Origin of the sequence: Serratia sp. NPDC087055, from assembly GCF_044900985.1 — a bacterium.
Taxonomy (GTDB): Bacteria; Pseudomonadota; Gammaproteobacteria; order Enterobacterales; family Enterobacteriaceae; genus Serratia.
The window spans coordinates 1090434-1551806 of the sequence record NZ_JBJDOG010000001.1 but is presented as its reverse complement, the minus strand read 5'-3'; the positions used below and the strand labels follow the sequence as shown (position 1 = coordinate 1551806).

At 53.7% G+C, this 461373-nt stretch carries 410 protein-coding genes, 3 tRNA genes, 1 other RNA gene, 3 pseudogenes and 1 other annotated feature (2 of these 418 running past the window's edge); of the genes and pseudogenes, 194 read left to right on the top strand and 223 right to left on the bottom strand.

Features of this window, described 5'->3' with window-relative positions:
* Both hutI and hutC read right to left on the bottom strand, forming a co-directional pair.
* Nucleotides 1-530: the beginning of an imidazolonepropionase gene (hutI, locus tag ACI2J2_RS07290; protein ID WP_265557121.1), read on the bottom strand. 694 nt of this gene lie to the left of the window's left edge; the window shows 530 of its 1224 coding nt (coding positions 1-530); the start codon lies at nt 528-530; its stop codon lies beyond the left edge, outside the window.
* A 159-nt stretch (nt 531-689) separates the two neighbouring features.
* Complete coding sequence (gene hutC, locus ACI2J2_RS07285; RefSeq protein ID WP_245209773.1) at nt 690-1406, bottom strand: histidine utilization repressor; 717 nt, start codon at nt 1404-1406, stop codon at nt 690-692.
* A gap of 213 nt (nt 1407-1619) precedes the next feature.
* On the opposite strand from hutC, the gene ACI2J2_RS07280 reads away from it, so the two are divergent.
* The 3 genes from ACI2J2_RS07280 to ACI2J2_RS07270 all read left to right on the top strand — a co-directional run bounded on the left by ACI2J2_RS07280 (nt 1620) and on the right by ACI2J2_RS07270 (nt 4622).
* Entirely contained in the window at nt 1620-2990 is a 1371-nt protein-coding gene (locus ACI2J2_RS07280) for a formimidoylglutamate deiminase (RefSeq protein WP_265557120.1), read from the top strand.
* Nucleotides 2990-3553, top strand: coding sequence for a HutD family protein (locus ACI2J2_RS07275; RefSeq protein WP_404759750.1), 564 nt, complete (start codon nt 2990-2992; stop codon nt 3551-3553). Before ACI2J2_RS07280 ends, ACI2J2_RS07275 begins: the two co-directional genes overlap by 1 nt.
* 67 nt (nt 3554-3620) lie before the next feature.
* Nucleotides 3621-4622, top strand: coding sequence for a LacI family DNA-binding transcriptional regulator (locus ACI2J2_RS07270; protein WP_404759749.1), 1002 nt, complete (start codon nt 3621-3623; stop codon nt 4620-4622).
* 134 nt (nt 4623-4756) lie between these two features.
* Here the strand turns inward: ACI2J2_RS07270 and ACI2J2_RS07265 are convergent, their stop codons facing one another.
* The 4 genes from ACI2J2_RS07265 to ACI2J2_RS07250 form a co-directional block, all read right to left on the bottom strand.
* Nucleotides 4757-6199 carry a glycoside hydrolase family 32 protein gene (locus ACI2J2_RS07265; RefSeq protein ID WP_404759748.1) on the bottom strand — a complete coding sequence of 481 codons (1443 nt, stop codon included), beginning with the start codon at nt 6197-6199 and terminating at the stop codon, nt 4757-4759.
* Nucleotides 6196-7455, bottom strand: coding sequence for an MFS transporter (locus tag ACI2J2_RS07260; protein ID WP_404759747.1), 1260 nt, complete (start codon nt 7453-7455; stop codon nt 6196-6198). The genes ACI2J2_RS07265 and ACI2J2_RS07260 overlap by 4 nt, the downstream gene beginning before the upstream one ends.
* Before the next feature lie 174 nt (nt 7456-7629).
* A complete protein-coding gene (locus ACI2J2_RS07255) occupies nt 7630-8940 on the bottom strand; it encodes an MFS transporter (protein WP_404759746.1) in 1311 nt (436 codons plus the stop codon).
* Between the two features lie 93 nt (nt 8941-9033).
* Nucleotides 9034-9732, bottom strand: a complete 699-nt coding sequence (locus tag ACI2J2_RS07250) for a DAPG hydrolase family protein (RefSeq protein WP_209632957.1) — start codon at nt 9730-9732, stop codon at nt 9034-9036.
* A 93-nt stretch (nt 9733-9825) separates the two neighbouring features.
* Between ACI2J2_RS07250 and ACI2J2_RS07245 the strand changes: the two genes are divergently transcribed.
* On the top strand, nt 9826-10482 hold the full coding sequence (locus tag ACI2J2_RS07245) for a TetR/AcrR family transcriptional regulator (RefSeq protein ID WP_404759745.1): 657 nt from the start codon (nt 9826-9828) through the stop codon (nt 10480-10482).
* Nucleotides 10483-10503: 21 nt separating this feature from the next.
* Here ACI2J2_RS07245 and hutH read toward each other — a convergent pair whose 3' ends face one another.
* The 5 genes from hutH to ACI2J2_RS07220 all read right to left on the bottom strand — a co-directional run bounded on the left by hutH (nt 10504) and on the right by ACI2J2_RS07220 (nt 17399).
* On the bottom strand, nt 10504-12150 hold the full coding sequence (gene hutH / locus ACI2J2_RS07240; RefSeq protein WP_404759744.1) for a histidine ammonia-lyase: 1647 nt from the start codon (nt 12148-12150) through the stop codon (nt 10504-10506).
* 52 nt (nt 12151-12202) lie between these two features.
* Complete coding sequence (locus ACI2J2_RS07235) at nt 12203-13546, bottom strand: MFS transporter (protein ID WP_404759743.1); 1344 nt, start codon at nt 13544-13546, stop codon at nt 12203-12205.
* A complete protein-coding gene (locus tag ACI2J2_RS07230; protein WP_404759742.1) occupies nt 13543-15201 on the bottom strand; it encodes a urocanate hydratase in 1659 nt (552 codons plus the stop codon). The genes ACI2J2_RS07235 and ACI2J2_RS07230 overlap by 4 nt, the downstream gene beginning before the upstream one ends.
* On the bottom strand, nt 15198-16289 hold the full coding sequence (locus ACI2J2_RS07225) for a DUF917 domain-containing protein (RefSeq protein WP_209632962.1): 1092 nt from the start codon (nt 16287-16289) through the stop codon (nt 15198-15200). Before ACI2J2_RS07225 ends, ACI2J2_RS07230 begins: the two co-directional genes overlap by 4 nt.
* Before the next feature lie 213 nt (nt 16290-16502).
* Nucleotides 16503-17399 (bottom strand): LysR family transcriptional regulator, encoded by an 897-nt coding sequence (locus ACI2J2_RS07220; RefSeq protein WP_209632963.1) that lies wholly within the window; start codon nt 17397-17399, stop codon nt 16503-16505.
* A 173-nt stretch (nt 17400-17572) separates the two neighbouring features.
* Between ACI2J2_RS07220 and ACI2J2_RS07215 the strand changes: the two genes are divergently transcribed.
* Complete coding sequence (locus tag ACI2J2_RS07215; RefSeq protein ID WP_404759741.1) at nt 17573-18955, top strand: dihydroorotase family protein; 1383 nt, start codon at nt 17573-17575, stop codon at nt 18953-18955.
* Nucleotides 18952-20202 (top strand): Zn-dependent hydrolase, encoded by a 1251-nt coding sequence (locus ACI2J2_RS07210; RefSeq protein ID WP_404759740.1) that lies wholly within the window; start codon nt 18952-18954, stop codon nt 20200-20202. The genes ACI2J2_RS07215 and ACI2J2_RS07210 overlap by 4 nt, the downstream gene beginning before the upstream one ends.
* A 79-nt stretch (nt 20203-20281) precedes the next feature.
* Here ACI2J2_RS07210 and pckA read toward each other — a convergent pair whose 3' ends face one another.
* Nucleotides 20282-21901, bottom strand: a complete 1620-nt coding sequence (gene pckA, locus ACI2J2_RS07205; protein WP_209632966.1) for a phosphoenolpyruvate carboxykinase (ATP) — start codon at nt 21899-21901, stop codon at nt 20282-20284.
* Between the two features lie 482 nt (nt 21902-22383).
* Here pckA and ACI2J2_RS07200 point away from each other — a divergent pair, with 482 nt between their 5' ends.
* A complete protein-coding gene (locus ACI2J2_RS07200) occupies nt 22384-23727 on the top strand; it encodes a 2-hydroxycarboxylate transporter family protein (protein WP_209632967.1) in 1344 nt (447 codons plus the stop codon).
* Nucleotides 23728-24033: 306 nt separating this feature from the next.
* On the top strand, nt 24034-25461 hold the full coding sequence (locus tag ACI2J2_RS07195) for a serralysin family metalloprotease (protein WP_404759739.1): 1428 nt from the start codon (nt 24034-24036) through the stop codon (nt 25459-25461).
* A 150-nt stretch (nt 25462-25611) separates the two neighbouring features.
* Here the strand turns inward: ACI2J2_RS07195 and ACI2J2_RS07190 are convergent, their stop codons facing one another.
* Nucleotides 25612-25821: a hypothetical protein gene (locus ACI2J2_RS07190; RefSeq protein WP_209632969.1), complete on the bottom strand. Its 210-nt coding sequence runs from the start codon at nt 25819-25821 to the stop codon at nt 25612-25614.
* Between the two features lie 165 nt (nt 25822-25986).
* Between ACI2J2_RS07190 and ACI2J2_RS07185 the strand changes: the two genes are divergently transcribed.
* On the top strand, nt 25987-26157 hold the full coding sequence (locus ACI2J2_RS07185; protein ID WP_209634231.1) for a hypothetical protein: 171 nt from the start codon (nt 25987-25989) through the stop codon (nt 26155-26157).
* A gap of 33 nt (nt 26158-26190) precedes the next feature.
* Here the strand turns inward: ACI2J2_RS07185 and ACI2J2_RS07180 are convergent, their stop codons facing one another.
* Nucleotides 26191-26328 (bottom strand): hypothetical protein, encoded by a 138-nt coding sequence (locus ACI2J2_RS07180; RefSeq protein WP_209632970.1) that lies wholly within the window; start codon nt 26326-26328, stop codon nt 26191-26193.
* An 18-nt stretch (nt 26329-26346) separates the two neighbouring features.
* Complete coding sequence (yniD, locus tag ACI2J2_RS07175; RefSeq protein ID WP_012144841.1) at nt 26347-26454, bottom strand: small membrane protein YniD; 108 nt, start codon at nt 26452-26454, stop codon at nt 26347-26349.
* Nucleotides 26455-26783: 329 nt separating this feature from the next.
* Here yniD and ACI2J2_RS07170 point away from each other — a divergent pair, with 329 nt between their 5' ends.
* Entirely contained in the window at nt 26784-27176 is a 393-nt protein-coding gene (locus tag ACI2J2_RS07170; protein ID WP_037422476.1) for an ASCH domain-containing protein, read from the top strand.
* 1 nt (nt 27177) lies between these two features.
* Complete coding sequence (locus tag ACI2J2_RS07165; protein WP_404759738.1) at nt 27178-27780, top strand: hypothetical protein; 603 nt, start codon at nt 27178-27180, stop codon at nt 27778-27780.
* A 53-nt stretch (nt 27781-27833) separates the two neighbouring features.
* On the opposite strand, the gene ACI2J2_RS07160 is transcribed toward ACI2J2_RS07165, so the two are convergent.
* From ACI2J2_RS07160 to yebS, 10 genes are all read right to left on the bottom strand, one after another.
* Complete coding sequence (locus ACI2J2_RS07160; RefSeq protein WP_037422480.1) at nt 27834-28073, bottom strand: YebV family protein; 240 nt, start codon at nt 28071-28073, stop codon at nt 27834-27836.
* A gap of 137 nt (nt 28074-28210) precedes the next feature.
* A complete protein-coding gene (locus tag ACI2J2_RS07155) occupies nt 28211-29143 on the bottom strand; it encodes a spore coat protein U domain-containing protein (protein ID WP_404759737.1) in 933 nt (310 codons plus the stop codon).
* 20 nt (nt 29144-29163) lie between these two features.
* Nucleotides 29164-31575: a fimbria/pilus outer membrane usher protein gene (locus ACI2J2_RS07150; protein ID WP_404760279.1), complete on the bottom strand. Its 2412-nt coding sequence runs from the start codon at nt 31573-31575 to the stop codon at nt 29164-29166.
* An 82-nt stretch (nt 31576-31657) separates the two neighbouring features.
* The gene (locus ACI2J2_RS07145) at nt 31658-32422 is read right to left on the bottom strand and encodes a molecular chaperone (RefSeq protein WP_209632973.1); all 765 of its coding nucleotides are present in this window, start codon (nt 32420-32422) and stop codon (nt 31658-31660) included.
* 20 nt (nt 32423-32442) lie between these two features.
* A complete protein-coding gene (locus tag ACI2J2_RS07140) occupies nt 32443-32979 on the bottom strand; it encodes a spore coat U domain-containing protein (RefSeq protein WP_209632974.1) in 537 nt (178 codons plus the stop codon).
* Nucleotides 32979-33482 carry a spore coat U domain-containing protein gene (locus ACI2J2_RS07135; RefSeq protein WP_265556175.1) on the bottom strand — a complete coding sequence of 168 codons (504 nt, stop codon included), beginning with the start codon at nt 33480-33482 and terminating at the stop codon, nt 32979-32981. The genes ACI2J2_RS07140 and ACI2J2_RS07135 overlap by 1 nt, the downstream gene beginning before the upstream one ends.
* 2 nt (nt 33483-33484) lie before the next feature.
* Nucleotides 33485-34021, bottom strand: coding sequence for a spore coat U domain-containing protein (locus tag ACI2J2_RS07130; protein ID WP_209632976.1), 537 nt, complete (start codon nt 34019-34021; stop codon nt 33485-33487).
* A gap of 287 nt (nt 34022-34308) precedes the next feature.
* Nucleotides 34309-35748, bottom strand: a complete 1440-nt coding sequence (gene rsmF, locus ACI2J2_RS07125) for a 16S rRNA (cytosine(1407)-C(5))-methyltransferase RsmF (protein WP_404759736.1) — start codon at nt 35746-35748, stop codon at nt 34309-34311.
* Between the two features lie 102 nt (nt 35749-35850).
* Nucleotides 35851-38481 (bottom strand): MlaD family protein, encoded by a 2631-nt coding sequence (locus ACI2J2_RS07120; RefSeq protein ID WP_404759735.1) that lies wholly within the window; start codon nt 38479-38481, stop codon nt 35851-35853.
* Nucleotides 38450-39697 (bottom strand): membrane integrity lipid transport subunit YebS, encoded by a 1248-nt coding sequence (gene yebS, locus ACI2J2_RS07115; RefSeq protein WP_209634183.1) that lies wholly within the window; start codon nt 39695-39697, stop codon nt 38450-38452. Before yebS ends, ACI2J2_RS07120 begins: the two co-directional genes overlap by 32 nt.
* A gap of 519 nt (nt 39698-40216) precedes the next feature.
* On the opposite strand from yebS, the gene ACI2J2_RS07110 reads away from it, so the two are divergent.
* The 5 genes from ACI2J2_RS07110 to htpX all read left to right on the top strand — a co-directional run bounded on the left by ACI2J2_RS07110 (nt 40217) and on the right by htpX (nt 45136).
* Nucleotides 40217-40714 (top strand): GAF domain-containing protein, encoded by a 498-nt coding sequence (locus ACI2J2_RS07110; RefSeq protein WP_404759734.1) that lies wholly within the window; start codon nt 40217-40219, stop codon nt 40712-40714.
* Nucleotides 40715-40809: 95 nt separating this feature from the next.
* Complete coding sequence (gene proQ / locus ACI2J2_RS07105; protein ID WP_209632981.1) at nt 40810-41520, top strand: RNA chaperone ProQ; 711 nt, start codon at nt 40810-40812, stop codon at nt 41518-41520.
* A 19-nt stretch (nt 41521-41539) separates the two neighbouring features.
* Complete coding sequence (gene prc, locus ACI2J2_RS07100; RefSeq protein ID WP_209632982.1) at nt 41540-43576, top strand: carboxy terminal-processing peptidase; 2037 nt, start codon at nt 41540-41542, stop codon at nt 43574-43576.
* Between the two features lie 97 nt (nt 43577-43673).
* Complete coding sequence (locus ACI2J2_RS07095) at nt 43674-44060, top strand: DUF4260 domain-containing protein (RefSeq protein WP_314592249.1); 387 nt, start codon at nt 43674-43676, stop codon at nt 44058-44060.
* Nucleotides 44061-44257: 197 nt separating this feature from the next.
* Nucleotides 44258-45136: a protease HtpX gene (gene htpX / locus ACI2J2_RS07090; RefSeq protein ID WP_209632984.1), complete on the top strand. Its 879-nt coding sequence runs from the start codon at nt 44258-44260 to the stop codon at nt 45134-45136.
* Between the two features lie 48 nt (nt 45137-45184).
* Here htpX and ACI2J2_RS07085 read toward each other — a convergent pair whose 3' ends face one another.
* Nucleotides 45185-46579 carry an MFS transporter gene (locus ACI2J2_RS07085; RefSeq protein ID WP_209634185.1) on the bottom strand — a complete coding sequence of 465 codons (1395 nt, stop codon included), beginning with the start codon at nt 46577-46579 and terminating at the stop codon, nt 45185-45187.
* A gap of 225 nt (nt 46580-46804) precedes the next feature.
* Here ACI2J2_RS07085 and kdgR point away from each other — a divergent pair, with 225 nt between their 5' ends.
* The gene (gene kdgR / locus ACI2J2_RS07080; RefSeq protein WP_404759733.1) at nt 46805-47596 is read left to right on the top strand and encodes a DNA-binding transcriptional regulator KdgR; all 792 of its coding nucleotides are present in this window, start codon (nt 46805-46807) and stop codon (nt 47594-47596) included.
* Between the two features lie 87 nt (nt 47597-47683).
* On the opposite strand, the gene phnR is transcribed toward kdgR, so the two are convergent.
* Nucleotides 47684-48403: a phosphonate utilization transcriptional regulator PhnR gene (gene phnR / locus ACI2J2_RS07075; RefSeq protein ID WP_265556170.1), complete on the bottom strand. Its 720-nt coding sequence runs from the start codon at nt 48401-48403 to the stop codon at nt 47684-47686.
* A gap of 143 nt (nt 48404-48546) precedes the next feature.
* On the opposite strand from phnR, the gene phnW reads away from it, so the two are divergent.
* Both phnW and phnX read left to right on the top strand, forming a co-directional pair.
* Nucleotides 48547-49650 (top strand): 2-aminoethylphosphonate--pyruvate transaminase, encoded by a 1104-nt coding sequence (phnW, locus tag ACI2J2_RS07070; RefSeq protein ID WP_209632987.1) that lies wholly within the window; start codon nt 48547-48549, stop codon nt 49648-49650.
* Between the two features lie 7 nt (nt 49651-49657).
* Nucleotides 49658-50467 (top strand): phosphonoacetaldehyde hydrolase, encoded by an 810-nt coding sequence (gene phnX / locus ACI2J2_RS07065; RefSeq protein ID WP_265556168.1) that lies wholly within the window; start codon nt 49658-49660, stop codon nt 50465-50467.
* A 65-nt stretch (nt 50468-50532) separates the two neighbouring features.
* Here phnX and ACI2J2_RS07060 read toward each other — a convergent pair whose 3' ends face one another.
* The 4 genes from ACI2J2_RS07060 to ACI2J2_RS07045 all read right to left on the bottom strand — a co-directional run bounded on the left by ACI2J2_RS07060 (nt 50533) and on the right by ACI2J2_RS07045 (nt 55073).
* Nucleotides 50533-51924, bottom strand: a complete 1392-nt coding sequence (locus ACI2J2_RS07060; protein WP_404759732.1) for an L-cystine transporter — start codon at nt 51922-51924, stop codon at nt 50533-50535.
* Nucleotides 51925-52106: 182 nt separating this feature from the next.
* Nucleotides 52107-52655, bottom strand: coding sequence for a metal-dependent hydrolase (locus tag ACI2J2_RS07055; protein ID WP_209632990.1), 549 nt, complete (start codon nt 52653-52655; stop codon nt 52107-52109).
* 401 nt (nt 52656-53056) lie between these two features.
* Nucleotides 53057-53722, bottom strand: coding sequence for a hexitol phosphatase HxpB (gene hxpB, locus ACI2J2_RS07050; RefSeq protein WP_265556167.1), 666 nt, complete (start codon nt 53720-53722; stop codon nt 53057-53059).
* A gap of 64 nt (nt 53723-53786) precedes the next feature.
* Nucleotides 53787-55073, bottom strand: coding sequence for a protease (locus ACI2J2_RS07045; RefSeq protein ID WP_404759731.1), 1287 nt, complete (start codon nt 55071-55073; stop codon nt 53787-53789).
* Between the two features lie 194 nt (nt 55074-55267).
* On the opposite strand from ACI2J2_RS07045, the gene ACI2J2_RS07040 reads away from it, so the two are divergent.
* Entirely contained in the window at nt 55268-55828 is a 561-nt protein-coding gene (locus ACI2J2_RS07040) for a YniB family protein (protein ID WP_209632993.1), read from the top strand.
* A 40-nt stretch (nt 55829-55868) separates the two neighbouring features.
* Here the strand turns inward: ACI2J2_RS07040 and ACI2J2_RS07035 are convergent, their stop codons facing one another.
* Nucleotides 55869-56738, bottom strand: a complete 870-nt coding sequence (locus tag ACI2J2_RS07035) for a fructosamine kinase family protein (RefSeq protein ID WP_404759730.1) — start codon at nt 56736-56738, stop codon at nt 55869-55871.
* 263 nt (nt 56739-57001) lie between these two features.
* On the opposite strand from ACI2J2_RS07035, the gene ACI2J2_RS07030 reads away from it, so the two are divergent.
* Entirely contained in the window at nt 57002-57451 is a 450-nt protein-coding gene (locus tag ACI2J2_RS07030) for a GNAT family N-acetyltransferase (RefSeq protein ID WP_209632996.1), read from the top strand.
* Between the two features lie 37 nt (nt 57452-57488).
* On the opposite strand, the gene ACI2J2_RS07025 is transcribed toward ACI2J2_RS07030, so the two are convergent.
* The 5 genes from ACI2J2_RS07025 to ghoS form a co-directional block, all read right to left on the bottom strand.
* The gene (locus tag ACI2J2_RS07025; protein WP_209632997.1) at nt 57489-58349 is read right to left on the bottom strand and encodes a metal ABC transporter permease; all 861 of its coding nucleotides are present in this window, start codon (nt 58347-58349) and stop codon (nt 57489-57491) included.
* Nucleotides 58349-59209, bottom strand: a complete 861-nt coding sequence (yfeC, locus tag ACI2J2_RS07020; protein WP_209632998.1) for an iron/manganese ABC transporter permease subunit YfeC — start codon at nt 59207-59209, stop codon at nt 58349-58351. The genes ACI2J2_RS07025 and yfeC overlap by 1 nt, the downstream gene beginning before the upstream one ends.
* The gene (locus ACI2J2_RS07015) at nt 59209-60099 is read right to left on the bottom strand and encodes a manganese/iron ABC transporter ATP-binding protein (protein WP_209632999.1); all 891 of its coding nucleotides are present in this window, start codon (nt 60097-60099) and stop codon (nt 59209-59211) included. Before ACI2J2_RS07015 ends, yfeC begins: the two co-directional genes overlap by 1 nt.
* Nucleotides 60096-61040, bottom strand: a complete 945-nt coding sequence (locus ACI2J2_RS07010) for a metal ABC transporter substrate-binding protein (RefSeq protein ID WP_404759729.1) — start codon at nt 61038-61040, stop codon at nt 60096-60098. The genes ACI2J2_RS07015 and ACI2J2_RS07010 overlap by 4 nt, the downstream gene beginning before the upstream one ends.
* Nucleotides 61041-61172: 132 nt before the next feature.
* Nucleotides 61173-61472 (bottom strand): type V toxin-antitoxin system endoribonuclease antitoxin GhoS, encoded by a 300-nt coding sequence (gene ghoS / locus ACI2J2_RS07005; protein ID WP_209633000.1) that lies wholly within the window; start codon nt 61470-61472, stop codon nt 61173-61175.
* A 109-nt stretch (nt 61473-61581) separates the two neighbouring features.
* Between ghoS and ACI2J2_RS07000 the strand changes: the two genes are divergently transcribed.
* From ACI2J2_RS07000 to ACI2J2_RS06975, 6 genes are all read left to right on the top strand, one after another.
* On the top strand, nt 61582-62247 hold the full coding sequence (locus ACI2J2_RS07000) for a transglycosylase SLT domain-containing protein (RefSeq protein ID WP_209633001.1): 666 nt from the start codon (nt 61582-61584) through the stop codon (nt 62245-62247).
* Between the two features lie 308 nt (nt 62248-62555).
* On the top strand, nt 62556-63281 hold the full coding sequence (locus ACI2J2_RS06995; protein WP_209633002.1) for a gluconate 2-dehydrogenase subunit 3 family protein: 726 nt from the start codon (nt 62556-62558) through the stop codon (nt 63279-63281).
* Between the two features lie 2 nt (nt 63282-63283).
* On the top strand, nt 63284-65065 hold the full coding sequence (locus ACI2J2_RS06990; protein ID WP_209633003.1) for a GMC family oxidoreductase: 1782 nt from the start codon (nt 63284-63286) through the stop codon (nt 65063-65065).
* A 12-nt stretch (nt 65066-65077) separates the two neighbouring features.
* Entirely contained in the window at nt 65078-66415 is a 1338-nt protein-coding gene (locus ACI2J2_RS06985; protein WP_209633004.1) for a cytochrome c, read from the top strand.
* Between the two features lie 258 nt (nt 66416-66673).
* Nucleotides 66674-67957: an HAAAP family serine/threonine permease gene (locus ACI2J2_RS06980; RefSeq protein WP_209633005.1), complete on the top strand. Its 1284-nt coding sequence runs from the start codon at nt 66674-66676 to the stop codon at nt 67955-67957.
* A 149-nt stretch (nt 67958-68106) separates the two neighbouring features.
* The gene (locus tag ACI2J2_RS06975; RefSeq protein ID WP_209633006.1) at nt 68107-69240 is read left to right on the top strand and encodes an ABC transporter substrate-binding protein; all 1134 of its coding nucleotides are present in this window, start codon (nt 68107-68109) and stop codon (nt 69238-69240) included.
* Between the two features lie 36 nt (nt 69241-69276).
* On the opposite strand, the gene ACI2J2_RS06970 is transcribed toward ACI2J2_RS06975, so the two are convergent.
* Entirely contained in the window at nt 69277-69966 is a 690-nt protein-coding gene (locus ACI2J2_RS06970; RefSeq protein WP_209633007.1) for a MarC family NAAT transporter, read from the bottom strand.
* A 127-nt stretch (nt 69967-70093) separates the two neighbouring features.
* On the bottom strand, nt 70094-70303 hold the full coding sequence (locus ACI2J2_RS06965; protein ID WP_265556159.1) for a hypothetical protein: 210 nt from the start codon (nt 70301-70303) through the stop codon (nt 70094-70096).
* A gap of 482 nt (nt 70304-70785) precedes the next feature.
* On the opposite strand from ACI2J2_RS06965, the gene thrS reads away from it, so the two are divergent.
* From thrS to ihfA, 8 genes are all read left to right on the top strand, one after another.
* A complete protein-coding gene (gene thrS / locus ACI2J2_RS06960; RefSeq protein WP_209633009.1) occupies nt 70786-72714 on the top strand; it encodes a threonine--tRNA ligase in 1929 nt (642 codons plus the stop codon).
* A gap of 3 nt (nt 72715-72717) precedes the next feature.
* Nucleotides 72718-73269: a translation initiation factor IF-3 gene (infC, locus tag ACI2J2_RS06955; protein ID WP_013812633.1), complete on the top strand. Its 552-nt coding sequence runs from the start codon at nt 72718-72720 to the stop codon at nt 73267-73269.
* 98 nt (nt 73270-73367) lie between these two features.
* On the top strand, nt 73368-73565 hold the full coding sequence (gene rpmI, locus ACI2J2_RS06950) for a 50S ribosomal protein L35 (RefSeq protein ID WP_004943591.1): 198 nt from the start codon (nt 73368-73370) through the stop codon (nt 73563-73565).
* A gap of 43 nt (nt 73566-73608) precedes the next feature.
* Nucleotides 73609-73965 (top strand): 50S ribosomal protein L20, encoded by a 357-nt coding sequence (rplT, locus tag ACI2J2_RS06945; RefSeq protein WP_020826620.1) that lies wholly within the window; start codon nt 73609-73611, stop codon nt 73963-73965.
* A gap of 115 nt (nt 73966-74080) precedes the next feature.
* Nucleotides 74081-74203: a sequence feature (Phe leader region), on the top strand.
* Complete coding sequence (pheM, locus tag ACI2J2_RS06940) at nt 74085-74129, top strand: pheST operon leader peptide PheM (RefSeq protein ID WP_130383008.1); 45 nt, start codon at nt 74085-74087, stop codon at nt 74127-74129. It overlaps the preceding feature by 45 nt.
* A gap of 118 nt (nt 74204-74321) precedes the next feature.
* Nucleotides 74322-75305 carry a phenylalanine--tRNA ligase subunit alpha gene (pheS, locus tag ACI2J2_RS06935; RefSeq protein ID WP_037418571.1) on the top strand — a complete coding sequence of 328 codons (984 nt, stop codon included), beginning with the start codon at nt 74322-74324 and terminating at the stop codon, nt 75303-75305.
* A gap of 14 nt (nt 75306-75319) precedes the next feature.
* Nucleotides 75320-77707 carry a phenylalanine--tRNA ligase subunit beta gene (gene pheT, locus ACI2J2_RS06930; protein ID WP_404759728.1) on the top strand — a complete coding sequence of 796 codons (2388 nt, stop codon included), beginning with the start codon at nt 75320-75322 and terminating at the stop codon, nt 77705-77707.
* Nucleotides 77708-77711: 4 nt separating this feature from the next.
* Nucleotides 77712-78008 carry an integration host factor subunit alpha gene (ihfA, locus tag ACI2J2_RS06925; RefSeq protein WP_004943604.1) on the top strand — a complete coding sequence of 99 codons (297 nt, stop codon included), beginning with the start codon at nt 77712-77714 and terminating at the stop codon, nt 78006-78008.
* Nucleotides 78009-78221: 213 nt separating this feature from the next.
* Here the strand turns inward: ihfA and ACI2J2_RS06920 are convergent, their stop codons facing one another.
* Entirely contained in the window at nt 78222-78353 is a 132-nt protein-coding gene (locus tag ACI2J2_RS06920; protein WP_265556156.1) for a hypothetical protein, read from the bottom strand.
* 234 nt (nt 78354-78587) lie between these two features.
* Between ACI2J2_RS06920 and ACI2J2_RS06915 the strand changes: the two genes are divergently transcribed.
* The 15 genes from ACI2J2_RS06915 to ACI2J2_RS06845 all read left to right on the top strand — a co-directional run bounded on the left by ACI2J2_RS06915 (nt 78588) and on the right by ACI2J2_RS06845 (nt 94057).
* Nucleotides 78588-79010: a DUF2502 domain-containing protein gene (locus ACI2J2_RS06915; protein ID WP_404759727.1), complete on the top strand. Its 423-nt coding sequence runs from the start codon at nt 78588-78590 to the stop codon at nt 79008-79010.
* A 176-nt stretch (nt 79011-79186) separates the two neighbouring features.
* Entirely contained in the window at nt 79187-80194 is a 1008-nt protein-coding gene (gene btuC / locus ACI2J2_RS06910; RefSeq protein WP_404759726.1) for a vitamin B12 ABC transporter permease BtuC, read from the top strand.
* Between the two features lie 41 nt (nt 80195-80235).
* The gene (locus ACI2J2_RS06905) at nt 80236-80790 is read left to right on the top strand and encodes a glutathione peroxidase (protein ID WP_209633013.1); all 555 of its coding nucleotides are present in this window, start codon (nt 80236-80238) and stop codon (nt 80788-80790) included.
* A gap of 20 nt (nt 80791-80810) precedes the next feature.
* Nucleotides 80811-81566, top strand: coding sequence for a vitamin B12 ABC transporter ATP-binding protein BtuD (gene btuD, locus ACI2J2_RS06900; protein WP_404759725.1), 756 nt, complete (start codon nt 80811-80813; stop codon nt 81564-81566).
* 400 nt (nt 81567-81966) lie between these two features.
* On the top strand, nt 81967-83121 hold the full coding sequence (arnB, locus tag ACI2J2_RS06895) for a UDP-4-amino-4-deoxy-L-arabinose aminotransferase (RefSeq protein WP_037418591.1): 1155 nt from the start codon (nt 81967-81969) through the stop codon (nt 83119-83121).
* Complete coding sequence (gene arnC / locus ACI2J2_RS06890; RefSeq protein ID WP_209633015.1) at nt 83108-84088, top strand: undecaprenyl-phosphate 4-deoxy-4-formamido-L-arabinose transferase; 981 nt, start codon at nt 83108-83110, stop codon at nt 84086-84088. Before arnB ends, arnC begins: the two co-directional genes overlap by 14 nt.
* A complete protein-coding gene (gene arnA / locus ACI2J2_RS06885; RefSeq protein ID WP_209633016.1) occupies nt 84088-86070 on the top strand; it encodes a bifunctional UDP-4-amino-4-deoxy-L-arabinose formyltransferase/UDP-glucuronic acid oxidase ArnA in 1983 nt (660 codons plus the stop codon). The genes arnC and arnA overlap by 1 nt, the downstream gene beginning before the upstream one ends.
* Nucleotides 86067-86972, top strand: coding sequence for a 4-deoxy-4-formamido-L-arabinose-phosphoundecaprenol deformylase (gene arnD / locus ACI2J2_RS06880; RefSeq protein WP_209633017.1), 906 nt, complete (start codon nt 86067-86069; stop codon nt 86970-86972). Before arnA ends, arnD begins: the two co-directional genes overlap by 4 nt.
* On the top strand, nt 86969-88636 hold the full coding sequence (gene arnT, locus ACI2J2_RS06875) for a lipid IV(A) 4-amino-4-deoxy-L-arabinosyltransferase (protein WP_209633018.1): 1668 nt from the start codon (nt 86969-86971) through the stop codon (nt 88634-88636). The genes arnD and arnT overlap by 4 nt, the downstream gene beginning before the upstream one ends.
* Nucleotides 88633-88980, top strand: coding sequence for a 4-amino-4-deoxy-L-arabinose-phosphoundecaprenol flippase subunit ArnE (arnE, locus tag ACI2J2_RS06870; protein WP_404759724.1), 348 nt, complete (start codon nt 88633-88635; stop codon nt 88978-88980). Before arnT ends, arnE begins: the two co-directional genes overlap by 4 nt.
* Nucleotides 88977-89369 carry a 4-amino-4-deoxy-L-arabinose-phosphoundecaprenol flippase subunit ArnF gene (gene arnF, locus ACI2J2_RS06865; RefSeq protein WP_209633020.1) on the top strand — a complete coding sequence of 131 codons (393 nt, stop codon included), beginning with the start codon at nt 88977-88979 and terminating at the stop codon, nt 89367-89369. The genes arnE and arnF overlap by 4 nt, the downstream gene beginning before the upstream one ends.
* 173 nt (nt 89370-89542) lie before the next feature.
* Nucleotides 89543-90007, top strand: a complete 465-nt coding sequence (locus tag ACI2J2_RS06860; RefSeq protein ID WP_037418610.1) for an NlpC/P60 family protein — start codon at nt 89543-89545, stop codon at nt 90005-90007.
* A gap of 57 nt (nt 90008-90064) precedes the next feature.
* Nucleotides 90065-91078: a lipoate--protein ligase A gene (locus tag ACI2J2_RS06855; protein WP_209633021.1), complete on the top strand. Its 1014-nt coding sequence runs from the start codon at nt 90065-90067 to the stop codon at nt 91076-91078.
* A 552-nt stretch (nt 91079-91630) separates the two neighbouring features.
* The gene (locus ACI2J2_RS06850; protein ID WP_209633022.1) at nt 91631-92368 is read left to right on the top strand and encodes an EAL domain-containing protein; all 738 of its coding nucleotides are present in this window, start codon (nt 91631-91633) and stop codon (nt 92366-92368) included.
* Nucleotides 92369-92614: 246 nt separating this feature from the next.
* Nucleotides 92615-94057, top strand: coding sequence for a protein adenylyltransferase SelO (locus tag ACI2J2_RS06845; RefSeq protein WP_404759723.1), 1443 nt, complete (start codon nt 92615-92617; stop codon nt 94055-94057).
* Between the two features lie 152 nt (nt 94058-94209).
* Here the strand turns inward: ACI2J2_RS06845 and ACI2J2_RS06840 are convergent, their stop codons facing one another.
* The 9 genes from ACI2J2_RS06840 to ACI2J2_RS06800 all read right to left on the bottom strand — a co-directional run bounded on the left by ACI2J2_RS06840 (nt 94210) and on the right by ACI2J2_RS06800 (nt 103209).
* Nucleotides 94210-94995 carry a heme ABC transporter ATP-binding protein gene (locus ACI2J2_RS06840; protein WP_209633024.1) on the bottom strand — a complete coding sequence of 262 codons (786 nt, stop codon included), beginning with the start codon at nt 94993-94995 and terminating at the stop codon, nt 94210-94212.
* Complete coding sequence (locus tag ACI2J2_RS06835; RefSeq protein ID WP_314592289.1) at nt 94988-95992, bottom strand: iron ABC transporter permease; 1005 nt, start codon at nt 95990-95992, stop codon at nt 94988-94990. The genes ACI2J2_RS06840 and ACI2J2_RS06835 overlap by 8 nt, the downstream gene beginning before the upstream one ends.
* Nucleotides 95992-96822 carry a hemin ABC transporter substrate-binding protein gene (locus ACI2J2_RS06830; RefSeq protein ID WP_404759722.1) on the bottom strand — a complete coding sequence of 277 codons (831 nt, stop codon included), beginning with the start codon at nt 96820-96822 and terminating at the stop codon, nt 95992-95994. Before ACI2J2_RS06830 ends, ACI2J2_RS06835 begins: the two co-directional genes overlap by 1 nt.
* On the bottom strand, nt 96819-97853 hold the full coding sequence (locus ACI2J2_RS06825; protein WP_209633027.1) for a hemin-degrading factor: 1035 nt from the start codon (nt 97851-97853) through the stop codon (nt 96819-96821). The genes ACI2J2_RS06830 and ACI2J2_RS06825 overlap by 4 nt, the downstream gene beginning before the upstream one ends.
* A 63-nt stretch (nt 97854-97916) precedes the next feature.
* Nucleotides 97917-99968, bottom strand: a complete 2052-nt coding sequence (locus ACI2J2_RS06820; RefSeq protein WP_404759721.1) for a TonB-dependent hemoglobin/transferrin/lactoferrin family receptor — start codon at nt 99966-99968, stop codon at nt 97917-97919.
* Between the two features lie 93 nt (nt 99969-100061).
* The gene (gene hemP, locus ACI2J2_RS06815; RefSeq protein WP_209633029.1) at nt 100062-100247 is read right to left on the bottom strand and encodes a hemin uptake protein HemP; all 186 of its coding nucleotides are present in this window, start codon (nt 100245-100247) and stop codon (nt 100062-100064) included.
* A gap of 167 nt (nt 100248-100414) precedes the next feature.
* Complete coding sequence (locus tag ACI2J2_RS06810; protein WP_209633030.1) at nt 100415-100900, bottom strand: glutathione peroxidase; 486 nt, start codon at nt 100898-100900, stop codon at nt 100415-100417.
* Between the two features lie 112 nt (nt 100901-101012).
* A complete protein-coding gene (locus tag ACI2J2_RS06805; RefSeq protein ID WP_037418629.1) occupies nt 101013-102059 on the bottom strand; it encodes a 3-deoxy-7-phosphoheptulonate synthase in 1047 nt (348 codons plus the stop codon).
* Nucleotides 102060-102387: 328 nt separating this feature from the next.
* Nucleotides 102388-103209, bottom strand: a complete 822-nt coding sequence (locus tag ACI2J2_RS06800) for a pyruvate, water dikinase regulatory protein (protein WP_404759720.1) — start codon at nt 103207-103209, stop codon at nt 102388-102390.
* Nucleotides 103210-103738: 529 nt separating this feature from the next.
* Between ACI2J2_RS06800 and ppsA the strand changes: the two genes are divergently transcribed.
* On the top strand, nt 103739-106117 hold the full coding sequence (ppsA, locus tag ACI2J2_RS06795; protein WP_404759719.1) for a phosphoenolpyruvate synthase: 2379 nt from the start codon (nt 103739-103741) through the stop codon (nt 106115-106117).
* Nucleotides 106118-106229: 112 nt separating this feature from the next.
* Here ppsA and rprA read toward each other — a convergent pair.
* Together rprA and ydiK are read right to left on the bottom strand one after the other, a co-directional pair.
* An RNA gene (gene rprA, locus ACI2J2_RS06790) (antisense sRNA RprA) lies at nt 106230-106340 on the bottom strand.
* A gap of 260 nt (nt 106341-106600) precedes the next feature.
* A complete protein-coding gene (gene ydiK, locus ACI2J2_RS06785) occupies nt 106601-107701 on the bottom strand; it encodes an AI-2E family transporter YdiK (protein ID WP_209633033.1) in 1101 nt (366 codons plus the stop codon).
* Between the two features lie 252 nt (nt 107702-107953).
* Here ydiK and ACI2J2_RS06780 point away from each other — a divergent pair, with 252 nt between their 5' ends.
* Together ACI2J2_RS06780 and menI are read left to right on the top strand one after the other, a co-directional pair.
* Entirely contained in the window at nt 107954-111010 is a 3057-nt protein-coding gene (locus ACI2J2_RS06780) for an FAD-binding and (Fe-S)-binding domain-containing protein (RefSeq protein ID WP_404759718.1), read from the top strand.
* Nucleotides 111007-111423 (top strand): 1,4-dihydroxy-2-naphthoyl-CoA hydrolase, encoded by a 417-nt coding sequence (menI, locus tag ACI2J2_RS06775; RefSeq protein WP_209633035.1) that lies wholly within the window; start codon nt 111007-111009, stop codon nt 111421-111423. Before ACI2J2_RS06780 ends, menI begins: the two co-directional genes overlap by 4 nt.
* A 51-nt stretch (nt 111424-111474) precedes the next feature.
* Here the strand turns inward: menI and ACI2J2_RS06770 are convergent, their stop codons facing one another.
* The gene (locus ACI2J2_RS06770) at nt 111475-111879 is read right to left on the bottom strand and encodes a hypothetical protein (RefSeq protein WP_404759717.1); all 405 of its coding nucleotides are present in this window, start codon (nt 111877-111879) and stop codon (nt 111475-111477) included.
* 555 nt (nt 111880-112434) lie between these two features.
* Here ACI2J2_RS06770 and sufA point away from each other — a divergent pair.
* The 7 genes from sufA (at nt 112435) to ACI2J2_RS06735 (ending at nt 119399) form a co-directional block, all read left to right on the top strand.
* Nucleotides 112435-112806: a Fe-S cluster assembly scaffold SufA gene (gene sufA / locus ACI2J2_RS06765; RefSeq protein ID WP_404759716.1), complete on the top strand. Its 372-nt coding sequence runs from the start codon at nt 112435-112437 to the stop codon at nt 112804-112806.
* A 14-nt stretch (nt 112807-112820) separates the two neighbouring features.
* The gene (sufB, locus tag ACI2J2_RS06760; RefSeq protein WP_037418869.1) at nt 112821-114317 is read left to right on the top strand and encodes a Fe-S cluster assembly protein SufB; all 1497 of its coding nucleotides are present in this window, start codon (nt 112821-112823) and stop codon (nt 114315-114317) included.
* Nucleotides 114318-114359: 42 nt separating this feature from the next.
* A complete protein-coding gene (gene sufC, locus ACI2J2_RS06755) occupies nt 114360-115106 on the top strand; it encodes a Fe-S cluster assembly ATPase SufC (protein WP_209633036.1) in 747 nt (248 codons plus the stop codon).
* A complete protein-coding gene (sufD, locus tag ACI2J2_RS06750) occupies nt 115081-116367 on the top strand; it encodes a Fe-S cluster assembly protein SufD (protein WP_404759715.1) in 1287 nt (428 codons plus the stop codon). Before sufC ends, sufD begins: the two co-directional genes overlap by 26 nt.
* A complete protein-coding gene (sufS, locus tag ACI2J2_RS06745; RefSeq protein WP_209633038.1) occupies nt 116364-117584 on the top strand; it encodes a cysteine desulfurase SufS in 1221 nt (406 codons plus the stop codon). Before sufD ends, sufS begins: the two co-directional genes overlap by 4 nt.
* 95 nt (nt 117585-117679) lie before the next feature.
* Nucleotides 117680-118093 carry a cysteine desulfuration protein SufE gene (sufE, locus tag ACI2J2_RS06740; RefSeq protein ID WP_404759714.1) on the top strand — a complete coding sequence of 138 codons (414 nt, stop codon included), beginning with the start codon at nt 117680-117682 and terminating at the stop codon, nt 118091-118093.
* Between the two features lie 292 nt (nt 118094-118385).
* Nucleotides 118386-119399: a L,D-transpeptidase family protein gene (locus ACI2J2_RS06735; protein WP_404759713.1), complete on the top strand. Its 1014-nt coding sequence runs from the start codon at nt 118386-118388 to the stop codon at nt 119397-119399.
* Nucleotides 119400-119543: 144 nt separating this feature from the next.
* Here ACI2J2_RS06735 and ACI2J2_RS06730 read toward each other — a convergent pair whose 3' ends face one another.
* The 7 genes from ACI2J2_RS06730 to ACI2J2_RS06700 form a co-directional block, all read right to left on the bottom strand.
* Nucleotides 119544-119780 carry a major outer membrane lipoprotein gene (locus ACI2J2_RS06730; protein WP_004943717.1) on the bottom strand — a complete coding sequence of 79 codons (237 nt, stop codon included), beginning with the start codon at nt 119778-119780 and terminating at the stop codon, nt 119544-119546.
* 308 nt (nt 119781-120088) lie between these two features.
* Complete coding sequence (pykF, locus tag ACI2J2_RS06725; protein WP_037418669.1) at nt 120089-121501, bottom strand: pyruvate kinase PykF; 1413 nt, start codon at nt 121499-121501, stop codon at nt 120089-120091.
* Nucleotides 121502-121906: 405 nt separating this feature from the next.
* Nucleotides 121907-122212 (bottom strand): cupin, encoded by a 306-nt coding sequence (locus tag ACI2J2_RS06720; RefSeq protein ID WP_404759712.1) that lies wholly within the window; start codon nt 122210-122212, stop codon nt 121907-121909.
* Nucleotides 122213-122354: 142 nt separating this feature from the next.
* Nucleotides 122355-122431, bottom strand: a tRNA-Val gene (locus ACI2J2_RS06715).
* Nucleotides 122432-122451: 20 nt separating this feature from the next.
* Nucleotides 122452-122528: transfer RNA gene (locus ACI2J2_RS06710), tRNA-Val, on the bottom strand.
* 19 nt (nt 122529-122547) lie between these two features.
* A tRNA-Val gene (locus ACI2J2_RS06705) sits at nt 122548-122624 on the bottom strand.
* Between the two features lie 192 nt (nt 122625-122816).
* The gene (locus ACI2J2_RS06700; protein WP_209633042.1) at nt 122817-124193 is read right to left on the bottom strand and encodes an MATE family efflux transporter; all 1377 of its coding nucleotides are present in this window, start codon (nt 124191-124193) and stop codon (nt 122817-122819) included.
* A gap of 242 nt (nt 124194-124435) precedes the next feature.
* Here ACI2J2_RS06700 and ACI2J2_RS06695 point away from each other — a divergent pair, with 242 nt between their 5' ends.
* Nucleotides 124436-125086 carry a riboflavin synthase subunit alpha gene (locus tag ACI2J2_RS06695; RefSeq protein WP_404759711.1) on the top strand — a complete coding sequence of 217 codons (651 nt, stop codon included), beginning with the start codon at nt 124436-124438 and terminating at the stop codon, nt 125084-125086.
* Between the two features lie 29 nt (nt 125087-125115).
* Nucleotides 125116-125412 (top strand): I78 family peptidase inhibitor, encoded by a 297-nt coding sequence (locus tag ACI2J2_RS06690; protein ID WP_265556142.1) that lies wholly within the window; start codon nt 125116-125118, stop codon nt 125410-125412.
* 70 nt (nt 125413-125482) lie between these two features.
* Here ACI2J2_RS06690 and cfa read toward each other — a convergent pair whose 3' ends face one another.
* Both cfa and punC read right to left on the bottom strand, forming a co-directional pair.
* The gene (gene cfa, locus ACI2J2_RS06685; protein ID WP_265556141.1) at nt 125483-126634 is read right to left on the bottom strand and encodes a cyclopropane fatty acyl phospholipid synthase; all 1152 of its coding nucleotides are present in this window, start codon (nt 126632-126634) and stop codon (nt 125483-125485) included.
* 341 nt (nt 126635-126975) lie between these two features.
* On the bottom strand, nt 126976-128184 hold the full coding sequence (punC, locus tag ACI2J2_RS06680; RefSeq protein WP_209633046.1) for a purine nucleoside transporter PunC: 1209 nt from the start codon (nt 128182-128184) through the stop codon (nt 126976-126978).
* 123 nt (nt 128185-128307) lie between these two features.
* Between punC and punR the strand changes: the two genes are divergently transcribed.
* A complete protein-coding gene (gene punR, locus ACI2J2_RS06675; RefSeq protein ID WP_209633047.1) occupies nt 128308-129252 on the top strand; it encodes a DNA-binding transcriptional activator PunR in 945 nt (314 codons plus the stop codon).
* On the opposite strand, the gene purR is transcribed toward punR, so the two are convergent.
* Nucleotides 129249-130274, bottom strand: coding sequence for an HTH-type transcriptional repressor PurR (gene purR, locus ACI2J2_RS06670; protein ID WP_209633048.1), 1026 nt, complete (start codon nt 130272-130274; stop codon nt 129249-129251). The two genes, punR and purR, sit on opposite strands and share 4 nt — an antisense overlap.
* A 324-nt stretch (nt 130275-130598) precedes the next feature.
* On the opposite strand from purR, the gene ACI2J2_RS06665 reads away from it, so the two are divergent.
* On the top strand, nt 130599-130688 hold the full coding sequence (locus tag ACI2J2_RS06665) for a YnhF family membrane protein (RefSeq protein ID WP_004943739.1): 90 nt from the start codon (nt 130599-130601) through the stop codon (nt 130686-130688).
* Nucleotides 130689-130741: 53 nt separating this feature from the next.
* Here ACI2J2_RS06665 and sodB read toward each other — a convergent pair whose 3' ends face one another.
* Together sodB and ACI2J2_RS06655 are read right to left on the bottom strand one after the other, a co-directional pair.
* The gene (gene sodB / locus ACI2J2_RS06660; RefSeq protein ID WP_209633049.1) at nt 130742-131320 is read right to left on the bottom strand and encodes a superoxide dismutase [Fe]; all 579 of its coding nucleotides are present in this window, start codon (nt 131318-131320) and stop codon (nt 130742-130744) included.
* Between the two features lie 195 nt (nt 131321-131515).
* Nucleotides 131516-132337, bottom strand: a complete 822-nt coding sequence (locus tag ACI2J2_RS06655; protein ID WP_209633050.1) for a C40 family peptidase — start codon at nt 132335-132337, stop codon at nt 131516-131518.
* 414 nt (nt 132338-132751) lie between these two features.
* On the opposite strand from ACI2J2_RS06655, the gene ACI2J2_RS06650 reads away from it, so the two are divergent.
* A complete protein-coding gene (locus tag ACI2J2_RS06650) occupies nt 132752-133099 on the top strand; it encodes a Grx4 family monothiol glutaredoxin (protein WP_061807546.1) in 348 nt (115 codons plus the stop codon).
* A 153-nt stretch (nt 133100-133252) separates the two neighbouring features.
* Here ACI2J2_RS06650 and rnt read toward each other — a convergent pair whose 3' ends face one another.
* Both rnt and gloA read right to left on the bottom strand, forming a co-directional pair.
* On the bottom strand, nt 133253-133942 hold the full coding sequence (rnt, locus tag ACI2J2_RS06645; protein WP_209633051.1) for a ribonuclease T: 690 nt from the start codon (nt 133940-133942) through the stop codon (nt 133253-133255).
* An 82-nt stretch (nt 133943-134024) separates the two neighbouring features.
* Nucleotides 134025-134432 carry a lactoylglutathione lyase gene (gene gloA / locus ACI2J2_RS06640; protein WP_209633052.1) on the bottom strand — a complete coding sequence of 136 codons (408 nt, stop codon included), beginning with the start codon at nt 134430-134432 and terminating at the stop codon, nt 134025-134027.
* A gap of 339 nt (nt 134433-134771) precedes the next feature.
* Between gloA and idi the strand changes: the two genes are divergently transcribed.
* Nucleotides 134772-135311 (top strand): isopentenyl-diphosphate Delta-isomerase, encoded by a 540-nt coding sequence (idi, locus tag ACI2J2_RS06635; protein WP_209633053.1) that lies wholly within the window; start codon nt 134772-134774, stop codon nt 135309-135311.
* Between the two features lie 98 nt (nt 135312-135409).
* Here the strand turns inward: idi and eamB are convergent, their stop codons facing one another.
* Nucleotides 135410-135997, bottom strand: coding sequence for a cysteine/O-acetylserine transporter (gene eamB / locus ACI2J2_RS06630; protein ID WP_209633054.1), 588 nt, complete (start codon nt 135995-135997; stop codon nt 135410-135412).
* 107 nt (nt 135998-136104) lie between these two features.
* Here eamB and ACI2J2_RS06625 point away from each other — a divergent pair, with 107 nt between their 5' ends.
* A complete protein-coding gene (locus tag ACI2J2_RS06625; protein ID WP_404759710.1) occupies nt 136105-137010 on the top strand; it encodes a LysR family transcriptional regulator in 906 nt (301 codons plus the stop codon).
* Nucleotides 137011-137119: 109 nt separating this feature from the next.
* Here ACI2J2_RS06625 and ACI2J2_RS06620 read toward each other — a convergent pair whose 3' ends face one another.
* From ACI2J2_RS06620 to ACI2J2_RS06605, 4 genes are all read right to left on the bottom strand, one after another.
* On the bottom strand, nt 137120-138226 hold the full coding sequence (locus tag ACI2J2_RS06620) for an alkene reductase (protein WP_265556137.1): 1107 nt from the start codon (nt 138224-138226) through the stop codon (nt 137120-137122).
* 89 nt (nt 138227-138315) lie between these two features.
* A complete protein-coding gene (locus ACI2J2_RS06615) occupies nt 138316-138936 on the bottom strand; it encodes a TetR/AcrR family transcriptional regulator (protein ID WP_209633057.1) in 621 nt (206 codons plus the stop codon).
* A 100-nt stretch (nt 138937-139036) separates the two neighbouring features.
* Nucleotides 139037-140674, bottom strand: coding sequence for a phosphoethanolamine transferase EptA (gene eptA, locus ACI2J2_RS06610; protein WP_209633058.1), 1638 nt, complete (start codon nt 140672-140674; stop codon nt 139037-139039).
* A 146-nt stretch (nt 140675-140820) separates the two neighbouring features.
* Nucleotides 140821-141462: an NAD(P)-dependent oxidoreductase gene (locus tag ACI2J2_RS06605; RefSeq protein ID WP_209633059.1), complete on the bottom strand. Its 642-nt coding sequence runs from the start codon at nt 141460-141462 to the stop codon at nt 140821-140823.
* A 141-nt stretch (nt 141463-141603) separates the two neighbouring features.
* Between ACI2J2_RS06605 and ACI2J2_RS06600 the strand changes: the two genes are divergently transcribed.
* The 3 genes from ACI2J2_RS06600 to ACI2J2_RS06590 all read left to right on the top strand — a co-directional run bounded on the left by ACI2J2_RS06600 (nt 141604) and on the right by ACI2J2_RS06590 (nt 143790).
* Complete coding sequence (locus ACI2J2_RS06600) at nt 141604-142533, top strand: LysR substrate-binding domain-containing protein (protein WP_209633060.1); 930 nt, start codon at nt 141604-141606, stop codon at nt 142531-142533.
* A gap of 21 nt (nt 142534-142554) precedes the next feature.
* A complete protein-coding gene (locus ACI2J2_RS06595) occupies nt 142555-142794 on the top strand; it encodes a DUF1289 domain-containing protein (RefSeq protein ID WP_209633061.1) in 240 nt (79 codons plus the stop codon).
* A 99-nt stretch (nt 142795-142893) separates the two neighbouring features.
* Nucleotides 142894-143790, top strand: a complete 897-nt coding sequence (locus tag ACI2J2_RS06590) for an aldo/keto reductase family oxidoreductase (protein ID WP_404759709.1) — start codon at nt 142894-142896, stop codon at nt 143788-143790.
* Nucleotides 143791-143830: 40 nt separating this feature from the next.
* Here the strand turns inward: ACI2J2_RS06590 and ACI2J2_RS06585 are convergent, their stop codons facing one another.
* Entirely contained in the window at nt 143831-145678 is a 1848-nt protein-coding gene (locus tag ACI2J2_RS06585; protein ID WP_209633063.1) for a polyurethanase, read from the bottom strand.
* A 241-nt stretch (nt 145679-145919) separates the two neighbouring features.
* Between ACI2J2_RS06585 and sodC the strand changes: the two genes are divergently transcribed.
* Entirely contained in the window at nt 145920-146444 is a 525-nt protein-coding gene (gene sodC, locus ACI2J2_RS06580; protein ID WP_209633064.1) for a superoxide dismutase family protein, read from the top strand.
* A gap of 6 nt (nt 146445-146450) precedes the next feature.
* On the opposite strand, the gene ACI2J2_RS06575 is transcribed toward sodC, so the two are convergent.
* The 3 genes from ACI2J2_RS06575 to ACI2J2_RS06565 are packed head-to-tail and all read right to left on the bottom strand — an operon-like array spanning nt 146451 to nt 149591.
* Nucleotides 146451-148484 carry an FUSC family protein gene (locus ACI2J2_RS06575; protein WP_404759708.1) on the bottom strand — a complete coding sequence of 678 codons (2034 nt, stop codon included), beginning with the start codon at nt 148482-148484 and terminating at the stop codon, nt 146451-146453.
* A gap of 9 nt (nt 148485-148493) precedes the next feature.
* Nucleotides 148494-149351: an HlyD family secretion protein gene (locus ACI2J2_RS06570; protein ID WP_209633066.1), complete on the bottom strand. Its 858-nt coding sequence runs from the start codon at nt 149349-149351 to the stop codon at nt 148494-148496.
* 3 nt (nt 149352-149354) lie between these two features.
* The gene (locus ACI2J2_RS06565; RefSeq protein WP_073963435.1) at nt 149355-149591 is read right to left on the bottom strand and encodes a DUF1656 domain-containing protein; all 237 of its coding nucleotides are present in this window, start codon (nt 149589-149591) and stop codon (nt 149355-149357) included.
* Between the two features lie 180 nt (nt 149592-149771).
* On the opposite strand from ACI2J2_RS06565, the gene slyA reads away from it, so the two are divergent.
* Complete coding sequence (gene slyA, locus ACI2J2_RS06560; RefSeq protein WP_037418732.1) at nt 149772-150206, top strand: transcriptional regulator SlyA; 435 nt, start codon at nt 149772-149774, stop codon at nt 150204-150206.
* Nucleotides 150207-150295: 89 nt separating this feature from the next.
* Here the strand turns inward: slyA and ACI2J2_RS06555 are convergent, their stop codons facing one another.
* Complete coding sequence (locus ACI2J2_RS06555; protein ID WP_026142354.1) at nt 150296-150760, bottom strand: glycine zipper 2TM domain-containing protein; 465 nt, start codon at nt 150758-150760, stop codon at nt 150296-150298.
* A 369-nt stretch (nt 150761-151129) separates the two neighbouring features.
* On the opposite strand from ACI2J2_RS06555, the gene anmK reads away from it, so the two are divergent.
* The 5 genes from anmK (at nt 151130) to pdxY (ending at nt 155735) form a co-directional block, all read left to right on the top strand.
* On the top strand, nt 151130-152251 hold the full coding sequence (gene anmK / locus ACI2J2_RS06550) for an anhydro-N-acetylmuramic acid kinase (RefSeq protein WP_404759707.1): 1122 nt from the start codon (nt 151130-151132) through the stop codon (nt 152249-152251).
* Nucleotides 152252-152296: 45 nt separating this feature from the next.
* Nucleotides 152297-152599 carry an MliC family protein gene (locus ACI2J2_RS06545; RefSeq protein ID WP_209633068.1) on the top strand — a complete coding sequence of 101 codons (303 nt, stop codon included), beginning with the start codon at nt 152297-152299 and terminating at the stop codon, nt 152597-152599.
* A gap of 87 nt (nt 152600-152686) precedes the next feature.
* A complete protein-coding gene (pdxH, locus tag ACI2J2_RS06540; RefSeq protein ID WP_209633069.1) occupies nt 152687-153340 on the top strand; it encodes a pyridoxamine 5'-phosphate oxidase in 654 nt (217 codons plus the stop codon).
* Nucleotides 153341-153534: 194 nt separating this feature from the next.
* Complete coding sequence (gene tyrS, locus ACI2J2_RS06535; RefSeq protein ID WP_209633070.1) at nt 153535-154809, top strand: tyrosine--tRNA ligase; 1275 nt, start codon at nt 153535-153537, stop codon at nt 154807-154809.
* Nucleotides 154810-154874: 65 nt separating this feature from the next.
* A complete protein-coding gene (gene pdxY, locus ACI2J2_RS06530; RefSeq protein ID WP_404759706.1) occupies nt 154875-155735 on the top strand; it encodes a pyridoxal kinase PdxY in 861 nt (286 codons plus the stop codon).
* A gap of 45 nt (nt 155736-155780) precedes the next feature.
* On the opposite strand, the gene gstA is transcribed toward pdxY, so the two are convergent.
* The 4 genes from gstA to ACI2J2_RS06510 form a co-directional block, all read right to left on the bottom strand.
* Nucleotides 155781-156386, bottom strand: coding sequence for a glutathione transferase GstA (gene gstA, locus ACI2J2_RS06525; protein ID WP_209633072.1), 606 nt, complete (start codon nt 156384-156386; stop codon nt 155781-155783).
* Between the two features lie 92 nt (nt 156387-156478).
* Nucleotides 156479-157363, bottom strand: a complete 885-nt coding sequence (dapA, locus tag ACI2J2_RS06520) for a 4-hydroxy-tetrahydrodipicolinate synthase (protein ID WP_209633073.1) — start codon at nt 157361-157363, stop codon at nt 156479-156481.
* 372 nt (nt 157364-157735) lie between these two features.
* Nucleotides 157736-158002 carry a DUF3811 domain-containing protein gene (gene yjbD / locus ACI2J2_RS06515; protein WP_209633074.1) on the bottom strand — a complete coding sequence of 89 codons (267 nt, stop codon included), beginning with the start codon at nt 158000-158002 and terminating at the stop codon, nt 157736-157738.
* A gap of 105 nt (nt 158003-158107) precedes the next feature.
* Nucleotides 158108-158770, bottom strand: coding sequence for an HD domain-containing protein (locus ACI2J2_RS06510; RefSeq protein ID WP_209633075.1), 663 nt, complete (start codon nt 158768-158770; stop codon nt 158108-158110).
* A 234-nt stretch (nt 158771-159004) separates the two neighbouring features.
* On the opposite strand from ACI2J2_RS06510, the gene ACI2J2_RS06505 reads away from it, so the two are divergent.
* Nucleotides 159005-159400, top strand: coding sequence for a nuclear transport factor 2 family protein (locus ACI2J2_RS06505; protein ID WP_404759705.1), 396 nt, complete (start codon nt 159005-159007; stop codon nt 159398-159400).
* Here the strand turns inward: ACI2J2_RS06505 and ACI2J2_RS06500 are convergent.
* Both ACI2J2_RS06500 and ACI2J2_RS06495 read right to left on the bottom strand, forming a co-directional pair.
* Nucleotides 159397-159666, bottom strand: a complete 270-nt coding sequence (locus ACI2J2_RS06500) for a hypothetical protein (protein ID WP_209633077.1) — start codon at nt 159664-159666, stop codon at nt 159397-159399. The genes ACI2J2_RS06505 and ACI2J2_RS06500 overlap by 4 nt on opposite strands.
* A gap of 216 nt (nt 159667-159882) precedes the next feature.
* Nucleotides 159883-160260, bottom strand: coding sequence for a RidA family protein (locus ACI2J2_RS06495; protein ID WP_404759704.1), 378 nt, complete (start codon nt 160258-160260; stop codon nt 159883-159885).
* Between the two features lie 143 nt (nt 160261-160403).
* Between ACI2J2_RS06495 and ACI2J2_RS06490 the strand changes: the two genes are divergently transcribed.
* Entirely contained in the window at nt 160404-161258 is an 855-nt protein-coding gene (locus ACI2J2_RS06490) for an aminoglycoside phosphotransferase family protein (protein WP_209633079.1), read from the top strand.
* On the opposite strand, the gene ACI2J2_RS06485 is transcribed toward ACI2J2_RS06490, so the two are convergent.
* From ACI2J2_RS06485 to ACI2J2_RS06470, 4 genes are all read right to left on the bottom strand, one after another.
* Entirely contained in the window at nt 161223-161726 is a 504-nt protein-coding gene (locus tag ACI2J2_RS06485; protein WP_209633080.1) for a cupin domain-containing protein, read from the bottom strand. The two genes, ACI2J2_RS06490 and ACI2J2_RS06485, sit on opposite strands and share 36 nt — an antisense overlap.
* Nucleotides 161727-161749: 23 nt before the next feature.
* Complete coding sequence (locus ACI2J2_RS06480; protein ID WP_404759703.1) at nt 161750-162415, bottom strand: O-methyltransferase; 666 nt, start codon at nt 162413-162415, stop codon at nt 161750-161752.
* Nucleotides 162402-162890, bottom strand: coding sequence for an MEKHLA domain-containing protein (locus ACI2J2_RS06475; RefSeq protein WP_404759702.1), 489 nt, complete (start codon nt 162888-162890; stop codon nt 162402-162404). The genes ACI2J2_RS06480 and ACI2J2_RS06475 overlap by 14 nt, the downstream gene beginning before the upstream one ends.
* Before the next feature lie 120 nt (nt 162891-163010).
* On the bottom strand, nt 163011-164204 hold the full coding sequence (locus ACI2J2_RS06470; protein ID WP_404759701.1) for a benzoate/H(+) symporter BenE family transporter: 1194 nt from the start codon (nt 164202-164204) through the stop codon (nt 163011-163013).
* Nucleotides 164205-164317: 113 nt separating this feature from the next.
* Here ACI2J2_RS06470 and ACI2J2_RS06465 point away from each other — a divergent pair, with 113 nt between their 5' ends.
* Nucleotides 164318-164881, top strand: a complete 564-nt coding sequence (locus ACI2J2_RS06465; RefSeq protein ID WP_404759700.1) for a helix-turn-helix domain-containing protein — start codon at nt 164318-164320, stop codon at nt 164879-164881.
* A 159-nt stretch (nt 164882-165040) separates the two neighbouring features.
* The gene (locus ACI2J2_RS06460) at nt 165041-167131 is read left to right on the top strand and encodes a prolyl oligopeptidase family protein (protein ID WP_404759699.1); all 2091 of its coding nucleotides are present in this window, start codon (nt 165041-165043) and stop codon (nt 167129-167131) included.
* Between the two features lie 81 nt (nt 167132-167212).
* Here ACI2J2_RS06460 and dtpA read toward each other — a convergent pair whose 3' ends face one another.
* The 5 genes from dtpA to rsxD all read right to left on the bottom strand — a co-directional run bounded on the left by dtpA (nt 167213) and on the right by rsxD (nt 172401).
* Nucleotides 167213-168733, bottom strand: a complete 1521-nt coding sequence (gene dtpA, locus ACI2J2_RS06455) for a dipeptide/tripeptide permease DtpA (protein ID WP_209633086.1) — start codon at nt 168731-168733, stop codon at nt 167213-167215.
* Nucleotides 168734-169340: 607 nt separating this feature from the next.
* Complete coding sequence (gene nth / locus ACI2J2_RS06450; RefSeq protein WP_209633087.1) at nt 169341-169982, bottom strand: endonuclease III; 642 nt, start codon at nt 169980-169982, stop codon at nt 169341-169343.
* The gene (locus ACI2J2_RS06445) at nt 169982-170680 is read right to left on the bottom strand and encodes an electron transport complex subunit E (RefSeq protein ID WP_209633088.1); all 699 of its coding nucleotides are present in this window, start codon (nt 170678-170680) and stop codon (nt 169982-169984) included. The genes nth and ACI2J2_RS06445 overlap by 1 nt, the downstream gene beginning before the upstream one ends.
* Nucleotides 170677-171306: an electron transport complex subunit RsxG gene (gene rsxG, locus ACI2J2_RS06440; protein ID WP_209633090.1), complete on the bottom strand. Its 630-nt coding sequence runs from the start codon at nt 171304-171306 to the stop codon at nt 170677-170679. The genes ACI2J2_RS06445 and rsxG overlap by 4 nt, the downstream gene beginning before the upstream one ends.
* 9 nt (nt 171307-171315) lie before the next feature.
* Nucleotides 171316-172401 carry an electron transport complex subunit RsxD gene (gene rsxD, locus ACI2J2_RS06435; RefSeq protein WP_265556123.1) on the bottom strand — a complete coding sequence of 362 codons (1086 nt, stop codon included), beginning with the start codon at nt 172399-172401 and terminating at the stop codon, nt 171316-171318.
* 381 nt (nt 172402-172782) lie between these two features.
* On the opposite strand from rsxD, the gene ACI2J2_RS06430 reads away from it, so the two are divergent.
* Nucleotides 172783-173676, top strand: a complete 894-nt coding sequence (locus ACI2J2_RS06430) for a helix-turn-helix domain-containing protein (RefSeq protein ID WP_404759698.1) — start codon at nt 172783-172785, stop codon at nt 173674-173676.
* Between the two features lie 120 nt (nt 173677-173796).
* Here ACI2J2_RS06430 and rsxC read toward each other — a convergent pair whose 3' ends face one another.
* From rsxC to ACI2J2_RS06400, 6 genes are all read right to left on the bottom strand, one after another.
* Nucleotides 173797-176136 (bottom strand): electron transport complex subunit RsxC, encoded by a 2340-nt coding sequence (gene rsxC, locus ACI2J2_RS06425; RefSeq protein ID WP_404759697.1) that lies wholly within the window; start codon nt 176134-176136, stop codon nt 173797-173799.
* On the bottom strand, nt 176129-176701 hold the full coding sequence (rsxB, locus tag ACI2J2_RS06420; protein WP_209633099.1) for an electron transport complex subunit RsxB: 573 nt from the start codon (nt 176699-176701) through the stop codon (nt 176129-176131). The genes rsxC and rsxB overlap by 8 nt, the downstream gene beginning before the upstream one ends.
* Nucleotides 176701-177282 carry an electron transport complex subunit RsxA gene (rsxA, locus tag ACI2J2_RS06415; protein WP_004938443.1) on the bottom strand — a complete coding sequence of 194 codons (582 nt, stop codon included), beginning with the start codon at nt 177280-177282 and terminating at the stop codon, nt 176701-176703. Before rsxA ends, rsxB begins: the two co-directional genes overlap by 1 nt.
* Nucleotides 177283-177427: 145 nt before the next feature.
* On the bottom strand, nt 177428-177868 hold the full coding sequence (locus ACI2J2_RS06410; protein ID WP_037414760.1) for a DUF2569 domain-containing protein: 441 nt from the start codon (nt 177866-177868) through the stop codon (nt 177428-177430).
* Nucleotides 177869-178136: 268 nt separating this feature from the next.
* The gene (gene araA / locus ACI2J2_RS06405) at nt 178137-179642 is read right to left on the bottom strand and encodes an L-arabinose isomerase (RefSeq protein WP_209633101.1); all 1506 of its coding nucleotides are present in this window, start codon (nt 179640-179642) and stop codon (nt 178137-178139) included.
* 145 nt (nt 179643-179787) lie between these two features.
* Entirely contained in the window at nt 179788-181461 is a 1674-nt protein-coding gene (locus ACI2J2_RS06400; RefSeq protein WP_209633103.1) for a ribulokinase, read from the bottom strand.
* A 360-nt stretch (nt 181462-181821) separates the two neighbouring features.
* Between ACI2J2_RS06400 and ACI2J2_RS06395 the strand changes: the two genes are divergently transcribed.
* From ACI2J2_RS06395 to ACI2J2_RS06370, 6 genes are all read left to right on the top strand, one after another.
* A complete protein-coding gene (locus tag ACI2J2_RS06395) occupies nt 181822-182805 on the top strand; it encodes an arabinose ABC transporter substrate-binding protein (RefSeq protein WP_404759696.1) in 984 nt (327 codons plus the stop codon).
* 60 nt (nt 182806-182865) lie between these two features.
* Nucleotides 182866-184401 carry an L-arabinose ABC transporter ATP-binding protein AraG gene (gene araG / locus ACI2J2_RS06390; protein ID WP_404759695.1) on the top strand — a complete coding sequence of 512 codons (1536 nt, stop codon included), beginning with the start codon at nt 182866-182868 and terminating at the stop codon, nt 184399-184401.
* A gap of 17 nt (nt 184402-184418) precedes the next feature.
* A complete protein-coding gene (gene araH / locus ACI2J2_RS06385) occupies nt 184419-185402 on the top strand; it encodes an L-arabinose ABC transporter permease AraH (protein WP_209633109.1) in 984 nt (327 codons plus the stop codon).
* A 101-nt stretch (nt 185403-185503) separates the two neighbouring features.
* Nucleotides 185504-186421 carry an arabinose operon transcriptional regulator AraC gene (araC, locus tag ACI2J2_RS06380; RefSeq protein WP_209633111.1) on the top strand — a complete coding sequence of 306 codons (918 nt, stop codon included), beginning with the start codon at nt 185504-185506 and terminating at the stop codon, nt 186419-186421.
* Between the two features lie 205 nt (nt 186422-186626).
* Nucleotides 186627-187667 carry an oxidoreductase gene (locus tag ACI2J2_RS06375; protein WP_404759694.1) on the top strand — a complete coding sequence of 347 codons (1041 nt, stop codon included), beginning with the start codon at nt 186627-186629 and terminating at the stop codon, nt 187665-187667.
* Between the two features lie 66 nt (nt 187668-187733).
* Nucleotides 187734-188732 carry a bile acid:sodium symporter family protein gene (locus ACI2J2_RS06370; RefSeq protein ID WP_209633114.1) on the top strand — a complete coding sequence of 333 codons (999 nt, stop codon included), beginning with the start codon at nt 187734-187736 and terminating at the stop codon, nt 188730-188732.
* Between the two features lie 177 nt (nt 188733-188909).
* Here the strand turns inward: ACI2J2_RS06370 and add are convergent, their stop codons facing one another.
* The 9 genes from add to ACI2J2_RS06325 form a co-directional block, all read right to left on the bottom strand.
* On the bottom strand, nt 188910-189911 hold the full coding sequence (gene add / locus ACI2J2_RS06365) for an adenosine deaminase (RefSeq protein WP_404759693.1): 1002 nt from the start codon (nt 189909-189911) through the stop codon (nt 188910-188912).
* A gap of 176 nt (nt 189912-190087) precedes the next feature.
* Entirely contained in the window at nt 190088-190684 is a 597-nt protein-coding gene (locus ACI2J2_RS06360; RefSeq protein WP_404759692.1) for an AAA family ATPase, read from the bottom strand.
* Nucleotides 190681-191118, bottom strand: a complete 438-nt coding sequence (locus ACI2J2_RS06355; RefSeq protein WP_209633119.1) for a PTS sugar transporter subunit IIA — start codon at nt 191116-191118, stop codon at nt 190681-190683. Before ACI2J2_RS06355 ends, ACI2J2_RS06360 begins: the two co-directional genes overlap by 4 nt.
* 9 nt (nt 191119-191127) lie before the next feature.
* Nucleotides 191128-191394 (bottom strand): hypothetical protein, encoded by a 267-nt coding sequence (locus ACI2J2_RS06350; RefSeq protein WP_404759691.1) that lies wholly within the window; start codon nt 191392-191394, stop codon nt 191128-191130.
* A gap of 95 nt (nt 191395-191489) precedes the next feature.
* Nucleotides 191490-192332, bottom strand: coding sequence for a class II fructose-bisphosphate aldolase (locus ACI2J2_RS06345; RefSeq protein ID WP_209633123.1), 843 nt, complete (start codon nt 192330-192332; stop codon nt 191490-191492).
* Nucleotides 192319-193686, bottom strand: a complete 1368-nt coding sequence (locus ACI2J2_RS06340) for a PTS sugar transporter subunit IIC (RefSeq protein WP_209633125.1) — start codon at nt 193684-193686, stop codon at nt 192319-192321. Before ACI2J2_RS06340 ends, ACI2J2_RS06345 begins: the two co-directional genes overlap by 14 nt.
* On the bottom strand, nt 193679-193993 hold the full coding sequence (locus ACI2J2_RS06335; protein WP_012144987.1) for a PTS sugar transporter subunit IIB: 315 nt from the start codon (nt 193991-193993) through the stop codon (nt 193679-193681). Before ACI2J2_RS06335 ends, ACI2J2_RS06340 begins: the two co-directional genes overlap by 8 nt.
* Before the next feature lie 10 nt (nt 193994-194003).
* Nucleotides 194004-194984, bottom strand: coding sequence for a 6-phosphofructokinase (locus ACI2J2_RS06330; protein ID WP_265556117.1), 981 nt, complete (start codon nt 194982-194984; stop codon nt 194004-194006).
* A gap of 385 nt (nt 194985-195369) precedes the next feature.
* Nucleotides 195370-196125: a DeoR/GlpR family DNA-binding transcription regulator gene (locus ACI2J2_RS06325; RefSeq protein ID WP_209633130.1), complete on the bottom strand. Its 756-nt coding sequence runs from the start codon at nt 196123-196125 to the stop codon at nt 195370-195372.
* Between the two features lie 99 nt (nt 196126-196224).
* On the opposite strand from ACI2J2_RS06325, the gene ACI2J2_RS06320 reads away from it, so the two are divergent.
* Together ACI2J2_RS06320 and ACI2J2_RS06315 are read left to right on the top strand one after the other, a co-directional pair.
* Nucleotides 196225-196821, top strand: coding sequence for an NUDIX domain-containing protein (locus tag ACI2J2_RS06320; RefSeq protein ID WP_209633132.1), 597 nt, complete (start codon nt 196225-196227; stop codon nt 196819-196821).
* Nucleotides 196818-197186: an NUDIX hydrolase gene (locus ACI2J2_RS06315; protein ID WP_209633134.1), complete on the top strand. Its 369-nt coding sequence runs from the start codon at nt 196818-196820 to the stop codon at nt 197184-197186. The genes ACI2J2_RS06320 and ACI2J2_RS06315 overlap by 4 nt, the downstream gene beginning before the upstream one ends.
* Nucleotides 197187-197631: 445 nt before the next feature.
* On the opposite strand, the gene ACI2J2_RS06310 is transcribed toward ACI2J2_RS06315, so the two are convergent.
* Complete coding sequence (locus ACI2J2_RS06310) at nt 197632-198813, bottom strand: MalY/PatB family protein (RefSeq protein ID WP_404759690.1); 1182 nt, start codon at nt 198811-198813, stop codon at nt 197632-197634.
* Nucleotides 198806-200425, bottom strand: coding sequence for a maltose/glucose-specific PTS transporter subunit IIBC (gene malX / locus ACI2J2_RS06305; protein ID WP_209633137.1), 1620 nt, complete (start codon nt 200423-200425; stop codon nt 198806-198808). The genes ACI2J2_RS06310 and malX overlap by 8 nt, the downstream gene beginning before the upstream one ends.
* Before the next feature lie 251 nt (nt 200426-200676).
* Between malX and ACI2J2_RS06300 the strand changes: the two genes are divergently transcribed.
* Entirely contained in the window at nt 200677-201735 is a 1059-nt protein-coding gene (locus tag ACI2J2_RS06300) for a Mal regulon transcriptional regulator MalI (protein ID WP_265556115.1), read from the top strand.
* A 2-nt stretch (nt 201736-201737) separates the two neighbouring features.
* On the opposite strand, the gene ACI2J2_RS06295 is transcribed toward ACI2J2_RS06300, so the two are convergent.
* Entirely contained in the window at nt 201738-202613 is an 876-nt protein-coding gene (locus ACI2J2_RS06295) for a LysR substrate-binding domain-containing protein (RefSeq protein ID WP_404760278.1), read from the bottom strand.
* Nucleotides 202614-202817: 204 nt separating this feature from the next.
* Here ACI2J2_RS06295 and ampC point away from each other — a divergent pair, with 204 nt between their 5' ends.
* On the top strand, nt 202818-203954 hold the full coding sequence (gene ampC, locus ACI2J2_RS06290; RefSeq protein ID WP_265556113.1) for a class C beta-lactamase: 1137 nt from the start codon (nt 202818-202820) through the stop codon (nt 203952-203954).
* A gap of 242 nt (nt 203955-204196) precedes the next feature.
* Here the strand turns inward: ampC and ACI2J2_RS06285 are convergent, their stop codons facing one another.
* A complete protein-coding gene (locus ACI2J2_RS06285) occupies nt 204197-205120 on the bottom strand; it encodes a LysR family transcriptional regulator (protein ID WP_265556112.1) in 924 nt (307 codons plus the stop codon).
* 102 nt (nt 205121-205222) lie between these two features.
* On the opposite strand from ACI2J2_RS06285, the gene ACI2J2_RS06280 reads away from it, so the two are divergent.
* Entirely contained in the window at nt 205223-206374 is a 1152-nt protein-coding gene (locus tag ACI2J2_RS06280; RefSeq protein WP_404759689.1) for a serine hydrolase domain-containing protein, read from the top strand.
* A 47-nt stretch (nt 206375-206421) separates the two neighbouring features.
* On the opposite strand, the gene ACI2J2_RS06275 is transcribed toward ACI2J2_RS06280, so the two are convergent.
* Nucleotides 206422-207945, bottom strand: coding sequence for a YdgA family protein (locus ACI2J2_RS06275; RefSeq protein WP_404759688.1), 1524 nt, complete (start codon nt 207943-207945; stop codon nt 206422-206424).
* 141 nt (nt 207946-208086) lie between these two features.
* Nucleotides 208087-209265 carry a mannose-6-phosphate isomerase gene (gene manA / locus ACI2J2_RS06270; RefSeq protein WP_209633150.1) on the bottom strand — a complete coding sequence of 393 codons (1179 nt, stop codon included), beginning with the start codon at nt 209263-209265 and terminating at the stop codon, nt 208087-208089.
* A gap of 558 nt (nt 209266-209823) precedes the next feature.
* Here manA and ACI2J2_RS06265 point away from each other — a divergent pair.
* The 4 genes from ACI2J2_RS06265 (at nt 209824) to ACI2J2_RS06250 (ending at nt 213045) form a co-directional block, all read left to right on the top strand.
* The gene (locus ACI2J2_RS06265) at nt 209824-210177 is read left to right on the top strand and encodes a hypothetical protein (RefSeq protein WP_404759687.1); all 354 of its coding nucleotides are present in this window, start codon (nt 209824-209826) and stop codon (nt 210175-210177) included.
* A gap of 260 nt (nt 210178-210437) precedes the next feature.
* A complete protein-coding gene (fumC, locus tag ACI2J2_RS06260) occupies nt 210438-211835 on the top strand; it encodes a class II fumarate hydratase (protein WP_209633154.1) in 1398 nt (465 codons plus the stop codon).
* A 61-nt stretch (nt 211836-211896) separates the two neighbouring features.
* Complete coding sequence (locus ACI2J2_RS06255; protein WP_209633156.1) at nt 211897-212586, top strand: YafY family protein; 690 nt, start codon at nt 211897-211899, stop codon at nt 212584-212586.
* 90 nt (nt 212587-212676) lie between these two features.
* Entirely contained in the window at nt 212677-213045 is a 369-nt protein-coding gene (locus ACI2J2_RS06250; RefSeq protein WP_404759686.1) for a VOC family protein, read from the top strand.
* Here ACI2J2_RS06250 and tus read toward each other — a convergent pair.
* Together tus and ACI2J2_RS06240 are read right to left on the bottom strand one after the other, a co-directional pair.
* A complete protein-coding gene (gene tus, locus ACI2J2_RS06245; protein WP_209634189.1) occupies nt 213035-213973 on the bottom strand; it encodes a DNA replication terminus site-binding protein in 939 nt (312 codons plus the stop codon). The genes ACI2J2_RS06250 and tus overlap by 11 nt on opposite strands.
* 162 nt (nt 213974-214135) lie before the next feature.
* A complete protein-coding gene (locus ACI2J2_RS06240; protein ID WP_265556183.1) occupies nt 214136-215401 on the bottom strand; it encodes an MFS transporter in 1266 nt (421 codons plus the stop codon).
* Between the two features lie 146 nt (nt 215402-215547).
* Between ACI2J2_RS06240 and ACI2J2_RS06235 the strand changes: the two genes are divergently transcribed.
* The 3 genes from ACI2J2_RS06235 to bioD all read left to right on the top strand — a co-directional run bounded on the left by ACI2J2_RS06235 (nt 215548) and on the right by bioD (nt 218667).
* A complete protein-coding gene (locus ACI2J2_RS06235; RefSeq protein ID WP_209633161.1) occupies nt 215548-216438 on the top strand; it encodes a LysR family transcriptional regulator in 891 nt (296 codons plus the stop codon).
* Between the two features lie 159 nt (nt 216439-216597).
* Nucleotides 216598-217815 (top strand): ROK family transcriptional regulator, encoded by a 1218-nt coding sequence (locus ACI2J2_RS06230; RefSeq protein WP_209633163.1) that lies wholly within the window; start codon nt 216598-216600, stop codon nt 217813-217815.
* A gap of 180 nt (nt 217816-217995) precedes the next feature.
* A complete protein-coding gene (gene bioD / locus ACI2J2_RS06225; RefSeq protein ID WP_404759685.1) occupies nt 217996-218667 on the top strand; it encodes a dethiobiotin synthase in 672 nt (223 codons plus the stop codon).
* Here the strand turns inward: bioD and clcB are convergent.
* Nucleotides 218664-219944 carry a voltage-gated ClC-type chloride channel ClcB gene (gene clcB, locus ACI2J2_RS06220; protein WP_404759684.1) on the bottom strand — a complete coding sequence of 427 codons (1281 nt, stop codon included), beginning with the start codon at nt 219942-219944 and terminating at the stop codon, nt 218664-218666. The genes bioD and clcB overlap by 4 nt on opposite strands.
* Nucleotides 219945-220220: 276 nt before the next feature.
* Between clcB and ACI2J2_RS06215 the strand changes: the two genes are divergently transcribed.
* Nucleotides 220221-221708: an MDR family MFS transporter gene (locus ACI2J2_RS06215; RefSeq protein WP_404759683.1), complete on the top strand. Its 1488-nt coding sequence runs from the start codon at nt 220221-220223 to the stop codon at nt 221706-221708.
* A 52-nt stretch (nt 221709-221760) separates the two neighbouring features.
* On the opposite strand, the gene ACI2J2_RS06210 is transcribed toward ACI2J2_RS06215, so the two are convergent.
* Entirely contained in the window at nt 221761-222060 is a 300-nt protein-coding gene (locus ACI2J2_RS06210) for a DUF1161 domain-containing protein (protein WP_209633172.1), read from the bottom strand.
* Nucleotides 222061-222149: 89 nt separating this feature from the next.
* Entirely contained in the window at nt 222150-222518 is a 369-nt protein-coding gene (locus ACI2J2_RS06205) for a DUF1283 family protein (protein WP_209633173.1), read from the bottom strand.
* Between the two features lie 146 nt (nt 222519-222664).
* On the opposite strand from ACI2J2_RS06205, the gene ACI2J2_RS06200 reads away from it, so the two are divergent.
* A complete protein-coding gene (locus tag ACI2J2_RS06200; protein WP_265556107.1) occupies nt 222665-222991 on the top strand; it encodes a YnfA family protein in 327 nt (108 codons plus the stop codon).
* A gap of 35 nt (nt 222992-223026) precedes the next feature.
* On the opposite strand, the gene ydfG is transcribed toward ACI2J2_RS06200, so the two are convergent.
* From ydfG to ACI2J2_RS06145, 11 genes are all read right to left on the bottom strand, one after another.
* A complete protein-coding gene (gene ydfG / locus ACI2J2_RS06195) occupies nt 223027-223776 on the bottom strand; it encodes a bifunctional NADP-dependent 3-hydroxy acid dehydrogenase/3-hydroxypropionate dehydrogenase YdfG (RefSeq protein WP_265556106.1) in 750 nt (249 codons plus the stop codon).
* A 183-nt stretch (nt 223777-223959) separates the two neighbouring features.
* A complete protein-coding gene (locus tag ACI2J2_RS06190) occupies nt 223960-224481 on the bottom strand; it encodes a GNAT family N-acetyltransferase (protein ID WP_265556105.1) in 522 nt (173 codons plus the stop codon).
* A gap of 98 nt (nt 224482-224579) precedes the next feature.
* Nucleotides 224580-226022 carry an MFS transporter gene (locus ACI2J2_RS06185; RefSeq protein WP_209633182.1) on the bottom strand — a complete coding sequence of 481 codons (1443 nt, stop codon included), beginning with the start codon at nt 226020-226022 and terminating at the stop codon, nt 224580-224582.
* Between the two features lie 167 nt (nt 226023-226189).
* Nucleotides 226190-228511, bottom strand: a complete 2322-nt coding sequence (gene fecA, locus ACI2J2_RS06180; protein WP_404759682.1) for a TonB-dependent Fe(3+) dicitrate receptor FecA — start codon at nt 228509-228511, stop codon at nt 226190-226192.
* A gap of 111 nt (nt 228512-228622) precedes the next feature.
* A complete protein-coding gene (gene fecR, locus ACI2J2_RS06175; protein WP_404759681.1) occupies nt 228623-229579 on the bottom strand; it encodes a ferric citrate uptake sigma factor regulator FecR in 957 nt (318 codons plus the stop codon).
* On the bottom strand, nt 229576-230100 hold the full coding sequence (gene fecI, locus ACI2J2_RS06170) for a ferric citrate uptake sigma factor FecI (RefSeq protein WP_265556101.1): 525 nt from the start codon (nt 230098-230100) through the stop codon (nt 229576-229578). The genes fecR and fecI overlap by 4 nt, the downstream gene beginning before the upstream one ends.
* A gap of 99 nt (nt 230101-230199) precedes the next feature.
* A complete protein-coding gene (locus tag ACI2J2_RS06165) occupies nt 230200-231279 on the bottom strand; it encodes an ABC transporter ATP-binding protein (RefSeq protein WP_404759680.1) in 1080 nt (359 codons plus the stop codon).
* Nucleotides 231279-232232: a carbohydrate kinase family protein gene (locus ACI2J2_RS06160; RefSeq protein ID WP_209633192.1), complete on the bottom strand. Its 954-nt coding sequence runs from the start codon at nt 232230-232232 to the stop codon at nt 231279-231281. Before ACI2J2_RS06160 ends, ACI2J2_RS06165 begins: the two co-directional genes overlap by 1 nt.
* A gap of 19 nt (nt 232233-232251) precedes the next feature.
* A complete protein-coding gene (locus ACI2J2_RS06155; RefSeq protein WP_404759679.1) occupies nt 232252-233091 on the bottom strand; it encodes a carbohydrate ABC transporter permease in 840 nt (279 codons plus the stop codon).
* Nucleotides 233081-233989 carry a carbohydrate ABC transporter permease gene (locus tag ACI2J2_RS06150; RefSeq protein WP_404759678.1) on the bottom strand — a complete coding sequence of 303 codons (909 nt, stop codon included), beginning with the start codon at nt 233987-233989 and terminating at the stop codon, nt 233081-233083. The genes ACI2J2_RS06155 and ACI2J2_RS06150 overlap by 11 nt, the downstream gene beginning before the upstream one ends.
* Nucleotides 233990-233998: 9 nt before the next feature.
* Nucleotides 233999-235249, bottom strand: a complete 1251-nt coding sequence (locus ACI2J2_RS06145) for an extracellular solute-binding protein (RefSeq protein WP_404759677.1) — start codon at nt 235247-235249, stop codon at nt 233999-234001.
* 100 nt (nt 235250-235349) lie between these two features.
* On the opposite strand from ACI2J2_RS06145, the gene ACI2J2_RS06140 reads away from it, so the two are divergent.
* The 8 genes from ACI2J2_RS06140 (at nt 235350) to dcp (ending at nt 248584) form a co-directional block, all read left to right on the top strand.
* Nucleotides 235350-236522 carry an ROK family protein gene (locus ACI2J2_RS06140; RefSeq protein ID WP_404759676.1) on the top strand — a complete coding sequence of 391 codons (1173 nt, stop codon included), beginning with the start codon at nt 235350-235352 and terminating at the stop codon, nt 236520-236522.
* A 314-nt stretch (nt 236523-236836) separates the two neighbouring features.
* The gene (gene guaD / locus ACI2J2_RS06135) at nt 236837-238168 is read left to right on the top strand and encodes a guanine deaminase (RefSeq protein WP_404759675.1); all 1332 of its coding nucleotides are present in this window, start codon (nt 236837-236839) and stop codon (nt 238166-238168) included.
* On the top strand, nt 238165-239595 hold the full coding sequence (gene xdhA / locus ACI2J2_RS06130) for a xanthine dehydrogenase small subunit (RefSeq protein WP_404759674.1): 1431 nt from the start codon (nt 238165-238167) through the stop codon (nt 239593-239595). Before guaD ends, xdhA begins: the two co-directional genes overlap by 4 nt.
* The gene (xdhB, locus tag ACI2J2_RS06125) at nt 239588-241981 is read left to right on the top strand and encodes a xanthine dehydrogenase molybdopterin binding subunit (protein ID WP_404759673.1); all 2394 of its coding nucleotides are present in this window, start codon (nt 239588-239590) and stop codon (nt 241979-241981) included. The genes xdhA and xdhB overlap by 8 nt, the downstream gene beginning before the upstream one ends.
* Entirely contained in the window at nt 241974-242747 is a 774-nt protein-coding gene (gene xdhC, locus ACI2J2_RS06120; RefSeq protein ID WP_404759672.1) for a xanthine dehydrogenase accessory protein XdhC, read from the top strand. The genes xdhB and xdhC overlap by 8 nt, the downstream gene beginning before the upstream one ends.
* A 330-nt stretch (nt 242748-243077) precedes the next feature.
* Entirely contained in the window at nt 243078-244430 is a 1353-nt protein-coding gene (gene hpaX, locus ACI2J2_RS06115; RefSeq protein ID WP_404759671.1) for a 4-hydroxyphenylacetate permease, read from the top strand.
* Between the two features lie 45 nt (nt 244431-244475).
* Nucleotides 244476-246101, top strand: coding sequence for a thiamine pyrophosphate-dependent enzyme (locus ACI2J2_RS06110; RefSeq protein ID WP_404759670.1), 1626 nt, complete (start codon nt 244476-244478; stop codon nt 246099-246101).
* A 284-nt stretch (nt 246102-246385) separates the two neighbouring features.
* Nucleotides 246386-248584, top strand: coding sequence for a peptidyl-dipeptidase Dcp (gene dcp, locus ACI2J2_RS06105; RefSeq protein WP_404759669.1), 2199 nt, complete (start codon nt 246386-246388; stop codon nt 248582-248584).
* 379 nt (nt 248585-248963) lie between these two features.
* On the opposite strand, the gene ACI2J2_RS06100 is transcribed toward dcp, so the two are convergent.
* The 5 genes from ACI2J2_RS06100 to ACI2J2_RS06080 form a co-directional block, all read right to left on the bottom strand.
* Nucleotides 248964-250271: an MFS transporter gene (locus ACI2J2_RS06100; RefSeq protein ID WP_404759668.1), complete on the bottom strand. Its 1308-nt coding sequence runs from the start codon at nt 250269-250271 to the stop codon at nt 248964-248966.
* A 243-nt stretch (nt 250272-250514) separates the two neighbouring features.
* Nucleotides 250515-251183 (bottom strand): N-carbamoylsarcosine amidohydrolase, encoded by a 669-nt coding sequence (locus ACI2J2_RS06095; RefSeq protein WP_209633219.1) that lies wholly within the window; start codon nt 251181-251183, stop codon nt 250515-250517.
* A 9-nt stretch (nt 251184-251192) separates the two neighbouring features.
* Nucleotides 251193-251945 (bottom strand): Asp/Glu racemase, encoded by a 753-nt coding sequence (locus ACI2J2_RS06090; protein ID WP_404759667.1) that lies wholly within the window; start codon nt 251943-251945, stop codon nt 251193-251195.
* Between the two features lie 16 nt (nt 251946-251961).
* Nucleotides 251962-252756, bottom strand: a complete 795-nt coding sequence (locus ACI2J2_RS06085; protein WP_209633221.1) for an alpha/beta fold hydrolase — start codon at nt 252754-252756, stop codon at nt 251962-251964.
* Nucleotides 252753-253904, bottom strand: coding sequence for an FAD-dependent monooxygenase (locus tag ACI2J2_RS06080; protein ID WP_404759666.1), 1152 nt, complete (start codon nt 253902-253904; stop codon nt 252753-252755). The genes ACI2J2_RS06085 and ACI2J2_RS06080 overlap by 4 nt, the downstream gene beginning before the upstream one ends.
* Nucleotides 253905-254234: 330 nt before the next feature.
* Between ACI2J2_RS06080 and ACI2J2_RS06075 the strand changes: the two genes are divergently transcribed.
* From ACI2J2_RS06075 to ACI2J2_RS06060, 4 genes are all read left to right on the top strand, one after another.
* Complete coding sequence (locus ACI2J2_RS06075) at nt 254235-255293, top strand: 2,5-dihydroxypyridine 5,6-dioxygenase (RefSeq protein WP_404759665.1); 1059 nt, start codon at nt 254235-254237, stop codon at nt 255291-255293.
* 66 nt (nt 255294-255359) lie between these two features.
* Nucleotides 255360-255833 (top strand): MarR family winged helix-turn-helix transcriptional regulator, encoded by a 474-nt coding sequence (locus ACI2J2_RS06070; RefSeq protein WP_209633227.1) that lies wholly within the window; start codon nt 255360-255362, stop codon nt 255831-255833.
* Nucleotides 255834-255980: 147 nt separating this feature from the next.
* Nucleotides 255981-256523, top strand: a complete 543-nt coding sequence (locus ACI2J2_RS06065; protein WP_404759664.1) for a (2Fe-2S)-binding protein — start codon at nt 255981-255983, stop codon at nt 256521-256523.
* A complete protein-coding gene (locus tag ACI2J2_RS06060) occupies nt 256516-260091 on the top strand; it encodes a molybdopterin cofactor-binding domain-containing protein (RefSeq protein WP_404759663.1) in 3576 nt (1191 codons plus the stop codon). Before ACI2J2_RS06065 ends, ACI2J2_RS06060 begins: the two co-directional genes overlap by 8 nt.
* Nucleotides 260092-260265: 174 nt before the next feature.
* Here the strand turns inward: ACI2J2_RS06060 and hpxO are convergent, their stop codons facing one another.
* Both hpxO and ACI2J2_RS06050 read right to left on the bottom strand, forming a co-directional pair.
* Nucleotides 260266-261423, bottom strand: coding sequence for an FAD-dependent urate hydroxylase HpxO (gene hpxO / locus ACI2J2_RS06055; protein WP_404759662.1), 1158 nt, complete (start codon nt 261421-261423; stop codon nt 260266-260268).
* A gap of 151 nt (nt 261424-261574) precedes the next feature.
* Nucleotides 261575-262069 carry a DUF1003 domain-containing protein gene (locus ACI2J2_RS06050; RefSeq protein WP_037414954.1) on the bottom strand — a complete coding sequence of 165 codons (495 nt, stop codon included), beginning with the start codon at nt 262067-262069 and terminating at the stop codon, nt 261575-261577.
* A gap of 238 nt (nt 262070-262307) precedes the next feature.
* Between ACI2J2_RS06050 and ACI2J2_RS06045 the strand changes: the two genes are divergently transcribed.
* Genes ACI2J2_RS06045 through ACI2J2_RS06035 form a run of 3 tightly spaced genes read left to right on the top strand, consistent with a single transcriptional unit; the run spans nt 262308 to nt 266304 of the window.
* The gene (locus tag ACI2J2_RS06045; protein ID WP_209633234.1) at nt 262308-264515 is read left to right on the top strand and encodes a molybdopterin cofactor-binding domain-containing protein; all 2208 of its coding nucleotides are present in this window, start codon (nt 262308-262310) and stop codon (nt 264513-264515) included.
* Between the two features lie 14 nt (nt 264516-264529).
* A complete protein-coding gene (locus ACI2J2_RS06040) occupies nt 264530-264988 on the top strand; it encodes a (2Fe-2S)-binding protein (RefSeq protein ID WP_404759661.1) in 459 nt (152 codons plus the stop codon).
* A gap of 11 nt (nt 264989-264999) precedes the next feature.
* Nucleotides 265000-266304, top strand: a complete 1305-nt coding sequence (locus tag ACI2J2_RS06035) for a c-type cytochrome (RefSeq protein ID WP_404759660.1) — start codon at nt 265000-265002, stop codon at nt 266302-266304.
* A gap of 33 nt (nt 266305-266337) precedes the next feature.
* Here the strand turns inward: ACI2J2_RS06035 and ACI2J2_RS06030 are convergent, their stop codons facing one another.
* Nucleotides 266338-267507: a cupin domain-containing protein gene (locus tag ACI2J2_RS06030; RefSeq protein WP_404759659.1), complete on the bottom strand. Its 1170-nt coding sequence runs from the start codon at nt 267505-267507 to the stop codon at nt 266338-266340.
* Between the two features lie 582 nt (nt 267508-268089).
* On the opposite strand from ACI2J2_RS06030, the gene ACI2J2_RS06025 reads away from it, so the two are divergent.
* From ACI2J2_RS06025 to licT, 3 genes are read left to right on the top strand one after another with little or no spacing between them, the layout of a single operon-like run.
* Nucleotides 268090-269943, top strand: a complete 1854-nt coding sequence (locus ACI2J2_RS06025; protein ID WP_404760277.1) for a beta-glucoside-specific PTS transporter subunit IIABC — start codon at nt 268090-268092, stop codon at nt 269941-269943.
* Entirely contained in the window at nt 269940-271355 is a 1416-nt protein-coding gene (locus ACI2J2_RS06020; protein ID WP_404759658.1) for a glycoside hydrolase family 1 protein, read from the top strand. Before ACI2J2_RS06025 ends, ACI2J2_RS06020 begins: the two co-directional genes overlap by 4 nt.
* Before the next feature lie 24 nt (nt 271356-271379).
* Entirely contained in the window at nt 271380-272219 is an 840-nt protein-coding gene (licT, locus tag ACI2J2_RS06015) for a BglG family transcription antiterminator LicT (protein WP_209634196.1), read from the top strand.
* Here licT and ACI2J2_RS06010 read toward each other — a convergent pair.
* Nucleotides 272216-273136 carry a LysR family transcriptional regulator gene (locus ACI2J2_RS06010; RefSeq protein WP_404759657.1) on the bottom strand — a complete coding sequence of 307 codons (921 nt, stop codon included), beginning with the start codon at nt 273134-273136 and terminating at the stop codon, nt 272216-272218. The genes licT and ACI2J2_RS06010 overlap by 4 nt on opposite strands.
* Before the next feature lie 98 nt (nt 273137-273234).
* Here ACI2J2_RS06010 and ACI2J2_RS06005 point away from each other — a divergent pair, with 98 nt between their 5' ends.
* Together ACI2J2_RS06005 and ACI2J2_RS06000 are read left to right on the top strand one after the other, a co-directional pair.
* Nucleotides 273235-273807 (top strand): chromate transporter, encoded by a 573-nt coding sequence (locus ACI2J2_RS06005; RefSeq protein ID WP_265556901.1) that lies wholly within the window; start codon nt 273235-273237, stop codon nt 273805-273807.
* On the top strand, nt 273804-274325 hold the full coding sequence (locus ACI2J2_RS06000) for a chromate transporter (protein ID WP_209633250.1): 522 nt from the start codon (nt 273804-273806) through the stop codon (nt 274323-274325). Before ACI2J2_RS06005 ends, ACI2J2_RS06000 begins: the two co-directional genes overlap by 4 nt.
* 56 nt (nt 274326-274381) lie before the next feature.
* On the opposite strand, the gene ACI2J2_RS05995 is transcribed toward ACI2J2_RS06000, so the two are convergent.
* The 5 genes from ACI2J2_RS05995 to ACI2J2_RS05975 form a co-directional block, all read right to left on the bottom strand.
* On the bottom strand, nt 274382-274741 hold the full coding sequence (locus tag ACI2J2_RS05995) for an AprI/Inh family metalloprotease inhibitor (protein ID WP_209633253.1): 360 nt from the start codon (nt 274739-274741) through the stop codon (nt 274382-274384).
* Between the two features lie 205 nt (nt 274742-274946).
* Entirely contained in the window at nt 274947-275606 is a 660-nt protein-coding gene (locus ACI2J2_RS05990) for a dihydrofolate reductase family protein (RefSeq protein ID WP_404759656.1), read from the bottom strand.
* Nucleotides 275607-275681: 75 nt separating this feature from the next.
* On the bottom strand, nt 275682-276686 hold the full coding sequence (locus tag ACI2J2_RS05985) for an alpha/beta fold hydrolase (protein ID WP_209633256.1): 1005 nt from the start codon (nt 276684-276686) through the stop codon (nt 275682-275684).
* 125 nt (nt 276687-276811) lie between these two features.
* Entirely contained in the window at nt 276812-277981 is a 1170-nt protein-coding gene (locus tag ACI2J2_RS05980) for a pyridoxal phosphate-dependent aminotransferase (protein WP_404759655.1), read from the bottom strand.
* Between the two features lie 144 nt (nt 277982-278125).
* Complete coding sequence (locus ACI2J2_RS05975) at nt 278126-279022, bottom strand: LysR family transcriptional regulator (RefSeq protein ID WP_404759654.1); 897 nt, start codon at nt 279020-279022, stop codon at nt 278126-278128.
* A gap of 104 nt (nt 279023-279126) precedes the next feature.
* Here ACI2J2_RS05975 and ACI2J2_RS05970 point away from each other — a divergent pair, with 104 nt between their 5' ends.
* Complete coding sequence (locus ACI2J2_RS05970) at nt 279127-280362, top strand: alpha/beta fold hydrolase (RefSeq protein ID WP_404759653.1); 1236 nt, start codon at nt 279127-279129, stop codon at nt 280360-280362.
* An 88-nt stretch (nt 280363-280450) separates the two neighbouring features.
* Here the strand turns inward: ACI2J2_RS05970 and ACI2J2_RS05965 are convergent, their stop codons facing one another.
* Nucleotides 280451-281356 (bottom strand): DMT family transporter, encoded by a 906-nt coding sequence (locus ACI2J2_RS05965; RefSeq protein ID WP_209633262.1) that lies wholly within the window; start codon nt 281354-281356, stop codon nt 280451-280453.
* A gap of 179 nt (nt 281357-281535) precedes the next feature.
* Between ACI2J2_RS05965 and ACI2J2_RS05960 the strand changes: the two genes are divergently transcribed.
* Together ACI2J2_RS05960 and ACI2J2_RS05955 are read left to right on the top strand one after the other, a co-directional pair.
* A complete protein-coding gene (locus tag ACI2J2_RS05960) occupies nt 281536-282405 on the top strand; it encodes a helix-turn-helix domain-containing protein (RefSeq protein ID WP_404759652.1) in 870 nt (289 codons plus the stop codon).
* Between the two features lie 20 nt (nt 282406-282425).
* Nucleotides 282426-282863: a glyoxalase gene (locus ACI2J2_RS05955; RefSeq protein ID WP_209633267.1), complete on the top strand. Its 438-nt coding sequence runs from the start codon at nt 282426-282428 to the stop codon at nt 282861-282863.
* A 68-nt stretch (nt 282864-282931) separates the two neighbouring features.
* Here ACI2J2_RS05955 and ACI2J2_RS05950 read toward each other — a convergent pair whose 3' ends face one another.
* Entirely contained in the window at nt 282932-284128 is a 1197-nt protein-coding gene (locus tag ACI2J2_RS05950) for a multidrug efflux MFS transporter (RefSeq protein ID WP_265556893.1), read from the bottom strand.
* An 87-nt stretch (nt 284129-284215) separates the two neighbouring features.
* On the opposite strand from ACI2J2_RS05950, the gene ACI2J2_RS05945 reads away from it, so the two are divergent.
* From ACI2J2_RS05945 to ACI2J2_RS05910, 8 genes are all read left to right on the top strand, one after another.
* Nucleotides 284216-284437 carry a hypothetical protein gene (locus ACI2J2_RS05945; protein ID WP_404759651.1) on the top strand — a complete coding sequence of 74 codons (222 nt, stop codon included), beginning with the start codon at nt 284216-284218 and terminating at the stop codon, nt 284435-284437.
* Nucleotides 284438-284683: 246 nt separating this feature from the next.
* On the top strand, nt 284684-285556 hold the full coding sequence (locus ACI2J2_RS05940) for a MurR/RpiR family transcriptional regulator (protein ID WP_209633272.1): 873 nt from the start codon (nt 284684-284686) through the stop codon (nt 285554-285556).
* Between the two features lie 18 nt (nt 285557-285574).
* Entirely contained in the window at nt 285575-286138 is a 564-nt protein-coding gene (ddpX, locus tag ACI2J2_RS05935) for a D-alanyl-D-alanine dipeptidase (protein ID WP_209633274.1), read from the top strand.
* 35 nt (nt 286139-286173) lie between these two features.
* A complete protein-coding gene (locus ACI2J2_RS05930; protein ID WP_209633276.1) occupies nt 286174-287724 on the top strand; it encodes an ABC transporter substrate-binding protein in 1551 nt (516 codons plus the stop codon).
* Nucleotides 287725-287898: 174 nt separating this feature from the next.
* Nucleotides 287899-288915, top strand: a complete 1017-nt coding sequence (locus tag ACI2J2_RS05925) for an ABC transporter permease (protein ID WP_209633278.1) — start codon at nt 287899-287901, stop codon at nt 288913-288915.
* A gap of 5 nt (nt 288916-288920) precedes the next feature.
* Entirely contained in the window at nt 288921-289808 is an 888-nt protein-coding gene (ddpC, locus tag ACI2J2_RS05920; protein WP_265556919.1) for a D,D-dipeptide ABC transporter permease, read from the top strand.
* On the top strand, nt 289808-290812 hold the full coding sequence (locus ACI2J2_RS05915) for an ABC transporter ATP-binding protein (RefSeq protein WP_265556891.1): 1005 nt from the start codon (nt 289808-289810) through the stop codon (nt 290810-290812). Before ddpC ends, ACI2J2_RS05915 begins: the two co-directional genes overlap by 1 nt.
* Entirely contained in the window at nt 290802-291749 is a 948-nt protein-coding gene (locus tag ACI2J2_RS05910) for an ABC transporter ATP-binding protein (protein ID WP_265556890.1), read from the top strand. The genes ACI2J2_RS05915 and ACI2J2_RS05910 overlap by 11 nt, the downstream gene beginning before the upstream one ends.
* Before the next feature lie 86 nt (nt 291750-291835).
* Here the strand turns inward: ACI2J2_RS05910 and ACI2J2_RS05905 are convergent, their stop codons facing one another.
* Nucleotides 291836-292522: an ATP-dependent Clp protease proteolytic subunit gene (locus ACI2J2_RS05905; protein ID WP_209633284.1), complete on the bottom strand. Its 687-nt coding sequence runs from the start codon at nt 292520-292522 to the stop codon at nt 291836-291838.
* 187 nt (nt 292523-292709) lie between these two features.
* The gene (locus ACI2J2_RS05900; RefSeq protein WP_209633285.1) at nt 292710-292991 is read right to left on the bottom strand and encodes a YjcB family protein; all 282 of its coding nucleotides are present in this window, start codon (nt 292989-292991) and stop codon (nt 292710-292712) included.
* A gap of 294 nt (nt 292992-293285) precedes the next feature.
* Here ACI2J2_RS05900 and mrdA point away from each other — a divergent pair, with 294 nt between their 5' ends.
* Nucleotides 293286-295211 carry a penicillin-binding protein 2 gene (gene mrdA, locus ACI2J2_RS05895; RefSeq protein WP_404759650.1) on the top strand — a complete coding sequence of 642 codons (1926 nt, stop codon included), beginning with the start codon at nt 293286-293288 and terminating at the stop codon, nt 295209-295211.
* A gap of 102 nt (nt 295212-295313) precedes the next feature.
* On the top strand, nt 295314-297032 hold the full coding sequence (locus ACI2J2_RS05890; protein WP_209633289.1) for a penicillin-binding transpeptidase domain-containing protein: 1719 nt from the start codon (nt 295314-295316) through the stop codon (nt 297030-297032).
* A 314-nt stretch (nt 297033-297346) separates the two neighbouring features.
* On the opposite strand, the gene osmB is transcribed toward ACI2J2_RS05890, so the two are convergent.
* On the bottom strand, nt 297347-297559 hold the full coding sequence (gene osmB / locus ACI2J2_RS05885; RefSeq protein ID WP_037415059.1) for an osmotically-inducible lipoprotein OsmB: 213 nt from the start codon (nt 297557-297559) through the stop codon (nt 297347-297349).
* Between the two features lie 460 nt (nt 297560-298019).
* Here osmB and ACI2J2_RS05880 point away from each other — a divergent pair, with 460 nt between their 5' ends.
* Nucleotides 298020-298154 (top strand): AcrZ family multidrug efflux pump-associated protein, encoded by a 135-nt coding sequence (locus ACI2J2_RS05880; protein ID WP_209633291.1) that lies wholly within the window; start codon nt 298020-298022, stop codon nt 298152-298154.
* A gap of 93 nt (nt 298155-298247) precedes the next feature.
* Here ACI2J2_RS05880 and ACI2J2_RS05875 read toward each other — a convergent pair whose 3' ends face one another.
* The gene (locus tag ACI2J2_RS05875; RefSeq protein WP_404759649.1) at nt 298248-299138 is read right to left on the bottom strand and encodes an alpha/beta hydrolase; all 891 of its coding nucleotides are present in this window, start codon (nt 299136-299138) and stop codon (nt 298248-298250) included.
* Nucleotides 299139-299320: 182 nt separating this feature from the next.
* Between ACI2J2_RS05875 and ACI2J2_RS05870 the strand changes: the two genes are divergently transcribed.
* Nucleotides 299321-300757: an MFS transporter gene (locus ACI2J2_RS05870; RefSeq protein WP_404759648.1), complete on the top strand. Its 1437-nt coding sequence runs from the start codon at nt 299321-299323 to the stop codon at nt 300755-300757.
* Here ACI2J2_RS05870 and ACI2J2_RS05865 read toward each other — a convergent pair.
* Together ACI2J2_RS05865 and ACI2J2_RS05860 are read right to left on the bottom strand one after the other, a co-directional pair.
* A complete protein-coding gene (locus ACI2J2_RS05865) occupies nt 300736-301137 on the bottom strand; it encodes a VOC family protein (RefSeq protein ID WP_404759647.1) in 402 nt (133 codons plus the stop codon). The genes ACI2J2_RS05870 and ACI2J2_RS05865 overlap by 22 nt on opposite strands.
* Nucleotides 301138-301245: 108 nt before the next feature.
* A complete protein-coding gene (locus ACI2J2_RS05860; RefSeq protein ID WP_404759646.1) occupies nt 301246-302262 on the bottom strand; it encodes an SDR family oxidoreductase in 1017 nt (338 codons plus the stop codon).
* Between the two features lie 125 nt (nt 302263-302387).
* On the opposite strand from ACI2J2_RS05860, the gene ACI2J2_RS05855 reads away from it, so the two are divergent.
* Entirely contained in the window at nt 302388-302999 is a 612-nt protein-coding gene (locus ACI2J2_RS05855; RefSeq protein WP_209633302.1) for a TetR/AcrR family transcriptional regulator, read from the top strand.
* A gap of 7 nt (nt 303000-303006) precedes the next feature.
* On the opposite strand, the gene ACI2J2_RS05850 is transcribed toward ACI2J2_RS05855, so the two are convergent.
* The 13 genes from ACI2J2_RS05850 to ACI2J2_RS05790 all read right to left on the bottom strand — a co-directional run bounded on the left by ACI2J2_RS05850 (nt 303007) and on the right by ACI2J2_RS05790 (nt 320242).
* Complete coding sequence (locus ACI2J2_RS05850) at nt 303007-304428, bottom strand: hypothetical protein (protein WP_404759645.1); 1422 nt, start codon at nt 304426-304428, stop codon at nt 303007-303009.
* The gene (locus ACI2J2_RS05845) at nt 304409-306319 is read right to left on the bottom strand and encodes a hypothetical protein (RefSeq protein ID WP_404759644.1); all 1911 of its coding nucleotides are present in this window, start codon (nt 306317-306319) and stop codon (nt 304409-304411) included. The genes ACI2J2_RS05850 and ACI2J2_RS05845 overlap by 20 nt, the downstream gene beginning before the upstream one ends.
* A gap of 10 nt (nt 306320-306329) precedes the next feature.
* Nucleotides 306330-307985, bottom strand: coding sequence for a hypothetical protein (locus ACI2J2_RS05840; RefSeq protein ID WP_404759643.1), 1656 nt, complete (start codon nt 307983-307985; stop codon nt 306330-306332).
* Between the two features lie 13 nt (nt 307986-307998).
* Nucleotides 307999-309831, bottom strand: a complete 1833-nt coding sequence (locus tag ACI2J2_RS05835; RefSeq protein WP_404759642.1) for a hypothetical protein — start codon at nt 309829-309831, stop codon at nt 307999-308001.
* Between the two features lie 68 nt (nt 309832-309899).
* Nucleotides 309900-312050: a hypothetical protein gene (locus ACI2J2_RS05830; RefSeq protein ID WP_265556879.1), complete on the bottom strand. Its 2151-nt coding sequence runs from the start codon at nt 312048-312050 to the stop codon at nt 309900-309902.
* A 24-nt stretch (nt 312051-312074) separates the two neighbouring features.
* The gene (locus ACI2J2_RS05825; protein ID WP_404759641.1) at nt 312075-313505 is read right to left on the bottom strand and encodes a hypothetical protein; all 1431 of its coding nucleotides are present in this window, start codon (nt 313503-313505) and stop codon (nt 312075-312077) included.
* On the bottom strand, nt 313502-315253 hold the full coding sequence (locus ACI2J2_RS05820) for a hypothetical protein (protein ID WP_404759640.1): 1752 nt from the start codon (nt 315251-315253) through the stop codon (nt 313502-313504). The genes ACI2J2_RS05825 and ACI2J2_RS05820 overlap by 4 nt, the downstream gene beginning before the upstream one ends.
* 4 nt (nt 315254-315257) lie before the next feature.
* The gene (locus ACI2J2_RS05815; RefSeq protein WP_404759639.1) at nt 315258-316847 is read right to left on the bottom strand and encodes a Hint domain-containing protein; all 1590 of its coding nucleotides are present in this window, start codon (nt 316845-316847) and stop codon (nt 315258-315260) included.
* A gap of 76 nt (nt 316848-316923) precedes the next feature.
* Nucleotides 316924-317448: a hypothetical protein gene (locus ACI2J2_RS05810; RefSeq protein WP_404759638.1), complete on the bottom strand. Its 525-nt coding sequence runs from the start codon at nt 317446-317448 to the stop codon at nt 316924-316926.
* Between the two features lie 518 nt (nt 317449-317966).
* Nucleotides 317967-318161, bottom strand: a complete 195-nt coding sequence (locus tag ACI2J2_RS05805; RefSeq protein WP_037415083.1) for a ribbon-helix-helix protein, CopG family — start codon at nt 318159-318161, stop codon at nt 317967-317969.
* Nucleotides 318162-318209: 48 nt separating this feature from the next.
* Nucleotides 318210-318998: a spermidine synthase gene (locus tag ACI2J2_RS05800; RefSeq protein WP_209633321.1), complete on the bottom strand. Its 789-nt coding sequence runs from the start codon at nt 318996-318998 to the stop codon at nt 318210-318212.
* A gap of 36 nt (nt 318999-319034) precedes the next feature.
* Entirely contained in the window at nt 319035-319490 is a 456-nt protein-coding gene (gene fabZ, locus ACI2J2_RS05795) for a 3-hydroxyacyl-ACP dehydratase FabZ (protein ID WP_265556874.1), read from the bottom strand.
* A gap of 257 nt (nt 319491-319747) precedes the next feature.
* The gene (locus ACI2J2_RS05790; protein WP_209634202.1) at nt 319748-320242 is read right to left on the bottom strand and encodes a TIGR00645 family protein; all 495 of its coding nucleotides are present in this window, start codon (nt 320240-320242) and stop codon (nt 319748-319750) included.
* Nucleotides 320243-320529: 287 nt separating this feature from the next.
* Between ACI2J2_RS05790 and ACI2J2_RS05785 the strand changes: the two genes are divergently transcribed.
* From ACI2J2_RS05785 to ACI2J2_RS05775, 3 genes are all read left to right on the top strand, one after another.
* On the top strand, nt 320530-321990 hold the full coding sequence (locus ACI2J2_RS05785; RefSeq protein ID WP_209633326.1) for a serralysin family metalloprotease: 1461 nt from the start codon (nt 320530-320532) through the stop codon (nt 321988-321990).
* Nucleotides 321991-322309: 319 nt separating this feature from the next.
* Entirely contained in the window at nt 322310-324667 is a 2358-nt protein-coding gene (locus tag ACI2J2_RS05780; protein WP_209633328.1) for a TonB-dependent receptor domain-containing protein, read from the top strand.
* 94 nt (nt 324668-324761) lie between these two features.
* Nucleotides 324762-325580 (top strand): hemin ABC transporter substrate-binding protein, encoded by an 819-nt coding sequence (locus ACI2J2_RS05775; RefSeq protein WP_404759637.1) that lies wholly within the window; start codon nt 324762-324764, stop codon nt 325578-325580.
* Here ACI2J2_RS05775 and ACI2J2_RS05770 read toward each other — a convergent pair.
* Nucleotides 325577-325870: a SelT/SelW/SelH family protein gene (locus ACI2J2_RS05770; protein WP_209633332.1), complete on the bottom strand. Its 294-nt coding sequence runs from the start codon at nt 325868-325870 to the stop codon at nt 325577-325579. The genes ACI2J2_RS05775 and ACI2J2_RS05770 overlap by 4 nt on opposite strands.
* Before the next feature lie 223 nt (nt 325871-326093).
* Between ACI2J2_RS05770 and ACI2J2_RS05765 the strand changes: the two genes are divergently transcribed.
* From ACI2J2_RS05765 to ACI2J2_RS05755, 3 genes are all read left to right on the top strand, one after another.
* The gene (locus tag ACI2J2_RS05765) at nt 326094-326987 is read left to right on the top strand and encodes a helix-turn-helix domain-containing protein (protein ID WP_404759636.1); all 894 of its coding nucleotides are present in this window, start codon (nt 326094-326096) and stop codon (nt 326985-326987) included.
* 101 nt (nt 326988-327088) lie between these two features.
* Complete coding sequence (locus ACI2J2_RS05760; protein ID WP_209633337.1) at nt 327089-328786, top strand: ABC transporter ATP-binding protein; 1698 nt, start codon at nt 327089-327091, stop codon at nt 328784-328786.
* A complete protein-coding gene (locus tag ACI2J2_RS05755; RefSeq protein ID WP_404759635.1) occupies nt 328776-330491 on the top strand; it encodes an ABC transporter ATP-binding protein in 1716 nt (571 codons plus the stop codon). The genes ACI2J2_RS05760 and ACI2J2_RS05755 overlap by 11 nt, the downstream gene beginning before the upstream one ends.
* A gap of 48 nt (nt 330492-330539) precedes the next feature.
* Here the strand turns inward: ACI2J2_RS05755 and ACI2J2_RS05750 are convergent, their stop codons facing one another.
* Nucleotides 330540-331748, bottom strand: coding sequence for an MFS transporter (locus ACI2J2_RS05750; RefSeq protein ID WP_404759634.1), 1209 nt, complete (start codon nt 331746-331748; stop codon nt 330540-330542).
* A 96-nt stretch (nt 331749-331844) separates the two neighbouring features.
* On the opposite strand from ACI2J2_RS05750, the gene ACI2J2_RS05745 reads away from it, so the two are divergent.
* The 5 genes from ACI2J2_RS05745 (at nt 331845) to ACI2J2_RS05725 (ending at nt 335963) form a co-directional block, all read left to right on the top strand.
* Nucleotides 331845-332783, top strand: a complete 939-nt coding sequence (locus ACI2J2_RS05745) for a LysR family transcriptional regulator (RefSeq protein ID WP_404759633.1) — start codon at nt 331845-331847, stop codon at nt 332781-332783.
* 147 nt (nt 332784-332930) lie between these two features.
* Nucleotides 332931-333692: a dimethylarginine dimethylaminohydrolase family protein gene (locus ACI2J2_RS05740; RefSeq protein WP_404759632.1), complete on the top strand. Its 762-nt coding sequence runs from the start codon at nt 332931-332933 to the stop codon at nt 333690-333692.
* Nucleotides 333693-333719: 27 nt separating this feature from the next.
* Nucleotides 333720-334493 carry an ABC transporter substrate-binding protein gene (locus ACI2J2_RS05735; RefSeq protein WP_404759631.1) on the top strand — a complete coding sequence of 258 codons (774 nt, stop codon included), beginning with the start codon at nt 333720-333722 and terminating at the stop codon, nt 334491-334493.
* Between the two features lie 55 nt (nt 334494-334548).
* Complete coding sequence (locus tag ACI2J2_RS05730) at nt 334549-335241, top strand: ABC transporter permease (protein ID WP_209633349.1); 693 nt, start codon at nt 334549-334551, stop codon at nt 335239-335241.
* Nucleotides 335241-335963 carry an ABC transporter permease gene (locus tag ACI2J2_RS05725; protein WP_209633351.1) on the top strand — a complete coding sequence of 241 codons (723 nt, stop codon included), beginning with the start codon at nt 335241-335243 and terminating at the stop codon, nt 335961-335963. Before ACI2J2_RS05730 ends, ACI2J2_RS05725 begins: the two co-directional genes overlap by 1 nt.
* 6 nt (nt 335964-335969) lie before the next feature.
* Here the strand turns inward: ACI2J2_RS05725 and ACI2J2_RS05720 are convergent, their stop codons facing one another.
* Nucleotides 335970-336425: an Lrp/AsnC family transcriptional regulator gene (locus tag ACI2J2_RS05720; protein ID WP_209633353.1), complete on the bottom strand. Its 456-nt coding sequence runs from the start codon at nt 336423-336425 to the stop codon at nt 335970-335972.
* A 14-nt stretch (nt 336426-336439) separates the two neighbouring features.
* On the opposite strand from ACI2J2_RS05720, the gene ACI2J2_RS05715 reads away from it, so the two are divergent.
* Nucleotides 336440-337546, top strand: coding sequence for a succinylglutamate desuccinylase/aspartoacylase family protein (locus ACI2J2_RS05715; RefSeq protein ID WP_404759630.1), 1107 nt, complete (start codon nt 336440-336442; stop codon nt 337544-337546).
* Between the two features lie 21 nt (nt 337547-337567).
* On the opposite strand, the gene ACI2J2_RS05710 is transcribed toward ACI2J2_RS05715, so the two are convergent.
* From ACI2J2_RS05710 to ACI2J2_RS05690, 5 genes are read right to left on the bottom strand one after another with little or no spacing between them, the layout of a single operon-like run.
* Complete coding sequence (locus ACI2J2_RS05710; protein WP_404759629.1) at nt 337568-338488, bottom strand: metallophosphoesterase; 921 nt, start codon at nt 338486-338488, stop codon at nt 337568-337570.
* A 17-nt stretch (nt 338489-338505) separates the two neighbouring features.
* Nucleotides 338506-339348, bottom strand: coding sequence for a carbohydrate ABC transporter permease (locus tag ACI2J2_RS05705; RefSeq protein ID WP_209633363.1), 843 nt, complete (start codon nt 339346-339348; stop codon nt 338506-338508).
* Complete coding sequence (locus tag ACI2J2_RS05700; protein WP_404759628.1) at nt 339345-340256, bottom strand: carbohydrate ABC transporter permease; 912 nt, start codon at nt 340254-340256, stop codon at nt 339345-339347. Before ACI2J2_RS05700 ends, ACI2J2_RS05705 begins: the two co-directional genes overlap by 4 nt.
* An 11-nt stretch (nt 340257-340267) precedes the next feature.
* Nucleotides 340268-341554 (bottom strand): ABC transporter substrate-binding protein, encoded by a 1287-nt coding sequence (locus ACI2J2_RS05695; RefSeq protein ID WP_404759627.1) that lies wholly within the window; start codon nt 341552-341554, stop codon nt 340268-340270.
* Nucleotides 341555-341586: 32 nt separating this feature from the next.
* Complete coding sequence (locus ACI2J2_RS05690; protein WP_209633369.1) at nt 341587-342693, bottom strand: ABC transporter ATP-binding protein; 1107 nt, start codon at nt 342691-342693, stop codon at nt 341587-341589.
* A gap of 319 nt (nt 342694-343012) precedes the next feature.
* Here ACI2J2_RS05690 and ACI2J2_RS05685 point away from each other — a divergent pair, with 319 nt between their 5' ends.
* Both ACI2J2_RS05685 and adhP read left to right on the top strand, forming a co-directional pair.
* A complete protein-coding gene (locus ACI2J2_RS05685) occupies nt 343013-343219 on the top strand; it encodes a hypothetical protein (protein WP_209633371.1) in 207 nt (68 codons plus the stop codon).
* Nucleotides 343220-343373: 154 nt separating this feature from the next.
* On the top strand, nt 343374-344387 hold the full coding sequence (gene adhP / locus ACI2J2_RS05680) for an alcohol dehydrogenase AdhP (RefSeq protein WP_404759626.1): 1014 nt from the start codon (nt 343374-343376) through the stop codon (nt 344385-344387).
* Nucleotides 344388-344486: 99 nt separating this feature from the next.
* Here the strand turns inward: adhP and ACI2J2_RS05675 are convergent, their stop codons facing one another.
* The 3 genes from ACI2J2_RS05675 to ACI2J2_RS05665 all read right to left on the bottom strand — a co-directional run bounded on the left by ACI2J2_RS05675 (nt 344487) and on the right by ACI2J2_RS05665 (nt 347822).
* On the bottom strand, nt 344487-345380 hold the full coding sequence (locus tag ACI2J2_RS05675) for an alpha/beta fold hydrolase (RefSeq protein ID WP_404759625.1): 894 nt from the start codon (nt 345378-345380) through the stop codon (nt 344487-344489).
* Between the two features lie 84 nt (nt 345381-345464).
* On the bottom strand, nt 345465-346064 hold the full coding sequence (locus ACI2J2_RS05670; protein WP_265556858.1) for a DUF2239 family protein: 600 nt from the start codon (nt 346062-346064) through the stop codon (nt 345465-345467).
* Nucleotides 346065-346301: 237 nt separating this feature from the next.
* Nucleotides 346302-347822, bottom strand: a complete 1521-nt coding sequence (locus tag ACI2J2_RS05665) for an aldehyde dehydrogenase family protein (protein ID WP_265556857.1) — start codon at nt 347820-347822, stop codon at nt 346302-346304.
* Nucleotides 347823-348103: 281 nt separating this feature from the next.
* On the opposite strand from ACI2J2_RS05665, the gene ACI2J2_RS05660 reads away from it, so the two are divergent.
* A complete protein-coding gene (locus ACI2J2_RS05660) occupies nt 348104-349903 on the top strand; it encodes a sigma-54-dependent Fis family transcriptional regulator (protein WP_209633382.1) in 1800 nt (599 codons plus the stop codon).
* A 39-nt stretch (nt 349904-349942) separates the two neighbouring features.
* On the opposite strand, the gene ACI2J2_RS05655 is transcribed toward ACI2J2_RS05660, so the two are convergent.
* The 7 genes and pseudogenes from ACI2J2_RS05655 to ACI2J2_RS05625 form a co-directional block, all read right to left on the bottom strand.
* The gene (locus tag ACI2J2_RS05655; RefSeq protein WP_404760276.1) at nt 349943-350869 is read right to left on the bottom strand and encodes an ABC transporter substrate-binding protein; all 927 of its coding nucleotides are present in this window, start codon (nt 350867-350869) and stop codon (nt 349943-349945) included.
* A 186-nt stretch (nt 350870-351055) separates the two neighbouring features.
* Nucleotides 351056-351688, bottom strand: coding sequence for an AidA/PixA family protein (locus ACI2J2_RS05650; RefSeq protein ID WP_209633386.1), 633 nt, complete (start codon nt 351686-351688; stop codon nt 351056-351058).
* Between the two features lie 914 nt (nt 351689-352602).
* Nucleotides 352603-354690: a putative bifunctional diguanylate cyclase/phosphodiesterase gene (locus ACI2J2_RS05645; RefSeq protein ID WP_404759624.1), complete on the bottom strand. Its 2088-nt coding sequence runs from the start codon at nt 354688-354690 to the stop codon at nt 352603-352605.
* 290 nt (nt 354691-354980) lie between these two features.
* A complete protein-coding gene (locus ACI2J2_RS05640) occupies nt 354981-357416 on the bottom strand; it encodes a glucose/quinate/shikimate family membrane-bound PQQ-dependent dehydrogenase (protein WP_404759623.1) in 2436 nt (811 codons plus the stop codon).
* A gap of 549 nt (nt 357417-357965) precedes the next feature.
* Nucleotides 357966-358160 (bottom strand): annotated as a pseudogene (locus ACI2J2_RS05635) (Tn3 family transposase); the annotation flags it as partial.
* A gap of 138 nt (nt 358161-358298) precedes the next feature.
* Nucleotides 358299-359156, bottom strand: a complete 858-nt coding sequence (bla, locus tag ACI2J2_RS05630; protein WP_404759622.1) for a class A beta-lactamase — start codon at nt 359154-359156, stop codon at nt 358299-358301.
* Nucleotides 359157-359666: 510 nt separating this feature from the next.
* Nucleotides 359667-360587: a LysR family transcriptional regulator gene (locus tag ACI2J2_RS05625; protein ID WP_404759621.1), complete on the bottom strand. Its 921-nt coding sequence runs from the start codon at nt 360585-360587 to the stop codon at nt 359667-359669.
* 137 nt (nt 360588-360724) lie between these two features.
* Between ACI2J2_RS05625 and ACI2J2_RS05620 the strand changes: the two are divergent.
* Nucleotides 360725-361431 (top strand): annotated as a pseudogene (locus ACI2J2_RS05620) (SDR family NAD(P)-dependent oxidoreductase).
* Between the two features lie 108 nt (nt 361432-361539).
* Here the strand turns inward: ACI2J2_RS05620 and ACI2J2_RS05615 are convergent.
* Nucleotides 361540-363012 carry a pyridoxal phosphate-dependent decarboxylase family protein gene (locus ACI2J2_RS05615; protein WP_404759620.1) on the bottom strand — a complete coding sequence of 491 codons (1473 nt, stop codon included), beginning with the start codon at nt 363010-363012 and terminating at the stop codon, nt 361540-361542.
* Between the two features lie 5 nt (nt 363013-363017).
* A complete protein-coding gene (locus ACI2J2_RS05610; RefSeq protein WP_404760275.1) occupies nt 363018-364409 on the bottom strand; it encodes a diaminobutyrate--2-oxoglutarate transaminase in 1392 nt (463 codons plus the stop codon).
* A gap of 660 nt (nt 364410-365069) precedes the next feature.
* On the opposite strand from ACI2J2_RS05610, the gene ACI2J2_RS05605 reads away from it, so the two are divergent.
* Complete coding sequence (locus ACI2J2_RS05605) at nt 365070-366947, top strand: diguanylate cyclase domain-containing protein (RefSeq protein WP_209633405.1); 1878 nt, start codon at nt 365070-365072, stop codon at nt 366945-366947.
* Nucleotides 366948-367060: 113 nt separating this feature from the next.
* On the opposite strand, the gene ACI2J2_RS05600 is transcribed toward ACI2J2_RS05605, so the two are convergent.
* The 13 genes from ACI2J2_RS05600 to hycA all read right to left on the bottom strand — a co-directional run bounded on the left by ACI2J2_RS05600 (nt 367061) and on the right by hycA (nt 381297).
* On the bottom strand, nt 367061-368092 hold the full coding sequence (locus ACI2J2_RS05600; protein WP_265557102.1) for a HoxN/HupN/NixA family nickel/cobalt transporter: 1032 nt from the start codon (nt 368090-368092) through the stop codon (nt 367061-367063).
* A 1-nt stretch (nt 368093) separates the two neighbouring features.
* Complete coding sequence (gene hypF, locus ACI2J2_RS05595) at nt 368094-370391, bottom strand: carbamoyltransferase HypF (RefSeq protein ID WP_404759619.1); 2298 nt, start codon at nt 370389-370391, stop codon at nt 368094-368096.
* Between the two features lie 97 nt (nt 370392-370488).
* Nucleotides 370489-372645, bottom strand: coding sequence for a formate dehydrogenase subunit alpha (gene fdhF / locus ACI2J2_RS05590; protein WP_404759618.1), 2157 nt, complete (start codon nt 372643-372645; stop codon nt 370489-370491).
* A gap of 11 nt (nt 372646-372656) precedes the next feature.
* Nucleotides 372657-373199 carry an electron transport protein HydN gene (gene hydN / locus ACI2J2_RS05585; protein WP_209633413.1) on the bottom strand — a complete coding sequence of 181 codons (543 nt, stop codon included), beginning with the start codon at nt 373197-373199 and terminating at the stop codon, nt 372657-372659.
* 161 nt (nt 373200-373360) lie between these two features.
* Nucleotides 373361-373831 (bottom strand): hydrogenase maturation peptidase HycI, encoded by a 471-nt coding sequence (gene hycI / locus ACI2J2_RS05580; RefSeq protein ID WP_209634204.1) that lies wholly within the window; start codon nt 373829-373831, stop codon nt 373361-373363.
* Nucleotides 373824-374240: a formate hydrogenlyase maturation HycH family protein gene (locus ACI2J2_RS05575; RefSeq protein ID WP_404759617.1), complete on the bottom strand. Its 417-nt coding sequence runs from the start codon at nt 374238-374240 to the stop codon at nt 373824-373826. The genes hycI and ACI2J2_RS05575 overlap by 8 nt, the downstream gene beginning before the upstream one ends.
* Complete coding sequence (locus ACI2J2_RS05570) at nt 374237-375034, bottom strand: NADH-quinone oxidoreductase subunit B family protein (protein ID WP_209633417.1); 798 nt, start codon at nt 375032-375034, stop codon at nt 374237-374239. The genes ACI2J2_RS05575 and ACI2J2_RS05570 overlap by 4 nt, the downstream gene beginning before the upstream one ends.
* A complete protein-coding gene (locus ACI2J2_RS05565) occupies nt 375031-375576 on the bottom strand; it encodes a formate hydrogenlyase complex iron-sulfur subunit (RefSeq protein ID WP_404759616.1) in 546 nt (181 codons plus the stop codon). The genes ACI2J2_RS05570 and ACI2J2_RS05565 overlap by 4 nt, the downstream gene beginning before the upstream one ends.
* A 12-nt stretch (nt 375577-375588) precedes the next feature.
* Nucleotides 375589-377292 carry an NADH-quinone oxidoreductase subunit C gene (locus ACI2J2_RS05560; RefSeq protein WP_404759615.1) on the bottom strand — a complete coding sequence of 568 codons (1704 nt, stop codon included), beginning with the start codon at nt 377290-377292 and terminating at the stop codon, nt 375589-375591.
* A 22-nt stretch (nt 377293-377314) separates the two neighbouring features.
* Nucleotides 377315-378250 (bottom strand): respiratory chain complex I subunit 1 family protein, encoded by a 936-nt coding sequence (locus tag ACI2J2_RS05555; RefSeq protein WP_404759614.1) that lies wholly within the window; start codon nt 378248-378250, stop codon nt 377315-377317.
* Between the two features lie 9 nt (nt 378251-378259).
* Complete coding sequence (locus ACI2J2_RS05550) at nt 378260-380128, bottom strand: proton-conducting transporter membrane subunit (RefSeq protein WP_404759613.1); 1869 nt, start codon at nt 380126-380128, stop codon at nt 378260-378262.
* Entirely contained in the window at nt 380128-380742 is a 615-nt protein-coding gene (locus tag ACI2J2_RS05545) for a 4Fe-4S dicluster domain-containing protein (protein WP_265557095.1), read from the bottom strand. Before ACI2J2_RS05545 ends, ACI2J2_RS05550 begins: the two co-directional genes overlap by 1 nt.
* 87 nt (nt 380743-380829) lie before the next feature.
* Nucleotides 380830-381297 carry a formate hydrogenlyase regulator HycA gene (hycA, locus tag ACI2J2_RS05540; RefSeq protein WP_209633428.1) on the bottom strand — a complete coding sequence of 156 codons (468 nt, stop codon included), beginning with the start codon at nt 381295-381297 and terminating at the stop codon, nt 380830-380832.
* 263 nt (nt 381298-381560) lie between these two features.
* On the opposite strand from hycA, the gene hypA reads away from it, so the two are divergent.
* From hypA to flhA, 6 genes are all read left to right on the top strand, one after another.
* On the top strand, nt 381561-381905 hold the full coding sequence (hypA, locus tag ACI2J2_RS05535) for a hydrogenase maturation nickel metallochaperone HypA (RefSeq protein WP_265557094.1): 345 nt from the start codon (nt 381561-381563) through the stop codon (nt 381903-381905).
* 41 nt (nt 381906-381946) lie between these two features.
* Complete coding sequence (hypB, locus tag ACI2J2_RS05530; RefSeq protein ID WP_265557093.1) at nt 381947-382741, top strand: hydrogenase nickel incorporation protein HypB; 795 nt, start codon at nt 381947-381949, stop codon at nt 382739-382741.
* On the top strand, nt 382732-383025 hold the full coding sequence (locus ACI2J2_RS05525; RefSeq protein WP_265557092.1) for a HypC/HybG/HupF family hydrogenase formation chaperone: 294 nt from the start codon (nt 382732-382734) through the stop codon (nt 383023-383025). The genes hypB and ACI2J2_RS05525 overlap by 10 nt, the downstream gene beginning before the upstream one ends.
* The gene (gene hypD / locus ACI2J2_RS05520; RefSeq protein WP_404759612.1) at nt 383012-384139 is read left to right on the top strand and encodes a hydrogenase formation protein HypD; all 1128 of its coding nucleotides are present in this window, start codon (nt 383012-383014) and stop codon (nt 384137-384139) included. Before ACI2J2_RS05525 ends, hypD begins: the two co-directional genes overlap by 14 nt.
* The gene (gene hypE, locus ACI2J2_RS05515; protein ID WP_265557090.1) at nt 384136-385149 is read left to right on the top strand and encodes a hydrogenase expression/formation protein HypE; all 1014 of its coding nucleotides are present in this window, start codon (nt 384136-384138) and stop codon (nt 385147-385149) included. Before hypD ends, hypE begins: the two co-directional genes overlap by 4 nt.
* A gap of 90 nt (nt 385150-385239) precedes the next feature.
* Complete coding sequence (gene flhA / locus ACI2J2_RS05510; protein ID WP_404759611.1) at nt 385240-387306, top strand: formate hydrogenlyase transcriptional activator FlhA; 2067 nt, start codon at nt 385240-385242, stop codon at nt 387304-387306.
* A gap of 304 nt (nt 387307-387610) precedes the next feature.
* Here flhA and ACI2J2_RS05505 read toward each other — a convergent pair whose 3' ends face one another.
* Nucleotides 387611-388582, bottom strand: coding sequence for a hypothetical protein (locus ACI2J2_RS05505; protein ID WP_265557088.1), 972 nt, complete (start codon nt 388580-388582; stop codon nt 387611-387613).
* A 237-nt stretch (nt 388583-388819) separates the two neighbouring features.
* Between ACI2J2_RS05505 and ACI2J2_RS05500 the strand changes: the two genes are divergently transcribed.
* The 8 genes from ACI2J2_RS05500 to ACI2J2_RS05465 all read left to right on the top strand — a co-directional run bounded on the left by ACI2J2_RS05500 (nt 388820) and on the right by ACI2J2_RS05465 (nt 397406).
* A complete protein-coding gene (locus tag ACI2J2_RS05500) occupies nt 388820-390316 on the top strand; it encodes a PAS domain S-box protein (RefSeq protein ID WP_404759610.1) in 1497 nt (498 codons plus the stop codon).
* 130 nt (nt 390317-390446) lie between these two features.
* Nucleotides 390447-390698: a CsbD family protein gene (locus ACI2J2_RS05495; protein WP_209633446.1), complete on the top strand. Its 252-nt coding sequence runs from the start codon at nt 390447-390449 to the stop codon at nt 390696-390698.
* 261 nt (nt 390699-390959) lie between these two features.
* Nucleotides 390960-391277, top strand: coding sequence for a hypothetical protein (locus tag ACI2J2_RS05490; protein ID WP_209633448.1), 318 nt, complete (start codon nt 390960-390962; stop codon nt 391275-391277).
* A gap of 340 nt (nt 391278-391617) precedes the next feature.
* Complete coding sequence (locus tag ACI2J2_RS05485; protein ID WP_404759609.1) at nt 391618-392220, top strand: TetR/AcrR family transcriptional regulator; 603 nt, start codon at nt 391618-391620, stop codon at nt 392218-392220.
* A gap of 80 nt (nt 392221-392300) precedes the next feature.
* Nucleotides 392301-393401 (top strand): efflux RND transporter periplasmic adaptor subunit, encoded by a 1101-nt coding sequence (locus tag ACI2J2_RS05480; protein ID WP_404759608.1) that lies wholly within the window; start codon nt 392301-392303, stop codon nt 393399-393401.
* Nucleotides 393394-396456 carry an efflux RND transporter permease subunit gene (locus tag ACI2J2_RS05475; RefSeq protein ID WP_404759607.1) on the top strand — a complete coding sequence of 1021 codons (3063 nt, stop codon included), beginning with the start codon at nt 393394-393396 and terminating at the stop codon, nt 396454-396456. Before ACI2J2_RS05480 ends, ACI2J2_RS05475 begins: the two co-directional genes overlap by 8 nt.
* Nucleotides 396457-396520: 64 nt before the next feature.
* Nucleotides 396521-396850 carry a cupin domain-containing protein gene (locus ACI2J2_RS05470; protein ID WP_404759606.1) on the top strand — a complete coding sequence of 110 codons (330 nt, stop codon included), beginning with the start codon at nt 396521-396523 and terminating at the stop codon, nt 396848-396850.
* Between the two features lie 160 nt (nt 396851-397010).
* Entirely contained in the window at nt 397011-397406 is a 396-nt protein-coding gene (locus tag ACI2J2_RS05465; protein ID WP_404760274.1) for a DUF4440 domain-containing protein, read from the top strand.
* A gap of 681 nt (nt 397407-398087) precedes the next feature.
* On the opposite strand, the gene ACI2J2_RS05460 is transcribed toward ACI2J2_RS05465, so the two are convergent.
* Together ACI2J2_RS05460 and dsdX are read right to left on the bottom strand one after the other, a co-directional pair.
* A complete protein-coding gene (locus ACI2J2_RS05460) occupies nt 398088-398696 on the bottom strand; it encodes a class I SAM-dependent DNA methyltransferase (protein WP_404759605.1) in 609 nt (202 codons plus the stop codon).
* A gap of 478 nt (nt 398697-399174) precedes the next feature.
* On the bottom strand, nt 399175-400512 hold the full coding sequence (gene dsdX, locus ACI2J2_RS05455) for a D-serine transporter DsdX (protein ID WP_404759604.1): 1338 nt from the start codon (nt 400510-400512) through the stop codon (nt 399175-399177).
* A gap of 207 nt (nt 400513-400719) precedes the next feature.
* On the opposite strand from dsdX, the gene dsdC reads away from it, so the two are divergent.
* From dsdC to tehA, 9 genes are all read left to right on the top strand, one after another.
* Nucleotides 400720-401661 (top strand): DNA-binding transcriptional regulator DsdC, encoded by a 942-nt coding sequence (gene dsdC, locus ACI2J2_RS05450; protein WP_404759603.1) that lies wholly within the window; start codon nt 400720-400722, stop codon nt 401659-401661.
* Between the two features lie 321 nt (nt 401662-401982).
* Nucleotides 401983-402450 carry a DUF2946 domain-containing protein gene (locus ACI2J2_RS05445; protein ID WP_265553255.1) on the top strand — a complete coding sequence of 156 codons (468 nt, stop codon included), beginning with the start codon at nt 401983-401985 and terminating at the stop codon, nt 402448-402450.
* Nucleotides 402451-402694: 244 nt separating this feature from the next.
* A complete protein-coding gene (locus ACI2J2_RS05440) occupies nt 402695-404758 on the top strand; it encodes a TonB-dependent copper receptor (protein ID WP_404759602.1) in 2064 nt (687 codons plus the stop codon).
* Nucleotides 404759-405626: 868 nt separating this feature from the next.
* Nucleotides 405627-406403: a molecular chaperone gene (locus ACI2J2_RS05435; RefSeq protein WP_404759601.1), complete on the top strand. Its 777-nt coding sequence runs from the start codon at nt 405627-405629 to the stop codon at nt 406401-406403.
* Nucleotides 406393-408801, top strand: a complete 2409-nt coding sequence (locus ACI2J2_RS05430) for a fimbria/pilus outer membrane usher protein (RefSeq protein ID WP_404759600.1) — start codon at nt 406393-406395, stop codon at nt 408799-408801. The genes ACI2J2_RS05435 and ACI2J2_RS05430 overlap by 11 nt, the downstream gene beginning before the upstream one ends.
* On the top strand, nt 408798-409904 hold the full coding sequence (locus ACI2J2_RS05425) for a spore coat protein U domain-containing protein (protein ID WP_404759599.1): 1107 nt from the start codon (nt 408798-408800) through the stop codon (nt 409902-409904). Before ACI2J2_RS05430 ends, ACI2J2_RS05425 begins: the two co-directional genes overlap by 4 nt.
* 50 nt (nt 409905-409954) lie before the next feature.
* Nucleotides 409955-410467, top strand: coding sequence for a spore coat U domain-containing protein (locus ACI2J2_RS05420; RefSeq protein WP_265553263.1), 513 nt, complete (start codon nt 409955-409957; stop codon nt 410465-410467).
* Between the two features lie 65 nt (nt 410468-410532).
* Nucleotides 410533-411279, top strand: coding sequence for a helix-turn-helix transcriptional regulator (locus ACI2J2_RS05415; RefSeq protein WP_404759598.1), 747 nt, complete (start codon nt 410533-410535; stop codon nt 411277-411279).
* A gap of 297 nt (nt 411280-411576) precedes the next feature.
* Nucleotides 411577-412560 (top strand): dicarboxylate transporter/tellurite-resistance protein TehA, encoded by a 984-nt coding sequence (gene tehA, locus ACI2J2_RS05410; protein WP_404759597.1) that lies wholly within the window; start codon nt 411577-411579, stop codon nt 412558-412560.
* A gap of 22 nt (nt 412561-412582) precedes the next feature.
* Here the strand turns inward: tehA and ACI2J2_RS05405 are convergent, their stop codons facing one another.
* Nucleotides 412583-413479 carry a LysR family transcriptional regulator gene (locus tag ACI2J2_RS05405; RefSeq protein WP_404759596.1) on the bottom strand — a complete coding sequence of 299 codons (897 nt, stop codon included), beginning with the start codon at nt 413477-413479 and terminating at the stop codon, nt 412583-412585.
* Nucleotides 413480-413565: 86 nt separating this feature from the next.
* On the opposite strand from ACI2J2_RS05405, the gene ACI2J2_RS05400 reads away from it, so the two are divergent.
* Nucleotides 413566-414342 carry an NAD(P)H-dependent oxidoreductase gene (locus ACI2J2_RS05400; protein ID WP_209633479.1) on the top strand — a complete coding sequence of 259 codons (777 nt, stop codon included), beginning with the start codon at nt 413566-413568 and terminating at the stop codon, nt 414340-414342.
* 37 nt (nt 414343-414379) lie between these two features.
* On the opposite strand, the gene ACI2J2_RS05395 is transcribed toward ACI2J2_RS05400, so the two are convergent.
* Complete coding sequence (locus ACI2J2_RS05395) at nt 414380-414934, bottom strand: NAD(P)H-dependent oxidoreductase (protein ID WP_404759595.1); 555 nt, start codon at nt 414932-414934, stop codon at nt 414380-414382.
* Nucleotides 414935-415040: 106 nt separating this feature from the next.
* Between ACI2J2_RS05395 and ACI2J2_RS05390 the strand changes: the two genes are divergently transcribed.
* Entirely contained in the window at nt 415041-415403 is a 363-nt protein-coding gene (locus tag ACI2J2_RS05390) for a helix-turn-helix domain-containing protein (RefSeq protein ID WP_209633483.1), read from the top strand.
* Here the strand turns inward: ACI2J2_RS05390 and ACI2J2_RS05385 are convergent.
* The 3 genes from ACI2J2_RS05385 to ACI2J2_RS05375 form a co-directional block, all read right to left on the bottom strand.
* Complete coding sequence (locus tag ACI2J2_RS05385; RefSeq protein ID WP_404759594.1) at nt 415387-416340, bottom strand: GNAT family N-acetyltransferase; 954 nt, start codon at nt 416338-416340, stop codon at nt 415387-415389. The two genes, ACI2J2_RS05390 and ACI2J2_RS05385, sit on opposite strands and share 17 nt — an antisense overlap.
* Before the next feature lie 156 nt (nt 416341-416496).
* Nucleotides 416497-417129, bottom strand: a complete 633-nt coding sequence (locus tag ACI2J2_RS05380; protein WP_404759593.1) for a transcriptional regulator — start codon at nt 417127-417129, stop codon at nt 416497-416499.
* Nucleotides 417130-417260: 131 nt separating this feature from the next.
* Complete coding sequence (locus ACI2J2_RS05375; RefSeq protein ID WP_404759592.1) at nt 417261-418718, bottom strand: amino acid permease; 1458 nt, start codon at nt 418716-418718, stop codon at nt 417261-417263.
* 619 nt (nt 418719-419337) lie between these two features.
* On the opposite strand from ACI2J2_RS05375, the gene ACI2J2_RS05370 reads away from it, so the two are divergent.
* On the top strand, nt 419338-420612 hold the full coding sequence (locus ACI2J2_RS05370) for a Glu/Leu/Phe/Val dehydrogenase (RefSeq protein WP_209633491.1): 1275 nt from the start codon (nt 419338-419340) through the stop codon (nt 420610-420612).
* 55 nt (nt 420613-420667) lie between these two features.
* On the opposite strand, the gene ACI2J2_RS05365 is transcribed toward ACI2J2_RS05370, so the two are convergent.
* Nucleotides 420668-422206, bottom strand: coding sequence for a long-chain fatty acid--CoA ligase (locus tag ACI2J2_RS05365; RefSeq protein WP_404759591.1), 1539 nt, complete (start codon nt 422204-422206; stop codon nt 420668-420670).
* A gap of 215 nt (nt 422207-422421) precedes the next feature.
* Here ACI2J2_RS05365 and ACI2J2_RS05360 point away from each other — a divergent pair, with 215 nt between their 5' ends.
* Nucleotides 422422-422991 carry a DJ-1/PfpI family protein gene (locus tag ACI2J2_RS05360; protein WP_265553282.1) on the top strand — a complete coding sequence of 190 codons (570 nt, stop codon included), beginning with the start codon at nt 422422-422424 and terminating at the stop codon, nt 422989-422991.
* Between the two features lie 110 nt (nt 422992-423101).
* Here the strand turns inward: ACI2J2_RS05360 and ACI2J2_RS05355 are convergent, their stop codons facing one another.
* The 5 genes and pseudogenes from ACI2J2_RS05355 to ACI2J2_RS05335 all read right to left on the bottom strand — a co-directional run bounded on the left by ACI2J2_RS05355 (nt 423102) and on the right by ACI2J2_RS05335 (nt 431093).
* The gene (locus ACI2J2_RS05355) at nt 423102-423479 is read right to left on the bottom strand and encodes a DUF1493 family protein (RefSeq protein ID WP_209633498.1); all 378 of its coding nucleotides are present in this window, start codon (nt 423477-423479) and stop codon (nt 423102-423104) included.
* Nucleotides 423480-423663: 184 nt separating this feature from the next.
* Complete coding sequence (locus ACI2J2_RS05350; protein ID WP_404759590.1) at nt 423664-425118, bottom strand: efflux transporter outer membrane subunit; 1455 nt, start codon at nt 425116-425118, stop codon at nt 423664-423666.
* A gap of 1 nt (nt 425119) precedes the next feature.
* Entirely contained in the window at nt 425120-428275 is a 3156-nt protein-coding gene (locus ACI2J2_RS05345) for an efflux RND transporter permease subunit (protein WP_404759589.1), read from the bottom strand.
* 2 nt (nt 428276-428277) lie between these two features.
* Nucleotides 428278-429432: an efflux RND transporter periplasmic adaptor subunit gene (locus tag ACI2J2_RS05340; protein ID WP_209633502.1), complete on the bottom strand. Its 1155-nt coding sequence runs from the start codon at nt 429430-429432 to the stop codon at nt 428278-428280.
* A gap of 146 nt (nt 429433-429578) precedes the next feature.
* Nucleotides 429579-431093: pseudogene (locus ACI2J2_RS05335) on the bottom strand (MDR family MFS transporter).
* 43 nt (nt 431094-431136) lie between these two features.
* Between ACI2J2_RS05335 and ACI2J2_RS05330 the strand changes: the two are divergent.
* Together ACI2J2_RS05330 and ACI2J2_RS05325 are read left to right on the top strand one after the other, a co-directional pair.
* The gene (locus ACI2J2_RS05330; RefSeq protein ID WP_404759588.1) at nt 431137-431835 is read left to right on the top strand and encodes a TetR/AcrR family transcriptional regulator; all 699 of its coding nucleotides are present in this window, start codon (nt 431137-431139) and stop codon (nt 431833-431835) included.
* A 98-nt stretch (nt 431836-431933) separates the two neighbouring features.
* A complete protein-coding gene (locus ACI2J2_RS05325) occupies nt 431934-432137 on the top strand; it encodes a hypothetical protein (RefSeq protein ID WP_404759587.1) in 204 nt (67 codons plus the stop codon).
* Nucleotides 432138-432232: 95 nt separating this feature from the next.
* Here the strand turns inward: ACI2J2_RS05325 and ACI2J2_RS05320 are convergent, their stop codons facing one another.
* A complete protein-coding gene (locus ACI2J2_RS05320) occupies nt 432233-433360 on the bottom strand; it encodes an agmatine/peptidylarginine deiminase (RefSeq protein ID WP_404759586.1) in 1128 nt (375 codons plus the stop codon).
* A gap of 148 nt (nt 433361-433508) precedes the next feature.
* Between ACI2J2_RS05320 and ACI2J2_RS05315 the strand changes: the two genes are divergently transcribed.
* Both ACI2J2_RS05315 and ggt read left to right on the top strand, forming a co-directional pair.
* Nucleotides 433509-434372 (top strand): LysR family transcriptional regulator, encoded by an 864-nt coding sequence (locus ACI2J2_RS05315; RefSeq protein WP_209633512.1) that lies wholly within the window; start codon nt 433509-433511, stop codon nt 434370-434372.
* A 152-nt stretch (nt 434373-434524) separates the two neighbouring features.
* Complete coding sequence (gene ggt / locus ACI2J2_RS05310) at nt 434525-436198, top strand: gamma-glutamyltransferase (protein WP_404759585.1); 1674 nt, start codon at nt 434525-434527, stop codon at nt 436196-436198.
* Nucleotides 436199-436265: 67 nt separating this feature from the next.
* Here ggt and ACI2J2_RS05305 read toward each other — a convergent pair whose 3' ends face one another.
* Entirely contained in the window at nt 436266-438203 is a 1938-nt protein-coding gene (locus ACI2J2_RS05305; protein ID WP_404759584.1) for a DUF3857 domain-containing protein, read from the bottom strand.
* Nucleotides 438204-438332: 129 nt separating this feature from the next.
* A complete protein-coding gene (locus ACI2J2_RS05300) occupies nt 438333-438902 on the bottom strand; it encodes a helix-turn-helix domain-containing protein (protein WP_209633518.1) in 570 nt (189 codons plus the stop codon).
* A gap of 128 nt (nt 438903-439030) precedes the next feature.
* Between ACI2J2_RS05300 and ACI2J2_RS05295 the strand changes: the two genes are divergently transcribed.
* The 6 genes from ACI2J2_RS05295 (at nt 439031) to ACI2J2_RS05270 (ending at nt 445918) form a co-directional block, all read left to right on the top strand.
* On the top strand, nt 439031-439936 hold the full coding sequence (locus ACI2J2_RS05295) for a DMT family transporter (RefSeq protein ID WP_265553299.1): 906 nt from the start codon (nt 439031-439033) through the stop codon (nt 439934-439936).
* Between the two features lie 200 nt (nt 439937-440136).
* Nucleotides 440137-441087, top strand: a complete 951-nt coding sequence (locus ACI2J2_RS05290) for a 2-hydroxyacid dehydrogenase (protein ID WP_209633523.1) — start codon at nt 440137-440139, stop codon at nt 441085-441087.
* Nucleotides 441088-441177: 90 nt separating this feature from the next.
* The gene (locus tag ACI2J2_RS05285) at nt 441178-442485 is read left to right on the top strand and encodes an MFS transporter (RefSeq protein WP_209633525.1); all 1308 of its coding nucleotides are present in this window, start codon (nt 441178-441180) and stop codon (nt 442483-442485) included.
* A gap of 87 nt (nt 442486-442572) precedes the next feature.
* Complete coding sequence (locus ACI2J2_RS05280) at nt 442573-443307, top strand: MurR/RpiR family transcriptional regulator (RefSeq protein WP_209633527.1); 735 nt, start codon at nt 442573-442575, stop codon at nt 443305-443307.
* 128 nt (nt 443308-443435) lie between these two features.
* Nucleotides 443436-444872, top strand: a complete 1437-nt coding sequence (locus ACI2J2_RS05275; RefSeq protein ID WP_265553306.1) for a 6-phospho-beta-glucosidase — start codon at nt 443436-443438, stop codon at nt 444870-444872.
* A gap of 158 nt (nt 444873-445030) precedes the next feature.
* On the top strand, nt 445031-445918 hold the full coding sequence (locus tag ACI2J2_RS05270; RefSeq protein ID WP_404759583.1) for a PhzF family phenazine biosynthesis protein: 888 nt from the start codon (nt 445031-445033) through the stop codon (nt 445916-445918).
* 101 nt (nt 445919-446019) lie between these two features.
* Here the strand turns inward: ACI2J2_RS05270 and ACI2J2_RS05265 are convergent, their stop codons facing one another.
* Nucleotides 446020-447381 carry an MFS transporter gene (locus ACI2J2_RS05265; RefSeq protein ID WP_404760273.1) on the bottom strand — a complete coding sequence of 454 codons (1362 nt, stop codon included), beginning with the start codon at nt 447379-447381 and terminating at the stop codon, nt 446020-446022.
* A gap of 414 nt (nt 447382-447795) precedes the next feature.
* Between ACI2J2_RS05265 and ACI2J2_RS05260 the strand changes: the two genes are divergently transcribed.
* Nucleotides 447796-448446: a TetR family transcriptional regulator gene (locus tag ACI2J2_RS05260; RefSeq protein WP_209634210.1), complete on the top strand. Its 651-nt coding sequence runs from the start codon at nt 447796-447798 to the stop codon at nt 448444-448446.
* Nucleotides 448447-448518: 72 nt separating this feature from the next.
* Here ACI2J2_RS05260 and ACI2J2_RS05255 read toward each other — a convergent pair whose 3' ends face one another.
* From ACI2J2_RS05255 to ACI2J2_RS05240, 4 genes are all read right to left on the bottom strand, one after another.
* A complete protein-coding gene (locus ACI2J2_RS05255) occupies nt 448519-449856 on the bottom strand; it encodes a D-serine ammonia-lyase (RefSeq protein WP_404759582.1) in 1338 nt (445 codons plus the stop codon).
* A gap of 207 nt (nt 449857-450063) precedes the next feature.
* On the bottom strand, nt 450064-450534 hold the full coding sequence (locus ACI2J2_RS05250; RefSeq protein ID WP_209633537.1) for a VOC family protein: 471 nt from the start codon (nt 450532-450534) through the stop codon (nt 450064-450066).
* 13 nt (nt 450535-450547) lie between these two features.
* Nucleotides 450548-450901 carry a DUF1428 domain-containing protein gene (locus ACI2J2_RS05245; RefSeq protein ID WP_404759581.1) on the bottom strand — a complete coding sequence of 118 codons (354 nt, stop codon included), beginning with the start codon at nt 450899-450901 and terminating at the stop codon, nt 450548-450550.
* A gap of 112 nt (nt 450902-451013) precedes the next feature.
* Nucleotides 451014-452456 (bottom strand): diguanylate cyclase, encoded by a 1443-nt coding sequence (locus tag ACI2J2_RS05240; protein ID WP_209633541.1) that lies wholly within the window; start codon nt 452454-452456, stop codon nt 451014-451016.
* A gap of 414 nt (nt 452457-452870) precedes the next feature.
* Here ACI2J2_RS05240 and ACI2J2_RS05235 point away from each other — a divergent pair, with 414 nt between their 5' ends.
* A complete protein-coding gene (locus tag ACI2J2_RS05235; RefSeq protein ID WP_404759580.1) occupies nt 452871-455003 on the top strand; it encodes a TonB-dependent siderophore receptor in 2133 nt (710 codons plus the stop codon).
* A 105-nt stretch (nt 455004-455108) separates the two neighbouring features.
* Here the strand turns inward: ACI2J2_RS05235 and ACI2J2_RS05230 are convergent, their stop codons facing one another.
* From ACI2J2_RS05230 to ACI2J2_RS05210, 5 genes are all read right to left on the bottom strand, one after another.
* Nucleotides 455109-455987, bottom strand: coding sequence for an ATP-grasp fold amidoligase family protein (locus tag ACI2J2_RS05230; protein ID WP_209633545.1), 879 nt, complete (start codon nt 455985-455987; stop codon nt 455109-455111).
* Between the two features lie 69 nt (nt 455988-456056).
* A complete protein-coding gene (locus ACI2J2_RS05225) occupies nt 456057-457334 on the bottom strand; it encodes a lysine N(6)-hydroxylase/L-ornithine N(5)-oxygenase family protein (RefSeq protein WP_265553317.1) in 1278 nt (425 codons plus the stop codon).
* A 1052-nt stretch (nt 457335-458386) separates the two neighbouring features.
* Complete coding sequence (locus ACI2J2_RS05220; protein ID WP_404759579.1) at nt 458387-460081, bottom strand: alpha-glucosidase; 1695 nt, start codon at nt 460079-460081, stop codon at nt 458387-458389.
* 20 nt (nt 460082-460101) lie between these two features.
* Nucleotides 460102-461217 (bottom strand): ABC transporter ATP-binding protein, encoded by a 1116-nt coding sequence (locus tag ACI2J2_RS05215; RefSeq protein ID WP_209633552.1) that lies wholly within the window; start codon nt 461215-461217, stop codon nt 460102-460104.
* A 63-nt stretch (nt 461218-461280) separates the two neighbouring features.
* Nucleotides 461281-461373: the final stretch of an alpha-glucosidase gene (locus tag ACI2J2_RS05210; protein WP_209633554.1), read on the bottom strand. It continues 1269 nt past the right edge of the window; the window shows 93 of its 1362 coding nt (coding positions 1270-1362); its start codon lies beyond the right edge, outside the window; it ends in the stop codon at nt 461281-461283.

Below are 461373 nucleotides of genomic sequence, written 5' to 3'. Positions count from 1 at the left end.
GCTGCCAGGCAGGTGGTTTTCACCTCTACCGGCACGTGTTCGCCCAGTCTGCGTGCGACACGCAACATTTTTAGTTCGCTTTCTGGTGTCAGACCGTAGCCGGATTTGATCTCCACGCAGGTTACACCTTCCGCCAGCAGCGGGCGCAGACGAAACAGCGCCTGTTCAAACAACCGCTCTTCATCGGCGTCGCGAGTGGCTTTGACCGTGGAAATGATACCGCCGCCTTGGGCGGCAATGTCGGCATAGCTTACACCGTTCAGACGCTGTTCGAACTCACCGCTGCGATTGCCACCGAACACCAGATGCGTATGGCAGTCGACAAAGCCTGGGGTAATGATGCCGCCGTCGAATTTCACCGTTTCATCCGCGATTAGCGCAGCCGGCATTGCCGCATGTTCACCCAGCCAGACAATTTTTCCATCACGCACGGCAATCGCGCCGTTGCTGAGCGTGTGGTATTTGCCGTCGCGCATGGTGACGATATCGGCTCCGTGCCACAGGCTGTCGCAGTGAATCTCAGTGGTCATTGCTTTTCTCCGCTGGAGCCTTGGCTCCCACATGGTTGTATATACAATTAAAAACAACCTAGCGCATTCATCGGATTGTCACAAGAGGCAGGCTAAAAATTTGTTATCGGGATGTGATCGTTGTGGAAGGGCGGGTGCAAAAGCAGCACCCGCAGGGAATTACACGTCAGTGGTGAATCGGCCGAACAGTTGATAGCGGCTGCCCGGATACAGCAGGCGCGCTGAGGTCACCACGGTTTTACCCGACCAGGTGCGGCGGTGGATCAGCAGGCCGGGTTCATGGTCCTCCAATTGCAGCAATTCACGCTCACGGGAGGTTGGCACCACCGCTTCCACGATATGCTCGCCGGCGGTCAGCGGTGCGGCCTGTGTCAGGTAGATATAGGGCGTGACGCGATCGAAATCCTGCTTCATGTAATCAGGTGCGATCAGGGGGTTCACGCAGCGGTCCTCTACCTGAACGGGAATGTCGTTTTCGTAATGCACGATTTGTGAATAGAAAAGCTGTTGGCCGGGCTGGATACCCAACGCGACCGCCTCTTCTTCGCTGGCAGGGCGTGCTTTGAGCTGCAGAATTTTGCTGCTGTGCCGATGCCCACGTGCGGCAATTTCGTCGGCAATGTTATGCACTTCCAGCAGGGCGGTGTGTGCCTTGGCTTCGGCGACAAAGGTGCCAACACCCTGCATGCGGATGAGAAAGCCTTCAGTCGTCAGCTCACGCAGTGCGCGGTTGATGGTCATACGGCTGACGCCAAGCTCGGCGACCAGCTCGCTTTCAGAAGGAACGCGTTGGTGCGGTAGCCAATGACCTGCGCGGATCTGGTTTACGATTGCCTGCTTGACCCGTTGATAAATTGGGGCGGGGGTATCGCTCATTGCAGCAGCCAGTTGTAACAGGGTCTGTTGATCAACCACGACGTTAACCTCGTCAAATAAAAAAATAATAACACCAGTTTACTGTTGATGTCGGCGTATGTATATGTATATACAACTAAGGGCCGGTTCGCCACAGCAACACGTTGGCCCTGCATTTTCGGATGCGCGATTATCGCGCGTTATCAGCCGTTACACTAACAGTGGAAGACTGCCATGCCAGCTTATTTTGCCTCACGCGCTCTGCTCCCCGAAGGGTGGGCGCATAACGTCCGCCTGGATGTTGATGCGCTAGGTTACCTGACTCAGGTGACTGCCGATTCAGATCCTCAAGGCTGCACCCGATTGCACGGCGACGTGGTACCGGGCATGCCGAATCTTCATTCCCATGCTTTTCAGCGTGCGATGGCCGGGCTGGCAGAAATAGCGGGTAACCCACAAGACAGCTTCTGGACCTGGCGTGACCTGATGTACCGCCTGGTGCAGCGCTTGACGCCGGAACAGGTGGAAGTGATCGCCCGTCAACTGTATATCGAAATGCTGAAAGGGGGATATACCCAGGTTGCGGAGTTCCACTATCTGCATCACGGCGCGGACGGCAACCCTTACGCCGATCGCGGTGAAATGACGGGGCGTCTCAGCCAGGCGGCAGCACAGGCGGGGATTGGTATGACACTTTTGCCGGTGTTGTACAGCTATGCGGGGTTTGGCGGTCAGCCCGCGCAACCAGGGCAAAAGCGTTTTATTCAGAATGCGGAAAGCTATCTGGAGCAGCAGCAGGTGATTGCCCGTCAGTTGGCGGATCAACCTTTGCAAAATCAGGGACTGTGCTTCCACTCGCTGCGAGCGGTAGAACTGAGCCAGATGCAGCAGATCCTTGCCGCATCAGACAGCACCTTGCCGGTGCATATTCATATTGCAGAACAGCAAAAAGAGGTCAATGACTGTCTGGCCTGGAGTGGCCGCCGTCCGGTAGCTTGGTTGTATGATCACTTGCCGGTCGATAGCCGCTGGTGTCTGGTGCACGCAACGCATCTCGACCGTGACGAGCTGGAGCAGTTGGCGCGCAGCAAAGCGGTAGCGGGCCTGTGCCTGACCACGGAAGCGAATCTGGGCGACGGTATTTTCCCCGGCGACGCCTACCTGCAGCATCAGGGGCGTTGGGGCATCGGCTCCGACAGTCATGTCTCGCTCAATGTGGTTGAGGAACTGCGCTGGTTCGAATACGGCCAGCGGTTGCGCGATCAGCGTCGTAACCGGTTGACTACGCCAGAGCAACCGGCAGTGGCCGATGTTCTGTACCCGCAGGCCTTGCAGGGGGGGGCGCAGGCTTGTGGCGCGCCTATTGGGCGTTTACAAAGTGGTTACCGTGCCGATTGGCTGGTTCTGGACGGTGATGACCCTTATCTGGCTGCTGCACCTGACGCCGCCATTCTGAATCGCTGGCTGTTCGCCGGCGGCAAAGAGCAAATTCGCGACGTGTTTGTCGGTGGCCGGCAGGTGATTGAACAGGGGCGTCATGCCCTGCAACAGCAGAGCAGCGCAGAGTTTCTGCAGGTGCTGAAAACGTTCCAGCAGGAGGCATAATGGGCCCGACGCGTTTTGATTTTGCCTCTCTGCCGGTAACGCCGTGGCGCAATGGTGGGGGAGAAACCCGCGAGATTGCCTGTTGGCCCGCTGGCAGTCAGGATTTTGATTGGCGCGCCAGTATTGCCACTATCGCGCAGGACGGCCCTTTCTCGGCTTTCACCGGTATCGAACGGTCGATCACGTTGTTGGAAGGCGATGGTGTGCATCTGCTGAGCGACGGGCAGATTGATCATCACCTTTCGCAGGTTGGTGAGCCGTTCGCCTTTTCCGGTGATGTGGCACTGAATGCGACATTGCTCGGCGGTAGCAGCCAAGACTTCAATATCATGACCCGACGCGGCCGCTGGGCAGCTAACGTGCAGCGCGTAACTGCGGCGACGGTGTTACCCCGCCATCATGCCGGTGTGTTGTACGTGCTGCAGGGCCGTTGGTCGCTGGCCGATGGCGTCATGCTGGCTGCGCGTCAAGGCGTGTGGTGGGCGGCGGATGAACACCACGGCACCTTGTCGTCGCTGGCGGAAGACAGCGTCATTCTGTGGGCCGATATCATGCCCGGCTAGACCGGGCTAGAGTCCAGCGCTAAGCTATGGGATTATTTGGTTTTCTATCCCACACAGAGAAGGGTGCATGGCCTCGCTGAAAGACGTTGCAAAACTTGCCGGGGTATCGTTAATGACGGTATCCCGTGCCATCAACGAGCCCGATAAGCTGCGGCCGGAAACCTACCAACGCGTCAAATTGGCGATTGACCAACTCGACTATGTGCCCGATCTCGCGGCACGGCGCATTCGCGGCGACAGCAGCCGGGTGCAAACGCTTGGCGTTTTGGCGCTGGATACTGCAACCACACCGTTTTCTGTGGAAATGATCCTGTCGATTGAAAAAACGGCGCGCGAGCACGGTTGGAACAGCTTCGTCGTTAACCTGTTCGCCGACGACAACGCTGAGCACACCATTGACCTGCTATTGGCACATAGACCGGATGGGGTGATCTTCACCACCATGGGACTGCGCCAGGTGACCCTCCCGGCCAAGCTGCTGGATAAAAAACTGGTGCTGGCGAATTGCGTCAGTCCGGAACATCGGGTCGCCAGTTACATTCCTGATGATGAACAAGGCCAGTACGACGCAATGTGTACGCTGATCGCCAAAGGCTATCGTGCCCCCTTGTGTATTCACTTACCTGAAACCACCGTGGCAGCGGGCCTGCGTCGCCGCGGCCTGGAGCGTGCCTGGTGTGACGCGGGGGGGGATGTGAGCCAGTTGCGTCAGTATCATCTCGATTTGACGGATGGCGACGAGCATTACCGCGACAGCGTAGAACTGCTGGAAAGGCACTTTTCACCCGGGCAGCGCGACTGTGATGTGGTGGTGTGCGGGAACGATCGGGTAGCATTTATGGTGTATCAGGTGCTCTTGGCGCAGGGCTGGAAAATACCTCAGCAGGTAGGCGTTTTGGGCTATGACAACATGGTGGGGATTGGTCAACTGTTCCTGCCACCGCTGACGACGGTACAGTTGCCACATTACGAACTGGGCCGTCAGGCGGCGCTGCATCTGATCAATCAGCTCGATCACCAGGAAACGCGGAAAGTCGCTTGCCCACTGTTGCTGCGCGAATCACTTTAATCCATCAGGGTGCAATAAACGCGCGCTGGTAATCAATGGCTGGGAACCGGCCCGAACATGTTCGACCCGATTTATCCCTTGCAGATGCAATGGGGCGCAGCATGTAAACTGTGCCCCTCACACCAAACAGGCGTTTATTCCCAGATGCTGTCCAATTCCCAGGCCTGTAATGCAGCAAACTGCGCCTGTCCGCTTTCGGCAAACAGGCTAACGCCTTGATGACCGTCGGCCGGGTAGATACGGCTGGTTAGACAGGCAACGCCCTGATTGACGAAGACCTCCAACGATGATCTGTCGATAAAGATCTGTAACGACAGCCCTTCCCCCGCCGGTAGTGGCACGCTGCGACAACCACATAGACCGGGATCCTCACTGAACCGCTCCAATACCAGGCGATGCGCCTGATTATCGACGTACAGCCGTGCAGCATTACCGATAGCGATACCGTAACGCTCGGCATTACTGTCAGCCAGATTTAGCGTCAGGGCTAATTCCTGCACTTCTCCCGCTAACATTTGACGTTGGTTGCACAGCGATACCGCAGCCAGAGATTGTTGCTGCCCACGCAATGCCGCCAACTCGCGTGCCGGATTCATCAGTACATTTCCATCGGCCGCCAGCGTCAACTCGCGGGGCAGGGTAAGGGCGCCGGCCCAGCCGTGCGCTTTGCTCGGCATCGGGGATTCCCACATGTCCATCCAGGCGAACAGCATGCGTCGGCCATCGGCGGTGGTAAAGGTTTGTGGCGCATAGAAGTCGTGCCCGTTGTCCAGTTCGCAAAACGCTTGGGTAACGTTGAAATCATTGCCGGGTTGCCAGTGACCAAGCAAATAGCCGCTCTGGAATCGATTGCGATTGCGGTATCCCTGCGCCGCCAACCCTTGTGGGGAGAATAGCAACACCTGTTTTTCCCCTAGCGAGAAGAAGTCGGGACACTCCCACATATAACCCTGATGCAACGTCTGTGCAGCGCTCAATACGCGATCAAACTGCCAGTCGTGCAGATCGTTCGAACGGTAAAGACGCGCTTGTCCCAACCCGTTCTCCTTGGCACCAACCACCATCCACCATTGGTCGTCGGCGCGCCAGACTTTTGGATCGCGAAAGTGCTGGATACCCTCTGGCGGCGTTAGCACCGGCCCGTGTTTAACGAAATGGATCCCATCTTCGCTGGTGGCCAGGCATTGCACCTCGCGTACCTGATCATCATCGCCTTCTTTGCCCAGCCAGACGTGGCCGGTATAGATCAGTGTCAGTATGCCGTCATTATCCACCGCACAGCCTGAGAAGCAGCCGTCTTTGTCATCATCATCGCCAGGTGCCAGGGCGACAGGTTGGTGCTGCCAGTGCGTGAGATCTCGGCTGGTCGCGTGGCCCCAGTGCATTGGTCCCCAGTTCTCATCATACGGGTGGTGTTGATAGAACACGTGATAGACACCGTTAATACAGATCAGGCCATTGGGATCGTTGATCCAGCCTGCGGCCGGAGCCAGATGAAAGCGTGGGTAGTACTGCTCCTGACGTTGTGCGCGCAGGGCTTCGACCGCATGATCGGCTTGAGCTAAGGCATTTTTCATTGGGTTGGCTCACTTGATTTTATCGTGGATTGAAATGGATGCGTGCTGATCACGGTCTCGCCGCGCAGCAAAAAGCAGGAAATCAGTGTGGTACCGGCCACCGCGCAGCCCATCAGCAAATAGGTGTCAGCAAAACCGATGCGGTCATAACCGTAACCCGCCAAGGGGGCCAGAATGCCGGCAACGATCTGGCTGATAAATTGAAATCCGACCAGATACAAGGTGGAGGACAGGCGACTGTCGAAGCGCGTAGTGATGTACTTGAACATCGCTACCAGCAGGATCGGCAATTCTACGGCGTGCAGTAACTTCATGGCGGAAATCATCAGTGCACCGCTGGCCATGCCGGAACCGAACATGCGCAGTGCCATTACGCTACTGGCCAGCAACAGACTCTGTTTGATGCCGATGCGGTTAACCAGCAGCGGTGCCAGGAACATGCCGCCGGCCTCCAGAAACACCTGCAGTGAGTTGAGGAAACCGTACATGCGGTTGCCTTCTTCGTGGGTGGCGAACTGCGAGGCGAAATAAACCGGGAACTGCTGATCAAACACGCCGTAGATGCTGGTGCCGAGTACGAATACCACGAGTGCCCAGAACCCCGGTAAGCGCAGCAATGCCAGGGCGTCCTGCAGTTTCAGGTTTTCCGGCTTGCCGTACTCGAGACCGGCCATGGCATTGGGTTTCAGCTCACGCACTTGCCACAGTAACAGCAGAAACAGTGCCGCCGAGGCCGAGGCGATCCAGAAGTTGATGTTGGGGTTGATATTGTAGTTAAAACCGGCAAAGAAGGTGGCGCTGGCCCAGCCCAGAGAGCCCCACATCCGCGCCCGGCCAAATTCGAAACCGACGATGCGGCTGACACGTTCGGTATAGGATTCCAATGCGCCAATCCCGGCGTTGAACGCCAGGCTGACAAATACGCCGCCGACCAATGCGCCGGCCACCAAATTGGTTTGCAGTAGCGGGGCATATACGTAGATAAAGAAGGGGCCGGTGAGTAACAGCAATATCCCGACAAACAGCAGCAGATGTTTACGCAGCCCGAGTTTGTCCTGAATAAAACCGTACAGCGGCTGTGCGCACAGCGCCATGATCGACATTGCGGAGAAGATGAGGCCGGTTTCTGTCCCTTTAAGGCCAATTTTCTGGTTCAGCCAGATCGAAATCAGTGAAAAGCTGGATGACCAGGTAAAGAAGAAGAAAAACAACAGGCCGCTGAGAAGTGCATAATATTTTTTTGTTTCGCGGTTCATGTGAAATGCCCTGATGGATGAAATTGGCTCTATTGTTAACGTTAACTTTGTGCCAGATAAAGTCATCAAAACGAGAGGTTGCGATGTTAATCACAAAAGTTAACGTTAACATTTTGCTGGTGTGATCGAAATCACTCAGCGAGAAAATAGGGCGCGCAGAGCGCCCAAAAGGAATTAACGCTCGTTGAGCGAACGCAGATGGTCGTCACGCCGCAGGGTCATCAGCGCGAACAGGCTGACAACCGACGTGGCGACCACATAGTAAGCGGGAATGTCGAGGTTGCCGGTCTGTTTAATAAGACCGGTGATGATTAACCCCGCGGAGCCGGAAAACACGGCATTGGACAGCGAGTAGGCCAGCCCCAGGCCGGTATAGCGCACCTGGGTTGGGAACATTTCTGCCAGCATAGCGGGGCCTGGTCCGGCGAGCAGGCCGACGACAGCACCGGCGATCATCACCGCGATACCCTTGGCCAGCAGCGAGCTCTGCGGATCTTGCAACAGGTGCAACAGCGGGAAGGTAAACAGGATCACCGCCACCACCGCGGTCAACATGACCGTTTTGCGTCCCAGTTTATCGCTAAGGATACCGGCGGGCAGAATAGTCAGTGCGAAGCCGATGTTGGCCAGCACGGTGGCGACCAGCGCCTGTTGAAAGGTTGCGTGCAGCGAGGTTTGCAGGTAGGACGGCATGACCACCAGGAAGGTGTAACCGGCAGCAGACCAGCCCATCATGCGGCCAATGCCGATCACAATGGTTTTCACGACGCCGCTTACCTTCACGGCGGGTGCCTGCGTGGCTGTGTGGCGCGTCTGTTGTGCCTTGGTAAAGGTGGGTGTTTCTTGCAGTTTTAGCCGCAACCATAGTGCTACCGCCCCCATGGGTAACGCGAGCAGGAAGGGAATTCGCCAGCCCCAGTCATGCAATTGCTCTGTCGTTAATAATGCGGCTAACAGTGCCACCAGGCCTGCGCCGGCCAATAGCCCGAACGCCACGGTCAATGATTGCCAAGCCCCGAACAGGCCACGTTTACCCTTTGGCGCAAACTCGGTCATGAGCGACACCGCGCCACCAAACTCACCGCCGGCAAACAGCCCCTGAAACATACGTAATAACGTCAGCAACAGTGGGGCGGCGACGCCAATGGAAGCGTAAGTTGGCATTATGCCAATCAATGCAGTGGCTACCGTCATCAGCAGCAATACCGCAATTAACGTCGGCCGGCGACCAATGCGGTCGCCGATACGACCGAAAATCACGGCGCCGATTGGGCGACAGAAAAAGGCCAGCGCAAAGGCGGCATAGGTGAGGATCAGGCTGGTGATTTCACTTTCACCCTGGAGGGTAAAAAAATTGGCGGCGATCACGGTGGCGAGAAAACCGTAAACGCCGAATTCATACCATTCGATAAAGTTGCCGACCGAACCGGCCAGCAAGGCCTGACGCGACTGGCGTGCGTCGATAACCGCCGTTTGTGTGTCCATCCCCATTCCCGTGTCTTTGAATTATTGTCATTCAGTTCTAAATTCTTATGACAAAACAATCAATTATTTTAAACAGGAAGTGTGAGACGGGATTCACCATGGCAAAGGGGCGACCTCACGACCGTTTTCAGCGTAGTACAAGGAGGGCAGAAATTGTGCCAGATAGCTGAATTCATTGTAACAATGGCGCATCAGGTTAAAACCGACATCATCCGGTAATTCGTCATGTGCGTTGGTGCAGGATTTCCCCAGTAAGAAGCGGCTGCGCAACACGCAACCATAAGGGGTGTCCCGAACCAGGTGCAGCATTTCTCCGTCGAGAGGGTCGCCGTTATCGTCCAACGCTACCTGTTCGCCAAAACCGATGCGGGCGCAAATCGCAGCAGATAACGCCTGGCTTTCGCGTGCCTGCTGCAAAGCGTGTGCAGCAAAGAAGTCTTCGGCGGCATGGAACTTCAGCCGAGCCGGTGTCGGTGGCATTTCCGCTAGCCACTCCACCGCGTCGATGCTGGCCCCGACATAGCTTTCCCCTTTTTTCCAGTGGGCGTCCCAGCCACGGTGTTCGACGTGATCATGCGGATGCCACCAGCGGATGTGTTGCGTGGTTTCAAAAAAGGTAAACCACCACTCCAGCATACGGCCTTTGCAGCCGTGCAGGTCGGTACGAATAGCCACGGTCAACAAACCGTCCATGCTACGTGTCAGCCCCATCTCCAGCCGCAATGGTTCCGGTTTAAGCAACGCGTTGATATCATTAACGCCCCAAGGGAGCACCAGCGATTGATGTGTCATAACGGTCATCCTTTTTATTTTGGAAACTAATGTTGTTTCCAAAATAAGACTATGCCGGTATGCTGTCTCTGTCAACGCTGTAGAGGATTAATCATGGCAAATGAAACAGACGCTCAATCGCGTTCACGCGGAAGGCCAGCGGTCCCGGAAAGCGAGCTGCGGGCCGCCGTGGTGGAGGCGACCCTGCAACTCCTGCTGACGCAGGGCTATGCCGCGACGACAGTGGACGCGGTGGCAAAACAGGCAGGCATGGCCAAAAAGACCCTGTACCGCTTTGCTGAAAACCGAGAGGCACTGGTGATGCAGGCGGTAGCAAGTTGGCCGGGCGCTTTTCAGCCGGTGTTCGAACAAGATCCACAACAGGTGGCAGAACTGCCGATGTTGTTGGAACAAGGCTTACGGGCGATAGCACGGCAGGTATTGAGCGCACAGGCCCTGGGGATGTTTCGTCTGTTACAAGGCGAGTTTCCAGGCAGGGAAGCGCTGTTGGTCATCTACCAGCGCAACGGTATTGAACGCGGTCGGGCTATTGTGGCTGATTGGCTGCAACGCCAACAGCGGCGCGGCTGGCTACGTGAGCTGGAATACACCCAGATCAGCGATCTGCTGCTGGCGATGGTGATAGCGGAACCGTTGCGCCAAATGGCACTGGGGCTGTTGCCACCGGGCAGTGAAATCGATGATCGCATCGCGGCTGCGGTGGCGGTGTTGTTGCCTGGATTGCTCAGCGCGCCGTTGCCGGCGCCCTGAGCGTGGGGGAGGTCTGCTGGCTTACTTGCCGTATTGACGTAATACTTGCTCGGCGGCTGCAAAATCTGGGGCTAGCGGGCGATCTGTCTCGATAAAGGGGACCTGTTTGCGTACAGCAGCGTAGAGTGCTGCAGTAGGTGCAGAGAGCACAAAACCATTGTGGCGTTGCTGGCGTAAATCCACGGCCTGTGCGTCATGAACCAGCAGAATGCCCAGCAATTGATAACTGTTATCCACTTGCAGCTGAACGCGCTCAACCACCGACGGGGCATTGGTGGCGATGTCTTCGATATCGCCGGCGACTGGGAAGTAATCAAGCGACACTGGCATTGCCAGCTCTTTGTTGCGCATTGCCAGCATCATGACCGGTTTTTCCATCGCACCAAAGGCATGTACCGTATGATCCGTGCCGAGAAAACGCGTCAGGCCAGTAAATGCAGGGTTGTTCAGTTTGACCACCTGTTGTGCGCTGGCCAGCGAGTTGTGCGCCAAGGCTAACCCCAATTGTTCAAAGGCCAACACCCACGGAAGGGGCTCAAAGTTGGCGCTGGGGAGCACGGCACCCTGCAGGTCGCCTTCACTGACGTACCCGACGGCCTCTTGCGGTCGCTGTGACGGTGCTGTCACGTTCAGTGCGACACCCGGATTGTCATCAGAACTGTTCAACTGCACCAGTAACTGATCGTAAGCTTGCTGATAGCTGCGTTGAAGTTCTCCCAAAAGATAGACGCCGGAGCGGAAGCTAAGTGGGTCTTGCAAGGGGCGGCTGTCGTCGTGTTGCCACAGGCTGGAGCCGGCCAGCAGCTCACGCAGGTTTTTCCCCGTGACTGCCACTTCGGGATAAGGGCGCAATGCCAGGGTATTGGCAAGGAAAGGGGATACGTTGCCATTTAGCGCTTGCAGACTGAGCGCGTAGGTCAAGGTATTAACCTGTATCAGGTGAGACAATGAATCCAGGGCTAATGCGCCGCTGGCGGCAGCGTAAGCATTAGAGCTGAGGATCGATAACGCGTCTTTGGCATAAGGAGCAATGGGCGGCGTTTGGCTGCTGTGCAATGCCGTTTTGGCCGCCACCTTTTTACCCTGGTAATAGACGTCGCCTTCGCCGAGCATCGCCAGTCCGACGTGGCTAATTACCGTAATGTCGCCTTCACCCACGGAACCCTCTGCGGGGATGACCGGTGTGATACCTTTATTCAGGAAGGCGACATAGGCGTCGACAATCGCTGGCTGAACGCCACCGCCACCGCTCAACAAAGCGTTGAGGCGGGTTACCATGGTCGCCCGCGCGACTCGAATGCTCATGGGGTTACCGATGCCGCCAGAGTGGGCATGCAACAGGCCGACGTTAAATTTCTTCGATGCCTCTACGACTTCTTGCGTTAGCTTGCCGTGTACATCGACCATCGGGCGGTCTTTGTTCAGGCCTACGCCGACCGTCAACCCATAGATTTTCAACCCGTTCTGCGCAGCTTGTATTAATACCTTATGTGACATTGTCACGCGCTCCATTGCTGCCGGAGCCACTGCCACTGCTTCGCCATCGGCGACGTTGGCGACAATCAGCGGGGTAAGAGAGTGGCCGTCGAGGGTTACGGTGGCTGCCCCGATCTGGCTGTAACCGAGCGTGAGCAGGATCAACAGCGATAACGTCAATTTTCCTGGCATGATAAATAGACCCTTATTATTGATTTTTATGATGTTGTAATCGCGATCTGGTTTAGAACTGCCGCTGTGGGCGACGGGCGATCAAATACAGGGTGATCAACGCCAATAAACTGGCGATCATCACGTACCAGGCCGGGGCAAAACGGGTACCGGTATTTTGGGTTAACCAAGTGAGGATTGCCGGGGCAAAACCACCGAACACGGTGACAGCCAGGTTGTAAGAGACGGACATGCCGCTGGCACGGACTTCGGTAGGAAAGAGATCTGATAAGGCTGCGGGTGCCACGCCGACGAACAATGACACCAGCACGCAAAACAGTGTCTGCACCAGTATCAGCATCGCCGTGGTGTGGTAGGCATCCAGCAGCAACAACAATGGGTAGCTGGCGACCAGCAGTAGCGCAGCCCCGGCCTGCAAGATCTTCAGTGTCCCGATCCGGTCTGACCAGGCACCGGCAGCGACACAACACACCACCATAAAGCAGTTGCCGATCAGCGCTGCCAGAAACGCCTGGTGGCTTTCGAAGTGCAGTACGCGCTGGACGTAAATCGGCATATAAATAATCAGCGCATAGACACTCACGGCCCATAGGATTGACAGCCCGGTCCCCAGCAGGACGGCATGGCGATGGGTACGGAATAACAAGCGCAACGGCATCTCTGGTGCACGTTTCTCTTGCAGCCGTCGCGCCTGTTCCTCGGCGAACAGGGGCGTTTCTTCGAGCGTTTTACGCATCCACAGGCCGATCGGGGCGATTGATAGGCCGATAATGAAGGGAATGCGCCAGCCCCAGTCACCCACTTGCTCGTGGCTAAGTATCAGCGTGACGGCTGTCGCCACCAGTGCGCCAAGGATATTGGATATCCCCATGCTGGCCTGCAGCCATGAAGCGTACTGGCCTTTTTGATCCTTGGGGGCATGTTCGATCAAGAATGCTGCGGCACCGCCAACTTCACCGCCCGCGGAAAACCCTTGCAGCACTCGGCCACACAGGATCAGCAGTGGTGCCCCTATACCAATGGCGCTATAGGGGGGAGCAAAGGCAATGATTGCGGTACCGACGGCCATGGTCATTATCGTCAGCGTCAGAGCGGCCTTACGGCCGACCCGGTCGCCGTAAGCGCCGATCACCAATGCACCGAGGGGGCGAATGACGAACCCGAGGCCGAAGGCCAGAAAGGCTTCAAACAATTGGGTGCCGGGATCGTTCGGGTGAAAGAAGTTCTGCGCGATATACACCGCAAAAAAAGCGTATACCGAGAAGTCATACCACTCCAGCGCATTACCGACAGAAGCGGCGGCAATCGCTTTGCGCCCACTGTTTTTTTTACGCGGCGTGACACTGGCGTCAGTGGCCAACAGAGGCGATATTGAGGGAGCCGTGCTTTTATTCATCGTTGTTCTCCACAAGGCAGTGAGATATACGGCAGGGATTTTTCAGCAATCTCGTCCAGTGACTCTTGATAGCCGGCGTCGGCGTAGCGCATCACGCCCGTGCTGGTGTCGTTAGTCATCGACAGTTGCAGGCGCTGTGCCGCCGCAATGCTGCCGTCAGCAACGGTGGTGATGCCAGAGCTGGTCATATAACCGCTGTAGCCGCCGCCACCGGAGTGAATGGCCACCAGATCCGCCATAGAGGCACAGTTGACCAAGGCATTGAGCAGCGGCCAGTCGGCGATCGCATCGGAGCCATCCTTCATCTTTTCAGTCATGATATTAGGATGTGCCATCGCACCGGCATCGAGATGATCGCGTGTGAAGGCGATGGGACCGGACAGGCGCCCGTCTGCCACCATACGGTTCACCTCTAGCGCCAGCTCGGTACGTTCACCGTGACCAAGCCAAGCGATGCGCGCCGGTAATCCCTCGAACGGAACATGCTTACGTGCCAGGGTGATCCAATTACTGACGATGCGATTGTCGGCAAAACGCTGCAGCAGATAGTCATCAATCACGCGAATGTCGTCGCTGTTATTGGACAGGGCTATCCAGCGGAACGGGCCGATAGCGCGGCAAAACAGCGGGCGAAGGAAGGCCTCGGTGAAAATAGGGATCTCGAATGCACGCTCAACGCCGCCCTGATGGGCGTGAGTGCGTATGAGATTGCCGTTGTCGAACACCACCGCACCGCGATCCATAAAACCGATCATGGCCTGTACGTGCTGAACGATTGAACGGCGGCTGGCATCCATCAGGGCATTGATGTCTGTTTCGCGCTGTGTCGCCACCTGAGCGAGGCTATAGCCCGCAGGGACATAGCCGTAAACCAGGTCATGCGCTGCTGTTTGGTCGGTGACGATATCAGGGATGACACCACGGGCCAAAATAGCCGGGTAGATCTCGGCGGCGTTGCCTAGCAGGGCAACAGAAAGGGCCTCTTTGCGCTGTTGGGCGGCAGCGATCATCGCCAGTGCCTGGTTGAGATCTGCCGCTTGATGCTGAAGAAAACCATTTTTCAGCCGCTTGTCGATGCTGGCTTGATTGACTTCGATGGTCAGAATCGCGGCATTGGCCAGAGTGCCTGCCAGTGGTTGGGCACCGCCCATGCCACCCAATCCGGCGGTAAGAATAAAACGCCCGCGTAGATCGTTGTCAAAATGCCGTTCGGCAATGCGCGAGAAGATTTCATAGGTGCCCTGGATCACGCCCTGCGAACCGATATATTGCCAGTCACCGGCGGTCAGTCCTCCCCAGCAGATCAGATTCTCTTTTTCCCAGCGGTAGAAGTTTTCCGCTTTCGCCCATTGGCCGACCATATTGCAATTGGCCATGATCACTAACGGTGCATTGGCGTGGGTTTGCAACACGCCGATGGGTTTGCCGGACTGCACCAGCAAGGTCTGATCTTCACGCATGGTTTTCAGTGCGTGAACAATGGCATCGTGTGATGGCCAATCACGTGCGGCCCGGCCCAGAGCGGCATACACCACCAGTTCATCCGGGTTTTCGCCTACCGCCAACACATTCTCCATCAGGCGCAGCAGGGCCTCTTGTCGCCAGCCGAGGCAGCGTAATTGGGTGCCGGAGGTGACCCCAAAGGTTCTTTTCATGCGGCATCTCCTGTCGGCAGGTAACTGCGTAGATCAATACCCAGCGTTTTCTCCACCGGGGGATAGACCGCAGGATCGGTAACCGAAGACGAGAGCGGGAACTGCGAGTGATGCATATGGAAAATCACGACGTCCATCCCGGCTTTCAGTTGCCCTGCGCTGATCGGGTTACCGGCCATATCCAGTGTGGTGATGACGTCCGGATAACTGGCAATTCGCTCACCGTGGGCATCTTCTACTGCCATATGCTCATTCATGACGTGGATGCGGCGCAGCCCATTCCCCTGACCAATCGTCACAATACCGACGTCAAACGCCTCTTCGGTATAGCGCAAACTGTTGTCGGCAACGACGCCGCTGCCGATGATTTGACCGCCGGTGTGGCGGCAAATCGCGTCGACAACGTCACGGCCCTGTGCCGCCAGAATGCTTTCACCTAATGAGATCGCCTGACTGATTCCCCCCAGTGCCGCGTGTTGGCGTACATAGGCGGCCGGTATCGGGTTGCGGCAACTGGCGATGAACCCGCCGGACATGTCGGCCGCTTTGCGCAGCACTGGCGATACCTTGGCGGTGGCGCCTTTCACGACCAACTCGATATAGGCATTATGGTTACGGTTACCACCGACGGCGGCCTGGATCATGGGTTGCGGGCTGGAGGCCAGGCCAATAGAACCCATATCACCGGTGGGATGGGCGCGCAGGTCGCCAACGGCATCAACGACCTTGCAGCCGAGGATTGCCGCAGGCAACCAGCCGTTGAGGGTACTGGACATACCATTTTGGCCAACCATCAATCCCGCGATAGGGGCGCCCAGTTCCTGTTGTACCAGTTGGACCGCCTTGACGTAGTCGACACCCAGCATCTGCCAATCGGTCAGACCGCCGGGGGCGCCAATTGCCGCAGCGGTGGCGATCCAGGCGTCATCGGCCAACTCATCAAGAGTCACTAACTCTGGCCGCCCAATGGTCACGGCCAACCGCCCCAGTTCAAGGCCGTGGGCCACCCAGCCGCCACCGCCGCAGGCAAATACCGAACCGCCTTTTACTGCGGCTTCTACATCATCAAGTGTTAAAACACGCCCCATGGTCTGTGCTCCTGAAAGTATCGGTGAGATTGCGCTTGAATGAATAATCTGTGAATAGTTGCGCTACCGGAATTCGATACTAGGGGGCGGTTAACTAAAATGTCGCATTACTTTTTATCACCTGCGTATAACAAAATGTTAACCCATGGCCTAGAAAAAATAATGCGCCGCCGTCATGAGGGACAGCGGCAAGGGAAAGGGCGAAAAAATGGCCTAGCGCGACCAGTGGATCTGTACTGACTCCAGGGTATGGATAAACGCTTGTGCCAAGCGCGACAACGGTTCGTACATGCCATGCACGATACTGATAGGGGTATTTGCAGTGGGTTCTATCGGCCGGAAAACCACCTTGGTCCACACAGGTCCGTTGGCGGTAATTTCGTCGATCAATGCGATACCTACCCCGGCTTGCACCAATGCACAGGCGACATGGATCTGCTGCACCTCAACGGTGGGTCTCAGAATAATGTCGGCATCGTTCAACAGTTTGCGTACCAGCTGGCCGATAGGGATGTCGGCACCGTAGCCAATGAAGGGTTGGTCGATTAACTCTTCGATGCCAATCACATTTTTAGCCGTCAGTGGATGAGAAGCGGGCAGCGCCACCACTAATCGGTTCTCGTACAATTGACGCGAATGCACGTTGGGATGGCCCTCATGCAGAAAGGCGACGCCCAATTCGACCTGTTGTGTCAGCACCGCTTGCAAGAGCACATCCGGGATCATGGTGTGCAGAATTACCCGCGCTTCAGGCAGTTGTGCGTGAAACTTGGCGATAGCACTGGGGATAAGGCCTTGGCCTAAACTTGGGCTACAGGCAATGCGCAGGTGTCCCATGCGGTTTTGGATCAAATCCTCCGCCACTTCGTTGACCCGCTGTACTCCTTGATACACAGAGTTGACTTCGACAAACAGGTGGCGAGCTTCTGGCGTGGGGTACAGCCGCCCCTTGATACGCTCAAATAACGTCAGGCCTAACCGTTGCTCGGTATAGGCGATGAGTCGTGAAACTGCCGGTTGAGAAACGTGCAGCAGTTTTGCGGCACCGCTGATCGAACCGGTCAGCATAATGGCGCGAAACACTTCGATTTGTTTGAGGTTTAAACGCACACGTCCTCCACGGGTAGTTAACATTTTGTTATGCATGAGTGATAAACAAGCATAAGACAGAATAGATAGCCTCACCCTACACTGCCCTTGGTATCGGCACAACTGGTCGATTGATAACCTGAGATAACTGCATTTTTATGCAGTTATCGGAAGGGGGTAATAAGGAGAGAGGCATGATGAATCTGAGTCAACGACCCGAGCTGGTGGTAAAGGGCAATCTGGTGGATGCCGAACGGGTGACACCTGACGGCTGGCTGGCGATCGCTGGCGGTAAAATCATTGGGAGCGGCAGTGGACAAGCCCCCGAGGCATGCAAAGTCATTGAGGCCAGCGGCAAGTGGATCCTGCCCGGCGTGATTGACGGTCAGGTGCATTCTGGTAGCCAGGCGAATCAGGAAGGGCTGGGGTGGGCATCGCGCGCGGCGGCGGCGGGGGGGATCACGGTGATGGTTGATATGCCCTATGACGACCCCGAACCTGTGGCTTGCCGCGCACTGCTGGACGCCAAGATTGCCGAGGTCGAGCGTGACTGCCATGTTGACGTGGCCTTGTTTGGTACCCTTAATGCAACCTACGGTTTTGACGCCGCCGCGGGTCTGATTGAAGGTGGCGTGTGTGCCTTTAAATTCTCTACCTTTGAGGCCACACCGGGACGCTTCCCTCGAGTGGATGAGGATGACCTGATGCACGCCTTTGAGCTGATTGCGCCCACGGGGCTGGCCTGTGCGGTACACAACCAAATGCAGGAGCTGACGCGTAAGAATATTCAACGGATGATCGACAAGGGGGATACCGGCTGGGATGCTTTTATGCGTGCCCATACGCCCTTGATCGAAAATCTGGCGACGGCGCTGATTTATGAAATGGGGGCAGAAAGCGGTGCTCGCGCCCATGCGGTGCATGTTTCTACCTCACGCGGTTTCGAGCTGTACCGGATGTATCGACAGGCCGGGTATCCCGTCAGTATTGAAACGTGCGTTCAGTACCTGATGCTCAATCACGAACAGCATACGCGCCAATTTGGTGCCAAAACCAAACATTACCCACCGATCCGCCCAAAAGCGGAAACGGAACGACTGTGGAGCCATATTGCACAGGGCGATTGTACTTTCGTTTCGTCCGACCACGTCAGTTGGGGGCTGGAGCGGAAAGGGGATGCCAACGTGTTCAAAAATGCGTCCGGTGGTCCCGGATTGGAAACCTTGCTGCCCGCACTGTGGACGGGATGTGAGCAACACGGCATCGCACCGACGACCGTGGCACAACTGTTGTGCCGCAACCCTGCGCGTCATTTCCTTCTCGACGATCGCAAAGGGGCGTTTAACCCCGGCATGGACGCTGACTTTGTCATTCTGCGGCCGGAACATCATCGATTCGACCCGGCTAACAGTCTGTCAGCCGTCAAATGGAGCGCTTTTGAGGGCATGGAGTTTAGCGTGCGGGTAGAAGCAACCTATTGCCGTGGTGAGGCGGTTTTCGTCGATGGGCATATTGTTAACACTCCGGGGACAGGCCAGTTCCTGCGTCCACACATTGCCAGAGGAGAAAACCAATGACAGCGTTAATCGATAGCGGACGCTTATGGGCAAGGGTCAATCATCTGGCACAGATGACGCTGCCGGACGTCCCCTGGACACGGCGTGCCTTTACACCGCTGTTCAGTGAGGCGCGTATCTGGCTTGCTGAGCAAATGCAGCTGGCCGGACTGACAGTGACGTTGGATGAGGCGGGCAATCTGATCGGACGTCGTGCAGGGCTACGCAATGATTTGGCACCACTCGTCACGGGGTCACATTGCGATACCGTGGTGGGCGGCGGGCGCTATGACGGCATTATCGGCGTATTGGCGGGGATAGAAATAGCCCATAGCCTGCACCAACAGACAATTGCTTTGCAGCATCCGTTTGAGGTGATCGATTTTCTGTCCGAAGAGCCGAGTGATTATGGCATTTCTTGCGTTGGCAGCCGGGCGCTCAGCGGTGAGTTGGACAGTGGCATGCTGGCGGCGAAGAACGCACAGGGTGAAACACTGGCGGAGGCAATGGCTCGTATCGGTGCTCAGCCTGAAAAGCTGGCCCAGCCGCTGCGCCTGCCTGGGGGTACAGCAGCTTACCTTGAATTGCATATAGAACAGGGCCCAGTGTTGGAGCACCAACGGCTGCCGATAGGGGTTGTAACGCATATTGTCGGCATTCGCCGTGTATTGGTGACTGTGGTTGGGCAACCGGATCACTCGGGCACCACGCCTATGGATATTCGTCGCGATGCACTGGTCGGTGCGGCACATGTGATAGAGCAGGCCCATGCCGCGGCATCACGACAAAGCGGCAACCCGCATTATGTGGTAGCGACCGTGGGCCGTATCGCTATGACGCCGAATGTACCCAACGCCGTACCGGGGCGGGTGGAGTTAATGCTTGAAGTCCGAAGCGACAGTCAGCAAGTATTGGACTGCTTTCCTGAGCTCCTGCTGGAGCAGTGCCTTTCGCGGTTACAGGCGTTGGGTTTGCAGGCGGAATTGCAGCACGTTAGCCGTGCGCGCCCTACCGCCTGCGCGGAATCGGTGATGCAGGCGATTGATAATGCTGCGCAATCACTTGGGTTGGCCAGTCGTCGTTTGCCTAGCGGCGCTGGACATGACGCCGTTTACATGGCACCGACCGGGCCGGTGGGAATGGTGTTTATTCCTTGCCTGAACGGGCGCAGTCATTGCCCTGAGGAATCGATTACCGAGCAACAGTTGGCGGACGGCGCCAGGGTGTTGGCACAGGCATTGATTAATTTGGATAAGCAACTGGCGTAAAAAAGGGGCCAATCGGCCCCTGAATCGTGAATACCTCTTTGCTTATGGGACTGAGCGCAACGTGCTGCGCCCCGTTGCCTTACAGTTTAGGTCCCGCATTCACCAATTTTTCCCCTGCAGGGGTCAGGGTATATTTAGCGAAGTTGTCGATAAAACGCTGTGCCAGATCCTGCGCTTTTTCCTGCCAGAGCGATTCGTCAGCGTAGGTTTTGCGCGGATCGAGGATCGAAGGATCAACGCCCGGCAACGCTGTCGGCACTGCCAGGCCAAAGATCGGCAGGGTAAAGGTGTCGGCGTGTTCAATCTCACCGTTCAAGATAGCGTCGATGATGCCGCGTGTGTCCTTAATGGAAATACGCTTGCCGCTGCCGTTCCAACCGGTATTAACCAAATAGGCCTGGGCGCCGGCGGCTTCCATACGTTTAACCAGCACTTCGGCATATTGCGTCGGGTGCAGCGTCAGGAAGGCTGCGCCGAAACAGGCAGAGAAGGTTGGGGTTGGGGTGGTGATCCCACGTTCAGTCCCCGCCAGTTTGGCCGTGAAACCGGACAGGAAGTGATATTGGGTTTGTTCCGGCGTCAGGCGTGATACCGGTGGCAGCACCCCGAAAGCGTCCGCAGTCAGGAAGATGATTTTCTTCGCATGGCCCGCTTTAGACACCGGTTTGACGATGTTTTCGATGTGGTCGATCGGGTAAGAAACACGGGTGTTTTCGGTTTTGCTGGCGTCATCAAAATCAATGCTGCCATCGGCCAATACCTGCACGTTTTCTAGCAGCGCGTTGCGGCGGATCGCCTGGTAGATTTCAGGCTCTGCCTGCTGAGACAGCTTAATGGTCTTGGCGTAGCAGCCGCCTTCAAAGTTAAACACGCCGTCATCATCCCAGCCGTGTTCGTCATCGCCGATTAACTGACGTTTGGGATCGGTGGAAAGGGTGGTTTTGCCGGTGCCGGACAGGCCAAAGAACACTGCCACATCACCTTGTTCGCCAACGTTCGCAGAACAGTGCATTGAAGCGATGCCCTGCAGCGGCAGCAGGTAGTTCATGATCGAGAACAACCCTTTTTTCATTTCGCCGCCGTACCAGGTTCCGCCGATCAGCTGCATACGTTCAGTCAGGTTAAAGGCAACGAAATTCTCTGAATGCAGCCCCTGTTGTTGCCAGTCCGGGTTGGTGCATTTGGCCCCGTTCATCACCACGAAGTCCGGTTCGAAACGTTGCAGTTCTTCGTCGGTCGGGCGGATAAACATGTTTTTGACGAAGTGTGCCTGCCAGGCCACTTCGGTGATGAAACGGACCTTCAGGCGGGTATCGGCATTGGCACCGCAGAACGCATCCACAACAAACAGGCGCTTGCCGGACAGTTGGTTGCCCACCAATGTTTTCAGATGTTGCCAGACCTCGGGCGACAGCGGCTGGTTGTCATTTTTGCCGGTGCCGTTGTCGGACCACCAGACGGTATCGCGCGTGGTGTCGTCACGCACAATGTATTTGTCTTTCGGTGAGCGGCCAGTGAACTCGCCGGTATCGACGTTAACCGCACCCAATGTGGTTAGCGTTCCGCGCTCCAGTGCCGGCAGGTCGGCACGGGTTTCCTCAGTGAAGAGTTGCTCGTAGCTTGGGTTATGGACGATTTCGGTAGCCTGATGGATGCCGTAACGGGCCAGCGTTTGTGGGGTAATAGCGATTGAAGACATATCCTACTTCCTTATTAGTTCTATGCCCGCTGACTTTCGGGCCGCAGCAAAACTACCCGCATTCAGTAAGCCGCAGGGCATATATTATGTGCCTGTTTTCTGCACGGTGCCGCGTACAGAGACAGGCTCGGGTACAGCTGACCGGATTCAGCTAATTGCCGCTCCGGTTCTCATTAATAAACGCGCGGATTTTTACTTCCACCTATAGCATAGCAGTGAATTTACGACTGATTATTTTAATTACAAAACGCTGACGATAATTAATTAAAACCAACATCGGCGAAGGTTCACAATATTGGATTAATAAGGCGTAATTTAGTTTTGTATTTTTATTTTTTATCATATTGTCAGTGCTGTCCACTATTTTATTTATTATAAGAAATCTAATTTATCCAGATAATGGCTTGTTTTAACGCTTTAAATTACTCCACGTATCGTTAGACGATCCGCTCCATACTGAACACTTGTCAGCAGGGTGAATAATGAAACAGATAAATGCAGAAATTGCGTGTGAGAAAGAAACACCGCAGCCTGATCCGTCAAGATTAATTAATCAAATCCGGCAGATGGATATCGGTGCAGTACCGGTTGCACTGTTTATCACTATTTGTGCCATTGTTGCCGTTTCGGCCTACGCCAACTTCTTGCCAAAGAATATGATCGGTGGTCTGGCGGTGATCATGACACTGGGTTTTGCGCTGGCACAGTTAGGGAAAAGTATTCCCGTGCTGCGCGATATTGGTGGCCCGGCGATTCTGTGCCTGATGGTGCCTTCAGTATTGGTTTACTTTAATTTCTTCCAGCCGAACGTAATGGCTACCGTTCATCTGCTGATGAAAGACGCCAATCTGCTGTACTTTGTGATCGCCAGTTTGGTGGTCGGCAGTATTCTTGGCATGAACCGGGTGATCCTGATTCAGGGCATGATCCGCATGTTCGTGCCTTTGGTCGTCGGCACGGTGACGGCCGTGGTGACGGGGCTGTTGGTGGGTAAGTTGTTTGGCTTCACTTTCTATCACACCTTCTTCTTTATCATTGTGCCGATCATCGGTGGCGGCATTGGTGAAGGCATTTTGCCCCTGTCACTGGCGTATTCTGCCATTCTGGGATCAACACCAGACGTGTATGTGGCGCAACTGGCACCCGCAGCGGTATTGGGCAATATCTTCGCCATCGTAGCGGCAGGTGTGTTGGCCCGTCTGGGTATGAAGCGCAAGGCATTGAGCGGCGATGGCATGCTAATCCGCTCGGCGCAAGAAAACGCCGTGTTTGCCATTAAAGAAACCAGCGGTAACGTTGATTTCCAATTGATGGGGGGCGGGCTGTTGGTGATTTGCGCCTTCTTTATCGTCGGTGGTCTGTTCGAACACATTGTGCATATCCCTGGCCCGGTGCTGATGATCTTGTTTGCGGTACTGTGCAAATACTGCCGAGTGATACCCACCTCAATGGAAACGGGAGCACACAGCTTTTATAAATTTGTTTCCACCGCGCTGGTGTGGCCGCTGATGATTGGCTTGGGTATGTTGTATGTGCCGTTAGAAAGCGTGGTAGCCGTCTTTTCAGTAGGTTATGTGGTGGTCTGCGGTTCAGTGGTGTTGTCTATGGGGTTGGTGAGTTTCCTTATTGCGCCTTATTTAAAAATGTACCCGGTTGAGGCGGCGATTGTTACCTGTTGCCACAGTGGATTAGGGGGGACCGGCGACGTAGCGATCCTCTCCGCATCCAACCGCATGGGATTGATGCCTTTCGCGCAAATTGCCACGCGTATTGGCGGCGCTTCTACCGTCATTGGTGCGACGCTGCTATTGGGTTGGTTAATCTGAGTCCAAATGACATTATGGATACCGGGGTGGATTGCCCCGGTTTTTTTATTTGTGTCGCGGGCTAATAATAAGCACCAAAGCGTAATGGGAAAGGGCGTCATTATTTTAATGAGGTGAGGCGGTATTTTAATTAAAAGTGTCTATGCTTTTTGTTAAGGGATTATCGTTCTCATTAAGAGTGCTCATGGAGGGTGCCAGCCGCATTACCGAAATCCCCGTATTGACTCAGCACCGGACCCCGGCCATTAAGGCTATCCGTCAGTGACGCCCTCAGCTCACTGAAATGACGAATATGGAGATTTTGGCATGTCATCAAATAAGCAACAGGCTAGCGCTTCTGCTGAAGCTATAACGGTATTGGCCCTTCAGGGCGCGTATAAACCTGAAAGCGATTCACAGCTTAATGTGATCCATCCCTCAAAAAGTTTTGATAATGCCGGGCTGGAATTGATTCGTGGCGATCGCAGTTGGCACGACAAAGGGGTAACAGAAACGGCGGTTAACCTGAGCTATAGCTTCTGGGAACAGGCACCGGGCAATATGTCGAGCATGGCGATCAGCGGGTTCAGCAGCTTTAATGCACAGCAGCGTGAACAGGCGAAACTTTCACTGCAATCTTGGTCAGACGTTGCCAATATCACCTTTACAGAAACCAGCAATACCCAAAGCGCGAATATCAAATTTGGTCTTTTTGATGTCAGCTCTCGTGGTTCATATGCTTTCGCTTATAACCCGGACTCTTCTCCATCGGTGGCGGGACAAACCTGGTATAACGCCAAAAGCAACGTGTTCGTCAATAATCTGATTCATGAAAATGAATATGGACGCCAGACATTTACCCATGAGATTGGTCATGCTCTGGGGCTGCAACATCCAGGCGATTACAACGCTGCGCCTGGCGTCAGCATCACTTACAGCAAAGATGCCACCTACTTTGAAGACAGCCGCGCCCACAGCGTCATGAGTTATTTCAGTGAAAGCAGCACCGGGCAGGACTTTAAGGGGGCATACTCCTCTGCTCCATTGTTAAATGACATCACGGCGATTCAGCATTTTTATGGCGCCAATATGACGACCCGTAGCGGTGATACGGTTTATGGCTTTAATTCCAATACCGATCGTGATTTCCTCACGGCCACCCATGCCCAGGACAAAATCGTGTTTACCGCGTGGGATGCCGGCGGCAATGACACTTTTGATTTCTCCGGTTTTAGCCAGAATCAGCGCATTAATCTTAACGAGAAATCGTTCTCCGATGTGGGAGGGTTGAAGGGGAACGTTTCAATCGCTGCCGGTGTTACGATCGAGAATGCGATTGGCGGTGCGGGAAATGACGTCTTGATTGGTAATGCCGCGAATAACCTACTGCAAGGCGGAGCGGGCAACGACGTACTGTTTGGTGGCGAGGGCGCTGACCACCTGTACGGTGGCGCAGGTAAAGACACCTTTGTTTATTTTGGTGCGTCGGAATCGCGTGCGTCTGCACCGGACTGGATCCACGATTTTGTTCGTGGTGAAGACAAGATTGATCTGTCGCTGTTTAATACCGGCAGCAATAGCCTTGAATTTGTCAGCCAATTTAGCGGCAAGGCCGGGGAGGCTATGTTGACCTATGACCAACAGGCTCATGTCAGTGATGTGGCAATCAATATGGGCGGCGGGTTTGACGGCAGTGATTTTCTGGTGAAAGTGGTGGGGCAGCCCTTGGAAATCAGTGATTTCGTGCTGGCGTGAGGCCTGATGGCAACAATAATTCGGTGTTTTGAGGAAAAACCCGACAATTCCTATTAAATCCGTCATGTTAGCCTGACATAGTAATGCCCAGAAGGCCGGGCTTGCATACCTCGGGCTTCTGCCGAATCGCCAACCATTCCGGTTGGCGATTCATTTTCCATCTTTCAGCATGTTGATCGCCGCGCCGATCAGGATACGGCGTTCGATATCGTTGCAGTCGTCCAGTTGTTGTGTCAGGTGTTTCGCCAGCGTTTCTACCGTTAAAACCTCACCGCGATGGCGCAACTGCATCACGCTGTCGCCGATCAAACGTGCTACTTCATCCCACACGGGTTTTATCTCCTGCTCCGAGAACATCATCGTTTACCTCGGCTGGGTGATTTTTGGTCAATGTAGCAGGTGAGCCTGGGGTTCGCCACCACCCCGATCGCACAATTCCAAAACCGGAAGTATAAAAAACAAACCATCAGTATTTCTTCTGGTTTTTTTATCCAATACTGACAGTGTTGAATATCTGGAGGATGAATGATGAAACTGATCGATCAATTGGCTGGCTACCATCGCCGGAGTCAGCGGGCAGAAGTGCAGCATTGGTTGAGTCGTCTGTGGTTACCCCAAGGGGAGGCTCGAATAGCCTATCTGCGCGAGCTGCTGGAGCCGGAAGCCCAACAACCCGCAAAACGGGATCACCCCTAGTGCAGTGTTCGCCAGTGTCCGGCCGGACTGGCGTTATTCGAGAATATCTTCGATCTCTTCGAGCATCTGGTGACCTAATTCGGTGGTAATCATCAATACACCGCAGATCAAAATAACCAGCGCCAGCAGCAGTAAGGCGATTTGGATGCCTTTGCCATTATTTTTTGCCATCGGGCTTGCTCCTTGCCGTTAGCCAAAGACGATTGCCGCCCAGCGCAATAACAGTAGGGCGAGACAGATCAGCAACAAAATCAAAAACATCTTCCAGTGTTTGGTGCGCATGCGTTTGGTTGCCAATGTGACCTCCTGTTGGTGTAATCAACTGAAATACCAGCCGCCGATAACAAAGATAACGATCACCACCACCGCCAGGACTTTGAGTAAGTCACTAAAGGTGTCATCTGAGTCTTTATCTGCATCTTTCATTTTACCGCCTGACCGTCGCCATGGAGTGGATCTCGCCCACAGTATGCCTGTTGTCCTGGCACAGGCACAGGCATTTACCGTAAACGGCTTGTAAAAAATGTGGGAATGAGTGACAGCGGGGTGAATTAGGCAGGTGCAGGCAGCGGGGAATACGTTGTACTATTCTGTCTGCACAATGATTCATTCAATAAGGTATGGCAATGGCGAGCGAAATTCCGAAAAAATATGAAAACACCGAACGTTGGGCGTTTGGCAATACTGAGCAGCAGGCCGATGACATCGTAAAGCTGATCCTCAACGGGACCAAGACGGCAACCTGCGCCAATCTTGACGGTGAAGGTATCCCGCTGGCCGGCGATGTGTTTGTGGTGGTTGATGGCAAGGGTAACCCGATTTGCGCGGTAGAACTGACATCAGTAGAAATGAAAACCTACGATCAGGTTGATGAAGCGCATGCTTATGCTGAAGGCGAAGGTGACCGTTCACTGGCCTACTGGCGTAAAGAGCTGCAGAGTTTCTTTGAAGAGTATGAACTGTTCTCACCTGATATGACGCTGGTGCTGATGAATTTCAAAGTGGCAGAGACGTTCTGATTTGACACGTCCAGTTCCCTACGTCTGCCAGTGGGCGACACCCGAACTTGCGGCCGACTTGATTGCGGGCCGAGTGACGTTGGCTGACGACACCAACTGGGCGCTCAGTGGTGCGCATGACCGTGCGGAATACGTCGAATGGGCTAACCACGTCTGCGGTATGGCCTGTCTGAAAATGGTGTTGAGCCACCGTGATGGTGATGCGCCATCGCTAATGGAGCTGGCACGCCGCAGTTTGCCGTATGGCGCTTACGTACGTGAGGGGGAGCGTATTAAGGGGCTGATCTACGCGCCCTTTGTCGACTATGTGCGTGAGCAGTTTGCGCTGGCGGCAGAGGTTCGGGTTGGGCTTGAACCTGGGGAGTTGCTGCCGTTATTAGCGCGACACCGTTATTTTATGGCCTCGGTGCACCCTGGCATTCGCCAGCCTGAGCAGGTACCTCCTCAACGAGGGGGGCATCTGGTTTTGGTGACGGCGGTCGAGGCTGACTGCGTGACCTTCCACAATCCTTCCGGTGACAGCCTGGAGACCCGCAAACAGGTTCGGTTACCGATGAACCACTTTGGCCGTTTTTTTGCCGGCCGCGGTATCGCTATCGCATAAAAAAACGCGCCGTGTTCTTAGCGGACACTGCGCGTTCTTCCGTTTACTGCCGTTCATTCTAATCGCATCACCCAGGCATCGGTCTGTCGATCGTAATGTTGTTTATACAGCAGCGATTGCTTGCCATTCAACATTGCCGGGATGCTGGTGTGTTCATCCCAACCGTCTAGCTGCATACACAGGTCGGGATCCGACTTGCAAGGGATTGCCAGCGTACTGGCTTGCTCTGACGAAGAAGACAAATGTGCATCGTCGACCTCAAAACTGCCTATTTTCACCACGGTTTTGCCCATTGGAACTCCTTGCCTGATCTGCTGGTATGAGGTGTGACCAGTTAGGGTCATCAGTATCAGCATAGACAAATGAGCAAAAAATGCCACATAAAAAATACAAGCTGGCAACATTCGTGTTCGGTGGCTACCGCATGGCGTTAATATGTCACCACAAAACTGACGTTGTCCTGATAGGTACCGACCGGCGCTTCGGTTTGTGCCGGGTTAATGGCTGCCTTGAAAGGGATGCTCTGCGCCAGGCCGGTCCCGGCGCCGCTTTGCGCGTTGGTGCTGCTCCATACGGTAGAGGTATTGGGCAGATAAATTTGGTACTGCAGAAAATTAGTGGTGCCATTAATCATCTGCCGCCAGCCGGTAACCGGGTGGTTGCCATTGGTGAAGTAGGTGGTGTAGCCCTGGCTCTTGGTGCAGGTAAGGGTGATGCTTTGGTTAATGGGATTAAATTGGCCCACCAGGGCCATACTGCCAAAATTGACGCTGTTGGCGGTATTGATCAGGCAACTCTTGGTGATGATTGCCGTCACGGTGACGGTACTGGGTTGATCGGTACCATCCCACCAGACGCACAGTCCTAGCACCCCCAGGCCGCAGATATGGTAGTTCCATATCAGGTTAATGGTATCGGTATAGGTGCCGGCACTGACGTTCGCTCCTGCAGTGGTCTTGATATAAACCGGGAAGTTAACGTTAGAGGAGATCAGGATCAGCGACAGTAGATTCAGTGAACTGTAATCGATGGTTTGTCCGATGCTGTAGGGATATTGGTAATTCGCATCGGGGTAAATCAGGTAGGAAATTTTATCGCCGGAACCGTTGTTATTAAGTAGTGCCATGGTGTTTGTGGTTGAGGCGATTTTCACCGTTACGGTATTTTGTGACAACAGCGACAGGCCAAGGCCGGTGCAGTTAAGTCCTGCGGTACCCTGAGCATTGATCTGACCGTTGTACACGGCAAAGGAGCTGCTGGTGGGGAGCGTTACCGTACCGCTGGTGGTGCTACAGGCTGCCAGCCCTCTTTGACAGGTCATCAGCAACAACGCCGCCAGGATTATTATGAGTGGCCGAGACATATCTTTTTCTCCGTAATGGGTTATCGGCAGACGACGGGGCCGACGCGTTGCATACCTTGCGGTTTATCCAGGGTGAATTCTGCCTGGCATGGCGCACCGCCGTCAGCCGGAATGACGCTTAAGCGGTTGTGTTGTTCTACCGGGTCGATATAACTCATGCCGTCCCAGCCGACATAGCTTTGCTGATTGCTGCCGATAACGGCAACCTGGCTGCCATTGGCCAGATGTTTCCCTTGCGCATCGACCAGCTCAACGTCGGCAGCTGAAACACGTTTGACCGGGAAATTAACCAGGAAACCACTGTGGTCTCGTACGGCGACGGTTTTCTCTACCGTTGGGAGGGTAACGTCCGCAGGCAGATTTAAGGGGTCGATTTGGAATTTTGCATGGTAATACGAAGTGACGGTAGGCACTAATAGATAGCCATTGTTATTGGTTATACCAATCCGTTGGTTTTCGTAGCTCACCGGGATACCGGCGTAGCCATCCGTTGAAATCAGTGCAAAGGCGTCATTAATGGTATTGGTGGCATAGAAACTGCTGTTCATGGCGACCAGAGAACCGCTGACTTCGCCCCAACGCGTGTAGTTATTGCTGTTGCCATACAGGCCCGCGCGGGTTTCAAGCAGTGACGTACGCCAGGTGAGGTCGGCCTGTCGATAATCATTGCCACTGCCCTGGCTGTCGGCATAAGCCAGGTTCCATCCCAATCCGCCATCCGTAGGTGCAGACCGACTGTAACCCACGCGTTCACTCCAGCGATTATTGGTGTCACGTGTGGTGCTCACGCTGGCGGTGCCCCAACTGTCGAATGGGATACTGAGCTGGAGTTGCGAGCTGTAGCCGCTGCTGCCTATCTCACGGTTTACCGAGGCATACAGACTCATATTACGCCACAGAGTCAGGCTGTAAGATAAGTTGACCAAGCGCGTGCGCGTGCCGATGGCATCGCGCACGTCAAAATAGCCGACACCAATGCTACCAAAGCGTTCGAGCCCAATGCTGCCGGTGAGCTGATCGGTACGGCGGCTCAGACGGTAGCTGCTCTTATAAGCAGAAAGATCGCCGTAGCCTTCACTGCGCAGAACCCGCTGGGCGTTAAGGCTGAACAGTGAGTTGCTGTAGGTGTACCCCAGACTGGTTTGATCCCCACGCGTACTGGTGTACTGATAAACGTCGGTAGGTTCGGCCGGTGTGAACGGTTGACCTGTGATGGGATCATAGTAAATCTGCACGGGCAGCGGCGTGCCGTTGAATGCGTCACTGCCCGCCTGGCTATGACTGTAAGAGGCGTTTACTACCCCCCATTGCCCAATTCGAATGTCTGCGCCGGTGCCAGCGACGGCCAGTTGTGCGGCACCTTCGGCACGGCCTTCCAGGGTTAACCAATCGGTGACGCCGTAACGTCCACTGCCGCTGGCAACCCATTGCCCGTAGTCACCCGAGCTGATGCCGTAGTTTTGCCGCAGGGCACCGGTCGATAGGCTGAAATCACTCATACCGGCCTGGAGCAAATTACTGGCGACGTAAAAGGGCACAGTCGTACTCACCTGGCGACCGAGTGCATCGGTAGTCACTACCGTTGCCTGACCGGCACCATTAATGTAGGGAACGGTATTGAGCGTGAAAGGCCCGGGGTTCACATTCGTCGATGTATTTTTATAGCTGTTGATATACAGATCGACGCTGGTGGGCACCGCTGCTTGCCCAGAAAACTGCGGTAATGGGTAGGTTATTACGTCCGGACGTGTGGCGAAGTCACGCGCCAGTTGCAGCCCCCCAATTCTGACTGCTGTTGTCCAGGGTAACGAGCCGGTGGTGACATCGCCTGCGGTGTAACTCAGCATGCTGTCTTCGTCACTGTAGCGCCATGAGCTGTCGTAACGGACGTAGCGACTGTTTTGTTCGCTTGTGCTGTCGTTGTTGAAACTGCCACGATAAATACCGGTATTGGCGATCACACCAAATCCGTCGAATAAGCGCTGTTCGCTCCAGAGCGAGAAATACCCGGGGTTACCACTGCCGCTCTGGCTGGCATAGGCATCATAATTAAAGAGAAAACCAAGGCTGCTTTGTGCTTTCAGACGCTGTTCCGGATCGGTGGCGCTAATGTTTTGATTCGGCAGCCAGTCATTGGGCACGTTAATCATCAGCTGTTGGGTTTCGCCACTGTAGGTGACATCCACTTTATTGAGCTGATCGACGGCAATTTCTTTCGCCTGTTTATCTGCCACGGGCAGGCCGGCGTCGATAAGCTGTTGCGGGGTGAGGTAGTAGTGACCGCCGCGGTAGCTAATGGGGACCACATTGCCGGTTGGCCTGCCATTGACCACCGGCTCCAGGTAGAGGGTAGTATCGGGCATGGTGATCGCACCGGGCGGCGGTGGCAGATCGTCCGCCCGCAAGTCTGCTAGCCACAGGTCTACCACCATACAGAGTACGGCAAGGGCTAACGGTTTTAGTCTCAATCCGTTGCCAATAGGGAGGCGTATCCGATTCACCAGCACCGAAGGCTCAATAAGCCGGAATCGTTATTGGCTGTTTATTATCGTTGACCGTCGCCTGTAGCTTACCGCCGGCAAAACTGGCTGACGGCGGTAAGGCAAAGCGTACCTGCGAACCCGGCAGGACGTAGCCCAGTAATCCGGCCGCGAGAGGCTTGCCCTGCATGCTGACTTGTGAAAGCCGGGCATGCACTACACCGGTATTACGCACGTCAAGCCAGCGTTGGCTGTTTTGCTGTGATAACCGGTAACTGAGCTGCGGTTGGCTGGCCGTTGCGTAGTCACGCGGATGCTCGTAATCCTGCTTGGTCCAGATCCCTTTGCCGCTGACAAACAGCGGGACGGAATAACGCATTTGGAATTTTAATCCCATTTGCGCCCCTTTTTCTGGGGCAGCACCGTCCTGATCCTTAATCGGCACTTCATCGACCAGAATACGGTATGCCTGCTCTTTACCGTCAGGGGTCGGCGTTTGTCTAATTAAACGGATCAGCTGACGTTTGCCGGGGGCGATAGTGGCAACCGGCGGGCTGGCGACCACGTTACTCTGGTTGTGGTAGTCATCTTTACCGTTAACCTGTTGCCACCCGAGAACGCGAACTTGCATATAAACGGTTTTGCTGTCGCGGTTCTCCAACCACAGTGCGGTGGCCGGCTGATTGGCTTCAATGGCTGGATCAATCGGCCAGATAAGGATGGACGCGGCGGCAAAAGCGTGTGGCTGGCTTGCGAGCAAGAGGGCTGTCATCAAAGACAGTCTGAGGGCGGTTCGCATAGTGTGATCCTTGTTAAAGCTTAATAAGTCACTGTTAATAAGACCGTATCACTATAGGTGCCACTGGTGGGCAGGATACTGGTCGACATTAAACGGGCATAAATTTTGATTTCTTGCGTGCTGCCGGTGCTGGACACGGTTTGTGCGTTGCCACCGTTGGTGCCATCTCCCCAAAGGGTTGAGTAGTTACTGTCCTGGTACAGTTGGTACACCAGCGTTTCCAACGTGGTTGCGTTTTGTAATTTCCTGCCGCCGGAAATGGATCCGGTCACATTACTGCCTACATTAAGCGCCAATGTGACGCTCACATTTGGATTGCAGCGAATCAGTACCGAGCCAGCGCCAGCGCTGGATACGATGCTGATATTGCTGCTGAGTGAGGAGACCTGTCCGAAGCTGAGGGTGCCGAATGTCGTAACATCAGTGACACCGCTCCCCAATACGCAGCCTTTGATAATGGAAGCATTCACCGTAAAGGCCTGGCTAACGGTATCGGCAGAAGCCCCGCAGGCGCTTATCAGGCCAGCTAACAGCAAACAGGTCTTCGCGCTTTTCATTACCAATTTATCGTTACCTGCACCGTATCGGAATAGTTACCGGTAGCGGGGGTTGTTTGTGCGGGAACCAAGCCATACACCGGTAGCCAGGTCGTTTGTCCGGTGGCTGTCATCGACACGCCGGTCACGTTGTCCCAGACCAGGGTATGAGCGGCGTTGGTATAGAGGTTATAACTGACTTTTGCGCCAGCAGTGCTCTGCATATACCGCGCCGCCGTATTCCCACTCTGCCCGCCGCTCAGCAACACGGTGTAGCTGGTTCCATTGTTGCAATTTACCTGTAAGGCCCCGGAATTTTGCTGTCCGGTAACCGGCACAGCGGTATTGAGAAAATACACTGTACCAAAGTTAAGCGTACCAAAAGTGGTGCTGCCGCCGCTGGTGGTACCCGCCACACAGGATTTAACCAGTGTGGCGTTGACCGAGACAGTGGCAGTCTTGACATCAGCACGGCCGCTTACAGCCACCAGCAATAACAGACAGGCGCTGGCCAGACGCAGCATGCTTACCAGGTTACCGTCATGGTCACCGTATCGGCATAGGCTCCAGCAGCCGGGGTGGTACCTGAAGATGGCACCAGACCATAGACGGTTAATGGGACGACCGCACCGGTACCGGTACCGGCAAGAACGCCAGTGGTGTTGTTCCACGTGAGCGTATGAGCGGCATCTTGATAAAGGTTATAGCTGATGTAAGCAGGAACACTGCTGGCCATCCGACGTTGACCACTGGAGGCGTTTAACCCGTTATCCAACGCAACGGTATACGCGGTACCGTCGGTGCAGTTCAGCCCGATCGAACTGCCCGCGCCAGCGGTGCCGGTTGAGCTGGCGGTGATGATGTTGGCCAATGAGGAGTAGGTGCCGAAACTGATAGAACCAAAGTTGTTGACGGTTCCGGTTGAGGTACCACCGGTAACGACACAGCCGTTACCTATGGTTAACGATACGCCGAGCGTACCTTGAATTGTGCCTGCGTTAGCTGCGCCATTTGCGCACAGCAGGGTGGCTACCGAGGTCAATGCCATCAGAATCTTTTTCATATTAGTTTCCTTGCTGTGTAAGGGAGAACCCCACAAAATCGCCACCCGAAAACGGGTTGAACGCATTAATTTATTTACAGCTTAATTAATAGAATAAGAACTCGAAATTGTCTTGGGGAAAGGCCGAAAATTTTCTTTGTTTTTGAAAGATGTCGCTATCTTCCAGCATCTCAAGGGGATAATGATTAGTTATGGAAATGATTAGAATAATAATACTTACGTATAGGAATATTATTAGGAGGATTAACCAGCCGGGGATTGACCGGCCAGTTAGGGCAAACATGGGATTATTGTTGGTGGAAATCCAGCACGCCGTCACGGACCAGTTCGCGCGGCAGGTTGTTTTTGATCCGGCTGCCAATGCGCTTGGCGATGCCTATCGGTTGTTGTTGATAGGTGACAATGCATTCATCGATCTGCGGCGGCAGTTCCGGGTACAGATCGCGGCCGTGGAACCACTCTTGTGCCAGCGCGGCATTCAGTTCAAAACGCTGTTTGCTATCGTCCATCGCCAAGGCGATAACAGCTTCGTGTTGCCAGCGGTAACCCTTGGTGAAACGCTCGGCCAGTTTCAGCCCGATGCGTGAGAATCGCACTTTATTGACCAGTGCCTCCAGTTCGGCGGGGAACAGCCAAATCTCCTTATCGCGCGCCCACAGACGACTGCTTTCATCCCAGGACAGGCCGGAGGCAGCGGCGGCCTGGGCAATGTCAGCCGAGTCCTTGCCGGACAGCGGGGTAAACGGAAACTTACCCAGTTTATAGTTTGGTTTTGCCAGTGGGGCAACGGAGTGGTGCTTACGCAAACGTGCCACGAAGAAGCCTTCGCTGTCGTAGATTTGCGGGAATACGTGCAGGAAACCTTCGGCAGTTAACGCCTGTTTAGCGCCGGGGAACAGTTCACCCAGCGGTTCAATGCTGACTGCATCGCCGTAGGCTGCCAACAACCCGTTGACGATTTGCTGATTCTCTTGCGCGTTGAGTGTGCAGGTGGAATAGACCATCACCCCGCCGGGGGCCAGGGCATGGAAGGCACTGTCGATCAATTCGCGCTGAGTGTCCGCTATGGCGGCAACGCTTTCCAGCGACCAGTTGCTCATGGCGTCTGGATCTTTGCGCACCACACCTTCACCGGAGCAAGGCGCATCCAGCAAAATGGCGTCAAAGCTTTCCGGTAACGCAGCACCGAAGACCCGACCGTCAAAGTGAGTTAACGCCACGTTTTTTACGCCACAGCGGCTGATATTGGCGTGCAGCACTTTTACCCGACTGGCGGAGTATTCGTTAGCCACGATACCGCCCTGGTTATTCATCAAGGCAGCAATTTGGGTGGTTTTTGATCCCGGTGCAGCAGCGACGTCCAGGACCCGTCGTGGCGTTTCCGTGTCAGCGAACAGTGCGCTGACAGGTAGCATCGAGCTGGCTTCCTGAATGTAAAACAGGCCACTCAGATGTTCCGCCGCGCTGCCCAAACGCAATTCTTCATCTTTTCGTTCTATCCAAAAGCCTTCAGCACACCAAGGGATAGGCTCTAATTGCCAGTCATAGTCCTGCACCAATACCAGAAAGTCAGCAACGCTGATCTTCAGGGTATTGACCCGTAGGCTACGGCGTAATGGGCGTTGGCAGGCGGCAATGAAATCGTCCATCGACAGGTCGGCGGGCATGATGGCGCGCGTCGCGTCGAGAAACGCGGGCGGCAAAAAAACGGAGGCAGGTTTGGCCACGGGTGAGCTCTCTGGCAGCAGTCAAAATAAGGGCGGGAGTTTATCACAAACCTGAGAACAGTAGGGGCCCAGCATTGCTGAGCCCCTGACGATGTTACGAAATTACTCTTTAGGGATTGCGGTGCCCCAAGCTTTCCAATCCTTCGGTTCTTCAGCATTCAGCATAAAGTGCTTGTTCGGCGTCGACTTCGGTGCCAGAGGAATGCTTGGCGGTGTGGCAAATGCAATGCCGCCGCGAATGAACTGTTGGAATGTCCCACTCTTGATGACGCCACCGGTCAGACCGAACTGCAGGTTATAGCCGGAGGCCAGCCAGAATACGCTGTTGTTACGCACCAGATACTGGTATTTCTTGCTGATGCGCAATGCGACGTGAACGCGATCGGACATGGTGCCCAGATAGAAACCGGTAACAGTGCCGACCTCCACGCCGCGGAACAATACCGGCGTGCCGATTTGCAGCGACCCGGTTTCTGCTGCGTCGAGGATAACGCTCAGGCCGTCCAGGTAGCGTGAGTCGGTAATACTGGCTTCCTGCAGTTCAAAGCTGCGCAATTCGCGCCCACGACCCGGTTCAACGTTAATGTAGGGCTGTAGCAAGGTGTCGAGATTGCTCACCCCGGCTGCGGAAATCTCCGGTGATACGATGGAGAAACGGCTGCCCAGGCGTGCGAAGGTTTGCACGTATTCCGGGTACAACACCGCTTTGGCGAGCACTTCATTGCGTTCAGGTGCCAATTTCAATGAGTCCACCTGGCCGATATCAATACCGAGATAACGCAGCGGCATACCGGGTGACAGCTTACTGGCGTCATAGGTTTTCAGGATAATCTGGCTGCCCACTGCACGGGCGGCAGTTTCTGTGGCGTACAGCACGCGTTTGGCGCCTTTGTCCAGCGTCACGCCTTGCAGGTTGTCGAAACTGATGGCCCCTTTCAGTGCACGGTTGAGTGGCGATGCCTGAACCGTCAGGCCGCTACCGTTCAATTGCACTTTTGCGCCGCCTTCTGCCCAGAAAATACTTTCGTTAGTCAGTAGTTTACGGTATTCCGGGCTGATATAAACATCGACCTCAAATTCGTTGGCTTTGGGCCGCACGTTAACGATTTCGCCTACCTGGAATTTACGGTACAACACGACCGATCCTGCCTGTACGTCTGGCAGACTGACCGCCGTCAGTGTCAGGGTAGGGGTCGGGCTATTGCCGATGATGCCGGCCTCTGCCTTTTCGCTATTGCCATATAACGGATACTGGCTGACAGCGTCGCCTTTGCTGCCGGGAATGATACGCACACCGCCGTCCAGCCATTCCTGGGCACTGGCACCAAGAACCTCCATACCATCCAGCCCCAGCTTGACGTCAACGCGGCTATTGACCACGAACTTACTGTCTTTATGCAACAGGCTGCGATATTGCGCTTCAATGGCGGCGGTAAACACCACGCCGTTGGCGGTCAGGGCGCGGCTCATGATCTGGCCAACCTTGACGCCATGCACAACCAGCGGTTGGCCAACGTCGATGCCGTAACTTTGCGGTGCGTTGAGCGTCACAGTCAGGACGCCAGGCTGTTGCAGCAACGTTTCGCTGCTATCGAGAACGTTGAAATGTTGTTGTGGTTCGCCTTCACCTGGCACCAGCTCCAGCGTGTTGCCCGTCAGCAGTTGGCTGAGTTTGGCGTCGTTGAGGCTCAACCGTGGGCTGCGCATGACGATCCGCGTGCCGCTACGCATCAAATCCACGACCGCGGGATCGATAGTCAGTTCACCGGTGACCTTGCTGTCCTGTTGCAAGGTTAACTTGGTCAGGGTGCCCACCTGTAACCCTTGGTAAATCAGAGGGGTACGGTTTTCGGCCAAATTGTTACCGCTCGGCAGATCCAGCGTGATGTTGACGCCGCGCTGGCTGTGCGCCAAATCGGGATACAGGGTATAGCTTTGATCGGCTTTGGCCTGCGGGGCATCGAGCGGTGAATCAAAAGCAATGGCGCCATTGACCAGGGCTGTCAGGCTTTCCATCTGCACTGACGCGCCTGCCAGGCTAAAATCGCCTTTGAAGCCCGAGACGTTCCAAAAACGGCTGTTGCCTTTGACCAGATTGGCAAAGCGGCGATCGATCAGCACGTCGATAGTGACACCTTTATTGCCCTCGGAGATGGTGTAGTCATATACCTTGCCGACGGGGATTTTACGGTAGTACACCAGCGAACCGGTATTCAACGAACCGAGATCGTCTGCGTGCAGGTGTATCATCAGTTCGCCGGTGTTCAGCCGGTACTTGGGCTGGGTATCGAGTGCGGTAAAGTGGGTTTGCGGCTGCCCGCTGCCTGGCATCATGCCGATGTAGTTGCCGCCGACCAATGCATCCAAGCCAGATACCCCCGCCAGCGAGGCTTTCGGTGTCACCAGCCAAAACTGAGTGCCGTCGCGCAGTGAGTCTTCGAGGTCACTTTTGATACTGGCTTCGACCACGATACTGCGCAGATCCTTGCTCAGGCTGATGCTTTGTACGGTACCGACTTCCACCCCTTGGTAACGCACAGGGGTACGCCCGGCGATAATGCCTGCGGCAGACTGGAAGTCTATGGTTACCGTGGTGCCACGTTCCTGGACGTTGTTATAAACCAACCACCCCGCGATCAGCAGGGCAATAAACGGCAGTAACCAGAATGGCGAAATACGGCGCTTGTTTTTGACCCGCGCCTCAGTCGGTGTATTCGGCGTTTCCTGTTGCATGTGCATCCCAAATCAATCGGCTATCCAGCCACTCTACGGCAAGAATAGTTAAAATAACCGCAGACCCAAAGTAAAAGGCAGCCGGTCCCATAGTAAAAGATAACAATTGGTCGCGATTCACCAGCGACATCATTAACGCAATAACAAACAGATCGAGCATCGACCAGCGTCCGATCCAGGTCACCAGACGCAGTAGGCGGATACGTGTTTTCAAGCTGTGCGAGGTCTTGAAATGAATGCTGAACAGCAAGGTAATCAGCACAATGACCTTAGTAAAGGGCACCAGGACGCTGGCAATGAAAACGATAGCGGCAATAGGCGCATTGCCCGAGGTTGCCAGCGAGACGACACCAGAGAAGATGGTATCTTCCAGGCGCGCACCGTTGGCGTAAATAATGGATATAGGCATCAGGTTGGCCGGGATCAGCAGAATCATTGCTGCAATCAGAGCGGCCCAGGTTTTTTGCAGACTATATGGCTGGCGATGGCACATCGGAATATGGCAGCGTGTGCAGCGGCCGCGTTCGTCAGGATAGCCGGTAAAATGGCAAGACAAACAGACATGCAGCGCCGCCGGCGGACCTTCCGGCTGTTCCTGCGGGTAATAACGCTCCCACAATTGCTCCAAATTGACATGGATCAGCGTCAGGATACTGAGCAGAGTGAGCGACAGGTACGCAATCAGCGCGCTGCCGGCCTGAATGTCGGCGTACTCTTTGACCTTGATTGTCGCAACGGCCATGCCGATCAGGTAAATATCGAGCATGACCCATTCTTTCAATCGGTCCAGCATCAGCAGCACCGGCCGTAGATTCATGCCCAGCGCGTGGCCAAACCGCAGGTAAAGCAGTGACAGGGCCAGGGTCAACGGGGCGCCAATGGTACAAAATGCCACCATACTGGCGGTGATGGGATCGCCCTGACGGCTCATCTGCCAGATACCTTCCAGTAGGCTGGCGTCAATACGCACCCCCAGCAAACGGATGCTGATCAATGGTTCACTGAAGGCGAAGGGCATTAACAGCAACATCGTGACTGCCATGGCGGTGAGCCGGGTCATTGACCAGTCGCGTCCACTCACTACTTTTGCATCGCAACGCGGGCAGTAAGCGGCCTGGTTACCGCTGAGTGGCGGCAACACGAAGAGCAGGTCGCATTCGCAACAACGTTGGTGGCGAGCTTTGGAAAGTGGTGTGGTGATCGCGTGTATTTTCATCATGACAAAAGCTGCCCTAGAGCCCGCCGGATTTCATAGCGTAGCTGAAAAATAAACCTGGTCTAACCTGCTGATGATAAAGCTCAGGGCGGCAACGCAGGGAAAACAGGGTTTCTGCGAGGCAAACATACCTTGCCCGGCAGGGGTTTGTGAAGCAACAGTTCAACAACCCCGTGGCGATTGGCATTTAATGCCTATGGGGCGCAGGTTGGACAATGGCTTTACAAACACCGGCAGAGAATATCCAATGCATTGATATAAAAAGAATAAAGCTTATTTCATTCAGTAAGGTGACTGCCGGGCTAACTTGTTGTTTCAAAACGTCTCATGATTGCTTTGGACAACCCGATGTAATAGCAATTATGCTGAGGGTCAGCTGGCAGAAAAATGGCAAGACAGCAAAACTACCTGCATGATATACAATAGAAAATCAAATAACTTGTCGCTCATGCGCATTATGACTGACCCCCTGTGTTTCTTTTAATATTAGACACAGGAATAGAAAACCATGGTTAACAGATGACAAAAGAAGAGTTCTACACAGATTTAAAACGTGATTTGGGTGCGCTGCTCGACGGGGAAACCAACTTTATCGCTGCGTTGTCCAACGCCAGTGCGTTGATCAATGAGCGTCTTGACGACGTCAATTGGGCGGGTTTTTACCTGATCGACGGCAACCAACTGGTGCTCGGTCCGTTCCAGGGAAAAATCGCCTGTGTGCGTATTCCTGTGGGTAAGGGTGTGTGCGGTACCGCGGTGGCGGAAAACCGCGTTAAGCGGGTTGGCGATGTCCATGCGTTCCCAGGCCATATCGCCTGCGATGCGGCCAGTAATGCAGAAATTGTGCTGCCGCTGAACGTTGGCGGTCATATTATCGGCGTTCTTGATATTGACAGCACAGTTTATCAACGTTTCGACGAACAGGACGAAAGGGGCCTGGAAGCAGTGGTGGCGGGGCTTTGCGCGCAGCTGGAACAGTGTGATAGTGCGAAATATGTCACTGTGACAGCAAGTTGATCTACGGTTAACGTGGCATTTACCGATGGCGTCATTATAATGACGCCTGTTCATGCCTGCGCTGGTTGGCAAACCCGTTGTAATCAGGAAATTTCATGGAAAATCAACCTAAGTTGAACTCTAGTAAAGAAGTCATTGCTTTTCTTGCCGAGCGTTTTCCGCTCTGCTTTAGCGCCGAGGGCGAAGCTCGCCCGTTGAAAATCGGTATTTTTCAGGATCTGGTCGAGCGTGTTCAAGGGGAAGAAAACCTGAGCAAAACGCAATTGCGTTCTGCTCTGCGCCTGTACACCTCAAGCTGGCGTTATCTGTACGGTGTCAAAGTTGGCGCACAGCGCGTCGATTTGGACGGCAATCCGTGCGGTGAGCTGGAACAGCAGCATGTCGATCATGCCCGTCAACAGCTTGAAGAAGCGAAAGCGCGCGTTCAGGCACAGCGTGCCGAACAAAACGCGAAAAAACGTGAAGCTGCCGGTGAATCAGCCGACGCGGAACCACGCCGTCCGCGCCCTGCAGGTAAAAAACCTGCCGTGCGTCGCGAAGGTGGAGCCGCACAGGAGAACCGCAAACCGCGCCCACAAACTCGCCCACAGCCAGCTCGCCAACCTCGTCCAGTAAAAGAGGAAAGCCAGCCGCGTCATGTGCCAGTCACGGATATCTCTAAACTGCAAATTGGCCAAGAAATCAAAGTCAGAGCAGGCAAGAGCGCGATGGATGCTACCGTACTCGAAATCGCTAAAGATGGCGTACGTGTGCAGCTCTCTTCCGGTCTGGCGATGATTGTGCGCGCAGAACACTTGCAGTTCTGATACGGAGGCCAACCAAGGCATGAACAAATTTGTCAGATTAACAGCAGTCGCGGGTCTGTTGTGGGCGGGTGTAAGTTACGGAGCGGACACAGCCAACATCCGCATCGATCAACTGCCGCAGCTTCAGCAGGAACCGCAACATGCTACTGTGAGTGAGCGCGTAACGTCGCGCTTCACTCGCTCTCATTACCGCCAGTTCTCCCTCGACGCGGACTTTTCAGGCAAGATATTTGATCGTTACCTGAATATGTTGGACTACAGCCATAATGTGTTGTTGGCCTCTGACGTGGCGCAATTCGCTAACAAGCGCGATCAGCTTGGCGAAGAACTGAAAAGCGGTAAGCTGGATACGCCATACGCGCTGTACAATCTGGCCCAGAAACGCCGTTTTGAGCGTTACACCTATGCCTTATCGCTGCTGGAAAAGCCAATGAGCTTCACCGGCAACGACACTATCGATCTCGACCGCAGCAAAGCGCCGTGGCCGAAAGACAAGGCCGAACTGGACAGCCTGTGGAATGCCAAAGTCAAATATGACGAGCTGAACCTCAAGCTGACCGGTAAGACCGACAAGGAAATACGCGACACGCTGACCAAACGCTATCAGTTCGCTATCAAGCGCCTGACGCAAAGCAACAGCGAAGACGTATTCCAACTGGTAATGAATGCCTTTGCGCATGAAATCGACCCACATACCAATTACCTTTCTCCGCGCAACACCGAACAGTTCAATACCGAAATGAGCCTGTCATTGGAAGGCATTGGTGCTGTGTTGCAGATGGATGACGATTACACCCTCATCAATTCTATGGTGCCAGGTGGCCCGGCGGCGAAGAGCAAGGCGATCACCGTAGGTGACCGTATTGTTGGCGTTGGCCAAGCAGGCAAACCTATGGTTGATGTGATCGGCTGGCGCCTGGATGACGTGGTTTCCTTGATTAAGGGGCCAAAGGGCAGCAAAGTGCGCCTGGATATCCTGCCGGCTGGCAAAGGCACCAAAACACGGGTGGTTACGCTGACCCGTGAGCGCATCCGTCTGGAAGATCGTGCGGTGAAAATGACCATCAAGACCGTCGGCAATGAGAAAGTCGCGGTGATGGATATTCCCGGCTTCTACGTTGGCCTGACCGATGATGTGAAAGTGCAGTTGCAGAAGATGGCCAAGCAAAACGTCAAGAGCCTGATCATTGATCTGCGCACCAACGGTGGCGGTGCGCTGACTGAGGCGGTATCGCTGTCTGGCCTGTTCATTCCGAGCGGCCCGGTTGTGCAGGTACGTGACAACAACGGCAAAGTGCGTGAAGACGCAGACACCGACGGCGTGACCTATTACAAAGGGCCATTGGTGGTACTTGTTGACCGTTTCAGCGCCTCGGCATCCGAGATCTTTGCTGCGGCAATGCAGGACTACGGCCGTGCCCTGATCGTCGGTGAACCCACCTTCGGTAAAGGCACTGTGCAGCAGTACCGTTCGCTGAACCGCATTTACGATCAGATGCTGCGTCCGGAATGGCCGGCCTTGGGTTCTGTGCAGTACACCATTCAGAAGTTCTACCGCGTCAATGGCGGCAGTACTCAACGTAAGGGTGTGACGCCGGATATCCTGATGCCAACCGGTGTTGATCCCGCGGAAACCGGTGAAGCGTTTGAAGATAACGCGATGCCGTGGGACAGCATCAATGCTGCGACCTACACCAAAACCGGCGACTTGAAGCCGTTCGAACCTGAACTGCTGAAAGATCATGAGCAGCGCATCGCGAAGGATCCTGAGTTCCAGTACATCGCGCAGGATATCGCGCATTACAAGGCACTGAAGGACAAGCGTAACATCGTTTCACTCAACCTCGCCCAGCGTGAGAAAGAGAACCACGATGATGATGCTACCCGTTTGCAGCGGATTAATGATCGTCTGCAGCGTGCCGGTAAGAAGCCGCTGAAGTCGCTGGATGATTTGCCGAAGGATTATCAGGAACCAGACCCATACCTGGATGAAACCGTGCATATCGCACTGGATCTGGCGCACCTTGACCAGGCGCAGCCAGCGGCGGCGAAGTAACGCAGTCGAACATCAGCAAATGAAAAGCGCACCCAAGGGTGCGCTTTTTAATGGGCGCTCCTGAAGCGTTTTTCGACGTTAAACACAGGGTGGGAACATGATGGTGAGCAACTTAACTCCTGCAATGCGTACTCTGCTGCGGCTCGAAGCGCTGCTGGTTCTGATCCTGTCTGTCGCGATATATCATTACCAACACTATAGCGGGTGGCTGTTTGCCGGTTGTTTTCTGCTGCCTGATATTTCATTTATCGCCTATGCACTGGGTAAAAAGGCCGGGGCGCTCGGGTATAACATCGCACATTCCTATATAGGCCCGATACTCTGTGGCCTGGTGTTTGTCTGGCTCCAACAGCCGTTTTGGCTGATGGCTGCACTGATTTGGTGTGCGCATATCGGCTTTGACCGCACGCTGGGCTATGGGCTGAAATACGCTGAAGGATTTGGTTATACTCATCTCGGGCGTTTGAATAATAAACAGCGCTGATTTTCCGTTAGAAAACCCACCTCTTTATGCAACAATCGTTTACAATTTGAAAAGCATTGCTCGCGCGCCGTTTTTGTAAAGTTTCGTATTTTTAGTAGGTTAATGGCGTGGAACTCTTGAAACTGTGACGAATGCCCATACGATCTAGGGTATCCGAGACAGCGTTTTGTTAACATTTATGAGGAAGTAAACATTTTATGATGCGTATAGCTCTGTTCCTGCTCACCAACCTGGCGGTGATGTTGGTTTTCGGGCTGGTACTCAGCCTGACGGGAATCCAATCCAGTAGCGTTCAGGGCCTGATGATCATGGCTGGTCTGTTCGGCTTCGGCGGCTCGTTTGTCTCATTGCTGATGTCCAAATGGATGGCGCTGCGCTCCGTTGGCGGGGAAGTGATTGAACAACCGCGTAACGAAACTGAAAACTGGTTGCTGGAAACAGTACGCCGTCAGTCACAACAGGCAGGCATCGCCATGCCGCAGGTGGCGATTTACCATGCACCGGATATTAACGCCTTTGCTACAGGCGCACGCCGTAATGCGTCGCTGGTTGCTGTCAGCACCGGTCTGTTGCAGAGCATGAGCCGTGACGAAGCGGAAGCGGTTATTGCCCACGAAATCAGCCACGTTGCCAACGGCGACATGGTCACCATGACGCTGATTCAGGGTGTCGTAAACACCTTCGTGATCTTTATCTCACGTCTGATCGCGCAGGCGGCCGCAGGTTTCCTGGGCAACCGTGACGGCGAAGGGGAAGGCAACGGTAACCCGATGATCTATTTCGGTGTGTCGATGGTATTGGAACTGGTGTTCGGTATCCTGGCCAGCATTATCACCATGTGGTTCTCACGCCACCGTGAGTTTTACGCCGATGCCGGCTCTGCCAAACTGGTTGGTCGCGAGAAAATGATTGCGGCGCTGCAACGCTTGAAAACCAGTTACGAACCGCAGGAAGCGGGCAACATGATGGCGTTCTGCATCAACGGCAAATCCAAGTCGTTCAGCGAACTGTTCATGTCGCACCCGCCGCTCGATAAACGTATCGAAGCGCTGCGTTCAGGCCAGTACCTGAAGTAACCCTGATAACGCTAAAAACCCCGGCTTGCCGGGGTTTTTTTATGCCTGCTATTTGGCTTGTTGGTGGCTTTCTACCGGTTGTACCCGCGGTTGAGTAATACGCAAACTGCTGACCGCCGCCGCCAATGTGGCAAAGGTGCCCGCCAGGATCAGTGAGGCATGAGTACCTGAGGCAGGGAACAGGTTAAACATCAGCGCCACCAAGGCTGCGCCGGAGGTTTGCCCCAACAACCGCGCGGTGCCGAGCATGCCGCTGGCTCCGCCGCTACGGTTACGTGGAGCGGCGGAAATAATCGTGTGGTTATTGGGTGATTGGAACAACCCGAAACCAGCGCCGCACAGGACCATACGCCAGATAATATCCATGTCCGACGGGTTATGCGGCAGCATCGCCAACAGGAATAACCCCGATGCAAACACGGCCAGGCCGATACACCCGAGCAGCCCGGCGTGGACGCGTTCTACCAGCCGCCCTGCGAGGGGGGCCATGACGATAATGGCTAACGGCCACGGCGTTAGCAGCAGCCCGGTTGCGACCTCATCACGGCCCAACGTGCTTTGCAAAAAGAACGGCAATGAGACCATAGCCAACATCTGTGCCGCGAACGAACAAATTGATGTGCCCATCGACAGTGCAAAAATGGGGATGCGCAGCAGATCTACCGGCAGCAACGGGAATTCCTGGCGCAGCTGGCGGCGGACAAAGAAGAAGCCAATCACCAGCAGTGCTGCGATTTCGCTGAAAATCAACGTCAGGCTCTGGCCTTGAGCAAAGCCGCTGATGGCGGTAATCAACAACCCGAAGGTCAGCGCGTTCATCACGGCGCTGGTTGGGTCAAAGCGCTGGTTAGTGCTTTTCTGGCTATTGGCCGGAAGATATTTCATCCCCAGCAACAGCGCCACAATGCCGATCGGCAAGTTGATGGCGAACAACCATTGCCAGGACGCTACCGACAGGATCGCCGCCGCTACCGTGGGGCCTGCCGCCGAGGAGAAGGCGACAATCAGCGAATTGATGCCCATACCGCGCCCAAGGAAGCGCTGCGGATAGATAATGCGGATTAATGCGGTGTTGACGCTCATGATGGCGGCAGCGCCAAAACCTTGCAGCACGCGGGCGATGGTCAGTGTCGTCAGTGAGTCGGACAGGGCGCAAAACAGTGACGTAACGCTGAAAACCAGCAGGCCAGCCTGGTAGATGCGGCGATAGCCAATCAAATCGCCGAGTGAGGCCAACGACAGCAGTGAAATGGTAATGGCTAACTGATAGGCGTTCACTACCCAGATGGAGCTGGCTGGGCTGGCATTCAGATCGCGGGCGATGGTTGGCAGTGCCACGTTGGCAATCGCACCGTCGAGCACTGAAACGGTAATGCCCAGGGCAATGGCAAGAATAGCCCCATAGCGCTGCGGGACGGGGAGGCCGTCAGTACAAGGACGCATGTTGATCTCGGCGGTATTAATTCGGGGGAGTATTATCATGCTAATCATATTCGTCTGCGATTGCATCCACAGTTTCGCACGCAATTGTAATAACCAATGAGAGCGAAACGCCGAACCCTTTCCCTCTCAGGCATTTATCTCTTGGCTGGATTGCATGGTCTCTGAGGTACCGCGTATACTGAAACCCGTGTTCAAATTTCTTAAAACAGAAGCTGGGTAGGATATATGGTTAACGCAGATCCAGATAAGCAACCGGATGCCGTGTCGTCGGTGCTAAAGGTTTTTGGTATCTTGCAGGCGCTGGGCGAGGAACGCGAGATCGGCATTACTGAGCTTTCCCAGCGGGTGATGATGTCCAAAAGTACTGTCTACCGTTTTTTGCAAACCATGAAGTCCTTGGGCTATGTGTCACAGGAAGACGAGTCGGAAAAATATGCGCTTACTCTCAAGCTGTTTGAACTGGGAGCCAAGTCGTTACAGAGCGTTGATCTGATCCGCATCGCTGACGTCCAAATGCGTGAACTGTCGAATCACACCCGTGAAGCCATTCACCTTGGGGCATTGGATGAAGATAGCATTGTCTACATCCACAAAATTGATGCCATGTATAACTTGCGCATGTACTCTCGCATCGGCCGCCGTAACCCCCTGCATAGTACTGCGATTGGCAAAGTGCTGCTGGCCTGGCGCGATCGGGCGGAAGTAACCCACATCCTGTCGCAGATTGAATTTTCCCGCAGTACTCCGAACACCCTGACCGACGCCGCAGCGCTGTTGTCAGTGTTGGATCAGGTGCGTGAACAGGGCGTGGGCGAAGATATTGAAGAGCAGGAAGAAGGGTTACGCTGTATAGCCGTGCCGGTATTTGACCGCTTTGGCGTAGTCACTGCGGGTCTGAGCATTTCGTTCCCTTCTATTCGTTACTCCGAAGACGCGAAGGCCGATTACATCAAACGTTTGCATACCGCCGCGCGTAACATTTCCGAGCAAATGGGTTACCACGACTATCCATTCTGATCCCGTCGGTATAGGGCATTAAGGGCGCAGCCAGTCATGGCTGCGCCTTTATATTGTGGGCTTACGACGGCGCACCGGCATGCAGGATTAAAGCGTATCAACCTCAATGCGCAGGCTGTCGTGGCGCCAATATTCGATGTCGAAATCGAGAATGCGGCCTTGCTGATCGTAATTAAGTCGGCGCAGCAACAGTGCCGGCAGGCCAACCATCGCACCCAAGGCGGCAGCGGCATTGTGTGGCAGTGCGGTCGGGTAAAACGACAGGTGCATTTTGCGATAGGTCAGGTTGTAGTGTTGCTGATAAATCTCGGTCAGGCTGCCGTTGAGATCTCGGCGGAGTAGTTCCGGTACTCGCTCGGGCAGACAGTGATTTTCACAATAACAAATTGCCCGGTCATCGGCATAGCGCACACGGCGTAGCAGATAGATTTTATCCGATGGCGCTAATGCCAGCGGTTGCATCACATCACGCGGTACCCTGGTTTTTTCAGCCGATAATAGCGCAGTGCGGGCCACACGCCCCTGTTCCTGACACAAGCGGTGAAAGTTGGTGTTTTGCGTCGGATCTAACCACAGCCGTTCTGGCGTCACAAACCATCCCCGGCGATCGGCACGGTAAATGGCCCCGGTCGCTTCCAGTTGCGCCAGGCTTTCACGGACGGTAACCCGGGTCGTGGAGAAAATTGCGCACAGCTCGCGCTCAGAAGGCAGTTTATCTCCCGCCTGCAGTTCACCAAGAGTGATGCGCGCCTGTAACTGATCCTTGATTTGCAGGTAGTGGGGGATCTCGCTCTGATGTTCTTTCATTTCAACTCGCTATGGCATTTTGGCACCTGCCCATTATACATGTGCAGATGAATTTTTTGTTTCAGCTGCGGTTGTCGTTTGACCCGAGAGCAAATTTACCGCCACTATACCGCAATCTGGTATAGACCAATTAGGTGAGTGAAATGTCTGAACATGATTACCTGTTGTTAACGCCTGGCCCGCTGACCACGTCAAAAACGGTGAAAGAGGCCATGTTGTTCGATAGCTGTACCTGGGATGAAGATTACAACCTGGGTGTGGTGCAGAACATCCGTCAGCAGTTGGTGGCGCTGGCGACTCAGTCGACCGGCTATACCTCGGTGTTATTGCAGGGCAGCGGCAGTTTTGCCGTAGAAGCGGTGTTGGGAACGGTGATTGGCCCACAGGACAAGCTGTTGATCGTCAACAACGGCGCTTATGGCGCGCGCATGGTTGAGATGGCCAGGTTGATGGATATCAACCACCACGCATTCAACTGCGGTGAAGTGAATGAGCCGGATGTAGAAGCGATGGACGCTGTGCTGAAAAGCGATACGCGCATCAGTCATATCGCCATGGTGCATTGTGAAACCACGACGGGAATGCTCAACCCGCTGCAACGGGTCTCAGGTTTGGCGGCGCGTAATGGCAAAACCTTGATCGTGGACGCGATGAGCAGTTTCGGTGGCATTCCGCTGGATGTGGATGCGCTGGGCATTGATTATCTGATCAGCTCTGCCAATAAATGCATACAGGGCGTGCCGGGTTTTGCATTTGTGATAGCACGACGCAGCGAGCTGGAAAAGTGCATTGGGCGTTCGCGTTCGCTGTCGCTGGACTTGTATGCTCAGTGGCGCTGCATGGAAGATAACGCCGGTAAATGGCGTTTCACGTCGCCAACCCATACTTTACTGGCTTTTGCGCAGGCCCTGCGCGAACTGGCGCAAGAAGGGGGGATTGGTGCCCGTAACGTCCGCTACCGTACTAATCAACAACGTTTGGTTGCAGGGATGCGCGCACTTGGATTTGAAACGTTGTTGGAAGACGATCTTCACTCGCCGATTATCACTGCCTTTTATTCGCCTAAGGCAGAAAATTACCGCTTTACAGAGTTCTACCAGCGCCTGAAGCAACAGGGCTTCGTTATTTACCCCGGTAAGGTATCGCAGAGCGATTGCTTCCGTATAGGCAACATTGGCGAAGTCTATCCGCAAGATATTGAACGTTTGCTGGCCGCGGTCGGGCAAGCAATGTATTGGGAGCGATAGGATACCCATGAACCAGATTAACGCAGTGATTCTCGACTGGGCCGGTACGACAGTGGACTTTGGTTCTTTTGCGCCGACGCAGATTTTTGTCGAAGCCTTTAAGCAGACCTTTGATATCGACATTAGCTTGGCTGAAGCACGTGTTCCAATGGGGTTGGGCAAGTGGCAGCACATTGAAGCTTTGGGCAAGCTGCCGGCGGTAGATGCGCGCTGGCAACAAAAGCTCGGTCGTTCTATGAGCCATCAAGATATTGATGCGTTGTACCAAGCCTTTATGCCGCTGCAAATTGCCAAAGTCGTCGACTTTGCCGACCCTATTGAGGGGGTTCCGCAGGTGATTGCCGCGTTACGTGAACAAGGCGTCAAGATTGGCTCCTGTTCAGGCTATCCGCGTGCAGTGATGGAGGTATTAGCACCTGCGGCAGCGCAGCGTGGCTATGCGCCGGACCATTGGGTAGCGACGGATGATTTGGCCGTTGGCGGCCGTCCTGGGCCGTGGATGGCGTTACAGAACGTGATTATGCTGGGTATTGATGCCGTGGCGCATTGCGTCAAGGTGGACGACGCGGTGCCGGGTATCAGCGAGGGGATCAACGCGGGGATGTGGAGCATCGGGTTGGCGCTGTCGGGTAACGAATTCGGCGCCACCTGGGAGGAATACCAGCAAATGAATGACGCAGAGATTGAACGGCGGCGCAGGTTGGCGGCGGATAAGTTGTATGCTGCCGGGGCACACTACGTGATTGATACATTGGTACAACTGCCGGGGGTGATTGCCGAAATCAATCAGCGGTTGGCGAAGGGTGAACGGCCATAGTCGTTTCCCAGACATAAAAAAACCGGGGCTGGTGAAAGCCCCGGTTTTTTTAGTGCTGACGAAATTTACTGGTGAGCCAGTTCGGCTTCGTCTTCGCTGTCCATAATGGACTTGTCAGTTTGCTTCATCAGCTGGCTGGTGATGGTACCGGCAGCCATAGAGCCGTTGACGTTCAGTGCGGTACGGCCCATGTCGATCAAGGGCTCAACCGAGATCAGCAGGGCAACCAGCGTAACTGGCAGGCCCATTGCCGGCAGCACGATCAGCGCGGCGAAGGTTGCGCCGCCACCCACACCGGCAACGCCGGCGGAGCTGATAGTGACGATCCCGACCAAGGTCGCAATCCACACCGGGTCCAGCGGGTTAATACCGACGGTTGGGGCAACCATGACCGCCAGCATCGCCGGGTACAAGCCCGCGCAGCCATTCTGGCCAATGGTGGCACCGAACGAGGCCGAGAAGCTGGCAATGGATTCCGGCACGCCCAGACGACGGGTCTGCGCTTCCACGTTAAGTGGAATACTGGCGGCGCTGGAGCGGCTGGTAAAGGCGAAAGTGATGACCGGCCATACCTTGCGGAAGAACTTCAGCGGGTTAACACCGGTGAATGCCAACAGGGCAGCGTGCACCGCAAACATGATAGCCAGACCCAGATATGAGGCGACGACGAAGCTACCCAGTTTGATGATGTCGTGGACGTTAGAGCCGGCGACCACTTTGGTCATCAGTGCCAATACGCCGTATGGAGTCAGTTTCATCACCAGACGTACCAGTTTCATCACCCAAGCCTGCAGGGTATCGATCGCCACCAGCACGCGTTCGCCTTTAGGCTTGTCGTCTTTCAGCAGTTGCAGCGACGCCACGCCGAGGAAGGTAGCGAAGATCACCACGCTGATGATCGACGTTGGGCTGGCACCGGTCAGGTCGGCAAACGGGTTTTTAGGAATAAAGGACAACACCATCTGCGGTACGGTCAGGTCGGCCAGTTTGCCCACGTAGTTGCTTTGGATCGCTGACAGACGCGCGCTTTCTTGCGCCCCTTGCACCAGGCCTTCAGCAGTCAGGCCGAACAGGTTGGTCACCAGCACGCCCACCAGCGCTGAAATCAGCGTGGTGAACAACAGGGTACCGATAGTCAGGACGCTGATTTTCCCCAGGGAAGAGGCGTTATGCAGCTTGGCAACCGCGCTCAAAATAGAGGCGAATACCAGCGGCATCACAATCATTTGCAGCAGTTGCACATAGCCGTTGCCGACAATGTTGAACCAGCTGATGGATTCTTTCAGTACCGGGTTGTCCGAGCCGTAGACCAGTTGCAGTGCCAGACCGAACACCACGCCCACGACCAGGCCGATCAGGACTTTTTTCGCCAGGCTCCATTGCTTGTGGCGGGTTTGCGCCAACAGCAAAAGGAGGGCGACAAAAATCACCACGTTAATAACGAGCGGAAGGTTCATCCCCAATGTCTCCAATATTTTTCTTATATAAAAATGGCTATGCACCATGGCGTAGCAATACTAAATATCGTAACAGTTTGCGTGGTGGCTCACTTATATCCAAATGGAATTTGATATAACTCCATGTGCTAATTTGTTTAATTAATGTGCTTTATGGGTGCTAAGTGGGCACTTTTATGTGATCACAGTCTGATATTTTTTATCTGCTCAAAATATGACTGCACTGGGATGGTGCACCCGCCTTGCCAATAGATGGCGAAAGCCACCAGGCACAGACACAGGGCGCGCTCAAGTTGATTGCCTTTTTGAGAATTAAGCAGTGGCAAGCGAAAACGCCAACGGCAGGGCCAAAGTAAGGGGACTCCGGCAGGGGTGAGCATATCCGCCAGCAGGTGACTGAAGTAACCAATAATCATGGCGTGCAGGACGTCGGCAGGGATGGGCCAGCTACGCGGTACATCGAGCTGGAACAACGCCATACCGCCAGCGATTGCCAGTAAGCTGTGGGTAAAGCCACGGTGGCCAAATGCGCGTGAAATTGGAATGGCAATCCAACGCAGGCGCTGACCCAGCACTGATTTGGGGTGATCGATATCGGGGAGTAACGACGTCAGCAGCGCGGCAGGGATGATATGCCACCAGTCGCCGGTAGCAAGCGATGGTGTCACCTCGGCCTTCTTGGCGAAAATCGCGCAAGCGACAGAGAAAATAAGATGCCCTTCCGCGGTCATACTGCTGTTCCGGCTGATAAACTGTTAATTTATCCAGTATATGGGAAAATTCCCAGTAGTGGAAGCAGTTACCCTGTAACCAATTGTTTATTTTTCTCGGGTTTACAACGGCTTGTTACTTAAATGGCCAATCGTTGTGCACTTTTGCGACATTAAGGCGGTTGGTGAGGGAGAAAGCGCCGGACGCCAGCGTTCGGCTGCGTGGCAGTGACAACCTGCGCCAACCGCCCGGTGCTTTCTTGTTGCTCCAGCATAAGGAGGGTGGCACGGTAACTCAATAAAAATGAAATAACGTTTTATTTATTTTATGACGGAGAGCAGGTTTTAGACATTGGCTTGCGGATTAGGGGAGAAGATAGACATCATGGCATCGGATTAAGATTAAACCGATGCCATGCAGATCAGGCCAGGTGGTCGGGTGTCAACTGTTCGAGGCTATCGAGTTTATGATCCGCTAATGCCCAGCGTGTATCGTGTCGGTATTCGTGCGCAGGGATCACGATTGAACGCATTCTCGCCGCTTTGGTGGCGATCATGCCGTTGAAGGAGTCCTCCAGAGTAATGCAGTGCAGCGGATCGCTGCCGAGGCGTTCGGCGGCGATCAGGTACACTTCCGGATGCGGTTTGCTATAAGGCAGATATTCGGCGGAGACCAGTTGGTCAAAGTAGCCGTCGAGATCAAACATCTTCAGCACCTGCTGCTGCATATGCAGTGGCGAAGCGGAAGCCAGGCCGATATTCAGATCCAGACTGCGACACAGCTCCAGAGCTTGTTGTACACCTGGCAGCAGAGGGCGTTTCTCGCGGACCAGCTCGATAGCGCGCTCGATAATGCGGCCGGAAACCTCTTCCTGTGAAACACCTTGCCACGGCATGGCCTGGTACCACATTTTCACCACCAGATCGATGCGCAGGCCCAGGGTATCTGGCAACTTGTGACGGTCAGACAAATCCAACCCCAGTGCGCCAAAAATATCCAGCTCTGCCTGGAGCCACAGCGGTTCTGAATCGATCAATAAACCGTCCATATCAAAAATAGCGGTTTCAATACGTTGCGAATAGGCCATTAGCGGTTAACTCCTGCCGGCGCCGGTGAATGTGGCCAACACTTTACCATTGCCGGCGGGGAGACTAAAACTTTTGCCTGCGCGGCCGAGCCTTGCCATACCGCAGAATACGCCACATATCCTGCAGTTTTAGCCACCAGCGCTGGTGTTGACGTTCGGTAACCTGCTGCAGCATCCGCGCATAATCCAGCACCAATCCCGGTGTCCAGGTCATGCTTTCGCCACGGCTGCGCAGCACCGCCAACATCCACAGGTTAGGATCGAGTATCAGCAACAGGAAGCGACGCCACAGATGTTTATCACCCAGTACGCCTTCCAGTGCGCTGTCGAGCGCCAAAATGACCGTGGTGGAACAGTTACGACGGGTCAGATTGTAGGTGGCGTCTTGATGGTAGCGCTGCCAAAAAGCGCGTAGTGCGGTGGGATTAAAACGATGGAACTGAATTTTCTTGTCCGGTGGACACCAGGCTGCCACTTCCTGCTGCAAACCCGGCAGAAATCGGCCGTCGACGTTGTTTTTCTCACCGGAATGCAGCAACTGGCGAAAATCCTGTGTGGACTGGCTGATATCGTTAAGCGGGTAGTGGCTGATATACACGTCCGGTGCCAGCGCCAAGGCTGCGTGGCCCGTGGAGATATTCCCGTTGCCGTCGACGGCTGCGATGTAACGATCAACGATGTAACGTCGCCGGGCATCTTTTGCTGAACCCATCGGTGTCCAGATATACAGGGTGAGCAAGGCAATTTCATCTGGACCCGTTAACGTGGGGGGATCCGGCGTTGGGTTCTGATTCAACGCAAAGCTCCCTAACTGCCGGGCAATGCGCAATAGCGCCCAACCGGAAAGCAGAATCATCACGCCGAGGCAAAAAGGCACCGTCATTCGGTGCGGCACCGGCCAGCCGACAAAGATCATCAACGAAAGCAGAATTTCGCCGCTGCCTGCCAGTGCAACCAGTTTCCAGCGGCTGTGTTGGATCACCGTAGATGAGGCGATGCGAACTGCGCCGTCGAGCAATAACGCGCTACCGAATACCAGCGTGGCGACAATGTTATCGTCGGCGGGTACGTCGAGCACCAATAAGGCCAAAAACAAAAAGCCGAGCCCCTTTAACAATACCGGGCGGCTCGCGGAGGAGCCAATCACCAGCGCGGCGGAAATGGCCACCATCCCCTCGAGCGCCAACAGCACGGCCAGCGCATCCAATGCCAGAACGGAGCGGCCGTCCTGCAAAACGTCGAACAGCATAAGTGCACCGATGGCTACCCATACCCAGCCAAACAACATCAGCAAGCGTCGCTGGCTGTGCAATGCCTTCGCACCCAGCAATAAGATTATCAGTCGAATCATGCAGACTCCTGTCGAGACGAACTTATTTAACTATATAACGATTAATGGTAACGAGCGGTCGCTATTGATCTGTCGACTTTGGATGATCCCGGCTACGCTTGTAGCACAGTAACGCTGAAGAAAACGATGGGCGAGCTTCAGTAACTACAGGTAGACTTAAGCAATTACGATTACGTCACTTACAAGGGGAACACATGACGTATCAACAGGCTGGGCGGATTGCCATTATAAAACGTATTCTTGGTTGGGTGGTTTTCATCCCTGCATTGCTGTCGACGCTGATCTCTATGTTGATGTTTGTGTATCAGCACAGTGAAAAGACGGCAGGCATTAATGCGGTGATGCTGGATTTCGTTCACGTAATGGTAGATATGGTGCGCTTCAATACGCCGTTTCTGAATATCTTTTGGTATAACTCGCCGGTGCCTGACGTAGAAAAAAGCCTGTTTAGCGGTGCTAATCTGATGTTCATCATCATTTATATTCTGATTTTTGTCGGGCTGGCACTCCAGGCTTCGGGCGCGCGCATGTCACGTCAGGTGAAATTTATTCGCGAAGGGTTGGAGGATCAAATGATCCTTGAGCAGGCCAAGGGGAGTGAAGGTCATACGCGTGCGCAGTTGGAAGAACGAATTACGCTGCCGCATCACACCATCTTGCTGCAATACTTCCCGCTGTACATTTTGCCGGTAGTGATTGCCGTGATCGCCTGGTTTGTGATCAAGTTGCTTGGCCAGTTGGCTGGCGCGGCTTGATGTCAGATAAAGGCAAGGCGCTGCGTTCAGCGCCTTGATTTTACTGTTGTTCAGGATGTAACAATGCGTCCACAGCACGCTGAGCCTTGACGAGGTGTTGCCCACCAAACAGGTTGCTACGGTTAAGCAGATAATACAGCTGATACAGCGGCTGACGTTCGATAAAACCACTCTCTAAAGGCCATACGCTCTGGTAACCGTCATAAATCTGCGGTGGCAATTCCGGATATAACGGCAGCATCGCTAAATCGCATTCTCTGTCTCCCCAATAACAGGCCGGATCAAACAGCAGTGGGCCCTCAGCGGTCATGGCGCAGTTGGCTGGCCACAGATCGCCATGCAGCAGAGAAGGTTGCGGCTGATGGTGTTGGAGACGCAGATAGACGATGTCGACAATTTCATCAATATCCCCAAAGGTCATGCCTTTTTCCGCGGCCATCTGTAACTGCCAGCCGATGCGTTGCTCGGCAAAAAACTCTGACCAGCGACGCTGCCAGGCGTTGGGCTGTGGCGTGGTGGACAGATCGTTATCGAAGTCGAGGCCAAACTGCGGCTGTTCACTCCATTTATGCAGATAGGCCAGCTGTTGGCCGAGACAATAAGCGCCGTGGGCGTCAAGGGGTTTAAGGGGGTGGTATTCCAGCAGGAGGAAACTGTAGTCGCGATCGCTGCCAACGCCGTATACCTCGGGGACCCGCACGGTTTTACTGCGTGCCAGTAACGCCAATTGATCGGCTTCAGCCGTAAAGATGGGGAGCAGTTCCCGAGCGTCGCATTTGACAAACACCTGCTTGTCACCGTAACTCACGCGCCATGCAGGGTGAATATCGCCCCCGGGCAGTTCGATTCTTTCGCGGATTTCTGCGCTGCCAAGATGTTCACTTAACAGACGACTAACGGCTTGCCACATGGTACACCCCCTCTGTGCTGCCTGCGAATTCATTAGGTTAGCGTCTTTAGCCTTGTGAAAACACGACCTGGCGCACAGCTGGCACCAACAATCGGCGATTTTCTCGCCACTCGCGTTTGCTCAAAGTATATACGCTATTGATTAATTTAAGCACTGTGCATGTTGCAACTTGGTGGCATGGGGGTAATGTTTAGTAGGTTTATTGCACATGTCGCGACAGCAGAAACCTTTAATGGCCTTCATTATCAATGAGATGAGAGGAAATGGAGCAAAATCAGCAATGGCAACGCGGTGAATATCTGATCACCAGTGATAAAAGTGATTTAAATATTGTCTTTACGCATGCTTTTTTGACCACTTCAACGTGGGCGACCGGTATCTCGCTGCAGACGGTGCAACTGTCAATCGACAACAGCCTGTGTTTCGGTTTGTACTATCAGCAGCAACAAATTGGTTTTGCTCGTCTGGTGACGGATTACGCCACTTTCGGTTATCTGTGTGATGTCTTTGTCTCCCCGGATTATCAGGGGCAGGGGTTAGCGCGTTGGCTGATGGATTGCACGTTGGAACACCCTGTGCTGCAACGGTTGCGACGGATTATGTTGGTGACTGGCACTGCCCCCTGGTTGTACCAAAAAGTGGGTTACGAAGCGGTTAATCGTGAGGATTTTGTCTGGCATATCGTTCGACCGGATATCTACCAGCAACACTAATACGAAGTGGCGGCGCAATGGTGCACCGCCATCCATTTTAGCGTTTATCGGTGAGTAAGTTCTCTTCGTGACGTTGTAACGGTTTGAGTTTGCTGTAGAGCAGGGCGAAAACGAACAGAATGGCCTGAACGATCACAATGCAGGGCCCCGTGGCGCCATCAATGTGGAAGCTGATCAAGGTGCCTAGCACGCAGGAGAAGACTGACACCACCGTAGCGACGATCAACATACGATCGAAACTGCGGCACAGCATAAAGGCAATAATGCCCGGCGCAATCAGCATCGCAATCACCAAAATAACCCCCACCGCCTGCAACGAAGCGACAATGGTCAATGCCAGCAGACAGAGTAGCCCGTAATGCAGCAGCTTTACCGGCAGGCCAATAACGCGGGCATGGTTAGGATCGAAACAGTAGAGCATCAGGTCTTTGCGTTTTAGCAGCACCACAACCAGGGTGATACCCGCCATCAGCAGGGTTTGTTTCAGCTCTGCATTGGTAATGCCCAGCATGTTGCCGAACAGGATATGGCTCAGGTGTTGATCGGTGTCGATGCGTGAAAACAAAACCAGCCCGAAGGCGAACATGCCGGAGAAAACAATACCCATCACCGTGTCTTCTTTCACCCGGCTGTTCTCTTTCAGGTAGCCGGTAGCCACTGCGCAGAAAATGCCGGAAAAAAATGCGCCAATAACCACGGGAATTCCCAGTACGAATGCCACCACAATGCCTGGAAGTACCGCATGTGAGATGGCGTCACCCATCAGGGACCAGCCTTTGAGCACCAGATAGCAAGACAAAACGGCGCAGACGACACCGGTAACAATGGCGGCCAAGATCGCTCGTTGCATAAACGGGTAGGCGAAAGGTTCGCTGAGCAATTGATACAGGGTTTCCATCAGTGGCCTCCGGTCTGTTCATGCGCCACACGCCGCTTGGACGCCAGCAGGCCATGTTTGGGCGCGAAGAAAAATGCAACCAGGAACACCAGCGTTTGCAAGGTGACGATCACGCCACCGGTTGCGCCGTCAAGGAAGAAGCTCAGGTATGCACCAAGGCCACTGGTTAGCGCACCGATAATGATGGCAATGATCACCAGTCGGCTGAAGCGGTCCGTCAGCAAATAAGCGGTAGCACCCGGTGTGATCACCATGGCAATCACCAAAATGGCGCCAACGGTTTGCAAGGCGGCGACGGTGCAGGCGCTAAGGAGCGTGAAGAACAGGATCTTCAAGCGCAGCGGTGACAGGCCGATAGACACCGCGTGGTTTTCGTCAAAGAACACCGCCAGCAAGTCTTTCCAGACCAGACAGAGAATCAGCAGTGAAACGCCGATGATAATTTCGACCTGCAATACATCCTCGTCAGCAATGCCAAGAATATTGCCGAAGATAATGGATTGCACGTTAACCGACGTTGGGTTGAGCGAAACGATCAGCAGGCCTACGGCAAAGAAAGTGGAAAAGATAAAGCCGATAATGGCGTCTTCGCGCAGGCGAGTGACGTGACGCACTAGCGTCATGGCCAATGCAGCCAGCATACCGGTGAAGAAGGCCCCGGCAGCGTAAGGCAGCCCAAGCGCATAGGCACCTGCGACGCCGGGCACGACGGAGTGCGATAGCGCATCGCCCATCAGCGACCAGCCTTTCAACATCAGGTAGGCCGAAAGGAACGCACAGGCGGCACCGACGATGGCGCTAACCCAAATGGCCTTGACCATATAGTTGTAGCTGAAGGGTTGTAACAGGAATTCCAGCATCAGGGTTGTTTCTCCTTTGGCTGGCTCTGTGCCGGGGGATCGCTCTTGGTATGCCCATAGAACACCGCTGGACGTTCATCGTCGGTCAAGACCGTTACGGTACGCGGGTCATTATCGTCGTGCAGATCCGGGCCTGAGAGGTTGATATGGCGCAGTACGCCGCCGAATGCCTGCTCCAGATTGCTCTGGGTAAAGGTGGTTTCTGTCGGACCGGCGGCCAGCACGGTGCGGTTAATCAGGATGACCCGATCGCAAAATTCCGGCACGCTGCCCAGGTTATGGGTAGAGACCAGAATCAGGTGCCCCTCATCGCGCAGCGCACGCAGCAGGTCGATAATGGCGTTTTCTGTTTTGACGTCGACGCCGGTAAAGGGTTCGTCCAACAGCAGCACCGTACCTTGCTGGGCCAAAGCGCGTGCCAAAAAGACACGTTTTTTCTGCCCGCCAGACAGTTCACCAATCTGGCGGGTACGCAGCTCGCTGAGGCCAACGCGCTCCAATGCTTTATCGACCCGTAATCGGTCTTCTTTGGATGGGATACGCAGAAAGTTCATTTTGCCATAGCGGCCCATCATCACCACGTCTTCCACTAACACAGGGAAATTCCAGTCGACGTCTTCGGTTTGCGGGACGTAGGCGATAACGTTTTTCTTCAGTGCTTGCGCGACTGGTTGTTCGTTTAGCTGAACGCGCCCCGTGGTGGGGCGCACCAGCCCCATGATGCTTTTGAATAGTGTCGATTTGCCACTGCCGTTAACGCCCACCAGCGCGCAGATTGCACCGCCACTCAAGCTGAAGCTGGCGTTGTGGATAGCGGTATGTCCGTTGTTGTAGGTCACGGTAACGTCGTCCACGCTTAACTCTGGGCGGACAAAAACCTCAGTGGTCATTGATCAAATCCTTTGGCAATGGTTTGTACGGTAACATTGAGCAGGTCGATATAGGTAGGGACCGGGCCGCCCTGAGTGGATAGCGAATCGACGTACAGCACGCCGCCATATTTTGCCCCGGTTTCTTTCGCCACCTGTTTGGCCGGCTTGTCAGAAATGGTGCTTTCGCTGAATACCACAGGAATATGATGAGCGCGAACGGCGTCGATCACTCGGCGAACCTGTTGCGGTGAGCCTTGCTCATCAGCATTGATGGGCCACAGGTAGACTTCTTTTAACTGATAGTCTTTCGCCAGATAGCTAAAGGCACCCTCACTGGTTACCAGCCAGCGCTGGGCTTCAGGAATGCGTGCCAGGCGTTCGCGCAAGGGGGCGTCCAACGCGGCAATTTTGGCCGCATAGGCTTTGGCATTGCGGTTATAGGTTTCCGCATTGGCAGGATCGTATTGCACCAATGCTTTGCGAATATTCTCGATATACACCAGCGCGTTAGTGGCGGACATCCAGGCATGCGGGTTCGGGTTGCCGTTATAGGGGCCTTCACGGATCGGGAGTGGGGTGATGCCTTCAGTCACTACCGCCGCGGGCACCTGTTTAATGTTCTCGAAGAAACGTTGGAACCAGCGCTCCAGATTCATGCCGTTCCATAGAATAAGATCTGCATGTTGCGCTTTGACGATATCGCGTGGCGTCGGTTGGTAATCGTGGATCTCGGCGCCCGGTTTGGTAATTGACTCTACCACGGCAGCGTCACCGGCCACGTTTTGAGCGATGTCTTGGATGATGGTGAAGGTGGTCACCACGCGCAATTTTTTTTCCGCCAAGGCAGCATGGCTAGTCAGACTGGCGCTCACTAATAGGCACATCAGTACGAAAGGGCGACAACATGTCCACGCCCGAACAATAGAAAGGCGTGGAAAAATGTATTGTTTCAAAAGCATGGTGACATCTCCTGGCTCAAATGAAAATGATTATCAATATCAATTAGAGCAAAGTCAAGCGTCACCTGCAGGTTGACTGCCGGTTATTTCCTCAACACGAAAAAATAATACCGCCCCGTAAGTTATAGCATTTTATGTATCAGTATGTAACCGCTTAACGTAGTCGTCATAGGTGACAATATCGACCTCCGGGGTTTTCCTCAGCGCGACCTCACCCAGCTTCTGTGCCAACAACAGTACATCCTTTTGATCCAGCGGGGTTATTAACGCAAAACTGTTGCTGCCCAGCTCATGTGGAACGCCTTGTTCGTCAGTCACTGACGTGACAAATCCCTGAAGGGTTAATTGTCCTGTTAGCTTGGCTAAATCAGCTAATCCTTCTTCCTGGTAGCGAAAAGTCACCACAAAACACGTCGTTGCAGATTGACTCATAAATCACCTCTTGGTATACGAGTAGCTTGAGAGTAGACCAAAAAAAGCGTACAGGCGTCCTTACAAGTTGTATATGCTACGCAACTCATTGAAAGGGGTGAAGGATTCTGTGAAAACAAAAATAGGTTGCCTGACGGCAATTTTGCTTTTGTCGGGGTGCGCCAAAGACCCGCAAAACGCAAACAATAATTTAAGCAGTGGCACATCGCGCGGTGGTTGGTTAAAGACCCCCCCGCAAGCTCCGGTTAACCGCACAGGGACACCGATAGCCTATAACGATTATATTCGTCAGGCCGCCAACAGTTATGGCGTTGACGAAACGCTGATTAAAGCGATTATTCAGGTGGAGTCCGGGTTTAACCCGAACGCAGTCAGCACCTCGAACGCTGTGGGGTTAATGCAGCTGAAACCTTCAACCGCCGGGCGTGATGCCTATCGTCTTAAAGGAAGAAGCGGGCAGCCAAGCTCGCGTGAGTTGAAGGATCCGGCGGTCAATATTGATCTGGGAACAGCCTATATCAATATTCTTCAAAGCCAGCAGCTAGCCGGGATCAATGATCCACAAACATTGCGTTATGCCACCATTGTTTCTTATGTGAATGGGGCCGGTGCCATGTTACGCACCTTCTCATCAGATAAGCGCGTGGCGGTAAACCGCATCAATCAAATGAGCCCGGATGAGTTTTATCAACACATCCAGAAAAAGCACCCAGCCCCGCAGGCGCCGCGCTATTTATGGAAAGTGACGACGGCCTACCAGGCAATGTCACCCTAGTTCAGATTTCGTTGATTAAACGGCCCCTTAATGGGGCCGTTTTTTTATCGGCGCGCAGTAAAATCGCGATACAACTCTCATTTTTCGTTATTTCCCATCCTGTTACCTAAAAAACCGCACAAATAGTTAAATTTACATTACCAACCAAATCTTTACGTTCATTCAATAAGTTACCGGTAACATTTTTGCGTTTGCTCACTTTGTGGCCTTCAATAAATAGACAAATAGGTAACAATTTATGTTTAAAACCCGCATCGACCGCAAGGTTGAGGTTAAATAGTTGTGATTATCTTTGGATGGAATGTGATATGTCGGACGATAAAACTAACAATTCACGGCGCGATTTCCTGTTGAAATCGATGACTTTAATCCCCGCAGCGGTGATTGGCGGCAGTGGCGTTAGCGCGCTGACAGCCACCATGCCGGCGGTTGCGGCGACAGATACCCCTAAACAAAATGACTACCAGCCTACGTTCTTCACCCCGGAAGAGTGGGCGTTCGTCAAGGCGGCGACGGCACGGTTGATCCCTGCTGACGATCGCGGTCCTGGCGCATTGGAAGCCGGCGTACCGGAATTTATCGATCGTCAGATGAATACCCCTTACGCTACCGGTTCTATTTGGTACATGCAGGGACCGTTTAACCCGGATGTGCCGAAGGAAATGGGTTACCAGCTGCCGTTGGTGCCGAAGCAAATCTACAACCTCGGTATTGCCGATGCCGACGCTTACAGCAAGAAAACCGCCGGTAAAGTTTTTGCCGAATTAGACGCTGCGCAACAGGACGCCATGCTGCAAAAGTTTGAGTCTGGTGATGCGGAATTCCAGCAGTTACCTGCCAAGTTGTTTTTCTCCTACCTGTTGCAAAACACCCGCGAAGGTTTCTTCAGCGATCCGATCCATGGTGGCAATAAAGACATGGTCGGTTGGAAGCTCATTAATTTTCCGGGCGCGCGCGCCGATTTTATGGACTGGGTCGAGCGAGGAGAGCGTTATCCCTTACCCCCGGTATCAATTCGTGGGGAGAGGGGTTAACAATGGCAACGGTAATGAAAAAAGTAGACGCGGTGATCGTCGGCTTCGGCTGGGTTGGCGCCATTATGGCCAAAGAACTGACCGAGGCTGGCCTCAACGTGGTTGCGCTGGAGCGCGGCCCGATGCGCGATACCTACCCGGACGGTTCCTACCCGCAGGTGATTGACGAACTGACCTATAATATTCGCCGCAAACTGTTCCAGGACCTGTCTAAAAGCACCGTGACGATTCGTCACAATACCAGCCAGACGGCGGTACCTTATCGCCAGTTGGCGGCGTTCTTGCCGGGTACCGGCGTGGGTGGTGCAGGTCTGCACTGGTCTGGGGTGCATTTCCGCATCGATCCTATCGAGCTGCGCATGCGTAGCCACTACGAAGAACGTTATGGCAAAAGCTTTATTCCGAAGGACATGACCATTCAAGACTTCGGCGTAACCTATGACGAGCTGGAACCCTTCTTCGACAAGGCGGAGAAAGTGTTCGGCACGTCCGGCACGGCCTGGACAGTCAAAGGCCAGAAGATGGCGACGAAAGGCGGAAACCCTTTTGCGGCGGACCGTTCAGACAACTTCCCGCTGCCGGCGCAGAAGAATACGTTTTCTGCACAGCTGTTTGAGAAAGCGGCGCGGGACGTGGGTTATCACCCTTACAATCTGCCGTCAGCCAATACATCAGATTCCTACACCAACCCCTACGGTGCGCAGATGGGGCCATGTAACTTCTGCGGTTTCTGCAGCGGCTATGCCTGTTACATGTATTCCAAAGCATCGCCGAACGTCAATATCTTGCCGGCGTTGCGGATGGAGAAGCGTTTCGAGTTACGCACCAACGCCAACGTGTTGAAGGTGAACCTGACCGACGATAAATCTCGTGCAACCGGCGTGAATTATATCGACGCGCAGGGCCGTGAAATCGAACAGCCAGCCGAGTTGGTGATCCTGGGTGCGTTCCAGTTCCACAACGTTCACCTGATGCTGCTGTCTGGCATCGGCAAGCCTTACGATCCGGTAACCGGTGAAGGTGTGGTAGGGCGTAACTTCGCTTACCAGAATCTGACCACCATCAAGGCGTTCTTTGACAAGGACGTGTTTACCAACCCGTTCATTGGTGCCGGCGGTAATGGTGTAGGTGTGGACGACTTCAACGCCGACAACTTTGACCATGCTAAAGAAGGCTTCGTCGGCGGCTCGCCGTTCTGGGTCAACCAGGCGGGCACTAAACCCATCTCTGGATTGCCAACCCCTCCAGGCACTCCGGCGTGGGGCAGCAAATGGAAAGCGGCGGTGGCGGATGCCTATACCCATCATGTCTCGATGGATGCCCACGGCGCGCACCAGTCGTATCGCAGCAACTATTTGGATCTCGATCCTAACTACAAGAACGTGTTCGGCCAACCGCTGCTGCGTATGACGTTCGACTGGCAGGAAAACGACATCAAGATGGCGCAGTTCATGTTCGACAAAATGGCACCGATCGCCAAGGCCATGAACCCGAAACTGATCTCTGGCAGTCCGAAAAACGCCAACAGCCATTTTGATACGACCAGCTACCAAACCACCCATATGAATGGCGGCGCGGTAATGGGTGAAGATCCGAAAACCAGCGCGGTAAATCGCTATTTGCAAAGCTGGGACGTGCATAACGTGTTCTCGATCGGCGCGTCGGCGTTCCCTCAGGGGCTGGGTTACAACCCGACCGGCACCGTAGCCGCGTTGGCTTACTGGTCTGCACGCGCCATCCGCGAGCAGTATCTGAAAAACCCAGGCCCTTTGGTGCAGGCATAAGGACGGCGACTGATGAAAGCATTTGTTCCCGCACTGGTTCTCAGTGCACTGAGTTTCTCCGTCTGGGCGCAGGACACCACGGTCAGTAGTGAGCTGATCAAGCGCGGCGAGTATCTGGCGCGCGCCGGTGACTGCGTGGCCTGCCACACCAATGGTAAAAGCGGTAAAGCCTTTGCCGGTGGTCTGGCAATGGAAACGCCGATCGGTACCATTTACTCCACCAATATCTCGCCGGACAAGAAAACCGGTATCGGTGATTACAGCTTCGAAGAGTTCGACAATGCGGTGCGTAAGGGTGTCGCCAAAAATGGCAGCACGCTATACCCGGCAATGCCGTACCCGTCATTCGCGCTGGTGAAAGAGGACGACATGCGCGCCATGTACGCCTATTTCATGCACGGTGTTGAACCGGTGGAGCAGGCCAATAAGGATTCAGACATCCCTTGGCCGCTGTCGATGCGTTGGCCGTTGAGCATCTGGCGTGGCATGTTTGCGCCGGCGCCTGCGGACTTTGTGGCTAACGCCAAGGCCGATCCCGTCATTGAACGTGGTCGTTATCTGGTGGAAGGTTTGGGTCACTGCGGTGCTTGTCATACGCCGCGTAGCATCACCATGCAGGAAAAGGCACTGAGCAATAACGACGGTGATAACTATCTGTCCGGCAGTAATGCACCGATTGATGGCTGGGTTGCATCGAGCCTGCGCGGTGACAATAAGGACGGGTTGGGGACCTGGAGTGAAGCCGAGCTGACCGAATTCCTGAAAACCGGTCGTAATGACAAGTCGATCGTCTTCGGCGGTATGAGCGACGTGGTTGAGCACAGCTTGCAGTACCTGAGCGATGAAGACCTGACGGCGATCTCGCGTTACCTGAAAACGCTGCCACCGAAAGATGGCAAGCAGCAGGCAGTGCCTGTCGAAGACAGTGTCGCCAAGGATCTGTGGCGTGGTAACGACAGCAAACCGGGGGCGGCGCTGTACGTCGATAACTGTGCAGCCTGCCACCGTACTGATGGCGTAGGCTACAAGCGCGCCTTCCCGGCGCTTAAAGGTAACCCGGTCGTGCAAACTGAAGACGCGACGTCGCTGATTCACATTGTGTTGACCGGCAACACAACGCCAGCGGTGAAAGGGGCTGTATCCAACATCACCATGCCACCGTTCGGTTGGCGTCTGAATGACCAGCAGGTGGCGGATGTGGTTAACTTCATTCGCTCAAGCTGGGGTAACAGCGCCAAGCCTATCAGCGCTTCTGACGTGGCCAGCGTGCGTAAAGACCGCTCGATGATCCGCGATGAGAAGGAGATGGGCAGCGCAGCGGTACCGGAACACCCGGACGCTAACAAGTAACGCCGACTGGGGCCTCGTAAGAGGCCCCAGCTTTTTGTGCTCCCCGTGGCGGTTTTTACCGCGATAATTGTTCACTAAGCAGACACTCAGCAAGCGAGAGATGGACCCGGACAGCATTTTTAATTATCCTTTGCCGTCCTTTTATCAGGTATGTGAATGAAATTCTGAGTTAATCCACTGATTATTATTAAAAATTCGCGGAGAAGGATATCCCGTTAGGCGCAATCGTTGTCGCCGCAGATTAAGGTAAGCTTTCCTATGAGTACGATTTCTCCCGATTCAGGTACGCTGGCTTCCGCCCAGCCGGCCAAATGGAATAAAACCGACACCCTCTGGATGTTTGGTCTCTACGCTACGGCGGTGGGTGCAGGTACACTGTTTCTGCCCATCAACGCCGGTTTAAATGGTCCGTTAGTGTTGGTGCTGATGGCGTTGTTTGCCTTCCCGTTGACGTATTTACCGCATCGCGCACTGAGCCGCTTTGTGCTTTCCGGCTCCAGCCGCGACGGCAATATTCATGATGTGGTGGTTGAGCACTTCGGCGTGCTGGCCGGTAAAATCATCATGGTGCTGTACCTGATGGCGTTCTTTCCGATTGTGTTGGTGTACAGCATTTCGATTACCAACGCGCTCGACAGCTTCCTGATTCATCAGTTTCATATCACGCCATTGCCACGTATCTGGTTGAGCCTGGCAGTCGTGGTTGTGTTGAACCTGGTTCTGTTGCGCGGCAAAGACGCCATTGTTTCGGCGATGGGGATGTTGGTGTTCCCGCTGCTGGTGTTTTTGATGGGGATTTCGTTGTACCTGATGCCCACCTGGCAAACGGCCAACTTTGTCAACGGACTGGCCAATACGCAATTCAACAGCCCTGATCTCTGGCATTCATTGTGGCTGGCTGTGCCGGTAATGGTCTTTTCTTTTAGCCATGCGCCGATCATTTCGTCGTTTGCTTCGACCCAAAAGAGTCTGTATGGCGATCTGGCTGAACGCCGCTGCGCACGTATCATGCGCTATAGCTATGTCCTGATCTGCGTCACGGTATTGTTCTTTGTCTTCAGCTGCGTGTTAAGCCTGTCTCATGAAGATATGCAACAGGCTAAAGAGCAAAACATCACCGTGTTGACTACGCTGGCGAATAAATTCTCTAATCCACTGATTGCCTATCTTGGCCCGATGATGGCGATGCTCGCGATGGCCAAGTCTTATCTGGGGACCTCTCTGGGGGTGACAGAAGGGGCGACCAGCCTGATTGACGGCCTGACGCGTGCGGTAGGTAAACCCTTAAGTTCGCGTATTACGCACCGAATTTCCGCGGTGTTACTGTTCCTGCTGACGTGGGCGGCGACGGTCTGGAATCCGAGTGCGTTGCATATTATCGAAACCATCAGCGGCCCGCTCATCGCGGCGATCCTGTTTATTCTGCCGATGTATGCAGTGCGAGCGGTACCTGCAATGCGCCGCTATCGCGCGTTAAGTAATGTCTTCGTACTGGTGATGGGGCTGATTGCGTTGTCGGCGTTGATCTACGGCCTGATTTAATCTCAATGGTGCGCCGGCTCCGGCGCACCAGCTTGTTCTTGTTCACATCTCTTTTCAATTAACCGAAAACTCGTCTGGCGTTCTCTTTGATAATGGGAGCAATTCTCATTATTATTTCTGGATTAATTTCCTACGCTAAGGAGTGTTACGTGCACCGTCGAATGACCCTGCTGGCTTTAGCCTGCGCCTGTGGTTTGTCTGCTCAGGCAATGGCGACCACTTATCCACTCACCCTGACTGATGCCGCCGGTCAAACCCTGACCATTAAGCAAGAGCCGAAACGCATTGTGGTGCAGGACGGTCGCGATATTTTGGCGCTGGCCTTGCTTGACCGCGCCGATCCCTTTACCCGCGTGGTGGCATGGAACAACCTGCTGAAGAAAAGTGATGGTGAGACCTGGAAAATCCTGCAGAGTAAGTGGCCCGGAGCAAACAACATTATTGATATGGGGTTTAGCGACAAGGGCGAGGTTAACCTGGAAAGCGTCATCGCCAAGCACCCTGACCTGATGGTAGCGCAGCTGCGTTCTAAACCGTCGCTGAGCCAGACTGGCGTGTTGGACAAGCTGCAAGCACTGAATATCCCGGTGTTGTTTATCGATACCATGCTAAAGCCAGTGGAGAATACCCCGAAGAGCATCACGTTATTGGGGGAAACGCTAAACCGTGAAAGTGAGGCGAAGCAGTACACCGACTTTTATCAGCAGCACTATCAGCACATCCTCGATAAAACCAAAACGGTAGAACCAAAGCCGCTGGTGTTTATTGAGGCGAAAGCCGGCCTGAATGGGTTGGAGTCTTGCTGTTTCACGCACGCGCATGTTGGTTGGGGTGGGATGATTGAGGCGGTAGGTGCACGCAACGTGGGGTCGGCACTGTTACCGGGCGCGACGGGTGATGTATCCCTTGAAAAAGTGATCAGCATGAAACCGGATGCCTATATTGTATCCGGCTCCCAGTGGGCCAGCAAAACCAACGCCGCAGTGCCTTTTGGCTATGGTGTGACGCAACAGCAGGTTGATGATGCGTTCAACAAAATGAAGCAACGCCCAGGCTTTGCCCAGCTTTCCGCGGTGAAAGAGGGGCGCTTCTATGGCATCTACCACAACTTCTACAATCATCCTTACAATATCGTTGGACTCGAGTATCTGGCGAAGTTTATCTATCCGACTCAGTTCAAGGATTTGGACCCGGCGAAAACCTACAGCGAGATCCTCAGTCGATTTACCGAAGTGCCGGAAGGCAAGGGGATTCTAGGCGCGCAGGCGCCGGCAGGTAAATAAGTGAAGCGGGCGCGGCAATCGCGCCCGTTTAACCGGTCAGGCGACGGCAGGGGTGTAAGTGGAGATGATCTCCAATATGCCGTTGATAATAAATTGCACACCCATACACACCAGCAGGAACCCCATCAGGCGTGATATTGCCTCAATGCCGCTTTGACCCACGAGACGCATGATAGCGCCGGAGCTGCGCAAGCAGGCCCACAGGATAACGGCGACCGTCAGGAAGATGGCTACAGGTGCTACCAGCAGTACCCAATGCGCAAATCCCAGGGTGTTTTCTTTAACGCTTGAGGCCGAACTGATGATCATGGCAATGGTCCCAGGGCCTGCGGTGCTGGGCATGGCTAGCGGGACAAAAGCGATATTGACGGAGGTTTTCTTACGCAATTCGTTGTTCTTGGTTTCAACCTCGGGCGCCTCTTCCGCGCGCTGTTGCGGGAACAACATACGAAAGCCAATGAATGCCACGATCAGTCCACCGGCAATACGCAAGCCGGGAATAGAAATCCCGAAAGTGTTCATGACTAACTGACCGGCATAGAACGCCACCGTCATGATGAAGAACACATAGACCGACGCCATCAGTGATTGTTGATTGCGTTCTTCACGCGTCATGTTACCCGAAAGACCGAGTAACAGCGCGACCGTAGTGAGTGGGTTGGCCAACGGCAGCAGTAGCACCAAACCCAGCCCAATGGCCTGGAATAACTGCAGAATACTCGTCATGGTTCAAACTTCCTGTTTTCAGTGAATGTTGTGACGCGGCATAGAGTCATCCCCTGGTTTGCCACCTGTTGAGGGGCAGCGCAGGGGAATAGACCTGTAAATATAGAGGAATGGTATTTGCAGCTCATTATCCTTGAGTGCTGGAAGGGGTCAGCTCAGGAACAGCGTCAGTGTTGGTATCATCGTCATTCACACAATCGCTGGTTATCTCTTGTGTATCTTCACACTCCATTGGCGGTTCGTTAACCGCAATGGCTCTTGGGTGGCGGTCTGCCCCCAAATGCAACAGCGCAAAAATAGCCACCAACACGATGCAGGCACCAACAAGTAACTTCAATAACCGGTTCATGATGCGGGATGCTGTCTCAACTCTGCCGTTAATGGCATCAGGATAGCGGGAGCGGAGCATGTTCGCCATAGCTGATTGACGCAATATTATTGTCTGTCTGCTCAGGACCCGTTTGGGGTTGGACACAAAAAATTATCGGTGAACAGATGTCTCTGCCTGAACCGGCTTATTTTAGTGTCATGACGCCTATGGTCTTGCGTGCAGGTGAGGCTTTCTGGTGTAGAGAACCTAATTCATCGCTTATTCAAAGCCTGCCCAGAAACTCCGGGTAGATGGCGCGCTAATCATAGTGTTACACTGTTCGTTCCGTTATGGCGTCGCACCATGTCACATAGACATTATGTGTTCATGAGGGCATATATTCGGCAGGGTAAAGTTGAATAGCGTTCATAACATAATGTATTTAAACGATTTTGTATTTCTTCATGTGATCTGTCGTGTGGGTCACCACTGTAGATAAGGAATTATTAATGCCTGTTATTACTCTTCCTGACGGAAGTCAGCGTCATTTTGACCGTGCCGTTTCCCCCCTGGATGTTGCCCTTGATATCGGCCCTGGCTTGGCGAAGGCCTGTATTGCCGGCCGTGTAAACGGTGAACTGGTTGATGCCGGCGATCTGATCGAATCAGATGCGCAACTGGCGATCATCACCATCAAGGACGCCGAAGGTCTGGAAATCATGCGCCACTCTTGTGCGCACCTGTTAGGCCATGCGATCAAACAACTGTGGCCAGACACCAAAATGGCTATCGGTCCAGTGATTGACAACGGTTTCTACTATGACGTTGATATTGACCGTACCCTGACGCAGGAAGACCTGGATCTGCTTGAAAAGCGGATGCATGAGTTGGCTGACAAAGATTATGACGTCATCAAGAAAAAGGTTAGCTGGCAAGAAGCCCGCGACACCTTTGCTGCACGTGGCGAAAGCTACAAAGTGGCGATCCTGGATGAGAATATCAGCCATGACGACCGTCCTGGCCTGTATCACCACGAAGAATACGTCGACATGTGCCGCGGTCCGCACGTGCCGAACATGCGTTTCTGCCATCATTTCAAACTGCAGAAAACGTCGGGCGCTTACTGGCGTGGCGACAGCAAAAATAAAATGCTGCAGCGTATCTATGGTACTGCCTGGGCAGACAAGAAACAGCTGAATGCCTATTTGCAGCGTCTGGAAGAAGCGGCTAAGCGTGACCACCGCAAGATCGGCAAGCAGCTCGATCTGTACCATATGCAGGAAGAAGCACCGGGTATGGTGTTCTGGCACAACGACGGTTGGACCATTTTCCGTGAGTTGGAAGCCTTTGTGCGTATGAAGCTCAAAGAGTACCAGTATCAGGAAGTGAAAGGGCCATTTATGATGGACCGTGTGCTGTGGGAAAAAACCGGGCACTGGGAAAACTATAAAGACGCCATGTTCACTACCTCGTCGGAAAACCGCGAGTATTGCATCAAGCCAATGAACTGCCCGGGACACGTGCAGATCTTCAACCAGGGCTTGAAGTCTTACCGTGATTTGCCACTGCGTATGGGCGAGTTCGGCAGCTGCCACCGCAATGAGCCGTCAGGTTCTCTGCATGGCCTGATGCGTGTACGCGGTTTTACTCAGGATGACGCCCATATCTTCTGTACTGAAGAGCAGGTGCGTGCCGAAGTAAACGAATGCATCAGAATGGTCTATGATGTGTACGGCACTTTTGGCTTCGACAAGATTGCTGTGAAGCTTTCAACCCGCCCAGAGAAGCGTATCGGTACTGACGATATGTGGACGCGTGCAGAAGACGATTTGGCTGCAGCGCTGACTGAAAACGGGATTCCGTTTGAATATCAGCCGGGTGAGGGTGCCTTCTACGGACCAAAAATTGAATTTACTCTGCATGATTGTTTGGATCGTGCATGGCAATGTGGTACCGTGCAGCTCGATTTCTTCTTGCCGGGTCGTTTAGGCGCGTCGTATGTTGGCGAAAACAACGATCGCGTGGTCCCGGTAATGATTCACCGCGCTATTTTGGGCTCCATGGAACGTTTCATCGGTATCCTTACCGAAGAATACGCAGGGTTCTACCCGACCTGGATTGCTCCGGTGCAGGTGGTGGTGATGAATATCACCGACAGTCAGTCTGATTATGTCCAGCAATTGACCAAAAAACTGCAGGACGCAGGTATTCGCGTGAAAGCGGACTTGAGAAATGAGAAGATTGGCTTTAAAATTCGCGAACATACTTTACGACGGGTTCCTTACATGTTGGTGTGCGGTGATAAAGAGGTCGAATCAGGCAAAGTTGCCGTTCGTACCCGCCGTGGCAAAGACCTGGGAAGCCTGGACGTAAATGAAGTCGTAGACAAGCTGCTGAAAGAGATTCGCAGCCGTAGTCTTCATCAACTGGAGGAATAAAGTATTAAAGGCGGAAAACGAGTTCAACCGGCGCGTCCTAATCGCATTAACAGAGAAATTCGCGCGCAAGAAGTTCGCCTAACCGGCGTCGATGGCGAGCAGATTGGTATTGTCAGTCTGAATGAAGCTCTTGAAAAAGCTGAGGAAGCGGGTGTTGATTTAGTAGAAATCAGCCCAAATGCCGAACCGCCAGTTTGTCGAATCATGGATTACGGCAAATTCCTCTACGAGAAGAGCAAGTCGACAAAAGAACAGAAGAAGAAGCAAAAAGTTATTCAGGTCAAGGAAATCAAATTCCGTCCTGGTACCGATGATGGCGACTATCAGGTCAAACTACGCAACCTGATTCGCTTTCTGGAAGATGGCGATAAAGCCAAAATCACCCTGCGTTTCCGTGGGCGTGAGATGGCGCACCAACAGATCGGTATGGAAGTGCTTAACCGCGTCCGTAAAGATCTGTGTGAAGACTCTGATTTGGCCATTGTCGAATCCTTCCCTACAAGGATCGAAGGTCGTCAGATGATCATGGTGCTCGCACCTAAGAAGAGACAGTAAGGCTTCCAAGTAATCGAACCCACGCAGCGCATGCGTTGTGTGGGTTTTATTCGCCTCACTGACTTGTTGTTTAACAATGCGAAGTGGATTTAATTAAAATGCCAAAGATTAAAACTGTACGTGGTGCAGCCAAACGCTTCAAAAAAACCGGCAGCGGTGGTTTTAAGCGTAAACATGCTAACCTGCGTCATATTCTGACCAAAAAAGCAACCAAGCGTAAACGTCACCTGCGTCCGAAAGGCATGGTGTCTAAAAACGATATGGTCCTGGTTGTCGCGTGCTTGCCGTACGCTTAAGCCATTTTTTTTGAATCTAGAATAAGACTTTAGGAGAGAGCATATGGCTCGCGTAAAACGTGGTGTAATTGCACGCGCACGTCACAAGAAAATTTTAAAACAAGCGAAAGGTTACTACGGTGCCCGTTCGCGCGTTTATCGTGTTGCCTTCCAGGCAGTAATCAAAGCAGGTCAGTACGCTTACCGTGACCGTCGTCAACGTAAGCGTCAGTTCCGTCAGCTGTGGATTGCACGTATTAACGCTGCTGCTCGTCAGAACGACATGTCTTACAGCAAATTCATTAACGGCTTGAAAAAAGCTTCTATTGAAATTGACCGTAAGATCTTGGCTGACATCGCAGTCTTCGACAAAGTGGCATTCTCTGCACTGGTTGAGAAAGCGAAAGCAGCACTGGCGTAAGTCAGTTATTAAAGAGGGAGCTTGCTCCCTCTTTAATCTTTGTTTTCAGCGACACACATTGACTTTTATTGACCGCCGCTATATCACTGGTGGACAATCATTGACCAGGTAATACAATCATGAAAGCTGCTATTTTTCGTTTCTTTTTTTACTTTAGCGCCTGAACTCAGGAGGCTTTGCGCGTAAGAAAAGAAACGAAAAGTAGCGCCTAAGCCTCCCTTGTGGAGGCTTTTTTGTTTTTGGCCGTCTTCGAAGCCGGGTTAAAGCGTTAAATGCTTTGAAGATGTGCTAAAGGCGTGTTCGAATAATAGATAACAATTACTTAGAGCCATATCGGCCAGAGGAAGAGGAAAGCAATGCCACATCTCGCAGAGCTGGTTGCCAATGCCAAGGCAGCCGTAGAAGATGCCCAGGATGTTGCCGCGTTAGATTTGGTACGCGTCGAATATTTAGGCAAAAAAGGTCATTTCACCTTGCAGATGCAATCGCTGCGTGACGTGCCGGCGGAAGATCGCCCGGCTGCCGGTGCGGTGATCAACCAGGCAAAACAAGCGGTGCAGGAAGCGCTGAACGCGCGTAAAAACACGCTGGAATCTGCCGCATTGAACGAACGTCTGGCCGCAGAAACCATCGACGTCTCTTTGCCGGGCCGCCGTATGGAAAACGGTGGATTGCATCCGGTGACGCGCACCATCGACCGTATCGAAGCCTTCTTCGGTGAGTTAGGTTTCTCCGTGGAGACCGGGCCGGAAATTGAAGATGACTATCACAACTTCGACGCGTTGAATATTCCGGGTCATCACCCGGCGCGCGCCGATCACGATACCTTCTGGTTCGACGCCACACGCTTACTGCGCACACAGACATCCGGCGTGCAGATCCGCACCATGAAGAACCAGCAGCCGCCAATCCGCATTATTGCACCGGGCCGTGTGTACCGTAACGATTACGACCAGACACATACCCCGATGTTCCATCAGATGGAAGGCCTGATTGTTGATAAAGACATCAGCTTCACCAACCTGAAGGGGACATTGCATGATTTCCTGAATAACTTCTTTGAAGAAGACTTGCAGGTTCGTTTCCGTCCGTCTTACTTCCCGTTTACCGAGCCTTCCGCTGAAGTGGATGTGATGGGTAAAAATGGCAAGTGGCTGGAAGTGCTGGGCTGCGGCATGGTTCACCCGAACGTGCTGCGCAATGTGGGCATCGATCCGGAGATTTATTCCGGTTTCGCTTTCGGTATGGGTATGGAGCGTCTGACGATGCTGCGTTACGGCGTTACCGATCTGCGTGCATTCTTCGAAAACGATCTGCGTTTCCTCAAACAGTTTAAGTAAGGCGGGAATATCACATGAAATTCAGTGAACTCTGGTTGCGCGAGTGGGTAAACCCGGCCATCAGCAGCGAAGCATTATCCGATCAAATTACCATGGCCGGCCTGGAAGTGGACGGCGTGGAGCCTGTCGCGGGTGCCTTTAACGGCGTGGTCGTGGGCCATGTTGTGGAGTGCGGTCAGCATCCGAACGCGGACAAACTGCGCGTAACCAAGATTAATGTGGGCGGTGACCGTCTGCTGGACATCGTCTGTGGCGCACCAAACTGCCGCACTGGCTTGAAAGTGGCTGTTGCTACCGTGGGCGCAGTGCTGCCAGGCGACTTCAAAATCAAAGCTGCGAAACTGCGTGGCGAACCTTCTGAGGGTATGCTCTGCTCGTTCTCCGAACTGGGGATTACCGACGATCACGACGGTATCATTGAGCTACCGGAAGACGCGCCAATCGGGACAGATATTCGCGAATATCTGCAGCTGAACGACAACGCGATCGAAATCAGCGTCACGCCGAACCGTGCCGACTGCCTGGGTATTATTGGCGTTGCACGCGATGTTGGCGTTTTGAATCAGGTTGCGTTGACCGAACCGGATATGAGCCCGGTAGCCGCAACTATCAATGATACATTGCCAATCCGTGTTGATGCGCCTCAGGCGTGCCCGCGTTATCTTGGCCGCGTAGTAAAAGGCATCGACGTTAAGGCTGCCAGCCCACTGTGGATGCGTGAAAAACTGCGTCGTTGCGGTATCCGCTCCATTGATGCCGTGGTTGATGTGACCAACTATGTACTGTTGGAACTGGGGCAACCCATGCATGCCTTCGACCTGAGCCGCATTGAAGGCGGTATCGTGGTGCGTATGGCAAGCGAAGGCGAAACCCTGACGCTGTTGGACGGTAACGAAGCGAAGCTGAACGCCGATACTTTAGTGATTGCCGATCACCAGAAAGCCCTGGCGATGGGGGGCATCTTCGGTGGTGAACATTCCGGTGTGAACGAATCTACCCAGGATGTGCTGCTGGAGTGCGCTTTCTTTAGCCCATTGTCCATTACCGGACGCGCACGCCGTCATGGCTTACACACTGACGCATCACACCGTTACGAGCGTGGCGTTGATCCTGCGTTGCAGTATAAAGCAATGGAGCGAGCGACTCGTCTGTTGATTGATATTTGCGGCGGTCAGGCTGGCCCTGTGATTGATGTAACCGCTGAAAGCGAGCTGCCAAAACGCGCCACCATTACGTTGCGTCGTGAAAAACTGGATCGCCTGATTGGTCACGTTGTGCCAAGTGAGCAGGTAAGCGACATTCTGCGTCGTTTGGGTTGCCAGGTGACCGAGCAGGGCGATAACTGGCTGGCGGTTGCGCCTAGCTGGCGTTTTGATATGGAAATCGAAGAAGACCTGGTGGAAGAAGTGGCCCGTGTTTACGGCTACAACAATATTCCTGACGTCCCGGTACGCGCTGACCTGATCATGACCAAGCATCGTGAAGCGGATCTGACGTTGAAGCGTGTGAAGACCATGTTGGTCGATCACGGTTATCAGGAAGCCATCACCTATAGCTTTGTTGATCCTAAAGTTCAGGCCTTACTGCACCCTGGCGAAGACGTCTTGATTCTGCCAAGCCCGATTTCGGTCGAAATGTCTGCGATGCGTCTGTCTCTGTGGACCGGCTTGCTGTCTGCGGTTGTCTATAACCAGAATCGTCAGCAAACTCGCCTGCGCCTGTTTGAAAGCGGCCTGCGCTTTGTGCCTGATACTGCGGCAAATCTGGGCATCCGTCAGGACGTCATGCTAGCTGGGGTGATTGCGGGCCATACGCATGAAGAACATTGGGATCTGGCGCGTAAGCCTGTCGACTTCTATGATTTAAAAGGGGATCTGGAGTCTGTTTTGGAGCTGACCGGTAAATTATCTGAAATTCAGTTCAAGGCAGAGACTCATCCAGCATTGCACCCGGGGCAGAGTGCGGGCATTTATTTCCAAGGTGAACCTGTAGGTTTCATCGGTGTAGTTCATCCGGAACTTGAACGTAAACTGGATCTTAACGGCCGAACAGTGGTGTTCGAACTGGAGTGGAACAAGGTCGCAAGCCGCGCCGTGCCTCAGGCGCGAGAGGTTTCTCGCTTCCCGGCAAACCGCCGTGATATCGCTGTTGTGGTGGCTGAAAACGTCCCCGCAGAAGATATTTTGGCAGAGTGTAAGAAAGTTGGCGCAAATCAGGTAGTTGGCGTAAACTTGTTTGATGTGTACCGTGGCAAGGGCGTGGCAGAGGGTTATAAGAGCCTGGCTATCAGTCTGGTATTGCAGGATACCGCTCGTACACTGGAAGAAGAGGAGATAGCCGTTACCGTTGCAAAATGTGTAGAGGCTCTAAAACAGCGATTCCAAGCATCCTTGAGGGATTGAACCTATGGCGCTTACTAAAGCTGAAATGTCAGAACACCTGTTTGAAAAGCTTGGGCTTAGCAAACGGGATGCCAAAGACCTGGTAGAACTGTTTTTCGAAGAGGTACGTCGTGCTCTTGAGAACGGTGAGCAGGTAAAACTGTCAGGTTTTGGCAATTTTGATTTGCGTGACAAAAACCAACGTCCGGGGCGTAACCCGAAGACCGGCGAGGATATTCCGATTACGGCGCGCCGCGTGGTCACTTTCCGTCCGGGACAAAAGCTGAAAAGTCGGGTAGAGAACGCAAGCCCGAAAGAGTAAGTTACGTGAAACCAAAAAAGGCCGCTTTTGCGGCCTTTTTCTTTTTGTGTATTAAATTCGGTTTATTCTTAAATTAAGGCATAAAAACGAATTAAGAAATTAAGTTTCATTGGGTTTTTTTAAATCTAAAATAATATATCGTTTGCGGATTATTCTTATGGTTATTTTTAACTTCGCATCACCATAAATAAAAGGGGCCGAAGCCCCTAATAATTAATAATGGTTGTAGTAGTGGCCAGGGCCACCACCGCCTCGGTGTCCACCACCGTAAGGCCCGTAGCAACAGGCGCTAAGCGCCGTGGCCAGCACGGCAACGGTCAGCAGCAGTACAATACGCTTAATCATAATAATATCTCTCTGGTGGGTGTTGGTTGAATTATAAGTGTCGGTAGGGTACGCAGTACGTCAGTTATTCGTTAAGCGTTGTTAGCAGCTATAATTATTTAAATAACGAAAAGTTGACTGTATGGATTGTGTAAAGGAGATGAAAACGATCTGAAAATAGGCTTTGGTGAGATAGGCGCAAAATAAACGCACTGATATAAACACCACAGCGAGAAAATAAAGTAGGAGCGTAAAATGAAAAAGATCCTGTTGCTGGTGTGTTTACCGCTGCTGCTGCCGCTGGTTGCACAGGCGGATGTCTCTATCGATATCAATGTACCGGGTGTTGCGGTGCATTTGGGGGATCAGGACCGTCGCGGCTACTATTGGGATGGATACGACTGGCGCCCACCACAATGGTGGCATGAACACCAGGGACGCGGTATTGGTGAACGAAACAACCGTGGTATGTATTGGGATGGTGGGCGCTGGCAACCCTCGCCGCCGCGCGGAAATGATCACCGTGGCCCTGAGCGAGGGGGTAACCCGTTCCACGGTGAGCGTGATCATCGTGATAACGGCAATCATCATGACAATGACGACCGCGATAATGGCCGCGATCGTGACAATGGTCACGGCAAACCCTATCCGCAAAACAATAACGACCCTCGCCGCTAATTGATTTAACGGCGGCTAATCTTGCCATCACCTGCGCGTGGTGGGCAGGATTAGCCGCTGTTTTCCTGCCGTAATCCTTATGCAATGCTTTCCCTTCTGAGGCTAACCCCCTAATATTTGACCCAGACGTCAATTATTCGGCCGCTGATCACGGCCAGCAGGGAACCGCCACACTTATGTCAACCCGCCAGACTTTTACCTTATTGCTGCACAAACAGCGTCATCGCGATAAACGGCATCTCATGGTGTTGGCGTTGGGCGTTGCCGTTGCTTTTGTTTTCAGCCTCAGTGCCGGTGATGTATGGCTTTGGCCCACGCAGTGGTCGAGTGAAACGGCGCAGCTGTTTGTCTGGCAATTACGCTTGCCCCGTGCGCTGGCGGTGATGTTGGTCGGGGCGAGTCTGGCGGTTGCGGGTGCGGTAATGCAGGCACTCTTTGAGAATCCGTTGGCCGAACCGGGTTTGCTGGGGGTGGCAAATGGCGCGGGTGTGGCGTTGGTGCTAACGGTGCTGTTGGGCAACGGCCTGCTTCCGGTGGCGATGATGAGCCTGAGCGCTATTGCCGGTGCATTGATAATGACTTTCCTGTTGCTCAGTTTTGCGCGGCGCAAGCGCCTGACCAATGCGCGTTTACTGCTGGTCGGCGTTGCCCTGGGCATCCTGTGCAGTGCCGTGATGACCTGGGCGGTGTATTTCAGTTCCAGTCTGGATTTGCGCCAACTTATGTATTGGATGATGGGAGGGTTTGGCGGCGTTGACTGGCGACAGAAGTGGCTGGTATTGGCGCTGTTGCCCGTGTTGTTGTGGTTGTGCGTTCAGGGCAAGGCGCTGAACTTTATGGCGCTGGGGGAAGTGCAAGCTCGCCAGCTTGGCCTTTCTTTGCACCTCTGGCGCAACCTGCTGGTTTTAGCGATCGGCTGGCTGGTGGGGGTTAGCGTCGCCTTGGCGGGGGTGATCGGTTTCGTCGGGTTAGTGATACCGCATATACTGCGTCTGAGTGGCCTGACCAACCAACGTTATTTATTGCCCGGCTGCGCGTTGGCGGGCGCCGGCGTGTTGCTTGCGGCCGATGTCATGGCTCGTATTACTTTGCTGTCGGCTGAATTACCCATTGGTGTGGTGACCGCTACGTTGGGTGCACCTCTATTTATCTGGTTACTGATCCGGGTAAAAAGCGTAAGGTAGTTTCTCTGTTCATCTGCAAGCAAAACAAGAGGATAAAATCCATGGCTCAACCGATTTATGACATTCCACTGAATACCATCCAAAACCAGCCCACCACGCTGGGTACGTATAAAGGCCGCGTGTTACTGGTGGTGAATGTGGCATCAGAGTGCGGCTTGACGAAACAGTACGAAGGACTGGAAGCCTTATATGAAACCCACCGGGAGCAAGGTTTTGAAGTCCTGGGCTTTCCGTCTAACGAGTTCCTTGGGCAGGAACCAGGAAGCAACGAAGAGATCCTGGCTTTTTGCCGTGGCACCTTTGGCGTCCAGTTCCCGATGTTTGCCAAACTCGAAGTCAACAGTGAAAACCGGCATCCATTGTATCAGGCGCTGATCGCCGCAGAGCCTCAAGCCGTTGCACCACAGGGCAGTGAGTTCCTGGCACGCATGAGCAGCAAGGGCCGGGCACCGAAGCAAACCGGCGATATTTTGTGGAACTTTGAGAAATTCCTGATCGGGCGCGATGGCACTGTGATCCAGCGTTTCTCCCCGGACACAACGCCGGAAGATCCGATCTTGGTTGCTGCGGTTAAACAGGCGTTGGCCGAAAAATAAAGAGGGAGTGGTAATTAAGCATGCTGCAACTCAGTCAGGTTGGGGTAGAAGGGCGTTTTACGCCGTTTTCAGCACAGGTCGATGCTGGGTTGCAGTTTCACCTTATTGGTCCGAATGGCGCCGGTAAAAGCACGCTGCTGGCGCGACTGGCGGGTATATTGCCGGGTACAGGTGATATCTTGCTCGCCGGGAAACCATTGGAAGACTATCAGGGCCATGAGTTGGCGTTGCGCCGTGCCTATTTGAGCCAGCAACAGCCGCCGGTCGCGCTGATGCCCGTATTCCAATATCTGGAACTGCACCGCCCGGCGGGGGCCGCGGAAGAGGCTCTGGAAAGCACCCTTCTTTATCTCTGTCAGCGTCTGAAACTGATGGATAAATTGTCCCGCATGTTGACACAACTATCCGGCGGGGAGTGGCAACGGGTGCGGCTGGCGGCGGTATTGCTGCAAGCCTGGCCGACGGTCAATCCGCGGAGCCAACTGTTGTTGCTGGACGAACCGACGAACAGTCTGGACGTGGCGCAGAAGGTTGCCCTGGATAGGTTGCTGCGGGAGTTTTGCCAAAGTGGGCGCAGTGCATTAGTTTGCGCGCATGACCTCAACCATACCTTGCAGCAGGCCGACCGAGTTTGGTTATTGCATGCAGGCCGTTTGGTTGCCCAGGGAGCCACGCAGGAAGTGATGGAGCCGTTATTGCTTTCAACAATTTATGACGTGGATTTTCACTTGCAGGCGGTTGGCGATCAACGCTGGATTATGACCAAAACTGCATAGTCCGTTAGCACGGTTAAAATTCACCCTAAACGAAAATTAAACGGACCCGATATAAATAGCGAGATAACGGTCGGCGTTATTTCCCTTTTTGCTTAAAATTGTCTGTCCAATCTTGAAAACCGTCGCTGACGTGCTACGATGATTAAGTTCAAAAATAATAAGTAAATAATTATAAATCACTATAACTAATTGATTATTAAATCAATTTAATTTTATGATGATGGCCCTCGCAGATCAGATAGTTAACTGATAATAAATCGCATCTTAAGGTTTAGTTAAGCTTGCGGCCGTACATTGGCAGTTAATCAACCAGGAACGATTCTCTCTGGCGTTTAATATCCGTTAAATAAAAGAGATCTACAGTGTCATTAAAAGAAGTTTGATACGTTTGGGGTTAACTATGGATCAATTTTTACCTTTCTCACGCCCAGCGATTGGCGATGAAGAAATCGCGGCGGTAGAAAGGGTATTGCGCTCAGGTTGGATCACTACCGGGCCGCAAAATCAGCAGTTGGAAAGTGAGTTTTGCGCCACCTTCGGCTGTAAACATGCCATTGCTGTTTGTTCCGCCACCGCCGGTATGCACATCACCCTGATGGCTCTGGGTATTGGCCCAGGCGACGAAGTTATCACTCCCTCACAGACCTGGGTTTCCACCCTCAACATGATTGAATTGCTCGGCGCGACGCCGGTAATGATTGACGTTGACCGCGATACGCTGATGGTCAGCGCCAGCGATGTTGAAGCAGCGATTACGGCAAAAACCAAAGCTATTGTTCCGGTACATTACGCTGGCGCACCACTGCAAATGGACGCGTTGCGCGATGTGGCTCAACGCCACAACATTCCTCTGATTGAAGACGCGGCCCACGCCGTCGGTTCCCGTTACAACGGTGAGTGGGTCGGTGCTCGTGGCACGGCCATCTTCTCATTCCACGCGATTAAGAATCTGACCTGCGCCGAAGGCGGCCTGATTGCCACCGACGACGATGAATTGGCGGATCGCCTGCGTTGTTTGAAATTCCACGGTTTGGCCGTTGATGCGTTTGACCGCCAGCAACTAGGGCGCAAACCTCAGGCTGAAGTGGTCGAGCCTGGCTATAAATACAATCTTTCTGATATCCATGCGGCCATCGCCGTGGTGCAACTGGCACGCTTGCCGCAGCTTAATGCTCGCCGTAAAGCGCTGGCGCAGCGTTATCTCACCGCGTTGGAAGGCTCGCCTTTCCTGCCGCTGGGTTTGCCGGATTACCCGCATGACCACGCATGGCATCTGTTTATGGTACGCGTTGATGCCGAGCGCTGTGGGATCGACCGCGATCAACTGATGGAACGCTTGAAAGAAGTCGGTATTGGCACCGGTCTGCATTTCCGCGCGGCCCATACTCAAAAGTTTTATCGTGAACGTTATCCGCAGCTGTCTTTGCCGAATACTGAATGGAACTCGGCGCGCCTGTGTACCTTACCGCTATTCCCTGATATGACCGACGACGATGTTGATCGCGTGGTCAAAGCCTTGTCTTCTGTTGTGGAGTCGTTACGTGTCTCGCGTTGAACCGATAAAAAAAGTTTCGGTGGTGATCCCGGTATACAACGAGCAGGAAAGCTTACCTGCTTTGCTTGAGCGTACCAGTGCTGCCTGTAAACAATTGACCCAACCTTATGAAATTATCCTGGTCGATGACGGCAGCAGTGACAACTCTGCTGACATGTTGACCGCCGCGGCTGAACAGCCAGGCAGCTGTGTTATTGCGGTATTGCTTAACCGTAACTACGGTCAGCATTCGGCGATCATGGCCGGTTTCAACCAGGTGAGTGGCGATCTGGTGATTACACTGGATGCCGATTTGCAAAACCCACCAGAAGAGATCCCGCGTTTAGTGCGCGTGGCGGAAGAAGGCTACGACGTTGTGGGCACCGTGCGTGCTAATCGTCAGGATTCCTGGTTCCGCAAAAGTGCCTCGCGCATCATCAATATGATGATCCAACGCGCCACTGGCAAATCGATGGGGGATTACGGTTGCATGCTACGTGCTTACCGTCGCCATATTATCGAGGCGATGCTTAACTGCCACGAGCGCAGCACCTTCATCCCTATCCTGGCGAATACCTTCGCCCGCCGCACCACAGAAATTGAAGTGCTGCATGCTGAGCGTGAGTTTGGCGATTCCAAATACAGCCTGATGAAGCTGATTAACCTGATGTATGACCTGATCACCTGCTTGACGACAACACCGCTGCGTTTGCTCAGCGTTGTCGGCAGCGTGATAGCTCTCTCAGGTTTCATACTGGCAGTGCTGTTGATCGCTCTGCGTTTGATTATGGGACCTGAATGGTCAGGCGGCGGGGTGTTCACCCTGTTTGCCGTATTGTTTACCTTTATCGGCGCCCAATTTGTCGGCATGGGCCTGCTGGGCGAGTACATCGGTCGTATCTATACCGACGTGCGTGCTCGTCCCCGTTATTTTGTTCAGAAAGTGGTCGGTGAACAACCGACTCACAATACTCAGGAAGAAGAATAATGAAAGCTATTGTATTTGCTTACCATGATATTGGCTGCGCAGGCCTGAAAGCGCTAACTGACGCAGGCTATGATGTTCAAGCGGTATTCACGCATACCGACGATCCTGGTGAGAACAACTTTTTCTCCTCCGTTGCCCGCTTGGGTGCAGAATTGGAGTTGCCGGTTTATGCGCCGGATGACGTTAACCACCCGCTGTGGATCGAGCGTATCCGTCAGATGCAGCCGGACGTTATTTTCTCATTCTATTATCGCAATCTGCTGAGCGACGAACTTCTGTCACTGGCCCCGAAAGGCGGTTTCAACCTGCACGGTTCATTGCTGCCACACTACCGCGGCCGTGCACCAGTGAACTGGGTGTTGGTGAATGGCGAAACCGAAACCGGTGCGACGCTGCATAAAATGGTCAAGCGCCCAGATGCGGGTGACATCGTTGGTCAACGTAAAGTAACCATTGCCGCTGAAGACACAGCTCTGACGCTGCACAAAAAAGTGTTGGAAGCCGCGCAGGTACTGCTGAAAGACGAGCTGCCAAAACTGAAAAACGGTACCGCCACGTTCACCGCGCAAAACGAAGCCGAAGCCAGCTATTTTGGCCGTCGCACTGCGGCAGACGGTGAAATTCTGTGGCATAAATCCGCGCAGGAAATCAACAACCTGGTGCGTGCTGTTACCGAACCTTACCCAGGCGCTTTCAGCTACCTTGGTCAGCGTAAATTGATCGTTTGGCGCGCTCGCGTGCTGGATACACAGCACGACAAACAACCGGGTACTGTGCTCAGCACTTCTCCGCTGGTTATTGCCTGCGGTGAAGGCGCACTGGAAATCGTTGCCGGTCAAAACGATGCGGGTCTGTACGTACAGGGCAGCCGTCTGGCACAGGAAATGGGTATCGTCACCGATGTGCGCCTGGCTGCCAAGCCAAACGCAGTGATGAAGCGCAGAACGCGTGTGCTGATTCTCGGGGTTAACGGCTTCATCGGTAACCACCTGACCGAACGCCTGCTGCGTGATGACCGTTACGATATCTACGGCTTGGATATTGGCTCTGATGCTATCAGCCGTTTCCTTGATAACCCGCGCTTCCACTTTGTGGAAGGTGACATCAGCATTCACTCCGAGTGGATCGAGTATCACATTAAAAAATGTGACGTCGTTCTGCCGCTGGTGGCTATTGCGACGCCAATCGAATATACCCGCAACCCACTGCGCGTGTTCGAGCTGGATTTTGAAGAAAACTTGAAAATCGTCCGCGACTGCGTGAAATACAATAAGCGCATTATCTTCCCGTCCACCTCTGAAGTGTATGGCATGTGTGACGATAAGGAATTTGACGAAGACCACTCACGTCTGATTGTTGGGCCAATCAACAAACAGCGCTGGATTTATTCCGTGTCCAAACAGTTGCTGGATCGGGTTATCTGGGCATACGGTGCCAAAGAAGGCCTGAAGTTCACGCTGTTCCGTCCATTTAACTGGATGGGGCCACGTCTGGATAACCTGGATGCTGCGCGTATTGGTTCTTCCCGTGCTATTACCCAGTTGATCCTTAATCTGGTTGAAGGTTCTCCAATCAAATTGATGGACGGCGGGGCGCAGAAACGTTGCTTCACTGACATCAACGACGGTATCGAGGCGCTGTTCCGCATTATCGAAAACCGTGATGGCCTGTGTGACGGCCAGATCGTCAACATTGGTAACCCGACCAACGAAGCCAGCATCCGCGAATTAGCAGAAATGCTGCTTGAAAGCTTCAACAACCACCCGCTGCGCGATCGCTTCCCGCCGTTTGCCGGCTTCAAAGATGTGGAAAGCAGCAGCTACTACGGTAAAGGCTATCAGGACGTTGAGCACCGTACGCCAAGCATCAAGAATGCGCGTCGCCTGCTGGATTGGCAGCCGACTATCGCGATGCAGCAAACCGTTGCTGATACGCTGGATTACTTCTTGCGCACAACCGTTCAGGAAGGTGACGGTGCATGAAGAAAGTCGGTCTGCGAGTTGATGTAGATACCTTCAGCGGCACCCGGGAAGGGGTGCCGCAGTTGCTGGAGTTGTTTGACAAGTACAATATTCAGGCCAGTTTCTTTTTCAGCGTAGGACCGGACAATATGGGGCGCCATCTTTGGCGCCTTTTGCGTCCGAAATTCCTGTGGAAAATGCTGCGTTCTAACGCAGCATCACTGTATGGCTTGGACATTTTGCTGGCTGGCACAGCCTGGCCGGGACGCAATATCTCCCGTCGGCTGGGGCCGTTGATGAAACTTACCGCAGAGGCCGGGCATGAGGTGGGGTTACATGCCTGGGATCATCAGGGTTGGCAAGCCAAAGTCGCGCGCTGGTCTGAGGCTGAGCTGACGCAGCAGGTTCAACTTGGTGTGGACGCACTGGCTGCCAGTACCGGTCAGCCGGTTAAATGTTCAGCGGTTGCCGGTTGGCGTGCAGATACGCGGGTGTTGGAAGTGAAGCAGCGCTTTGGTTTTCATTACAACAGCGATTGTCGTGGTACGCATCCCTTCCGCCCTGTGTTAAGCGATGGCCGCCTGGGAACCGTACAGATTCCAGTCACGCTACCGACCTTCGATGAGGTGATTGGTAGCGAAGTGAGTATGGCTGACTTTAACGATTACATTCTGCGGGCCATTGAAAGCGATCCGGGTGTGCCGGTATATACCATTCACACTGAAGTTGAAGGTATGTCACAGGCAGCCATGTTTGAGCAGTTACTGCAGCGGGCGCAACGGCAGGGCATAGAATTCTGTCCGTTAAGCGCACTGTTGCCCCAAGATTTGGCGTCATTGCCATTGGGCCGCGTCGAGCGTGCTCCTTTCCCTGGCCGCGAAGGTTGGCTGGGCTGTCAAACCGATGTGAAGGACGATTCATGAAGGCGCTAAAAGGATCATGGGCCATTTTATTGGCCATTTTTTTTGCTTTGGTTTACCTGATTCCTCTCAACGGTCGCCTGTTATGGCAACCAGATGAAACTCGCTATGCTGAAATTAGCCGAGAGATGCTGCAACGTGGCGACTGGGTCGTGCCGCATTTGCTCGGTCTGCGCTATTTTGAAAAACCGGTTGCTGGCTATTGGTTCAACAACATCAGCCAATGGTTGTTTGGTGATACTAACTTTGCGGTGCGCTTTGGTTCGGTATTTAGCACCGGCATGACGGCGTTGTTGGTATTTGTACTGGCAATGCTGATGTGGCGCAATGCCCACCGCGCTTGCCTGGCGGTACTGATTTTCCTGTCTATGGTGCTGGTTTTCAGCATCGGTACCTACAGCGTATTGGATCCGATGATCTCGTTGTGGCTGGCCGCAGCCATGGTCAGCTATTATATGACGCTGAAAGCCACCACGGTTAAAGGCAAACTGGGTGGCTACGTGCTGCTGGGCTTGGCCTGTGGAATGGGCTTTATGACCAAGGGGTTCCTGGCACTGGCGGTACCGGTGATTGCGGTGATCCCGATCGTTATACAACAGCGGCGGATTAAAGATCTGTTGATTTATGGCCCTGTGGCGATCGTGGTTGCCGTGTTGCTGAGCTTGCCTTGGGCGTTGGCGATTGCACAACGTGAACCGGACTTCTGGAATTACTTCTTCTGGGTTGAGCATATTCAGCGATTCGCCGAAGACAATGCCCAACATAAAGCGCCATTCTGGTATTACCTCCCGATTCTGATGGCTGCTGTATTGCCATGGCTGGCACTTTTGCCGGGGGCGCTGCTCAAAGGCTGGCGTGAACGCGTCCAACGGCCTGAGCTGTTCTTCCTGCTCAGTTGGGTGATGATGCCGCTGATCTTCTTCAGCATCGCCAAGGGCAAGTTGCCAACCTATATTCTGCCATGCATGGCACCGATGGCGTTGTTAATGGCGGCGTATGCTGAAGATTGCGTGGCGGCACTGCGCAATAAGGTCTTCAAGGTTAACGCCGTATTAAACGGATTGTTTGGCTTAATCGGCATCGTGGCGCTGCTGCTCCTGGGCTCCGGGTTACTGCCGAAAGTGCATTTGTTTACCGCACAAGAGTGGCCGAAGATCGTCATCGGCATTATCGCCTTTGCCGGTTGGTTGCTGTTTGCTGTCGTATCGGTGCGCAATAATGCAAAACGCTGGAGCTGGGCGGCGGCTTGCCCGTTGCTGCTGTGCCTGCTGATTGGTTATGCTATTCCACAACAGGTCACTGACTCCAAATTGCCGCAAAACTTCGCGCAGACCAATATGGCTGAGTTAAGCCACAGCCGTTATGTACTGACTGATAGCGTTGGCGTGGCTGCGGGTTTGGCCTGGGAATTGAAGCGCAGCGATGTACTGATGTTTAACCAGAAGGGAGAAGTTTCCTATGGCTTGGATTACGCAGATGCGCGTAGCCATTTCATCAGCGATGCGGACTTCCCACAGTGGTTGGAACAGGCACGTAAGCAGGGCGATGTTTCACTGGTCTTGCAGTTGTCCCGTGGCGAAAGCATTGAACAGCAAAATCTGCCGCCGGCGGATAAGGTGCAGGTAATGAACCGTCTGGCATTGTTCTGGTATCAGCAGCAGCCATGATCATCGGCTATCTGTTGGTCATTGTGGTCAGCTTGCTCACCTGTGGTGGGCAGCTGTGCCAGAAACAGGCCGCCCAGTGCTGGCAGTTGGCTCCCGCCGTCAGGCGGGGGCCAACGCTGCGTTGGTTGGCACTGGCGGTGTTGTTGTTAGGGTTAGGTATGGCCGTGTGGCTTAACGTATTACAACGTTTGCCGCTCAGTTTGGCCTATCCGACACTCAGTCTGAACTTTGTGTTGGTGACGCTTGCCGCCCGTTGGTTGTTTAAAGAACCGACTACCATACGGCATTGGTGGGGGGTAGGTTCGATTATGCTGGGGATCCTGCTGATGAGTATAAATCCATGAGGGGCTATGCCTGGGGCGCTGCCAGCGTCCTGCTGGTTACGCTGGCACAGCTGTTGATGAAGTGGGGAATGTCACAGATCCCACTGATGTCATTTGCTGACGTCACTCTCAGCCTGTTTAGCCAATACTGGTTACCACTTCTGGCGGTCAGTGGCGGTATTTTCGGCTATGCATTGTCAATGTTATGCTGGTTCTTCGCGCTCCACCATTTGCCTCTTAACCGTGCTTATCCCTTGCTGAGTGTCAGTTATGCGTTGGTCTATCTGGCGGCGGTGATTTTGCCATGGTTTAACGAATCGGCTACCTTACTGAAAACATTGGGTACGCTGTTTATCCTGTTTGGCGTGTGGTTGATTAACAGCCAAGCCACGGTAAAAACGCCCCAATAGCACAAAAACTGCCGCTAATACGATTATCTCCTTCACAGCGCTTGCCTTTTTCCCCCGGTGGGGGATAAATTAGCCCAAAATAGCGATCTCCTTACGTGGTGCCAGCTTTGCCTCGCAGGCGGTAGGCTTTACCGGACGGCATGATGCGGCAGCGTGTTCAATGAAGGGATATTATGCGGATGCGTATTTGGTTTTTACTCGCCAGTTTAATACTTGCTGGTTGCAGCAGCCATGCACCGCCTCCAAGCGGCCGGTTGGCGGATTCCATTGTGGTGGTGGCTCAGTTAAATGAGCAGCTGCGTCAATGGTACGGCGCACCTTATCGTTACGGTGGCGTGGATCGGGGCGGCGTTGATTGCTCCGGGTTCGTCTATCGCACCTTCCGCGACCGTTTCGATATGCAATTACCTCGCTCCACAGCAGAGCAAACGTCTCTGGGCACCAAAGTGTCTCGTGATGAACTGATGCCGGGCGATTTAGTCTTTTTCAAAACCGGTGCTGGCGAGAACGGTTTGCACGTCGGCATTTATGATACCAACGATCAATTCATTCACGCGTCCACCAGTAGAGGCGTGATGCGTTCGTCTCTGGACAACGTATATTGGAAAAAGGCCTACTGGCAGGCTCGCCGCATTTAGTCTTAACTCTTTGATTTGGTGTATCATGGCGGTATCACATATTTAACGGTGACCGCCATGACACGTTTACGCTTATTGATTTCCGACTCTTACGATCCTTGGTTCAATCTGGCTGTGGAAGAATGCATCTTCCGCGAAATGACTACGCAGAAAATTCTGTTCTTATGGCGCAACGCCGAAACCGTGGTCATTGGCCAGTCACAAAACCCCTGGAAAGAGTGCAATACCCGCAGGATGGAACAAGACGGTATTCGCCTGGCACGTCGTAGCAGTGGCGGTGGCGCGGTATTTCACGATCTGGGGAATACCTGTTTTACTTTTATGGCGGGCAAGCCCGATTACGATAAGACAGTCTCAACCGGGATTATCCTGCAGGCGTTGGCACAGCTGGGTATTTCCGCCACCGCATCCGGGCGTAATGATCTCGTGATCGATACCGCAGACGGCGTACGCAAAATCTCCGGCTCAGCCTACCGAGAAACGCAGGATCGTGGGTTCCACCACGGTACGTTATTGCTCAATGCCGATCTTAACCGCTTGGCGGACTACCTTAATCCTGACCCAAAGAAATTGCAGGCTAAAGGCATCACGTCCGTACGCTCTCGCGTTGCCAATCTGTCCGAATTTCTACCCGACATTAGCCATGAACACGTATGCAACGCGGTGATCCAGGCGTTCTTTAATCACTATGGAGAGACCGCCACGGCGGAGATCATCTCGCCTGATGTCTATCCTGACCTGCCGGATTTTGCCGCACAGTTCGCCAAACAAAGCAGTTGGGAATGGAACTTTGGCAAGGCGCCAGCGTTTAGTCATTTGCTAAATGAACGTTTTGTCTGGGGCGGGGTAGATATCTTCTTTGACGTAGAGAAGGGCCTCATCTGCCGGGCGCAAATCTTTACCGACAGCCTTAGCCCGGCACCGTTACAACATTTGGCCGACATGCTGATTGGCTGTGCCTACCGTACTGATGCACTGGCAGCGTGCTGTGACAGTCTGATTGCCCAGTTTCCAGAACAGGGGGCTGAATTGGCCGAGCTGCGGCAATGGCTGGTTGAGACGATTAAATAATATTCAGATTCTGAATGTTCTGGGATGAGGCAACTCATCCCTTTTTTATGCCAGAAAGAGGGGCTTACTGACGGCCGGTATCCTCCCTTCGACAAAAAATGCAGCCAAAACATCGATGTAGTAGATTTTTCTCAAAAAGCAAGGTGGCATTTTTTTACCGTTTCAATGCAAGGAATAACGAGTGAAATTGATGCGTAATTAAATTTAATCAGTTTATGTGTCTCTTGTGCTTATGTTTGTCGTATACCTTGTTAATAGATTTACGTTGTTAGGATTTTCTTTAATGAAAACAATGATAATAAGTCAAATTTTTAGCGTGACGATATCACTTAAGTTAAATATCGCTTTGTTTAGGGTGTGGCGCGTGTTTTTACCCTTAAGCCAAATTGTTTCTGTTTCCGTCTGATGTGTCGTGGATATAGCTTTAATCTATCAATTAAATGATAAGTTATGGGAGGCTGCATTGATATTTCCGATTAATCTCAGAGGGATTGATCGATAAAATATATTGATATACGATGAGGTGCTCGCCATTCAGCCTGTGGCATTGAAATGAAAATCCAATTCGAAGCTGACTTTATTAGTAGCTATGTTTTTCAACCTGTTTACTCAATGGAGGGCAGGCTGTTAGCGGTAGAAATCTTGAACCGTTTTAATAGTCTGGACGGTGATTTGGCTATGCCGGCTGACATTGGGATTAATTTATTGACCGCTGAGCAAAGGATTGAGTTATTTAATGAGCAATTGAAATTGGCAGAACAGAATGCACCCTGGTTTGCCGAAAACAACGTGTTGTTGACGCTGAATATCGAAGAAACTCTTGTCGATTTGATACTCACTGATGATCAACTGTGTGAACGCATCAGAAAGTGGCCTTTTATTGCCTTTGAAATCAGTGAAGGTTTTCCGAATCTTTCGGCAGGTAAAAACAATGAAAAAATCTACCGGCTTAGCGAGAGGTTTTCGCTATGGTTGGATGATTTTGGTTCTGGTCAGGCAACGTTGACGGCATTGTATGATGGTTTGTTCGACTATGTGAAAATTGACAAGCGTTTTTACTGGCAGTTGTTTACCCATCAGGGATATGACGTGGTCATTGACTCACTATTAAAGAATATCAATCTGCTGTGTAAGGGGGTGATCGTCGGAGGAATAGAGAAAAAGGAATACTTTAATAAGCTCAGACATGCTGGCGTTTTTGGGCTGCAAGGTTTTTTATGGCCTAGCGTCGGTGTGGATAATCTGGCAGCGTTACGGGTAACACCCGATGAGTTTAATAACAATAATTGAGACCGCACACACAACGGAGCCAATAGTGGACTGGATGATTTTTTCTGTGATTCCGGCGCTGTTATTCATTATCATTTTCTCGCTGATTAAGTATTTTATCTACCAGCGTAAAAAGACATTTAAGTCGTATCGGCATAAACGCTGATCTACCGCATCTGCCCGCGTTTCGGGCAGATGCGTTCTCCCTACATTTCCTCTGTGTTAATCGTTCCGTCCTGGCTCTACACTAGCTGTAACGGAGGGCCTATGCCGCAGTTTGAAAATGCTTACCATGACCAGCTAGCCGGTTTTTATACCGAATTGAACCCTACGCCGCTGAAAGGCGCTCGCCTGCTGTATCACAGTGAGCCACTCGCGCGTGAGTTGGGGCTGGACGAAAGTTGGTTTACCCAAGATAAAACCCCGATTTGGGCGGGTGAAACGCTGCTGCCAGGGATGAAACCGTTGGCACAGGTATACAGTGGGCACCAGTTCGGGGTTTGGGCTGGGCAGTTGGGTGATGGCCGCGGCATTCTGCTGGGCGAACAGCGACTGGCCGATGGCCGCAGTATGGACTGGCATCTGAAAGGGGCCGGAATGACGCCATACTCGCGTATGGGGGATGGCCGTGCGGTGCTACGTTCGGCGATCCGCGAGTTCCTGGCCTCTGAGGCAATGCATCATCTGGGTATTCCAACAACGCGAGCACTGACCATTGTGACCAGTGAGCATCCCGTTTACCGTGAACAGCCGGAACACGGAGCGATGCTATTGCGCATAGCAGAAAGCCATGTCCGCTTCGGCCATTTTGAACATTTCTACTACCGCAAACAGCCAGAGCAGGTACAACAGTTAGCTGATTTTGTCATTGCCCGCCACTGGCCGCAGTTTCAAGATCAAAGCGATGGCTATTTGCAGTGGTTTACCGATGTCGTCGAACGTACCGCACGGCTTATCGCCCATTGGCAGACCGTTGGCTTCGCACATGGCGTGATGAATACCGATAATATGTCGATTCTGGGTATGACCATTGATTACGGCCCCTATGGCTTCCTGGATGATTACCAGCCCGACTATATCTGCAACCATTCTGACCATCAGGGCCGTTATGCATTTGATAATCAACCGGCAGCCGCATTGTGGAACCTCCACCGGCTGGCGCAGACGCTGTCCGGATTGATGAGCACCGAACAGTTGCAGCAGGCGCTAGGAGCCTACGAACCGGCGCTGATGCGTGCCTACGGAGAGCAAATGCGGGCCAAGCTCGGTTTCTTCACCCAGTCGCAGCAGGATAACGATCTGCTTACCGGGTTGTTAAGCATGATGGCACAAGAAGGGCGGGATTATAGCCGTACCTTCCGTTTGTTGGGCCAAACGGAACAGCAACAAGCGCAGTCGCCATTACGGGATGAGTTTATTGATCGCGCCGCATTCGACAGTTGGTATCAGCAATATCGTCAGCGTTTGCAGCAAGAACAGGTGAGTGATGCCGAGCGTCAGCGGGCAATGAATGCCGTGAACCCTAAGTTAATTCTGCGCAACTATCTGGCACAGCAGGCGATAGAGAGTGCTGAACAGAACGATGTCAGCAAACTGGCACGTTTGCATCAGGCCTTACTGACCCCTTTTGCTGACACAGCGGAATATGACGATCTCGCGGCGTTGCCGCCAGATTGGGGCAAACACCTGGAGATTTCCTGCTCGAGCTGAAATACCCGTCGTCTTTCAAGCTGCAGGGTGGTTACCTGCACTCAGTGAGGTGGCCCGTCCATGGGCCACACTCCTCGCTGCGAGCCGCGTTCACATCAGCTGGGCGCCTGGCTGCAACTTAACATTCATCGGGTATAGGCATGGCAGTCAACTTATTGGCGCAAATACACCTGCGGTAACGCCACTTCCGGGTGGTGCACCACTCCCAAGTCCGCCTGATACCAACGGGTGAGAATCTCCGCCTGCAAGACCTCTTGCGGCGTCCCCGAAGCGACCAGTTGCCCCTGATGCAGCAACAAAATGCGATCGGCATACAGCGCGGCCAGGTTGAGGTCGTGCAGTACGCAGCACACGGCAATGGGCTGCTGGCGTGTCAGCGTCCGCAGTAGCCTTAGCGTATGCTGCTGGTGGTAGAGATCCAATGCTGACGTCGGTTCGTCAAGAAACAGCCAGGCCGGAGAGGGCTGTGGCTGCCAGAGTTGTGCCAATACGCGGGCAAGCTGCACCCGTTGCTGTTCACCGCCGGAAAGTTGGCGATAATCTCGTTGTGCCAATTCAAGGCAGCCGGTTTGCGTCATCACCTGTTGTATTGCTTGCTGCGCATCCCGCTTGCCATGTGGCGCACGCCCCATGCTGACCACTTCTTCTACCGTAAAGGGAAAGGCCAAATCACTATGCTGGCGCATTACCGCGCGCACCTTCGCCAATTGCTGGGGATGCCACTGTTCTAACGGGCGTCCGAGCAACTGGCATTCGCCACAACCTGGAGCCAGATACCCGGTTAACACACGTAGCAACGTCGACTTACCCGCACCATTCGGCCCGATAATCGCCACCATTTCACCGCTGTTGATGCTGAGTGACACGTCGTTGATTAACCTGCGTGAACCCAGGCTGTAGCGTAATTGCTGCGCTGTCAGACTTGATGTGTTATCCACCCACACGCTCCCGCTGGCGCATGACCAGCCATAAGAAGTAAGGCCCGCCAATCAGACTGGTCATCAAGCCGACGGGCATTTCCGCCGGTGCAACCAGCGTGCGTGCAAACGTATCGCTGACTAAAAGCAGGCAAGCTCCCCCCAGTGCAGAACAAGGCAACAGCCAGCGATGGTCACCGCCAAGGCGCATACGAACCAGATGCGGTACCACCAGCCCGATAAAGCCAATCACGCCGCTCATTGCCACTGCCGCGCCAATCAACAATGCGCTTAATAACAACAGCTGCAGTTTGGCACGCTGGACGTTCACGCCAAGATAATGTGCCTCTTCATCACCCAGTTGGAGCAGGTTCAGTCTACGCGCTTGCAACAGCGTGAGTAGGGTCGCTGGTAAAATCAGGGTGGCGGAAACCGCCAGCGTAGGCCACTGCGACTGGCTCAAGCTGCCCATCATCCACAATGAAAACTGGCGCAATTGCTGATCGTTACTGAGGTAAGACAGTACGCCAATTGCCGCCATGCACAGCGCATTGATGGCAATGCCCGCCAGTAACAGACGCGACAGGCTCCCGTGCCCGCTGCGGCTGATGCCGTAGATCAGGATAGACACCAGCATGCTGCCGAGAAACGCCGCCAGCATGTGGCCATAGAGGGCAACTACCGGTGGTAACGCCAGTGGCATCACGATAATCAGTGCGACAAACAGCGCACCGCCACTGCTGATACCCAGCAAGCTGGGGTCAGCCAACGGGTTGCGGAACAGCCCCTGCATTACGGCACCGGACACGGCTAACGCGCAGCCAATCACCACCGCTAACAGCACGCGCGGCAGACGGATGTTTAACCAGATATGCCAGGTGGTGTCGCTGAACGGTTGCTGCCACAAGGTACGGAATGACAAGGTCAGTGCACCCATATTGGCGGCACCCAGCGCCAGAAGCGTCAGTAACACCAGCAGGCTGGCAATCGCCAGGCGTGGGGAAGTGCGACTGCGCATTACTTTTGCTCCGCCGCATTACGCAATTTAGCCAGCGCGGCAGGTGTTTCTAACCCAAAACCGAGCAGCGCCATATCGTCAACGACCAGCACGCGATGTTGTTTACCGGCAGGCGTGAGTGCAATGCCGGGCAATTTCCAAAGTTGTTCCTGCCCACCGAGGGTTTTAATGCCGTCAGTGGTGACCAACAACAGATCGGGTGCACTGGCGATCACGCCTTCCTGCGACAGCGGGCGGTAGCGGCTAAATCCTTGCATGGCATTCTTCAGACCGGCTGCGGTGATGACCGCATCAGCCGCGGTGTGCTGCCCGGCAGCCATGGGGGTAATGCCGCCATGGCTCATGACGAACAAGACCCTGACCGGCAAGGCATCTGTTTTTACCGCCGCCAACTGTTGCTGGTAGCGCGTGTTTAACGCCTTGCCTTGGGCGGTTCGTTGCAGTGCATTGGCAATGACGGTGATTTTTTCCGGCACGCTCTGCAACGTGGTATCGCCTGGAATGCGCACCACGTTAACGCCGCTTTCTTCCAGTTGTTTCAGTACCAAGGCCGGCTCGGCCAACTCAGTGGTCAATACCATCGTGGGTTTTAACGCCAGAATGCCTTCGGCATTAAGCTGGCGCATGTAGCCGACATCCGGCAGTTTTTTGACGGCTTCCGGTTGCAGACTGGTACTGTCTCGCGCTATCACCTCATCGCCCGCGCCCAGTGCGAAGGCAATTTCGGTGACGTCACCGCCTATCGAGACAATACGTTCTGCCGCCGTAGCGGTGAAGGGTAACGCCAGCGCAATGCACAACGCCAGGCGACGGGTCAATGAGGATTTCATGCAGCAATGTCCTTAGGTTCAAGTGCCGCAACCTGCTCGCGCCACTGGGTTTGTTCAGGTTGACCTTCAGTACGTTGACCGTAAAGCTGGGCGATTTGTGTCCCATCAGCAGCGAACAATTCCAGACTGGTGACAAAGCCGTCTTTGGTTGGTTTGCGGGTGATCCAACTTTCGGCGATGGCATCTTCGATCAGGTGCAGGGTGAAGCGACGGTTAAACACGTTAATCCAGCCTTCCTGTGGCATCAGACGCTCGATCTGACCGGTAAAGATCTGCACACAGCCACGGTTGCCGACAAAAATCATGATTTCGTTTTGCAGGCCGAGCGCTGCGTTGAGCAACTGGGACAGGGCGCTGTTATCCACCCGGTAGGCCAAATCGTTGCCGACGGCCTTGAAGGCCTGCTGACGCGTCAGCTTATTGCGGCTTAACAACTGGAAGAACTGGTGAACGTCGGTCATTTCACGCCATTCGCGGTCGATCTTTTCGTTGTCCGGTGCGGCGTTACTGACCGTAGCGTCCGGGGCTTTCAGTTCCAACGCCGGATTTTCTGCACTCAGATGGCGCTCCACCAACGCCATCCAGGCGGACAGGTCGGTCTCGTCGGTGGTGTACACCTTATGCAACGCGTCACCCTGATGATCGAAGAACTGAATGCTGTGACGCACGCCGCGCTTGTTGGTTTCGCTCATGGCGAAGGCGCTGGCCCACTGGTTGAGGAACAGTCGCAAATCCAACTCGCGCGGGTTGAGGATCAGCCCCGCGTGTCCGTTCAGGTGTTGGTTGAGGTAGCGCCCCATCTGCTCGTGCACCGCGTAGCTGTTACGGGTGATGGATTTGGTGACGCCAACCTGCTCCAATTCGGTCAGCAGGGTACGGGCATCAGTCTGAAGGCGGCGGGTATCCTGACCAACGCGAGCATGGGTCAGTTCCGCTTCGCTAACGCCAAGCAGTTCGGCCAAATCACGTGCATATTTGCCTGGGTTATCAATCTTGGCCTGCTGGTAGCGTGCGTAGAGGGTATTGCTCATAAATAGTTCTCCTGTGTAAGGTGCAATCGGCGGGCATTCGGGTTGCCCGCCGGACTTAAAACGTTACCACTGGTAGCTGACCAACAGTTTGGCATTACGGCCATCCTGCGGAATGCCCTGCGGCGAGTAATATTCTTTGTCGAAGGCGTTCCCCAGCACCACGGTGGTAGTGACGCCTTGCAGACGATCGCGACCTTTATAGCTCAGGTAAAAGTCGTTGACGCCGTAGCCGCCTTGTTCTGGCGTGCCAGTGGCCACGTGAGTGGATCGTTCGGCAAAGGTCGCAACCCAGCCGGTAGACAGGCCGGTTTCACCCAGTGGAACGTCTAACGAACTGGTGACGGTATCCGGGTTGATGTCGCTCAGCCACTCTCCGCTGTTGCCGTTCAGTTCCCCGCTGCGTGACTTATCCTTGCCGCGCGTGCGGTTGTAAGCCAGGTCCCAATTAAACCACTGCGTTTGGTAACTTAGGGACGTATCCCAGCCCCAAATTTTAGCGCGTGAGATATTTTGCGAAGAAGTTTGGGTACGGGTAACGTACAGGCTGATGTAGTCCTTGGCGTCGGTATCGAAGTAGCTGGCTTTAAACTGCAGGTTATCGCCGGCCATCAACAAATCGTCAAAACGCAGGCCGAAACCGTACTCGGCGGTGCTGGTGGTTTCCGGTCTCAGATTAGGGTTCGGCACCCAATAGTTGCCTGGGAAGTGGCGCGAATCATTGTACATTTCGCCCATGGTGGGGGCGCGGAAGGCCTGTGAATAGGATCCGAACAGCATCAGCCAGTCGGTTGGCGAATACGTCAGTGCGCCACGGGATGACCACTTGTCTGCATCGACGTCGTCGTGGCCCTGGCTGCTGCCCTTATAGTTATCGTAGCGGGTGCCGGCCAGCAGGGTGACAGGAATATCACGCAGCGTGATTTCGTCCTGCATCCAACCGGAAGCGAAGTTGATTTTCGCCTGTGGGAAGCTGGTGGTAGCGCCACCAGGATGTTGTTTTTGCTGATAGCTTTCCGAGCCGTAGGTCAGCAGGTGCGAAGCAAAACTGTTGGCAAACAGCCGGGTACGGTTCTCCAGCTTGGCACCGTTGGTGGTTTGTTTGCGGAATTCGTCTGTTGACGCCGCATTGTGAGCGTTGATTTTGACCTCAGAGGTGTACACCTTCACGTCGGCGTCCAGCCACTCCTGATCCAGCGGTTTTACTTTATAGCTTAATGCCGCATCACGCTGGATGGTAGAGCGATTGGTCATCGGATTGCTGCTGGAATAATCCGGATCCTGCGGGTTTTTCGGTTCGCGGGCGCTGTTATTGTAATAGCGCAAATCGCCGCTCAACGATTGGGCATCATCAATCTTCCAGGTGCCTTTGGCCAACATGTTGCTGATGGTCTCGTCGTTGGGCGCGTCAAAACCGTTGCCCTGGCGCAAATCGCCAACGTCACGGGTGCCGAATGACAGCAGGCCGTCGAGGCTGTCGGTCTTGCCGTAGGCGCTGGCGCCCATACCCAGGCTGTGATCGCCGCTACCCGCGGTGCCATAGACCCGGTAGCCGCTATTGTGGCCCGGCATTAATAGATCGGCGGCATCCACCGTTTCATAGGCAATTACGCCGCCCAACGCACCGCTGCCATACAACAGGGCAGAAGGGCCGCGCACTACTTCAATACGTTTTACCAGAGCCGGATCCAGGAAGGTACCGCCAATGTGCCCGGTATCGGTGCCCTGACGAATACCGTCTACCAGCGTCAGTACGCCATTTTTACCGTAGCCGCGCATGGAGATGTCCTGACCGTTGCTGCGACCGGTGCCATTGACGGTAATACCCGGCACGCGGCGTAGCATATCGGCGGCGCTGGTGGCGGTCTGGCTTTCAGGCGTATCGCCCTCGATCACCGTGACCATCATTGGTGCTTCGAAGCTGCTGCGTGCGTTGCCGGTGGCGGCCACGGTCATTGTTTCGTCGCTGGCTTTGTCTTTTTTCGCTGGTGAAGCCGCCGTCGTAGAACGAGAAGACGTCGTGCTGTTGGTTTGTGCAAAAGTCACCGCCGGCAGAGCACAGGCAATCGCCAGACTCAATGCGGATAAACGCAGCCGGGTGGAAGGGGTCAGAGGCATGTCGCAACTCTCCGTATGTTTTTAACATATCAATAGATTTGCTGGCTGCCTGGATCAACATCGATCGGGGTGGCTGGCGTTAAGGGATAGGTGTTATTTGGTCAGGATCAATTTCCCGGCTTTGGTCTGCCGCAGCTGATAGCGCTGGCCCTGATGGATGATGATCGCCACGCCATCGGCATCAAGCAGCTGAGTGCTGTCGTAGCAAGGAGGCGAGGTCAGGCCGGTCGCCGCGGGGCTAGCGGCTTTGGCGGGTAGATTATGATTGTGATTATCCATCGTCATGTGTTTATAAAACAGACCATTAAATAGTAATTAATATCAAAGTGAGAATCATTATCATGTGAACGAAAGGTTACATCAAGGAAAATTTTCTTACCAATGGAACCTTTTTGCAGGAAAGTGATGTGATACGGGCTGAGCGACTCAGCCCGTGAAAATTGCGGTTATTTCAGCAGGGTTTCGATACGGTCAAATAAGCGTTCGGGTTTGGTGATCGGCGCGAAGCGTTTCACTCGTTGGCCGTCTGCCGTCAGCAAGAACTTGGTGAAGTTCCATTTGATGCGTTGGCTACCGAATACACCCGGTGCCAGTCGCTTTAATTCGTTAAACAGCGGGTGTGCACCCGGACCGTTAACTTCAATTTTGCTGAACAGCGGGAAGCTGACACCGTAGTTCAACGTGCAGAAGTTGGCGATTTCCAGCGGATCACCGGGTTCTTGTGCTCCGAATTGATTACAGGGAAAGCCCAGTACCATCAGGCCGCGCTCGCGGTAGTATTGCCAAAGGTTTTCCAACCCACGGTACTGCGGCGTAAACCCGCATTTGCTGGCGGTATTCACCACCAAATAGGCCCGGGCAGGGAAATCACCCAGGGTTTTGTGTTCCCCTTGCAATGTAACGCAGGGGATGGATAACAATGAATTGCTCATGCAGGGAACTCCATATCCTGTGACGAAAGCGCTTTCGCGCTGCAGACTGGGCATAATTATAGATGAGTCGCTGGCGGGTAGAAAAGCCGGGGCGGGCGCCCCGGTGAGTGGCTCAGAAGCGGGTATCTACCGCATCCGCGAGCATTGCCAGCAACTGTTCGCTGTCGGACCAGCTCAGGCAAGGATCGGTGATCGACTGGCCGTAGGTCAGCGGTTGTCCGGCAACGATTTTCTGTGTGCCTTCTACGAGGAAGCTTTCTGCCATTACGCCAGTGACAGCGACAGAACCTGCACGGATTTGCTGGCAGACGTTTTCTGCCACTTCCAGCTGGCGACGATGCAATTTCTGACAGTTACCGTGGCTGAAGTCGATCACCAGGTGTTCCGGCAGGTCGAATTCACGCAGGCTATCGCAGGCGGCAACAATGTCGGTTGCGTGATAGTTCGGCGTTTTGCCCCCGCGCATGATGATATGGCCATACGGATTACCACTGGTCTGATAGATCGTCATTTGCCCGTGCTTGTCCGGGGACAGGAACATATGCCCGGCGCGTGCGGCACGGATGGCATCTATGGCAATACGGGTGTTGCCGTCTGTCCCATTCTTAAAGCCTACCGGGCAAGAAAGCGCCGAAGCCATCTCGCGGTGGATCTGGCTTTCGGTAGTGCGTGCGCCAATGGCACCCCAGCTGATCAGATCGGCAATGTATTGGCCTACAACCATGTCGAGGAACTCGGTGGCGGTAGGCAGGCCGAGTTGGTTCACTTCCAGCAACAGTCTACGGGCCATTTCAATGCCACGATTCACCTGGAAAGTTCCATCCAGTGCAGGATCGGAGATCAGGCCTTTCCAGCCCACCACGGTGCGCGGCTTTTCAAAATAGGTACGCATCACGATTTCGAGGCGATCCTGATAACGGATGCGCAGGGCATTCAGCCGGCCGGCATAATCAATGGCGGCGTCAAGATCGTGGATAGAACAAGGGCCGATAACCACCAATAGACGGCGATCCTCACCGGTCAGGATTTTTTCAATTCGCTTACGTGACGCCGTCACGTTATCAGCGATTTCCGCCGAGATCGGCAACGTCTCTGCCAACGCTTGCGGCGTCACGAGGCTGTCGATGCGCGCGGTCCGCAGTTCATCTGTTTTGTGCATGATTTTCTCTAAAGATTTTTCTTCGCTGCGGCCGGAGTGCCGGGAAGTGATGGCGATCACAATAACGTAAAAACCGATGAATTCAACCGTAGAAACTGTGTTCTGTTGATCAAAGCCGCGAAAAAAAGCGCAAAAATGATGGGCTATGGAGGAATAATCAACAGATGGCAGGGGAAAGCCTCTGCGATTAGCATTCAAATCTGCTGCCGGTAGAATTGTCCTTCCAGTGATTTGCGGGGGCGAATACGTTTGCCGCGATTAACGCGGGCGCAGCATGCCGCGCCCCTTCAATCATGTCAGGTGCCTGTCCGTATTGTAGAGGGTCAGATCAGAACATACGGCGGCTCATACCCAGAATATCCAGAATTTTGGTTGAGATTTCTTCTACCGAATAGTTGGTGGTATTCAGATATCGGATCTGATTCTTGCGGAATAAAGCTTCGACTTCTGCAAGCTCCATACGGCACTGGCGTATTGAGGCATAACGGCTGTTTTCGCGCCGCTCTTCACGGATCGCGGCTAAACGTTCCGGGTCAATCGTCAGACCGAAAAGCTTGTGCTGAAACGGTTTCAGCGCGGCAGGCAGATGCAAATTGTCCATATCGTCAGCGGTAAACGGGTAGTTGGCAGCGCGAATCCCGAACTGCATCGCCAGGTACAGGCTGGTGGGGGTCTTTCCACAGCGGGACACGCCAAGCAAAATCACCTGAGCCTGATCGAGATTGCGTAACGAGATTCCGTCATCGTGTGCCAATGTGTAGTCAATGGCGGCAATACGTGCGTCATATTTCCCAAGGTTGCTGGCCGTCAGTCCGTGGGTGCGATTCGGTACCGGCGTCGGTTCCACACCCAGCTCACCCTGTAACGGACCAACCAACGCTTGTACGATATCCTGACAAAAGCCTTCGCTCTGAGTAATAACATTGCGCACTTTCGGCGATATGATCGAGTAAAACACCAGCGGGCGCACGCCGGTTTCACGATAAATCTCATTAATCTGCTGACAAACACCGCGGGCGCGCGCTTCAGTTTCCACAAAGGGCAGCGTAAATGTCGTGGCCGTCACTGGAAATTGCGACAACACGGCATGACCCAAGACCTCGGCAGTGATCGCCGTGCCGTCCGAAATATAAAAAACGCTTCTTTCCACCCTAGACTCCTTACCTGGAACAGTGACGTAATTTTCACGTCTGCTTGTTCTTATCATGGGCTCCAGGTAATCCAGCGGTAAAGGGGCGGGCAGAAAAATTGTGATAACGCGGTCAGAGTCGGTCATTAATCGGGCAAAAAAAGGGGGTGGCGGTGGGTAAAAACTTCAGTAAAACACTATTTCAATTTTAATGAAAAATTTAAGGTTATTTATCCTGCGTTATTATTCCGCATTGTGGTGTTATTTTGGTCTAAAACATGAATTTGAGTGTGGTTTTTAAAACTGAAGTTTAAAAAATACTTAATTTGTTGAGTTTTAAGCTATTAGTGCGGCAGGGAACGATTCCATCGCCATTTTCCCTGTCAGGAAGTTTTCCTAAAATCCACTTTCTTCGCCGGGTTGATCGATTCACCTTTCCATTTCCTATGGATCATTGTGCTAGTCTGATTCGGCGCCGTTTTGGCGGTGCTGAGAAAGCAAGCGAATTAAATCCGTCTATACCCTACTGATAGCAATAAGGATTGTCTCGATGTCCAACAATGGCCCAGACTTGCGTAATGTGCTTTGGTACAACCAGCTCGGCATGCACGACGTTGACCGTGTCGGCGGCAAAAATGCCTCCCTCGGTGAAATGATCACCAATCTTTCCGATTTGGGCGTGGCCGTGCCAAACGGTTTTGCCACCACCGCGCAGGCGTTTAACGATTTCCTCGAGCAAAGCGGTGTTAACCAGCGCATCTATCAGCTACTGGATCAAACTGATGTTGACGACATTGCTCAACTGACCAAGGCTGGCGCGCAAATACGCCAATGGATTATCGACACGCCGTTCCATGCAGAATTCGAGCGTGAAATTAATCTGGCTTACCAGCAGCTGGCCGACGGTGAACCCCAGGCGTCATTTGCAGTACGTTCATCGGCGACTGCGGAAGATATGCCGGATGCCTCTTTTGCCGGCCAGCAGGAAACCTTCCTCAACGTGCAGGGGATCGACGCCGTCATGGTGGCGATCAAACACGTATTCGCCTCGCTGTTTAACGACCGCGCCATCTCCTACCGTGTGCATCAGGGTTATGACCACCGCGGTGTGGCGCTGTCAGCGGGCGTGCAGCGCATGGTGCGTTCTGACCTGGCGTCTTCCGGCGTCATGTTCACCATTGATACCGAATCGGGTTTTGATCAGGTGGTGTTTATCACCTCCGCCTTCGGCCTGGGTGAAATGGTGGTACAGGGTGCGGTAAACCCTGACGAATTCTATGTGCACAAACCGACATTGCTGAAAGGCAAACCGTCGATCGTGCGCCGCAACCTGGGTTCGAAAAAAATCCGCATGGTGTACGCACCTTCGCAGGATCACGGCAAGCAGGTACAAATCGAAGACGTGCCAGAGCAGCAACGCAATCGTTTCTCTCTGACTGACGAAGAAGTAGAAGGCTTGGCCCATCAGGCACTGCTGATTGAAAAACACTACGGTCGCCCGATGGATATCGAGTGGGCCAAAGATGGTCATACCGGCAAGCTCCTGATCGTGCAGGCGCGTCCGGAAACCGTGCGCTCTAACGAGCAAACCATGGAGCGTTACCAGCTTAATGGTTCCAGCCCGGTGCTGGTGGAAGGGCGTGCTATCGGTCACCGCATTGGCGCGGGCCCGGTGAAGGTCATCCACAATATCAGCGAGATGGATCGTATCGAGCCGGGTGATGTTCTGGTAACAGACATGACTGACCCGGATTGGGAGCCGATCATGAAAAAGGCTGCAGCAATCGTCACCAACCGGGGCGGTCGTACCTGCCACGCGGCCATCATCGCCCGCGAACTGGGTATTCCTGCCGTGGTGGGCTGCGGCAATGCGACCGATCTGTTGAAAGAAGGCCAGAAAGTCACGGTTTCTTGCGCAGAAGGTGATACCGGCTTTGTTTACAGTGAGATGCTCGACTTTAGCGTGCAGAGTTCTGAAGTGACTGAATTGCCTAAACTGCCGCTGAAAATCATGATGAACGTCGGTAACCCCGATCGTGCTTTCGACTTTGCGCGTTTACCGAATGAAGGTGTGGGTCTGGCTCGCCTTGAATTTATTATCAACCGCATGATTGGTGTGCATCCGAAGGCCTTGTTGGAATTTGATCAACAAACCCCCGAATTGCAAAATGAAATCAAGGCGCTGATGCAGGGCTATGACCACCCGGCCGAGTTCTATGTGGGCCGTCTGACGGAAGGGATCGCGACGCTGGGTGCTGCGTTCTGGCCAAAGCGTGTGATTGTGCGTCTTTCTGACTTTAAGTCCAATGAATACGCCAATCTGGTTGGCGGTGAGAAGTATGAGCCGCACGAAGAGAACCCAATGCTGGGCTTCCGTGGGGCAGGTCGTTATGTCTCTGATAACTTCCGCGACTGCTTCGCGATGGAATGTGATGCGGTAAAACGCGTTCGCAACGAAATGGGCCTGACCAACGTTGAGGTCATGGTGCCGTTTGTCCGCACCGTAGCACAAGCGGAAGCCGTCGTTGCCGAATTGGCGCGTCAGGGTCTGAAGCGCGGTGAGAATGGCCTGAAAGTGATCATGATGTGTGAGATCCCATCCAATGCGCTGTTGGCGGATCAGTTCCTGGAACACTTTGATGGCTTCTCCATCGGCTCTAACGACATGACTCAGTTAACATTGGGTCTGGACCGCGACTCGGGTGTGGTATCTGAACTCTTTGATGAGCGTAACGAAGCGGTGAAGATTCTGCTGTCGATGGCGATTCAGGCGGCTAAGCGCCAGGGGAAATATGTCGGTATCTGCGGCCAAGGGCCTTCTGATCACGAGGACTTTGCAGAGTGGTTGATGGATCAGGGTATTGATAGCCTGTCACTCAACCCGGATACTGTCGTACAAACCTGGGTTAATCTGTCGAAGAGAAAGTAATTCTCTGGCGTTGATTAATTGCTCACCCTAAAGCCGCGACCCTGTTGCGGCTTTTTTTTATTTCTGAATGTAAATAAAAAGGGGCACAGGAATAATAATGACCAAAAAAAGAATAAAAAAAAGCCCATCATAGGAGACGGGCAAAGACTACACACAGCAATTCACATGTATGGCATTACATTGTTTGGAAATCTTGCTTTAAATCAGGTATTTGAAGCAATATATGGCAATAATACTAGATATTTAAACACCATTAGTCATTAAGAATCATCCTAATCAATATCCCTATCCCCCTTTATTTTTACCAGGCGTGATTATTATTGGGCTGATAAAAAGGTGTATTTATTCGGTATGTTCAATGCGTGCTCAAAAGAAGTCACGGTGGTGATTTTATTATCGTGACCGGTTAATCCAAAAAACCAGGTGAGAGGCAGGGGCGGGGAAAGATCTCTGCCCGGCAGCCCGGGCAGAGTTTAAAGAGGGTTACATTTGCTCCAGATCTTTGGCGACCTCTTTTACATCGGCGGTGGGTTCTGGCGCTTCGCTCATCCAGGCAGTGAGTAAACGATAGGATACCGCCAGCACGACCGGGCCGATAAACAGGCCAATCATACCGAACGCGAGCAGGCCACCAATAACACCGGACAGGATCAGCAACATCGGTAAATCGGCACCCATGCGGATCAGAACAGGGCGCAGAACGTTATCCAGCGTGGCCACCACACAGCTCCAGACCAATAGCACGGTGCCCCAGGTTGTGTCCCCGCTCCAATACAGCCAGATGATTGCCGGCACCAGCACCAGTAGCGGCCCTAGCTGAGCAACGCAACAGATGAAGATCAGCACGGTTAGCAGCGTCGCGGCAGGAATGCCGGTTACTGCCAGGCCAATGCCGCCCAGGACCGATTGCACCAGCGCTGTGACTACAACGCCCAACGCGACTGCGCGGATTGCCTGCCCGGCCAATACCACCGCCGCGTCGCCGCGTGCAGCACCGAGACGTGTCGCAAAGTGACGGATACCCAGAGCAACTTGCTCACCGCGGGCATAGAGTAAAACGCTAAACAGCAGCATCAAGGTGCAATGCAATAAGAGGCGGCCAATATGCGCCGCTTGCGCGACAAACCAGGTTGCGGTCTGGCCGAAGTAAGGCTGGACCTTCGCGACCAGCGCCGTTCCCCCCGCGCTCACCAGCGTGTGGTAACTGGTATAGATCTTATCGCCGATCATCGGGATTGATTGTAGCCAGGCCAGATCGGGAATATGCAATTTTCCCGGCGTGCTAGCCCAGGCAACAACGGGCGCACTGTTGTCCACTACGCTGCTTATCAGCAGGGATATCGGCAGTATGAATAGCAGGATCAGCAGTATCGTCATCACGACGACCGCCAGTGAACGTCTGCCCCAAAGTACTTTTTGCAGCTTAATGAGCAATGGCCAGGTGGCGATGACCACCATGCCCGCCCAGGCAAAGCCGAGAATGAAGGGTTGAATGACCCAAAAACAAGCGACGATCATAATGGCGATAAATAGCACGCCAAAAATAATCCGTGGCAAATCGTATCGAGATTGCGGGATTGTCATGAATGGGTTCTCATCCTGGTAGGTTTAGTCCTTGGGACCGTTTAATCATGGTGCATATTGGTCAAAAATTACAGGGCGGCACACCTTTTGTTGCGGGCCATTCTGTGACAGGACAATTGCAATAATGTGCATGCCTTCACTAAACGAGTATGTTAGTTTTTATCTCTAATAAAAAATAGGGCGGGTCTGAATAAAGGCCTGATTCAGCGTTCATTAACGCATATAAAACAGACAGACAGGGTCAAAAATCGAATGATCCCACAGATTTCTCAAGCGCCCGGCCTCGTTCAGCGGGTGCTCGACTTTTTGGAAGCGTTAAAGCAAAACGGATTCAACGGCGATATCGCCACCAGCTACGCCGATCGACTGACGATGGCGACCGACAACAGTATCTATCAGTTATTGCCCGATGCCGTCGTGTTCCCTCGCTCAACGGCAGACGTGGCGTTGATTGCGCGTCTGGCGGCAGAGGAGCGTTTCAGTACGCTGGTCTTTAGCCCGCGCGGCGGGGGCACCGGCACTAACGGCCAGTCGCTCAATACCGGTATTGTGGTGGATATGTCGCGCCATATGAACCGCATCCTTGAGATCAACGTTGAGCAAGGCTGGGTCAAGGTTGAAGCGGGGGTCATTAAAGACCAACTTAACCAATATTTGCGGCCGTTCGGCTATTTCTTCTCGCCGGAGCTTTCTACCAGTAACCGCGCCACGCTGGGCGGTATGATCAACACAGACGCCTCCGGTCAGGGCTCGCTGGTGTACGGCAAAACATCCGATCACGTGTTGGGCCTGCGAGCTGTCCTGCTGGGTGGGGACATGATCGACACGCGTGTTATGCCGACGCCGTTGGCGGAAACGATTGCTCGCGAAGATACGGTTGAAGGCCGGATTTACCACACCGTGCTCAATAGCTGTCGTGAGCAGCGCGCACTGATTCTGGAAAAATTCCCCAAACTTAATCGCTTTCTGACCGGGTACGATCTGCGGCATGTGTTTAGCGATGACATGCAAACCTTCGATCTGACACGTATTCTGACGGGCGCTGAAGGGACGTTGGCGTTTATTACCGAAGCGCGGCTGGATATTACGCCATTGCCGAAGGTGCGCCGCTTGGTGAATGTCAAATACGATTCGTTTGATTCTGCACTGCGCAATGCCCCGTTCATGGTGGATGCCAAGGCTCTGTCGGTTGAAACCATCGATTCCAAGGTCCTGAATCTGGCTCGTGAAGACATTGTCTGGCATTCGGTGAATGAATTAATCACCAACGTGCCAGATAAAGAAATGCTTGGTCTTAACATCGTCGAGTTTGCCGGGGATGACAACGTGTTGATCGATCGGCAGATGGAGGATCTCTGTCAGCGGCTGGACGAATTGATCACCGAAAAGCAGGGCGGTGTGATCGGCTATCAGATCTGTGGGGATCTGGCCGGCATTGAACGAATTTATAACATGCGTAAAAAGGCTGTCGGGCTATTAGGCAACGCCAAAGGGCGCGCTAAACCTATTCCGTTTGCCGAAGACACCTGTGTGCCGCCGCAGCATCTGGCCGATTACATCGTCGAGTTCCGCCAGTTGTTGGACAGCCATAACCTGAGCTATGGCATGTTTGGCCATGTGGATGCTGGCGTATTACATGTACGCCCTGCACTCGATATGTGTGACCCACAGCAGGAAGTGTTGATGAAACAGCTTTCTGACCAGGTGGTGGCGCTGACGGCCAAATATGGTGGGTTGCTGTGGGGGGAACATGGCAAAGGGTTCCGCGCTGAATACAGCCCTGAATTCTTCGGTGATCAGCTGTTCCTGGAACTGCGGCGTATCAAGGCCGCGTTTGATCCGAACAACCGTCTCAACCCCGGTAAAATATGCCCGCCATTAGGTGTCGATGCGCCGATGATGAAAGTTGATGCCGCCAAGCGTGGCACGCTTGATCGCCTTATCCCGGTAGAGGTACGCACCTCGTTCCGTGGCGCGATGGAATGTAACGGCAATGGTTTGTGCTTCAATTTTGATGTACGCAGCCCAATGTGCCCGTCGATGAAGATCACCGGTAGCCGTATTCATTCACCCAAAGGTCGGGCGGCGTTGGTACGTGAATGGTTGCGTCTGCTTTCAGAGCAGGGCGTCGATCCGCTGGTGCTGGAGAAACAGCTGCCGCAACAACGTCTCAGTTTCCGGACTCTGATAGAGAAAACGCGCAACAGTTGGTACGCCGGCAAAGGCGAATATGATTTCTCCCACGAAGTGAAAGAGGCCATGTCCGGTTGTCTGGCCTGCAAAGCCTGTTCTACGCAGTGCCCGATCAAAATTGACGTGCCGGGCTTCCGTTCGCGTTTCCTGCAGCTATACCACACGCGCTATTTGCGGCCGGCACGCGACTATATGGTCGCAGGGGTCGAGAGCTACACGCCGCTGATGGCGAAAGCGCCGAAAGTGTTCAACTTCTTTTTCCGCCAGCCCTGGGTTCGTGAATTGAGCCGTAACACGATTGGCATGGTTGATTTGCCGATGCTTTCCAGCCCGACGCTGCGCCAGCAACTTTCAGGTCATGGTGCCATGACCATGACGCTGGAGCAGCTTGAAGCGCTGAGCGTAGAAAAGCGCGAACAGTATGTCCTGATCGTTCAGGATCCCTTTACCAGCTATTACGACGCCAAAGTGGTGGCGGATTTTGTACGGCTGGTGGAAAAGCTCGGTTACCGTCCTGTGCTGTTGCCGTTCTCACCGAACGGGAAAGCCCAACATATCAAAGGTTTTCTGACACGATTTGCCCGCACCGCGCGCAAGACAGCTGATTTTCTTAACCGAGTGGCAAAGCTTGGCATGCCGCTGGTGGGTGTCGATCCGGCGTTGGTGTTGTGCTATCGCGACGAATATAACGAGATCCTCGGTGAGGCCCGCGGGGATTTCCAGGTACAACTGGTGCACGAGTGGTTGCAGCAGCGCTTGGCTGAACGTGCAGAACAGCCTGCGACGGGCGAAGCCTGGTATTTGTTCGGTCACTGTACGGAAACCACGGCCTTGCCTGCCAGCGGCCAACATTGGGCGTCCATCTTTGCACGCTTTGGGGCCAGGCTGGAAAACGTCAGCGTCGGTTGCTGCGGCATGGCGGGAACTTACGGGCATGAAGTAAAGAACCTGCAGAATTCGCTCGGGATTTATGAGCTATCCTGGCATCAGGCATTACAACGTCTGCCGCGGCAACGTTGTCTGGCGACCGGCTATTCCTGTCGCAGCCAGGTCAAACGTATTGAGGGTAACGGTGTACGACACCCATTACAGGCACTTCTGGAGATGATTGAGTGAAACTGTGGAAACGAGAGACGACGCTGGAGCAACTAAACCAGGCCGGTGACGGATGTATGGTCAGTCATGTGGGGATCCAATTTACCCGACTGGAGGACGATTATCTCGAAGCGACCATGCCGGTTGATCAGCGTACCCGGCAGCCGTTTGGCCTGTTGCACGGTGGTGCATCGGTAGTGCTGGCAGAATCGATGGGGTCGATGGCCGGTTACCTGTGTAGCGAAGGGGAACAGAAAGTGGTGGGGTTGGAAATCAACGCCAACCATCTGCGCGCGGTATTTGAAGGCCAGGTGCGCGGCGTGTGTCGGGCGTTGCATGTTGGGCGTCGCCATCAGGTGTGGCAGATAGAAATCTTCGATTCACGCGATCGCCTGTGCTGCACTTCACGCCTGACTACGGCCGTTATCGACTAGGTTTACCCCGCAGGTAGCCTTACCTGCGGGTATTTTTGCCATTCAGTCAGTTCACAACTGAAAGGGCACCCGCTTAACGAAGTCTTTCTGGAAGGCATTGGCCTTCTCCCAAGTGCCTTCCATTGCATATTTTTGACAGATTAAGGTCAGAGTATGACGGGCAAAATGATAGCTCTGAACCCGGAACAGCTGACAACGCTGTGGGTTGTTGATCTCTACGATCAGCCGGTTATGCAGTTTGCTCAACGCGTGCAGATAGCTTTCATCATCACCGTTTTCCAGACACAGATTGGCCATATTCAGGCTGACACTGTTGTAGCGTTTCAGATGGTTGGTATTGCACTCCGGCCGTTTAAGCGACGCCTCTGCCATGTAGAAATCTACCGTAGCGTCGCGCACGCTGAATTTATAGTCATCAATTTTGCCCAGCAGCCACGCATTCATCGAGATATTCATTTGCCCGTGCTCAATTAGAATTGAATGATAATCATTATCATATTTATTGGTGCGTTCGTGATCAATCATTCTGTTGAAATTTTTATCGCCAGCAGGGGATGCATTGGGGGGACAGCACCCCAACATAGTCAGTAGCGACTAAACTTTAATCAGGGATTGCCGCTTTTGTTGGGACGGACGGAAAGGCAAAAGAGGGGGAAAAGCCGTTAATTGTCGATAAACGCATTTTTAAGACAGACAAAATTCAGAAATAGGTATTTTCTATGAATGTTTAAATCGACATAAAAAGCCCGGCTCTGTAAAGCCTTCGCGCCAGCGGGTAAGGGGCATGGTATGACAGGATGTACAGTAAATTCATAAGGATAAAATGATTCCATTTCCGACCGGCAGCGCCAGACGCGCTGACTGTCCCACGCAGTTGCCGCACGCCAAAGCAAAAATCCGGGCTTTTGGCGGATAACCCCGCAAAACAAACGGTTGAAGTGATAATCGTTATCACTAACATAGTAGCAACCCAGATTGGCTGTGGTAAAACACGAGTGTGAGGTAGGCCATATGCAAACGGAAAATGTCGGCACTTTTTCTCTGGACGAAAATGTCTGGCAAGGCATTTTGCTCAGTGACAACGCCGTACAACAAATAACGAAACTAATGCAGCAGGATCCACAGGTGAAGGGGCTGCAACTCGGGGTCAAGCAGTCAGGCTGCGCCGGGTTTACCTATGTGCTGGATCTCACCCGTGCTCCTGCTGACGACGACCTGCTGTTTGAACGCGATGGCGCCAAACTGTATGTGCCGTTGAAAGCCATGCCGTTTATCGATGGCACCACGGTAGATTTTGTCCGTGAAGGGCTGAATCAGATATTCAAATTTAATAACCCTAAAGCTCAGCATGCCTGCGGGTGCGGCGAGAGTTTTGGCGTTTGAGCGATGCAATCAACATGACACGAAGCAATGTAGAAATGCCTAATGAAGTGCAGGCTTGGGTCAGCGAAGGTCGCTACAAAGAAGGTTTTTTTACCCAACTGGCCACCGATGAGTTAGCGAAGGGCATCAATGAAGACGTGGTGCGCGCCATCTCTGCCAAGCGTAATGAACCTGAGTGGATGCTGGAGTTCCGCCTTGAAGCCTACCGTGCCTGGCTGCAAATGGAAGAGCCACACTGGCTGAAAGCGAACTACGATCGACTGAACTACCAGGACTACAGCTATTACTCCGCGCCCTCCTGTGGCAGTTGTGACGATGCCTGTGGATCCCAGCCAGGCGCAGAACAGCAACCGGGCGCACCGACCGATAACAACTACCTGACCAACGAGGTTGAGTTGGCGTTTAACCAACTCGGCGTCCCTGTGCGCGAAGGCAGTGAAGTCGCGGTCGATGCGATTTTTGACTCTGTCTCTGTCTCGACGACCTACCGCGAAAAGTTGGCGGAAAGCGGGGTCATTTTCTGCTCGTTCGGTGAGGCCATACACGAATACCCGGATCTGGTGCGTAAATACCTCGGTCGCGTCGTACCGTCCAACGACAATTTCTTCGCCGCACTGAACGCAGCGGTGGCTTCCGACGGGACCTTTGTCTATGTGCCGAAGGGCGTACGTTGCCCAATGGAACTGTCGACGTATTTCCGTATCAATGCCGCTAAAACCGGTCAGTTCGAACGCACCATACTGATCGCCGATGAGGGCAGTTATGTCAGCTACATCGAAGGCTGTTCGGCGCCGGTACGCGACAGTTACCAACTGCATGCCGCGGTGGTAGAAGTGATCCTGCACAAGGATGCCGAAGTGAAATATTCGACAGTGCAGAACTGGTTCTCTGGCGGTGACAGCAAGGGAGGCATCCTGAACTTTGTGACCAAGCGCGCATTGTGTGAAGGCGCAGGTTCAAAAATGTCATGGACTCAGTCGGAAACCGGCTCGGCAATCACCTGGAAATACCCTAGCGTGATCCTGCAGGGGGATAATTCTATCGGTGAGTTCTTCTCGGTAGCCCTGACCAGCGGCCATCAGCAGGCCGACACCGGCACCAAGATGATCCACATCGGCAAAAATACCCGTTCAACCATCATCGCCAAAGGTATCTCTGCCGGACACAGCGAGAATACCTACCGTGGCCTGGTGAAGATCCTGCCGGGGGCAGAAAACGCGCGTAACTTTACCCAATGCGACTCGATGTTGATTGGGCCGGACAGCGGTGCCCATACCTTCCCGTACGTTGAAGCACGTAACAACAGTGCCCAGTTGGAACATGAAGCGACGACATCAAAAATTGGCGATGACCAACTGTTCTATTGTTTGCAGCGCGGCATTAGCGAAGACAATGCCATTTCGATGATTGTTAACGGATTCTGTAAGGACGTGTTCTCTGAGCTACCGCTGGAGTTCGCCGTCGAGGCGCAGAAGTTATTGGCCATCAGCCTGGAACACAGCGTGGGCTAAACGCCGGATTTACAGCGCGACAGCGCGATCTAAGGACACTGCATGTTAAGTATCAAGAATTTAAAAGTCAGCGCGGAAGGCAACGAAATCCTTAAGGGATTGAACCTGGAGATTAAACCGGGTGAAGTGCATGCCATCATGGGGCCGAATGGTTCAGGCAAGAGCACGCTTTCGGCAACGCTGGCGGGACGCGAAGAATATGAAGTCACCGAAGGTGAAGTGACCTTCAAAGGTAAGGATTTGCTTGAGCTGGACCCGGAAGATCGTGCGGGTGAAGGCGTATTCCTGGCCTTCCAGTATCCGGTGGAGATCCCCGGCGTCAGCAACCATTTCTTCCTGCAAACTTCGGTTAACGCCGTACGCAAATACCGCCAGCAAGAACCGCTCGACCGTTTCGACTTCGCTGATTTTATTGAAGAAAAAATTGAATTGTTGAACATGCCACCTGACTTGCTGACCCGTTCGGTCAACGTCGGTTTCTCTGGCGGTGAGAAAAAACGTAATGACATCCTCCAGATGGCGGCGCTGGAGCCGGATCTCTGTATTTTGGACGAAACCGACTCCGGTTTGGATATTGATGCGCTGAAGATTGTCGCTAACGGCGTGAACTCGCTGCGTGATGGTAAGCGTTCGTTCATTATCGTTACGCACTACCAACGTATCCTGGACTACATCAAGCCGGATTACGTCCATGTTCTTTCTCAGGGGCGCATCGTCAAGTCCGGCGATTTCTCTCTGGTGAAACAGTTGGAGGAGCAGGGCTATGGCTGGCTTACCGACGAACAATAACGCGCGCGCGCTGCAACAACTGTATAGCCTGTTTGAAGCACGCGGTGGTGAGCACTCTGCCCATGCATTGGCACACTGGCAACAGGCTTTGCGCTTGGGGTGGCCGACGCGCAAGCATGAAAACTGGAAATACACACCGCTGGAAGGTTTGCTTGAACAGCAGTTCCTTGAGCCACCGGTGGAGCCAGTCACTGCCGCGCAGTTGGATGCGTTGGCGCTGGCGATTGATGCTTATCGGCTGGTCTTTGTTGACGGGCGTTTTTGTGCGGCGTTGAGCGACAGCGACCTGGGTGATTATCAGTTCGACATCGCACCCTACGGGACGTTACAGGCGCTACCCGAACCGATCCAGCCCGAGATCTTTCTGCATCTGACGGAAAGCCTGGCGCAGGAAACCAGCATTGTTCGCGTGGCCGCCGGTAAAATCGCGGCGCGACCGCTGTATCTGCTGCATATCAGCAGCGGACGCGGGGCTGAAGGTGAGGTGAATACCGTGCATCACCGGCATCACCTTGATATTGCGCGTAATGCGCAGGCCGAGGTGATAGAGCATTACGTCAGCCTGAACCAGGCTGCGCATTTCACTGGCGCGCGCCTCACCGCTAACATCGGTGATAATGCTCAATTGAACCATTGCAAGTTGGCATTTGAGAGCCAGCCGAGTTACCACTTCGCCCATAACGATCTGGTGATTGGCCGCGATGCATGGGTGAAGAGCGACAGCTTCCTGTTGGGGGCTGGGCTAACACGGCATAACACCAGCGCACAGCTTAATGGTGAAGGCTCTAATTTGGTGATCAATAGTCTGGTATTGCCGGTCGGTAAAGAGGTGTGTGACACCCGTACTTACCTTGAGCATAACAAAGGCTATTGCGAGAGCCGCCAATTGCACAAAGTGGTGGTCAGCGATCGCGCCAAAGCGGTATTTAACGGCATGATCAAAGTGGCAAAACACGCGATTAAAACCGATGGGCAGATGACCAACCATAACCTGTTGCTGGGTAAGATGGCGGAAGTGGATACCAAACCGCAATTGGAAATCTATGCCGACGATGTGAAGTGCAGCCATGGCGCTACCGTTGGTCGTATCGATGAAGAGCAGCTGTTTTATCTGCAATCGCGCGGCATTGACAAGCACGCGGCGCAGCAGATGATTATCTTTGCTTTTGCCGCTGAGCTGACTGAGGGGATTGGTAACGATCTCATCCGAGAATCGGTACTGGCACGCATTGCGCAGCGCCTGCCGGGGGAGGCCGCATGAGTTTTCCGATTGAACGGGTACGCAGTGAATTCCCGCTGTTGGCGCGTGACGTCAATGGCCAGTCGCTGGCTTACCTCGACAGCGCTGCCAGCGCGCAAAAGCCGCAGGCGGTGATCGATCGCGAGTTGGATTTTTATCGTCATGGCTATGCGGCCGTTCACCGAGGCATCCACACCCTGAGTGCTGAAGCGACGCAGGACATGGAAGCGGTGCGTGAAAAAGTAGCCGCGTTTATTAATGCCGCTTCGGTTGAAGAGATTGTGTTTGTTAAAGGCACCACCGAGGGCATTAACCTGGTGGCTAACAGCTTTGGCCGTCATTTCCTGCAACCCGGTGACAGCATTATCATCACCGAGATGGAACATCACGCCAATATCGTGCCTTGGCAGATGCTGGCGAAGGAACGAGGACTGAACCTGCGTGTTTGGCCGTTACAGCAAGACGGCACCTTGGATCTGGCACAATTGCCTGGCCTTATCGACGCCAGCACCAAATTGCTGGCGTTGACCCAGGTTTCCAATGTGTTGGGGACGGTTAACCCGGTACGCGACATTACGGCGCAGGCGAAGGCCGCAGGCCTTAAGGTGTTGATCGACGGGGCACAGGCCGTGATGCACCAGCAGGTGGACGTACAGGCGCTGGACTGTGACTTCTACGTGTTTTCCGGCCATAAGCTGTATGGGCCTTCCGGTATTGGCATTCTTTATGGCAAGCAGTCACTATTGCAGCAAATGCCACCGTGGGAAGGGGGCGGCTCGATGATTCAGCAGGTCAGCCTGACGCATGGCACAACCTATGCGGAGCCACCGTGGCGCTTTGAGGCGGGCTCACCCAATACCGCAGGCATCATGGGATTGGGTGCGGCGATTGATTACGTGAATGCGCTGGGGCTGGCAGCGATTGGTGATTATGAGCAATCATTAATGCATTACGCACTGGAAGCGCTGCAGCAGGTGCCTACCCTTAAAATCTACGGCCCGGCAGAGCGCGCCGGCGTGATCGCCTTTAATCTGGGTGAACACCATGCCTATGATGTTGGTAGCTTCCTGGACAAGTATGGTATCGCTATTCGCACCGGGCACCATTGCGCGATGCCACTGATGGCGTTCTATAATGTGCCGAGTATGTGTCGCGCTTCATTGGCTGTCTACAACACGAGGGACGACGTGGATCGGCTGGTGGCCGGGTTGCAGCGAATTCATAAACTGCTGGGATAGGGGCGATCGGCGTGCATAGCCGCCGAGTGAATGAACGTCTGTTGTATAAGACATGGGGTCGGCATGCCGGCCCCTAAATTATTGAAAGGATCCTCATGGCGAACTTGCCGGACAAAGATAAGTTAGTGCGTAATTTTTCCCGTTGCCTTAACTGGGAAGATAAATATCTGTATGTCATCGAACTGGGCGCGAAGCTACCGGCACTGGACGACAGTGAGCGTCAGGCGGGAAATCTGATTTCCGGTTGTCAGAGCCAGGTGTGGATTGTGATGCAGCTTGACGAGCAAGGGCACGTTGAGTTTCATGGTGACAGCGATGCGGCGATTGTAAAAGGACTGCTGGCAGTGGTGTTTATTCTTTATCACCATATGACCCCAGAGCAGATTATCGCATTGGATGTTCGTCCGTTTTTTGCCGAGTTAGCGTTGAGCCAACACCTGACACCTTCACGTTCGCAAGGGTTAGAAGCCATGATCCGTGCAATCCGCGCTCAGGCTGCCAAGCTCTGATGTGCGCTAAGACTCATTGATACGTTGCATGATTTCTTGTGTCAGTGAGTCTTTACAAAGACCTGCCCACCTCGCCATTCATCCCGCAAATTAGTGACATATCAGCAGTTTACCTATTGACGTTCTGTTGACAAATGCATAAAGCGATTACGTTATAACATGTTGATTTTTAGAGGACTTATTGCCTTTGACGTCAGCATTGCTAGTATTAATCAGGTCTTGTCTGATTTACCCGCGGCCAGGCGCCAGATAGCCTTGTTGCCGAACCGTAATAAGCATAATAGGGATGATAATGAAACGTGCGTTGAGTTTAATGGGCATGCTGTTTGCCACCGTACTGACCGGCACCCAAGCCGCCAGCGCGAGCGAATACCCGCTGCCGCCGCCAGATAGCCGCCTGATTGGCGAAAACACCACTTATACCGTGCCGAACGACGGGCGTCCGCTGGAGGCCATTGCGGCCGACTATAAGATTGGTCTGCTGGGTATGTTGGAGGCCAACCCCGGTACAGACCCGTTTCTGCCGAAGCCGGGCACGGTATTGACCATCCCGACCCAAATGCTGCTGCCAGACACCAAGCGTGAGGGGATTGTGGTTAACCTGGCTGAGCTGCGTTTGTACTACTACCCGAAGGGCGAGAACAAGGTCATCGTTTATCCTATCGGTATCGGTCAGACGGGGATGCATACGCCGCTGCAGGTGACGTCTGTCAGCCAAAAAATCCCGAACCCGACCTGGACACCGACGGCTAATATTCGTAAACGCTATCAAGAAAAAGGTGTGACGTTGCCTGGCGTGGTTCCGGCCGGTCCTGATAACCCAATGGGGCTGTTCGCCATGCGCTTGGCGATGGGGCACGGTGAGTATTTGATTCACGGTACCAACGCCAACTTTGGTATCGGCATGCGCGTCAGTTCCGGTTGTATCCGCTTGCGGCCAACCGATATCGAGGCGCTATTCAATATGGTACCGCGTGGCACGCGGGTTCAGGTGATCAACGATCCGGTGAAAATTTCCGTTGAGCCGGACGGTAAACGCTATGTTGAAGTGCATCAGCCGCTGTCGAGAGTCGAAAGCGATGATCCGCAAACCATGCCGATCGCACTGTCTAAAACCGAAAAAGCGTTTGTTGGCGATGCACAGACCGATAAGGCCATGTTCGACAGTGCGGTTGTACGCCGCTCTGGCATGCCGGTGCTGGTTAACCTTGGTCAGAACCCATCTGAGGTGAGTTTAACGCCTGTAGCCTCGCAGGAAGCGAATAAAGGCTTCTTCAAAGGGGCACCCATCAGCTCTGTGAATTAAAATGTGCTTATAACGGGTATTACTGAGGGGTTCAGCGTGCTGAGCCCTTTTTTTTGCCTGGTGGCAAGAGGGAATTCATCGGGGGGATAAACAGACAAAAAAAACGGCGCACAATGTGCGCCGTTTTCATTAACCGAAGCTAACTTACTTTTTGTAAGCGTGAGCTTGGTTGTCCAGGCGCTGGTTAGCACGTGCTGCGTCGTCTTTAGCTGCTTGAACGTCAGAACGGATTGCGTTCACGTCGTTGCTCAGCTGGTCAACTTTAGCGTTCAGAGTCTGAACGTCAGAAGACAGTTGATCGATTTTAGCATTGCTAGAGCAGCCTGCCAGCAGAGTGGAACCCAGGATTACCGCGCCCAGTACCAGTTTAGTACGATTCATTATAACACCCTCTAGATTGAGTTAATCTCCATGTAGCGTTACAAGTATTACACAAACTTTTTTCGAAAGAGAATAATTTTTTTGTATTGGAGTGCTTTATTTTGATCGTTCGCTCAAACTTGCATCTTCTTTTGAAAAATAGTTAAAAAATGTAGGGAAAACAGCCGGATTCCATGGGACAACTCCGATTTGTAATTAGCCAAATAATGAGCAATCGATGGTTGCGTTTTTGATAAAATAGTTTACTAGTGCTAAAAAAAACGCCGCAAAGCGGCGTTTTTGTCAAAATAATTATGTCACGTTTTATATTAGAGCACGTGAACCGAGGCCGTATTGGTGGTGCCACTTGGTACCAGTGCACCAGAAACCATCACCACAACGTCGCCTTTTTGTGCAAGACCACTGGCCAGTGCCGCTTCTTTACCAATGCGGTAGAAATCGTCGGTGGAGGCGATTTCTTTAACCATTTGTGGAATCACGCCTTTGCTCAGAATGAGCTGGTGAGCGGTGACTTCATTGGTGGTCAGCGCCAGGATCACAGCGTTAGGGAAGTATTTACGCACGGACTTGGCTGATTTACCGCCGCTGGTGGCGACGACGATCAGTGGCGCATCCAGCTTTTCTGCGGTTTCAACCGCGCCGCGGCATACCGCTTCGGTGATGCGCAGTTTGCGGTTGTCATTCAGGCTGTCGATACGGCTTGGCATCACGCGATCGGTGCGCTCACAGATGGTCGCCATGATGGTAACGGCTTCCAGCGGGTACTTACCCTTGGCGCTCTCACCTGACAGCATGACGGCGTCGGTACCATCCAGAATGGCGTTGGCAACGTCGCCAGCTTCTGCACGGGTAGGGCGCGGGTTTTTGATCATGGAATCGAGCATCTGCGTTGCGGTGATGACCACTTTGCGTGCACGGTTACATTTTTCAATCATCATCTTCTGCGCGAAGATCACTTCTTCTACCGGGATTTCCACACCCAGGTCACCGCGAGCAACCATGATGCCGTCAGAGGCTTCGAGGATCTCGTCGAAGTTGTTCAGGCCTTCCTGGTTTTCGATTTTAGAGATGATCTGGATCTGCTCGCCGCCGTGGGCTTTCAGGTGTTCACGGATTTCCAGCACGTCTGAACGTTTACGGATAAAGGACGCAGCAACGAAGTCTACGCCTTGCTCGCAGCCGAAAATCAGATCGCGCTTGTCTTTTTCTGCCAGTGCAGGCAACTGAATAGAAACGCCCGGCAGGTTAACGCCTTTGTTTTCGCCCAGGTCGCCGCTGTTCAGCACCTTACAAACCACTTCGTTTTCGGTCACGTTGGTGACTTCCATACCGATCAGACCATCGTCTACCAGCACGGTGTTGCCGATTTTCAGGTCAGCACTAAAACCTGCGTAAGTGACCGCGACACGTTCATTGTTGCCGATAACGCTCTGATCGGTAGTGAAAGTGAAAGTCTGACCTGCAACCAGTGCGGCGTCTTTGCCGCCTTCCAGTTTCATGGTGCGGATTTCCGGGCCTTTGGTATCCAACAGGATGCCTGCGTTCTGACCGGTTTTCGCCATTACGGCACGCATGTTCTTGATGCGGTTGCCGTGCTCTTCATAATCACCATGTGAGAAGTTCAGGCGCATTACGTTCATGCCGGCATTCAACAGGTTGGTCAGCATTTCTTCCGATTCGGTTTTTGGACCGATGGTACAAACAATTTTGGTCTTTTTCATGACGGATTTTTCTACAAGTTGTGATGGATAAAGAAACGAATAAAACCAGCGGTCAGGCCACTGATAAGGGATTTGAGTCGTGCCTGGTGATACAAAACAAAGTTAAGGATAGGTGACCAGAGTTGAAATGGGGCGGAAAAATTCAGCCCGCGCCGGGATGCGGGGATGCTGCGCAACGAGATGAGGTGAAAATATGTTGTTATTGCGTTTTCGCAGATCAAGGGCTGAAACCATTCAACTGAAAGACGTTGCGCATTATAAAGGCTAAGCGGCGGGAAACAAAATAAAAAACCGATGCTAAATCGCGGAACCGTCAAATCAGCAGCAAATGTGGCGCAAATGCAAACCAACAGCAGGTGTTTGTTGCGCAAATAACCCCTCTGTAAATACAAGTACCGTCGAGGGTTAGCTTGACGTGATGATTTCCCACAGCGTACCGGCAGACAAACAGAAGCAGCCACTCGCGGTATTCGCGGGGATCGTGACGGTTTCACCGGCGAGTACTATCTGGGTGTCGCTGCCTACGGTGAATTCAAACTCACCAGAGACTACCCGTGTTTGCAACGCGTGGGGGTACTTTTGCAGTTGGCCGAAGGCACCCGCGTCAAAGTTGACTTCTGTGGCGCGTGCTCCGTCGTTCATTTTCCCTTGTCGGCGGGAGAGACCATTGTCGAGCTTCTCAAAGGGCGTCTCTGCGGTAAATGTCAGCATGGGATCTGTCCTGATAAGGTATTCGCCTTGATGATAGGGTATATGGCCTGCGATGGCAGAAACAAAAGTATGGGGCCGTGCTGGCGAGTTAACAATAGCGTGAGTGTTAAGCTGATAGGGCAAGTTTGAGAAAACAACGCTTTGGTGCGTCCGAGTGGACTCGAACCACCGACCCCCACCATGTCAAGGTGGTGCTCTAACCAACTGAGCTACGGACGCACTGCACTGCTTTAGAAATTTGGTGCGTCCGAGTGGACTCGAACCACCGACCCCCACCATGTCAAGGTGGTGCTCTAACCAACTGAGCTACGGACGCACTGTACTGCTCAGGAATTTGGTGCGTCCGAGTGGACTCGAACCACCGACCCCCACCATGTCAAGGTGGTGCTCTAACCAACTGAGCTACGGACGCATCTTTTCCTGTCTGTCATGGCTGACAGCGGGGACGAATATTAACGAGCTACCCGCGTGCTGGCAAGGAGAAAAACGTAATTTTATCCGGTATTTCACGCGATTGCTGCGCTTATGTGCAGTGCGGTGGTTTTTTCCGCAAACTCTGGCGATGAAGCCGTCGGCCGGTTTAGCTACCGGCCGACGGTGGTGTTTAGCGGGTCGAGCGTTGCAAGATGAGTGTGGCGGGTTGTTTTTGCAGCCAACGCATACGCAAAGCCATCATGATGGCGGCAAAGGTTAGCCCGATGATAAATCCAATCCAGAACCCGCTTGGCCCCATTGCCGGTACGACGACATCCGTCAGTGCCAACAGATAACCGCTTGGCAAACCCAGTACCCAATAAGCGATAAAGGTGATGAAGAAGATTGAGCGGGTGTCTTTATAACCGCGCAGAACGCCGCTGCCAATAACCTGAATCGAATCGGATATCTGGTAAATCGCCGCCAGCAGCATCAGTTGCGACGCCATTGCCACAACCGCCGGGCTGTCGTTGTACAGCAGGGCAATGTGTTCGCGGAACGTGGCGGTAAACAGCGCGGTACAGCAGGCCATTAAGATGCCGACGCCGATGGCCGAATAAGCGGCAATCCTTGCGCCTTCGACCGAACCTTCGCCCAACCGGTAGCCGACGCGAATCGTTGCGCTGACGCCCAGTGACAGAGGCAGGACGAACATCAATGCGCTGAAGTTCAGTGCAATCTGGTGTCCCGCGACGGAAACAATGCCGAGCGGCGACACTAACAGAGCAACAATCGCAAACAGCGTGACTTCAAAGAACAGGGCCAACGCAACCGGCAGGCCAATGCCGAACAAGCGTTTGATCGCTGGCCAGTCTGGCCGTTTGCTGCTGCCTTCGTGCGGGACAATATCGCGCTGCGACGGTGCACGTCGCACGTACCAACGCATCGCCAGGAACATAAACCAGTAGACGCTGCCGGTCGCCACACCGCAGCCGACACCGCCCAGTTCCGGCATACCGAACTTACCGTAAATGAAGATGTAGTTAATCGGAATATTGACCAACAAACCGAGAAAGCCAATAACCATACCGGGTTTGGTTTTTGACAGCCCTTCACATTGCCCACGTAACACCTGGAAGAACAGATAGCCTGGCGCCCCCCACATGATGGCATGCAGGTATCCTACGGCTTTATCGGCCAGCTGCGGGTCAATGTTGTGCATCATGTCGATAACAAACTTGCTGTTATACAGCACTACAATGACCAACACGGAGACGGTCCCAGCCAGCCAGAACCCCTGACGGACCTGATGAGCGATACGATCGCGCCGGCCTGCACCATTAAGCTGTGCAATGACCGGTGTCAGCGCGAGCAGCAAGCCGTGACCAAAGAGAATGGCCGGCAGCCAGATGGAGGTACCGACGGCGACGGCAGCCATATCCGTGGCGCTGTAAGCACCTGCCATGATGGTATCGACGACGCCCATTGCAGTCTGTGATATTTGCGCGATGATTACCGGGATTGCGAGGGCCAATAAGCTACGCGCTTCAATGAAGTACTTCTGCACGCATACACCTTTTCTAATTATTTATGATGAAGGGAAGGGTTGTCGCGAAAGGACAACAATTAAAAATAGCGGAATTTTGTACAAAAATATTGTACCCGCTCGGCGTCGTTAAGCAAATGCTGCGATGAAATAGTTATTAAATGCGCAGGTGCAGGTTTTTTGTCTCCTCGGGTTTGGTTTTCCTCGCTAACTGGGGCAAACTGCCCCAAGCGCTTTAAACATTGTAGAAAGAAGAGGCCCACATGTTCACCGGTATCGTACAAGGCACCGCGCCGCTGGTCGCCATTGATGAAAAATCCAACTTCCGCACTCACGTTATCGACATGCCGACTGAACTCTTGCCAGGGCTAGAGCTCGGTGCATCGGTAGCACACAACGGCTGCTGCTTGACCGTCACTGCGGTAGAGGGCAACCGCGTTAGCTTTGATCTGATCAAAGAAACGCTGCGTTTGACTAATCTCGGTGATCTGGTGTTGGGGGATGTTGTCAACATCGAACGTGCAGCCAAGTTTAATGATGAAATTGGCGGTCACCTGATGTCCGGCCATATTATCTGCACGGCGGAGGTAGCCAAGATTTATACCTCCGAAAATAATCGTCAGGTGTGGCTGCGCATGCCGAATGCAGAATTGATGAAATACGTTCTGCACAAAGGCTTCATTGGCATTGATGGTATTAGTCTGACTATCGGTGAAGTCGTGAATAATCGTTTTTGCGTGCATCTGATCCCGGAAACGCTGGAACGCACCACGCTGGGTAAAAAACGCCTGGGTGATAAGGTAAATATTGAGATAGACCCGCAAACGCAGGCGGTGGTGGACACCGTTGAGCGTGTTTTAGCGAGCCGTGAAGCGGCGATGGCGGCGGCGAGCTCGCTGTCGCAGAAGATCTGACGGACGACAAACCAGAGAGGAGCAAACGCGTGAAGTTTTATGGGAAAACGTTGATGTTAACGGCGCTGTTGGCGCTGAGTGCTTGTAGCAGTTCGCCTGAACAGGGCGCGGCCAACCCGGCAGTAGACGCAGAAAATGATACCTGCGGTGCGGCACAGTACCAGAGCTATGTCGGTAAACCGATGTCAGCGCTTGAAGGCGTGCAGATTGATGCTCAGGTGCGCGCTATTCCGTATAACTCAGCGGTCACGATGGACTTTAACCTGCGCCGTCTGAACTTCCTGGGTGACAGTGATGATAAAATCATTCGCGTTTATTGCGGCTGATTCCTATTAGGTCATCAATGTATAAAAAGAACCCCGGCTAACAGGCCGGGGTTCTTTTTATTGCAGAGTGTCAGCGCGGAACGCGGATGCCACCTTCAACGCCTTTCGGGCTGAATACTACCTGCCACAGTTGAATATCCCGCGCGCGGAATGCGCCGGCGCAGGCGTTCAGGTAATAACTGAACATGCGTTCGAAGCGATCCGAATAACGTTGGGAAAGTTCTGGCCAGGCCTGTTTGAATCGCTCGTACCATGCCATCAGCGTGCGATCATAATCAGCGCCAATATTGTGCCAGTCCTCCATCACAAAATGCCCCTCGCTGGCCTGAGCGATATGTGAAACGGAAGGCAAACAGCCATTCGGGAAGATATATTTGTTGATCCACGGATCAACATTCATATCTGTCCGATTCGAACCGATAGTGTGCAGCAGGAATAAGCCGCCCGGTTTTAAATTACGTTCAACAACATTGAAGTAGGTGCGGTAATTTTTAGGGCCGACGTGCTCAAACATGCCGACAGAAACGATCCGGTCAAACTGTAGGTCCAAATCGCGATAATCTTGCAGCAGGATTTCGACATCCAGCCCGGCACAGCGCGCTTGCGCCAACTTTTGCTGCTCGGCAGAAATGGTGACACCGACCACGGACACGCCAAAGTTTTTTGCTGCATAAGCGGAAAGGCCGCCCCAACCGCAGCCAATATCCAGCAAACGCATACCCGGTTGTAGCTGCAGCTTTTCGCAAATCATCCGCAGCTTGGCCTCTTGCGCCTCTTCCAGCGTGGTTGCCTCTTTCCAGTAGGCGCAGGAATATTGCATATAAGGATCGAGCATCTGCGTAAACAGGTCGTTCCCCAGATCATAATGTTCTTTACCGACAATCCAGGCGCGTTTTTTCGATTGCAAATTGGTTAATCGCGCGGCGGCAATTCGGAGGGTATCTTTGAGATGGCGGGGGAGTTTCTTTTCCAGGCCAGCGCGGACCACATGGTGAAAGAATATATCCAGCCGTTCACACTCCCACCAACCGTCCATATAGCTTTCGCCAAGGCCAAGGGAGCCTTCCTGCAGAACGCGTTTAAAAAAACTGGGATTTTTAACCTGAATATCGAATGGGCGTGAGCCGTTTATTTCAATACCGGCCATGCTGAGCATTTCATGAGCGATACGATACCATTGGTTATCCTGAATGCTCACATCTTCTATACACGATGAACTCATAGCTTCTCCATCACCTTCTTCTGACTTATGACCCGTCAAAAAATAGCTTAGACAAATTCTGCGGGTGCATACGTTTACCTACGGTAAAAAGGTCCCGTGGCGTCTGATATCCGACTATGAACAGAGGAAAATTTTAAGAAGGTTCCTGCGCAAGAAACGCGGGAAAGGCAATCCTTAAAAAAGTGTGACGCCATACGCGTACACAACAGCAATTTGTGATAAAGAAATTATAAAAGTGTTATTTTAAAAGGTCGTTTTGAGTATAGGCTTGCCGAGGCGCTTACTCAACTGTAAATCGCACTCGGCAAAAATATTCTTTAAGTGATTATTAATAATGACAATTATGACGCAGGGTTAGCATGTTCCTGCTGTGTTACGCGTCTATCGTCCTCCACTGTTCCCCGTTGCCACACATAGCCCAATGCGGCCAACAACACGGTTGAAACCATTACCGTCACCGTTGCCAATAACGGTTGGGCAATAAATGCCGAAACCAACATACTGGCGACAAAACACAAACCCAACTGCAAGGTGTTTTGCAAGGCTGCGGCTTTACCCGTGCCCTCAGGGAACGGCGTCAACGCATTCGCCACTACGATTGGATAGGTGGCGCCGTTAACGAGTGCCATCACGCAGAACGGAATCAACAAGGTGGTCAGCGTTGGCTCAGTCAGTGTGGCAACCAGGTATAGCGACACCATACTTATGCCATAAGCTACCAGCAGCCAGGGTAATAAGGTGTTGCCATTCATGCGGTTTAGCGCGGTGCGGCAACCATAACCCCCCAATAAGAACGCCAGCGTCTGTGGCACGTAGCTCAGACCAATATCGTTTGGGCTGTACCCCATATCACCAAGAATAAACGGCGAACCGGTCAGCCAGGCGAAGAAGCCGGCTGAGCAGGCGGCAAAGATCATGACGTTACCGCTGAAAGCACGTGATTTCAGGAGCTGGAAGAACGTTAGGCCGTTTTTCTTATTGGCGGAAGACACCGCTTTGGCGTTTTCTTTCAGCAGTAATGTCGGCAGTAATAAAACAACGGTGATGCCCAGCAGCACGGCGAAAATGGCGCGCCAACCCATGTGGTTTAACAGCCATGCCCCGACCAGCGGTGCCAATGCGGGGGAAAGTGCCACCAGTGGCATGATGGTGGCGAAAACGCGGTTTGCCTTACCTTCACGATAACGGTCAATGACGAGCGCTTGCCAGGTGACCGCGGCGGAACAGACCCCAATCGCCTGGATAAAACGCAGCGACCAGAGCTGAACGGCATTCTCTACCCACAACATCCCCAGGCAGCCCAAGGCAAACAGGGCCAGACCAATCAACAGCACGGGCTTACGGCCAAGGTGATCGGAAAGCGGACCCCAGAGCAATTGTGCAAAGGCAAAGCCCGCCAGGAAGATACTCAAACTGGCGCTGATCGCCCCGGCAGAGATTTGCAGGTCTTGTTGCATCACGCCAAAAGCGGGCAAGTACATGTCAGTAGCCAGGTAACCCAGCATACTCAGGCCGGCAAGATAGAACATAAAGCCAAAGGAATTTCGCATGGTATTTCTCGTTAATATTTTATTGTCGCAGGTTTTTAGCGCCGGCAAGTGTATCCGGCTGGATCTCTGCTTGTGAAACGGTAATATTTGCAAAGTGCTGTTAAAAAAATTGAAGGCAAAGCCATGTGGTCTGAATATTCTCTTGATGTAGTGGATGCGGTCGCCCGAACCGGCAGTTTCAGCGCAGCGGCGCAGGAGTTGCATCGGGTACCTTCGGCGGTCAGTTATACCGTGCGGCAACTTGAGCAATGGCTGGCGGTACCGCTGTTTGAGCGCCGTCATCGCGACGTGGAACTGACGCCTGCCGGCGTGCTATTTATTCAGGAGGCGCGCGGTGTCATCAAAAAAATGCTCGACACGCGTCGGCAGTGTCAGCAGGTGGCCAACGGCTGGCGTGGCCAGTTGAAAATTGCCGTAGATATTATCGTCAAGCCTCAACGTTGCCGTCAGTTGGTGTTGGACTTTTATCGGCATTTCCCTGACGTTGAATTATTGGTTCAGCCAGAAGTGTTCAACGGCGTCTGGGATGCGTTGGTGGATGGGCGTGCTGATATGGCGATAGGTGCGACACGGGCCGTGCCGGTCGGCGGTGGGTTTGCCTTTCGCGATATGGGCGATATGCGTTGGTTGTGTGTGGCCAGCCCGCAACATCCACTGGCGGCTCAGGATGGCGTGTTAAACGATGATCAGCTACGGCCTTTCCCATCGCTCTGCCTGGAGGATACCTCACGCAATCTCCCCAAGCGTGTCACCTGGACGTTGGATAACCAGCGGCGGTTGGTGGTGCCGGACTGGTCGTCGGCGGTGGATTGCCTGTGCGCCGGATTGTGTGTCGGGATGATGCCTGCGCATCAGGTCTTGCCGTTAGTACAACGTGGCGAGCTGGTGGCGTTACAGTTGCAGGAGCCGTTCCCAGCCAGCCCTTGTTGCCTGACGTGGCAGCAAAATACGCCTTCCCCGGCGATGGCCTGGCTGTTGGACTATTTAGGGGACAGTGAAACGTTGAATCAGGAATGGTTAAGCGAAGTGACGCCGGAAACCGCAGTGGCTTCCGGCGCGAATGACTAGCGGCGGTAATCGATGAACGGGCCGTCAGCAACCGAACGGCGCTCAACCAACTTGGGATGCACCTCAATCACCTGTGATTCTTCACGCTTGCTGATGATGCGATCCAACAACATGGTGAATGCCATCTCACCCAAACGCTCTTTGGGCTGATGAATAGTGGTCAGCGCCGGGGTGAAATAGCGCGCATTGCGCACGTTATCGTAGCCAATGACCGAGATGTCTTGAGGCACGCGTAGCCCAAGCTCATCGGCGGCGCAGATAGCCCCCATTGCCATGATATCGCCACCACAGAATACCGCTGTCGGACGCTGTTTCTGCGACAGTATCTGGTGCATGGCCTTGTAGCCGGATTCTGGCTCAAAGTCACCCTGGACGATCCACTCGTCGCGCACGTCGATATGGGCTTCCTCCATCGCTTTTAAGAAGCCCTGATGGCGCCCGCCCCCAGTGTTACGTGACAGTTGGCCGGGAATGGCGCCGATATCGCGGTGTCCGCGTTCGATCAGATAGCGCCCAGCCAGATAGCCACCTTCGAACGCGTTATCAATGATGGTATCAGTAAAATCACCGCGTGCGGCGCCCCAGTCCATGACAACCATTGGGATGTTGCGGTAATCTTCCAGCATCCCAAGCAATTGGTCCGGATATTCTGAACACATCACCAACAAGCCATCGACGCGCTTTTGCGCCAGCATTGCCAGATAGGCACGCTGTTTGTCCAAATTGTTGTGCGAGTTACACAGTATCAGCGTATAGCCTTTGCTGTAGCAGCTGTTTTCTACCGCTTCGATCACTTCAGCAAAGTAGGGCGCTTCACTGGAGGTTGCCAGCAGGCCAATCGATTTGGTGTGATTGACCTTCAGACTGCGCGCCACTGCGCTGGGTGAATAATGCAGCTCTTTAATTGCGGCACTCACGGCCGCTTTAGTCTCTTCGGCGACGAAACGAGTCTTATTGATGACGTGCGAAACGGTGGTGGTGGAAACGCCAGCGCGTTTGGCCACATCTTTAATCGTTGCCATGTAAAGAATGACTCCTGAACTCACATGTTGCAGTATGTAAGTGTGATGTTAATCGTTTGCCTGCGTAGATCCTTCTCCAAAGAAGCGAAAACTGAGTTTTTAGTGTGTTGAAGTCGTCAGCGCTTGGTCAGGAGGGGCATTTTTGCCGGTACACAGTTGTGAACTGCGAATTTTGTCCCATATTGAGCAAAAGGGGAAGAGGTAATCGGTATTATAAACCGGGAAATGATAACAAGATTTTATTGGCCAACTGTGTGAAAATGGTTTGACGCATTAATTGTGTGCCTTTTATCCTTGGGAAAACCAATCTGAAAAGGAGTTGTAATGGATACCGATCTGAAAATGTCACTGTTCACCACTGTCTGTGCGCTGGCCGTGATTATTGCTTTTAGCTTCACTGCAGCATTGAACTGATCCCCGAAGTAAAAACAGGCGCCGCTTCGTGCGCCTGTTTGCCTTATCCCACGCTATGCCAGATTTTTCTCCACAAATGCCCAGTTAACCAGCGCCCAGAAGTTCTCCAGGTAAGTCGGGCGGGCGTTGCGGTAATCGATGTAGTAGGCGTGCTCCCACACGTCGACGGTCAGCAAGGGTTTATCTTCGCCGGTCAGCGGCGTGCCCGCGTTCGACGTGCTGACAATGGCCAGCGAGCCGTCAGTCCTCTTCACCAGCCAGGTCCACCCGGCGCCAAAGTTTTTGATTGCGGCATCGCTGAATTGTTCTTTAAAGGCAGCGAAAGAACCAAACGCCTGATTGATAGCAGCAGCCAATGCGCCCTGAGGCTCACCGCCGCCCTGTGGCGATAAGCAGTGCCAATAGAAGGTGTGGTTCCATACCTGAGCGGCGTTGTTGAAAATGCCGCCGCTGGACGCCTTGATAATCGCCTCCAGAGACAACCCGTCGAACTCGCTGCCTTTCAGCAAATTGTTCAGGTTGACCACATAGGCGTTGTGATGCTTACCATAGTGGTATTCGAGCGTTTCTGCGGAGATGTGGGGTTCGAGTGCGTTCTTCGCATAGGGTAATGCAGGTAGTTCAAACGACATTGCTTCCTCCTTATACAGGATCCATCCGACAACCCATAAATGGACTACAGATTGACCTGTTTTTATTGTGGGTATTTAGCTTATCAATTTTCACGATAAAAATCAGGGATGAGTCGGAGAAAAGCACAGGTGGGGAACTAACAGTTAAAGAAGCAAACAGAGGAAAGCGGCTGGGAAGGCCAGCCGCAGAGCGCATTATCGAATGGTTTTCGGCGTCACCACACGGCGTGCGCCAATGTAGTGGTTTTGCCAGTAGTCGTTGTCGAGCTGGCTGATGCGAATTTCTTCACCCGTACGCGGGGACTGAATGAATTTGCCATTGCCCAGATAGACACCGACATGGTCAGCTACGCCGCGGTTATTAATGCGGAAGAACACCAGGTCACCACTTTCCAGTTCGTTTTTCTTGATCGGTGCAGCGTCGCGCAGGTGATACATTTCGTTAGCGGTACGCGGCATTTTGATTTTTACCACGTCTTTATAGGCGTAATAAATCAGACCGCTGCAGTCAAAACCGGTTCTTGGTGACGTGCCGCCCCAGCGATAAGGTTTGCCCATTTGATCCATCAGCTTGGCCATCGCGGTTTGCTTGGCGTGCTGATAGCGTTTCTTGTGGGCTGGGGTGAGCTTCAGCGGTTTTTCATCACGTGCCAACTTAGCGGTTGCCATACCGGCTTCACGATGACGACCATAACCTTTTTTGTAACCCTTTTTCGGTGGGGTCACTTTGATTTTGGCGGTTTGTTGAGTTTTGTGTTTCGATTTGGCGCTGACAACCTTTTTAGCGGCTTTTTCTGTCTTGGCTTTGGTAACCTTGGCTGTTTTTTGCGGGGTGGTGACTTTTACTTTTTTGCTGCTGGCCTTAACCGCTTTCTTTTTCTTACGGTCATCTGGCCGGGCTTCGTTTACGTGGCTCTTGCGCTGTTCAGCGGCAATACGCGCCTGTGGCGCTGCGTGCGCCAAATTGAAGAATAGCTGTGTAAACAACAGCACAAAAAGCGTAAGAATTAAACGCATGTCGACGTTACCAACCTTGGCCCCGGAACAGATATCGAAAGAATGACAGTATTCCCGAATTTCGCCATATAAAACAGCGAAGAACTCATAAATGATAATCCATATTGTGAGAAAACGTTAATGACATTTTTTTTGCTGAAAAATCAAACTGTTGATGTATAAAAAATCAACAACAAACGCGTGGGGAATTATTAAACGACGTGTTCTGGTGAAAAAATATAATAGTGAAATGGCCAAGTTAAAAATGTTATTCTGTGCGTATGTTTTGGTCGGAAAGCGCTGGCCGATGACATGCGACTGACAATGGGGAATGCCCTTGCAAAAGATGGCGTTTTCTTGTGACGGTTTCAGCCGCTACAATAGCCTGTGTGATGCATGTTGTAGCCATGAGATTTGGCTTGAGGAAGCAATATAATGACGACGACGATTGAAAAAATTCAGCACCAGATCGCTGAGAACCCAATTCTGCTGTACATGAAAGGTTCACCGAAATTGCCAAACTGTGGTTTCTCCGCACAAGCCGTGCAGGCATTGTCTGCCTGTGGCGAGCGCTTTGCCTACGTTGACATTTTGCAGAACCCGGACATCCGTTCCGAGTTACCGAAGTACGCCAACTGGCCGACGTTCCCACAGCTGTGGGTCGACGGTGAACTGGTCGGCGGCTGTGATATCATCATGGAAATGTATCAGCGCGGCGAACTGCAACAGCTGATCAAAGAAACGGCAGAGAAGTACAAACAGCAGGAAGACCAGCAGCCATAACCGGCTCGGTTTAATTGTTGGACGAGAGTCGGGCGGTGCCAGTTGATACTGAGCCGCCCGATTTTTTTTCGCTAAACGCATCGTTTTTCTGTTGCTGCGTATAGCGTCTTTGCAACGATAGAGCTCGTTGAACGATGAGCCCTGATACGTAATTCAGAGCGCTTCGTCGGTATTGTCGGTAGCCAACGGCCAGCCACCAAGGCGCTTCCAGCGGTTAACCAGTTCACAGAACAACTGAGCGGTTTGCTCTGTGTCATACAATGCTGAGTGTGCTTGCGCGCTATCGAATGGAATGTTGGCGGCAATACAGGCTTTAGCCAGTACCGTTTGCCCCAGCACCAGCCCACTCAATGCCGCAGTGTCGAAGGTGGCGAACGGATGGAAAGGGTTGCGTTTCAGGCTGGCGCGCTCCGCTGCAGCCATCAGAAAGCTGTGATCAAAATTGGCGTTATGCGCCACAATAATCGCTCTGTTACACCCCCGGTCCTTGATACCTTTGCGCACGGCTTTGAAAATCGCGTGCAGCGCATCGTGTTCGCTGACTGCGCCACGCAGCGGGTTGCTGGGGTCGATGCCGTTAAAGGCCAGCGCTTCTGGCTGCAGATTAGCGCCTTCAAAAGGTTCTACGTGGAAGTGCAGGGTTTCGTCCTGCTGCAACCAGCCGTTTTCATCCATTTTTAACGTCACGGCGGCAATTTCCAGCAGTGCGTCAGTTTTGGCATTAAATCCGGCGGTTTCTATATCTATAACTACGGGGTAAAACCCACGAAAACGGCCACTCAGGGCGTTAAGATCACTTTTTTCGGCCATCAGTTTCTTATCTTCATCGAATGCAGCGCGCATTATGGCAAATTTTGCGCCCGGTTGCAGGCGGTTATCACGCGGATAAAAACAAGGGCGCAAAAAGCGCCCTTGATGATCGATCTCAGTGGCCGAGACCATGGCCGGCGTGTTTATTTTCGATCAGCTCAATCTTGTAACCGTCGGGGTCTTCAACAAAGGCGATGACCGTGGTGCCACCTTTGACAGGACCGGCTTCGCGGGTGACGTTGCCGCCTGCATTACGGATGCTGTCACACGTCGCGGCGACATCGTCAACACCCAGAGCCAGATGACCGAACGCGGTGCCCATTTCGTAGCTATCGGTGCCCCAGTTATAGGTCAGCTCAATCACCGCACCTTCGTTTTCATCGGTATAGCCTACAAACGCCAACGAGTATTTGTATTCAGGGTTCTCGCTGGTACGCAGCAAGCGCATGCCTAATACCTTGGTATAGAAGTCGATGGAACGTTGTAAGTCACCGACGCGGATCATGGTATGGAGTAAGCGCATAATTCCTCTGATTGGATGTGCCGTTGCCAGCGGCGGATGGATTGAAGCGAAAACCAGTATAGCGTTGCCGCATAAAGGATTTCAATGTAAGCCACGGAGGGGGGCGCAATGTACTTGCAGTGACATTGTCACTGACTCTTGCTGTCATGCAACAAGCGCACACATTGTCGGCGATAGGAGCCTGAAAATCGCTACTATAGAAGTATTGCGGAGCACCGTACGGCCTGATAACGAATAAATGTCTGGGTTGGATGGGGTAGTTTATCAATTAGGATCTTGTTTATATGGTTGTTTATTTTTCCAGTGCAGATTTACTCCCCTTGCTGGAGGAGCCGACAAATGGATGAAATGCTGATACTGGTAGATGCCGAGGATAACGCCATTGGTTCACAAACAAAAATGCTGGTGCATCAGCAGGGGTTACTGCATCGGGCATTTTCAATATTTATATTTGATAGCCAGGGGCGTTTGCTGTTGCAGCAGCGGGCTTTCAGTAAATATCACTCGGCCGGTTTATGGACCAACACTTGCTGCGGCCACCCGCGATGGGGAGAGTTAACGTTAGCCGCAGCGCAGCGTCGGTTGCAGGAAGAAATGGGTTTCAGCAGTGAGCTGCAGCAGGTATCCAGCTTTACCTATCGCGCAGAGGTGCCGGGCGATTTAATTGAGCACGAATTCGATCATATCTGCGTGGGGCTGTTTAACGGCGAACCGCAGGGCGATCCTGCAGAGGCAAAGAGTTGGCTGTGGATTGACCCTCAGCAATTAACCGATGAGATGCAGCGTAATCCAGATAACTTTACCGTTTGGTTTAGAACCATAATGGATAATATTGACGCCAATGAAATAGCACGTTGGGCGGCGCTGGTGGCCCGTTGAATTCATTCCTGAACATGCGGAGATAACGGTCTCTTTCTGCTGCCTTTTGGGAACAATGCTAAAAGCCCACCAATGCTTTCTCTGGCGGGCTTTTTTACTTAAATAAACATTCTTACGGCACAGTAGATCAATAACGCCGACAAAATAACATTGATCGTGCGGCCATGATATTGGAATAGAGACTGGAATATATGCCCAGCAAGCCCCCAAACCAAATTACCCATTGAACCAATAAAAGCCAATAAAATGCTAACGCATATGACTATAAACATATCGTGAGTATAGGGTAAAACGAATGTAGAAATTGCCGTGATGCCGTACAAAATTATTTTAACATTAACAAACTGAAGCCAAAAACTGACCCAGAAACTCAATGGCCTTGCCGCATCATCGTCCGCTGAGGGATTACTGGTGGCTATCCGCCAGGCCAGCCAAAGAATATAGGCTGCACCCGCCCAAGAAAGCCAGTGAGTAACAGAGGGGAGGAGGCTAATTAATGTGAATGTGAAAACTGCACAAAGCAGCATAAGGATCAGGAAGCCTGCACTCATCCCGGACAATACCCGCAGGCTCCGGCGAAAACCATGCTGATTAACTGAATTTAAAGCAAGAATATTGTTCGGTCCTGGGGTTAACGCTGTAATAAGTGTATATGTAAGAAATCCACTGATGATGGCTGATGTCACTTGTCTTCTCCTCGTTTTTCCAACATATTAACGCATCCGAAAAGGTCAAAATAACGAATATTTTCAAACTCTGACTTTCATGGTTTCGATTGAATTTGGAGGGCACCATGGACTTACGACGCTTTGTTACGTTGAAAACGGTGGTTGAAGAAGGGTCTTTTTCAAAAGCATCACAAAAGCTGTGTTGCACACAGTCAACGATAACTTTTCATATTCAACAACTTGAACAAGAACTGTCGCTGAAGATTTTTGAGAAGATTGGCCGGCGGATGGTTTTGACATCTGCGGGGAAAAAACTCATGCCCCAAGTTCATGAACTGACACGGGTGCTTGAAGGGATACGCCAAACGACACAGCATGACGCTGAATTGGCGGGTGACTTGAGGATAGGGATCGGCGAAACCCTGCTGGCGTATAAAATGCCGGAAGTACTACAACTCTTTAGGGCTAAGGCACCCAAAGTTCGCATATCCTTACAATCGCTCAATTGTTATGTGATCAGAGATGCTCTCTTGGCAGACCAAGTGGACTTAGGTATTTTTTATCGTGTAGGCAATGATGATGCACTTGAAATGACCAGTTTTGGCAGCCAAGATTTGGTATTAGTCGCATCACCGTCGTTTCAACAGATTGATTTTATGAAGCCAAATCGTCATATACCTGTAAGTTTCATTATTAATGAGCCTCAGTGTATCTTTCGGCAAATATTCGAAAGCACGTTAAGGGCGCGGCAGATCACTATTGAGAGCACAATTGAGCTGTGGAGTATTGAAAGCATAAAGAAATGTGTCATGAGTAATCTGGGTATTTCTTTTCTGCCTCGTTTTACCGTTGAACGTGAGCTTAATACGGGGGGGCTTCAAGAAATTATATTTTCAGACGTGCCTTTGTCAATAACGGCTCTGTGTGCTCACCATAATGACAAAACCGTCAGCCCAGCAATGCGCGCATTCATCGATTGTATGAAGGAATGTTTGCCATTGAACGTCGAAAACGCATTGGTAGAACGTTAAGCTGCAGTTTATGTCTTATACGAAGGGCTCGCGTTTTTTTACCGCTATTTTCCATCATCAATATAAAACGGGGCCACATGACAAATGTGGCCCCGTTATTTTACGCGTCTTACTTTTCAGATAAGAAAGGGTAGTCGGTATAACCCTCGGCACCGCCGCCGTAGAAGGTAGCAGGTTGTGGTTCGTTGAGTGCCGCATTTTGTTTGAGGCGCTCAACCAAATCCGGGTTGGCAATATAGCTGCGTCCAAAGGCGACTGCATCGATAAAGCCTTTATTGATCAGTTCTTCTGCTTTTTCGGCGGTATAGGCACCGGCACCGACAATCACCCCTTTAAAGTGGGCGCGTACCGAATCGCGGAACGCATCAGAATAAGGTTTACCACCCGCCCAGTCCGGTTCGGAAATGTGCAGGAATGCAATGTTACGCTTGTTCAATTCTTCAACCAGATACAGCGCTGCGTCTTCCTGATCTTCGCCGTTATCCAGGCCGTTGAATGGACCCAGTGGTGAAATACGGATACCTATATGTTCTGAGCCCCATTCAGCAATGCTCGCATCCACCACTTCCAGCGTCAGGCGAGTGCGGTTTTCAATGCTGCCACCGTATTGATCGGTACGCTGGTTGGAGGCCGGCGCCATAAACTGGTGCAGCAAGTAACCGTGTGCGGCATGCAGTTCGATAAAGTCGAAACCGGCTTCACGTGCGTTGGCGGTGGCCTGACGGAAATCGTTAATGATGCCAGGGATTTCTTCTGTTTCCAGCGCGCGTGGCGTCGAGGTTGGGACGCGCACCCAGGCGCCTGTTTCGTCACGTACGGTGGTGCGGGTATCAGCATTGATCGCAGAAGGGGCAACAGGAGCTTGCTGACCCGGTTGCAGGCTGTTATGCGAAATACGGCCCACGTGCCACAGTTGTACGGCAATATGGCCATTTTTGTCGTGTACGGCCTGGGTGATCTTTTTCCACGCGGCGATTTGTTCTGGGGTATGCAGCCCTGGTGCGCCGGCATAGCCTTTCGCCTGGAAAGAGATCTGGGTCGCTTCGGTAACGATCAGACCTGCGCTGGCGCGTTGAGCGTAATATTCGCCCATGAGAGGCGTAGGAATATCGCCGGGTTCAATGCTGCGCAGACGCGTCAGAGGGGCCATAAACACGCGGTTTGGCAGGGTTACAGCGCCAACCTTCAATGGGGAGAACAACTTTTCAATCTTCATAGTGCATCCTATATTAATAGACCGGTCGACTAGTAACGAGCAAAGAATTGCCCAACAGGGGAATCCTTGATGAATCTATCGTTGTGTGTTTAGGGTTGCGCTGGGCGCAACAATAACTCAATACTTTCCAGCGCGCTGGTCAGCGGTGCAAGCGAGCGGCGGATTTTGGCGCGCAGTGAGGCACCAAGCCACAGTGAATACAAGGTTTCTGCCGTTGCCGCCGGGCTCATGGCTATTGACAGTGAGCCTTCACGAATACCGCGTTCAATTGCGTCTTGCAGATGGCCAATGACCCGGGCTGTGCCCGTTTCCAGCGCATGGCGCATGGGCTCCGACAAATCGCTCACCTCTGCGGACAGCTTCACCGCGAGGCAGGCGTTATGACATTCGCTGCGACAATGGTAGCTGATCGCCTGGGCGTAATAACTCAGCAACTGGTGGCGCGCATCCGTTTTATCATCAGCGAACAGCTGCTGCATCGCGGCATCATAGTGCCCGAAATAACGCTGTAGCATCGCTTCGCCAAAGGCTTCCTTCGAGCGGAAGTAATGATAAAACGACCCTTTCGGCACACCCGCCGTCTTCAGTAATTCGCTCAACCCCATGCCGGTAAAACCAAGGCGCAGGCTGAGCGTCTCGCCAGTGGCGAGCAAATGTTCACGGGTATCTGTAGGGCAATGCGCATGTTTAGTCATAATGGTTGCTAGCATAATAGACCGATTGGTCTAGGTCAATAAGAAAAAAACCGGCGTAAAAACGCCGGTGTCGATGAAGGGTATTTTGCCCGAGCGGGGCGCAGAAGTTAAGCCTTTATACCTCAGTACGGCAGCGTTGCAGGATATCCAACTGCGGTTGATATTCGCGCGTTTGCACGTTCAGCATGCCAATCATGGTGTGGAACAGGTTATCTTGTGAGACATCCTCTTTCTCAGCCAGAGTGCTCAGGCACTGACGGTCAACCTTGAAGTTACGCTCATAGTCAGCAGACATCCACATCAGGAAGGGGACATGGGTCTGCTGGCTTGGAGCGAAGACATAAGGCGTACCGTGCAGATACATGCCATTTTCACCCAGCGACTCACCGTGGTCAGAGAGATACACCAGCGCCGTGTTGAATTTGTCGCTGTGCTGTTGCAAAAGCTTGATGGTGTCGTCCAACATGGCGTCGGTATACAACAGGGAATTGTCATAGGTGTTTACCAACTGCTCATGTGTACAATCCTGAATCTGATTACTGCTGCAGATGGGCGAGAATTTCTGGAACTCGGGTGTGCTGCGGCGGTAGTAAGCGGGGCCGTGACTGCCCATTTGATGCAATACAATCACGCCGTCGTCTTTCAGGCCGTTGATATAGTCGTTCAGTTTGTACAACAACACATTATCCATGCAGACGTCACCGTCACAATCCTGCGGCAGTTTCATCTTGGTCATATCGACATGTGGCACGCGATCGCAGGCCCCTTTGCACCCCCCATCGTTTTCACGCCACAGGAGATTAACACCAGCATGCGCCAGTACATCAAGCATGCCTTCCTGATGCGTCGCCAGCGTTGCGTCGTAATCTCTGCGTGGCATGTTGGAGAACATGCAGGGCACGGAAATTGCGGTTTCAGTCCCACAAGAGCTGGCGTTTTTGAAGTACACCACGTTGTCCTGCTTAAGGCGTGGGTTGGTTTCACGTTCATAACCGCCGAGTGAGAAGTTTTCAGCTCGCGCAGTTTCCCCCACGACCAGAATCACCAGCGTTTTCTTTTGCTGTCCAGCGATCAACGGCCCTTTACGCGCATCTTCACCGATTTTCACCAGCGGGAGATTACGTGTGAAATAACGTTGCTGAGTAAATTTGATGGTGCCGGAAACGAAGTTCGACGGCGTCAGCATTTTCACCACGCTTTTGTTATTACGGATTAACGAAGCGTAATCCTTATAAAACAGTGCGGCGATAATCAGGATCACCACCACGGAAAGCATCACATTGGCAGCGCGTAGCCCAACCATGTACCACCATGGGCGCGTTTGACGGATATGGGTAAAACAAACCAGGATCGCAGGAAGAATGCCCAGCAACGCCAGCCATAACCCCATGCGCGGCGTTAATAGCGCTGTGGCTTCTTGCGGATTGGTCTCGAAGGCGTTCTGCATCATATTGCCGTCGATCACCACGCCATAACTGTACATAAAGTAGTTTGCGACGGCACTGCCGAGCAGGAAAAAGATGATCAGCGGTTTACGCAGGAACGGTACCGTCAACACGCTGAAGATAATATTCAGCGCGCAGAAAATCACGACCGGCATGGTAGCGGCAAAAATCACGCTGTGGACGTTATCGAAAGTGATATACGACCAGGCTTTATGAAGGAATAACGCGTTTTGGAACAGAGTGAAGAACAAGGCGCAGGTGAGGATAAAACCCAAGCTGTTGCACTGTAAGCGTTGACGTAACCACATTGCCAAATCTAAATCCTGATATTGAGTAATGCGCTGAAATTTACAGGATGAAACTTAAGAAAACCTTAGAGATTCAGAATGGTGGCGGGGTTGTTTACTTTTGGTTTAGGTTGGAAAATGCCAGACCCTGAGGCCTGGCGATACGCTTAATAAGCGGCGGTAAACTGGGCTTTGATAAACTGTGGTTTTTCGATCTCATCGACAATGGCTACCGACAGATCTTCAACCGAGATACCGGCGGGTGCCTGGCCGTTCATCAACAATTTGGTGGTGCCAAGGCGGAACTGACCGGTGCGTTTGCCGGGTTCCAGCAGTGCCGCGGGGGACAAATAGGTCCAGTCGAGTGAGGATTCATTACGCAGTTTGTTACGTAAGTCTCGCACGGCCAGCGCCCCGGGGCGGATATTCTCCGGAAACTCTGGGGTATCCACCAGCTCAAGGCCAGGTGCAATTTCCAGGCTGCCGGCTCCACCAACGACCAGCAGACGTTTGACACCGGATTTTTTCACGGCGTCCAGGATCTGCTGCGCACCTTTGGTGGTTTTGTCGTACAGGTTGTCTTCAGCCCAACCTGGGTTATAGGCGCTGATCACGGCATCTTGACCGGCTAACTGTTTTGCCAGCCATTCCGTGTCGGCCACGTCGCCCAAGGCAACGGTCAGGTTGGCATTGTTCGGTAAGTCTTTTTGCTGGCGGGCAATGGCGGTAACGTGCAATCCACGGGCAAGTGCTTCATCTACCACGCGACGGCCTACAAAACCTGTTGCTCCAATAATGGCGACTTTCATCAGTTTGCTCCTGTCAGGAATAGGTTCAGTGCGAAGTGTCAGGCCAAGTTGACCTGAGCGGTTGTATCTACTGTAGTACTTAACAATAGTCCTGATTAGTGCCATATTCATGCTTTCTTGATTAAGTAAAACTTCATAATCATGGATAAATTGAATCGAATGGCGGTATTTGCCACCGTGGTGGCGGAGGGGTCGCTGGCTGGCGCAGCACGGCGACTGGGCATGACGCCGTCGGCGGTCAGCCAACATATGCGTTCACTGGAAAAAGTGCTTGGCGTACCCTTGTTGCACCGTTCGACGCGGCGCTTGGCGCTCACCGAGGCGGGAGCAGCCTTTTATCCTGGCTGTGAGGCCATGCTGTTTCAGGCGCAGCAGGCCGAACAACGGTTGGCAGAGCTGCGCGATACGCTGGTGGGGGAACTGCGCATTGCCACAACCATCGGTATCGGCGGGCGTCCGCTGGCAGAAGCAATGGCTCCGCTGTTACAGGCGCACCCCAAACTGACGTTGCGGGTGCTGGCGGATGATCGCATCATCGATATGATCGAACAACGGATCGATATTGCACTGCGGGTCAATCGTCAACTGGCGGATGCCAACATGATCGCGCATCCGCTGGCCGAATGGCCTATGGTGCTGTGTGCTGCACCGCGTTATCTCAGTCAGCACGGGGTACCGGAAGCACCGCAGGATTTGGTGAAGCACCGTTGGATCTCCGGTGCTTTCAGCGGCGCGCACGTGGATTTACACCACCAAGGGGGCCAGCAGCTTAAATTGCGCCTGGCGGAAGGGCAGATTGTCAGTGACAGTATGAACGTGATGCGCGCCTTTACTCGCAGCGGCCTGGGGATTTCTATTCAACCGCTGTATGAAATTGAGGATGAGCTGCAACGCGGTGAACTGATACAGTTGATGCCAGAGTGGCGACCCGCACCGTTACGGTTGCATGCGATGACGCTAGAGCGGGCGATGCCGGAGAAAACTCGTCAGGCGCTGCGTTATCTGCGTGATTATTTTCACCGTCATGCCGAAAAGTCACTTGCCAGCAGCGGCGATGGCGTCTTCAATTAGCTAAAGAACGCAGGAGGACGTGTGCCGCAGCAGCTTGAGTTTTTTGACATCCCCAGCCCGTGTCGCGGCATTTGTCAGGCCGACGACCGCGGTTTTTGTCGTGGTTGCTTGCGTAGCCGCGAGGAACGCTTTGGCTGGATGCAAATGAGCGATGCGCAAAAGCGTGACGTGTTGCGCCTGTGTCGCCAGCGCTTCCTGCGCCTGCAACGTGCCAATAAACAGCCTGATGATCCGCAACCCGAGCAACCCTCATTGTTCTGACGCATTCCTGATCTGCCGCACGTAAGTGTGGCTTTCCGCTTCCCACTGCGTTATCTGCTTGTGTATGCTGGCTTTAAACACTGTCATGAGGTTTCAATAATGGTAAACCGTATTCAACTCGCACCGCAGGGGCCTGAGTTTTCTCGCATGATTTGCGGATATTGGCGTTTGATGGAGTGGGGCATGTCACCGCAGCAGTTGCTGGCATTCATTGAGCAACATATCGAACTGGGAGTGACGACTGCCGATCACGCTGACATCTATGGTGGTTATGCCTGTGAACAAGCCTTTGGCGACGCGATGCGCCTTAAGCCTTCGTTGCGTCAGTCTATGGAGCTGGTGTCCAAATGCGGTATTGCAACCACGGCTAAACCGGGCAATCCCATTGGACACTACATTACTGAGCGTGAGCATATCGTTGGCAGCGCGGAGACATCGTTGGCGAATCTGCACACCGATTATCTTGACCTGTTATTGATCCACCGCCCAGACCCGCTGATGGATGCTGATGAAGTGGCTGAGGCCTTTGTGGCGTTGCACAAAAGCGGCAAAGTCCGCCACTTCGGTGTTTCCAACTTCACGCCAGCGCAATTTACACTGCTGCAATCACGCTTGCCATTCTCGCTGGTGACCAATCAACTTGAAATTTCGCCGATCCACCAGCCGAGTATTCTGGATGGTACGTTGGATCAGTGCCAGCAGTTGCGCATCAAACCTATGGCGTGGTCTTGCCTGGGTGGGGGGCGTCTCTTCAACGATGCCGAGTTCCAGCCACTGCGTGACGAGTTACAGGCCGTTGCGCAGGAAATTGGTGCGGAGACGATTGAACAAGTGGTTTACGCGTGGGTCATGCGCTTGCCGTCTGCGCCGTTACCGATCATCGGCTCCGGCAAGATTGAACGTGTGCGTTCGGCGTTGAAGGCGCAAGCGTTGACGCTGAATCGCCAACAGTGGTTCCGTATTCGTAAAGCGGCACTGGGTTACGACGTACCCTGATCATTGACAATAAACGGGGCAGCCTTGGCTGCCCCTTCTTTTACGCCAAAACGACCTGTCCGTCCGACAAGCTGTTCAACCCTAGCCCGACCAGCGTGACCGTATTGCCGCCAAAGTTAAACACCAGATTGTCGTTCACTTCGGACACAAAATCGCGGTAATCGCCGCCCGAACTGCTGCCCGGTGTCCCCATAAAGACCAGTTTGTCTTGTGCCTGATAGCCATAAATCTGATCTTGGCCAAAGTTACCGCTGAACAAGAAAGTGTTGCTGCCACCCTGACTGTGCATGATGTCGTTGCCGGCGCCTCCGACAAACACATCGTTGCCTTTGCCGCCGAAGAGTTGGTCATCACCGTCAAGGCCGAATAACCAAGAGCCGGCGTTTTTGGCTGTCAGGATGTCATTGGTAGCGCCCCCTTTTTCCGAGCTGGCATAGGCAGTCAGTCCTTTCTCCGAGAGTAACCCACTGTCGGTTACCTGATGCGCAACGTCTTTGGTGAAAATCAGCAGTGACGACTCTGTACTTTTCAGCGTATTAATCGAGGTTGCCTGGGTAATATCGCCGTTAGCGTTGCGCAAGTAGAGGGTATTACCGTCGTAGGCAACTTCAGTCTTTTTCAAGGCGTGTTGCAGATCCAGTGTGTTGTTGCCTTCACCACCGGAAATGATGTTAAAGCCGCCACTGTCGCGGAAAGTGTCATTACCGGCGCGGCCCTCAAGATAATCATTGCCTGCACCGCCTTTGATTAAATCATTACCGTCGCTACCCACGATAAACGTCGGACCGCTGTGTTTCTCTGCGTTGCGGTTGAGATCCTCCACCCAGGTATTACCACGGGTGACATCGGAGAGGTTTGAGACGATCACCGTCGAATCTTTATTGGTCAGCGAGTAAAACTCGGAGTTTAGCACCCGCATTAACCCATCTTGATAAAAGAACGGCAGATGAGATAGCCAGGTTGGAATATTCAGAATGGAGAAGGGCAGGATGTTCCAGGCTGCGGAGGCATAGTGATCGTTAAAGTTAACGATATTATTGGTGGCAGACTCTTGTGGCGCATCGTGTACCCCTAACGAGGAAGGCGTGAGCGTCGTGCCATCAAGCGCGCGGAATACCGGGTCATTTTCGTAACCGATGTTGATCACTTTGCCGCCCGTCTCGTATTGCGTCGGCGAGGCAAATGCCACATAGCTGGATTGCGCATAGAAACCGCCCCAGTTATTGTCGCTGAGTGCCGCCATGCTGTTCACCGCCAATCCGCCAAGACTATGGCCGCTGATGGTCACATCATCCCCGCTTAGGCCCTGCGCCTGGGCAAATTTGGCCACATCGGCCAACAGGTTGCCAAAGGCCTTCAGACTGTAGTTGTCCGCATAACCCTTTGGCCCGAACCCGGCCAGCACATCGTTGATCAAGTCACCGATGGTATCGGTGACTAATGACTCTCGCGGGCCACTGGTGCCACGAAAAGCAATGCCAATGCCGGTCAGATGACCCGCGTCGTCATATTTTCCCAGCACCTCGGCTTGGGCCGTGGTATAGCCCAGCGTCTCACCATAATAGGTACCTCGGGCATCAGTCTTCCCCTGATAACCTAATTGATCGGCGCTTATCAAGGACCAACCGGCGCTATTTACCGCTGCCAGTGCTGCCTTTTCTGAATCCGGATTCCACGGAATACCAGGCAACCCGCCTTGTGACTGTGTGCTGCCAATCAACGCAGTCACCAGCGTCAACGGCAAGCCCAACCCAAAACCGGTCGTATGGTAGCCTTCGTCAAAACCATTATCGATATTGTGATAGGCATAGGTAGAAATCGCCATGGCATCGGTAAATAACACTTTGGACTTTGCCTCATCGAGGCCTTGATAATTAAAGATTCCCATATCAGTTCCTTATGAATTTGCTGCATTGCCGGGGGTGATCTTTGAATAGCCTTTGCAGCGGTTGCAGGTAAGCAGAGTGTATCTACCGATATCTGGTCAGAGGACCGACATCGGTAGAATTATTATTAGTAAGAATTATTAATAATGCGAACTTGATGGTCGAAAATGTGCCTGTTTTGAGTGGTGGCGTCACACATTCCCCTATACTGAATACTCACAGTTATTCAAAGGAGATTGATGAATGAAACATTATTGGTATGCGGCCTTCGGCCTGATGGCCTGCGGAGTCGCTCAGGCGGCAACGGTAGATGTTGACATGAATCTGGTGACCGGACAGGGAATTGGCCAGGACATTGGCAAGGTGACAATCAGTGAAACGCCTTACGGCCTGATGTTTACACCGCAACTAAAAGCGTTGCCGCCCGGCGTGCATGGTTTTCATGTTCATGAAAATGGCAGTTGCGAGCCGGGCATGAAAGAGGGCAAGGCGGTTGCTGCGCTGGCAGCGGGCGGGCACTTTGATCCGCAAAAAACCGGCAAGCACCTTGGCCCTTATGCTGATGGCCATTTGGGCGACCTGCCGGCGCTCTATGTGACAGACGACGGTATGGCTACGTATCCGGTGTTGGCCCCCCGGCTGAAGAAAATCAGCGAAATAACCGGCAAAGCACTGATGGTCCATGCGGGGGGCGATAATAACGCCGACCATCCGAAACCGCTGGGGGGCGGAGGGGAACGTTTCGCCTGCGGCGTCATTAAATCGTAACGTCGGTCAGTGGGCTGCGGGCACCGCTATTGTCGTGTCTGGTGGTGTAATCGCCTGCTGTAGCTGTTGCAACGAGCAGTACAGCCGCCAAATGAGTCCGGCAAGATCGCGTGCCGCCTGATCCGGGTGGTGCGCCAATGCATTGCTCATTCGCAGCAACTCCTGCAACGTGGCGTCTAGCGAGCTGTGCTGCACACCTTTCTCCGTCATAATGCCCCGCAGGCAGTGAATGCAGACGTCACGTACCGCTGAGAGCGGATCGGATCGCGTTTGCCAGCCGCGTAATTGCCAGACGATATGGCTGCAGTTAAGTAACACAACACCCCAGCGCAATAACCAACTACGCGCTTCTTGATCCTGACTTTGGTTCAATTGACTGATGCGGTGATAAATCAGCGATTCAAACTGGCTTTCGCTCTGCTGCGGCTTTTTGCTTAACTGATCGATAAAGTCGCGTCGCAGTGCACGAATAATCCGCCGGCTTTTACGTTTGTCCGAACTGGGTCGTAAGATCTGGAATGCCAGGCCGGCCAGCAGCACCCCAACAATTTTACCGATACTGTCGTTAATAAAAGACTGATAATCGTAGCTTGGTGGGTTGGTGACGGAAAGGAAAGAGCCCATAAATACAATCAGTTGTCCCCATAATGCCGCGTAGGATGGATGTTGCAGTTTGAACATCTGCATCGTGACCAGCACCGGGAACAGAAACGCGCAGAACAACCAAAAATCATCAATCTGAATCATCAAGCCGAATTTCACCACGAAACAGGCAATTGACAGCAATAGCACGGCTTTTAACAACGTCTTGATGCTGTTGATGGGGGACGGTGTGGAGGAATACAGCACGCAGCTGATAGCGATCAGCGTCAGGGCTGAGCTCCCCGCGTCCCACTGAGTGTTAATCCAGTAGGCACAACCGAGGACGATGCATAAGAAGGTGCGCAGGCCGTTATAGGCGGCCTCATAACTGTCGGTATGGCGAGCCAGCGAGGTCACGCGTGGCGGTTGGATATCGCTGACGGGTGTTGCGCTCTCGAGCCGCAATAACCAACGGCTGCAGTTCAGGTATGACCAGCAAAAATGCCGCAGGCGTAGCCAAAAGGCGCGGTGGCGGTAATCTGCTGGATCCTGCGGGGCGATCTGCTGCAGGATGCGTGCAAGACGGTATTTGTCGGTGTCGGGATGACGGAGTTCGGTCAGCAATTGATCCAAAACGGCCGCCAGGTTCGCAGGGCGGTCCGGCCAGTTCAGCAGCATACGGCGCAGGCTGGAGATGACGCTGGTAATGCGTAGCTGCTGATGCAACATATAATTGAGGAGGTTATTTTGTCGACGCAGTCGGTAGTGACTCCAGAAGGCCTGAATACGCAACAGATTCATGGTCAGAATCTGGCCGATCACCCCTTCATGTGATGTGCGCATCTGCAGGGTGATTTCCGGTTGCCATAGCATTGCTGCATGTTCCAGCAGACGTAAATGCATGCGCCTTAATGAGGTCAAGAGTGCTTCACCGTCCGAGGTGCTGGGCAAGATCATCATCATCAGGCCACCGCACAGAATACCGGTGATCACTTCGCAAACGCGGGCCTGCGCGATATCGAAGATTTGCTGGGTATCCGTGACGTTGACCGTGCTGAATGCAATGATAGCGGCGGTATAGCCCGCCAGGGCAAAGGCGTAAGAGACGTTATTCTGATAATGATTTGAAATGTATGTGCACAGACCGATCCACGCCGCGATAAACAGCGTGAATAACCAAGGGTCGTTCAGGCAATGACCGGCGATGGCGACCGAAGCGGCCGCTCCCACCAGGCTACCGAAAACGCGGCCAATACTTTTACTTATTACACCGCCCACAGTGGGGAAACTGACCACCGCCGCCGAGGTTAACGCCCAATAGGGTTCGTCAAGATTCAGGACGAAGGCCACCCAAAGCGACAGGCACATTGCCAGCGAGTTGCGCAGCGCATAACGCCATTGTCCACCGGTGGCTTTCCCCCAGGGGGTACGGTTCCATTCCAAAAAGGGCAGGTTCACTCGTTAGCCTTACTGATGAATCGAGATGGTACAGGTTGTACCGGCCACTAACGGTAAATCAGTGGGGACATTCAGTAGTTTTATCCGTACCGGCACGCGTTGCGCCAAGCGAACCCAAGGCACGTTGGGTTTTACATCCATTAATAAATCGCTGCTGCTTTCAACACTCTGATCGTAAATAGCGCGGCCAATACTCTCCACTTCGCCTTGAAGTGGTATGTTGCCATTATATAAAACGATATCCGCTTTATTGCCTTCTTTTATATGTTTTAGCTTGGTTTCTTCAAAATAACCGAGCACGTAAAACGAGTGTACATCGACCAGTGCGACCAACGGCGTACCCACGCTGGCATAGTTTCCAACCCGAGTTTGTAAATTGGTGATATAGCCATCGGTAGGGGCGTAGATTTTAGTTTTACTTAAATTCCATTTAGCCTGTTCAAGATTCGCTTGGGCAGCTTTATATGCGGCTTTCATTGCCTGGGCCGCTAAATTTGACTCGTCCATGTCTTCAGCCGAAATAACATTCTTCGGCAGACCTCGGCGTCGCGCCGCCTCGTGGTCAGCCTTGGCCATGTCGGATTGTGCTTTTGCCAATGCGGCCTCAGCATTGTCGAGTGCAATCTGGTATGGCACCGGGTCGATCGTAAAAATCAGACTTCCCGCAGGTATGAACTGATTGTCATGAACCGTTATTTTCTCTAATCTTCCAGAAACTTCTGGTGTGATATTGACGAGCTCGGCACGCACCTTTCCATCACGGGTCCACGGGGATTGCATATAATAATTCCAGAGCCACCAACCGGCACAGATGGCAATGGCGCAGACGATTACCGTAGAAAAGTATTTTAATGTTTTACGCGTCATGGGTTACCAACTCGCTAAAATCCACAGGGAGCCGCTGACGGCGATGACGAAAATAGACAAGTCCATCAGCATGGGGTGCCAAATTTCACCAGAATAAATCCAGTCTCGCAACAACTGGTGTACCAGCAGCCATAAAACGAGTCCGAGCAGAAAAGCCTTAAATATGGGCGGAAAATAAAGTGAGGCGCCCAAGACCAAATCGGGCAAAGGGGACGAGGCATGGAGCCATGAAGTATTCACATTAACAATCCCGATGAGTGAATATGTTGAGTGTTTGCATAGATAATAAACAATAACCGCTCAAAATGGTGGCTATTTCCACAATATACATTATATACATTTGTGTTTTTAATGTGAGTTACTCAAAATAGTCTAAGCTCTGGGAGGGTATATTAGCATGCTAATTATAAGGAGGGGGAAGTGGAGTCAACATTAGGTTCAGATCTAGCACGATTAGTTCGTGTTTGGCGCGCGCTTATCGATCATCGGCTCAAGCCGTTGGCGCTTACGCAAACACACTGGGTTACTCTGCACAGTATCAATCGTTTGCCGCCGGAGCAGTCGCAGATCCAACTGGCCAAGGCGATCGGCATTGAGCAACCATCATTGGTTCGTACGTTGGACCAGCTGGAAGAGAAGGGGCTGATTACTCGCCACACCTGCGCCAACGACCGGCGTGCTAAGCGTATCAAACTGACTGAAGCGGCCGACCCCATTATCAGGGAAGTGGACAGCGTCATCAGCTCTACGCGTGGTGAGATTCTGAGTGGCATTAGCATTGATGAAGTGCAGCTGTTGGTTGGTTTGATTGATAAGCTGGAACAAAACATAACTGAACTGCAAAACAAACAATAAGATTTTCTTTATTTTTTACGATTAGATTTCACAGCATCGGAAATGAAACCGGAGGCCTAAAGCCTCCGGTTTTACCTGATACGCTGAGTTTACAGCGGGGATACGGTAATGGTGTCGCCGGTGCGAGCCATACGAACACGTTGACCCGGGCTGAACTTGGTGTCTCCAGCCTTCTGAACCACCACGATGTTCTCTTTCTGGTCTGTCTTGATTTCCAGCTCGTAGCCTGAAGTACGACCGGCCGCTTCACCGATGCTGTTACCTGCCACACCACCTGCCACTGCGCCTGCAGCCGTCGCCAAGCTACGACCCGTACCGCCACCCACGGTATTACCAAGGAAGCCACCCAAAACGGCCCCCCCGATTGCGCCAATGGTATTCGACGTTTCACTACCCTGGATCTTGACTGGACGCACTGAAACCAGCGTACCGTAAGTCACGGTTTGCACCTGTTTGGCCTGCGAAGCGGAATACACGTCGCCTGACATGGAATCATTAGCACACCCTGCCAGCGTAACTGCGGCGATAGCAACGACGAGAAGACGCTTGATCATATAAAACTCCTGTTGGTAGTAGTCCATAACCTGGGGAACCTTTCCAGGCCATATTCAGTGAAAAAGATAGATAAAGTATGGCGTAAACGTGCGGATATCACCATGACCTGTTACTGCACGCAGCTTAACTTTGCACTGTTCAACCAATAATAAACGGTGGTTTAGCTTTATAACAGTATAGGAAGAAATTCCGTCGCATATTGAGCTGTTGTTTAGCCGAGGTTATCACTATGGAGAATAGGCGAATAAACAGGCGCATTGCTCACAGAGGTGAAAAAAGACATCATAATTCATGGCGTTAATGTTTCAATTCTGGTTTATTTATCAAGTTAAAATTTTGCTTCCCCGTCTGGGGTAAGGGATGTTGCTATGAAGTCAGGCCGCTATATAGGTGTTATGTCTGGCACCAGTCTGGATGGCGTCGACGTGGTGCTTGCTGCGATCGACGGACGAGTGGTCGCGCAACAGGCCAGCTACAGCCATCCGATACCGATTCAACTAAAGCAAGACATCCTCGGCATGTGCCAGGGACAGCAGACCACACTTTCTGCGGTAGGCAGGCTGGATGCTCAGCTTGGCACACTCTTTGGCGAGGCGGTGATTGGCCTGCTGAAACAAACCGGTCTGACGGCTCAAGACATTACTGCCGTTGGTTGCCATGGGCAGACGGTATGGCATGAGCCCGACGGCGATGCACGTTTCTCAATGCAATTGGGTGACAATAATCGTATCGCTGCGCTAACCAATATCACCACCGTTGGCGATTTTCGTCGTCGTGACATGGCTTATGGTGGCCAGGGTGCCCCGTTAGTGCCCGCCTTCCATCAGGCACTGTTGGCGCATCCGGTCGAGCGCCGTATGGTGCTGAATATTGGTGGGATCGCCAATCTCTCGATGCTATTGCCGGGGGCGCCGGTGCGTGGTTTTGACACCGGGCCGGGCAATATGCTTATGGATGCCTGGATATGGCGTCACCGTTCCCTGGCTTACGATAAAGACGGCAGCTGGGCTATGGAAGGGCGGGTCTGCCTGCCTTTGTTGCAGCAAATGCTGTCCGATCCCTATTTTGCGCTGCCTGCGCCAAAAAGCACGGGACGCGAGTATTTCAATGCGGCCTGGCTTGAACGTCAACTGGCGGGATTGGCCGCGGTCAGTCCCGTCGATGTACAAACGACGTTGGCGGAACTGACGGCGATCACCATCTGTGAACAGGTTCAGTTAGCGGGAGGCTGCGAGCGCCTGCTGGTGTGTGGCGGCGGGGCACGTAACACGTTGCTGATGGCGCGGATGTCGGCATTGTTGCCCGGTACAGAAGTGTGCCTGACGGATGATTTCGGGATCAGTGGTGATGATATGGAAGCGTTAGCCTTTGCCTGGCTGGCGTTCCGTACGTTGTCTGGGCAGCCCGGCAACCTGCCTTCAGTAACGGGGGCAAGTTGTGAAACGCTGCTGGGTGGGATTTATCCGGTTTTGCCTTTGGGGGAGCGTTAGCTCTGTTAGGATAGAAATCGACAGGTTTTCCTAAGGAGCAATCGCATGAAAAAAGTCATTATTTCCGCCGGGGTACTGGCATTGGCTGGCTGTAGCTACGTTTTACCGCAAAGCAGCCAGACGTTGCATTACCAATGTGGCACCACGCCGTTGACGGTGTCGCTGGACGGTAAGGAGAGCACCGTCAGCATGTTGATGGACGGCGAACAGCTGAAGCTGAAACAGGTGTTGGCCATGTCCGGTGCCAAATACAGCGACGGCAAATACACCTTTTGGTCGAAGGGTCAAAACGCCTACCTTGAGCGTAATGGCAAAGTGATCATGAGCGACTGCACGCTGGCTAATTGATCCAGCGGGTGCGGCGTCAGAGCGATTGAGATCCTGACGCCGCTGGCGCAGAATAGAATCACGATTTTTCAGTTGGTTGATAACCGGATGATTGAAAATAATGAGTTTGATGTCGCGGACCTGCGCCGTGAATACACTCGGGGTGGCTTGCGCCGCAACGATCTGACCGCTAATCCGTTAACGCTGTTTGAACGCTGGCTGAAACAGGCGTGCGACGCGCGCTTGGCCGATCCCACGGCGATGTGTGTAGCGACGGTGGACGAGAACGGGCAGCCCTATCAGCGTATTGTGCTGCTGAAACATTATGATGACAAAGGGTTGGTGTTCTACACCAATCTGGGCAGTCGCAAGGCACAACAGTTAGCACAGAACCCACATATTAGCCTGCTGTTCCCATGGCACATGCTTGAGCGACAGGTGATTTTCCTCGGCAAAGCGGAGCGGTTATCCACTTTAGAGGTTATGAAGTACTTCGCCAGCCGGCCAAAAGACAGCCAGATTGGCGCGTGGGTGTCGCAACAGTCATCGCGCATTTCCGCGCGTGGTGTGCTGGAAAGTAAATTCCTCGAGCTGAAGCAAAAATTCCAACAGGGCGAAGTACCGCTGCCAAGTTTCTGGGGCGGGTTCCGGGTTAATTTCGACTCCGTCGAGTTTTGGCAGGGCGGTGCCAACCGTCTGCATGACCGTTTCCTGTATCAACGGGACGGGAATGACTGGAAAATTGACCGACTGGCACCCTGAAGACCGAAAATCCCCCTTAAGCGCTGGTACTGATGCCGCCGGCGCTTTATTCTATACCCGTCATATTTCAAGCGGCAGCCTTCCTGCGGCTCGAACGGGTTAGACTATATGCGTTATTCTGAATTTAATATTTCGCCAGTGGGCGAAAGGTCGTGTACCGACAAAGGTGCATTCGTTTATACATGGAGTCATTGATGGCAAGCAGCAACTTGATTAAACAACTGCAAGAGCGGGGCCTCGTTGCCCAGGTTACGGATGAGGAAGCGTTAGCAGAGCGACTGGCGCAAGGGCCAATTGCACTGTATTGCGGTTTCGATCCGACCGCTGACAGCTTGCATTTGGGCCATCTGGTTCCTCTGTTGTGCCTGAAGCGCTTCCAGCTTGCCGGTCACAAGCCGGTAGCGTTGGTGGGCGGTGCCACCGGTTTGATCGGTGATCCGAGCTTCAAAGCGGCCGAGCGTAAGTTGAACACCACCGAAACGGTGAACGAGTGGGTGGATAAAATCCGCAAGCAGGTTTCCCCGTTCCTCGATTTCGACTGCGGTAGCAACAGCGCGATTGCCGCCAACAACTACGACTGGTTTGGTGGCATGAATGTGCTGACCTTCCTGCGTGATATTGGCAAGCATTTCTCGGTCAACCAAATGATCAACAAGGAAGCGGTGAAGCAGCGTCTGAACCGTGACGACTCGGGTATTTCTTTCACTGAGTTCTCCTACAACCTGTTGCAGGGTTTTGACTTCTCCGAGCTGTACAACCGTCATCAGGTTGAACTGCAGATCGGTGGTTCCGATCAGTGGGGCAATATCACCTCCGGCATCGACTTGACCCGTCGTATGCACCAGCAACAGGTCTTCGGCCTGACGGTGCCATTGATCACCAAAGCCGACGGGACCAAGTTCGGTAAGACGGAAGGCGGCGCAGTCTGGCTGGCACCAGAAAAAACCAGTCCTTACAAGTTCTACCAGTTCTGGATTAACACGGCCGATGCTGACGTATACCGTTTCCTGAAGTTCTTCACCTTTATGGATCTGGCAGACATCAACGCGCTGGAAGAAGAAGACAAGAACAGCGGCAAGGCACCACGTGCGCAATATGTGTTGGCGGAAGAAGTGACCGGTATGGTGCACGGTGCTGAAGGCCTGGCTGCGGCCAAGCGCATCACGCAAAGCCTGTTCTCCGGCGCGCTGCACGACATGACGGAAGCGGACTTTGCCCAGTTGGCGCAGGACGGTATGCCGACAATTAAACTTGACGGCGACGCCGATCTGCAACAGGCGCTGGTGAATGCCGAATTGGTGCCTTCACGCGGCCAGGCGCGCACCATGATCGGTTCCAATGCGGTGACCATCAACGGTGAGAAACAGTCCAACGCCGAATACACCTTCAGCGATACCGATCGCCTGTTTGGTCGCTACACGCTTCTGCGTCGTGGTAAAAAGCATTACTGCCTGGTGGATTGGAAGTAATCAAAATTGCAGCAAAGGGGCCCTCAGCGGCCCCTTTATTTTTAAGGCGTCAGGGCTGGTCTTTGATGAAAAACATTCTTTCTATTCAATCTCATGTTGTTTTTGGCCATGCAGGTAATAGCGCTGCAGAATTTCCGATGCGCCGCATGGGTGTAAACGTTTGGCCACTCAATACCGTACAGTTTTCCAATCATACTCAATATGGCAAATGGACCGGCTGCGTGATGCCAGCCAGCCACCTGACTGAGATTGCGCAAGGTATTGCCGATATTAACCAACTGAAGCATTGCGATGCTGTGCTGAGTGGCTACATAGGTTCGCCGGAACAGGGTAGCCATATTCTGGAGATCGTGCGTCAGGTTAAGCAGGCTAATCCGAACGCGTGGTACTTCTGCGATCCCGTTATGGGTCACCCGGAGAAGGGGTGCATAGTCGCGCCGGGCGTGGCGGAGTTTCATTGCCAGCAGGCATTGCCATGCAGTGACATGATCGCACCCAACCTGCTGGAGCTGGAGTTATTGAGCCAGCGTACCATCGCTGATGTTGATCAAGCGGTAAGCGCTGCGCGCGAATTAATTGCCAAAGGGCCAAAAGTGGTGTTGGTCAAGCATTTGAGCCGTGCTGGCTATCATAGCGACTGTTTTGAGATGCTGTTGGTTACGGTCGATCAGGCTTGGCACATTAGCCGCCCGCTAGTGGATTTTGGTTCTCGGCAGCCTGTGGGCGTGGGCGATCTGACCAGCGGCCTGTTGTTGGTTAATTTGCTGAAGGGTGAGGCGCTGGATAACGCGTTGGAACACGTTACGGCAGCAGTCTATGAGGTCATGCTGACCACGCAGGCAATGGGTGAGTATGAGTTGCAGGTCGTGGCGGCGCAAGACCGCATTGTACAACCGACGTGTGAATTTAAAGCGGTAAAGGTTTAAGTCAGATTCAGCGCCCCGGCAAGAAAACCTGCCGGGGCGTGGGTATTATTTCAGCCCTTCGGCACTTAACGTTGCATCCACCGCCGGTCGTGCCGCTACGCGCTCAAAATAAGCGGATAAGTGCGCGCGTTTTTTGAGATCAAACTGCATAGCAATTGCCCACCGCAAGATGGTGAACAAGTAAGCGTCAGCGACGCTAAAGCGCGCCCCTAACAAGAAATGCTGCTTCGCCAGCACCGAATCCAGGTAGTCGAACTGCTTATCCAGTTTCTCCCGCGAAAAGGTTTTGTATTCTTCCGGCGTTTTCGGGTTAAACAGCGGACTGAAGCCTTTATGCAGCTCCGTCGCAATATAGTTTAACCATTCAATAGCGTGGTAGCGTGACAATGTGCCCGCCGCCGGGATTAGCCCGCGATCCGGAACGCGGTCGGCAAGATATTGCACAATCGCTACGCCTTCAGTCAGCAGGCTGCCATCATCAAGCAGTAACGCCGGCACCTGTCCTTTTGGGTTGATGGTCAGGTAATCTGCGCCGCTTTCGGTTTTCTTCAGCGCGAGATCAACCTTTTCCGCCGTAAAATCCAGGCCCGCCTCACGCAGAACGATATGAGGGGACAGAGAACAGGCACCGGCTTTATAGAACAGTTTCATCGAAAGCTCCTTGAGAGTGATAAGTGACAGGCATGCTTAACCTCTGATCCTAGCTCCATAACGTCAAAATTACAGCGGGTTAACCGACAAAATTAACTTATCAATGCTTCTTCGGGTTCAAGCTGTGCCAGGGTAGTGGCAATTTGCTGCTGCAACGCCTGCGGCACGCTTTGCATTGGCGAGCGCAACTCATTGCGGATCAACCCTTGCAGAGCCAGTGCAGCCTTGACCGGCGCGGGGTTAGGGAAACTGAACATCTGGTGGATCATCGGCAACAGCGAGTAGAAGTTGGCGCGTGCGGCGATCAGATCACCGTTGGCAACCTGTTGCACCAGCTGCACAAAGCGCTCCGGGTGAATATGCGCTGAGGCGGAAATGGCGCCCGTGCCGCCGAGGCACAGCGTGGTGAGGATCAGATTATCTTCGCCTGTCAGAACGTCGATCTCACCATCGCTAATGAGTGCCATGGTGGTGTCCGGATTACCGCCGCAGTCCTTAATGGCTTTTACCTGCGGATGGCGTGCGATCTGGCGAAGGGTGGCCAGTTCGATCACCACGCCGGTGCGTTGCGGAATGTTGTACAGGATTACCGGCACGTTTGAGGCATCGGCAAGCTGGGTGAAATAGTCCACCAGACCACATTGCGACGGGCGAATGTAATAGGGCGCGGGGATCAGTACACCAGCAATGTCGCGCAGTTGGATCGCCTGCTGCATTTGCAGTGTGTCACGCATGTTATTACCGGACAGCCCCATAACCACTTGATGAGCCGGTGTCACGGCCAGTACCGCGTCGAGCACTGCCAGCTGTTCGTCGGTGCTCAATGCCGCCGCTTCTCCGGTAGTACCGCAGACCACCAACCCATCGACCCCAGAGGCGATCAGGTGTTGAGCCAGCCGTTGAGTCGCAGGCAGGTCGACGGCGCTGTTATTGAATGGGGTCACCAGCGCAACCCAAATACCGGAGAATGAGGCCATATTAATTTCCTTCAATGCGTGCAATAAGAAGCCAGATGAGAAAACAAGAGAGGAGACGAGTTGCGTACCGCCCTGTCAGCTCATCTGACGGGACCCTACGCCCCAGTCAAATGAGCGTCTGTTTCTTCGAATTAACCGCGAGCAAACCCGCAAGGCACAATGTCGGCATCTGAGGAGCGTCATTGTTGTTGAGGTTGGCCATAGCAGTCTCATGAAAAGTGGATATGCGGTGATAATGAATATTCTGCATGATGCTGTCAATTTACAACCGCTTGATAACACGGTTATTCATGATTAAGACGGGCTGATGAGTTTGGCTAATCAACAATGGGGGAGTAAAACCCCGTCAATACGGGGTTTTGGGGCGGAGGCTTAGCGAGGGCGACGTGTGCTGTTCATTGAGGCTGTCCAGCTATAGGTTTCCCCAGTGGGCTGAATGCGATTGGCTTTGCGCTCGGCACGCGTCGCTTTTTCAATTTTTGCACGGGCGGCGGTGATACGTGCCACGACTTCATCCTTGATCTTGTTATTTTCGGCATTGGTCAATGCGCGGCCGAGACTTTTGCGTGCCTTGTCCAGCTCGGTTTTAACTTCACGTTGCTCGCTTTCCGTCATGTCTTTCAGCGTCAATTTTTTCATTATCGTCATAGCCTGGTCAGTGAAGATGACAGTCAGTGTACAGCAATTAGCGAGCCGAAGATGCCGCTGGCTTAACGGAACGACCGGGCAGGGGAAATTATCCGTTCACACCTCGTCCAGCAAGTCGCTAAGGAAGCGTCGCATGCGCTCGGTGCGCTCTTGCGCCATTGTTTTACCGGTGACGGTTTGGAAATCGTCCTGGAGTTTGAACAGCTTGGTTTCGAAGTGGTCCAGTGTAAAACGTTTATCGTCATACTGACGATGGTGTGCCAGCGGATCGGCTGCATCGTACAGTGCGCTGCGCATGCGTCCACCAATATAGAAGCAACGTGCGACGCCAACCATACCGATGGCGTCCAGACGGTCTGCGTCTTGCATGATCTTTGCTTCAAGCGTCTCTGGCGTAATGGCGGCGGAAAAACTGTGAGCCTCAATAGCGTGAGCGGTTTTGGCGATGTCTTGCGCGGCCCAACCCAGCTGCGTCAGCAGTAAACCGGCTTTTTCGGCCGCCATGCGTGAGGCCAGGTGCCGCTGGGGCGAATTCTTTTCCACGGCCACACAGTCATGCAGCAAGACGGCAGCACACAGAATGCGGCGGTCACCGCCTTCATGTTGACTGATCTTACAGGTGTTTTTCCACACCCGGTGCAAATGGGCCACATCATGCGAGCCATCATCGGAATCGAGCGTCAGTGGCAGCAATGCCTGCGCCAGTTCCTGATAGGGCGAGAAAGGCTGCAGTAGGGCTTGCGGCAGGGAAGAATGCACGTTGTGTTCCTTGTTGTCGGAAAGCAACAGATTATAACAGCCGTCAATGAGCCGGTTATGACAATGCGGTAAAAGAATTGTTTACTATACTGCAACAGACTATTGCCGAAATTGCGGTTTTTGTACCGGAATAAGCAACCTACAATGGTCTTATTCCGGCCATCCCCGCTTGGTGTAAACCTGTGTCCGTGGGGTATGGCCGGAATATCCCGCTCACGCCACCGGAGAAATGTCATGCCAACGAATCTTGAAATTGTACGCGCTACTTATGAGGGTGGCAGTGCAGAAGAGAATGGTCGCAACCTGCTGGCGGCGTTAGCGCCCGACGCGGAATGGACGGAAGCTGCAGGGTTTCCCTATGCAGGTACCTATATTGGCCCACAGGCGATCTTTAAAAATGTTCATCAGCGTTTAGGAACGGAGTGGCAGGGTTACCGCGCGGATGTTGACCATTTTTATGATGCAGGTGATAACGTGATTGCCCAAGGGTTCTATCATGGTACCTATGGCGCCACCGGTAAGTCTTTCACCGCATCCTTTGCGCATATTTATCAGCTACGTGCGGGGAAAATCGTGAAATTTGTGCAAATCGTAGACAGTGCAAAAGTGCTGGAGGCCATGCAGAGCTAATGGCCACTGTGCTTGCCAAATTTGCGATCGTACTCCCGCCGGTAACCGCGCGCCTTGTTGCGATCGCGGATCCACAAATACCCGCATACCAGCGCAACGGCGCCTGAAAAGGTGATGTTGCGCATATCCCGGTCATAAAAAAACACCAACACAGCGTCCATCGCCGCGATAAAGGCAATCCATTTGTACATATGGGATTGTCGTCGCGTGGCGGCGTTGAGGCGCTTTAATTGTCTGGCTTCGTGCATAACCGGCTTTTGTTGCATAACGTCTCGTCGGTAACAAATTTCTTAGTGGTAAATTAGCAGAATATTCCTGATAGCGGCAAAGCTTAACGCATGCGCGGCCCTGTTTTTCTTGTCGGCAGCTCCCTCATTGAAAACTTGCGTACTGACTGGCGAATTTTTTGTAATGCGCGTTGGTATATTTATGCAGCATAATGGATTGTTTATTCAATTTGGGCGCGTTGTAGCGCCCCAAACTCATAATGCCACCACGGCCTCGATCTCCACGCTAACCTGCGGTGAGAAGAGTGCGCTGACCTCAACCAGTGAACAGGCTGGTAGCGCACCATCAAAGTAGTCAAACAGCACGGGCCGAAGGGTCTGCAGATCGCCGATATTGGTTAAAAATACCGTTATTTTAATCAGCGCTTTTAGGTTCGCACCTTCCGCCGCGGTGATGGTCGCCAACTGCTCCAAAATAGCCTGTGCTTGTTGTTGCGTTGCTTGCCCCTGAGCCTCAGTGGCAAATGCCGTCAGCCCGGACACATACAATGTATCTCCATGGCGCACAGCATGGACATAGGGGCCGCCAGGTGTCGGCAAGTGCGGATAATTAATGCGCTTCAATGATGTCATGATTAAAACCCCGAGAGATTAATTAAAAAAATAAACAAACTTGGTTAGGATAGAGCGAAGAACATCGGAAGTACGCTGAGATCTATTGATTTCTAATAGTATCACTAACATTCATTTATAACTGTGAAGGATATTTCAGGGTAATGAATCAAGCCTTAATTCCCTATATGCAACGTTGGCAGTTGCAGCCCGACGGACAGGCTTTTGAAACCCACAGCAGCCTGCTGATGCCGGTGCGCTATCAAGGGGCTCCTGCGATGTTGAAAATCGCACGCGAAGAGGAAGAAAAATTCGGCGGGCTATTAATGTGCTGGTGGCAGGGCGAAGGCGCTGCGCAAGTTCTCGCACGGCACGACGATGGCATCTTGTTAGAGCGCGCGCAAGGGACGCGTTCGCTGGCCCAGATGGTCCGTGAAGGTGACGATCAGCAGGCGACGGCAATTCTTTGTCAGGTGGTTGCCCGCCTGCATGTACCGCGTTCGCAGCCATTGCCGGATCTTATCCCTCTACACCAGTGGTTTAGCTCTTTGTGGCCAGCGGCTCAGGCTCACGGTGGCATGCTGCGCCTGAGCGCTAACGTGGCGGCTGAATTACTGACCAGCCCGCGCGAACAGAGCGTATTGCACGGTGATATCCACCATGACAACGTGTTGGACTTCGGTGACCGCGGTTGGTTGGTGATCGATCCCAAACGTCTCTATGGCGAACGTGCCTTCGACTACGCCAATATCTTCTGCAACCCTAATTACGGTGTCGCGACCGATCCTGACATTTTTTCCCGCCGGGTTGAACAGGTCTGCCAATTGGCGGGGTTCGAACGGCAGCGACTGTTGCAGTGGATCCTCGCCTGGGCAGGATTGTCCGCGGCCTGGTTCATGGAGGACGGCGAGGCGGCGGATATTGATTTCCGTGTAGCCGAGCAGGCCGCGCGAGCATTGGGACTCGCGATACCTGAAGGCGACTCAGGGTTCATCCTGCCAATAATCGAGCGACGCTGAAGGGCGTTGCATGTAACGCACCGGTTGAGCATCTTCACGCAGGGCTGACGCCAAAAATTTGCCCGAGTCCGGATATTCCACCAGTTCGGGTTGTTCGCGGGTGCTGATGGAAAGGTATTTCAACGGCGCATCTGACGTGTTGATGATCTGATGCGGGTATTCCGGCCCCGGCGGGATAAAAATAACGTCGCCGGTTTTGATCGGCAGTTGTTCACCCGCAACCCGTAAGCTGCCCGTCCCCTCAAGTACAATGAACATTTCTTCCTGTGCATAGTGAAAATGATAAGGGCAGGAGCGCATGCCCGGCGCCACGATGTCTATGGATGCGCCCAACTTGCTGGCAGCGGTGCCAGTAGCCAAGCGGGCGCCGACGCTGTCATAAAGTGGTGGGCGCTGGTCGTGCGTTTTTTCAACCTGTTCGATATTGCGGATCAGACGCTGAGCTAACAGCGTGGCGTGGTCATTCATGAGTTTTCTCGTGACGGTGTAACCTAATAGTTAACTATGGCGATGGAAAAACCATCCCATCCCTTACTCCCTACGGTCTGCAATGCGGTAGCGCTGAGACGAGGTTCATTGGCCATCATGTCAAAAAAGCGCCGTACACCCTGAACCCGCTCGTCACGGCTTGTTGAGTCGGTAACTGCGCCGTCACGTACGACGTTATCGCCGATAATCACCGTTCCGGGGCGAGACAACGCCAGCGCCCATCGTAAATAATCAGGATTATTGGGTTTGTCGGCATCAATAAAGATCAGATCGAAAGGGGCTTCTTGCTGTAATTGCGGCAGGCTGTTGAGAGCCGGTCCGACCCGTAACGCAACACATTCACTCAGCCCTGCGCGGGCAATATTGTGTCTGGCTATCTCAGCATGGCGTGGATCGGCCTCCAGCGACACCACTAAGCCGCCCGGTGCTAATGCACGCGCCAACCAAATGGTGCTGTAACCGCCTAAGGTCCCGATCTCCAGAATACGCTTGGCATTCACCATCAGGGCAAACAGATGCAGCAATTTGCCCTGATTTGGCGCGACGTCGTGGTCGGGTAATCCTGCTGCGCCGTTGGCAGCCAGCGCCTGCAACAGAGCGTCATCCTGTTCGACCAGTTTGTCGACGAGATAAGCGTCCACTTGCGCCCAGCGGTTATTGTCTTGCATGGTTCACCTGATGTTGTTGGCTATACCAGCCCGGCCGGCGTTTGGGTTGCGGCCAGAACAGGGCACCTTGGCCGCCGCCGGGTATTTGCCACACCGCGCAGTCATAAATGGTGAAGGCATCACCAAATTTATCCACGCGTAGACCACAATATCCTTGTGCAATCCCTTTCAGCGTGACTTTATCCAGCAATTGCTGACGCTCCGCGCGATCCGCCGGTGAAGCACTCAGTCGTGAAGGCAGCGCGATAAATTCATCAAAGGAATAGCCAAAGCAGTGCTGAGCACAGTGATTGGCATAGGTAAACAACGGGTCGTCGCCGTCCGCGTGAGCCAACAAGCTGTAAGGCGCTTGTTGATGTAACCAGGCGAGCCGCTCGTCAGCGGCCGCCTGCGGGCCGGGTAATCCATCGCCTGTCCAATGGCGGTAAGCGGCGTCAATTTGCTGAATCAGATCAATTTGCACGGAAGATGGCATGGCGGCTCCCTTAACGGCCCATTATGGGCAACGAGCTTTCCCACTTTCAGTTAAGCAGAAGATCACCGAAGGGGAAAAAAATTGCCACATTAACCCATGTGCGAAGGTCGCCCTGTTGGCTTAGCCTCCCGGTAGGCGCTTACGCTGAGGTAACGAGAGGATGATATGGGCGATAGCCCCCCCGATAATTCCCCAGAATGCAGAACCCACACCGAGTAATGTCGCACCGGACGCGGTGATCAGGAAGGCAATCAGTGCGGCATCGCGCTGTCTTTCATCTTGCAGGGCGCGTTGCAAACTGCCTGCGATAGTGCCCAGCAGTGCAAGCCCGGCAATGGTATGGATGAGTGCCGCAGGTAATGCGCTGAACAGCATGCTGATAACAGCGCCGAATACCCCGGCCAGCAGATAAAACCCACCTGCGGCCACGGCAGCCATATAGCGACGCTGTGGATCAGCGTGCACATCCGGGCCCATGCAGATGGCGGCGGTAATCGCGGCAATACACACCGAAAACCCGCCAAAGGGGGCTAACAGCAGAGCGACCAGCGCCGTCCAGCTGATCAGTGGTGACGTGGGCACGTTGTAGCCGGCTGCCTTCAGCGTTGCAATGCCTGGGGCGTTTTGTGATGCCATGGTGACAACGAAGAACGGGACGCCAATGCCTAATAACGTTGACCAGGTAAAATGCGGTGCAATAAATTCCGGTACGGCGAAAGTCAGTGGTTGTTGTGAAAGGTGAATATTGCCTTGCAGCGCTGCAATCGCCAGTCCGGCCAGCAGCGTCAACACAATCGCATAACGCGCCAAATAGCGGCGGGCGATCAAATACACCAATCCCATGCCCGCGCTGAGCACGAAATTGACCTGTAATGAGGCGAAGGCGTCGAGTCCAAAGCGCAGGAGGATCCCTGCCAGCATCGCCGCTGAAATAGCCTGGGGAATATAATCCATGAGCCGGGCGAACAACCCAGTGACGCCGCACAGCAGGATCAGTCCTGATGCAAAGATAAACACGCCAATGGCTTCGTTGATCGGAGTACCAGGCAGGCTGGTTACCAGCAGTGCCGCACCGGGAGTCGACCAGGCGGTCAAAATGGGGGTGCGGTAATACAGTGAAAGCCCCAGAGACGTTATCCCCATCCCCAGGCCTAACATGCTCAGCCAACCGCCGATCTGTAACGGCGTCGCCCCTGCGGCAGCGGCCGCCTGGAAGATAATGGCGGCGGAACTGGTGTAGCCCACCAATACCGCTACGAACCCGGCCATAACGGTGGGTAAAGAAAGGTGACGCAGAGAGATGGCAGGGCGCATAACACACTCCAGCAGCAGTTGTGCGTTATAGCGCACGAGAAGAAATGAGCATAGCATCGTGCGTTATAGCGCACAAGTGGCTATAATCAACCGGAATTTCAGGGGAGAAAAACATGCAGGAACTGTCCAGTCATCTGGCTCAGACGCTCCGTTCGTTGCGTATGCAACGCGGCTGGAGCCTGGCACAGGCAGCTGAAAACACCGGTGTCAGCAAGGCAATGCTGGGACAGATAGAACGCGGGGAATCCAGCCCGACGGTGGCGACACTGTGGAAGATAGCCACGGGCTTTAATGTGGCATTTTCTGCTTTTTTGGAAATATCACCGCTGCAACAGCAGGCGACGCTCCACCGCTATGGTGACGCGCCGGTGTTTAATCAGAACAGCGCCGATATGCGCGTCGTACCGCTGTTTCCGTTCGATCGTCAACTGGGCTTTGATATGTTTGTTATCGATCTGGCCCCGGGGGCTCTCAGCGAGTCTTCAGCGCATGAACCGGGGGTGATTGAGCATGTGATTGTCATCAGCGGTGAACTTGAGTTGGCGGTTGATGGGCAGTGGTATTCGCTGGCGACGGGCGAGGCAATGCGCTTCCAGGCCGATCGCCCCCATGCTTACCGCAATGCCAGCCAACAGACGGTGCGTATCCACGATCTGATCCACTATCCTAAATTTTGACTCAACGGTTGGGGCACAAGCTTTGACTCAGCGTTGTCAAAGACCTACTTTATTGAAAATGAGTCTTATTTATCCAAGAGAGGGAGCTTGATTTTGACGGTAACTCATCGACGCCAGTTTATTAAACTCAGTGTACAAACCGCAGGAGCCGTATTTGCGATGACTTCATTACCCAACAGTATCCGCCTGGCGATGGCGGCAGAAGGGGGCGCTCATGCCACCGATGAATTCCTGTGGCTGGAAGCGTTGCAGGGCAAGGCCGCGCAGGCGTGGATCAAGCAGGAAAACCAGCGTACCACTGCACGCTTTGCGCAAAGCGCAGCGTTCCAGCAGGTGGAAAAGCAGGTGTTGGACATTCTGAACAAAGACAGTCAAATTCCGTGGGTCGCCAAGCGCGGGAATTACTATTACAACTTTTGGCAGGATCAAACCAATCCACGGGGATTATGGCGACGGACCACGCTTCAGGAGTACCGCAAAGAAAAACCCGCCTGGGAAACGGTATTGGATATCGACGCACTGGGCAAGGCCGAGGGCAAAGACTGGGTGTTCCACGGTTCACAATCACTGGCACCAGAATACCGTTATTGCCTGGTGGAACTGTCACCGGACGGGGGTGACGCCACCGAAATTCGCGAGTTTGATCTGGTCAGCAAGCAGTTTGTGAAAGATGGCTTTGTCTTGCCTGTGGCGAAAAGCCAGGCGTCGTGGATTGATAAAGACACGCTGTTTGTCGCCACCGATTTTGGCCCAGGATCGATGACCCAATCCGGCTATGCGCGCATTGCCAAGCGCTGGCAGCGCGGTACACCCTTGAGTGCCGCCCAAACGCTGTATGAAGCGCAACCGCAGGACATGGCGGTGTTTGCCTATCACGACCACACGCCGGGGTTTGAACGGAACTACGTGGGCCGTAGCCTGGATTTTTACCGTCGTGAAACCTATCTGCTGACCGCGCAAGATCAACAGGTCAAAATTGATATTCCGGCTGACGCCGAGTTCAGCACACATCGCGAATGGTTGTTGATTAAACCGAGCAGTGACTGGGACGTTGGCGGTGTGCGTTATCCCTCCGGTTCACTGCTGGCGGCGCATTTCGATGATTATTTAGCGGGCAAGCGTGAGCTGACGGCATTATTCACCCCGACGGCTCAGGCTGCGCTGAGTGGTTACAGCGCCACGCGCGATCATTTGATCCTCAGTATCATGGACAACGTGGTCAACCGACTGGAAGTGCTGACGCCGCAGGGCACCACCTGGCAACGCAAGCCGTTGGGTAAGCCTGGTACGATCAGCACCATTTCAGCCGGCGGTATTGATGATGAAACCAATGACTATTTCCTGACCATCAGCGGTTTCCTGCAGCCAACCTCACTGTATCTGGGTAATCTTGATGGCGCTGAGGCAGAACTGCTCAAGCAGGGGCCACAAGACTTTGATGCCAGCGGCTATCAGGTCAGCCAGCATTTCACTGCCTCTAAAGACGGGACGCAGGTGCCGTATTTCCAGATAGCCGCCAAGGGCATCAAATTAGACGGCAGCAACCCAACGTTGCTGTACGGCTATGGCGGATTTGAAGTGTCGTTATTACCGGGCTACCTGGGGGCCAAGGCGCCGACCTGGCTTGAGCGCGGCGGCGTGTATGTGGTGGCGAATATCCGCGGCGGGGGCGAATATGGCCCCGCCTGGCATCAGGCGGCGCTAAAACAAAACCGCCACCGTGCTTACGAAGATTTTGCCGCCGTGGCACAGGATTTGATTGCGCGGAAAGTGACATCGTCACAGCACCTGGGTGCCCGTGGCGGCAGCAATGGTGGGTTACTGGTGGGCAATATGCTGACACTTTACCCGCAGTTGTTCGGGTGTATTGTCTGCGAAGTGCCGCTGCTGGATATGCAACGCTATACCCAGCTGTCTGCGGGTGCATCATGGATTGCTGAATACGGCGACCCAAGCAAACCTGAAGAGTGGGCCTATATCAAAACATTCTCGCCTTACCACAACATTAAGGCTGATGTGGCCTACCCGCCGGTGTTGTTTTACACCGCCACCAGTGACGACCGGGTTAACCCATCCCATGCGCGTAAGATGGCGGCACGCATGCAGAAGATGGGCTACCAGCAGGTCTACTTCTATGAAAATACCGAAGGTGGGCACAGTGCGGCGGCGGATAAAAAACAATCCGCGTTTCATGGGGCATTGGTCAGCGAGTTCATGTGGACTAATCTGAGCGGCAAATCTTCGGTCTGAATCACCAACGACGCGGTATAAAAAAAAGCCGGTGCAAATTATTGCCCCGGCTTTTTTACGATTGGAAACCGTCGTCAGCGATTAATTGGCTGCAGCGGCAGCCTGCGCTTTCTTGTTGGTATCTTCTGCGGTGTCCAGCGTCATGCGATACAGCTTCGGCGCCGTCAGCATCATCAGGATGGCGATCACGGCGGTAGCAATACCAATTTGCATAAACACGTGGCTGTAGATAGCCAGTGACGCGTGGGCGTCGTTGACGTCGCTTGGCACAGCGGTCAGACCTGCGACTTTACCGGCAATCAGCGCAGCAGCGGCGGTGGTCAGGAACCAGGAGCCCATGATAAAGCCCATCAGGCGCTGTGGAACCAACTGAGCGACCATTGCAAGGCCCAGGCCGGAGATCATCAGCTCACCGATGCTCTGCAGTGCATAGCTCAGGATCAGCCAGTTAACCGAAACGATACCCTGTTCGTTGGCGAAGCTGGCGCCCCAAGGCAGCACCAGGAAGGCACCGGAGCACAGGATCATACCGAAAGCGAACTTGTGCGGCATTGGCAGACGGTCGCCCATCTTGTTATACAGCGCCGCCAAAATTGGGCTGGCCAGCATGATCCAGAACGGGTTCAGCGCCTGATACTGTTCAGGTTCAAAGGCAATGCCCAGGATGTTGTGCTCAACATTATGGATGGCGAAGAAATTCAGCGAGGTTGGCATCTGGCTGTACAACACGAAGAACACCACCGCTTCCAGCATGAGCAGGAAGGCGACGATCATCTTGCGGCGTGCGGCACCGTGCAGCGCAAAAGTTTCTTTGGCGAACACAATGACGATACCGATGGAAACGATAGCCAGTGCCCAGCGTGCAATAATCTGGTTGTGCAGCAGCCAACTGGAAATAGCGACCAGCGCGACTACGCCAACCAATACCATCAGCAGTTTTTTCACCTGCAGCGGTTTAAAGTCAGGCTTGGAACCCTGATTTTTTACCCATTTATTGCACATCATAAAGTTGACCAGGGTGATCAACATACCCACTACGCTCAGAGAGAACGCCACGCTCCAGCCATATTTGGCTGCCAGCCATGGCGTTGCCAGCATAGAGAAGAAGGAACCGATGTTCACCGACATATAGTACATGGTGAAAGCGCCATCGAGACGCGGGTCGTCTTTCTCATAGCAGGTTGACAGCAAGGAGGATGGGTTAGCCTTGAACAGGCCACTGCCCACGGCGATAGTCGCCATACCCAGATAGACCCAGAAGATGTCGTGGCCAGAGTAAGCCACCATGGCGTAGCCGATAGCCAGCACCAGTGCACCCAACACGATTACGCGTTTGGAGCCCAGCACTTTATCCCCAAGCCAGCCGCCGATGGCGACAAAGCCATAGACCAGTGCACTGAAGGAGGAGAACAGGGTAATGGAGTCGGCTTCACTCAGGCCAAGCATTTTGACCAGGTAAACCGCCATGATGCCTTGCAGGCCGTAATAACCAAAACGTTCCCAAAGCTCGATCGAGAAGATCAGATAAAACGCCTTAGGCTGTTTGAACGCGTTCAAACTGACGCTTTCAGGGTGTTTGCTGTTGTTGTTTGCTGTTGACACTGGTACCTCTGATTTTTCACTGCCCCGTCCCAGAGAGACGAGAAATTGCAAAAGGTGATGCAGGACTGCATCCTTCTGCGTTGTTATAGGATGGGATGACGGCGGTTAATGTTCACTATCTTTGTCAGCGAGGCAAGCTGTTTGTCATATCCTGTTACATATAACGTTCGCGAAGTGAAACAACCATGTTGCAAATGTTATGCAGCATTAACTTTCGACTTTATTTGCTTTGCCGAGTTTTTGTTTTGATTAAAAGCTATACGGAATTTAAACAGTGATATATTCTGCTGAATTGTATTTTTATGGTTCATATCAACGGGTGGGGTGATTAATCCATTGGATTGTTGTGCATATGGTGGGTTTTGTAAAATTATAGAAATTTAGGAAAACAGGGCTGGCGCTTGTGACGGTAATGTGATCTTTAAAACGTGAGGTTTGCCGCAATTTTTGACTAATTTTTCGCTTGAAAATAAGCGGGAAGTGCGTTTTCCACTGAAATCCTCGATAAGACCAAGGTTACTGCTGTTTGATATCACATTTCTGATAAAAAATAGCTCGATGGTATCGGGGGGATGAGGGACGGGCGCAATGTTGGCGCCCAACAGGATCAGGCGTCGGGATAAACCTTCTCTTTAAACTCACAGAGATCTTCAATGATGCAGGAACCGCAGCGCGGTTTACGTGCAATGCAGGTGTAGCGGCCGTGCAGAATCAGCCAGTGATGACAATCAACCTTAAATTCTGCGGGCACGACCTTTAATAGCTTCTCTTCAACCAGATCCACATTCTTGCCTGGCGCAAAATGCGTGCGGTTGCAGACGCGGAAGATATGGGTATCTACGGCAATGGTTGGCCAGCCAAAGGCCGTATTAAGCACCACGTTAGCCGTTTTTCGGCCAACGCCGGGCAGGGCCTCTAACGCGGCGCGATCTTCCGGCACTTCACCGTTGTGCAGCTCCAGCAGCATGCGACAGGTTTTGATCACGTTCTCAGCCTTGCTGTTAAACAGGCCGATGGTCTTGATATAGTTTTTAACGCCGTCAACGCCTAATGCCAGCATCGCCGCCGGCGTATTGGCGACCGGATAAAGCTTGGCGGTCGCTTTATTAACGCTGACATCGGTAGCCTGTGCGGAAAGTAGCACGGAGATCAACAGTTCAAACGGCGTGGTGTACACCAGTTCGGTGGTCGGCTGCGGGTTGTTGTCGCGCAGCCGGGTAAGAATTTCCAGCCGTTTCTGCTTGTTCATTATGCTTTCTCTGCCTGTCCTTGTCCCAGCACCGCTTCGGTGGTTAACGCTTTCGCCGTGCGTGCTTTCATCCGTTCATCAATCAGGTATTTTACGGCCAGCAACAATCCCAACCCGATGAAGGCACCGGGTGGCAGCATAGCCAGCAGGAAAGGGCTGTCGAAGTGAACGACTTCAATGCGCAATACTTTGGCCCAGCTCCCCAACAGCATATCGGCGCCGTCGAACAGGGTACCGTTGCCCAGGAGTTCACGCATGGCACCCAGAGTAACCATCACACCGGTAGCGCCCAGGCCAATCGCCAAACCATCCAGCGCGGATAGGCCAATCGGTTTTTTAGAGGCTACCGCTTCAGCACGGCCGACCACGATACAGTTGGTGACGATCAACGGAATAAAGATCCCCAACGACTGATACAGGCCGAAGGCATAGGCGTTGATCAGCATTTGTACGATGCTCACGGCTGCGGCAATGATCATTACGTAAATCGGGATACGCACTTCATTTGGCACCCAGCGGCGCACGGCTGAAATGGATCCGTTGGTCAGCGTCAATACCAGGGTGGTTGCCAGCCCAAGCCCAAGGGCATTGGTCACGGTGGAGGTCACGGCCAACAGTGGGCACATCCCCAGCAATTGCACCAGGGCGGAGTTGTTTTTCCACAACCCTTGGACAATCAGATCTTTGGCTTCACTCATTCGCTGGCTCCACAGGCAGGTAAGCTATCAAGTTTAGGCGGCAGCGTTTCCATATACAATGCCGTGCGGCGAACGGCGTTGACCACTGCGCGTGGGGTGATGGTGGCACCGGTGAATTGATCGAACATACCGCCGTCCTTCTTCACCGCCCAGCGTTTATCGTCTGGGCCTTCAATTTTTTTGCCGCTGAAGAACGAGATCCAATTCGAGATACGTAATTCAATTTTATCGCCCAGTCCTGGGGTTTCATGGTGTTCGACCACGCGAGTGCCCAGCACGGTGCCGCTGAAATCAGCCCCGACCAGCAGCTGAATCGCGCCGGAATAGCCGTCCGGCGCGGTGGTTTCTACCGCGGCCGCGGTGGGCTGACCGTTTTTGCGCGCCAGGTACAATCGATGTGGGGCACCATTACCCAGTGCCGGATCGCTGATCAGGAAACACTCGGTTTGCATGTTGTTGTCGTAGTGTTCAGGCGGAACCACCTGGTCAAGCAGCGCCTTTTGCTGCAAGGCTGCCTGGTGGGCGATGGTTTTCTGCGTCAGACTATGCACCACAGCGGTCAGGCCGGTGGTCACTGCGGCAAACACCGCCAGCGTGGTGCCATGCTTTCTCATTGAATTAAGCATCATGGCTCCTTAGCGATGGCCATACACGCGGGGCTGCGTGTAATGGTCGATAAGCGGTACGGTAATGTTGGCCAGCAGTACGGCAAAGGCGACGCCGTCGGGATAACCCCCGTAAACGCGGATAAGCCACACCAGAACGCCAACCAACGCGCCATAAATAAGGCGGCCTCTCGGCGTAGTAGACGCGCTGACTGGGTCGGTGGCAATAAAGAATGCACCCAACATGCTGGCACCGGAGAACAGATGAATCAGGGGTGAAGCTTGCTGCGCCGGATCAAGCCACCAGGCCAGACCGGAACACACCGCGATGGCTGCCAGCATGCTGAACGGGATCTGCCAGTGAATCAGGCGGCGGGCCAACATAAACAGGCCACCGGCCAGAAAACCGAGGTTGACCCATTGCCAACCGATGCCGGCTAGCGCACCACCGAAAAGCGGCTGCTGCAAGACCTGTTCGACACTATGGCCGCTGCGCAGGCCGGTTTTGAATCCGTCCAATGGCGTCGCCTGGCTGATGCCATCAATGCCCATTTGCAATTCATGGATGGTGGCACCTTGTGCAGTATGGCCGCTGAAAATAGCCAACAGCGTATCCTGGAATGACAGTGCGGTCGCACGTAGCTCATCCGGCGGCAGCCAGCTGGTCATCTGTACCGGGAAAGCGATCAGCAAGACGACATAACCCACCATTGCCGGGTTGAACGGATTTTGTCCAAGGCCGCCATACAGCTGTTTAGCAATGACAATGGCGAAGAAGGTACCGATCACAATCATCCACCAGGGTGCTAACGGTGGCAAACTGATCCCCAGTAGCAGGGCGGTTAGCAGGGCAGAGTTATCCGCCAGCCGGGTGCGTACCGGCAATTTACGCAAGGCGAGAATGGCGCCTTCCGCCAACAGCGCGACGATCATTGCCAGAGCGGTTTGCACCAGGGTGCCATAGCCAAAAAAAACCACCTGCGCCGCAATACCGGGAATACAGGCCAACATCACCCACAGCATAATACGGCGGGTGCTTTGCTGGTTGTGGGTGAAAGGAGAGCTGGCGATGTGCAAGCCTTTGGTGGTTGCGGGTTGTACCGGCCTGAACTTCATAGAATAACTACACCTATCTTTACCGTATATTGGCAAGTTCAACGCGCCTCTCAACGGAGGCGCAGGGAAAATTATAGCGCTGCATTCTACCTGAATCACTGCAAGGGTAATACGTCTTAATTGTAGGGCTATTAAGCTTTTAGCACTGCGCGTGTGCCTGGGGTTGGCAGGCAAATGGCGCGATTGGATTTTTCTTGGTGATAAAACCGGGATAGCTTGGTGCAGCAATCGTGAAATAGTCGTCATCACTGACCGGCGACAGGCAATATCCACTGGATTAATCGGGGGGATTAGGCCCCGTTTTTCGCACAAAATAACAACTTTTGCATAATCTATGTGGGTTATTATCCCGAGTATTATTAAGTTAGTGAATGTATATTAATGACTAATGAAGATGTATTTTTTATTGAAGAGTTAATTGAGTGGGTTGAGATACATCTGGAGAAACGGCCAAACCTGGACGAAGTCGCGCGCATTTCCGGCTATTCCAAGTGGCACCTGCAACGTAAGTTCAAACGTATCACCGGTATTCAACTTGCCACCTATATTCGCTCACGCATTCTGACGCGCGCCGCGGTAGCGTTACGTATTACTCATCGTTCTATTATCGATATTTCAGACGAACTGGGTTTCGATTCCCAGCAAACCTTCACTCGGATGTTCAAACAGCGTTTCGACACCACGCCTAACCGTTACCGTTCGATGGAGCGGTGGGATGTGAAGAACCTGATGCCGCGCTTTAGTTTTGATGCCAACTTTGCGGCTGACTACTACCCAGAGGTCAAGCGCCTGACCCTGCCGGATATGCAATTGGTTGGCTACTCACGTCAGTTGGATTTTGTCGGAGAGACGGAGATCGAACATTCGTCTTGTATGGCGATGAAAGATGAAATCTTTACCGATTTCTTCCGCGGGCTTAATGTCGATTGCCACCGTGTTTACAGTATTCACTCTGTCCGTAATCGAGGGGGCAGCGAATGTTCCGCGATGCACATCATGGCGGTGGATCCTGAGAATAAAAAAGACATTTTGTCAGGTTATCATATTGATAATATCCCTATTGCCGGGCGTGAGTATATCTCCATCAATCATTTGGGCACCGCGAAAGAGTGTTCACAGTTCTTTGCCTATCTGAGCACCCATGTGATGCCAGGACTCCGGCATGAGGTGAAAGGCAGCATTGAAATGGAAATTATTCAAACCAAAGAATGGAATCAGGATTCGAAAATGCGTCAGATCGACGTTGATTACACCTATCTGATTTCTATCGACTAGAGGGCGCCCCTGTAAGCGGAGCCGTCAATTGGGTTCAGCTAGCCTCATCATGGTCGCCAGCGACACTGACGTATAATAAGGCATTGAGGCGCCCTGGATACTGCAAGGCGCCTCATTTCGTCACTCTTTATCCATTTCTGCCGTGGTCAGACTCTGCGCGGCCTTTTTAGCTTTGACGCGTGCGATGGCCGCCGCAACCGCCGCCTTGCGCGGGTCCTCTTCTGTCACTGTGGCAGCGGGTTCGGCCGGTGTGTCAACCGGGGCTGCCTGCTGCGCGGCTTTCTTGGCTTTGGCACGGGCGATGGCCGCCGCAACCGCTGCCTTGCGCGGATCCTCTTCTGTCACTGTGGCGGCGGGTTCGGCCGGTGTGTCAATCGGGGCTGCTTGCTGCGCGGCTTTTTTAGCTTTGGCACGGGCGATGGCCGCCGCAACCGCCGCCTTGCGCGGATCCTCTTCTGTCACAGTGGCAACGGGCTCGGCCGGTGCGTCAATCGGGGCTGCCTGCTGCGCGGCTTTTTTGGCTTTGGCACGGGCGATGGCCGCCGCAACCGCCGCCTTGCGCGGATCCTCTTCTGTCACAGTGGCAGCGGGCTCGGCCGGTGTGTCAACCGGGGCTGCCTGCTGCGCGGCTTTTTTGGCTTTGGCACGTGCGATGGCCGCCGCAACTGCCGCCTTGCGCGGATCCTCCTCTGTCACTGTGGCAACGGGCTCGGCCGGTGCTTCAACCGGGTCCGCCTGCTGGGCGGCCTTCTTGGCTTTGACTCGCGCTAATGCCGCAGCCACTGCCGCCTTGCGCGGATCATCGCCTTCTGCGGCGGCACTCGGCGTAGGGATTATTTCCTGCTGGGCGCGGCGTTCGCGAGCCTGCGCCTTGCGAGCCTCGCGGGCAGCAATCATCTCGCTGTTGTCCGGCGCGTCACCGCGAATAGTGCCCGTCGCCGGTGCAGCATTCTTACTGCGAACCCGTGCCAGGGCAGCCTGAACGGCATCCTGATCGCCATCGGTTAATTTGACCGCCGCTTTCTTGTGGCGCTCTTCGCGTGCCAGTTTTTCACGTTCGAGACGCGCCAGCTTGGCTTCATAACGTGCCTTGGCTTCCGCCGTGCGTGCCGCTTCCTGATCGATGGCTTTGATCTCGGCCTTTTCCTGGCGGTAGTACTGCACCAGCGGAATATTGCTTGGGCAAACAAACGCACAGGCACCACATTCAATGCAGTCGAACAGATTATGATTGCGGGCTTTTTCGTGTTCTTCGCCGCGGCTGAACCAGTAAAGCTGTTGCGGTAACAGACCTGCCGGGCAAGCGTCAACGCACAAGCCGCAGCGAATGCAGGATTGTTCGGGTTCCTGTGGCGCCATTTCACTGACAGACGGTGCCAGAATACAGTTGCTGATCTTCACGATCGGCACGTTAAGCGCGGGGAGGGTAAAGCCCATTAGCGGGCCGCCCATCACCACCATTTGCTGGGGCTGGGGCTGAAAACCGGCAAACTTCAGCAGGTGTTGCACTGGCGTACCAATGCGTGCCCACAGGTTGCCCGGTTGGCTCAGGGCTTCGCCGGTCAGGGTCACCACGCGCTCGATCAGGGGCTCACCGTCGACAATGGCGCGTTTGATCGCAAAGGCGGTGCCGACGTTTTGCATGAGCACGCCAATCGCGGAGGAGTGCTTGCCGTGCGGCACTTCTTTGCCTGTCAGGATCTTGGTGAGCTGCTTGGCGCCACCGGAAGGGTACTTGGTCGGGATCACGCGCAGGGCAATGCCGGGCTGGTCACGTAACGCATGTTTTAACGCGTCGATCGCTTCGGGTTTATTGTCCTCGATACCGATCAGGGTGACCTTGGGTTGCAGCAGGTGACGCAGGATTTGCGTGCCTTCGATAATTTGATCGGCATGTTCCTGCATCAGACGATCATCGGCAGTGATATAAGGTTCACATTCTGCGGCATTCAGGATCAGGGTTTCCACCCCGTTCATCCCCCCTTGCAGCTTGCTGGCGGTCGGGAAACCGGCACCGCCCAGCCCGGCGATGCCGGCCTGATGAATACGTTGGATCAGTTCGTTCGTTGCCAGTTGGCGGTAATCCGCCACCGGCGTGCGCTCGCACCAGCGGTCTTCGCCGTCAGGCTCAATGATCACGCACAGCTCTGCCAACCCTGATGGGTGAGCCGTGATATGCGGTTTGATGGCGCTAACGGTACCGGAGGTGGGGGCGTGCACGGGGACAGTACGGCCACGGCCGACGGTCAGCGGTTGGCCTTTAAGTACCCGATCGCCCGTTTTGACGCACAGCTCACCTTCCGGCCCCAGATGTTGTTGCAGCGGGATAACAAAGGTGTCAGGCAGTGGAGCGACACGCAGCGGCACTCCGCTGGACAGCGTCTTCATTTCCGGTGGATGGATCCCGCCGTCGAAATCCCAAATCCGGTCTTTTTTGAAGGCGGCGAACAAATTAAGCATGTTGCTCCACGTGAATCACTTGCACCGGGATCGTCTTCATATCCCACTTCCAGTTGGCGGTAGTGGTGGCGACCGGTCTCATTTCAATACAATCGGTAGGGCACGGCGCAACACACAGGTCGCAGCCGGTACAAAGATCGGTAATGACGGTATGCATGGCGCGGGTGGCACCGACGATGGCGTCCACCGGGCAAGCCTGAATACACTTGGTGCAGCCGATACAATTGGCTTCGTCGATATAGGCGATCTGACGCACAGGCTCGACAGCGGCTTCGCTACCCAGCGGCTGTGGTTCGACGTTGAGCAGCTCGGCTAATTTCAGCATCACTTGCTCGCCACCCGGCGCGCATTTGTTGATCATCTCACCGTTAGCCACGGCTTCGGCATAAGGGCGGCAACCGGGGTAACCGCATTGGCCACACTGACTCTGGGGCAGGATCTCATCGACCTGCTCGGCCACGGGGTCTTCTTCTACTTCAAAACGGCGTGCGGCAAAGCCCAGCACCAGGCCAAACAACAGGCCGAGGGCGCTCAATGCCGCAATCGCAATCCATAACGCGGTCATTAGAATTTCACCAGCCCGGTAAAGCCCATAAAGGCCAGTGACATCAGCCCGGCGGTGATCAGCGCGATGGACGAACCGCGGAAAGGGGCCGGTACGTCGGCGACAGCCAAGCGTTCACGGATCGCAGCGAACAATACCATCACCAGTGAGAAACCTGCGGCGGCGCTGAAGCCATAGACCGCAGACTGCAGGAAATTGTAGCCGAGGTTGACGTTAAGCAGCGCAACGCCCAGTACCGCGCAATTGGTGGTGATCAACGGCAGGAAAATGCCCAGCAGGCGATACAGTGCCGGGCTGGTTTTGCGCACAACCATCTCGGTAAATTGCACCACGACGGCGATCACCAGAATAAATGACAGCGTGCGCAGATACACCAGATCCAACGGAACCAGGATAAAGGTGTTGATCACCCAGGCGCTGACGGAGGCCAGCGTCATAACAAACGTGGTAGCCATCCCCATACCAATGGCGCTTTCCAGCTTTTTGGAAACGCCGAGGAACGGGCACAGGCCAAGAAACTTCACCAGGACGAAGTTATTCACCAGTACGGTGCCGACAAACAGGAGCAGGTATTCGGTCATTGCGATGCCTAAAAAAATAAAAGCCGCCTATTATCGGGAATTGGCGGCCTGACCACAACATAGGGATAGCAGGGTTATTGCCCTTTTTGCCCATTTTTGGCGAATATTTACACAATTACTCGCACAAAACGTGCCACAGCCGAGGCTAGCGCTCGGTAAAGGTACCTTTGACCCGTTGTGAACGCTTCATATAAGGCACCAGCAGCGCCGCCATTAACAATGGCCAACCCAAACTGCGCACAGCCAACTCATCCGGTACCGGCGCAAAGGCAAAGGCTTTCACCGCCAGCAACACGGTGATCAACAGCCACAAGAGGAAGAGTTTGGGGAACCGCAGTGATCGGTGGCAGAACAACCAAAGCAGCCACAGGGTAAAGCACCACATCGCCAGCGTCGTCAGCACCGAAAAATACCACTGCATGCTAAAGGCCTGGGCGTTGGTCAGCAGGTATTCGCGCGATTCCGGCATGAAAATGGCCATGGCATACAGGAGCAGCATCAGGCTGGCACTAAGCAGGGTGACGATCAGATAGGCCATTGGGGCCAGCAACCAACCGCCGATACGGGTGTATTCAGCTTGAGACATAAACGGCTTCCTGGGTAAGACATGATTCAATGAGACAGCCGCATAGCTTAGCGGGTAATGCGGGCTTAGTCATCAATATCACGTTATACCCTGCATACTGGAAGCTGCCTCTTTGTTGGCTTCCTGCGCTTACCCCGGTCACATACTGCTTGTTGGCTCCGGGGGATGCGCTGAGTTGCCGCCGCGATGCAATTTCAATTATTTGGGGTATAGATGTCAGGGAGCGTTTGGCTACCGGCAGACTGTTTTGCTGCCGGTAGCGGGACGATTAACGGCGGTTAAGTTGGTAGTAGGCGTCGTTCCAGCGCAGCGCATTTTTGAATGCCGGAAGGGTGGTTGCCTGATCGATTAACAAAAACTCGATGTTATGCATTTCGGCATACAGCTGTAACAGTTCGGCATCCAGCGCCTGTGAGAATACGGTATGGTGTGCTCCCCCCGCCAGGATCCAGGCTTCAGCGGCAGTGGCCAGCGTGGGTTGAGCCCGCCAAATGGCACGTGCCACCGGCAGTTTTGGCAGTGGATGCGGCTGTTCCACCGTGTCCACCTGATTGACCAGCAAACGGAAGCGATCGCCCAGGTCAATCAGGCTCGCGTTAACGGCAGGGCCGGCCGGGGTGGAGAAAATCAGCCGCGCCGGGTCGGCCTTGCCGCCGATTCCGAGAGGGTGGATATCCAGCAGCGGTTTGTGTTCTTTGGCGATCGACGGACAGACCTCCAGCATGTGTGAGCCGACCACTAAATCGTTACCGGGTTGGAAGTGGTAGGTGTAATCCTCCATAAACGACGTGCCACCGTTTAATCCGCTGGCCATGACCTTGAGAATGCGCAGCAAGGCCGCAGTTTTCCAATCGCCTTCGCCGCCAAAGCCGTAACCTTGTTGCATTAGGCGCTGCACCGCCAGCCCCGGCAGCTGTTTCATGCCATGCAGGTCTTCAAAATTGGTGGTGAAAGCCTGGAAGTTGCCCTGTTCAAGGAATCGCTTCATGCCCAGTTCGATCCGCGCGGCATCGATCAGGTTCTCTCGCTTTGCCCCGTTGATCTTCGCAACGTCACTTAACACATAGCTGGCTTCATACTCTTCAATCAGCGCATCCACATCGCCACGGCTGACTTCATTGATGACGCTGACCAAATCGCCGATACCATAGGCATTGACCGAGTAGCCAAACTGGATCTGGGCGCCGACCTTGTCGCCCTCTGTCACCGCCACTTCACGCATGTTGTCACCAAAGCGAGCCACTTTCAGCTGCTGGCTGGCCTGTTTGGCTGCGGCTGCGCGCATCCATTGGCTGATGCGTCGGTGTGCCTCGGGATCCTGCCAGTGGCCGGCAATCACGCTGTGCTGTTGACGCATACGGGCGCCAATGAAACCAAATTCACGGCCGCCGTGAGCCGTTTGGTTAAGGTTCATAAAGTCCATATCCATGCTGTCCCAAGGGACCTGGGCGTTGAACTGGGTATGGAACTGCAGCAGGGGCTTGTGGAGGATGGATAATCCTGCGATCCACATTTTTGCCGGTGAGAAAGTGTGAAGCCAGGTCAGAATGCCGATGCACTGTGGCTGATAGTTGGCGTCACGGCACAGAGCGGTGATTTCATCCGGTGTGGTGACCAACGGTTTCAGCACCAGTTTTACCGGCAACCCGGCTTCGCGGTTAAGGCTATCAACCACCTGCTCGGCGTGAGTTCTGACCTGTTGCAACGTTTGCGGGCCATAAAGGTGTTGGCTGCCGATGGCGAACCAGACTTCGCGCTGTTTAAATGCGTCCATTAAAAACTCCTGAATTGTGTATTGGGACTGATTTGCTGAACCGCGGGTTGGGACGGATACCCGTAATAGTTGGCGTTGCGTCGGTATCTAAGCGCATTCCCGGTGAGGTGACCGGGGATGCGCAGGAAGCCAACGGGGGGCCGCGTCACGTATCTTGGGCGTAGCGTGGCTCGGCGGCCTGGCACCATTGCTGATAACGCTGATAAAGTTGTTGGTAGCGAGCGACACGCTGTGCGTCTGGCTGTAAGGTGCGTTCGATGTCACAGGCCATTTGGCGTTGGGCGTCGGGCACACTGCCAAAACGGCCCGCGGCCACGGCGGCGAAGATCGCCGCGCCCAACGCGCAGCACTGATCGGAGGCAACAATGTGCAGCGGCCGGTTCATTACGTCGGCGCAGACCTGCATGATCGCCGTGGATTTACGCGCAATACCGCCCAAGGCCAGCACGTTATCGACTGGGATCTCCTGCTGTTCAAAGCACTCCATAATGGCGCGGGCGCCAAAGGCGGTGGCGGCAATAAACCCGCCAAACAGGGTCGGCGCATCGGTACCGAGATTGAGATCGGCTATCACACCTTTCAACCGCTGGTTAGCGTAAGGGGTGCGACGGCCGTTAAACCAGTCCAGCACCACCGGCAGATGGTCCAGTGAAGGAGCCTTGGCCCAAGCGTCGGTCAGTGCCGCCAGTAACCCCGTTTCAATGTCTTGCAGCTGTGGCCGCAATTGAGGGTGATTTTTTGCGGCTTCACGCAGCGGCCAACTGAGCAAACGGCTGAACCACGCATACATATCGCCAAAGGCTGATTGTCCGGCCTCCATGCCGATCAACCCCGGCACCACGCTGCCATCGACCTGGCCACAAATGCCTTGAATGGCACGCCCGTCTGCCCGTTTGCGATCGGCGATCAAGATGTCGCAGGTAGAGGTGCCAATCACTTTTACCAAGGTATAAGGCTGGGCACCCGCACCGACGGCACCCATATGACAGTCAAAGGCACCACCGGACAAGACCACTGTCGTCGGTAATCCGAGGCGTGTGGCCCATTCAGGGCTCAAGGTACCCACCGGCAGGTCGGCGGTGTAACAATCTTCAAACAGTGGCCAAGGTAAGTGCTCAACCAACATGGGGTCGAGGGCAGCAAAAAAGGCTTTTGGTGGCAGACCGCCCCAGTCGGGGTGCCACAATGTCTTGTGGCCCACGCTGCAACGCCCGCGTTTTAGCTGATGTGGGGCAGTGGTGCCGGACAAAAGCGCCGGTACCCAATCGCACAGTTCCACCCAGGAAGCGGCCGCCCGGCGAACCTCCGCGTCTTGGCGCGTGACATGCAGGATCTTGGCCCAGAACCATTCGGCCGAGTAGACGCCGCCGATATAGCGGGAATAGTCGGGGAATTCACCGCTGCGGCATAGCCGATTGATGGCGTCGGCTTCTTCGAGGGCGGTGTGATCTTTCCACAGGACAAACATGGCGTTTGGGTTGTCGGCAAATTCTGGCCGCAGCGCCAATACCTGGCCTTGCTCGTCTATCGGCGCCGGCGTGGAGCCTGTTGAGTCAACGCCAATGCCAATCACCTGCAACCGTTGCTGCGGGGTCATACGTTGTACCAGACCGACAATGGCCTGTTCCAGGGTTTCAATATAGTCGAGTGGGTGATGGCGGAAACGGTTCTCCGCCGCATTGCAGAATTCACCGCGTTGCCAGCGGGGATAATAAACCACCTCGGTATCCAGCTCCGCACCGTCCTGGCAGTCAACCGCCAAAACCCGTACCGAATCGCTACCGAAATCCAATCCCAGGGCAATAGCACCTGCCGTCATGATGTGACTCCTGATGTGTTAACACGCTGTGACAACCATAGGAGCCGAAGCGGTGGGCAGGTGAGGAGCCGTTGGCTGGAAGTATGCACTTTTCTGCTTCACGCAGTGGTTTTGTGATGGCTGTCATAAGTTAGCGCTTGGCGAAACTCGCTAAATATATGCACATATCTGCTGTATTCCACGGATGTGATAGCGCTCTACATTTAAGTAACAAATACCCGCTAAAACTTAAGCCGTCTTACCCCTGCCGTGGGTGAGTGCCGCGATATATGCGACATACCGACGGTATAAAACCTAATGATAACGTTTTCACCGCGAGCGGGTTTCGTCGCCAAAGAGAACAAAATAGCGGAGAGCATCATGCATAAATTCACTAAGGCGCTGGCGACACTGGGTCTGGCGGCCGTTATGTCACATTCAGCTATCGCCGAAACGATGAAACTGGGTTTTTTGGTCAAGCAGCCGGAGGAGCCGTGGTTCCAGACAGAATGGAAGTTTGCGGACAAGGCCGGTAAAGATCTGGGTTTTGAGGTGATCAAAATCGCCGTGCCGGATGGGGAAAAAACCCTGAATGCCATCGACAGTCTGGCGGCCAGCGGAGCCAAGGGCTTCGTGATTTGTACGCCGGATCCGAAGCTTGGATCGGCGATCGTTGCCAAAGCGCGCAGTTACAACCTGAAGGTGATTGCCGTGGACGACCAGTTTGTCAACGCGAAGGGCAAGCCTATGGACACAGTGCCCTTGGTGATGATGGCCGCCACAAAAATCGGTGAACGCCAGGGCCAGGAACTGTGGAAAGAGATGAACAAGCGCGGTTGGACACTGCCGGATACCGCCGCGATGGCGATCACCGCCGATGAGCTGGACACCGCCCGTCGTCGTACCGGGGGTTCCATTGCGGCGTTAAAGGCTGCCGGCTTCCCAGAAAAGCAGATTTATAGGGTACCGACCAAATCTAACGACATTCCGGGGGCGTTTGACGCCGCCAACTCAATGTTGGTGCAGCATCCGGAAGTAAAAAACTGGCTGATCGTCGGGATGAATGACAACACCGTGCTGGGCGGCGTTCGCGCTACCGAAGGCCAGGGGTTCAAAGCGCCGAACGTGATCGGCATTGGTATCAACGGCGTGGATGCGGTCAGTGAATTGTCCAAGGGGCAGGCGACCGGCTTCTACGGTTCACTGCTGCCAAGCCCGGATATCCACGGTTACAAGAGTATTCAGATGTTGCATGACTGGGTCGAAAAAGGCGTAGAACCGCAGAAATTCACCGAAGTGACGGATGTGGTGTTGATCACCCGTGACAACTTCAAAACCGAACTGCAGAAAAAAGGCCTGATGTAATCCCCGAGCCGCCCGCAGCATTACGCCGGGCGGCATTGTTGACTGCAGGAGGAAAACGCTATGAGCGCCACATTGCCGTATCTGGCATTTAAAGGCATAGGTAAGACCTTCCCGGGCGTGAAGGCACTGGATGACATCAGCTTTAGCTGTCAGGCCGGGCAGATCCACGCGCTAATGGGAGAAAATGGCGCCGGGAAATCAACGTTGCTGAAAATTCTCAGCGGCAATTACGCGCCGACCCAAGGGGAAATTCAGCTGCAAGGCCGGGCGGTACAGTTCACTAACACCACCGATGCGTTGAATGCAGGGGTCGCGATTATTTATCAGGAACTGCATCTGGTGCCGGAAATGACGGTGGCGGAGAACATTTATCTTGGCCAGTTACCGACCAAGCGCGGGCTGGTGGATCGCAAACTGTTGCGCTACGAATCCCGGCTACAGCTGGAGCACCTCGGGCTGGATATCGATCCGGATACGCCGTTGAAATACCTGTCGATCGGCCAGTGGCAGATGGTGGAAATCGCCAAAGCGCTGGCGCGTAATGCCAAGGTGATCGCTTTTGACGAACCCACCAGTTCGCTGTCCGCCAGAGAGATTGAACAACTGTTCCGCGTGATCCGTGAGTTACGCGCCGAAGGGCGGGTGATCCTGTACGTTTCGCACCGTATGGAGGAGATCTTCGCCCTCAGCGACGCCATTACCGTATTCAAAGATGGCCGCTATGTGCGCACCTTTGATGATATGCGGCAGGTCGATAACGCGCAGCTGGTGCAGGCGATGGTCGGGCGCGATCTGGGCGATGTGTATGGCTATCAGCCTCGTGAACTGGGCCCGGAGCGTTTAGTGCTTAAAGGGCTTAAAGCGCCGGGTGTCAGAACCCCGATCGACTTGAGCGTGCGGGCTGGGGAGATCGTCGGGTTGTTCGGTCTGGTCGGCGCGGGGCGCAGTGAACTGATGAAGGGCATTTTTGGTGCTACGCGTATCAGCGGTGGTCAACTGATGCTTGATGGACAACCGATCGCCATTCGTTCACCGATTGATGCCATTCGTGCAGGCATCATGCTGTGCCCGGAAGATCGTAAAGCAGATGGCATCATCCCGGTGCACTCGGTCCGCGACAACATCAATATCAGCGCGCGACGTAACAGCATCCGCGCTGGGTGTTTGATCAACAACGGCTGGGAAGCCAGTAATGCCGAACACCACATCCGTGCGTTGAACATCAAAACCCCAAGTGCCGAGCAGCTCATTATGAATCTGTCTGGCGGTAATCAGCAGAAAGCCATTCTCGGCCGTTGGTTATCCGAAGAGATGAAAGTGATCCTGCTGGACGAGCCGACGCGTGGCATAGACGTGGGCGCCAAGCATGAAATTTACAACGTTATTTATCAACTGGTGCAGCAGGGCATTGCGGTGTTGTTCGCTTCCAGTGATTTGCCCGAAGTACTGGGATTGGCGGACCGCATTCTGGTGATGCGGGAAGGCGCCTTGTCTGGCGAATTACTGCATAACACGGCCAGCGAGGAAAAAGCCCTCAGCCTGGCAATGCTACGCACCCCTGATATTGCCCCTGATGCCGCTGCGGCGGTGGCCTGATTGTGAAGGAGAAAGAGATGTCGACCCTAACGACCGATTCCGTAAAAAACCGCAGCGGCCAAGGGCTGGCGCGGATTTGGGACAGCTACGGCATGCTAGTGGTGTTCGCGGCGCTGTTTATCGCCTGCGTGCTCTTTGTGCCCAACTTCGGTTCCTTCATCAATATGAAGGGGCTGGGGCTGGCAATTTCCATGTCCGGCATGGTGGCCTGTGGCATGCTGTTTTGCCTGGCTTCCGGTGATTTTGACCTGTCTGTCGCGTCAGTTATCGCCTGTGCAGGCGTCACCACCGCGGTGGTGATCAACATGACCGAAAGCCTGTGGATCGGCGTAGCGGCTGGCCTGCTGTTGGGCATGGTCTCTGGGTTGATTAACGGTTTTGTGATCGCCCGGCTGAAAATCAACGCGCTGATCACCACCTTGGCAACCATGCAGATTTTTCGCGGGCTGGCCTACATCATTTCTGACGGCAAGGCGGTGGGTATCGAAGACGAACGCTTCTTTACCTTGGGGTACGCCAACTGGCTGGGATTACCTGCGCCGATTTGGATCACCGTCGCCTGCCTGATCTTGTTTGGTTTCTTGCTCAATAAAACCACCTTTGGCCGCAATACGCTGGCGATTGGCGGCAATGAAGAGGCTGCACGTCTGGCCGGGGTGCCCGTCGTCCGCACCAAGATCGTGATTTTTATGCTGTCTGGGCTGGTTTCCGCCGCTGCCGGCATCATCCTGGCATCACGCATGACCAGCGGCCAGCCGATGACATCGATCGGTTATGAGTTGATCGTGATCTCCGCCTGCGTGCTGGGTGGCGTGTCATTGAAAGGGGGCATTGGCAAAATTTCCTATGTGATTGCAGGTATCTTGATTCTTGGCACGGTAGAAAACGCCATGAACCTGTTGAACATCTCGCCGTTCTCGCAGTACGTGGTACGTGGCGTCATCTTGCTGGCCGCGGTGATTTTCGACCGGTACAAACAACAGGCCAAACGTACGGTCTAGAAAATCGAGAACCCTGTTCACAGTTCTGTTAACTGCCCGGGTCGTTTTCCACCGGGCATCTAAGCTATAGGATCGTTACCTAAGCCGTTCCGGGAGGACAGATGTATCATCGTATGGCACAGGAACCGCAGCCAAACCCGTTGTTACCGGGTTATACCTTTAACGCCTATTTGGTGGCGGGGTTGACGCCGATCATGGCCGACGGCCCACTGGACTTCTTTATCGACCGCCCAGGCGGCATGAAGGGTTATATTCTTAACCTGACCATCAAAGGTCAGGGCAAGGTATTTGACGGCGAAGACACCTTTCACTGTAATCCCGGCGATCTCCTGCTGTTCCCGCCCAAAGCGGCGCATTACTACGGCCGTTCACCGGACAGCGATTGCTGGTACCACCGTTGGGTGTATTTCCGTCCACGGGCCTACTGGGCCGACTGGCTGGAGTGGCACAGCAAGACCCATGAGGTCGGGCGGTTGACGCTGCCGAACAATAACCTGTTGCTGGAGTTCGACCGGCTGTTCGCCAATATCGAGCAAACCCAACGTTCTGGCCGTCGGTTTGCCGAGGAACTGGGGATGAACTTGCTGGAGCGCCTATTGCTGCGTGCGATGGAGGAAGATCCACTGAGCCCGCAGAGGATCATGGACCCGCGAGTGATTGAAGCCTGTCAGTTTATTACCGGCAACCTGGCCGGGGAGTTACGTATTGATGAGGTGGCGCGCCACGTCTGCCTGTCGCCTTCACGGCTGGCGCACTTATTCCGTGAGCAGGTGGGCATCAACATTCTGCGTTGGCGGGAAGATCAGCGGGTGATCCGTGCCAAGTTACTGTTGCAGACCACACAAGAATCTATAGCCACGATCGGGCGGGTGGTGGGCTATGACGATCAGCTCTATTTTTCCCGTGTGTTTCGCAAACGCGTGGGCGTGAGCCCGAGTGATTTCCGCCGTCGCAGCCTGGAGATTAATTATCCGGCCAGAAATGAGCGTGAATCGGCTCCTCTGGCGGTTACAAGTTAACATTAAATTTACTTCTTGTTCCTGCCAGCATCATGGTGTCAAATCTGATGGGTCCCTACTCGATAGATTTCACGTTCAACCAGGCGGCAAGCGTGTGAATTCCCAAACGCATACTCAAGTAAGTGACGGGGTTGAGCACGAGCAGCCAACAAGGTTGTGGTTTGAAAGATGAAGAGTATTTTGCGAGCCAGTAAGAGGAAACACCATGGCAGAGAAAATTCGGGTTGGATTGGTCGGTTACGGCTATGCCAGCAAAACCTTTCATGCGCCATTGATCGTCGGTACGCCGGGCGTAGAGTTGGCTGCCGTATCCAGCAGCGATGCCGGTAAAGTGCACGCTGATTGGCCGTCTATGACGGTGGTCAGCGATCCGCAGGCGCTGTTCAACGACCCGTCTATCGACCTGATCGTCATTCCTACCCCCAATGATACTCACTTCCCGCTGGCACAGCAGGCCATGGCCGCCGGCAAGCATGTGGTGGTGGACAAACCGTTTACCGTGACGTTGTCACAGGCACAGGAACTGAAACAACAGGCGGAGCAAAGCGGCAAGTTGTTGTCAGTGTTTCACAACCGCCGATGGGACAGTGATTTCCTGACGCTTAAAGCGCTGCTGAAAGAAGGTGTACTTGGCGACGTGGTTTACTTCGAGTCTCATTTTGATCGCTTCCGGCCGGAGGTTCGCCAGCGCTGGCGTGAGTCAGGCGGTGCCGGCAGCGGCATCTGGTATGACTTAGGACCGCATTTGATCGACCAGGCACTGCAATTGTTCGGCAAGCCGGACACCTTGTTTGTCGACCTGGGGGAACTGCGTCCAGGCGCGCAATCGGTGGATTATTTCCACGCGGTGCTTAATTACGGGAAACGTCGCGTGGTCTTGCATGGCACGGTGCTGGCGGCAGCGGAAACTGCACGCTATATCGTGCACGGTACTCAAGGCAGCTTTATCAAATTTGGGCTGGATCCGCAGGAAGACCGTTTGAAGGCAGGCGAGCGTCTGCCGCAGGCTGACTGGGGTTACGATATGCGTGACGGCATCGTGACATTGTCACGCGATGGGGTGTTGGCGGAAAAACCCTTGCTGAGCCTCCCTGGTAACTACCCGGCGTATTACGCGGCAATCCGCGATGCGATTAACGGTGAGGGTGACAACCCGGTACCGGCTGCCGATGCCATCAAAGTGATGGAAATGATTGAGTTGGGCATTGAGTCGGCGAAACAACAAAAAGCGCTGCCGGTAGCCTAACTGTCGCGTTTCATTCTCCGGGTTCGGCGTGCTGAACCCGCTTTACTCTTCGAGGGATCCCGATCCATGTCCTGGTTGCAGCGTCTGCGTATTGATAAATTTTTGCTGGTATTGATTCTGGTCGTGATTATCGCTTCGGTTTTCCCCTGTGAAGGCGTATGGAAAACCTTCTTTGATCACCTGACCACTGCTGCTATCGCGTTGTTGTTCTTCATGCATGGCGCCAAGTTATCACGTGAGGCGATCATCGCCGGGATGAGCCACTGGAAGCTGCATTTGATGGTGTTTCTCAGCACCTTTGCGCTGTTCCCGTTGCTGGGTGTGGCGATGAACCTGATGGTGCCAGGCTTGATGACACCCACGGTGTATTTGGGCTTCCTTTACTTGTGTGCGCTGCCGGCGACGGTCCAGTCGGCGATTGCTTTTACCTCGGCAGCGGGTGGAAACGTGGCTGCGGCAGTATGCAGCGCTTCGGCATCCAGTATTCTTGGCGTTTTTCTCTCGCCGTTGCTGGTGGGGGCGCTGATGCATACGCAAGGGGGGGATACTGACGTGTTGCACGCCATTGGTTCCATCATTTTGCAATTGATGGTGCCGTTTGTGGTGGGGCATCTGGCAAGACCGTTGATCGGCAAATGGGTCGATCGTCACCGTAAACTCATCAATCTCACTGACCGTTCATCGATTCTGTTGGTGGTATATACCGCCTTTAGCGCAGCGGTGGTGGAAGGCATTTGGCACAAGATCGACGGCTGGTCACTGTTGACCATTTTGGTGATGTCATTGGTGCTGCTGACGGTGGTGTTGGTTATTAATACCTATGCTGCGCGCTGGTTAGGCTTCAGTACGGCTGATGAGATCACTATTGTGTTCTGCGGTTCGAAAAAAAGCCTGGCAAACGGCATCCCGATGGCCAACGTGTTGTTCCCGGCGGCGGCAGTGGGGGCAATGGTGTTGCCGCTGATGATTTTCCATCAGGTGCAATTGATGGTGTGCGCCGTGTTAGCGCAGCGCTATGCGCGCAAAACCGCCAAGCAGCGGGCGGACGTGCTGACGGCGAAATAAAAAATGAGGACGTGGGTAAAATACTCCGTTGTTTCATTGAAGTGGCGCTGCATGCTGGGCCCATTTGTATAATCAATGGGTTAAATCGGGTCGAACATGTTCGACCCCTACCGGTTTAGCCCTTAAGCGGGTTTATCAGCAGCCACAATGGGCGCGAAATAGCGCCCATCGCTCAATTCAATTAGCCCGAACTTTATCGCGCAGCGCTTGTTTTTCCTGCTCGCTGAGGAACGCCATTTTCAGGCCGTTTTCCTGAGCGGTACGGATTTCAGCCGGGGTCAGGCCCGCTTGTGGCGCCGCCACAAGGTACTCGTGTTCAATTTCGATGCCCTGAACCGCCGGATCGTCGGTATTGATCGACGCCATGACGCCGTGACGCAAGAATTTGGCCAGCGGATGTTGCGCCAGAGAAGGCACGGTGCTGGTCTGAATGTTGGACGTCAGGCAGGATTCGATCCCAATGCCGTGTTCCGCCAGAAAGTCCATCAACGCCGGATCTTCAATCGCTTTTACCCCGTGGCCGATACGCTCGGCACCCAGCTCACGGATCGCCTGCCAGATGCTTTCCGGGCCGGCGGCTTCGCCTGCGTGCACGGTGATGCGTAGACCCGCATCACGGGCGCGGTTGAAGTGATTGAGGAACAGACTGCCAGGGAAACCCAGCTCGTCACCGGCCAGATCCAGCGCTGTGATGCCGTCGCGATGTGCCAATAAACCGTCCAACTCTTGCAAGCAGGCGGCTTCGCCAAAGGTGCGGCTCATGATGCCGATCAGACGCACATCAATGCCAAAATCTCGTGTTCCTGAACGAATGCCATCAATGACGGCCTCGACTACGCCAGCCACGGGCAACTGGTGCTTCATCGCCATGTAATACGGCGAAAAGCGCAGCTCGGCATAGTGCAGGCCGGCATTTGCTGCATCTTCAACGTTTTCGTAAGCGACGCGACGACAGGCGTCTACATCGCCCAAGACCGCTACGCCCCAGTCCAGCTTTTGTAAAAAGCTGATCAGATCCGGTTCTGCATGGGTGATTTGCACGTGTGGGCGCAGTGCGTCGAGATCGTTGGCGGGCAGAGCAAGGTTAAATTGACGCCCCAGGTCGAGAATGGTTTGCGCGCGGATGTTACCGTCAAGGTGACGGTGGATGTCGGTCAGCGGTAAGCGGGAGTCAATCATGATGTGCACTCGTTATTTTGTTGTAGGTAAAGTGCAGATCAGTATAAAAACAAATTGATGAAAATTTCCATATCGTTGCATAAAAAAGTGACGGCAATCACATTAATGAGGGTGATTGCCATTTTTCTGCGCTGGGGTTGAAGAAAAAGCCCCCGCGTTGATAGAGGTAACAGATCTCAGCCCACCTTCAATGCTGAGAGGCGTTCATCATGATGCTCGCCGATGCCATGCTGTGCCAGCCAATGCTTAACCCGACTGATATCCAGCGGCTGCGCCTGATCAATACGGAGCACCGGTCCCAGGGCTAACGGCATGGCGCGATCGGCCAGCGCACGCAGTTCGGGCAGGTATTCCACTCCGGGGTGGCCTTTAGGGCGCTGCCCGGTACGTGCTGCATAGCGTTCGGCTGCCAATTCACCGGATATTTGGTTCCACACCTCCAATACCTGGGCCACGCCCGCCTCGCGCAGGTACTGGTTCAGCTGTTCTCTGGGCTGAAAGCCGAACCAGGCATCAATAACATAGATGCAGCGCAGTGGCGCCTGCGCCACCATCGACCAGATGGCCTGATAAGCGGCGTAACCCAGCTGCCGGTTAAGCTCGCGGTCAACGTCACCCAACCGTGCCATAAAAGGCTCTTTGATACCGTCGAGGGAGAGATAAGGCAAAGTAAAATGCTGTGCCAACGCCTGGGCAAGGGTGCTTTTCCCGGAAGCCGGAACCCCATTGACCAAAATAACGGTTTTGCCGCCGGTCACTGTTGTCGAATTCATAATATCTCCACCACGTCTTGCCAGAGTTTTGCGGCGCGTAGCTGGTCGAGACGCTGCTTGTTATCCAGCAAGTCCACGATTGCGCGCAGGCCTTCTTCGATATGGCTGTTACTGTCGGTCGCGCCGAACAAGATGACGATGTCGGCCTCCTCACTGTCTTGGAAGGTGATAGGTTGCTCGAGCAATACCATGCTGAAACAATTCTTTATCACGCCGCACTCTGGCCGCGCATGAGGAATGGCAATGCCTTCGTCGAACACGTAATACGCACCATGGGCCAGCGTATTGCTGATCACCGCCTGATAATAGGATGCGTGGATATAGCCGTTATCGATCAAGGGGCGTGCCGCCAACGCTATGACCTTTTTCCAGTCGGTTTCCTGCACACCGACCTGTATCGCACCGGCCTCTATCAACAGTTGTTTAATCGTCATCATGTTCCCTCAGAGAGACTTCCTGATAATATTGCGCAGCTCATCCATTTTAATAAAAACAGCATCGATATGTTGGCGATGGTTTTTATTTTTGGCATAAATCTTTAACGCGCGATTATAGGTCAGCATTAACGTCTTATGAATTTCGCTGTCCGCCGGTGTTGTTGCCAGTCGCTGCTCCAATGCGTCAATTTCGGCTGATATTTCATTGGCTTCATTATCTTGTTGATGGGGATTAGGCTCTTTATCCCGCCAGCTCTTCATAAAATTAAACATAACCATCTCCAGAAATTAGGCATAAAGTTTCCAGCCCCGACGGGCGCCGGGGCACCAGGGTTGTGGGTTTTATAAAAAAGAAAGCGGGGCAGTGATTATTTAAACAGACCGATCTTTTCCGTTAATACCTGGGTAACGGCATTATTGGCGGGGATCAGGAATTTGCGCACGCTGTCATTGACCTTGCCTTTTTCAAATGTGTGTTTGCATCGATCGACCCATTGCACGTTCATCTCGGTACCCACATTAACTTTCTCTATGCCCCCGGCCACCGCGCGCCGCATATCTTCATCGCTGACGCCGGTGCCACCGTGCAATACCAGAGGGGTACCGGTGGCCGCGGTGATTTCCGCCAGACGCTGATGCTGAATATGTGCTTTGCCGGTATAGAGCCCGTGAACGGTACCTACCGACACCGCCAGCATATCGACCCCGGTTTCATCAACAAAGCGTTTGGCATCCTCCACCGTGGTAAAACAAATGTCTTCTTCTGCCACGGCTTTGCCGTCTTCAGAGCCGCCTATGGCACCCAACTCGGCCTCCACCGACACGTTGCGCTGACGTGCAATGTCGATCACGCGACGGGTATTGGCGATATTCTCATCCATTTCCAGGTGCGAACCGTCATACATTACCGAACTGAAACCGGCGTCAATCGCCGTCTCGATGGAGGCAATGTCAGAGCAGTGATCCAAATGCAGACAGGTGGGAACATCCTCGCTTTGAGCCAGTGAGCGTACTGAATCAACCAGCAATTTATAGCCTAAATACTCGGCGGTACCGGTCGAAATCTGGATCATCAACGGGCTGTGCATGTTTTTGGCCGCTTTGAAAAAGGCCGGTAACATCTCCAGGCAGTGGAGATTAAATGAACCTATCGCCTTAAAATCACGGGCTTTGGCCACGGACAACAGCTCGTTGAAATTATAGAGTTTCATGGACTTTTTCCTCATGGTGCTTGGTTGATTTACCGTTAACAAACCACGCAATCAGCGTGACGAAGACGATGAACAGGGCGATGAACAACCAATTGCCCTGGAAAGCATGTCCCATCACCAGCCCACTGCTGATGACGTCGGAGTCGCTGAAGGTCACGCCGACAAAGCCATAACTTTCCAGCATCGGTACCAGAATGGCCGGCAGGAAGGTGATAAACAGACCGTGAACCACGCCACCAATCATGGCGCCACGACGCCCCCCCAGCGCATTGCCGAAGATGCCTGCGGTGCCGCCGGCGAAGAAGTTGGTCAGCAGGCCTGGGAGGATCATCGCCAGGCCGAACATCGGGAAAACGATCATGCCGATGATTGAGCCAAGGGTGGTGGCCAGAAAGCCGACGATCACCGCATTGGGTGCGTAGGGGAACAACACCGGGCAGTCCAGCGCCGGTTTGGCATCCGGCACAACCCGTAGGGCGATGCCCCGGAAGGCGGGTACCAGCTCATTGAGCAGCAGGCGTACGCCGCTGTAGAGGATAAATACGCCGGCGACAAACTGGATGGCCTGCATAAAGGAATACATCAAGTAGTTCATGCCGCCGGCATACTGAGCGATATACTGCGGACCGGCAGCCAGCGCCGGGATCAGATACATCGGGATCATCACCACTGCCATCGACAGGTAGGTGTCCTGCAGGAATTTGAAGTTATCGGGCAGCTCCAAATCCTCGGTCGAGCGGGAGCCCTTACCGACCACCTTAGCGACGGCGGCCTGTACCAGGTAGCCGATGGTGCAAAAATGCCCCAACGCCACGTCGTCTGAACCGGTGATTTTGCGTACCACCGGCTGGGCCAGCGCAGGCATCAACACGGCCATCACGCCACCAAATATGCCGCCGGTCAAAACCAGCGGCAAGCCGGTGAGCCCGGCCTTGTAGCCGATTACCGCACCAATGGTGGCCATCCACAGCAATGCTTGTCCGGTCAGAAAGATGTATTTGAACGGGGTAATGCGCGCAATGATGATATTCACCGCGAAAATCACCATCAGGGTTAACGCGACCTCTGAGCCCAACTCGCGGTTGGCCAGGCCGGCGATGGCGGCGACGTCGGTGATATAGCCGGTCATGCCGAAACCCTGAGTGAAGATGCTGTTCAAATAGGTCAGAGCGCCGACAATAATGTTGATGCCTGCCATCATGATCAGGAAGCCCAGCAGGGTTTTGAAGGTGCCTTCGGCCACTTTGCCGACGGACTTCTTCTGCAGCAATAGCCCCAGCATGGCGATAAAGGCCACCAAGATAGACGCCTGGCCCAATAAGTCTTTGACGATAAAGTCAATCAGGCTATTCATGGTGGGCTTCCTTCATGTCGCGTTCTTTCAGGAAGGCCACAATCTTTTGCTCAATTTCTGCCTTATCGGTGAGCCGGTGCAGAATAATAACGCGTTTCTTTTCTTCTTCGCTGGCATCGGCATTTAAAATATCGGCGAAGGTTTTTTGGGTAAGAATAATATCTGATTTAAAGGCACTGGCCTCGGAGATAGTGGTGTGATCAATATCCGCCTCAATCTCTAATTTTTTCAGCACCGCTCTTGCGCTCATTTCGATGGCAAAGCTGGAGCCGAGGCCACAGCCACATACGCACAGTATTTTAAGCATGGGTATCTCCTCAGATTATATTTAATTGCCTGGCGAGTTTGTAATGGTGTCCTTCTGTATCAACCAAACGTTTTTGCATACTGATTAGATCAATGGGAATGGGTTGATTGCTGGCATTAATAATGATTGCCTTGTTCTTCATGCCTGAATTAATGCACCTGACCACTTCACTGGCCATAATAGTGCCCTGGTAAATTTCTTCACCGGTCGGGTCTCCATTGCGCAGACCGTAGCCCATAATAGTTTTACGAATGCGCACACCAATCTTGGGTTCCAGCTGCTTAATCATGGTATCGATGGCGCCTTGAAAACCGGGTGAGTATTCTTTGGTATAACCCTCGGAACACAAAATAATGACGCTGTTTTGCTGTTCCAACCGCTGAGTTATTTTTTCTGCCAGCTGATTTAAGGCATATTGGCATTCCGGGATAAGGGCAAAGTCCGCATTGGACTTGATCGCCGATTGCAGTGTCAATTCCCCGCAATAACCGCCCAGCAGCTCTATCATAAACACCCGCCCAGGCAGGGCACGCCCGGTGTTCCTCAGTTTGGCGACTTCTTTTATCACCTGTTCGCAGGCAGTAGAAAAACCAATGCTGTAATGACTACCGAAAACGTCATTGTCGATAGTCATCCCTACGCCGAAACAGTTAACGCCAAACTCGCTGAGTGTATTCAAAAACTGCAGCGATCCATCGCCACCGGCCATAATAAGCACGTCTATGTGCAAAGCCTTAAGCTGCTTATGAATGGTTTCATATTCGTCAGCAGCCAATTTCTTGGCCGTACGGCCGGAAGACATTATTGGCATCGATGAAATCGAGAAGTCAACCAAGTCACGCTGGGCAATAGGATGATGCTGGTTGGCCAATAACCCGGGTATGCCGCCGTCAAACAGAATAATATCGGCCTGCGCTAGCCTTGCGACCTGAAAAATAAAACTATTGATACCTGTCACATCGCCGCCGCTTATTACTACACCAATTTTCATATATCCGTCCCCAGCCTGTTCTGTGGAGCTCATTGTCATTTTTGGCATCGGTAAAATTTGCAATGGATATCACAAAACAATCACAAATATTTTTGTCATTAGGCTTGACAGGTAGAGTGAGGGGGATGGTTTTGAGAGGGAGGTCTCATTTGTATTTGGCGCTTTTAGCGAGTGCGTGATTACTATTAATTAAGAATCAATGCGTTATGTTTGTTTTTCTCTAAAGCGGTTTATTTCATCATCAACGACGATGCAGCAAAAAATAAGTTTAATGAAATGTGATAACTCTCGCATTTTTATCCGACGTGCAGAGAATAACGCGAATAAATACGTGGCGAGCCTGAATAACCACGTATTTATTAAGTCCTTTAAGGGTGACGTTTATTCATGCTCTTATCACCGTCAATCCGGCCTGTTCCAACGGACCTGTCAGTGCAGCGTCGGTTGAACGTTCGACGATAACGCTTTGCGCCAGCGTGATATCGCCAATGGCATATTGTGAGGCGGCATTGAGTTTAGCCGCAGAAGCCAACACGACGGTTTCTGCCGCTCGTGCCGCCAACGCGCGTTTTATATAGGCTTCTTCAAGATCGCCGGTGCTCAAGCCCGCGGTGGGGTGTACGCCGGTCACACCCATAAAGTAGATGTCAGCGCGGATATGCGACATCGCCTCCACGGCCGCGGCTCCCACGCTGACGATCGAATGTTTGTACAGCCGCCCGCCGATCAGTATCACCTCAACCTTGGGGTGTTCGACCAGGCCAACGGCCACGCTGGGACTGTGGGTGACAATGGTGGCCTCCAGCGTGGGGGGCAGTTGCTTCACCAATTCGGCGGAGGTGGTGCCGCCATCCAGGATCACGACTTGCCCGGGGGATATCATCGCTGCGGCTGCTTTGGCAATGGCCCGTTTGGCGGCAGACTCCTGCCCATTCCTTTCGGCAAAGGGGGCAATGGCCGGGGAAACGGGCAGTGCGCCGCCATGTACCCGTTGCAGCAAACCTTCGCTGTCCAATTCACGCAGATCGCGTCGTAGCGTGTCTTCAGATAGCCCAAACATCTCGCTGAGCTGTTTGGCCAGCACCTGTCCGTCTTGGGCCAGTTTTTCCAGAATGATTTTTTTACGTTGGCTGGTGAGCATGGTTTTTCCCGTTAAATTTGCACTGCACGAAATATCTTGATCATACACGAAATTGCACGATAGTATCAATTTCCTTTCCTGGTTGTGGAGTTAACCAACATGACTGCTACCCAAGATCGGGTTCGTATTGTCGAAACCCGAGTGCTGTCCGACGACTGGTATCTGCTGAAAAAAACCACCTTCGATTTTTTACGACGTGATGGCGTATGGCAAAGACAGAGCCGTGAAACCTACGATCGCGGTGACGGTGCGACCATTTTGCTGTTTAACCGGCAAGCGCAAACCGTGGTGTTAACACGCCAGTTCCGTTTTCCGGTGTTCGTCAACGGTCATGATGGGATGTTGATCGAAGCCGCTGCCGGTCTGCTGGACAATGCGTCACCGGAAGAACGCATCCGTGCCGAAGCAGAAGAGGAAACCGGCTATTTCGTGCAACACGTGCAGAAGGTCTTCGAGGCTTATATGAGCCCCGGTTCGGTCACTGAGAAATTACATTTCTTTGTCGGTGAATACCACGCAAACAGCCGAGTCAGTGACGGGGGTGGCGTGGAAGCCGAAGGCGAGGATCTTGAAGTGCTGGAACTGCCGTTAACGGAAGCGTTGCAGGCCATTCGGCAGGGGATAATCGTTGATGCCAAAACCATCATGCTATTGCAGTTCGTTGCTCTACATCACACGTTGGATAATACACGATGAAGTCTCAACTGATTTTGATTGCCGGCCCTTATCGTAGCGGCACGGAGGGCGAACCGCAGCGAATTGCCGCGAATTTGCAGCGGTTGGAACAAGCTGCGCTTGCGGTCTACCAGCGTGGTCACGTGCCAGTGATCGGTGAGTGGTTGGCATTACCCTTGGCCGCAGCGGCCGGTTCCACGCAGCATGGTGACGCTATTTGCGAAGAATATCTGTATCCGGTGGCCCACCGGCTGATTGCCCAGTGCCAGGCCATTTACCGCATCGAAGGCGCCTCAGCGGGGGCGGATAACGACGTGCGCCTGGCAAATGAGCGGGGATTGCCGGTGTATTACCGTTTGGACGATATCCCGCAGTTGGCGCAGTAAGTAGGAGAAAAGGCAGGCTTATACCTGATGCTGGTCACGTAAGGTGATTTTTAGCGAGCTCACCGTTCTTTTCGGTCGATAAACAAACAGCGCACTATGCAGCTCATGCGCCTCGACCGAGCAAGGGACCCAAGGCGGGGTCCCTTGCAACCCGCGCTCTTGCCCACTCAGACGGTTGGCTGCGCCAACGGCTCTCACTTCATCACGCCGCATCACGGCCGGCTACGACAGGCGTCCCTGCCTGTCTCGCCTGAAACCGCCGTCCATGGCGGTTTCGCCTATGCGTTGTTCTTGCGTTCGACGTCTTCAAGGGCGCCCAAGACCCTGCTTATCTCATCATGTTCACGGCCTTGGGTCACTGAGCCTACAGAGGCCGAATAAAAAAATGCCAATCGGACCTTACCGATCGACATTCGGCTTACTACCTGCCTTCCGATCGGTCAGATCATGCCTCGTCCAACACAAACGTGAGCCCATCGATCAACTTGTCCATTCCGGCCTCGACCTTACTGCGCGGACAGCCAACGTTTAAGCGCAGGAAACCACGGCCTTCCTCACCGTAGGTGAAACCGGGCATGATGGCGACCTTCTCGCGCTCAATCAGTACCTGTTGCAACTGACGATCGTCAATGCCCAATGGCCGCAGATCGATCCAGGCCAGATAGGTCGCCTGTGGCGGTTGCCACCCCAGTGCAGGGAATGCCTGATTCAACCGTTCGGCAACGTAGGTCAGGTTATCCTGCAGGTAATCGCGCAATGCGTCCAACCAGGGTTCGCCGTGGCGATAAGCGGCAACATGCGCCGCCACGGCTAACACCGCGGGTGAAGACAATCCATCGCGAGCTTTTAACTGTTGCGTGTAAGCGTCGCGTGCAGCGTCCTCACTGATAAAACCGTAGGCGCCGGTCAATGCCGGTATATTGAAGGTTTTGGAACCCGACGTCAGCAAGGCCCAGGGGGTGGTGGCAACTTGGTTCCATGGCGTATGGCGCTGTTCTCCCCATACCATATCCATATGGATCTCATCGCTGATCACGCGCACACCGTGGCGTTCACACAGCTCGGCCATCTGTTGCAGTTCCTCTACGCGCCACACTTTTCCGGTAGGGTTATGCGGGCTGCACAGCAACAAAACTTTGGTTTGCGGCCGTGCCAACAAGGCTTCCAGGTGTGCCATGTCACACCGCCAATCATTGCCGTCCTTATGCAGGGGACAGGCCAGCAGTTGGCGCTGATTGCCGAGGATCACTTTATAAAAAGCGTCATAAGCGGGGGTATGAGTGACCACGCATTCACCCGGTGCTGACCACTGGCGGATCAATTGCGCCACCATGTAAATCACCGATGGCCCATAGACCGCCATGCGGGTGTCAATGGCGGTATTAAACCGCTGTTGATACCAGTGGCGTACTGCACCAAGGAAATCCTCATGCTGCCAGCGGCTGTAGCCAAGTACGCCATGCTGCAGGCGCTGTTGCAGCGCCTCGATAATGCAGGGGGCGGTGGCAAAATCCATATCGGAGATGGTGAACGGCAGGAGATCATCGCGGCCAAAACGGTCGGCGATGTAATCCCATTGCGTGCACCATGTGCCGTGCCGGTCAACCGGGGTAGAAAAATCAAACATGTGATGCTCCCTGCAAGGGTGCAGCAGGTTGTGCTGCAGCTATCAGTGAGTCTAATTCATCTTTCACTGATTGCACCTGTGGCCCGATCACCACCTGCAGATTGTGCTCGTTAAGGTGCACCACACCAATGGCGCGATTGGCTTTTAACGCGGCGTCATCCACTTTGCTCATGTCGTCAACCGACAGGCGCAAGCGGGTGATGCAGTTATCCAGTGAAATAATATTCTCACTGCCACCCAGCGCCGCCAGGATAGCCGGCACGTTATAGCCTGATTTGCCGACCGCGCCGACAGGTGCGCTCTGGCTGCCGGCAGACTCGCTCTCACGGCCCGGCGTCTTGATGTTAAAGCGCTGGATGGAGAAGCGGAAAATGGCGTAATAGGCGGCGAACCAAATGGCGGCGACGATCGGCACCAGATACCACTTGGTGGCGGTGCCGTGCAGGATGCCGAAGACGACAAAGTCGATAATATTGCCGTCAGTATTGCCGATGGTTACCCCCAGCAGTGCCATTACGGTAAAGCCCAGCCCGGTGAGAATGGCGTGGATGAGATACAGGAAAGGCGCGACAAACAGGAACAAGAACTCGATCGGTTCAGTCGTACCGCCGACCACGCAGGCCACCACACCAGAAATCAGCAGCCCTTTAATTTTATGGCGGTTTTCAGGTTTGGCACAGTGGTACATCGCCAGTGCCGCGCCTGGTAGCCCGCCGAGGAAGGCCGGCATTTTACCTTGTGACAGGAAGCGCGTCGCGCTTTCGGCAAAGCCGGTCGTGGTTGGGCAGGAAAGCTGTGCCTGGAAGATTGTCAGTGCGCCGCTAACGGTATGACCGCAGACATCCAGCGTGCCGCCTGCTTCGGTAAAGCGGATCAGCGCCACCAGAATATGATGCAGCCCAAATGGCAACAGCAGCCGCTCGCCAGTGCCGAAGATCATCGGTCCAAAAGCGCCGGCCCCGTTAATCACCCAGCCCAGGCCGTTGATACCCGCGGCAAACCACGGCCAGATCAACGGAATAATCAGCCCACACAGGCCCAGCACAACGGTCGTGACGATCGGCACAAAGCGAGTGCCTCCGAAGAACGCCAGCGCATCCGGCAAGCGAATGGTATTGAAGCGCTCATGCAACAGATAAACGATAATCCCGACGATCACTGCACCCAGGATCCCGGTATCGATCGACTGAATGCCGAGGATGTTCTGGATATTGTTGGCTTTCAACACTAACGGATCGGTCGTAGGCAAAATACCGGTCGTGGTCAGGTAGAAGTTGGTAGCCAGGTTCAATACGGCGAACCCGACAAAACCGGAGAAGGCGGCGACGCCCTTGTTTTCACGCGCCATGCCCAATGGAATAGCAATGGCGAACATCACGGGCAGGAAGCTGAAGGCAAAAGAGCCGATCTTGCTCATCCAGGTGAACAGTAACTGGAAGGCAGGATGGCCAATAAACGGCAGTAGGGTGATGACATCACGGCTACTCAGCGAACTGCCGATCCCCAGCATGATGCCGCAGAACGACAGCAAGGCGACGGGCAGCATGAATGTCTTGCCCAGACTTTGGAAAAACTCCCAAAGCGTTATTTTTTGTTTTTTAGATGCTGGCATAACCGACGGCTCCTGGCGAAAAAAATGTGCAAAAGTGGTGTGTGCCCTGTTAGGTAAAAATAAGATAAAACGTTTTACCTAGCAAAAATGCGCCGCTAATCACAATTCCAGCGTGCGCTTTGCGGCGACAATGCTGATGCCAGTAAAACGTTTTACTGGCCAAACAGATTCGGTATACCATTTGCTTCAAGAGACATATTCCGTTGTCTTTCACGTCATTGCTCAGTCGTGTGAAAGGAAATGGGGACAGAATGCCCAGGATCGGGCTCGCAGAGGTTACGACCATCAAAAAGATCACCATTACCGATGTCGCCCAGCAGGCCGGAGTCTCTGTGACCACGGTTTCGCTGGTGCTGAGTGGCAAAGGGCGTATTTCACCGACCACCGTGGCGCGGGTGAATCAGGCGATTGAACGCTTGGGCTATGTGCGTAATCGCCAGGCTGCGACCTTGCGTGGCGGAGAGTCGGGGGTGATTGGACTGATCCTGCGCGATATCTGCGAGCCGTTTTATGCGGAAATGACGGCGGGGCTGAGCGAGGTGCTGGAAGCGCATGGCAAAGTGCTGTTTCTGACCCAAAGCGGCCGTGACGGCAAGGGGCTAATGCGGTGTTTTGATACGTTGCTGGAACACGGGGTTGACGGCATTGTGCTGGCGGGGGGCGTCCGTCTGGCCGAAGGGCTGAAGGAAAAAGCGGCAGAACAGGGGGTGCCACTGGTCTGTGCAGCACGCTCTAATGGGCTCGAAGGGGTTGATGTGGTGCGGCCCGACAATATGCAAGCGGCTAAAATAGCCACCGAATTCTTAATCAAACGTGGGCACAGCCAAATCGCTTACCTGGGGGGTGAGAGCAGTTCTCTGACGCGTGCCGAACGGCTCGGGGGATTTTGTTCCACGCTGGTACAGTATGGCCTGCCTTTCCGCTCCGATTGGATTATTGAGTGTGACTGCCATCAGCGTGCGGCGGCGGAAGCGGCTGAACATTTGCTGCGGCAACACCCGAATATCAGCGCACTGGTTTGCCACAAGGCATCGGTCGCGTTGGGGGCCTACTTTGGTATCGTGCGCAGTGGGCGCAGTATCGGCTCGGAAGGGGTCGACACCTACTACGGCCAGCAGGTGGCGTTGATTGGCTTTGGCGATGTGCCCGAAGCCGAACTGACCGAACCGCCGTTGACACTGGTTTCCAGCTCGGCACGTGAAGTGGGCCGCAGTGCCGCTTCACGCTTGCTACAACGGATTACGGATGCCGGGCTGCCGCCGCAAAACGTCATCCTGCCACCGATGCTGATCAAACGCGGCTCGGCCTGATCTCAATTCTGCTCATCGTTGGCCTGTTGCAATAGCCAACTCACAAACATTTTCATCGCTGGCGTCATATCGCGTGATTTCAGATGGGTGAGCCAATACCCGCCTAAATTCGCTTCGGCGGTGAAAGGGCGTTGCAGAATGCCTTCCCGGAGCTCGCGGGTAAACATACACGCCGGGGCTAACGCCACGCCGCTGCTGTGAATTGCACCTTCCACCATCAGCCGAGACGAGTCAAACACCGGGCCGTTAATGCGCCAGGGGGTGATCCCTGCAGCGGTGAACCAGCATTCCCATTCGTCTTTGCGGTAACTGCGCATCAGCCGCTCATTTTGCAGATCTTGCGGTGTGTGCAGGCGTTCCGCGACGTCGGGCGGACACAACACGGTCAGTGGCGCGTCAAACAATTTAACGTTATGGGTTGCCGGCCATCGGCCCTCGCCAAAACGAATAGCAAAATCCATCCCGTCAGCGGACAGATTGACCAGGTTATTATTGGTCAGCACCCGCAAATCGATAAATGGGTGTGCTTCTCTGAAGGCCGCCAGGCGGGGCATGAGCCAACCCACGGCAAAGGTGCCGACCACGGCGACCGTCAGCACTTCATGGAAATGCCCACCTTCAAACTGCTGCAACACCGATTCAATACGATCAAAAGCATCCGTCAATATTGGCAGCAGTGCCTGTCCTTCCTCGGTCAGATCCAGCCCGCGCGGCAGGCGACGGAACAGCTGAATACCCAACTGTTGCTCAAGCGTACGTACCTGCTGACTGACAGCGGCTTGGGTTACACTGAGCTCCAGCCCGGCGCGCGTAAAGTTCAGATGACGGGCGGAAGATTCAAACGCTCGCAGTGCATTCAGGGGAAGTCGGTTGCGCATAATGATAGCCATAAGTTTTTCTTTATGCTGGCTGAAATTATTATCGCTTGTCAAGGCAAGGCTAAACCCCGATATTTTGCGCAACTGTTGCGGAAGTCACGCAGTCAGAAAAGGAATCGCATCACCACCCAAGGATATCCGCGTGTTGAATGACAATAAAATCTTTTGCCATCGGCCGATACCCTGCAACCCATGAGTTTTTACATGATGAAAATAAATCGCCTGGCGGCCGCGCTGCTCGCCACATTAATCTTGCCTGCTGGCCATGCTGCCGATAAAGCAGACATTGACGCCATCGTTCAACCGCTGATGCAGAAATACGGCGTGCCGGGTATGGCAATCGCCGTGTCGGTAGAGGGAAAACAGCAGTTCTATCACTACGGCGTTGCGTCCAAACAGACAGGTAAACCGATCACCAACCAAACGCTGTTTGAAATCGGTTCATTGAGCAAAACCTTCACTGCCACATTGGCTGCCTATGCCCAAAATGAGGGCAAACTGTCGTTCTCAGAGCCCGCCAGTCGTTATCTGCCTGAACTGCGCGGCAGCGCATTTGACCATGTCAGCTTGCTGAACCTGGCGACGCATACCTCTGGATTACCGTTGTTTGTGCCCGATGAGGTGACCAACAACGCACAGCTGATGGCCTATTATAAAAACTGGCGACCGCAGCACCCGGCAGGCAGCACGCGCGTTTATTCCAATATGGGTATCGGCATGCTGGGGATGATCACGGCGAAAAGCCTCAACCAGCCGTTTGCCAAGGCGATGGAACAGACTCTGCTGCCGGCACTGGGCATGACTCATACCTATATCCATGTTCCTACCGATCAAATGGCCAATTACGCACAGGGTTACGACAAGCAAGATAAACCGGTGCGTGTGAACCCAGGCCCACTGGACGCCGAATCCTATGGCATCAAGTCCAACGCCCGCGATTTGATTCGTTATCTGGATGCCAACCTGCAACAGATCACAGTGGCGGAAAAATGGCGCAGTGCACTGGCTGCTACCCATGTCGGTTACTACAAGGCAGGGGTTTTCACCCAAGATTTGATGTGGGAAAACTACGCTTATCCGGTCGATTTAACCCGTCTTACCGAAGGGAACAACGCGGGGATGATCATGAACGGCACCCCTGCAACGGCGATCACGCCACCACAACAGGAACAGGCCGCCAGTTGGTATAACAAAACCGGCTCGACCGGTGGGTTCTCAACCTACGCCGTATTTATCCCATCGCAAAAAATCGCCGTGGTGATGCTGGCAAACAAATGGTTCCCGAATGATGATCGGGTTGCGGCGACCTACCGCATTGTTCAGGTATTAGATAAGAAATAATCACCGCTGGGGCGCCACGGCGCCCCAGTTATCATATTAACGCCAGTCCCGATTACCGTGATGCAAATAAGGTAAAATGCACAGGCGTGCCCCTATCGTTAATACCCTCTCAATTCACCCTGCTGAACGCCAACCGATCGCCATTGCGCCCAAAGAGAACCCCCTCGTGAACCACTGTTCATGACGGATCACGATTGGCCCCGAATGGGCTACCTGACCATTTTCGCCTTCGATGAAATTGGTTATTGCCTTAAGGCGTGGGGGTTATGCTGCTGAGCCCGTTTTTCACGCATAAAATCAATAAATACCCGCAGCTTGAGCGGCATATGCCGATTGGCGGGAAAGTAGATGAAAAAGCCAGGGAAGTCACCGCTGTAATCCGCCAGAATCTCCACCAACTGCCCATTATTGAGCTCGTGTTGTACGGTGCTGGCAAAGCGTTGGGTGATGCCCAAACCGGCCAGCGCGGCGTCTTTAATCAACCTGTCCTCGTTAAAGATCAGGCTGCCACTGGCTTCAAGGGTCAGCTGCCCGCCGTCCTGCCTGAAGTACCAAGGTTCAAATTTTCCACTGCCGGGGAAGCGGTAGCGCAGGCAGTTATGCTCGCTCAGTGCCTGGGGAGTCAGCGGTGTGCCGTGCTGTGCCAGATAGCCCGGCGTGGCAATGATCACACGCCGTTGGTCCTTGTCGATCGGCACCGCAACCATGTCTTTTTGCACCATGGCACGCATACGGATACCGGCATCGAAATTGTCCAACACCAGATCGGAAAAATGGTCGTCGGTAAACAGCTCAAGCTGCACCTCAGGGTAACGCGCCAGAAACTCCGTCAGATAAGGCATCACCAGTAACGACGCGGCCAGCTGCGGCAAGGTAATACGCAATAAACCGGAAGGGCGGCCGTGCAGGCTACGGACGTCATCAGCAGCTACGTCTATTTGCCCCATAGCAGGAGCCACTCGCTGGTAAAAGAGACGGCCTTCATCGCTTAGCCGAACCGACCTGCTGGTACGGTTAAACAAACGTACACCCAAACGTGTTTCCAGAGCCTGAATGTTTTGTGACACGGCGGGTGGGGTGACGCCCAGGTGATTAGCGGCCTGGGTAAAACTGCCTAACCGGGCCACGGCTTCAAAAAACGGCAGTAACTGCAACAGTGAGCTCATCTATCGATAATCCCTGCTTAATGATTCGTTAAGTAACCCGGCATTTAATTTTATAATAATCACTTTAGACTGATTTTATTACCCCTCAGAGAGCAATAAAACATGTCGACAGTGAATCAGTCATTAGCAGAAAGAGTTCAGGCGGTCAGCCTGCGGGCAATTGAAGAAGAGCGTATCGTCGGCAGCGTGGTGTTGGTGGCGCAACACGGCACCGTCATTTACGCCGAAGCCAACGGCTACGCCGATCGAGAGCAACAGCGGCCTATGCGGCGTGAGACGCAATTCCTGCTGTCGTCAGTCTCCAAGCCCTACATCACATTGGCGGCGATGCGCATGGTCGAACAGCAAAAGCTGAATTTGGATGATGCGGTCAGCCGTTGGTTACCCTGGTTCACGCCGACGTTGCCTGACGGTCGTCACCCCGAGATTAAAATCCGTCACTTACTGAGCCATACTGCCGGGTTGAGTTATCGCTTTAATCAGCCTGATGATGGGGTATATCAGCGTTTGGGCATTCAGGACGGTATGGCGCTGTCGTCATTGACGCTGGAACAGAACTTGCGCCTGTTGGCGCAGGCGGACCTGCTGACCGAGCCGGGCCGAGAGTTTAATTACTCTCTGTCTATCGACGTGCTGGGGGCCGTGTTGGAGCAGGTTGCGGGGGAGCCACTGCCACGGTTATTCAATGCCTGGGTTGCACAACCGTTGGGATTGGGAAATACCGGTTTTCACGCCGCTCAGGCCGACAATCTGGCTACGGCCTATCAGGATACGGCTGCCCGTCCAGAACCCATTTATGATGGGATGCGGCTGGCCTTGCCGGAAGGCTTTGGCTTCGCTATCGAATTGTCGCCTTCACGCGGGCTTGATCCTCAGGCCTATGCCTCCGGCGGAGCCGGTATGGTCGGTGATGCTGATGATGTGCTGCGGCTGGTGGAAACATTGCGCAATGGCGGCGACGGCATTTTGCAACCGGCCACGGCGGAACTGATGCGCCAACCCCATGTTGGGGCAGAGGCCGAAATTCAGGGGCCGGGCTGGGGCTTTGGCTTTGGTGGCGCGGTCTTGGTGGACGCGCAGTTGGCGGCGACGCCACAGCACAATGGCACTCTGCAGTGGGGCGGTGTGTATGGGCACAGTTGGTTTTACGATCCGCAGGCAGCATTGAGCGTGGTGGCGTTGACCAATACGGCGTTTGAGGGGATGAGTGGGCTCTATCCGCAGCAGATCCGCGATGCGGTGTATGGGGTTTAGCAATAAAAAGGCCCGCTAAGCGGGCCTCAATGCTTTTCGAACGGGGATTACTGGGCTGGTGCCGGCACGGCGTCCTGAGCCGGGGCCCCGTCTTCCGCTGGAGCCCCCAGCAGACCGAAGGTGCCGATGAACTCTTGCAGTGACATCTTGTTGCCGTTCAGATCAACCTGATTGTCGGCGTAATGGAAGCTGCTGCCAATCACGTCGTCTTTCAAGGTTGTCAGTTTGAACATCTGCCCCATGGCTGCCAGTCCTTGCACCTGTTGCTGTGCCAGTTTCTGAGCTTCTTCAGCACTGTAACCCTGCAGTAATGCAGTTTGTGACGTGATTTCAGTTGCCATTGCGACAGGAATGCTCAGGTTTGCATCCAGTTTTTTCACTGAACGGGCAATCAATTGGTCTGGCGACTCTGCCGGTGAGCCAGCTTGCGCCGGGTCGGTCAGGTCCAGATTCAGGGTAAAGGTGCTTTCACCCTTGCTGTTTTTCCAGCTCAACGGGGCAACGCTAATGGTCGGGTTGCCTTTCAACAGCAGCGGCAGGTTTTGCAGCAGGATATCGGTGGTTTGCTGCTGATAGGCCACAGGATCCATCGTTTGTGCCTGCTGCAGCATCGCCATCGCTTGTTGGTTGTAACGGTCGGCGAACTCTTTCAGCGATTTTGCGTCCAGTTTGTCGATTTTTAACGTCAACTTACCGGAGCCGAAGTCGCTGTTTTGGATCTTCAACGCGTCCATGGTGTAATCGATCTGGCCGTTCAGATTGCTGTCTTTCTCACCGAATTGGCTTGCCAATTTAAAGCCGTCCAGCGTCAGCGTTTCTTTACCGTCAACGGCAACCTTAACCTGTTTTACTGCCAGATTCTGGTTACCCAGGCTGAGATCGAACTGACCTGCGTGGGTGTTGCTTTTCAGCGTAGCGCCCAGCAGCTGCACCTGTTCGGTTTGACCAAACTGGTTTGGGCCGCTGATCACGGCGCTGTCGCTGCTGGCGTCCAGCGTGATGGCTTTCATATCGCGTGATACATCGGCATTGATGGTTGCACCGCCGAACTTCAGCGCTGACTTGTCTTTTTGGTAATCCAGCGGGATCACGTCAATAGCGGACGAGGTGTCGCCCGAGTAAGAAATGCGGGATTCGGCGGTGAACAGCGATTTACCCTTGGTGATCTCAAACAGACCTTTAGTTGCTGCGGTGTTTTCCAGTTCGGTATGCACCGACGCCATGCTCGGTAACAGGTTGAATTTTTTCAACTGGGCCAGCGGGAACGGGCCGTGATCGATGGTTTCCATAAACGCGACTTCATCGCCGGCTTTCAGAGGCGCATCGTCAGTCGTGACGCTGCCGTCAGCGCGCAGGACATAGCGAATTTTGCTGCTGAAAATACCGCGTTGGTAATTTTCGTAACCCAGTTTGACACCGGCTTTTGGCAGATAGGCTTTGAGTTGGCTGTTGGCGTTATCAACCACTTCACCCATCCGTTGTTCGATCAGTTTGCCGGTGTACCAGGAAGCCCCGGTCCATGCTGCGCCAAGAACCACAATGACGCTAACAGCGACTAACGATTTTTTCATAGTTCTGTTCATCCTTATTAAGCCAACTGTCTTAAGCAGGTGGCTGGGCAAATTTGGGCCAATAAAAAAACGCCCGCAGGCGTTTAATTGTGAAGGTAAGCCACTCTTTCAGCAACCAATTTGCGGAAATTTACCGAGTGTTTACGACAACAGGTTATAAACACGGGCGATTCGGCCCGAACCGCTGACGCTAACCGGCGATTCAAACGCGCCAATAAAGCAGGATTCACCCGGTTTGAGGACCAATTGCTGGTTTTGCTTGGTCAGCACGGCTTCACCGTCTACGCAGAACAAAATAGCGGCACTATTTTGTGTCAGCGCCTGCGGAGTAGCGGAAAGGTCGTGTAACGAGAACGCGAAATCGTCAACCGGGATGGGGAAGAAGAGCTCATCGCCGCGTTTTTGTGGTTGAGTCAGCAGGCCGGCAGCCGGCTGCGGGCGGAATTGCAGATTAGCCAGCAATTCTGGGATATCAATGAACTTTGGTGTCAGGCCGGCACGCAGTACATTGTCCGAGTTGGCCATCACTTCCAGTGCAACGCCTTTCAGGTAGGCGTGTGGGGTTTCGGCATACAGGAACATCGCTTCGCCTGGCTTGAGCTGAACCACGTTCAGCAGCAACGGTGAAAACAGGCCGCTGTCTTCCGGGTAGAAACCAGCGATAAAGCGCACGGTATCCCAAGGCTCACCCTGTTGGTTGTTCAACGCGGCTTTCAGTACGCCGAGCGCCAACGCTTTTTGCTCACCGCTCATCGCCAACAGGCTGGCAAACAGCGCTGATAAGCGGGTGACGTCAGGCTGTTGCAAGAACGCGGCAATATCGTGATGCGCCCCGGCGAGTGGCTGTAACAGGGAAACAATATCGGACAGTTCACGGAAGCCGTTCATCGCCAGGAATGGCGTCAGGGCAAACACCAGCTCAGGTTTGTGATTGGGATCTTTATAATTGCGCTCGGCCGCATCCAGTGGAATGCCCGCCGCGTTTTCTTTGGCAAAACCGATTTCAGCCGCAGACTTGCTCGGGTGCACTTGAATTGACAGCGGTTGATCGGCGCACAGCACTTTGAACAGGAAGGGCAACTCGCCAAAACGGCGGGCGACGTCGGTGCCCAATTGCTTGGACTGATCTTCATCAATGACATCGCGCAGTGAGCGCAAATTGCCGTCGGACCCCGCTACGCGCGAGCTGCTCTTCGGGTGAGCGCCCATCCACAGCTCGGCCATCGGCAACCCTTGTGGGTTGGCGATACCATACAGCTGAGTTAATGCGTCGTGACTGCCCCACGCATAGTTCTGCACTGCGTTGATCATTTTTTGCATCTTGATAAACATCCTTTGCATTCGCCGCCGGGTGACGGTAAGTAGCTGACTGATTTATCCCCTTTGGTTTTCACACTGCACGTTGAAAGCCAGGGGGGATAAAAGGCTAAAACAAACAAATTAGGCGAGCTCCATCCTACACCCGAACGACGGCGAGAAAGGGGGGGATGATCAAACATGTGGCTCATCTGTGCCGCTGCCCCGCGGCTGGCAAAGTATAACGTGATAGCGTCAACAGTCACAATTCCCCTGTCCCTTGACAAAGGCCAGGGTGGCACAACACCGGGCGGGGGAAAGTAGAATAAATAGCCTGTTATTGTGGCACAGCGTAAATCCGGCATGCATACCGAAATAAATATTTTGGCCGTAGTATTATGCTCCAATATATTTCAATCTGTGTTTTCTGACGTGAATTATTACCGGGTGAATATATCTTTCATCATAATTATTTCGTTTTTATCAGCAACCACACAAATGGCTTAAATTACCCAATGGCGTCGCTATACAGTGCAGACCAATAAACCGACTCTCTGATAATGACTTAACGCTGAGGCGCTGATGAAAAAACTTTTACTGGTTCTGGTTATGTGCACGTCGGGTGCTAATGCGGCTGTCGTTGTTACCCATGCATATGGCTATGGCATTGCCAGGCCCGTGGTGGTGGCACCCAGGCCGGTGATTGTGGCGCCTCGCCCCGTGGTTGTTGTACCGCGGCCGGTCGTTGTGGCACCTGCACCTGTGGTGGTGACTGCCGCTCCGGTTGCGACAACAACGGTCGCTCACCCCGTCGCTGCGGTGGCTGGTGCTGTCGGCGTGGGGGTGTACCGCCACAATGAACGTCAGGACGCCTACGATGAAATCAACCATCTGCAGGATCAAAGAATTAATGCCTATAACCAACACCACCATTAATAGGTGTGCCGTGCAATAAATATTAAGAGCGCCAGATGGCGCTTTTTTATTATTCCGCACTATGAGGTAGAAGAAGGGGGAGAGAATGGGAGCTAAAAAATAATGCCCGCACACTGTTTAAGACAATGAAGAAAAAATGCTGTGAGGTAACTCTCTTAATGCGAATAGTTATTATGTCACTATACTGGATGGGTGTGCTGACGGGCTCAAGTACGTTGGCGTAATCGTACATTTTTAGGAATTGTACTAAGGAGATCGTGATGGCAGCCGTTCGTATTGAAAAAGACTCTATGGGACCCATCGAAGTGCCGGCAGAAAGGCTATGGGGCGCGCAAACGCAGCGTTCTCTGGAGCACTTTCGTATTTCCTCTGAGAAGATGCCGACCGCCTTGATTCACGCACTGGCGTTGACCAAACGCGCCGCGGCCAGCGTGAATATGGATTTGGGACTGCTGCCGGCCGAGCGGGCCAATGCGATTATCCGCGCCGCCGATGAAGTACTGGCGGATCAGCATACAGATGAATTCCCGTTGTCAATCTGGCAGACCGGCTCCGGTACCCAGACCAACATGAACATGAATGAAGTGCTGGCTAACCGCGCCAGTGAGTTGTTGGGGGGCGTACGCGGTGAAGAGCGGCGGGTGCACCCGAATGACGACGTCAACAAGAGCCAAAGTTCCAACGACGTGTTTCCGACCGCGATGCATGTCGCCGCTGTGCTTGCTGTGCGCGAGCATCTGATCCCCGAATTGAACGTGCTGCATAAAACCTTGAGCGACAAAGCGGATGCCTTCCGCGATATCGTTAAAATCGGCCGCACCCATCTGCAGGACGCTACGCCGCTGACCCTTGGCCAGGAAATTTCCGGTTGGGCAGCAATGTTGGCGCACAGTCTGCGCCATATTGAAGACAGCATTCCGCATATTTGCGAACTGGCGCTGGGCGGCACCGCCGTGGGTACTGGGCTGAATACGCATCCGGAATACGCCGTTCGCGTTGCGAAGGCGCTGGCCGAGCTGACGCAACAGCCGTTTGTCACGGCACCCAACAAGTTTGAAGCATTGGCGACCTGTGATGCGCTGGTACAGGGCCACGGTGCACTAAAAGGCCTGGCAGCGTCGTTGATGAAAATTGCTAACGATGTGCGTTGGCTGTCGTCCGGCCCACGTTGCGGCATTGGTGAAATCGCCATCCCGGAAAACGAACCAGGCAGCTCGATCATGCCGGGTAAGGTGAATCCGACCCAGTGCGAAGCGATGACCATGCTGTGCGCACAGGTGCTGGGCAACGACGTGGCGGTGAATATTGGCGGTGCTTCTGGCAACTTTGAGTTGAACGTATTCCGCCCGATGGTGATCCACAACTATTTGCAGTCCATCCGCCTATTGGCCGACGGTATGCAAGGCTTTAACGAGCATTGTGCGGTAGGTATCGAACCTAATCGTGACCGCATCAGCCAGTTGCTGAATGAGTCGCTGATGTTGGTGACCGCGCTGAATACGCATATTGGCTATGACAAGGCCGCAGAAATCGCCAAAAAAGCGCATAAAGAAGGCCTGACATTGAAGGCGTCGGCGCTGAAGCTGGGTTACCTGACGGAAGAACAGTTTGATCTGTGGGTCCGCCCAGAAGAGATGGTTGGAAGTATGAAGAAGTAATTGATAGTCTGCATTGCACAGGGCTTACTTAGGGTAAGCCCTTTTTTATGGAGAGAAATGGATGTCGCGTACCGAGCGTTTATTCGATCTCATGCAGATCTTACGGCGGCATCGCTACCCGGTCACCGGCCAGGCGTTAGCACAGGAAATGAAGGTCAGTATGCGCACGTTGTACCGTGACATAGCCACGTTGCAACAGCAGGGGGCTGAGATCGTCGGTGAGGCGGGTGTCGGCTATGTGCTGCGGCCTGGCTTTATGTTGCCACCCCTGATGTTCTCCCAACAAGAAATAGAGGCGCTGGTGTTGGGGATGCGCTGGGTAGGACGACGAGGCGACAGCCAACTGGCGGGCGCAGCCAATAACGCGTTGGCAAAAATCGCCGACGTTTTGCCTGCAACGCTGCGCGATGAGCTGGAGGCCAGTACGTTACTGATTGGCCCGATGGACTTAGTGAAGGTTGCGGATGAGACGCTGGTGCTGATTCGCGACGTCATCCGTCAGGAGCGTAAGCTCGCGGTGGATTACTGTGACCGCGAGGGTAACGTCAGTGAACGTATTCTGTGGCCATTTGCGCTCGGGTATTTTGAACAGACACGAATGCTGGTTGCCTGGTGCGAACTACGCCAGTCCTTTCGCCATTTCCGCCTCGACCGCATTCACCGGGCGACGCTACTGGAACAGCGTTACCCGAGAGGCCGCCGCATGTTGATGAAAGAGTGGCATAAAGCGCAGGGCATCCCACCGCAGTAATCATCACTGCTGCCAAAAACTGTCAGCAGACCCGTTTAGCCTTGGGTTATCGGGAACCAACCGGTTCCCCTCAGCCCTAAGGTGGATAAGATGACCATGCCGAACATGACCCTTCTGTACGTTGAGAACCCAGAAAAGAGTGCTGCTTTTTACCGCCGTTTATTGGGGCAGGCACCGGTGGAACTTTCGCCTACCTTTGCGCTGTTTGTGCTGGGTAACGGCTTCAAATTAGCGATGTGGTCGAAACATACCGTGGAGCCTGCCGCAAGGGTTACCGGTGGCGGCGGAGAAATCGGTTTTATGTGCGAAACGCCGCAGCAAGTGGATGCGCTTTACCCGCAGTGGTGTGAACAAGGGCTTGAGATAATTCAGCCACCTGTGACGCTGGACTTTGGTTACAGCTTTGTCGCCACCGATCCGGACGGCCACCGCCTGCGGGTTTACAGCCTCAGCGAGTAGGCATGTCGGTATAAAGATGCAGCCGTTTAACCAGCAGTCGTAGCGGTTTGGCGTCTGGCTTGTATTTGTGTTTGACCGCCGCGGCGTCGTAATTGAGCAGCTCGCCAATCTTTGGCACCTTGGCACCGAGCTCAACCTGGCACAGGGCAATCAGCGGTAGCGGGCAGGGGTGTTGTACCTGCTTTTGCTGCGGCTGATACCAAACACGGGCGATGGGCTGCACTTTTACCGGGCGTTTAATTTTCAACGTCGCTTGCTGCGGCAGACGGCTGACATCCTCGATCTCGCGGCCGACCAGCTCGGCCCATTGCTCACGGTTATAGGGCGGAACTGCACGCCCAGCCTTCAGGCTTTTTTCCAATTGAGCCAGAATATCATCGCGTTTCACGTTCTTGATAATGTGCTTGTTGGCCCAGCCGAAACGCACGGAATCCGGATTCGTCAAAACGGTGAGGGTACGATAGGCGCTGAGGGTGATCAGGCCGTGCAGGTGAGTGTGAACAAAGTCAAAACGCTGCTCCGGTGCCAGGCCGGAGTCGACGGTGATAATCTGCTCCAGCTCGGCTTTGAGTCGGTTAATCAAAGCAACCTGCGCCTGTATCGCCCGGTATTCCGGTTGTTCCACCGCCAAGCAGAACACGCCGGGCAGGCGTACCGCCGCCTTGCTGCTGACGTTATGCTTGTTGTGATGGATAAACAGCCGCTGGACGTGTTCCAGCGCCAAATCACGTGCCGCCTGGCCAAGATGCTGCTCGACGGCGATCTGCTCCACAGCCGCATGTTCTTTGCCTTTCTCGATCTCCGGCAGACTGAATACCCGGCCAGCCAGCAAGCGCAGCGGCAGGATCTGCTGGTGGAGAGCGGCCAGCGCCTGTTCCAGCTCATTGAAACAAGCATTCATCCTGCCGATTAAACCGTACTTGTCCATCATTCACCTCTCATTTTAGTTACAACATACATTAAGAGAGCGGCAAACAAAAGGGCAACATCAGCCACCGTGACGGGGTGAACATCGAGTGGTCCAGGCCTGGCAGGGGAATCAAGGTCACCGCCCGCCAGAGTCAATAGCGGGCAGGCGGTGAACAGGGGATTAAATGCGTGCAGCTTCCGGCAGTTTTTTCAGGTAGTGCACGACCAGTAAAGCCAGCAGCAGCATCACGCTGATAAACGCCACGACGCCATTCCAGCCGAAACTGTGCCAGAAAACACCGCCAAGTGTACCCGCGACGCTGGAGCCTACGTAGTAACAGAACAGGTAGAGTGATGATGCCTGGCCTTTGGCCCGGCGGGCGCGACGTCCAATCCAACTGCTGGCGACAGAGTGGGCGGCAAAGAAACCGGCGGTGAACAACATCATGCCGAGAAAAATAACCGCTACCGGAGCCAGTGCGGTGATAAGAATCCCGATCAGCATAATCAGCGTTGAAGCCAATAGCACGGGTCCGCGGCCAAAACGGCTGGTCATGGCACCGGCTTTGGGTGAACTGTAGGAGCCGGTCAGGTACACCACCGACAGCAAGCCCACAATCGCCTGGCTGAGATGGTAAGGATCAGACAGCAGGCGGTAACCGATATAGTTAAACATGGTCACGAAGCTGCCCATCAGTAGAAACCCTTCGGCGAACAGCAATGGCAATCCCTTGTCGTGCCAATGCAGACGAAAGTTTATCAGCAAGGTGCGTGGACGCAGTGAACTGGCACGAAAGTGCGTGGAGGCGGGCAAAATGCGCCAGAACATACAGGCGGCAGCCAAGGCAAATAACCCAATCACGGCCAGTGATACACGCCAGGAGAAGAAATCGGTCAGTACTCCAGTCACCAGGCGGCCACTCATGCCACCGATCGAGTTCCCGCTGATATACAAGCCCATAGAAAAAGCGACAAAGCTGGGATGGATTTCCTCGCTCAAATAGGTCATGCCGACGGCAGCGACACCGCTCAATGAAAGCCCTATCAACGCACGCATCAACAAGATGCCTTGCCAACTGGTCATAAAGGCGCATATCAGGGTGCAGATTGCCGCCAGCAGGAGTGCCACGACCATAACCGGTTTACGGCCGATGGCATCGGAAAGCGGGCCGGTAAACATCAGACCGAGCGCCAGCAAGCCGGTGGATACTGACAAGGACAGGCTACTTTCCGCAGGGGAGATGCCAAAGTCTTGTGATAAAACCGGCAGAATCGGTTGCACACAATACAACAAAGCGAACGTCGCCAGACCGGCAGAAAACAACGCCAACGTAACGCGTATAAACTGCGGCGTTCCGCGTTCGATGTAGGGCAGTTTGTTCAGGGTGGAACGTTGGGTTTTTGGCGCAGCAGCCGCATCGTCGTTGGCGGCCAGCGTCGACGGCATACTGGCCGCAGAACGCACAGGGGTTGTCACAGTTTTTCCTTACCGAACGTGGGGGTGTATTCAGCACTTCATGGGTTAACAAAATGATAGGGAGAGGGCAGTTTTTTGTCTAATATATTAATAATTAAAATTAAGACGTTTAAAGTATGAATATTGAATTGAGACATCTGCGCTATTTTGTTGCCGTGGCGGAAGAGTTGCACTTTGGGCGTGCAGCCGAACGCTTGCGGATTTCACAGCCGCCGCTTAGCCAGCAGATCCAGGCGTTGGAAGAGATGGTGGGGGCGCGTTTGTTGGCGCGCAACAACCGTAATGTCAGCCTGACGCAGGCGGGGGAGATGTTCCTGAAAGAAGCGTATCAGGTACTCGATCAGGTCGGCCGGGCGGCTGAGAAAGCGGCCAGACTGGAACGCGGGGAGTTGGGGGAGCTAACCATAGGTTTCACGTCCTCAGCCCCATTTATCAGCGTCGTATCACGCAGTTTGCGGGCTTTTCGGCAGCAACACCCACAGGTGCATATCAAAATGCGCGAAGTAAACACCAAACAGCAGATTGAACCCTTGCTTAATGGTGAACTGGATCTGGGCGTTATGCGTAATACGCGCTTACCAGACGCGTTGAAACATCAGCTTTTGCTGTGTGAACCCTTGGTGGCCGTGGTGCCGGAAGGGCATCCGTTAACCCATGTTGCACCCGGCACATTGCGTTTTCAGCATTTAGCGGAAGAGCCCTTCGTGTTTTTCTCCCGCGAGGTGGGCACCGCACTGCATGACGAAATTTTATCCTTGCTGGCCAAAGCGGGGATCACTCCTTACATCACGCAAGAGGTTGGCGAGGCGATGACCATTATCGGTCTGGTGTCTTCCGGGTTGGGTATTTCTATTCTGCCGGCGTCTTTCGCCCGCGTTAAAATTGATGGCGTGCAGTATTTGCCGTTGGCAGAACCGGGTGCCATGACGGAAGTTTGGTTGGTGCATCACCGGCAAAGGCCACTGACCGCAGCGGCCAAATCGCTGATGGCATTGCTGTTAACCTGAAGGCCAGGCTGGGCAAATAAAACACAATCCGCAGTGAAAGTGGGGTGAATTTGTGCAGCAAATCACATAACGAATCAAATAGTTGACGCTGTATTACAAAAGCCCCACCATAGCCGATAGTCTTTATTTAGAAGCGCGAAAAATAGTAGGAGCAGGTTTGTGATTGCTGTTGGGCAGCCTGGGCATATTGATCAAATCAAGCAAACAAATGCAGGGGCAGTTTATCGGTTAATCGATCAACTGGGCCCCATTTCGCGTATCGAATTATCCAAACGCGCGCAGCTCGCTCCCGCCAGTATCACCAAAATTGTTCGCGAACTGCTGGAAGCGCATCTGGTTAAAGAAACCGAATACCAGGAAGTGGGCAGCCGTGGCCGTCCTGCCGTGGGGTTGGTGCTGGACACCGAAGCCTGGCACTATCTGTCCGCTCGCATCAGCCGTGGCACCATTACGCTGGCGCTGCGTGATATCAGCAGCAAATTGGTGGTCGAAGAGCTGTTGCCTCTGGCCGCCGAACACCCTGATCCCCTGCTAAAGCGTATTCTCGGTGAAGTAGATCAATTCTTCATTCGTCATCAAAGCAAGCTTGAGCGGCTGACGGCTATCGCCATTACGCTGCCAGGCATGGTTGACGCTGTTTCTGGTGTGGTGCACCGCATGCCGTTTTACGACGTCAAAGACATGCCCCTGGGACCGGCGCTGGAAACGCGTACCGGGCTACCGGTTTATCTGCAACACGACATTAGTGCCTGGACAATGGCCGAGGCCTTATACGGCGCATCTCGCGGCAGCCAAAACGTGATTCAGGTGGTGATCGACCACAACGTTGGCGCCGGCGTGATCACGGGCGGTAGAGTTCTGCATGCAGGCAGCCACAGTGTGGTAGAGATTGGCCATACTCAGGTCGATCCTTACGGCAAACGCTGTTACTGCGGTAACCACGGCTGTCTGGAAACCGTGGCCAGTATCGAAAACATGCTTGAAATCGCCCAGCAGCGCCTCGGTAGCTCAATGAGTTCAAGCTTGCATGGCGCACCACTGACGGTGGAGTCATTGTGTGATGCCGCGATGGCGGGCGATCAACTGGCTAAAGACATCATTCTTGGGGTGGGACACAGCGTAGGCCGGATTTTGGCCATCATGGTCAATCTGTTCAATCCGGAAAAAATTCTGGTTGGTTCACCGTTGAACCGGGCGGCGGAAATTCTTCATCCGGCAATCGCCTCTTGTATCCGCCAACAATCGCTGCCGGCTTACAGTGAAAATGTGAAGGTAGAATCTACCCAGTTCTTCAATAAGGGCACCATGCCAGGTGCCGCACTGGTAAAAGAAGCGTTATACAATGGCTCGCTGTTGGTGCAGTTGCTGCAAGGCTAAGCCAAAATACGCGCCCCATACCCGCTCACTACCAATCAGTAATTCTTATCGTTTAACGACAAAAGGTTGAGCTACCTCAAGCCCCGTCTCCCCGGCATCCTCTAGACTTTTCCCGTTCGTCTCTTTCGCCGTCTTTGCGGTGATATTTTGGTTAACGGTGCATCTCGGGGCAATTAAGTCATGTTAACGCGTTTATTTGTTACAGGTACGGATACCGATGTCGGTAAAACCGTGATTTCCCGCGCTTTGTTGCAGGCATTTGCTGCGCAAGGCCGCTCTGTGGCCGGCTATAAGCCTGTTGCCGCACGCTGTCAGGAAACCAGCGAAGGCCTTCGCAATAAAGACGCTCTGGTTTTACAGGCTTCCTCAACCATACCGTTGTCGTATCAAGAAATTAATCCCATCACCTGCCTGGAAGAGGTGTTCCACGCGCAGCCTACTGATGACATCAACTACGGTGTGATGAGCAGTGGTTTGCAACATTTATCCGCGAAAGCCGATATGGTGGTGGTCGAAGGGAGTGGCGGTTGGCGCGTGTTGATGAACGATATGCGGCCTTATGCTGAATGGGTTATCCAAGAGCAATTGCCGGTGGTCTTGGTGGTGGGAATTAAGCTGGGTTGTGTTAGCCACGCATTACTTACCGCACAATCCATCATCAATGATGGTCTGCCTTTACTGGGCTGGGTGGCAAACCGCATCAACCCGGGGTTGGCGCACTACGCTGAAACCATCGAGGCATTGCAGCAGCGCATACCTGCGCCACTGCTGGGGGAAATTCCTTATCTGCCTCGCGCCGAACAGCGTGAGTTGGCGCATTATCTGGATATTACGCCTCTTTTGGGTCGTTAAGCATTGTGATAGACCGACACTGAACGTAAGCCACGTGACACGGTGGTTGCGATCACGCAGGCCAGCAGAATGCCGGGCAGCAGAGTATATTCACCGGTCATTTCGAACATCATTAATGCAGCCATAATCGGTGCGTGGGTGGTTGCAGCCAACAGCGTGGCCATGCCGGTTAACGCCATTAGCAGCGGCACCGCACTGCCTAATTCTGGCCAAAGGGCACACAATTGCCCAATCACCGAGCCGAGTGCCGCGCCAACAAACAGGGTGGGCGTGAACACACCGCCAGGCGCACCGGAACCGCTGCTGGCAAGTACGGCCAGCAACTTGCAGATCAGAATCGCGCCAACCAACAATACGCCGGGCGGCGCGCTAAGCAGTGACTGCACCACGCTGTAGCCGTTGCCCCACACTTCAGGAAACAGCAACGAGAGCAACCCCACAATCAACCCGCCAAGTGCCAATTGCAGTGGCGGTTTCAGGCGCAGTGAACGGAACGCATGGCCGGAAGCCGACATTGCCCATAAAAATAAGGGGCCACAAACGCCGGCCAAGATGCCGAGTAGCGCCATCAGCAGATATTGTATTGGCCAAGGGGCAGGCAAGGGTTCGACCAAATACAGTGGCGCTTGGCCGCCATTGAGCAGATTGGTGACCAGCAATGCGCTGACGGCGGCAATGACCACCGGGCCGAGAGAAGCCAACATCAGCGTACCAAAGAGTATTTCGGCGATAAACAAGCTGCCCGCCAGGGGCGCATGGTAGGCGCTGGCCATCCCGGCGGCGGCACCGCAGGCCACCCACAGCTTCCACTCTTTCTCATGAGTGAAACGTTGGGCAAACACCGACCCCACCAAGGCTGCCAACAGAATCATCGCGCCTTCACGACCGATAGCGCTGCCGCTCGATACCACCAGCAGCGAAGCCAGGCATTTTACCAGGCTGGCGCTGACGTCGAGTCGGCCGTCGCCAGTTTCAATGGCTTCCATATAATCGGTGGGGGCTACCTGACGTTGGTGTTGATAACGTTGGTAAATCCACAGCAGCATACCGGCGGCCAGGCCACCCAACGCGGGCGTTAACGCCCTGCGCCAGCCCGGTAACGCAGCCGCGGCAGCCACCAGGCTGCCTTCACCGTGATCGAGCAGCAACCATTCCAACCCGAGCATTGCGCGGTGAAACAGCCAAACCACCAACGCGGCAGCAATACCAAGAAAAATGGCAATAAACAGACGGCGCAGCAGGGCGCGATAGTGGTGCAGGTGGACCCATCGTTTCATGCGTCAATAAAATCGTGAGAAAAATGAAAGGTTCAGCTTTGCATTGTGCTTGGCGGCCCGACCGAAGGCCAGAGAATCTTTGCAGATTCGCCGGTAGGTTCGCGCTTTGTAGGTTATGCGGCTGATTCAGCTTGATTTATAGTGACGTTGTCACTATGCGTTCAAATGGTGCGCTTTTCGCCAATAAAAACAGCTAAGTAGACACAGATAACGGCAGTGTTTCTTCCGGCTGGTATAATGAGGTGAAAATAAAAATCTACGGTTTGTAATAACGCTATGACAAATAACGAAGTATCTGCCCCCATCGCGCACCGTCCCTTGATCCTGATTGCCTGCATGTTGGCGATGTTTATGTCCGCGATTGAGGCAACCATTGTCGCCACGGCGATGCCGACCATTATTGGCGACCTCGGCGGGTTTTCTCTGCTCGGGTGGGTATTTGCGGTCTATTTGCTGGCGCAGGCCATCACCATCCCCATTTATGGTCGGCTGGCGGACCTGCTGGGGCGCAAACGGGTATTTTTCTTTGGCGCATCGCTGTTCTTGCTGGGGTCGGTACTCTGTGGTTTCTCGCCAAACATGTACTGGCTGATTGGTTTTCGGCTGCTGCAGGGGCTGGGGGCCGGGGCTATTATGCCAACAGCGACCACCATTATTGGTGATATCTACAGCCCCACCGAGCGGCCAAAGGTGATGGGTTACATCTCCAGCGTTTGGGGGGTATCGGCGATTATTGGCCCTTTACTGGGGGCGTTTATCGTCCAGCATTTGCCCTGGGCGCTGGTATTCTGGGTCAATCTGCCGATTGGTCTGCTGGCGATGTTTTTCCTTGCTCGTTATCTCCCTTCTCGCCAACAGGTGCGTAAACATGCGCTGGACCTGGTGGGCACCGCTTGGCTGACGCTGTTTGTTACCGCGTTGCTGCTGTCACTGCTGCAGGCAGAAAATCTGGGGTGGTGGGTGTTGCCCCTGTTGGCGTTGGCGGCTATCTCGCTGATGTTACTGATCCGCCAGGAACGACGTGCACCAGAGCCGTTGTTCCCGCTGGCGTTATGGCAAAGTCGGGTGATTGTGGCCGGCAATATTGGCGGGCTGGTGATTGGTGCAGCGATGATGGGCATCAGCGCTTTCCTGCCAACCTTTATTCAGGGCGTGATGGGGAGAACGCCGTTGGAGGCAGGGACGACCTTGGCGTTAATGTCGATCGGTTGGCCGCTGGCCAGCACCTTTAGCGGGCGGTTGATGCTCATGACCTCTTATCGGACCACGGCGTTACTGGGGGCATTACTGCTGTTGGCCGGGGGACTGATCCTGTTGCTGCTGCAACCTGCCGGCGGTCTGTTATGGGGGCGCGTGGCCGCCTTTATGGTGGGCGCCGGTATGGGGCTGTGCAACACCACATTCTTGGTGTCGGTACAAAACGCGGCGCATCACAGCATTCGCGGTATCGCTACCGCCTGTACCGTGTTTACCCGAATGATGGGCTCGGCCATCGGGACCGCGATTTTAGGGGCGACGCTAAACATCAACCTGCAGCTCCGCTTACCGCAAACGTCCGATCCTGTTCAGCAGTTAATGGAGCCTGCCGCGCGGGGATCAATGGCACCGGAGATGTTGGCGGATATGACGCAACAGGTGGCCGCTTCGCTGCATGGGGTATTTTTGGTTTCTGCACTGATATCACTGCTGGCACTCGCCGCAGCGATGCTGATTCCTGCGCGGCATCGTCCACAGGGTGAGGGTGAAGAAGCGGAACAGGCGTGAGGCGCAGAAAAAGTAGAAAAGGAAAGGGCGCGGTTAGCGCCCTTAACGATCATTATTGCGAGGTCTTAGTGTCCTGGCTGGTGCCGGTTTGCGCCGCGTCACCATTGTCATCACCGTTACTGATGCGGGTATAGACAATCTTCTGTGTGTCATTTTCGCAGTGACCTACCACCAGCCCGCCAGCCTGTTGGGCCTGGTCATTCGGCACAATATCCAGCTTGAAGCCAGATTCTGGCACGCCGTTATTGACAATTTTCTGCGAAATATCAGCCTTCACGCTTTCGCACGAGGCCAGGGCAGCCAGTGGTGCTGACGCCAGCAGCAATGCACCCAGGATAAGCGCTTTTTTCATCAATTCATCCTTATTTGAGATTGGGCTTCCTTTGTCAGGATAGCAGCAACGGCGCCGTAGGGTAACGGCCGCCGCCTGCTGCGGCAAGATTAAGGATTAATCTGACGGCCCGTCTGGCGGTCCAGGCACTTACGGGTATTGGGTTCCCAGTAAGCGTTAACGTTCAGGCTGTCGTCGCAGCGCTCTTCGTTATCAATGGCCTTATCGACCTTATCGAATTCTTTCTCCACGCGGGTGTTGACCTTGTTGCGCAGGGACTTGGTGTCGTTGAATTGCTGTTTGCTTTGGCGAGCCGCTTCTGTGCTCATTGCTCCGCTGTTGCTGCCATCGACGGTAACGCAGGTGCTGCCCTGAGTGCAGGTGGCAGCCAGCGCTGGAGCCTGCCAGGCACCCATCAGCACCAGCATGGCGACCGGCAGCATCCCGCGCAGCAGTCGTTGAGTCGAAAGTGTTTTCATCGTTTCATCCTTATGAGTTAGTGTTGCCTGAAAACGGCAACACTGGCTTACTGCGCCCTCAGGCGTGTTGATAAATATACCATCGCGCACTTAGACTGCACCAGCCAAGCACGGCCTTGTTTACTTTATAGAGAGAAAACGTTCCTATGATCAAGACCACACTGTTATTTTTCGCGACGGCATTGGCCGAGATCATTGGCTGTTTCTTACCCTACCTGTGGCTGAAAAAAAGCGCCAGCGTGTGGCTGCTGTTGCCGGCTGCGGCGAGCCTGATGTTGTTTGTCTGGCTGTTGACGCTGCATCCTGCCGCCAGTGGGCGCGTGTATGCGGCTTACGGCGGCGTCTATGTGGCAACTGCGTTGCTGTGGCTACGGGTGGTAGACGGGGTTAAATTGTCTGCGTTGGATTGGCTGGGGGCCGGCGTGGCCTTGGTGGGGATGTTGATTATTGTTTCCGGCTGGCGAGCCGCCTGATAAATGGCGGCAGGGCATGCCTGCCGCGCACAGGATCAGGCATCGCGGTGAATGTTCAACCCGGCAAAGGACTGACTGACCGGCATGATTTCCAGCGAGTTGATATTGACGTGGCTCGGCAGGGTTGCCACCCAGAACACCGACTCGGCGATATCCTCCGGCGTCAATGCATTGGCCCCGTCATAAACTTTGTTAACTTTGCCGTCGTCACCTTTGAAACGCACGTTGGAAAATTCCGTGCCGCCTACCAGGCCGGGCTCGATGTCGGTAACGCGAATACGCGTGCCCTGTAGGTCGGCACGTAAACCGAGGCTGAACTGTTTCACGAAGGCTTTGGTGGCGCCGTAAACGTTACCGCCGGCATAAGGCCAGTTGGCCGCGACGGAGCCGATGTTAATGACATGGCCAACATTGCGTTCAACCATGTCAGGTAACAGGGCGCGGGTCATGTTGACCAGGCCTTTGGCGTTGGTGTCGATCATCGTTTCCCAATCGTCAGCGTTGGCTTTATGGGCCGGTTCCAGACCTAACGCCAGCCCGGCGTTATTCACCAGTACGTCGATGTGGCGGAGTGCCGCAGGCAGTTCGTCAATCACTTGCTGAATCGCCGCGCGGTTACGCACGTCCAGGCGGACGATATGCAGCGGATCACCCAACTCGTCTTTCAATTCTTCCAGGCGTTCGATACGACGGCCGGAGGCAATCACCTGATGGCCTTCGCGGATAAAACGTCGTGTAATGGCTTCACCAAAACCGGATGTGGCACCCGTAACAAAAATGATCATGTTGCTGTTCCTCAACTGTTTTTACCCTACATGCTACTAGCATTAGCATAATCCCACGTTAAGTGGCAGTGGTTATCGGCGTCGACATAAAAAAACCGCCATCGCTGCTGCCAGACGGGCGGTTTTTGGTCAGTGAATCATGCATTTTTAAAGACGGGCCGAGCAGAATGGCCAATAAAGTGATCAGTGCTGTGGCGGGACGTGATACACCACGCAGTCGTATTTGGTGTTTTCGCGTCGGCCGGCCACCACGCCGCCTAAAGATTCGGCGATGCGCCGACTCGGCGTATTTTGCTCTGCCACCGGATAGATAAAGTGTTGTGGGTGGTAGCGCTCGCTGGCCCATACCGCCATAGCTTGAACAATTTCACGGCCATAGCCCATGCCGTGCAGATTCTCTTTTACCCAAATACCCAGCTCTGGCGTGGTGCCATGCAAATCGTGTACGCCACCTACACCAACAAACTGTTTAGTGTCGCGCAGGCGTGCGATAAAAATCACTTCCTCGCCTTCACGGATTAACGGTAGCCAGCCTTGCCACACGTTTTCAAACGCTTCCGGCGACGCCTCCGGTTCAAAATTCATAAAGCGTGTCAATGTAGGGGTGATCGCCTGGTAAACATCGTCGGCGTCTGCTGCGGTAAAGGGGGCAATCAACAACCGGTCGGTGTTAACGCGGCACTGAGAAAGGTCACTGTGAATCATTATTATTACCTCGCTTTTCAGGCCAAAAACGGCAAAAAATCCGCACCGGTGAAACGGGGCGGATCATCGATAGTACGTTGATTGGCAGCAGATGCGACTTATTTTTGCAATCGTTGAGGTGCGTTCGTCAGTGGTGCCGCCGGGGAGGTTCTTTGTCGGACCTCGTTACCTGCGTTGGCATTCAGGGTTGCGCTGTCGATCACGGCTACCACGGCAATCACGCCGATGACCACGAAAGCCCACTGAAAATCGGCCAACGGAATACGCTCAGCGGACTGCGGCATCAGCATCTCCGTTACTCTCAATGCCAGCGCGCCAACGGCAATCCCCAGACCGCTGCCCATTTGTTGTGACACATTAAACAGGGTATTGGCGCCGCTCATCTGTGATTGCGGTACTTCCGAAAATGCCAGTGTATTGAGCGCGGTAAACTGCATGGATCGCGTCAGACCACTGACGAACAACAGCGCCAGAATCAACCAGGTTGGCGTCTGTGGCGTCAATAGTGCGCAAGCGAAAATCGTGGCGGCGTTTAGCAGGCCATTCACCACCAACGTGGTGCGAAAGCGAAACCGGTAAAGTACCGCGGAGGTAAAGGGCTTCATCACCAGGTTACCGGCGAATACCGCCAGTACCAATAATCCGGCGTCAAAGGCGTTCAGGCCAAAACCGATCTGAAACAGCAGCGGTAACAAGAAGGGTACGGCACCAATGGCGATGCGGAACAACGTCCCACCCCATATAGTGACGGCGTAACTTTTTATCCGCATGGCCCACAGCGTGATCAAGGGGTACGCGGCGCGTTTGGCATGGCGAACCGCCAGCGCACCGAGTGCCAGACTGCCAAGAAGGCATAGCGCAGGCACCAGCCAAGACAACTGCGGATGGCTGATCAGATCCAGACCAAACATCAGACCAAAACAGGCAACGCCGGTCAGTACAAAACCGAGGGTGTCAAAGGGAACGCCTTTCTGTGGTGCTTCCTGTGGGATCAGTCGCCATGCCAACCACAGCGCGGCCATGCCCAAAGGCACGTTGAGAATAAAAATCCAGTGCCACGAGGCATAGGTCGTAATAAAACCGCCGACGGGAGGGCCGAGGATAGGGGCGACCAATCCAGGCCAGGTAATGGTGGCGATGGCTTTGATCAAATCGGGTTTGGCGGTGTTGCGCAGTACCACCAGCCGGCCGACAGGCACCATCAGAGCACCGCCGAAGCCTTGCAAGATACGGGCAGCGGTAAAGGTAGGCAGGTTAATACTGGCCGCACACAACACGGATGCCAGTGTAAAAATCAACACCGCGGCGGCAAAGATATTGCGTGCACCAAAGCGGTTGGCAATCCAGCCGCTGGCGGGAATAAACACCGTTAGCGTCAAAATGTAAGCTGAAATACCGATGTTCATGTCTACCGGCCGTACGCCGAAAGCCGCTGCCATTTGTGGCATGGCGGTGACAATCACAGTGCCGTCGAGGTTTTCCATAAAAAAGGCACCGGCCACCAAGAGAGGCAACGCACTTGCACGTGAAAAAAAGCTCATGGCAGAGCGCACCGGATGGCGTACAGACGGAATGCGGACATGGCAGAAATCCCGTTTCAAAAATGTTAAAGCCGGAAGGGTTTTTGAGCATAACGCATTGGGCAGAGGTTAAAAAGAGGTTGAGCAGGTGATAATTAGCGGGCGCAGTGATTGCGCCCGCGGGGGCATTAGAACTTTACAGAACCTTGCAGATACAGGGTACGTGGCTGACCGATGTACAGCCCCTTGTTGTTATCGTCGTAAGCGCGGGTGAAATATTCGTGGTTAAACAGGTTCTTAACCCCGACACCCAGGTTTAGCCCGGCCATTTCCGGCCCAAAGTCATAGGCGGCGCGCATGCCCCACAGCATATAGCCAGGAATGCGACCGGTGCTGCCGTCAGCACTTTCCGCCACCGTGTTGGCGTTATCGGCAAACTGGCTGGACTGGAATTCACCGTTGAGGTTAAACAGCCAATGACCCGGGGTGTAATCCAGTCCCAGAGTCCCCTTATGCTTTGGTGAGAACGGCACCTGATTTCCCCGGTAAGCGCCGTCTTCGCGGATAGTCGCGTCGACATAGGCATAGCTGGCGTATACCGTCATATCATCAAGTGTCGGTGTCAGCTGCGACAGATCATAACGCAGGCTGCCTTCCAGTCCGGCGTGGCGGGTTTTGCCGCGTGCGGTAACGCTGTCGGTCACCTGATTGGAATCGTACTGATTATTGAAGTTGATCAGGAAGAGACCGATTTCACCCTGCAGCGCATCGCCCTCGTAGCGTGTCCCCAATTCCCAAGTGCGCGCCTTTTCCGGCTCGATATTACCGCTGTCGACCGCTTTGCCCATTTGACTGTATTGCACGGTCCCGAATGAGCCTTCCGTGTTCGCGTACACATTCCAGTATTCATTCAGGTGATACATCACGTTCAGCGCTGGCAGGGGCGCGTTGTAGCTCACATCCAGGCGGTTATTCTTGATGTAGTTGTTCTGATACGAGGTGATATGCTCGTAACGCATACCCGGTGTGATGGTCCAGTCGCCGATATCAATACGATCATCGATATAAAAGGCGTGGGCATCGGTACCGGATTGGGTATCACGATCGTAAGGGCTACGGGTTGACGGCAGAACGCCGTTGCTGGCCTTACTGTAATAACGCAGCTCGTGGGTGGACTCGCTCACATAACGGTAGCCCACGCCAACTTCATGCGCCGATTGCCCCCAGCGGAAGCTCTGGCTGTAACGTGGCTCCACGCCGCGCACCCAGTATTCACGCGGAGACAGTGTCAGGTTCTTGCCCTGATCCAGATAACCGCTGCGCAGGGTATAGGTATAGAAACTTTGCACATCGAATTTGTGTTGCTGGTCGGGCTGGTACCGGTAGCCAAAGTTCGCCAGCTGGCGACGGCCCCAGAACTTATCGTATGGGCGTGTCGATTGAAACGGGTTGGCATTGTAATCTGCCCGGCTCAGGCCGCCCGGCATGTCCGCTTCACCTTCATAATATTGCAGCAGGCTATTAAACGTATGCACATCGTTGGGGGCATAGCGGCTTTTCAGCATCACGTCGTCAATTTTGGTTGAACTGTGTTCGCGCCAGTCGCTGCCGCGCGTGCCGGAATAAAGCAGTGCGCTGCCAAAGCCATTATCCGCGGTGCCGCCGATCATCAGGTTGCCCGTCCCCTTTGGGTGATCCTGACGAGACGTCGGGCTCAGTTGGCCCTGCATTCCGGCCTCCATACCGAAGCTCTCCGGGATGGCCCGAGTGACAAAGTTGACCACGCCACCGACGCTCTGTGGCCCATAACGAACGGCACCGCCGCCCCGTACCACATCAACGGCATCCATATTGCCGAGGGAAACCGGCGCCAGCGACAGCTGCGGCTGGCCATAAGGGGCGAAGGGGACCGGGATCCCGTCCATCAGTACCGTTGAACGGCTGGCCAGACGCGGGTTCAGGCCACGAATACCGAAATTGAGTGCCATATCGTGACTGCCGGTCCCGTTGTTTTCTGGTGCAACAACGCCGGGAACGCGGTTCAACACTTCACGTAGCGTGGTAGCCCCGGTATTGGCGAAGGCTTCACGGCGAACGACATCACGTGCCCCAGCGTGTTCGAACACGTCAATTTGCCGGCCTTCAGCCAGCCAGTCGCCCACAACGGTGATGTCTTGTTCTTTCTGCGCGATTGGGATATTGACCAGGGTATAACCATTGCCACCGAGCGCCTTGGCCTGCAAACCGCTGCCCGCCAGCAGTGCGTTCAGCCCTTGGTCGAGGCTGTAATTACCCTTTAACCCCGGCGAATGCTTACCGGCGGTGAGCTTTCCGTCTACCGACAGCGCAATACCGGCATGCGCGGCAAAGGTCGTCAACGCACCATCCAGATCACCCGCAGGGATAGCGTACGCGGTGGGTGCCGGTTGTGCTGCCATCACCGGTAAAGCGAATGCCAGGCCCACGGCCATCGCCAGTGGCTGAAGCGGTTTTCCCCAAAAGTTGTTCATACCTTCTCCTGATTTCTTCTATTTTTTGCTGCAGTGTTTTATCTGGAGTCGAATGAGAATGGAAAAGGGACAATCAAGAATGCGATTTTTTATCATTTTCATTTAAATAAATCAGGCGGGGACAATTTTTAACCAGTAACGGGTAAAACTTTGCAGCCGTATCGGCAGGGTTTGGCTGAGTAAAAGAAGGGCGCGATCCGGCTCCCTCAGCGGGAAGCTGCCGCTAACACGAAAATTGGCAACGGCGGGATCGCATTCCAAACGGCCAGGGCGGTAACGCGCCAGTTCGGCAATCACCCGATCCAGCCGCCATTGGCTTACGTTGAGCACGCCGCGTGTCCAGCCATCAGCGGCATCCAGTGTCTGCAGCGGGTTAAATGCGGTGGCGCTAAAGCTGATTTGCTCGCCGGCGTTAACCCGACGCTTCTCCTGCGGATACTGTGCCAGTTGGGCTTCCACGGCGTGTTCAATCACGGCCAACTGCGTTTGCCCCTCGCTTTCACGTACCAGAAAATGGGTGCCCAGTGCACGCATTGCGCCTTGTTGGCTTTCTACCCACAGAGGGCGGGTATCACGGCCGGTTATGAGGCTAACCTCACCGGTGTGCAGTACGATCAGCCGCTTTTCAGCGGTGTAGCGAACATCAACGGCGCTGGCGGTGTTTAACACCAGCTGGCTGCCGTCGCTAAGGATGATGGGTTTGATCTCACCCGTAGCGGTGCGGTAGTCAGCGCGCAGCTCACGCCCCAGCGGTGACTGATAGCCTAGCCAACTGCCGCCAACGCCGAGCAATAGCAGCAGGCTTTTCAACAGCGTGCGGCGATCCAGCGAGCTGTGGCGATCGGCCTGATCGAGCGTACGATAGCTAAATTTACCCGGTACGCCTTGTAATTGGCTTTGTAGCGCCTCAACCCGTTGCCAGGCCCAGCGGTGGTCATCGTGTTGTTGATGCCAGGTCTGCCATTGCTGTCGCTGGCGTTCGGTGACATTTTCATCACTTAACAGAGCAAACCAGTGGGCGGCCATTTTCAGCGCATGGCGTTGTTCGGGGGTGATGTTATGACTCATTGCAGGTATTCGTTTTCCAGGCTGAACAGCAGGCAGTGCTCGGTGGCTTTTGCCATATATTTCTTCACTGAACTGACTGAGACGCCAAGCCGCAAAGCGATGTCGGCATAACCCAACCCTTCAAGTTGCGACAGCAAAAAGGCCTGTTTGATTTTTGGGCCCAACCCGTCGAGCATGCTGTCGATCTGTTGTAGGCTTTCCAGCAAACATTGGCGTTGTTCCGGTGAGGGGGCAAGCGCTTCCGGCGCTAATGCGAGCATATCCAGATAGGCTCGCTCCAACGTTTTACGGCGGAAAAAATCGACCATGACCCGTTTGGCGAGCGTGACCAAGAAATCTTTAGGTTCACGGATGGTGGCGGCGGAATCACTTTTCAGGATCCGCAGGAACGTGTCTTGTGCCAAATCGTCGGCATCACATGCGCAGCCAAGCCGACGGCGTAGCCAGCCCTGTAGCCAACCATGGTGGGTTGTATAGAGGTGAGCTAGCGCTTCAGAGGGTGAAGGGGCTGTGGCTGACATGGGTTCCGCGGTGAAGGTCTACTCTAAAAAAGATGCGCGGATGATAATTGAGAATGGTTATCGTTTCAAGTTTGATGCCGTCCATGGCAACCGGTTCTCTTAACGTTCACTGAGTCGCTGTCCTGTTGCAGCGTCAAACAAGTGGATTGCATCACTGTTGGGAGCCAGGTACAGCAACTGACCGCTGTCTGCGTTGACTCGCCCGCTGAACTGTACGTGCAACGTGTAACTGCCCCAGGTGAGATGCAGCAGGCTGACATCGCCGGTGATCTCCATCAGCCGCAGCGTGGCGGCCGGTTGTTCGCTGGTTTCTACCAAACGGAAGTCATGCGGGCGCAGCCCAAGGATCACTTTGCTGCCTGGAACGGTTTGATGCCATTTCGCGGGCAGGGGAAACCATAACGTTCCGCAGGTTACGCCAGGACGATGGTCACGTGGCGTAACGACGCCCTCCAACAGGTTCATCGGCGGTGAGCCGATAAAACGGGCGACAAAGGTATCTGCCGGCGCATCGTAAATCTCCAGCGGTTTCCCTTGCTGCACGATATTGCCGTCTTTCATCACCACAATTTGGTCAGCCAGCGTCATGGCTTCGATCTGGTCGTGAGTGACATACACCGTGGTGGTTTTAAATTGCTGATGCAGGGATTTGATCTCGGCGCGCAGCTCCATACGCAGTTGGGCATCAAGGTTAGACAGCGGCTCATCGAACAAAAATACCTTCGGGTTGCGCACCATGGCGCGGCCCATCGCCACCCGCTGGCGCTGTCCGCCTGACAGCTCTTTCGGGTAGCGCTGTAAAAGAGGGTCGATTGCCAAAATACGCGCGGCCTGTTGTACCTTGGCCTGTTGTTCGCTTTTTGGCACCTTCATCACCTGCATGTGGAACGCCATGTTTTCAGCCACCGTCAGGTGCGGGTAGAGCGCATAACTCTGAAATACCATGGCGATATCGCGATCGGCCGGGTCCAGATCGTTAATTTTTTGCTTACCCAGCAGGATCGCGCCGTCGGTCAGCGTATCGAGCCCGGCCAACAGACGCAGTAACGTGGATTTCCCGCAGCCAGAGGGGCCGACCAGCACGGTAAAACTGCCGTCGGGAATGGTCAGATCCAACGGATTCAGCACGCGCTGTTTACCGTAATATTTGGTGACTTTTACCAGCTCTACACTTGCCATCAGACCATTTCTCCGGCGCAGGTTTTCAGGGTGTTCCAGTCGAGGTACTGGCGCGGTGAACTGCTGATGGCGTGGCTTGCGGCGTGGATACCCCAGCGCAGCGCTACCGCAGCGGAATGGCCATACAGGCAGGCGGTCAGAAACCCCGCGTTAAAACTGTCGCCGGCACCAATGGTATCGACGACCTTGATCGGATGCGCCGCTGCTTGCAACAGGCGCTCTCCCCACCACATGCGAGCGCCGTCAGGGCCGCATTTCACCACACAGGCGGCATCGGTCGGTTGCTGCCGGTTCAGCGTGCGGGCGGCGGTGTACAGGTCTTCATGACCGGCCATACCGCAGGTCTCCACTTCATTAAGCAACAGAATGTCGCAGAACGGCAGCCAGTCGGCGATCTGCCCGCGTAATGCATCGCTCCAGCCCTGAGGTGGCCAGCCGGTATCCACCGCAATGCGGTAGCCGCGCTGGCGCAAGGTTTGCAGCAGCGCCGGATATTCCGCCATCAAGGTGGTGCACAAAAACGTGCCGCACAACAACACCGTGTCGCCAGTACCGGCGAACAGCGGGATCTGATGCAGCACGTCGTCCTGGCTCAGGCGGGTGATATGGCCCTGATTGCTGAAAAAAGTGCGCTCGTTATCGGGGTGCGTCACACCGAAGGTCAGAGAGGTTTCACAACTGTAGGTCGGCCAGTACAGCGAGCTTTCCGGGAACAGCTGTGCCAGCCAGGGGCTGAAATAGTCGTTGCCCTGGTTGGCCACCAGCCGGTAAGGGGTTTCCAGCGCCGCCAGCGCCAGTGCGCAGTTGCCCGCCGAACCACCGGGGCGCAGTTCGCTGTGATCCAGCATCGCCTCCGTGCCTTTTTGCGGCCACTGTTGCAACGTGCTCATGATCACGTCGACGTTGATATTGCCAACCACGTACAGTGTGGGTCTGGTGTTGGTGTTCATCATGTTAATTTCCCTGAATAAATTAGCCCTTGCTGCCGCCACTGGTTAAACCGCTAACCAGCGTTTTTTGCAGCCAGATGGCAATAAAAAGAGGTGGAATGGCGGCCAGAATGCCGACGGCGGCGATCAACCCGTCATCGGTGGCGCGCCCGGCAGTGAAGCCGGCAATGGTGACAGGTAGCGTCTGTGCCTGAATATTGCTGGTGAACAGCAATGCATAGAAAAATTCGTCCCAGGCCAGCAGCCAGCCAAACAGCGCGGAGGCGCCCAGTGCCGGTTTGGCCAGCGGCAGGGTGATGCGTAACAACACCTGCCATTGCCGCAGCCCATCCAACCGCGCCGCCTGTTCGATATCTATCGGCAAGGCGTCGAACTGGTTTTTTAGCATCCAGGTGAGGAACGGCAAGATCAGCGAGCAATAGACCAGCACCAAGCCAATATGGGTATTCAACAAGGCTAACTGTTGCAAAATAAAGTACAGCGGCAAAACAAAAGCTACGGGGGGCACCATGTAAATGGCCAGGCTGGCAAACAGCCAACCGTCGCGTCCTGGGTAGCGTGAAAAGCTGAACGCTGCCGGGATCGCCAACAGTAATGAAATTAGCGTAGCGCCACAGGCCACCAGTAGGCTGTTGAATAGCGCGTGCAGAAACAAGGTACCCGGCTGGCCGGGCTGCAATGACAGCAGGCTGCCGTAGCGCGAAAAGTCCCACTGACGCGGCAGCCACTCCAGGGGCACTCGCGTCAGATAGGCCGAGGCACTGACGCTCATCAGAAACAGCCACAGCATGGGCGCAAGGATTGAAACTGCCAGCAGCAGCGCGGCGCTGTAGCGCAGCACCAAACGAATGTTACGCTTCATCGGCGAGGCTCCTTCGGCGCTGACGGAACAGCATCAGCATGTACAGCGCGATCAATAACCCGCACAACAGCGTCATCAACACCGCATAGGCGGCACCGCTGCCGGCGCGCAGATAACTGAATGATTCCTGATACACGAAGAAACTGAGGGTTTTGGTACTGTCCATCGGCCCGCCGCGCGTCATCACGTAAATAATGTCGAACACCTTGAAGGCGTCAATGGTACGCAATACCAGAGCCACCGCCAGCGGTGCCAGAATGGCGGGCAGGGTGATGGCGCGAAACCGCCGCCAGGCAGAGGCCCCGTCCAGCCGCGCAGCCTCGTACAAATCGTCTGGGATGGATTGCAACGCCGCCAGCGTCAGCAGGGTAATCAGCGGGTAATTCTTCCAAATATCCGCCAGCATCACCGCGTTAATTGCCGAAGCGGGATCGCCCAGCCAACTGCGGTAGTGATCAATTACGCCAAGCTGGGTCAACAGTGCGTTGATACTGCCGTAATCCGGGTTGAAATTCAGCCGCCACATGGTGGCATTAACGATGGTGGGTAGCGCCCAGGGCAGAATAACCAGTACCCGCAGAAGGTTACGCCCATGGAATTTTTGGTTAAGCAGCAACGCGACCAATACGCCAATCACGCCTTCAAATGCCACTGACACCAGGGTGAAATACAATGTACGCCACAGGGCAGCCTGGAAATCCGAATCGGTCAGCGCATAAAAAAAGTTGTCCATACCGACCCAGGCCGGCGTTACGCCATCGCCCACCAGCGCTGCATCGGTAAAGCTCAGCCATAGCGTACGGGCCAGCGGCCAGGCGGTTAACAGCAGCATCATCAGTAGCATGGGTGCTAACAGCACCCATGCCTGACGCCGCTCACGTTGGGGAAAAGTGAGCATTGTCATTCCTTAACGCAACCGCGCAGCGCTTTGGGTCGCGGCGTCCAGCCCGGCCTGCGGCGTGACTTTACCCTGCAAGATTTGCTGCAGGTCCTGCTGCAATCCGTTGGACAAACGGGAGTAATCGGCGGTTTCAGGGCGCGACAGCATCACGTTCAACGACTGTTTGGCTGCGGCAATCAACGGCTCTTGGCCTTTCTGTACCGCCGGATCGTCGTAGGACGCCTTCCAGATCGGCAGGCTCAGTTTGGCGTATTTGTCTTGCACCGGCTGTGAAGTCATATAACTGATGTACTGCCAGGCTTGGTCAGGGTGGGCGCTGGCTTTGGCGATGCCCAGCCCCATCGACCCATTCACCGCGGAGACCTGGCCTTCCACCGAGCCAGGCGCAGGGACGATCCCGACGTCACCGGCCACTTTACTTTGCTTCGGATCGTTGGCCATGTTGTACATGTAGGTCCAGTTGAGCGCGAAGGCGGCGTCACCGTTGGAAAACGCCTTACGCACGTCTTCCTCCAGATACTCGCGGGAGTTCGGGTTGGTTAACCCTTTGTCCAGCGACGCTTTCATATAGTCGACAGCCTGCAGCGAACCTGGCGTAGAGAAGGTGATTTTCCCTTGCTGGATAAACTGCCCCTTAAAGGCAGACACCAACGTGGTGTAGTCGCATACCAGCGCCTCGGCCTGTGACCAGCTCCACACCAGCGGGTACTTGACCACGTTTTTCTGTTTCAGGATTTCGGCCTGTTGCGCCAGCTCCTGCCAGGTTTTCGGCGGGGCTGCGATCCCGGCCTTGGCCAGCATGGCTTTGTTGTAATACAGGTATTTGGTGTCCAGGATCCACGGCATACCCCAGCGTTTGTCTTTATAGGTCACGGTGGTCATGGCACCGGCAAAGATTTTATTGCTGTCGTCGGCACTAATGCGCGCAGTGACGTCTTGCAACAGGCCGAATTTGGTGAATTCCGCGGGCCAGATAGCGTCAAACAGCACCACATCATAGCCGTTACTGCCGGCACCGCGCGCGGCAACGATTTTATCGTGTAGGGCTTCGTAAGGAACAAACTCCAGGTTAACGGTGATATCCGGGTGCTGTTTGCTGAAGTCCGCGGTCATCGCGCGGATGTCGTTTTCGCTGTAGGCCGCCTGGGTCATAAATAACGCATTGATTTGCGTTGGGGCGGCATAGGCGGATGACAGGCTGAGGGCCAGGGCAGAAAGGGTACAGACTGCCGTAGCGGCAAGGGTATGGCTTTTCATTGTGCGTTCTCCGGTGTTAAAAAGATTCTTAAATCAATTTGATTGCTTTATTAGAGGGCACCATACTGCAAAGACGATTTCCCTTTCTGCATAGGCAGTTATGACGACTTCCGGCACTAACCTTGAACATGCTCGTGCACACAACCGGCGCGTAGTGATAGAGGCTATCCGTCTGCACGGTGAGCTGACCCGTGCCGAAATTGCCCGGCTGACCTCACTGACGCCGCAAACCGTTTCAAACATTGCAACAGAACTGGAACAGGCCGGTATTCTCTCCTCGCACCTGCCGCGTCGTGCCGGCGGGCGGGGCCAACCGGCCACGCCGTTGACCCTGAACCCAGACAGTGCGTATTCCATCGGCATCCATCTGGATCATCAGTCACTGCTGATCATCGTCGTTGATCTGTCAGGCAGCGTTCGTTTCCACCGGCTGATTATGGTGCAAAAGCCGCAACCTGCTGCGACCTTGAAACTGATTTGTGATGTACTGCAAGAAATGCGCCAGCAGCCGGATCTGAGCTGGGGAAAAATGTTGGGGATCGGCGTTGTGATGCCGGGGCCGTTTGGCGTCGAAGGTATTTCCTCCGTTGGGCCGACCACGCTGAACGGCTGGGAAAATATTGATGTAGTGGCCGAACTTAACGCGCAGAGTGGCCTGCCGGTGACGCTCGAGAACGACGCCACCGTTGCGGCGATTGGCGAGCGTTTGCACGGTATCGCCAGGCAGCTTAATTCGTTTATTTATTTGTATCTTGGCACCGGGCTGGGGGCGGGGATTTTCACCGACGGCCGAATTTATACCGGCCATGCGCACAATGCTGGTGAGGTCGGCCACATGATTGTGCAACCGGGTGGCCGGGTGTGCTATTGCGGCAACCAGGGATGCCTGGAACGCTATGTGTCATTACAGGCGGCCTATGAGAGCTGCGGGTTGGATCCGATGCGCGCCAGACCGCAGGACTTACTGGCATTGCCGCAGGGGCAGATAGACACATGGCTGGATTCGGCGGTGCCGGCGTTACGTCAGGCGATCAACATTATTGAGTGTATGTTTGACGCTGAAGCCGTGATTATTGGCGGTCTGATGCCGGAAAGCCTTGTCGAGCAGCTCATCAAGCGGCTTGCGCCGTTGCACCGCTCGGTACGCAGTAAATACCTTGACGGTCTGCGGGTGCGGCTGGGGACGACGGGCGCGGATACTGCCGCATTAGGCGCCGCAGCCTTGCCCCTGTTTGATGAGTTTAACCCTCGCTATGAAGTGCTATTAAAGTAATAAATTCTATTACCCCCATTTGTATTCTTGCCCGATATTGGTGCGCGCGCTCAATTAATACAATATAAGCAAACGGTTGCTATTTAAATGCAACCGTTTGCTTATTCTTGGCTTATTTTCCTTGACTAAGAATATTGAGTGACTTGTTTTTATCGCTTTGTTTTTAAATGGAAATTATCAATAAAAAACCCATTGGCACGCTGATTGCTATTCTTAAACCAACACCTGCGATCGATAAAAAGACCGCGATCACGCCCTGGCCTGAATTGACTCAGCCGGGTGTTGTGCGCTGGTCTGTAGAGAAGGAAAGTAAAATGAGCATCCCATTCACCACGGCGATCCGTGGCAATTTCTTTGATATCACTGCCTGCGTGGATAACCCGCAACAGTTGAGTCGACAATTACGCCATCTTCCTGACGGATTAATTCTGCTGAATGAAGGCACCATTGTTTGGTTTGGTAGCTGGCAGCAGGGGGAGTCGCTATTGCCGCCGGGGTGCGAGGTTACCCATTACCGTGACAAACTGATCGTGCCGGGTTTTATCGACACCCATATTCATTATCCGCAAACCGAAATGATTGGTGCCTATGGCGATCAACTGCTGGCGTGGCTGAAAAACTATACTTTTCCGACAGAAAGCCAGTTTTGCTGTGAACAGCATTCCGACAAAATGTCGGCGTTTTTTCTACAACAACTGCTAAGCAATGGCACGACTACGGCACTGGTATTTGGCACTGTGCACCCGCAGTCGGTAGAAGCCTTGTTCAGTCAGGCAGCAGCACTCAATATGCGTTTGATCGCCGGCAAGGTGATGATGGATCGCCACGCCCCGGACGCCCTGTTGGAAACCCCGGAGGAGAGTTACCAACAAACACGTGCGTTGATTGAACGCTGGCACGGTAAGCAACGGCTGAGTTATGCCATTACACCGCGTTTCGCCCCTACCAGCACACCGGCCCTGTTGGCACAGGTGCAACGGCTGCGGGAAGAGTTTCCTGATGCCTATATGCACACCCACCTGAGTGAGAACCTGGATGAAGTGGCATGGGTGAAAGAACTGTTCCCGGACAGCCGCAGCTATCTGGATGTTTATCATCAGTATGGAATGACCGGGGAGCGGAGCGTTTTCGCCCATTGCCTGCATTTGGAAGAGCAAGAGTGGGACTGTCTATGCCAGACCCGCTCGGCGATCGCCTTTTGCCCGACCTCCAACCTGTTCCTTGGTAGTGGCCTGTTCAATATGCAAAAGGCTTGGCAAAAACAGGTGAAACTGGGCATCGGCACCGACGTTGGCGCCGGTACCACGTTCAATATGCTGCAAACGCTGGGTGAGGCTTATAAGGTTGGCCAGTTGCAGCACTATCAACTCTCCGCCTGCGAGGCGTTTTACCATGCCACGCTGGGCGGTGCACGGGCACTGTCGCTGGAGGATAAAATCGGCAACTTTGACATTGGCAAAGAGGCGGACTTTGTGGTGCTGGATCCTGCGGTGTCACCGTTGCAGAAGCTGCGCCATGAGAACAGCCGCGAGTTAGCGGAACAACTTTTTGTGCTGATGACGCTGGGCGATGATCGCAACGTTTACCGTACCTACGTCGACGGTAAAGTGGTCTATCGGCCAACCACGCACCAGGAGGCTGCATGATCCAGTTTCTGCTTAATCAAACGCTGAAAAGTGAAACAGCGCTCGATCCCAACACGACGGTGCTGAACTATCTGCGTCGCGATCTCGGCCGCTGCGGCACCAAAGAAGGCTGCGCTTCCGGTGACTGTGGCGCCTGTACTGTCGTCCTGGCGGAGCCGGACGGCAAACAATTGCGCTATCGCAGCGTTAACGCCTGCCTGACTTTCGTCAGTGCGCTGCACGGCAAACAGCTGATCACCGTAGAGGATCTTAAACAGCAGGGGGCGTTGCACAGCGTGCAGCAGGCGATGGTTGACTGTCATGGCTCACAGTGCGGTTTTTGCACGCCGGGATTTGTCATGTCTATGTTTTGTCTGCAAAAAAACAGTGAAGGCTATCAGCCTGAACAGGCGCAGCACGCGTTGGCTGGGAATCTGTGTCGTTGTACCGGCTATCGGCCGATTTTGGCCGCGGCGCAGCAGGCCTGCAATACCAAAACGCCCGACAGTTTCGAACGCGACCAGGCGCAAACGCGACAGCGTTTACAGGCGATACGCCCGGCGACGTTGGTGGCGTCCGCGGGCAAACGCTGCCTGTTGCCACAAACCCTCGATGAACTGGCGACGCTGTATCAGCAACACCCCGAGGCCAAACTGCTGGCCGGCGGTACCGACCTGGCACTGGAGGTCACTCAGCGTCATCAGGATATCCCGTTGATGATCGCCGTTGGGCAGATTGACGCGCTCAAGCGCGTCCGTTGGCAGGATGAGCGTCTGATCATCGGGGCCGGGGCGACGTTAAGCGATGTATACCCGCTACTGGCCAGCTATCACCCGGCCTTTGACGAACTGTTGGGGCGTTTTGCTTCGCAACAAATTCGCAATCAGGGCACCTTGGGCGGCAATATCGCCAACGCATCCCCGATTGGTGATGGTGCACCGTTACTGTTAGCGCTGGATGCGAAGCTGACGTTGCGCTGCGGTAAGGCGCGTCGTGAACTGCCGTTGAACGACTTCTTCCTGGGCTACCGCCAGACCGCATTGCAGCCGGGAGAGTTTATTGAAAATATCCTGTTGCCAGCCAGCGCGCCGGCAGATTTCCGCGCCTGGAAGGTCTCTAAACGGCTGGAAGATGATATTTCTGCGGTCTGCGGCGCCTTCAATCTCACCCTTGACCAAGGTGTCATTCGTGACGCCCGTTTGGCGTTTGGGGGCATGGCGGCAACGCCAAAACGCGCCTTGCTGAGCGAACAACAACTGGTGGGGCAGCCGTGGCAGCGCGCCACGGTGGAACGGGCTGCGCAGGCGTTGGCACAAGACTTTACGCCGCTGAGCGATTTTCGTGCCAGCAGCGCCTACCGTTTGCTGGTGGCGCAAAATCTGCTGCGTCGCTATTTCATCGCATTGACCGAGCCACAGCTGGCGATCGAGGTGACTGCCCATGAGTAATCGCAAATACAGCGAACAGACGCAGGCGCAACTGGCCGAACGATTCCGTCAGTCATTGACCAGCGGTGTGGGACGGAGCCGTAAACACGAAAGCGCCGACAAACACGTCAGCGGAGAAGCACAATACATTGACGACCGGTTGGAGTTTCCCAACCAGTTGCACCTGGCGGCCAAGCTGAGCGAACGGGCGCATGCCCGTATAGAAAAACTGGATCTGTCTGCCTGTTACGATTTTCCCGGTGTGGTGCGGGTGATCACCTGGCAGGACGTGCCGGGCGAGTTGGATATCGCACCTTTAACCCACGGCGATCCGCTGTTGGCGAAAGAGGAGGTGGAATACGTCGGGCAGGTGATTGTGGTCGTGGCGGCGGACGATCCCGAGACCGCCTGGCGCGCTGCGCAGGCGGTCAGCGTAACCTATCAGGATTTACCCGCCCAGTTGGATGTCACGCAGTCCCTGCGAGATGGTTTTGTGGTACAGGAGGCCCATCATCATCAACGGGGTGATGTCGAGGGGGCACTGGCGCAAGCGAAGCACCGTATTCAGGGTGAGTTGCACGTTGGGGGACAGGAGCATTTCTATCTGGAAACCCAGATAGCCTCGGTGCTGCCCGTCGAAGACGGCGGCATGCTGGTCTATTCATCGACCCAGAACCCGACAGAAATACAAAAACTGGTCGCTGCGGTGCTCAATCTGCCCATGCATAAAGTGACTATCGACATGCGTCGTATGGGCGGTGGTTTTGGTGGCAAAGAAACGCAGGCCGCAGGCCCGGCGTGTTTATGTGCCGTGGTGGCGCATCTCACTGGACGACCGGCCAAAATGCGGCTTAATCGCCGTGACGACATGCTGATTACCGGTAAGCGTCATCCGTTTTATATCCAGTATGACGTCGGCTTTGACGACAACGGATTGTTGCACGGCGTGAAAATCGACCTGGCAGGCAACTGCGGTTACTCGCTCGATCTTTCGGGGTCTATCGTCGATCGTGCCATGTTTCACGCCGATAATGCCTATTTCTTGCAGGATGTATTGATTACGGGGCACCGATGTAAAACCCATATTGCATCCAATACCGCCTACCGTGGTTTTGGCGGCCCGCAGGGCATGATGGCAATTGAGCAGGTCATGGATCATATTGCCCGCTATCTGGGGGACGATCCGCTGGCGGTGCGCAAAACCAACTATTACGGCAAGGAACAGCGCAATGTCACTCATTACTATCAGCCGGTTGAGCAGAATCTGCTGCAAGAGATCACCGCTGAACTGGAACACAGCGCCGATTATCAGGCGCGGCGTCAGGCGATTCGGCACTTCAACGCACAAAACCCGATTTTGAAGAAAGGGCTGGCGCTGACGCCGGTGAAGTTCGGCATCTCCTTTACCGCCAGCTTCCTCAACCAGGCCGGGGCGCTGGTACTGATTTACACCGACGGTAGCATTCAACTCAACCACGGTGGCACCGAAATGGGCCAGGGGTTGAACACCAAGGTGGCACAGATTGTCGCAGAAGTGTTCCAGGTAGAGGTTGAGCGTATCCAAATCACCGCCACCGATACCGGCAAGGTACCCAATACCTCACCAACGGCGGCGTCGTCCGGCACGGACTTGAATGGCAAAGCGGCGGAGAATGCCGCCTTGACCATTAAGCAACGCCTGATCGACATGCTCAGCAAACAACATTGTGTCGATGCCGCGCAGATCGCCTTCAATAATGGTCAGGTTAAGGTAGGAGAGCACTATTTCAGCTTTGAACAGGTGGTTGAGCAGGCCTATTTCAATCAGGTTTCACTCGCCAGCACCGGCTATTACCGCACGCCGAAGATTTTCTACGATCGTGACCAAGCCCGCGGCCATCCGTTTTATTACTTTGCCTACGGTGCGGCCTGCGCGGAAGTCGTCATCGATACCCTGACCGGTGAATATAAGCTGTTGCGTGCCGATATTCTGCACGACGTGGGCGACTCACTGAACCCGGCGATCGACATTGGTCAGGTGGAAGGGGGATTTGTGCAGGGCATGGGGTGGCTCACCAGCGAAGAACTGGTGTGGGATGACAAGGGCAAGTTGCTGACCAACGGGCCGGCCAGCTACAAAATCCCGGCGATTGGCGATGTGCCTGCCGATCTGCGCGTCACGCTGCTGGAGAACCGCAAAAACCCGGAGGACACGGTGTTCCACTCCAAAGCGGTGGGCGAGCCGCCGTTCATGCTGGGGATCTCGGTCTGGTGTGCGATAAAAGACGCGGTGGCCAGCCTGACGGATTACCGCCTGCAGCCCAACATTGACGCACCGGCCACGCCAGAGCGGGTGCTGTGGGGCGTACAGCAGATGCTGAATAGTGACATTGTCGCTAACTTGGCGCGGGAGAACGGCAATGGATGAATGGATTGAGGCTTTGGCCGAGCAGCGGCGGCGTGGCGAGCCTTGCATCCTGGTGACGCTGGTGGATGAGTTGGGGTCCACGCCGCGTAACCGTGGAACCAAAATGCTGGTAACCGCGGAACGGGCGGTGAATACCATTGGCGGTGGTCATCTCGAGTTTCAGGCGTTAGCGATCGCCCGCGACATGCTCAAGCAGGGCGTTGCCACGCTGCGACTGGAGCGCTTCCCTCTGGCGGCTCGGCTGGGACAATGTTGCGGTGGAACCACCAACGTGCTGTTCGAACCCCTGATATCCCCTCGACCACAGATTGCGCTGTTTGGCGCAGGACACGTGGGCCGGGCGTTGGTGACCATCCTTGCCACACTGCCGTGCCGGGTGCATTGGGTGGATGGTCGTGCTGCGGAGTTCCCTGCACTGATCCCGGCGGGGGTTCAACAACAGATCTGTGAAGACCCGCTGGAGATGGTCGATGCCATGCCGGCAGGGAGTTATTTCATCGTCATGACGCATGATCACGCATTAGACCTGGCGCTGGCAGAACGCATTTTACGCCGTGGTGATGCCGGTTACTTCGGCCTGATCGGCTCACTGACCAAACGCAAACGCTTCGAATATAAACTGGGCCAGCGCGGTATCAGTGAACAGACGATTGCCGGTATGCGTTGCCCTCTGGGGCTGCCGGACGTGAAAGGCAAGCTGCCAGCGGAAATTGCGGTGGCGGTAGCCGGGGAGATCATTGCCTGTTATGGGCGCTTATACTCTTAGTCAACCTTGGCATAATATCCCTGTTTCATAACAGGGAATGAGAATTTTTTATTGTTTATAAATAAATTAACGAATTCTGATATTAATTAATTTACAAAATAGCCTTTGTTGTTAATTAACTAACGGTATGTTTTATATTTAAATTGAAAATCGTTAAGCAAGTCACAAGTTCCCCTAAATAATTTTGCGGTTTTATTTCCCCCTATGTATACCTCTATTCATTAACATGTTAATGATGGTGTTCGCGTCATGGCGCAAACATCAAAGTCGTGGTGGACGGTGCCAGTACCCAAGCCGTCTGGCCCGTGGATATGCCATCCAGGAGCAGGTATGAATTCGTTTACCGTGCAAGAGAGCGCCAAACAAACAACGGAAAATGATCATGTCATTATCCGAAAACTGTTCAAACGTCTTATTTCTTTCTTATTTATCTTGTTTGTATTTTCTTTTCTCGATCGGATTAATATCGGTTTTGCCGGATTAACCATGGGCAAAGATCTTGGCTTGAGCGCCACAATGTTTGGCTTGGCAGCCACGCTTTTTTATATTACGTATTCAACGTTTGGAATTCCTTCCAATGTCATGCTGGGCATCGTTGGTGCCCGACGCTGGATTGCCACTATCATGGTGTGTTGGGGGGTAGCGTCTACCCTGACAATGTTCGCCACCGGGCCGCTATCACTGTACGCCCTGCGTATGATTGTGGGTGTCGCAGAGGCCGGTTTTTTCCCCGGCATCATGCTGTATCTCACTTACTGGTTCCCGGCCTACTACCGGGCTCGTGCCAACGCCCTGTTTATGGTTGCCATGCCGATCACTATGATGCTGGGATCCATTCTCTCCGGCTATATTCTGGCGTTGGACGGCGTAATGAACCTGAAAGGCTGGCAGTGGTTGTTTTTGCTGGAAGGGCTTCCTGCAGTGGTATTGGGGATCGTGACCTGGCATTTTTTGGATGATGGCCCGCAGCAAGCAAGCTGGTTAACCGTTGCAGAAAAGGCGCGGTTGAGTGAAATGCTTGCGGCAGAGCAATACAGGGGAGTAGCGTCCACACAACGTCCTGGTTTGCGAACGGTGTTTACGCCGGTGGTGGTGCTATACGCACTGGCCTATTTCTGCCTGACCAATACCCTGAGCGCGATTAATATCTGGACCCCACAAATACTGCAAAACATGAATCAGGGCAGCAGTAATCAAACCATTGGCCTGTTGGCAGCTATCCCACAGTTTTGTACCGTGCTGGCAATGGTGGGGTGGAGTTTAAGTTCCGACCATTTTCGAGAACGTAAATTTCACACTTGGTTCCCGTTTGCCGTTGCGGCAGCAGGCTGGCTGGTGACCATTATCTCTACCCAACCATTTTGGCAACTTACCGGAATTATTCTTGCGTCCGCCGGTTCCTTCACCGCTATGGCGATATTTTGGACAACCCCGGATAAAGTGATCGCCGCGCCATCGCGGGCGTTAGCCATTGCATTGATATGCGCTATCGGCAATCTCGGCTCGGCGTTCAGTCCGGTGCTATTGGGCGTTCTGCATGATATGACAGGCAGTTTTTCTGCAGGCATTGGCGTGATGGGCATATTGCTGTTGGTGGGTGCCGCGGTTATCACGGTCATCCCGATGACGGAAAAACCTTTACCGAAGGGTAATGCATCAAATTCGGTGTTCAGACCTCGTTGAGGCAACCCACTTGAAATTGGATAGGTTAACAACGGAGAGGCAATAATGGGAAATACAGCAACCACAGGTCAGGCCATGGTTCGCTCGCTGATCGCGCATGGCATAGATACGGTATTTGGTATCCCGGGTGCACATATGTACGATTTCAATGATGCTCTCTATCAACAGCGGGAGCAGGTTCGATTCATTCACACTCGTCATGAACAGGGCGCGGGTTACATGGCTTATGGCTATGCCAAGTCCACGGGCCGTATCGGTGCTTATACCGTTGTGCCCGGCCCAGGAGTGCTTAATTCCGGTGCTGCATTATGTACCGCCTATGGTGGCAACACTCCAGTGTTGTGTCTGACGGGCAATATCATGTCTCACCTGATTGGCCAGGGGCGTGGGCAATTGCATGAATTGCCGGATCAACTCAATACATTGAGCGGAATCACCAAGATCGCCCGGCGGGTCAACCATGTCACAGAAGCGGGTTCGGAAATGGCGGAGGTGATCGGCCATATGTTATCGGGACGACAAGGGCCTGGCGCTATCGAAGCACCGTGGGATGTGTTCGGTATGCAGGGTGCGGAGACGGAGACTCCGTTAGCCAATACGCGCCCGGCACCGGCGGTTAATCCTGCGGCGATAGAAGCGGCGGCGAGCCTGATAGCTCAGGCCAAAAACCCGCTCATCATGGTTGGCGGTGGTGCTGTCGATGCGGGGGCCGCAGTGGCTGAACTGGCTCGGCGATTACAAGCCCCGGTGACGTCTCATCGTTCCGGTAAGGGTGTGGTGCCTGACGATTCGCCTTATGCGCTTAATTTTGTCGCGGGGTTCGACTATTGGCAACAGACCGATCTGTTGATCGGTATTGGTAGCCGGCTTGAGCTGCAATTTATGCGCTGGCGCTGGCTACCAAAGAATTTGAAAGTGATACGTATTGATATTGACCCAACCGAAATGGTTCGGCTCAAACCCGACGTTGCTGTTGTTGCGGATGCGCAACAGGGTGTTGAGGCGTTATTGGCGGCACTGCCGCTTATGCAGCCGGTGGATCGGAGTGCAGCGCTGTGCCGGTTAAACCAGCAGGCCAGAGAACGTTTCTCCTGCGTACAGCCGCAGGTTGACTATCTCAATGCCATTCGTGCCGCGTTACCGAGGGATGGTTTTTTTGTGGAAGAGGTTAGCCAGGTAGGTTTTACCGCCCGTTTTGCCTTCCCGGTGTATGAGCCGCGTCATTATGTGACGTGCGGCTATCAGGACAATCTGGGGTTTGGCTACAACACTGCGCTGGGCGTCAAAGTGGCGCATCCAGATAAGGTGGTTATCTCGGTGTCCGGTGACGGTGGTTTTATGTTCGGAGTGCAAGAGTTGGCGACGGCAGTACAACATGGCATTAATGTGATCGCCATCGTGTTCAATAATGCCGCTTATGGCAATGTGCTACGTGATCAACGGGATAGCTATCAAGGACATTACCTGGGATCTGCGCTAAAAAATCCGGATTTTGTCAAACTGGCGGAAAGTTTTGGTGCCTTGGCCTATCGTGCGACGACGCCTGGTGAACTTAAAGCTCGGTTGGTGGAGGCGATGAACGCCGAACGGCCTGTGGTGATCGAGGTGCCTGTTGAGACAGGATCAGAAGCCAGTCCTTGGCCATTTATCCACCCTCAAGCCCCGCAGTAGCATGTTCCAATTTAGGCGGTACTCTGTGCAAATTTCACGCTGATGGCGTTTTTTGCAGCCAAAGGCTAAACAGCGCTGAAGCGAATGCGCTTAGTGCCCAGAGTAACAGCAGTGGCATTAACGGACGCTGCTGGACTTTATGAAACCGTGGCCCGGTGTCGACCGAATCTTCTAATCACTTGTTTTTGCTCAAACTGCCAACTGCGCCTAAGCTAGGATGTGACTCAGGGGGAGACGAGCTCCCCCACGACATTATTCTGTGAACATGGAGGAGTTTCGATTTGATGCGTTTATCGACATTGGTGCTGGCGATCGGCATGGCGCTGGGCACACAGGCACAAGCAGAAGAGACCAACCCGCACGCGGATCATAGCGCGTTGCCAAGCGGCCAGGCAAAGGAGGCTACCGTGACCGGCGAAGCCAACCAGCACGACAAAAAGAACGAAAACCCGTTCTTCTACCAAAGTCGCCTGCCATTCCAGGCACCGCCGTTTAATGTGATCAAAGAAAGTGACTATGCGCCGGCGATTGACGCCGGTATCAAGCAAAAACTGGAGGAGGTGGAGAAGATCGCCAACAATCCGGCCAAGCCTGATTTTAAAAATACCTTTGTGGCCCTGGAGCAAAGTGGCGCATTGCTGTCGCGAGTGATGAACGTGTTTGGTGCCATGACCTCGGCCAACACCAGCGACGCGTTACAGAAGCTGGACGAAGAAAGCTCACCGAAGCTGGCGGCGTTGGACGATGCCATCATGCTTAACAGTAAACTGTTTGCCCGTATCAAGGCTGTGTATGAACAGCGTGACGCACTAAAACTGGATGCGGAATCTCGCCGACTGGTGGAAGTGACCTACAAGAACTTCGAGCTGGCGGGGGCCAATCTGTCCGACGCCGATAAAACCAAGCTGAAGGCGCTGAATCAGGAAGCGGCGACGCTGAGCACCCAGTTTTCCAACAAATTGCTGGCCGCAACCAAAGACGGTGCGCTGGCGATCGCCGATAAAGGCAAGTTGGACGGCCTGTCGGAAAACGAACTGGCCGCCGCAGCCCAGGCCGCCGGCGAACGTAAGCTGGATAAACAGTGGTTGCTGGTGCTGCAAAACACCACCCAGCAACCAGAACTGCAAAGCCTGAAGGATCGTGATACCCGCAAAGCGCTGTTTGATGCGTCCTGGAACCGGGCAGAAAAAGGCGATGCTAACGACACTCGCCAGACAATCGCTCGTCTGGCCAAGGTTCGGGCTGAACAGGCCAAACTGCTGGGCTTCCCGAATTACGCAGCCTGGAAACTGCAAAACCAGATGGCCAAAACACCGGATGCCGCGCTGAGTTTTATGCGTAACATCGTTCCTGCGGCGACCGCTCGTGCAGAACGTGAAGCCAAAGACATTCAGGCTGTGATTGACCAGCAGAAAGGTGGATTTAAGGTTGAAGCCTGGGACTGGCAGTTCTACGCAGAACAGGTTCGTAAAGCAAAATACGACCTTGATGAGTCGCAGATCAAACCTTATTTCGAACTGAATAACGTGCTGAACAACGGCGTGTTCTATGCTGCGAATCTGCTGTACGGCATCAGCTTCAAAGAACGCAAAGATATCCCGGTTTACCAACCGGACGTGCGGGTTTATGAGGTGTTCGATAAAGACGGTAAATCATTGGCATTGTTCTATACCGACTTCTTTAAGCGCGACAATAAGGGCGGTGGTGCCTGGATGAGCAACTTTGTCGAACAGTCGAAGCTCAAAGGTACCAAGCCGGTGATTTACAATGTTGCCAACTTCACCAAACCTGCGCCAGGCCAGCCTGCGTTGTTGTCGTATGATGATGTGATCACCATGTTCCACGAGTTTGGTCATGCGCTGCACGGCATGTTCGCCGATCAGGAATACCCAAGCCTGTCCGGCACCAACACGGCGCGTGACTTTGTTGAATTCCCATCACAGTTCAACGAGCATTGGGCCAGTGATCCTAAAGTGTTCGCGCACTTCGCCAAGCATTACAAAACCGGGGAAGCGATGCCGCAAGAACTGGTCGACAAAATCAAAAAGGCCGACAAATTCAACAAAGGCTATGACATGACCGAGCTGCTGTCTGCGGCGCTGCTGGATATGCACTGGCACATGTTGAGTGCTGATCAACCGCAACAGGACGTGGACAAGTTCGAAGCCGAATCGCTGCAAAAAGACAAAATCGATCTCAGCTATGTGCCGCCACGCTATCGCTCAAGTTACTTCAAACATATCTGGGGTAACGGCTATGCCGCTGGTTACTACGCCTATCTGTGGACAGAAATGCTGGCGGATGATGCTTTCCAATGGTTTACCGAACACGGTGGCCTGACCCCCGAGAACGGCCAGCGTTTCCGCGACATGGTGTTGTCGCGTGGCAACAGCCAGGATCTGGAAAAACTGTATATCGACTGGCGCGGTCAAGCACCCAGCATCGAACCCATGCTGATTAACCGTGGGTTGAAAGACGAATAAAATAGTGTGATGTCTGTACGACGAACAAGGGCGTAATAAATTACGCCCTTGTTATTTAATAAATTTAACATTTACCTATCGTTGACGAATTCCAGGTTGTTTCTGGATGAGAGCAAGGTGAAAAGAAGACGTCATGAAGCAGGGTTAATAATGGCATTTTCATTTTTCTTTCTGTTTGTTTCTTTTGGGTCGTTAAAAGATGACCCTTATTTGGGGTTGGCTTTATTTGTTACTTGGATTGTACTTTTTATGCTCCCTATAGCGGTTTTCCCGCCACCGAAAAACTCAGGCGGCAAGCTCAAGAGCACATAGAGAACTATTACGCCGAACAACAGGTTTGAATCATGGGCGCAGTTCAAAAAAACCGCGCCCAACACCTTCAGCGGTTAACCACCTTGGCTGGCAGGGCAACCACCAGTAAAGAACTGATCAGCAGGCAACCGGCGAAGGCCCAGAGTGCGCCACCGCTTTTTCCGGTCAGATCCAGTGCCAGACCCATCAGCGAGTTACTCACCAACCCGGCGATATTTGCCAGCGAGCAGGCCAGCGCAAAGCCGGTGGCCGCTGCCGTACCGCGCAGGAAGGTGGCCGGCAGGCTGAAGAACACCGGCACCGCACCGATGATCGTCGCCTGGGCGACGGAGAACAGCAACACCGTGGCGATCACGTTGTGCGTGAAGAACGTACTGCCAGCCATCGCCATCGCGCCAACAATAAACGGCACTATGATATGCCAGCGCCGCTCACGCATGCGGTCAGAACTGGTGCCGATCAGCAGCATACCCAGCAGTGCGGCGACGCTCGGCAGCGCGGTCAGCATACCGATGGTGGTAATGTCGGTCACCCCGGCGGTTTTGATAAAAGTGGGCATCCAGAACCCCATCGCATAGGCGCTAAGCAGGATCGAGAAGTCGATGCCGCCCAGCATCCAGACCTTGAGGTTAAAAAAGCCGTCGCGAAAACGGTGTTTGCTGTGACCGGCTTCGGCATCATCTTGCGCCAGGTCATCCGCAATACGCTGTTTCTCTTCGTCGGATAACCATTTGGCCTGGCGGAAATGGTTCGGCAACACCCAGAACGTCAGTATGCCCAGCAGTACGCTGGGGATACCTTCCAGCAAGAACAGCCACTGCCAACCGTGCAGCCCGTGGCGCATGTCGAAATGCCCCATAATCCAGCCGGAGATCGGGCCACCCAGCACGCTCGACAGCGGCAGACCGATCATGAACAACGCAATAATGCGGCCGCGGCGGTAGGTCGGGAACCACAGCGTCAGGTAGAACAGCACGCCGGGCAGGAAACCGGCCTCCGCCACGCCGAGCAGAAAACGGATGACGTAAAACTGATTCGGGGTGGTGACGAACATGGTGCACGCGGAAAGCAGGCCCCAGGTGATCATGATTCGGGCGATCCACACCTTGGCGCCGACCCGTTGCAGGATCAGGTTGCTAGGCACCTCAAACAGGATATAGCCGACAAAGAACAGCCCGGCACCCAAACCGAAGGCCGCCTCGCTTAATTGCAGTTGCTCTGCCATCTGCAGCTTGGCCAGCCCGACGTTGATGCGGTCGAGGTAGGCGGCCAGATAGCACAGACAGAGAAACGGGATCAGCTTCCAGGTGATTTTGCGGTACAGAAGCGATTCTGCGCCCGCTTTCCCGGTTAACGGGGTTTCAACAATGGCCATGATGATGTCTCCAGGTGGTGCATGGTGGCCTCCTGAGGAGGAGTGTTGTGTGTTGGCTTGATCGCCGCCCTGTATCGGGCGGTCGCTTGAGGCGCTTGCCGCGCCTTCTTTATTTTTCAGTTCTCCGTGCAGGTGAAGCTCTGGATTACAGCCGGTTTTTACACTTTATCCTTCAAACTGCGTCCTTGTTGGCTGCCTTTGTTCACCCGAATCACTTACTTGAGTAAGCTCATCGGGATTCACTCAGTTGCCGCCTCGACGCAATTTGAATGATTTTGTGTACAGATAATCGAGGGTCTCCTGTTTGGTCACGACGTCGCCGTATTTACTGTCGATATCGAACAGATTGGCCTCATGCGGGCCAGGGTGGCGATCGCCCACGCATTCACGTACCACGATGGTGCGGAATCCGTGCTGTACCGCATCCACAGCGCTGGCGCGGATGCAACCGCTGGTCGAACAGCCGACCAGCAACAGGGTATCGACGCCAAGCGCCACCAGCATGGGGGCCAGCGAGGTACCGAAAAAGGCGCTGGCGTACTGCTTGGTCAACACCACTTCCGAGGACAGCGGTGCCACCTGCGGGCAGAATGCCGCCAGCGGATGACCTTCCACCATGTCTTTCATCACCGGCGCTTTCTTCACCCAGATGCCACCGTCGGCAAAATGCCCTGCATGATAGCGGATATTGGTGTGGATCACCGGAATACCCACCTGGCGTGCGGTAGCCAGCAATGCCACGCTTTCATCGACCGCGCTGACCACGCCAGGGGCGAACAAGGGGGCACCTTCGGTGGTGTAGCCCTGCATAAAGTCGACCACCAACAGTGCCGGGCGATGGCCGAAACCGATACGGTTACCCCAGACGCCGCTGTAGTTATCGGTGAGACTGTTCTCGGTTGCGGATTCCATGTTGCCTCCTCAATAAGCGCCGGACAGTAGGGCGCCGGCGCCGGGAACGATCGGCTCCAGCTCCAGGGCCGTCAGCATAGCGTAGGTGGTGGCGATGGCGGCGGTCAGCACCGGCTTGCCGGTTTGCGCCTCCACGGTAGCGACCGCCGGTAACGATGGCATCTGCACGCAGGCGGACAGGACGATAACGTCCACATCGCTCAGGTCCATTTCCGCGACAATGCCCGGCAGGTTGGCCGGATCATGGCGGCCTACGGCCAGATTGTCGGCGATCTCCAGCGCGCGCCACACCTTGACCTCAATGCCTTCGTGTTCGATATATTCCACCACCATTTGGGTCAGCGGCTTCATGTAGGGCGCCACCAGTGCAATACGTTTGGCACCCAGCACCTTCAGGCCGTTGACTAATGCCCCGGCGCTGCTGATCACCGGGGCGGCGGCGTTGTTGTCCCGAGTCACCTGCGCCAGCCGCGCCTGGGACTCACGGTGATAGCCTAATCCCATCGACATGATCGCTACCAGGCAGGCATAGCCGAGTACGTCGACCTGCGCGTCGGAAAGCTCCAGCGCGCAGCGGTCTGATTCGGCGTCCATCGCCGCCAGCTCTGCTTTGCTGACGTGCTTCATGCGCATGCGGCTGGAGTGGAAGGTGAAGCGTTCCGGGCGGATCAACTGACGTGCGGTCAGCATCGCCGGGATTTCGGTTTCCATCGTGGTATTGGAACTGGGCACGATCTGGCCGATACGGTAATTTTTGCTCATGACAAAGGTTCCTTAATTAATCCAGAAAATCGCCCAGGGCGTGGAAGAAACCGTCGAAGTCGTCCCACGGGATCATATGGCCGGCTTTTTCAACGTGAACCAGGGTAATTTCCGGCTGCAACTGGCGGATCTCCGCTTCGTCTTCCGCTTGGATCACGCCACCAAGGCCCGCAATCATCAGCAACGTCGGCATGCTCAGCGAGGGATAGTCGCGGTGGCTGTCGACCTGATGAAAATCTTCATAGGCGCGCTGAATCGCCGGTTCGTAGCAGGTGTGCAGCCACTCGGCCCGCAGTTGGCGCTGTTGTTCGCTCCAGCTCGGGCAGAAACTGCGCATCTGTTCGGCGTCCATCCCCTGCAGCGACTGGCGGATCGAATCAACGTACCAGGGCCATTTTCCCGGATATTCACGACGGCCGGGGCCGGAAACCGGCGGATCGACCAATACCAAACGCCGTACGCCAGCCGGTTGCAGCGCGGCAGCGCGCAGTGCAAAGCGCGCACCCATCGAATGGCCAAGCAGAGCGACGTTTTCCAGCTTTAATGCGGCGGCGAAGGCGTTGACGTCCTCGGCGCAGGTTTCAGCGTCATAGGCCAGATCCGGTCCGCTGGCGGACAGGCCACGGCCACGCACGTCCAGCACGTAGGTGTCGTAGCGCTCGGCCAGCCGTTCGGCAACGAAGCCCCAGGTAATCGCCGGGCTGGTGATACCGGGGATCAGGATCACTACCGGGCCTTGCCCCCCGTAACGCAGGTAGTGCTGGCGAATGCCGTTGGCCTGCACGTTGGCGCCATAAAGGAAGTGGCTCATGCGGCGTTCTCCGACTTCAGCGCCTGCGCGTACAGGTCATAGCCGTAGACCCAGGCCGGATCTTCCTGAGTACGCAGGAAGGTATTGGCATTGGAAACGGCCTGCACGCGGGAGGCGCGTTCTTTGCGGTTGGCTTCATACAGTTGGAAAGCGGTACGGTAGTCGGTCAAACCGGTTTCCTGCAGGCAGCGCGCCAGCATGGCGGCATCTTCGATCGCCATCGCCGCGCCTTGCGCCATGTGTGGTTTCATCGGGTGGCAGGCGTCGCCGAGCAGCACCATTCGGCCTTCGCTCCACAGCGGCAGCGGCTTACGGTTCAACAGCGGCCATTTGGTGACCTGTTCACTGGACTCGATCAGCGCTTGCACAATCGGGTGATAGCCGGCAAAGGTTTCGTACATTTCTTCGCGGCTGCTGTCGATAAAGCTGCCCTGGAAATCCCACGCCGGGTGAGGCACGCCGCTGACGTAATAGTATTCATCACGTTTTTGGGTGGTGTAGTAGACCATCAGGTGGCGATCTGCCGACCACCACTTCACGCAGTCTTCAAAGCTCAGGTTGTATTTGGCCAGTTTTTCGCCGCGGATCAACGCACGGTGGGCGACCCAGCCACTGTAGGTCGGCGCTTCAGCGCCCAGCAGGTGTTCGCGAATGCGGGAGTTGATACCGTCGGCGCCAATCACGATATCGGCGCTGGCCTGGGTACCATCGGCAAAGTTCAGCACCACTTCGTTGTCGCGTTCCTCAATTTTGCTCAGGCACTTGCCAAAATGCACGCTGCCCGGTTGCAAGGCGGCCATCTGCAAGGCCTGCAAATCGCCCCGGTGTACCGTCACGTAAGCCGCGCCGTACTCTTTGCGGGCAAAGGCCCCCAGCTCAATGCGCGACAGATAGTCACCGCTTTCGGCATCGCGACTGAACCAGAAGTCCGGGTGCGAGGCCATTTGCTCCAGTGGCTGTTCAATACCGAGGCGGCGGAAAATCTTCAGTACGTTCGGCCCCATATGGATACCGGCCCCCAGGCGTGAAAACACTGGGCTCTGTTCGTACAGGTCGACGGCAAAGCCGGCTTTCTGCAGCAGACCGGCTGCTGCTGCGCCACCCAGACCGGCGCCGACTACGGCAATGCGTTGTTGTTTGCTCATCATTTTTCCCCTGACTGTTGGTTTTTTTACCCGTCATCCGCAGTGACGCCGGATGATTGGTTTATAGTGTATACGCTTTATATTGAAAAGTTGCACAAGTGTTAATTTAGATCTGGCTCACGCTAATCAATCGCCGATTTCTGTTAATCTCATGTTAATCACAGGATGGATAGGGCTTAAAATAGGAATTACTTATGGGTAATCGCGGAGTGTTGCTTCCTGTCTGATTTTGGGATTATATGATTAAAAGAGCGTATTCACTTTAATTTGCGCAAAATAACCTCATCGGCGCCGGGTGCGTCGTCCAACCCATAGCGAGACAGGAGATACACTATGGCGGTCAATGATAGTCAGTTGGTTCAACTGTTCGAGCAGGTACTTAGGCTGTCGAAGGTGGATGCTTCGCAAAGCGTGGCGATCCTGAAGAGCCACTATTCCGATGCGCGTACGGTACGTGCTGCCACCGATGCGGCGTTACGGCTGGGTGCCAAGGTTTATGCGGTAGAACTGCCGTCATTCAACCATCCGCGTGCCATGGGCAATGACATGACGGCTTACTGCGGCGACACGGCGCTGACCGGTAACCCTGCGGCGCAGCGCGCACTGGAGGCGGCCGATCTGATTGTCGACACCATGATGCTGCTGCACTCACCGGAGCAGGAACAGATCCTGAAAACCGGCACGCGTATTCTGCTGGCCGTCGAACCGCCAGAGGTGTTGGCACGGATGTTGCCTAATGCAGAGGACAAAGCACGGGTATTGGCGGCTGCCACGGTGTTGGAGAAGGCCAAACTGATGGAGGTGAAGTCTGCTGCCGGCAGCGATTTCCGTGCGCCGCTGGGGCAATACCCGACGGTGACCGAATACGGCTATGCCGACGAACCGGGGCGCTGGGATCACTGGCCGAGCGGGTTCTTGTTCACTTGGCCGAATGAAGAACAGGCGGAAGGGGTGTTGGTGCTGGAGGTGGGCGATATTCTGTTGCCGTTCAAGAGCTATGCGCGTGAGCGCATTACGCTGGAGATCGATAAAGGCTTTGTGACGCGTATTCACGGTGGCTTTGAAGCGGAATATCTGCGGGAGTATATGAAGTATTTCAACGACCCGGAGGTGTACGGCATCTCGCATATCGGTTGGGGCTTGCAGCCACGGGCGCAGTGGACGGCGATGGGTTTACACGACAAAAACGACGGTATGTGTATGGATGCACGCGCCTTCTACGGCAACTTCCTGTTCTCCACCGGACCGAATACCGAAGTCGGCGGCACGCGCAAAACGCCGTGCCATATGGACATCGCGCTGCGCCATTGCGACATCAGCCTGGACGGGGCTACGGTGGTGGCGAATGGCGAAGTGGTGGCACCGGCGGCATCGCGGGTCAACCAGGGTTAACCTTGCTGTTAAACGTGGGGGTTTGTACTATTCTCGGTGGTTTCCATAGATGGTGAGAGTAACGCAATGACGCCCCCCGAATACCCGGCTGCAGAGAACGGCAAGACCGAAAATTATCATTTTACTGAACAAGTCGGGCACCTGCTGCGCAAGGTTTATCAGCGCCACGTGGCGATTTTCCAGCAGAACGTTGGCGATTCGCAATTGACCGCCGTGCAGTTTATTACGCTGTGCGCGGTGCGTGACATGGGCCCAAGTTCGTTGACCGAGTTGGTGCAGGCGACGGCGGTCGATCAGGCGACCATTCGCGGTATTGTCGAGCGTCTCAAGGCGCGTGAATTGATCACCGTGATGCCGGATCCGATCGACCGACGCAAAGTGGTGGTCGGGCTGACCGCCAACGGCGCTGCGCTGTTGGCGGAAACACTGCCGCATGCGGCGACGATCACAGAATTAACTTTCGGTACGCTTAATCCGGCCGAACGTATAGCACTGATGTTCCTGCTTAATAAAATGCTGGAGGACCCGCCGGCCACCTGATTCGCCACCCGCAACTGCGGTTATCTGGTGAAGGCGGTGGCGGCGAGGTCACGGCCCACAATATATACCCTCTGGCTTTCACGCTGGGCACCCAGCGGCGATTTGAACGATGGCGGGTATAACCAGAGCGCAGGCGGAGACGCAAAAATGGCGATAGCTGAAGTGCAATTGCCCAGGGAAGGCGCGGTAAAAACACTGACGGAGCATCCGCTGATGCTGTCAGTCAACGGCGAAGATATTCATACCCGGGTCATGGCGGATACGCCCCTACTGCTGGTATTGCGTAACGATCTGGCGCTTAACGGCCCGAAATACGGTTGTGGCCTGGGTGAGTGCGGTGCCTGCACGGTGTTGGTTGACGGCATTGCCGCACGCGCCTGTGTGATCCCGGCTCTGGGCATGACCGGGCATGCCGTTACCACACTGGAAGGGCTGGGCGATCGCGAGCATCTGCATCCGGTGCAACGTGCCTTTATCGAAGAACAGGCGGCCCAGTGCGGCTACTGCCTGAACGGCATGATCATGACCACCAAGGCCCTGTTGGATCGCAACCCGTCGCCCAGCGATGGCGAGATCCGTCAGGCGCTGTCCGGCAACCTGTGCCGCTGCGGCACCCATATCGAAATCCTGCGTGCGGTTCAGCGCGCCATCATTCTCTGCCGCAGTGAGGAAATCTCGCCCCATGACTGACGCCCATTCCTCATTCCCGAGCCAGGCCGAATTATTGCAACGTCATGGCACCTTGCTGATTATCGATCAGATCCAACCCCCGCCGGGCCTGGTGCCGAAAGGCCAGACCCCGAGCCTGAAACCCAAAGAACAGGGGTTGTTCATCGCCATTTGCGACAGCGGCGAAGTCTACGCCTTCAACGGCCATGTCGATCTTGGCACCGGTGTTCGCACCGCGCTGGGGCAGATTGTCGCCGAAGAACTCTATCTGCGCATGGACCAGGTACGCATGGTGTTAGGCGATACCGAAAGCACGCCGAATCAGGGCGCCACCATTGCCAGCGCCACGCTGCAAATTTCCGCCGTACCGCTGCGCAATGCCGCCGCCGAGGCACGGCGCTGGCTACTGGAGCAGGCAGCGCAGCACTTTAGCGTTAGGGTTGAGCAACTGACGTTGAACGACGGCACCATTGTCAGCCCGAAGGGAGCCGCGGTGAGCTATGGCGAACTGGTTAACGGGGTGCATATTGAACTGCCGATCTCCGGCGATGCGCCACTCAAGCCGCAGGCCGACTACCGGCTGGTCGGTACCAGCACCGCACGCGTCGATATTCCGGCCAAGGCCACCGGCGAATCCACTTACGTGCACGACATGCGGCTGCCGAATATGCTGCACGGGCGGGTGGTGCGGCCGCCGTATGCCGGTTACGACAGCGGCGAGTTTGTCGGTACCAGCCTGTTGGCAGTAGAAGAACAGTCAATTGCTCATATTCCCGGCATCATTAAACTGGTGGTGATCGGGGATTTTATCGGCATTGTCGCCGAGCGCGAGGAGCAGGCGATCAAGGCGGCGCAGGCGCTGCAGGTGAGCTGGAAGGACTGGCGGCGTAACCTCCCGCAGATGACCGACGTGGCGCAGGCGCTGCGCGATAACCCGCATTCTACGCGGGTGGTGCATGACACCGGTAACGTGGATGCGGCTTTGGCTGCCGCCGATAGGCGCTTTACCCGCAGCTACCTGTGGCCGTACCAACTGCACGCCTCTATCGGTCCTTCCTGCGCGCTGGCGGACTACCAACCGCAGCAGTTGCAGGTGTGGTCAGGTAGCCAGAACCCGCACCTGTTGCGTGCCGATCTCGCCTGGTTACTGGAATACCCGGAAGAACAGATCGAGATAATCCGCATGGAAGCTGCAGGCTGCTACGGCCGTAACTGTGCCGATGATGTTTGCGCCGATGCGGCTTTGCTGTCGCGCGCGGTGGGCCGCCCGGTGCGGGTTCAGCTCACCCGCGAACAGGAACACCTGTGGGAACCTAAGGGCACCGCACAACTGATGGAAGTTGACGGTGGGCTGGACGCCGCCGGTCATCCGGTGGCCTATGATTTTCGTACCTATTATCCGTCCAACGGTGCACCCACGCTGGCACTGTTGTTGACCGGGATGGTCGAACCGGTGCCGGTGGCCTATGAGATGGGCGATCGCACCTCGGTGCCGCCTTATGAATACCCCGAGCTGCGCGTTAGCATTGAGGATATGGCGCCCATCGTGCGTGCCTCCTGGATGCGCGGCGTGTCGGCACTGCCGAATACCTTCGCTCACGAGTCCTATATCGATGAGTTGGCAACCGCTGCCGGTGTGGATCCGCTCGAGTACCGGCTGCGTTATATCAAAGATCAACGCGCCACCGAACTGATGCTCAGCACCGCCGAACGGGCAGGTTGGACGCCACATACCGAACCGATGCAAACCGCGGCGGAAGACGGTGTGCTGCGCGGGCGCGGTTTTGCCTATGCGCGCTACATTCACAGTAAATTCCCCGGTTTTGGTGCCGCCTGGGCGGCCTGGGTCGCCGATGTGGCGATCGACAAGGCCAGCGGTGAAGTGGCGGTCACGCGTATTGTGGTCGGGCACGACGCCGGCATGATGGTCAACCCGGACGGTGTGCGTCACCAGATCCACGGTAACGTGATCCAGTCGACCAGCCGGGTGCTGAAAGAACGGGTGACCTTCGAGGCGTCGACGATCTCCAGTAAGGAATGGGGCGCTTACCCCATCCTGACGTTCCCGGAAGTACCTGAGGTGGATGTGGTGATGATGCCGCGGCCTTATGATCCCCCGTTGGGGGCCGGAGAGTCTGCTTCGGTACCCAGTGCGGCGGCCATTGCCAATGCGGTGTTCGACGCTACCGGCATTCGTTTTCGCGAGTTGCCGATCACGTCCGATCGTCTGCGCGAGGCGTTGAACGGCCCGGATAGCGCCCGGCAGGAACCTGCGCCACCGGTAAAACCCAAACGCAGCAAATGGTGGTTCGGCGGTGCGGTCGGTATTTTCGGTGCCGTATTGGGTGTCGCGACGACGGCGTTGCCGTGGCGGGCCGAGATTGCCCCGGTGGCCACCTCAGGGGCAAGTACCTGGTCGACGGCCACTCTGGAGCGCGGTCGTCAACTGGCCGCCGTGGGGGATTGCGCGGTGTGCCACACCGCCTCTGAGGGGGCGACCAATGCGGGGGGGCTGGCGATGGAAACGCCGTTCGGCACCTTGTACAGCACCAATATTACCCCAGACGTGGAAACCGGGATCGGCAACTGGTCATTTACGGCTTTCGACCGGGCGATGCGGCAAGGTATCAGCCGTGACGGTCGTCATCTGTATCCGGCATTTCCCTATACGTCGTTCAGTAAAATGACCGACGGCGATATGCAGGCGCTGTATGCCTATATGATGTCGCAGCCAGCGGTCGCGCAGACTAATCCGACTAACCAGATGCGTTTTCCGTTTAATCTGCGCCCGCTGATGGCCGGCTGGAATGCGCTGTTTTTGCGTCAGGGTGAGTTCCAGTCGAACCCAATGCAAACTGCGCAGTGGAACCGGGGTTCATATCTGGTCAATGGGTTGGGGCACTGTGCGGCCTGCCATTCGCCGCGCAACCTGATGGGGGCGGAAAAGGGCGGCCCCGGTTTCCTGGCCGGCGCGATGGTGGACGGCTGGGAGGCGCCGGCGCTGAACCAACTGGCCAATGCGGATAAACCCTGGAGCGAGGATCAACTGTTCCAGTATCTTCGCAGCGGTCATTCAACCGAACACGGCGTCGCAGCAGGGCCGATGGGGCCGGTGGTCAGCGAACTGGCGACGTTGCCGGAATCGGACGTGCGAGCGATGGCCAATTACCTGATATCCCTGAGCAGTCCGACGCAATTGAATTTGGAACCGCAGGTAAAATTGGCCTCCAGCCTGCAACCCGCATTGGGTCAGCAGGCCGGTGAGCGCTTGTTTCAGGGGGCCTGCCAGGCCTGCCACAGCGCCGCCAGCGGCGGGCCGCAACTGTTTGGCGTCAGTCCTGATCTGGCCAATAACACCAATATTTTCAGCGAGCGGCCGGACAACCTGATCCACGTGATCCTGCAAGGCATCGCCAAACCAGCCACTACCGAACTGGGTTTTATGCCTGGCTTCAAGGACAGCTTTTCCGATCGACAAGTGGCGGATTTGGTGAACTATCTGCGCCAGCGCTATGCCGCTGACAAACCGGCCTGGTCCGGGGTTGAGGCGCAGGTGGCCAGGTTACGCGCTAATCCTGGTAGTCATTAGCGGCTGTCAGAAAGTGGCGCAAGCAAGCTTGCGTCCTTTTGTATTGTGCGGCGCCTTAAGGAGGAGGCCGCAGACAGGCATTTCACCTGTCAGCAGGCAGGTGAAATGCCCAAGAGCCATTATTGTTACCAAAATGGCGGAAAAAAACAGACGACGGGCAAAGAGATAAGCGACTCAGGCCAGCGGCCCGCCCATAATGGTTTCTTTCATGCCAGAGAGAATGCGTTCGCCGGTTTCGGTTTTCAGCTCTTCATACCACCCGCGGGTGATCTCCATTTCTTTGCCGTGAGTCACATCGCAACGTTTGCGGGCTTTCAGCACCAAATCCTTCACGCGATAGCCGCGTTTTTCCTGATAGCGCAGCAGCGCATCTTCAATACCCAGTGAATTTGTCTGCAAGGCAATCGCCAGTACTACGGCGTCCTCCATTGCCGCGCATCCGCCTTGGCCGATGTCCGGTGTGGTGCTGTGCCCGGCATCGCCCAATAATGCCACGCGACCGCGAACCAGTTGTTCGAAAGGTTCGATATCGTGGATTTCTATGCGGTTAAGGGTGTTGGGGTCGATCGCCGCAATCAGTTTTTGCACCGGCTCGGCCCAGCCAGAGAAATAACGCTGTAGATCGGCACGCGCGGTGCTGCGATCTTCCGCCAGCCCGGTGGGCAGCGGAACGTCGAAGAAAAAGTAGAAACGGTTGTCGGATACCGGCATTAACGACACGCGTTTGCCTTCGCCAACAAAGGTAGTCCATTGATCGGCTGGCGCGATGGATTCATCAATGGTCACCAGCCCGTTCCAGTTGACGTAACCGGCGTAGCGGCGATCAACGCCATGGCCCAGCACATACGGGCGAATGACGGAATGGGTGCCATCGGCGGCGATCAGGAAATCGCCGCTGACCTGGCTACCGTCTTCAAACCAGGCAGTCACGCCTTCCGACGTTTCTTCAATGCTACTGACGCGCTTGCCAAAACGCACCTGATCTCGGCCATAAGTCTCGAGCAACATCGCTTGCAGTTCGGCGCGGGCTACCGGGTAAGGGCGTTCGCCGACGCTGGCGATGAGCGGCTCCAGGCTAAAGCGCGTCAACGTCTGGCCGTGCCGATACTCCTGATACGCCATGTAGTGCATGGCACCGCCGAGCGCCCGCAACGGTTCTTTCATCCCCAAATAATTAAGGCATTTAACGCCGTTGGGCCAAATGGAAATTGCAGCGCCAACCGGTTTGATCTCTTTGACGGCTTCAAACACCTCGGTGTCGATGCCGCAACGCTTCAATGCGATGGCGGTACACAGACCGCCAATGCCGCCGCCAATGACGATTGCTTTCATGTTCTTCTCCTTCATAAGCCATGCTGAGGAGAAGCAATTTCCATACCAGCCCGTAAACAGGGCGCTGGCGCGGTATAAGGCAGCCGCCTGATGCTCATTGGTGCAATACAGGAAAATGGCCGCGTACTTTTGCACCAGAAAAGTCACTGCGCTAGGTGCGATCCCGGTTTGCCAACTGGATTGCCAGGTTTTCAATGCGCTCTGCCATTTGTTTCGTCAGGGCGGTTAATTCTGTGTTTTGTTTTAACAGCGCCAGTAACTGATCAGATTGCTGGGCAGCGAGCGTTTGCCTTTGCGCCATGGCCTCATCCAAATCCTCACGGTGTTGAGCATCGGTCAGAGCATGTGCCTGATCGCGCTCGGCCTGCCGGGTTTGTGCAAGCAAGATCAACGGGGCGGCATAAGCGGCCTGTAGGCTGAATGCCAGGTTCAGTAAAATGAATGGATAGGGGTCAAACTTGGTGAAGCCTGCCAGATTGAGATAAATCCAGACGGCAACGACGACGGTCTGGCCGACCAAAAACGTCGGTGTACCGAAAAAGCGGGCAAAGGCCTCCGCCTTCAACGCAAACCATTGGTCACCAAAGGTGTGGGTTAGGCTTTTCAACGGGCGATAAAAACGAAACTTTTTATTGGGTTGCGACATGGCGTTCACACTCGTGAATGTAATGAAGAAAGATGTCATTTATAGCATGGGGGCCGAAATCCCCGCGCAAGACACAGCACAAATCCACCACAGAAAACCGCGTTCGAATGTTAAACAATCAAAATAATAGACTACGCTAACTATTAGCCTGTCGCGCTAGTGCATGCAGACGGTGCGCATAAAAAGAATGATTTCGCCGCATTGATTAAGGTTGATCGGCATTTTGGAGCTATGAGCAATGAATCTACCCGAAGTCCCGCTTACCCGGCGGCGTTTTATCGTCGGCGCCAGTGCGCTGGTGATCGGAGCCTACCTGCCGTCTACCGGCGCTCTGGCCCGCTCATCCTCCGCCTCCGTGCCTGAAAACAATCCTCATGCAGCCAATGCCTTCGTGCAGATCGACCAGGAAGGGATTGTCACCGTAATCAGTAAACACACCGAGGTGGGCCAGGGCGTGTACACCGGCATGGCGACCCTGGTCGCAGAAGAGCTGGACGCCGACTGGGCGCAGGTGCGGGTGGTTGCCGCGCCGGTTGACACCAACGTCTACAAAAACCTGTCATTCGGTTTCCAGGGCACCGGGGGTTCCAGCTCGGTAGCCAATGCTTACGAGCAGATGCGCCGCATGGGCGCCATGGCGCGTGCGATGCTGGTTCAGGCCGCCGCGCAACGTTGGAAAACATCAGCGCAGGAAATTACCGTGCAGGCGGGCAAGATCCGCCATGCTGCCAGTGGGCGTGAAGCAGGCTTCGGTGAGTTTGCCCTGTTAGCCAGCCAACTGCCGCCACCCGATCCCGCCACATTGACACTGAAAGACCCCGCCAATTTTACCCTGATCGGCAAGGCCAGCGGCCTGCACCGGGTGGATTCACTAGCGAAGACCAACGGCACGGCACAATTTACGCAGGACATTCATGAGCCGGACATGCTGACGGTGACCATCAAAAAGCCGCCGCGCTTTGGTGGCAAGGTGGCCTCGTTTGATGCCAGCAAGGCGCTGGCGGTGCCGGGCGTCGTTACGGTGAAACTGACCGATACCGGCGTAGCGGTGTACGCCAAAAACACCTGGGCGGCGATCCAGGGACGCGAAAAATTGCAGGTGGAGTGGGATGACTCGCAGGCCGAACGCCGCAACACCGAACAGATCTTTGCCGAGTTTCGGCAGGTGGCCCAAAAGGCCGGCGTCGTGGCGAAAAGCCACGGCAATCTGGATGACGCTTTTAATAAAGCCGATAAGGTCATCGAGGCGGAATACACCTTCCCGTACGTTGCTCATGCGCCGATGGAACCCTTGGACGGTTACCTGTTCTGGGATGGCGAAAGCGTCAAGGCGCGATACGGCTGCCAGATCCAAACCCTCGATCATAAACAGCTGTGCGATCTGTTCCAACTGCCGCCGGACAAAGTAGAAATTGAAACCATTTTGGCTGGCGGCAGTTTTGGGCGACGTATTGATTTGGGTAACCCAACGCTGGGGCCGGATCTGGCAGCGGATATGGCGGCGGCGGCCAAGGCCATTGGCCCAGGCCACGGCGTGAAGGTGGTCTGGACGCGTGAGGATGATATTCGCAATGGGTGGTACCGCCCGATGATCTTGCATCGGATGCGCGGTGCGATCCGTGGCGGCAAGGTGGTGGCCTGGAGCGATACCATCGTCGGCCATTCCTGGACGCTTAACAGCGCGATGACGGCACTGGTGGTTAACGGCCTCGATCAGATGATGGTTGAAGGTGCCAGTGAGGTGCCCTATAGCTTTGAAAGTTTCCGCTGCGACGCGCATATCGTGCCGGGTAAGGTGCCGACGACGTCACTGAGATCGGTCGCCAGTACCCATACCGGTCACGCGGTGGAAAGCTTTATAGATCAACTGCTGCAAGAGACCGGGCAGGATCCGGTCGAGGGGCGTTTGGCGTTGATGGGAGATGCGCCGCGTGAGGCAGGGGTATTGCGTGCGGTGGCCAAAGCCGCTAATTGGCAAGGTGCGAAAGTGGTGGAGGGGCGGGCGCGTGGCGTCGGTGTTGCCAAGGCGTTCGATACGCTGGTGGCGCAGATAGCCGAGGTCTCTATCGGCGAAGGCGGTATTCCACGAGTGCACAAAGTGTGGTGTGCGGTGGATTGCGGTGTGGCAGTCAACCCCGATGTGATTCGTGCACAGATTGAGGGGGGAATTGGTTATGGCCTGAGCATCGCGCTGTACGGCAACATCACCTTGAAAGATGGCGTGATTGAGCAATCCAACTTCAACAATTTCCGCCCACTGCGCATTGATGAAATGCCGGAAATAGACGTGATTATTGTGCCTTCAACGGAGAAACCCACTGGCGTAGGGGAACTCGGTGTCCCCACGATTGCACCTGCGGTCGGCAATGCGTTGGCGTTGCTCGGGCGGCCGCGGACTTCGCTTAGTCTGCCATTTCATCGACCTAACCCCGACGCCAGCGTCTGATCAAGGAGAACAGCATGATAATTTTAACCGTGAACGACCAACCGCTGACGTTTGATGGCGATCCCCACATGCCGCTGCTGTGGTTTTTACGTGATGAAGCCGGCCTGACGGGCACCAAATTTGGCTGCGGCATTGCGATGTGTGGTGCTTGTACTGTCCACCTGGACGGTGTGCCGGTGCGTTCATGCATGACGCCGGTTTCAGCCGCTGAGGGCAAGAAAATCACCACTATCGAAGCGATCGGCGAAACGCCGGCAGGCAAAGCGGTGCAGGCGGCCTGGGTCAATCTGGACGTAGTGCAGTGTGGATACTGCCAATCCGGTCAAATTATGAGTGCCAGTGCCCTGCTGACACAGAGCAAAAATCCGAGCGATGCCGATATTGACGCGGCGATGAGTGGCAACGTTTGCCGCTGCGCTACCTACGTGCGCATTCGCGCTGCCATCCACCAGGCCGCCAAGGCGTTGGATTAAGGGAGAAACCCATGAGCAACGCCCTGAGATGGCTATTATGGTTGATTGTCGTAATCGTGGTGATAGCGGGCGGTTACGCGATCTATACCCTGTTACGCCCGGTTGGCCCCGAGCCCACAGCCCCTATCGCCGGAGCCCCGGCAGGGATGAGCGATAAGCTGGCTCGCGGTGAATATCTTGCCCGTGCCGCCGACTGCGTGGCTTGCCACACGGCGCCAGGCGGGAAACCTTTTGCCGGTGGCTTTGCCTTTAAACTGCCGTTCGGCACCATTTATGGCACCAACATTACCGCCGACGAAGAAACCGGCATCGGTGGCTGGAGTGACGATCAGTTTGTGCGTGCTGTGCGTGAGGGGGTTGGGCCACAGGGGAATCTGTATCCCGCCATGCCTTACACCTCATATACTGCGATGAGCCGCGACGACGTATTGGCGATCAAAGCCTACCTGTTTAGCTTGCCGCCCGTGAAGCAAGCCAACCCGGAAAATGGGCTGTCGTTTCCGTTTAACCAACGCTGGGGCATGAAGTTCTGGAACCTGGCATTTTTCAATGAGAAACGTTTTGAACCCAACCAGAATCAGGATGAACAGTGGAACCGTGGGGCTTACCTGGCCACGGCGCTGGGGCACTGTAGCGAATGCCACACGCCACGCAACCTGGGCTTTGGCATCAATCAAAGCAAAAACCTTAGCGGTGAGGTGATCCAGGGGTGGTTTGCCGCCAATATTACCCCGGACCCACAAACAGGTATTGGGGGCTGGAGCGAGCAGCAACTGTCGCAGTATTTGGCAACCGGTCATGCGGAAGGCCGCAGCAGCGCTTCTGGCCCGATGGCGGAAGCAGTAGAGAACAGCCTGCAGTACCTGACGCCGGAGGACAATCAGGCGCTGGTGAAATACCTGCGCAATATCGAGCCTATCGCCACCGACAGTGCCAGCGCGGTCAATCTGCAGCCGAAGGGGGCAACGTCGTCCAGCGCGATATTGCCGGGCGGGCAAGAGGATTCACTGGGACGCCGTTTATTTGCGGGGGATTGCAGTGGTTGCCACCAGTGGAACGGTACGGGCCGCCAGAGCAAATATGCGTCGTTGGTTGGCAGCACCGCAGTCAACGATCCCCAGGGCCGCAGCGTGGTGCAGGCCATTCTGAAAGGTACGCGTATCAGTATCGGTGAGCAGCACGAATTTATGCCGGACTTTGGGGCCCAATATTCGGATGAGGAAGTGGCTGCGGTAGCTAACTACGTCGTCGGTCAGTTTGGTGAAAAACAAGGGAAGGTAACGGCCAAGCAGGTCGCGGAACAGCGCAAGCAGTAGCCGTTGGCGAGGGGGTTACCCCCTCGCTATCCATCAACCTCTGCGGCGGGACATCACCAGTTTATCCTTGGGGCGATCTTGCCAGTCGGCAATCTGATTATTGAAGTTATCAGCCAGTAGATAGGCCGGCGTTTTTGCCAGCCAGTCAGACAGCGAAATATCCTGGTAAATGCCGTTATCCAGTACAATTAACACCTTAAGATCCTCATCGCCCATATTCTCAATGTAGTGACCAAAACCCTGAGGGACATAACCGACGTCGGTCGGTGCATATTCAGATGTCTGCGCATGACCGTGTGAACTAAATACCGTCATGCGACCCTTGCCGGAAATATAGTATTGCCATTCATTGGCGTTGGGGTGCCAGTGCAATTCCCGCACTGCACCAGGCTTGACGATTTCTATAATCCCGGTCATGGTGGTTGAAATAGGAAATTCTTTTGACGACACCAAATGAACGCTGCCTGCATCATTTTCAAAGAAAGGTTTTTGTTTCATTAATTCATAGCGATGGGCCAGCGGGGCGTTATTCAATCCGCCATCTTGGGTGGGAAGGGGCAACGCCGGCGGAATTGCGCCGCCGACAATATAGGCTTCACCCTGTTTGGCTTTGGAAAATACCGATGCAGGCATATTAACGCTTTTTTCCAACACCTCTTTAGGCATGTGCGCTACCCAGTCGGTAATGCTAAAAGTACCGAATTCGGAAAAATGACCGTTATCAAAGGTTAAGACAAAGTGTGCGCCGTCTGCCAGTGCCTGTATCGAGTGCCCATAGCCTTTGGGGAAGTACCAGACGTCGCCAGCACCAAAGTCCGCCACTTCACACTTTCCGTCCGGATCGATGATGGTAATGCGCGCATGGCCTTCCAGCATAAATGCCCACTCAGCGGCAATGGCGTGCCAGTGAAGCTCACGTACGCCGCCCGGTTCCAATGTCATATCTACCCCGGCGACGCCTTCAGAAATCGGGAATTGTTCGACGGTGGCCTCTCTGGCCCACCCCTTGGGCAGGCTGCGTTTCTTACTGTTGGCAAAGACATACTTATAAACGTTTTGTGCATCGGCGGCGGGTTGGAAAGTACTGGGTGGGACAATATTGCGATGTTCGTCGGCGCTGGCGGATTTAATCATAGCCCCCATGACGCTGGCTGCCGCTGCGCTTACCGCAGAGGCTTTTAATATATCACGACGCGATAACATATAATTTCTCCAATATATTGAGTATTTGCCGAAGTATCGGCGTGTTTATTGGTTTGTTTATTGACTGCAGGCGTTTGTTGCCGCGTTAAAATGTTCGGCGACGGTTAAATCATAGTGGGTTGAGCTGCATTCGTAGCGAATAATTTATTTGTTTGTGTTACCAATTGAGTGGGGTTGTAATTATTGGGTTTGTTTTAAAATAATAATCCCTCGTTACCAGTTTAATTTCGTTTTTTATTAAATGAATAATAAACAAATTTAATCTATCAAGGTGTTTTTCTTATTGCTGATGTTATTTTAACCGGTTAATTAAACCGCGGCGGCGCTAAGGCAGGGCATGCAGACAACACAGCCGTGCATTTCAGAAAATGAGTGATGTTAATCACAAAGATTGACGCAGGCTATTGCCGAAAAATCACAACTGTGACGATACTTTCGCCGCGATCTTAGCGATCGCCAGACATTTTTATTACGGCGTGTTACTGCTTCGGCAGGCAAGACCAAAATAGGAATGCACCTCTCCTTGTGATGAGGCGCATTTTGATTTTGGTCTTTTTTTTTGTTTTTTACCGGGGAAACATGATGGATTACAAACAGCTGGGGCTAGAAATATTGGCGCGGGTCGGTGGCAAGGGCAATGTCAGCAAACTGACACACTGCGCCACCCGCCTGCGTATGGAGTTTAACGATGACAGCAAGGTAGAGGCGAAGGCCATTGAGGCTCTGCCGGGCGTGATCAGCGTGGTGGAGCGCGGCGGCCAGTTTCAGATCGTGATTGGCAATAACGTGCAGCAAACCTTCCGTACGCTACAAAAAGAAATTGGCGAGCTCTCTGGCCGTCAAAGCGAAAAAACATCTCCGGCACGGGGCGGGGTGATGTCGCGGATCATCAGTGTGATCTCTACCACGTTCACGCCGGTGATCCCGGCGATCACTGGTGCGGGGATGATTAAGGCACTGTTGGCGATCCTCAAGCTGACCGGGGCGATAGACGCTGCCAGCCCGACCTACCATTTGTTGGACACCATTGCCGATGCGGCATTTTTCTTCCTGCCGGTATTGCTGGCTTACGGTGCGGCGATCAAGTTTGAGTGTAACCCGATCTTGGCAATGACCATCGCCGGGGTGTTGCTGCACCCGAATCTGGCGCAGATGCTGGCGGCAGGCACGGCGATTGATTTTGTCGGTGTTCCTGTGCGCTTGGCGGATTACGCCGGCTCAGTGCTGCCGATTATTTTCACCGTATGGCTGATGTCTTATATCGAACGTTTTGCCGAGAAAGTCTCACCGACGATGATCAAATTTTTCACTAAGCCAATGATTATCCTGTTGGTTACCGCACCGCTGGCGTTAGTGGTGGTGGGGCCATTCGGTATTTTCCTCAATGACCTGGTTGCGGCCGGTGCGGCGATCGTTGACGGTAAAGCCAGTTGGTTGATTCCGATGTTGATGGGGGGGTTACAGCCGTTTCTGGTGATCACCGGCACTGCCTGGGCCATGACGCCGATTGCGACCGGGCAGTTGAGTAAGAACGGTTTCGAGATGATCAATGGGCCCGGTATGCTGGCATCTAACATTGCACAGGGCGCGGCGACCCTGTGCGTGGCCTTCCGCACGAAAAATAAAAACCTGCGCCAACTGGCGTCTTCTGCCGGTTTTACCGCGCTGCTGGGCATCACCGAGCCTTCGCTGTATGGCGTTACGCTCAAGCTGCGCAAACCACTGATTGCTGCGATGATCGGCGGGGGTTGTGCCGGTATCTATGCCGGACTCAGCGGGCTGGTTCGCTATGCCTTTGTCTCCCCTGGGTTAGCGGCGCTGCCAGCCTTTATCGGTCAAAACCCGATGAATATCGTCCATGCGTTGGTCACCTGCGCTATCGCGATTGTAGTGACCTTTGCACTGACCTGGATCCTGGGTTTTGAGGATCCAGACGTCAAGGCGGCAGAGCCACTCAGCGGCAGTGAACAGCAGATTTTAAGCCCGATGTCCGGTCAACTTGTGGCCTTGGATCAGGTGAATGACGACGTTTTCTCTCAGGGATTATTGGGCCAGGGCGTTGCGGTACGGCCACAGGAAGGGGTATTGCGTGCGCCGCTGGACGGAGAGGTCATGACCTTCTTACCGTCGAAACATGCGGTCGGTATCAAGGGCGATAACGGCGTCGAACTGTTAGTGCATATCGGTATCGACACCGTCAATCTGGCGGGGCAGCATTTCACTTCAAGATTGAAAATTGGCGACCGCGTTAAGGTGGGAGATGAACTGGTGCGCTTTGATCTGGCGGCGATCACCGGGCTGGGCTATGACATGACCACGCCGATACTGGTGGTCAACAGCGAAGACTTTCCGCAGCTGAGTTGCCGTAGGCCGGGTGCGGTGGGCTTTGGGCAACCTATCATCAGCCTTAATAATGCGCAGCAGGAGCAGGCATGATTTATCAACGACTGAATGATTTCCCCGCAGACTTTCTGTGGGGGGCATCCACCTCCGCTTATCAGGTGGAAGGCGCGTGGAACGAGGGCGGCAAAAGCCCATCGATTGTGGATATGCTCGATCATCCCAAAGAGACGGCCGATTTTAAGGTTGCCAGCGATCACTATCACCGCTTCCGCGAGGACGTAAAGTTGTTCGCCGAACTCGGGTTAAAGGCCTATCGGTTTTCAATTGCCTGGACGCGAGTGCTGCCTAATGGCACCGGCGAGGTCAACGCCACCGGGCTGGATTTTTATCGCCAGTTGATTGATGAGCTGTTGAGTTATGGCATAGAGCCCGTGGTGACGCTGTATCACTTCGATTTGCCTTACATACTGGAACAACAGGGCGGCTGGTCCAACCGAGACACTATCGACGCCTTTGTCGACTATGCCGGTGTGCTGTTCAACGCCTTTGGTGACCGAGTGAAGTATTGGCTGACCATCAATGAACAAAACACCATGATCTTGCACCCGGGCGCCATTGGCATGCCCAAAGGGGGCGAATTGCCATCCAAACGGGTGCTGTATCAGCAAAGCCACCATATGCTGGTGGCTCAGGCCCGCGTGATGGCGTTATGTCACCAGCGTTGCCCGGGCGCTAAAATCGGTCCGGCGATAAACACGACCTCGATGTATCAGGAAACCTGCAATCCGCTGGACGCTATTGCCGCCCATAACTGGGAGACGCTGCGGTGTTGGAGCTTCCTGGATGTTGCCGTGCATGGCCGCTATAACCCTCTGGCCTGGCGTTATTTACTGGACCGCGAATTAGCGCCGCAGATGGCGCCAGGCGACGCGGCGCTGTTGCAACAGGGGAAGCCGGATTATGTGGCGATAAACTACTACTCTACCGCGACCATTGCCGCCAGCCGTGGCGATGCTTCAGACGTCAGTGCGCGTGCGGGCGATCAACAAATCATGCTGGGAGAACCGGGGGTTTATCGGGCGGCAGAGAATCCTTTCGTCGGCAAAACCCGTTACGGCTGGGTGATCGACCCGGTTGGGTTGCGGCTGACATTACGCAAAACAGCTGAACGCTATCATTTACCCATATTAATTACTGAAAACGGTATTGGCGCCCCTGATGCGCTACAGCCCGATGGTACAATTAACGACGATTACCGCATTGAGTTTATGCGCCAGCATGTTGAGCAGATGCAGTTGGCGATTAACGATGGCGTTGAACTGATCGGCTATTGCCCGTGGGCAGCGATAGACGTGGTCAGTACTCATCAGGGCTACGCCAAACGTTATGGATTTATCTATGTAAACCGGGGTGAGCAGGATCTGAAAGATCTGCGGCGTATCAAGAAACGCAGTTTTGACTGGTACCAACGCCTGATTGCCTCCGATGGCCGGCAACGCGAATAAAAACAGAGGGTGATGGCTACGACGATGGAAGTCATTAAGGTACTCAACAATAGCCTGGTGCTATCGACGGATGGCGATAACAATGAAGTTATCGTTATGGGTAAGGGTATAGGGTTTAACAGCAAAGTGGGTGACGTTCTCGATCCGGCCGCGATCGAGAAAGTGTATGTGGTGCAAAACGGTCAAAAGGGCCGAGATTATCTGCGCTTGATAGAAACGACGCCGGAAGAACACATCGAGATTGTGCAGATGATCCTCGCAGAGGCCAATCGCCATCTTAACGGACGGATTAACGAGCAGATCTTCTTCACGCTGGCAGACCATATCAGTTTCGCCATTGAACGCTATCACAAAGGGATTGCGATCCAGAACCGGCTGTTGTTTGAAGTGAAGCGTTTTTACCCGCAGGAGTTCGCGGTAGCGGCGCAGGCGCTGGCCTATATCAATCAACGGCTGAATATTCAGCTGCCGGAAGAAGAGGCTGGCAACATCGCTTTCCATTTGGTTAATGGGCAAACCGATGTGCAAAACATGGAGCACACGCTTCTGGCGGTGAAGATGTTGAAGGATATATTCAACATCATCAAATATCATTTTCGCATCAATATCGACACAGATTCGCTCAATTACGCACGTTTTCTGGTTCATATGCAGTTTTTTATCCAGCGAATGGTGGAAGGGCAGCAGGTGGTGTCGAAAGACGACTTTATTTTTGCGCAGGTGACCAAAGAATATCCGCACGCTTATCGCGGCGCGTTACTGATCCGCGATTACGTGAAGAATCTGCTGCAAATGGAGATGTCGAACGATGAACTGCTGTACCTGGTGATCCACCTCACGCGTATTACCGACACGCAAGACTAGTCAGCCGGCTGCTCACTGACCGCCTCTGCCACCAGATCGCGAAAACGCGTGATGATGGCGGAGGCGCGATTGCTGCGTAACGCCAGGTAAAGTGGCGCACTCAGCTGGGCTTGTTCGGCAATCGTCCGATAGATAATGCCATCTCCCCCCAAGCGCCGCATCGAGGCCGGTACAATCGACAGCCCTAAACCGGCCCCCACCAGACTGAGCGTGGCGGGCAGGCGTGGGGCTTCTTGAATAACACGTGGACTGAACCCTGCGCGGTGGCAGGCAGCCAAAATGGCATCATACAGGCCTTGGCCGGCAGGGCGACGATAAAGAATGAATGCTTCATGGGTTAATGCTGCCAGCGGCAGAGATTGCTCGCTGTTGACTGCCAATGGGTGCCCGACCGGCAGAGCGACCAGCATAGGTTCACGTAACACCGGTTCAATGGTTAGCCCCGGAATGCCGCCCACAGGCGAACGGACAAAGGCAACGTCGAGCCGCTCCTCCACCAAGGCATCCAAGAGTTCTCCGCTGCCGGCTTCTTCCAACTGGGTGGTAATACCTGGCAGGATCTCACGGTAGCGTCGCAACAGGTTGGGCACGAACGGATGCAGGGCAGCGGAGCTGGTAAAGCCGATGGCGATGTGCCCTTGTTCGCCACGAGCGGCGCGGCGCACGGCTTCGGTCAAGTGCTCTGCACGCGCCAGCAAGGCGCGCGCCTCATTGAACAGCACGCTGCCAGCCTCGGTGACGCGAACCCCACGCGGCAGGCGTTGCAGCAGTTTGACGCCCAGCTCATCTTCCAGTCCTTGCAGCAGTCGGGTCAGCGGTGGTTGCTGGATAAATAGACGTTCGGCAGCGCGGGTGATATTACCTTCTTCTACCACGGTAACGAACGCCCGCAGGCGACGAATTTCGATCATAGCCATACCTTTTAGGTATCCTTATTGCTTCCGAAATGCATTAGACATCATGTCATGATGGCGCGCATCATACCAGTCATCACAATAAGCAATGTGGAAGGACCATGTCTGAATCTGATGCGGTAAAAAACGAACGGCTTGCAGCCCCGCCGGGCAATGGCGAGTTGTTTTGGGGCTTTTTGATGCTTGGGCTGATTGGCTTTGGCGGTGTATTGCCGCTTGCGCGCAATATGCTGGTAGAAGACAGGCGCTGGCTGAGCGGCGAACAGTTCACCGAGCTGCTGGGTTTATGCCAATTCTTGCCTGGGGGCAATGTGATCAACCTTTCGGTGGCGGTGGGGATGGAGTTTCGCGGCCTGCGCGGTGCTTTCTGCGCATTGCTGGGGCTGATCAGTGCGCCGACGGCGATTGTGGTCGGTCTGGGTATGGTTTACGCCCGCTTCCAGAATGATGCCCATGTGCAACACGTCTTTGCCGGATTGGCGGCAGCGGCAGCGGGTTTATTGCTGTCCACGGGGATCAAGATGCTGTTGCCGTTGCGCGGTAAATGGCTGGCGCTGGGGATTGTCGCACTCTGTTTGATCGCCATCGCCTGGCTGCGTTTGCCGTTGCTGCCGACCATGCTGGTGCTGGCACCGCTGAGTATTTTACTGATGTGGTGGAGGAACCCATCATGATCGGTGTTTTGATTTCGCTGGCGATCATCTTCACGGAATTGTCACTGTTGGCGTTCGGTGGCGGCATGACAATTTTGCCGGAAATGCAGCGTCAGGTGGTGGAGGTTCACCAATGGATGAGCGCGCAGGAATTCAGTGCACTTTTCGCTATGGCGCAGGCTGCGCCGGGACCGAATATGATGATCGTGCCACTGATTGGCTGGCACGTGGCCGGCTGGGCCGGGCTGTTGGTGTCTTCCGTTGCCAAGTTTGGCCCGTCATCGATAGTCACGTTGTTGGTGATGGGCGCCTGGCGCCGCTTTAAGGACAAACCCTGGCGCCGCCGCGTGCAGAGTGGGCTCGTACCGGTTACCGTTGGGTTGGTGGCGGCGAGCGGGGTGCTGATCGCTGAGGCTTCTGCCCCCCGTTGGCCGCTGGCGGTGATTATTCTATTGGCCACGGTGTTGAGCATGAACAAACGCATTCACCCGCTGTGGGTATTGGCGGGCGGGGCATTATTGGGATTGTTGGTGGCGTAATCGATGGGCGTTGGCGGCAGAAGAGTCACACTGCCGCCATGTAAACAGCGCAGTGACTATGGGCGCGGTATCAGCGTAAAACGCGCTTTGCCAGTGTGATTCATCACTTCATAGCGTTTGGGCGCGGTCAGCGCGAGAAACGCGACCATGCTGCCGTCGGCATTGGTCAGCGTCATGCCGTCCGGCGTTGGGCGCCAGGCAACCGGCAGCTCGCTAAGCGCCAGCGGTTGCAAGCACTGCGCGGAGGCAGTAAAGCGGTAAGCGTTGCTGCCTTCGATAAGTTCATCACTGAGTTCAACGTTGCAGGTAGCGGTTTTGTCCTCGGCGTCGATCAGTTGCCAGTGCCCCTTCAGTGCAGAGGGGGCCAGCAGAGGCAGTGAACTGGCAAAGGTACTGCTGCTTAACATAAGGCTCATAACAACTCCTGTCAGGGCAACGCGCCGTAATGCGCGTAAAGAGAGAAATCTCGGCATCGGCCACTCCTTACTAAAATCCGCTAATACCATAGCACGATCCCCGGCATCGGATGGGGGAAGGATAAGGGATTTTAATCCTTGTTAAATAGATACAGATGACAAGGCTTGCCGGTTGCAGAACGACCACTTTGTGCAGGGCTAGCCGCTACTTCGCCGCGCTGGCTTCCAATGCGAAAGATCCCGTGGAGATGTTACCGGCGCGCTGATAGTGCGCGATGATCACCCCACTGGGTGAGATAACTGACTTAACCAGCTTAAAGGCGGCCGGTGACGTCCCCTTGCCGAACAGGCGTTTACCGCCGCCCAGCAGCAGCGGGTAGGTCAGCAGACGCAGTTCGTCCACCAAATCCTCAGCCAGCAACAGTTGGATTAACTCGGTGCTGCCTTGAACCACCAGAGCCGGTCCTTGTCCGGCTTTGATCTCTCGCAGACGTGCGGCAACATTCTGACTCAACCATTGGCTGTTTTCCCATGCCAATGTTTCACCCTGGTGGGTAGCGACATATTTGGTCGCCCGATTGAAGGTGTTGGCAATCTCTGCGTTGAGTTGTTCAAACCCCTCTGCGTTGGGATCGGTTTCGATACGCGGCCAGTGCGCGGCGAAAATGTCATAGGTTTTACGGCCCAGCAGTAAATCAAACGGCTGAGAGAAAGTCTCCCCCATTGCCGCGGCAATGCTGTCATCCCAGTAGGGCACTGTCCAACCGCCAAACTGAAAACCACCCGTCGTATCTTCTTCCGGTCCACCCGGGGCCTGCATGACGCCATCAAGGCTGATAAACGCGCCCACAATAATCTGTCGCATAGTCTTCTCCGCTGACATTGTTACCCGTAGCGCAAAGTTTAGGCAGGCATGGGTGACAGATCCAGCCAATGAGGCTTAGGGCTGCAATGCCTTAATCAGCGCATTGTTAAACTGTGTGGGTTCCTCCATCTGTGGTGCATGGCCCAGTCCGGGGAATTCGATCAAGTTGGCGTGGGGGATCAGCGTTGCCACCTGTTTGCCAAGAACGTTGTATTTGCCCAGTTTGGCTTTGACCGCAGGTGGCGCGATGTCACTGCCGATGGCTGTGGTATCGGCGGTGCCAATCATCAGCGTGGTCGGCGTTTGCAGATCCTTAAACTCGTAATACACCGGTTGAGTAAAAATCATGTCGTATATCAGCGCCGAGTTCCAGGCCACCAGGCGATGCCCCGGCCCATTGTTCAACCCGGCCAGCATATCGACCCAGCGGTCATATTCTGGTTTCCAGCGGCCCACATAGTAAGTGTTCAACTCATATTGCCGAATGCCGGCGGCGGAGGTCTTGAGTTCGCGCTCAAACCACTGATCGACGCTGCGCCAGGGCACGCCCTTGGCTTTCCAATCTTCCAACCCAATGGGATTGACCATCACCAGTCGTTCCACTGCCTGCGGATACATCAGGCTATAACGGGTTGCCAGCATGCCGCCGGTAGAGTGGCCGACGATCACCGCTTTACTGATCTTCAGGTTACTCAGCAACGCGTGGGTATTTTGCGCCAACTGTTGAAAACTGTATTGATAATGTTGCGGTTTGGTCGAGCTGCAAAAACCGATCTGATCCGGGGCAATCACCCGATAACCGGCCTTGGTCAGCGCTTTAATGGTTTCCTGCCAGGTAGCCGCGCAGAAGTTCTTGCCGTGCATCAACACCGCTGTGTGGCCATTGGCTTTCCCCTCTGGCGGCACGTCCATGTAGCCCATACTCAACTGCTGCCCCTGAGAGCCGAAACTAAACTGTTGCAGTGGGTAAGGATAGTGGAAGCCCTGTAGCTCTTGGCCATATTGGGGTGTTTCTGCTGCGGTCGTTGCGAACGTAATAAGCGCTGCTGATAACAGCCAACGGCGAGAGAATCTCAGCATCCTGATGTCCTTATGAAAAATCGGCAGAGTCTCAGTATAGCCATAAGGCGTCAGCTTTTAGGATGAAAGGGGCTATAGGGATAACCGCCAGCGAACTGGCGGTAGGTTTCAGTACGCCAGGGCCACTATACCCAGCCTTTGGCGCGGAAATCATGCAGGGTTTTGGAGACAAAGGTCATCTCTTGCGGCGTGCCGAGCGAGATGCGGCACCAGGCATCGGCCGGAGGGAACGCACGCCCAATAAGGATGCCAGCCTGCTTCATGTGCTGCTGATACGCTTTCAGCGGCACGTTAAGCTGGTGAAAGACAAAGTTGCCCTCGGACGGCAAATACGTGATGTTCAGCGCTTTTAATGCGTCCAGCAGAATCTGGCGTGACGTGTCGTTGCTCTTTTTGCTGTACGTGATGAAGGCCTGATCATCCAGCGAGGCCAATGCTGCATCGACACCGCAGAAATTGATTTTCTCACCGGCGACGTAGTGACCTAGACGGGCAATGATCTCTGGCTGCGCCACGGCGTAACCCACACGCATGCCTGCCATGGCAAAGATTTTTGAAAAGGTTTTAAGCAGGATGACATTGTCTGCTCCCTGCTTGAACAATGGGCCGACCGAGCGAAAACGTGGGTCATTGACGAACTCGGCGTAAGCCTCATCCACAATGAACAGGGTGTTGGCCGGTTTCGCGGCGATCCAGGGTTCGATCACATCTGCCGGCGTAATGGTTGCCGTGGGGTTATTTGGATTAACCAGGTAGACCAATGACGGACCCTTGTAGTTTGCCACCGCATTTTTCAATCCATCGATATCGAACTGCCAACCATCCAGCATCGGCACTTTAGTGATTTTGATACCCGCGATTTTGGCAAAATGCTCGCCGTCGCCGTAGGTCAGTTCTGGGATCACCAACTGGGTATCTAAAGTGGCGTAAGCTTCTACTGCGGCGCGGATCCCTTCGGATGAACCCGCGGTGAGCAGGATTGCCGTTTCGGGTACCTGATATTGGCTGGCCAGTTTACTGCGTAGCGCGACGATCTCGTCCTTGGCGTAGCGGTTGGCCTTGATCACGGCATCACGTGCGGCGGCCTGTGCCTTGGGTGACATGCCCAGTGGGTTCTCGTTGAAGTTAATCCGGATCGGATTATCGACGGTGGGGGTGGTGAAAGGGGCGTCGCCCGAAGAGAGGTTCGCCAGTGCACTACGATTCAACCCCACCAGCGCGATACCGCCGGCCAGGGCCCCAGAGAGTTTTAATAACTGCCTACGCTTAACGTTTAAGGTGTTGCTTTCTTGCATGTGTCCGTTCTCCTTTTTATAAAGTTGCAAAGAGAACAGGCAGAAAACATGCCAACTTTTAATGTGTTGATTTTATTGAAATTAAATCTATTTAGTGCACTATAGTGCACCAGCGTGAGTCGTTAAGTGCACCAGACAATGCTTTTACTTATGCCACACGGTATCTGTTGCCTTGAAAATATCCTGCAAAAAACCGCTGACCGCTCGCACGCGTGCTGAGACACGAACGTCAGCATGCGTTACCAGCCACAATTCTTCTGTGAATACCTCTTGCGGTGTCAGCGTTTGAACCAGCGGATCATTATCCATCACCATAAAACAGGGCAAGACGGCTAAGCCGATCCCCATTTTTGCTGCGGAATATTGTGTTGCGACACTGCTGGTGGTTAATGCCGGTTCTTGGCTATGTCCATGCTTTTCTAACCACTGTGCGGCCGGCAGATGTGCAAAAGTTTTATCCCAGCAGATGAAGCGCCTTTCCTCTGGTGTGGACAGGGCAAGGTAATCCTGGCTGCCATAGACAGCAGAGGGCATATTCCCCAGCTTTTGGATGACTAAATTGCCGTGACCAGGTCGCACCAAGCGTAATGCCAAATCTGCCTGATAGCGGGGGAGATCAACCATGTCGATGCCGGTGATCAACTCCAGCCGTAGTTTGGGATGGCGTGCAGCCAATAACGGCAATGCAGGAATAATGACATGAGTGGCCATTGTTTCTGCAGTGGCCAACCGGACAACCCCGGCAACTGTCGCGTCCAGGTTTGATGCATCTTTTTCCAATTCAAACACCCGGGCTTCAACGCGTTCGGCTTGCGTTAAAACGTCCTTCCCATTATCCGTCAGGAAATAACCCGTTGCATGACGTACAAATAGCGCAGTACCCAGGCTCTCTTCTAATGCGGCAATACGTCTTGCGATAGTGGACTGGCTGACACTCATTTCTTGTGCTGCGCCGGTCAGGCTTGCATGCCTGGCCACACAAAGAAAATAACGCAGATCGTTCCAATCCATATTTTTCATTTTTAGAAAACCTATTGGCAATTTCTTCTGTAGTTATGCATAAAAAGAAATCCAATAATACCCCTCTGACGCCCTTTGTTCGAGTTTTGACGGCGGGTTTTATTATTTCTTAAGAGGATCATGACATGACTAACCTTACCTCACCTCATACCGAAGTTGTGCAGCGTTACATCAGCGCTTTTGGGGCGGGCGACGTTGATAGCGCATTACAACTGCTGACCGATGATGTGGTGTGGCATGTTGACGGGGTCACACAGGTTTCAACCGTTGGCATATTGAAAGGACGCGAGTCGGTGCGTCGGTGGTTGCAGTCATTCCCTGAAAACTTTCAGCCACGGGTTTTCCGGTTGGATAACTGGTGGGTTTCCGATGATAGCGTCATGGTGAAAGGGTATTTCCGCCACCGGGTGGTTTCTACCGGCCGTACTGTAGGCAGCGATTTTGTACTGCATTTTCAAATCCGAGAGGGTTTGATTGCGCGTTATCAGATTTTTGAAGATTCAGCGTTGCTTGCACGAGCTTTTGATTCTACCTGCGATGATGAGAAATACAGGGTACGCCTCAATCACACAGAATATGCCTATACGGATCGTGGTGAAGGACCTGTGCTCATGTTTGCCCATGGACTTTTTGTCGATGGCGATATTTTTACCGAGCAGATGGCAGTACTGGCAAAAAATTACCGCTGTATTGGGCTTGATATGCCAGGCCACGGGGAAAGCAGTTTCAATCACCGGGGATGGAGTCTGGATGATATTGCTGACGATCTGGCGTTGATGATTAACGAACTCTCTCTGGGGCCTGTGGTATTTATTGGGCAAAGTCAGGGTGGAATGGTGGGGATCCGGTTGGCGGCAAAGCACCCGGAATTGTTGTCCGGTTTGGTGTTAATTGGAACCAGCGCCCGTGAAGAGGATCCCCAGCGCTACGGGACGTGGGAGCGTTTAAAAACGACACTCCTGCAAGGTAGTCATGAAGATTGCGAGGCCGCTTTCATCAATGTGCAGCAACACGTCAATGCGCCAGCCTGGCGACGTAACAATCCGCAGGTCATGGTGAGAGACCGGGCTATCATGCTGAAACATGACCGTAAGGGGCTGTCGTTGGCGATAGATGCGGCGGTCATCGAACGCGGAGATTGCCGTGCGTTGTTACCGCTGATAACGACCCCGACATGGGTTATTTGTGGGGAACAAGACGTAGCCACACCGCCAGAGCTCAGTGGGGAAATTGCTGAGGGGATTGCTAACGCCCGTTTATTAATGATGCCCGGTGTTGGGCACCATCCCCCACGGGAGGCCGCCAGCGCACTGGCGCAGGCGCTTGAGTGTTTCATTGGAACGTTCACCGACATTAACTGACCGGTTATTAATGGCGGGGTAACCAAAAAACTCGCTCTGGGTGATGGCTGATAACCAGAGGGGCGCCTTCCAGTAAGGCGCTCTTTACTTAAACGGCCCGCTTGTGCCATAGCGCACTGAACCTGCCCGGCTTCGCAAACATCACCAGATTGCCGAGTAAAATCATGCCTAAACCCATCACGGCATTGAGGTGCCATTGGTAGCCTTCATAGAACGTTGAAATGCTGAGTGCGACCAGCGGGAACAACAGTGTGCTGTAGGCGGCAGCCCCGGCGCCAATGCGGCCCAGCAGACTGAAGTAGGCCGCGAAGGCAATCACTGATCCAAAAATGGCCAGATACAGCAATGAGCCAATATAGCGGGTGTTGAATTCAATCTGGAACGACGCTCCTTGAGACAGCGCGATCAATGCCATCAGTATTGCGCCGTAGCTCATGGCATAGGTATTGGTGGAGAGAATATCCAGCCCGCGCCGCTGGTGGCGAGTACTGATCATATTTCCCAGCGAAAAGCCGTAAGTACCGAGCGCACTCAGTCCAATGCCTTTCAACAGTTCGGGGGCCATTTGCGTGGCGGCCAAATCTTGCCAGAACAGGGCGACGATCCCGGTTAATCCCAGCACCGCTGCCGGCAACAGGTTCGGACTGGGGCGTTGACGAAAGAAAATCATGCCGTTAACGGCATTGAACAGCACTGCCATTGAAAAAATTACCGATTCCAAACCACTGCTGATATAAGCCGCAGCATGGTAAAAACAGTAGAAGTTAAAACCGAAAACGCAGCAGCCTTGCAGGATGCAAAACACATGGTCACGTGGGGCAATGCGGCGCAAGCGGCGCATCAACAACAAGATGACAAACATCGTCATGGCGGCAACAACAAAACGGTAGCTGATGGAAACAGGAATGGCCACCGGGCCTGCTTGTTGTAAGGTAATTGCAATCCAGGTGGTGCCCCAAATCAGTACCACGGCCAGGTACAACAGCGTGTTCATAATTGACTCCGACAAAAATAGACTGGGGCAGTATCCGTCGTGGCTGGGTATCGCGCTTTCAGCGCATTGCGCGCAATTGCATATTCTTGCGCTTTTTTTGGCAAAAGCGAGGGTTAGCGTCTGGTGTGGTACGGCACCTCTCTCTACACTGGAAACATTGGAAAAAGCGGGGGCGGGTGATGTCCAGGTACAAGGCGTTTGAAACACTGCGGGAGCATAACGCGCAGTTGCACAACAATGTGCAGCTGGGGTCCGGTGTGGAAATTGCGGCCTGGTCCAACCGTAACGATCGCATTACTCAGGAAAGTGCCGATCACCATACGCTGAGTCTGTATGTCGCAGATGGGTATGAGTGCTATCAGAAAGTGCCCGGCGGTTGGAAAAATGGCGGTGGGCCAGACCGCTTCTGCATTATGCCCCGTCAATATGAATCTACCTGGGATGTGCGCAGCGATTTATCTTTCGTACACCTTTATTGCACCGATCGGCATCTGCGTCAGGTGGTGGAACACACCTGGGATCGGAGCCCCGCCGCGATTAACCTCGATCAGCTCGCGTTTGGTGAAGATCCCAAGATTACGTTGCTGTTTCACCAGTTTATCCTCAACTGTAACTGGCAGGAGAATGCCAATCAGCTGGCACTCAGTAGTGCGACGACCTTTTTGATGTCGCATTTGGTGCAGCATTACAGCCAACTGCATTGGGTGTTGCCACAGGTACGGGGCGGTTTGGCCCCCGTGGTTGCCAGGCGGGTGAAAGCCTACATAGAGCAGCATCTGGACCAACCGCTGTTGCTGTCAGATTTGGCTGCAGAGGCCGGGTTGAGTGAATTCCACTTTGCCCGTATGTTCAAACATGATACCGGTATGGCGCCGCACCAGTTCGTGATGCGTGCACGGTTGCAACAGGCGGAAAGGTTGCTGTGCCACAGCGTACTGTCGCTGACGCAGATTGCGTTGGAGTGCGGCTTTAGCTCGTCCAGCCACTTTAGCAATCGCTTTAAAGCGGCCTACGGATTTTCCCCAACACAAATGCGCCAGGGGCGTTGATGTCCTTTACAGGAGAGAACATGGAACAGCAGTTCGCAGGACTGGGTGTGTTATTTATCGCTGGATTTGGCCCGATTACTCAAGAGACGGATCACAGCAAAGCCTTTTATGTTGACGCCTTGGGATTGCCGCTTAAGCCGATGGAAGGTAATCCAGACTATCTGTTAACCGAGCATGGCGCGCTGGAGGGGGTAAAACACTTTGCCCTGTGGCCGCTGGCGCAGGCCGCACAATCGTGTTTCGGTAGCGATCAATGGCCCGTTGATCTGCCGGTGCCGCAGGCCTGGATGGAATTCGACGTCGCCGATATCGCGCTGGCGACTCAAGGGCTGATTGATCGCGGCTATCGACTGTTGGTTGCCAACCGTGAAGAGCCGTGGGGCCAAAGCGTGACCCGCTTACTCAGCCCGGAAGGGATGTTGATCGGCGTGACCGTTACCCCTTGGTTGCGGGATTAATCGCTGTTTATTACCGCCCTCAATGACAGTACTTCCTTTTATCAGGGCCGCTGCGGCGGCCCCATTGATCACGCTTGGTCACGCTCAACTTTTTTAAACTGACGGCGAACCTGCAGGCAGTTGATCAACACCAGTACCGCCGTTACGGCGAATACCCAGCGGAACCCCATCAGCGCCGAAACACCAGAGCCAACCAGCGGGCCGACCACATTGCCAAGGTACATAAATGACTGGTTATAACCAAAGATACGGCCAGTGACCTGATCGGAAGAATACTTCAGCAGCAGCGTCTGTACCGCAGGCATCAAGGCCCCGTCAGCAAACCCCAGCAGAAAGCGAAGTATCCCCAGTTGGAGTGGCGTTTCCACCCAGGCCATGATCGCGAACAGCACCGTTGTTAACCCCAGTGCGGCCAACAAAATACGTGAGGTGCCGATACGGTCGCCAAGCCGGCCAAGACGCGGGGCGGAAATCAAGGCCGCAACGCCGGGAACGGCGGCAATCATGCCGCTAATGAAAGCAATATTGCTGCTATCACTGGATAAGTCCTTAATAAAAAGCGTCAAGATTGGGCTGATGGACGAATTGGCCACCTGGATCATCAGCGTACTGACAAACAGCGTTACGATCAGCGCTGGATAGGGCAGCGACTGGAATACCGCCTTACCGGTCAGCCGATCGGCTTTTTTCACCTCAATGCGACGTTCTTTTATCAGGAACAAAGTGATCAGGAAGCTGACGAACATCAGCCCGGCAGTGACAAAAAACACCACGCGTAAGCCAAGGTGATCGGCCATTAATCCACCCAATAGCGGACCGACGATCACTCCGGTCACCGGGCCGGTGGACAACGTACCCAGTGCCCAACCGCTTTTATCGCGTGGCACCTGCGAGGCAACCAATGCCATCGCATTGGGGATATAACCGGAGGCTAGCCCCATCAATGCGCGTAGCGCGAACAGTTGATAAACGTTGCTGACCAGGCCTTGCAGCGCAATCACGATTGCCATCCCCAGGGACGCACGCAGCAACATCAGTTTTCGGCCTTTGCGGTCCGCCAGGCTGCCCCACAGCGGCGATACCAATGCGGAGACCAAAAAAGTACCGCTGAATACCAAACCGGACCACATACTCAGCGACTGGTGGCCGGTAACACCGAGCTGTTCGACATACAGCGGGAGAAAAGGGAGGATTTGGCTCATTGCCAGCCCGGTAAAGAAACAGCCGAGCCAGACCGAAATCAGATTGAGTTTCCACGCTTCCATCAGCTTGTCGTACCACTTTGAATTAGGAGGGAATTATTGAGCAGAATAATAATAACACCGGTTATCAGGCTGTGCCGGGGGAAATAAGTGAACAAAAGTAAAACCCGCCGGGACATTGCCCTGATCAAGCCTTGCTGCGGCCAGTCTGTGCGGGTGGATACACCGCTGGACAGTGGACTTAGCGAAGGGTTGGTCAGGCGGGGTCTGCCCTGTATTGATACGCCCACGATCAGGATCCGAGGCGAGCCTCATAGACCGGATTACGATCTTGCACCGACGTTTGCATTGGTTTCGCAAGCGCTGTCATAAAATTGAAAATCAGTGGTTCATGGCAGTGCATTGCCAGATGCATTGCCCAATTGTTGTGCAATAGTTATCAACTGATGACTATGTTGTAACCGTAGGTTCTGCCGTCCCTGCGTCGCCCTACGCCGCCGTGCGTGAATTTCCCCCAGCCGTTCGCAATTGGCACAGGCCATGCATAGCCATCATCAGCGTCTGTTACCTGAGTAACAGAAGGTGGTTTAGTGACAACTCAACAACAGTGGGCAGAATATGGCAGAGCACCCTGATGTGATCGCACAAATCGAAGCGTCATTTGCGGTTCAGACCCCAACGGGCAAGCGTATCGCCGGATATCTGCTGGCCAATTTGGCGCAAGTTCCGTTTGAAACGGCTGACAGCATCGCCCGCAGCACGGCCACCAGCGGCATTTCAGTCGGGCGCTATCTGCGTAGTCTGGGGTACCGCAATCTTGAGGACTTGAAACGCACGTTGCGTGAACAGGGTACCGCGCTGTATCAGCCCTGGGGCGTGACCGATCGTCTGGGTGCCTACCGACAACGTCGCAAACAGCCACAGCCTCAGAAGCTGCGCCAGGCGTTAACGCTGGAACTGGAGGCGATAGAACACGTTTACCAATTGGCGGGTGGCGAAGCTTTTGCCCAGATCAGCCGCCAGTTGGCACAGGCAGAGGCGGTATTTGTGATTGGCGTCCAGTCGACGCGGGGGATTGCTAACGCCTTCTACAGCCACCTGGAATACCTGCGGCCCAAGGTCTATTACGCCGATGGTCTGTCCGGTACCTACGTAGAGTCACTCAATTCAGAATTCAATTCCCCCTATCTGGTGCTGACCGATACCCGCGCCTATTCCACTATCGCCCAGAAATACTGCCAGGCGGCATGCGCACGCGGGCTGCGGTTGGCACTGGTTACCGATATTTACTGCCCTTGGGCACGAGATTATCCCATTGACCTGCTGCAGGTGAAAACTGACACCGGCCAATTTTGGGATTCATTGGCACCGTTCAGCTGCTTGTTCAACTTGCTGCTGTCCTCCGTGCTGGAACAAGGGGGAGCGGCGGTAGAACAACGGCTGGCCAATAACCGCATCCTGCAAAAAGAACTGGGGCAATTTGAATCTTAATCGCTATGGGAAAATGCAATGAGTGACAATGTAACCTTAACCGATCTGGCAGCCACGTTCCCCGACTTGCCTATCGATCTGAAGTACGCCACCGCTGACAACCTGACGGGGCGGGCAATCTACCGTGAAAGCCGCTGCTTGCTGCATCCCGATGCGGTGGCAGGGCTACGGCGCTGTTTATTGGCTGCGCGGCTGGCCGGTTTTTCTCTGCAGGTGTTTGATGCTTACCGTCCACAGCAGGCGCAGGCACTGTTGTGGCTGGCGTGTCCCGATCCGCAGTATGTCACCAGCACACAAACCGGTTCGCACCACAGTCGCGGCGTGGCGATCGATGTGACGTTGCTGGACGCCAGCGGCACAGCGCTGGATATGGGCACCGGATTTGATGAGATGAGCGAACGCTCTCACCCGTTTTACCCTGATTTCTCTCCGGAGGTGCAACGCAATCGGCTGCTGCTGAATGCGGTGATGGCTGCCGGAGGTTTTCGCGGCATTGCCAGCGAATGGTGGCACTTTGAACTGCCTAACGCCGGTGATTACCCGCTGCTGGCCGATCGTTTCGGCTGTTTTTCTTACGATTAAAACAACACACATTCAACGCATCAGGAGCTTTGTTTATGAATAAGATCAAATACGCCGCTCTGGCGGCAGCAGTGACGTTGGGCATGGTCGTCATGGGACAGGCACAGGCCGCCGTACCCAAAGACATGTTGGTGATTGGCAAAGCTGCCGATCCGCAAACGCTGGATCCGGCGGTGACTATTGATAACAACGATTGGACGGTGACCTATCCGGCTTACCAACGGCTGGTACAGTACAAAACCGAAGGCGGGAAAGGCTCGACTCAGGTTGAAGGCGAATTGGCCGAAAGCTGGACGGCTTCTGATGATCAACTCGTCTGGACCTTTAAGCTTAAGCCGGGCAACAAATTTGACGACGGTTCGGATGTCAATGCAGACGCCGTGAAGTGGTCGTTTGAACGCCTGATGAAAATTGGCCAGGGGCCGTCCGAAGCCTTCCCGAAAGACATGCAGGTCACGGTGGTAGATCCGCTCACTGTGCGCTTTACCTTGAAAACCCCGTTTGCGCCGTTCCTGTACACCTTAGCCAACGACGGGGCCGGTATTGTTAACCCGGCTATCGCCAAGGCCAATCCGGCCGATGAAGGTAAAGCCTGGCTGTCGAGTCACAGTGCCGGTTCGGGCCCGTACAAGCTGGATCGTTGGCAGAAAGGACAACAACTGGTGCTGGTGCCGAACCCGCATTACAACGGGACAAAACCGGCGTTTAAGCGTGTGACGGTCAAAATCATCGGTGAAAGCGCAACCCGCCGTTTGCAACTGACACGTGGCGATCTGGACATTGCCGAGTCACTGCCGATCGACCAGCTCACTGCATTAAAGAGCGAAAACAAGGTGGCGGTAAATGAATATCCGTCGTTGCGGGTGACCTATTTATACCTCAACAACGGCAAAGCACCGCTGAACCAGGTGGATCTGCGCCGGGCCATTTCTTACGCGGTGGATTATCAGGGCATGGTGAAAGGGATCCTCGGCGGTAACGGCAAACAAATGCGTGGCCCGATCCCGGAAGGCATGTGGGGTTACGATGCCAGCGCGCAGCAGTACAGCCAAGATGCCGATAAAGCCAAAGCAGCGCTGGCGGCGGTGAAGGATAAACCCGCGTCGCTGAACTTCCTGTATTCGGTCAGCGATCCCAACTGGGAGGCGATTGCGCTTTCGGTACAGGCCAGTCTGGCGACCGTGGGCATCAACGTCAAGCTGGAGAAATTGGCTAACGCCACCATGCGCGATCGCATCGGTCAGGGCAATTACGACATCGCAATTGGCAACTGGAGCCCGGACTTTGCCGACCCCTACATGTTCATGAACTACTGGTTCGAGTCCGACAAGAAAGGGCTACCCGGCAACCGTGCCTTCTACAGTAATCCGCAGGTCGATGCGCTGCTGAAGAAAGCGGTATCGGTGTCCGATCAACAGGTGCGCACTGCTGACTATCAGGCCGCGCAGAAAATCGTCATTGACCAGGCGGCCTACGTCTATCTGTTCCAGAAAAACTATCAGGTAGCGATGAACAAAGATGTGAAGGGCTTTGTATATAACCCGATGCTGGAGCAGGTATTCAACGTTGGGCAGATGAGCAAGTAAGTTGTTTGGGTACTTCAGACAGCTAACAAAGCCAGTTATTAGGGAGAGCGTGCCGAAGGGGTCGTAACGGCCTTGGCCGTCGGTGCGCCAGGCCCGAGTATCTCTGGTTTGAAGACAATATTGCTATCCAACTCGGGCAGCTGTTTGGCTGCCTATGCACCATGGGAAACCACTATGAACGTTTGGAGCCTTATCCGTCAGCGCTGCTGGGGACTGGTGCTGGTGATGTTCGGGGTGTGCGTGATCACCTTTACCATCTCACACCTGATCCCCGGCGATCCGGCGCGGCTGTTGGCCGGTGACCGGGCCAGCGAGGAGATTGTCCAGCATATTCGCCAACAGCTGGGCCTGGATCAGCCGCTATATGTGCAATTCGGTCGCTATGTGCTGGATTTGCTGCACGGCGATCTGGGGACATCTATCCGCACCGGGCGACCGGTGCTAGAGGATTTACGCGCTTTCTTTCCCGCGACGTTAGAGTTGGCTTTTTGCGCGTTGGTATTGGCGATCGCGTTGGGCGTTCCACTCGGGGTTGTGTCAGCGGTTTACCGTAATAAATGGCCCGACCATCTGGTACGGCTATTGTCGGTGACCGGCATCTCTACCCCGGCTTTCTGGCTGGGGCTGGGCGTGATCATTTTGTTTTATGGACAACTCAATCTGTTACCCGGCGGTGGTCGGTTAGACGACTGGTTAGATCCACCCACGCACATCACCGGATTCTATCTGCTTGATTCACTTCTGACCGGCAATGGTGAAGCGTTCTGGAACAGTCTGCGGCATCTGATTTTGCCGGCACTCACCCTGGCGTTTGTTCACCTCGGCGTGGTGGCGCGGCAAATCCGCTCGGCAATGCTTGAACAGTTGGGGGAAGACTACATCCGTACCGCACGGGCCAATGGCCTCTCACACTGGCGTGTGGTGCTGGGCCATGCGTTGCCCAATGCGTTAATCCCTTCGGTGACGGTGTTGGGGCTGGCGCTGGGGGATTTGCTGTACGGTGCGGTGCTGACTGAAACGGTATTTGCCTGGCCAGGTATGGGGGCTTACGTCGTGGACTCCATTCAGGCATTGGACTTCCCGGCGGTGATGGGCTTTGCCGTCGTGGTGTCTTTTGCCTATGTAATGGTGAATTTGATCGTCGATCTGCTCTATCTGTGGATCGACCCGCGAATGGGGCGCGAGGGATAATGACGATGATTCAAATCGAACAACCGCCTGTGGCGGAGGCAGCACTGCGTTTTGTCAGCCTGCGTCGTGCCTGGTACCGGGTACGCCGCAGTCCGCTTACGCTGTTGGGTGCTGCCATCATGATTGCCGTGCTGTTTCTGATGCTGTTTTCACCGTGGTTGGCACCGCATAACCCAGACGCTATCGATCTTACCGCCCGGTTATTGCCGCCTTCGGCAGCGCATTGGTTCGGCACCGACGAAGTGGGCCGAGACCTGTTCAGCCGGGTGCTGGTCGGCAGCCGTCAGTCGGTGGCCGCCGGATTGGCGGTGGTGGTGCTGGCGGGCGGAATTGGCTCGCTGCTCGGCTGTTTCTCCGGCGTGATGGGCGGTACGGTGGATGCATTGATCATGCGCTGCATGGACATCATGCTGTCAGTGCCCTCGCTGGTGCTCACGATGGCATTGGCGGCAGCGCTGGGGCCCAGCCTGTTCAACGCCATGCTGGCGATTGCCGTGGTACGCATCCCATTCTACGTCCGATTGGCACGAGGGCAGACGTTGACGCTTCGGCATCAGGCCTATATGCAAGCGGCACGTACCTTTGGTGCCTCACGCTGGCACCTGATCGGTTGGCATGTCCTTCGCAACGTGATGCCGCCGCTGGTGGTGCAGGCATCGTTGGATATTGGCACCGCGATTCTGATGGCCGCCACGCTGGGTTTTATCGGGCTGGGTGCGCAGCAGCCGACCGCCGAGTGGGGGGCGATGGTGGCCAACGGCCGGAACTATGTCCTCGACCAGTGGTGGTATTCGGCGTTTCCCGGAACGGCGATCTTGATCACCGCCACGGGGTTCAATCTCTTCGGCGATGGTCTGCGTGACCTGCTTGATCCTAAATCCCGGGGGCGTTAATGAGCGAAACTACGGTGTTATCCATTGATGAGTTGCAGTTGGAATTCCCGGTTTACGGCGGCAGTATCAAAGCGCTCAACCGGGTATCGCTGCAGGTCAAGGCTGGCGAAATTGTGGGCGTGGTTGGCGAGTCCGGCTCCGGCAAGTCGGTGACGGCGATGATGACGCTGCGTTTGTTGGCTGAAGACGGCTACAGCGTTACCGGCGGTTCTCTGGAGATGTTGGGCACTGACGTGCTTAACGCCAGCGAGCGGCAAATGCGCCAACTGCGCGGCGCACGGGTGTCGATGATTTTTCAGGAGCCGATGAGTGCGCTAAACCCTACGCGCAAAATTGGTCGGCAAATGTGTGAAGTGATCCGCCTGCATCAGCAGCTATCCCCGCAGGCGGCACGAGACAAGGCTGCCCAACTGCTGCGTGAGATGCAAATTGCCGACGCGGAACGGGTGATGGAGCGCTATCCGTTTGAGTTGTCCGGCGGCATGCGCCAACGGGTGTTGATCGCCATGGCGTTTTCTTGCGAACCGGAGCTGATTATCGCCGATGAACCGACGACCGCACTGGACGTCACGGTACAGCGGCAGGTACTGCGTTTGCTGCAACAAAAAGCGCGCGCCAGCGGTACGGCAGTGCTGTTTATCACTCACGATATGGCCGTGGTTTCGCAGCTGTGTGACCGGGTGTACGTGATGTATGCCGGGCACGTGATAGAAAGTGGTACCACGGGAAATGTGATAGAAAATCCCCGTCATCCGTACTCGATCGGGTTGTTGTTAGCGGCACCGGAACGTGCCGAGCCACGCAGTCTGTTACGTGCCATTCCCGGCACGGTGCCCAATCTTGGTGCCTTGCCGCCGGGGTGTGCTTTCAGTAATCGCTGTAGCCACGCTGACGCTCAGTGCCTGCAAACGCCACGGTTGGTGCCATTAGCCTCTGAACCGGCCCAGCACGTGGCCTGCTGGCATCCGCAGTCTATTGATTTGGAGGCGCGAAATGAACGTTGAAGCACTACTGGAGTTGCGCGATGTGCGTCTGCGTTTTCCTGCCAGTTATAACTGGCGTGGCAAACCACAAGAGTATGTGCATGCGCTTAATGGGCTGGATCTCAACATCATGCGTGGTGAAACGTTGGGTATCGTCGGTGAGTCCGGCTGCGGTAAAAGCACGTTAGCGCAGTTGCTGATGGGATTGTTAAAACCGAGCAGTGGCGAACTGGTACGTGCTCGCAACGCGGGTTCTTGGTTTGGCAGCGGTATGCAAATGGTATTTCAGGATCCGCAGTCGTCGCTCGATCCACGCTTGCCAGTCTGGCGCATTATCACTGAGCCGGTGTACGTGCAGCAGCATAACAGTGTGGCACAGCGGCGAGCACTGGCAACGGAGCTGGCACAACAGGTTGGCCTGCGGCCGGAGGCGATCGACCGATTGCCGCATGAGTTTTCTGGTGGCCAGCGCCAGCGCATCTCCATTGCACGTGCGTTGTCTTCGCAACCGGATATCATCGTGCTGGATGAACCGACCTCTGCGTTGGATATTTCGGTACAGGCGCAGATCCTCAATTTACTGGTGGAATTGCAGCGCGAACGCAATCTGACGTACGTGCTGATTTCGCACAACGTTTCGGTGATCCAGCATATGAGTGACCGGGTGGCCGTGATGTATCTGGGGCAAATCGTCGAACTGGGGCCGACCGCACAGGTACTGCGCCAGCCGCAGCACCCCTATACGCGGCTGCTGCTGGATTCTGTGCCGCGGGCAGGCCGCTCACTGAGTGACAGTGCGATTGAAGACCGTAAGGGCGAACTGCCGGGCAACCGCCAATTACCGCCAGGCTGTTTTTTCCGCGAGAGATGCCCGTATGCGGGGGAAGGGTGCCAACTGCCACAAAGTTTACGGGTGAATTTAGGGGGATCGGCGGTGCGTTGCCACAAGGTGGCATGATGCATGACATTCACAGCGTTCCCTTTTTAAATTCAGGGGCGCTGTGAATATAGGGGTGTTGAACAGTGGCTCAGGGTGAAACGCAATCAGTTATTGGTTTCTTCATTCAAGATGTAATAAGACACTGGAACAGTTTCCATCTTATTGGCTTTGTCGGTCGTCATCTTCCTTGCCAATGCAGTATCGAGATTAATAAGTTGGCGGCCATCTTCATTGAACAGCATTTTACTTATTTCTTCATCATTATACGTGGTGCATTGTTTATATACGTTACGGAACAACGCATTGTAACCGTCGGAGAACTGCTTGATTTGCGCTATTTCGTTAGGCTTCAGATAGTCTTGCTTGATGTTTGACGCAGCCGCAGGATGCAGCATAAAGCTGGCGGCGGGCATGGAGAGTCTTTCTTTACCGGCACAATAGAACAGGGTTGCCGCTGAACCGACAAACGCCGAGTTAACCGTGGTAATGGGGACCGGCGAGCTCTTGACCGCTTCATAAGCCATGTAACCGCTGGCCATATCACCGCCGCCGCTATTGATATACAAATACAGGTGTTTTAACGCGGGGTAGCTGGCGTTAATTTCATCGATGGAGGCAATGAGTTCGGTGACACTTTTTTCCGTGACATCGCCGACATACAGGATTTTGGCGGATTCAACGTTATTGTTTTTTACATTGCTCTTTTTGACGACGGATACGGTCGCAAAAGAGGCCGTCGAAAATACCGTGGCGCAGAAAAGTGTTATTATTTTAAAGGTGTTTCTATGCATTTGAATATTCCTTATTCAATAAAGTGGTGCGCTATTGTAAAACGAGTCGATGAACCGTTTTGGAATGAATCAGGTTGGTTTAGCGTTTATTTACCCCTACGAACAACGCGGAAAGAATATAACATCGAGGCCGGAGCCGATATTCACGGCAGGTAAAGCGCGTCGCACTCTACCTGCCGGGGCGATTTCAGGGCATGGGCCAGTCGACAGGCGTGTTGCTCACCACGTCAACATACATATCCCACGCGTTTGACCAAAATTGCACAAATCCTTCCTGGCTGACGCTGATGCCCATCAGGCCCATAACGAACCAACAGGTGGTGAATAGCCCCAGGCTGCTGAACATAAATGCCATACCGTTACGGCTGGTCTTACGGCACACGACATTTAGCTGGCTGGCCAAAAACATCATAACAGCGCTCAGTAACTCCCAGCGCATCATAATAAAACCTGTGGCTATGGTACTCATCGAACATGATCCTTGGTGGAAAAGCCGCACCCGGCGGTGCGTCGGGAAATCAGTGCGGGCAAGGGTAAATTAGTGTGATCTTCGTCACATTGTAGCATCGCTGCAAATCACTGCTCAATCCCTGAACGGGGGAAAATCGGCATTTGGTAACATTCAAACATGCTGAAACATTTATGCCATTTCATTAGCAACCTTTTCGTGGGGACCGTTAGCCAATAACGCTATGCTTGCCGACTTTTCACTGCCCTGATTTATCTTGGGAAAATGTGACGTCAGACAGGTAACTTGCCACGTATGGCACTATTAAAAGATAAAATCCGTGACCATTCCGCTGAGGAAATGCTGTTTATCCGCCGTGCTGGCGTGGCGATGGTGTTGGTTGTCGCCTGTTTTGGCATTTTGATTGTTAACCTGTACCGTCTGCAGGTTAAACAGCATGCCTTTTACCAAACGCGGTCCAACCAAAACGACATTAAAATGGTGCCAATTGCACCCAGCCGAGGGCTGATATTCGACCGCAATGGCATTCCTTTGGTGCGCAACATTACGCTGTACCAGATCCAGATTACCCCCAGCAAAATCGACAATATGGCTGCGCTTTTGCAGGCGTTGACGCCGATTGTCGATCTGACCCCCGAAGATATCACTGCTTTTCGCGATGAAATGCATCACAACGGCCGCTATAAACCGGTGACGCTGAAAACGGGTCTGACAGAAACCGAGGTGGCACGTTTTGCGGTAAATCAGTATCGCTTTGACGGCGTGACCATTGATACCTATCAGCAGCGGGAATATCCCTATGGGGCAGAATTAGCCCATGTCGTGGGTTACGTCTCGAAAATCAATGACGGTGATTTAAAGCGGCTGGATAAAGCCGGTCTGAGCGAGAACTATGCCGCCGACCACAATATCGGTAAGCAGGGCATCGAGGCTTACTACGAGTCCGAATTGCATGGCACGACCGGTTATCAAGAAGTGGAGGTGGACAACCATGGTCGCGTAATACGCCTGCTGAAGGAACAACCGCCACAGGCCGGTAAAAATATCTATCTGACGCTGGACCTGTCTCTACAACAGTACATTGAGTCGGTATTGAAGGGGCAGCGTGCGGCGGTGGTGGTTGAGGACCCGCGCGATGGTGGCATTCTGGCCATGGTTTCCAGCCCCAGTTACGATCCCAATCCTTTTGTGAAAGGCATCAGCTATAAAGCTTATAAAACACTGCTGACCAACCCCGACTTACCGCTGATTAACCGCGTCACGCAGGGGCTGTATCCACCGGCCTCCACCGTGAAGCCTTACATGGCGACGTCGGCGCTGTTTGCCGGTGTGATTACCCCCAATACCACTTTCTTCGGCGCGCCGACCTGGACATTGCCAGGCACCGAACGCCGTTACCGTGATTGGCTAAAGAGCGGCCACGGCATGTTGAATGTGACCAAGGCTATTGAAGAATCCGCCGATACCTTCTTCTATCAGGTGGCGTACGAAATGGGCATTGACCGTATTCACAGTTGGCTGAGCCAGTTTGGTTACGGCCAGCCGACCGGGATCGACCTTAACGAAGAGTATCGTGGCGTGTTGCCAAGCCGTGAATGGAAACAACGGGTACATAAAAAGCCCTGGTACCAAGGTGACACCATTTCGGTGGGTATCGGCCAGGGGTATTGGGTCGCCACGCCGATCCAGATGGTGAAGGCATTAACCACGCTGATCAATAACGGTAAGGCGAAAACGCCGCATTTGCTGTACTCCATGCGCCAGGGCAATCAGGTAAGCCGCTACCAGCCGCCGGCAAAGGCCACGCAGATCGGTGATGCCAAATCGCCGTATTGGGGCATCGTGCGTAATGGAATGTATGGTATGGCCAATCTACCGAACGGTACAGGCTATAAGCTTTTCCATACCGCTCCGTATCAGATAGCCGCCAAATCCGGGACGTCACAGGTCTTCGGTTTGAAAGAAAATCAGACGTATAACGCCAAAATGATCCCGGTGCGGTTACGTGATCATATTTTCTATACCTTGTTTGCTCCTTATAAGAATCCGCGGGTGGCAATGGCGCTGATTCTGGAAAACGGCGGGGGGGATGGCGTAGTGGCTGGGCCGACCGCGCGGGCAATTCTTGACCACATTTTTGACCCGGCTAACGCACCGCAGCCTGACGCGGACCAGAAAGGTAAACCGGAGTTAAACGATAGCGCGGATGTGCAACAGTAAACGCGTTTGTTTTTACTTTCTTACAAACTGCAATCTTCTAAAGATCTCCGTCAGGTTAGACTGAAATAATTACATAATCCGAATAAAAACGCAGGGTTAACAGTGGCGCCTTCAACAAAAAAAAGCGGTAAAAATTATTCAAGCCTTCGCTTTGGCTGGATTTGCGGCGGGATACTGGTGTGCTTTTTTCTGCTGGCGTTCAGGGTCGGTTATTTGCAGCTGATGGAGCACCAGCAGTTGGCCGATCAGGCGGACCAGCGGTCGATCCGCACGCAAGTGGTGCCGACCAATCGGGGAATGATCACCGATCGCAATGGCGAAGCTTTGGCGGTGAGTGTGTCATCACGAGATATTGTGCTGGATCCCAAGCATATTCTGGACACCAACACCGACCTCAGCAATGAGCGTTGGCAAAGTATGGCCAATGTACTGAAAATGCCGCTGAGCGACGTGCAGAAGCTGATCCAGACTAACGCCCATAAGCGCTTCGTCTATCTGGCACGTAAGGTAGAAGACGATAACGCGAACTATATCAGCAAATTGCATCTAACGGGCGTGAGCACAGAGCAGGATTTCAGTCGCTTCTACCCGATGAGCCAGGATGCTGCCGGGCTTATTGGCATTGTTGGCCAGGACAATCAGGGGCTGGAAGGCATTGAGCTCGGCTTTAACCACCTGCTACAGGGCAAAAATGGCCTGCGGGTATATCAGAAAGACGGCAGCGGTGCGGTGATTGGCGTAATCAAAAGCGTCGATCCCGTACCGCCACCGAACGTGACACTGAGTATCGATAAATTCATCCAATATGTGTTGTACGCACAAATTCGCGACGGTGTGGTGGCTAACCAGGCTGATTCTGGTTGTGCGGTATTGGTGAAAGTAAACACTGGCGAAGTGTTGGGGATGGCAAGCTACCCGTCGTTCAACCCGAATAATTATGCCAATACGCCGGCCAAAGATATCCGCAACGTGTGCAGTAGCGACAGTTTTGAACCGGGCTCCACGGTGAAACCGGTGGTGGTGATGGTGGGGCTGGAACACCACTTAATCAAGCCGGATACCGTGCTGGACACCACGCCTTATCGCGTGAATGGCCACTTGATCAAGGACGTGGGGCACTGGTCGAAACTGACCATTACCGGTGTATTGCAAAAATCCAGTGACATCGCTGTGTCCCACATTGCGTTAGCCCTGCCAGCCACCGTACTTCCCGCAGTGTACAAGAGCTTTGGTCTGGGTTTGCCGACGGATCTGGGCATTGGGAACGAAAGCAGCGGCTACTTGCCACAGCACCGCGAGCGTTGGGCGGACATTGAACGTGCGACCTTCTCCTTTGGCTATGGCCTGCGCGTAACACCGCTGCAGATGGCCCGTGAATACGCCACTATCGGTTCCTATGGTGTTTATCGGCCACTGTCGATTACCCGGGTGACGCCGCCCGTTATGGGGCAACGCATTTTACCGGAAGATACGGTAAAAACGGTGGTGCACATGATGGAAAGCGATGCCTTGCCAGGCGGCAGTGGGCTCAGTGCCGCCGTGCCGGGTTACCGGTTGGCGATTAAAACCGGCACGGCAGAGAAGATGGGGGCTAACGGTAAATATGACGGGGGCTATATCAACTACACCGCCGGTGTGGCACCCGCTAGCGATCCGCAAGTCGCCTTGGTGGTCATGGTCAATAATCCGAAGGCCGGTAAGCACTTTGGCGGCTCGGTGGCAGGCCCTGTGTTTGGCAAGATTATGGCCCAGGTATTGGAACATATGAATATCCTGCCTGACGCGCAACCGCTGAACGTGGTATCCCAGGTTAAGGGGTAGCGTGAACCCCCTCTGCGGAGGGGGATTCCAGCCGCTTTTTCAATGATTGTAGATTGACCTGCATTGATAGGGTGCCCCGGACGAGTATTCCCTTATCTCATCGATAAAAGCCAAATGTGTTGTTGCGGTGAACAGGACGAGGTTATTAAATAGGACGTGTTTTTAGCGTACGAATAGGTTTTTTGCGGAAATATTTATAGGTGCGTTAATCTGTTTAAATTCACTGAATATAAAATACACCCATTAATCTCTATGGATGTTTAAAATAGATCAGGCCGGGTTCTTTTCAAGAAAAAGTGCCCGGCCTGGAAATATTAACGGCTGGTCTGGTGACCGATGATACCGCCCAAGGCCGCACCACCCAAGGTTCCCAGCGTACTGCCGTCGGTCAATACGGCACCGCCCAGCGCGCCGACGCCAGCGCCGATAGCGGTGTTGCGATCGCGGTGAGACATATTCCCACAGGCCGTTACGGATAGCGTTGCCATGATAACAACCATTACGCCTGCGGCACGTTTAAGGTTCATAAGATCTTCCTGGTAAATTGCCTAATTAACAGACAAAGAAAGTACTGATTAATCGGCCAGTAAAAGTTGAGATGAATGTATTCTTCCGGAAGAAAATAGAATAGGTAAATATTCTTAATTTTGAGAAAGCGTTTTTATTTCGCCGTTGCTGATGGTGTACTTGGCGATTAAAACATCAGCGTGCCGTTCAGTGGGATGGGCAGGGTGGTCATTAAAATCCGTTAAAAATCCTAAGGCTCATCATTATTATGCCTTTTCAGGCCATCGGGCGAACGCCCCCCAAACCCCGGGAGAGAGCATTTTTTTGCATTGCGGTAATGCAACTGTGTAAGTTACATTAGCGACGTAAGGTTGTGATCTCCGTCACAGATTGAAATCAAGCAAAAATAACCTTAAGAAATTCCAGAGAAATACCCCTTTCTGGAAAGGTATTCCTCTGCTTAAAAACCAGGAGAAAGCGATGTTAGAAATGATTGAAAGTTTGGCAACCGTGGTGATCCTGGTGCCGGTAATGATAGCCGTGTTGCTCGGCTCGATTTATGGCTTGGGTGAGCTGTGTAATATTTTCTCTGCCATTGGCAAAAAAAGAGACTGATTTTCATGCTCAGGGGGCGCAATGCCCCCCGATGCAGGTTTAAAGCAACGTCGTCACAAAACCGCAGGTTTTAGATACCCATCGCACCCCATGTTATGCCGTCTGCCTTGCACGCGCAGATGACATAATCATCGCCATCACGTGTTTGAACATGTCGCTGTCAGGATTAGCCAGTGCGTTTACCAGCGTGAAATGATTGCTATGCCGATCTTCCAGCCGCCTGACGTCGAGCCCCTTTTCCCGGCAGGCGGTGTAATAGGCCAAGGTTTGGTTTTTAAACCCCTGCGTTTCTTTGGCACCGACGTCGAGCAGGATCTGCGGCGCATTGGCCTTTTCCGGCAGCATAAACAGTGGGCTGAGCGTTGCTGCCTGCTCTGGCGTGAGACGCATCCAGTCATTCACGTAGATATCACATAACGGACGAATGTCGTACAAGCCACTCAGCGCCAGTGCACCTTTGATGACATTGACCGGTACCTGATAAAGGTGCTGCCAGTCATCGGCGATCAACATGCCAGCCAGATGACCGCCCGCCGAGCTGCCACTGACAAAAATGCGCTCAGGATCGACGCCATATTGATGGGCATGGTGATAGAGCCAGGCGATGGCACTGCGCACCTCACGGACGATTTCAGCCAGCGTGGCTTCCGGTTGCAAGGTGTACTCTACGGTGGCAACGGCAACACCGTGGCGCGTGAAACTGGCTGCCATTGAACAGGCTTCCTCTTTGCGCTGGGAATGCCAATAACCGCCGTGAATAAACACCAATAGCGGTGCAGGCTGATTGGCTGCCGGGAACAGATCCAGGCGTTCTGCGGTACCCATGCCGTAATGGAGGTCATAGATCCCTGGCGTTTCCGCTTTGGCCTGGGTAGCCAGCGCTGCGTATTGCGTCATACAGGCGTCAAAATCATCGACCGAAGCGCGCGCATTGTATTGCACGGCGCGTGCCGACAGGTCATCAAACATCAGGTCTATTTTCATCACGTCTCCTTAAGCAGTTTCCCCATCATCTGCCTGAAGTGGTTTTGGTGCTTGCGCCTTAATGCGGGTTTCTGGCAACCATGACATGGCGTTGGATGCATTAATAAACTGCATGTGCTGCGTCTTCCGCCATGTCCTGCGTTGGCATAGGCTTCTGAAAGATTCTTTCAGGAGAAAACGCGATGAAGCTTAATGTTCAACACGCCACCGGCAGTACACACCTACGGGGGCTTCTCACCAGCCTGTCCCTGTCAATGTTGGTCTCATCGTTGGGGGCCAGCATTGCCAACGTGGGTTTGCCTACGCTGGCACAGGCATTCAATACCTCTTTCCAGGCGGTTCAGTGGGTCGTTATTGTCTATCTGCTGGCTATCACTACATCCATTATCGCCATAGGGCGTTTGGGGGATCGAATAGGGCGACGACGTCTATTGTTGCTGGGAATTGCACTCTTTACCTTCGCGTCTGGCCTGTGCGCCGTTGCACCGGGTGTGTGGCCGCTGTTGGCGGCGCGGATTGTGCAAGGGTTGGGAGCCGCAGTCATGATGGCGATGACCATGGCGTTGGTGGGTGAGGCCGTCGATAAAGACAACACCGGGCGTGCCATGGGGCTGCTTGGCAGCATGTCGGCGATCGGCACGGCGTTGGGCCCGTCGCTCGGCGGTGCATTGCTTTATGCTTTTGGTTGGCGGGCGATGTTCCTGGTTAACATTCCTGTGGGTCTGCTTGCGTTTATTCTGGCTTATCGCTTTTTGCCCAAGAGGCGCCAGCCTTCACAAAAAGAGTGCGGCCGGTTTGATCTGCCCGGCACCCTGCTGCTGGGGATAACGCTGGCCTGCTATGCCCTGTCTATGACGCTGGGGCGTGGTGATTTTGGCGTGATTAATGTGGCATTGCTGCTGTGTGCCGCATTGGGGGCGGGGTTATTCGTGCGGCTGGAAAACGTCACCGCATCTCCCCTCATACAACTGGCGCTGTTCAGGCAGCCGGGGTTGGGTATTGGGCTGACGATGAGTGCGCTGGTGATGACGGTGATGATGACAACGCTGGTCGTGGGGCCATTCTATCTGACGCGTGGATTGGGACTGCCGGTGGGACAGGCCGGGTTGGCAATGTCTGCCGGTCCGACCGTGGCGGCTTTGCTCGGTGTGCCTGCAGGCCGGTGGGTCGATCGTTTGGGCGTATACAGCGTCACTGCTGCGGGTCTGGCGATCATGGCCGCCGGGGCAGGCGTCATGGCGATGATGTCGATAAAACAGGGCGTCTTGGGTTATCTGGTGCCACTGTGTTTGATCACCCTGGGATACGCGTTATTTCAGGTCGCCAACAATACGTCACTGATGACGCATGCCGCCCCTGAACAGCGCGGCGTGATCTCTGGCATGATCAATCTCTCACGCAATCTTGGGTTGATCACCGGTGCTTCCGCCATGGGGGCACTGTTCATGCTGGCGGCGAACACCGGTGACATTAAGCTGGCAACAGCGGATGCCGTGTCAAATGGCATGCGTGTGACGTTCCTGGCGGCTGGAGCCTTAGCGGCCATCGCGCTGGTGATGACCCTCAGGACGAATACGATCGGTAAGCAGGGGCCCGATTACAGCAGGTCCCCCCGGTAAGCGATATGAATTTTATTGCCATCCGGATCGCGCAGGTAAGCGCCAAAATAGCCCAGGCCATAGTGAGGGCGCTCGCCGGCCTCGCCTTCCGATATGCCGCCCGCGGCGATCCCGGCGGCATAGGCGTCACGAACCTGCTGCTCACTGTGGGCAGCGAACGCCACCATGCTGCCGTTGCCCGCGCTGGCCGGCTGCCGATTATAGGGCTGATAAGCGTAAAATCGTGGCAAGGCGTGTTCCGGCACAACCCAGCAACGTGCCGCGGGGCCGCCATCCGGCGTGATCGGGCGTTGTGTTAACCCTAAAGGCAGCAAAATGGCATCGTAAAACGCAGCGGCTTTGTCCAGATCGCTGACGCCGACGGTGATATGACTAAACATGTATTCTCCTTCCACGCCAGTGAACGGCATCGATACGTTGAGATATTCTAGATCAAGCCAAATGGGCGATACAGGTGACTGCCCAAAAAGCATGATGACATCCGGTGTTTACTGCCCATTATTGCGCAACCACGCCAGGGTATCCTGAAGTGTCTGCTCCAGCGGACGGAATGTGAGGCCCAGCTCTCGCTCACTTTTCGCGTGATTGAAATGGGAGCGATTAGCTTCTTTTACCATTAGACGTACCGTAGCCATGCTGAGTAATACGGGTTTGCCGCTGAGGCGAGCATAGGCCTCCTGGAGTGTCGCCAGCACGTAGAGTAGCGGCATTGGCAGCGTGCGTTTGGGTGTTTTGACTCCGGCAATCTTCCCCAGCAGTGGCACCAACTGGTGCATGGTGATATGTCGTCCAGCGGCCAAATAGCGCTCACCGCGTCTACCTCGCTCTGCTGCCAGGATCATCGCCAGTGCGACATCCCGCGCGTCGACCACGGAAAAGCTCCCCGCGACCAAGCCTGGCAGTTTACCGTGCATGACGTCATTCGCTAACTGACCGGAAGACGTAGGGCCAAGATCGCCTGGGCCCCACATCCATCCCGGCAAGATCAGGCTGCCGTTCATTTGCGGGTGCTGCCGCAGGAATTCTAAGACTATGTCATCCGCCAGTATTTTACTGCGGTAATAATCATCGGCATCCTGGGGCCGTCGCAAACAGGTTTCGTCGATCGGCGCTCCTGGTTCACCGTTGAGCACGGCTATCGAGGAGGCATGGACAAAACGGCGCACGCCGCACCGGTAAGCCTGATTCAGTAGGTGTTCAGTGCCGGTGATGTTGACCGCTTTCAATTGAGCCCAGTGACTGCCTCCCTTGTAATTATCACGAAAATAGGCGGCGGTATGAAACAGGATGTCACAGCCGTGCAGGTGTTCGGCAAAGGCATTCACGTCAGTCATGTCGCCGGCAACTAATTCAATACCTTCGGTCGTTCCAAACTGTTTGCGGCCTTTTTCCAGGGAGCGTACCAGTGCCTTGACCGCTATCCCCTGGGAGACAAGTTCACGGACCAGGTTATTGCCGAGCAGGCCTGTCGCTCCGGTCACAAACGCCGTTTTTGTTTTCATCATGATGGATATCTTGAGTGGGTTTTCAAAGTTCAAGTGATATTTAAATCTAGAGGTGGCGGTTTGAAATATCAAGTGATATTTTAAATGCATTAAGAGCATGGATAATCCGCGTAAAGTTGACCCAGATGAAAACGACAAAAAAACGGCTAACCCGCGAGGAGAGCCAACAGCAGACCCGCGAACGCTTGATCGAGACCGCCCGACAATTATTCGTTTCTGGGGGCTACGGTGGTACCTCAATCCGCGATATCGTCAACCAGGCCGGTTACTCACAGGGGGCTTTTTATTCCAATTTCGCTTCCAAGGAAGATCTGCTGCTGCAGCTTTTGCAGCGGCATATGGAAGCGGAGGCCGCGCAACTCTCTCGCCTGACCCAAAATCGCACCGCTGATGCGAGCCAGGTGTTAGCCGCGCTTGAAGGATGGTCGGCAACCCTGAATCAGGAGGTCGACTGGTGTACATTATCGATTGAACTGCAATTGCATGCGAAGCGCAGCCCGGCCTTTGCCGTTGAGTATCAACGTGTTTGGGATGCGCACCAGGCAAAAATTGGCACGGTGATTGGCTCGCTGTTTCAGCAAAGGGGAAAGACGCCGCCGGCAGACCCTAATGAATTGGCGTCGGCCTTGATGGCAATGGCGCACGGGCTGGCTTTGCAGCGCAGTCGCCCGGGCGCCGATCCAACCGGCCGGTTGATCATGCTGTTTTTACGTAGCCTGCTTTCAGCGGCAGACTGACAAGTCATCACGGCACGTAAATAATCTCAAAGCTGGAGGTTTTATCGTAGTAGGGCGTCATGCCACCGTCGACGTAGTAAACCTGCAAATCATAATGATAAACCAGCTTTTTATCCGGATTGAGGATCAGATCCAGTGCTGAAACTTTGACCGTGACGTCATGGTTGGGGTGCTCTTTATTCAGCTCGACCGTTTGATTGTCGATGTTGACCAAAATGCGTTTGATCGGGCGTGGCCCTGACGGGTCGTAAGCCCCGCTGTCACTTCTGAACTCCAGGGTTTTGTAGATGTCCACCGGCGCGGTCTGTTTGATAAAGTCGCGCACCTTGTTCTGGTATTTGGCGTCCAGCGCCAACATCACCGGCAAATGATCCGGATTGAAACCGATGAATTGCACCGCCAGATAACCTTTGAGCAGCAGGTTTTGCGGTGAGCGATCGAATAACGCGTCCCATATCAGCGCAAATTGCTGAGCGGGCAGCGTGAAGGAATCGACAATGCCACTTTGCAGATTGATCAGCGCATTCTTCTCCTCCGTTTTGCCATCGGGCAACGCCAACTGCAACGTCAGCGTATCGGCATTAGCGAACGGGACCAGCCTGGCGTCCGCCTGCATTTGCGAAAACTGTTCTGTGGCGTTAGCAATTCTGCCCTGACTTACCTTGGGTAACAGGAAGTAGTCAAAGGTCACCTGGACGTCTCCCAATGAGGTGGCGTGTTCAGGGGCTGAGAAGGCGATCGACAGCATGGGTTTACCGTCGGTATCGGTGGCCAACAGGAAGGTATCGGGCAGGTAGTAAAGATAATTTTTGCGTACATAATCCTGGTAGTAGTTGTACCACAGTTGCTGATACTCCAGCGGAGTCAGGATCAGTTGCAGGCGTGGCGGTGGCGGCAGGATGCCCTGATAAATATACGGGTAGTAGTTTTCGGCGAAGTAGAAAATCTTGGGATCGGTGACGGTATTGGTGATGCCGTGCTCGGTTTTAATCGCGACCACCAGCGTGGTCTGCGCATCGTAGTCGGATAAGGCCCGCAGCAAGGCGTCACGTTGCTCCAGTCGCTGCAGGTCAAGCTGCGCATGGTAGCGGTTTTCCTGTGACGTCAGCAGCACCTGATTGAAGATCATCTCTTCGGCGCTGCCGAAGGAAGTGAAACTCAGCACCACATAGGGAACTTGCGGCACCTGACGGCTGAGGGTGAAGTCCAGTTTCATGCTCCAATGGGTGCCGTCGGTGCTGGTGGCAATCTGGTAGCGCGTTTCGCCTGAAACGATCTCGGTGCAGACCTCGGCGGTGAGGTCATTTGCCGCCATCGGCGCTGCTCGCCGATAGCGCAACTGTTTGGCGGCGACGTCAGGAAACTGTTCGCGCGCATTCTGCAGAATAATTTGGTTCAGTGTCACCAGGTCATTGAGAAAGGTATTCATGGTTATCCTCAGTACATTCGGTTTGGGCCAGCGTTCTGAATTGGTTCAGGCAGGAAGAGGTCCAGAGAAAGCGCCCGTCGTGCCGACGGTACAGCGGGCTCTCCAAGGATTCAGCGGGCCATTGCCAGCGGGCCAATGCGTCAATCACGGGTGAAAGTTGCGGGATCCCCGTTTGCCTGGCGTACTCCAGGGTGGTGCGCCATTCGCCGGGATGAGCGTAATAGGGGGTTAGCCTACTGAGCCGATCGTAACGGCCGTCACTCCATTGCACTGCCTGATTCAACATCTGAATAATGCGTCGGTAGGCCGGCAATACGGCACCGTTTCCGCTTGTCAGCGTGTTGAGCAGGATCAGCGCGTTGGTATTTACACAGCAATCCAACTGGCGGATGTCGTTGTCGTCCTTCATCCAGGTATGAAAACTTTGACATTCCGCCCATTGGTGCTGTTCGGCGGGCTGCCGCGGATCGACCCGGCGTACCTGATAGCCGTTCATCTGTGAAATCGTCTGGCTAACCCGCGACAACGAAATGCGGCCAAACTTGTACAACAGCTCGGTAATAATGGCGGTGTCGTCAATATCTGCGCAGATACTCTGGTTCGCCATCCAGCGCGGATGGGCAGCGTTCGGCCAAAACCTGAAGTGGAACGGGCGGGCCTCGCAAGCCAGCAAAAAATCGAGCGCCTTCTCAATAAAGGGGGCGGTCTGCGAGGTGTAATCCAGGGTGCGCAACACCTGTGCAGTCACAAAGGCGTTTTCATCCTGATGCCAGCGTCCGTCAGGCGTTCTGACATGGGCGGCAAAGGCGCCGCTGGCACACTGTTGCGCCAGTAATGTCGCCAGCGCCGGTTTGCCAGGCATGATCACCACCGGGGTAGACTCCAGCGGCAACGCCTCAAAGCAGGTATTTTGTGGGCTGAAGGTACAGCTGGTGGCGTGATGCCCTTGCAGATCAACCGAAAAACCGACCACGTTAAACTGCAGGTCAAGCTGCTTATCCACCGCCTGTTGCAATAAGGGCAAGGCCTGGCCGCTTTGCGCCAATAAGGCTTGCAGTGCCGGGAATACGCGCTGGTTATCACCAAAGAAACTGGCCGCCATGGTGAACAAGGTAAAACTTTCCAGCTCACCGCCTGGGGCGTAGACCAGGCTAAAACCGTAGGTCGTGGGGGGGAAACCCTCGCGACACAAGGTTTGCAGTAGGGCAGATTCCAGCAAGGGGGCCAGCGTAGAGAACAGCGTCCCGCAGCCAAAAAAGGCCATTACCGCAGCAATATCTGCGTGGGTGATGAGCGCGCTGTGCCATTGAAAATAGTATTCACGGGGTGAGGCCGGCAGCTGCGGATAATAGCCGATCATCAATAAAGACAAACCCACGTCTCGACAGGCCGCAGGATAATCCGCCACGCCACCTGGCCAGGCACAATCTGCAGGCACCTCCGAGTACACCTTGGTTTTAACCCCCTCCGGGGTATATTTTCGCCCCAACCAAGAGCCGAATCTCAAGGGCTGAGCGCTTTCGCGTTGCATATGGCCTATCTCGGCAAAACAGCGTTCAACATCCGGCTCAACGGGTGAGGCGGTGATCTTTTGGCTGTGTCGATAAAAAGCGTCGATGCCGCGGTTTTCCGCGTAGCGAGGCAAAAAAGGATCCAAGGTACAGGCAAGCGCCAGCGGCTTTGATGACGAAACGGTGAACTCGAGTGGGCAACCGTTATACCCCAGCAGGCTGGTGTTAAAGGCGGCGGACAGGCAGCCGGAAGCCAGGCGAGCCTGGCTGAAACGGGCGATCTCGGGCACCAGCGTGGTCCGTAAATAGGGTGCTTTTTGGCACAGGGCACTTACCAGGGCGTTCCATGCCGCTGGTAATACTGCATTGCGTTCGACCATCGTCAGTCACCTATGCCACGGCCGGAATAACGATGGCCGGTGGGTTTTCGGTGCCATCCCGCGTGACGCTGTCACCGCCGACCAGCAGGTAGGTGATTTTGTAGCCGACCTTCCAGGGTTTCTCGGTCAGGCAGCGATACTTGAAAGTCTGCTCTTCGGTCTTATCTGGGTTAAACAGGTATTTTTTGGTTTTGCGGCTCTGTTTGTCGTCCAGATAGGTCAGTTCGACAATCACCTGATTGTAATTTTCCCAGGAAAATTTTCGGTCGAGGAAAATCGAGATCTCGTTGAAGGTCAACACCGAACCGGGATCAAGGTTCAGCAGGGTGGAAGCTGAGACCGACCGCGGCTGATAGCTGCTGCTGCCTTCCCAACCTGTGGTCGCGGCAGACTTGAAGGCATATTCGCTGTCGATCACAAAGAGTTCATTAATGTCTCTGCTGCGAGAAATGACCTTGCTCCATTTACCGTCGTCGGCGATGAAGGGCTCTGCCGTATAAACCTGCTGGTTGTAGCTGATTTTGAAGGTGGCCGCTTTAATACCGTACTCGTCAAAACCGTCTGGCCCCAGCACGGTGAAATCGATTTTTTGGTAGAAAGGGTCGTTGACGTTAACTTCAATAAAGTAAGGAGGCTCCTTTTTGGCGCGCAGGATATCGCTGCCGATGAAGTTTTGCGGCACGGCAGATTGGCTGAGGGCCTTCGAGGAAACGTAATTGAAGTTGAGGCTCTTGGTTTCTTCGATCCGCACCAGTTTTATCTCCAGAGAGGCGCTGGGGAACAGCCCACCTTTGCCGCCTTCTTCCCCCTCTTTATTGCTCGAAATCAGCGAGTCCAAAATGGAGTCGCTGGCCGATTTGGCCTGGGTATTGCTGTCGTCATTAGGTTTGAGCGAGGCGGTGAAGAAGCTTTTCAAGATCTCTTCTTTGACGAATTGCAGCGCCCATTCTTTTTCTTTGGCTGCCTCTTCGCTCGGCATGCTTTCGGTCACTTTGATGATCAACTTCTGGTCCTGCTGCAACTTCTTGATCACGCTGTCAAAACCCAGCCAGAAACTGGCGGGGGTTTCAACCGGGATTGGGATGTTGGCGCCAAATTTAAGATCAAATTCCTTGTAGAGGCTTTCAAACTTGGCCTCGACTTCAACTTTTAACGCCGGAGTGATGCCGGTAAAGCCGAGGTTATAGGCCACGGCGGCCGGTGCCTGCGCCTTATTAAACGCGGATTCGAGGATCACCGCCTGCTGCGGCGTCAGTTTAGCGCTGAAAATGGCGCTGTTATTGCCAAACAGGCTGGGGCACTGTGCGCTGATCAACTCGCCGTTGGTGCTACCCACATCAAGCACAAAAAAGTTTACCGTGCCTTTGTCATAGGGGACCTGCGCCTTACGGGCGGTTTTCGGGTCAACTTTCAGTTTCCGTAGGTATTCGTTGAAGGCGCTGTCCAGTTCGGCGGGATCGATGGCGGTGTTGACCTCGAAATTGAGGTAACCCCCTTGTTGACCGGTGTTGTCGCCGGTGTACTTAATCAGTGAAAAAATCGGTTTTCCATCTTTTTCTGCGATATGGATATCACCGGGTAAATACCAGAACTGATTGTCATCGGAGTCATCGGCAAAGAAGGTGATGTTTTTGATGGTAGCGGTTCTTGCTCTGAGTAATAACATGGCGTTTCCTTAATTAATTGAGGTTGGCGATATCGATACCGTCTTGAACGGTTGAGGTTTGGACGTACTCGGGTTTATCCCCTTGCTGGCCCGGTTGGTAGGTGAACCAGATCTCCAGGTCGACGCTAAGGCGTAGCGGGTCGATTTGGTCGGCGCTGAACCGCTGGGGAGCGGCATCGGATTCGGTAAACTGAAACACCTGCTGCAAAATGTCGTCATCACCAGGCAGGTAGGCATAGCTGGCTGAGACCAGCACCATTTCGACCTGCTGCCAGTCCATGTTGGCGGACAGCGTCAATACCCGTTGGTGGTAAAGGCGGGAGAACAGGTACACATCCTGGCTGGTGGGTTCGCTCAGCACCGCAGGGATATGGGGCGAATTGGCGGCGCAGCTGTACTCTTTGATGACCTCAAACAGGTAGAGGTCGGGGTTGGGTAGCATGACCGGATAGTCATGCTGCTGCGATGTCTCGCTAATCTGGAAACTTTTCGACAGGCTGGATGCCGGCAGTTTCATATGGCGGCAGCGCAGGGTGACCAACACTGACTGGTACCAGCGCCAGTCAAATTGGCTGGCTGCCTTGATGACAAAATCATAACGGCCATACAGCGACTCAATATCCAGATAGACGTCATTCAATTCGGTGTGCAGTGGGCCGGAATTGACCGATCTCACGCCGCCCACCGCCTGATTGAGATAGACGGTGAAGTCATAGTCGACGGGCCACAGCATTTTTCCTGTTTTCGGATCGGTAATACTGGGCGACCTGAAGGTTTTAGGCTCGATATCGTCTTTACGGAAGGTGAACTGCTTGTTGTCCTTGCCATAACGCAAACGGACCGTCACCAGTTGGACATTCGCATCCAACTCATCCGACAGCAGATGGATCCGAACTTCACGGTGGGCGAAGAAGTCATCCTGCAGATCGCGTTGACTGATCACCCGATCGGCCTGATAGTCGGTACCGGCGACCAACTCGGCGAATAACGCCTGCGGATAGAGCGAGCGTTTCACTACCGTGGTTTCGCTCAGCTTGCCGCTTAAACGTCGCTGATCGATATCCTCAACCGACAGCCGTTGCAAATAAAACCCGGCCTTTGGCTTGGCTTGTTGCGGCACCTCGGCAAACACCGGAGTAAAAAACTCACTGGTCAGGATCTGCGTCAGCTCAGCCGCCGCCTGCGCAAAGTGGCCGTCGGGATCGGTGTCTCTGACTTTAATGGTCACGACTTTTTCGCTGATGAGTCGCGACGAGGTTTCCTCGATATCGACGGAGAATATCAACAGGTTGAAGCCGACAGACTCCTGCAGAAACTGATAAACCTGGTCCCAGCGGGCCTCCAGTTCGAAAGTGGCCGGCGGCAGCTGTTGCAGGTAGTCAATTTTATAGCTGATGGCGATGGGCGCGGTGGCGGGCGTTGCCATCAGGCTCGCCAGCAGGGCGATATCGGCCTCCGCGGGGAGTTTGGCCAGCAGATAGCAGTTTTGTTGGTCGCTCAATGACGTTTTGCTGGTTTGACCGGCGACAAAGCCGGGGATGTCCAGAGTGGCGCTGCAGGCTATGGCCTGTAATGGCAATAATATCGCATCGCGAGGCATCTCCGAGCTGGCTGCTGCCGCCGCCTGGGCGGCCTCAAGGCTGCTGGTCAACTGGGTTTGCAGCGACAGCATGGCATAGTAAACCGTGGCCGGTTGACTGCTGTTGCGGAAAATCTGCAGTTGGACGGCGGGCTGGTTTCCATCGATAACGCTAATGCCCGGCGCAGCCGCGCAATAGTAATAAATGGGTCTGTCCGGGTCGGCTCGGATAAAACAGATGTTTTGCACTACGATTTGGCTGTTCATAGCGACAATCCCATTTGATAAAGGTGAAGGCAGGGCAACATCACGTTGCCCTGCGTTGTGTGTACCGATTAGAACGTCACCACGACGATGGTGCTGGTGCCCGTCACAGGTTTTTCGACGGTTTTTTCCTGGTTGTTGTCGCCGTAGTACACCGTGGCGATGTATTTGATCTGCGGCACGTTGTCAGCTTCGACCTGCATCAGATCAAAGGTCAGATATTGGGTGAGGGATTTAGTATCGAACTCGGTCAGGGCCAGGGATTGGGACTGCGTGAAATTCCATTTGGGGTAGTAAATCACCATCTCATAGGTGATCAGCGAGATATCTTTCTGACTTGGCTTAAAGATAATGGTGTACTTCTGCGCCTTCGGCAGGGCATTGGCGACCAGAATCTGATGACCGCGGATCAACCCATAACCCGGCAGTTGCGGGCTGGTTTCTACCCCGCTGGGAATATAGGTCAGACTATCGCCATCCAGGGCATAGTAGTCGGTGGAGAAATAAATCGGTTTATCCACGTCGACGCCAATCGGATAAATAAAGGGTCTGGGCGGTGTAGATTCATTAACCACCTGATTGTCAGTCTTGAGTTTGATCCCCTTGTCCGGATCGGAATATTGCGTTTTGATCACCACCTGGCTGAAGACTTTCCAGCCCGTAGGGTTGAGTAACGTAGAGATATCGGCATACACGATGCCGCATTCGGCCACGTTAATGGAGATAATCAAATCCTGATCGCTCTGAATTTCGCCAGAATGGTAGGGTTTAGCCTGCAGACCGCTAAAGTTGACGGTGTAGGAATATTTAAATGCACGGCCCAGCTCGGGTTTGATAAACCATTTGCCGGTTTTTTTCGGTGTGCTGTCGTTGGGGGAAAACTGCAGGGTGCTCTGGTTGTCCTTATCGTAGATGGCGGTCACCACGATATTGGCGACGTTATATTGCGCCAAATCGTCGGTAACGAAAAATTCGGGCTGTATGTACTGGTAGAAAGGATCGTTGAGGTCGTACTCTTTAAAGTACTCTTTAAGATTGGCTTCGCCGACGATGGACCGGATAGAGGGTAACTGGGTCTGTGGCGCGATAGCGAAGGAAACCACGGAGTTTTCATCATAGACGCGGGTAAAGCTTTTGGTTTCTTTGAGGCTGGATTGGAATTTATCAAAACCGTCGGCGTCATTGAGCAGTTCGAGGCTCATGTCCAGCCCGGTTTGGCTGCTTAGAATCTGTTCGACCTGTTTCTGGCCCCAGGCGGTCAGACCCTCTTTCCACTTGATGTACTGGGCATCGTCCATTCCCATTTCCTTCGCGGTCAGCCCGACCTGAACGTCGATTTTGATGGCGCCTTTTTCGATATATTCACGCTCGATCTTTTTCTCATCGGCCGACCAAGTGTGATAACTGATGCTTTGCGTCACCGACTTGGTGATTTCGCTGTCGTAGCTGACGGTGACCTTGGCCGCCGGCAAAGAGGCATCCAGGTTGAAGTCGAAGCGAATCCCCACGCTGGAGTTTTTGTCTGTGCCTTGCAGTACCTGTTCGAACAAGGTCGCGCCTTCACCGGTCAGCGACAGGCTGAAAACGGTATTGTTATCGCCCAGGCCGGATGGCGACAGCGTGGTCGGGATCTGGCGGTAGAATTTGTCGTTGCTGTCCAGAATCAAAGACGCCTGCGCCGAAGTATATCTAGGTTGCATCAGTTTGATTTTTTCGGCATTTTCCGGCAATAACTGAGCAAGGAACTGGTCAGGACCCTTGTTGGGATCGTACAGGGCGACAAACTTGCTGGCCTGTTCATCGTTCAGGCCACTGTTACGCAGCGCAGTGTCCATTGTCGCTTTTTTGGTCGCATTTTCGGGATCTGCAGCGTAGTCCTGTTCTGCTTTGACATACTTGACGATCAGCGCCGATTTCGCCTCCAGTTGGCTTTGGATATTGCCAAATAGCTGGGCGCGGATTTTGGCCTGCAGGTCTACCGGTGGGAACGGCAACATCACGGTAAACTGCGCATAACCGCCCTGGGTATCTTCGCTGCGATACTTGTAAAACATAAAGCTCGGACTGTTCGTATCCCTGGCGACAAACACTGGTGTTTCAGGCACCACGTAAAAAATGTCCTTGTCGAGGCTGTCTCCGTAACAGGTATAGGCGCACTCTTTAATACCCAGGTATTTATCCGTGGGAATTTTGACCGATTGCTGCAAAGCGGTGGTTAACATAGGGTGTTCCTCTTGTTTATGTGACTACTTGTATTGCAGTTTGATGGGGCTTGCGCTGGCCTGTTGCGGGCCAGAGTCGTAGGTTTTCGGGAAGATCGACGCGGTTTTTCCTTGCCAGCGGTACTCGATTCGGCCGTTCAGTCCGGCTGAATGCGCATTGATCCACCAGTTGGCCAGCCAGGGCTGGGCGGGAAACGCAAAGCTAAAGTTCTGCTTTTTGCCCTGGCCGGCGGGGGTGTAGCTGGCACTGCCGGAAAGGGTTTTGAAATCAGCCTTCAGGTGTTCTGCCTCAAACAGCACGCTGTAAAAACCCAGGTCTTGCGGGGTAAGTGCGATAGCGTCTTGCCAGACGAGCGATTTTTCATAGCTTGAATAGTCGGAAAAGGTCACTTTGAGGGTGATTTCGCTGACCGGGGATGGCGTTTTTAACGTCACCGGCGGGAAGCTGGGCCATGGCATAGGCGTTTGTTCACCCGCATAGCGCAGTTCGATCGACATAATATTGAAGCCATTAGGGTTGAACCCCAGGCTGACCACGCACTGCCGATTTTTGATCGGTTTGTCCGGTCGGCTGGGCTCCGGCAACGGCGTTGGCGTAAAGGTGATAATGCTGTCGGCAGGCAGTTGACCAAGCAGGGCGGCGATATCCTGCTGCTGCGCGAGTAAATAGCTTTGCGGTACGCTATTGCTGTATTTCACGTCATAGCTGAGCTGGTTGGGGATTTCATCTATGGAGTGGATATTTCGCAGCGTGTTGCTGACCAATTGCGATGCGGTTTTCACCAGTGCGTTTCTGACCAGTTCGCGGGTCTGCTCCGACGGGGCATTGTCGAACTGCTCCAGAAGAGTGACCACGCCGGCGTCAATCTGTTGGTTAAGCAGAATGGCAATGGCCTCTGGCTGGCGAGCCTGTTGGTTGAAGGCCAGGGTCAAAAAGGCCACCCAGTCCGTTTCCAGCCTGGCGGTGACGCGGCTGCTGACGTTGAACTTGCTGTGCGTCACCAGGTAAACCTGGTTTTTGGCTCCGCGAATGGCATTGTCCAACAACGCTGACTCGGTATGCGTCAGGGGCATTTTGGACTGTTCAAACTCGACGTTATAACTGTCAGATTCAGGCTGGCGAGCAAAACGCAGGAACAAGGTCTGGCGAATATCCCCTTGTTCCAGGCGGATCGGTTTCGGCGCAGGAATGAAATGCTGGCGGATATAAGCCTCTATCGCCGCCGTATCGACCGGCATATTGGGAGCGATGAAGGTCGCCAGGCCGCCACCGGGGCTGGTCAGCAAATGCAGTGCGCTGATCTCGCCACCCGGGGTGTCCAGCATCACCTGGGGTATGAAACTGCCGTAGGTGTAGCACTCAGCAGGCAGGCTTTGGTCGTGGAACGCAAAGGCCCGGCCAAGCAGGAAAAAATTCTGCAATGTTTGTTGCGGGTTCAACTCGTCAGTATTCATTTTTCACCTTTGACATCAATCGTTTGATCGCCGGTCACAATCTCGGACCATGGGCTACCCTCGGGTTTGTAACGAAATCCGGCTGCAAAAATAGAGGTAACGTTCCATTGATATTTGAAGCTGTCCTGCTGGTGGGTGAAGATGTGATCCGTCGTGCGGCTTTCGTTTTGCTGCTGGAACGTCACCTTGAATGTGGGCAGGTTGTCCGGAAAATGGACGGTGATACGCGCCTGCTGTGCACCAAATTGTGGGAAGCTATAGGCACCAATGGTGGTGGCTTGGGTTATCGGCATGGGCAATACGACAACGCCGGTGTCGCCTAGCTGGTAGGCCGTTGCTTCGGCATAGGTTTCGTCGCCGAGAATGGGACAGCTGAAATAGGGGGCTGCCGCGGTTAACGCCAAATCCTGCAGCCAGCCGGCGGAATGATAAAGCCCGCTAATTCGGCTTTGCCGGGCAAAGCCCGGATCAATACTGATCGTCAGAAACTGGCAGGGCAGCGCGGTGTAATCGAGTACCAGCGCAGGCTGGGCGCAGGAGCGCAGTTCGCTGCTCAGCGTGAGCCAACGGCCATCCTGTGAATAGTTGACCCGAATTTGGTAGAAGAAAGGCGCCGCTTCCAACGCGCTGGTTCTGAAGCGGAAAATCAATCGACTTTGCTCCGGCGTCAGCACCTTGGTTTGCGTCTGCTCCACGGGGTAAATATCACCACCCGGTACGGTTAGCTGAATATCAATAGACACGCTGCTTTTCAGCCCAGGCGGGGAGGCGTAAAAGACGTTGATCTCCCGCTCGCCTGAGGGCAATGGTGGGGCCGTGGAACGGTGAATAATGGCATCGGGGGTGGCTTTGACGATTTGCTGCGCAGCGGCAAAGGGATCCAGTATGAAGCACAGAGGACGTCGGCTCAGCACCAGCGAATCGAGGTTGAAAATCACCCGGCCGCCTTGAGCAGGAACCGTCAGGGCGATCATCGCCGTGTTACTGGAGGCCGGACCGGCGTAGGGGGAACCCAGCAGATTGTATAGCCGATCAAGTAACGCCTGGCTGAAAAGCAGGTTGTGTTCGGGATCCTTTATCGGTAAAGGGGGGCTGATTTGCAGCGGCAACAAAGCAATATTTTGATAGAGATACTGTGTTAGCTGGCCGTAATCAAAGGCTACCCGATTGTCGCCGAGCGCCTGTGAACCCTTGACCCCGGCGGCTAAATCAAGCATCAACGCCCTGGGATCACATTCGACGGAGTAGGCCAGACGGGGCGAGACGCCCTCAACAACGCCGTCCAGACGGGCATTAAAACCGAGGGTTTCATCCCGCAGCGTTTTCTCAATCAGCTCGGTGCTGGCCGAATTGAGCAAAATAATAAATTGAGCGCACTGCGCCGAATACCAGGTGGCGTCATAGCTTTGCCCGCTGAGGGGGCTGTGATAGTCAATAGGGACGTCAAACCCCAGGCTACCGGGTAATATGGGCAGTACCTTAATGGCTTTATCCGGGTGCTGCCGTTTGAAGTCAGCCAGACTTTGCTCGCCGGCATACTGCAATTCGGTCGTGAAATTCAACCAGCCATAGACGCTGTCGGTACTGGGGCTGCGGACAATATCCAAAGAAAACGCCAGTGGGTCTGCCACCAGAATGCTGACGGATTCGGGGTATAAAAAGTAGGCGTCGTTTTGCCGATAAGCGGCAATAAATCTTTGCTTGTCAGTGACGATAATCTGCTGAAAGTCCGGGTATCCCTCATACATGAGATTATTTCCCCGCTTTATTGAGATGGTTCTGATAATCCTGATGCCATTCTTTTGGCAGTTTGTTCAGCACGTTCGCGGGCCGCTGATGATATTCATCCTCATAGACTCTTTGCATCTGGATATCACCCACCAATATGCCGTTGGCGTACAGGGTGTTATCGGTGTAGTGCCCGTCGGCGGAGGAGAGTTGCAGGTTGTAGACGTTCAGATCACCCTGCTGTTGAACAATGCTAATGATTTCACTTTCGCCATCCAGGGTAATTAATTTACTGGATGGGGTTAATTCTCGGGCGATGACTACGCCTGACGGTGTAATGAAAGGGTGCCCCAGACTGGCAGTGATATTTCTTGTCTGACCTGCGCTATTACGTACGTTGATCTCGAGATAATGCTGTTCCTGGCCGCGGGTGACCGCCTCAACGGTGAGCGGTTTATTATTTTTCGATAATACAATTTCACCAATATCAATCGCGGAAATCGATTTTTCACTGCCATCCTGCATTAGGATTTTGCTGTCCCCAGCCAGGCATCCGTACACAATACGCATCGGTTTTAACTGTACGGTATTTAAAAAACGTTGATCTGGCTCGATCTCTTTCGGCGCATTGGTAATAAAAGCAACGATGCTTTTCCCGTCAACGTTAAGAATGACCTTGAAAACATAATAGATCCATTCACCTGATTCGAAATTGACCTGATTAAATTTAAGCCAGTCCAAATCCCAGGAAATGTTGTTACCATTAATTCGGGTGTTGGGGGAAGTGAAAATATTGTAGTTGCCGAAAGGGGTGACGGGATCGCCACCCGCCCGCGTGCGTATCAGATAAATGGTGTTACTGGCTTTTACCGGCTGGCCGCCGTTGAGTTCAATTTGGCCAAAATAGGTGATGTTTCCCTTAATGGGAACTCTGACTGAACCGTCATAGGTATTCCGATAATCGCAGTCGGGTTCATCACGGGTTAAACAAATCTTTATTTCATTCGGATTGATAATACTTCGAGGTGATTCATTGAAAATATCTTTGGGGTAACTCTGCGTAGTGATAATTTCTGCACCGTATACTGTGTTTCTGTCAATCGTCTGTGCAAAGGTATAAATCACCGTGACCGGATAGTCGGTAGCGATCTGGCTGCCTGGGTAGACGCCATTGGCGCTGAGGGTACAGTCTGCGGCATAGACATAAGCCTGGTTGTAGTTCACCGTACCGACATTAACCGCTTCACCGTCAAACAACCCCAGGGTTTGCGTCACGTTGGCGGCGGATACCGGCAAGGAACCAATGGCGTCGGCACGGTAATTGCGGCCGTCTGTTGAATCCAACCGCACAATACTGTAGACCGGTTGAGCGGAGCCATTATTGGCCTCGTTCAACAGGCCGCCGCTGCGTTTAAGTTGCTTTGTCTGTTGCCAGCATTGGGTGAACTGCGGAGAGTACCCTGAGGTGAGACCGGCAAGTTTGAGTTGAATATCATAAAAACTGGCCAGCAAGGGGTCACCGGGATCAATAACAAACAACCCGGTGTTGGTATATTTGCTGATGACATTTTTGACAATATTCTTTTCATCTGATGTATAACCTTGTGTGATCATAATATCAGCACCCAATAATATTTAGATGTAAACGCAGGGGATAATGTGTGAGATAAAAAGAATTTTGGCCTTGCGCTTATTTACAGGTCTCTTTGCAGTAAGAGTAAATGGCGCTCAGACTGTCAGAACCCAAATATTGCTCAAATTCACCGTCGGTAGGGTCAATATCAGGATCCAGCGTCATGGCATATAACTCTTGTGCAAACATCGCTTTGGTCGCTGAAGGTTTACTCTTAAAATAGGCTTTCAACTTTCCTTTGCTGACTTTTCGTATCCAGGCAAATTCACCACCCAGGGCAACTTTCCCGGTGAAGATAAAGTCTTTACTGGTATAAAAACTAATGTCGTTAGGGTAAACCTGATAACGAACAACCTGTTGGACTTCAATATTTTGCAGAGTCTCTTCCCAGGTTTCTCTTTTGATTACGTTTAATGCGAAGTTCTTACCGTCAACCGGGCCGTCTTTTGCATCTGCGGTACCCCCGAATAACATTGGGCAACCTCTGGCAAAACCGGTGTTTTTTAAACCTAACAGGATGAAATCATTATTTCCAACAGCAGCTGGATTACTGTCGAGAATGACGTATTTTTTTATAGGCATAGTCAGGTCCTTATACATTTTTAAGTATAAAAATAAGGTTTTTGAGTCGCTTTGGGAGCGATGAATTACTCATCTTCAACAATAGCAATGGCGACTAAAAAATCAACTGACACATAAAAAGAAATGAAGTATTTTTTGTTTTCAAGAGAGATACTCATGTAAATCACCACGTTAAAAAACAGGAAAAAAAACTTTAAATAATCAAATAAACAGAAGGGGTTTGTTTTTAATTTGTTAAACTTGTCTTTTAAGTAAATTAAATCAATGAATTGGGGAGGGTGATCTTTAAGAAATGATTGTGGTGGTTTAAATAATTTGAATTTATTAGCGTTGGAATTAATTGCATGGTAGGAATTTCGTTAATCATAATTCTTATGAATAATTAATGAAGCAGCGAAAATAGTCATAAAAATACATCGATAGTTATATTTATACGTTGATAATTATATAAAATCAGAAAGGACACTGAAACGTTCGCCAGGTGTTGACCGGTGAACGTTTCTGGCCTGGCGCTGTTTTCAGACGTTATCTACCCGCGGATTAGAGTGGGTTGGTTGGCTAGGATACTCAACCTGGTGTTTGTGCAGATAGTCGCGTATGAGCTGGCGGATCACCTGGGAAGGGGTGACGTCTTGCTGCAAACACAGCTCTTCCAACGCTTTTTTCTTATCCGGATCAATGAGTACGGTTAAACGCGCCGTTTTCTTTTCCATGAGGGTGACTCCAGAGATTGATAATAATAATAAGAGCGCCGTGTTGTTTCAGCTAAAATGCAACCGCTCAATTTTGCGTGACAGATAGCCAAGATCGCAATTGAAGCTCGGCCCAATCTCGGCAGAAAGGCGGCGCAGCAAGTTTAGCGGCGTTTCAACATCGGCAGGTGACGCATAGATAATCACATTGCCGCTGGGCGCTACACAGTACAAAACGGTGTTAAATACGCGGTGCAAACTGTGGTACAGCAGTGAGTCCTCGTCCGGGACCTCATGGTAATTCAGCACGAGCCAACCCTGTGGCGAAAGCCGCGCGGCACACTGTTCAAGAAAGTGCTGGGTGCCCTGCTGAGGATCCATCGTAAAGGCGCTGTAGAGGTCAGAGAAAATCAAATCATAATACCGCGTTACGTTAGCCCGCAGATAATCGGCGGCATCCGTGACGTGCAAAATCACCCGTTGGTCGGCAGGTAGCGTGAAATACTGACGCGCAACGGACACCACTGCCTGACGCAGCTCTACCACTTCCAGCAGTATGTTGTCGTCATAGGCGTGCAGTGCGCGCACCAAGCCGCCACCCCCCAACCCCAGAATCAGTGCAGCAGAAGGGGGTTGCCAGGCCACGGCCATCAGCATGGTTTTAATGTAATTGTGAACCGGCACCTGCGGTGCGCTAATACACATTTTGCTCTGCTCGCAGATACCGTCGAAACGCAGGGTTCGGTAGCCTTTGTGGTCGGACACAATAATTTCACCGCAGTGATCTTGTTCCCGGGCGATGACCTGGCCACGAGGAGAGAAATCCAGCGTATTAAGCAATTTATCAACCAAAGACATAACGTTTTCGTTGAGCCTCCATCAGAAAAAACAACCTTACTTGCGGGCGCACATAAATTCGGCAGTACAAATACGGCGGCCATTGACCGTGGCGCGGCCTGTAAAGCGGGCAAGGCCCGAACGTTGCCGAACAAAGGCGACGTCCATACGAAGCTGGTCGCCGGGGCGGGCAGAACGATAGAAGCGGGCATGATGAATGGCCGCAAAATAGTAGTGTTCACCCGGCAACAGCGGGCTGAGATAGTAATGGGCTAACAGCCCGGTGCTTTGTGCCAGCGCTTCCACCATCAATATTCCGGGAAATACATTTACCTGATGATGACCGGCCCAAAATGTGGGCTCATTGGCGGTAATGTTTTTGATGGCGCTGAGACGCCCCTGCGCAATGGAAGTGCCGTCAGCCAGAATGCGATCGACCAGCAGACAGGGAAATCGGTGTGGCAGGATGGATTGAACGTCCTGGTACTGCAGTGGATTACCATTCAGCGGCATGATTTATCTAGGTCCTGTCAGCGGAAGCGTTCGGCTTACGCTCGCCTCTGCGCTTATCGAAGTGTAATAACATTATAATGTTATTATCATCAGATGGCACTAATAGAAATGGGTAACGTGGCAAGTGAATCCAATTTTAGTGACGATGTCACTTTAATTGCGCCTAAAGCGCCTGCTCAACAAATTGATTTTTAATGTTTTAATGTAATGGCGGGCAGAAGGGTTAGCCGCCATTGGGGCATGGCGGCTAAAGGGGATCAGTGCTTGTAGCGGGTCAGTTTATCGAGGTAGCCCATGACAAATGCGGAAAGCACAAAGGTGAGGTGGATAACCACATACCACATCAGCTTATTGTCCGGCACATTCTTGGCATCCATAAACACGCGCAGCAAGTGAATGGAGGAAATGGCGACAATCGACGCGGCCACCTTGTTCTTCAACGAGGTGGCGTCCATCTTACCCAGCCAGCTCAGCTTTTCTTTGTCGTCGCTGATATCCAATTGCGAAACAAAATTCTCGTACCCCGAGAACATCACCATCACCAGCAGGCCGCCGACCAATGCCATGTCGATCAATGAGAGCAGCGTCAGAACCAGATCTGCTTCGGCAATGGAAAAAATGTTCGGCAAAACATGAAGAATCTCCTGGAAGAATTTTACCGACAGTGCCAGCAAGGCCAGGGACAGGCCGAAGTAAACCGGGGCAAGCAGCCAGCGAGAGGCGTACATCGCATTTTCTAGAAAGCGTTCCATAGTCATCTGAGTTCATTACAAAAAGTGGGGCGTAGTATAACGCAAGAGGCCTGGCAAAAGGCAAGTGACGGTGAAATGAATGCGGGGTGTTCCACGGGCATTCGGGGAAAGGCACATGCCGTGAATCGCATTAGGTATTAACATCATTATCATTTATTTTCGCGATATATATTGAGCAATCTGAAAATCATACTACGATTTAAATGCTGCAATATAAGTCGGCAGCAGTTGTTTATATCGCAATTGAATTATATATAACGGAATGAATTAACCTACTGGAGATGGACATGGAAAATTCCCTGAATGGAAATACAAGCGGTTGGGACAGTGTTAATGATTTGCTCAATTACCATAATAGAGGTAATGGATTAACGATTAATAATAAGCCTTCTTTCGATGTGGAGGCGGCAGGTAAGCAAATAGCGCGCAGTGAACAGACCTGGAATGGCGTTCATATTACGGGACAAGGCGCGACGGTGACTTATTCCTTCCCGGTTTGGGATTATAACGAGGGTAACCTGAATGCCCGTTTCGGCAGCCAAGACACCGGCCTAAGTGCCTTTACCGCGCAGCAAAAAGCCCAGGCAAAACTGTCCTTACAGTCTTGGGCAGATGTGGCTAACCTGAATTTTGTCGAAGTTGCCCCCGGACAAAAATCCAATATTACCTTTGGTAATTACGAAGGCGACGGCCAGGCTTATGCAATTAAGCCCTTTACCGGAGCGGGTAATGACTATCGTGGGCATAATACCGATGGCCAAAGCTGGTTCAACATCAATTACGATTACGCGGATCCCCGCGACGGGGTTTACGCCAACCTATACCCTGAGCTTGGCAACTACGGCCGCCTGAGCATCACGCATGAATTAGGGCACACGCTGGGGTTAGATCACCCAGGTGCTTATAATGCCGGCCAAAACCCTAGCTATGCGAAGGGGACCTATGCCGAAGACACTCGCCAGTTCAGCGTGATGAGCTATTGGGATGAAGGCGTTACCGGTGGTGATAACGGCGGCTATTTTGCCGCAGCGCCTCTGGTTGACGATATTGCCGCTATTCAACATCTCTATGGCGCGAATACCAGTACCCGTACCGGGGATACGGTATACGGGTTCAACTCCAATACCGGCAGGGACTTCTACACGGCGACGGACAGCAGCCAGAAATTAGTTTTCTCCGTTTGGGATGCGGGTGGTAATGATACCCTTGATTTCTCCGGCTATACGCAGAACCAGCGCATCAACCTGACAGAAGGCTCCTTCTCTGATGTCGGTGGGTTGAAGGGGAACGTGTCCATTGCACTGGGTGCAATTATTGAAAATGCCATCGGTGGTTCGGGTAATGATGTTATCGTCGGTAATAACGCCGCCAATATTCTCCACGGCGGTGCCGGTAATGATGTGATCTACGGCGGTGGGGGGCAGGATCAGCTATACGGTGGCAGCGGCAACGATATTTTTGTTTTCGCAGCGGTGAGCGATTCACCTTTCGCATCCCCTGATAAGATCGTGGACTTTGAAACCGGCATCGACAAAATTGATCTGTCCTTCTTTAATCACGGCGCTAAAGGTGCGGACTTTATTCATTTTGTTGACAATTTCAGTGGCCAGGCAGGGGAAGCACTGCTGACCTATAATTCACAAAGCAATTTAAGTGAATTAGCGCTGAATATAAATGGTCACGCCTCTCCAGACTTCCTGGTTCAAATTGTAGGGCAGGCGAATACGGCGACAGACTTTATTGTTTAACTCAGTCACGGTGGGTTATGCCCACCGTTCTCTCAGGGTTTTTCATCCCTGCATGCTTGAACCTCCGTCTCCGGCCTACTGTAGTACCGCTATGTAAGGATTGCGTAAGCAATTGGGAAATAGTGCGTCAATACATCAATCAATATTATGACGATATTGCTTATGATAAGCATTATCATTATCATGTGTTTCATCAAGTCTACGTAGAAAGACCTTTATTTTTACATTATTACTTTTCATTAATATTGTTGAACCCGGTTAACTCCCGGGTGACGAAGCAACTGCGAGCTTATACTAATAATTAATGCAGGGTTAATACATGCGCAAAACTTTTAATTACCGGGGAATTATCGGGCAGTCCGTCCTATGCGGGGCTCTGGCCAGCACCACTTTTTACGTTAATGGTGAAGTAAATAAACCCTTAATACAAAAGACCACGCAAAATGAAGAGGAAATAACGGTTGTTGCACCGGTAATTGAAAAAAAAGCCGGAACAATAACCACGATTTCTGCACAAGATATGCAGAAAAAAGGGGGGAATGATTTTGGCTCAATAATGCGTTATGAAACGCTGATTGGTGCAACGGGTGTCAGTGGTGGCTCTTCTTCCGGGAAAAGCGGGTTCGATCGCAGTGGTTACACCGGATATAACATCCGTGGCCTGGAGAGTAACCGTGTCGGGCTGGATGTGGATGGGATCCCACAACCAGATGCGACTGGGCGTAGCTATGTTAGCCGTGCGGGGCTCAACACTTTCGGTATCGGCAGGGACTATCTTGACCCTTACATGTACGGCCAAGTGGACATTGAGTCGGGGGCGACGTCAACAGAACGCAGTAATACCTCTATCGGTGGCGCGGTATCGTTTTCACCCAAGACGGCGGACCAGTATCTGTCACCCACCAAGCAGACCTACTTTGGTTACCAAAGCGATTACGACTCATCCAATCGCAGTTGGCATAACGGCATCACCGCTGCCGCAGGCGATGAGCAGTTGCGAGGGGTGTTTGTGTATAGCCGCCGGGATGGGCAGGAAACGCAAAATAACAGTGGTACCAATGAGGCTTATCCGGCCAACTGGCATTCCAATGCGCTGATGGCTTCCGGCATCTGGCAACCCAGTGACGAGCACAAACTCACCGGCACGGTAGATTACTACGACAAAACCAACCATACCCATTACGACAGTTGGAATTCGGCCGGAAGCGCCATTCTGGGCACCGCACAGCAGCAGAGCAATACGCGCCGTTGGGGCGTCAGCCTGAAAGATGAATGGACGCCATACAATGATTTTGTCGATACCCTGACATCAAAAATCTATTACCAGCAGACTCAAGCACATGATAACACCTACATGCCGACCAGTACCGGCAGCATGGAGCGGGTTTACTCCGACTACAACGTTAACACCTACGGTTTTGAAACACAGATCGCCAAAACGTTGGGTCGCCATACGCTGAGTGGTGGGGTTAATGCACGCGTGGCGGATACCGAGCGACCATTCCGGGAAGAACCGGCGCCAAGCGCGTTCACCGCCATCATGCAGCCAGAGTCTGACAGCCGTAGTTACGTGCTGGGTGGGTATGTACAGGACCGGATCCAGTTTGATCTGGACGGACATGGCTTTGCCGTTGTACCCGGTGTGCGCGTGGCTCACCAAAGCACGAAACCGCAAAACCTGAGCAGTCTGACCACGGGGAGCGCGGTGCTCACGGAGTCTGAACTGGAAACGCTGTACGGCAAAAGCAATACTGACACGCAAGTCTTACCGTCACTCAGTTTCCAATACGACATTACGCCAACGCTGATGACTTATGTACAGTACAAGCGTGGGGCGCAGTTCCCTAACGCCAGTCAGCTGTATGGTTCATGGAACCTTGGCTCCAGCTATGCAGGTACGGCACAGTATGCGTTGATTGGTAACGCCGATCTGAAAACCGAGACCAGCAATAACCTGGAATGGGGCATGAAGGGAGACGTCGTTGAGGGTGTTACGGTGCGTACGTCGCTGTTCTACAACACCTATAAAAACTTTATTGCGTATACCCGCTATCAACGTGCCAGCAGCCCGGGCAAGTTCACTAACGTGCCTTCCAATATCTACACCATTTACCAGGCAGAAAACCGCGACAAGGCTTACATCTACGGCGGCGAAATCAGTACTCGACTGAATTTCGGCACCTGGTTTGAGCAGGTTAACGGTCTGAGCGCGAATTTTGCGCTGGGTTACAACCAAGGGAAATCCAAGTCTAGTTATTCAGGCGACAAATATGTCGATATTGACAGCGTCGCGCCAATGAAAGCCATTGTAGGGATGGCGTGGGATGATCCGGCGAAACGCTACGGTGCCGCCATTACTGCGACCTTTGTGAAAGGCAAACAGGCGGCAGCCACCAACCGTGAAAGCTATAGCAACGCCAGCGGCAGTACGCTCACTGACGCAACGGCCGAGTATTTGCGGGTGCCGGGTTACGGTCTGGTGGATATGTCGGCTTACTGGCAGGTTGCCCGTAATGTGAAGCTGAGCGGCGGGGTATATAACATCACCGACAGAAAATACCGTGATTATCTGAGCAGCCGTGAACTCACGGACTCTACCAAACAGGATGCTTACGATAATGCGCTGGCCGTTATGCCGGGAAGAACCTTCCAACTTGGCGTAAACGTCGATTTCTAAGCCCCGTCCTTGGATACACCTTTAGCCCAACAAGCACCTTTCTTATCGGAAGGCGCTTGTTACCTGATTATCCTGCCCATGAAGGAAAAAACCAATGAGAGCCTGGATTCTAGGATTATTGGCGCTGCCGTTTTCGGTTTTTGCCAACGAACGTGTGATATCGATTGGTGGAGACGTCACGGAAATTATTTATGCGTTAGGTGCACAGCAAGCATTGGTCGCGCGTGACAGCACCAGTCAACAACCGCTGCAAGCCACAGAGTTGCCGAATATCGGCTATATGCGTCAGCTCAATGCCGAAGGCATTTTGGCGTTGAAACCTACGCTGGTGATCGCCAGTGAACTGGCACAACCGTCGTTGGTATTACAGCAGCTTGAGCAGGTTGGCATTACCGTTGTAACGGTGACGGGCAAACCCGCGTTGAGCGTAATTAATGAAAAAATTGCCGTGATCGCCACCGCGCTCGGGCGTGAAAAAGAGGGGCAGGTTCTGCAGTCGAAACTGGCTCGTCAATTGGATGCCGTGCCAACCCATCCGCTGCCCATCAGGATATTGTTCATTATGGCACATACCGGTATCTCGGCGATGGGTGCCGGTAAAGGCACCGCGGCTGATGGCGCGATTCGCAGCACTGGTTTACAGAACGCGATGGCCAACGTGACTCGCTATCAGTTGCTGACCCAGGAAGGGTTAATTGCCGCAGCACCACAGTTACTGGTAATAGGTAAGGGCAGTCTGCGCAGGCTGGGCGGCGAAGTGAATCTCTGGAAATTACCTGGGTTGGCGTTTACGCCTGCGGGTAAGCAGCGGCACCTGCTGGTGATTGATGACAGTGCCTTGCTGAACTTTGGTTTGGCTATGCCGGCAGCCATGAGCCAATTACGGCAGGCTGCGCAAACGATAGTGCCTTAACCTTTAGCCCCTTTATTATCCACATGGCCCAAGGAACGCTCGGGGAAGCAGCGATCGCGCAGACGTTGCTTTAACGCAGATGCCTCTGGGAACCCACCGTCGATTTTTCGATCCCAAATGACTACGCCATCGACGGAAATTTCATAAATGCCGCCGGTACCCGGAACCAGCGTAACGGCAGCCAGATCGGTGTTGAAGGTGTGCAGCAGCTCTTGTGCCATCCACGCTGCGCGCAGTAGCCAGTTGCATTGCGAGCAATAGTGAATGGTGACGGCGGGGGATGTTTTCATTATCTGAACCTAAACGGATGAGGTAGCTAAGCATCATCAGTGGCCGCCGTAACCCTGTCAAGGCGATCAAAACGGCGGCATATGTGAGTAACGGGCTGAAATCAAGCTCAGAAGTTGGCACATCACCCTGGCGGCTGGCTGATTGAATAAGAATTACTTTCATTTGCCGGCCGTTATGCCATAGTGAAAGCCTTGTTGCCCGTTATCTGACCCCGTGCACACTATGACAACCCTGCCGTTTTCCACAGCACAGCATCAGCCAATTATTACGCCCGTTCCGCACCCCGAGCGCCTAAAATTTGCACCGCACATCCTGTTACATAGCGGTACCTGGCTGGAACCGCAGTCTGTCTGGGAAGATGATCCGTTGATCAACGGTATCAAACTGGCGCTGGTGCACAGTGGCGAGATGCAATGCCGGGTTACAGGGCAGGCCGAACGGCATATCGCTGAGCCTTCACTTTGTGCATTCAGTAACCTTGGCGACTTCGCCGTCACACACCGTTTTAAACGCAACACCCCTCTGCGCTACACCATTTTGCAATTAGAGAGCGACGGCCAGGATCAACATGCTGAACTGCTTCCGGCGGCATTAACGTCTCGGGCAGGGCAACCGCCGAAAATGCTTATCGGCCCGGCACCTAAACTGTTGTTGGCGTTATCCACACAGATTGCCACTTGCCCGTTGCAAGGTGCCACGCGCGATCTGTACTTGGCGGGTAAGGCGATGGAGCTCATCGCCATGAGCCTGCAACACCTGTCCGATGCCCCGTCAAAGGCGGCCGATCTACGCCTCTCACGATCGGACATTGAGCGTCTCCATGCCGCGCGCGATCTGTTGATTGCCAACCTGCCACATCCTCCAGGACTGGATCGTCTGGCGGCACAGGTGGGGATTAACACCCGCAAGCTCACCAACGGCTTCCGTCAGATCTTCGGCAACAGCGTTTTTGCATGGCTGCAAGAGTATCGCCTGCAACAGGCACACCGCATGCTCAGCGCTGAAGAGGCCAATGTTGCCACCATTGCCTATCGTGTGGGTTACAGCCCCGCACATTTATCCATCGCATTCCGCAAGCGCTTTGGCATTTCTCCCCGAGCGGTGAGGGCACGCTAACCGGCGGGCGATATAAAAAGTCCCGCTGTCAAAAGTATCCCCGCCGGAGCTCACCTGATTTTCCGCTATCGTAAGGTATGGAATTTTAAGGAGAGTGCGCGATGAAAGGGGCATTACACTGCCTGTTACGGCCGTATTACCGGCCACTGGCAGCGGCCATTTTTTTGCAGACGTTGGCAGGTCTATGTTCATTGGTCCCTTGGATCCTGCTGGGATATATCGCAGCAGAAACACAATCTGTTGCTGAAAGGGGTTGGCTGTGGCTTATCGCCGTCAGCGGCTTGGTGTGGCTGATCGGCCAGACGTTGGCACTGTATCTGACGCACAGCGTAGATGCCGGGCTTTGCCATCAGCTGCGCTTAACATTAGCGGAAAAATTGCAGCGTTTGCCGTTGAACTGGTTTGTACATCAAGGCCAGGATGGCGTAGCCCGTTACGTTGAGCAGGATGTAAGAGCGCTGCATCAGTTGATCGCCCATGCGCCGACGGATTTGGTGAATTTGCTGATTGTGCCATTGGTGGCCTTTGGTTATTTGTTCTCACTGAATATGTCGCTGGCGCTGTTTGCGCTGCTGCCCCTTAGCGCTGCGATTGGGTTGTTTTTGGCGATGCGAGCTCCCCGGTTCCGGGCCGATGTCGAACAGCGCGATCGTACGATGGAGGATATGCTGGAAAGCTACGGCACGCTGGCCAGTCATCCGGTTGCCGTGCGGCAGTATCCGCAGGCCGGGGTACAAGCGCAGGCACAGGCGGCAGCCGATCTTTTTGTGACGGCATTCAGCCATTGGGTTCAGCGTATCGGCCGTCTGAGCGCGGGTATGCAACTGCTGCTGGGGGCACCCTTGCTGGGGATTTGGGTCATTGCTGGCGCGTTGAGCTTGGGCGAGACGCCTCTGCCAGCCGCGCAACTGTGCGTATTTTTGTTGTTGGTTAAGGCAATTGCCGCACCGCTTCAGGCGATGGGGCATGGCGGTGATGCCCTGCGTAGTGCCCAATTGGCGGCAGAGCGGTTGAATACGTTGCTCGCTACGCCAGACATGGTGAGCGGAACACAACAGCCCGACATGACTGCGCCGGTCGATATTGAGGTGCGCGAACTCTGTTTTCATTACGATGATCAACCGGTTCTACAGAACATCAATTTTTCGCTGCCAGCCGGCAGTGTCACCGCGATTGTTGGGCCGTCGGGGGCCGGGAAAAGCAGCTTACTGTTGCTGTTGGCGCGGTTTATGGATCCGGACAGCGGGCAAATCCGGATCAAGAATCACCCTTTGGCGAGTCTGTCTGATGCCTGTCGTTTTCAACTGATCACCCCGGTATTGCAACAGGGATGTGCACTGGCACGCCCGTTGGATCAAAACATCGCGCTCTACCGTCCGGATGCCGATCAGGCCACTGTCCATGCCGCAGCAAAGGCTGCCTGTCTGCACGAGGACATCATGGCACGGCCGTTGGGTTACCAAAGCATACCGGGACAAGACTTACAGCTTTCAGGTGGAGAACTGCAACGCTTGTCTATTGCACGGGCCTTGCTGTCTCCGGCACCGATTTTACTGCTGGATGAACCCACGTCGGCGCTTGATCCGCAAACTGCCGCGGCCTTATTAGGTCGCCTGCGTCAGCGGCCGGGCACCACGGTGATCGTCAGTCACCGATTGGCCGATGTCATGGATGCCGACAGTATTCTCGTGCTGGAGCGCGGGCAGTTAGTCGCCAGTGGCAACCACCGGCAATTATTAGCCGCCGGGGGCCTTTATCGCCGGCTTTGGGACAGCCAGGGAGACAGTTATGGCTATTAATATGACACGCCTGAAATTTTTGCCATCTCGGGATCGGACGCCGCTGGTGAAGACACTGTCGTGGATGACGCTGTGCGCCGTGCTGGATGGTGTCGCCGGTCTGATGTTAGTACCGCTGATCGTCGCCTGGTTCAGCGGCACCAGCGCGCAAATTTGGTCGGCATTTGGGGCGTTGCTGGCGGCCACCGCGGTGTATGGCGTCGTGATGTTTTGGGCGACGCTGAAAGGGTATTTGGCTGGCTGTACGGTAGTACGGATACTGATCGGTGCTTTGATCCAGCATATTCCGCGTATACCCGCCAACCTGCTTGGCAGGGTGAATTTGCCGGGGTTGGTGCGGGGGCCGGTACTGACGGCCATGGCAATCCCCGCGCATTTGCTGGCTCCATTGATTACGGCGGTTGTGACCCCTGCAACGGTTATTGTTGGGTTGGCGTTTATCGATTTGCCGCTGGCCTGTTGCCTGTTGATCGCCGCGGTACTGTTAGGCGTGGGGCTACGTTGGGGAGGGCAACGGACGCTTGCCCTGGAAGATCAACGGCATTTGGCAGAACAGAACAGCGCCGCGCAGCTGGCCGAGTTTGGGCAACAACAGGCGTTACTGCGCACCGCGGGGTTGAATCAACAGGCCGGACAGCGGTTGGTACAGGCACTGACCGCGCAGTACCGGAACGTGGTGCAACTTCAACGACGCTCATTACCTATCACGTTGGTCTTTGCCGGTGCGGTACAGGCGGTATTCTTGCTGGTGTTACTGCTGGGGGCCTGGCGGGTCAGCAGAGGTGAACTGACCATCCCGCTGTGGATTGCCGAAATGGTGCTGTTAGTCCGGTTTATCGAACCCTTGGCGGCAATGACGCAGCTTGGCCAGTCGCTACGCAATGCCTGGCAGGCGTTGATGCAGGTGCTCAGGGTTTTGGAAACACCCTCAATCCAATTCGTACAACCCGGTGAGACGCCGGCGGACAGCCATGTGATCGCGCGGCAGGTCAGCTACCGCTTGCCGGACGGCCCGGTGCTGCTTAGCAATATTGACCTTGATATTCCACCGGGTAGATTGCTGGCCATCGTCGGCCCATCCGGCGCGGGTAAGAGCACTTTATTGAGTGTTCTGGCGCGTAACACCGACGCTACCGAAGGGCTGATCACGGTTGGTGGGGTGGATATTCGTCAGCTTGACGCACCAACCTTGGCAGGGTGTCGCAATGTGTTATTGCAAGATACGCCGCTGTTCCGGGGAAGTGTTCGCTGGAACCTCCAATTAGCGAATCCGGCGTTAAAAGAACATGAAATGCAGGAGGCGCTGTCGGCGGTAGGCCTGCAACAGGAGATCGCCCGTTTACCGCAGGGGTTGGACAGCGATGTTGGCGTGGGCGGTGCGGCATTGTCCGGGGGGCAACGGCTGCGCCTTTGTCTGGCGCGAAGCCTGTGTGCCAAAACGCCCATCCTTTTGCTGGATGAACCCACCGCGAGCCTGGACTCACTCAGCGTTAACCGCGTGATGGCATTGCTGGCACGTCAGCGTGGGCGTGCCAGCTGCATTTATGTCACTCATAACCCTCGATTGGCGGCGCTGGCCGACAGTATTGTCATTGTGGCCGCGGGGCGGTTACGCCACAGGGGGAGCCATACTCAGTTGTTAGCCGAAGATCGCTGGTATCGAGAGTTTTGTGCTGAAAATGGCCAAGAGGCCGGACACGCTTAAAACACATAGCCGCAGAGGCTGCGGCTATGTGTTTGACGTTCTATACCATCAGGCAGCGGCACGCGAGGGGGCCTTGGCTAACAGCCGCAGTACCAGCCCTCCGGTCGCCGCCAACGTTGCCAATGCGATCACCCCAGGCCAACCGGCACTTTCCAGGATCTTGCTGCCTAAAGCGGCGCCGCTCGCCATGCCGATAAACACCAGAGTAAACATGATGGCATTAAGGCGGCTGCGGGCGGCCGGGTTAATGGCGTAGATGATCGTCTGATGCGCCACCAACGTGGCCTGTATTCCGAGATCAAAACCTACCGCACTTATGGCGATCAGGGTCAACTGCGCGGGTACTGACAGTAACGGCAACAAAAACATCAGGGCAAATGAACACACCACCATGGCGGCGCCGATTTTAGTGACATAGTCGGGGCCATGACGATCTGCCAGTGTGCCGGCCAAGGGGGCCGCCAGTGCTCCCGCCGCGCCAGCCAGTCCAAAAGCACCGGCCACTGCGCTACCTAACTGATACCGTTCCGCCAGCATTATCGCCAGTGTTGACCAGAAAGCGCTAAACGCAACCGACAATAAACCTTGCGCCAGGGCTGCACGCCGTAAGGCTGGGTACTCTGTCCACAACGTGCCTAATGAACGCAGCAGCGCCGGGTAGCTCAACGTGGTATTGGGTTTAAAACGCGGTAATACAGCCCCCATCGCGAGGGTAATGGCCAGTACCCCTAATGCCGCCAGGAGGTAAACGCTGCGCCAGCCAAAATATTCCGCAACCACGCCGCTGAAAACGCGCGATAGCAAAATGCCGGCTAATAGCCCGGTCATCACTGTCCCCACGGTTTTTCCCCGGTTGGCGTCAGAAGCCAGCGTAGCGGCTGCCGGTATGATGTCTTGCGCAACCGTTGCAGCTAACCCGATCGCCAGACTGCTGAGCAACAGCAGTGGGAATGAAGCGGAAAAACCACAAAGCAGCAAGGTCAGCGCCAGCAGTACGCCTTTAATCCGGATGATTTGCCGACGATCGTGACGATCACCCAGCGGGGCCAATAATAATATCCCCAGCGCGTAGCCTATTTGTGTCAGTGTCGGCACCAGGCCGGTATCACTCACTCCGGTGTGGAATGCATCACCCATAATGCTCAGCATGGGTTGGCTGTAGTAGATGGACGCCACACTCAGACCGGCCCCCGTTGCCAGCAGAAAAACAACGTTGGAGGAAAGGGTGGTGGTGTCGACTGATGAAAGTAGGCGCATGTTGGTTATCCAGAACAGGTTAAGTGCGGCTATTTTTGCCGTTCTTCGCCGCCAACTGTAGCCCCAGGACAGGTAAAACTGTTATACGTATTACGTATGAATAAAAACTCATTTCCGAATGGCGACCGCATAGCCATGTTGCAAACGCTGGTACGTATCGTTGACAGCGGCAGCCTTTCCGCGGCGGCAGCGCAAATGCAGACGTCGCAGCCCACCGTTAGCCGGCGCCTACAGGTGCTGGAACAACTGCTGGGCGTTAAGTTAATCCAACGCACGACGCACACCATGAAGCTGACGGATGACGGCGAACGTTGTTATCAGCATGCGCGTAAGCTGATTGAACAGTGGCAGATCATGGAGGATGAGCTGCGGGGTGCGCGCGATGAGCCGGTGGGCATATTGCGGGTGCGGGCGCCGCACGCCTTTGGTCAGGACCAGTTGATTGGGCCGTTGGGCGATTATTTGGAACGTTATCGCCAGACCAGTGTGGAATGGACGCTCAACGATCACTCGCCCGATTTCATTCCTGAGGGCGTGGATTGTGCGATCCACGTCGGTGCCGTGACCGATCCTTCGGTGGTTGCCGTATTGTTGGCGGAAGTGCCGCGCATCGTGGTAGCGGCGCCAGGGTTATTGACAGGAGGCACTCCGCTGAATCAAATCGGCGATTTAGCGCAACTGCCTTGGCTGGCGCTAAACAGCTTTTATCGCAATGAAGTCACGTTGACCCATCACGACACCGGGGAGACCTGCCGTTTTGACATTGCGCCCAGATTAAGCACCGACAGCCTTTACGCGGTGCGTAAAGCCGCGTTAAACGGTGTTGGGGTCGCAATGTTGTCGTCCTGGGTAGTTAAACAGGATCTGGAGCAGGGGCAACTTATCCCATTGATGCCGGACTGGCGTGCGGCGCCATTACCGATCTATTTGCTTTACCCGTACGCCAGTTACTACCCGGCGCGTCTGCGTAAATTTCTGGCGTTGATGAAAGAGGTGATGCCACGCATCACGGGGGCTCAGCCGCCCATTCCGTGAAAGGGGCACACAGCGGAATTGGTCGTTGCCGAAGGCATAAACAGCGCAAATGTAGAGTCGTGGTGGCGGGATTCAACCTGATTGGCGGCGGTATCTGTTTGATAATCGAATCAACAGTGACCGTCCCTTTCAAACGAGAGAATCGCCATGCACTTTACTCAAGCCATTGCCAGACTCCCTGCCGATAGCTGCGGCAGCGGACAAACTACCGCGCAACTGGGCGCGCCGGATGTCGCCGCCACCGCTCAGCAGTTTTTGGCCTACGTGGACACCTTGCTCCGCCTGGGGCTCAAAGTGACGGTGTTGCCCGCTGCGCCGGCCTTTCCTGATGCACACTTTGTCGAAGACACGGCGGTGGTAATGCCGGAGTTGGCGATAATCACTCATCCCGGGGCACCCAGCCGTCAGGGCGAGGTTGACACTATTGCCCCCCTGTTTGCCGGTGAGCGGCCAGTGGTGCGGATGAGCACAAGTGGCCATCTCGATGGCGGTGATGTGCTGTTGGTTGATCGCCAGTTCTTTGTCGGTCTGACGTCACGTACGGATGATATCGGTATTGGTGAGTTTGCCGCAGCGGTAGAACCCTATGGTTACCGAGTGACTGCGATTGAGGTAAGTGCCGGGCTGCACCTGAAATCGATAGTTAACTATGTTGGCCGCAATACCCTGTTACTGACGGAAGATTACCAGCACCATCCTGACTTTCGCGCTTACAGCAGCATTGTCATTCCAGAAGCCGAGTCCTACGCCGGTAACACACTGTGGATCAACGATACGTTGATTACCCCGCAGGGCTATCCGCAGACCTTGGCGAAAATTGAAACGTTAGGGATGCCGATCGTTCAGCTCGACACCAGTGAATTCAAAAAAATGGACGGCGGCCTGACCTGCCTGTCACTTCGTTTCTAGTATTTTCTTTCACCGGGGATCTCAGCCATGAAAAAAACATTAGCCGTTTTATTGACCAGCCTGGCACTGGGTGGCCCAGCGGCGGCCCAGGCCTTTGACACCATCAGTTTTGGCGTTGATGGCGGTTATCCGCCCTTTGATGTGCTTGCACCCAATGGGGAGATCACCGGTTTCGATATTGATATTGCCAATGCATTGTGTACCCAACTGCATGCCAGATGCGTGTTCGTCAAACAACCTTTTGAGAGCATGATCGCTGCGCTCAATGCGCATAAGTTCGATGCGATTATTGCTTCGCTGACCATTACCGATGAGCGTAAAAAGGAAGTGGACTTCACCGATCGCTATTACCGCAGTTCCGCCCAGTTAGTGGCACGCAAGGGCAGTAATTTACTGCCAGAGGTCGCCAGCCTGAAAGGGAAAACTGTCGGCGTACAGACAGGTTCAATCCATGAGGCCTATGCGAAACAGCACTGGGGCGGGAAGGGCGTGAAGATTGTTTCCTATGCCAATCAGGATAATGTCTATCTGGATCTGATGTCCGGCCGTATTAATGCGTCGTTACAGGATAACACTCAGGCTGCCAGCAGCTTTATCGATACGCCTCGCGGACAGAAGTTTGCCTTCGCCGGTCCGGTGATCAACGACAGCAGTATTTCCTCCGACGTGGGTATCGCAGTGGGTAAAGACAACCCCACTTTGCGAGATGCGCTTAACGGTGCAATAAAAGCCATTCGCGCCGACGGCACTTATGAGGCCATCCAGAAAAAATATTTCAGCTTCGATATTTACGGTGACTAAACCGGCTCGCTAACGCCGGCTGACCCGGCATTCAGTTAAATTGGGGAGGCCGGGAATGGTCGTAGAGTATTTGCCATTGCTGATACAGGGCGCGGCGCTGTCGCTGTGCGTGATGCTGGTTTCGTTGGCCGTTGCCTTGGCGCTTGGGCTGATTAATGCGGTGATCAAACTGTTCGGTCCGCGCTGGCTGCGTTGGGTTTCAACGGGTTATACCACCCTGGTGCGTGGCATTCCTGAACTGGTGATCATGCTGCTGCTGTTCTTTGGCGGTGAGATGCTGGTTAACGGCGCGCTTGGTTTGCTGGGGCTGGGCCCCCTGCATTTCAACACCTTTATCTCCGGGGTACTGGCGATAGGCTTCGTGTTTGGCGCTTACTATACCGAAACCTTCCGCGGCGCATTTCTCACCGTGGAGCGCGGCCAGCTTGAGGCGGCGATGGCCTACGGCATGAGCCCCGGCCAGGTGTTCCGGCGCGTGCTGTTACCGCAGATGCTGAGCTTCGCCATTCCCGGCATTAATAATAACTGGCTTGGGTTGATGAAGGCTTCAGCGCTGGTGTCGATCCTCGGGCTGGAGGACATGGTGTGGTTGGCGGAGCAAGCGGGGCGCGCAACGCAAAAACCTTTCCTGTTCTATTTCCTGGTGGCACTGATTTATATGGTGATCACCGCGATCACCAGTTGGGGCTTTAGCCTGCTGTCGCGGCGTTATGCGCTGGCGTCGTCGAATTCGGCAGGAGCACGCTGATGAACCTGCAAAACATGCTGGAAGCGGTGCCGAGCTTTTTATGGAGTGATGGCTCTGATGTGACCGGGCTGGCAATGACCGCCAAGTTATTCTTGCTGTCGGTTGTACCCGGTTTATTGTTGGCGATGCTAATGGCGATCGGCCAGGTTTATGGCCCACGGCCGGTGGCTTGGCTCATACGCAGCATCACTTACTTTTTTCGCAGTACGCCGCTTTATCTACAGTTGATGCTGATTTATTACGGCCTGTCGCAGTTTGATGTGGTGCAGTTGGGCTGGCAGAACGATCAGCCATTCTGGCTGCTGTTTCGTGACGCGACGTTCTGCGCCACGCTGGCGCTGGTGCTCAATACCAGTGCCTACGTCGCACAGTTGTTGGCCGGTATGATGGAGACTTTCCCGCGCCAGGAGTGGATTGCCGGCGAAGCCTATGGCATGAGCCAGTGGCAGATCATTCGCAGGCTTGTCCTACCTGCGACGCTGCGGCGTGGCATTCCTGCACTGAACAACGAGATGGTCTTCTTACTGCATGCCACGTCGCTGGCCAGTACCGTTACGCTGTTGGATATCACCGGTGTGGCGCGCGCCCTTTATGCCGCAACCTATTCACCTTTTGTTCCGTTCCTGATGGCAGCGGCGCTGTACCTGCTGTGTACCTTCCTGCTGATCTTCCTGTTTTCACGGGCAGAACGGCGCTGGCTGGCGTTTATTCGCCGCGATTAATCCGGCTCAGGAACGTTTGATGGACTGCAATTCGGTTAACGTCACAATTTTATCCACCCGGAATTTTTTGCTGGTCAGCCAAGCATCGGCCAACAGCCGGTAGTTTTCCATACTGCGGCAACCGACTCGCACCAGAAAATCAAAATTGCCGCTGACCAGCCAGCAGTCCAGCACCTCCGGCGTATTGCGCATCTCCTGCTCAAACGCCGGTTGGGAATGCCCATGGTCGGCCAGTGCGATCTGCGCCTGAATGACAAACGCATGTTCCGGCTCAGGCAATTCGATAATGGCGCTATAGCCACGAATAATGCCGTCGCGCTCCAACCCACGTACCCGTTCCAGACAAGGGCGAGCGGTCAGATTGACCTGCTCGGACAGCTTTTGATAGGAAATGCGGCCATCCCGGCACAGTATTTCAAGGATCTTTTTGTCGATGCGATCAAGCCGGGCTTTTTTTTCCACAGAGAGGGCGTCCAATGAAAAGTAAACATCATAAGTTACCTGAACATGCGCTGGGTGGGCAGCGCCAAATTACCAGTTTTCATTTCGGCCAGCCGGGTAAAGGGGAAAAGATCTACCTGCAGGCCGGTTTACATGCCGATGAACTGCCCGGCATGCTGGTGTTGCATTATCTTAAAAGATTACTCAGCCAGGCGGAACGGCGTGGGGAACTGCAAAGTGAAATAATCATTGTTCCGGTTGCCAACCCGCCCGGATTGGCTCAGGTGCTGCTCAATGGCGGCGTGGGGCGCTTCGATCTGGTTAGCGGCCGCAACTTCAACCGAGACTTTCCCGACTTGGCACTGCTGTTAAAAAACCAGGACTTCAGTCTCGGAAAGCCCTTACCTCTGCAGGTGCGTGCCGCAATGTGTGACGCGTTACAGGCGCTGCAGGACACCAGCGAAGTCACGGCATTACGTCGCCAATTGCTTCTGCTCGCCTGCGATGCGGATGTGGTTCTGGATCTGCACTGTGATGATCGTGCAATCTTGCATATGTATGCCGATCCCGCCTGGCGTGAACAGGCAGAAGTATTGGCGTGCTTTATGGATATCGGCGCAGTGCTGCTTTCACAAGACAGCGGTGGCGGATCCTTCGACGAGGCTTGCGGCCTGCCTTGGCACCGACTGGCAACGCAGCATGCTGCGCTGAAAGACCTGGCACCCAGCTGTATGGCGGTCACGCTGGAGCTGCGTGGGCAACGGGATATTAGCCACGAGCTGGCCAGCACCGACGCTGAACGTCTCTATCGTTATTTGCAACACCGGGGTGCCGTTACCGGTGAATCCCCCGTAATACCGCAGCGAGACGTGACAATGTTACCCTTCGCCGCCGGGGAGATTGTCACAGCGCCCGCCAGCGGTATTCTGTTGCTGCTGCGCCAGCCGGGGGAGTGGGTAGAGGCAGATGAAGCCGTGGCTGAAATTGTTGACCCGATCACCGATACGGTAAAAGCGGTACGCGCCAAAGCAGGCGGACTTATCTATGCCTGCCGGCAAGCACCTTTTGTCACCCTGGGGGCAGAAGTGATGAAGATTGCCGGAAAGACGCCATACCAGGGTGGCGGTGGGCTGGCGTCTTGACAGAGCTCGAGCAGCCGATATTTATCGCACAAGCACCCGGCTAATTTCCGGGCCATAACCCGTGACCGAAAGTGTCTCTTCTGCCAGTTCCACTACGGCGAAGGGGAGCAAATTGTCGCCATCGACCATGCCTTTTAGGGTGATAAAGTCGGTATTTTCCACCCGTACATAATCACCCAAATGATAATGACCGGCAAAGTATGCACGTACCTGATAGCGGCACAGCAAATCCACCAACGCATCGCAGTTCCACAGATTATGTTCATTGGCCGGTGCTAAGGGGTAGTGCCCAAACACCACAACGGTTTCCCCTTTGCTTTGTGCATCCGCCAGACTGCACGCCAGCCAACGCAGTTGTTCATCACCCACTGCGCCGTTCCAGCTTTGCGCTTGCGGCTGATGCTCGGCACGGATGCGGGCCAGCAGGCACTGTGCCTGCGCGTGTTCATCGCCGTTGGCTTGGTTGCAATACAGGCTGAGGTCGTTACCGTCAATCACGATAAAGCGATAGCCTTTCAGGCTGAACTGGTAATAGTGCTTGGGCAGTGCCAGTACGGGGGATTGCGCTGCCAGATGGCGGGAAATCACATCAGCATCATGGTTACCCATAACCACCGCATGCGGATGACGTAACTGCTGGTATACCGGCAGCAGTTCAGCATAACTGCCCCAGTTATCATCGACTAAATCTCCCAACGTCGCGACAAAGGCCAAGGGCAAGTCATTAAGCTGAGCAATAGCCTGGGTCAGTTTACGCAGGCTGTTACGGTAGTAGCGGTTATATTCCAGGTTGGGATCGGCGTTGGCATATTGCGGATCGGCGATGAGCCCAAAGCGCAGGGTGCCAGGTGCTACGGGGTCGCAGGAAAACTGGGGGTGTTGGTAAAGCGAACTGACCTGACCCAGGGCCAGTGACTGTGCTGCGGTGAGGTGTGTAGTCATGGGTTACCTGCTCAGCGCTAGCGAATGCCGGCGCGCATAAAGGATTGAACAAACTGACGTTGAAACACTAAAAACAGCACTAATAACGGCACAGAGGTCATCAACGTCGCGGCACCGATCAACGCCCATTGCACGCCTTGCTCCGGTGCCGAAAACAGCTGTAGCCCCACGGTCAGCGGCCGTACATTGACCGAGTCGGTAATGACCAGCGGCCAGAGGAAATCATTCCAGTGAAAGCTGATTGAGACCAAGGCAAACGCGACATATACCGGTTTTGCCAGCGGAATATAAATACGGCGCAAGATGTAAAACCGGCTGGCACCCTCGACAATGGCCGCTTCTTCCAGCACCAGCGGGATGCTTTTAAACGTTTGTCGTAACAGGAAAATGGCGAATGCTGAGGCAAAATAAGGCAGGGCAATCCCCAAAAGGGTATCGCGCAGCCCCAAGGCGCCAATGGTCTGGTAGTTATTCAGGATCAGTACATCGGGGCTGATCATCAACTGCAAGAGCACCAGGGCGAACAGGATGCCCGCACCTTTGAGCCGGAACCGTACCAGCGCATAGGCTGCCATGGTGGCCAGTATCAGTTGGAAGAAAACAATCAGCAGTACCAGCGAAACGGTGTTGAGGAAATAGCGTCCAAACGGGGCGGCATGCCAGGCATTGATAAAGTTTTGGGTGGTCAATGGGGCAAAAAGTGAAAACCCGCCTTGATCGGCTGCGGGATGAATCGCCACCCAGGTCGCGACCAGGATCGGGAAGACCCACAGCAGGGCAGCCCCCCAGGTCAGTAAATTCCAGCCAATACGGCGTAATGAGCCGGTTTGTGCCGGCGCGGCAGTGAGGGAAAGGCTCATTGATAGTGGGCTCGCTTATCCAGCAAATTGAATTTAACCAACGCAATAGAGGCCAGAATGACCAGCAGCACGACGGTCATTGCCGAGGCATACGGCAGATCCCAATAGCTGAACGCCGTACGGTAGATGTAGAACAGCAGCAGGCTGGTGCTGTTGTCCGGCCCTCCGTTGGTCATGGCGATCACTTGATCGACAATGCGGAAAGCATTCATTGAGGCGTTGATCAGGATAAACAGCGTGGTGGGCATCAGCAGCGGCCACTGGATCCGTCTAAAGAAGTAGCTGCGGGAAGCACCTTCAATCTCGGCGGCCTCAGCCAGTTTGGGATCAATCTGCTGTAGCGCGGCCAGATAAAAAATCATAAAGAAACCAGCTTCACGCCACACCGACACGGCCATCAGGCAATACAGTGCAGAGTCCGGATCGCCCATCCAGTTCACCGCCGGCAACGAAAACAGCGCCAACAATTGATTCAATAATCCCACCTGCGGTGTATAGAAAAACAACCACAGATTGGCGATGGCGACCATCGGCAGCAGCGATGGAATAAAGAAGGCGGCGCGGGCAAGTGCGGTGCCGCGCATGCGCCGATTTACCGCCAAGGCCATCAGTAGTGCTAACCCAACGGCCAGCGGAATGGTGATTGCCGCATACAACAGGTTATTGCGTAAGGCCAGGATGAAGGTCTCGTCGTCCAGCAATGCACGGTAGTTTTCCAGCCCAACGAATTGGGCCGGTTGGTTATTGTGCGCTGCGCTGAATACACTTTCCCACACCGTAGCCAGCGCCGGGTAGTGGGTAAAAGTAATCAGGAAAACCAATGCCGGCAGTACCAACAAATAGCCATAAAGCTGTAAAGAGAAACGCTTATGGCGTGCGGCGGGCAAAGCAGAGTGCGATATGGTCATGCCGGCCCCGGTTATTGGTAACGTTTCAACAGGCGGTCAGCCTGTTTTTGCGCGCTGTCTAACGCCTGCGCCGGGGTTTTGCCTTGCGTCACAGCGGCCTCTACGGCGCGGTTCAGTAATTCCTGAATTTGCACGCTGTTATAGGTTGATAGCTCCGGTTGTGAATACTTCAACTGCTCACGCGCGACGGTCGCTTGCGGGACCTTGACGGCATAGTCTTTCATGGTCGCAGTTTCCCAGGCGGCCGGTGAGGTGGCGACATAGCCCGTGGCGATGCTCCAGCGGGCAGCTTGTTCTGGCGCAGAAAGCCAGCGCATAAAGGTCACTGCGGCTTTTTGTTGTGCCGGGCTGGTCCCTTTGAACAGGTACAGGTTGCCGCCGCCGGTTGGGCTACCGCGCTGCGTTTTCTCTGGCAGCATGGCGACCCCAAATGGGAACTTGGCATTTTCACGTACGGTGGTCAGGTTGCCGGTCGTGGTAACCATCATCGCGGTTTTGCCGTCGATAAAGTCCTGCGGGGTGGTGCTCCAGGTAATGGCTCCCTTTGGCGATACTTGATATTTCTGTGCCAAATCGGTCAACCAGGTCAGTGCTTCAACGTTAGCCGGGGTATTGAAGGTCACGGCCGTTCCCTTGCCGTTATCCAAATGGCTGCCATTGGTGGCGGCAATCCCCTGGAAGGTCCAGTAACCAATCGGGGTCGACGGGATTTCAATCCCCCATTGCTTAACGTCGTTGCCGTTGCGGACGACCAGTTTCTGACCGAAATCAACCACCTGTTGCCAGTTGGCTGGCGGGGTATCACCATTGAGCCCCGCTTTCTGAAAGGCCTGTTTATTCCAATACAACACCACGGTGGAACGTTGGAAGGGAATGCTCCAAACCTTACCCTGAATTTTGCGAATAAACGCCGGGTAGAAACCGTCGATCCAGGCTTTGCCCGCTTCATCATTTGCCAAATCACTGACCGGTAAAATGGCACCTGCGTCGATCAATGAATAGGCTTCAATATCGCCAATCACGGCGATTTGCGGAGCATTGCCGCCGCGGAAAGCGGTCAGTGCCTTGGTGACCGTGGTGGCGTAGTCACCGGTATACACGGGTTGAATACTGATATCGGGGTGCAGCTTCTCGAAATCAGCCACTAGCCCTTCAACGGTATGGCTAATTTTTCCGCCGACGGCGATCGGGTAGTACATTTGCAGCTTCACGGCATCTGCCGCCAGAGCAGAAACAGAAACGCCAGCCAATAACAGCACGGCAGCGCTTAATGTGGATAAACGGATAGAGACGGACATGGTTTTCCCCTGAAATAAAATGGTGCTTTTGATTATTGAATTGCGTATTGGTGTGTCACGGGCTGAAAGGCGTGTTCCATCTGGTGGCAACGCTCACCACTGTGGGTTGAAAATAGATACTGCGCCGCCTCTGCCCATTGCAGGCCAACCAGGCTGCCCTCAGTAAAATGCTGCATACCGGGTATTTTCACCGTGATTTGCCCCTGAACCGCAGGCAGATGGCAAACGGCGAGCGTATCGGCGCCCATATATTCAGCACTGAGGATCTGGCAGGTGAGGTTGCCGTTGCCAGGTGCGCAGAGACGAATATCTTCGGCGCGGATGCCTAAACTCAACGCGTCCTCCTGGTTGCTGAACACCACGGGCAGTGGGGCGTTACCAATATGGTATCCGCTGCCTTTGCGTGTTAATGGGACGATGTTCATCGGTGGCGCGCCAATAAACTGTGCGGCGAAAATGCTGGCTGGGTTGTTATATAAATTGTCCGGCGTGTCGTGCTGCTCAATGCGACCATCGTTCAGCAGAATGATTTTGTCCGCCATGCTCATGGCTTCAGTTTGATCATGGGTGACATACAGCATGGTCAAACCCAGCTTGCGCTGCAGCGCACGAATTTCTCGGCGCATGCTCTGACGCAGCTTGGCATCCAGGTTGGATAAGGGTTCGTCCATCAGACACAGTTTGTTTTGAGCTATCACCGCACGGCCTAATGCCACACGCTGTTGCTGCCCACCAGAAAGCTGAGCCGGCAGGCGATCCAGCAGCGGCTCCAACTCCATCAGCTTACTGATCTCTGCTAATCGAGCGGCAAAGTGCTGCTTGTCTTCGCCCCGAGCCCGCAGGCCAAACAGCAGATTCTCACGCACGCTGAGGTGCGGGAATAACGCATAAGACTGGAAAACCATTGACAGTTTACGTTGTGACGGCGGCAGGGCCGTCACGTCACGTTGCTGGATCTGAATGATGCCGCTGTCCGCGTTCTCTAACCCGGCCAGTGTACGCAGCAGGGTTGATTTTCCGCAGCCGGAAGGTCCCAGCAGGGCAACAAAATCACCTTCCTGTACGTCAAAACTGATGTTATCCAGCGCGGTTTTGTCGCCCCAGGTTTTCTTGATGTTATTAAGTGATAAATAGCTCATGGCGCTTCTTAACGTGGCGTGTTCAACCCACCCTAGCTGCCGCGTATTTATCTGGTATGAATAATTAATGACAGTTGTATGTCGCCCGGTGCAAACCCCCAGGCAGGAAAGATGGCTTGCTCGCCGCCGTCCATGTTAAATTTAACAGGGAGACTCCGTAGCCCCTGATGACAAAGAGAATTTAACATGATGAACGGCTATTTTTGTTCCATTGCGATGGGCGTTTCAGTCGGGTGTATGCTGACCAGGGGGGGTGACATGGCTATGTCACTACGGGAGGGTGAATATCATCGATAATCACGCTGAGCCTGAGCCGTCAGTGACTAAGCGCACAGCCAAACCACGCCGCCCGCACGGACGGTGGGTTTACTATATTCTGCATGAAGATATTCTGTGGCCTTGCCCGGTTAAGTGGGAGTGGGAAAGCAGTTTTCATGCCTGGCTGCCTTTCTACTATTCACCGACGCTGGAGTTTGTGGCCGGTAACCCAGCCAAGGCGACAAAGATCACGAAAACCAAGCGTTAATCTTTATTTTCGCTTAAGAACCCCGTTTATCGCGTTTGCTACCCGCATTATTTAACCCTCTGTTTTTAAACAAACAGCCCGTACCTTGCCCTCAGCAATGACAGTAACTACATTAACAACTGTACTTTCAACGTAACCTGAGAGGATATGTCCTATGAAAGCTGCCGTAGTCACCAAAAACCACAGTGTAGATATTCAGGAAAAACAGCTTCGCCCACTGAAACACGGCGAAGCGGCACTCAAGATGGAGTGTTGTGGGGTGTGTCATACCGATCTTCATGTCAAGGATGGGGATTTCGGTGAGGTACCCGGCATCACCTTAGGCCATGAAGGGGTTGGTGTTGTCACCTCGGTGGGCGAAGGCGTGACCTCGTTAAAAGTGGGGGACCGAGCCAGCGTTGCCTGGTTCTACCAGGGCTGTGGCCACTGTGAATATTGCGTCAATGGCAACGAAACCCTGTGTCGTTCGGTCAAAAATGCCGGTTACAGCGTCGATGGCGGCATGGCAGAGGAATGCATCGTAGTGGCAGATTACGCCGTCAAGGTACCTGATGGCCTGGACTCCTTTGCCGCCAGCAGCATTACCTGTGCTGGGGTCACCACCTATAAAGCGGTGAAGATTTCCGACATCAAACCTGGGCAGTGGATCGCAATTTACGGTTTGGGCGGTTTGGGTAACCTGGCATTGCAGTACGCCAAAAATGTGTTTAACGCCAAAGTGATCGCCATTGACGTTAACCAAGGGCAGTTGGATTTCGCAAAAGAGATTGGTGCAGATCTTGTGATCAACTCTAAAACCGAAAACGCCGAAGAGATTATTCAGCAAAAAGTCGGCGGTGCTCATGCCGCCGTGGTCACTGCCGTGGCGCGTTCAGCCTTCAACTCAGCCGTGAATGCCGTCCGCGCCGGGGGCAAAGTGGTCGCCGTGGGGCTGCCGCCGGAGAGTATGGATCTGAGCATTCCGCGCCTGGTGCTGGATGGTATTCAGGTCGTGGGATCGCTGGTGGGAACGCGGGAAGATCTTAAAGAGGCTTTCCAGTTTGCCGCCGAAGGCAAGGTGACGCCGAAAGTCACGAAAAGACCGCTGGGGGATATCAACACGATCTTCGAAGAGATGAAGTCAGGCACCATTCGTGGCCGTATGGTTATCGATCTTTCCGCGTCTTAATGCAATAAGTCAACGGAAGGGGTAATGCTTGTCGGTCGCGGCGGGCAAGCATTATTTTAAACAGGATCTCACTTTAAAAGCAGCCGGCTCCCGCCGTTCTCAATCACTCGGACGCGCAACCCGATCAATTCCGTCCACCACTGTCTCAAAAAGCGAAGGCGGCAGATCATGCCCCATTCCATCGATAAGCATAAACGTCGAGTCCTGAATTGAAGAGGCGGTGTCTCTCCCACAGGCTGCAGGTATTAGCGCATCGTCGGCACCATGTACAATCAATGATGGGACGGTGATCTTGGCTAACAGCGGCCGTAGATCGCCAGCAGCGACGATCGCCCCCATCTGTCGACCTACACTGGATGGGTCATAGACACGCTTGGTTTCCTCCAGAATCAGGGTTCGATGGTACTCTTCGTCAAATGGATATCCAGGGCTTGCTATCCGTCGTGCAAAAGCGAGTTTGTGTGCCAGAAAACCGGCTTCATCTCGCCGTGGATCGGGGGCTGGCTTAGTCAACATCGCCATCACTTCTGGTGAGGCTGATGGAAGATTCGGATTCCCCGTGCTGGACATGATCGAAGTTAACGACAAAACCCGCTGCGGATATTCACTAGCGGCAATCTGAGCAATCATGCCCCCCATTGATCTGCCGACGAGGTGCGCGCGAGGGATCCCGAGTGCATCAAGCAGTCCCATTGCGTCGTTGGCCATGTCGAACAGTGTGTAAGGCACATTTGGCCGTTGCCCGGCCGAGTGAGAAGCCGCCAACGCAGCGAAATCAGGTGCAGGGTGGTCTGTAAAATGTGATGAGCAACCCGCATCACGATTGTCGAAGCGAATCACTCGATAACCTTTTGCTACCAGACGTTCACAAAATAACACCGGCCAGCGGATCATTTGTGTTCCAAGACCGGCAAGTAAAAGCACGGTGTCGGCATGGTTATCGCCGAAGCTATCGCAACTCAGATTGATGCCATTTACGTTGAAAGTGATCATTTGCCCGTCCAGATTTGAAACATCCTGGATGTCTGCACCCAGGATTTACGATGCAGACGTCATTTAGGGTTCAGTGGAATTGCTTCATACCACGTCGAAGGCCGCCAAACTCAATGCGTAATTGCGAATGTCGGAAGGCCACTCGACAGTAAGCTGGATGAATTTCTCTGAGTCACCAGCGAACAATGCGCGCGAACTTTCTTCGAAGCCGGCCATGTTGCCTGCCATTGTCGACATGAACTGGTAAGCACGTTCCTGCGTCCTGCGTTTATCATCACGATCCACCGTGTTGCGCCTGGCTTCTTCAACCAGTTTGCGTAAAGCGACAGAGGCTCCCCCCGGTTGCGTTGACAACCAATCCCAATGGCGAGGAAGTAGCGTGACCTCCCGTGGGATCACGCCGAGCTTTGGCCTGCCACGCCCACGTGGCTGAGGCGAGGATTGCGCATTTTCGACTGAGTCAGATTGATGATCTTTGGTTAACCGTGCGATCGCTTCCGCGTCCGTTCCACGGATATCAACCTCTTGGACACGGCCTGTCCGGTCATCAAAGATCAATACCGGCTCAGTGGAACCCGACGCTATAGCCCGCTTTACAGCCAGCACGTTGGTTTCGAGGTTGCCACAGGCAATGCGTTTTAAGCCGTCAAAGCTGGTAAAGGAGGGGGAGTCTACCGTTGTCATGGCGATATCGTCAGAATGTCAATGTCGCATAATTATATCCGGGTAAAATTAAATATCAATTAATACCCGGATAAAATTTAGACGCGGCTTGGTTACCGACGAGGTTGGTCGCCCTTGAAGGCACCAAACGCGGGAAGATACACAAGTACAGATTGCAAGGGACCACGCCTTGGGCCCCTTGCACGGTCAAAGTCTACTAGCTATATAGCAACTAACGTATGGGCATTCGACAACAAATTAAAACAGCCCGAGTGGTTTGGAATCGTAGCTGACCAACAGATTTTTCACCTGCTGATAATGCGACAGTGCCACTTTGTGGGTTTCGCGGCCGACGCCCGAGTTTTTATACCCCCCGAAGGCAGCGTGCGCAGGGTAGAGATGGTAACAGTTAGTCCATACGCGCCCGGCCTTAATAGCACGCCCCATGCGATAGGCACGGTTGACGTCACGGGTCCACAGGCCGGCACCCAGCCCGAACTCACTGTCGTTTGCCAGCGCCAGCGCTTCGGCTTCATCTTTAAAGGTCGTCACGCCGATCACAGGCCCGAAGATCTCCTCGCGGAAGAAACGCATGCTGTTATTACCGGTAATCAGCGTGGGTTGAAGATAGAAACCGCTCTGCAACGTCTGTTCATGGCTGGCGCGCTCACCACCGGCAATGATTTTCCCCCCTTCATTTTTGGCGATCTCAATATAAGAGAGGATCTTGTCAAACTGCTGTTGAGACGCCTGTGCACCAATCATGGTGTCGGTATCAAAAGGGTCACCCTGACGAATCGTGGTGATTCGGGCCAACACTTTTTCCATAAATTGCGGGTAGATCGATTCCTGGATCAGTGCGCGTGAAGGGCAGGTGCAGACTTCACCCTGGTTAAAGAAGCCGAGGATCAGCCCTTCAACGGCCTTGTCGATAAACTCCGGTTCGGCCTGCATGATGTCTTCAAAGAAGATGTTAGGCGACTTGCCGCCCAGCTCCACGGTACTGGGGATGATGTTTTCAGCCGCGCAGGCGAGAATATGCCTACCCACCGGCGTTGAACCGGTAAAGGCGATTTTATCGATGCGTTTGCTGGTCGCCAGTGCCTCGCCGGCTTCTTTCCCAAAGCCTTGAACCACGTTGAGCACCCCAGGTGGCAGCAGATCGCCAATCATTTCCAGCAGAACACAGATGCTGAGTGGGGTCTGTTCTGCGGGCTTGAGTACGACGCAGTTGCCGGCAGCCAGCGCAGGGGCCAGTTTCCAGGCAGCCATCAGTAACGGGAAGTTCCAGGGGATAATCTGTCCAACCACGCCCAGTGGTTCATAAATATGGTAGGCCACGGTATTTTGGTCGATCTCAGCGGCAGTCCCTTCTTGCGCACGCAGGCAACCGGCAAAATAGCGGAAATGGTCAATCGCCAGGGGGATATCAGCATTAAGCGTTTCGCGAATTGGCTTACCGTTATCCCAGCTTTCAGTCAGCGCCAGCAATTCTAGCTGCGACGCCATGCGATCGGCGATTGCCAGTAACACGTTGGAACGTTCCTGTACGCTGGCTTTGCCCCAGGTTTCAGCCGCGGCATGTGCGGCATCCAGCGCCAGTTCGATATCTTTTGCATCTGAGCGCGGAAATTCGGCGACGGTTTGGCCTGTCATTGGGGAGGTGTCGGTGAAGTAGTTGCCTGAAACGGGTTCGACAAATTTGCCGCCGATATAATTGCCATAGCGTTTTTTGAAAGAAACCAACGAGCCAGGTAAACCAGGATGAACGTATTTCATGTAAACACCTCTCATGAGAACTGACACTGTAGGGTTGACGCCTGGATGCATGACGCCATCGCAGAAACCATAAGCATTACCTATGCCACTTTGTGCTTATTCGGTAGCCATAAAATATAAAAATGTTTAATATCATCTAATTAAAAACAGAAAATACCTGCTTTGGGCAATAAAACCGCTGTCTTATTATTCATTTCTATTATTTTTTGTGTTCCACGTCGCAACGCATGGGACACATTTGTGATACATAAATGCAACACTTTATTTGGCGGGAGTTGGGTATGTTGCATAAAGACCAGACCACCCAGACCGGGTTTGACTCTGACAGTGATAATCTGTCTCTCCCCAGCCGACTTTCAGAATCCTGGCTACGTAGCCAACACTATGGCTTGAGCCGGGCTGACGATCTGGTGCCTTTTGTTCGGCCTGCGTTGCTCAATGAAGTGCGTGGGCAAAACGGCTGGGTTGCACAACTGGCACAGCCGCTGATCGCGCGTTTAGGCAACGAAATTAACCGGCAACCCTCAATTGTGGTGGTCTCTGATGCCAGCGGGTTGGTGTTGGAAACCTGTGGGAATACTGACTTTCTGCATAAGGCGTCACGCATTTCTCTGGCCCCGGGCAATTTATGGGGGGAACAGGAGCGTGGCACCAATGCCATTGGTACGGCACTGGCGCTGGGGAGCCAGTGTGAAGTCAACGGTGATGAACACTTCCTTAATCAGAATGCAGGGCTTTATTGTTCCGCCGCGCCGATCTACCGCCCCAACGGCGTGATAGCCGGGGTGCTGGATATCTCGACACCGGCGCAGCGCCCGTATAATGATGCGCACTCACTGATTTTACAGGCGGTCAGGCACATTGAGCACCAGTGGGTGACAAGTAGCGTGACGTCTCAACATTGGACGCTGCGCCTGCACAGTGACGCACGTGTTCTCGGCAGTGCACACGAACTGATACTGGTGTTCCACGACGACGTCCTAACCGCCGCCAACCGGCTGGCGATGCAAGAATTTAATCTCTCGGTGGCTTCTTTCGGCACGCTAGACTTTGCCTCACTGTTCCCGGATATGTCACGCCAGGCGATGAATGCGCCACATCAGACGCTGGCAATCAATAATCGCCACTATTACTCCTTGTTGCAGATGCCGGAAAGGCATTCACAGGGGGTTAAGCCGCTGGCACCGCCTTTTGATCGCGATGGGGCTGACAGGCAGAAAGCGTTACGCATTCTCAATGCCGGCCTGGCGCTGTGCATTCGGGGGGAAACCGGCTGCGGCAAGGAGTATTTCAGCCAACGGTTGTTTGAGGAAAGTCGGCGTCGGCAGGGGCATTTTGTGGCGATTAACTGTGCGGCACTGCCTGAAAGCTTGATTGAATCCGAACTATTTGGCTATGCGCCGGGGGCGTTTACCGGTGCCAATTCAAAAGGATACCTGGGCAAGATCAGAGAAGCCGACGGTGGCGTATTGTTCCTGGATGAAATTGGCGATATGCCATTAGGCTTACAAACCCGGCTGTTACGTGTTCTACAGGAAAAAACGGTTACGCCGCTCGGCAGCCACATGTCCTATGCGGTGGATTTTTCACTGATCTGCGCCACCCATCAGGATCTGGACCAGCAGGTTGCGGCGGGGGCCTTCCGCGAAGACTTGCTGTACCGCATCCAGGAATTCAGCTTACGCATATTGCCGCTACGTGAACGGGCACACGTGGATCGTTTTATTCTTAACCTTTGGCGCGAACTGGGGGGCGAGCAGCGTGGTATCACGTTGGCGCCTGATGCCGTCGCGGCGCTGGCGCGTTATCCGTGGCCGGGGAATGTGCGGCAGTTGTTGAGCACGCTCAAGGTGCTGTTGGCACTGACCGATGATGGCAGCATGATTACACTCGACGATCTGCCTGAACCGTTCAGCGTCGTCCCCTCATTCAGTACGGAGACTCAGTCGGCACCGCAGGACATGCTCGACGCCATCAGAAATGCCAACGGTAACATCAGCCAGGCGGCGAAGCGGTTGGGGGTATCACGCAGTACGCTTTATCGCAAAATGGAGAAAAGCAGGGGACGTGTGGCTGACTGAGGGTAACCAAGGCCCACAGATTGGGCCTTGGTCTTGAAACTATTTGTCCCCCAACCCCAGTGGGTTAATTTCAGAATGTTCGATTTTCTCGTCGCTTTCCGCCCAACGATCCAGCACTTTCAGGTAGCTGCCATTGGCAATCGCACTATTGAGTGACGCTTGCACGGCATCAACCAACCCATTGCCTTTCTTTACCGTGACCGCAATGTTCGCGCTGCGTGGCCACCCGCCAGGCACGATGCCAACCAGTGTGGTTTTGCCGTTCAACTTCGCCTGATAAGCGCCGGACACGTTGGGCCCAAAGGTCGCATCCGCCCGGCCAGATTGAATGGCCAGCGTCGCGGCGGCCTTGTCAGTAACATAAATTGGCTGCAGGGCTGGCAGCCCTTTGGCCTGGTTCTCCTTATCCCAGGCCAGCAGCACGGCTTCCTGATTGGTTCCTGAATCCACGATGATCTTTTTGCCGGCAATATCCGGTGCCGATTTTATCGAGGTGATTTTACTGCCGGACTTCACATAGAAGCCCAGCGTATCCTGGCGATAGGTGGCAAAGTCGAACTTGGTTTTACGCTCCTGAGTCACGGTAATGTTATAAATCGCCACATCGTATTTTCCTGAGGTGACGCCCAGTGGCCAATCCTCCCAAGACGTCGGTACCAGTTTGAGTTTCAGTCCCAGCCCATCAGCAACCAGCCGTGCGATATCCGACTCACTGCCAATCACCGTTTTATTGTCACGTGCGTATAACCCAAAGGGCGGGCCGCTGCCCAAAATTGATACCGCAACGGTCAACGTACCGGGTTCGACGAATGTAAACCCGGACGGGATTTTGGCTATAGCCTCAGGGCTTTTCGCCGTATTAATGGGCGTTTCGTTGGCGACCAAATCAATGCCCGGCGCGGCATTAGCCAGCGCGGAAAGGCTCAGGAGTGCCGCCGCTGCGGTGAGTTTTGCGCTATACATCATCATGATTACCTGCATTATTATGTTGTTGGGGCGGTCAATGCACTATCCTTTAAGCCGTTAAATCTGTGAACGAACAAAATTGGCTAACTAATTTTAGAAATGCGACGTTGGTGCCGTCCTTAAATACAAAAAGGAGGCCAAGGCCTCCTTTTTCAGCAACACCGTCGTTGCGGTTTTTTGGGTTATTCAAGAGACAACGTTGATGTACGGATCAAACCAGAAGTAACCCATGGATTTACCACTGTTATACACCACGAATTCCAGCCCGTAGTTCAGGAGGCCAATAGAATCTGCTATATCGAACGTAACATAGGGGTTGTAGATGCGTGGTGTCGAAGGGGTTCCGTCCTGACCCGCCAGCACGCCACCATCCTTCCAGTATGAGGTGAAGGGAGCATTATCGTCGGCCCACTGAGGCTGTGTGGCAGCATAATCAAACCCATATGCGTCCGCATGCCTTTCCATAAACGCAGGTAAATCGAGAGGTTTATTTTCTCCAAGTATATTAATCTGCGTATCAGGATCGGTCGGTTCACCTGTCACAAAAGTCTTCACTTGTGCTCCGTCTTTCCAGCTGTGTGCGATAAACCTAACCGGGGCAATAATGATATTTTGTCGACGACCCAAATCTTCCAGCCAGATCTGTATCTGTTCTTCCTGCGAGACCGGCACAGGATAATCCCCATCGTGGGACGTCGATGGACCGTTATTTTGGCTAACAAGCATAACGGGATGTGCGACCGCCACAGGGTTATCGAAGCTCCCCCCCGTAGAAGGCAGGGTACTAATATCAACAGTAAAAATTATCTGTGTTCTCATTGATCTCTGTATGAACACATCCCGTTTGAAAGGTTGCCAATGTGCTGACATTGACGACGGCAGTTACCGTTCATCTGTTATTGCCATTACTCAGACGGCCTCGCAAACTTTCAGCATTCACCCTTTTACAAAATAGTTAATATTTATCAGCACATATCGTTTATCACGATCTGAAGCTGACGTGCTTTGTCGCATACTTGAACACGAACTACTGTGAAAGGTATTTTTCGGCGTGATTATCCACATGATTAAAATGAGAGTAATCAACAAGTCATTCCGAAAGGCATTCTCTATCAGTGGTTTATTAATGATAATAAATTGTCTCTCGCAATAAAATGCGAGGAAATAACCATCGATAATAAAATGATGGTTATTGAAAGATAGAGTAGGCGTGTTGGAACAGCAATAACGAAAGTTAAATATAATTCATTTGCTCGACATAAAAATAATTAGAGTGAAAAGAATAAAAACAACACTTATTTTACGTGAAATTATTTCAACCTTCGTTAAGTAACGCCCTGAAAATTTATATCTATAGACAAGTGCAACCGTAGTGCGAGCATACTCCATTGTTATTAATGGTTTTTTTATTAATTCTGAATGATTGGAGAGGAAAGGGTTGGATGTTCTTATTTATGCGTGGATTTTCCAGTCTGTTGTTTTTCTGGCGTATTATGGTCGGAGGTGATTTGTTGTCTTTTTTGTTGCCGTGGCTAATTATTAAGAAATGGAACGAGAGTGAGTGATCAAATACCACTATCAACGGTGTTAAGTATTATGCTGCCCACATTTTTATATGCGATCTTTATTTTCATTAAAATATACATTGGGGTAGGTGATAGCCCAATGATAATAATATCTTTGCGCGGCGAGAGGGGCCGCCCGGTATCATTGACCGGGCTATATTTATTCGTTTACAGGTTTAAAGTGGCATGTTGCTGCAGCATATTGAGTACCTTTGGTGCCTCAACGGCCTGGCTAAAAAGAAATCCCTGACCCAGGTGATAGCCTGAGTTACACAACGTCTGGCGTTGCTGCTCGGTCTCGATGCCTTCTGCAATGATGTCGATCGACAATTTTTGTCCCAGGATCCCCATGCTTTCCACGATGCCCAGAATGGCCGGTTCGTGATTCATACGCCGGATGAAATCGCGGTCCAGTTTAATGCAGTCCAGAGGGTAGTCCATGAGATGTGTAAAGGAGGAGTGCCCGGTACCGAAGTCATCGAGCGATATTCTGACCCCCATTTCCTTGAGCATCTGCAATGCGCGCAATACATACTTCGAACCGTGTTTGTTGAAGGCATGTTCGGTGACTTCCAGCTCGATCAGGTGATGCGGAATGTGGAACATCTGCAAACGTCTCAGGAAGGTTTCAGCGTAGTTATCACGTAAAAACTCGATGGGGGACGCGTTTAACGACACCGGCAAAACATCGACACCCGAGGCCAGCCAACCCGACATATCGGCAAACACCTTCATCTGCATGGTTTCACTGAGTTTGGTGGCCAATTCGTAATCGTTAAACGCCTCACTGACCGTGTCAGGCATCTGCATGCCCTTTAACGGACAATACCAGCGCAGCAAGGCTTCAAATCCAATGATCGCGCCATTGCTCAAGCTGACCTTGGGTTGATAACTGGGGCGGATCTGATTATTACGGACAATTTGGCGCGCGTGATTGAGCTGTGCTGCACGCTCCTTTGCCTTATCCATCATTTTTTGATTAAACATATAAACGCCACCGCGGCCACCGTCTTTGAGTTCGTACAGGGCGGTATCGGCGCATTTCATCAGTTCCGACGCATCACGCGCGTCTTGAGGGTAGATCGCACAGCCGATGCTCATGCCGCAATGCAGTGCCTTACCCCCATGCGTGATCGGTGATTCAAGCTGCATTAAAAAGGTATTGGCGATCTTGAAAATATCTTGTTCGTTTTCGACGTCGCTAATCACTATCGCAAATTCATCGCCCCCTAAGCGGGAGACGAAAGAGTTATTGTTTAGGTATGCCGTTAATCGGCGCGATAAGACGCGCAAAAGATGATCACCTGCAGCGTGCCCGAGGGTATCGTTAACCAGCTTAAAGTGGTCGAGGTCCAATAAAATCAATCCCAGAGACGTGTTTTTGCTCAGGGCCTGTTTCATTTCATGTTTTAATTTCCGCTTGAATAAGCGTCTATTGGGTAAACCGGTCAATTCGTCATATTCACTGGCGATCAGCAAACGTTTCTCAGCTATTCTCTGTGAGGTTACATCGCGCGAAACGCATAATATATTTTGTATCTGCTCATCTTCGCCGAAAACGGGGCTAAGGATATTATCCCAATGCTGAAGCGCGCCAGTTGGTGAGGCACTGAGTCCGGCGAATCGGGCGCTTTTTCCGTTTAAAACTTTACGCAGTGCCTTTCTGCCACGGTTGCGTACTTCGGGTTGCAACAGATCCAACCAAGGCATGCCAAATTGTTGTGGGTTCTCATCCAGGCCCAAAGCGATGCTGCCTGCTTTGTTCATATGCAGTACCGAACCGTCATTATTAATGACCTTGATACAGTCGACGCTGGCGTCGAGCATATTCTTTTGTGCTGCCAGTGTTTCCGTCGTTAATTGCTTTTTCAGCATTTTTTCATGGATATCGGTGCAGCTAAGATACCAATGCATCTGCGCAGAATCCCGATCTTGCTTTGCACCAAACGACAGTAAAAACCAACGATACTCACCGTTGTCATTGCGCAGCCTGGCTTCCTGTACGAATGAATCGGCGTTGAGCATGGCGTGTTGCTGCAGCAGAGCAATGTGGGCGTATTCGTCGACGTGCAGCGCTTCTAACCAGCCGACGTCATTGTGATCAAAGGAAGAAAGACCGGTATATTCACACCACAATGCATTGAAATGTCCGCCGAGCCCCTTACCAACGCCAATGAGATTGGGTAAACCATTGAAGATATCATAAGCGATATCAACAGGATGAATTTCATCGCTGTGCTCGGGTAAAACATTCATCTGTCATTTCCTCTAAAAGCTGCCCGACATTTACGCTAAAAGAAACCATTTTTATAATATTGTAGTCAGCGGCAAATCGTTATGTAGCCTAGTCTGCGCGATAAAAAGCCGCCAGAGAGAATGAGATATAATTCAGAGCAACACAGTAGGAATACTCTCGTATTTACGCGTTAAATGACGTCCGCTTATTGAGTCTCATTCGTCATTAAATATCGCGAATCGGCAGGGACTGGATATAAAAAAGCCCCCGCGGTCAGGCGGGGGCTGGACATTATCCTGCGCGCTGAAATTTATTTATCTAACGCATAGGCAATGACGTAGTCGCCACGATCGGGTGACTGACGTGCGCCACCGGCGGAAATCACAATGTACTGCTTGCCGGTGGTCGGTGAAATATAGCTCATTGGTGTACCGCCGCTGCCAACGGGCAGGCGCGCTTTCCATACTTCTTCACCTGTTGAAGAGTCAAACGCCCGCAGGTAGTAATCCTGAGTGCCGGCAATGAAGACCAGGCCGCCTTGGGTCGCCAGGGTGCCCCCCAGCGTTGGCATACCCACCGGCATTTGCGCCCGCATCTTGATACCGAACGGCCCCGTGTCCTGAACGGTCCCGGCGGGAACTTGCCAAACCACTTTTTGCGTTTTCAGATCGATCGCAGACAGGGTACCGAATGGCGGTTTTTGGCACGGGATGCCCAGTGGGGACATAAAGCGGTTTTTGTTTACGCCGTACGGCGTGCCTTTCAGCGGAACAGCCCCCATTCCTGTGTTGACTGATTCACCGCCATTACTGGCCGGCGTATTGGCATCGGTTTTCTGCGGGATCATCTGCACCCACAGGCCCAATCGCATGTCGTTGGCGAAGATATAATGGTTGTTAGGATCAGTCGACAACCCTCCCCAGTTCATGCCACCCAACGAGCCAGGGAAGCTGAGTGAGATATCGGTATCCGGTGCAGTGAAGAGACCGTCATAGCGCATGGATTTGAAACTGATGCGGCACATCAGTTGATCGAACGGCGTTGCGCCCCACATATCCGACTCGGTTAACTTTTCATTGCCAATCTGCGGCATGCCGACTGAGAAGGGTTGGGTGGCTGAGTATTGTTCACCGGGAATGGTGCGCGTTTTTACTGGCAGCTCTTTGACTTCTGTCAGGGGTTTGCCGGTAAGGCGATCCAGAACGAAAATTTGGCCGGTTTTCGCGCCAATCACGACGGCAGGTTTGGTGGTGCCATCCTTCATTGGGAAGTCGATCAGGCTTGGCTGCATCGGCAGGTCGAAATCCCACAGGTCATTATGGACGGTCTGATAAACCCATTTCTCTTTGCCGGTAGTGGCATCAAGCGCCAGGATAGAGGCACCGTATTTGTGATCCAATGCGTTACGGTTCGCACCCCACAGGTCAACGGAAGAGCTCCCCATTGGCAGGAACACGGTGTTCATCGCAGGATCATAGGACATCGGTGCCCAAGAGTTCGGCGTACTGCGCACAAAGGTCTGGCCCGGTTTCAATACCGAATTTGGATCTTTGTTGCCTGGGTCGAACGCCCAGCGCATTTCACCCGTGATCACGTCGAAACCGCGCAACACGCCGCCAGGCATATCAGTTTGCACGTTATCGGCCACGCGACCACCGACCACAATGGTCGTGCCTGCCAACGTTGGCGCAGAGGTGAGCTGGTATTTTGGATCAGCGGCATCGCCCAGGCCCGCTTTCAGGTCGACCACGCCTTGGTTGCCGAAATGTTGGCAGTATTCGCCGTTATCAGCATTGATTGCCACTAAACGAGCATCGATGGTGTTCATCAGAATACGACGCTGACAGCTATCACCGGCTGCCAGGATGGCCGGGATCGCAGGCGTTGAACCTGGAACGGTTGGCTGTGGCAGCGGTTTTGTAACATCAAAATACGCCAGTCCGCGGCAACGGTTCCAGACCTGGGATTTTGCATTGACTTCGCGCGTCCAGATCGCTTTACCGCTGTCAGCATCGACGGCAATCACGTTGTTATGCGGCGTACACAGGAAAATGCGGTTGCCGATTTGCAGCGGGGTTTGCTGATCTTCTGCGCCATTGCCGTCCGGGCTTAACGGAATGTCACCCGTATGGAAGGTCCAGGCAACGTGTAATGCTTTTACGTTGTCGCGGGTGATTTGGTCCAGCGCCACGAAACGGCTACCGCCCGGCGTGTTGCCGTAGTTGTCCCAGTCTTTCTGCTGTTTGGCTTTATCCACGGGGATTAACGGCAGCTGTTTACCGCTGAAAGCGACGGTAGGGTGTGGCTGGAACATCTGTACGAAGGTGCCAACCATGCCAACCGCCAGTACGGCACTGAACAGGTAGGACGGTGTGGCCAGCGGGGCTTTACCTTCCGATTTACGCAGCGCAGGCCAGCTCAAGAAGGCCAGAAGCATTAAACCGGTAGGCACCATAAGCCGTGATACCAACGGCCAGAAATCAAAACCGGCATCGACCACTGACCAAATCAGCGTGCCAATGAAAACCAGCAAGAACAGCATCACCGCCGAAGATTTGCGACGGAAGAATTGCACGGCCGAAAGCAGGGTGACAATGCCAGCGATCAGGAAGTAGCTACTGCCGCCCAGTGAGACTAGCTTGCCACCGGCAATGGCAAAGAACAGACCGACGACAGTAAGAATTATCCCTAATAAACAGCATGATAGTTTAAGTTTTATACCCGGCCGGGTATTTGATTCAGGCATAGCGAGCAAACTCCAAGATAATGTTTTTTTCATGTTTACCCCGAGTGATCCCGACCTTGCTGTTCCCTGGTGGAATGAGAGCAGAGTGTAAATCAAACGATGGAATGTCCATATTGTACCATTTGATTCATTATGAGGTTAAGAATATGTTGCCCGATAACTCAGACCTTAGCCCGAATTGCAACAATTGATGCGGCTGAGCGCGACCGGGCTCCAGTGATCGACTCACTGTCAATGGGGGTGTTCTAGACGGGAAATATAATAATAAACCATGTAAATAAAATGGATAATGGAAATTGTGGGTATTTAACAGGCTCGTAATTATATTTTTCTATTATTGAACCTTTGTAATACCATTGGATAGCTTTTTGGTTTCTTTAGTTACATAAGGTTAGAAATCTTAATAAGATACGTTAACATTACTATTCCACTATGCAGTGCTTCGATTGATTGGGCGTCATCGTTATACTGTACTGCATAGTGGTCACTCTATATTCTATAAATATCCTAAAGCCCTAAATCAACAATCCTCCCCTTGAGAGCCTCAATGCCTTCCGCTTCCAGTCGTTCCAGCAATCGCGACAGGATCGCCGAGTTGTAATAAACGATCGCGTTGGAAATCAGCCGCCCACACGGGTTACTGACCTCTGTTTCAATGTCATTTTTCCCGGTTAACTCCTTCTTTCCGCCGACTTTTGCCACTGCGGCACGCAGTTGGTGATGAGATTCAATCTCAGTAAACGACAACACTGACAGAGGTGTCGGACAGATTACTATTTAATTTTATCAGTAAGTTGCGTTGTTCCCACAGACAAATAACATACTAAAAATATAAACGGTATTTGTCTGCAGGCGAAGGAGGGGAGTTCTTTGTGATTTATATTACTTTGGTAGATATTCCATTACGACATACTTGCTTAAAGAATTTATTACACTTGAACGTTCTTCAAGTGAAGTGCCATTTTTTTTAACATAAATACTTATGAATATGGGTGAGGATTTTTCTGACCATACCATTGAAATCAAACCACGGACACCATAATCACTCGCTCCAGAACGATCGGCAATTTCCCATCCTTGAGGTAATGTCGCTCGTAACATATCATCAGCAACCTTATTGCCCATCATCCAATTTTTCAATTGAACTTTAGAACTATCCGATAAAACCTTGCCAGTAAGTAGCCTTTTTAGACTGGAATTAATAGCGTTAGGTGTCGTAGTGTCTCTTAAATCATGATCAGGATTTACCGTCAATTCAGGTTCATACCTATCAGAGCGTGTTATATCATCACCGATAGAGCGCATGAATGATGTGAGTCCTTCAGGTCCGCCACCGGCGGAAATAACTATATTTGCTGCTGTATTATCACTATAAGATGTTGTGGCTTCACAGGATTGCTGCAAAGTTATTTTTTTATTAATATAATTTTTGACAATTGGAGAGTATTCTACGATATTTTCCGGTTTAACTAATATCGAATCATCTAAATTAATTTTATTTTCATCTACTTTAGCAAGAATATTTGCGCAAGCTAAGGCTTTGACGGTACTGTCTAAAGGAAAACGTTCATCCCCATTTATCGAGACCATCTTGCCATCCATATTGAGTATTGATAATCCAATACTCCAACCTTCTTTGCTAAGTTTATTTACCTCATCATCAAGCGTCGCAGAGAACGATAAAGGTATAAATGAAGAAAAAACAACCACACTAGCAACGGATTGAAGAAATACTCTCATGAAATCCCCTTCGGAATTATATTTATTAATTGTCAAGTGCAAAACATGATGGATTTTTTTGCAAGCTACTAATTGGAGTTATTACCGATTACTTCCGGTTTTGTTTCTGTAACGGTGATCCCGTCCATTTAGTTATGACATAATCACTGCTCTAACCTCATTTTACAAGCAAGTAAAAGTTTTATTAGACTTAAGAAAATCTAACACCCTAGCACAAGCAGTATCAGGAAGAGGGATCTATCGCATTAAGGCTAATACCCTTGATGTTAGTAATATATTTATATGCTGTGATGACATTGGTTTCAGCTATGTTGTGGCTTTGTTGAATAAATCGAACTTCTGACTGCAATCAGGATCAGATCACTACATTCCTGTGACCTGCTCCCCCTTGATTAGTACATCCCGATGGTAGTTTTCAAGGGATACAAAAGCGCCTCCGATCTGTTCATCAATAGCGCGCACAATACCTGAAGGGAATTCGTTTATTGATTCAGGGCATTGCGGTGCCCATCAGACATTGACTGTCGCGAAACGCTGTTTAACCACACTTAACACCAGTTGTCGCAACCAGCGATGGGCCGGATCGGCCTCCAGACGAGGGTGCCACATCTGAGAAACGGTAATACCTTGGGTTTTTACCGGCAGGTCGAAGGGGTAAAGTGCGGTGCCTATCGGTTGATTGATCAAAAAAGAGGCGGGCACCAGCGCTATCAGATCGGATGCCTCGGCCACGGCCAGCGCGGCGGGAAAGCCAGGAACCACGGCGGCGATCTTCCGTTCCAGACCCAATGCAGTCAGCGCGTCATCTACGGGTCCGGTTAATAAACCACGTCGCGAGGCAACGACATGACCGCAGGAGGCATATTGCTGGGCGGTAATCTCGGATAGCGACTCAAATGGATGCCCCTTTCTGACGACGGCCACAAAGCGGTCACGAAATAACGTCTGTAACCGAATCTCTGGCCCCATGTCTCCCAATACGCCAATCTCAAGATCGACCAAGCCTTCCCGCAAATGCCGTGAGCTCTTTTCTGGCTTGGGGGCAAAACACAGGCGAACCAAAGGAGCGACCTGTGCCGCCGCAGCGATCAGCGCTGCACCAAAGGCTTCGACAAATCCGTCGTTGGCGCGCAGGGTGAAGGTCCGTTCAAGCGCGGCTAAACTCAGTTCCGTTGTCGCAGGGCGAAGGACTGCGCGTGCCTCGAATACCGCGTTTTGCGTGCGTTCGCGTATTTCCTCAGCATAGGGGGTTAACACCATATGGCGACCCGCCCGGACCAGTAAAGGATCGCCAGTCACCGCCCGCAGGCGACTCAGTGTGCGGCTCATCGCTGACGCGCTGAGTTTAAGGCGGCGAGCCGCACCCGCCACGCTGCCCAAGGTAAGCAACGCATCAAGAGCAATCAGTAAGTTGAGGTCGGGTTCTGTCATGTCTGTCATCCTGAGCGGTCAATGAAGGTAGGCGTTTGGCGCATGTTATAAGTGCAAATGCTGCGTCTTCCGCTATCTACTCCGCATAGTTATATTTTCTACACGACAAAACAACTGAAATGCAGAGGAAGTGAACAATGCCAACAGTATCTTCACAACAAAACACTGTCCTGATTATTGGTGCTTCCCGCGGTCTGGGGTTTGCAATGGTGGCAGAGTGTCTAAAACGGGGTCACAACGTGATTGCCACTGGGCGCGCATCGTCTAAAGATGCGCTTGACCGTTTGGCTGAAAAGCACCCTGACACCCTTGAGGTAGAGACTGCCGATATCACGGTGCCTGAGCAGGTCAGTGCCTTACATGAACGGCTCCGCGATCGGCACGTTGATTTGTTGTTTGTTAACGCAGGCGTTAAAAATGACGATCGTGAAACAATCGCGGACGTCTCGACCGAAGAGTTCACTCGGGTAATGGTGACCAATGCGCTAAGCCCGATGCGCGTCATTGAAACCTTTAAGGACCTGGTTGCGCCCACCGGCACGATCGGCGTGATGTCTTCAGGTCAAGGGAGCCTCACCAATAACACCAACGGCAAGTTTGAAGTCTATCGGGCGAGTAAATCCGCGCTAAATATGCTGATGCGTAGCTATGCGGCACGAAACAGTGACGATCCTCGGACGTTGCTGCTGATGGCCCCCGGCTGGGTGCGTACCGAGTTAGGGGGGCAGAAGGGCGTTTGAGCATCGAAGAAAGCATTCCGAATTTGCTCAATACGATTGAAGCCTATGCCGGACGTTCAGGGCTGCATTATCTCGACTATCTGGGCAAAATTGTGCCCTGGTGATGGGGGCTGGTCAGTCTGCCATCTCGGCGCGTGCGGCTCATTGACAAAAAAGCCGATCGCCTCAACGGCGATCGGCTTTTCACTGCGTGTTAAGGCAATGCCGGCAGATTAGGCGGCAGGTAACTGCTGCGCGGTTTTATCCACCAGCGCCAGCAGGACTTTGATATCGTCCAGGCTGACCGTTGGGTTTAGCAACGTCATTTTCAGGCAGGTAACGCCATTAAATTCGGTCACACCAACGTTGGCGCGGCCCGATTCCAGCAACGCATCGCCAATCCGCTGGTTCATCAACGCGACTGCCGCGTCGCCGCGTGCCGCCAAGGCGTCTGGACGGTAGCGGAACAGTACGCTGGCCAACTGCGGCTGCATCACCAATTCCAGCGACGGTTGGTCGCCGATATAGTGTGCAACTTGCTGCGCCAGCGTAACGCCATGATCGATGATCGCTGCGTATTGCTGTTGCCCCAACGCCTCTAATCCCATCCACAGTTTTAATGCATCAAAACGGCGGGTGGTCTGCAAGGATTTAGAGACCAGGTTAGGCACGCCCTGAGCTTCGTCAAACTCGGAGTTCAGGTAAGCCGCCTGATAGCGCATCAATTCATAGTGACGAGCTTCTTTCAGCAAGAAAGCGCCGCAACTGATGGTTTGGAAGAATTGCTTATGGAAGTCCAGAGTAATGGAGTCCACCAATTCAATGCCATCCAGATAATCACGGTACTTCTCGGAAAGCAGCAACGCACCGCCCCAGGCGGCATCCACATGCACCCAAATTTGGTGCTCCGCAGCCAATTGTGCAATACCGTGCAGCGGGTCGATCGCGCCGGCATCCGTCGTCCCCGCAGTGGCGACAATCGCCAGGATCTGCTCGTCGTTGGCTTTTGCTTGCGCCACTTTCTCAGCCAGATCGTTCAGATCCATTCGGGCGAATTGATCGGTTTTCACCAGCGTGACGGATTGGTAACCCAGGCCAAGCAGCGCCATGTTCTTTTGCACAGAGAAATGGGCATTTTCAGAACATAATACTTTGATCTTGCGCAGGTTACCGACCAATCCATCCTGTTGCACAGAGTGGCCTTGCTTGGCGAAGAAGGCATCGCGTGCCAGCATCAGACCCATCAGGTTGCTCTGGGTCCCGCCGCTGGTAAACACGCCGGCATCGCCAGGCTGATAACCGACCTGGGTGCGTAGCCATTCAATCAGTTTCATCTCGATGATGGTGGCTGACGGGCTTTGATCCCAGGAATCCATGCTTTGGTTGGTGGCGTTAATCAACACCTCAGCAGCTTGGCTAATCACCAGGCTTGGGCAATGCAAATGTGCGACGCACTGTGGGTGATGCACCGACAGGCTGTCTTTTAAAAAGTACTCGATCGCACGTTCGATTGCCGCCTGGTTACCCAGGCCCTGAGGATTAAAATCAAGCGTAATGCGTTCACGCAGTTCAGCAACGGTTTTCCCCTGGTACATTTCGGGTTGTTGCAGCCACTGCACTACGGCTTGGCTTGTCTGTTCGATCGCTTGCTGGTACGCGTCAGTGCTTTGCGCTGACGCGGCCAGAATCGGGTTTAACCGGGACATCGACTTCACTCCACATCCACAGGCTTGATGCCGGCGGCTAACAGGGCCTGTTCAAATTTATCCAGGAAAATACCCAGTTCATCGTTGGTGATCAGCAGGGAAGGTAACAGGCGCAGTACGTTGCCGTTACGACCGCCACGCTCGAGGATCAGGCCTGCATCGAAGCATTTCTTCTGCAGCAAAGCAGACAGCTGGCCGTCAGCCGGGTAGCAGCCCATATGATCCTGCGCTTCGTTTGGTTTAACGATTTCCATACCAATCATTAAGCCCAGACCACGCACATGACCAATCACCGGATAGCGTTTTTGCAGCTCGGTCAGTTTGGCTTTCAGCCATTCACCTTGAGCGGCAACTTTATCCGCTACCTGGTTGTCTTTGAGATGCTGCAGGGTGGTCAGGCCGGTCGCCATCGCCAATTGGTTACCACGGAAGGTGCCGGTATGGTGGCCAGGCTCCCAGGCGTCAAATTCTCTCTTGATGCCCAATACTGCCAGTGGCAAACCGCCGCCAACGGCTTTGGACATCACAATGATGTCTGGCTCAATACCGGCGTGTTCAAAGGCGAAGAATTTACCTGTGCGGGCAAAACCAGCCTGAACCTCGTCGATGATCAGCAAAATACCGTGTTCCTGAGTGACTTTGCGAATACGCTGCAACCACTCGACAGGGGCCGGGTTAACGCCGCCTTCACCCTGAACGGCTTCAAGAATAACGGCCGCAGGTTTGCGCACGCCGCTTTCGACGTCGTTAATCAGGTTTTCGAAATAGTAAGTCAGTGCTTTAACGCCAGCTTCGCCGCCGATGCCCAATGGGCAACGGTACTCATGCGGGTAAGGCATAAACTGGACTTCCGGCATCATGCCGTTGATCGCTTCTTTCGGTGACAGGTTGCCCGTTACCGCCAGCGCACCGTGCGTCATGCCGTGATAGCCACCGGAGAAGCTGATCACACCAGAACGGCCGGTGTATTTTTTGGCGAGTTTCAGCGCGGCTTCTACCGCATCTGCGCCCGATGGGCCGCAGAACTGCAGGCAATATTCCTGGCCCTGTCCTGGCAATAAAGAGAGTAAATAAGCTGAGAACTCATCTTTCAACGGTGTTGTCAGATCGAGTGTATGTAACGGCAAGCCGCTGGTAATGACATTTTGGATGCTTTGGAGGACGTCAGGATGGTTATGACCCAGAGCCAGCGTACCCGCACCAGCCAGGCAATCAAGATATTGATTATTCTCAACATCCGTGATCCACACGCCTTGGGCTTTCGCAATTGCTAACGGCAATTTGCGGGGGTAACTCCTGACATTCGATTCAAATTCAGCTTGCCTCGCCAAATATGTTTCGTTGTTTACATTTTTTGAACTCACACCTAAATTATCAATACGGACTTTATCCGTCATCATATCTCTCCTACAACTGGGGGTATCGATACCGCCCGAATTGAATTATTGAATGCAACAATTAACTACCGTGAGAAAAACGCGCCCAATATATGGCTTTTTACCCCCCGGCTCAATAGTTATTTGGCCGGTAAAAATTTATTGTTTTTTCGATAAAAATCAACAAATTGCTGCTTTATTGGCCAATAATGACGTATTTTGGGTTCGCTATGATGCTTGACAAGGCACAAAAATCCCCCTCAGAAAAAGTAGGGGTACAGGTCCAATGCATTTATTTTGAAGGTAATTTTCGGGGACGGGTCCCTATTTTACGAAGGGATTTTTGAAGCAACGACTTATTATAAATAATCCGTTGCTTAGACATTAACCCACTTTAGCGAACAGGCCGGGCTTTTTTCCATGATAACCGGACAATTTCCAGGGGCCCGCTGTGGCGAACAGCGAATTTTAGTGTCGTTTAGGCACACTCCCAGTGGGTTACTGTTGCGTGAAGAACGGCGCATGCCTTCGTCATGATGACCGATTCCAAACAAGAATCCGGAAAAACCTCGAAAAACGTCTAAGCTCAATGCAAATAAGTCATTTAGGGTGCGGTGTTAAGGCAATAAGGCAGCGGCTTGAACCAACATCGCCCAGGAACAGTCATCCGGAGCACAACACATGTTCGAGCCATGTTTTCCAGAGAATGAAGCCGAACGTTTGTCGGTTTTGAACTCGTTGAATGTACTGGACACGAATGCGGTAGAAAAGTTAGACCGCGTTACGCGGTTAGCCGCCAAGTACTTCGGCGTCAGCATTGCCTTAATCTCGTTGATCGATCGTGAGCGTCAATGGTTCCTGTCACGCTTTGGTTTGGATGCCCGCGAAACCCCTCGCAACATCTCATTTTGCGGTCACGCCATTTTGCAACGAGACATGTTGGTCGTGCCCGATACTGCAGCCGATCCCCGGTTCTTTGACAACCCGTTGGTCACCGGTGGGCCAAAGATAGGCTTCTATGCTGGGCAACCCTTGCGTTCACTGGACGGTCTGCCGCTGGGTACACTCTGTATTATTGACGGACACCCTCAGACATTCTCTTCGGAGATGATGCGCGACTTACGCGATTTTGCCGCCGTTATCGAAGAATATCTGCACAGTATTGAGCGTGACATCTATACCGAAAGCCTGAGGTCAAACCTACAGCGTACAGAAGCGTTATTTGAACAAACCTTTTCTCAGGCAGCCGTGGGGATGGCGCTTATCTCACTGGAAGGATACTGGTTGCGCGTCAATCCGCGGATTTGTGAGATGTTGCAGTATTCGGAACGGGAACTGTTGGAGCGTACCTTCCAGGACATCACGCATCGCGATGATCTAAACACCGACCTTGGGTTGTTGAAACAGCTGTTAGCCAATGAAATCGACACGTATTCGATGGAGAAGCGCTATATCCGCGCGGACAGCTCAACGATTTGGGTTCAGCTGACCGTTGCGCTCAATCGTTTACCGAACGGAAATCCGCATCACTTTATTTCTGTCATTGTCGATATCAGCGAGCGCAAGGCGGCAGAAGCCGATCTTTATTCACTGCAACATGAACTCGAAGACCGGGTAGAGGCCCGTACTCGGGAACTTAAGGTTGTTGTGACTAAACTCAACCAGGAAATTGCAAATCGAGCGCTCACCGAGCTGCAGCTCAGTACTGAAAAAGAGCGCCTGCGGGCGATTACCGACAATATGCCGGCGTTGGTCAGCCAGATTGATGCCGATGAACGCTATCTTTTTGCTAACAGCGCTTACAAAACCTGGTTTGGTCTGGAAGAAGAACGTCTTAAAGGCATGACCGTGCAAGCCTTTATGGGCGAGAGCGCATATGAAATGGCGAAACCCATGATTGAGCTGGCGCTGCGGGGGCAAACGGTGAGCTTCGAGAATGAACTGCAAACACGCCAGGGCTCGCTGATGATTCACACCACGCTGGTACCCAGTGAAACCCGAGGCTTTTATATTCTATCAATGGATATTACCGAGCTTAAGCGGTTACAACGGCGGTTGGAGTACGATGTCTCTCATGACATGCTGACAGGCTTAACCAATCGGCGCGCTTTTTTACTTCGGTTAGGTGCAACCTTACAAGCGTGCTGCCCACAGCAACAGATGGCGTTGCTGTTTATCGATCTTGATGGTTTTAAAAACCTGAATGACAGTTTTGGTCATGATTTTGGCGATCTTATTCTTAAGACCTTTGCTGATCTGCTCAGTGCCTGTGCAGGTCCCCATCACAGCGTTTCGCGGCTTGCCGGCGACGAGTTTACGGTTATCCTCTGGCCGCTGACGCAACCTCAGCAGCAGGTGCGCGCCTTTTGCGAGTGTGTATTGGCAGCGCTAGCGGCAACAGAACGGGTCGGCAATCAAAAAGTGTGTCTCTCAGCCAGTATCGGCGCAGCCATATCCCCGGGGGGCAATATTACGGCCGAGGCTCTGCTGACGAGAGCAGACGATGCTATGTATCGTGCGAAATCTGCGGGCAAAGGAACCTATGCAATCCGTGAGTGATGGGGATCAAGCATAACGATCAGAATACCCAAAAAATGGAGCCCTGAGTTTTTGTGTCATTAGGTAGGGAAGTGACAGCCTCTGTCGGTGATGACGAAGCTGTCGATTGAGTGCTAAACGGCGAGCGAATCATAATTTTTGCGGCGGTAATTAATCGCGGACCATGCCCACAGCACCACAAACAGTGCGATGGCGGCGTAACCGACGCGCCCCATATTGTCATTGAGGATCTCAATACCGTGCCACAGGCCGCCTTGTAATCCCAGCTTGTCGGCCAATAAACCCAAACCTTCCAACCCACCAATCACCAGGGCGATGACCACGCTGGTTGCCGTGATGGTCATGTTGTAATACAGCTTGCGGATCGGTTTGTTGAATGCCCAACCATAAGCGCCGACCATCACAAAATTATCCAACGAGTCAATCAGCGCCATGCCACTGGCGAACAGCAATGGGAACACCATGATTGACCAGACTGACATCCCAGAGGTTGCACCTGCTGCGGAGATACCCAGTAAACCGACCTCAGTGGCAGTATCAAATCCTAGGCCAAACAAAAAACCGACCAGATACATATGCCAGCTTTTATTCACCAGATTAAAGGCAAAGCGATACAAACGCGTCATTATGCCGCCAGTGCCGCTCACCAGAAGATCAACATCCTTTTCCCGTAGTGTCTCACCGCGCTTTACCTGGCGGAATATGCGGTAAACATCACGAAAAATCATCCAGTTTAACAACGCCATCGCCAGCAGGAACAAGGAGGAGATCAATGTCCCCAGCGTGGCGCCGTATTGATGCAACCAACCTATGCGATCGCCAAAGGCCAATGAAGTGGCGGCAATTGCAATACACGCCAGGATCACGATGCTGGAGTGTCCCAGAGAGAAAAACGCCCCGACGGAAATCGGACGTTGGCCTTGTTGCATCAGTTTACGTGTAACGTTATCTATGGCCGCAATATGATCGGCATCTACGGCATGGCGCAGCCCATACCCATAAGCCAGTATTGCAGCGGCGATCAACGTAGGGTGATGGCTGAAGGCAAAAAAAGCGGCGGCCCAGGCCATCAGGTTCAGGATCACTAACGCCACTAATAACCAAAATGCGCGGGTATGGGTATGGAAAAACGCAGAGTTTAACATTTTATATCCTGTCAATATGTGAAGAAGAAACCGGGGAGCGCTGGGCACAGGCAACCAGTGCCTGACCAAAGGCCAGCCCGCCGTCACCGGCAGGCAGTTTCTGTGGCAGTAACACCTGCAACGGTGCTAAATGAAACTGCAGCCGTTGGCGCAGTAAACGGTTATGCAGCACGCCGCCGCTTACCGCGACATGCCGAATGCCGTGTTGAGCAGCAAAATGTTTCGCCATATGGGCAAATCCTTGCGCAAGCGCATCATGAAACGCCCAAGCCTGTTGGGGGGCGGGGGCATGCCAGTTCAACCATTGCTGCCAGAACACGGACAAATCCAACTGATGGCCACGAAGCGGCAACGTAACCGGGTGGGCGCAAGGCTCGCTTTGGTGGGCAACTGCCTCAAAAATGCTGGCCGCTTCGCCCTCCCAACTTTGCTGTGCGGGTGCATAGCCCAGCGCCGCTGCCGCGGCATCAAACAAGCGGCCGCAGGAAGAGGCTAAAGGGGCATTAATGCTGGCGTTAATCGCATGCAGCAGCGGTTGCCAAGGGATTGCTAATAACGGCTTAGCCTGAGGATAGCGTTGCCAGTCCGGCACGAAACGCGCAAAGTGCGCGAGCTGATTACGCCAGGGGTGTTGCGCGGCGAGATCGCCACCCGGCAACGCGACGGCTGGCAGCCCACCCAGATGACGGCACCGACGGTAATCCACTAACAGGCACTCTCCGCCCCATAAGGCACCATCCTGCCCATAACCGAGACCGTCTAGCGCCAGACCGATCACGGCATCGCCGTCTAATTTCCAGTGGTGTTCGGCCAGGCAAGCGGCCAAATGTGCATGATGATGCAACACCGGGGTTACCGGCAGCGATTGCTGCGCGGCCCATTGATGGCTGACATAACCGGGGTGTGCGTCACTTGCCAGCCGCTGCGGTTGGCAATGATATAGGCCGATGAAATGTTGCATCGCATGTTGCCACTGTTGCTGGATATCCTCCCGCTCCAGCTCACCAAAATGGGCGCTGAGCATGGCGTTATGTCCGGTTACCAGGCAAAAAGTATTTTTGTGGTCGCCACCTACAGCCAGCAAGGGGGGTTGAGACGGAAAACCGGGCGGTAGCGGCAGGGCATCAGGAACAAATCCGCGCGCCCGGCGTAACATTTCATGGCCATCCGGCAGCAAACGGACGAGAGAGTCGTCAGCCCGTTGCAGGATTTCGCGATCGTGCATGAGCCACAAATCGGCTATTCCAGACAGGTCGGACAACGCCTGCTCATTGGTTAATACCGGCGCATGGCCTGCATTATTGCCAGAGGTCATCACCAGCGGTCTTTGTATTTCTTGCATCAAGAGATGCTGGATCGGATTGGACGGTAACATTAAGCCCACTTCACCCAGTTGTGGGGCAATGGCGGTGGACAGCGGTGCGTTGGCGTGCTGCTTCACCAGCACGATAGGGGCTGCCGGCGAGGTCAATAAGGCCTGTAGCCGTGCCAGGTCAACCCCCGTCGCACAGCGCGCCAGCCAATGGGGATCCGGTAACATCACTGCCAGCGGTTTGCTCGGTCGCCGTTTACGCAGGCGAAGACGTTCGACGGCCTGGGTGTTGGTGGCGTCGCAGGCCAGATGAAAACCGCCCAGGCCTTTGATGGCCACAATGTCCCCGGCAGCCAGGGCAACGGCGGCCTGTTGCAGTGCCGCGTCGCCCCGATGCTGAGGGGCCCCTTGTGCCTCGCAGCAGAACAACGCCGGCCCGCAATCGCCGCAGGCCACCGGCTGAGCATGAAAGCGACGGTTTTGCGGGGAGTGATACTCTCGCTTGCAGCTAGGGCAGAGAACAAATGGTGCCATGCTGGTCGCCGGGCGATCATAAGGCATAGCGCGAATAATGGTAAAACGTGGGCCGCAATGCGTGCAGTTGATAAAAGGATAACGGTAACGCCGATCTTGAGGATCGTTCATTTCCTGCAGGCATTGCGGGCAGGTTGCCGCGTCTGGAACGACATGCGTTGCCAAAGAACCGCATTCACTGGAACGGATACTGAAGTCGCTGGGCGCGTGTAACCAGGTAAACGGCCATTGCTGGATGCGCTCGATCTGCGCTAAAGGTGGAGCCTGTTGGTGCAATACGTGTAGGAAAACCGCCAGATCAACGGGGTGAAGCAGACGAATTTCAACGCCTGCACTGTCGTTCCAAACCTCGCCGAACACGTTGAGCTGTTTGGCCAGCTGCCAAACAAAAGGTCGGAAGCCGACGCCCTGTACTTTGCCACTGACACGTAGCAGTAATCCGGGATGGGACATTGTTGATTACCTTCTGCGGGGGCTGTTGGTCGGCTCCCGAAAAATCTCTTCCTCAAGGGGGCAGTCATCCACTGCTCCCCCTGACAATCATGGGGCGTTACATCACGTCTTCAGCCGCACGGCGCAGACGGGCTTTCATGTCGCTGTAGCTCTGTTGCGCATAGTTTTCTGCCCAGTTTTGATCGGTGATCGCGTCCAGTTTTACCGCACAGTATTTGGTTTCCGGCGTTTTGGAGATCGGATCCAGATTCTCCTGGGTGAGCTCGTTACAGGCGCCAATCCACCACTGGTAGGTCATATACACCGCCCCCAGATTAATACGTGCGTTGTAGTTGGCGCGGCTGATCACTTTGCCGCGGCGTGAACTGACCCACACCAATTGCTGATCGGCAATGCCCAACGCAGTAGCGTCTTGCGGATTGACCTGCACGAACCCGGGTTCATCGGCCAAGGTTTGCAGCGCAGCGCAGTTACCGGTCATTGAACGGCAAGAGTAGTGGCCGACTTCACGCACGGTACACAACACCAGTGGGTAGTCGGCATCTGGGATTTCCGCAGGTGCACGCCAGGCAGTGGCAAATAATTGGCCTTTACCGGATGGCGTGGTGAACTGGTTGCCTTGATACAGATAAGGCGTTCCCTGACTTTCCAACGTGGTACAAGGCCATTGCACATGGCCAAGCTCGCCCATTTTTTCGTACGTAGCACCGTAAAACAGCGGGCAGAGTTCACGCATTTCGTCCCAAATCTGCTGGTTATCTGCGTAATGCATCGGATAACCCATTTCGGTGGCCAGCAAACTGATGATTTCCCAATCCCGTTTGACGTTGTATTGCGGCTCGATGGCTTTCTCGAAACGTTGGAACCCGCGATCGGCGCAGGAGAATACGCCGCCATGCTCACCCCACGAGGTGGACGGTAAAATCACATCGGCCTGCTCGGCGGTTTTGGTCATGAAGATGTCTTGCACCACCACAAAGTCCAGCCGCTCGAACGCGCCACGTACCAGGCTGAGATCGGCTTCTGTCTGCAACGGGTCTTCACCCATGATGTAGTAGGCTTTCACTTTGCCTTCATGGACCAAATGCGGGATTTCGGTAATGCGATAACCGACGTTGGGATCCATCCTGGCGGCGTCAATGCCCCAGGCCGCAGCGAATTTGGCACGGACGTCCGCGTCAGTTACGGCTTGATAGCCAGGGAACTCATTGGGCAGTACGCCCATGTCACAGGCACCCTGAACGTTGTTCTGCCCGCGTACCGGCCCGACGCCCACGTTGGCTCGGCCCAGATTGCCGGTAAGCAGCGCCAAGCTGGCGAGGCCTTTGACCACATCGACGGCCTGACCGAATTGCGTCACGCCCATTCCCCACATAATGGTAGCGGAAGGGGCGCTGGCGTAGGTTCGCATTGCCTGGCGGATCTGCTGGGCGGTGACGCCGGTGAGGTGTTCGACCGCCTCTGGGGCGTAGTCCGCCAACTGTTGACGGTAAGCTTCAAATCCCTCGGTGTATTTGGCCACGTAGTCGCGGTCATACAGATTTTCTTCAATCAATACATAGGCGAAGGCATTCACCAACGCCATGTTGCAGCCGTTCTTGATTTGCAAATGCTGATCTGCGATACGTGCGGTTTCAATACGGCGCGGGTCGCACACAACAATTTGTGCCCCTTTTTCTTTGGCCTTCAGCACCCGACGCGCCACGATAGGGTGTGAATCGGCACAGTTATAACCAATGATCAGCAGACATTTGGAGTTTTCGATATCTCCTATGGAGTTGCTCATCGCGCCGTTACCCAGCGTAGCCTGCAAGCCTGCTACCGAAGGGCCGTGGCAGACACGGGCGCAACAGTCGACGTTGTTGGTGCCGATCACTGCACGGGCGAATTTCTGCATGACGTAGTTGGTTTCATTGCCCGTTCCGCGTGATGAACCGGTATGCATGATCGCACTGGCACCGTGCTTATCTTTGATCTGTTGTAGCCGTTGCGCGGTATAACGAATCGCCTCATCCCAGCTGACCGCCTCAAACTTGCCGCCTTTCTCTCGGCGAATCAGTGGCTGGCTCAGGCGAGGGGTCAAGAGTTTGGTATCGTTGAGAAAGTCCCAGCCGTAATACCCTTTCAAGCACAGCTCACCTTGATTGGTCACGCCGTCAGCTGCCTCGGCGCGGATGATTTTTCCGTTGTCGACCACCAGTTTCATTTTGCAACCTGCACCGCAGTAGGGGCAGACGGTTGTGATTTTTTTCATCGGTTCAATTCCTAAAACAGTGACGACATAGTGTCGAGTGCAGCGCGACGACGTTTCTCGGCGTTCATTTCCTGCAGCATATTGCGATCAACGCAGTGCAACGCATTGGTTGGACAGGTTTCCATGCAGGCAGGGCCGCTATCTCGCCCGATGCACAGGTCGCATTTGTGGGCTTCGGCTTTTTCCGTCGTCGCACTCATCATGGCGCCGTTTTGGCGGATAACCGGGCGGGTGAGCACCTCCATTGCGCCGTAAGGGCAAGCGACAACGCAGGTTTTGCAGCCGATGCAGCGTTCTTGCATGACCAGTACCATGCCGTTGGTGCGGCTGATGGCACCATTGGGGCAAACGTTGGAGCACGGTGCGTCTTCACACTGGCGACACAGTACGGCGGTACTGACGTTGACGCCTTTGATCACATGCAAGCGCGGGGCGAAGCTGGCGGCATTTAGCGCTGAGATATCCTGGCTTTCACTGTGCGCGATCACACAGGCGATCTCGCAGGTACGGCAGCCGATACATTTTTTAGGATCGGCGATGATAAACCGGTTCATCAATAACTCCTGGATTACCCTTCATTTTGGTCAGGCAGTAGAAACATCGTGCCTTCGTTTAGGCATAAAGCATGCCAATAATTAAAATTATTTAAAAACATGCAATTAGTGAATTGTGACGACATGGGCGACGGTATATCGACATAAATGACGATATCGCGTCAGACATTCGTCACCACCAGTTGCGGATAGCCGCCCTGGTGTGGCCAGGCATGCAGCCGCTGGTGCAGCGTGGTCACCGCCTGTTGCACTGCCGCGCCAATGGGGTAGTAAAACGCCACCACTTCAGGTTGGATGCCGATAAATGTAATGTCAGGGATATCTTCACGCAGTTGGTCGATCAGGAAATTGAGCGGGAGGTTATGCGTGGTCATGATGAACATGGCGGCAATGTCTTGCTCGTCGATCACTCGGGTTTCTCCCGGAGCCAGTCCCATATCGGTGGCATCGACAATCACCAATCGGTCAGGACGCAGCTCGCGGATATGGCCGATGTCATTTTCCGGCGCTGCGCCGCCGTCAATCACCGTCCAACCTGCAGGCGGGTGGCTGCCACACAATTGCGCCAATAGCGGCCCGGCGCCGTCATCACCCATCATGCAGTTACCTACACACAACAGAACATCAGTCATCATGCCTCCGAACCATCAGATAAATGGCAGGCTCGTTTTCGATAGATTGCAGCAGGGCGATCAGCCGTTGGCTCCAGCCTTGCTGCTCTGCATTCATCTTCGGAGCAGCGGCATCCAAGGCAAGGGCTAACAGGTGGGTGTGACTGTTGTCGATACAGATTTCACCAAAGCGATCGACACCTTCCAGTTTGCGCCGTGCGATACTGCCAGCCGGCAGTTGGGCCACCCACGCGTGGAAACCGGCTAACGGGCAACGGAGTTTGGCTTCCAGACAGTCAATCACCCCCAAATGGTGACCAATGGCCAGGCTGTAATAGATCACCTCTTGTGCTTTTGGCGGCGCTTTTTTCTCCTGTACAAATTTGCGGCTCAGGGAATAAAAGACCACCTGGGCCTGAGAACCGGTCATAGTCGTAACTCCCCACGCAGCACCCGTTGATAAAGACTGAGCAGGTTGCCGACAATTTCGTTCAGGCGCAGGTCGTCTTGCTGTTGCAGGTATGCGGTAACCCGTTGTTCGACTGGGAGCGCGCTGTCTGTTACCAGCAATTGCATAAAGTGGTCGGCGATTTGGCGTCCATAGCGGTAACCGGCCATCCGCCGCGCCTCCCGATCCAGCAACACTCGCAGTGGTTGAGGCAGTTCCGGGTGCAGCAAGCGTGTCGCTTCCCCCTGAGTTTCATCATGCTGACGGCCTTTGATTTTCTGATCCAACAGACCAAGTGCCATGGCGAAACCGTAAATGGTTGCCGCGGGCGTTGGCGGGCAACCGGGGATATAAACGTCGACCGGTACGATGCGGTCGGTGCCGCCCCATACGCAGTAGAGATCGTGGAAAATACCGCCGCTGTTACCACAGGCACCGTAAGAAATGCTGATTTTCGGATCGGGCGAGGCCTGCCAGGCGCGAATCGCAGGAATGCGCATGGCCCGTGTCACCGCGCCGGTAAACAGCAGAATGTCGGCATGGCGTGGTGAAGGAACCACTTTAATACCAAAGCGCTCAGCGTCGAATAGGGGTGAAATGGCAGCGAAAATCTCAATTTCACACCCATTGCAGCCGCCGCAATCCACCCGGTAAACGTAAGCTGAACGGCGGATATCCTTTAGCAAGGTGGATTTCAATTTGGCGATACTGTCGTCGAGAGTGATTGGCACAGGCAGGCCATTCTCATCGCGTGGACCAATCAGCGGCTGATTCATGACATAACCTCCCGGGTCAAATGACGGCCAACGTCAATACGATCGGCCTGGGTCAGGTTTTGCTGTTGTTTGCAGGCCGGGCAGGTTTCAAACTGCTGGCGACGGGCGGCTATTTCTGTACTGCTCACCCCAAGCAGCGCAATGGCATAATCAATCTCCTTTTGCGATGCATACGGCTTGCCGCATTGCCGACAATGGCAGATAGCGAAGTCGGCGTGTTCGTACAAATCCTCTTTACGCCACACCGCCAATTCGAACTGCTGCGAAAGCCGGATAGCCGCGGTCGGACAGACCTCTTCGCAGCGCGCACAGAAGATGCAACGCCCAAGAAACAGCTGCCAACGCACCGTGCCGCTGGTCAGATCGGTTGACATGGACAACGCATTAGACGGACAGGCGTTAGCGCAAGCCCCGCAGGCAATGCATTGCTGCGGGGTGTATTCAGGTTTGCCGCGAAAGTTTGGGTCGATGGTCAACGGCTGGGCCGGGTAGGCAAGGGTAGTGGGACCGGTTTTCAGTACTTTTTTAATCAATTTCAGCATGATGGGCTCCGGTTAGAACGGTTTGTTTTTCCGTTCGATGCCATAACGCTCAATCTCTTTGTACGGCACGATGACGGACTGACGTTTACGCACGTCGACGATGGTCATGCGATCGGTACAGGAGTAGCAAGGATCCAGGCTGCCGATGATCAGTGGGGCGTCAGAAACGGTATTACCGCGCAGCATGTAACGTAGGGTGGGCCAATTGGCATAGGTCGCGGCACGGCAGCGCCAGCGGAATAATTTTTGGTTATCGCCAGTCATGCTCCAGTGGATGTCATCGCCACGCGGCGCTTCGGCAAAGCCCAGGGCAAAGCGGTGGGGGACATAGGTGAACCCGTCCACCGCCAAGGGGCCGGTTGGTAGGTTTTGCAGACCAAATTCGATGATGCCAAGCGAGTTGAAGACCTCGTGAATGCGTACCTTGAGCCGTGAATAGACATCACAGCCGTCCTCCACGCACAATTCCACCGGCAGTTTGGCATAGCCGGCAAAGGGATGATCGAGGCGAGTATCGCGACGGTGACCGCTGCCACGGATCATCGGGCCTACGTTGCTGTAGTCACGAGCGACCTGAGGATCAAGACGGCCAACGCCTCGGCTACGTTGTTCAGTATTTGGCGTACTGAGCAAGATATCGACCAAATCCACCAATTCACTGCGCATTTGCGCCGCCAGCCGTAAGGTTTGCAACATGTCGTCTTTTAAAATATCGCGACGGATGCCGCCAATCAGGTTCAAGCCGTAGGTTTTACGCGCACCGGTCAGTATCTCGGCCATTTTCATTGACTGTTCGCGTACCCGGAAGAACTGCATAAAACCAGAGTCAAAACCGACAAAGTGGCAGGCCAGCCCCAAATTCAGAAGATGGCTGTGCAAGCGCTCCACCTCCAGCAGGATCGACCGGATCATCTGGGCGCGTTCCGGTACCTGAATACCCATCGCGTTCTCTACCGAACTGGTGTAGGCCACGCTGTGGGTAAAACCGCAAATGCCGCACACCCGGTCTGACAGGAAAGTCACTTCGTTGTAACCCATGCGGGTTTCGGCCAATTTCTCCATCCCACGGTGTACGTAAAACAGACGGTAATCGGCATCGATGATGTCTTCACCGTCGACGAACAGCCGAAAATGGCCGGGTTCATCCGAGGTGATATGCAAAGGGCCGATCGGCACCACGTTGGCTTTGGCACCTGCCAGGCTCTCAAACGGGTAGGTTTCCACGTCGGTGGTGGGCGCGGGGCGCTGGCGATAGTCCATGGTGTCTTTGCGCAGAGGGTAGAGATCGTCCGGCCAGTCGTCCGGCAGGACCAGTCTGCGCTCATCTGGCAGGCCTATTGGGCGCAGGCCGTACATGTCGCGCACTTCGCGCTCTCCCCAGACCGCCGCAGGAACCCGTGGTGTCACAGAAGGGAACTCCAGTGTCTGGGCGTCTACCTCGGCCCGTACCGTGATCCAGCAGGGGGTGTCTTTTTCCATCGACAGCACGTAATACAACGCGTAATTACCGCACAGCGTACGTTCGTCGTTGCCAAACAGCACTGACAACCAGCCGCCTTGCTGGTAGTACAGCCATTCCACCACGTCCGGCAGTGCGTTGAGTTTCACGGTGACCGTCAACTGATCGGCCGTTTGCCACTCGGCAGCCAGCACGGCAGCAGGGAAATGTTGCTGCAATGCCGCCAGGTAGTGTTGGCCATGATGTTCGTTAGTCATTATTGCCTCTGTCATGATTCATTCAGTTGACGACCAGCCAGGAAACCAGCGCCAGAAATGCCAGTCCAAAACCCGTCCAGGTGGTATAAGCGGTTTTCAAGAAACGCAAACGCGCCACGCTGTTTTCGATAACCGCAATCAGTGCCACAGCACACAGCAACTTGAGCAGCGCCAGTACCAGCCCAATCAACAGTTGCGAAGCGGTGAGTTCCGCTGCTTGTCCCCAGGGGAGGAAAACACCGAGGAACAGCTGTAGCACCACCAGTTGTTTAAGGCTGATGCCCCATTTCACAATGCCGAGTTCAACACCGGAATATTCCGTCAGCGGGCCTTCCTGCAGCTCTTGTTCCGCTTCAGCCATATCGAACGGCAATTTTCCCATTTCAATGTAGGTCGCGAATGCACAGGCCAAGCCGGCCAACAACAGGGGTAGCCCGGCGTGATGCGGCAAAGCCAACATGCTCTGTGCTATCGCGCTAAGTTGGGTGGAGCCCCCAACCAATGCCGCTATCCATAAACCGAGCAACAAAATGGGTTCAACCAAAATGCCTAACACGGCTTCCCGGCTGGCACCGATGGCAGTAAAGGTGCTGCCGGTATCCAGCCCGGCAATGGCAAACACAAAGCGCACCGCGGCAAACAGATAGATCAGCGTGATCACGTCGCCAATAGCGGGCAGTGGTGATGTCGTGGTCAGCATTGGCAGCGCACAGGAGATGGCCAGCAAGGTGCCGGTGAGCAAATACGGCATGGCATGAAAGGCCAGGCCGGAGGCTGCCGGTGCTATGCTCTGGCGCTTGAGTAATTTGGCGATGTCCCGGTATTCCTGTAAGACACCGGGACCGCAACGGCTATGGATACGCGCACGCAGTACTCGACTGATTCCGGCAAACAGCGGGGAAATAGCCAGTAACAGCAGCGCTTGCACCAGACCAAGTAACAGGCTGGGATAAGTCATTTCATCTCCTCAGGCAAAAACCACGACCAACAGCGTCGCAAGCTCCACTGCGGCCAGGCCACGGCAGAAGGTAACGAATTTGTTACGGTGTAACTGATCGCTTATCGTTTTCGGCACCCAGCGGCGCAGTTGGTAGAGCGGGGCAAACATCACCCGCAGCGGTTGAGCAAATCCGGTGGCCGTGATCACCATGGCATCCTCATGCCCATAACCACAGGCCCAGGCTTGACCCTGTGTGCGACGAGGCTGGCGACGAGTCTGGTAACGTGCCGCAATCAGCAACGGCAACAACGGCATTGCCAGCAATAAAATGGCGATCAGCGGAGTGGAAACCAGCGTCTCTGTTACGGAGACGCTGTGTTCTGGCATAGTGCCAATCAAGCGGGTAAACAGCGGGACAATCCAGAGCGCCCCCAGGCCGCATAGCAAACACAGTAATGCAGGCACGACATGGCTTAGCGTCAGCCACACGTTGGCTTGAACAGCATTCGCGGCAGCGTCGCTGCGCGGAGCTCCCAGGCAAGCCACACCAAACACCTTGCTGACGCACATCACCGCAAGTGCGCCGGTGAGGGCTAACGCCACCGCCAGCAGCGGCCCCACCAGATGCCCGATAAAGCCCGGTGCGGCGCTGAAACGGAAAAGCCCTTGGTAGATCAACCATTCACTGGCGAAACCGTTCAGGGGTGGCAACGCCGCCATCGACACCAGACCAATCAAGAGAGAAACGGCGGTCCAGGGCATCAGCCGGGCTAAGCCCCCCATTTTTTCCATGTCTTTCAGGCCGGTTTGTTGCTCAATAGCGCCTGCAGCCAGTAACAATGCACTTTTGAACAGGCTGTGATTGAGCAAGTGGAACAAGCCCCCCACCAAAGCAAACGCCGTCAACAGAGGCTGTTGCAGTGCCATGCCGACCATAGCGCCACCAATCCCCAGCAGAATGATGCCGATGTTCTCGAGCGTGTGATAAGCCAATAAGCGACGCAAATCGTGTTCCATCAACGCATACAGCCCGCCAAAAAACGCGGTCCCGGCAGCAAGCAGCAACACCAGCAAGCCCCACCACAGTGGCGGGGTGCCCAACAGATCCAACCCGACTTTCAAAATACCCAGCAAACCGACTTTCATCAGCGCGCAGGAAAACAACGTGGCGGCAGAGGCAGGCGAGCTGCTATGGGATTGAGGTACCCAGGCATGTAACGGCATCACTCCGGCAAAGATGCCAAACCCGGCAAGTGCCAACAGGAACACGCCATTACGCAGTGCGTCTGGCAATGGCGTAGCGCGAATTACGCTAAATACCGAACTGTGGCTATGGGCATAAATCAGGGTGAACGCGATAACCAATAGCAGCGAGCCTAATCGCATCAGTAAGAACTGGTTATGCCCGGCACGCAGGCTTTTGGCTCCCGGGGAATGGGCAACCAGAAAGTAGCCGCACAACGCCGCCAGTTCCAACAGTAAAAGCAGAGCAATGGCATTATCAGCCATCACTGCGGCGCTTAATGCCGCCAACATCAGATTGGTCAGCCCGCCAATTCGTCCACGCGCGCGCGGGTTTAACCTGTGTATGTACCCCGTGTGATATAGCGCGGTAAAGACACCGCTAAGGGCAATCACCAGCAGTAGCAGTGCGTTAGGGCCACTGATTTCCACGGCATAATGCAGCCAGGGTAATCGGGCGCTGTGCAGTGGCGTAAACAACATGGATAAGGCCGCCAACAATGCAGCGAGAGCGCACAACAAAGTGCCGCCACTGAGCGGCCTGCTAACTGATGCCCAGGGCGAGGTTAGCCAGCTCAACAACGCACAAAGCACGTATCCCCCTAATGCCAATGTCAGTAGCAACAATGGATCGGGCGCAATGGTATACATCATCAATTCGGCTCCTTGCGGAAGTCAGGGGCAGCAACGAACGGCAACTCGGCGCTGAGTGCCTGCATGGCGTTACGTCTTTTTTGTTCGCTCGCGAGTCGCACGTCACGGTCAGTCACCAAGCGGATGGCCTGAGTGGGGCAAGTGCGGATACACGCGGGGCCATCTGCGCTGAAATCGCAGAGATCGCACTTCACCGCCACAGCCCGGACGCCGGGCAGGCAGTCAAGAAAAGCGCTAATGGGGCGCGGCGCTGTGGCAGCGGGTAGCGCAAGCGGCGTATTGCAATCTGCAGGTATCGCCAGCGGGGTACTACCACCAAAACCAATAGCCCCGAATGGGCAGGCAATGCCGCAAAGCTTGCAACTGATACACAGGCTTTCGTTCAGTGAGATGGCGTCATCCTGATGGCGAATCGCGTTGACTGGGCAGACTTGTGCACAGGGCGCATCTTCGCATTGATGACACATCACGGGGGCCGAATCGCGGGCACTGCGTATTACCTGCAAGCGGGGTAATGCCTGCAAGCCGTATTGCCGGTGTTCCGCAGAGCAACTTGCCATACAGGTATTGCAGCCAATACACAATTTAGGGTCCGCAATAATAAAGCGGTTCATGCACACTCCTTGCTTCGTCATTTATGACGACATCGTCAGTAAAAAATGACGTTTCGACAGTTTTCCGTCAGTGATTAACGCCGACAGTCAGACGGGTAAGGTTATTTTCTTCAGTGCGTCATGAATGGCACATCCATCATGAAGGGAGTCGAACAGGCATTGATAAATAATGGCGATCTTATCCAGATAATGTTCAAAGACTGCCTGTGTATCACGATTGTTTATTATTTCGTCGACATTGCCGTTTTCATCCAGGGTAGCATGTGCAAAAGCGGCAAAATTCTCCGGTTCATGCGCCGTCGCCAAATTAATGCGGTAGCAAATGTCTCGGCTGTAAAATCCCTCACTTAATTGAATACTAACGGTAAAGTGGTTGAACAAGACAAAGCGTAGGTCGTCCTCCTTTCCGTAGGTAAACTGATGATTAATCTTCTTTTTAGTGGTGGTGACCGCTTTAATTAGTGTGCTGTGATAGGTTTGCCATTGCGCCATCAGGCGGTTGCTTTTGCTGGCGATATAATCGGCCTGGCTGGTTACTTCACTGATTGTACTCATTGTCCTCACTCAACATTAATGGTCATTGTCGAAATAGCTCTGGGTCAACGAGTTAAAGCATAAAGTGTGCCAAAACTTCGATTTATTCATTTATCACTTTAACTTCAACCTGTAGCGTTAAATTAAATACCCGGTTTTTCAGAGGAGGATTTATGTAATTGCTGCCGATGACATGACGATCGACAAATATGTCAATTTCGGTTTGGCATCATATTTGCAATGTTATTACTACGACGCGTTTTATCACCCTTGGCGGAGGCCGGATGCACGAAATAACCTTGTGCCAACATGCGATGGAAATAATGCAGCAACAGGCTCGCCAGCATCATGCTCAACGTATTACTGCGGTGTGGTTCGAAATTGGCGCATTTTCTTGCGTGGAAGCGGAGTCTTTGCGCTTCTGTTTCGACATGGTGTGTCGAGACACCTTGGCTGAAGGCTGCGAGTTGCATCTGATAGAGCAACGTGCGCAGTCCTGGTGTCATGACTGCCAGCGCGATGTCCAGTTGCTGATGCCACAGGTCTTGGTCTGCCCGCACTGTGCCGGGCGAAACCTGCGTGTGACGGCCGATGATGGCTTACACATAAAACGCCTGGAAATTGAATAGACAACATGCCCAAAGAAGAGAAAGGGTCTAGGAGGACGAACATGTGCAGTACCTGCGGTTGTGCCCACGGTGAACTGACGATTGAAGGGGAAGTAAAAGTCCCATTCCGTCCGCAACGGAATAGGCAAGGCGATTTGCATTATGGCTTGGGGCTGGCAGGCACCCATGCGCCGGGCATCAGCCAGCGCCGCATGCTGGAAATCGAAACCCGGGTGTTGGATAAAAACGATCGCTTGGCAGAGCGTAATCGTCAGTATTTCACCGAACAACATATCCTGGCGTTGAATCTGGTTTCCAGCCCCGGATCAGGCAAAACCACACTGCTGACAGAAACGTTGTTGCGGCTACGTGGCCATCATACTTGCGCGGTGGTGGAGGGAGACCAGCAAACGACCAACGATGCTGAACGCATTCGCGCGACCGGCGTCCCGGCGATTCAGGTCAATACCGGCAAAGGCTGTCATCTGGACGCACAAATGGTGCATGAAGCCACCCAGCGTTTAGGGTTGAAACCCGGCAGCCTACTGTTTATCGAAAACGTCGGTAACCTGGTTTGTCCGGCCAGTTTTGATCTGGGCGAACGCCATAAGGTGGCAGTGCTCTCGGTCACCGAAGGGGAAGACAAGCCCCTCAAGTACCCGCATATGTTTGCCGCCGCACGTTTGATGATCGTGAACAAAATCGATCTGCTGCCGTATTTGAACTTCGATTTGGCGGCCTGTATCGACAATGCCCGTCAGGTCAATCCCGCCATTGAGGTGATAACCCTGTCGGCAACCCACGGTGAAGGGATGGAACACTGGCTGGCTTGGCTGGAGAAAGAGTTATGTGTATAGGCATTCCCGGGCAAATCGTGGCGTTGGATGAAAACCAGCCCCAACATGCCTGGGCCGACGTCTGCGGTGTGCAGCGTGAAGTGAATATTGCGTTGGTACGTAAAGATGATGAACCCAGAGAAGCGATGATCGGCTGCTGGGTATTGATCCACGTAGGGTTCGCGATGAGCCGACTTGATCGGCACGAAGCCGAAGAGATGTTGGCGGCGCTGCACGCGATGGGCGAAGTAGAAGAGGATGTGGCGCTGTTTTTAGCGGGGGAAGGCCAGCATGCATTACGTTGACGAATTCCGCGATCCGCACCGGGTAAAATCGCTGCTTCAGCATATCAGGCACCGCGCTGCCCAGTTGTCTTTTACCACCGAACGACCGCTGCAAATCATGGAAGTGTGTGGGGGACATACTCATGCCATTTTCCGTTTTGGCCTGGATAAGTTGCTACCGCCCAACATTGAGTTTATCCACGGCCCGGGTTGCCCGGTGTGCGTGTTGCCGATGGGGCGCATAGACGCCTGCTGTGAAATCGCCGAGCACCCGGAGGTCATCTTTTGCACCTTCGGCGATGCGCTACGGGTACCGGGCAAACAGGGGTCATTGTTGCAGGCCCGTGAACGCGGGGCCGATGTACGGGTGGTTTACTCCCCATTGGATGCACTGGCACTGGCAAGACAAAACGCACACCGGCAGGTGGTGTTCTTTGCCCTTGGTTTTGAAACCACCATGCCGGTTACGGCGATAACCCTGCAGCAGGCCCGACAGGAAGGCCAACGCAACTTTAGCGTATTTTGCCAGCACATCAGTCTGATCCCGACGCTACGCAGCCTGTTGCAACAGCCAGATGTGCGTATCGACGGTTTTCTGGCACCCGGCCATGTCAGCATGGTGATCGGTACCGAACCTTACGGTTTTATCAGCCAGCAGTACCGCAAACCATTGGTCGTGGCCGGTTTTGAACCGCTGGATATCTTGCAGGGAGTAATGATGCTGGTTGAGCAATTCCTTCAACAGCAGAGCCGGACTGAAAATCAATACCGACGCGTGGTGCCGGAGCAAGGAAACCCGCTGGCTCAGCAAGCTATGAGTGAAGTGTTTATGCTGGGTGGTGGGAGTGAATGGCGAGGCCTTGGCACCATTGCCAATTCCGGCATTGCCTTAACCCCCCTCTATAGCGCCTTTGATGCAGAGCGCCGTTTTCAACCGCAATATCGGCAGGTGGCAGATGATCCTCATGCCCGCTGCGGGGATGTGCTCACCGGGCGTTGCAAACCGCGTGATTGCCCCATGTTTGGCCGCGGCTGTACACCACAAAATGCTTTTGGTGCCCTGATGGTGTCTTCGGAAGGTGCCTGCGCCGCTTGGTATCAATACCGCCGTGAAACAGAGGAGACTCCGGCATGAATAACGTCATTACTCTGGCTCACGGTAGCGGCGGCACAGCGATGCAGCAGTTATTGGATACGCTTTTCCTGCCCGCCTTCGCCAACCCGCTATTGGATCAGCGTGAAGATCAGGCTCGGCTAAGTCTGGCGGGGTTAACGCAGCAGGGCGATCGACTGGCGTTTACCACCGACAGCTACGTCATTGATCCTATTTTCTTTCCGGGTGGGGATATCGGCAAACTGGCCGTCTGCGGCACGGCGAACGATCTGGCGGTGAGCGGCGCCCGGCCAGGCTATCTTTCCTGCGGTTTTATCCTCGAAGAGGGCTTACCCCTGGTCGATTTACAGCGGGTGGTTGCTTCTATGGCCGCGACCGCTCAGCAGGCCGGTATGCGTATCGTGACCGGGGATACTAAGGTGGTGCAACGTGGCGCTGCTGACAAAGTGTTTATCAATACTGCCGGTATTGGCGTGATCCCGAACGATCTGAATTGGGCTGCTCAAAATATCCAGGCAGGAGACGTCATCATTGTTAGCGGCACGTTAGGTGACCATGGGGCGACTATCCTCAATTTGCGGGAAAATCTGGGAATGTCGTTGGATGTTATCAGCGATTGTGCCGTGTTAACCCCTTTAATCTCACCGCTGCGCGCCATCAATGGCGTGCGGGCACTCCGTGATGCTACCCGCGGCGGCGTGAACGCCATTCTGCATGAGTTTGCTCGTGCAGCACATGTCGGTATTGAGGTTGAAGAGCGTCTCTTGCCGGTAGCCCCGGCGGTGCGAGGGATCTGTGAATTGCTGGGGCTGGACGCTATCAATTTTGCCAATGAGGGAAAACTGGTCGTGGTTGCCGCGCCAGAGGCTGAACACGCGGTTCTGACCGCATTGCAGGCGCATCCCTTGGGCACCGCCGCGGCGGTAATTGGCCGTGTGACAGGTGGGCGACAAGTGAGGATGCAGGGTGCTTACGGCATCAGCCGTTTACTGGATTTGCCCCATGCCGAACCTTTGCCGCGCATTTGTTGATCCTGTCGGGGGAGAACGCCGTCGCTCAGCGTTACACTTTGCGACGTGACTCACACAAATCATCATCGCGACTCAGGCAAGTGATAAACAATGTCGAATGCACAATTAGAAAAACAAGCGCTACTTGAAATTACCCGCACGTTACTCAGTCAACACAGCTTCACTGATTTACTGATGCAATTGCGTCAGGTGTTACAACGCCTGCAGTTGGCGGAACATGTGACGCTGGTGTTGTTTGATCCGCACAGTGAGCGGGTGAGTTTTTACGGTTTGGATGCCCGTCGGCAACCGCTGAACTACCAGGATGAGACTCTGTTGGCCAATGGGCCGGTCAGTCGGCTACGGCAGAGTCCCTTACCGCAGTGTTGGCAGAGCGATGACATACACGCCCGTTACCCGCAAATCGGCGCACTGGCGCTGTATCCCCCCTTTAGCCAGTACTGTCTGATGCCGCTGCATGCAGGCGGTACCCTCATCGGCGGGTGTGAACTGCTGCACGCTAACCCACAGCCTTTCAGTGATAGCAGTCTGGTGCAACTGCAGACACTGATGGAGTTGGTTGCACTGGCAACTGAGCAGCTCACGTTACGCAGAGAAGCGGAAGCGCAGCAACGTCAGTTGCGCCATGAGCGAGATGACTACCGTATTTTGGTCGACGTCACCAACGCAGTGCTGTCGAAGCTTGATCTGGACGATTTGATCGGCGAGATCTCCACGGAAATTCACCGCTTTTTCAAAATTGATGCCATCAGTATGGTGCTGTACGCAGATAAAACAGAACAGGTAACCATTTACTCCACCCATTATTTGCAAGACGACGTCGTTGAACGGCAGCAATACAGCGTCCCATTGGCAGGCACGTTATCGGAACAGGTAATGCAAAGTGGCGAAATGCTGCTGTTGAATCTGAGGCATTCCGATCGCCTGGCGGCGTATGAACGCCAGCTGTTCGATCTGTGGCATGACCAAATTCAAACGCTCTGCGTGCTGCCATTGGTGTTTGGCAAAAAGACCCTGGGCGTTCTGAAACTGGCGCAGTGTCAACCGGACAATTTTAACGCTGCCAATTTGCGGGTGTTGCAACAGATTGCCGAACGTATTGCTATTGCGGTTGATAACGCACTGGCGTACCAGGAGATCAACCGGCTTAAAGAGAGCCTGGTACATGAAAACCTCTATCTGACCGAGCAGATTAACGGCAACAACCCGGATTTCGGTGAGATTGTCGGACGCAGCGTCGTAATGTCTGCGGTGCTAAAACAGGTCGAAATGGTGGCTAAAAGCGACTGTTCAGTGTTGATCCTGGGTGAAACCGGCACCGGTAAAGAACTTATCGCTCGCGCTATCCACAATTTGAGCGAGCGTCGCGACCAACGCATGGTGAAAATGAATTGTGCCGTGATGCCAACAGGGTTGCTGGAAAGTGATCTGTTCGGCCATGAAAAGGGCTCGTTCACGGGAGCGACGAACCAACGGATGGGGCGTTTTGAACTGGCGGACAAAGGCACCTTGTTTCTGGATGAAGTCGGTGAAATTCCCGTTGAACTGCAACCTAAGTTACTGCGGGTATTGCAGGAAAGGGAGTTTGAGCGAGTAGGTGGCAACAAAGTGATTTCGGTCGATGTGCGTTTGATTGCGGCAACCAACCGTGATTTGCAGCAAATGGTGGCCGACCGCGAATTCCGTAGCGATCTTTTCTACCGACTGAACGTGTTCCCTATCGTTATTCCCCCGCTTCGGGAGCGGCCCGAAGACATTCCCCAATTGGTGAAATTCCTGACCTATAAAATCGCGCGTCGGATGAAACGCACGATCGATAGCATTCCAGCGGAGACGCTGCGTTTGCTGAGCCAAATGCCGTGGCCAGGTAATGTGCGCGAGCTGGAGAATGTCATCGAGCGCGCAGTGTTACTGACGCACGGTACGGTGCTTAATCTGCAACTGCCGGAAATTCAGTATCCCGTGCCTTCGATGGCGTTCCCCATCCCTACGCCGGAACCCAGTCAGCCTGGAGAAGACGAGCGTCAGCGGATTATCCGCGTGCTGAAGGAAACCAATGGCGTGGTCGCCGGCCCGCGGGGCGCTGCGCAGCGATTGGGTCTGAAGCGAACCACATTGCTTTCACGGATGAAAAAATGGGGCATTTTGGTCAAGTAAGGGGGAGGTAAATAAAAGGCCAGAGCCCGGTTGAATATCGGACTCTGGCCACGTCATGCACTTACCCTTGGCCGTTCAGTTTTGTTTCCTCGGGCCTTTGCTTGCGCAGTAAATGCAACAGTAAGGACACGCGTCGCTCTGTCCGTTCCGGGCTATCCGGTGGCAAGTTATAACGTAAGCTATAACGCTCGTTTTTCTCATTGACGAATTCGATGAGAAGCACGGGGACCGAAGCCCCGACGACGTGTTGATAGTTCAATGAGATAGATGACAGGTCTCTTTTCATGAAAATACCCATGATCCATCAGCTCACAACGAGGGGGCGACGAGTTGACACAGCAATCCGTCCGATACCAAAGCTCAGTGCGGCACCCAATAACAGTATCAGTAAGGAACTCCATGCGGCACGGGACACTTGCTTGGCCGCCACGTCCGCAGCTTCACGCGCTTTCTGCTCAGCCTGAGCCTTAAGTTTTTCGACTTTTTGCACCGCCTGCTGATATGCCTGGGCGTAATTATCAACGATTTGAGTCGCTTCGGCGCGGCTCTTACCGGTACGTGCAGCAACGATGTTCACCAACGCATCTTTATCCGCCGCGTTCAAAGCAGGTTCGCCGGATTGTTTAACGCGTTCGAACCATTGTTTAAGCTCTGTCGCCGCCTGCGCTGGATCGGTGGTGGCATCAGTGGCTGATTGCTTGCCGTCCGTTGCTGCCTGTTCGGTTTTTTGCGTCAGCGTCGATGGATCTAATTCAGGCTTACCTGTTTGCTTGAGTGTGGTGGTCAACTGATCCTCCAAATCCCCCCAGTCCAGGCTAATACCTTTCTTATCAAGTTGCTGCTTGACGCTATCACCAATACCCGGTGCGGCTGCCGCAAGGCCATTGCCCGCCAGCGATAACCCTTTACCCACGGCGTTTCCGGCCAAACCGACAACGCCGCTCGCCAACGAAACCACCAACCAGGTCGTCAGCAATGTGGTCACCGCCCAGCTCAACAAGCCGTGCAAGCCGCCACGATCAGGTGCGGTTCGGCCAGCGATAAATGCCCCCGCGGCTAGCGAGATCAGCGTGGAGACAAAGAGCCAAATCCCGGTCCCTACACCGAAGCCGCTTAACGGATTGCCTTCATGCATCGGGTCCACGGCAGATGCGCCAACAGCGGTACCCAGAACGCTTAATATCAAATAGGTCACCAGCGCCATGGCACTCCCGGCCAATATTGAGCCCCATGAAACGTGAAACGCAAAGCGATTGGATTCATAGACAGTGGTCATTGTTCTTCCTTATATTTACTGGACAAGTGGTTGTACGCGCAGCATCCACCGCGCCGACAGAATCAGTCTGCCGCTGTGCACCATCGATCGTCCCGGTTCATTTGCACTGCTAAACCTAGTGCATTCACACCCCGCGAATGCATGACTTACGCACTATGCTGATCCTGAAGTCGCGTAATTTACAGGAGCTCCGATCGCCGCTCGGCGGCCCGGGACCTTTCGTATTTTGGAGAAAACATGAGCCAGGCCGTACTCGCCAGCGAAACTAACCGTAGCCAATTACAACAGATCATCTCAGGGCTGACCGAAGGGGTGATGTTGATTGAAATCGACCAGACTATTCTTTGGGCCAATGAAGCCGCACTAAGCATGCATGGATTGAGTCATCTGAGTGAACTGGGGGCAAATGCCCAAGAGTACGCTGAACGTTTTGCCCTGCGGTATCGCAACAATCATCCGTTAACGGCGGATCAATACCCGATCAGCCGGGTTGCCAAGGGGGAGGCGTTTAGCGATGTGCTGGTGGAGGTGAAACCCACCACGGAGCCAGACTTCATTTGGGTTCACCGGTTACGCAGCCTGATTATCACCGACAGCCAAGGGCAGCCCGAGTTGCTGGTGTTGATCTTGAGCGATGCCACTGAATGGGCGAGTGCGGAGGAGCGTTTTGAAAAAACGTTCAACGCCAATCCCGCACCCGCCGTGATCTGCAGCCTGAGCGATCTGCGTTACATTAAGGTCAACCAGGGGTTTCTCGACATGACCGGCTATAGCCGCGACCAGGTCATGGGCAACTCGGTCTACGCATTGGATGTACTGGAGCAGGCAGAGCATAAAGAGCAAGCCGTACAGCGCCTGATTGACGGGGAAACCATTCCGCAGATGCAAGCAGAGCTGAAATTACCGGAGGGGGGAACCAAGCTGGTCATCGTCGCCGGTCAGCCGTTAGACGTTAATGAAAAAGAGTGCATGCTGTTTACCTTTACCGATCTGGAGCCCCGGCGTAAGGCAGAGTCAGCCTTGCGTGAGAGCGAAGAGCGATTTGCCAAATCCTTTCGCTTGAGCCCGGTTCCCACGCTGGTATGCACGGCTGACAAACAGCAGGTGTTGGATATCAATGAAGCCTTTATGAAGACCACCGGATATGCCGCTGAGGAGCTCATCGGTAAGTCGGTCGACGACATCAATTTTTTCGACGGGCAAGGGGAGTGCCAGCGCTTGTTTGCCGCGTTGGGGAAAACCGGCAACGTCGAGAGTCAGGATTTCAAAATCCGGAAAAAGGGCAATGATGTGATCGATTGTGTGGTCTCAGCCGATGCGGTGAGTATTCAGGATGCCCCTTGTTACCTGCTTGTGCTGATGGACATTACTGAGCGTAAGCGTTCAGAGCTTGAATTGGTCGTGGCTATCGAGGAGGTGATGCAAGATGCGTCCTGGTTCAGCCAAACCCTGCTTGAGAAACTGGCCAATGTAAAAAGCATCAACAAGCCCAATCTGTCAGGGTTTTCCTTTACCGATCTTACCGCCCGCGAGCGCGATGTATTGGGGTTAATCTGTGAGGGTTTGCCGGACAAGAAAATCGCGACCCGGCTCAATCTTGCCCCCAATACCGTACGCAATCACGTGGCTACGGTGTATTCCAAACTTGACGTGCATAGCCGCAGCGAAGCTATCGTTTGGGCCAGAGAGCGGGGGCTGTTTGCGGGTGAACGGCAGCCTAATAACGGCAAATAGGGTGCAAATGGACTAGTTATTCCCATGCAAACTGACCTTATGAACCCGTGATTTGCGGCTTAACATTGAGGACAAGTCACGGCATCTGTCTCTACCGATGCCGAAGCTGACCTAACCTCAGGAGAGCATAATGAACAGCGATAAGATCAATGGTGTTATGGACAAAGTTGTGGGTAAAGCACAAGAAGTGGCGGGTGACGTGACGGGCGACGAGCAGTTACAAGCCGAAGGAACCACCCGTTACGTTGCTGGTGCAGTGCAAGAAAAATACGGTGATGCTCTGAACTGCATCAGTGATGCCGTCAGGAAGAAGCCGCTCGCTACCGTTGCTATCTTTGCCGGCGTGAGTTTACTGGCTGGCCTGCTGTTACGTCGCCGTTAAGACAGGTTTAACTTCTGATATCGCCCGCATTTCGCGGGCGAACTGCTTCAAAATGGGCGGGTCATTGACAGCCTGACTTATTCATCGCCTTTCGCCCCGCAGTCATCTTTGTCCGCTATCCTTCCCTGAACAGAACCAAAACCATCTTGGGCTCTGTTTTGCGTCTGGCGCATACGTCCTATATATTTATTCATAGGCCCTGAGGCCGTTAGGGAATAGTGATTCTTGATCCAACTAGTCACCGATTACTAGGAAGCTATCATGCATAAAAGAACACTGGCGACATTGCACTACGAGAATATGCCTTACGACGGGGTGTACTACCATATCTTAAAACGTGAGGCGCAAGGGCACACGGCGCTGTTGAAACTTGATGCTGGCAGTAAGCAGTCGGCCCGTATGCATCCGGGCTGGGTTAAATTGATGGTCCTGTCCGGTGAGCTCAACGTTGGGGACCAGACTTTGCAGTCTCATGAAATGTTGATGATCCCGGCCAAAACCGCGTATACGGTAGAAGCCATAACGGAAGTGTTCTGTCTGGCGATTTCTGAACTCGATGGGGTAGAACTGGCTCGTTAAAGAGTGTACTTATCAGATTGGCCTGGTGGGTGTCATGGGCTTATCTGGTGGAATTCCCCGTCAAGCCGCGGGGAGTTCTGATTTACGCGGGAAAACGGCCTGGGCTTAACAAAGGCATCCCTTTTTACCTGCTGAGATCCATCTCGCGCCGTTTTCTGAAACGATATCCCCCATCTTGCGTATCCCGTTGCTTTCAGAACATCACCCTGTCCTTGTCTCTCACTGCAACGCCTTGAATGATCAGACAGGGGATATAAAACACGTAAGTGACCAAATAACCATTTGGTCACTTATTGTGGATCGCCGCTCACCGAGATAAGCTATACAGATGAAAGAAAAAATGAATACACCACAGACGCGGGGCCCTTCGGACCACAGTGTTCGCGATCAGGTCGTGGCAGCCGCTACCGAATACTTCGGGCACTACGGTTATGAAAAAACCACGGTGTCCGATCTGGCCAAAGCGATCGGCTTTTCGAAGGCTTACATCTACAAATTCTTTGAATCCAAACAGGCCATTGGCGAGGTGATCTGTTCTAATCGCCTGGCGATGATTATGGCGCTGGTGGACTCAGCCATCGCCGATTCGCCAACCGCGTCAGAGAAGCTAAGACGCTTGTTCAAGGCGCTGTCGGAGACCAGTAGCGACTTATTCTTCCATGACAGAAAACTCTATGATATCGCCGCCGTCGCCGCACGCGATCAATGGCCTTCGGTGAAGTCACATGAAGCTCATCTGCTGCAAATCATCCAACAGATCCTCCGTGAAGGGCGTGAGTCCGGAGAGTTTGAACGCAAGACCCCGATGGACGAGGCTGCCAGTGCGATTTATCTGGTGATGTGTCCCTATATCAACCCCGTACAGCTGCAATACAACCTGGAAACCGCCGGGGAAGCCGCGGTACTGTTGTCGGGCCTGATATTGCGCAGTTTGTCGCCTTAACATGAATGGTGACCATTGACTTAATTGGTCACTAGTCGGAGAATGCGGTTCTTGTCCTGTCAATGACGTAAGGGAACCCCATGCTCCGGCTCAGACCTGCCACTATTGGCGCTTGCCTGTTACCCCTGGCCTTGGTGGCCTGTGATAACGTATCAACCGTCGACGATCCGCGTAATAAGCCGCCGCTAGTGAGGGCGGCTGTGGTAGAAAATGCGGTCGACATCTCCCGTGCATTCACCGGCATCGTGGTCGCCAGAACCCAAAGTGACTTGGGATTCCGTGTCTCTGGCAAAATACTTGAGCGTCTGGTCGATACCGGCCAGTCCGTCAAACGCGGTCAGCCGCTGATGCGGCTGGATCCGGTTGATCTTGGTTTGCAGGCGCGGGCGCAGCAACAAGCGGTGGCGGCCGCACGGGCGCAGGCTCGGCAGGCGACGGCCGATGAGGCTCGCTATCGCGGGCTGGTCACAACCGGCGCAGTTTCGGCGTCGGCCTATGATCAGATCAAGGCGGCGGCGGATACCGCAAAGGCACAACTCAGTGCCGCAGAAGCGCAGGCAGATGTAGCCCGGAATGCATCCGAGTATGCCGTTTTGCTGGCTGACGCCGATGGCGTGGTGGTGGACACGCTGGCCGAGCCAGGACAAGTTGTCAGTGCTGGGCAAGCCGTGGTGCGACTGGCGCGTGCGGGGCAACGCGAAGCCATAGTGCATCTACCGGAAACCTTGCGTCCGGCCATCGGCAGCGTGGCTATGGCCCGTCTGTATGGGCACGACACGGGAGCGGTGCCTTCAACATTACGCCTGCTTTCTGATGCAGCCGATGCTTCAACACGGACGTTCGAGGCCAGGTATGTACTTAACGGCCCGCTGGCAGGAGCCCCCTTAGGTTCAACCGTCACCCTTGATATCGCCAAAAATGAAAGCACCGCGCCACTGCTGCAGATCCCCATCGCCGCACTCTTTGATCCCGGTAAGGGTACCGGCGTATGGGTTATTGCCGGTCAGCAGGCGGCTGTCGCCTGGCACCCCATACAGGTACTGAGCATCAGCGACGATGTCGCCAAGGTTGCCGGCAACCTTAAGGCGGGTGATCAGGTTGTGGCATTGGGTGCCCATTTGCTGCGCGACGGTGAGCAGGTCAGGGTGGCACCCGTTTTGCCAGGAGCCGCTCATGAGTGAAGGGCGTTTTAATCTCTCGGCGCTTGCCGTTCGCGAACGTGCCATCACGCTGTTTCTGATTCTTCTTATCGCGGTAGCCGGTGCCCTTGCGTTCTTTGAGTTGGGACGGGCGGAGGATCCCCCCTTTACGGTTAAACAGATGACGGTCATCACTGCATGGCCGGGCGCGACCGCGCAGGAAATGCAGGATCAGGTCGCCGAACCGCTCGAAAAACGGATGCAAGAGCTGAAGTGGTATGACCGCACTGAGACTTATACCCGCCCCGGTCTGGCTTTCACTATGGTGTCATTGGCAGACAAAACACCGCCTGCCGAGGTGCAGGAAGCCTTCTATCAGGCGCGCAAGAAGCTGGGTGACGAAGCTAAAAACTTACCTGCCGGCGTCATTGGGCCGATGGTCAATGACGAGTTCTCTGACGTAACCTTTGCGCTGTTTGCTTTAAAAGCCAAAGGGGAACCGCAACGTCTGTTGGTCCGTGATGCGGAATCCTTGCGTCAACGTTTACTCCATGTACCTGGCGTGAAGAAGGTCAACATCATCGGGGAGCAGGCCGAGCGCATCTTCGTTTCATTTTCTCACGATCGGCTCGCCACGCTAGGGGTTACCCCACAGGAGATTTTCTCCGCGCTGAACAGTCAGAACGTCCTAACGCCCGCAGGTTCGATCGATACCCACGGGCCGCAGGTATTTCTTCGCCTTGACGGTGCTTTCGATACCCTGGCCAAGATCCGCGCCACACCTATTGTGGCCCAAGGGCGCACCTTGACGCTTTCGGATGTCGCGACTGTTGAGCGCGGCTATGAAGACCCGGCGACCTTCATTATTCGTAACAACGGCGAACAGGCATTGTTACTGGGCATTGTGATGCGCGAAGGCTGGAACGGACTGGATTTGGGGAAAGCGCTTGATGCTGAGACCAGCAAAATAAACGCGGATATGCCGTTGGGCATGACGTTAACCAAAGTCACCGATCAATCCGTTAATATCGGCTCGGCGGTCAATGAGTTTATGGTGAAGTTTTTCGTCGCACTCCTGGTTGTGATGGTCGTTTGCTTCGTCAGCATGGGATGGCGAGTGGGCGTTGTTGTCGCTGCCGCTGTCCCTTTGACGCTGGCCGTGGTGTTTGTCGTAATGGCGTCCACAGGCAAGAACTTTGACCGCATCACGTTGGGATCGTTAATACTGGCGCTGGGACTGCTGGTTGACGACGCCATCATTGCCATTGAAATGATGGTGGTAAAGATGGAGGAAGGCTACGACCGTATCAAAGCCTCTGCCTATGCCTGGAGCCACACCGCAGCCCCCATGCTGGCCGGGACGCTGGTAACAGCCATTGGGTTTATGCCTAACGGTTTTGCACAGTCAACGGCTGGTGAGTACACCAGTAATATGTTTTGGATTGTCGGCATCGCGCTGATTGCCTCCTGGGTGGTTGCGGTGATCTTTACACCCTATTTGGGGGTAAAGATGCTGCCGAACATCAAGACGGTTGAAGGCGGCCACGCAGCTATCTATAACACTCGCCACTATAATCGTTTTCGCCGTTTATTGGCCCGCGTCATTACCCGCAAATGGTGGGTGGCAGGGGCCGTGGTGAGTGCTTTTGTTTTGGCCATCCTTTCCATGGGGCTAATCAAAAAGCAGTTTTTCCCTACCTCCGACCGTCCTGAAGTATTGGTTGAGGTGCAGATGCCCTATGGCACCGCTATCGAACAGACCAGCGCGGCCACCGCGAAAATTGAAACCTGGCTGAAAAAGCAGAGTGAGGCCAAGATCGTTACGTCGTATATCGGCCAGGGTTCGCCACGTTTCTATCTGGCGATGGCGCCGGAGCTGCCCGATCCCTCGTTTGCAAAAATTGTGGTGCTCACCGACAGCCCGGCAGCCCGTGAAGCCCTAAAATTCCGCCTGCGAGCGGCGGCGGCAGACGGACTGGCACCCGAAGCGCGAGTGAGAGTGACGCAACTGGTGTTTGGCCCGTATTCACCGTTCCCCGTGGCGTATCGCGTTTCGGGGCCGAACCCCGACAAACTGCGTGAGATTGCAGGACAGGTCGAGACCGTGATGCAAGCCAGCCCAATGATGCGTACCGTCAATACCGACTGGGGGCCACGCGTGCCAACGCTGCATTTCTCGTTGGATCAGGACCGGCTGCAAGCGGTGGGTCTGACGTCAAACAGCGTGGCGCAACAATTACAGTTCCTGCTCTCTGGCGTCCCGATCACCGTGGTGCGAGAGGACATTCGCGCGGTACAGGTTGTAGGGCGCGCGGCGGGGGATATTCGTCTCGACCCGGCCCAAATAGAAGGATTTACCCTTGTGGGCTCTGCCGGGCAACGTATTCCACTGTCGCAGGTGGGCGAGGTCGATGTACGTATGGAAGATCCTGTCCTGCGGCGTCGCGATCGTACCCCAACGATGACCGTGCGAGGTGACATTGCTGAGGGGCTGCAACCACCCGATGTTTCCACTGCGATACTGAGTGAGCTCAAGCCGATCATCGACCAATTGCCTGCCGGCTATCGCATCGAGCAAGCGGGATCCATTGAGGAATCAGCCAAGGCGACCCAAGCAATGTTGCCGTTATTCCCAATCATGATTGCGCTGACGTTGTTGGTCATCATTTTGCAGGTGCGCTCGATATCGGCAATGGTCATGGTGTTTCTCACCGCACCCTTGGGACTGATTGGCGTCGTACCCACATTGCTGCTGTTCCAACAGCCATTTGGCATTAACGCCCTGGTCGGCCTGATCGCACTGTCGGGTATTTTAATGCGTAATACCCTGATCCTGATTGGCCAAATTACTGACAATCAAAAGCAGGGCATGGACCCGTTCCATGCGGTGGTGGAGGCCACAGTGCAACGTGCCAGACCGGTGTTGCTTACGGCATTGGCAGCCATATTGGCGTTTATTCCGCTGACCCATTCGGTATTCTGGGGCACCCTGGCATACACTTTGATCGGCGGTACGTTCGGTGGAACCATCATGACATTGGTATTCCTGCCTGCCATGTATGCCATATGGTTTAAGATCCGCCCTGGCAAAGGGTGACATTGTCACCTATTTACGCAGCCCAAGACTTCACCTGGCGGGGCCCATAAGGGATAAGGTTAAGATGATGACGAATTTGTTCACACATTTTCCTGAGGCCGCACTTAAGGCGGAAGCAGAAACCTTTGAGACGCTGTTATCTCAGCCAAACGTGCGGATTGAACGTATCATCTCTAGCGGGCAATCAAGCCCGCCAGATTTTTGGTATTGCCAGCCGCAAAATGAGTGGGTCATCGTTTTACAGGGTTCTGCCGGTTTGCGGTTCGAGGATGAACCTGAGGTACGGATAATGAATATCGGCGACTTTGTGAATATTACGGCACAACGTCGCCATAGGGTTGAATGGACAGATCCCAACACGCCGACCGTTTGGTTGGCTGTCCATTATGGATGAATCAGTCTATGAACTAATTAACCTTAGAAGGAGACAACAAAGTGTGTCATAGCACGTGATCAGAAAGGAAGGTAGATGCGTTATCAGTGACGTTGTCACTGTATTATGTTAAATGCCCCAGCATTAATGGGGAGATAAAGACAACCCAAAGGAGGAAATGTTGACCGAGTCGGCAGAATTGTTAGCCATGATTCAATCTCTTGAGGTTAAATTGCATCAGCCCGTGACACGCACTAATGCAAGCGCAGTCGGTGCATTATTGCATGATGACTTTGAAGAGATTGGGCGTTCAGGCCAGTGCTATGACAAACAGCAAACTGTGACCGCACTTTTACGAGAACATGGCCAGGCTGAGATTTTTTCCGAAGGGTTCATGTTGGCCACCATTGCCGAAGGCGCTGTGTTGCTGACATACCGAAGTTTTCATCGCAGTGCTGATGGCGTTGTTACTGGCTGCACATTGCGATCGTCGATCTGGGTGTTATCTTCAGAAAATGGTAGCGACCATTGGCAAATGCGTTTTCACCAGGGTACTCCGACGGTCGACGCCAGATAGTGCTTTTTCCTTTACACAGAAGAACTCAGGATTGATGTGCGGATTTCTTGGTTGATTAAGCACAGTTTGGCGGTGCGTTTTGATGAAATCTGCAGGGTGGAATGTAGGCACCGTTCCTCAGATTTCACGTAGCGCGATCAAAAAAGAAGGGGGTTTTTGAACAATTCGCGCCTATTTACAAGCAGTGATGTCATTACGGGTGCCAGGTTTATCTTTCAGCGATACGCAAAGGTTACATAGTTGGCCTTCATATAAGGCATCGCGACCTGGCAGAGAGCCGTCATTCAGAATGATCAAAACTGTCGCAATGTTAGAAATGCACAGTGGCCATATCTAGCTCTGCCGAAGGTTGCAAGACCAAAAGCAGAACCATTTATTGCAGAGCATAAGTCGGATTGGTTATGCGCATTGAAACACAAGCGAGTGTTGCGACCCTAGCGGAATGGAAGAAATGGGAGATGTTAGTCTCAATCATAGCCAACAATTAAACCTTCGTAGAAGAACGTCATGTCTTATGAAGCCCGGGCAAGAATTGAAGGTGAGGTGGGATGTAGTCCGGACAGATAGCCCGGTGCGTAATCATCAATGCAATTTAACATAATATACATTATGCGCACCAGCGTGATGGTACGTAGAATCTGGGCTTTTGGCCTTTGTCATGGCTTTTACCCATATAATGCTTCAGGCTGATTTTTGCGCCAACCACACTGTACGTCCTCCGCATTCAGGATCTTCGAAAACCGTCTTCAGGACATCAAAGTCATTTTCATGCAGCAACTGCCGGTACTCTGTTGGTGCCAAACTTGAATGATACAGCGGCTCCCCTTGAAACATACCAATGGCTTCGCCATCACTGGTGCCACTGGTAAACATCAATACCGCTTTGCTTTTGGCATGCGCTGCGAAAATCGTAAACATCCGGCGTTGGTCATCTCGCGGCAAATGGAAAAAACTATCCCAGGCAATCAGCCCATCAAACATTTCACTGAGCGCCAATGTGCGCATATCCATCACACGCCACTGTTGATGTGGGAGTTTTTTCTGACATGCATCAATCATCGATTGCGAACTATCAATCCCCATCACGTCAGAACCCCGCTGAGTAAAATACGCAGCGATTGGCATTCCATTTCCACATCCGATATCCAGAATCTTCCCGGTGGCTGGCACTAAACTCAAAAACCTGTCCAACCATGGCTGCTCAAAGAGATCCGTTGAACGTAGTTTTCCCCAGGCTTCTGCATGCCGTTCGTATAAAGCCATGATGCTCCCGGCTGAAAAATGTGTCATTTGCCCTCCCATACTTTCAACATATGCTTGAATCCTGTACGTAATGACCAACATGTTATGATGACCGGGCATTGATTTGCCGCAAATCACGGCTAATGGCTTAAATATAGCCTCAAAACACCCTCTTTTTTGATCGCGCTACGTGAAATCTGAGGAGCGGTGGCTACATTCACCTTGCAGACTTCATCAAAACGCACCGTTCTAATCCGCTACCGAAGGCATAAAACCAGGCTTTTACCCTGGCTGCGTATCAGGATGCCTGACCCAATATATGCATTCCAGCTGTCAACAATGCCATTTATATTTGTGACATTGTAACATGGCTATCAACCATGGGGTGTCTATGTAGGCTATGCATTTATGACCTATTACGGCGTAATAACAACTTAATCGAGGTTACGCAGAATGGGATTACGTGACAGCGTCACTCACCCCATTCTGTTAATCACTCTATAAATAACCGTTTACCAGCAAGACCTTAGATCACATATGAAAGCAAGAAAGTCATGCCCAGTGCCAATACCGAAGCGATAAAGGTTGCTGTGGTGTAGTACTTGAAGGTTTCATTTAACGTCGCGCCACAGTATTGCTTCACCAACCAGAATAGCGAATCCGTCACGATGGTACAGCCTATAGCACCAGACCCAATGGCAATCGTCACAATCTCCGGGCTCACATTGGGATAAAGCGACAACATTGGCGCGACAATGGCCGTCGCCCCCATCATGGCTACGGTGGCTGAGCCCACGGCGGCATGCAAAATAAGCGCGACTAGCCACGCCAGCAGAATCGGATGCATATGCAGGTTGGACAGCATCACTGCCAGGGTGTCAGCTAAACCGCTGGTTTTCAAAATGCTATTGAATGCTCCGCCAGCACCGATGATCAACAAAATATTGGCGATGGAAGAAAAACCGGTTTCTGTGTGGCTTAACAGGGCGCTCATCCCCATATGTCGACGGATCCCAAGCACGTAGTAAGCTACGAACACAGCAATAAACATGGCGATAATCGGGTTACCGATAAACTCCATGGCAGCAAACAAGTGCCCTTCTTTATTCATATTGAGTTCGGCGACCGTTTTGACAAGCATCAACACGATCGGCAGCAAAACGGTAAACAAGGTTGCGCCAAGGGATGGCAATGTATGTTCTTCCCGCACGGCCAGATTGGAAAACTCTGGTGGTACTGCTTTAAACGGCAGGCGCTTGCCCAGCAACTTCAGGAACAGCGGCCCCCCAACCAATGACGCCGTCAGCCCGACGATCAGCCCATAGACAATCACCGTGCCTATGTCTGCGCCCAGCTTGTTCGTTACAAACAACGCTGCTGGATGAGGAGGAACAACACAGTGCACCGCCATCAATGCAGTACACAGAGGGATCGCCAGCTTTAGCAATGAGGTTCCCGTTTTTCTGGCGATGGAGAATGCCAGCGGGATCAGCAAAACGACCCCCACCTCAACAAATAGGGTGATGCCGCAAACCAAACCGACCAACACCATAATGACATCGACAGAAAGCCAACGGCAGCGCTGTAGCGCAATACCAATTCGCTCTGCCGCCCCAGAAACCTCCATCATCTTGCCCAGGATGGTACCCAACCCGATGACGGCCGCCAAAAAGCCCAAGGTGCTGCCGATGCCGTTTTCGATGGCATTGACCATATCAATCGGCCCCATGCCCATCATGCCGCCGACAAAAAAGCTCGCGAGCAACAACGCCAAAAACGGGTGAAATTTAAACCTAACGATAGTCAAAATGATAAGCGCAATACTGGCGATCAGCGTGACAGCAACCCAAACGTGTGAATCCATAGCCTCTATCCCCTGCAATTAACCTGCCTTCATTGGACAGGAAAACGACGAACGGTGACAAACGATAAAAATCCACGCTCACATGAGTAAAACAGAATCAAACGAGTGACTTACGCCAAGAAATGGTGCAATTTAGCGACATGGGTCAAGTTTACTCACCAAACAAGTGCGTTAAGCGAAGATATTTTTTAAGCTCCAGGGGGCGTTATGGCGGCAAATCACCTGTTAACGGGTCAGCATCGTTCACTTAATGGTTGGCAATTATCACGGTTGTATACCTTTGAAGTGGCAGCGCGTCATGAATCATTTGCGATGGCAGCTGATGAGCTTTCGGTCAGCCCTAGCGCCGTCAGTCATAACATTAATCAGCTTGAGGCGAATCTGGGTATTCAGCTGTTTGTCCGCTCTCATCGTAAGGTGGAACTCACCACGGAAGGCAAACGGGTTTTTTGGGCGCTGAAATCGTCGTTCGGTACTCTGAACCAAGAGATTTTGGATATCAAAAATCAGGCGTTGTCCGGGTCATTAACCGTTTACTCACGGCCATCGATCGCTCAGTGTTGGATCGTGCCGGCACTGGCGGATTTCTCTCGCCGTTACCCTGCCATTAATCTGACGATTCTAACCGGCAATGAAAATGTGAACTTCCAGCGGGCGGGGATCGATCTGGCGGTGTACTTTGATGCGACGCCGTCTTCACAGCTGCATTATCAATACCTGATGGACGAGGCGATCATCCCCGTATGTAGCCCGGAATATGCCAATAAATTTGAGCTGGTCAACTTTCCAGGCAACCTTTCCCATTGCACCTTACTCCATGATAGGCAAGCCTGGAGCTATGACTCCGGCACCGATGAATGGCACAGCTGGGCTCAGCATTTCGGCGTGAATCTGGATACCTCTCCGGGAATAGGATTCGATCGTTCCGATTTGGCAGTCACAGCAGCGATGAATCACGTCGGCGTTGCTATGGGCCGTAAACGCTTGATCGGTAAACAACTCAGTACCGGTGAGCTCGTGGCACCCTTCCCCAAAATGGCGTTGAAATGCGATCAGCACTACTATGTGTCGACCCTTTCCGACCGCCAGTGGCCAAAAATAGATGCGTTCATTGTTTGGCTAAAGGCATTGGGAGAGCACCCCCTGTAATTAGCGACGCCACGTAGAAATGATACCCGAAAATAATGGCACACGTCGTAAAGCAGGCGTTAATTTCCCTTGTTGATTGTTTCTTCAATTAACGTGACATTACCGGTGAAAAATTCACCGGTAAAGATATAACACCAATTTTATTGCCAGTATTATTTATCAATGTAACCAAGGTGTCTTTTAATGGTGAAAATGGTTGATAACGTGAGATGAATGGCATTTTACTTTGCGAATTAGCTCAGTATGCATAAAATGTTTTAACATTTACGGCATAAAACAGTACAATCCTGCCCGTTAATATCGCGCTATTTTAGGATATATGTGTCGTTAATTCGAACTGCCACATCGCGAAGTTCTCTCCCTGCCTGTTTGGGGATTTTTGCGATCCTGATGTTGTTCATTGCCCCGGTGATCTCTCGATCGCTGGAGCATGCACGTGTCGGGCAGTCTGAATCTACGGGTATGCCTGATTGCGGTATGGATATGTCGATGCCCATGCATCATGAGCCGCCGCAGGACCAGACCAGTAAGGCCAGCTCGCACAGCATGCCGATGTCCATGCAGACCGGCAGCCATAATATGGCGATGATGATGGATGACAGCGCCTGTGGATATTGCGTATTGCTTATCCATGTACCGCTGTTGGACCTGGCTTATTCCCCTCTGTTTTGGTCAGGATCGTTGCTGTCGCGCGCGCCACCGGCCCATTATATCTTTCCATTATTCGCCCATGTGATTCACGCCGAGTCGCAACCCCGCGCTCCACCAGCATCACTTCCTCTGATTTAAAAAATTAATAGACCGCAGCCAAATGACGCCTGTTGAAACTATTCAACCAGGTGGGTTACTTATGCCTATAAATTATACCGCTGCCAGTCATTATTCATCACCCCCCTTCTGACGTTATTTTTTACGCCGGAACTGGGCCAACCCTTTATTAACGGCGGCGTTATGCTCCGGGCGTACTCACGTCTCAATAATACCCGGTTGTGATGAAAACTATTTTTAGCGTCGAAATTTGCATTAAGGAACGATGATGTTCGGAAAAACCACAAACTATACCAAGCGCCCTCTGTCACTGCACATCAGCGCGGCAATGCCCCTGTTTCTTCTGGCGGCCTTTAATACGCATGCAGCAGAACAGCACCAGCATGACTCGGCGGTTAAAAAGAATGACGGTGACGTGATCACCGTGACTGCACCGCTCTATTCCCCCATGACCATAGTGACATCACCGAAAACGCCACGCCAGCCGGTACCCGCCAGTGATGGCTCGGATTATCTGAAAACCATCCCTGGCTTCTCGCAGATCAGAAATGGCGGTACCAATGGCGATCCGGTGTTCCGCGGCATGTTTGGCTCACGGCTAAAGATTCTCACCGACGGGGGGGAAATGCTGGGTGCCTGTCCTGCAAGAATGGATGCCCCAACCTCGTATATTTCACCAGAAAGCTACGACGTGCTGACCATCACCAAAGGCCCACAAACGGTACTCTGGGGGGCGGGCTCATCGGCAGGTACCGTGCGGTTTGACCGCGAGCGCCCGCGCTTTGATCAACCGGGTATCAAAGGCAATGCCAGCGTGTTGGCCGGTTCTAATGGGCGCTGGGATGAAAATATCGATGCCAGTCTGGGGGGCGAACAAGGCTATCTGCGCCTGATGGGCAACAAATCCCGCGCCAACGATTATCAGGACGGTAATAGCGAGCGCGTGCCGTCGCGTTGGGACAAATGGAATGGCGATCTGGCCATTGGCTGGACGCCAGACAGCGACACCCTGCTGGAAGTGACCATGGGCCGCGGCAATGGCGAAGCCCGCTATGCTGGCCGCAGTATGGACGGATCACAGTTCAAGCGTGAAAGCCTCGGGATGCGCGTGGAGAAATCCAATATCGGTGAGGTGTTAGATAAAGTGGAAGCTCAGGTGTATTACAACTACGCCAACCACATTATGGATAACATGACCCTCCGCTCTCCAGGGCAAGGCGGTATGGCAATGGGGCATATGGGGATGTCCATGCCAATGCACAGCGCCGGTATGGCCATGCAGTTGGATCGACGTACCGTCGGCGGCCGCGTGATGGGCACCTGGTTGTGGCAAGATTTCAAGCTGGAAAGCGGTATGGATACCCAAACGAACACGCACCGCAATAAACAGGGCAACGAGTGGCAAAAAGATGCGCAATTCCATAACTACGGCGCCTTTGGCGAGCTGACCTGGACCGCAACGGAACAAAGCAAGGTTATCAGCGGTGCTCGCATCGATCGCAGCCTGGTCGATAACGATAAATACGGTAATGACACTGAGCGTTCAGACACATTGCCGAGCGGGTTTACCCGTATCGAGCATACCTTATCTGGCCTTCCGCTGATGGTGTACGCCGGGATAGGCTATACCGAGCGGTTCCCTGACTATTGGGAGCTGTTCTCTCCGACCTTTGGCCCGAACGGCAGTAAAAACCCGTTTGATAGCGTGAAGAGCGAAAAGACCACGCAAATCGACATTGGCGCGCAGTACACTGACAAACGCTTTAACAGCTGGGTTTCGGCATACCTTGGCCATGTGAATGACTTTATTCTGTTCAAGTATGATCCTCACCACGCGCGTATCAGCCAGGCCGATAACGTCAACGCCACAATTATGGGTGGTGAGATGGGTATGAGTTACCAACTGACCGAACATTGGAAAACGGATGCCAGCCTGGCCTATTCCTGGGGTAAAAACACCACCGATAACCAACCGTTGCCGCAGATCCCACCGTTGGAAGCACGCTTTGGTTTGACCTATGAGCGCGGCGACTGGAGCAGCACGGGCCTTTGGCGTTTGGTTAGCAGCCAGCACCGCGTAGCGATCAACCAAGGTAACGTTGTGGGCAAAGACTTTGCCGACAGCCCGGGCTTTGGCGTGCTTTCGGCTAATGTGGCGTATAAGGTTAATCCACATGTCAAACTCAGCACGGGTCTGGATAATATCCTCAATAAAACCTACAGCGAGCACCTCAACCTGGCGGGTAACAGCACCTTCGGTTATTCATCCAATACGCCGGTCAACGAGCCTGGGCGCACACTCTGGGCCAAGGTTAATGTAACCTTCTAAGCAGAACCGGGCGATGCGCCGTCATCGCCCGGCAAGTACCCCTCAGGGTACATTATCAATGTAGGCTGTGTCTTCGCTCCCAGGCACGTTGAATTGCCTGGATGAACCCTGAATAATGTCTTATGTTTTCTCTCCCACCTTACTACAACAAGGCGCAGCAATACGCCACGACAGAATGTTATCCTGTCGCGTCAATAAATTCACATTAGAAAAATGAGAGGATCGGTGTCATTCCTCGTGCTGAATCCCGAACCGAATATAATAATATTTTCATTTTCCATTGGTTCTTTCCGGTAAAAACCACTCATTATTCATTGGTATTTTTAGAAAGACATTTTTGTCGATTGAAAATAGCAATGGCTATTGCATTTCATGCGTCAGGCTATAATCATGTAAACCTAATAATTCAAAAGCTCAGTATTACGGAATCGTTCCCATCAGAAATATATTATAAAATAAATTTCTCCAACCTTTCCGACCAGTCCTAAAACCTTAAGAATTCGGCACTTAATCTCATGGATCATGGCATTTGAATAAGTCAAATTCACAACACGAATAAACTGGATTCACTCTAAAGTGCAGATTAATTTGACTGGTTAATTAGCATTTAACGGCATATATCACCGAATCAATCGATCGAGATTTCATATCGAAGACCAAATTTTAATAGACACCGCCTATCGTTAGGTTGATTTAAGATCGGTTTAAACAACCTGACATTCAACATTCGAGTCATTATAGTGAGCCCCACAAAAATATAGATTTTAAAAATCAATAAAAACCCTACAAATAAAGACGACGCTATCACGTTAATACGGCACGCCTTTGTGTTTTTTCCTGAAAACAACGCGGAAAGATTGGGATTTTTATGATTTGTAAATTTATTTCAATAACCGTAATGAAAGCGAAAAATAGCATGATAATCCCTTCGGGAATGTCTCTCGGCCTATGCTTTCTATTGCCTTCTTTATTTCCTGCGCAGGCAGCATCAATCAGAATTTCTCCGGTTAATATCGAGATGCAGGCGTCGCAGAAGGCAACCGCCTTGAACCTAACAAACTCTGGCACTGAAGCCGTCAGTTTGCAGTTACGCGCCTTCGCCTGGTCGCAGCAAAATGGGCAGGATCATCTTGCTCCAACCTCAGAACTCATGATTAGCCCCCCCGCCGTCACCGTACCTGCGGGCGCTTCTTATACCGTGCGTGTGGCACGTACTGCCGTGGCCCCAGCGTCTTCTGAGTTAAGTTATCGTTTACTGATTGATGAATTACCCCGCCCGGTTGATCCAAGAACGTTCAATCCAGGTATTTCAATGATACTGCGGACTTCCCTTCCGGTTTTCGTGGTTGACGATAAGGCTTTCGCCCAACTGGTCTGGCGCACCTGGCAAGATGCCAACGGAATACATGCCGAAGTCCACAACACCGGTAAGCGTCACGCCAAAATCAGCCAACTCACACTGAGCGTCAACAACGTTCCCGTCAGCTTTGGCGTGGGTTTAAACGGCTATGTTCTGGCGGGGACATCACGGACGTTCACCGTGACGCAGCCAAACGCACGGGTGAAACTGACAAAAGGTCAATCAGTCACCCTGAGGGCCAAGGATGGCTACCTGCCGATTGAAGAAACGCTGTATGCGCAGTAATCCAAATTCGTGCCCTTGGTATGGTGCACTGAACAAGGCGATGATTGGCTTGCTGTTCAGCGCTACACCTCTGGCTTTTGCCAGCCAGATTGAACCCGGGCACCTCACAGGCACCCAATCGCTGCTTTTAGCCGTTACCCTCAATGGGTCATCCACCGGAGAACTGCTTGCGGTTCAGCGTTTTCCCGATGGGCATTTCAGCGCGTCTGCGGGCGATTTACGCCTTTTACGTATAAAAGTGCCTGCCGCCATTGCGGATACGGCACCGCAGGCGCTAAACGAGTTGCCTGGCATCCGCGTGCAATATAATGAAGCAACGCAGACATTGGCATTGTCGATCCCTGAGAGCCAATTGAACGCCTACGCGGTCAATATTGGTGAAGCGAATCTGGCACCTGACTTCTCGCAGATCAGCGCCGCGCCGGCGGCCATTCTTAACTACGGGGTTTACCACAGCCGCACCGAGGGTAAAAATCAGTTGGCCGGTTCAGCCGAGGCCTTGTTTACCGGGCGAATGGGCGTGGTTTCAACCAGTGGATTGTATAACGACAGTGGTAACTATAACGGCAGCAAACAGGTACGCCTGGATAGCTACTGGCGCTATATCAACCCCGAGAGCGTTCGGGCTTATACCGCCGGTGACTTTGTCAGTAATGCCTTAGCCTGGAACAGTAGCGTCCGACTGGCCGGTTTCCAGTGGGCCAGCGCCTTCGATCAACGCTCAGATTTGGTCACGGTCGCCTTGCCGGAGTTCTCCAGTTCTGCGGCATTACCTTCCACGCTCGACTTATTTGTCAACCAACAAAAGGTTTACTCAGGCGCTGTGCCTTCAGGCCCTTTTGATATCAAATCACTGCCTTATGTCTCGGGGGGAAATGTAACCCTGGTCGCGACCGATGCTACCGGTCGGCAAATCACCACCACTCAGCCTTACTACTATACCGCCAGCTTGTTGCAGCCAGAGCTGTTCCAATTCTCGCTGGACGTTGGGGTTCCCCGTTTTAACTACGGCAGCAAAAACGACGATTATGACAACACACTGTTTGCTGCCAACTCCCTGCGTTATGGCTTAAGCCGTTCAGTCACGCTGGAGAGTCACAGCGAATTCTCCGCTGACGGGCTGGCTAACCTGGGGGGCGCGGTATCTCACGGACTGGGTGGTTACGGCGTGATCAGCAGTTCCTGGTCAGCCAGCCGTTATGAAGACTATACCGGCCAAAAAACCAGCGTGAGTATTGAAGGCCGTATTGCAGGCGTGCAGATGTATGCCGGTACGGTGCGTACCTTTGAGGACTATTTTGACCTCGCGCGGGTATCCAACACCCGCCTGGCACGCAGAAACACCCTAAACAGAGTGGCAGACAAGACGGATTACAGGCTGGCCAATACGGCCCAAGCCAGCGTTATCGACCGCCTCGGTGTCAATATGACGCCGTTCGATCGGCTTTCAACCAACATGAGCTACAACCGCATCGTCAGCCAGAGCGACGAAACACGCACGCTCAATTTGTCTGTATCGCGGGCGTTGAGCCAAAGCAGCACGTTGTCCACCAACCTCTATTCGGATCTTAATCACAGCGGCCGGTACGGTGCCTTTCTGACGCTCAATATCTTTCTTGGCGGCAATATCAACGCCGCGGCGGGGATCAGTCGTGACAACGGGGTGACCGGCTTTAGTCAACGCATTTCCGGGGTGGCCGATCAGCGTCAGGGAGCCGTTGGTTGGGGTGTCGCCAATACGACGTATCAAGGCAAAGACGATCAGCGGAACGCTTACATGAGCTATCGCGCAGCTCTGGCTCAGTTACGCGCCCAGATCAATCAGTACGGTTCTGCCACCAGCAGTGAGTTTTCGGCCGAAGGGGCATTGCTGGCCAGTGACAGCGGTATGTTTGCCACCAACAAAATTGGCGATGCCTACACCATTGTGAAAAATGCCGGCCCACATGTCGACGTACTTCAGGGTGGCGTGCGTATGGCGACCACGAACAGTAATGGCAGTGCACTGCTGCCCGATACCCGCCCTTATTACAACCAAAGTGTGTCTATCGATCCTGCGACCTTACCGGACGGTTGGGAAGCTGCCGCCACCGAGCGTACGGCGCTGTCAGGCTATCGCCAAGGCGCGGTGGTTGACTTCGGAACCCGAATCAACCATGCCGCAATCGTCCTTCTGCAGGATCGCCATGGGCAGCCTATCCCGCCGGGCTACCCGGCGCGTCAGGATAACGGCGACGTTAGTCTGGTCGGCTATGAAGGGCAACTCTATGTAAAAGGCTTAGTGGCACACAACAGCGTGACCGTCGATCTCGGTGCTGCTGGTCAGTGTTCCGCTCGCTTTGATTATGACCTAAAGGGTCCGGTTCAACCCATGATTGGCCCAGTGAGGTGCGAATGAAAATGCCGTTATCTTCCCCCGTTGTCACTTGCAGGTTGCGGCCCGGCACGGGGAAAACGCTTTGGAGTTACAGCCTGGGGATCTTGCTGGTGAGCAGCTCACTGGTCGTGCCCACCTCCGTTCAGGCCGAGATTTCATCGCCATCCTGTCAGTTCACCGGTGGCCAAATGAACCTTGGAACCTATTCCTCCACGGCTGCGGTCGACAGTGCCCAGACAATTGGGTTTAGCTGCGCGGTTGGTTTCTCATGGGGCGATCCCGATCCGCGTGCAACCTTCAGGTTGTGCCTGACGATGGGGGAAGATCCGGGAAACCAGGCAGGTTACCAGCCCTGGCGCTATCTGAAGAACAATAACGTGACCGGCACCGGTGAAGCGTATCTGGCCTATAACCTGTATGCCGACAGCGCGCACTCGCAAATCCTGATGCCAGAGAATGCCGGAACGCCTCTGGTCGTCGACTTTACGCTGTCAGCCGGGAACGGCAGCACCTATGTCAGCAACAATGGCAGTATCCCCATTTATGCACGGATTGCCAGCGGCCAGGGTGCCTTGCCGGCCAACATTTATCACAGCTATAACCCGCCGTTCACCCTGCGTTTTCAGGCCGTAAGCGGTGGGACTCCGCCCGCGACCTGTGACGGTGGCTCGTCCACCACCACCTCTGGCGGTATCCAAATCATTACACAGGTCACGGATAGCTGCAGCCTCAGTACGCGTGGCGTCAATTTTGGCACCCTCGATGACGCTGCCCAGCTTAAAACGGCGCGCTTCGCCGAAGGGGCGGTAACCGTACAGTGCAGTTCAGGCAAGCCTTATACCCTCTACCTGGGGAGTGGTAACAATCCTGCCTCTGATGGATACCGCCGAATGGCCAACGCACAGGCGCAGCTTCCCTATCAACTCTACCAGGACAGTGCCCACACCCGAGTTTGGGATGAAACAGGCGGCACAACGCAAACCGGCGGGATAGGCGGTGTCAGTGGCGCAGGCAACGGTGCCAGCCAAACGCTAACGGTTTATGGACTTATTCCGGCGGGGACCCCGGTGCCTGGTAACGTCGGGACTTATTCGGACACGGTGATGGTCACCGTAGCCTACTGAACAGCCGCTTCTGCGGTTCGTTATTTATCAATACTCAAAGGGAGTTTTCCATGCGCAATACATTCGTACCTTTCGCCATTCTGTCCAGTCTGGTTGCTACGCCGGTTATGGCCGCCACGACAACGGCAACACTTACCGTACAGGCAGTCGTTCAGTCTTCCTGCTATCTGGATTCTAACGCGGGCTCGACCCTGGGCAACGCCCTGCTCGATTTCGGCACCCTTTCCAATCTGGAAAATAATGTCGATGCCGAGGCGACCACGGCCGGTTCGGCACTGTCGATCATTTGCACTAACGGTACCACTTATGACGTTGCGGCAAACCTTGGCAGCAATGCCGACGACCAGCAACGTCAAATGGCGAATGGCAGCAATCGCCTGCCGTACAACCTGTTCTCAGATAACGCGCGCAGCACGCAAATTGCCAATGGCACCACCTTCGCTAGCGGAACGGGTAATGGTCTGTCGCAAAACATCAATATCTATGGCCGAATCCCGGCAGGCACCGCGCTACCAAGTCCAGGAAACTATCTGGACACAGTGACTCTGACAGTGACTTACTAAGATATTTTCACCGCCTCAGCCCCCTGGGGCGGTGAAAAAGAACGGTTTTGGTTAGGAAAGAAGCAATGACACAAATATCAGCAACATTGGTTGATTTCACCGCGAGCATGAAGCACATATTTCCTCAGTTTTTGGAAACTGTGCCGATGCCCATAAAAATGACCCACTATTTCTCAGAGAAAAATCTGACTGATTTCACGCATGATTATCAACACCACAGCAAAAGCATTATCATTTTTTACCTTTCCGATCGTCTCAGTAATCTTGATAGGGAAAAAAGTGTGATAAGCGATTTTCGAATGCTCAACCCAAGACAGACGGGCTTTATCATCTCTGGTGGCGACACTTTGATCATTCGAAATCTTATTACCTCCCTGCCGTACGTGTTGCTGCACAAGGATGAGCCGACCCCCATTCTTGCCTATTATCTGATGCAAGGCTGTTGCAATAGGTATGTACATAGCCCATTAATCAACAAAATCAATAAAATGGAGATTCAGCCTCCGTTAAAAGCACGGGTGCAAAATCTCAATGATAGAGAGAAAGCGGTCATGTATGACTTTTTGATGGGGATGCCGTTGGAGGCTATTGCCCAGAAACGGCAATCACCCAAAAAAACCATTGCCAGCCGTAAGTACAGCGCCATGAGAAAACTGGGCATTGATAATAAAATGCAGCTACTGCTGTTAGATCCAGAATGGTTGACGCTCAGCGAGCCGACCGAAGCCATCAGCAGCGATGTTTCTTTGAGCAATACGGCATCCAGAAGAATCACTCGCCCGCGTTCAAAGCAGAAGCGGCCAAATTGGTGAGCGAGCAAGAATATTCGGTGAATTAACCAGCCTCAACAAGGCATCCGTGCCCCCCGTTTGAAAGTGGATAACGGGAGCCCTTGGCCAAACCAAAATTACATTGAATTAACGTCTTTGAGATTACAATGTTGGGGCAGTGACTACACATGCCAACACAGGGGTTAGCGTCAAAGCCACTCGCCCCAACATTGTTCCCACCGCACCTCGCTGAAGGGCATACTCCCTCCCTAAGTGTTATTGCTTCCAATCCCTAAACTCGCTAAGATCACTTAAAATAAATTTTAAATATTAAACAAAATGAATAAATCTGAGTCGACCCCAGATGCCCGTTTCCTGAATTTACCCGCGGGCTATTTTGGCATGGTATTGGGTATCATTGGTGCAGGCTTTGGGTGGCGTTATGCCGCCACTATTCTGCCTGTCCCCGCTCTCGTCGGCGAAGGGCTGGTGATCATCGCTACCCTCATCTGGTTTCTGTTGAGCTGCGCTTTTATATACCGGTTATGGCGTTTTCCTCTCAGCGTGAAAGCCGAGATTAAACATCCTCTCATGAGCAGCTATGTCAGTTTATTCCCCGCCACGACTATTCTGGTCTCCATTGGCATTGTGCCCTGGTGGCGTTCACTCGCCGTCGCTATGTTCACGGTGGGCGCCGTGGCGCAACTGAGCTATGCCGCCTGGCAAAGTGCCGGCCTGTGGCGAGGAACACACCCTGCTGAAGCCACTACCCCTGGGCTCTACTTACCCACGGTCGCCAATAACTTTATCAGTTGCATGGCTTGCGGAGCACTGGGGTTCCAGGATCTGGGTCTGCTGTTCCTCGGGGCGGGTGTCCTTTCCTGGCTGAGCCTGGAACCGGCTATTTTACAGCGCCTGCGCAGTCACGGGGAAATGCCGGAACCGGTACGGCTTTCTCTTGGTATTCAACTGGCACCGGCGTTGGTCGCCTGTAGCGCCTGGCTGGCGGTTAATGGCGGTGAGGCGGACGTACTGGCCAAAATGCTTTTTGGCTACGGTCTGCTGCAGCTGTTGTTTATGGTCCGCCTGTTTCCCTGGTATCTGAAAGGCCCCTTTAATCCCGCATTCTGGAGCTTTTCATTCGGGCTTTCTGCGCTCGCCACAACCGCCCTGCATTTGGGGCATGCCAGTCACGGGGGGATATTACCCACCCTCGCCTTGCCCCTTTTCATCTTCAGCAATGTTCTGATCGGCCTGTTATTCGTTCGTACACTGATTTTGCTGTTTCAGGGTGACTTACTGAAATACGCTAAACATCCCTGAAGGCAAGGCAAGGAGCAGGCTCTCAGCTTACCGACGCGACGATATGTTCGCGCAACCATTGGTGTGCCGGGTCACGGTGGGAACGCTCATGCCACAGCATTGCCATTTCGAACCCCGGAATCTCAACGGGCGGTTCAACGACCTGCAAGGCGCTATTATTACGCACCAGGCGTGAAGGCAGCATCGCCACCAGCTCTGAGCTTGCCAACACCGACATCACAAACAGGAAGTGTGGCACAGAGAGCACGACTCTTCGGCTTAACCCGGCGTCTGCCAGCACGTTATCCGTCACACCGAAAAACCCCCCGCCGTCCGGCGACACCATGACATGCTCCAGCATGCAAAACTGGGCCAGTGACGGCGTTTTTTGCAGGCCTGGGTGCCCCGCACGACCGACCAGCACATAACGTTCACTAAACAGGATCCGCTGACGCAGATTAGGCGGTGAGCCTTCACGCGTATGGAAAGCCAAATCAATCTCCCCCAGTTCTGCCTGTTTCGCAATGCGTGACGGTGCCGTTTCAATCACAGCCAAGCGGCTATGCGGCGCCGCGGTGCGTAAGCCAAGCAACGACGGTTGAACAATGGTCGATTCACCGTAATCAAAAGCGGCCACGCGCCAGATGTTGTCCGCAACCTGAGGATCAAAGGGTTTCGCAGGTGATACTGCGCGGTCCAGGGCTTCAAGCGCCAGACGCAAAGGTTCGCGCAATGCATCGCCACGCGCGGTCGGTCGCATTCCGCGTGGCCCAGGCAGCAGCAAAGGATCGTTAAAAATATCCCTAAGCTTGGCAAGATGAACGCTGACAGAAGGTTGGGAAAGGTTCAGTCGCAGCGCCGCACGGGTCACATTATGTTCAGCAAGCAAAGTATCCAGCGTGACCAGCAAATTAAGATCCAGTCGTCTGATATTATCCATGGTAATACCTATAATATTAGAAATTCATTTCTAATATAGCTGACAACAGCCTACTCTGGCCTCCATCAATTACTGGAGGTCCTACAATGAACGTCTTACTCGTCTATGCTCACCCTGAACCGCAGTCACTGAATGGTTCACTCAAAACGTTTTCAATCCAACATCTCAAGGCCGCAGGCCACGAAGTTAAGGTGTCTGATCTGTACGCCATGCAGTGGAAAGCCACGCTTGACGCAGACGACAGTACAGCAGAACCCGGTGCGCGTTTTGATCCCTCCAGGGATTCTCAACATGCGTTTGCTCAAGGCCTGCAGAGTATGGACATCACACTTGAGCAGGAGAAACTGCGCTGGGCAGATACCGTTATCCTGCAGTTTCCACTGTGGTGGTTCTCAATGCCGGCGATCCTTAAAGGCTGGGTTGAGCGCGTCTATGCGTATGGATTTGCCTATGGCGTGGGAGAACACTCCGACTCACGTTGGGGAGATCGTTACGGTGAAGGAACCCTGGCTGGCAAACGCGCAATGTTGATTGTGACGACTGGGGGATGGGAGTCTCATTACGCGGCTCGGGGTATCAACGGCCCGATCGATGACATTCTGTTCCCTATTCAGCATGGGATTTTGCATTACCCGGGCTTCGACGTGTTACCCCCCTTCGTCATTTATCGTACCGGCCGAATCGACGAGGCGCGATTTGCCCAGATTAGCCACGCGCTGGGGCAACGTCTGGACAACTTAGGGCAAACCGCTCCCATTCCTTTCCGCCGTCAGAATGCCGGTGAATATGATATCCCGGCATTAACGCTGAAACCCGACATTGCCCCTGAGCGGGTGGGGTTTAGTGCGCACATCGAATCGTGATGACGTGCACCCTATTTAGGGTACTGTGCATCGTATATTACGCCATGTGAGCAATAAATGACCGATAGCCCGTAGCGCTGCGGGTAATGTCGTTATTATTCAATTTATCCGCAGCAATATCCGATGCCGACTCTGTTCCGTAGAACGCATAATACGCACTATATTTCGCACTTACATAGTTAATGGTTATTTCAAATGGCCGTAAGACGTCGTCCAGTGCATATTTATAGCGCCCCGAGGTTGAATAGTCCTGCTCCCTGATACCGGCGGTCACTGCTAATGCGACTTTACGATCCTTCATCTTATAACCGCTGCCGGATCCATAGGCCCAGCCGTAGGTGAGCACATCGTCAAGCCACTTCTTCAGCAACGGCGGTGAGCTGAACCAGTAAACCGGAAACTGCAACACGATTTTTTCATGTGCTTCAATAAGTTGCTGTTCTTTCTCAACGTTAATCTTCCAGTCGGGGTAAGTATTATATAATTCATGAACGGTATAGAGTTCAGGATATTTACGTAACTCCGTCAGCCAGGCCTTATTTATCACTGAACTCTCTATATCAGGATGTGCAACCACCACCAGCGTTTTCATTTGATTTATTCCTTTGGATTAGTTCACTGGGGGTATCATATGTTATGCTTTTTTAATGTAAAGTACGCACCTTAACGATATATACTAACCCGCAGGATAGTATCAAATGCCAAATAACGAAATATGCAGCCCGACAGGCGTTAGCCTTGAAGAGACCGGATATGGCTATACGCTGTCGGTGATCAGCGGGAAATATAAAATGATAATTATGTATTGGCTTGCGCAGTATAAGCCGGTTCTCAGGTTCAATGAGCTCCAACGCTGTATTGGCACTATTTCGTATAAAACGCTCAGTGCGACGCTAAAAGAGATGGAAAAAGACGGTATTATCTCCAGAAAGGAATATCCGCAGATCCCCCCCAAAGTTGAGTACAGCCTTTCAGCACGTGGACGCTCATTGATCCCTATCATCGATCTACTCTGTGCTTGGGGAGAGGAACACCGCGAGCCTCCTAAGAACGGCGAATAAATCGCTGTTCCGTCATCTGCTGCCCCCATTGTGTACCCGGTTGTTCATCTGTAAGCACAAAACCGACGCCTTCATACAGGTGCCGGGCAGCATCCAGTCCTTTGAACGTCCAAAGGTGTGTTTCATCAAAGCCTTGCTCGTCACAAAAACTAACGGCATGGTTCAAAAGCTGACGGCCAACACCACGACCGCGTAAACTGTCATCAATGATGAAAGCGCGCAAATGAGCGCGGTTATCCCCCAAGCTTTCACCATCAATGGAAACAGAACCAACGATACGATCCCCGCTCAATGCGGACCAGGTTTGGTTCTGTGGATGTGACAGTCGGTTCGCGAGCTCGGACAGCATCGAACCGACGGTAGCTTCAAAGAAGGCACCGAACCCCACCGCACGTGAATAAAATTGCATGTGCATTTCCAGCGCTCTGCCGACAAATCCGGGCAGATAACCGCTCACGATCTCGATAGGCGGAACAGCAACCGATGCTTCACCCAAGCGATGTGCCCGCAATGCAGCGGCATAATGCTGTAAACCCTCGGCAATGCCGGCACTGGCCCCAACCGGTAGCTTTTCCAGGGCGTTAAGTACCTGATGTTCGGCAAATCTATTGATCCCTGCCAGGGTCTTGCGCCCTTTTTCCGTTAACCGCAGTATCTTTTCTCGTGCGTCCCGCTCACTGGGCTGTGTGACCAGTTCTCCGGTTTTGATCAACTTGTTCAACATGCGGCTGACGCTGGATTTCTCCAGATTGAGTACGCTACAAAGTTCTGCCGCAGTATCTACATGCCGATCCCCGATTTCAATCAATGCATGCACGGCTGAAGGCGGCAGATCTGTCCCTGCAAGGGTACTGCCCATAAAGCCCAATTCACGCACTAAGTGGCGGGATGCATCCCTGATGGGGTGTAAATACGGACTGGATTGCGTTATCGACATGATTGGCACTCTGATATGGTTGTATTGTACAACCATATCAGAGTTATTCAGGAATTCAAACAGCCGCTACGGCCGGAGAAAAAAATACACACGCAGTTATTCTGGCGCTGAGGACAGGGGTAAAGACGCTGATTCAGGCGCAATCCCCCCTAAATATTAGGCGGCGCCCTCGCCTTTTTTTAGCTCTTTCAGGTATTTGTATACTGTCGCACGGCCGAGGGATAACACGTTGGCGATATAATCGGCGGCACTTTTGGCTTTAAAGGCGCCTTCTTTATATAAATCGATCACCAGCTGCTTTTTCTGCTCGCGGGTTAAAGACCCCAGCGATGTGTTTTGTTGACGAATCCACTCGTGCAGGAAGGTATTGATCTTCTCCTGCCAGTCATCTTTGAACAACTGTTGCGGCTGAGGCTGCAAGCGCGTGACCGACAAAAACATATCCAGTGCATTCCTGGCGTCTTCAAACATGGCGGTGCTCAGATTGATGCACAAGAGATAACGGGGGGATCCGTGCTCATCCCGGGCGGCAATACTCACCGAGCGCATTTTTTTGCCGTCCCAATTGAGCTTTTCGTATGGGCCTGTGACCTGACCATCACTGTCGAGTTCAAAATCTTCCAGACCGGCGTCATCGCCTGGTTTGCGTTTTGACAGATTATTGGCAAGGTAGGCAATTTTGTTGGTTGAGACATCGTGTATCACCACTTCCACGTTAGGAAAAAACAGTGCAGCGATGCCGTCAGCGACTGACTGCAATAATTCAAGTTGGGACGTGGATTTCAACACGTTGCTCTTTCTCCGTAGCGATTATGCCATGATGACAGTGGTCAATTTCTATCATCCGGTCAGCCGCTTAGCATACCTTAGTTGCCATTGAATGCCGAGCAAGAGAACGGCATTCAACCCTCTGGCCAGGTTTACTCTGCCTCTCTGCTGCGTTGATAAAACACGTAACCTTCCCGAGCCACGCTGTTTTTGATTCTGAAACGCCAGACGAGCGCCAGAGTGATAAACCACAGCGGCATACTGCACAGAGCAATCAAGGTGTCACGGTCAAATATCATCAGTACCAGCGTGAAAGCAAAAAACGCCAGCGTCAGCCACGTCATGATCACCCCGCCAGGCATCTTAAAGCTAGAACGAGCGTGCAGCTCAGGTCGCTTTTTGCGGTAAACTAGATAGGCCACCAGGATCATGCCCCAGCTATACACCACCAGTATCGCCGCCACGGTAGAGACAACGGTAAAAAGCGTCATCACATTTGGCATCAAAATGAGCAGCATTGTCCCCACTACCATGCAAAAACACGAGAACATCAGACTGCGGATCGGAATGGCGGTATTGCGCGAAAGTATTTTGAACTGACCGTGTGCATGCTTTTCCATCGACAGGCCGTACAGCATACGCGTACTGGAATACACACCGCTGTTAGCCGAAGACATGGCCGATGTCAGGGCCACAAAGTTAATCACCGCAGCGGCGGCAGGTAAACCTGCCTGATCGAACAGCATAACGAACGGGCTGGTGTCCGGCGAAATATGGTCCCATGAGGTCACAGCGATGATCGCCAACATGGAAAACACATAGAAGATGATGATGCGCACCGGGATAACATTGATCGCCTTAGGCAGCACCTTTTGCGGGTTTTTAGTCTCTGCCGACATGGTGCCCAGCAATTCGATGCCGGTGCAGGAGAAAATGGCAATCTGGAAGCCGGCAAAGAAGCCGAAAATACCGTGAGGCATAAAAATAGCGGGATCCGTGATGTTATTCACCGACGCTTTAACGCCGTCCGGCGAAGTCCAGCCAATGAAGACCATCCAGGCTCCGGTAACGATCAACGCAATAATGGCGATCACTTTGATAATGGCAAACCAGAACTCTGCTTCACCAAACATCTTCACTGACAACATATTAAACACGCACAACAGCCCCAGCGTCAGTAAGGCAGGCAACCAGGGAGAGACCTCCGGATACCAATACTGCACGTAGCCACCGCATACCACCACGTCGGCAATGCACGTCACCACCCAACTCAACCAATAGGACCAACCGAGAAAGAAACTGGCTTTGGGCCCCAGGTATTCGGAAACAAAATCAGCAAACGAACGATAGTCGAGCTTGGTCAGCAACACTTCACCCATTGCCCGCATGACCATAAACATGAAGAAGCCGACGATGACATAAGTCAAAACGATAGACGTCCCAGAGAGCGCAATAGTTTTGCCTGACCCCATAAACAAACCGGTGCCAATAGCGCCGCCAATGGAAATAAGTTGAATATGGCGTTCGCTTAAACCGCGGTGCAAAGTTTGGGCGCAGTCTGTCCCCTCGGTTGAAATGGCATTCAACCGATGTTGCTTACTTTTTGTCATGGTGTTACCTGTCCGTCATTAAGGCGATTAAGCAGCTTGTACCGCTGCATCAGGAGTGAAACGCACCGGGCGTTTTACCGGCAAAAAAGAAATTCAGGCAAAACGAAGCCCGCCCTTTTGTTAAAGGGAAGTAAATACCTGTGCACATCTGAAAACGGCTATTGGAACTGCGCTGTCGCCCACATTTAGCATGCGAGGCATGAGCGTGGCGGGTAATTGCTTTACTATCAGATTGTTATAAATATTCTCGTTCAGAAAAAAAACGCTGCAAGCGCCGATTTAACATGAATTTAACTCTGGCGTCAGGAAACGGCATTGTCAACACGACACTTAAATAAAATGAAACTTTTTGATCACATTCAAGGTTCTGAAAAATAGATAAAAACGGGTTTTATGCATTTTTTATGCATAAAGCATGCGTAGTCAGCTAACCGCTTCTGAAAAAGTAATTAACTATTCATTTTTACGGCTCAAAACCCGCTGGCAACCGGCTTCCAGCCCGATGATGGGGGGCTAACAAGCGGCATTTTTAATGGTAAATTTAGCGTCGCAAAAGTGTTATGCACTTAGTAATCCACGGTTAAACAAAATAAATACCTCTATATAAAAAAGGTTGGTTATGGAAAAGCTATCCTACGCTTCAGAAAGCAGCACAACGGCCTGGGCCACCTATCTGCAACAAATCGACCGCGTTGCGCCTTACCTCGGTGATCTGTCGCGTTGGGTCGATACCCTGCGTCACCCTAAGCGTGCGCTGATTGTCGACATCCCTCTGCAGATGGACGACGGTTCAATCCGCCACTTCGAAGGTTTCCGCGTTCAGCACAACCTGTCGCGCGGCCCGGGTAAAGGCGGGATCCGCTACCATCCAGACGTTGACCTCGATGAAGTTATGGCGCTGTCAGCCTGGATGACCATCAAATGTGCGGCGGTCAACCTGCCATACGGTGGCGCTAAGGGGGGGATCCGCGTCGATCCTTTCAAACTGTCTGAAGGCGAGCTGGAAAGATTGACCCGCCGCTACACCAGCGAAATCGGCTTTATCATCGGCCCACAGAAAGATATCCCTGCACCAGACGTAGGTACCAACTCTAAAGTGATGGCCTGGATGATGGATACCTACTCCATGAACCACGGCACCACTATCACCGGCGTAGTCACCGGCAAACCTATCCATCTGGGCGGGTCTCTGGGGCGTGAAAAAGCGACGGGTCGCGGTGTGTTCGTGACAGGTTGTGAAGTGGCCAAGCGTTTGGGCGTGCAAATCGAAGGTGCCAAAGTTGCGGTTCAAGGCTTTGGTAACGTAGGTAGCGAAGCAGCCCGCCTGTTTGTTGGTATCGGCGCGCGTGTGGTGGTTATTCAGGACCACTCGGCAACGCTGTTCAACGCTAACGGCATCGATCTGGCTGCATTGACCGAATGGCAAGCCAAGAACAAGCAGATCGCCGGTTTCCCTGGCGCGAGCGAGATCGAAAGCGAAGCATTCTGGTCTGTTGATATGGACATTCTGATCCCCGCGGCGCTGGAAGGTCAGATTACCCGTCAACGTGCAGAAATTCTCACTGCCAAGCTGGTTCTGGAAGGCGCTAACGGCCCAACCTACCCAGATGCGGACGACGTTCTGCGTTCACGCAACATTACCGTTGTACCTGACGTTATCTGTAACGCCGGCGGCGTAACCGTGAGTTACTTCGAGTGGGTACAGGACATGGCCAGCTACTTCTGGAGCGAGAGCGAGATCAACGAGCGTATGGACAAAATCATGACCGACGCTATGGTCCACGTTTGGAACAAGTCAGAAGAGAAAGAGTGCAGCCTGCGCACCGCGGCTTATATCGTCGCTTGTGAGCGCATCCTGACCGCACGTAAAGAGCGTGGCATTTACCCAGGTTAATGCATTATTCATCCCGGCTTGCTTTGCAGGCCGGGATTCTTTCATGAGCCTCCCTTCAACGCAGCAGTCGTTTTAGCACTTTCCCGGTACTGGTCATCGGCAACCGTTCAACAAACTCGACGATGCGCGGGTATTTAAACGCCGCCAACCGTTCTTTGGTCCATGCGATCAGCGCGTCTTCACTCACCGGCTCGTCCACATCCTTCATCACCACTACGGCTTTAATCTCTTCGCCAAGAGAGGGATGCGGCACGCCAATGACTGCCACAAATGACACTGCCGGATGGCGAATCATCAGTTCTTCAACTTCTCGTGGGTAGACATTGAAGCCGCCGCGAATAATCACATCTTTTGACCTGTCGACAACGAAATAAAAGCCATCGGCGTCACGCCGTGCCAAATCACCGGTTCTAAACCATCCGTTTTCCAACACCTCTGCCGTCGCTTCTGGGCGGTTAAGGTAGCCCTTCATCACGTTGTGACCACGCACCGCAATTTCACCCACCTGATCTATGCCTTCTATCGCTTTACCGGTGACATCAACCAGCCGCACTTCTATCCCCCAGATAGGCTGGCCAATAGATCCCACTTTGTTGACCCGGCCCGGATGGTTAAAAGTGGCAACCGGACTGGTTTCCGATAGCCCATATCCTTCCAGAATATTGACGCCAAAACGCCGGGCGAAATCCTCAATGATTTGGACGGGCAAACTGGCCCCACCTGACACCGCCATGCGCAAATTTTTACGTAACCGTGGGAGGTCCGCCGTATCGTCCAACGCGTTCAATAATGCCCAGTACATTGTGGGGACGCCGGCAAAAAAGGTGATGGCATGTTGTTGCATCAGCCCGATAGCCTGCTTTGCATCAAAACGCGGCACTAACACCAGCGTTGCGGCCAAGGCAAAACCGGCATTCATCTGCACCGTAGAGCCAAAAGTATGGAACAGCGGCAACGTCACCAAATGGCGATCGGGTCGCTCCACGGAACTATTGAACAGTTGTACCGATCCCAGTGCGTTTAATACCAGATTGGCGTGGGTCAGCTCTGCCCCTTTAGCGCGGCCCGTGGTGCCACTGGTATAGAGAATTACCGCGGTGTCCGATTCCACCGTGGTGGCACTGTCATACTGGGTGGGCTGTGTGCCAGTCGCTTGGCTGAAACGCTCACCTGCAAGCGGTAGGCTATCGCCGATAATAATAAACTCACGGCAGTTTTCTGCGGTTTCGAATGCGCGCCGTGCTTCTGCCCCCAACGCCAATCCCTCGTTCCCTTCGAAACAAAAGAAGGCCACCGCCTGCGAGTCTTGCAGGTAATACTCAAATTCGCCGGCTTTCAACAACGTGTTCAAGGGCACGATCACCGCACCGACTTTGAGCACGCCATAATATATGGCCGGGAACTCCCATATGTTTGGACAGGCCAGCGCCACCCTTTCTCCGGGTTGCACACCCAGGGTGACCAGCAGATTGGCAACCTGATTAGCCCGATGATTAAGCTCGGCATAGGTGAGTTGGAATGGGTCTTGTATCAGTGCCAAACGATCCGGAAATGAACGCGCACTCTCTTCAAGCAATGTGGCCAGATTTAGCATGTGATGTACTCGCAAGCAGAGACCGGGGATCGCCCGGCAAGCCAATGGATGAGATACTGCGCCACCTCGCTGAGGTTGCTCTCCCTGAACAGCCTACGGCGGAAAAAGCCACGGCACCAAAAGTATAGACAAGGTCATACCTCTGTACAGGTTCGCGTTCCCCTGCCCAATAGTCTATATGTTAGGCATTCTTCCCCTCCCAGAGGACTGCCCCCATGAGTAAGAAAAAGATCCTGATGCTGGTCGGCGACTATGCCGAAGATTATGAAACTATGGTGCCGTTTCAGGCATTACAGATGATTGGCCACCAGGTTGATGCGGTTTGCCCCGACAAAGTTAAAGGCGACTACATCATGACGGCGATCCATGATTTTGACGGTGCACAAACCTACAGTGAAAAACCCGGCCATCGCTTTACTTTGAATGCAGACTTTTCAGCCGCGAAAGAAGAAAACTATGACGCCTTGTTGATCCCCGGCGGCAGAGCCCCTGAGTATCTGCGCTTGAATCCGCAGGTTATCAAACTGGTACAGGCCTTTGATGCGGCACGTAAACCGATCGCCGCCGTTTGCCACGGCCCACAGCTGCTGGCCGCTGCCGGCGTTTTAAAAGGGAGAACCTGTAGTGCCTACCCGGCCTGTGCCCCAGAAGTGCAGTTGGCCGGCGGTCACTATGCGGATATCGGAATCGATCAAGCCCACGTCGACGGTAATCTGGTCACTGCCCCGGCATGGCCTGCACATCCGCAATGGTTGGCAAAATTCGCGGAATTGCTGGCTGAATAGCACCACAAGAAAGGCCCGGTATTAATACTCGGGCTTTTTTATTTTATGCGATAAATGCCCCGCAATGAATTTCTCCAAGAGCACACTATTTTATCCTGAATGTCGCCACGTTACTTTAATTGCTCAATCAGAAAATGGATATCATACAACCAACGCTTGGCCCGGGCCGATCGCACCAGCATATAAACATACAGCGGCCGGATCCGTTCTATTTCAAGATCCCAGTGATGACTGCGACGCGTTGATGAAGAAAATAACAGGGCTGATTTTGATGCCGGCCTGAAATATAACTCATGGCTGTAATTGCTGCTGTCGATGAGAAAAGCGTCGAAGTAGCCGCGCATCAAGGTCTCCGATACCGGTAACGACAGGTTTAGCTCTTTGTTTATTTCCGTATTCAGAGTAATGGCTACCCCCCTTTTAAGGAGGCCGGATGGATTATACCGCTCAATTACCGAGATCACCTGTTGCTGAATATCACTTTCCATTTCAACCTCAATGTATTTGGCTGCGCGAATGATGCAATACCATTCAGACTCTGTTGATTGTGACGAGTTCTTTACAACGAGGTTATTTTCCTTTTCTTTACACTTTCACCACAGAATGGGTATAAAAATACGCAGAGCGGCGTCACTCCACCCTGCGTAATAGCGTTACTGCTGTCGACAAAGTTTATTGGGTTAGCGAGGCATTATTGGCAATGACAGCGTCACTGTGTTTCTCTGCCGTAATACCGCCCCCCAACACCTTATACAGCGTAATCAGGTTCTGGTACTCGGTTTGCCGTGCTGTAATCAACGACTGACGGGCGGTATACAATGTCCGTTGCGCATCCAGCATCGTGAGATACGTATCCACACCATGTCGATAACGCAGCTCCGCAAGGCGGTAATACTCTTGCGACGCCGCCACATAGCCCGTTTGCGCCGCCAACTGTTCCTGAATAGTCCCTTTACGTGCTAACGCATCGGCCGTTTCCTGGAAGGCCGTCTGTACCGCTTTTTCATAGGTAGCGACATACAGGTCTTTCTGCGCTTTGGTGTAGTTCAACTGCGCCGTGTTATAGCCCCCGGTGAAGATCGGCAAACTGATGCTCGGCGCAAAGGACCAAACGCCGACGCCCTTACTAAACAGTGATGACAACTCCCCGCTGCCCACGCCACCGCTGGCGGTCAAGCTGATCGACGGGAAGAACGCCGCGCGGGCAGAGCCGATATTGGCATTCGCAGCCTTCAGATTATGCTCGGCCTCCAATACGTCAGGCCGGTTCAGCAACACCTGCGATGACACACTGGCCGGTACCTCTTTCATGATGTTTGACAGTGCTTCAATCCCCGTTGGCAGCAGGTTTTCTGGCACGCTTTGCCCCACGACCAGGTCCAGGGCATTTTTTGCCTGGGCGGCACTGGTGGTGTAACTGGCCACGTCCGATCGTGCCTGCTGATACACCGTGTCCGCCGAAGCGACGTCGACCATCGACAGAATGCCGTTTTGTTGGTTTTTGCGCGTCACCGCCAAGGATGCGCTGGCGCTTTCCATGGTGCTCTTAGCGACGGTGAGGTTACTGCGCGCAGCCGCAACATTCACCCAGTCAGTGACAATATCGGCGATCAACGTCAGCCGGGTACTTTTCGCGGCTTCTGACTCCGCCAGATAGGTTTCAAAGGTGGAACGTGACAGGCTGCGATTTTTGCCGAATAAATCCAGTTCAAATGCACTGGTGCCTGCCGTCGCTTCATAGCTCTGGCTTATCGCTGTCGCATTACCGTTGCCGGTCAACGCACGACCACGGCTGCCGTCCACACCGGCATTAACGGTTGGGAACAAATCGGAACGTTGTTCGCCGTACAGCGCCCGCGCCGATTCGATATTGGCAATGGCTTCACGCAGGTCGCGGCTGCTGCTCAGCCCCATCGCCACCACCTGCCGTAACTTGGCATCGACCACATAGTCACGCCAAGGGATATCTGGGTAGCTCAATGACCATTTACCGGAAGGCGCTGTATAAGCCGCCCCCTGCGGTAAATTGGCCGGGACCGGCGCTTGCGGGCGCTGGTAGTCAGGATCCAGCGAGAGACACCCCGCCAGGAACAGCGGAAGTGTCAGAATGATTAAACGTTGCAGCACATTATTCTCCTGCCTGTGGCGCACTATTTTTTACTGGTGTGGCGTGGGTCGTTTTGCGTGAAAACATCCGTCGCACCAATACGTAGAACAAAGGAACGAAGAAGATAGCCAGCAACGTCGCCGTGAGGGTGCCGCCAATGATCCCCGTGCCAATGGCGATCCGGCTGTTGGCCCCTGCACCGCTGGAAACCGCCAACGGCAAGACACCGGCGGTAAATGCCAGGGAGGTCATTAGGATGGGGCGCAAACGCATGCGGGAGGCTTCTATCGCTGCGGCGATTAAGGTTTCACCCCGTTGGTATTTCTCTTCGGCAAATTCAACGATCAGAATCGCGTTCTTGGCAGACAAACCGATAATGGTCAACAGCGCCACCTGGAAGTAAATGTCATTTTCCAGACCGCGCAGCGTGATCGCCAACAGCGAGCCAACCACGCCCATCGGTACCACCATCATCACAGCAAACGGAATGGACCAACTCTCATACAGCGCAGCGAGGCACAGAAACACAACAACCAGCGAGATGGCATACAGCGATGCCGCTTGCCCACTGGTCAGGCGTTCCTGGTAAGAAAGGCCGCTCCACGAGAAACTGCTGGCGGAGGAGAATTTCGCGGCCAGCGCTTCCATTTCATCCATCGCCGTGCCAGAACTGACGCCAGGTGCACCCTCACCGGTAATTTCAAAGGACGACAGGCCGTTGTAGCGTGATAAGTTTTCCGGTCCGTAGATCCAGTGGGAGGCGGCAAAGGCCGAAAACGGTGTCATGCTGGTGGTACTTGTACTGGATGTCCCGCGCACAAACCATTTATCGAGGTCTTCCGGTTTGGCGCGGTATTCCACATCCCCTTGCATATAGACTTTTTTCACCCGGTTGCGATCGATAAAGTCGTTGACGTAGGTGCTGCCGAACGCGCTGGTCAGGGTACTGCTCACGTCGCTGGCGCTAAGGCCCAACGCCTGCAATTTGTCATTGTCGATCTCCACCTGCAATTGCGGCGTATCCGGCAACGTATTGGCACGCACGGCGCTCAGGTTTGGGTTTTTCCCCGCGGCGGCGATGATCTGATCGCGCATCCCCTGCAATTCTGCGCGGGTAGTTGCCCCTTTGGCCTGCAACTCGAAGGTAAAGCCGTCAGACTGCCCAAAGCCGTCAATTGCCGGTGGACTCATTGAGAAGACCTGAGCGTCGCGAATCGTGGCGAAGTGCGCCATTGCACGTTTGGCTATCGCGTCGGCGGTATTCGCAGCGCCGGTGCGTTGGCTCCAGTCTTTCAGGCTGACAAAAGCCATACCGGCATTTTGCCCGCTGCCGCTGAACCCAAAACCATTAATGGTGAAAATAGTGCTGACATTGGCCTTCTCATCGTTCAGGAAATAATCCTTCACCACGTCGCTGACCGCGGATGTACGGGCATTGGTTGCCCCAGCCGGCAAGGTATACTGCACCATCACCACGCCCTGATCTTCGTTGGGCAAAAAGCCGGTCGGCAATCGCATATACATCACTGCGGCGGCAATCAACAGCAGGCCGTACAGCAGCAGATACCGCATTGGGCTGTGGATCACCCGGCCCACCTTGTCGGCGTACTTCGCTTGCAGACGGTTATAGCCGCGGTTGAACTTGCCAAGCAGGCCTTTGTTGGTCAAATCCTCATGGGTGGGTTTCAGCAAGGTTGCACAGAGGGCCGGTGCCAGCGTCAATGCCAGGATCACCGACAGCACCATAGAAGCCACAATGGTGACGGAGAACTGGCGATAGATCACCCCGGTCGAACCACCAAAGAACGCCATCGGCAGGAATACCGCTGACAGCACCATGGCAATACCCACCAATGCGCCAGTGATTTCCGACATCGATTTTTCCGTCGCCTCACGCGGCGGCAGTTTTTCTTCCCGCATCACACGTTCGACGTTCTCTACCACCACGATGGCGTCATCGACCAACAGGCCGATCGCCAACACCATGCCAAACAGCGTCAGCGTGTTGATCGAATACCCGAAAGCGGCGAGCACACCAAAGGTCCCCAGCAATACCACTGGCACGGTAATGGTGGGGATCAGCGTAGTGCGTAAATTCTGCAAGAATACAAACATCACGATCACGACCAGCACCACCGCCTCGAACAGCGTTTTCACCACTTCTTCGATCGAAATGTTGATAAAGTCGGTGCTGTCTTTCGGATAGGCGACCCTGTAGCCATTCGGCATGGACGTTTGGTATTCCGCCACCTTTGCCTTCACCAATTTGGCGGTGTTAAGCGCGTTGGCCCCGGCAGCCAATTTAACCGCAATGCCGGATGCCGGGTGGCCATTCAACCGAGCGCTGGAAGAGTAATCCTCGTTACCCAGCTCAACCCGCGCTACGTCGCCCAGACGCACCAGCGCCCCGCTGCTGTCACTTTTCAGGATGATATTGCGGAACTGCTCCGGCGTTTGCAGACGTGATTGCGCCTTCACGGTGGCGGTCAGTTGCTGATCGGCACCCGAGGGTAAATCGCCGATCTTACCGGCGGAAACCTGGGTGTTTTGCGCTTCAATGGCCGTTTCTACATCGGATGGCATCAGTGAATAGGACGCCAGCTTGGTTGGGTTTAGCCAAATGCGCATCGCGTATTCTGAACCGAACACCTGCACGTCGCCGACGCCGTCGATACGTGACAAGGGATCCTGAATGTTACTCACCAGGTAGTCAGAAATATCCGCCATGCTGGCCTTGTCCGTCTCGTCATACAGGCCGACGATCAGCAAAAAGCTGCTCTGGGATTTCTTCACCGTCACCCCTTGGGCGGTGACCTCGGCCGGCAAGCGGCTTTCCGCCTGTTGTACCTTGTTCTGCACCTGAACCTGAGCGATATCGGGGTCAGTGCCTTGATCGAAGGTGACGTTAATGCTCACTGAACCGTCGGAACTGCTGGTCGCCGAAAAATACAGCAACCCATCCAGGCCGGTGAGCTGCTGTTCAATCACCTGGGTAACGCTGTTTTCCAGGGTTTCCGCATCTGCGCCCGGATACGTAGCGGAAATGGAAATCTGCGGTGGTGACACGTCAGGGTATTGCGAAATGGGCAGCGAGTTGATCGACATCAGTCCGCACAACATGATGATGATCGCAATCACCCAGGCAAACACGGGCCTGCGAATAAAGAATTGGGCCATGGTTATTGATCCCCGCCGTTAGCCACAGCGGTACTCGCCGGTTTTTGCACCTCAACCGCCTTGACCTCCGTACCGACAGCCACCTTGTTCGTGCCCTCGACGATTAACCGGTCCCCTTCATTAAGCCCCTGACTGACCAGCCAACTGCTGCCAATAACGCGCTCGGTGGTGACGGTGCGCTGCTCAACCTTGTTTTGGGCGTTAACCACCAGCGCAGTCGCCTCACCCTTAGCGTTGCGGGTTATACCCTGCTGTGGCGCCAGGATCCCCTTGGGATCAACACCGTTATCGACTTTGGCGTGAACATACATGCCGGGTAATAATTCGTGTTCTGGATTGGGGAACACGGCACGCAGCGTGACAGAGCCCGTAGACTCATCTACCGACACTTCTGTCAGTTCGAGCTTGCCTGCATGAGAATAAGGCGTACCGTCTTCGAGATTGAGGGTTACCGGCGTGACATCGTCACGTTGTAACGAAGCCTGCTGTTTGCGTAATTTCAGCAGTTGAGTGCTGGACTGTGTGAGATCGACATAGACAGGATCGAGCGCACGAATGGTTGCCAGCGCATCCGTTTGGCTGGCAGTCACCAGCGCACCGGGTGTCACCGACGAAATACCAATACGGCCGGAGATAGGCGCGCGTACCTGCGTATAGGCAAGATTGATTTTGGCCGTTTCCAGCGTCGCCTTGTACTGTGCCACAGCGGCAACGGCCTCCAGGTAGGTCGCCATTGCATCATCTGCGTCTTGCTTGGACACACCGTTCTCTTTGACCAAAACAGCATAGCGTTGTGCTTTCAGGCGACTGGCGTTCACCGTGGCTTGGGCACTTTTTACCTGTGCGGCCGCTTGATCATAACTGGCCTGATAGGTTGCAGGGTCGATTTGATACAGCACCTGTCCGGCGTTGACTTCTGCGCCTTCGGTAAAGAGGCGACGCTGTATAATGCCTTCCACCTGTGGACGGACGTCCGACGTCATGGTGGCGTTCACTCGACCGGTCAGATCGCTGCTCAGCGTTACAGATTGGCCATGCAGTGTCGCCACCCCCACCTCCTGTACGCCACGGGCGCCTGTGGGGGCGCTGCCACTTTGGCCATCACAAGCGGCCAGTAACAACGACAGGCTGACAAGAAGAACCTTTTTCCTTTGCATCGACTTTCTATCCTATTGAGAACGTTTATTCTCAATATATAGAAAGCGACGTTTTTAGTCTGACAGGGTTACGTAAGGATTCAGTAAAATTGCATCGCAGAGCATGAAGAGTGCCAGTGCGTACGTGCTACGCACTGGCAAGCGAACTATTTCTTTCGAAGCGGGATATCTTTCAGCAACCAGGTTAACGCAAATGCCAGTGCCATCACCACGGCGGCAATTTGGTACACCGAGTGAATCGCACCACCGAATGCCTGCAGGTAGTCCTGTTGCAGCGCCGCGGGCAGATGATGCACGGCACTTGCCCCCAGTGAACGTGGCAACTCAGTGCCTTCAGGCAGCAAAGCGGCCAGACGGCGGTGCAGCACGTTGGTAAAAATCGCGCCAAATACGGCGACGCCAATGGACCCCCCGATGGAACGGAATAGCGTAGCACTGGACGTGGCGACCCCCATGTGTTTCGGCTCTACGCTGTTTTGTGCCGCGAGGATCATCACCTGCATCACCATACCCAAGCCTAACCCCAACAGGCTGATGTAGAGATACAGCAAATGCACCGGGGTCGAGTTTTTCAACGTACCCAGCAGTATCATCCCCGCCAACGCACACAGCGTGCCGATGATCGGAAAGATGCGGTATTTACCGTGTTTGCTGATCAACCGTCCGCTGATGATGGAGCTGATCATAATCCCCCCCATGAGCGGCAATAATTGCATCCCCGCCTGGGTCGGTGTGGAATCCTTCACCACCTGCAGATACAACGGCAGGAAGGTCACCGACCCAAATAGCGACATACCGACGATAAAGCCTATCAATGCACACAACACAAAGGTGCGATTACGGAACAGCCCTAACGGAATGATCGGTTCGCTCGCCAGCCGCTCTTCGTAGATAAATCCGCCTATCGACACCAGACCAAACGCCAAAATGCACCACAATTGGCCGTCAGACCAGGCCATTACCGTGCCACCCTGGCTGGTAAACAGGATGATGCAGGTCAACGCTGCCGCGAGATAGCTGGCACCCAGGAAATCAATCTCATGTTTGACCCGGTTAACCTTGGACTGGAACACCGCACCAATCACTAACAGTGCGAAGATCCCCAGTGGCAGGTTGATCTAGAAAATCCAACGCCAAGAGAAATGTTGCACCAACACCCCACCGATCAGCGGCCCAACCACCGTCGCCAAACCAAAGACCCCACCAAATAACCCTTGATAGCGCCCACGATCGGCCGGTGGGATCACATCACCCACCACGGCCATGGTCACGACCAACAAACCACCCCCACCCAGCCCTTGCAACGCACGCATCAGGATAAGCTCCGTCATATTCTGCGCTAACCCGCACAGCACGGAACCGAGCAAGAAGACCACAATGGCTATCTGTAACACGATCTTGCGTCCGAACAGATCGCCGAACTTGCCATACAGTGGCACCACAATGGTCGACGCCAGCAGATAGGCGGTCACCACCCACGACAGGTTCTCCAGACCACCGAATTCGCCGACGATGGTCGGCAACGCAGTAGACACAATCGTCTGATCGAGCGCCGCCAGTAACATGACCAGCAGCAGTGCTGAGAACAACAAACGGATCGAGGGGGCCTGTTCATGCACCCTGCCGTTTTCTTCGTTGCCTGCTACGTTATCCGTACCCATGTAAGTGAGCCCGCTTGTAATTAATTAATTGAGTAATTAATATATGAACTATTCTTTTCTCCGGTCAATGGATCTCACCGCGATGACAGCACAAAACGTTCAAAAACCACGGCGCCCCGGTCGCCCTAGCGGTAGTGCTAATGGCGCAGAAAAACGCGAGCATTTACTCGACACCGCGCTGAATATGTTTGCCCGTCAAGGCATTGCCGATACGTCGCTGAATGCCATTGCCCGTGAGGCCGGCGTAACCCCCGCCATGCTGCACTACTATTTTCACAACCGCGAACAGTTGCTGGATGTGCTGATAGACGAGCGTTTTCTGCCGGTTAGGCTTGCTGCCGGCAGCGTGTTTGACGCCAATACAGACGATCCCGTGGCCGCCTTCACCCAACTGGCGCAGCGATTTATCGACATCTCGACCGATCACCCGTGGTTTGCGCCACTGTGGTTACGTGAAGTGATGAGTGACAACGGCATTTTGAAACAACGCATGAACGAGCGATTTGGGGATACGCAACGCAAAACAGCGCTGCAATCGATCATTCGCTGGCAAGCAGAGGGCAAGCTCAATGCAAGCCTGGAGCCGTCGCTGATGTTTATTACCCTGTTTGGCATGACGTTGTTGCCCCTAGCCACTGCGCCAAAATGGCACCGTAATGACGATGATAATCCGTTGAACGCCGATGTTATCGCCCGTCACGCCATTACGCTGCTGACTCAAGGGCTGGGGCCACAGCGCTAAAGATGAGCACGCTTGAAAAACTGGAATTAATGATTGTGCGGTAAAGCCTACAGATGAGAGAGTGTCACATCACCGCTTTAAGATTGAAGGGATTAACGATGACACAGGAAAGGCGTAAGAGATTGGCATTGGTCGCTGCTGTCGCTTTTGCCATTTATTTGATAACGCATATTGGCGAGTTTGATTTCCCCCTTTCCCTGGCTAAAGCCTGCCTTGCTTCAATCATTGTCACCCTGCTTTACGCATTCCTTTCAAGCCACTTCTGGAAAAAGTATGTTCTGAAGCTAAAGGATCATCAATAAGTTACCCTTTGGCTAACAGGCGTGAAAAATACGTTTATGCGCCATCGGCATAATAACCGCAGGGCCAAAAATGACCCTGCTTGACGATGTGCCGTTTACACTGCCGGCAGTTGGTTGGTCACGCAGTGAATCCCCCCACCGCCAGCGGCAATGGCGTCAATATTCAGCTGCACCACGTCACGATCGGGGTAAAGCTCTGTTAACAAATTCAACGCGGCGGCATCCGCCTCAGCGTCGCCAAACTCCGGGGCGATAACCGCACCGTTGATCACAAAATAATTGATATATCCCGCAGCAAAATCCGGATTGCCTTTGCTGAAACGGCTGCGGCGTGGATCCATCGGGGGCGACATCGTATGCACCTTTAACTTGCGACCATCGGCATCGGTTGCTTGTTTGAGGATAGCCAAATGGGCCTGCGTCACCTTGTGATCGTAAGAGTCAGGATCGGTATCTAAATTAGCCACCACCACCCCTGGGCTGGCAAAGCGGGCATAAAAATCGACGTGGGCATCCGTAATATCCTTACCTTTAATTCCCGGCAGCCAGATAATTTTGCGCAGGCCGAGCATCTCTTTTAACTCTTGCTCAACCCGGTCACGGCTCCAGCCAGGGTTGCGGTTAGCATTGACCCAACTGCTTTCGGTCATGATCCCGGTGCCATGGCCATCCACCTCGATGCCGCCGCCTTCTCCCACCAGTCCGCTACGCCGTATATTGGCGACGCCGTAATGTTTCGCTTCAAACGCCGCCAGGCGCGAATCATAAGTATGCTGCTGTTTGTTGCCCCAACCGTTAAAGTTAAAGTCCACGGCCCCCAGCTTGCCTTGATTGTTAACCACAAAGTTGGCGCCAATGTCGCGCATCCAAATATCATCAAGCTCAGTGATAATGAAGGTCACATTGTGGGTACCGCATTTCTCTTCTGCCAGTTGCCGTTCTTTCTCCCGGCAAAATACCGTTAACGGCTGATATTGCGCGATGGCACGGGCAACTCGCCCTAAAGCATCCTGTACGCCCGACGTGTAGTCGGCCCAAATTGCCCGCTGCGCACCGAAGGAGATAAACGCGCGCTGCTGCACCTCTCCTTCATCAGGCATACGCCAGCCCTCTCCAGGTATAGCCTGCGCAGCATTGACGGGTAGCGACAGCCCCATAGAGGCCGTTAGGCTCATGCCGGCAATCAGGGATGCCTGCTTAATAAATTCTCGACGCGTTGACATGGTTTGCTCCTGTATTGCCGTCATTAAAATAAGATATTCTGTTCAGTTGAAAACGGCGTGATTTCGATGTAGTACATGTTAAGGCTTCCAATACGGCCTGAACAAACGATACATTTAGCAGATACCTGATTAGATAGGCTTATCAATAATGTTAAAACACTGGCCCCCCATGAACGCACTACGCGGGTTTGAAGCCGCCGCCCGGCTAGGCAGCTTCCACCAGGCCGCAGATGAACTGCACCTCACCCAGTCTGCTATCAGCCAACAGATACGCAGCCTGGAGGCCTTTCTTGAACAACCTCTGTTCTTTCGCAGCGGCCGCAGCGTCAGCCTTACCGACGCCGGTCACGATCTCTATAGCACCGCGCAGGTGATGCTTCAGCAACTGGCCATCGGTATCCGTCGTTTGGATCAGTACCGTAAACCCAATCAGCTGATCGTCAACACAACCCCGGCGTTTGCCCGCCACTGGTTGGTACCGCACCTGAAGAGTTTCAATCGCCTGCATCCCGATATCGATCTCTGGCTATTTACGACCTTTGACCCGCCGGATATGGCGACAGAAACCGTCGATCTGGCGATCCGCGACGATCTCAGTGCCCAGGCGGAATGCAGCTTCAAAATATTGCATCAGGATCGGCTCTATCCGGCATGCCACCCTGACGTGCTGAACGTCGTAGCCGCAGAGCGCACCACTTTGCACGGCGAACGCGAAATGGACTGGAGCCATTGGGCCATTCAGGGCGGCGTCAACATCGGGCAAAGCAGCCATGGGCTGAATTTCTCAGACCCAGGGCTGTTGCTGGATGCCGCCTGCGACGGCCTTGGCGTCGCGTTGGTCAGCCAACTCCTGGCACAGCACGCGCACGACAGAGGGCTGCTGATGCCGTTGACGGAGCAAAAGGTGCGCGGCCCCAATTGGGCATGGCTTATTCACCGCGACAGTGAAAACAACCCGTTTACCCAACATTTTTGTGAGTGGCTGCTAACCCAATTGCCTTCCGCAGTTTAACGTTTTAGCTCACGGTTCCAGACGGTGAATACAGCACGCCAGTTTGTGCAGTGCTACTTTCAATCAAGCGCCCAAACACGCAAACACAATGGCGCTAAGTGATTGTTGAGATTGAATTCACCGGTCATCGTTCAATTCGAAAAGGAACCGCTATGCATTCTGTCATCTTGAAAACATTAGCACTTAGCGTGGCGCTTGCCACCTTCAGCCCCGGGGTATTGGCCGCGAATCTGAGCGCCGGTGCCGTGGCAGCACCGGATCAATACGGTGCAAAAGTGGCCGCACAAATTTTGCAGGCGGGTGGCAATGCCGTAGATGCTGCAGTAGCCACCGCATTTACTCTCGCAGTGACTTACCCTGAAGCCGGTAATATTGGCGGCGGCGGCTTTATGACGCTGTACGTCGACGGTAAACCCTATTTCCTCGACTACCGGGAAATTGCGCCAAAAGCGGCAACCAAGACCATGTACCTGAATAAAAACGGTGACGTCATTGAAAACCTTAGCCTGGTGGGCACCAAGGCAGCCGGGGTCCCCGGCACGGTGTTAGGCCTGTGGGAGGCACACAAACGCTTTGGCAAACTGCCGTGGGCAGAGTTACTGACCCCTGCTATCAGCTACGCGCAGCAAGGGTTTAAGGTGGCCGATCAGCAATATCAGTACCGTGAAGACGCCAATAAGCTGTTTGCCGGTCAAACCAACTTCGGTGATTACTTTGGCAACATGAAGCCCGGTGCCGTGTTTAAACAACCTGAGTTGGCCAAAACGCTGGAGCGCATCGCCAATAAAGGGGCTGAAGACTTCTATCAAGGTGAAACAGCCAAACTGCTGGTGGCGCAGATGCAGCGTGATGGCGGCCTTATTACACAGTCTGACCTGACGGACTACCGGGTGAAATGGCGCGATCCGATGCAAATCGCCTGGCGTGGTAACATCATCTATACCGCTCCGCTCCCCAGTTCCGGGGGGATCGCGCTGGCACAGTTATTGGGGATAAAAGAGGACCGTGCCGCTGATTTCAAGGGTGTCACGCTGAATTCCGCACGTTACATTCACCTGCTGTCGGAAATTGAGAAGCGTGTCTTTGCCGATCGCGCAGACTATCTCGGCGATCCCGACTTCACGCATGTGCCCGTCGACAAGTTGGTCGCCCCGGACTACCTGCAAAAACGGGCGGCGGAGATCAATCCCGTCGCGATCTCCCCGACCGAAAAGGTGCGCCCTGGGCTTGAACCCCATCAGACCACCCATTTTTCGATTGTAGATTCTCAGGGTAATGCGGTCAGCAACACCTACACGCTGAACTGGGACTTCGGCAGCGGCGTGGTGGTGAAAGGTGCCGGCTTCCTGCTGAATGACGAAATGGACGATTTCAGCGCCAAGCCAGGGGTGGCCAACGCCTTCGGCGTTGTCGGCAGTGACGCCAACGCCATTGAGCCAGGCAAACGCATGCTTTCTTCCATGAGCCCAACCATCATCACACGTGACGGCGACGTGAGTCTGGTCATTGGGACGCCGGGTGGCTCACGCATCTTCACCTCGATTTTCCAGGTAATAAACAATATCTACGATTACCAATTGCCGTTAGAAAAAGCGGTGGCTGCGCAGCGCGTTCATCATCAACTGTTGCCGAAAGACACCATTTTCTACGACGGTTTTGCCCCACTGACGGGCAACGTGGCCGAACAGCTGAATGCGATGGGCTATAAATTGGAGGATCAAGGCTGGTATATGGGGGATATTCAGGTAATACGCGTTAACGGAAACACACCGGAAACGGCCTCTGATCCCCGGGGCCGCGGCATGGGACGGGTGGTAGAAAAGTAATCTAACATGGCCGACCAACAGGTCGCATCGTGGGTCGGCCATCATTGCGTTTCAGCTTGCGGGTTAATTACCCGCCGGTTTTATCCACTGCACCCTTCGCCAACTCACCGTAAACCACCTGCCCGCGGAAACCACGGCGCACCTGCTGGAATAATTCACGGAACGCCGGATAATCCTGCGCCTGACAAAGGGTAGCCTCACCGTGAATGGCATTCAGCTGTAATGTGTGATTGACGGTGACCTGTTGCCCCTCTCGCTGCCATTTAACCTGATAGTTACCCGCGGTATTGCGGAATTGCTGATCCTTTGGAATAGCAATAATGGGAACATTCGCAGGCAATTGCAGACGATAGGTTTCATCAAAGCGTTGCGCGTTGCAATAGAATGGCGTTTCGTTCGTCAACGCGGCCGTGGTCGTATACAGTGTGCGGAAAGACTTGCCGCCCGGCGGATTGGGCACCGTCATCCCACCCACTACGCCAAAATCGACATAGTCATCGGCCTTGAAACGGAAGCTGTAACCAAACGGCTTGTTAAGATCCAGCGGATCGCCGCTCATCGCTACCTGGCCACGTCCGTCGATGCCGGAAGAAGACATGATGGACTCCTCGGTTCGCGTCCGATTATGCGGGTTGATTTTCGAGAAATAACCCCGCAGGTTAATCTCATCAACTTCACTCAATTTTCGTTCGGTTTGCCCACGCATCGTGCCCGACTTATCGAACACCACGTCCACGTTGAGTGGGCTTTCCGTCCGTTGTGCATCATTGTTCGGGGTATGTGCCAATGTCGCGTCACGCGTCAATAACACCGGAACGCCCAGGTCGCCCTCCGGCAGTTGACCGAAGCGCGCCCAAGGACTGGTGGAATCCAGATACAGGTCAAATTCGGGCACGTAAGTGATGGCATGGTTAAAGCGGCCCAGCAGCGGCACTTCAGGCAGGATCGGCCCTTTCATCATGCCAATCAACACGGGCGAACTCTCTATCCCCTTGGCCGCCAACAACGCCTCTAACAGCACCACATGATCCTTACAATCGCCATAATGGTTGTCGAGAATACTTTGTGCAGAATTAGGCTCCAGCCCGCCGTTACCCAGGTACACAGCAACATAACGGATATTCTGTGCCACCCAGCGATACATCGCCGCGGCCTGTTCACGACGATCGTCAATGCCGGCTGTGATGTGATCTGCCATTGCCTGCACTGCCGGCGTCACCTTGGCCGCTTCACTGGCCTTCAACTGATAGGCTTTTGCCAACTGTGGCCATTCACGGTAGGTACTGGCCATAATGGTTGGGCTGAAAGTCCAGCGGTCCGCCGCCCAATTCTGCGTCTTCAGCGGTACGCGTCGTTGGTAATGCCAACGCCAGTAAGCCTGCCCATCACGGATCTGCGGTTTATCACTGCCTTCCACATCCCGGGTATAAATATGCATGGGCAAATCTGCCGGTGCCTGCAAATTGACCTCGGCATCATCAAATTGATCGAATACGCTAAAGGTTTCCCACAGGCCAAAATAATCCGGGAAGTAAGGCACATTTTGGGTTTGGCGAAGCTGATAGAGGATACGAGAACCCGGTGCCAGGTTGGGGAAGACGATCACCTTCACTTTACGATCGGCATACACGGCCGCTGACGCGCTGGAGTAGCTTTCCTGGGTATAAATTCGGTCGGGGGCAACATCATGGCGTTGACCGTCAGCCGTCAGCGTATAGGCAGAAACCACCTCCAGCGTTTCCATTTTTTCACTGTAACCCAATCGAATCTGGCTGAATTTCTCGACCGCAGCCTTGGTTTTGAGCAGGACTTCATAACTTTCGGTCTTCACGCTATGGGCATTGGCAAGAACCTGATAGTCAGCGCGGTAACGAACAAAGCTGAAGTCATTGCTGACTGCCGCCTCTTGCCCTGCGGGTAAGGCCGCGTCGGCGGCCAGCAACGTGACAGGATGTACCGCCGCCAAACTGGTGAGTAGCAGTATTGAAGGGATCGCTATTTTCATTCCTTTGACAAAGAGTAACCGGCCGTAAAGCACCGCATCCATAAAACGCTAGCACAACACTATGACAATGATTCAGGTGCAACAAACCCAGGAGCGCACTGATGCGTTATTGCCTCAATGCCCCCACGACTAGCCTTGCTCTATCAGCATGACCGCCGTGGTATCCGCTTCCAGGGCTTCAAAGATGTGCTCTCGATCGGCGGAATAACGGATGTAGTCCCCCGCGCCCAGCTCCACTGGCTGTTCTGTCGGCCCAATTCGCGCTCTGCCACTGCTGATAATCACATGTTCAATGGTACCTGGCATATGCGGCCGTGAAATGCGCGACTCCCCCGGCTGTACACGCAGGCGGTAAATATCTCTTTGTGCCCCCGGCGGGCAGGTTGCCAACAGCGTGGCGGCATAATTGGCGTGTTCAGAAACGGTAGTAACCCCTTCATTGGCGCGGATCACCTGAACGTGCTGACGGGGTTGGGAGATTAACCGGCTTACCGGCACATCCAGGGCCATGGCCAACGCCCACAATGTTTCCAGGCTGGGATTACCGCTACCGGTTTCCAGTTGCGAGAGCGTTGATTTGGCAATGCCCGCCCGGCGTGCCAATTCGGTAACCGTTAACCCAATCCGCTCACGCTCTCGGCGGATTGCGGCAGAGAGCAGGCCAATGGGTGTGGCGCTGTTGCTGGCATTATCGCTCATTGTTCACCATATCATCCATTTGTTCGACTTGACGAACACTCAGTGGATGTTCATCATAATGTTCAGTTGTTCATTTTAATGTCTTACATTCACGGCGACAAGCGCTTATCACATCAGGGAGAAAACGAATGAAAATAAAAACCAGCGGTGTGCTGCAGATGAGCCTCGCGATGGTAATTTCCGGCACCGTGGGCTGGCCGGTCGTTTTACTGGGGCAGCCGGCACCCACGGTGGTTTTCTGGCGCTGTGCGTTTGGTGCGCTGGCAATGCTGATCGTTTGTGCCTTGCTGGGGCAGTTAAGAAAAGGCGTGTTAACTCGCCGTCAGGCGGCCATTGCGGTACTCGGTGGTCTAGCGCTGGTGTTGAATTGGACGCTGCTTTTCGGCGCTTATTCCTACGCGTCAATTGCCGTGGCAACCGTCACCTATCACGTCCAGCCTTTTATGTTGGTCGGGTTGGGCGTGTTGTTTTTTGGTGAAAAAATGACGGCGAATAAACTCGGTTGGCTGGTGCTGGCCTTTGGTGGCATGTTGCTGATCATTACAGGTAAACAGGATGCAGGCAGTTCCAATGCCCATTACCTTACCGGGGTGTTACTGGCGCTGGGCGCGGCCTTTATGTATGCGGTAGCAGCCGCTATCGTCAAGCAGTTGAAAGGCGTACCGCCGCATCTGCTCGTACTCATTCAGCTCACCGTTGGCATGGTGCTGCTGGCCCCCTTCGCCGGTCTGGCTTCTTTGCCACCAACAGCCCATACCTGGTTGCTGCTGGCCACTCTCGGCTTGCTGCATACCGGCTTGATGTCTTCGCTGTTGTACAGTGCGATCCAGAAAATCCCCACCACTCTGATCGGGGCTTTATCGTTCATCTACCCATTAATGGCGATTCTGGTCGACTGGGCCGTATTCGGACATCGCCTTAGCCTGATGCAATTACTGGGCGCTGCGGCCATCTTGTTGTCGGCGGCCGGCATGAACTTTGGTTGGCAGCTGTTGCGGGCGAGTAAAGCCGCTCCTCAGGCCGGAGATCGCTAACGGGTTACCCCTCAACAGAGGCGTTATTCCCCGGAGAACCGCATGTTACGGCGCGCTGTTACCGGTTTTACCCCCTTGGTCACATTACCGGTAACACCCTTTTTTAACATCCTTCAGCGTGATATCTGTCGCAAAACCGTCTGTGGAAAACCGCTTTTATAGCAATAACGACGTTACGCTATTTTTGAACAGGTGAAACCATGACGACCCATACGCCCGATGAAGTGCTGTTAATTGCCCCAGTAATGGAAACTCTGCTTGCTCGCCTTGAGGCGACCTTTGTCGTGCACCGCTTATATGAACACGCGGATCCGGTTGCTTTCCTGGCGGCCAAAGGGCGTTCCTTGCGTGCCATTGTCACCCGTGGGGATATCGGCGTCACAACGGCGGTTCTCGAACAGTTACCGCAGTTGGGGCTGATTGCCGTGTTTGGCGTAGGAACAGACGCCATTGACCTGAACTACACCCGTCAGCACGGTATTAAGGTCACCATCACCTCCGGCGCACTGACTGAGGACGTGGCCGATATGGCTCTTGGGCTGCTACTGGCTACCGCGCGTCAGCTGTGTCACAACGACCGCTTTGTTCGCGATGGCCGCTGGTTACACGAAGCACCAGGCCTGTCAGTGCAGGTGAGCGGTAAACGACTGGGCATTTTTGGCATGGGGAATATCGGCCGTGCTATCGCTCAGCGCGCCGCCGGGTTCAACATGCGCATCCAGTACGCCAGTCACCAACAGGACAGCTCACTGCCCTACACCTATTACGCGGATCTGCTGGCATTGGCGCGGGAAAGTGACTTCTTTGTGATCGCCATTTCCGGCGGCAAGGACAGTGCAGGCCTGGTGGATAAAGCGGTATTCGATGCCCTGCCATCACATGCACTGGTGATCAACATTGCCCGCGGCAGCATCGTCAATGAAACCGATCTGATCGCGGCACTGCAAAGCGGCGCCATTGCCGGTGCCGGGCTCGACGTTTATGCCCACGAACCGCAGGTGCCCGCCGCGCTGATCGCCATGGATAATGTCGTACTGCAACCGCATATTGCCAGCGCCACCCAAGAAACGCGGCAAAAAATGAGCGACATCGTGTTTACCAACGTTGAAGCCTTTTTTAACCATGCGCCACTGCCCCACGCCATTGAATAAATAACGCGTTTTCTTTCGATTTTATTACCGCCGAATAACAGAACCTCGCGCTCTGGAGGTTCTCCCTGCGTCCTGTAAAGAGAGATCGCCATGGATAATAAAATACCCAACACCCGCTGGCTGCGGGTCATTGCCCCGATCCTGATTGCCTGCATCATTTCCTTTATGGACCGCGTTAATATCAGTTTTGCGCTGCCCGGCGGTATGGAAAGTGATCTAGGGATCACCAGCCAAATGGCCGGTTTAGCCAGCGGCATCTTTTTTATCGGCTATCTGTTTTTACAGGTTCCCGGCGGCCGCATCGCGGTTAACGGCAGCGGTAAACGCTTTATCGCCTGGTCATTGTGCGCCTGGGCCGTGGTGTCTGTAGCGACCGGTTTTGTCACCAATCACTACCAACTGCTGGTGCTGCGCTTTGTCTTGGGTATTTCTGAAGGCGGCATGTTGCCGGTAGTACTGACGATGATCAGCAATTGGTTTCCAGAAAAAGAGCTGGGCCGAGCCAATGCCTTTGTCATGATGTTTGCGCCGTTGGGGGGCATGCTGACCGCACCGATTTCTGGTGCCATCATTAACCAACTCGATTGGCGCTGGTTGTTTATCCTCGAAGGTGTGCTGTCGTTAGTGGTTTTAGCCGTCTGGTGGCTATTGATCAGCGATCGGCCACAAGAGGCGCGTTGGTTACCGGCCCGCGAGCGAGAATATCTGGTGGCTGAACTCACGCGGGAACGTCAGGCCCGCAGCAGAACACAACCGGTCAGCAATGCCCCGCTGAAAGACGTATTCCGCAATAAAGGGCTAATGAAGCTGGTGCTGCTGAACTTCTTTTATCAAACCGGTGACTACGGTTACACCCTGTGGCTGCCTACTATTCTGAAGAACCTCACAGGCGGCAATATGGCCTCTGTGGGCTTCCTGGCCATTTTACCTTTCGTGGCAACCTTGTTGGGGATTTACCTGATTTCTGTCCTTACCGACAAAACCGGCAAGCGTCGGCTGTGGGTGATGGTGTCATTGTTCTGCTTCGCTGCCGCCTTGCTGGCATCGGTGGTGTTACGCCATAACGTGGTGGCCGCCTATATCGCGTTGGTGGTTTGTGGTTTCTTCCTGAAAGCGGCAACCAGCCCATTCTGGTCAATGCCCGGGCGTATTGCCTCTGCAGAAGTGGCCGGTGGCGCACGTGGCGTCATTAATGGCTTGGGCAATCTGGGGGGATTCTGCGGACCTTATCTGGTGGGCGTGATGATTTATCTCTATGGGCAAAACGTCGCGGTGTGCGGATTGGCGGTGTCGCTGATCATTGCCGGGATCATCGCATGGCGCTTGCCAAAAGAGTGTGACCTGACCGACAGCGAACCGGCGCATGACGCGCTGCTGGACAAGGCCAAACGGGCCTGAGCGACAACAAAACCACAAGCGGGCAACGGCAAAATTTGCTATGTTAGCCCGCTGATTAAGGTCTGTTGTTACTCGCTGGATAGGTCTATGTTTACCCATAAAGCAATTGCCGAACTCAATGCACTGGAGTTGATGGTTTATAACTTCGTCATCAAGAATAAGAACCCCGTGATATACATGACCATTCGTGAGCTGGCGGAGGCCGTCGGGGTATCTACCACCACGGTACTGCGTTTTTGCAAAAAAATGGGCTGTGAGGGTTATTCTGAATTCCGCATTCGCTTTAAGTTGTATCTTGAACAGACCGAAGCGCCACCGATAGATTTCGGCACCAGTGAAATAATCAGTTTCTTTAAAAGTATTAACAACGACGAATTCAACCAGCTTATTGACCAGGCGGTACAATATATTGCCGCCGCAGAACGTATTATTTTTGTTGGCGTAAGCACATCGGGCGCGTTGGGGAAATACGGTGCACGTTTCTTTTCCAATGTAGGTAAATTCAGCACCCATATTGATGACCCTTATTACCCTATCAACAGTGACATGTATAAAAGCGCTGTCGCCATTATGCTTTCCGTGTCTGGCGAGACGGAAGAGATCCTGCGCCTGGCCAGCCAGTTCAGCCTGCATAACTGCAAGATTGTCAGCATCACCAACAATGAAACCTCATCGCTGGCGCGCATGGCAGACTTCAACCTCTCCTACCACGTGCCACCGCAGCTGATCGCCGGGCACCATAATATCACGACCCAAATCCCGGTTATTTACATTATTGAAACCATCGGCAAGCGATTGGGTCATATTAGCGCCGCGAAATAAAACAGCCTGTTTTTTTAATGTAACAAGTCACCCTAAGGGGCGGTTTGTTATATCGTGACATTCAATTCCAGCTTGCTACTATATTCTCATCCGTGACCTTTCATGAATAATGGAATGAGAAACCAACGATGAAACAACAACAGTTACCGAAAGATTTTCTGTGGGGTGGCGCCGTCGCTGCGCACCAGGTTGAAGGCGGTTGGGATCAAGGGGGCAAAGGCCCTAGCATCGCAGACGTATTGTCGGGCGGTGCACACGGCGTGGACCGCGTGATGACCGACGGTGTGCTGGAAGGCTATCGCTACCCCAACCACGAAGCGGTGGATTTCTACGGTCGCTATAAACAGGATATCGCGCTGTTCGCAGAAATGGGGTTCAAATGTTTCCGTACCTCGATCGCCTGGACCCGCATTTTCCCTAAAGGTGATGAGCTTGAGCCGAATGAAGCCGGCCTGCAATTCTACGATGATCTGTTTGATGAGTTGTTGAAATACAATATCCAACCGGTGATCACCCTGTCGCACTTTGAGATGCCCTATCACCTGGTGAAAGAGTATGGCGGTTGGAAGAACCGTCAGGTGGTCGATTTCTTCGTGCGTTTCAGCGAGGTGGTGCTGCGTCGTTATCAGCATAAAGTGAAGTACTGGATGACCTTTAACGAGATCAACAACCAGAGCAACTACCAGTACCCATTGTTTGGCTATTGCTGTTCCGGCGTGGTGTATACCCAAGAAGAGAACCCAGAGCAGACGCTGTATCAGGTATTGCACCACCAGTTTGTCGCCAGTGCTCAGGTGGTTAAACTCGGTCACCAGATTAACCCGGAATTCAACATTGGCTGCATGCTGGCCTGCGTGCCCTTCTACCCGTTCTCCTGCAAGCCAGACGACGTCATGTACAGCGTAGAAGCGATGCATTCGCGCTACCTGTTCACCGACGTGCAAGTGCGCGGCTACTATCCGTCGTACCTTCTGCGAGACTGGGAACGCAAAGGCTTCAAGATTGAGATGCAGCCGCAGGACGAACAAACCCTGCGCGAAGGCTGCGCGGATTACATCGGTTTCAGCTACTACATGAGCAATGCTCTGAAGGCCGATGCGGTAAGCACTGGCGATGCGATGTTCGACTTCCCCGGTAACGTACCAAACCCGCATGTAAAAGCGTCCGACTGGGGATGGCAGATTGATCCCGTTGGGCTGCGTTACTCGTTGAACGTGTTGTACGAACGCTACCAGAAGCCGTTGTTTATCGTTGAAAATGGCTTTGGTGCCTTCGACAAGGTCGAAGCTGACGGTAAAATCAACGATGATTATCGCATCGACTACCTAAGCGCACATATCGAACAGATGAAAAAAGCCGTGATCGACGACGGGGTTGATTTGATCGGTTACACCCCTTGGGGCTGTATCGACTGTGTCTCCTTCACCACCGGGGAATACGGCAAACGCTACGGTTTTATCTACGTCGACAAACACGACGACGGTACCGGCACGCTCGAGCGTTCGCGCAAAAAGAGCTTTGACTGGTACCGAAGGGTTATCGCCAGCAACGGCGAACAGCTGTAATACGCCCGTTCCCCCTGTGAGCCACATTTTGTGGCTCTTTTTTATTGTGGCATAGTCATGGCGCAGTCACATATTACTCCCTCCAACCGTCTGCATTTAAAAGAGAAGGATCGATGATGAGTGAAAGCATTCACCAAACCAAAATGCAGGAATCACAGATGCAAAACGCAACAACGCACTCGGTTGGACACAGCGTCAACCTGTACCTTGTGAACGCCTTTACCCGGGAGAATTCTGGCGGCAACCCTGCTGGGGTCGTTCTCTACCCGCCCGACCTGAACGTTACGCAAAAAATCGCTATTGCGCGGCAGGTCGGTTTTTCCGAGACCGCATTTGTCTATACCGGTGACGACACAGATTTTAAGGTGGAGTTTTTTACGCCTGAAGGCGAGGTGGATTTTTGCGGGCACGCGACAGTAGCCGTTTTCTCTACGCTGGTTTCGCTTCATTTGCTTAAGCCTGGCCAGTATAGCCAAAAAACCAAAGCCGGTATTCTGAGTGTCGCCGTCAGCCCCCACGATGTCGTTATGGAGCAGACCCTCCCTATCACCCGGCCAGGGCCTGATGCTGAATCTGTTGCGCTTGCCCTCGGCATTCACCCCGAGGCCATTGTGGGGACCGGTTTGCCCATCGCGGTGGTCTCAACGGGATTGCCGGACATCATTGTCCCCGTACAGCCTGGCCAGTTAGACAGCCTACAGCCCGACGATGAAGCGATCGCCAACCTGAGCCGCCAATTCGACGCTATCGGTTTCCACGTATTTGAACTCAGTCGCCAAGCCCCCGTCACGGCCCACTGCCGGAATTTCGCACCGCTCTACGGTATCAGTGAAGAGTCCGCCACCGGCAGTGCCAGTGGCGCTCTGGGATGCTATCTGGTCAATCATGTCCTGCCCGACGGAACCCATTTTCTGTTCGAGCAAGGGCGAGCCATGGGCAGCTCATCTCTGATCCAGGTGACGATTGATACACAGGCGCGGACCATTAGCCGCGTTAGCGTCGGTGGGCAAGCCATCATGATCGGCACAAAAACGGTGGGGCTTTAAAGTGTCCGCATAAACGCTGGGGGTGGCCTGCCCGGCATCCTATTTTGCCGGGTTAAATTTAGTGAAGCTTGATACCACGGCAGTGCCTGGGTCTGGGCAGATCAAAGGCCTTTGGCAATGCCGCGGGTAACCAATTGCGCCTGGCGGTTATACCCCTTGGCACCCTTTACAAAGATGGCGCAAGCGGTGATTAACGCCGGAATGGCGATAATGGCAAAAATGCGGTCGAACCCCCACCCCAGCGCCAGCATTTCAGCTCCGGCGAAGGCGCTCAGAATGGCGCCAATACGCCCAACGCCGTGCATCCAACTGGAGCCGGTAGCCCGTGCTTCTGTAGGATAATAATGCGCAGACAGCGCATTCATGCCGGTATTCGCGCCGTTCAGGCAAAAACCGCAGGCCAAAGCCACCATGCCAAGCATGACCGTGCTATGGGCCACCAGCCCGATCAATAACGTGAAACACGCACCCAACAAATAGATTACGCCCAACGCCCGGTGCGGATTAACCCGATCCATTAACCAACCGGTAATCAGCGAACCGAAGGTGCCACCTGCCTGATACAGAGCGGTAATCACCGCAGCCTGCGCCACACTCATGCCGATACCTTTAACCAACGTCGGTAACCAGCTGCCCAGCAGATAGACCAGAAACAGCGCCATGAAATAGCCCAACCACAGCATCAGGCTACCGAACCAATACTGTCGTGAGACCACAATCTGCATTGCGCCTTTGCCGGGTTCCACCTGTGTCGGCAACCTGTAACGCGTATGGGGATTTGTGCTACCGGGGGCCAGTTTTTCCACAATTTTGCCAATGCGTTGCTGGCTGGCACGTTTGGCCACCAAAAATCGCACCGACTCCGGCAGCTTGGCGATTAACAGCGGTACGCACACCAGTGGCAGTATGCCGCCCAGTAATAAAAGTGCATGCCAGCCCCTGTGCGGAATGATCCACGATGCGGCAAATCCCCCCAGCGCAGCACCGAAAGTAAAGCCGCAGAACACCACGGTGATAACAAAAGAGCGTTTCTTTTCCGGTGCATATTCAGAGATCAACGTGCCCACGTTTGGCATCGCCGCTCCCAGCCCCAGTCCGGTCATAAAGCGGAAGAAAATCATTTGATCAATATTGTGTGAGAATGCGGTGGCCAGCGTCCATACGCCAAAAAAGAACACGCTATTGATAATGATCACTTTGCGACCCAACCAGTCTGCCAACGGACCGGACAGTAATGCCCCTATTGTCAGGCCTATCAGCGCCGCACTGATCACCATACCCAACTGATGATTACCCACGCCCCATTCGTTTTTCAGCTCCGGTGCGATAAACCCCATCAGGGTAATGTCGAATCCATCCAGGGCGATAACAATGAATCCCAGCAAGATGATCAGTTTCTGGTAGGCACATATCGGACGATCGTTGATCAGCGTTCGAACATCAATTTCGTTTGGAACCACAATTTTTCCTTCGCACAAACGCTCAGCATGCCCATGTTCAACCATCGAACAAACCGTGAATTATCGTGCTGCTACTGTAAGAATTCCTGCGCGGGTCGGCAACGGAGATTATCGATAATCCGATGCTTTTCGAACCGCAAGGTACATTTTCAACAGTGAGAGATATCACCCCGTCAGCACCAAGCAGGACATTAGGCTGCGCGTTTACCCCGTCATTGCCCTTAACATCCGTAAAACTCGCCGTTATAAAGTGGAAAATAGTCTTGTTTAATGGCAGTTGAGACGTCTATCATTGCTGTTCGTTTACATTTCCGCAACATGATGCCCTTCTCAAAAGTGAAGAGGCGGCGGATTGTATTGACGGGTCACCCCGGTTACTCTTAACCGGTGTCCCCACAAAGATAAGTGACTGATGTTTTGAAGAATGATGAGATCCCTGCCACCAAGCGCAAAAACGACCCCGTCGGCCTGAAGCAACGCATTTTCGCTGCGGCACTGGCTGAGTTTGCCGAAGCGGGCCTAAAAGGCGCTCGCATGGAGAACATTGCAGAGCAGGCTGCAACCACCAAACGTATGGTGGTTTATCACTTCAAGAATAAAGAATCGCTCTACCTGGACGTGCTTGAGCACGTATATCTGCATATACGCGCTCACGAAACGGGGTTGGATTTGCAAGCACTGGCCCCGGTAGAGGCCATGACCCGGCTGGTAGAAGAAAGCTTTAATTACCACGCAGAACACCCTGACTTCATCCGCGTGATCTGCATGGAAAACATGATGCGCGGTCAGTATATCCGCCAGTCACCACGTATTAAGGCCTTGAATCAGAGCGCACTGACACTGCTGGAGGCGATATTGCAGCGCGGTAAACAAGAGCGGCTGTTCACCCCAGACGCCAGTGCCGCAGACGTGCATCGGTTGATCAGCAGCCTGTGTTTCCACTATGTCGCCAACCAGTATACTTTTAATACCCTGTTTGAAAGCCATGAACCGCCCGAAGATCAGGTGATTCATAACCGTCAGTTGGCGGTTGTGGCGACCCTGCGTTACCTGGCGTTGGGACGGTGATGACCAAGGATACGCTCAGAAAAAGCGTATCCTGCGGGGTAAAAGTGCAGCAGATCTTAGGCTGTTGTCGCACTAATCAACCTGTTGTGCGTTAGCTAAATATTTGGCCATTTCCGCTTCAGGCACCATACCACCGCCCGTTGCCCATACCAGATGGGTAGCACTCTTCATCTGCGCCTCATTCAGCCCCTGACTTGCCAGCCACTCGGTATCTGCCGTGACACGCCATGGCCCCGGCATACCGGCCAAGGCAGAAGGCTCAAGCTGAATGTGCTCATGACGATCCAGCAACCCCAGAAGCGCAAACATCTCATCATCGCTGAGCGTGTAAAAACCGGAAAGCAGGCGCTCCATGGCGCGCCCAACGAAGCCGGATGCGCGTCCAACCGCCAGGCCGTCTGCCGCGGTGTGGTTATCAATGCCCAAATCCTGAACGGCAATGCCATCGTGCAGTCCGGTGTGTACACCCAGCAGCATACAAGGTGAGTGCGTCGGCTCGGCAAAAATGCAGTGCACATGGTCACCAAAAGCCAGTTTCAGCCCAAAAGCGACCCCGCCGGGGCCACCGCCGACACCACAGGGCAAATAAACGAACAGCGGATGTTGGGCATCAACCCGAATGCCTTTCTCGTCAAACTGACGCTTCAAACGCCCACCGGCAACGGCATAGCCCAGGAATAACGTCTGTGAGTTTTCATCATCAATAAAGAAACAGTGTGGATCCTGCGCGGCCTGCAAACGGCCCTGCTCCACGGCGACGCCATAATCTTGTGCGTATTCAACTACGTTGACGCCATTATCACGCAGCTTCTGCTTTTTCCATTCACGGGCATCTGCCGACATGTGCACGCTGACGCTGAAACCCAGTCTGGCACTGATAATACCGATCGACATACCCAGGTTACCGGTTGAGCCCACCGCAATGCGGTAATTGCTGAAAAATTCGCGGAACTCCGCCGAGAACAACCTGGAATAATCGTCCGTTAACTGCAGTTTCCCTGCTTCCAGAGCCAGTTTCTCTGCATGTGCCAGCACCTCGTAAATGCCCCCGCGGGCCTTGATCGACCCGGAGATTGGTAGGTGGCTGTCTTTTTTCAGCCATAAACGCCCGCCTAACGGCAGGCTATAGCGCCGATCGAGCGCCGTTTGCATGGCAGGAATAGCGACGACATCAGATTCAATCACCCCGTTGGTGATGCGCGTTTCCGGGAAGGCGGCGCTCAGATAAGGGGCAAAACGCATTAACCGTTGTTCCGCATCGGTCACGTCGGCAGCGCCAAGACCGACAAAGGGCAGCCCCGCGTTCAACGTGGTCGCTCGTGGGTTGAACCAGGTCACCGGTTTAAGGTCGATCAGTGCCTGCACCAGCGGGAATTGGGTAACCCATTGCTGAATCTGTGTCTTTTCCATTTTTGTTCTCTACGCTGCACAAAGGTTAGCTCTAGGGTGCAGCGATTCGTCGACGCTGACAAATGATAAAAATTCAGCCCTGCGTGAGCAGGGTTGATGCAAAAAGGTGATTTGTGTCAATTTACACCCCACAGTGATGCCTTGCATTACACTGAATCATCTAACTGCCCCACAGCCAATATGACTGCGGGGCAGTTAGCTGCGATGTTATCCGCGAGCAGCCGCCTCTAACGCCGCAACATCCAGTTTGACCATCTGCAGCATCGCCTCGGTTACCCTTCTTACCTTCATGGCATCGGGATCGTTCATCAGCTCTGTCAGTCGCTTGGGAACAATCTGCCAACTCAACCCCCAGCGATCGCGCAACCAACCGCATTGCTCAACACGACCGCCGTCGCTCAACGCATCCCACAGGCGATCAACCTCCGCCTGATCTGCGCATTCGACCATAATGGAGAAACTGTGGTTGAACGGATCCAAAGGGCCCGCTTCAATCGCTGCATACCGCTGGTCACCCAGCGTAAAAGCCGCCAGTTTTACGCTGCCTGCCGGGCCGCTGGGGGTGTCGGCAGGCAATGTGGAGTGCCAGGTTAGGGAAGAACCGGGGATCAGATCGATGTAACAGCGTAGTGCTGCATCCATGTCTTTCTCAAACCACAAGTGTTGGGTTATTTTCACAATATCCCCTCCGCTATTGGTCCAGGATAGATTCGAAGCCGCCGAAGATCATTCGCTTGCCGTCAAACGGCATTTTTTCGCCCAACGCTTTCATACGCGGGTCGGTCATCATCTTCTGATTCGCCTCATCGCGTACGGCCTTAGACGGGTATTCGATCCAACTGAATACCACAACTTCATTAGCTTCAGCCTTAACCGCACCACGAAAATCGGTGAGTTTGCCATCGGGGATATCATTACCCCAGCATTCGACGATCCGCGTGGCACCGAACTCTTTAAACAGGGGGGCCGTTGCGGCGGCCAGTTTTTGGTACGCCTCCTTATTGGCGGCGGGTACCGCCACCACAAAACCTTCAACATATTTCATCGGAGATTCCTCTTGTCTGTTCGACAGTCGGTGTGGCGCAGACGGAGCTGCCTACGCCCTCTTCCATTTTAGACGCCATTGGCGGGGGCAACCATTTACACCCCCGGAGGGCTCAAAGGTCGGGGGTGTTTCGAGGGAGTAACTCTGGCGTTGCGACCCGGTTCCGGCCACTGTTTTTGGCTTTGTATACTGCTAAGTCCGCGATTTTCAACAGGTTGTCAAGGTTCTGTTCGGAACCGCCAATGCAGGTAACCATGCCGATGCTCACCGTGATTTGCAAATGGTTACCGGCTGGCATGGTGATAGATTCAATTTCAATTCGTCGACGCAAGCGCTCAGCCAGCGACATCGCATCTTGCGGTTGTTCGATCGGCGCCACGATCGCGAACTCCTCTCCCCCCATACGGCCAAAGAGATCGTGCTCGCGCAGGTCCCCCATGATGGCGCGGGTAAAGGACAACAACGCCACATCGCCGCCAGCATGGCCAAAACGGTCATTGATCGATTTAAAATAGTCGATATCCAGCATCATAATGCAGACCCGTTCCCCTTTTTGGCTAACCAGGCGCGTGCCACGCTGCATAAAGGCGTTGCGGGTTAATACGTGGGTCAGCGCATCGTGGTTCGCTACGTGCTCTAACCTGCGCAGCAGTGCATTTCGGGCAAAATTCATGCTGGCGACAGCGATCGGCCCCAGCGCCAAAAGCGCCACGCCCAACCGCATCGACACCGTATTTTGCAATATCGTCATGTCGAGATTAATAGCGATCAGCCCCAGATCAATCGCCAGATGGCACCACAATACATAGGCCAACACGGCAATCATCGTACTGAACAGCGAAAACGTCATCGCCAGCCACAGCAGGATTGGCATGGGGAAAATCACCGCGCCGGGGCCGCCAATCACGACGCTGCAGATACAGGCCATCGTCAGCAGGATTAACACGGCGACCTTTGTGCAGATGTTGTACCACTGACTGCGCAAGGTCACTGCCTGCGTAATGCTGCGCAAATACCCTTTCCAGTCTGCCGGTAAAGCCAGAATAAACGGCATTAACGTAATGTAATTGGTGAACTCAGAAGACAACCACAGCGCCAATGAAGGCAGATATTGACGACCGAACAGCAACACTGAAGCCCCTGCACCCAGTAACCCCGTTGCGGTCGCACTCGCCAGGCAGATAGCAAACAGATAAATACTGGACGAGGTACGTTCCAGGGCACGAATTTGCGGCGGCAAAAGCATAAACAGATAATATCCGACCGCCACACCCGCCATATTGGCCCCATTGAGCAATAGGGCTTTGCCCAGCGTACTGCCGGTGAGTAAATCGGCTGCCAAATAACCCAGCATGGCCATCGCCCACCCCACAGGGCTGGCGAGTTTAGGGTAACGCACCAGAACGGCCAGCAACACGGCATTGGTCGGCCAAAATGTCGCCAAAAGGCCGGTAGGTCGGCTTTCAATGCCAAAGATACAGGTTGCAAACACCAGCAAAAGAACGATCACTGCATGCTGTAATTTTGTCGCGCCAGATAACTCGGTGGTGTGCATCTTGCTTCCAGAGGCTTGCGAAGAATACGGATAAAATCTAGCCTGCATAATGGCAACGGATAGCCCGTCTGCCATGCCTGACGGTGCACGTAAAACGCGCAGCCAGACTCATATTATTGCCACTTTTAGCGGGGTTGGCACCAGTTAATTAACGCTTTAAAAATACTATTATGTATCAATCTGTAGCGTTATGTAGTGGCCGAATTCCCATGCTCCCTCGCCTGTGGCGCGTCGTGTTAAACGAGGCCAGATTGCGCTTCACCACAGCGCCAAAGCCTAGCACGCGGTTTTGGCTGCAAAGCTCCAGGATCGCGTTTCCCCCAATCAGACAAACATTCACTATTCAAATCGTGTATATGCAAATTATAATAAAAATGATAATCGTTATTATTTATTAATTTGATATGGAATTGTATGCACCAGGTAGAAAGTCATCGTCTGAATAAAACAAAAAAATGTCAGGTTTTTCGTTCAATTCCCCTGCTTGTCAGCGTCTTACCGGCACTGCCTGTTGCCGCCGCCCAGGCAGAGGACGAGTCGCTCACCGTCACAACCAGCTCCTTGCCGGCAGCGGGCTACAGCACGGATAGCGCGTCCACCGCCAGCAAAACCAACACCCCACTCAGCGAAGTGCCGCAATCTGTCAGCGTTGTCACACCTGACGTCATTAACGACTTCCAGGTCAAAAGCGTCAACGATGCCATGAAATTCGTCAGTGGCGTGACACAGGGTAATACGCTGGGCGGCACTGAAGACGGGTTTGTCAAACGTGGTTTTGGTGTTAACTCGGACGGTTCAGTATTCATCGACGGCGTTCGTAGTAATCAGGGCTTGAGCATGGACGCCACCACTGACCGCGTTGAGGTGCTTAAAGGCTCGGCGTCGTTGCTGTATGGCATTCTCAGCCCTGGCGGCATCATTAACCTCATCAGTAAAAAACCGCAATACGACTGGAACACCCGCCTCAGCGGTGCCACTAACAGTTTTGGTGGCGGCAGCGGCACGGTCGACGTCACCGGACCACTCGGCAACGGTTTTGCTTTTCGTTTTATTGCCGAGCGTCAACACGAAGATTACTGGCGCAATTTTGGCACCGATGAGCATACGCTGATTGCACCGTCACTCAGTTGGTTTGGCGATAAAGCGTCATTCAACATTGCCTACAGCGAATACAAATACGATATTCCTTATGACCGCGGCACGGCCTTTATCAATGGCAAGCCTGTCGATATTCCTTATAACCGCCGGCTGGACGATTATGCCAACCACGCGTGGGGCAAAAACAAACGCCTCAACGCACATTATGACTACGCACTGGACAGCACCTGGACCACCCGTTTCAACTATGCCTGGATGCAACGTCGCTACGACAGCAACGAAGTGCGTGCCACGGCGATCGACACCGCAACGGGGATTGTTTCACGCCGTGCGGATGCCAACCGCGGCTTCAACCACCAGACAAACTATTATTCCTGGGATGTGATCGGGTCGCCGATCGCACTTGGCATGCAACATGACCTGTTGGTGGGCGTCGACTATGAGAAAAATGAGACCTACAAGGCCTACTCCTACCGCGGCAAGGTGTCAAAAACCTTCAATATGTATGATCCTGCCTACGGTGAAACGCCGGTGACCAACAGCAGTACTTACAATGATGCCCTGAGTAATCTACGCAGCACCTTGTACAGTCGTTCGGTCTACGCCAAAGACAGTATTCATTTAACCGACCAGTGGATTGCCGTCCTCGGCGCCCGCTACCAGTCTTATTACCAAAACAACAGTAATGGCTTCCAGAACCCCAAAAACACGCTGAACGACAAGGATGACAAATTCCTGCCGCAGGCCGGTGTGGTGTACAAGCTCACGCCGGCTGTTTCACTGTATGCCAACTACAGCCGCTCTTTCACTCCGTCCACGGCCGTGGATGACAACGGGAACGTTGCTACGCCTGAAACCGGCACTACCTACGAGGTTGGCGGTAAATGGCAAGTGACCCCAGTGGTCGATGCTACGCTGGCGCTGTACCGTATAGACGAAAACAATATGTCGATCTTTATCAACGGCGTCACTCGCAGCATTCCAAAAGCGCGCTCTAGCGGCGTTGAACTGGAGCTAAACGGAGAACTCGCCCGCAATTGGGATCTGACCGCCAATTACAGTTACGACAAAACCGAGATTGTCGAAGATAACCTCAGCCCGGATAACGTCGGTAACCGCCTGGTGAACGCCCCAACCAACATGGGGAGTCTCTATCTCAGCCACCGCATGACGCTACCTGCGGTACCGGGTGATGTACGGCTGGGCGGAGGGGGCCGCTATGTGGGCCGTCGCGCAGGCGATCCGGAAAACAGTTTTACCATGCCTGCCTACACGGTGGCAGATGCGTTTATCGCTTGGGACAGTAAGCTGGTTGGCAAACACACCCAGATCAAGCTGAACGTCAAAAACCTGTTCAACCGCGAATATTATGCGTCCAGTGCAGGTAACCTGCGGGTCATTGAGGGGGAACCGCGCAGCCTGAGCCTGCAGGCAACGGTAGATTTCTGATCGTGACTCCCCGGATGCCGTCCGGGGAGTTGTGTCTTCCGGCAGAAGATAAAAAAACACCCTGTGGGTTCACAGGGTGACAACATATCCTCTGTGGGTACGGTGTTATTTCAGGTTAAGCATCTTCCCGAGTAAAATATCTGTTGATTCGAGCATGTCCGTATCAATACCTGCGGAGGGTGTGAAGGTCAACTCACCAAAAATAGCTTTGCCGTTGGAGATATAGAAATCAACGCGGACAAACTCAAAGGGTTCAGATAATATTCTGGCGTACTCAAAGAGCGCGTCATACCCCTCAGGTTTCACAAAGGCGTCAATCTCTTCCTGGCTAAGTGCCAAACAGTCTTGACTATAACACAAGAATTTGAAGTCTTTATCAAAAAAGTAATATTTCGGCGTGCCGGTTTCCCTGCCGACACACAGCAACGTGCAGTAAGGAACACCGTGGAAGCAGTATATTTTATAGTCATCAGGCCCCTGACCACTCGATGACGCAATGAACTTTTCACCAATGATTTTTTTGTTAATATTCTTATAGTTTAACTCTGCATAGACCTTCCAGTAGTCACTTTCCATCCAATTTTCAATGGTTTTAGCTGCTTGTGCAATGTCTAGCGAGCCTTTGTCCTGGCAAATCAAATTGTAACCAGAACCGTGATTACCTTTAATCACAAACTTTTCCGGCAAAGACGCCCATGGGATTTCATGAACAGAGTCACAGGCGAAATAGAGTTCATTAAGGATCTCCTCACAGCCTTTCTCTTTTATATACTCCCTCACTGCATATTTGTCTGCACATTGCGTGATTAATGCATTGTTACTGTAATCGTTAAGCTTCAGATAATTTATCTTTTCGTTCCACGTGGCCGGAGGGTTTAAGTTTAATGTCTTCCCGAAGGCCTTTTTATATATGTATTTCGCTTTAAAGGTCGGCGAGAATGTTGCCAGTTGATTCATGATAAATTTATTAATGTGTTTTCTCATACAACCTGTCTCATCATGGGGTAAACGCGGTGCCCTACAAGAACTCAATAACGTCATCGTGATTGGCCGTTATGGCTCACTGCGCCATTGAATGATCGCCGGGGCCGTACTCAAATCAAATTGGTTTTGGCCGAGAACCCGGTTAAGAATGCGGGCGGCTCGCCAGGCCATCAGGCTGAGCTGGGGATCGGCAATACCGTGGTGATGCATGCTCGCATTGACGGCAAACAAACAGTTCTCATGCGCCCCTTCCTGCTCAAGGGTAAAATCTGGGGCAATACGGTACTGCCCGTCATCCGTGGTTGAAAAACGTTCGGACAAGGCGTCAAGAAACACGGGGCGGGCCTGTTCATAGCCAGTAGCAAAGATCACCACGTCCACATCAAAGGCTTCCCGCCCCTGATCCAGATGGTGTTCCGTCTCTAACTGATAAAAATTATCTTTGGTGTTAAGGGCCGTCACTGAACGGCTGGGAAGCAGGCGTACCCATCGATTATTCTGAAGGACATCAAACTGGTGATACATGGCGCGATAAATGGCCAAAAGCGACTCGCTGGTGATCCCATCAGACGTCATTTTTTGTTCGCGCAGCATGTGTTGTTTGGCTGAACTGCCGAGCGTGTAGAAATTCTCAACGTAATCAGGCGTAAAGTACTCGTTAGCAAAGGCAGCTTCGTCCAGCGCGTTGTAGTTGTTACGCCGAGATATCCAACTCAATTGTTCTGGTTGGCCCCATTCCCCCTGAAAAATATTGAGGAACAGATCGGCCCCGCTTTGCCCCCCGCCGACAATTGCCACACGCTTCCCCTTCAGATTGGGTTTGCGGAACATCATTTCACTCGCGTGGAAACACCGATCATTTTGCTGGGTCACACAGTCTGGCAATTTGATTTTTTTGCCAATACCGACACAGACATGCTTCGCGTAAAACACATCATTCTGGGTGGTGACAACAAAATGCCGCTGATTTTCATCAAAACTCACGGCCTGGACGTCCTGGTTGAATGCCAGCGACGGCAGGCCCGTTGCCGCCCAACTGAGATAATCGGCAAACTCTTCGCGCGAAACGGTATGTTGCTCTGTATTGAGGAAACGGTAAAATTTCTTTCTTTTCACCAGATAGTTGAGAAAACTGTAAGGGTTGGTGGGCGCAACGGCCGTCACCAAATCCTTCAAAAAGTTGGTCTGCATACTGCAGTCCGCCAGGATCATGCCTGGATGCCAAGAAAAATGCGGTTTACGCTCGAGGAATTTGCAATTAAACCCTGCGATTTCGCTTCCAAGTGCCGCAATGCTGAGGTTGGACGGACCGATGCCAATACCGATAAAGTCCAAACACTGGTTCATTGAGTGTGCTCCTGAGTAAATAATTAGATTTATAGCGCTCTATTTGTGGCCTTGGAAATAACGCAACTATCATCATGCATGGCATTAGGATAATTACCCATCAAGGCGAAAGTCTTAATTCAAATCGACACCATTACCCTTTTCCCCACGCGTCATACCATAACGGTCATTGGGCAGGGTATTATAATGGTCATAGTATCCCGTCATCTCACGCTCACAAAAGAGCCAACATATCTTACTTTTGATAACTCACTTTCATTTTAAATAGACGTTGCAGAGTCATAAAAAAAGAATGCTTAGGGAAATGATCTTGAGGAAATAAAAAACAGGTTAACAAAGGATTTCATAACATGTCCCTATGTTAATCTCCCTATTCCACATAGCATCATCCTTAATGAGACATTGCCTAACCAGACTAGCGCTAAAGCGGCTGCCTGGCATGTGAAAAAAGATAATATCAACGCCCTTCCGAGCGTTGTTAATGTAAAATTAAAAGTGAAATCGTAAAAAAATCATAAAACTTCACTTTTGTTTAAGCTTCATTGTAGATACGCCCCATTAATGGCATGCATCACAAAATACAAATACTCATTTATTATCAATGACTTGAAATGAAAAACAAATGAATCAGGAGTCCTTCGGTCCCTGACACGGCGAGATCTGTACAGATTCCGCTCACTTATGCCTTGTCTTGCACATTTTGCAAAATTTTCTCTTGCTGCGATGCGATGTGGATACTTAATTGACGTAAATAAACGAGCGAAACCTGTTCCGCTAAAAAAGAGCAACGACCAAGAATACAAAAGGAACATTTCGTGCGATTTTTTATCCATCACTCAGGCGTAGGATTTTTAATTTCCAGTAGTTTCCTTGCTAACATAGTTCCAGATCTTGCTGGATAACCAGACCGTATTTTAATCTTTGGTGTAAGAAGCGATGGTGAGAGTGTGTTGTGATTCGGTGCGTATTGCAGAGTGGCCATGAATTATGGGTAAATATCTGAAGGGTATTCCCCGAACACAATCGCTGTATTCGGGAAAATGCGTGATGGTTTAATCAAAACTGGAGGCGTCAGGCCATTGGTATATCCGAGCCTCATAAGGACGTAGGCATTGTTGCTCATCATAATGACAATAATTGCCCAATAACCGTTGCCCCTTATCCAAGGCCAACACATGCGGATCTATCTGCAAAGATTCGCGACTCAAATTGCACAACACCAATACCTGCCGCTCATCCAGGGTGCGGGTGTAAGCATATATTTGCGGGTGTGCCGCCAGGAGTAATTGGTATCGGCCGTAGACCCACACGGGATCCCGTTTACGCAGCCGAATTAACGCCCGGTAAAAGTTCAGCACTGAATCAGGTTCTTCTCGCTGACGCGCCACGTTGATTTGCGCGTAGTTGGCATTCACCCTAAACCAGGGTTCGGCACGGCTGAAACCGGCATTGGGACCGTCGTCCCATTGCATCGGCGTACGCGAATTATCGCGCCCACTGCGGCCCAGAAACGCCAGGATGTGTGCCTCGTCCATCCCTTGCTCGCGCAACATGGCAAAGCGGTTTCTGGCAGCAACATCGTTAAAATCAGCCAGGCCGTCGAAGCGGGTGTTGGTCATCCCCAGCTCCTGTCCCTGATAAATAAAGGGGGTTCCCTGCATTAAAAAATACATCGTGGCGATGGCGGTAGCACTTTCGCGCCAATACTGCTTATCGTCGCCCCATTTCGACACCACGCGGGGAATATCGTGATTTTCGACATACAGTGCATTCCATCCTTTCCCTTCCAGCAATGTCTGCCAGCGGGTAAAGATGCTTTTTAGCCCCATCACGTCCATGCCTGCATCCGGCGCCTGCTGATGCCGTGTTTCCCACAGCTTGACGTGCTCAAACTGGAAAATCATATTCAACCGGTGATGCTGTTCACCCACCCAATCTTCGCCCTGCTCTGCCGAAGCACCGTTCATTTCCCCCACGGTCATGATGTCATAACGGTTGAACACCTGTTCACACAGGTCATCGACATAATCGAGCAGGCCGTCATAATTCAGGTGACGTTCGAACGACGGCACGTAACGCAGGCCCAGCGGGTTGGGCATATCCGTCAGCCCCGGCTGCTTTTTCATATGGCAGATGGCGTCGATACGGAATCCATCAATGCCCTTATCCAGCCACCAACGCATCATGTCGTACAGCGCCGTACGCACCTCTGGGTTCTCCCAATTCAGGTCAGGTTGACGTTCAGAGAACAGGTGCAAAAAGTATTGTTCACTGCCAGGATCATACTTCCAGGCCGAACCGTTAAAAATGCTCTCCCAGTTGTTGGGTTCCGCCCCTTTTTTACCGTCGCGCCAGATATACCAGTCACGTTTGGCGCTCGATTGGGATGATCGTGACTCAATAAACCACGGGTGTTCGTCAGACGTGTGGTTCACCACCAAATCAAGTATCAACCGCATCCCCCGCGCATGCACCTCTGACAGCAGACGGTCAAAATCCTCCATGGTGCCAAATTCCGTCATTATGGCCTGATAATCACTGATATCGTAGCCATTGTCGTCGTTTGGCGAACGGTACATCGGACAGATCCAAATCACGTCTATGCCCAGCCACTGCAAATAATCCAGCTTGGCCGTAATGCCATTCAGATCGCCAATACCGTCCCCGTTGGAATCCATAAAGCTGCGCGGGTAGATTTGATAAACCACCGCCTGTTTCCACCACCGAACCTTTTGTCCGCCGCCCATATCCCGTTTCCTTTACTCAATTAATGCGTCTTTTCCGACGCCAGAATGCGCTGAAACGCCCGCCCCTGACGATCGAACAGATAACAACACTCCACCGGCAGGCGAACGCCCACGGTATCACCGGCCTCAATAGCCGAGCGTTCAGGGTTGCGCAACACCCAGGGTTCGCCGGCATTGCCGTTATCCAGATAGAGGTAGGTTTCATTGCCCATGTGTTCAACAAACATCACTTCGCCTTGAAACTCGCACTCTGCATGCTCCCCACCGCGAATATGTTCCGGACGAATACCGACGTTTACGCTCTGGCCTTCTGCCTCAGCGGGTGTAGCAATCGGCAGCACCAGCGCCTTGCCGTTATCCAGCTCGACCACGCTTTGGCTTTCACCGGCGCGCCGTAAAATCGCCGGGATCAGATTCATCTTTGGCGACCCGATAAACTGTGCGACAAACTCGTTGGCCGGCTGGTCATAAAGTTCCAGCGGCGTGCCCACCTGTTCAACATGGCCTTGGTTCAACACCACAATGCGGTCTGCCAGCGTCATGGCTTCCACCTGATCGTGGGTAACATAAATAATGGTCGACCCCAGCCGCTTATGCAGCGAAGCCACTTCCATGCGCATTTGTACCCGCAGCGATGCGTCCAGGTTGGAAAGCGGTTCATCGAACAAAAATAATTTGGGCTCGCGGACAATGGCGCGACCAATCGCAACCCGTTGCCGTTGCCCACCGGAAAGATCTTTCGGTCGGCGTTCCAACAAGGGTTCAAGTTGCAAAATACGGGCGCTGTCGCGCACGCGTCGGTCGATCTCTTCGGCCGAATGGCCCGCCAACTCCAGTGCAAACGCCATGTTTTTATAGACACTCATGTGCGGATAAAGCGCATAAGATTGAAATACCATGCCAATGCCGCGTTCTGCCGGCGTATCGTCGTTGACGTAGTGACCATCGATATACATGCCGCCGCTGCTGATCTCCTCCAGCCCAGCGATCATCCGCAACAAGGTGGATTTTCCGCAGCCGGAGGGGCCAACAATCACCACAAATTCCCCACTGTTGATGTGCAAATCCAATGACTTGATGACCTCTGCGTTAGCGCCATAGCGTTTTTGCAGTTTTTCCAGCGTGAGTTGCGCCATATTCCTCCCGTTCGCATCGCAGTTGGCATTAACGGGGCGCGAGTTCACGCCCCGTTATCCGGCTTATTTCAAATAATCGAGCCACGGGCTCTGGCGTGAGATCATCACATCGACCAGTTCAGGGATTGCCCGGCATTTGTCGTTGACCGAATCCAC

What these genes read in the sequence shown, in the direction of transcription:
- ddpX (WP_209633274.1), top strand. Translation starts at nt 285,575, where the DNA reads ATGAGTGACAATGTAACCTTAACCGATCTGGCAGCCACGTTCCCCGAC.
- malX (WP_209633137.1), bottom strand. Translation starts at nt 200,425, where the DNA reads ATGCCAGCATCTAAAAAACAAAAAATAACGCTTTGGGAGTTTTTCCAA.
- ACI2J2_RS06820 (WP_404759721.1), bottom strand. Translation starts at nt 99,968, where the DNA reads ATGCCTCTGACCCCTTCCACCCGGCTGCGTTTATCCGCATTGAGTCTG.
- bioD (WP_404759685.1), top strand. Translation starts at nt 217,996, where the DNA reads ATGTTAACGCGTTTATTTGTTACAGGTACGGATACCGATGTCGGTAAA.
- ACI2J2_RS05860 (WP_404759646.1), bottom strand. Translation starts at nt 302,262, where the DNA reads ATGATGAAAACAAAAACGGCGTTTGTGACCGGAGCGACAGGCCTGCTC.
- gloA (WP_209633052.1), bottom strand. Translation starts at nt 134,432, where the DNA reads ATGCGCTTACTCCATACCATGATCCGCGTCGGTGACTTACAACGTTCC.
- ACI2J2_RS05570 (WP_209633417.1), bottom strand. Translation starts at nt 375,034, where the DNA reads ATGAATCAGCCGCTGATTGGTCCACGCGATGAGAATGGCCTGCCTGTG.
- rsxD (WP_265556123.1), bottom strand. Translation starts at nt 172,401, where the DNA reads ATGAAGTTCAGGCCGGTACAACCCGCAACCACCAAAGGCTTGCACATC.
- ACI2J2_RS07040 (WP_209632993.1), top strand. Translation starts at nt 55,268, where the DNA reads ATGACGTATCAACAGGCTGGGCGGATTGCCATTATAAAACGTATTCTT.
- ACI2J2_RS05715 (WP_404759630.1), top strand. Translation starts at nt 336,440, where the DNA reads ATGAAAAGTAAACATCATAAGTTACCTGAACATGCGCTGGGTGGGCAG.
- ACI2J2_RS05395 (WP_404759595.1), bottom strand. Translation starts at nt 414,934, where the DNA reads ATGAAAACGCTGGTGGTGGTTGCACATCCTGATATAGAGAGTTCAGTG.
- ACI2J2_RS07270 (WP_404759749.1), top strand. Translation starts at nt 3,621, where the DNA reads ATGGCCTCGCTGAAAGACGTTGCAAAACTTGCCGGGGTATCGTTAATG.
- ACI2J2_RS06470 (WP_404759701.1), bottom strand. Translation starts at nt 164,204, where the DNA reads ATGCGCCCTGCCATCTCTCTGCGTCACCTTTCTTTACCCACCGTTATG.
- rsxG (WP_209633090.1), bottom strand. Translation starts at nt 171,306, where the DNA reads ATGCTTAATTCAATGAGAAAGCATGGCACCACGCTGGCGGTGTTTGCC.
- ACI2J2_RS06155 (WP_404759679.1), bottom strand. Translation starts at nt 233,091, where the DNA reads ATGAAGCGTAACATTCGTTTGGTGCTGCGCTACAGCGCCGCGCTGCTG.
- proQ (WP_209632981.1), top strand. Translation starts at nt 40,810, where the DNA reads ATGGAAAATCAACCTAAGTTGAACTCTAGTAAAGAAGTCATTGCTTTT.
- pckA (WP_209632966.1), bottom strand. Translation starts at nt 21,901, where the DNA reads ATGTCTTCAATCGCTATTACCCCACAAACGCTGGCCCGTTACGGCATC.
- ddpC (WP_265556919.1), top strand. Translation starts at nt 288,921, where the DNA reads ATGATTCAAATCGAACAACCGCCTGTGGCGGAGGCAGCACTGCGTTTT.
- clcB (WP_404759684.1), bottom strand. Translation starts at nt 219,944, where the DNA reads ATGAAACGATGGGTCCACCTGCACCACTATCGCGCCCTGCTGCGCCGT.
- ACI2J2_RS07225 (WP_209632962.1), bottom strand. Translation starts at nt 16,289, where the DNA reads ATGGGGCGTGTTTTAACACTTGATGATGTAGAAGCCGCAGTAAAAGGC.
- ACI2J2_RS06240 (WP_265556183.1), bottom strand. Translation starts at nt 215,401, where the DNA reads ATGCCGTCGACGCTGGCCGCCAACGACGATGCGGCTGCTGCGCCAAAA.
- ACI2J2_RS07145 (WP_209632973.1), bottom strand. Translation starts at nt 32,422, where the DNA reads ATGCGAACCGCCCTCAGACTGTCTTTGATGACAGCCCTCTTGCTCGCA.
- ACI2J2_RS06720 (WP_404759712.1), bottom strand. Translation starts at nt 122,212, where the DNA reads ATGCTGACATTTACCGCAGAGACGCCCTTTGAGAAGCTCGACAATGGT.
- ACI2J2_RS07280 (WP_265557120.1), top strand. Translation starts at nt 1,620, where the DNA reads ATGCCAGCTTATTTTGCCTCACGCGCTCTGCTCCCCGAAGGGTGGGCG.
- cfa (WP_265556141.1), bottom strand. Translation starts at nt 126,634, where the DNA reads ATGAGTTCATCGTGTATAGAAGATGTGAGCATTCAGGATAACCAATGG.
- ACI2J2_RS06495 (WP_404759704.1), bottom strand. Translation starts at nt 160,260, where the DNA reads ATGACATCATTGAAGCGCATTAATTATCCGCACTTGCCGACACCTGGC.
- ppsA (WP_404759719.1), top strand. Translation starts at nt 103,739, where the DNA reads ATGTCCAACAATGGCCCAGACTTGCGTAATGTGCTTTGGTACAACCAG.
- ydfG (WP_265556106.1), bottom strand. Translation starts at nt 223,776, where the DNA reads ATGATCATTTTTGTTACGGGTGCCACATCCGGTTTTGGTGAAGCCATT.
- ACI2J2_RS05800 (WP_209633321.1), bottom strand. Translation starts at nt 318,998, where the DNA reads ATGTCTTTGGTTGATAAATTGCTTAATACGCTGGATTTCTCTCCTCGT.
- ACI2J2_RS05375 (WP_404759592.1), bottom strand. Translation starts at nt 418,718, where the DNA reads ATGACAAAAAGTAAGCAACATCGGTTGAATGCCATTTCAACCGAGGGG.
- ACI2J2_RS05750 (WP_404759634.1), bottom strand. Translation starts at nt 331,748, where the DNA reads ATGCGCCTACTTTCATCAGTCGACACCACCACCCTTTCCTCCAACGTT.
- ACI2J2_RS05545 (WP_265557095.1), bottom strand. Translation starts at nt 380,742, where the DNA reads ATGAACCGCTTTATTATTGCGGACCCTAAATTGTGTATTGGCTGCAAT.
- ACI2J2_RS05940 (WP_209633272.1), top strand. Translation starts at nt 284,684, where the DNA reads ATGGCAGAGCACCCTGATGTGATCGCACAAATCGAAGCGTCATTTGCG.
- ACI2J2_RS06990 (WP_209633003.1), top strand. Translation starts at nt 63,284, where the DNA reads ATGGCAACGGTAATGAAAAAAGTAGACGCGGTGATCGTCGGCTTCGGC.
- ACI2J2_RS05230 (WP_209633545.1), bottom strand. Translation starts at nt 455,987, where the DNA reads ATGAGAAAACACATTAATAAATTTATCATGAATCAACTGGCAACATTC.
- sufD (WP_404759715.1), top strand. Translation starts at nt 115,081, where the DNA reads ATGGCTGGCTTACCGACGAACAATAACGCGCGCGCGCTGCAACAACTG.
- ACI2J2_RS06810 (WP_209633030.1), bottom strand. Translation starts at nt 100,900, where the DNA reads ATGAGCAATTCATTGTTATCCATCCCCTGCGTTACATTGCAAGGGGAA.
- ACI2J2_RS05735 (WP_404759631.1), top strand. Translation starts at nt 333,720, where the DNA reads ATGAAAAAAACATTAGCCGTTTTATTGACCAGCCTGGCACTGGGTGGC.
- ACI2J2_RS05985 (WP_209633256.1), bottom strand. Translation starts at nt 276,686, where the DNA reads ATGCTGAGATTCTCTCGCCGTTGGCTGTTATCAGCAGCGCTTATTACG.
- ACI2J2_RS05955 (WP_209633267.1), top strand. Translation starts at nt 282,426, where the DNA reads ATGGAACAGCAGTTCGCAGGACTGGGTGTGTTATTTATCGCTGGATTT.
- ACI2J2_RS07180 (WP_209632970.1), bottom strand. Translation starts at nt 26,328, where the DNA reads ATGGCAAAAAATAATGGCAAAGGCATCCAAATCGCCTTACTGCTGCTG.
- ACI2J2_RS05830 (WP_265556879.1), bottom strand. Translation starts at nt 312,050, where the DNA reads ATGTTAACCACCGCTTTGCAGCAATCGGTCAAAATTCCCACGGATAAA.
- ACI2J2_RS06695 (WP_404759711.1), top strand. Translation starts at nt 124,436, where the DNA reads ATGTTCACCGGTATCGTACAAGGCACCGCGCCGCTGGTCGCCATTGAT.
- ACI2J2_RS06285 (WP_265556112.1), bottom strand. Translation starts at nt 205,120, where the DNA reads ATGAGCTCACTGTTGCAGTTACTGCCGTTTTTTGAAGCCGTGGCCCGG.
- ACI2J2_RS05900 (WP_209633285.1), bottom strand. Translation starts at nt 292,991, where the DNA reads ATGAGTACCATAGCCACAGGTTTTATTATGATGCGCTGGGAGTTACTG.
- ACI2J2_RS05325 (WP_404759587.1), top strand. Translation starts at nt 431,934, where the DNA reads ATGACACAGGAAAGGCGTAAGAGATTGGCATTGGTCGCTGCTGTCGCT.
- ACI2J2_RS05810 (WP_404759638.1), bottom strand. Translation starts at nt 317,448, where the DNA reads ATGCCTATAAAAAAATACGTCATTCTCGACAGTAATCCAGCTGCTGTT.
- ACI2J2_RS07110 (WP_404759734.1), top strand. Translation starts at nt 40,217, where the DNA reads ATGACAAAAGAAGAGTTCTACACAGATTTAAAACGTGATTTGGGTGCG.
- hypD (WP_404759612.1), top strand. Translation starts at nt 383,012, where the DNA reads ATGCATTACGTTGACGAATTCCGCGATCCGCACCGGGTAAAATCGCTG.
- ACI2J2_RS06485 (WP_209633080.1), bottom strand. Translation starts at nt 161,726, where the DNA reads ATGAATGACCACGCCACGCTGTTAGCTCAGCGTCTGATCCGCAATATC.
- ACI2J2_RS05850 (WP_404759645.1), bottom strand. Translation starts at nt 304,428, where the DNA reads ATGAATACCTTTCTCAATGACCTGGTGACACTGAACCAAATTATTCTG.
- ACI2J2_RS06065 (WP_404759664.1), top strand. Translation starts at nt 255,981, where the DNA reads ATGGCGATAGCTGAAGTGCAATTGCCCAGGGAAGGCGCGGTAAAAACA.
- ACI2J2_RS07265 (WP_404759748.1), bottom strand. Translation starts at nt 6,199, where the DNA reads ATGAAAAATGCCTTAGCTCAAGCCGATCATGCGGTCGAAGCCCTGCGC.
- sodC (WP_209633064.1), top strand. Translation starts at nt 145,920, where the DNA reads ATGAAACATTATTGGTATGCGGCCTTCGGCCTGATGGCCTGCGGAGTC.
- ACI2J2_RS07195 (WP_404759739.1), top strand. Translation starts at nt 24,034, where the DNA reads ATGTCATCAAATAAGCAACAGGCTAGCGCTTCTGCTGAAGCTATAACG.
- ACI2J2_RS06210 (WP_209633172.1), bottom strand. Translation starts at nt 222,060, where the DNA reads ATGAAAAAAGCGCTTATCCTGGGTGCATTGCTGCTGGCGTCAGCACCA.
- ACI2J2_RS06490 (WP_209633079.1), top strand. Translation starts at nt 160,404, where the DNA reads ATGAATCAAGCCTTAATTCCCTATATGCAACGTTGGCAGTTGCAGCCC.
- xdhC (WP_404759672.1), top strand. Translation starts at nt 241,974, where the DNA reads ATGGATGAATGGATTGAGGCTTTGGCCGAGCAGCGGCGGCGTGGCGAG.
- ACI2J2_RS05360 (WP_265553282.1), top strand. Translation starts at nt 422,422, where the DNA reads ATGAGTAAGAAAAAGATCCTGATGCTGGTCGGCGACTATGCCGAAGAT.
- ACI2J2_RS05490 (WP_209633448.1), top strand. Translation starts at nt 390,960, where the DNA reads ATGCATAAAAGAACACTGGCGACATTGCACTACGAGAATATGCCTTAC.
- ACI2J2_RS06430 (WP_404759698.1), top strand. Translation starts at nt 172,783, where the DNA reads ATGACTAATGAAGATGTATTTTTTATTGAAGAGTTAATTGAGTGGGTT.
- ACI2J2_RS06265 (WP_404759687.1), top strand. Translation starts at nt 209,824, where the DNA reads ATGAAAAAACTTTTACTGGTTCTGGTTATGTGCACGTCGGGTGCTAAT.
- ACI2J2_RS06855 (WP_209633021.1), top strand. Translation starts at nt 90,065, where the DNA reads ATGACACGTTTACGCTTATTGATTTCCGACTCTTACGATCCTTGGTTC.
- ACI2J2_RS05390 (WP_209633483.1), top strand. Translation starts at nt 415,041, where the DNA reads ATGCCAAATAACGAAATATGCAGCCCGACAGGCGTTAGCCTTGAAGAG.
- ACI2J2_RS05820 (WP_404759640.1), bottom strand. Translation starts at nt 315,253, where the DNA reads ATGTATGAGGGATACCCGGACTTTCAGCAGATTATCGTCACTGACAAG.
- ACI2J2_RS05235 (WP_404759580.1), top strand. Translation starts at nt 452,871, where the DNA reads ATGCACCAGGTAGAAAGTCATCGTCTGAATAAAACAAAAAAATGTCAG.
- ACI2J2_RS05480 (WP_404759608.1), top strand. Translation starts at nt 392,301, where the DNA reads ATGCTCCGGCTCAGACCTGCCACTATTGGCGCTTGCCTGTTACCCCTG.
- ACI2J2_RS05625 (WP_404759621.1), bottom strand. Translation starts at nt 360,587, where the DNA reads ATGACAGAACCCGACCTCAACTTACTGATTGCTCTTGATGCGTTGCTT.
- ACI2J2_RS06325 (WP_209633130.1), bottom strand. Translation starts at nt 196,125, where the DNA reads ATGCTCACCAGCCAACGTAAAAAAATCATTCTGGAAAAACTGGCCCAA.
- ACI2J2_RS05745 (WP_404759633.1), top strand. Translation starts at nt 331,845, where the DNA reads ATGAATAAAAACTCATTTCCGAATGGCGACCGCATAGCCATGTTGCAA.
- ACI2J2_RS07215 (WP_404759741.1), top strand. Translation starts at nt 17,573, where the DNA reads ATGATGAATCTGAGTCAACGACCCGAGCTGGTGGTAAAGGGCAATCTG.
- fdhF (WP_404759618.1), bottom strand. Translation starts at nt 372,645, where the DNA reads ATGAAAAAAATCACAACCGTCTGCCCCTACTGCGGTGCAGGTTGCAAA.
- ACI2J2_RS05790 (WP_209634202.1), bottom strand. Translation starts at nt 320,242, where the DNA reads ATGGAACGCTTTCTAGAAAATGCGATGTACGCCTCTCGCTGGCTGCTT.
- ACI2J2_RS07160 (WP_037422480.1), bottom strand. Translation starts at nt 28,073, where the DNA reads ATGGGCAAAACCGTGGTGAAAATAGGCAGTTTTGAGGTCGACGATGCA.
- hemP (WP_209633029.1), bottom strand. Translation starts at nt 100,247, where the DNA reads ATGGATAATCACAATCATAATCTACCCGCCAAAGCCGCTAGCCCCGCG.
- ACI2J2_RS06475 (WP_404759702.1), bottom strand. Translation starts at nt 162,890, where the DNA reads ATGCCATCTTCCGTGCAAATTGATCTGATTCAGCAAATTGACGCCGCT.
- hpaX (WP_404759671.1), top strand. Translation starts at nt 243,078, where the DNA reads ATGAATTCGTTTACCGTGCAAGAGAGCGCCAAACAAACAACGGAAAAT.
- hypF (WP_404759619.1), bottom strand. Translation starts at nt 370,391, where the DNA reads ATGTCCCATCCCGGATTACTGCTACGTGTCAGTGGCAAAGTACAGGGC.
- ACI2J2_RS07210 (WP_404759740.1), top strand. Translation starts at nt 18,952, where the DNA reads ATGACAGCGTTAATCGATAGCGGACGCTTATGGGCAAGGGTCAATCAT.
- ACI2J2_RS05865 (WP_404759647.1), bottom strand. Translation starts at nt 301,137, where the DNA reads ATGTTTAGTCATATCACCGTCGGCGTCAGCGATCTGGACAAAGCCGCT.
- ACI2J2_RS06010 (WP_404759657.1), bottom strand. Translation starts at nt 273,136, where the DNA reads ATGGCTATGATCGAAATTCGTCGCCTGCGGGCGTTCGTTACCGTGGTA.
- ACI2J2_RS05600 (WP_265557102.1), bottom strand. Translation starts at nt 368,092, where the DNA reads ATGTTAAACTCTGCGTTTTTCCATACCCATACCCGCGCATTTTGGTTA.
- ACI2J2_RS05950 (WP_265556893.1), bottom strand. Translation starts at nt 284,128, where the DNA reads ATGGAAGCGTGGAAACTCAATCTGATTTCGGTCTGGCTCGGCTGTTTC.
- ACI2J2_RS06095 (WP_209633219.1), bottom strand. Translation starts at nt 251,183, where the DNA reads ATGGAATCCGCAACCGAGAACAGTCTCACCGATAACTACAGCGGCGTC.
- ACI2J2_RS05280 (WP_209633527.1), top strand. Translation starts at nt 442,573, where the DNA reads ATGTTTACCCATAAAGCAATTGCCGAACTCAATGCACTGGAGTTGATG.
- ACI2J2_RS05425 (WP_404759599.1), top strand. Translation starts at nt 408,798, where the DNA reads ATGAAAATGCCGTTATCTTCCCCCGTTGTCACTTGCAGGTTGCGGCCC.
- ACI2J2_RS06215 (WP_404759683.1), top strand. Translation starts at nt 220,221, where the DNA reads ATGACAAATAACGAAGTATCTGCCCCCATCGCGCACCGTCCCTTGATC.
- ACI2J2_RS06335 (WP_012144987.1), bottom strand. Translation starts at nt 193,993, where the DNA reads ATGCTTAAAATACTGTGCGTATGTGGCTGTGGCCTCGGCTCCAGCTTT.
- ACI2J2_RS05460 (WP_404759605.1), bottom strand. Translation starts at nt 398,696, where the DNA reads ATGACACATTTTTCAGCCGGGAGCATCATGGCTTTATACGAACGGCAT.
- ACI2J2_RS05225 (WP_265553317.1), bottom strand. Translation starts at nt 457,334, where the DNA reads ATGAACCAGTGTTTGGACTTTATCGGTATTGGCATCGGTCCGTCCAAC.
- ACI2J2_RS06780 (WP_404759718.1), top strand. Translation starts at nt 107,954, where the DNA reads ATGATCCCACAGATTTCTCAAGCGCCCGGCCTCGTTCAGCGGGTGCTC.
- ACI2J2_RS06070 (WP_209633227.1), top strand. Translation starts at nt 255,360, where the DNA reads ATGACGCCCCCCGAATACCCGGCTGCAGAGAACGGCAAGACCGAAAAT.
- ACI2J2_RS05765 (WP_404759636.1), top strand. Translation starts at nt 326,094, where the DNA reads ATGACAACCCTGCCGTTTTCCACAGCACAGCATCAGCCAATTATTACG.
- purR (WP_209633048.1), bottom strand. Translation starts at nt 130,274, where the DNA reads ATGGCAACGATTAAAGATGTGGCCAAACGCGCTGGCGTTTCCACCACC.
- ACI2J2_RS07025 (WP_209632997.1), bottom strand. Translation starts at nt 58,349, where the DNA reads ATGGAAACCCTGTATCAATTGCTCAGCGAACCTTTCGCCTACCCGTTT.
- ACI2J2_RS05825 (WP_404759641.1), bottom strand. Translation starts at nt 313,505, where the DNA reads ATGAATACTGACGAGTTGAACCCGCAACAAACATTGCAGAATTTTTTC.
- arnB (WP_037418591.1), top strand. Translation starts at nt 81,967, where the DNA reads ATGGATCAATTTTTACCTTTCTCACGCCCAGCGATTGGCGATGAAGAA.
- ACI2J2_RS05700 (WP_404759628.1), bottom strand. Translation starts at nt 340,256, where the DNA reads ATGACCATATCGCACTCTGCTTTGCCCGCCGCACGCCATAAGCGTTTC.
- arnF (WP_209633020.1), top strand. Translation starts at nt 88,977, where the DNA reads ATGAGGGGCTATGCCTGGGGCGCTGCCAGCGTCCTGCTGGTTACGCTG.
- ACI2J2_RS05855 (WP_209633302.1), top strand. Translation starts at nt 302,388, where the DNA reads ATGAAAACGACAAAAAAACGGCTAACCCGCGAGGAGAGCCAACAGCAG.
- ampC (WP_265556113.1), top strand. Translation starts at nt 202,818, where the DNA reads ATGATGAAAATAAATCGCCTGGCGGCCGCGCTGCTCGCCACATTAATC.
- ACI2J2_RS05495 (WP_209633446.1), top strand. Translation starts at nt 390,447, where the DNA reads ATGAACAGCGATAAGATCAATGGTGTTATGGACAAAGTTGTGGGTAAA.
- ACI2J2_RS06375 (WP_404759694.1), top strand. Translation starts at nt 186,627, where the DNA reads ATGGCAGAGAAAATTCGGGTTGGATTGGTCGGTTACGGCTATGCCAGC.
- ACI2J2_RS06850 (WP_209633022.1), top strand. Translation starts at nt 91,631, where the DNA reads ATGAAAATCCAATTCGAAGCTGACTTTATTAGTAGCTATGTTTTTCAA.
- ACI2J2_RS06605 (WP_209633059.1), bottom strand. Translation starts at nt 141,462, where the DNA reads ATGAAAGTCGCCATTATTGGAGCAACAGGTTTTGTAGGCCGTCGCGTG.
- ACI2J2_RS06205 (WP_209633173.1), bottom strand. Translation starts at nt 222,518, where the DNA reads ATGAAAACACTTTCGACTCAACGACTGCTGCGCGGGATGCTGCCGGTC.
- fumC (WP_209633154.1), top strand. Translation starts at nt 210,438, where the DNA reads ATGGCAGCCGTTCGTATTGAAAAAGACTCTATGGGACCCATCGAAGTG.
- ACI2J2_RS06355 (WP_209633119.1), bottom strand. Translation starts at nt 191,118, where the DNA reads ATGACGATTAAACAACTGTTGATAGAGGCCGGTGCGATACAGGTCGGT.
- ACI2J2_RS06345 (WP_209633123.1), bottom strand. Translation starts at nt 192,332, where the DNA reads ATGAAACTCTATAATTTCAACGAGCTGTTGTCCGTGGCCAAAGCCCGT.
- ACI2J2_RS06920 (WP_265556156.1), bottom strand. Translation starts at nt 78,353, where the DNA reads ATGATTAAGCGTATTGTACTGCTGCTGACCGTTGCCGTGCTGGCCACG.
- manA (WP_209633150.1), bottom strand. Translation starts at nt 209,265, where the DNA reads ATGCAAAAAATGATCAACGCAGTGCAGAACTATGCGTGGGGCAGTCAC.
- ACI2J2_RS07095 (WP_314592249.1), top strand. Translation starts at nt 43,674, where the DNA reads ATGATGGTGAGCAACTTAACTCCTGCAATGCGTACTCTGCTGCGGCTC.
- dsdX (WP_404759604.1), bottom strand. Translation starts at nt 400,512, where the DNA reads ATGGATTCACACGTTTGGGTTGCTGTCACGCTGATCGCCAGTATTGCG.
- ACI2J2_RS05910 (WP_265556890.1), top strand. Translation starts at nt 290,802, where the DNA reads ATGAACGTTGAAGCACTACTGGAGTTGCGCGATGTGCGTCTGCGTTTT.
- add (WP_404759693.1), bottom strand. Translation starts at nt 189,911, where the DNA reads ATGATTGACTCCCGCTTACCGCTGACCGACATCCACCGTCACCTTGAC.
- phnR (WP_265556170.1), bottom strand. Translation starts at nt 48,403, where the DNA reads ATGAAAGAACATCAGAGCGAGATCCCCCACTACCTGCAAATCAAGGAT.
- ACI2J2_RS05710 (WP_404759629.1), bottom strand. Translation starts at nt 338,488, where the DNA reads ATGACTACACACCTCACCGCAGCACAGTCACTGGCCCTGGGTCAGGTC.
- ACI2J2_RS06110 (WP_404759670.1), top strand. Translation starts at nt 244,476, where the DNA reads ATGGGAAATACAGCAACCACAGGTCAGGCCATGGTTCGCTCGCTGATC.
- ACI2J2_RS07130 (WP_209632976.1), bottom strand. Translation starts at nt 34,021, where the DNA reads ATGAAAAAGATTCTGATGGCATTGACCTCGGTAGCCACCCTGCTGTGC.
- ACI2J2_RS05370 (WP_209633491.1), top strand. Translation starts at nt 419,338, where the DNA reads ATGGAAAAGCTATCCTACGCTTCAGAAAGCAGCACAACGGCCTGGGCC.
- hydN (WP_209633413.1), bottom strand. Translation starts at nt 373,199, where the DNA reads ATGAACCGGTTTATCATCGCCGATCCTAAAAAATGTATCGGCTGCCGT.
- ACI2J2_RS06035 (WP_404759660.1), top strand. Translation starts at nt 265,000, where the DNA reads ATGAGCAACGCCCTGAGATGGCTATTATGGTTGATTGTCGTAATCGTG.
- hypB (WP_265557093.1), top strand. Translation starts at nt 381,947, where the DNA reads ATGTGCAGTACCTGCGGTTGTGCCCACGGTGAACTGACGATTGAAGGG.
- ACI2J2_RS06395 (WP_404759696.1), top strand. Translation starts at nt 181,822, where the DNA reads ATGCATAAATTCACTAAGGCGCTGGCGACACTGGGTCTGGCGGCCGTT.
- yfeC (WP_209632998.1), bottom strand. Translation starts at nt 59,209, where the DNA reads ATGCTGGAATTCCTGTTACAACCCTTCAGCTACAACTATATGGTCAAG.
- ACI2J2_RS05575 (WP_404759617.1), bottom strand. Translation starts at nt 374,240, where the DNA reads ATGACCGGTTCTCAGGCCCAGGTGGTCTTTTATTCCCTGAGCCGCAAA.
- ACI2J2_RS06255 (WP_209633156.1), top strand. Translation starts at nt 211,897, where the DNA reads ATGTCGCGTACCGAGCGTTTATTCGATCTCATGCAGATCTTACGGCGG.
- ACI2J2_RS05300 (WP_209633518.1), bottom strand. Translation starts at nt 438,902, where the DNA reads ATGAGCGATAATGCCAGCAACAGCGCCACACCCATTGGCCTGCTCTCT.
- ACI2J2_RS06830 (WP_404759722.1), bottom strand. Translation starts at nt 96,822, where the DNA reads ATGAAATCCTCATTGACCCGTCGCCTGGCGTTGTGCATTGCGCTGGCG.
- ACI2J2_RS06200 (WP_265556107.1), top strand. Translation starts at nt 222,665, where the DNA reads ATGATCAAGACCACACTGTTATTTTTCGCGACGGCATTGGCCGAGATC.
- pdxY (WP_404759706.1), top strand. Translation starts at nt 154,875, where the DNA reads ATGAAAAACATTCTTTCTATTCAATCTCATGTTGTTTTTGGCCATGCA.
- rsxB (WP_209633099.1), bottom strand. Translation starts at nt 176,701, where the DNA reads ATGACCGCGTTATGGATTGCGATTGCGGCATTGAGCGCCCTCGGCCTG.
- ACI2J2_RS05305 (WP_404759584.1), bottom strand. Translation starts at nt 438,203, where the DNA reads ATGAAAATAGCGATCCCTTCAATACTGCTACTCACCAGTTTGGCGGCG.
- kdgR (WP_404759733.1), top strand. Translation starts at nt 46,805, where the DNA reads ATGGTTAACGCAGATCCAGATAAGCAACCGGATGCCGTGTCGTCGGTG.
- ACI2J2_RS06295 (WP_404760278.1), bottom strand. Translation starts at nt 202,613, where the DNA reads ATGCGCAACCGACTTCCCCTGAATGCACTGCGAGCGTTTGAATCTTCC.
- ACI2J2_RS06085 (WP_209633221.1), bottom strand. Translation starts at nt 252,756, where the DNA reads ATGAGCCACTTCCTTTATGGCGCCAACGTGCAGGCCAACGGCATTCGC.
- hycI (WP_209634204.1), bottom strand. Translation starts at nt 373,831, where the DNA reads ATGACTGATGTTCTGTTGTGTGTAGGTAACTGCATGATGGGTGATGAC.
- ACI2J2_RS05640 (WP_404759623.1), bottom strand. Translation starts at nt 357,416, where the DNA reads ATGCCTGAATCAAATACCCGGCCGGGTATAAAACTTAAACTATCATGC.
- ACI2J2_RS05905 (WP_209633284.1), bottom strand. Translation starts at nt 292,522, where the DNA reads ATGCATAGAAACACCTTTAAAATAATAACACTTTTCTGCGCCACGGTA.
- ACI2J2_RS05645 (WP_404759624.1), bottom strand. Translation starts at nt 354,690, where the DNA reads ATGAATGTTTTACCCGAGCACAGCGATGAAATTCATCCTGTTGATATC.
- ACI2J2_RS05405 (WP_404759596.1), bottom strand. Translation starts at nt 413,479, where the DNA reads ATGGATAATATCAGACGACTGGATCTTAATTTGCTGGTCACGCTGGAT.
- ggt (WP_404759585.1), top strand. Translation starts at nt 434,525, where the DNA reads ATGCATTCTGTCATCTTGAAAACATTAGCACTTAGCGTGGCGCTTGCC.
- ACI2J2_RS06075 (WP_404759665.1), top strand. Translation starts at nt 254,235, where the DNA reads ATGGCGGTCAATGATAGTCAGTTGGTTCAACTGTTCGAGCAGGTACTT.
- ACI2J2_RS06340 (WP_209633125.1), bottom strand. Translation starts at nt 193,686, where the DNA reads ATGAATAGCCTGATTGACTTTATCGTCAAAGACTTATTGGGCCAGGCG.
- dcp (WP_404759669.1), top strand. Translation starts at nt 246,386, where the DNA reads ATGCGTTTATCGACATTGGTGCTGGCGATCGGCATGGCGCTGGGCACA.
- rsxC (WP_404759697.1), bottom strand. Translation starts at nt 176,136, where the DNA reads ATGCTTAATTTGTTCGCCGCCTTCAAAAAAGACCGGATTTGGGATTTC.
- ACI2J2_RS05500 (WP_404759610.1), top strand. Translation starts at nt 388,820, where the DNA reads ATGAGCCAGGCCGTACTCGCCAGCGAAACTAACCGTAGCCAATTACAA.
- ACI2J2_RS06805 (WP_037418629.1), bottom strand. Translation starts at nt 102,059, where the DNA reads ATGCACAAAACAGATGAACTGCGGACCGCGCGCATCGACAGCCTCGTG.
- ACI2J2_RS07135 (WP_265556175.1), bottom strand. Translation starts at nt 33,482, where the DNA reads ATGCTGCGTCTGGCCAGCGCCTGTCTGTTATTGCTGGTGGCTGTAAGC.
- ACI2J2_RS05705 (WP_209633363.1), bottom strand. Translation starts at nt 339,348, where the DNA reads ATGAGCCTTTCCCTCACTGCCGCGCCGGCACAAACCGGCTCATTACGC.
- osmB (WP_037415059.1), bottom strand. Translation starts at nt 297,559, where the DNA reads ATGAACCTTAAACGTGCCGCAGGCGTAATGGTTGTTATCATGGCAACG.
- ACI2J2_RS05740 (WP_404759632.1), top strand. Translation starts at nt 332,931, where the DNA reads ATGCACTTTACTCAAGCCATTGCCAGACTCCCTGCCGATAGCTGCGGC.
- ACI2J2_RS05990 (WP_404759656.1), bottom strand. Translation starts at nt 275,606, where the DNA reads ATGCGACAGATTATTGTGGGCGCGTTTATCAGCCTTGATGGCGTCATG.
- ACI2J2_RS06100 (WP_404759668.1), bottom strand. Translation starts at nt 250,271, where the DNA reads ATGGCCATTGTTGAAACCCCGTTAACCGGGAAAGCGGGCGCAGAATCG.
- ACI2J2_RS05340 (WP_209633502.1), bottom strand. Translation starts at nt 429,432, where the DNA reads ATGCAAAGGAAAAAGGTTCTTCTTGTCAGCCTGTCGTTGTTACTGGCC.
- ACI2J2_RS05470 (WP_404759606.1), top strand. Translation starts at nt 396,521, where the DNA reads ATGATGACGAATTTGTTCACACATTTTCCTGAGGCCGCACTTAAGGCG.
- ACI2J2_RS06320 (WP_209633132.1), top strand. Translation starts at nt 196,225, where the DNA reads ATGACTGCTACCCAAGATCGGGTTCGTATTGTCGAAACCCGAGTGCTG.
- ACI2J2_RS07170 (WP_037422476.1), top strand. Translation starts at nt 26,784, where the DNA reads ATGGCGAGCGAAATTCCGAAAAAATATGAAAACACCGAACGTTGGGCG.
- ACI2J2_RS05240 (WP_209633541.1), bottom strand. Translation starts at nt 452,456, where the DNA reads ATGCACACCACCGAGTTATCTGGCGCGACAAAATTACAGCATGCAGTG.
- ACI2J2_RS05995 (WP_209633253.1), bottom strand. Translation starts at nt 274,741, where the DNA reads ATGAGCCTTATGTTAAGCAGCAGTACCTTTGCCAGTTCACTGCCTCTG.
- btuC (WP_404759726.1), top strand. Translation starts at nt 79,187, where the DNA reads ATGTCAACCCGCCAGACTTTTACCTTATTGCTGCACAAACAGCGTCAT.
- ACI2J2_RS05605 (WP_209633405.1), top strand. Translation starts at nt 365,070, where the DNA reads ATGTTCGAGCCATGTTTTCCAGAGAATGAAGCCGAACGTTTGTCGGTT.
- ACI2J2_RS05760 (WP_209633337.1), top strand. Translation starts at nt 327,089, where the DNA reads ATGAAAGGGGCATTACACTGCCTGTTACGGCCGTATTACCGGCCACTG.
- ACI2J2_RS07200 (WP_209632967.1), top strand. Translation starts at nt 22,384, where the DNA reads ATGAAACAGATAAATGCAGAAATTGCGTGTGAGAAAGAAACACCGCAG.
- ACI2J2_RS05315 (WP_209633512.1), top strand. Translation starts at nt 433,509, where the DNA reads ATGTTAAAACACTGGCCCCCCATGAACGCACTACGCGGGTTTGAAGCC.
- arnA (WP_209633016.1), top strand. Translation starts at nt 84,088, where the DNA reads ATGAAAGCTATTGTATTTGCTTACCATGATATTGGCTGCGCAGGCCTG.
- ACI2J2_RS05725 (WP_209633351.1), top strand. Translation starts at nt 335,241, where the DNA reads ATGAACCTGCAAAACATGCTGGAAGCGGTGCCGAGCTTTTTATGGAGT.
- ACI2J2_RS05670 (WP_265556858.1), bottom strand. Translation starts at nt 346,064, where the DNA reads ATGACAACGGTAGACTCCCCCTCCTTTACCAGCTTTGACGGCTTAAAA.
- ACI2J2_RS05845 (WP_404759644.1), bottom strand. Translation starts at nt 306,319, where the DNA reads ATGGTCGAACGCAATGCAGTATTACCAGCGGCATGGAACGCCCTGGTA.
- ACI2J2_RS05915 (WP_265556891.1), top strand. Translation starts at nt 289,808, where the DNA reads ATGAGCGAAACTACGGTGTTATCCATTGATGAGTTGCAGTTGGAATTC.
- ACI2J2_RS06025 (WP_404760277.1), top strand. Translation starts at nt 268,090, where the DNA reads ATGGATTACAAACAGCTGGGGCTAGAAATATTGGCGCGGGTCGGTGGC.
- ACI2J2_RS06005 (WP_265556901.1), top strand. Translation starts at nt 273,235, where the DNA reads ATGTCTGAATCTGATGCGGTAAAAAACGAACGGCTTGCAGCCCCGCCG.
- ACI2J2_RS05695 (WP_404759627.1), bottom strand. Translation starts at nt 341,554, where the DNA reads ATGTCCGTCTCTATCCGTTTATCCACATTAAGCGCTGCCGTGCTGTTA.
- ACI2J2_RS06350 (WP_404759691.1), bottom strand. Translation starts at nt 191,394, where the DNA reads ATGTTTAATTTTATGAAGAGCTGGCGGGATAAAGAGCCTAATCCCCAT.
- ACI2J2_RS06915 (WP_404759727.1), top strand. Translation starts at nt 78,588, where the DNA reads ATGAAAAAGATCCTGTTGCTGGTGTGTTTACCGCTGCTGCTGCCGCTG.
- arnE (WP_404759724.1), top strand. Translation starts at nt 88,633, where the DNA reads ATGATCATCGGCTATCTGTTGGTCATTGTGGTCAGCTTGCTCACCTGT.
- ACI2J2_RS05245 (WP_404759581.1), bottom strand. Translation starts at nt 450,901, where the DNA reads ATGAAATATGTTGAAGGTTTTGTGGTGGCGGTACCCGCCGCCAATAAG.
- ACI2J2_RS06360 (WP_404759692.1), bottom strand. Translation starts at nt 190,684, where the DNA reads ATGAATTCGACAACAGTGACCGGCGGCAAAACCGTTATTTTGGTCAAT.
- hypE (WP_265557090.1), top strand. Translation starts at nt 384,136, where the DNA reads ATGAATAACGTCATTACTCTGGCTCACGGTAGCGGCGGCACAGCGATG.
- ACI2J2_RS06545 (WP_209633068.1), top strand. Translation starts at nt 152,297, where the DNA reads ATGAAAAAAGTCATTATTTCCGCCGGGGTACTGGCATTGGCTGGCTGT.
- guaD (WP_404759675.1), top strand. Translation starts at nt 236,837, where the DNA reads ATGAGCATCCCATTCACCACGGCGATCCGTGGCAATTTCTTTGATATC.
- ACI2J2_RS05980 (WP_404759655.1), bottom strand. Translation starts at nt 277,981, where the DNA reads ATGCAAGAAAGCAACACCTTAAACGTTAAGCGTAGGCAGTTATTAAAA.
- ACI2J2_RS07015 (WP_209632999.1), bottom strand. Translation starts at nt 60,099, where the DNA reads ATGACCACTGAGGTTTTTGTCCGCCCAGAGTTAAGCGTGGACGACGTT.
- ACI2J2_RS06000 (WP_209633250.1), top strand. Translation starts at nt 273,804, where the DNA reads ATGATCGGTGTTTTGATTTCGCTGGCGATCATCTTCACGGAATTGTCA.
- hutC (WP_245209773.1), bottom strand. Translation starts at nt 1,406, where the DNA reads ATGAGCGATACCCCCGCCCCAATTTATCAACGGGTCAAGCAGGCAATC.
- ACI2J2_RS07185 (WP_209634231.1), top strand. Translation starts at nt 25,987, where the DNA reads ATGATGAAACTGATCGATCAATTGGCTGGCTACCATCGCCGGAGTCAG.
- ACI2J2_RS07230 (WP_404759742.1), bottom strand. Translation starts at nt 15,201, where the DNA reads ATGAAAAGAACCTTTGGGGTCACCTCCGGCACCCAATTACGCTGCCTC.
- ACI2J2_RS06185 (WP_209633182.1), bottom strand. Translation starts at nt 226,022, where the DNA reads ATGAGCTTTTTTTCACGTGCAAGTGCGTTGCCTCTCTTGGTGGCCGGT.
- hypA (WP_265557094.1), top strand. Translation starts at nt 381,561, where the DNA reads ATGCACGAAATAACCTTGTGCCAACATGCGATGGAAATAATGCAGCAA.
- sufB (WP_037418869.1), top strand. Translation starts at nt 112,821, where the DNA reads ATGACACGAAGCAATGTAGAAATGCCTAATGAAGTGCAGGCTTGGGTC.
- sufC (WP_209633036.1), top strand. Translation starts at nt 114,360, where the DNA reads ATGTTAAGTATCAAGAATTTAAAAGTCAGCGCGGAAGGCAACGAAATC.
- ACI2J2_RS05835 (WP_404759642.1), bottom strand. Translation starts at nt 309,831, where the DNA reads ATGAACAGCCAAATCGTAGTGCAAAACATCTGTTTTATCCGAGCCGAC.
- sufA (WP_404759716.1), top strand. Translation starts at nt 112,435, where the DNA reads ATGCAAACGGAAAATGTCGGCACTTTTTCTCTGGACGAAAATGTCTGG.
- ACI2J2_RS07120 (WP_404759735.1), bottom strand. Translation starts at nt 38,481, where the DNA reads ATGCAACAGGAAACGCCGAATACACCGACTGAGGCGCGGGTCAAAAAC.
- ACI2J2_RS05505 (WP_265557088.1), bottom strand. Translation starts at nt 388,582, where the DNA reads ATGACCACTGTCTATGAATCCAATCGCTTTGCGTTTCACGTTTCATGG.
- ACI2J2_RS06480 (WP_404759703.1), bottom strand. Translation starts at nt 162,415, where the DNA reads ATGCAAGACAATAACCGCTGGGCGCAAGTGGACGCTTATCTCGTCGAC.
- pheT (WP_404759728.1), top strand. Translation starts at nt 75,320, where the DNA reads ATGAAATTCAGTGAACTCTGGTTGCGCGAGTGGGTAAACCCGGCCATC.
- ACI2J2_RS05365 (WP_404759591.1), bottom strand. Translation starts at nt 422,206, where the DNA reads ATGCTAAATCTGGCCACATTGCTTGAAGAGAGTGCGCGTTCATTTCCG.
- ACI2J2_RS05295 (WP_265553299.1), top strand. Translation starts at nt 439,031, where the DNA reads ATGAAAATAAAAACCAGCGGTGTGCTGCAGATGAGCCTCGCGATGGTA.
- ACI2J2_RS07055 (WP_209632990.1), bottom strand. Translation starts at nt 52,655, where the DNA reads ATGACCGCGGAAGGGCATCTTATTTTCTCTGTCGCTTGCGCGATTTTC.
- ACI2J2_RS05970 (WP_404759653.1), top strand. Translation starts at nt 279,127, where the DNA reads ATGACTAACCTTACCTCACCTCATACCGAAGTTGTGCAGCGTTACATC.
- ACI2J2_RS06585 (WP_209633063.1), bottom strand. Translation starts at nt 145,678, where the DNA reads ATGGGAATCTTTAATTATCAAGGCCTCGATGAGGCAAAGTCCAAAGTG.
- ACI2J2_RS06730 (WP_004943717.1), bottom strand. Translation starts at nt 119,780, where the DNA reads ATGAATCGTACTAAACTGGTACTGGGCGCGGTAATCCTGGGTTCCACT.
- ACI2J2_RS05730 (WP_209633349.1), top strand. Translation starts at nt 334,549, where the DNA reads ATGGTCGTAGAGTATTTGCCATTGCTGATACAGGGCGCGGCGCTGTCG.
- flhA (WP_404759611.1), top strand. Translation starts at nt 385,240, where the DNA reads ATGTCGAATGCACAATTAGAAAAACAAGCGCTACTTGAAATTACCCGC.
- punC (WP_209633046.1), bottom strand. Translation starts at nt 128,184, where the DNA reads ATGCGAAATTCCTTTGGCTTTATGTTCTATCTTGCCGGCCTGAGTATG.
- ACI2J2_RS06825 (WP_209633027.1), bottom strand. Translation starts at nt 97,853, where the DNA reads ATGAGCAATACCCTCTACGCACGCTACCAGCAGGCCAAGATTGATAAC.
- ACI2J2_RS06465 (WP_404759700.1), top strand. Translation starts at nt 164,318, where the DNA reads ATGCAGGAACTGTCCAGTCATCTGGCTCAGACGCTCCGTTCGTTGCGT.
- sufE (WP_404759714.1), top strand. Translation starts at nt 117,680, where the DNA reads ATGGCGAACTTGCCGGACAAAGATAAGTTAGTGCGTAATTTTTCCCGT.
- ACI2J2_RS05220 (WP_404759579.1), bottom strand. Translation starts at nt 460,081, where the DNA reads ATGGGCGGCGGACAAAAGGTTCGGTGGTGGAAACAGGCGGTGGTTTAT.
- ACI2J2_RS06045 (WP_209633234.1), top strand. Translation starts at nt 262,308, where the DNA reads ATGAATCTACCCGAAGTCCCGCTTACCCGGCGGCGTTTTATCGTCGGC.
- prc (WP_209632982.1), top strand. Translation starts at nt 41,540, where the DNA reads ATGAACAAATTTGTCAGATTAACAGCAGTCGCGGGTCTGTTGTGGGCG.
- ihfA (WP_004943604.1), top strand. Translation starts at nt 77,712, where the DNA reads ATGGCGCTTACTAAAGCTGAAATGTCAGAACACCTGTTTGAAAAGCTT.
- adhP (WP_404759626.1), top strand. Translation starts at nt 343,374, where the DNA reads ATGAAAGCTGCCGTAGTCACCAAAAACCACAGTGTAGATATTCAGGAA.
- licT (WP_209634196.1), top strand. Translation starts at nt 271,380, where the DNA reads ATGGAAGTCATTAAGGTACTCAACAATAGCCTGGTGCTATCGACGGAT.
- ACI2J2_RS06300 (WP_265556115.1), top strand. Translation starts at nt 200,677, where the DNA reads ATGCCCAGGATCGGGCTCGCAGAGGTTACGACCATCAAAAAGATCACC.
- ACI2J2_RS06665 (WP_004943739.1), top strand. Translation starts at nt 130,599, where the DNA reads ATGGATACCGATCTGAAAATGTCACTGTTCACCACTGTCTGTGCGCTG.
- ACI2J2_RS05345 (WP_404759589.1), bottom strand. Translation starts at nt 428,275, where the DNA reads ATGGCCCAATTCTTTATTCGCAGGCCCGTGTTTGCCTGGGTGATTGCG.
- ACI2J2_RS05965 (WP_209633262.1), bottom strand. Translation starts at nt 281,356, where the DNA reads ATGAACACGCTGTTGTACCTGGCCGTGGTACTGATTTGGGGCACCACC.
- ACI2J2_RS05925 (WP_209633278.1), top strand. Translation starts at nt 287,899, where the DNA reads ATGAACGTTTGGAGCCTTATCCGTCAGCGCTGCTGGGGACTGGTGCTG.
- fecI (WP_265556101.1), bottom strand. Translation starts at nt 230,100, where the DNA reads ATGTCAGCCACAGCCCCTTCACCCTCTGAAGCGCTAGCTCACCTCTAT.
- ACI2J2_RS06980 (WP_209633005.1), top strand. Translation starts at nt 66,674, where the DNA reads ATGAGTACGATTTCTCCCGATTCAGGTACGCTGGCTTCCGCCCAGCCG.
- eptA (WP_209633058.1), bottom strand. Translation starts at nt 140,674, where the DNA reads ATGTGGTTACGTCAACGCTTACAGTGCAACAGCTTGGGTTTTATCCTC.
- ACI2J2_RS06985 (WP_209633004.1), top strand. Translation starts at nt 65,078, where the DNA reads ATGAAAGCATTTGTTCCCGCACTGGTTCTCAGTGCACTGAGTTTCTCC.
- ACI2J2_RS06250 (WP_404759686.1), top strand. Translation starts at nt 212,677, where the DNA reads ATGACCATGCCGAACATGACCCTTCTGTACGTTGAGAACCCAGAAAAG.
- ACI2J2_RS07235 (WP_404759743.1), bottom strand. Translation starts at nt 13,546, where the DNA reads ATGAATAAAAGCACGGCTCCCTCAATATCGCCTCTGTTGGCCACTGAC.
- fecR (WP_404759681.1), bottom strand. Translation starts at nt 229,579, where the DNA reads ATGAGTCATAACATCACCCCCGAACAACGCCATGCGCTGAAAATGGCC.
- ACI2J2_RS06905 (WP_209633013.1), top strand. Translation starts at nt 80,236, where the DNA reads ATGGCTCAACCGATTTATGACATTCCACTGAATACCATCCAAAACCAG.
- ACI2J2_RS05525 (WP_265557092.1), top strand. Translation starts at nt 382,732, where the DNA reads ATGTGTATAGGCATTCCCGGGCAAATCGTGGCGTTGGATGAAAACCAG.
- ACI2J2_RS05770 (WP_209633332.1), bottom strand. Translation starts at nt 325,870, where the DNA reads ATGAAAACATCCCCCGCCGTCACCATTCACTATTGCTCGCAATGCAAC.
- gstA (WP_209633072.1), bottom strand. Translation starts at nt 156,386, where the DNA reads ATGAAACTGTTCTATAAAGCCGGTGCCTGTTCTCTGTCCCCTCATATC.
- ACI2J2_RS05650 (WP_209633386.1), bottom strand. Translation starts at nt 351,688, where the DNA reads ATGAGAACACAGATAATTTTTACTGTTGATATTAGTACCCTGCCTTCT.
- rpmI (WP_004943591.1), top strand. Translation starts at nt 73,368, where the DNA reads ATGCCAAAGATTAAAACTGTACGTGGTGCAGCCAAACGCTTCAAAAAA.
- ACI2J2_RS05660 (WP_209633382.1), top strand. Translation starts at nt 348,104, where the DNA reads ATGTTGCATAAAGACCAGACCACCCAGACCGGGTTTGACTCTGACAGT.
- ACI2J2_RS06505 (WP_404759705.1), top strand. Translation starts at nt 159,005, where the DNA reads ATGCCAACGAATCTTGAAATTGTACGCGCTACTTATGAGGGTGGCAGT.
- ACI2J2_RS06655 (WP_209633050.1), bottom strand. Translation starts at nt 132,337, where the DNA reads ATGCGTTTAATTCTTACGCTTTTTGTGCTGTTGTTTACACAGCTATTC.
- ACI2J2_RS05415 (WP_404759598.1), top strand. Translation starts at nt 410,533, where the DNA reads ATGACACAAATATCAGCAACATTGGTTGATTTCACCGCGAGCATGAAG.
- ACI2J2_RS07140 (WP_209632974.1), bottom strand. Translation starts at nt 32,979, where the DNA reads ATGAAAAGCGCGAAGACCTGTTTGCTGTTAGCTGGCCTGATAAGCGCC.
- ACI2J2_RS07255 (WP_404759746.1), bottom strand. Translation starts at nt 8,940, where the DNA reads ATGGACACACAAACGGCGGTTATCGACGCACGCCAGTCGCGTCAGGCC.
- ACI2J2_RS06150 (WP_404759678.1), bottom strand. Translation starts at nt 233,989, where the DNA reads ATGCTCACTTTTCCCCAACGTGAGCGGCGTCAGGCATGGGTGCTGTTA.
- btuD (WP_404759725.1), top strand. Translation starts at nt 80,811, where the DNA reads ATGCTGCAACTCAGTCAGGTTGGGGTAGAAGGGCGTTTTACGCCGTTT.
- ydiK (WP_209633033.1), bottom strand. Translation starts at nt 107,701, where the DNA reads ATGACAATCCCGCAATCTCGATACGATTTGCCACGGATTATTTTTGGC.
- ACI2J2_RS05285 (WP_209633525.1), top strand. Translation starts at nt 441,178, where the DNA reads ATGGATAATAAAATACCCAACACCCGCTGGCTGCGGGTCATTGCCCCG.
- ACI2J2_RS07030 (WP_209632996.1), top strand. Translation starts at nt 57,002, where the DNA reads ATGGAGCAAAATCAGCAATGGCAACGCGGTGAATATCTGATCACCAGT.
- ACI2J2_RS06570 (WP_209633066.1), bottom strand. Translation starts at nt 149,351, where the DNA reads ATGACGCGTAAAACATTAAAATACTTTTCTACGGTAATCGTCTGCGCC.
- dsdC (WP_404759603.1), top strand. Translation starts at nt 400,720, where the DNA reads ATGGCGGCAAATCACCTGTTAACGGGTCAGCATCGTTCACTTAATGGT.
- ACI2J2_RS07010 (WP_404759729.1), bottom strand. Translation starts at nt 61,040, where the DNA reads ATGCTTTTGAAACAATACATTTTTCCACGCCTTTCTATTGTTCGGGCG.
- ACI2J2_RS06235 (WP_209633161.1), top strand. Translation starts at nt 215,548, where the DNA reads ATGAATATTGAATTGAGACATCTGCGCTATTTTGTTGCCGTGGCGGAA.
- ACI2J2_RS05565 (WP_404759616.1), bottom strand. Translation starts at nt 375,576, where the DNA reads ATGCTGAAATTGATTAAAAAAGTACTGAAAACCGGTCCCACTACCCTT.
- ACI2J2_RS05255 (WP_404759582.1), bottom strand. Translation starts at nt 449,856, where the DNA reads ATGGAAAAGACACAGATTCAGCAATGGGTTACCCAATTCCCGCTGGTG.
- ACI2J2_RS06145 (WP_404759677.1), bottom strand. Translation starts at nt 235,249, where the DNA reads ATGAAAAGCCATACCCTTGCCGCTACGGCAGTCTGTACCCTTTCTGCC.
- tus (WP_209634189.1), bottom strand. Translation starts at nt 213,973, where the DNA reads ATGGACAAGTACGGTTTAATCGGCAGGATGAATGCTTGTTTCAATGAG.
- ACI2J2_RS06650 (WP_061807546.1), top strand. Translation starts at nt 132,752, where the DNA reads ATGACGACGACGATTGAAAAAATTCAGCACCAGATCGCTGAGAACCCA.
- ACI2J2_RS05875 (WP_404759649.1), bottom strand. Translation starts at nt 299,138, where the DNA reads ATGAAAATAGACCTGATGTTTGATGACCTGTCGGCACGCGCCGTGCAA.
- rnt (WP_209633051.1), bottom strand. Translation starts at nt 133,942, where the DNA reads ATGCGCGCTGCATTCGATGAAGATAAGAAACTGATGGCCGAAAAAAGT.
- hutH (WP_404759744.1), bottom strand. Translation starts at nt 12,150, where the DNA reads ATGCCAGGAAAATTGACGTTATCGCTGTTGATCCTGCTCACGCTCGGT.
- fabZ (WP_265556874.1), bottom strand. Translation starts at nt 319,490, where the DNA reads ATGCCGCTGAATGGTAATCCACTGCAGTACCAGGACGTTCAATCCATC.
- phnW (WP_209632987.1), top strand. Translation starts at nt 48,547, where the DNA reads ATGTCTGAACATGATTACCTGTTGTTAACGCCTGGCCCGCTGACCACG.
- arnD (WP_209633017.1), top strand. Translation starts at nt 86,067, where the DNA reads ATGAAGAAAGTCGGTCTGCGAGTTGATGTAGATACCTTCAGCGGCACC.
- ACI2J2_RS07260 (WP_404759747.1), bottom strand. Translation starts at nt 7,455, where the DNA reads ATGAACCGCGAAACAAAAAAATATTATGCACTTCTCAGCGGCCTGTTG.
- ACI2J2_RS05930 (WP_209633276.1), top strand. Translation starts at nt 286,174, where the DNA reads ATGAATAAGATCAAATACGCCGCTCTGGCGGCAGCAGTGACGTTGGGC.
- ACI2J2_RS07045 (WP_404759731.1), bottom strand. Translation starts at nt 55,073, where the DNA reads ATGATTCGACTGATAATCTTATTGCTGGGTGCGAAGGCATTGCACAGC.
- ACI2J2_RS06555 (WP_026142354.1), bottom strand. Translation starts at nt 150,760, where the DNA reads ATGATCAAGCGTCTTCTCGTCGTTGCTATCGCCGCAGTTACGCTGGCA.
- ACI2J2_RS06190 (WP_265556105.1), bottom strand. Translation starts at nt 224,481, where the DNA reads ATGATTCACAGTGACCTTTCTCAGTGCCGCGTTAACACCGACCGGTTG.
- ACI2J2_RS07035 (WP_404759730.1), bottom strand. Translation starts at nt 56,738, where the DNA reads ATGTGGCAAGCCGTTAGTCGTCTGTTAAGTGAACATCTTGGCAGCGCA.
- ACI2J2_RS06735 (WP_404759713.1), top strand. Translation starts at nt 118,386, where the DNA reads ATGAAACGTGCGTTGAGTTTAATGGGCATGCTGTTTGCCACCGTACTG.
- ACI2J2_RS05290 (WP_209633523.1), top strand. Translation starts at nt 440,137, where the DNA reads ATGACGACCCATACGCCCGATGAAGTGCTGTTAATTGCCCCAGTAATG.
- ACI2J2_RS05610 (WP_404760275.1), bottom strand. Translation starts at nt 364,409, where the DNA reads ATGACGGATAAAGTCCGTATTGATAATTTAGGTGTGAGTTCAAAAAAT.
- thrS (WP_209633009.1), top strand. Translation starts at nt 70,786, where the DNA reads ATGCCTGTTATTACTCTTCCTGACGGAAGTCAGCGTCATTTTGACCGT.
- ACI2J2_RS05840 (WP_404759643.1), bottom strand. Translation starts at nt 307,985, where the DNA reads ATGTTATTACTCAGAGCAAGAACCGCTACCATCAAAAACATCACCTTC.
- htpX (WP_209632984.1), top strand. Translation starts at nt 44,258, where the DNA reads ATGATGCGTATAGCTCTGTTCCTGCTCACCAACCTGGCGGTGATGTTG.
- nth (WP_209633087.1), bottom strand. Translation starts at nt 169,982, where the DNA reads ATGAACAAGCAGAAACGGCTGGAAATTCTTACCCGGCTGCGCGACAAC.
- anmK (WP_404759707.1), top strand. Translation starts at nt 151,130, where the DNA reads ATGAAGTCAGGCCGCTATATAGGTGTTATGTCTGGCACCAGTCTGGAT.
- ACI2J2_RS06275 (WP_404759688.1), bottom strand. Translation starts at nt 207,945, where the DNA reads ATGAAAAAATCGTTAGTCGCTGTTAGCGTCATTGTGGTTCTTGGCGCA.
- pdxH (WP_209633069.1), top strand. Translation starts at nt 152,687, where the DNA reads ATGATTGAAAATAATGAGTTTGATGTCGCGGACCTGCGCCGTGAATAC.
- ACI2J2_RS06030 (WP_404759659.1), bottom strand. Translation starts at nt 267,507, where the DNA reads ATGTTATCGCGTCGTGATATATTAAAAGCCTCTGCGGTAAGCGCAGCG.
- ACI2J2_RS06845 (WP_404759723.1), top strand. Translation starts at nt 92,615, where the DNA reads ATGCCGCAGTTTGAAAATGCTTACCATGACCAGCTAGCCGGTTTTTAT.
- ACI2J2_RS06140 (WP_404759676.1), top strand. Translation starts at nt 235,350, where the DNA reads ATGACGACTTCCGGCACTAACCTTGAACATGCTCGTGCACACAACCGG.
- ACI2J2_RS06500 (WP_209633077.1), bottom strand. Translation starts at nt 159,666, where the DNA reads ATGCAACAAAAGCCGGTTATGCACGAAGCCAGACAATTAAAGCGCCTC.
- araG (WP_404759695.1), top strand. Translation starts at nt 182,866, where the DNA reads ATGAGCGCCACATTGCCGTATCTGGCATTTAAAGGCATAGGTAAGACC.
- ACI2J2_RS06410 (WP_037414760.1), bottom strand. Translation starts at nt 177,868, where the DNA reads ATGTCTCAAGCTGAATACACCCGTATCGGCGGTTGGTTGCTGGCCCCA.
- ACI2J2_RS06165 (WP_404759680.1), bottom strand. Translation starts at nt 231,279, where the DNA reads ATGGCAAGTGTAGAGCTGGTAAAAGTCACCAAATATTACGGTAAACAG.
- xdhB (WP_404759673.1), top strand. Translation starts at nt 239,588, where the DNA reads ATGAGTAATCGCAAATACAGCGAACAGACGCAGGCGCAACTGGCCGAA.
- ACI2J2_RS06995 (WP_209633002.1), top strand. Translation starts at nt 62,556, where the DNA reads ATGTCGGACGATAAAACTAACAATTCACGGCGCGATTTCCTGTTGAAA.
- araC (WP_209633111.1), top strand. Translation starts at nt 185,504, where the DNA reads ATGTATCATCGTATGGCACAGGAACCGCAGCCAAACCCGTTGTTACCG.
- ACI2J2_RS05430 (WP_404759600.1), top strand. Translation starts at nt 406,393, where the DNA reads ATGCGCAGTAATCCAAATTCGTGCCCTTGGTATGGTGCACTGAACAAG.
- ACI2J2_RS06310 (WP_404759690.1), bottom strand. Translation starts at nt 198,813, where the DNA reads ATGTTTGATTTTTCTACCCCGGTTGACCGGCACGGCACATGGTGCACG.
- yebS (WP_209634183.1), bottom strand. Translation starts at nt 39,697, where the DNA reads ATGAAAATACACGCGATCACCACACCACTTTCCAAAGCTCGCCACCAA.
- ACI2J2_RS05330 (WP_404759588.1), top strand. Translation starts at nt 431,137, where the DNA reads ATGAACTATTCTTTTCTCCGGTCAATGGATCTCACCGCGATGACAGCA.
- rplT (WP_020826620.1), top strand. Translation starts at nt 73,609, where the DNA reads ATGGCTCGCGTAAAACGTGGTGTAATTGCACGCGCACGTCACAAGAAA.
- ACI2J2_RS05440 (WP_404759602.1), top strand. Translation starts at nt 402,695, where the DNA reads ATGATGTTCGGAAAAACCACAAACTATACCAAGCGCCCTCTGTCACTG.
- sufS (WP_209633038.1), top strand. Translation starts at nt 116,364, where the DNA reads ATGAGTTTTCCGATTGAACGGGTACGCAGTGAATTCCCGCTGTTGGCG.
- ACI2J2_RS05815 (WP_404759639.1), bottom strand. Translation starts at nt 316,847, where the DNA reads ATGATCACACAAGGTTATACATCAGATGAAAAGAATATTGTCAAAAAT.
- ACI2J2_RS05420 (WP_265553263.1), top strand. Translation starts at nt 409,955, where the DNA reads ATGCGCAATACATTCGTACCTTTCGCCATTCTGTCCAGTCTGGTTGCT.
- ACI2J2_RS05550 (WP_404759613.1), bottom strand. Translation starts at nt 380,128, where the DNA reads ATGATGTATACCATTGCGCCCGATCCATTGTTGCTACTGACATTGGCA.
- ACI2J2_RS06860 (WP_037418610.1), top strand. Translation starts at nt 89,543, where the DNA reads ATGCGGATGCGTATTTGGTTTTTACTCGCCAGTTTAATACTTGCTGGT.
- ACI2J2_RS06020 (WP_404759658.1), top strand. Translation starts at nt 269,940, where the DNA reads ATGATTTATCAACGACTGAATGATTTCCCCGCAGACTTTCTGTGGGGG.
- ACI2J2_RS05805 (WP_037415083.1), bottom strand. Translation starts at nt 318,161, where the DNA reads ATGGAAAAGAAAACGGCGCGTTTAACCGTACTCATTGATCCGGATAAG.
- ACI2J2_RS06330 (WP_265556117.1), bottom strand. Translation starts at nt 194,984, where the DNA reads ATGAAAATTGGTGTAGTAATAAGCGGCGGCGATGTGACAGGTATCAAT.
- ACI2J2_RS07250 (WP_209632957.1), bottom strand. Translation starts at nt 9,732, where the DNA reads ATGACACATCAATCGCTGGTGCTCCCTTGGGGCGTTAATGATATCAAC.
- tehA (WP_404759597.1), top strand. Translation starts at nt 411,577, where the DNA reads ATGAATAAATCTGAGTCGACCCCAGATGCCCGTTTCCTGAATTTACCC.
- ACI2J2_RS06835 (WP_314592289.1), bottom strand. Translation starts at nt 95,992, where the DNA reads ATGCGCAGTCGCACTTCCCCACGCCTGGCGATTGCCAGCCTGCTGGTG.
- ACI2J2_RS05485 (WP_404759609.1), top strand. Translation starts at nt 391,618, where the DNA reads ATGAATACACCACAGACGCGGGGCCCTTCGGACCACAGTGTTCGCGAT.
- hycA (WP_209633428.1), bottom strand. Translation starts at nt 381,297, where the DNA reads ATGAGTACAATCAGTGAAGTAACCAGCCAGGCCGATTATATCGCCAGC.
- ACI2J2_RS06615 (WP_209633057.1), bottom strand. Translation starts at nt 138,936, where the DNA reads ATGCTAGCAACCATTATGACTAAACATGCGCATTGCCCTACAGATACC.
- ACI2J2_RS05215 (WP_209633552.1), bottom strand. Translation starts at nt 461,217, where the DNA reads ATGGCGCAACTCACGCTGGAAAAACTGCAAAAACGCTATGGCGCTAAC.
- mrdA (WP_404759650.1), top strand. Translation starts at nt 293,286, where the DNA reads ATGGCACTATTAAAAGATAAAATCCGTGACCATTCCGCTGAGGAAATG.
- dapA (WP_209633073.1), bottom strand. Translation starts at nt 157,363, where the DNA reads ATGGCCTCATTCTCCGGTATTTGGGTTGCGCTGGTGACCCCATTCAAT.
- ACI2J2_RS06770 (WP_404759717.1), bottom strand. Translation starts at nt 111,879, where the DNA reads ATGAATATCTCGATGAATGCGTGGCTGCTGGGCAAAATTGATGACTAT.
- ACI2J2_RS06970 (WP_209633007.1), bottom strand. Translation starts at nt 69,966, where the DNA reads ATGACGAGTATTCTGCAGTTATTCCAGGCCATTGGGCTGGGTTTGGTG.
- ACI2J2_RS05675 (WP_404759625.1), bottom strand. Translation starts at nt 345,380, where the DNA reads ATGATCACTTTCAACGTAAATGGCATCAATCTGAGTTGCGATAGCTTC.
- ACI2J2_RS06400 (WP_209633103.1), bottom strand. Translation starts at nt 181,461, where the DNA reads ATGACGGCAGGTGCTATTGCCCTGGGATTGGATTTCGGTAGCGATTCG.
- ACI2J2_RS06090 (WP_404759667.1), bottom strand. Translation starts at nt 251,945, where the DNA reads ATGAGCAAAAATTACCGTATCGGCCAGATCGTGCCCAGTTCCAATACC.
- yjbD (WP_209633074.1), bottom strand. Translation starts at nt 158,002, where the DNA reads ATGAAAAAATTGACGCTGAAAGACATGACGGAAAGCGAGCAACGTGAA.
- hxpB (WP_265556167.1), bottom strand. Translation starts at nt 53,722, where the DNA reads ATGGCCTATTCGCAACGTATTGAAACCGCTATTTTTGATATGGACGGT.
- ACI2J2_RS05475 (WP_404759607.1), top strand. Translation starts at nt 393,394, where the DNA reads ATGAGTGAAGGGCGTTTTAATCTCTCGGCGCTTGCCGTTCGCGAACGT.
- ACI2J2_RS07155 (WP_404759737.1), bottom strand. Translation starts at nt 29,143, where the DNA reads ATGTCTCGGCCACTCATAATAATCCTGGCGGCGTTGTTGCTGATGACC.
- hpxO (WP_404759662.1), bottom strand. Translation starts at nt 261,423, where the DNA reads ATGAAAGCAATCGTCATTGGCGGCGGCATTGGCGGTCTGTGTACCGCC.
- ACI2J2_RS06445 (WP_209633088.1), bottom strand. Translation starts at nt 170,680, where the DNA reads ATGAGTGAAGCCAAAGATCTGATTGTCCAAGGGTTGTGGAAAAACAAC.
- arnT (WP_209633018.1), top strand. Translation starts at nt 86,969, where the DNA reads ATGAAGGCGCTAAAAGGATCATGGGCCATTTTATTGGCCATTTTTTTT.
- fecA (WP_404759682.1), bottom strand. Translation starts at nt 228,511, where the DNA reads ATGAACAACTTTTGGGGAAAACCGCTTCAGCCACTGGCGATGGCCGTG.
- ACI2J2_RS05755 (WP_404759635.1), top strand. Translation starts at nt 328,776, where the DNA reads ATGGCTATTAATATGACACGCCTGAAATTTTTGCCATCTCGGGATCGG.
- ACI2J2_RS07150 (WP_404760279.1), bottom strand. Translation starts at nt 31,575, where the DNA reads ATGGTGGTAGACCTGTGGCTAGCAGACTTGCGGGCGGACGATCTGCCA.
- ACI2J2_RS05270 (WP_404759583.1), top strand. Translation starts at nt 445,031, where the DNA reads ATGCAAAACGCAACAACGCACTCGGTTGGACACAGCGTCAACCTGTAC.
- ACI2J2_RS07085 (WP_209634185.1), bottom strand. Translation starts at nt 46,579, where the DNA reads ATGCGTCCTTGTACTGACGGCCTCCCCGTCCCGCAGCGCTATGGGGCT.
- sodB (WP_209633049.1), bottom strand. Translation starts at nt 131,320, where the DNA reads ATGTCGTTTGAACTACCTGCATTACCCTATGCGAAGAACGCACTCGAA.
- ACI2J2_RS06160 (WP_209633192.1), bottom strand. Translation starts at nt 232,232, where the DNA reads ATGATGAACACCAACACCAGACCCACACTGTACGTGGTTGGCAATATC.
- ACI2J2_RS05560 (WP_404759615.1), bottom strand. Translation starts at nt 377,292, where the DNA reads ATGACTAACGAACATCATGGCCAACACTACCTGGCGGCATTGCAGCAA.
- rsxA (WP_004938443.1), bottom strand. Translation starts at nt 177,282, where the DNA reads ATGACCGAATACCTGCTCCTGTTTGTCGGCACCGTACTGGTGAATAAC.
- ACI2J2_RS05435 (WP_404759601.1), top strand. Translation starts at nt 405,627, where the DNA reads ATGATTTGTAAATTTATTTCAATAACCGTAATGAAAGCGAAAAATAGC.
- ACI2J2_RS06060 (WP_404759663.1), top strand. Translation starts at nt 256,516, where the DNA reads ATGACTGACGCCCATTCCTCATTCCCGAGCCAGGCCGAATTATTGCAA.
- idi (WP_209633053.1), top strand. Translation starts at nt 134,772, where the DNA reads ATGGATGAAATGCTGATACTGGTAGATGCCGAGGATAACGCCATTGGT.
- ACI2J2_RS07245 (WP_404759745.1), top strand. Translation starts at nt 9,826, where the DNA reads ATGGCAAATGAAACAGACGCTCAATCGCGTTCACGCGGAAGGCCAGCG.
- ACI2J2_RS05655 (WP_404760276.1), bottom strand. Translation starts at nt 350,869, where the DNA reads ATGATGTATAGCGCAAAACTCACCGCAGCGGCGGCACTCCTGAGCCTT.
- ACI2J2_RS05320 (WP_404759586.1), bottom strand. Translation starts at nt 433,360, where the DNA reads ATGTCAACGCGTCGAGAATTTATTAAGCAGGCATCCCTGATTGCCGGC.
- ACI2J2_RS06460 (WP_404759699.1), top strand. Translation starts at nt 165,041, where the DNA reads ATGACTTCATTACCCAACAGTATCCGCCTGGCGATGGCGGCAGAAGGG.
- ACI2J2_RS05665 (WP_265556857.1), bottom strand. Translation starts at nt 347,822, where the DNA reads ATGAAATACGTTCATCCTGGTTTACCTGGCTCGTTGGTTTCTTTCAAA.
- ACI2J2_RS05880 (WP_209633291.1), top strand. Translation starts at nt 298,020, where the DNA reads ATGTTAGAAATGATTGAAAGTTTGGCAACCGTGGTGATCCTGGTGCCG.
- ACI2J2_RS07060 (WP_404759732.1), bottom strand. Translation starts at nt 51,924, where the DNA reads ATGAACCTTCCGCTCGTTATTAACGTGGTGATTTTTGTCGCCCTCCTT.
- ACI2J2_RS05385 (WP_404759594.1), bottom strand. Translation starts at nt 416,340, where the DNA reads ATGTCGATAACGCAATCCAGTCCGTATTTACACCCCATCAGGGATGCA.
- ACI2J2_RS06620 (WP_265556137.1), bottom strand. Translation starts at nt 138,226, where the DNA reads ATGAAGATTGAAAAGTTGTTCTCCCCATTGAAGGTTGGCGCTGTAACC.
- ACI2J2_RS05960 (WP_404759652.1), top strand. Translation starts at nt 281,536, where the DNA reads ATGTCCAGGTACAAGGCGTTTGAAACACTGCGGGAGCATAACGCGCAG.
- araA (WP_209633101.1), bottom strand. Translation starts at nt 179,642, where the DNA reads ATGGACGCATTTAAACAGCGCGAAGTCTGGTTCGCCATCGGCAGCCAA.
- punR (WP_209633047.1), top strand. Translation starts at nt 128,308, where the DNA reads ATGTGGTCTGAATATTCTCTTGATGTAGTGGATGCGGTCGCCCGAACC.
- pykF (WP_037418669.1), bottom strand. Translation starts at nt 121,501, where the DNA reads ATGAAAAAGACCAAAATTGTTTGTACCATCGGTCCAAAAACCGAATCG.
- ACI2J2_RS06040 (WP_404759661.1), top strand. Translation starts at nt 264,530, where the DNA reads ATGATAATTTTAACCGTGAACGACCAACCGCTGACGTTTGATGGCGAT.
- ACI2J2_RS07275 (WP_404759750.1), top strand. Translation starts at nt 2,990, where the DNA reads ATGGGCCCGACGCGTTTTGATTTTGCCTCTCTGCCGGTAACGCCGTGG.
- ACI2J2_RS06315 (WP_209633134.1), top strand. Translation starts at nt 196,818, where the DNA reads ATGAAGTCTCAACTGATTTTGATTGCCGGCCCTTATCGTAGCGGCACG.
- ACI2J2_RS06050 (WP_037414954.1), bottom strand. Translation starts at nt 262,069, where the DNA reads ATGTCGCAACCCAATAAAAAGTTTCGTTTTTATCGCCCGTTGAAAAGC.
- ACI2J2_RS05870 (WP_404759648.1), top strand. Translation starts at nt 299,321, where the DNA reads ATGAAGCTTAATGTTCAACACGCCACCGGCAGTACACACCTACGGGGG.
- ACI2J2_RS05690 (WP_209633369.1), bottom strand. Translation starts at nt 342,693, where the DNA reads ATGAGCTATTTATCACTTAATAACATCAAGAAAACCTGGGGCGACAAA.
- ACI2J2_RS05615 (WP_404759620.1), bottom strand. Translation starts at nt 363,012, where the DNA reads ATGTCCCGGTTAAACCCGATTCTGGCCGCGTCAGCGCAAAGCACTGAC.
- ACI2J2_RS06280 (WP_404759689.1), top strand. Translation starts at nt 205,223, where the DNA reads ATGTCGACAGTGAATCAGTCATTAGCAGAAAGAGTTCAGGCGGTCAGC.
- ghoS (WP_209633000.1), bottom strand. Translation starts at nt 61,472, where the DNA reads ATGAGTCAATCTGCAACGACGTGTTTTGTGGTGACTTTTCGCTACCAG.
- ACI2J2_RS05775 (WP_404759637.1), top strand. Translation starts at nt 324,762, where the DNA reads ATGAGAGCCTGGATTCTAGGATTATTGGCGCTGCCGTTTTCGGTTTTT.
- ACI2J2_RS05400 (WP_209633479.1), top strand. Translation starts at nt 413,566, where the DNA reads ATGAACGTCTTACTCGTCTATGCTCACCCTGAACCGCAGTCACTGAAT.
- tyrS (WP_209633070.1), top strand. Translation starts at nt 153,535, where the DNA reads ATGGCAAGCAGCAACTTGATTAAACAACTGCAAGAGCGGGGCCTCGTT.
- ACI2J2_RS06370 (WP_209633114.1), top strand. Translation starts at nt 187,734, where the DNA reads ATGTCCTGGTTGCAGCGTCTGCGTATTGATAAATTTTTGCTGGTATTG.
- ACI2J2_RS06080 (WP_404759666.1), bottom strand. Translation starts at nt 253,904, where the DNA reads ATGATGAGCAAACAACAACGCATTGCCGTAGTCGGCGCCGGTCTGGGT.
- ACI2J2_RS06625 (WP_404759710.1), top strand. Translation starts at nt 136,105, where the DNA reads ATGGACTTACGACGCTTTGTTACGTTGAAAACGGTGGTTGAAGAAGGG.
- ACI2J2_RS05785 (WP_209633326.1), top strand. Translation starts at nt 320,530, where the DNA reads ATGGAAAATTCCCTGAATGGAAATACAAGCGGTTGGGACAGTGTTAAT.
- xdhA (WP_404759674.1), top strand. Translation starts at nt 238,165, where the DNA reads ATGATCCAGTTTCTGCTTAATCAAACGCTGAAAAGTGAAACAGCGCTC.
- phnX (WP_265556168.1), top strand. Translation starts at nt 49,658, where the DNA reads ATGAACCAGATTAACGCAGTGATTCTCGACTGGGCCGGTACGACAGTG.
- bla (WP_404759622.1), bottom strand. Translation starts at nt 359,156, where the DNA reads ATGAGAGTATTTCTTCAATCCGTTGCTAGTGTGGTTGTTTTTTCTTCA.
- ACI2J2_RS05275 (WP_265553306.1), top strand. Translation starts at nt 443,436, where the DNA reads ATGAAACAACAACAGTTACCGAAAGATTTTCTGTGGGGTGGCGCCGTC.
- pheS (WP_037418571.1), top strand. Translation starts at nt 74,322, where the DNA reads ATGCCACATCTCGCAGAGCTGGTTGCCAATGCCAAGGCAGCCGTAGAA.
- ACI2J2_RS06600 (WP_209633060.1), top strand. Translation starts at nt 141,604, where the DNA reads ATGGATAAATTGAATCGAATGGCGGTATTTGCCACCGTGGTGGCGGAG.
- ACI2J2_RS07190 (WP_209632969.1), bottom strand. Translation starts at nt 25,821, where the DNA reads ATGATGTTCTCGGAGCAGGAGATAAAACCCGTGTGGGATGAAGTAGCA.
- araH (WP_209633109.1), top strand. Translation starts at nt 184,419, where the DNA reads ATGTCGACCCTAACGACCGATTCCGTAAAAAACCGCAGCGGCCAAGGG.
- ACI2J2_RS05555 (WP_404759614.1), bottom strand. Translation starts at nt 378,250, where the DNA reads ATGACTTATCCCAGCCTGTTACTTGGTCTGGTGCAAGCGCTGCTGTTA.
- ACI2J2_RS06590 (WP_404759709.1), top strand. Translation starts at nt 142,894, where the DNA reads ATGGTAAACCGTATTCAACTCGCACCGCAGGGGCCTGAGTTTTCTCGC.
- ACI2J2_RS05355 (WP_209633498.1), bottom strand. Translation starts at nt 423,479, where the DNA reads ATGGAAAGTGATATTCAGCAACAGGTGATCTCGGTAATTGAGCGGTAT.
- ACI2J2_RS05780 (WP_209633328.1), top strand. Translation starts at nt 322,310, where the DNA reads ATGCGCAAAACTTTTAATTACCGGGGAATTATCGGGCAGTCCGTCCTA.